Here is a 409,736-nt window from a genome sequence, read left to right on the forward strand (position 1 = left end):
TGACCACGGTCAATTATCCGAATGAAGAGGCCTATACCCGCATCACTGAATTCAAGCATCTGACGGGGCAGCAACATCCCGGCACCAGCATCGTTTATGAATACCCCTGCACCTATGTGGCCGGGCAGGGGCTGGAGCCTTACTACCCGCTGTTTACCGATGCAGCCAAACAGCATTATCAGACTTGCCGCGATGAATTGGCCGAGTTCCCGCAACTGATTGCTTTGGGCCGCCTTGCCGAGTATCGCTATTTCGATATGGATGATGCAGTGGATAACGCGCTGAACAATTTCTCTCAATTGGTTTCCGATGCCTGTTTTGCCGTTTTAAATAAGTAATGAATATAATCTATTGCAGAGATAGATATTTTCATTCCGCAAAAGTATTCGAGTTTTTGAGTGTGAATGCTTTTTATGTGATTTCTTTTATTTTGATGCATGTGTAGGTATATATGAGTCATTATGCGGTGATGTCTCCCGAGTTGCGTGATTTACTAGAAAATAGCCAGTTTCTAACTGCTCTTGATCAGTATCTTTGCATTGATAAAATAACACATATTTCATTGGATGTTTTTGATACATTATTGCGTCGTGCATGTGATGAACCCTCGTGGGTTTTTGAGGAAGCAGCGAGACGGTTGCTAAATAGAGGTCTTAATCTGCCAATAGAGGCAGAAGATTATAGATTTTGCCGCCTCGAGGCTGAAGCTCGTGCTCGCAAACTAATTTCAGGTGAAGAAATTAGTTTTGACGATATTTTTGAACAGCTGCCTTTTAGTGATGAAATTAAGGCGGTGCTTAAAGTTGAAGAGCTGAAAGTAGAACGAGAAGTTCTTTATCCAGACCCGATTATTCAAGAAGTTTTGGTACGTGCACAACGTAAAAATAAACAGATTGTTTTTATTTCCGACATGTATTTGCCAGAAGTTTTTTTGCGCGACTGTATTTCAGAAAAATGCCCTGAAATTTCTTATAATTATCTGTTTGTTTCATCAAGTGTTGGGTTGACCAAGCAGAGTGGCGCTCTCTTTAGCCATGTAATTACTCAGATAAAGCTGAAACCAGAGCAAGTTTTGCATATCGGTGACAATCCCAGGGCTGATGTGCAGTCGGCACGGCAACATGGTTTGGCTTCATTGCATTTTGATATCCCAGAGAATCTGTCTGAGGTGTTGGAAAACGAGAAAGTTTATCGGGTAAATGTGCCATCGACCATGCAACATGCCAGGAAGCTGGCCGTCCTGTCGATGCCACAACAGCTTTCCGAGGAGGAGCAATTTTTCTACACATATGGCGCCTTCATCCTTGGACCCGTCCTGACGGCATTTGCCAAGTGGGTTCTGCAGTCAGCCAAACGACTGCAGGTAAAAAACATTTTGTCGCTGATGCGAGAGGGCGGGATCTTTGCTGCCTGTATCAACCGCCAGGTCGATTTTCAATCACAGCAGTACCCAGATATACGCTGTCAGACCTGTTATGCCTCACGCAAGGCAACCTATTTGCCCGCGATAGATGATAGCCAAGTGGAAGAGGCTGTTTCCCAGACCTTGATGCGCCGCAATTACACCGTTCGTGACTTTTTCAATGAATTTGGTGTTCAGGATGTCAGGTTGGCATCCTTTCTTGACACGCCACTGGCGCTTTTGGATCAAATTGCCATCGATGGGCAAGATGGTCTGCAACTGATGGCTGAAGTGTTTGAGCAAAATATCGAGCAGATCAAGAGCAGTATTCAGCAAAGCAGGCTGGACATGCGAGATTATTTTGTTGGCTTGACGGGAGATGCTCCCTATCTGCTAGTCGACTTGGGTGGCGGTGGGACGATTCCCTCTCAAATTAGCAAGGCCATGTTGCAACAGCCAATGAGCAGTCTGTTGCTCTACTGTAACCATAGAGGCAGCAAAAACTCCGTTATCACGCCGATCAGTGCCTTTATTCCGGTGCGTAACGATACCATAAAGGGGATCAAGAAGATTGCCCGTTCACCAGAGATTTTTGAAATTGTTCTCGTTGGTTTGGAAGGGAGCACACTGGGGTATCGGCGCACAGCGGAAGGGAAAGTTGTGCCGCGACAGGCAGAGGTTCGCTACAGTGTCCAGCATCAGCAAAATATCCGGAGTTTTGAGGCTGGAGTTAATGCCTATCAGTTATGGGACCAGTCGCTGGGCATCGCCGAATCCGATTTGAGTGAGCGCATCTCTTTTTTACGCATGATGGAGCGTCTGGTCGAGTGTCCGGTATCGAGCGAGGTGCACTATCTTGGTAATCTGGTTCATGAAGACAACTTTGGCTCGGAGCGTAGTTACAAGGTTATTAATTCCTCCGGGTTGGCGCGGATCCACTCAGAAGGAATAGAAACCTTCTATCGCAAGTTCAGTAAAAACATGTCTTATGGTGAGCGTTGGTTGGCTTGGCCACAAGGTTCCCTGAGTCGGCTGGATCCTGATTTGATGATGGATTTTGTCGGCTTACGCGATGCACGTTATAAGCATGCCCAAGCGATCGATAGACTTCTGGAATTGATGCAAAGTCAACATGCCACCGAAGTCATAGTGTATGGGGCGGGAGAATTCTTTGAGTGTCTGGCACCTGAACTGATTAAAAAAAGCATCCGTATCCGTACCGTGATCGATAAAAAAGCCAACTTTGGACACTACCAAGTGATGGGATATGACGTTATATCATTATCCGAGTGCTCAATTCCATCTGGTTCTGTACTGATTGTCGCGTCCGCCTCCTTTGTGGACGAAATAAAACGAGACATCTTTGCGACTATATCCAGCCAAGATGTGACCATATTGTCATTGAATTGAATTCCAAGGAAACCGACACATGCTGGATCTGTCGATGAAACATGCCCTGCCTTTTGATGCGTTATTGCATCAGGAACTGCTGTCCGGGAAACGCAAGGCGATTGCCTGGGGGGTGGCGGGAAATCTTTATTATCATGTGCTCCAATCCCCTTATCCATTCGTCGCCATCATCGATGGTCTTAACGGTCCTCAAGTCGGTCAGTTCGCCTGTGGCATTCCGATTGTAGGGCCAGAACTGCTTAATAATTACCCAGTAGAGGAGGTGGTCATTGTCATCTTTTCAGATTTACAGCAATTCGGTGGGCAGATTATCGAGCAACTAGGTCATTATGGCGACTATCCCTATATCACTCCCTATGTTGAGGCAACCTGCCAGCCATCGGCGATGTTGCAGCAAAAGCTTGAGCGGTTGATCCGCGAGCGTCGAGCACATCGGCTGCCCCAAGTAGTGCAGCGTGTCGTGCTATATATCCACTCCTTGGTCAAAGGCGGTGCTGAGCGGCAGATGGTATTGCTGGCCATCGGATTGCGCCAGCAGGGATGGGAAGTGCATTTGATCTCGGTGAAGAATAAGGGGTTGGAGGTTAATCACTGGGAGGCGCTTTTGCGTACTCATGGTGTAGAGCTCTACTTCGTGCCTTCTGCCCGTGAGTGCTGGCCGAACTTGGAGCAGGAGGAAAATAGCTACCAGTTGGCTAATCAATTGGCACCCTTCTTTGAGCCCGGACTGCTTCACGGCATTCTCACTGCCTATGACTATATGCAACGTGTTCAGCCCAAACTGGTTATCGCCTATCTAGAAGACGGTAATGTCATTGCTTCTATGGCCGCAATTTTCGCGGGAGTAGAACAGATCATTATCTCTGGAAGGAGTGTTGCACCCTCAGAGTTTCCTGAATACCTGGCCGTTTATGATGAGTCGAGGTTGGCAGCTTACTATCGTCTGATGACCGAGTTGCCAGGAATCGTTTTGAGTGTTAACTCCATGGCAGGGGCGCAGTCGTATGCTCGCTGGCTAAATTTGCCTGAATCGAGCATCCCCGTAGTGAAAAATGCGGTCATGGCCAAGCGGGTTGAGGGACAAGAGCCTTTACAGCAGTTAGATATTCATTTATCGGCCCCAATATTGATGGGGATAATGCGACTGTCTCCGGAAAAGTCCCCATGTCGCTTTATAGAGGTTGTCGCTTCTGTCATTGCCAAACTTCCTCAAACCCATGCAATTTTAATCGGTGATGGACCATTGCGCTCAGAGGTCCTTGCTTGCATTGCGCAGCAGCCGTGCCGCGATAACATTCATGTCGTGGGTGTGAAAGATAATATTTTTGAATGGTTAAGTTGTGCCAGCCTGCTCATTTCCACCTCCAGTCATGAGGGAATGTCTAATGTTATTTTGGAAGCACAGGCACTTGGTTGTCCTGTTGTAGCGACAGATATTCCAGGAAATAGAGAAACTGTACTGACAGAGTTTTCTTGTGACTTGATTCCCTATGGGGAATGGGGTTTGATGGTTGAAAAGATAGTGTCATTATTAATGGGGAGTGGAGAGAAAACATCAGTTGGTTTGGTGGAAAAGATGAATGAGCATTATTCACCACGTATACTTGCTGAAAAAACACTGGCACTGACTAATAAAAAATAAATCGGAGACGGAATATGGATGTTATCTTGTTCGGTGCTGGTGAAGTTTGTGATTCATTTATAAAAAGACTTCCTAAACGATTTTCAATATTGGCTATTGCTGATAATAACGAAAATTTACATGGTCAGTTTAAGGGTGAGCTTCCTATTATCTCTCCTGATGAAATTCATCTATATAAGCCAAGTTTTATTATTCTCTCTTGTCTTCAGAGGCATGTCTCAGATATCTGTGCTCAACTCGTCAAATTGGGGTTGGATGATTTATATTTACCCTTTCCTTATGATGAGGAAAGTGAAAAAAAAGATCGAGAGAAGCAGGAAGTGAAAGGGCTAATTGGACGTGAGCTCGTGGATGAGATAATAGGAAGTAAAAACACCAGTGGCAGTGTTTTTTATCACATATCACTTGGTAATAATTTCGAGAAATGCCGTAAACAATATATTTCAAAGCCGGTAAATCGATTTTTACATATAGGTTCTGGTCATTCCCTTGGGGTGGAGATATATAGTCTATTACGATGGGGAGGTGAGTGGACCGCGATCGAGCCATTCCCGGGACTAAGCGGGAAATATCCTTTCAATGATCATGTTTCAATGATTAAAGATTTAATGGGGCTTTTCAATGTCCCATGTAAGGTAAATGATGACATTGTATTTAATGATGATGTTGAATTATTCCATCTTCATGATCATCATGGCACTAGACTAAATTACTTTCCTGAGATAAAGCTTGAAGATTTCAATGATGATGAAAAATATGATGTATGCTATTCGTGTGCCGTAATGGAGCATGTTGTAGATATTAATTCATTCGTAGCCAAGACATTTGAGCTATTAGCATCAGGTGGTTTTGCTTTTCACTGGATTGACCTCCGAGACCACCGGGATTTTTCACGACCACTTGATTTCCTGACAATAGGCAAGTCAGAGTGGCGTGACCATTATGGTGATGCTGGCCACTTTTTACATGGTAATCAGCTGCGTTATAGTGATTATCGACAGATATTTTTACAATGTGGCTTCAGGATTGTTGCTGAAGATAAATATATGAAGAATGATAGAGAGCATATTCAGGAAGTCTCTGTCGATTTCGCAGATGAGTATGCATCACTGGGATGGGAGGATTTGGAAATCGCTGGTGTGCTATTCGTTCTGGAAAAACCATCGCATGATAGTTGATTATTCTATGATGTCTCATGCGTGACATCATGTGTTGGCTTACCTTTAGGGAGTTATAAAATGTGCGGTATAGCCGGAATAATGAGTATTCATGGTCAACATGATCCTGCGTGGTTGAAACAGCAGGCTAATAGAATGGCGGAGGCGATGACCTATCGAGGGCCTGACGACCGGGGTCTTTGGGAGTCGGATGACGGACGCTGTGTTCTGGCACATTGTCGATTGAGTATTCTGGATGTATCGCCTGCCGGGCATCAACCAATGCATGATGCACAGCAACGAGCCTGTATCGTATTTAATGGGGAGATCTACAACCATCTTCAGTTGGTGGGGCGTCTTAAAGACGCCGGCATATCATTTACTGGCCATTCTGATACCGAGGTATTGGTCAATGGCCTGGTACGGGAAGGTGCTGACTTTCTGACCCGGCTCGAGGGGATGTTTGCACTTGCCTACTATGACCGTGAGCGCAGGGAGTTGCTGCTGGCGCGTGATCCGTTTGGCGAGAAGCCACTCTATTATGCCGAGTTTGACGGTTTGTTGGTCTTTGCCTCCGAGCTGGCGGCTTTGACCCTGGTGCCAGGATTCCCTGCCCGCATTACGGTTGATACAGTCGCCCATTATCTGGCTTTCCAGCACCCCGTCGGGGAACGCACCCTGTATCAACACGCCAGAAAGTTGCTGCCGGGGCACTTGATGCGTGCCGTGACAGGGGCTGTCTCACAGGCAGAGCGTTACTTCCACTTTATCTGTGCCGGTGACCATATGCCGTCACGCCCGCTGGAGGAGCAGGTTGACCAGCTTGAGGATCTGTTGCTGCGTTCTTTATCGCGCCGCTTGGTCGCCGATGTGCCGGTGGGGGCTTTTCTCTCCGGTGGTGTCGACTCCTCGACGGCGGTGGCCCTGATCACCCGTCGTTTGCAACGGCCGATCCGCACCTTCTCCATCGGTTTTGAACAGGCGCCGGAGAGCGAACATGAGGAGGCTCGGGCTTTTGCCGATTTCCTCGGAACCGAACACACTGAGCAACTGCTGCGTCCCGAGGCTTTTGTTGAACAGGTTGGTGATCTGGCGCGGCGCATGGATGAGCCCAATGCTGATACTTCCTGTGTGCCAACTTATATGGTCTCGCAGCTTGCTCGTCAGCAGGTCACCGTCGCGATTACGGGTGACGGGGGGGATGAGCTGTTTGGCGGTTATGGCCGTTACCTGCAGACACTGGTCGCCGCCGAGGGCAGAGAGCAACAGATGCAGGCGCGTAGCTGGCATCTTGGGCGGGAGTACTACTCTGGTCGCATCTTGCTGTATGCCGATCGCCAGTTGGAACAGTTGTTCGGTCGCATTCCGTCCGGTACTGGTGATCACTTGATGGCGCTGCGCAGGCGTATCGATATGGATAGCCGCCCGTATCTTAATCGCCTTCGTGAGGCCGATATTGCCAATTATCTGCCGTTGGTATTGGCCAAGGTAGATCGAATGAGCATGCTGCACAGCCTTGAGTGCCGCACGCCCTACCTGTCGACCGAAGTAGCTCAGTTTGCCGCAGGTTTGGCACAGTCAGAGCTGATTGCACAAGGACAGGGTAAGTTCCTGTTGCGCCAGTTGGCCAAACGCTACTTGCCGGCGGAATGGATCGACAGGCCGAAAAAGGGTTTCAGCATAGATCCGTTCAATCAACAGGCCAAACAGAGTGCGATTACGCAACTGCGTCAGCAGGCCTCTTCAGGCCAGCTCTGTCTGCATCAGTTTATCGCTCCCGACCGGTTGCGGATGTTGCTGGATAACCAGTTTGACGGTATGACCTTCTATCATGTTTGGGGTTTATTGGTGCTTGAGATCTGGTTGCAGTCCCATGAGTTCAATTTGTGAGATAACGCTTTGGGCTAAAAGTTATTAAATAATATTAATTATAATGACCGAGCCCACTATTATGAATATATTTTATGGCTATATAATAAAGGCGAAGAATTTTTGAAGTTTATAACTGCGGTTGAAATTATAGCCTTGTTTACATTGTTTGTGAAATATAATTCATTCGTGAATTGATAAGTCTTTCTTATAACTTCATATTATATGTTACGGGAGTTCTGTGATGGGTATGACGCCAGCTATGTTTAATAAAATGAAGAATCACTTTCCTGAAAACTTTAATTCGATAATTGAGTTAGGGTGCCAGCAGTTTTATTCATTAAACTCGGCAGAGATAATTGATGAAGAATTAAAGAATTATCAGGATGGTGATTTTACAAAATCTATGTATGAAAACCTAGGTTTAAAATATGATTCTGTGGATGTTTATGATGGGACAATATTTTGCGATTTTAATAGTCAGATGCTCGAGTTATCTCATCAGTATGATGTGGTAACTAATCTTGGAACTAGTGAACATGTTTTTAATCAATATAATGTTTTTGCGTCAATACATAACATTACAAAGAAAAATGGATTAATGATTCATTGTTTGCCTATGAAGCATTCCCCACATGGACTTTTTACATATAATGTTGATTTTTTCATTTCACTTTGTTTTTCAAACAACTATGAAGTCGTTGAGTTAGTATTTGGTTGGAGAGGTACTGATGGTGAGTATACATTTGGCTCATTGTCAGACGTCGTTGAGCATCAGACAACTGAACAATATGCTTTCCTAGTGGCTAGAAAATGTCTGGAAGATAAATTTGTTTCTCCGCAGCAGATAATATATAACCCTTTGATTTCTATTGATAAAGTGATAGCGTTGTGCTCTGATGACATCTATTTGTTGAGCCAAGTTGTTCAATATCCTTTCACGGATAATGTTCTAAATCATACGCTCATCTTCGATGAGGTAAGCAATAGTTATTCTGAAGTACTTCTATATGGTGCTGGTCATATCGGACAGGCCATTTTAAAATTTTCCAAGCACAGGAAAAAAATTAATATTATTGTTGATGAACACTCGCATGCTATGAATGACTTCAAGGTTAACACGTTGGGGGATTTAGATGCTATTAATTCACCAGTCTATATAGCATCGGATTTCTATCGAGAGGAAATTAGACGTGCTTTATTGATGAAATTTGATGGGAGAGTTGTTTTTTTAAACTGATAAATAGCTATAGATATTATAAGTTATTTTATTACTTTCCTTTTGTTTTTAGTCTCCAATTTTTTATGAATTACTCTTTAAATTTATCCTTTGATTCTTCCTTGACGAACCAGTTCGAGCTAGTGTATTGATTTTTAGAGATTCCTATATGTTATAGATTGTTCATTTTTTGAAAAAAAGGTATTAATCGCATCAGTTATTATTTAAGGCTGGGAATTTTATTCGGCGTATTGTTAACACAGGGTTGTGGGGGCGGCGTGAACATTGTTGTTTTTGATTTCAATAAGAGTGTCGGTGGTGCGGAGACATTTAACTGTAGATTTATTGACTATCTTGTTGGATTAGGTGATTCCGTTGCCGTAGTTGGATACGAGGACTCTGCACTTTTTGGGCTATTGGATAACAAGAGTGTAAAGATAAAAAAGTATATCATTCCAGAAATGGATGATTTCTTTGTTTCTATTTCAAATCAATCGTATCTGGGGGCACTTGGACAGAAAATTATTGATGATTTTTTTGGGGAAGATATATATGTTCTCGCTTCATATTTTGAAGTTTTGCATAGGGCTATGCATGTCTTCAATGGAAATAAAAGAGTTCATATATTGACTGGGATGTTGCATCCAGAAGCTTGGAGTATCTGGGAGCCAGGGATTGGATTTAACGCATCTCGTGCATTCAAACCAAAGTTAATTAATGAAACTTGGCACTACCAGCGCCAATTATTATTAAAGTTGGATCGAGCACATGCAATCTGGTATCCCAATGACATATATCGTAAATATAATTCTGAGTATTTTTCTGTTCCACTTAATCATCACTCATCTGCCACTGTTCCTGTTGAGCCCGTAACACAAAAGATACGGTACAATATTTCTGCTCCAGAAGAGTTTATGAAGGTGCTCTGGCTCGGGAGATTTGACTTTTTCAAGAATGAAAGCATCTTGAGTTTTATTGACAGCTTGAATGTTGTTCTTAACAATAAACCTCAGCTGCATATACTTTTTGATTTGATAGGATATGGATATGCTCTCTATGAGGATGAAGTTGAATCATATAAAAAGCTTGCGCATGAACGCCTTGAAATTCGTATCTTAGGAAAGAGAAATGAATCTGATATATACAGCCTAATTGAATCTGAAAAATATCATTTCGGTGTTGCAATGGGCTCCTCAGCATATCATCTTGCAATGATCGGATTACCTGTGATTGCCATAGACTCTTGTGTTAAAGGATACCGTCGTCTAGTGAAAGGGGTGTGGCTTGATGAAGCTTCAGACGAGTTTGATGAAGGCTCAAGTCTTTATCTCTCGCTAATTGGGGAGTCTTCCCCACAGCGAAATGATATTCATGTTATGCTTGAAGATGTATTCCAATATGGTTTTCTCGAAAATAAATCAAGAAGCTGCTGCAACTATGTTGAACAGTTTCATAATATTGACGTTATTTTGCCGAAAATCAGAGGTTTTTTACTTGAAAGTTCATTTTCAGAGAAATTTACGTATCGATTTAAACGAAATTTGCCAGATGAGTTTTACTATCGATTTGGAAGAAAAAGAAATATTAAAATAGCTATTTTTGGCACTGGCTCTGGCGCAAAAAAATTCTATGGAAAACTTCATTCTGACCTTGTTTTTTCTGACAGGGAAATAAAGGTGAAGTGTTTTTTTGATAATGACGATAGTAAATTTGGTGCTATATTTTGTAATGCCCCAATAGAAAAATTTACACTGGAGGCCACCAATGAACTTGATGTGGTTATTATTGCTTCTGATTACTGGCCCGAGATTAAAGCACAGATGATTTCATGTGGTTTAACACGTTCAAAAATATTAAGAGCATACTAACTTGCATAAAAAGATAGCAATCATTCAATCTAATTATATTCCTTGGATAGGCTACTTTGATATTATAAACAGGGTGGACGAATTTATATTTCTTGATTCTGTCCAGTATACAACAAGAGATTGGCGTAACCGCAATAGGATTATGACCACACAGGGTGCTGTATGGTTAACAATACCCGTATGTCATGTTGATAGAAATCAGAAAATATCATCCACAAAAGTTGTCGATAATCTATGGTGTCAGAAGCATTTTGCTATAATTAAAGAGCGATACAAAAAGGCGCTTTTTTTTGATAGATATATAGATGAAATTAAATCATGGTATGAAGATGCACGTGAATTTGAGTATATCTCTGATATAAATGTCATGTTTATTAAAAAAATCATGCATTTATTAGGGATCACCACCCCCATCTTTACGGATAGTCATTACTTGAATGGGGTGGGATTTAGCGATGCAACGGAAAGACTGATCGTCATTGCTGAAAGAGCTGATGCAAGTATTTATTTTTCTGGGCCGGCGGCAAAAAATTATTTAGATATCGGGCGCTTTGAAGAAAGGGGGATCGGTGTTGCCTGGATGGAATATCCTGAATATGCTCGCTATCCCCAGAACGGACCTGGTTTTGATTGCCGCGTCAGTATTATCGATGCTTTATTATGTGCTGGCGGTGATTTTGTTCATAGCGAACTAAATTATTAGTAGGAGGACTCATGGCTAAATATGGTTTCTATGATCGACTGTCATCGGAGTTTCCATCACAGGTCATTGTAGATATTGCTGAAATTTGTAATTTAAGATGCATACATTGTCCACACCCTCAATTTAAAGAGTCTGAACATTATTCCGCAAGATTGTTAGACCCTGAACTAAACAAGAAGCTGATCGATGATATAAGAGACAATAGCGACGGACATTGCCAGTATATACGATATACCAGCAATGGTGAGCCACTTATGCATCCACATGCACATGAAATGATCCAGTATGCTGTCGAGCATAGTGGCACGTTTGTCACGTTAACCACTAATGGTACAGTTCTTAATGAGAAAAAACTAAAACAGTTATTAGAAAGTGGCCTTCATATGATTGATGTCAGCATTGATGCCTTTAACGATGAGACTTATGCGAAGATTCGTGGCGGGCGTCTTGAGCAAGTGCGACGTAATATAATTAGAATGATCGAACATATCAAGACAGGGCAATACAGAACTCGTATTGTTGTGAGTTTTATTCGTCAGGCAGGAAATGAAGATGAGGTAGATGATTTTTCTCTTTTTTGGAAAAATCAGGGAGCTGATGAAGTGCTGATCAGGAATTTACATTCGGCGGCAGGTATGTTGGCTCAAGGGGAAGCTCATTCCCATGAGTCAAGGCGCCCATGCTTATATCCATGGGAGCGTTTGACCCTGGATCCAAAAGGTGAGCTTTCTTTTTGCCCGACAGATTGGGCGTATGCATCCAGTTTCATTGATTACAGGAAGACAACGCTAAAAACTGCTTGGCAGGGAGCATTTTTAAACGAACTGCGAGAGGCTCATCTTAATAACGATTTCAAATGCCATACTTTTTGTGGGCAATGTCCTGATTGGAGACTGACAACATGGCCTGATTCAGGAAGAAGTTATGCAAATCTTGTCAGTGACATTAAGGTTATTATGAAATGAAATCATATCGCAATTGGATACCATATAATCGCCCCAATAATATTGGCCATATCACTGAAAGTGATGGAGAATGTTTAGGTATCGGTGTTAATAAAAAAAAATGTGAGGAACTATTACACGATATATATAATGCAAGGCGAGTTTTTTTAACGCCATCCTGTAGTGCATCTTTGGAGATGGCAGCTTTAGCTATGGATTTGCAGCCAGGGGATGAGGTAATACTGCCAAGCTTTACATTTGTTACCTCTGCAAGTGCTTTTGCCTTAAGGGGCGCAAAATTAGTATTTGTCGATATCAGGCCAGACACTTTGAATATAAATGAGCAGCTTATTGAAGAGGCTATTACAGTTAGAACGAAAGCCGTAGTGGTTGTTCACTATGCCGGTGTTGCATCAGAAATGTCTTCTATAGTCGATATATGCAATCGCTATAATCTTGTATTGGTTGAAGATGCTGCACAAAGTATCATGTCAACATATAAAGGACGGCCACTTGGTTCAATTGGTCAATTTGGCTGCGTCAGCTTTCATCATACTAAAAATATTCATGCCGGTGGTGAGGGCGGGGCTTTTTTAGTAAACGAAGATAAGTACCATGGTATATGTGAAATCATTCAGGAGAAAGGAACTGATCGTTCAAGGTTTTTGCGTGGAGAGGTTGATAGATATACATGGCAAATTTTATCATCTAGTTATGTAATGTCAGAGGTTCAAGCTGTAGTCTTATTGCAGCAATTACAAAACGCGAGAGAAATTACGAATGCTAGATTAAAAAAATGGCTTTTTTATCATACATGTTTATCTGAGTTGGCTAATGCTGGAGTGCTCACACTTCCTGCCGTTCCGGCACATGTTGAGCATAATGCTCATATATATCATATAAGAACAAGATCCCCTGACGAACAACAGGGATTATTTAAATTCATGCGCAATCTTAATGTGGAAGTTACCTCACACTTTGTACCTCTGCATTCTAGTCCGGCTGGTATTCGATATGGTAGATTTCATGGCGATGATATAAATACCACAGCGGTTTCTAGAATGCTGTTACGTTTACCTTTACATGCAAGCCTGACTGAGTCGGAGCAAGTATTCATTATTGATGCGGTCAGACACTTTTTTGTAGTCAATAATTAAAGCTAATCATAAATTTAAATGAATTAGATGCATTTTATTAATGATCTTATAAATATTCATAAGCTATAATATTTGTAATATACATATGGATATTGGCACTCAGTAAGATAATGATTTCACCTTAGCGTATAACCAAAAGCAATTTTTAACAGGTATGTCGTATGAAATATTTTGTAACTGGTGCAGCGGGATTTATCGGTGCGAAGGTGTGCGAACTACTGTGCTTGAAAGGGTATCAGGTTATAGGTATTGATAACCTAAATGATTACTATGAGGTATCTCTTAAATTAAGTAGACTTGAACAGTTAACTCCATTTTCTAACTTCAAGTTTGTAAAAATGGATGTCTCTGATAGAAAATCTATCCTGACTCTCTTTTCCAAAGAGAAGTTTGACAGAGTAATTCATCTTGCCGCTCAAGCCGGTGTTCGCCATTCAATGGAATCTCCCTTTTCTTATATTGATAGCAACGTAGACGGATTTTTGACAATTCTGGAAGGTTGTCGTCATCATCATATTGAGCATCTTGTTTATGCATCTTCTAGCTCCGTATATGGAATGAATGAGGAAATGCCATTTAGAGTGAGTGAACCCACTGACCATCCTATTTCGTTATATGCAGCGACAAAAAAAATGAATGAGCTGATGGCGCACACATATTCTCATTTGTATGGTATCCCAACCACAGGATTGCGTTTTTTCACAGTTTATGGCCCGTGGGGACGGCCGGATATGGCATTATTTAAATTTACTAAATGTATGCTGTCTGGACAGCCAATAGATGTATATAACAATGGTCTGTTAAGCCGAGATTTCACATATATAGATGACATTGCTGAAGGTGTGATCCGGGTAGCGGACGTGATACCGGTTGAAAATTCTGCCTGGCGTTGCGCAACTGGTTCTCCAGCTGATAGCAGTGCCCCTTATCGTGTATTTAACATTGGTAATGGTAGGCCGATTAAAATAGTTGATTTTATTCAATCTCTCGAGCAAGCGCTGGGGGTTAAAGCTATAAAAAATATGATGCCCATGCAGTCGGGTGATGTTTATGCGACATGGGCGGATACTGAGGATTTATTTGCTACTATTTCATATCGCCCATCAATGAAGATAGAACAGGGCATACAGAATTTTGTTGAATGGTATCGCTCTTATTATCAATTTTTGGATGTGAAGGTTCAATAATGAAAATTGCCGTTGTCGGTATAGGTTACGTAGGTTTGTCTAATGCAATATTGTTAGCTCAGAACCATCATGTTGTTGCATTTGATGTTAATCCAGAAAAAGTGTCCATGATTAACAGGCGACAATCTCCAATTATTGATTCTGATATCGATCTGTTCTTTAAACAACGGACTTTGGATCTTACCGCAACCTTGAATAAATCAACCGCTTACCAACATGCTGACTATATTATAATTGCGACGCCCACTAATTATGATCCTGATACAAATTGCTTTGATACTGCGTCGGTAGAGTCAGTTATTTTTGATATTATGGAAATTAATCCTGAGGCAGTAATTGTAATCAAGTCTACTGTTCCTGTTGGTTTTACCTCTAAAATGCGGATGACTCATAATTACGAGAATATTTTCTTTTCCCCCGAGTTTTTACGTGAAGGGAGAGCATTATATGATAACCTTTATCCATCACGTGTTATAGTCGGGGCAACAAGTGAATATGCACGAACATTTTCTAGACTTATGATTGATGGGGCAATAGAAAAAAATGTGCCAGTCATTTTTACTGAAAGTACGGAAGCAGAGGCTGTAAAATTATTTGCTAACACATATCTGGCGATGCGAATCGCATTTTTTAATGAGTTGGATACATATGCCCAAAAAAATAATCTAGAAACAAAGGATATTATTGATGGTGTTTGCCTGGACCCTCGTATTGGCCACTATTACAACAATCCATCTTTTGGTTATGGAGGTTATTGTCTGCCAAAAGACACCAAGCAGCTTCTGGCAAATTTCAACCAAGTGCCCAGCAACCTGATTAGAGCTATTGTTGATGCTAATACAACGAGAAAAGATTTTATTGCCGATACAGTTATCGCGACTAATCCTAAACGAGTAGGTATTTATCGACTAGTTATGAAGGCTGGTTCGGATAATTTTAGAGCATCGGCAATACAGGGAGTCATGAAAAGAATCAAGGCGAAGGGTATTGAGGTTGTTGTTTATGAGCCATCCTTAATGGAACCTTATTTCTTTAGGTCAAAAGTCATCACTGAAGTATCCGTATTTAAAGGTATGTGTGACATTATACTTGCCAACCGAATGAGTCCTGATTTAGCCGATGTGATTGATAAGGTCTATACACGAGACATTTTTGGCTACGACTAAAGCAGACTGCATATTTTCAATTGCTGTGCTTTTGTCAAACCAGGAAAGAGTGGCAAGGTCATTGCGCCTGCGTAAAATTGCTCAGTAGAGGGCAGGGTAGTATGAGTCCACTTTTGATACCAAGGTTGTTTGTAAATAGGTATATAGTGCACGTTGGCGCCGATATCCTGTGCACGTACTTTTTGGAAGAGCGCACAGCGTTGTTCAGGGGCTACATGGTGAACATAGAGATGGAAGGCACTACGCCGCTCGGTGTTGAAATGACGAGGTAGCTGGTGTGGTGCCAGTCTTTCGAAGTAGTACTGGGCAATCTCGTTACGCGTGTGAATCCATGTCTCCAGATTGGCCATCTGGCTCAACCCCAGCGCAGCCTGAATGTCGGTCATGCGGTAGTTGAAGCCGAGCATCTGCTGCTCATAGTACCAAGGGCCGTCCGGCTCATTGATAAAGTCTTCCGGTTCACGGGTGATGCCATGGCTGCGGAGCATGCGCATCATCTTGGCAAGCGCAGGGTCGTTGGTCATGGCCATGCCACCCTCGCCAGTGGTGATGATCTTCACCGGGTGGAAGCTGAATACTGTGATGTCGCTATAGCGGCCATTGCCGGTAGGCTCACCATGATAACGGGCACCAAGGGCGTGGCAGGCATCTTCGATGATCTTGAAACCGTACTTTTGTCCCAGGCGGTGGATCTCCTGCATGTCGCAGGGGAGGCCGGCAAAGTGCACCGGTATGACTACTTTGGGTAGCTTTCCTTCCGCCTTGGCTGCAATCAGCTTCCTCTCCAGCTCCAAAGCGCACATGTTACCGGTATCTGGTTCAATATCGACAAAATCGACTTGTGCACCGCAGTAGAGAGCACAGTTGGCGGATGCAACAAAGCTGATGGGGGATGTCCAGACCCAGTCGCCGGGGCCAACGCCAAGTGCCAGACAGGCTACATGGAGTGCTGCGGTACCTGAATTGACTGCCACCCCGAATTTGGCTCCACAGTAATCGGCTACTGCTTGCTCGAAGCGGGGGACTACGGGTCCCTGGGTCAGGAAGTCGGACTTGAGAACGTCCACAACAGCATCGATATCTGCCTGGCTGATGGATTGGCGGCCATAAGGGATCATTCAGTTCTCCCCTTTTGGTTCATTTTCAAAAGCTGTTCAATGGTAAAAAAGTGAGGGTTGCTGCGAGAGTTATATTCGAAGCCCTGTTCTACCATTTTTCCTTTTTCGCCCGCCGCTGTTTTGGAGAAATCGTTGTTGCGATTATTGAAGTTGATGGTTGGACCAATCACGAAGAAGTCATCAAACTCGAAGGTGTGATAAGAGTCATCGGCAGGACACATCACTTCATGGAGCTTTTCTCCCGGGCGAATGCCGATGATCTTGTGTGGCAGGTGAGGGGCCATGGCGCTGGCGAGCTCGGTAATTCGGACGGATGGCAACTTGGGAACAAATATTTCCCCCCCCTTCATCCGCCCAAAATTGTCCAGGACAAAATCAACCCCTTGCTGCAAGGTGATCCAGAAACGCGTCATCTCCTCATGGGTGATGGGTAACGCATCCGCCCCCTGGTCAATCAGCTTTTGGAAGAAGGGGACGACAGAGCCGCGAGAACCCACCACGTTACCGTAACGAACCACTGCAAAACGGGTGGGATCCTGCCCCGCGATGTTGTTTGCTGCCACGAAGAGCTTGTCTGATGCCAGTTTGGTGGCACCGTAGAGATTGATTGGATTGGCAGCTTTGTCAGTGGAGAGGGCAATAACTTTTTTGACTTGATTGAGCAAAGCGGCCTGGATCACGTTCTCTGCACCATGGATATTGGTTTTAATACACTCCATGGGGTTGTATTCAGCGGCTGGAACCTGTTTCAGTGCTGCTGCATGAACCACGTAATCGACGCCACGCATTGCCATGGTAAGCCGGTTGGCGTCTCGGACATCACCGATAAAATAGCGCATGCAGGGGTCGTTAAACTCCTGCTGCATCTCGAACTGTTTCAGTTCGTCACGAGAATAGATGATGAGCCGTTTCGGCTTATAACGTTCCAGTACTGTCTTGACCAATCGTTGGCCAAACGAGCCGGTGCCACCTGTGATCAGTAGCGTTTTATCGTTGAACATTGTGGGCATCTCGTCATAAAAACAGTAGATGAATCATATGCTAGCAAATAAAGTACCAGCTTTTTTGGCAAAGAGTGTGATCCATTCACAAAAACAGTTTTAAAGATTTGGGCGCACCCAGACCACCTCGGATTGGCTCGCATCAGTAGAGCTTTATCAAGATGTGCTGGAGCTCTGCGCGCTTAGCTGAATAGCCTGGCAAACCTCTTCAACCCCATTGAGGGCTCTCGGGGTGAAGCGGTGTAGTTCATCCGAGTTGATCAAATCGAGTCGCTGGTGCTGCACCGCATCGAGATTGGGCCACTTTTGCCAGTGATTCAGGGCGTCAGGATCTTGACTCCCCGCCAGGATCAGCGCGGGGTTCGCTTTGATCACCTGTTCCATGTCCACTTGAGGGTAGGGGGTCTTGGCATTTGCCATGACGTTGACCCCGCCGCAGAGTTCGATGGCCTGAGCCGGCCAGGCATTGCCACTGACGCTGGTGAGCGGTGGGTACCAGAGCTGGTAGAACACCTTGACGCCGGTTGATTGTCCATAACGCTGTTGCAGCTCATGCAGGCGCGCCAGATAGCGATCGGCGGCCTCGTTGGCACTCTTTTCCACACCCAGCAATTTGCCCAGGGCCCGCATCTCGGTGGCCAGCGAGGCAAAATCGGTAGGCTCAGAGTAGAAAACCGGGATCCCGATCTGTGCCAGTGGGGCCAGCATCCGTGATTGAGCCGAGCGCCAGCCGAGGATGAGATCCGGCTTTTGCGCCAGCAGCGCCTCGACATTGATGCTGCGATAATTGGCCACCTTGGGCTTGGTTTTCACCTCGGCGGGATAGTCTGAGGCATCGTCGATGGCAACCAGCTTGTCGCCGGCGCCAATCTCGTAGAGCAATTCGGTCAGGTGAGGAACAACACTCACCACCCGGGTTGGCGTGGCGGCCTGTAGGACACCGGGCAACCAGGCCAGCAGCACGCAGGGCAGCCAGATCGGCAATCGCAGCCATCTATCCATGAAATAACCCCGCTATCGTGACAACCAGCGCCAGTATCAACCAGCCCCAGCCGCATCCTTGCAGAATGTTGAGCACCTTGCGCGGAGTCTCGCTATCTGGCTCAGCACCTGTGCCGATGACTGGCCAGCGCTGGAGAGCCCCCTGATAGTAGCGAGGGCCACCAAGGCGGATCCGGCACTTATCTACCAGCAGGGTGAGCAGCATCCCCATGACTGGATAGGGCCAGAGCGCGCCACTTCGCACCAGCTGTGCGGCCTGTTTGAGCCGCGGTAGCAGGAGCGGTAGCCCCAGTAGCAGGATGGTGGGAGCATTGAGCCCCTGATAGAGGGTACTGGAGGCTCGGCCAAAATAGCCAAACGCGGGATCCTTCATGCTCCAGCCCTGGCTCATCAGCTGCACCAGCCGCCAGAGCAAGGCGCCCTGTACGCCAGCCAAGGCAAATCCCAGCAGCGGGCCAGCCCATTGGCCGACCAGACGCAGGGCGCAGCTCTCCGTCACTGCTTTGGCGAGCCCCATGGTCGAGAGTTTGCCGGTCTCCCGCTTAAGCCAGGGGGCAGACTGCAATCTCGCCAGCGGCAGGGTCTCCTGGGTGGCGAGCGAGCGGGTGGCATGGGAGAGTTCGCGCAGCGGACGGGATTCGAGCATCAGCAGCAAGAACAGCAGGTCGAAGAGCGGCTCGCTCAGGGCCAGATTGCGAAGCGACCAGAGCCCGGTTGCGCAGGGGAGCCAGACTACCAGCATTGCCAGCAGGCCGGCCTGCATTTGCTGGCCGGGTGAACCATCGGGTCTGTGTACCTTGTGCCCCAGCCGGGTCAGCAGGGGCGTGACGGCCGAAAGACGCAGATGGGATGGCCACGGGATCACCGCCTCCAGCAGGGCAGCACCTACCAGAATGGCCGCCGTCGTCGAGAGGAGGGCGTCGGCCATCAAATCAAGCGAGCCGGTCTCGATCACAGCTTGCCGAGCATCTTGATGATCACTTCGGCGGAGTGCTTGCCGGCCACTTCGATAAAGGCATCGAAGGATTCAACCTGTTCCTTGCCAGCGATATCGGACATGGCGCGCACCACCAGATAGGGCACTTTGAACATGTGGCACACCTGACCGATGGCGGCACCTTCCATCTCGACCGCCAGCATCTGCGGGAAGTCGGCGCGAGCCTTGGCGATGGCGTCCGGTTTGCACATGAACTGATCGCCGGTGCAGATTAGGCCGACCTTGGTCTGGTGCTTGCCCTGCTCGGCGATGCAATCCTGAGCGACCGCGATGAGCTTCTCGTCGCAGGGGAAGGCGGCAGGTTGTTGCGCCATCTGGCCCATCTCGTAACCAAAGGCGGTCACGTCGACATCGTGGAAACGCATCTCGCTGGCGATCACCACATCACCGATATGCAGGTCCTGGGCAAAGCCGCCCGCAGAGCCGGTATTGATGACGCAGTCGGGGGCAAACTTTTCCAGCAGCAGGCTGGTGGCCACGCTGGCGGCGACCTTACCGATACCGGAGCGGGTCAGGATCACCTCTTTGCCTGCCAGCTCCCCTTGATAGAACTCGCAGCCGCCCAGTTGCAGGGTGGTGGGGTTGCTCATCTGGCTGCGCAGCAGGGCCACTTCTTGCTCCATGGCGCCGATAATACCTACTTTCATTGCTGACCTCGTCTTGATAGCCGTGTGGCTGAATTTAAGTTGCTGTAGATCATAACAAAAGATGGCGTCGGCGCCGAGAGGCACAAGCGAAAGGAGAGATGAAGCGCGGCGCTCCATATGGGAGCGCCGCAGGTGACAAAAAGCATTGATGAGGAGGGGAGAGTGCCTTTAGCCGAGCGCAGTATCGAGGGTCATCATCAGGGCAAAGCCTGCCATCAGACCGAGGGTGGCATAGGTCTGGTGACCGTTGCGGTGAGTCTCCGGGATCACCTCGTGCGAGACCACAAACAGCATGGCGCCGGCGGCGAGCCCAAGTCCGATGGGGTAGGCGATGGCAAGGCCACTGGAGAGCCCCACTCCGAGCAGGGCGCCAACCGGTTCGAGCAGGCCGCTGGCGATGGCAACCAGCACCGCGACAGAGGGGCGAAAACCGGCGGCGCACATGGCCAGCGCCACCGCCAATCCTTCCGGAATATCCTGTAGTGCGATGGCAGTGGTAAGCGGCAGCCCCACCGACATATCCCCCTGCGAGAAGCTCACCCCGATGGCCATCCCCTCCGGCAGGTTGTGCAGGGCGATGGCAAAGACGAACAGCCAGACCCGGGAGCAGCTCTCGTGGCCGGGGCCGCAGGGGCCGGTTTTGTCATGCTCGTGCGGGGTGAACTGATCCAGCCCCAGCATCAACAGCACCCCGAGGGTCATGCCGACAACCACCACGGCGGCGGCGCTAAAGCCGTTGCCGGTGATCCTCTCGGCAGCCTCTAGCCCCGGCAGCAGCAGGGAGAAGGCGCTGGCCGCCAGCATCATGCCTGCGGCAAAGCCGAGCATGGTGTCCTCCACTTTTTGCGGTACCGAGCGTAGAAACAGAGCGGGCAGGGCGCCGATGGCGGTGGCGGCAAACCCGGCGGCACCACCTATCAGGCCATAGCGCACGCCGCTGGTCACCTCGCCGGTAGCGAGCATGATGAGACTCTGCAACAGCAGCAACAAGACGGCAGCCAGCGCGATAAAGAGGCCGAGAGCAGTGAGCGGGCGGCTTTGCATCTGGCTGCGCAGTTGCTGTGACCAGGATAACGGAGGAAGAGCTGAGAGATGGTCCATGGCATGACCTCAAGGTGTGCAAAGTGGATGGTGGCATTACATCGATTCGGCCGCCCCTTGTCCATGTCTGCAGGGCGATTGCCGCTATCTGAAAATCTGGAAAGAGTTTATCCAGGCAACCACATGGGAACTCTTATCGGTAGCCAAAGGCGGGGGGCAAGAGGGGTTGTCTGCAAATGGCTGAAGTGGATGTTGAGAGGCAAGTGGGGATGCATCGCGAACTCTTTTAAATCAGCTGTAGATGTCTGCCTTGGTGTTCGGATAACAGATACAAGAAAACCGGCTTGCGCCGGTTTTGTTATCTGTCTGCTCGAAGGCTGGCTTATTTCGCCAGGGACTCCGGCAGCTCTTCACGGATCTTGCCGAGCATCTCTTTCAGGACACGCGGGTTGGCAACCACGATGTTGCCGGAGTTTTCGTAGTTGTGACCACCTACGAAGTCGGTGACGATGGCGCCAGCTTCTTTGGCCAGCAGTTCACCGGCAGCGGTGTCCCAGGGCTTGAGGCCGATTTCCCAGAAACCGTCGACGCGACCGGCAGCCACGTAGGCCAGATCCAGTGCGGCAGAGCCGGAGCGACGGATGTCGGCACATTCGATGAACATGCTCTGGAACATCTTCAGGTAGGACTCGATGTGGTGCTTTTGCTTGTAGGGGAAACCGGTCGCCAGCACGGTGCCAGCCAGCTCTTTGGCTTTGCCGACACGAATGCGGTAGCCGTTCAGCTGGGCGCCGCTACCACGGGTAGCAGTAAACAGCTCGTCACGGATGGGATCGTAAACAACGGCTTGTTCAGTCTTGCCCTTGACACGCAGGGCGATGGAGACGGCAAAGTGCGGAATGCCTTTGACCAGGTTGGTCGTGCCATCCAGTGGGTCAATGATCCATTGATAGTCCGGATTGGTACCGGCAATCTCACCAGACTCTTCAGCAACAATGCTGTGCTCCGGGTAAGATTTTTTGATGGTGTGAATGATGGCCGCTTCGGCTTCACGGTCAACGTTGGTCACGAAGTCATTGCTGCCTTTTTGGATAGCCTCAATGTTCTCGGGCTGGGAGAAGGCTTTTACTACAACTTGACCGGCGTTGCGCGCAGCGCGCACGGCGATATTCAGCATCGGATGCATAGGTTCACCACTGGATGTTAAAGAACGGGGGATAACAGGACGCGGTATGATACCAGTATTTTGTGCGATGGCAACTGTTATCCCCCTACGACTAATTGATTGCGACTGCCAGATCTGACGGCTCCAATATAGACCAGATCTGCGCTAGTCTTATCCCAGCAGCCGGATACAGGCTGTCATGAGCATAGGGATATGAGCCATGAATTTGTCATTAGTGAGTCAGAACGTGTCAGCAGCCAGCGAGGGACTGTTGGCCATCTTGCGGTCATCACCCGAGTATGGTGATCACTTTGCCCACATCACCGTGATCCCCCTGGCCCAGTGGCAACCGGCCAAGACGGAGGCGGCGATCCTGCTGATCGACGGCGATGCGCCCTGGCAGGATGCCGGATTTGCCCGGGGAGAGGATGAGACGATCGGTTTGCCGGTCTTGCCGCTGCTGATCCGTAAGGGAGACAAGGAGCTGACGGTCTGCGGGCCGGATGTGCGTGACCCCCGTTTCTATTTTGTCTCAAACGGCATCGTGCTGGATGAGTCGGAGCTGGCCGAGCCTGCCTGCAGCCGGGTGCTGTTGCGCAAGCTGGAGTCCTACTTCCCGCTGCTTTCCCGCCTGATCATGCTGCGCCAGCGCAAGCCGGTCGCCGTGATTAACTAATATCTACTATTGCCAGAGAGCACCAGCGGCGCACCGTGGCCTTGTTTGGCCTACGGTGCGCCGCTTTTTAATGGTCTGGAGCCGGTCACTTGTTGCAAGATGAGGCGGCTATGGTGTTGCACCCAGTTCCAACCGTGCAATCTGGCTATGACCAACAAGGAGTGAATCATGATCGACTTTTATACCGCCGCAACCCCCAATGGCTTCAAGGTGGCCATTGCACTGGAAGAGCTGGGATTGCCCTATCGGGTCATTCCTCTCGATCTCTCGGCACTGGATCAGAAGAAGCCCGAGTTTCTCGCCATCAACCCCAACGGCCGCATTCCGGCCATCGTCGATCGGGATAATGACGATTTTGCCGTATTCGAGTCGGGTGCCATCCTTATCTATCTGGCGGAGAAAACGGGCAAATTGTTGCCGGCGGACCCCAAACGCCGCTCTCAGGCCATTCAGTGGTTGATGTTCCAGATGGGCGGGGTAGGGCCCATGATGGGGCAGGCCAATGTCTTCTATCGCTACTTCCCCGAAAAGATCCCCGCCGCCATCGAACGCTACCAGAAGGAGGGGCGCCGCCTGTTCGAGGTGCTCGACAGCCATCTGGCCCATCACGAATATCTAGCGGACGAGTACAGCATCGCCGATATCGCCACCTGGCCCTGGGTGCGGATTTATGACTGGAGCGGCATCTCCATCGAAGGGTTACCCCATCTGCAAGCCTGGATGGATCGGATGGCCGAGAAGCCTGCCTGCCAGAAGGGGATCACCATACCACCGCGCAAAGAGCAGCCGGATGAGCTGATCAAGCAGGCACAACAGATGGTAACACGTTGATTTTGAACCGCAGACGGGGCGTATTGCCCCGTAATATTAGAAAAACTAAGGCAAGCCGATTATAAAGATTCGTTCGTTTTCTGTGAGCTGAATCACTATGATGCCCCCATACCACCAAGCGTCCTGTGCGGTGGTCTGGCGGGCTCCCCGCCTACTGTTTCCAACACTGTTTTTGATTGCATCACAGCCTCTGTGATCAGATTCCTCTGGGCCATTTTGTGCCAGAGGGCGGCAGCATTTTTTCGATTTTTTGGGACTGATATGGATCGGCACAGTTTTTATCCGTTGTTTTTACTGACCATTCTGATGGTCGCTGTGGGCCAGATGACCCAGACCCTCTATGTCCCCTCCATTCCCATGATGGCGGGGGACTTCAATGTGGCCTCGGGCCAGTTGCAGGCGGTGATGGCCTGTTACCTGATCCCCTATGGCCTCTCCCAGTTTGTCTACGGGCCGCTGTCGGATCGCATCGGTCGTCGTCCGGTGCTGATCGTCGGCATGATGGTGTTTCTGGTAGGCACCCTGATCATTCAGGTCATCCCCCATTTTGCCGCCTTGCTGGTGGGCAGCTTTATTCAGGGGCTGGGTACCGGTGCCGGTGGCGCCATGAGCCGTACCGTGATGCGCGATCGCTACAACGGCGCCGAGCTCAACCGCGCCAACAGTCTGGTCAGCATGGGGGTGATCTTCTCCCCGCTGCTGGCACCGGTGCTGGGTGGCTGGCTGACCGAGCTGTTCAACTGGCGTGCCGGTTACTGGTTCCTGTTCGGTTTTGGTGCCGTAGCTACCCTGGCGATCATGGCCTGGTTTGGTGAGACGCTGCCTGCTGCTGCCCGTCAGCCGCTGCGCGTCGGTGCTGCCTATCGCCATGTACTGGGCAACCCCAAGTTTCAGGGCAACCTGCTCTGCCTGATGGCGACTTTTGCGGGACTGGCAGTATTTGAAGCGGCGGCCGGTGTGCTGCTCGGCGATGTGCTGAAACTGAGTGCCCGTACCGTGAGCGTGCTGTTCGTGCTGCCGCTGCCCGGCTATCTGTTCGGTGCCTGGCTCTCTGCCAAGCTGAGCTTCCGTTTGACTCAGGGCAAACTGATGCGCCTTGGCATCGCCTTTCTGGCGCTCGGCTCCCTCATCATTCTGGTGCCGGGGCTGTTCGGGGTGGTGAGTGCCTCCTCGCTGGTCGGTGGTGCGGCTGTCTACTTCATTGGTAGCGGTATTCTCTACCCGACCGCCACTTCCTGTGCCATCGAGCCCTTCCCGGGTCAGGCCGGTACCGCGGGTGCCATTCTCGGCGGGATGCAGAATCTGGGTGCCGGTGTGGTGACCCTGCTGGCGGCCGGTTTCCCGATGACCGGTCAGGTGACTCTGGGTGCCATCATGACCCTGATGGTGCTGATCGTGGCGCTGAGTTTTGTCTGGTTACGCCACCATGGCTCCCCCCACGAGCAGATGGCAATTTGATCTGCCGCTCTCTTTGCATCTGGAGCAAGCCCACCCTCAGCGGTGGGCTTTGTTTTATCCGGAGAACGGGCTAGGAGATCGCATTAGCTTGATGTAGTGATCGATGTTGTGAGGTTAATTCCGGAAAAGAAAAAACCCGTCACGCTGGTGACGGGCTTTTGCTGTTGGTACCCCGAGATGCCGTTGCCGGTTTGGGCCCTTGAACCGTCGGTTCAAGGCGGGGATCGGATCTGACCGCAGGCTTCTCGGTCGTGCCGAGCATGCGCAATAGCCAGAAGGCAGATCCCCTGTTTGGTATGAATATCGGCTCGGGGACTTGAACCGGCTGACAAACATCCCAGGGAATTTTAAAACGGTTTGCGATTAGGGCTGCTGCCCCTCTTCGCTGGAATCACCATATTGTCCGTGCTCGATCAGGGCCGCTTCGATGGTGCGCTGCAGCATCTTGATCCGCTTGTCCATGGTCTCAGAGTATTGGTGGTTCTTCTCTTTTTCAAGGCAGAGCTCATGACAGAAATTGAGCGCCGCCATGATAGCCAATTGCTCGTTGCTGGAGACTTTGGAACGTTGACGCAGGTCGATCAACTTGTCGGTCAGCTGCTCGGCGGCCTGGCGCAGGGCATCCTGCTGTCCCAAGGGACAGGATACCTTGTAGGGACGTCCCAAAATGACGATTTCTACGGCCTCTGTGCTCATGCCTTCCTCAATACGGCGGAGCTGATTTCCGCCTTTATCCACGTGGACAACTGGGCGGGACTATATAGCGCAGATGCATAAGTTTCAAGGCCTTGCTGGCTCTGCAAGAGGGAGAATGCTAGGATCCTGACCATTAATTCTGCAAATTTGACTGAACTTTGAGCGGATCCTCGATGAGCAAAACGAACCCCCTTAAATATGCGGCAGTGGCCGACATCATGGAACAGCATGAGCTGATGGCCAGCGCAGTAGAAGCCCATGGTGTGATCTGCGGTCTGGTGTGTGGCGGCGTAGCACTGGACGACAAGAGTTGGCTGCCCCATTTCAACGATCTGGTGAACGACGGTTTCGGCCTGCCGGCCCCGGTGCGCCAGGTGATGACCGATCTTTATCACAATGTGGTCGAGAGCTTGATGGCCCAGAAGGGCGTCGAGCTGCTGCTGCCAAGTGATGATGCTCCCCTCGACGAGCGCATCGATTCGCTGGTGGACTGGTCACAGGCGTTTCTGGCCGGTTTCGGCGTGGTGCAGCAGGAGTTGTCGCGCGCGTCGGAAGAGTTGCAGGAGATGATCCAGGATATCGCCAGCATCACTCAGGTCTCCGCCGAGTTCGATCAGGAAGATGACGAGAACGAAGCCTCCTTCCTGGTGCTCTACGAACACGTCAAACTGGGGGTTATGATGGCCTTCGAAGAGTTTGGTAAGCGCCCCGATACCCCGAGCGCGCCGCCGACCCTTCATTGAGGTGCTGAGGTGCGGGTCAACGCGACCCTTACTGAATCTGCAAGAGCGCCTGATGGCGCTCTTTTTTATTCCCTTGTGGTGGCTAACCCTGTGAGGCGCAACCGGTTTTTTGCCGGTGACCTCGCATTCGGCCAGCAGCTTTGTGATAGCATGAGGCCACCTTTTTCACTTCTTCCTCTCTGCTTATGTCTCAATCTGATGTGCGACAGGTCGATGTCACCCTGGTCGGCGGTGGAATGAGCGGTGCCGTGCTGGCCCTCTCGCTGGCGGCCCTGCTCCGATCCGATGGCTCCCCCCTCGAGATCCTGCTGCTGGAGGCAAGCGTCCCCGAACAGCACACCCATTCAGGGTTCGACGCCCGCGCCATTGCGCTCTCGGCCGGTACCTGTGATGCGCTGTTGCGACGCGGACTCTGGCCGCTGTTTGCCCCCCATTGCGCTCCCATTACCCAGATTCATGTCTCGGATCGGGGCCACTTCGGCCAGGCTCGCCTGTCGGCCGCTGAATACGGTCTGCCCGCGCTGGGCCAGGTGATCGAGCTTGCAGCTGCCGGTCATGAGCTGCAACGGGCGATGGCGGCCTCTCCCAATATCCGGGTCTGTTGTCCGGCACGGGTGAGCGAGATTGTGCCCGATGAGGAGAAGGTGACCCTCACCCTTGAGGACGGTGAACAGATTGAGACCCGCCTGCTGGTGGCGGCAGACGGCGGCAACTCCTTTGTGCGTCAGCACTTCAAGTTGCCGGTGACCCGCCACGACTTTGAGCAGCACGCCATCATCGCCACGGTCAAAACGGCGCAAGACCCTGAGGGACGCGCCTTCGAGCGTTTTACCGAAGGGGGGCCGCTGGCCCTGTTGCCGATGCAGGATGGGCTCTCCTCGCTGGTATGGAGCGTCGGGCAGCATGAGGTGGATGAGCTGATGGCCCTCGATGAGGTGGCGTTTCTTGCTCGTCTGCAGCAGGCCTTTGGCTGGCGGCTCGGTCGCTTCGAGCGATGCGGCGTGCGTAATGTCTATCCGCTCATTTTGACCGCCTGCGACTACCCGCTGGCCCAGCGCACCGTGCTGGTCGGTAATGCCGCCCACGCCCTGCACCCGATTGCCGGGCAGGGCTTCAACCTCGGGATGCGGGATCTGGACCTGCTTACCGGCGCCGTAGCCAAGGCGTTGGCAGAGGGGGAGGATATCGGCAGCTTCAAGGTACTGAGTGGCTACTGGCAGCAGCGTCAGCGCGATCAGGAGCAGACCGTCTGGCTCACCTCTTCGCTGGCCCAGCTCTTCTCCAATGGTCACGATCCGCTGGTGGCAGGGCGCAATCTGGCGCTCACCCTGATGGGGCGATTCCCGTGCCTCAAGGCGCCGCTTGCCTCGCGCACCCTGGGCTTTGTCGCTGATGTGTGCGGCAACTAGCCAGCACTTGTTGAGTGGAACCTGTTGACCGCCATTCGTTGATCAAAACCTATTGAATAAAGAGGTGATGCCTGCGGGCGTCCCCTCGCTGGCCAGCCGGTCAGCCCTGAAAGGATGAGATGATGCAGATGAAAAATGTGGATGTGGTGATTGTCGGTGGCGGCATGGTGGGGCTGGGGCTCGCTGCGGCCTTGAAACATAGCGCCCTCAAGGTGCTGGTGGTGGAGGGACAACTGCCCGACCCGCAGCTGGGGGAGGTGGCCGATAACCGGGTCAGCGCCCTGAGTCTGGCCAGCCAGCAGATCCTGCGCCATGTCGGCGCCTGGGACGGCATTGAAGCGCGCCGCCTGCAGGCCTACGACAAGATGGCGGTGTGGGAGCAGGACAGTTTTGGCCATATCGACTTCGATGCCGCCAGCCTGCGTCAGGCCAACCTCGGCCACATCGTCGAGAATCGGGTGATCCAGCTGGCGCTGCTTGAGGCGATTGAAGGTGCCAGCAATATCCAGCTGCTGACCCCCGCCAGAGCCAAGAGCTTGCAGAGCGGCCCGGCGGGCGCCCTGCTGCTCCTTGAAGATGGTCAGGCCATCTCGGCCAAACTGGTGGTAGCCGCCGATGGCGCCCACTCCTGGGTGCGCCGTCAGGCCGATATCCCGCTCACCAGCTGGGATTATGGCCACCACGCCCTGGTGGCGACGGTGCGCTGCGCCGAGCCCCACGAGGCGGTGGCACGCCAGATCTTCACCCCGGATGGCCCGCTCGCCTTTTTGCCGCTGTGGCAAGAGAACCTCTGCTCCATCGTCTGGTCGCTGCCTGCGGCCCGTGCCGAGGCGCTCTGTGCCTGCGATGACGAGCAGTTCAATCGTCAGCTTACTGCCGCCTTCGACGCTCGGCTCGGTCTGTGCAAGGTGGAGGGGCCGCGCAGCGCGATTCCGCTTACCGCCCGCTATGCTCGCGACTTTGCCCGCGAGCGGCTGGTGCTGGTGGGAGATGCCGCCCATACCATCCATCCGCTGGCGGGGCAGGGGGTCAACCTTGGCCTGCTGGATGCTGCCGCGCTGGCGGAGCTGATCTTGCAAAATCATGCCGCGGGTGAGGATATCGGCCTGCTCGCTAACCTGCGCAGCTACGAGCGCTGGCGCAAGAGCGAAGCGGCTCGCATGCTCGCTGCGATGGAGGGGCTCAAGCGGCTGTTCAGCGGGGCTAACCCGCTCAAGAAGCTGGTGCGGGGCGTGGGATTGCGGGCAGCCAATCTGCTGACGCCCTTCAAGGAGGGGGTGATCCGCGCCGCCATGGGGCTGGAGGGCGAGTTGCCCGCATTGGCCCGTCCTGACTGGGTCGTTGCGGCGACCAAAGGCAGTGCCATGCAGGCCAAGGGTGAAAAAAACTAATATTACTCGCCGTTTTTGACAACAAAAGTAATCCGACAAGGCTGATGACCCGTTTTGGGTGTCAGCCTTTAATTTTGCTCTGGAGCGAAACGTTTTTCTGCAAATTGTGACGAAACGGTAAAAATCAAAATTTAATCTCGCCTGAGTCGGCTTATGGCTGTTTTTATCACTGCATTTATCTTAGTGTCTGGAGTCAGTTTTACGGGAGGGGATTAGTTTTTTTTGAGCGGCACGCTCGCCTGCTTGTCATATAATCCGCTCCGTTCAAGGAATCCCTCTTGCCTGGCAAGGGCAGGAGCGAGCACACACTTTTGGATCCGGTCGCTTTTTGCTGTACGTAGTGCAGTTAGAGCGGTGGCGCGGGTCGCAAGGGTGGTCGCCAAAGCGAAAAGGCTTTTTGCTAAGGAAAGAATGCGATGATCCAGACTACTGTACTGCATCCCAAACACCTGGAAGCCGGCGCCAAGATGGTGGACTTCCACGGTTGGGAAATGCCCATCAACTACGGCTCCCAGCTGGAAGAGCACCACGCGGTGCGCAGCGATGCCGGTATGTTCGATGTCTCCCACATGACCATCGTCGATTTGACCGGCGAACGGGTCAAAGCCTTTCTGCAACACCTGCTGGCCAACGATGTGGCCAAACTCACTGCCACCGGCAAGGCCCTCTACAGCGGCATGCTCAATCCGGAAGGCGGGGTTATCGATGACCTCATCACCTATTATCTTGGCGATACGTTTTACCGGCTGGTGGTCAACTCCGCTACCCGCGAGAAGGATCTGGCCTGGATCCGCCATCACGCCATCGATTTCGATATCACAGTCACCGAGCGTCCCGAGCTTGCGATGATTGCGGTGCAGGGCCCCAACGCCAAGGTCAAGGCTGCTGCTGTGCTGAGCGCCGCTCAGCGTACCGCCGTGGTGGGGATGAAACCCTTCTTCGGCGTGCAGGCTGGCGATCTCTTTATCGCCACCACCGGTTACACCGGCGAAGATGGTTATGAAATCGTGGTGCCGCAAGAGAAAGCCTGCGAGCTGTGGCAAGCGCTGCTGGATAACGGCGTCGCCCCGTGCGGCCTCGGTGCCCGCGATACCCTGCGCCTCGAAGCGGGGATGAACCTCTATGGTCAGGATATGGACGAGTCAGTCTCTCCGCTGGCCGCCAACATGGCCTGGACCATCGCCTGGGAGCCGAGCGATCGCAACTTTATCGGCCGCGACGTGCTGGAAGCACAGAAAGCGGCGGGCAATCAGCCCAAGCTGGTGGGGCTGGTGATGGAAGAGAAAGGGGTGCTGCGTGCCGGTATGCCCGTTACCTTCACCGCGGCAAACGGTGAGAAGCGGGAAGGTGTGATCACCTCCGGCTCTTTCTCCCCCACCCTGGGCTACAGTATTGCCCTGGCGCGGGTGCCCCGTGATATCGGTGAGCTGGCCGAGGTGGAGATCCGCAAGAAGCTGGTCACCGTGAAGGTCACCAAGCCCGCTTTCGTCCGTAACGGCCAGAAGCTGGTTTAATACCGTCTTGGGGGAGGGCAGTGCCTCCCCATCCCTTTTCATATTCGTTTTTAAACGCGACTCAAAGATCAAAGGAAGCACAAATGAGCCATATCCCGAGCGAACTGAAATATGCCACTTCCCACGAGTGGATCCGTGTTGAAGCCAACGGCGAGGCCGTGGTCGGTATCACCGAGCACGCCCAGGAGCTGCTGGGTGACATGGTGTTTGTCGAGCTGCCGGAAGTGGGCAAGCAGGTCAGTGCCGGTGACGACTGCGCCGTGGCCGAGTCGGTCAAGGCGGCCTCCGACATCTACAGCCCGGTGAGCGGCGAGATCATTGCCGTCAACGAAGAGCTGGAAGGGAGCCCCGAGCTGGTCAACTCCGACCCCTACAGCGCTGGCTGGCTGTTCCGCATCAAGCTCGATGACGAGAGCGAGCTAGCCAACCTGCTGGATGCCGAAGGCTACCAGAACGTGGTGGACGAAGAGTAATGCCCCCGGGCCCTGCCAACACAGCAGGGCCCCTTTGTATGACCGCCAGCCGGGCAAGCACCGGCCGGTGGAAGGGTGAAGTCGTCCGCGCCTGCCGTTTACCAGCCTAGGTGCCTAGGGGGCAAACGGGCCGGTTCGCAACAAGGCGATCCCCTCTTGATGCTGCCGCAGCATCCGGTGCCGCACCCTGTCTGCGGGACCCTGAACATGAGTGGAGTCGGTATCTGCCGACGATCAGGAACATCAGGTCTTGGTTATCAGGATGTCATGCCAGGACTTATTTATCAGGAAATAGGGAAATGACCCAGTCACTGTTTGAACTCGAGCAAAAAACCGATTTTGTCCGCCGCCATATTGGCCCGGGCGAGGAAGAGCTGCGCCAGCTGCTGGCGACCGTCGGGGCCGAAAGCCTGGACGATTTGATTGAACAGACCGTGCCCGCCGCCATTCGCCTGCCGGGCCCGCTGGGGATCGGTGCCGGCATGACCGAAGTGGAAGCGCTGGCCAAGCTCAGGGGCTATGCCGCTCAGAACAAGATTGCCAAGAGCTACATCGGCATGGGTTATCACGATACCCATGTGCCCCACGTCATTTTGCGCAATGTACTGGAAAATCCGGGTTGGTATACCGCCTACACCCCCTACCAGCCCGAGCTGGCACAGGGCCGTCTCGAAGCCCTGCTCAACTTCCAGCAGCTGACGCTGGATCTGACCGGCATGGATCTGGCAAGCGCCTCCCTGCTGGATGAAGCGACCGCCGCCGCCGAGGCGATGGCGCTGGCCAAGCGGATGGCCAAGTCCAAATCCAACCTCTTCTTCGTGGCCGACGACGTTCACCCGCAGGTGATCGACGTGGTCAAGGAGCGCGCGGTTCACTTCGGTTTCGGCGTGGCGGTCGGCGCCGCAAGCGATGCGGTGAGCGAAGAGGTGTTCGGTGCCCTGTTCCAGTACCCCACCACCACAGGTGAGGTGAAAGATCTGCGCGCCCTGATTGCCGCCGTACAGGCCCAGAAAGGGCTGGCCTGCGTCAGCGCCGATCTGCTCTCTCTGCTGCTGCTCAAATCCCCGGGCGAGCTGGGGGCCGATGTGGTGTTGGGCTCTGCCCAGCGTTTTGGCGTGCCCATGGGCTACGGTGGCCCCCACGCCGCCTTCTTCGCTACCCGCGATGCCTACAAGCGATCCATGCCGGGCCGCATCATCGGTGTCTCCAAGGATGCTCGTGGCAAGGCCGCGCTGCGTATGGCGATGCAGACCCGCGAGCAGCACATCCGCCGCGAGAAGGCCAACTCCAACATCTGTACCGCTCAGGTGCTGCTGGCCAACATGGCGAGCTTCTACGCCGTCTATCACGGCCCGGTGGGGCTGAAAACCATCGCCTCCCGCGTGCACCGTCTCACTACCATTCTGGCGCTTGGCCTCAAGGCCAAGGGGGTGGCCCTCAAGCATGCCAGCTGGTTCGATACCCTGACCGTGCAGACTACCGACAAGGCGGCGCTGATTGCCAAGGCCGAGGGGCTCGGCATCAACCTGCGCGCCGATCTGGATGGCTCGGTAGGGGTGTCCCTCTCTGAAACCACCACTCGCGGCGATGTGGCCGAGTTGTTCGATCTCTTCCTTGGTCAAGGTCATGGGCTCGATATCGAGGCTCTCGACAAGGCGGCCCAGGCCCATCACGCTATCCCGCAGGATCTGCTGCGCACCGATGCCGTGCTGACCCACGAGGTGTTCAACAAGTACCACTCCGAAACCGAGATGCTGCGTTATATCCACCGTCTCGAAGCAAAAGATCTGGCGCTTAACTACGCCATGATTTCCCTGGGTTCTTGCACCATGAAGCTCAACGCCACCGCCGAGATGATCCCGGTGACCTGGCCCGAGTTCGGCAAGTTGCACCCGTTCGCCCCGCTGGCACAGGCCAAGGGCTACCAACTGCTGCTGGCCGACCTCGAAAACTGGCTGGTGAAGGTGACCGGTTACGATGCGGTCTGCATGCAGCCCAACTCAGGTGCTCAGGGCGAGTACGCTGGTCTCTTGGCCATCAAGAAATACCACGAATCCCGCGGCGAGGGGCATCGCGACATCTGCCTCATTCCGGCTTCTGCCCATGGAACCAACCCGGCCTCAGCCCAGATGGCGGGGCTCAAGGTGATCGTCACCGCCTGTGACAAGTCCGGCAACGTGGATCTCGACGATCTGCGCGCCAAGGCGGCCGAGGCGGGGGATCAACTCTCCTGTCTGATGGTGACTTACCCCTCCACCCACGGGGTGTATGAGGAGACCATCAAGGAGGTGTGCGACATCGTTCACCAGCACGGTGGTCAGGTCTATCTGGACGGCGCCAACATGAACGCGCAAGTCGGGTTGACTGCGCCGGGCTTTATCGGGGCGGATGTGTCGCACCTCAACCTGCACAAGACCTTCGCCATTCCTCACGGCGGTGGCGGCCCGGGCATGGGCCCCATCGGCGTGAAGAAACACCTGGCACCGTTCGTAGCCGGTCACGCCGTGGTCAAGACCGACAAGGAGAGCCGCAACAACGGCGCCGTGTCGGCGGCACCGTTTGGCTCGGCCAGCATCCTGCCCATCAGCTGGATGTATATCGCCATGCTGGGCGACGAGGGGCTGAAGAGATCCACCCAGGTGGCCATCCTCAACGCCAACTACCTGGCCAAGAAGCTGGGTGAATCCTTCCCCGTGCTCTACTCCGGGCGCAACGGTCGGGTGGCCCACGAGTGCATCCTGGATATCCGCCCGCTCAAAGAAGCTTCCGGCATCAGCGAGATGGACGTGGCCAAGCGGCTGATGGACTACGGCTTCCACGCGCCGACCATGAGCTTCCCGGTAGCGGGTACCCTGATGGTCGAGCCGACCGAATCGGAATCCAAGCGCGAGCTGGACCGCTTCGTGGAGGCGATGACCGCCATCCGTGCCGAGATCGCCAAGGTGCAGGACGGCCACTGGAGCCTCACCGACAACCCGCTGGTCCATGCGCCGCACACCCAGGACGACGTGATGGATGCAGAGTGGTCCCGTGGCTACAGCCGCGCCGAGGCGGTCTTCCCGTCCGACGCCGTGCGCGCCAGCAAGCTGTGGCCCTCTGTGAACCGCATCGACGATGTCTACGGGGATCGCAACCTGTTCTGCTCCTGTATCCCGACTGAGGATTACGCCAAGTAAGTGGCGTCCAGGAGCAACAGTTAAGCCGTATAAACAACAGGGCCACCCAGACGGGTGGCCCTTCGTTTACATGGACTTTATCTGCATGCTGCTATCCGAATGTCCGGCTTAGGTCCTTGAGCTGGCTCGCTTTGCTCTGCAAGTTGGCACTGGTTTTACTGACCTGATCGATTTTGAGGCTGTTATCGTGAGAAAGTGAGGATATCTGATTGATATTACGACAGATCTCCTCGATCACCGCTTGCTGCTGGGTCGCTGCAGCGGAAACTTGATTGGAAAAATCAGAGACCTTGTCTATTTCGATCACGACCTGATTCAGGTTGCCGGTGCTTGCCCGAGTGGTTGCGAGGCAATCATTGGTTCTGGTCACATTGAGATGCATCATCTCTTTCCATCCCCCGAGGGTTTGCTGGATATGACCAATGCTGCTCTGGATCTGCTCTGTTGCTCTATGGGTTCTGGTCGACAGGCTGCGTACCTCGTCAGCCACCACTGCAAAGCCGCGTCCCTGATCGCCCGCCCGCGCTGCTTCAATGGAGGCATTGAGTGCCAGCAGGTTGGTTTGATCCGCAATCCCGCGAATTTCACTCATGATGCTGCCGATCCGTTCGGACTCGCTTGCCAGCTCGACGGCTGACTGGAAGGCCTGCTCTGCCTGGGTAGCCAGTGCCGACATCTCTTCTCCCGCATCGGAAAGCTGATTGCTGGTGGTGATGCAATGGTTGCGCGCCTCTTCGATCTGCTGGTTGCTGTCCTGAATATTGCGGCTGATCTCTTCGGCAGCTGATGCCATCTGGGTAACTGCGGTGGCGACTTGCTGAATTTGCATATCCTGTGAGGAGATATCCCTGCTGGCCAGTGCGGCCGAACCACTCAAATTGTTGGCCATGGCATTGAGCGAGAGTGTGGTGTCATCGACTCTTCCCAGCACGGTACGGATTCTGGCTTGCCAGAGCTTGATATGGAAATCGGCAATGCTGTGGGGGGCATCCCCCGAGAAGATCAGGCGGCTGATGCTGTCGTAGTCCTGCTCAAGCTGTTGCAAGAATCGCGGTGTGAGGAAGAGCGCATTACGGTTGAACCAGAGGGTGGCCAATAGGGGAATGATGATCCAGAGCGCCTGCAGTGGTGTGAGCAGCCAGAGCGCGCTGATCACGCTGAGCAGCAGCAGGGGTATGGTCATGATGGCCGGAGTGAGCAGGCGCTGCCCCATGTGAATGGCGGAGCCGGTTTCGCGTGCCTTAAGGGTTTTGTACATCTTGTTGGCACGCGCTTTGTGCTCTGCGGAGGGTCGGCAACGAACGGATTGGTAACCCACCATCTTGCCATCTTCATAGATCGGGGTGACATAAGCATCAACCCAGTAATAGCTACCATCCTTGCAGCGGTTTTTGACTATGCCCCGCCACGGCTTGCCCGCTTTTAGATGGGCCCAGAGATCGGCGAATGCCGCCTTGGGCATGTCTGGGTGGCGTACCAGGTTGTGATGTTGTCCCAGCATCTCTTCCAGGCGATAGCCTGCCACCTGACAAAACGCCGGATTGGCGTAGGTGATGTCCCCTTTGAGATCGGTGGTCGATACCAACTGGACGTTGTCGGTAAATTCAACTTCGGTATCTGTAGTGTGAGGTGTGTTGGTTACCATGATCAGGCTCCGGTTTTACCATAACGGAATGCATCGTCTGAGTATGGCAGAGGCTGCTCATTTTATTGTGTTGTTGCTCATTAACTGTTCTGCGCCTAGCAGGGGCATCTACACATCTTCCATCGCAACGGTTTGGCGGGGGACGCAAGCCAAGTAACATCGCATGACTTATAGCCACGCAGCGATACAGGTAAGGCAATTAAGTTGGGGGCGATTTTATGGAATTATGACGGCACCCTGGTCAATTCGGTGCCGCAGAATATCGATATCGCCAAGCAGATCCTGGCTGAGGTCGCCCCCCATCTGACCGGCGATCAGTTACCTCGTTATCTGCGCAGCGAAGCGGAGTATCACCATGCCAATCACGCCGCCAAGAACTGGCAGGATCTCTATAGGGATTACTACGGTTTGTCGCGGGACGAGATGGTGCAGGCTGGCAGTCTGTGAGCCAAACATCAGGAGAGACAGGGACTTAGGTGCATTTTTTAGGAGCTGGAGGTGGTGATTGACCATTTCTCTGCCATTTCCCATGGCATTTGTTCGAAAAACGCCTAAAAACCCTTCTCCGGGTGCTTGAACTGCATGGTGTGAACAGCCAGTTCAAGGCCGTGGCTGGCTACGATGACGTGCCCGCACAGTAGCAAAAAACACCCTTTCGGCGGCCTCAAATGTCTGGAGTCTATCTTCGGCCCAGCCAGGTGTCCGTCGCTCATCTATATCGGTGATCATGAAGCGGATGTGCAGTTTGCTCGTCATTTGCAAGGGGCGCTTGGCGAGCAGAGCCGTGTGATCTCGGTGGCTGTCGCCTATAGCCGCGCGACCCCGGAGAGCTGGGAACACCAACCCGACCATATCGCCCGTGACGTCGAGGATCTGCTCCCCATCGTCGGGCAATATCTGTAACGCCGGTTGCAGATTGCCGTACGGAATAGACAAACGCCGATCAGTTGATCGGCGTTTTGTCTATGGGAAGCCTGATGGTTTCACACTCAGCTGGCTTAACACCCTGTCTGTTTAATGATGGGCGACTTAAAACAGCAGTTGCGTCAGGTAGCCCATCAGGATCGCCATGCCGAGGATCACGGTAAGGAAGGCCGCAATCATCGGGGTTTTGAACATCGATTTGAGCAGGATCACCTCGGTCAGGCTGGCACCGGCACTGCCGATGATCAGCGCCATGACGGCGCCCATTCCCATCCCTTTGCCCAGCAGTACCGACGCCAGCGGGATCACGGCCTCGGCACGGATGTAGAGCGGGATCCCGACGATGGCGCTGAAGGGGATGGCCAGCGGGTTGTCGGCGCCAGCATGGGCGGCGATCCACTCGGCCGGAATAAAACCGTAAATAAACGAGCCGATGAGCACCCCCAGCAGCAGGAAGGGCAATACCGCTTTGAACTGCTGCCAGGCATCAATGCGAGCTTTGACCCAGGCGGTGGGGAGCTGTGGCGCACGAGTCAGGGTTGCCGTGCCATCGCCGCAGCAGGAGAGGGTGGCCTGTTCTGCCATCTCTGGTTGCGGTGCCGGGCAGCACGCTGCCCCGTTGAGGGGTTTGATTGCACGAATGGCGCTGCGTTGGTTGTCACTGCAATGTGCTTGAGTGGTGGCGCGGGTCGCCGGGCCACAGCCGCTACCGCAAGAGGGGGTGGCCTCTTTGGGGTCGATGACATGGCGCTCGAACCCGAGCCTGTCGAGCAGCATGCTCGCCATGACGGAGACGCTGGCAGCGATCACGGCGTAGAGCAGGGTCACTTTCCAGCCAAAGGTGGCCCACATCAAGCCGACGATGATGGGGTTCAGCAGTGGCGAGATAAACAGGAAGGTGAGGGTGGGGCCAAAGCCAGCCTTGGCCGAGAGCAGCCCTCTCAGCATGGGGATGGTGGAGCAGCTGCAAAAGGGGGTGACGGCGCCGAGCAGGGCAGAGAGCAGATAGCCCTTGCCGTGGCGGGCCCCCAGCATCCGCTGGATCTTCTCGTCGGGGATCTTCTGGCGGATCAGGCTGACCCCGGCGCTAATGACCAGAAACAGCACCGACAGCTCGACAGCCAGAAACAGGAACATCTGGGCTGCATCGGTCAGCATGGTTAACCACTCATTCATTGTCGTATCCTCACCTGGTTTCTATATTTCCAAAATAATCGAAATGAATGGCCGGTCAAGATATTTCTGGTATTATCGAAATATCAAATTCGTGGAGGGCGCAGAGATGCAACTGGAAGAGGTCGCCAAGGCATTGAAAGAGCTGGGTCATCCGACCCGGCTGTTTATCTTCAAGCATCTGGTCAAGGCGGGAGAGCTGGGGCTGCCGGTGGGTGAGCTGCAAAAGCAGCTGGCGATCCCCGCTTCCACCCTCAGCCACCATATCGCGGCGCTGGTCTCGGTGGGGCTGGTGAAGCAAAACCGGGAGAGTCGCACCCTGCTGTGCGTCTCTCAATACGCGGTGCTGGAGGAGATCATCGCCTTTTTCCGCGATGAGTGTTGCATCAACAGCCCGGAGCATCGGCAAGATCAAAGGCAAGAGCTGCCTTCCTGAGGGCTATGGTTGCTAGTAGTGCTGCGCGCAATAAAAAAACGCCGATCATGCGATCGGCGTTTTGCATTGTTTTCTCAGCTGCGGGTATTAACCCAGATTGGCTGCAACCTTGCTTTGAGCTTGTCCTTTGCGCTTGATGACAAAGCCAATGCCCAGTACCACCAGCCAAGCGGGGATAAGTTCGACCGAGATGCGGAAATCGGGGGTCATATACATGATCACCAGAATGCCAGCCATGAACGCGAGGCAGAGATAGTTGCCGAAGGGATACCAGAACGCCTTGAACTTGGGCTGGACGCCTTCTGCGACCTTGGCCTTGCGGAACTTGAGGTGCGCGAGGCTAATCATCGCCCAGTTGATCACCAGTGCGGAGACCACCAGCGCCATCAGCAGACCGAACGCCTTGCCCGGCATCAGGTAGTTGATCAGCACGCAGAGCAGGGTGGCGATGGCCGAGACCGAGAGGGCCACCAGCGGCACGCCGCTCTTGTTGGTCTTGAGCAGGGCTTTCGGGCCGTTGCCCTGTTTGGCCAGCCCGAACAGCATCCGGCTGTTGCAGTAGACGCAGCTGTTGTAGACCGACAGTGCCGCCGTCAGTACCACGATGTTGAGCACGGTGGCGACCAGATTGCTGTCCAGAGCGTGGAAAATCATTACGAACGGGCTACCGCCTTCCACCACTTTACCCCAGGGGTAGAGGGACATCAGGATAGCCAGAGCGCCGATGTAGAAGATGAGGATGCGGTAGATCACCTGATTGGTGGCCTTGGGAATGCTCTTCTCGGGGTTGTCCGCTTCGGCGGCGGTAATGCCGACCAGCTCCAGACCGCCAAAGGAGAACATGATCACCGCCATCGCCATCACCAGACCGCTGATGCCGTTGGGGAAGAAGCCGCCTTGGGCCCACAGGTTGGTGACGCTCGCCTCGGGGCCGCCGGCACCGGAGAGGAGCAGATAGCCGCCAAAGCCAATCATGCCGATGATCGCGACCACCTTGATGATGGCGAACCAGAACTCCATCTCGCCAAACGCTTTGACGTTGGAGAGGTTGATGGCGTTGATCAGCACGAAGAAGAAGGCTGCCGACATCCAGGTCGGGATCTCGGGCCACCAGTACTGGACATAGATTCCCACCGCGGTCAGCTCGGCCATGCTCACCAGCACGTAGAGCACCCAGTAGTTCCAGCCGGACGCAAAACCGGCAAACTCACCCCAGTATTTGTAGGCAAAGTGGCTGAAGGAGCCGGCTACCGGCTCTTCTACCACCATTTCGCCGAGCTGGCGCATGATCAGGAAGGCGATAAAGCCGCCGATGGCATACCCCAGCAGGACCGAAGGGCCTGCCATCTTGATGGTTTGGGCAATGCCCAGAAAGAGGCCGGTGCCGATGGCGCCGCCCAAAGCAATCAACTGAATGTGGCGGTTTTTAAGGCCGCGCTTCAGCTCCTCACCGTCTTGTTTCAAATCCATGGGTCTGTCCTTACGTCTCTGTTGTCTCTGGTCGGTGTTGGGCTCATCCTGAGCAGGCCGCAGTGCGTAGCCAAAACCTGACGAAAGCTGTACTTATTTCGTTACGCCATGCCATTTTCAATTTTTAGTGTTGGCTGGCAACCGAAGCAGAATAGTGATAATCCGCCATGAATGCACCTGTTTTCCATCTCTAATGGCCGTGTTTTGTACCAAATGCAGCTTTTTCATGATCTGAAGTGGCTTCTTGGTAGTTTTTGGTTGATGTTTGTTCAATCGAATTCTGTTTTGTTGACATTTTGTCTTGTTGGTGTGCTTTTGTGGTGCCAAGCCACAAGTAGATGCAAATGATGCCAAACAAGCGAGAGTGCAGGGAAGAATGCAAGGAAGAGTGCAGGGAGTTGGATCACAGGGAACGCGAAAGCGTGCTGCAACAAGGGGTTGCCCGGAGTGTGCTGGTGGCGCTCTGGTTAGGGATTGCCGCCGGTCCGCTGTTGTTGCTGGTGGCCGCCACCATGCTGCTGGGTTGGCTGTTACTCGGTGACCAGGAGTTGCTGCACTACTGGCAGTCGCTGTTGCTGGTGGGTGGGGTAACGGGGGCGCTCGTTGGCGGCTGGCTGGCGGAGCGGGTTCGCCTGCGCCACGGTTTGCTGGCTTTCTATGCCCGGTTGATGAACAACCCTGAGCTCAATCGTTAGTGAACGCTGGCTGTTTGCCGAGCGCAGCAGAACGGAATCGAATAGCGGCTAACTGGCAGCGGGTGACAAGGGCACAACGCCAAGGTCGACAAGAAGAGGGACAAGTATTTGTGGTGCTTATCCCTTTTTATCCACGCTTTTCACTGTCATCTATGTGAATTGCAGTTCGCCACAGCTGACTTTCGCCGCGACACTGTAATTTTTATCTTTTGTTGATGCCGATAGCTGTCAAGCTGGCTTAACAGAGCTGGCGGCGCAGACCGGTCGCCTCGAGGACCTTGGCGCTGATCTCCTCCACCGAGTGGGAGCTGGTATCGAGGAAGCGGATCGCCTCCTGGCGAAACAGTCGCTCCACGCAGGCCAGCTCCTGCTCGCACTGTTCGATGGAGGAGTAGCGGCTGTTGGCGCGGCGCTGGTTTCGGATCTCGTGCAGCCGCTGCGGCGCTATGGTGAGGCCAAACAGCTTGTGACGGTTGGCTTTGAGGGGGGCGGGCAGCTCCAGCATGCCCATGTCTTGCTCGATAAAGGGGTAGTTGGCGGCGCGAATGCCGAACTGCAGCGCCAGATAGAGGCTGGTGGGGGTCTTGCCGCAGCGGGAGACCCCGATCAGGATGATGTCCGCCTCATCGTACTCTTTGGTGGTGATGCCATCGTCGTTGGCCAGCGCAAAGTTGACCGCCTCGATGCGATCGTCATAGAGCTTGCGATTCTCCATGCCGTGGGTGCGGTGGAGGCGGGGCTCGGCTTTTACCCCCAGCTCCTGCTCCAGCGGGCTGACGAAGGTGTTGAGAAAGTCGTGGCCGCACGCTTCTGATTTCAGTACCTCTTCCCGTACCAGCGGGTCGACGATGGTGTGAAACAGAATGGGGCGTACCCCGGTCTGGCGAAACTGCTCGTCGATCCGCATCCGTACCTGACGGGCTTTCTCCAGTGTCTCCACAAAGGGGATAGTGATCTGCTCGAAGGCCAGCGGAAACTGGCTCAGTACCGCGTGACCGAACACTTCGGCGGTGATGGCGGTTCCGTCTGAAACATAAAATACGGTGTGCACGTAGGGCTCCTGTGATACCGCGGGTGGGGTCGCATGGGGTAAAGGGTGAGAAGTATCTCCCGAAACCATACCAGTTTTGTCAACCGGTCTGCTGTGCCCAAGTTGTGAAGTGGCTTGCAAACCTGAATCGTTATCTTTTTGTGTCGCCATTGTAGAATGTTCCGGTCATTCGACCATCCCCAACTCTTGCTCGGGGATTTTTTTGAAAACCAGTAGAAAACGTTTTCATGGTCGTTGGCAACAAAAGAAACAGACAATAACGCACCTGACTTACCCATAACCTCATCGATTAAATCGGGCGCACGAGGTGCTATGGCATCGGTGCCCACCAACCTGGAGACATCCAAGTGCAACAGTACGTGCTCTGGTACGAACAACTCGGAATGCAGGACGTAGAACGAGTTGGCGGCAAGAACGCATCCCTTGGCGAGATGATCAGCAACCTCTCTGGCGCCGGCGTATCCGTGCCGGGGGGCTTTGCTACCACCGCTTTTGCGTTTAACGAGTTTCTGGAGTCAAGCGGCCTCAACGGCAAGATCCACCATCTGCTCGACAATCTGGACGTGGACGATATCGCCGCCCTCAACCGGGCCGGTCAGCAGATCCGCGACTGGGTGATCGAAGCCCCGTTCCAGCCCGAGCTGGAGCAGGCGATCCGGATTGCCTATGAAAAGTTGAGTGCCGGTGTCGAGGCCTCGTTTGCTGTGCGCTCCTCCGCCACCGCCGAGGATATGCCGGACGCCTCCTTTGCCGGTCAGCAGGAGACCTTCCTCAACGTACGTGGCATCGATGCCGTCATGACGGCGGTCAAGCATGTGTTTGCTTCCCTGTTCAACGATCGCGCCATCTCCTATCGGGTGCATCAGGGCTATGACCACAAGGGCGTTGCCCTCTCGGCCGGGGTGCAGCGCATGGTGCGCTCGGATCTCGCCGCCTCCGGCGTCATGTTCACCCTGGATACCGAGTCCGGTTTCAACGACGTGGTCTTTATCACCGGCGCCCATGGTCTTGGCGAGATGGTGGTGCAGGGTGCGGTCAACCCCGACGAGTTCTACGTGCACAAGCCGACCCTCAAGGCAGGACGCCCGGCGGTGGTGCGCAAGACCCTCGGCTCCAAGCTTATCAAGATGACCTACTCGGACGATGTCGGTCACGGCCGCCAGGTGAAGATTGTCGATACCAATGAGGCCGAGCGCAGCCGCTTCTGCATCAGCGATGAGGAGGTGATGGCGCTGGCGAAACAGGCCCTCATCATCGAGCAGCACTATGGCCGCCCGATGGATATCGAGTGGGCCAAGGACGGGCAGGATGGCAAGCTCTACATCGTCCAGGCGCGCCCGGAAACCGTGCGCAGCCGTCAGGAGGCCAACACCCTCGAGCGTTTTGCTCTCAAGCAAGCGGGCAAGGTGTTGATCGAGGGGCGGGCCATCGGCCACAAGATTGGCGCGGGTCCGGCGCGGGTCATCTCCTCCATCAGCCAGATGGACGAAGTGCAGCCCGGCGATGTGCTGGTGACCGACATGACCGACCCGGACTGGGAGCCCATCATGAAGCGGGCCTCCGCCATCGTCACCAACCGGGGGGGGCGCACCTGTCACGCCGCCATTATCGCCCGCGAGCTGGGCATTCCGGCAGTGGTGGGCTGTGGCAACGCTACGGATCATATTCAGCCGGGCCAGCGGATCACCGTCTCCTGCGCGGAAGGGGATACCGGTTTTATCTATGACGGCGAGCTGGACTTCGACGTGGCGGTGACCGAGGTGGGCAATATGCCGCGCCTGCCCATCAAGATCATGATGAACGTCGGCAACCCGGACCGCGCTTTCGACTTTGCCCAGTTGCCCAACGCCGGGGTGGGGCTGGCACGCCTTGAATTCATCATCAACCGGATGATCGGCGTGCACCCCAAGGCCTTGCTGGAGTTTGACCAGCAAACCCCAGAGCTGCAGGCCACCATCGGCAAGATGATCGCCGGTTACGACAGCCCGCGGGAGTTCTATGTGGCCAAGCTGACCGAGGGGATCGCCACTCTGGGCGCTGCGTTCTGGCCGGAGCGGGTGATCGTGCGGATGTCAGACTTCAAGTCCAATGAGTACGCCAATCTGGTGGGCGGTCGTGGCTACGAGCCCCACGAGGAGAACCCGATGATCGGTTTTCGTGGCGCATCCCGCTACATCGCCGACAGCTTCCGCCCCTGTTTTGCCCTCGAGTGCGAGGCGATCAAGCGGGTGCGCGATGTGATGGGGTTGACCAACGTCGAGGTGATGATCCCCTTCGTGCGCACCGTGGGCGAGGCGGAGCAGGTGATCGACATCCTGGCCGAGAACGGTCTGCGCCGTGGCGAGCGGGGGCTCAAGGTGATCATGATGTGCGAGATCCCGAGCAATGCCCTGTTGGCAGACAAGTTCCTCGAGCACGTGGATGGCTTCTCCATCGGCTCCAATGACATGACCCAGCTCACCCTTGGGCTGGATCGGGATTCCGGGCTCATCGCCCACCTGTTCGACGAGCGCAACGAGGCGGTCAAGGCACTGCTGTCGATGGCGATTCAGGCCGCGCGCAAGGCGGGCAAGTACGTGGGGATCTGCGGTCAGGGCCCATCTGATCATCCGGACTTCGCCGCCTGGCTGGTGGAGCAGGGGATCGATTCGGTGTCGCTCAACCCTGATACCGTGGTCGATACCTGGCTCTATCTGGCGGAGCAGCATGGCGCCAAGTAAGTCACTATCGACATGAGTGATTAGAAAGGGGGGCCTAATGGCCCCCTTTTGATCGCTATTATCTTATGTTTTGCCCTTGGGCTTATTCCACCAGGCTCATGCCGGGGATCTGGCGCCAGTAGCCGTTGCAGTCGCTTCCTTGCTGCAAGGAGAGGGGAGCCTGGCCCTGCCGGTTGGCTTTGAAGCGGGCCAGCATCTCCAGCGTCTCCATCCCTTGCGGCGAAAGCCTGACCACATCTACCAGACCTTCCATATCAGCCAGCTCGTTACCCAGGTTGTAGCAGTAACCGGACTGGGTCTGGATCCCGTTGAGATTGAACACCCGCTGCCCCTCGCGGCTGTTGGCCAGTCGTCCGGTGGGGTAGTTGATGCAGGCGAGCTCGCAGTTGTCTTTCGGTTTGTCGAGGGAGCGGGCGGTGAAGCAGCGCGCCGAGTAGGCGAGCGGCAGATGGCCGTAGGCAAACACCTCCACCTCAAATTGGTCGCGCAGGGACCCCAGATCCTGATTGAGCTGGATCAGCCAGTCACGGGAGAGCTCCACCGGCATGACCCAGCGTTTCATCCCCTGTTTGAGCAACATGCGCAGCACATCGGCGTTATAGGCGTTGATGGCGGGACCACAGACGAAGGGGATCCCTGCCTCCCAGGCGAGTTGTACCGTACCGAGATCGTTGGCTTCGACCATAAGATCGCCATTGTCGACCAGCCGCTTCACCTCCTTGAGCTCGGAAGGGGCGGAGATAAGGGCGAGGGTCGAGAGCACTACCTGCTTGCCGGAGTTTGCGACCTGACGGGCCAGCGCAATCCAGTCATCGACTTTGAGTTCGCGCCGCTTGCTGCAGACGGTCTCCCCCAGATAGATGATGTCGGCCTGACTGTCGGCCGCGGCATGGTAAAAGGCCTCGGTATCGGCTTTGGGCCAGTAGAAGAGCAGAGGCCCGAGAGAGAATTGCATGGGTGGACTCCTTATTGCCACTGACGATGATAGGCGCCGAGGGTAGTCTGGCTACCTTCGGAGACGCGGGCGAGCTGGGCATCCCACTCAGCTTTAACCTGATAGGCCTCGGGATTGGCCTGATAGGCATCGATGGCCGCACGCCAGACCCGGGTCACTTGCTCCACATAAGCTGGGCTGCGTTGGCGTCCTTCAATCTTGACCGACTGGATCCCTGTCTTGAACAGCTCGGGCAACAGACCCAGGGTATTGAGACTGGTGGGCTCTTCCAGCGCGTGGTAGGTCTGCCCATCCACGTCGAAACGCCCCTTGCACAGGGTCGGATAGCCAGCATTTTCGCCCGGGCCATAGCGGTCGATCAGCACCTCGTTGAGCCGCGACTCGAGACCGTTCGGGGTCTCTTCCCAACGGACGAACTTGGCCGGTGAGCAGGCGCCGACGGTGTTGGGACTCTCGCCAGTCATGTAGGAGGAGAGATAGCAGCGCCCCTCGGCCATGATGCAGAGGCTGCCAAAAGCGAATACCTCAAGGCCAACATCGGTCTCGCGGGCCAGCTGCTTGACCTGATGCATGGAGAGCACCCGGGGCAGCACCACCCGTGTGATATTGAATTGCTGCTGATAGAAGCGAATGGCGGCGGCATTGGTGGCGCTGGCCTGCACCGAGACATGGAGTTCCATCTCGGGGTAGTGGCGGCTGGCATATTCCAGCACGGCGAGATCGGCGATGATTAACGCATCGGCGCCGAGGGCCACCCCGCGATCAACCGCCTGTTTCCATCGAGTATCGGCCCCGGGATGGGCAAAGGTATTGATGGCAATATGCAGCTTGCGACCATGTTGATGCACATAATCTACCGCCTTCTCCAGCTTGCTGTCGGTAAAGTTGAGACCGGCAAAGTGGCGTGCATTGGTGTCATCCTTGAAACCGATATAAACGGCATCGGCCCCGTTATCCACGGCGGTTTTCAGTGCCGGCAAACTGCCTGCCGGACAGAGTAATTCCATTGGTACGCTCCGAGAGTGCATATGAAGGGCAAACGAGCCCTGATTGTATGCAGCCATGCACTCCCGCTTTTTGACCTGAGGCAGCTTTATGTGGCTTTACCCTTCTTGAGGTAACCCAGCACAAGTTTGATTTCCAACAGGATCTTGCCACTCTCCCTGTGTTTGAATGCGCAAAAAAGGGAGTCTATCGTGTTTCAACAACTGCAACGCCGCCTGGTCGAACAGGCTCCGCGCTTCTTGCGCCATCCCCTCAAGCTGGTTCCCTTCAATCTGCAAAAGCAGCTGATGGAGAGTTTGCTGGCCCGGGTATTCAAAGAGGCTATCGAAGATGGCGATTTCGAGTTTCTGGCAGACAAGTGGCTGAAAGTCGAAGTCTCTGATCTGGAGCTGTGCTGGTTTATCAGTGAGCAGAATGGCCTGCTGGTGGTAGCTCGCGAGTGTGACAAGGCCGATGTCTGCTTCAGCGGTACCGCCAACGACCTGATCCTCATCGCTGGTCGCAAAGAGGATCCGGATTCGCTCTTTTTCCAGCGCAAGTTGAAGATAGAAGGGGATACCGAACTGGGCCTTGAGGTGAAAAACCTGATGGACAGTCTGGATCTCGATGGCTTGCCAAGCCTGATGAAGTATCCCCTGATGGATCTGGCGACGTTTATCGAACGCGCCCGCACCGAGTCAGCGCAGGCTCCGGTGCAGACGGCGCCGGGAGGGATCCCGTCTTAAGTGGACAATCACCCCATGGGCATGGCGACGATAATGGTGCCGTGCCCAGAGGCAACGACAGGCCCACAGACAGGGCACCAAGGCGATGAGTGCCGCAGGGGCGGGCAGCTGTGACATGGCCAGCCCCGCAGCCAGCCAGATAAAGGGTTGCGCTTCATACAGCCACTCCGGCTGTAGCCAGCGTTTGCTCGGAAAGATAATCAGATCGGTACGTCGGTAGCTGGAGCGCATCATCCAGGTCACCGCTCCGGCGATAAACAGCAAGGCGCCTGCAAACCAGAGCAGGGGCTGTTCACTCAACGTAATAATGGCAATGGCTGCCAGCAGGTAGAGGCTGGGCAATCTCTCATAGATAAAGGGAGGAAGCATGGCGTGGTGTCTCCTGTGCCGTTTATCGGATATCCATCAAGTTTAGTCCCCCCCCTCTCACTTCCCTCATGCTGGTTTGTTATACAAACGGGTGGTTTTGTTCTGAAATGGCTCGGCTTTTACGGTGCCAACATGGTGTTCTCTTATGTTACAATTGCGCGCCATTTTTGACTGAAGATTGACTGGGCATGTTGGATCAGATTCGTATCGTTTTGGTAAACACCTCTCATACCGGCAACATGGGGTCTGCGGCACGCGCCATGAAGACCATGGGGTTGACCCAGCTGGTATTGGTTGATCCGCAAGCCTTGCCGGATGACAATGCCTTCGCCCTGGCGGCTGGTGCCAGCGATGTGCTTGCCAATGCCCGTATCGTCCCGACACTGGACGACGCGATCGCCGATTGTGGTCTGGTGATTGGCTCCAGCGCCCGCTCTCGAACCCTGAGCTGGCCCATGCTCGATCCCCGTGAGGCCGGCGAAAAGTCGGTGGTTGAGGGGATGCAGCACCCGGTTGCGTTGGTGTTTGGTCGTGAGCGCACCGGTCTCACCAACGACGAATTGCAAAAGTGCCACTACCACGTGGCCATTCCGGCCAATCCTGATTACAGCTCTCTCAATCTGGCCATGGCGGTGCAGACCCTCTGTTACGAAGTGCGGATGCGCTGGCTGCTGGGGCAGGCCGCCGAGCCTGAAGAGGAGATGGCCTATCCGAGTGCCGCCCAGCTGGAAGGGTTTTATAAGCACTTGGAACAAACCCTGATGAAGACCGGTTTTATTGCCGATGACCATCCGGGTCATGTGATGAGCAAGCTGCGTCGCCTGTTCAATCGGGCTCGGCCGGAAGCGGCTGAGCTCAACATTCTGCGCGGTATTCTGACCTCGGTGCAGAAAGCGCGCGTACCGGATTAATCCGACTGATTTACTCAACCATATACTTGACTGATTTGGTCGGGTATGTGACCATGTGCCCCATTAAATTGCTTCGCAAGACGGTAAGGCACATGAGACTGACTTCAAAAGGACGTTACGCTGTAACCGCCATGCTCGACGTGGCGCTGCATGCAGAGCAGGGGCCCGTCCCCCTTGCCGATATTTCCGAGCGCCAGGGCATCTCGTTGTCCTATCTCGAGCAGCTCTTTGCCCGCCTGCGCAAACATGGTCTGGTGAGCAGCGTGCGTGGCCCGGGTGGTGGTTATCGCCTCGGGTTGGCCCCAGGCGAGATTTCGGTTGGTCAGGTGATCACCGCGGTCGATGAGTCGGTCGATGCCACCAAGTGTCTCGGCAAGGGCGGTTGCCACGGCGGTACCCAGTGCCTGACTCACTCCCTGTGGCGTGATTTGAGTGAGCGGATCTCCAGCTTCCTCGGGGATATCACGCTGGCTGAGCTGGTACGCCAGGCCGATGTGCGCCGGATTGCCGGCAAGCAAGATGAACAAATGAAGACCGTGTTGTCCCTGGTTGATCGGGCAGAACACGGCGATGTGAGCTTGAAAGTCCAACTATAAACGTGCTTTCCACAGCGGGACTCTGTATGACCCGGACTGTGACGGAGAAAAACATGAAACTGCCTATTTACCTTGATTATTCGGCAACCTGTCCGGTGGACCCGCGTGTCGCAGAAAAAATGATGCAGTGTCTCACCATGGATGGCCTGTTCGGCAATCCGGCTTCCCGTTCTCACCGCTTTGGCTGGCAAGCCGAAGAGGCGGTGGATCTGGCCCGTAATCAAGTGGCAGATCTGATCGGTGCCGATCCCCGCGAGATCGTCTTCACTTCCGGTGCTACCGAATCCAATAACCTGGCCATCAAGGGTGTTGCCCACTTCTATGCCAGCAAGGGCAAGCACATCATCACCTCCAAGACCGAACACAAGGCGGTGCTCGATACCTGTCGCCAGCTGGAGCGTGAAGGGTTCGAGGTGACCTATCTTGAGCCGATGCCCAACGGCCTGTTCACTATCGAGATGATCGAGAATGCCATGCGTGATGACACCATCCTGGTCAGCATCATGCATGTGAACAACGAAATCGGCGTGGTTCAGAACATTGCCGCCATCGGCGAGTTGTGCCGTTCCCGCAAGATCCTGCTGCACGTGGATGCCGTTCAGAGTGTGGGCAAGATCCCGGTAGATGTGGAAGCACTGAAAGTGGACCTGCTCTCCGTCTCAGCGCACAAGGTGTACGGTCCGAAAGGGATCGGTGCACTGTTTGTTCGCCGCAAACCCCGCGTTCGTCTGGAAGCCCAGATGCACGGTGGCGGCCACGAGCGCGGCATGCGTTCCGGTACTCTGCCGACCCACCAGATCGTCGGGATGGGCGAAGCTTTCCGCATCGCCAAAGAAGAGATGGTGAGTGAAGGCGAGCGTATCTTGGCACTGCGCCAGCGTCTGTGGAATGGCATCAAGGACATTGAAGCCGTCTACATCAATGGCGATCTGGAGCAACGTGTTCCGGGCAACCTCAACGTCAGCTTTGCCTATGTGGAAGGGGAATCCCTCATCATGGCGCTGAAAGATTTGGCAGTCTCTTCCGGTTCGGCCTGTACCTCCGCCAGCCTGGAACCTTCCTATGTGCTGCGCGCACTGGGTCTGAACGACGAGCTGGCACACAGCTCCATCCGTTTCAGCATGGGTCGCTTCACCACCGAGGAAGAGATTGACTACGCGGTCAAGCTTATTCGTGACTCCATCGGTCGTCTGCGTGAGATGTCCCCTCTGTGGGAGATGTACAAAGACGGCGTCGATCTGAACACGGTCGAATGGGCTCATCACTGATCTATCTGGTCAGTGAGCAACAGAATTAGCAGGAGTGAGATATGGCTTACAGTGAAAAAGTAATCGACCACTACGAGAATCCTCGCAACGTCGGTGGTTTTGACAAGAATGATCCCAGTGTTGCAACCGGCATGGTCGGTGCGCCCGCCTGTGGCGACGTGATGAAGCTGCAATTGAAGATCAGCGACGAAGGCATCATCGAAGATGCCAAGTTCAAGACCTACGGCTGCGGTTCTGCTATCGCCTCCAGCTCCCTGGTGACCGAATGGGTCAAGGGCAAGACCTTGGACGAAGCGGCTGGCATCAAGAACACCGATATCGCTGAAGAGCTGGCCCTGCCACCGGTGAAGATCCACTGCTCCATTCTGGCTGAGGACGCCATCAAGGCCGCCATCGCCGATTACAAGCAGAAGAAAGGTCTCTAAGCGCCGGAGAGCAGTATGGCTATTACCATGACAGATGCCGCCGCGGCACGGGTTTCCTCTTTTCTGGCTAACCGGGGCAAGGGCATTGGCCTGCGCCTCGGCGTCAAAACCACCGGCTGCTCCGGTCTGGCCTACGTGCTTGAGTTCGTTGATGAACTGACCGATGAGGATCAGGTGTTCGAGCAGCAGGGCGTCAAGATTATTGTCGATGCCAAGAGCCTGATCCATCTGGATGGCACCGAGCTGGATTTCGTCAAGGAGGGCCTCAACGAGGGCTTCCAATTCAACAATCCCAATGCCAAAGGCGAGTGTGGTTGTGGCGAAAGCTTCAGTGTCTGAGATGTTTGACGTGAATGATCTTTCGTCTGTTGTTGAACGGGTCAGATATGCGTAGTTCAACAATACCTTCTCATGCGCCAAAGGCGAGTGTGGTTGCGGCGAAAGCTTCAGTGTCTGAGTCGTTTGACGTCAATGATCCTTCGTCTGTGGTTGAGCGGGTTGTCCATGACCCGTTCAACCACATCTCATTTGCCAGGGGCGAGTGAGGTTGTGACGAACGTTTCCAAGAGGTTTGCATGAATCATTTCGAGCTGTTTGGGCTGGTTGAAGGCTTCGAGCTCGATACCCGTCAGTTGGCTGATACCTACCGCCAGCTGCAAACCCAATTCCATCCTGATCGTTTTGCCACCGCCCCCGAACGGGAGCAGCTGGCTGCGGTGCAACGTGCCGCCCAGATCAATGAAGCATTCACCACCCTCAAGGCGCCGCTGCGCCGTGCCGAATATCTGCTCTCCCTGCGTGGCACCGATATCCGTGGTGAACAGCAGACTCTGCAAGATAGCGCGTTTCTGATGCAGCAGCTGGAGTGGCGCGAGCGTCTGGCCGATCTGAAAGATGACGCCGACCCTGAGTGCGCCATCAAGGATTTTCGCAGCGAGATCAGGCATGATCACCAGATGTTGATGCAGCAGCTGACCGAGTCTCTTGCCGCCGGCAGAGATCTCGTTGCCGCTGATTGCGTTCGCAAACTCAAGTTTGTCGACAAGCTCCTCGAAGAGCTGGAACGATTCGAAGACTCGCTTCTCGAGTCTTGATCCTTTAACGCTGGAAGTTTCATTACCCATGGCATTACTGCAAATCGCCGAACCCGGCCAGAGCGCTGTTCCTCATCAGCACAAACGTGCCGTCGGGATCGATCTCGGCACCACCAACTCTCTCGTCGCTGCGGTTCGCAGTGGTCACGCCGATACCCTTTGCGATGAGCAAGGGCGCGACCTGCTCCCGTCAGTGGTGCACTATCAAAGCGACGCCATTCGAGTCGGGATTGATGCCAAGCGCGAAGCGGCGCTCGATCCTCACAACACCATCGTCTCGGTCAAACGGATGATGGGCAAGGCGCTGGCCGATATCGATACCCGCCAGCAGCCTTACCAGTTTGTTGCCGCCGACAATGGCATGCCGCAACTGCAAACCCGTCAGGGGCTGGTCAATCCGGTGCAGGTCTCGGCCGAAATCCTCAAAAAGCTGGCCGAGCGTGGCGCCCAGACTCTCGGGGGCGATCTCGATGGCGTGGTCATTACCGTGCCCGCCTATTTCGATGATGCCCAGCGTCAGGGGACCAAGGATGCGGCCCGTCTGGCCGGTCTGCACGTACTGCGTCTGCTCAACGAGCCGACCGCGGCCGCGATTGCCTATGGCCTTGACTCCGGTCAGGAAGGGGTGATCGCGGTTTACGATCTGGGGGGCGGCACCTTCGATATCTCCATCCTGCGTCTGCACCGCGGTGTGTTTGAAGTGATGGCGACCGGCGGCGATTCCGCCCTCGGCGGTGATGATTTTGATCACCTGCTGGCGGACTGGATCAAGGAGCAAGCGGGCCTCTCCGGTGAGCTGGATGCCCATCTGCAGCGCGAGCTGCTGGATGTGGCCGCTGCCGTCAAACACGGCCTGACCGATGCCGAGCAGGTGGCGTGCACCTTTGCTGGCTGGCAGGGTTCAGTGAGCCGTAGCCAGTTTGATGAACTCATCACCCCGCTGGTGAAACGGACCTTGCTGGCTTGTCGCCGCGCCCTGCGCGATGCCGGTCTCGAGCAGGTGGAAGTGCTGGAAGTGGTGATGGTCGGTGGCTCCACCCGGGTGCCGCTGGTGCGTGAACTGGTGGGCGAGTTCTTCCAGCGTACGCCGCTGACCAGCATCGATCCGGACAAGGTTGTCGCCATCGGCGCCGCCATCCAGGCCGATATTCTGGTGGGCAACAAGCCCGATGCCGAGATGCTGCTGCTGGACGTTATCCCGCTATCGCTGGGTCTGGAGACCATGGGTGGCCTCGCCGAGAAAGTGATCCCGCGCAACACTACCATTCCGGTTGCCCGCGCCCAAGAGTTCACCACCTTCAAGGATGGTCAGACCGCCATGGCGATACATGTGGTACAGGGCGAGCGCGAGCTGGTGGCCGATTGCCGCTCCCTGGCCCGCTTTACCCTGACCGGTATTCCGCCGATGGCTGCCGGCGCCGCCCATATTCGCGTCACCTTCCAGGTGGATGCGGATGGGCTGCTCTCGGTCAGCGCCATGGAGAAATCCTCCGGCGTGCAGGCCGAGATCCAGGTCAAGCCCTCTTACGGGTTGGCGGAGCAGGATATCCTCAACATGCTGAGTGCCTCCATCGAGAACGCCCAGCAGGATATGGATGCCCGCATGCTGGCCGAGCAGCAGGTTGAAGCCGACCGGGTGGTCGAGAGTCTCAATGCGGCGCTGGCCGCCGATGGCGATGCCCTGCTCAATGCTGCCGAGCGTGCCGAGATTGATGCCGCCATCGCCCATCTGCTGACCATGCGCAACAGCGGTGCAACCCATCAAATCAAAGAAGCCATTGAGGCAGCCGATGCTGTCAGTGGCGAGTTTGCAGCCCGCCGGATGGACGCCTCCATCCGCAAGGTGCTGACCGGACAAAACGTCAACAAGGTGTAATATGCCAAAACTGATCATTCTTCCTCATCCCGTACTCTGTCCGGATGGCGCCGCCCTCGAGGGGCAAAGCGGCGAGACTATTCTGGATGTGGCACTGCGTAACGGTATCGAAATCGAGCACGCCTGCGAGAAATCCTGTGCCTGCACTACCTGCCACTGCGTGGTGCGCGAGGGCTTTGACTCGCTCGAGCCAAGTGACGAGCTGGAAGACGACATGCTGGACAAGGCGTGGGGGCTGGAGCCGGAATCTCGTCTCAGTTGCCAGGCAAAACTGGCGGACGAGGATCTGGTGGTGGAACTGCCCAAGTACACCCTGAACCTTGCCTCTGAACGCCATTAATTACACATGAGTGAATTGCACGTGCAGCATCCTGTGGTGCTTCAGTGATATGGTGGAAGGCCGTGACCCTCGGGGGCACGGCCTTTTTTGTATTCGTTATTCTCTCTTTGCCAATAAGCTCTTTCCCATAAAGAGTACTTATACATAGTGCCAGTAAAAAGGAAGCAAACACGATGGCTGACATGATGAAGGTAGCGTTATCCACCCAGGCTGCGGCCGCCTATTGGGGCGAGGGCGCCCAGCTCAGTTTCAATGGCGACGAGGCACTGATCCATCTTGGTGCCGCCGGTCAGGAGAAGGATGTTCTGCGCACCGTTCAGCGCGCCGCCCGTCGCCTCGAATCGAGCGGGATCAAGCGGGTGACGCTGGTCGGTGAAGGCTGGGATCTGGAGCGTCGCTACGCGTTCGCCCAGGGGTTCTACGCCGCCAAGGGAGCCCGTGAACTGGATTTCGGCCAGCAGAGCGACGCGGAAGCACGTGAACTGGAGGCGCTGCTCAAGGCGGCTCGCTGGGTACGTGACATCACCAATGGCTGTCCGGAAGAGATCTACCCCATGAGTCTGGCGGAATCGGCCCTGTTGCTCATTCGTGGTCTGGCCGGGGATCAGGTTACAGCTCGCATCACCGCCGGTGAGGCGCTGCGCGAGTCCGGCCATATCGGGATCTGGTCGGTTGGCCGTGGCAGCGAGCGCGAGCCTGTGCTGCTGGAGCTTGACTACAACCCGACCGGTGATCGCAATGCGCCCGTGGTGGCGGCGCTGGTGGGCAAGGGGATCACTTTTGATTCCGGTGGCTACTCCATGAAGTCCTCTGACAACATGCTGCCGATGAAGTCCGACATGGGCGGCGCGGCCATGGTGACCGGTGCGCTGGCGCTGGCTATCAGCCGCGGTCTGAACCAGCGGGTGAAGCTCATTCTCTGCTGCGCCGAGAACCTGGTCTCCGGCCACGCCTTCAAGCTGGGCGACATCCTTACCTACAAAAACGGCATTTCGGTCGAGATCCAGAACACCGATGCGGAAGGGCGTCTGGTGCTAGCCGATGGCCTGATGGCGGCCTCCGACAGCGGTGCAGCTTATATCCTTGACGCAGCCACCCTGACCGGCGCCGCCAAGATGGCGCTGGGGCGCGACTACAATGCGGTGTTTGCCCTCGATGAGACCGAACAGCTGCGTGCGCTGGCCGCCGCCAAGGTGGAAAACGAACAGGCGTGGGCGCTGCCGCTGGAACCCTGGCATGCCAGCCAGCTCACCTCGGCCTTTGCCGATCTGGGCAACGTCGCCTCGGCAGAGGGTACGGCCGGTGCCACCACGGCTGCTGCGTTCCTTTCCCGCTTCGTGCGTGATGAGGGCAAGGGTTGGGTGCATCTGGATCTGGCAGCCTCCTATCAGAAATCGGGCAACGATCTCTGGGCGACCGGCGCCAAGGGGCACGGTCTGCGTACCATCGCCCGCTGGCTGCAGGAGGTGACCGCATGAATGTCTGGTTAAGTCGTGAATTTGCACCGGCCGAGTGGGGGGAGGGGGCGCTGCTCTCTCACCGTGCCGACGGCATGGTGATCCATCTGGTGACGGCCAATCCGCTGCTCGATATCCAGCAAGCGGCCCGTCGCCTCTGCCAGCAGGGGATCCAGAAAGTGACCCTGGCTGGTCATTGGGAGCGTGAACAGCAGTGGGCTTTTGCCCAAGGGCTGCAAACCCCCAAGGCGGAGGTGCAACTGCAGTGGGCCATGTCCTCGGAAGAGGACAGAGAGGAGCTGGAAGCGCGTTGGCTCTGCGGCCGCTGGGTGCGCGAGATGACCAATGCCACCCCGGAGCAGTTGGGCCCGCTGGAGCTGGCGGTGGAAGCTGCCTCTTTTATTACCGAGCTGGCGCCGGACAAGGTGAGTCATCGCATTTTGAAAGGCGAAGCGCTGCAACAGGCGGGCTGGGTCGGCCTCTATCAGGTGGGCCGCGGCAGTGCGCGCGAACCGGTATTGCTGGAGCTCGACTTCAACCCGGGGCGTGACCCCAAGGCGCCGGTGGCAGCAGCGCTGGTGGGCAAGGGGATCACCTTTGACTCCGGCGGCTACTCCATGAAGAGCTCCGAGGGGATGCTCACCATGAAGTGCGACATGGGGGGCGCGGCGATTGTCACCGGTGCGCTGGCGCTGGCCATGCTGCGCGGGCTCGACAAGCGGGTGAAGCTGATCCTCTGCTGCGCCGAGAACCTGGTCTCCGGCCACGCCTACAAGCTGGGCGACATCCTCACCTACAAGAACGGTACCACAGTCGAGATTGTGAATACCGATGCCGAAGGGCGGCTGGTGCTGGCCGATGGCTTGCAACTGGCGAGCGAGTCCGGCGCACCGCTGATCATCGATGCCGCAACTCTGACTGGTGCTGCCGTGATGGCGCTGGGTGGGCGCTACAATGCTCTGTTCGGCCTCGACAAAGGGTTGGTAAGTCGGGCCATGACCTATGCCGATGCCGAGCATGAGCCAGCCTGGCCGTTGCCGCTGGAGCCCTGGCACCGCCAGCAGTGCCCTTCCCATTACGCCGACACGGCCAACAGCCGTCCGGTGAAGGGGGGCGGGCCGGGTGGCGCCTCCAACGCGGCGGGTTTCCTCTCCCGTTTCGTTGCCAACGAAGGGATGGGCTGGCTGCATATCGATCTGGCCGCCTGCTTCAGTGACAACGGCGATGCCCTCTGGGCGCCGGGAGCCAATACTCTGGGGATGCGCACCATAGCGCGGGCCTTGCTGGCGGAAGCCAAATAGGCGAGACAAGGCACCTTCGGGTGCCTTTTTCATGCTGTTCGAATTGTGAACAAAAGATGGGGTTTTGGCGGCTTAAGGTAACTATCGTGCGCAAGCGCACATATTTTCCGGCTCTGCTCGGTCAAGATGAGTGTGGATGTTGATTGCAAGGGAGTGATGTTTAATAAAAAGTTGCTTGTTTGTGTGTTTTTCCGGTTTTTGTTTACGTATAATCGCCAGCGAACATGGATTCTAACAATAAAACTCTGTAGTTAAGGAAAGATATCAATGGCCATCGAACGTACCTTCTCTATCGTTAAACCGGATGCTGTCAGCAAGAACCTGATCGGTGCCATCTATAGCCGTTTCGAAAGCGCAGGCTTGAAAGTGGTGGCATCCAAAATGCTGCACATGAGCAGTGAACAGGCTGCCGGTTTCTATGCCGAGCATCAGGGCAAGCCTTTTTATGACAATCTGGTCAGCTTCATGACCTCTGGCCCTGTCATGGTACAGGTGCTGGAAGGGGAAGACGCCATCCGTCGCAATCGCGAGATCATGGGTGCTACCAACCCGAAAGAGGCGCTGGCTGGTACCTTGCGTGCCTGTTATGCCGAGAGCATCGATCGCAACGCAGTGCATGGCTCCGATGCACCTGCATCCGCTGCCCGCGAAATTGCCTACTTCTTCTCTGACAACGAGATCTGCCCGCGCGGCTGATTTTTGTGGATGATGACCCAAGGGAGCCTCGGCTCCCTTTGTTGTTTTCGCCGTTTACGCAATATCCCTCTATTCTCCAGGTGGAAAGCCAGACCCATTATTTGTACAATGCCGCCCCCTGACGTCGTCAGCCAATAATTGATGAAGTGTTTGAACTGAGGCCATTGATGAGCGAAACAAAAATCAACCTGCTGGATCTTGATCGGGATGCCATGCGTGCCTTTTTCGTCGAACTGGGCGAGAAGCCATTCCGGGCAGATCAGGTCATGAAGTGGATCTATCACTTTGGGTGTGATGATTTCGATCAGATGACCAACGTCAACAAGGTGCTCAAAGAGCGCCTCAAGGCGATCGCCGAGATCAAGGCGCCCGAGATCAGCCGCGAGCAGCGCTCTGCCGATGGCACCATCAAGTGGGCTCTGCAGGTGGGCGATCAGGAGGTAGAGACCGTCTACATCCCGGAAGATGACCGCGCGACCCTCTGCGTCTCCTCTCAAGTTGGCTGTGCGCTGGAGTGCAAGTTCTGCTCCACGGCTCAACAAGGCTTCAACCGCAATCTGAAAGTCTCCGAGATCATCGGTCAGGTGTGGCGTGCGGCCCGCGTGGTCGGTGGCAAGCGTCCCATCACCAACGTGGTGATGATGGGGATGGGCGAGCCGCTGCTCAATCTCGCCAACGTGGTGCCCGCCATGCGTCTGATGATGGATGACTACGGCTTTGGCATCTCCAAGCGCCGGGTGACCATCTCCACCTCTGGCGTGGTACCTGCGCTGGACAAGCTGGGTGACCAGATCGACGTGGCGCTGGCTATCTCCCTGCACGCCCCGAACGACAAGTTGCGTTCAGAGATCATGCCGATCAACGACAAGTACAACATCGAGGAGTTCCTCGCCGGTGTCCGTCGTTACCTGGCCAAATCCAATGCCAACGGTGGTCGGGTGACCGTCGAATATGTGCTGCTCGATCATATCAATGACGATATGCAGCATGCTCACGAGCTGGCCAAGGTGCTCAAGGATACTCCGAGCAAGATCAACCTGATCCCGTTCAACCCCTTCCCGGGCAACCCTTATGGCAAGCCGAGCAATAGCCGTATCGATCGCTTCTCCAAGGTGCTGATGGAGTACGGTTTCACCGTGATTGTCCGCAAGACCCGTGGTGATGACATTGATGCCGCCTGTGGTCAGCTGGTGGGTGACGTGATTGACCGTACCAAGCGAACTATCAAAAATCGGATGCAACAGGATGGGATTTCCGTCAAAATGGTTTAAATGCTAAGCCATTGTATAGACAGGGAATGGATACACGTACATTGATCGTAGTGGCAGCGCTCTGCGCGCTGCCAGGCTGTGTGACCGAGACCACTTACGCTGGCCAGAACTCGACCCAGCGTGAAGTGGGTCCTGACCTCAAGGCGGCTGCCCAAACCCGCCTCGACCTGGGTATCCAGTACCTGCGTCAGGGCAATGCCGAGCAGGCCAAGTTCAATCTTGATCGCGCCCTCCAGTATGACCCCTCCAATCCTCAGGTGCAGATCGGTTTTGCCTACTTCTACCAGAGGGTGGGGGATTTCAAGGCGGCTGAAGAGCATTACAAGAACGCCCTTACCATGGATCCGTCCAATGCTGACGCAATGAACAACTATGGCGCCTTCCTCTGTGATCGTGGCCGTTATGATGAGGCAGACAAGGCATTCAACCAGGCTGTTATTCAACCAGGCTATGTGAAGATTGCCGATACCTATGAAAATGCGGCACTTTGTGCCCTGCAAAATCGCAGAAATGATAAAGCAACCGAGTACTATCTCCTGGCCTTGGGGTATAATCCTGGCAATCCAAGGTTATTGCTGGACTTGGCTGAGCTTTCCATGAAAGATGGCAAGCTGCCTGATGTGCAGTCCTACCTCGCCCGTTTTGCCGATGTGTCAGACGAGAATGAGGAGAGTCTCTGGTTGAGACTCAGATTGGCACAGGCAATGGACAAGCCGGCATTACTTCACCAATTCGGGACTGAGCTGGTAAGGCAATATCCCACTTCGCAACAAGCCAAGCGTTATTTAGCCAATGACTATTGAACAGCCACACGATTTCCAACAAGACGACTCCCAGGCAGCAGGTCCAGGCCAGCTGCTGCGCAATGCCCGTGAACAGCTTGGCTGGACACGAGAACAGGTTGCGTCCCGCATTCACCTTCGTCTGACCCTGATCGCCGCCATCGAATCGGATACCTACGACAAACATACGTCCCATACCTTTATTCGGGGCTATCTGCGTACCTATGCCAAGTTGGTCGGGATCCCGGAAGAGACCATTCTGGCCGCTTACGACAAGCTGGGTCTGACTCCTCCCGACAATATCGACATGCAGAGCTTCTCCCGTCGCTCTCGCCAGCAAGTCAACGACAGTCGGCTCAAGGTAGTCACCTGGCTGGTTATTCTGGTGCTGATTGCGCTCTCGGTCGCCTGGTGGTGGCAGAGTACTTCACGCCGCTCCGCCGGTGATGAAGCGCTGGCAGCCACCGAGATGAGTGCGACCAGTTCGACTCCGGCTGAACCTGCAATCACGCCGCCCGATGCGATCAACACAGCTCCGGTGGAAGGCGCTGCCATCGCACCTGCCGCCACTGACGTGACTGCCCCCGCGGTGGTCTCCGATGCGACTGCTACCCTGGCGCCTGCTTCTGCGGCTGTTGCCCCGACCGATGTCAGCGCGGCTGTCGGCACTGCGACCGATGCTGCGGTATCCGGCGCCAATGGCACCGAATCTGAAGAGGCTGTCGTTGATCCGGCGACTGCGCCGCAACTGAAGATGAGCTTCACCGCCGATTGCTGGCTGGATGTGAAGGATGCCAACGGCAAGACCCTGTTCAGTGGTCTGAAGAAGGCCAACGACGAGCTGGTGCTGGAAGGCGCCGAGCCCCTGAAGTTCATCATTGGCGCGCCCATGGCCGTCAAGCTTGACTACAAGGGTCAGTCGTTTGATATGAGCCGTTACAACAACGGTCGTACAGCCCGCTTCTCACTGCCGCAGGAGTAATCTGTTTCCCATGTCTTCTCACGAATCACCCATCATTCGTCGTAAATCCAGACAGATCATGGTTGGTAATGTACCGGTTGGGGGCGATGCCCCCATTACCGTGCAGACCATGACCAACACCAAGACCACAGATGTCGCCGCCACCATCGAGCAGATCCAGCGGATCGAGCGGGTCGGTGCCGATATCGTCCGTGTCTCCGTGCCCACCATGGAAGCGGCGGAAGCCTTCCGGCTGATCAAACAGCAGACCCGCATCCCCATCGTCGCCGATATCCACTTCGACTATCGCATCGCCCTGAAAGTGGCCGAGTACGGTGCCGACTGCCTGCGTATCAACCCGGGCAACATCGGCAACGAGCAGCGGGTGCGCTCGGTGGTCGATTGCGCGCGCGACCTCAATATCCCGATCCGTATCGGGGTCAATGGCGGGTCGCTGGAGAAAGATATTCAGGAGAAGTACGGCGAGCCGACCCCAGAGGCGCTGGTAGAGTCAGCCATGCGCCACGTGGACTATCTCGATCGTCTCGATTTCCAGGATTTCAAGGTGAGCGTCAAGGCCTCCGATGTGTTCCTGGCGGTCGGTGCCTATCGCCTGCTGGCCAAACAGATTGAGCAGCCGCTGCACCTTGGCATCACCGAAGCGGGCGGTTTCCGTGCCGGCGCGGTGAAGTCTGCCATTGGTCTGGGCATGCTGCTCACTGACGGCATCGGCGATACCCTGCGTATCTCGCTGGCGGCGGATCCGGTGGAGGAGGTAAAGGTCGGTTTCGATATCCTCAAATCCCTGCGTATTCGCTCCCGTGGCATCAACTTTATCGCTTGCCCATCCTGCTCACGGCAGGAGTTCGATGTGATCGCCACCGTCAACGCGCTGGAAGAGCGGCTCGAAGACATCATCACCCCGATGGATGTTTCCATCATCGGTTGCGTGGTGAATGGGCCGGGCGAAGCGCTGGTCTCCGACCTTGGTCTGGCGGGTGCCGCCAACAAGAGTGCCTTCTATGAGGGAGGCCAGCGGGTCGATCGGCTCGACAACAAGGATCTCATTCCAACTTTGGAGCGCCGCATTCGCGCTCGCGCCGCCATGCTGGATCCCGCCAACCGGATCCCGATGGACAAGGAGTGAGCGAAACAGGGCCACATTGGGTGGCCCTTTTTCCAGGTGACTGATTTTAAATCCCGCATCCGGATTCCCTGATTTTACCTTGGGGGGGAAAATCCCTATAATGCGGCCAAATTTTACCTCTTTTTCTCGAGTATCAACGTGGCAAAACAGATCCAAGCTATTCGCGGTATGAATGATTGCCTGCCGGAGCAGAGCCCGGTATGGCAGAAGGTTGAACAGATCCTGCGCCAAGTCGTTGCCAGCTATGGCTACAGCGAAGTGCGCATGCCGATTGTCGAGCAGACTCATCTGTTCAAGCGCGCTATCGGTGAAGTGACCGACGTGGTCGAAAAAGAGATGTACACCTTTGAAGACCGCAACGGCGACAGCCTGAGCCTGCGTCCGGAAGGGACCGCCAGCTGCGTGCGTGCCGGTATCGAACACGGTCTGCTCTACAACCAGGAACGCCGGATGTGGTACATGGGCCCCATGTTCCGTCACGAGCGTCCCCAGAAGGGCCGTTATCGCCAGTTCCACCAGTTCGGTGTCGAGCTGTTTGGCATCAACGGGCCGGACATCGACGCTGAGCTGATCATGCTGACCCACCGTCTGTGGCGTCTGTTTGGCATCAGCGAGCATGTCACCCTGCAGCTCAACACCCTGGGTCAGAGCGCCGAGCGTGCCGCTTACCGCGATGCGCTGGTGGCCTATCTGGAGCAGTACAAGGAGCAGCTGGACGAAGAGAGCCAGCGCCGCATGTACAGCAACCCGCTGCGGGTGCTCGACTCCAAGGATGAAAAGGTACAGGCCATTCTGGCGGGTGCCCCGCGTCTGTTCGACCATCTGGGCGAAGAGAGCCTGGCCCACTTCGAGGGGCTCAAGCGCCTGCTCGAGTCTGCCGGTATCAAATATGAAGTGAACGAGCGTCTGGTGCGTGGTCTTGACTACTACAACCTGACCGTGTTCGAGTGGGTCACCAGCAGTCTGGGTGCCCAGGGTACCGTCTGTGCCGGTGGCCGCTACGATGGTCTGGTGGAGCAGCTGGGCGGTCAACCGACCCCGGCCGTGGGCTTTGCCATGGGCATGGAGCGTCTGGTGCTGATGCTGGAAACCCTCGAGCTCAACGCCGATATCCGCCCGGCGGTGGATGTCTATCTGGCGATGGTGGGCGAGGGGACCGAGCAGGCTGGCTTCCAGCTGGCCGAGCGTCTGCGTGATGCTCTGCCGGACCTGCGCCTCATGAGCCACTGCGGTGGTGGCAACTTCAAGAAACAACTCAAACGTGCCGACAAGAGCGGCGCGGCAATCGCCCTGATCCTTGGTGAAACCGAGGTGCAAAACGGGGAGATCACTATCAAATATCTGCGTGGTCAGGCCGAGCAACAGACCGTCAAGGTTGACGCCGCCATTGCCCTGCTGGCAGCCAAAGGAGAGTAAGCTGTGGAAGTCTATACCACCGAAGAACAACAGGTTGAGGTTATCAAGGAGTGGTGGAAAGAGAACGGAACCTCGGTGATTGCCGGTACCGTGATCGGTCTGGTCGGTCTGTTCGGCTGGCGCTATTACAACCAGCACCAGCAAGAGACCATGGAGGCCTCCTCCCACTCTTACAACCAGGTGATTGAGCAGCTGGCCAAGGGCGATGCCGCCGGTTTCGAGCAGGCGCAGCAGTTTGTCACCGCCAACAAGGGTGACTCCTACGGTGAACTGGCCGCGTTGCAACTGGCTGCCGCTGCCGTCAAGGCGGGCAAGCTGGATCTGGCTGCCGAGCAGCTGGAGTTGGTGGCGACCACGGGTGACGAGAGCATTCGTCCCATCGCGGCGCTGCGTCTGGCCCGTGTGCTGAATGATCAGGGCAAGGCAGATGAAGCGCTGGCCAAGCTGGCGACCATCCAGAATGAGGCCTTCAAGGCGCAGGTAGCCGAAGCCCGTGGTGATGTGCTGCAAAAGCAGGGCAAGACCGAAGAGGCTCGTGATGCCTATCAGGCGGCGGCGGATGCCGGCGGCCTGCAGGGTAGCGCCGAGCTCAAGCTGAAAATGGACGATCTGGCCCTGCCGGCCGTTGCGACTGGTGAGGCACCGGATGCGTAATCTATTCAAGATGGTGGCGCTGGGGGCTGCGGTCTCCTTCGCTCTGCAGGGTTGCTCCCTGTTCAGTTCCGAAGAGGATCTCAACCCGATGGCGCCGCTGCCCAAGGTTGAATCTGCCTTCACGGCCGACACCGCATGGTCATCCACTGTGGGTGATGGCATCGGTGACTTTTACTCCCAGCTCAAGCCGGTGGTGGAAGAGGATCGCATCTACGCGGCGGCCCGCGACGGCGATGTCAGCGCCTTTGACCGTGCCAGTGGTGATCGCCTCTGGACCGTCGATCTGGCCGACCTGCCGGTCAACGCCGACAAGCGTAGCGCTCGTCTCTCCGGCGGCCTGGTTTCCCGTTACGGCAAGCTGTTCCTCGGCTCCGAGAACGGGGTGGTCTACGCCCTGAACGAAGAGAATGGCGAAGTGCTGTGGCAGACCAATGTGCCCGGCGAAGTGGTGGCAAGCCCCGCGGTGGAAGATGGCCGCGTGGTGGTGTTGACCACCTCCGGTCGCTTGATTGCGCTCGATACCGACGAAGGCAAGATGCAGTGGTCGCTCTCCGAAGAGCAGCCGCCGCTGACCCTGCGCAGTGCCGGTGCACCGGTGATCACCAACGGCGCCGTGATTTACGGTCGTGCCGATGGCAAGGTGGGCATCGCCCTGCTGAGCAACGGCCAGCCGGTGCGCCAGTCCAAGGTGGCTGATCCGCGCGGTGCCACCGAGCTGGACCGCATGGTTGACGTCGATGCCAGCCCGCTGATTGCCGGTGATGAGCTCTATGCCATCGCCTACAACGGTCAGCTGATGGCGCGCAAACTGATGACCGGCGATGAAGTGTGGAAGCGCAAGTATTCCGGCTATCGCGATCTGGCGATGACCGGTAATGCCATCGTGCTGACCGACAGCCGCAGCCATCTGTTTGCCATCGACCGTCGCAACGGTCTGGAGCTGTGGTCCAACACCCAGCTGGAAAATCGTACCGTCACTGCACCCGTCATCTTCGGTGACTATGTGGTGGTGGGTGATGTGGAAGGATACCTGTATTGGCTTGATCGTACCGACGGTACCATCAAGGCGATGCAGCAGCTCGATAGCAGTGGTCTCTACGCCGCCCCGCTGGTGGATGGCGAGACCCTGTATGTGCAGAGCCGTGACGGCAAGTTGTACGCCCTCAAGCGTCCTTGATCGTCCGATAATGTGAATATCCGGCTCCTGGTCTTCGGACCCGGAGCCTTTGTCGTCTTGAGAATGAGGCTTTTATGACTCCTGTAGTAGCCCTGGTGGGCCGCCCCAACGTGGGGAAATCCACCCTGTTTAACCGCTTGACCCGTACTCGGGATGCCCTGGTTGCCGATTTTCCCGGTCTGACCCGGGATCGTAAATACGGTCAGGCGAAGTTGGGCGAGCTGGAATTTATCGTGGTCGATACCGGTGGTATCGATGGCACCGAAGAGGGGATCGAGCTGAAGATGGCCGAGCAATCCCTGCTGGCCATCGAAGAAGCGGACGTCGTGCTGTTCATGGTGGATGCCCGTGCCGGTCTGACCGCGGCGGATCAAGCCATCGCCGAGCACTTGCGCAAGGCCCACAAGAAGGTATTTCTGGTGGCCAACAAGACCGACGGTATCGACGGTGATTCCGCGGTCTCCGAGTTCTACGGTCTGGCGCTGGGCGAGGTCTACCAGATCGCGGCCGCCCACGGTCGTGGCGTGCTGAGCCTGCTGGAACTGGCCCTGGCTCCCCATCTGGAGACCCTGGTCGACGCCGCTACCGATGAAGATGCGCAGGATGAGGAAGAGGAGGACTTCGACGAAGAAGCCCTGCTGCGCATGGTGGCTGCCGGTGAACTCGATACCAAAGAGGACACCAAGGAGACCCCGTTTGCCGACCTGCCCATCAAGTTCGCCATCGTTGGTCGTCCCAACGTCGGTAAATCTACCCTGACCAACCGTATGCTGGGTGAAGATCGGGTCATCGTCTATGACATGCCCGGCACCACCCGTGACTCCGTTTACATTCCGATGGAGCGTGACGAGCAGAAGTATGTGGTTATCGACACCGCCGGTGTGCGTCGTCGTGGCAAGGTGCACGAGACGGTGGAGAAGTTCTCCGTTATCAAGACCCTGAAAGCTATCGAAGATGCCAACGTCTGCCTGCTGGTGATCGACGCCCAGGAGACCATCACCGATCAGGACTTGAGCATCCTTGGCTATGTGCTCCACGCCGGTCGCTCCGTGGTGCTGGTGGTGAACAAGTGGGATGGTCTGGATCAGAAGGTGAAAGAGGATGTGAAGAACGAGCTGGATCGTCGCTTGGGCTTCATCGACTTCGCTCGCGTCCACTTCATCTCCGCCCTGCACGGCAGCGGTGTCGGCCATCTGTTTGAATCCATTCAGGAGGCTTACCAGTCCGCCACCCGTCGTACCAGCACGGCCATGCTGACCCGCATTATGCAGATGGCTCAGGAAGATCACCAGCCGCCGATGGTCAATGGTCGCCGCGTCAAACTCAAGTATGCTCACGCCGGTGGCTACAACCCGCCGCGCATCGTGATCCACGGCAACCAGCTGAACGACTTGCCGGACTCCTACAAGCGGTATCTCATCAACTACTTCCGCAAGTCCCTCAAGATCATGGGCTCGCCGATCCGGGTCGAGTTCCAGGAGTCGGTCAACCCGTTTGAAGGCAAGAAGAACACCATGACCCTGAGTCAGGAACGTCAGCGCAAACGCCTGCTGAAAATGAAGAAGAAATAAGTCCTTGCGGCTGCCCTCACCGGCAGCCGCTTTGTTATCCTCGCCATGTTAAGGTGAGGAATAAGGGGAGGGGGATCTGCCATGGAACAAGACCATGGCAGATCCACTTTTCGAGGAGTTGATTATGGAAGTCCTGCTTTGTCCATCATGCCAGGCTGAACTGGATACCCGCAGCAAGGAGCAAACCTGTGGCCAGTGTCAGGTCAATGTCCGCGTCACGGCCATCTGCCCCACCTGCCAGCAGGAGCTGGAGCGTCTCAAGGCGTGCGGCGCGGTGGATTACTTCTGCAACCACTGCAACTCGCTGATCTCCAAGCGGTCGGTACAGTTCAAGGCGGCACTGGTGTAAGACAGTATTCAGGTGAGAAAGAAGATAAAAAAACCCGGCGAATGCCGGGTTTATGCTGTGTGCTCTGCAATAAGCAGGGTATAGGATCGATTTCTGCGCCACAGGTTGCGCTTGATGTCATTAAGCTTGAGTTTGCGTCTGGGGCTCCAGCTGCACTTCGCTTTTCTGACCAGACTGATTTTTCTACGTTTTTGCATCTTGGTCTCCTCCCAACTCAGGTGGCCATCCCGGCCTTGGGTCATTGATGGAGCCCATCCGAAATTGCTGTTATTTAATCTCTCAACATAATGAAAACAATGCGATTTCGGATAGGCTCCGATGTGAATCGATGGTAACAGAGAAGTTTGCGTGAAAACAGCCGAATAATGGCTGGTTAGCGCATGGTGATCTGATTGACCACTTCGGCGATGGCGGTGGGGCGCTCGGCCAGCTCGGGCTCGCTGTCGTTGTCGAGACTCTCCCGCTGATGTGCCTTCTGCTGCTCGTTGTCGAGCCAGAGCAGACTCTGGTAATACTGCCGCACGTTGTTGACATAGTTGCGCGCCTCGCTGCCACGGGCATAGCCGTAACGTACCTTGCGGTGCCAGCGCGCCTGTTGCAGCAGCGGCAGCACCTCTTTCACGTCGCTCCAGGCGTCGGGATTCTTGCCGAGCTCTTTAGTCAGGCGGCGGGCGTCCATCATGTGGCCGTAACCTATGTTGTAGGCGGTGAGGGCAAACCACACCTTCTCGTCATCGGGCACCGAATCCGGCACCTTCTCCATCATCTGTTGCAGATAGAGGGAGCCACCTTTGATGCTCTCTTCCGGATGAAGCCGGTCGTTGACTCCCATCGCCTTGGCGGTGGGCTCGGTCAGCATCATCATGCCGCGCACGCCGGTGTAGGAGCGGGCCTGCGGGTCCCAGTGGGACTCCTGATAGCTGATGGCGGCGAGCAGACGCCAGTCGATATTCTTGGCGTGAGTCTGGAACAGCGGCTGGTACTTGGGCAGCAGACTCTTGGCGCGCTTGAGGAAGGTGCGGGTATCGACAAAGTCGAAGTTCTGCACGTGGCCGAAGTACTTCTCGTCCAGCTTTGCGATGGCACCATCCATAAATCGCTGACCGAAAAAGTCGATGACGCTGGCGTAGAGGCTGTCATCGGGCAGCTTGCTCATGGCCCAGGCAACAGTCTGCTTCTGGGCCAGGGTCAGCCCTTCGGTGAGCTCGGGGTAGTAGCGCTGACTGCGTGCCAGTACGGTATCCTGCACCACCGTGTAGTCAATCTTGCCATCCACCACCTGCTTGAGCAGCTCCTCCACATCGGCGTTGTGGCTGGTGCTCCAGGCTAGTTTCGGATTCTCTTTGCTCATCTCTTTGAGTAGGTCTTCCCCGGTGGAGCCTGCGGCCACCATCAGCTTGCCTTTTATGTCGTTCAACGAGGCCGGCTTGGGCTTGCCGTTACGGTAGACCAGCTTGGGGGAGACCTGGTAGAAGCCCGGACCGAAGCGAAACAGCTCGCGACGTTCCGGTGTGACCATGATGGCGGCTGCCGCCAGATCGACTTTGCCCTTTTTCAGCAGTGTAACCAGTTCGTCAGTGGTGTTGACCGGGATGATGGTGAGTGTCACCCCCAGCCAGTCGGCATAATTTTGTGCCAGCTCGTAATCGAACCCCTGGGCGAGGTCGTCACGCTGGTAATAAGAGGTGGGACCATAGATGGTGCCAACCCGGATCTCGCCTCGCTGGCGGATCTGCTCCAGCTGGCTGGAGGGGCTATAGAAGTCGCAGCCAACCAGCGTCAGCGTCAACAACAGCCCGATAAACAGTCGAAAAATGCAGCGCAAGTAGGTGAGTACCTTTGTTGAAAAAATCGGCATTTGTCAAAAAAGAGGCACCTTTATACCAGAGAGTGTGCGCAGAGTCACACTGCTCGAAGTGAGAAAAACGTTTGTCCGCTGTGAGCCAGATCCCTATAATACGCGCGTCTCAATTCCCCCCCACTTTAAAACTTGGTGAGAAAGGTCATATGGATATCTTGCGTGGTGCCCCAGCACTGTCTGATTTTCGTGTCCAAAAACTGCTGCAACGCTTCGCACAGATGAGAAACGAGAGTGGAGTAGTGAGCGGAGTAGAGATAGAGGATGTCTATGCCGAGTATGTGCACTTTGCCGAGCTGACAAGCCCCCTCTCTCCCCCCGAGCGAGCGACCTTGGGCCAGCTCTTGCGCTACGGCCCGACCATCCCCGAACACACCCCCAGCGGTCAGCTGTTTCTTGTTACCCCCCGCCCCGGCACTATTTCCCCCTGGTCTTCCAAAGCAACCGACATCGCCCACAACTGCGGCCTGAAACAGGTCAAGCGGCTGGAGCGTGGTATTGCCTATTACCTGACCATCAAGGGGCAGGGTGAGCTGAGTGCCGCCCAGCGTAGCGCCATTGCCGCTGTGCTCCATGATCGGATGATGGAAGTGGTGTTTGCCGAGATGAGCGAAGCTGCCGCCCTGTTTGCTCACCACGAGCCGCGCCCCTTCACCCAGGTGGATGTGCTGGGCGGTGGTCGCGCAGCCCTGGCCGAAGCCAACGTGGCGCTCGGTCTGGCGCTGGCCGACGACGAAATCGACTATCTGGTGGAGAACTTCACCAAGTTGGGTCGCAACCCCAACGACATCGAGCTCTACATGTTCGCCCAGGCGAACTCCGAGCACTGCCGTCACAAGATCTTCAATGCCGACTGGACCATCGATGGCGAGCAGCAGCCCAAGTCGCTATTCAAAATGATCAAGAACACCTTCGAGCAGACGCCGGATCATGTCCTCTCTGCCTATAAAGACAACGCCGCCGTGATGGAAGGGAGCCAGGGTGGCCGCTTCTTCCCGAGCCCGGCCAACGGCGAATACCAGTATCACCAGGAACAGGTTGACATCCTGATGAAGGTGGAGACCCACAACCACCCGACCGCCATCTCCCCGTTCCCGGGCGCAGCTACCGGCTCCGGCGGCGAGATCCGCGACGAGGGTGCAACCGGTCGCGGTGCCAAGCCCAAGGCGGGTCTGGTCGGTTTCTCCGTCTCCAACCTGCGCATTCCCGGCTTCGAGCAGCCCTGGGAGCAGGATTTCGGCAAGCCGAGCCGCATCGTCAGCGCCTTCGACATCATGCAGGAGGGGCCGCTCGGCGGCGCCGCGTTTAACAACGAGTTCGGCCGTCCGGCCATTCTCGGCTACTTCCGTACCTTCGAAGAGGAGGTGCCGAGCCACAACGGCGTCGAGGTGCGTGGCTACCACAAGCCCATCATGCTGGCAGGCGGCATCGGCAACATCCGCACCGAACATGTCCAGAAAGGGGAGATCCCGGTCGGCGCGGCGCTGATCGTGCTGGGCGGCCCGGCGATGAACATCGGTCTGGGCGGTGGTGCCGCATCCTCCATGGCCTCCGGCCAGTCGGCCGAAGATCTCGACTTTGCCTCGGTGCAGCGTGATAACCCAGAGATGGAGCGCCGTTGCCAGGAGGTGATCGATCGCTGCTGGCAGCTGGGTGACGACAACCCTATCGTCTTTATCCACGATGTGGGGGCGGGTGGTCTCTCCAACGCCATGCCGGAGCTGGTCAACGACGGTGAGCGCGGTGGTCGTTTCGATTTGCGCGCCATCCAGAGCGACGAGCCGGGCATGAGCCCGCTAGAGATCTGGTGCAACGAATCCCAGGAGCGTTACGTGCTGGCGGTAGCGCAGGACAAGCTGCCGCTGTTCAAGGTGCTGTGCGAGCGCGAGCGCGCCCCCTATGCCGTGATCGGCACCGCGACAGAAGAGAAGCATCTGACCCTCTCTGATAGCCACTTTGACAACCAGCCCATCGATCTGCCGCTGGACGTGCTGCTCGGCAAGGCGCCCAAGATGCACCGCGACGTGGTGACCCTGCCTGCACAGGGTAAAGCGCTCCAGCTCGATGGCATCACTTTGAGTGACGCGGCCGAGCGGGTTCTGCGTCTGCCGACCGTGGCGGAGAAGTCCTTCCTTATCACCATCGGCGATCGCAGCGTGACTGGCTTGGTCAATCGCGACCAGATGGTTGGCCCCTGGCAGATCCCGGTGGCCGATTGCGCCGTCACCGCTGCCACCTATGACAGCTATCACGGCGAAGCCATGTCCATGGGCGAGCGCACTCCGGTGGCGCTGCTCTCCCACGCCGCCTCCGCTCGCATGGCGGTGGCGGAAGCGCTCACCAACCTAGCGCCGGCTCATATCGGGTCGCTGAAGCGGGTCAAGCTCTCCGCCAACTGGATGGCCGCTGCCGGTCACCCGGGGGAAGATGCCGGTCTCTATGAGGCGGTCAAAGCGGTAGGTGAGGAGCTCTGTCCGGCCCTTGGCATCACCATTCCGGTGGGCAAGGACTCCATGTCCATGAAGACCCGCTGGCAGCAGGATGGCAAGGAGCACAGCGTCACCTCGCCGCTCTCCCTGCTCATCTCCGCCTTTGCCCGGGTCGAGGATGTGCGCAACACCGTCACGCCACAGCTGCGTACCGATCTCGGTGAAACCGACCTTATCCTCGTCGACCTTGGCAATGGCAAGCAGCGCCTCGGCGCCTCGGCACTGGCGCAGGTCTATCGCCAGCTGGGTGACAAGGCGCCGGATCTCGACAATCCGGTCCAGCTCAAAGGCTTCTTCAACGCCATTCAGGCACTGGTGGCTGATCGCAAACTGATCGCCTACCACGACCGCTCTGACGGTGGCCTGTTCGTCACCTTGACCGAGATGGCGTTTGCCGGACACTGTGGCCTCGACATCCAGCTCGATCGCATCGGCGGCGAGCTGCTGCCTGCACTGTTCAACGAAGAGCTGGGCGCCGTCATTCAGGTGCGTCGTGAAGACAAAGAGGCGGTGATGACCCTGCTGGCCGGCCACGGTCTGGCGGCCTGCTCCCATGTGCTCGGTACCGTGCGCGAAGGGGATCTCATCACCCTGCAGCGGGGCGGTCAGGAGGTCTATCGCGCCAGCCGCACTGCCCTTCGCACCATTTGGGGCGAGACCAGCTGGCAGATGCAGCGCCTGCGCGACAACCCGGCGTGCGCCGACAGTGAGCACGCGGCCCGTCAGGACGCCACCGATCCGGGCTTGCAGGCCAAGCTCAGCTTCAACCCGGCCGAAGATGTGGCCGCACCTTACATTGCCCGTGGGGTCTCCCCCCGTCTGGCCGTGCTGCGCGAGCAGGGTGTCAACTCCCATGTGGAGATGGCGGCGGCGTTCGATCGTGCCGGTTTCGCGGCGGTCGATGTCCATATGAGCGACATTCTTTCCGGTCGCATCAAGCTGGAGGAGTTCCAGACCCTGGTGGCCTGTGGCGGCTTCTCCTACGGTGACGTGCTGGGGGCGGGCGAAGGCTGGGCCAAGTCCATCCTGTTCAACGACAACGCCCGCGAGCAGTTCCAGCGCTTCTTCGAACGCGGCGATACCTTGTCGCTGGGCGTGTGCAACGGTTGCCAGATGATGTCCAACCTGCGGGATCTCATCCCGGGTGCCGATCTCTGGCCGCGCTTTGTGCGCAACCGCTCCGAGCGCTTCGAGGCGCGCTTCAGCCTGGTGGAAGTGCAGGAGTCCCCGTCCGCCTTCTTCGCCGGCATGGCAGGCTCGGTGATGCCGATTGCCGTTTCCCACGGGGAAGGGCGTGTCGAGGTGCGCGATGCCGCTCACCTGAGCGCACTGCAGCAGAGCGGTCTGGTAGGGCTGCGTTTTGTCGACAACCGTGGTAGCGTGACCGAGCAGTACCCGGCCAACCCGAATGGCTCGCCGGATGGTATCACCGCCGTGACCACCACCGATGGACGCGCCACCATCATGATGCCGCACCCGGAGCGGGTGTTCCGCACCGTGGCCAACTCCTGGCACCCCGACAACTGGGGCGAGGACGGCGCCTGGATGCGGATGTTCCGCAACGCCCGGGTTCGTCTGGGTTAATCGCGACTGCGCCAGCGCATAAAAACAGAAACCGGCCAAATTTGGCCGGTTTTTCAATATGGGCTCTGTCGATCAGGTTTGGCCGTGGCCAAGTTCATGAGGGGTAAACTCTCCCCGATCCAGAATACGCAGACAGGCATCGACCACGGCTTCATCCAGCTGGACTCCCCGCATGGCCATGATATGGGTTCGGGCCTGCGCAATCCCCAGGGCAGCACGGTAGGGACGATCCGATGACATGGACTCCACTATATCGGCGACCGTGAGAATGCGCGCTTCCAGCAGGATCTGCTCGCCTTTTAACCCTGATGGATAGCCGGAACCGTCGAGATACTCGTGGTGCTGGTGGATCATCCGGGCTATGGGCCAGGGCAGGGCGATATCCTTGAGCACCAGATAACCCGCTGTCGGATGCTCCTTGACCAGATTGAACTCCTGGGGGGTCAGTTTGCCCGGTTTGGTGAGGATCTCGACAGGGACCTGGATTTTGCCGATATCGTGCACCATGGCGCCCAGATAGAGACCGCGTAGCGGTTTATCACCCAACCCCAGTTCTCGGCCGATGGCCAGCGCCAGGGTAGCGACATGCTTCTGGTGTCCGGCGGTGTAGGGATCGCGTTGTTCCAGCACGGCAGCGATGGCTCCCAGCGCATCCTCTAGGGCCAGCTCCAGTTGGCGGGCATGCATGGCTTTTTCACGCTGGGCGGCAAGATAGGCCTGCTGGGTTCGACGTGCCTGCAGGCCATAGGTCAGGTAGTCGGCCAGTCCGTTGAAGAGATGCACCTCCTCATCGGTAAAGGCTCTGGCCTGCGTGCTGTGAATAAGCAGTCCGCCTGGCACAGTGGCTTGCCACTGCAATGGCAGCAGCAGCCGTCCCCTCAAGGTGGCGGAGTGGTGGACCAGTTCGGTGCCAAGTGCTTCGTTGCGCATCTCGCCTGAACTGATTGCACTGATCAGGGCTGCGTCCCGGGTGAGCCAGTTATCGCTGGCAAACCAGACGGCCTGACCTGCCTGCGCCAGGATCTGTACTCTGTTCTGATCAGCGGTCTGCAGTACGGTCACCAGGGGAAAACGGCCATCGAAAGTGATGGCATCACAGATCTCCTGCAGTAGTGTCTGTTCATCCCCCTGCTTGAGCATGGCATGGTGGGCGCGGGTTATTGCTTCCAGCGTCCAGGTATATTGCTGGAGACGCTCCTGCTGCTGTTTCTGGTCGGTGATATCTTCGAAAAAGACAGCGACACCGATCACCTTGCCCAGCTCATCGTACAGGGGAAACTTGGTGGTACTGAGCCAGCGGTCTTCACCCCCTTTCAGATAGGGTTCTTCGTGATGCCGGGTTGTGCCGCTGGCCATGACCTGGAGATCGTCATCCCGGTAGCGTTGGGCCAGCTCGGCCGGGAAAAAATCGGCATCGCACTTGCCAACCAGTTCGGCCGGGGTGAGGGCCAGATCGTCGGCCAGCAGTCGGTTGCAGGCGATGAAGTGTGAACGGGTATCTTTCAACAGGACGCGATAGGGCAGCTGTTCCATCACCTGATGGAGCAGGGCTGCGGTGGGGTGAGAGCTGACGCCCGGTGGCTGAATGGATGGCGGTAGATCTTTTAACATCATCTTGGTGCAACCAGAGTCAGGTGGTAGTAAAGCGGTAGCCCGCTTGCCAGACGGCGAAACAGGCATCGACCACCTGTTCGTCGTAATGCACACCGGCATAGCGCGTCAGCTCGGCGAACGCATCGGTGAGAGAGAGGGCACGCCGGAACGGACGGTGGGCCGTCATGGCGGCCAGGGAGTCGGCGACCCGTATAATCCTCGCCTCCAGCGAGATCGCATCCCCCTGTAGCCCTTGTGGGTAGCCGCTACCATCGAGATTTTCATGGTGCTGCATCACTATGGTGGTGATGGGCCAGGGGAAGTCAATCTGTTGCAGGATCTCGTGGCCAGTGTCCGGATGCTGTTTGATCAGTTCGAACTCAACCGGCCTCAGTTCCCGCGGGCGTGTGAGGATCTCCGCCGGGATCTGCAGCAGGCCGATGTTATGCACCATGGCCGCAAGACCCAATCCATCCAACTGCTCTTGCGGCAGTTGCAGCTGTTGACCTATAGCCAGTGCGAGATCATGCACGCGCCGTTCGTGTCCTGCCGTGACCGGATCTTTGTGGGCAATCGCGGAGGAGAGGGCCGCGATGGTCTGAAACAGCAGGGTGCGCTGGCGCTGCTCGCTCTCCTTGATATGGGTTATGTCGACCAGTGCCCCTATGATTCCGGCCACCTCGCCCTGATGGTCATAGAAGAGATCCTTGAAGTTGAGCACCTGGTAACGGTGGCCGCTGCGATCAAACAGCGTGTGTTCAAAATATTGCGGCTGCCTGCTGCGCAGCACCTCCATGTCCCTTTGGGTATATTCATCCGCCATCTCCGGGGGCAGGATTTCGTCCACCCGCTTCCCCTGCAGCTCGGCCTTGCTGATCCCGGTGACCTGGGTAAAGGCCGGGTTGCAGCTGAGAAAGCGCCCTTCGACATCCTTGTAGAACACCGGGATGGGAATGGCCTTGAGCAGGGATTCGTTGAGGCGCTGCATGTCGACCAGCTCGGCCTGCTGGCGCCTGGCGAGCTGTTCGCTGTCCTTGCACAACTGGATGGCGCGCGCCAGATTACCGAGCACCGGGCTGAACAGATGGCAGACCGGCACTGTGTGCTGCTGGGGTTGGGGGGCCAGCAGCAAGATGAGATATCCCCCGTCAACCCTGAGCCGATAGGCAAAGTGGTACGGTCGGCCACCGGGGAGAGGCAAGGTCGTTTGCAGCGCACATTGGTCACCTTCAACAATCCAGGCAGGCAAGGAGAGCAGCGAGCCACTGTGCCGGGATAGCTGATCATCACCAATGACCTTGAGCAGCTCATATCCTTCCCGTTGCTGCTGCAATACCACACCAACCGGTGTGGCACAGTGAAACATAAAGCGCTGCAACACTTTGGTGAGCAGGGCATCGAGTGTGACCTCCCGACCGATGCAGAGGGCGAGATCGCAGACAATGGCCATGGCGTGATCGTTATTCATTGCTAACCCTCGCTGAGACAGAGGATGGCACCGTTGTGAAAGAGCGGGTAATCCCCCGGCCTTACACTTCCTATCTCGCCAAGAGAGAGGGCCCCGACCAGCTCGTGGGCTCCGCTGTGGCTAAAGAGGGTCTCCAGCTCCAGGGTGCTCTGTTCGCCGAAGTGCTGCTGACGGCCGGCGCAGTAATAGATCTCGAGGCGCTCGGGTGTACCGTGCCGGCCGAGCTTTTCGGCCAGTTCGACAGCGTGCTCTGTGGGGCTTTCCGGGGCTTTCAGCAGTGTGAGAATACTGTGGTCAGGCACCTCTCCGACGCAGAGCAGGGCACCTTCGTCGGTAACGGCGACCGGGATCCGCACGATCACATCGCCATTGGCTCGCAGCAACCCCAAGGGCAAATGTACACCGTACCGATAGAACTGCTCTGGTGTGAGGTTTTGCTGGAACTGCTGCCGGATCAGGGATTGATAGCGGCTAAAAGCCGGCTCCCAGTCGATAAAGGAGATCTTGTTGCCTTCACTGCTGGTGGCGAGCATGGGCTGGGCAGTGAGTTGATAGCCGTGCTCCAGCAAGGGGGGACTGTGGGGTGAGAGCAGTGCACAGCTGACCCCATGCCCCAGCAATCTCTGGGTGTCAAACAGGCAGGGCATGGCTGTGAACTGGCCGCTACCTGCATTGACACCCGCATAGTTGACCCTGTCCGCCAGCCTTAGATAGATCCCCTCGAGCAGGGTTGCAATATTGGGGAGCATGGCGTCAAAGGTGAGAAAGAGGGTGGGAACCTTCTCGGTGTCCGGCCATTCTGCCAGTCGGGACGCCAACTGCTCGCAGATGATATCGGCCAGTGTATCGGCACTGGCTGTAGGGGAGAGCGAGAGCAGCAGAGGATTGTGGGATGCTGGTCGGGGCAACAGCCAAGCCCCCCTTTCGTGGAAACCGTGCCGACTGACAAGGCGTGGAAAGATGGCGCCGCAGAGTTGAATGTTGAGGCGCTGACACTGCTGCTGCAGATCGGCAACGCGTGCGGCATCCCGCTCGGCTAGCAACACATCGAGTCGTTGCCCCTCATAGGGAAGCAATGCATCGGCCAGTGGATGCGCATCAAATTGATGAAAAGTAGGCTGCATCATCGCTCGGAACTCCATTCCTGCCAGTCATCAATATATCAGCAAGGGGGTTGGATGAATACCGGACGAGACCAACGGCTGCACGGGGTGTGAGATGCCAACACAAAAGGGTCTCTGCCAGCAGGCAATCCACATAAAAAAGAAACCGGCCACATGGGCCGGTTTTGAAGGGAAATGAGCCGGGTTACTGCAACACCACCTGCTGGAACCCTTGTACCAGACTGATGACCGGCTGGGGATAGAGCCCCAGCAACACCACCAGCGCTGCAGAGAGCAGCACTACCACACCACCGGAGGAGAGTGCCCAGTCGGCGCTGGCATCCCGCTGCTGCATACCCGGTTCGCGCAGATAGAGGGTCACCATCACCTTGAGGTAGTAGTAGAGACCCAGTGCGCTGCCGAGCACGATGGCACCGGAGAGCCACCAGAGCTGCGCCTCGACGGTGACGCCGATGAGGTAGAACTTGCCGATAAAGCCGAGGGTCATCGGGATGCCCGCGAGTGACAACATCATCACCGTCAGTACGGCAGTCAGATAGGGGCGCTTCCAGAACAGACCGCGATAGCTGTGCAGGGAGTCGGCATCCTTGCCGCGATAGGGGCTCGACATCATGCTCACCACCCCAAAGGCACCCAGGCTGGTGAACAGATACATCAGCAGGTAGACCCCGGCTGCTTCCACCGGCATCTGGCCGAATCGGCTCGCCACGATCACCGCCAGCAGGTAACCGAAGTGGGAGATGGAGGAGTAACCCAGCATCCGTTTGACGTTGGTCTGCACCAGGGCCAGCAGGTTGCCGACCAGGATGGAGATGACCGCCATGGCTGCCAGCAGCCAGTGGATCATGGGATCGCTCGCCGCCGGTACCGCCAGATAGAAGCGCAGCAGCACCGCAAAGACCGCCACCTTGCTGACGGTGGCGAGGAAGGTGGCGACCGGTGCCGGAGCACCTTCGTAGACATCCGGGGTCCAGAGGTGGAAGGGGGCCAGGGAGAGTTTAAAGGCAAAGCCGACCAGCATCAGCCCCAAACCGCCCATCAGCAGCGGATGGTGAGCCGGGCTCTCGGCCAGGGTCTGCCCCAGGGCTGCAAAGCTCAGGCTGCCTGCCTGCGCATAGAGCAGCGCCATGCCAAACAGCAGGAAGGCGGTAGCTGCGGCAGAGAGCACCATGTATTTCACCGCTGCTTCCAGCGAGTGGCGCTCGCGGTAGGCGTAACCCACCAGACCGAACATCGGCAGGGTCAGCATCTCGATCCCGATAAAGAGAGAGGCGAGGTGACGGGAGCAGGCCAGCACCAGACCACCAGCGGTGGCGATCAGCAGCAGCAGGAAGAACTCTTCCCGGTTGTCCGGGTAGGCTTTCAGCCACGATTGACCGAAGGTGCAGGTGGCCAGGGCGCCGATGAGCACCAGTCCCATATAGAAGACGGCGTAACTGTCCACTTGCAGCAGCGGGGTGACCCCCTGATCCCCCTGAGCCATCACGATGGGCAGCGAGAACAGTGCCAGATTGAGGCCAACAATGGTCACGGTAAAGGCGGTGGTGACACAGCGGCGCCACGCGATGGCCAGCATCAGGGCCGCCATGGCCCCGGTGGTCAACAGCAGGGGAAGCAGTGCCAGCAGTTGGGAAGCGGAGAAAGTCATTGCAGGGCTCCAGCAGTCGGCAGCAGATACCAGTGCAGCACGTTGATAAGGCTGCTGCTGGCGGTATCAATCACGGGTTGGGGATAGAGGCCAAGCAAAACCAGCAGTCCCGCGATCACCATCATCATGGTCAGCTCGCGGCGATCCAGTCCCTTGAGCATGCTCTCATCCTTGGCGGGGCCAAAGCAGGCGCGCTGCAACATGATGAGGGAGTAGACCGAGGCCAGTACCAGACCAAAGGTGGCGACTGCCGTGATAACAGGGGCAACCTGGAAGCTGCCGACCAGGATCAGGAACTCGCCGACAAAGTTACCGGTGCCCGGCATGCCAAGCGACGCCACCGAGAAGAAGAGCATCACGCCGGGCAGATAGCGCAGGCGTCCCCACAGGCCGCCCATCTGGCGCAGATCCCGGGTGTGCAACCGCTCGTAGAGCTGACCGCAGAGGATAAAGAGGCCGGCAGCGGAGAGACCGTGGGCGATCATCTGCACCACGGCGCCCTGCAGGGCCAGTTCGCTACCCGAGTAGATGGCGATCATCACAAAGCCCATGTGGGAGATGCTGGTGTAGGCTACCAGCCGTTTGATGTCGGTCTGGGCAAAGGCCACGATGGCACCGTAGACGATCCCGATCAGGCCAAGCACCATGGCGTAGGGAGCAAATTCGGCGGACGCTTCGGGGAAGAGCGGCAAGGCAAAGCGCAGCAGACCATAGGCCGCGGTTTTCAGCAAAATACCGGCGAGATCCACCGAACCTGCGGTCGGCGCCTGACTGTGGGCATCCGGCAGCCAGCCGTGCAGCGGTACCAGCGGCATCTTGACCGCGAAGGCGATAAAGAAGCCCAGCATCAGCAGCCACTGAACGCCCTTGCTCATCGGTGTATTGAGCAACTCCAGATAGTTGAAGGTGAAGACTCCGGTGGCATGCTGGTGGGTCAGCACCAGCCCGATGATGGCCACCAGCATGATAAGGCCGCTCACCTGGGTGTAGATGAAGAACTTGGTTGCGGCGTTGATCCGTGATTTGCCGTCAGTGACCGAGTGGCCCCAGAGCGCAATCAGGAAGTACATGGGAACCAGCATCATCTCCCAGAAAAAGAAGAAGAGGAACAGGTCCAGCGCCATAAAGACCCCGAGCACGCCGCCCAGGATCCAGAGCAGGTTGAGGTGGAAGAAGCCGATGCGCTGCACGATCTCTTTCCACGAACAGAGAATGGCCAGTACCCCGATAAAGCAGGTGAGGATCACCATCAAGAGCGACAGGCCATCCACAGCCAGATGCAAAGAGATGCCGAAGCGGGGGATCCACGGCAGGCGCCACTCGGCGGCCCAGGCGGAGGCAGCACCGGAGACGCCCGCGCTGTCGAGGCCGGTCGTGGCAAGGGAGAAATCACCACTTAGCCAGATGGCACAGGAGAGCAGCAGGCTGGCGCTCATGGAGAGCAGGGCTACCCAGCGGACAAACTGCCCGCCGAGACGCTCCATCTGCCAGCAGAGCAAGCCGCCGATAAAAGGAATTAGCAAGATCCAGAGTAAGGTCACGGTATCAGCTCTCGTTCAAGTTCATATGAGATTGCGCTCCCTGTTCCATCAGGGAGAGCAAACAGCCCGGCTGTATGATTGTCCGGTTGTTCATCGCGTTACCCCAGCAGCAACAGCGCCAGCACCAGCACGGCGCCGATCCCCATGGAGGCGGCATACCAGCGCAACTTGCCGGTCACGGTCCAGGCCAGCAGCTGGTTGCCACGCAGGGCAAACCAGGCGGGCAGGCCCATCATCCAGTCCAGCGGATCCTGCCCGACCAGACGGGTCGCCAGCAGATAGGGTTTGACCCACAGCTGGTCATAGAGCCAGTCAAAGCCCCAGGCGTTGAACCAGAGGGTGCTGAGCAGACGACCCGGCGCACTGTTGGCAATGGATGTGGCCAGCCGGCGCTCACCAAGGAACAGAAATGCGGCCAGCACAATGCCTGCGATGGCGATGATGCCGGAGGTGATCTCCAGTGCATGGCGACCCTCTTCGATATGGTCCCCCGGGCCTGCAGGTAGTACACCTGCCAGTGGTGGGGTGATAAGAGCCCCAATGCCGGTAGAGAGCACCAGCAGCACCAGCAGCGGCAGATGGTGAGCCAGACCGTGGCCCGCATGGGCTTTGGTCTGCTCTTTGCCATGGAAGGCGATAAATATCAGCCGGAAGGTATAGAGCGAGGTGAGGAATGCCCCTACCAGACCTGCCCACAGCAGCGCGCTTTGGCCAGAGGCTTCTACTTGCCACAGGATGGCGTCCTTACTGTAGAAACCGGAAGTGACCAGCGGCAACGCCGCCAGCGCCGAGCCCCCCACCAGGAAGCAGGCGTAGACCAGCGGCAAACTCTTGCGCAGGCCACCCATCTTGAAGATGTTCTGCTCATGGTGGCAGGCAACGATCACGGCACCGGCGGAGAGGAACAGCAGCGCCTTGAAGAAGGCGTGGGTCATCAGGTGGAAGATGGCCCCTTCCCATGCGCCGACACCCAGTGCCAGAAACATGTAGCCAATCTGGCTCATGGTGGAGTAGGCGAGGATCCGCTTGATATCGGTCTGAACCAGCGCGGCAAAGCCTGCCAGCACCAGGGTGATGGCGCCAACCAGCCCGACCAGATGGAGGATCTCTGGCGCCAGCAAGAACAGGCCGTGGGTACGGGCAATCAGGTAGACACCGGCGGTCACCATGGTGGCGGCGTGGATCAGCGCGGAGACAGGGGTCGGGCCTGCCATCGCATCCGCCAGCCAGGTTTGCAGCGGCAGCTGGGCCGATTTGCCGACCGCGCCGCCCAGGAGCATCAGGCAGGCCAGCGACAGGGCAGGGGAGCCCTCGGCAAACAGGGTCGGGGCACGAACCAGCAGCTCGTGGATATTGAGGGTGCCCAGTTCCCGATAGAGGATAAACAGACCGATGGCGAGGAAGACATCACCCACCCGGGTCACGACAAATGCCTTGAGGGCCGCCGCTCCGTTCTTGCGATCCTTGTAGTAGAAGCCGATCAGCAGATAGCTGCACAGCCCTACCCCTTCCCAGCCGAGGTAGACAAACAGCAGGTCATCGGCCAGCACCAGAAACAGCATGCTGGCGATAAAGAGATTGGTGTAGGTGAAGAAGCGGGAGTAACCCTCTTCCCCGCGCATATACCAGGAGGCGAACAGGTGGATAAAGAAACCGACCCCGGTCACCACCCCCAGCATGGTCAGCGACAGGCCATCCAGTGCCAGCGAGAAGCTTGGGGTAAAGTTGCCCACCGCCATCCATTGCCACAGGCGCTGGACATAGACGCCCCCCTCGGGCGGGTTGCCCAGAAAGTCGATGCCCACCCACAGGGTAGTGAGGGCCGACAGGCCAATGGAGCCTACCCCGATCAGCGCCGAGGTACGCTCACCAAACCTGCCGAGGGAGAAGGCCAACACCAGCCATCCCAGCAGCGGAAATAGAAAAGTCAGATATAAGAGGCTCATCCGCGCATCTCGCTCACAGTGTCCACGTTCAGGGTGTGGTAACGACGATAGAGCAGCAGTAACAGGGCGAGGCCGATACTGGCCTCCGCTGCCGCCAGAGAAATCACCAGGATATACATGATCTGGCCATCAGCCTGGGCCCAGCGGCTACCCGCCACCACAAACGCCAGTGCCGAGGCATTCATCATGATCTCGATACTCATCAGGATGTAGAGCAGGTTGCGGCGGATCAGCAGACCGCACAAGCCGATGCAGAAGAGCACCGCGGCCAGCAGGAGGCCGTGCTCCATAGGGATTCCATTCATTGCTGACCTCCTTCTTGTGCAGAGCGGGATGCTGTGCGGGGGACGGAGAGCACTTCACCGCTCTTCTCTTCCCGACCCAGGTGATAGGCGGTTACCAGACCAGCCAGCAGCAGGATGGAGGCAAGCTCCACCGCCAGCACATAGGGGCCAAAGAGCTCGACACCCACCTGCTTGGCGGTCACCTCGGTCACTCCGATCAGGCCGCCGGTCACCCCGAGAATGCCGTGGGCCAGAAAGCCCAGCAGGATCAGCGAGAGCAGGGCTGGGCCCCCCCAGGTCATGGGGGTGAGCCACTTTTTCTCCTGCGCCTGGGCACTCCCCAGGTTCAGCATCATCACCACGAACACGAACAGCACCATGATGGCGCCGGCGTAGACGATCACCTGCAGGGCGCCCGCAAAGGCGGCACCCAGGCAGAAGAAGATCATGGCCACGGCGATGAGGGAGATGATGAGATTGAGCAGCGCATGCATGGGATTGCTGGTGCTGATCACCCGCAGCGTGCTGTAAATGGCCACCAGGGCCGAGGCATAAAATGCCAGTTCCATGATTGACTCCTCAGGGCAGCAGGCTCTTGACATCGATGGGCTTGGCTTCGTTTTCGGCATCCCCTTTCGGCTTGCCGTCGATGGCCATCCCGCTCATGCGATAGAAGTTGTAGTCCGGGTATTTGCCGGGCCCGCTGATCAGCAGATCTTCCTTCTCGTACACCAGATCCTGGCGGCGATACTCACCCATCTCGAAATCCGGTGTCAGCTGGATGGCGGTGGTGGGGCAAGCCTCTTCACACAGGCCGCAGAAGATGCAGCGAGAGAAGTTGATGCGAAAGAACTCCGGATACCAGCGGCCATCATCCCGCTCGGATTTTTGCAGCGAGATGCAGCCGACCGGGCAGGCAACTGCGCAGAGGTTGCAGGCTACGCAACGCTCGTCCCCGTCGGGGTCGCGGGTCAGCACGATGCGACCGCGGTAGCGGGGGGCCGCATAGACTGCCTGCTCCGGATAGTTGAGGGTTTCACGGGGCCGCCAGGCATGGGAGAAGACCATGGCCAGACTGCGTAACTGGGTGCCGACACCCTGAATAATGCTAACAATTTTCATATTGAGTGCCTCACTGCGTACTTATCAGTACAACTGCCGCGGTGACCAGCATATTGATCAGGGTCAGCGGCAAGCAGACTTTCCAGCCAAACGACATCACCTGGTCAAAGCGCGGGCGAGGCAGGGAGGCCCGCAGCAGGATGAAGAACACCATGAAACAGGCGGTCTTCAGGGCAAACCAGATGAAGGGGGGCAGCCAGGGGCCGTGCCAGCCACCGAAGAAGAGGGTCACGATGAGCGAGGAGATCAGCACGATGCCGATATATTCTCCCACGAAGAAGAGACCCCACTTCATCCCCGCATACTCGATGTGATAGCCGTCGGCGAGCTCCTGCTCGGCTTCTGGCTGATCGAACGGGTGACGGTGGGTGACGGCGACACCGGCAAACAGGAAGGTGACAAAGCCCAGGATCTGGGGCACCACGTTCCACAAGTCTGCCTGTGCCTCGACGATATCCCGCAGGTTGAAACTGCCGGTCTGGATCACAATCCCCATCAGGGATAGCCCGAGAAACACCTCGTAGGAGAGGGTCTGAGCCGAGGCGCGCAAGCTGCCAAGCAATGAGTATTTATTGTTGCTCGACCAGCCGGCGAACAGCACCGCATAGACAGCCAGCCCTGCGATGGCCAGGATGTAGAGCAGCCCCACATTGAGATCCGCCACGCCCCAGGTGGGGGTGATGGGCACCACCGCAAACGCCAGAATAAAGGCGGTGAATGCGATGATGGGGGCCAGGATAAAGATCCGCCGATCAGCGAACGGCGGGATCCAGTCCTCCTTGAAGAACATCTTGATCATGTCGGCGGCCAGCTGGAGCAGACCAAACGGCCCCACCCGGTTGGGGCCGTAGCGATCCTGCCACAGGGCCAGCAGACGGCGCTCGATAAAGCTCATAAAGGCGCCAGCCCCCACGATCCCCACCAGCACGATCAGTGCCTTGCCCACCTCCAGCAACAGATCGATCAGCGACTCGCTCATGCGATCACCTCCTGCAGGTTAGTGATTGAGGCTTGTTGCAGGGCCGTCGGCAGGCCGTTCACCCCAAGGGGGAGCCCCGCCAGACCGGCGCTCAGCTGCTCGCTAAGCCGCAGACGCAGTTGCCAGTGGCTACCGCCCCAGGAGAAGGAGACCTGACTGCCCCCGTGGAGGGCCAGACGCTGCGCATCAAGGGGATTGAGTACCAGCTCGGGTTCGTTCATCCGGGCCTGAATGACCGGGCTGCGAGCGGAGAGCTCCTCGCCGCCAAACAGCTGGGCATAATTGACCACTTGCAGCGCCTCTGCGGCCTTGAAGGGGGCGGGGATGGTGGTGAACCAGCCGAGCAGCTCCTTGCCTTCTGCCTGCGGGTCTGTTGCTTCCAGCAGACGGCGACCCGGATCGCCAGCACGCAGTTTGCCACCCACTTCATCCTGGAACTTGTTCCAGGCGGAGGGAGAGTTCCAGCCCGGTGCCCAGGCGAACGGTACTTGCGGCAGCGGCTGACGGGCTCCGGCATACCCTTCCATGGAGAAGTTGAAGGGGGAGTCGGGATCTTGCGCTACCCGCGGCTCGCTGACGTTCTGGTCCGCCAGCATGGAGGTGCGACCGCTGTAACGATGTGGCTCACGGGCCAGTCGCATGCCACGGATCCGCAAGCCTGCATTGGGCGCCACTTCCAGCATGGTAGCGAGCAGCGGATTGCTGGTGGCACAGTCATGGTTGACCTGATCGAAGTTCTGCCAGCGCAGCGGCTTGCGTTCTATCGCCCCTTGCAGCGCTGCCAGCCAGCGCCACCCTTCACGCACCTGAATATCGGCGTTGTAGAAGGCGGGCGCATAGACCTGGAAGAAGCGCTGGGCGCGTCCTTCCATATTGACCAAGGTGCCATCGGCTTCGGCAAAACTGGCCGCTGGCAGCACCAGATCAGCCTTGTTGGCGGTCGGGGTCGCCTGATGGTCGATGACCAGCAGGTATTGCAGCCGTGCCAGCGCAGCATCCACCCGGTTGCGCGGCGCGCGGCGGTAGAGATCGTTCTCCAGGGTGACCAGCGCCAACCCCTCTTCGGCCTCGATACGCGCAAGGGCGGCTTCGAGCGGCTTGTCTGACAAGGTTTGAGCGCCCAGCATGGCCAGACCCAGCGAGTTGGCCTCCTGGCCAACCAGCGCGATGCTGGCTTCCAGTCCTCGGCCTTTCAGGGCGCGGGCAATGTTGCTGGCCGCCTCAAGCAGCGCCACATCGCGGGCACTGGAGCCTGCAATGATGAGCGGCTTCTTGGCGTTGCCGAGCAGCTCGGCCCAGCGAGTCGCTTGTGCCTGCAGCTCGGGGCAGAGGTCGGCCACGGCCGGTGCTACTGGGTCGAGCAGGTTGGCGATGGCAAAGCCAATGCGCGCCTGATCGGCATAGGGGGCGTGCAGCTTGTCGGCCGCCACATCGTCCAGACGGGTGGTGTCGAGGCTGGTGATGAGCAGCGGGTAGCGCTCGTTCTGACCCAGGGTCTGAACGGCGGCGACTTGCCACAGATCCACCTTCATCTTGCGGGCCAGCTCGCGAGCCTTGCCCTTGACGGCTTGGCGCAGCGCCAACGCGATACGGGCGGCGCTCATGGTGACATCTTCACCGAGCAGCAGAATGGCGTCGGCCTCTTCCATGTCCCGCAGGCTCGGGGTTGGCACGCCGCCCTGTTGCAGGATCTGCAGCATCTTCAGCTGACAGGCCCACTCGGCCTGCTCGACGCCAGCGTAGAAGTTGTCTGCCCCCACCAGCTCGCGCAGGGCAAAGTTGCTCTCCAGCGAGGCGCGGGGCGAGCCGATGCCGATGAGGCCACGGGCCGTGCGCAGGGCATCGGCGGCGCGGTTGAGGGCGCCATCGACCGTGATGGTCAGCTGGTCGTTGCCATCTTTGAGCAGCGGTTGGCGCGGGCGGTCCGCCAGATTGACGTAGCCATAGCCAAAGCGGCCACGGTCACAGAGGAAGTAGTGGTTGACGCTGCCGTGGAAGCGGTTTTCGATGCGGCGCAGCTCGCCATAACGCTCGCCCGGACTGATGTTGCAGCCCACGGAGCATTGCTGGCAGATGCTGGGGGCAAATTGCATGTCCCACTTGCGGTTGTAACGTTCGGAGTGGGTCTTGTCGGTGAAGACGCCGGTGGGGCAGACCTCCACCAGGTTGCCGGAAAATTCACTCTCCAGGGTGCCATCCTCGACCCGCCCGAAATAGACGTTGTCGTGGGCACCATAGACCCCGAGATCCTCGCCACCGGCATAATCCTTGTAGTAACGGACGCAGCGGTAGCAGGCGATGCAGCGGTTCATCTCGTGACCGATGAAGGGGCCCAGCTCCTGATTCTGGTGGGTGCGTTTGGTGAAACGGTAGCGACGGCTGTTGTGGCCAGTCATCACCGTCATATCCTGCAGGTGGCAGGCGCCGCCCTCTTCACACACCGGGCAGTCGTGGGGGTGGTTGGTCATCAGCCACTCCACCACGCTCTTGCGAAATTCTTTAGCCTCTTCATCCTCGATGGCGATGTAGCTGCCATCGGTGGCCGGGGTCATGCAGGACATGACCAGACGACCGCGTTTGTCATCGGCATTCTGATACTGTTTGACCGCACACTGGCGGCAGGCGCCAACGCTACCCAGCGCCGGATGCCAGCAGAAATAGGGGACGTCCAGACCCAGCGACAGACAGGCTTGCAGCAGGTTATCTGCTCCGTCTACCTCGTACTCTTTGCCGTCTACATAAATGGTTGCCATACAACTTCCCTGAAACCTGTTTTGTGAAATCTGTGGTGTCGTTACCAGCGCTCGCCCAGCAGATTGGGCTGGATCCCTTTGACCGGCTTGCGGTTATCACCGCTGCCTTTGATCCCGGCCTCGAATTCGGAGCGGAAATATTTGATGGCGCTGGCCAGCGGCTCGACGGCGCCCGGTGCGTGGGCGCAGAAGGTCTTGCCCGGGCCAAGGAAACTGCAGAGTTGCTCCAGGGTCGCCAGATCGCCGGATTGCCCTTCGCCACGTTCCAGTGCCCGCAGCAGCTTGACGCTCCAGGGCAGGCCATCGCGACAGGGCGTGCACCAGCCACACGACTCGCGGGCGAAGAACTCCTCCATGTTGCGCAGCAGACTCACCATGCTGATGGAGTCATCCACCGCCATGGCGAGGCCAGTCCCCATCCGGGTGCCGACCTTGCCGATACCGGCGGTATACATCTGGGCATCGAGGTGCTCCGGCAGCAGGAAGCCGGTGCCCGCGCCGCCCGGTTGCCACGCTTTCAGGCGATAGCCGCTCCTCATGCCGCCGGCGTAATTTTCAAACAGCTCGCGGGCGGTGATGCCAAACGGCAGCTCCCAGACCCCAGGGTTGTTCACCTTGCCGGAGAAGCCCATCAGCTTGGTGCCATGATCTTCCGAGCCCGGCAGCGCCAGCCCGTGATACCAGGCGACTCCGTTGCCGATAATGGCGGGGACGTTGCAGAGGGTTTCGACGTTGTTGACACAGGTGGGTTTGCCCCAGACGCCGGAAACGGCGGGGAAGGGGGGTTTGGCACGCGGGTTGGCGCGGCGCCCTTCCAGCGAATTGATCAACGCCGTCTCTTCACCACAGATGTAGCGGCCGGCGCCGGTGTGGACGAACAGCTCGAAGTCAAAACCGGAGCCCAGAATGTTCTTGCCCAGCAGACCGGCGGCCTTGGCCTCTTCCACCGCGCGGCGCAGGTGGATGGCGGCATCAACGTATTCGCCGCGCAGGAAGATATAGCCGCGATAGGCCTTGAGCGCCCGAGCACTGATGATCATCCCCTCGATCAGCAGATGGGGCAGTTGCTCCATCAGCAGGCGATCTTTCCAGGTGTTGGGCTCCATCTCGTCGGCATTGCAGAGCAGGTAACGGATGCTCATGCTCTCGTCTTTGGGCATCAGCCCCCACTTCACACCAGTGGGGAAGCCCGCGCCGCCACGCCCCTTGAGGCCGGCATCCTTGACGGTGCTGACGATCTCGTCCGGGCTCATCTGGCCGAGCGCCTTGCGGGCGGCGTCATACCCCTGTTTGGCCTGATACTCCTCCAGCCACACCGGCTGGCCGTCGTCACGCAGCCGCCAGGTGAGCGGGTGGGTCTCGGCGGTGCGGGCCGTGCGGTTGGCGGTGCCAAGAGAGGCGAGGATCTTGTTCTGCGGCAGGCTCATGGGTAAGCCTCCAGCGTTTTCAGCAAGGTCACCGGATCGAGGCCGCCATAGGTGTCGTCATCGATCATGATGGCTGGCCCCTTGTCGCAGTTGCCAAGGCAGCAGACCGGCAGCAGGGTGAAGCGGCCATCCGGGGTGGTTTGACCGGGGCCGAGGTTCATCACCTCCTTGAGACCGGCCATCAGCTCTTCATGGCCATTGATGTAGCAGACCATGCTGTCGCAGACGCGGATGATGTGGCGCCCTACCGGCTGGCGGAAGATCTGGCTATAGAAGGTGGCGACCCCCTCCACGTCGCTGGCGGGAATGCCGAGCTCGGCCGCGATGGCATGAATGGCGCCGTCGGGAACCCAGCCTCTGGCCTGCTGCACGATCTTGAGCGCTTCAATGCTGGCGGCGCGGGGATCTTCGTAGTGGTGTTTCTCGTGTTCGATGGCATCGCGTTCAGCCTGGCTCAGAACGAAGTCGTCCTGTTTGCTGCTGCATGCCCCTTGCCCCTGTGGGGTCTGATTATTGTGACACTGACATTGCTGGCTCATGACTTGACCTTTGGTGGCTTGTCCTTTTACTGCTCGTCCGGCGATCCCGATTCCCGGCCATGGCCGGGAGGCGGGATCACTTAACGGTCCACATCCGACATAACGAAATCGATACTGCCCAGATAGACGATGAGGTCCGACACCATGCTGCCCTTGATCACCGAGGGGATCTGCTGCAGGTGAGCAAAGCTCGGGGTGCGGATCCGGGTCCGGTAGCTCATGGTGGAGCCGTCACTGGTCAGGTAGTAACTGTTGACCCCCTTGGTCGCCTCAATCATCTGGAACGACTCGGCAGCGGGCATCACCGGGCCCCACGACACTTGCAGGAAGTGGTTGATCAGGGTCTCGATGTGCTGCAGGGTGCGCTCTTTGGGCGGCGGTGTGGTGAGGGGATGATCCGCCTTGAAGGGACCCTCCGGCATGTTCTTCATGCACTGCTCGATGATCGACATGCTCTGGCGGATCTCCTCGATCCGCACGGTGGCTCTGTCGTAGGCATCGCCATTGCTGCCGACCGGCACTTCAAAGTCGAACTGATCGTAACCGGAGTAGGGGCGCCACTTGCGTATGTCGAAGTTGAGGCCGGTGGCGCGCAATCCGGCCCCCGTGGTGCCCCAGGACAACGCCTGCTCGGTGGTGTAGGCAGAGACGCCTATGGTTCGACCGCGAAGAATGCTGTTGCGCATCGCCGCTTTTTCGTAATCCATCAGCCGCTTGGGCAGCCAGCTCAGCAGGTTGTCCTGCACCAGCCGCTGCCATCCCTTCGGCAGGTCGTGGGCCACACCGCCGATACGGAACCAGGCCGGGTGCATGCGGGCACCGGTGATCGCTTCGATGATGGTGTAGATCTTCTGCCGGTCGGTGAAGGTGAAGAAGACCGGGGTCATGGCCCCCACGTCCTGGATATAGGTCCCGAGGAACAAGAGGTGGCTCTGGATGCGGAACAGCTCCGCCATCATCACCCGGATCATGTCGACCCGCTGCGGCACCTTGATGCCGGCCAGCTTCTCGACCGCCAGCACATAGGGGAGGTTGTTCATCACCCCGCCCAGATACTCGACCCGGTCGGTATAGGGGATGTAACTGTGCCAGGACTGGCGCTCACCCATCTTCTCGGCACCGCGATGGTGATAGCCGATGTCGGGCACGCAGTTGCGGATCTCCTCGCCATCGAGCTGCAACACCAACCGGAAGGCACCGTGGGCAGAGGGATGGTTGGGGCCGAGGTTGAGGAACATGTAGTCCTCGTTCTCGTTGCCGCGGGCCAGTCCCCACTCTTCCGGTTTGAACAGCAGGTTCTCCTGCTCCATGTCCTGTTTGGCGGCATCGAGCATGAAGGGATCAAATTCGGTGGCGCGCGCCGGGTAATCCTTGCGCAGTGGGTGACCCTGCCAGCTCTTGGGCATCATGATGCGGGTCAGATGGGGGTGACCGTCGAAGGTGATGCCCATCAGATCCCACACTTCCCGCTCGTACCAGTTGGCATTGGGGAAGTGGTTGGTGATGGTGGGCAGATGCAGGTCACTTTCGGCCAGCGCCACTTTCAACATCACATCGGCGTTACGGTCGATGGAGATGAGGTGATAGAAGACGGTGAAATCGCTCTGGGGCAGACCGTCGCGATGGCTGCGCAGCCGCTCATCGGTGGCGCTGAGATCAAACAGCATCACAAACGGGGAGGGCACCTTGCGCAAAAAGCCCATCACATCCTGCAGCAGTTCGCGGGGGAGCCAGACCACCGGCACGCCGGTGCGCGTGGTCTGCACGGTGAAGTGCTCGGCCCCGAAGTGGGCAAACAGTTCGCCAATCACTTTGGCATCCTTGTGGTCGCTGGGCTGCCACTGGGCCATGGCGTAATTGCTGGGAAAATCACGAGTCAGTTTCATGGTCAGATCTCATCCGGCGTGCGCAGGTTGGTCACATTGATCCGTTCGCCGCGCTTGCGCTCTTTTTCGGCCTGCATCTGGGGACGGTAGATCCCCTGATCGCCCACCACCCAGGAGAGGGGGCGGCGCTCTTTGCCGATGGAGTCCTGCAGCAGCATCAGGGCTTGCAAAAAGGCTTCGGGACGGGGCGGGCAACCCGGAATGTAGACGTCGACCGGCAGGAACTTATCCACCCCCTGCACCACTGAATAGATGTCATACATGCCGCCGGAGTTGGCACAGGCCCCCATGGAGATCACCCACTTGGGTTCGAGCAGCTGTTCATACAGGCGCTGGATGACTGGCGCCATCTTGATGAAGGGGGTCCCTGCAATCACCATGAAATCGGCCTGACGGGGCGAAGCGCGGATAACTTCGGCGCCGAAGCGGGCCACATCGTGGGGGGAGGTGAAGGCGGTACACATCTCCACGTAGCAGCAGGAGATGCCGAAGTTGTAAGGCCAGAGGGAGTTTTTGCGGCCCCAGTTGACTGTGTCTTGCAGCACCTCCTCGAGACGGCCCATCATGATGCCGCGCGTCGCTTCTTGCGCCAGTGGGTCATCGACGGTCTGGCGCTGCTCCTGGGGGTAGCGCTCAACGGGTGCATCCGGGTCAATCCGGGTCAGGGTGTACTTCATGGTGCAACCTCAAGGAAAGGGTCTGTGGTTCAATCACTGTTTTTGTTGTTCAACTGCGGTTTGCGCGGTGACCAGTCCAGTGCGCCGATGCGCCAGAGGTAGATCAGGCCGATAAGCAGCAGTCCGATGAAAATGGTGGCTTCAATAAAGCCGACCCAGCCGCTCTCCCGCACGGAGACAGACCAGGCAAACAGGTAGAGCGCCTCGACGTCGAAGATGACGAAGAACATGGCGACCAGATAGAACTTGGCGGAAAAACGCAGGCGGGCACTGCCGACCGAGTCGACACCAGATTCAAATGGCTTGTTCTTGGTGCGGCCGTAGGCGCGACCTCCCAGCAGGGCGGCGAGGCCTATCATCACCAGACAGATGGTGATGGCACCGATGACATAAATGGCAAAAGCCCAATGTTGAGCAGAAATATCAGCAAACATAGAGGTTTTTCCTAACCAAATTAATCAAGCGACTTAACAATAATGTTACGCATTATGACACTTTCGCACTGATTTACATGTCATTTTTACGGGTTAATTATTAATCGGTTAACCGGTAATTAAATTTTGTTAAGAAGCGCACTTTTTTGTTGGTTATGGCGGGCGAGAAAGGCCTGGAAAGCGCAGAGTGCTGCTCCTCGTCATCACCTGAAAGGCGTATGTCGCGTGCGGAGCAGGATCAGGTCGGTATCGCGGGCAGGGGGCACTGGCGGGAGAAGAGCGTGATGGCGGGTGAGATAGGGGGTGGCAAGAGCAATAAAAAGAGAGGCTTTCAAGCCTCTCCTGTCATCGCGTTCCGGTTTCGAGCGTGGGGCGGTCAGGGTTTATTGGCGACCAGCAAGACCTGATCCGGGTAGGCGCCAATGGAGCGAAGACCGATATCTCCCGAGGTGATATCCAGATACGCCCGCTGACCATTGGCGGAGGTCACCGTGCTGCTCATCAGATAGACATAGCCCTCATTGACCTCTTTACCGCCCCCCGCCATGGCGCGCGGGAAAATGGCTTCATTGAGAGAGGGCTGGTAGCAGGCATGCTCGACCAGGGTTGCCAGCTCCTTGATGTCGGGCAGGCGCCACTGGCTGATACCGCCGAAGTGATAGAGTGCATGGCTGCTGTCACTGCGGATCCGCTCCGCCACTTGCAGCCCCTGCTGCCAGTAGTAAACGGTCGGTTCCCCCAGGCAACTGTTGCCACTCCATGTCTGCCCCAGTTTGCAGCGCATCCAGGTGAGGCCGGTGTGTTGATCCGTGACGGTGCCGTTGCCATGGTCAAGAAAACGGGCAGAGGGGGCGGTGCGATCCATGGTGTCATCACAAATGGCAGCACCGTGGGCCAGGGGGGCCATCAGTGCCAGCATGGCGAACGAAAAGCGATAAAGGCTCATGATATTCCTCGGATTATTGGGGAGTAGCGACCAGTCGTACTTGCATCAGCTCGATATATTCATCTTGCTGCACCCGTGCGGGATAGGTGGTGCCCGCATCTTCTCCCAGGAGCAGGACTGTGCGTTTGCTGATGGGGCCACCGGAGAAGCGCTGGGCGGTGTTGCTGGTGGCGCTCCAGTAGTAGCCATGGTAGGTGTCATCTTCCGAGGGGGCGATATCCGGGAAGTAACGGGTATCCACGATGATGCGCTGACCCAGCGGGTCCTTGGCCAGGCTGCCGTAGTGCATCAGTGACATCAGCTCACCCATGGTGGGCAGCCGCCACTGGCTGATGCCGCAGCGCTGCTCGCCATTGAGCCACTGCTGATACGCGCGGGTGGTCAGCATGGTGGTCAGCGCCTGTGCCCGGACGAGGGCCGCCAGATCTCCTTCGGCGGTGAGCTGTTCGATCCTCTTATGAATATGCTGGTAGGCCGCTTGCTGCTCGCCTGCGGTCGCCTTGAACTGCTCATCCTCATAGGCAAAGGGTCTGCTTTTCCAGGCCGGGCTCAAGGGATCGTCCGATTTGACCTCCCACACCAGACCGGTATTGAGATCCTTGACGCACTGCCAGCTCGGCGCGTTGTCGGGGAGAACCTGACCGCGATCATCGAGTTTGCGATAGGCAAGCTGGGGACGAGTGCGATTCCAGCTGGCATCTTGTCCCGGATAGTCATCGGGTTCCTGTTCCAGCAGCGGGTCGTTGCCATCGCTGAAGGTGGTGACGCCGGTGACGGTTAGCAGGTTGCGTGGCTGCTGCTGCACCAGCAGGGTCAGCAGCTTGCTTTGGGTATCTTCAGCAAACTGGCCGTTGCGCTGCCACTCCTGAGCCAATTGCGCCAGCATCAGGCTGATGGCGCGATAGCTGGTGGTGAGCAACTGGGTCTCCTTGGCGGTGGCAAGGCGTGCGCGGGCCTGTTGCTGCAAGCTGGTCGCCACCTGCTGCAGCGCCTGATCAAACTGGCCGAGGCCCGCGAGGGCCACGCGGTCGCTGCCCGGTTGCAGCGGGGCGAGATCGGCCAACAGCTGCGTCAGTGCGCGATCGGCGGCCACCCCTTCGGCAATGTGGCTCTGCAACAGGGTGCTGAGCAGGGTCGGTTGTAGCCGTTGTGGATCCCCTTTGGCGGCCGGATGTGCCAGCAGCAGGCCTCCGCTCCTCGGTACGAACAGCAGGGGCGAGTTGACGATGTTGGCCGAACGGCTGACCAGGGCCACAACTCCTTCGCCGCTGACGGCAGGGTCGGCAGGATCACATTGCCAGTTCTGATCCAGATCGGCGCACAGGGTACCGGCAGTCGGCAGGGCGACATCGACCCGGTAGTCCGGGATCGCCAGTGGTGCGTTATCTTCCCCGCCGCCACAGGCGCTGAGCAGGGCTGAGAGGGTTGCAATAACCAGTACGGATGGTTTCACTTCACATTCCTTGATTCGGTCACAGGTTCACGGGGGCGGTAACCCCCGTGGTACAGGATTCAACGGCGCGGGGTGCTCCGACGCCAGAGGCGGGGCCAGAGGGCCAGCAACAGCAGCAGGGGGGAAGTCGTGCCGCCACCCCCTTCATCCTGCTCAAGGGGAATGATGCCGGTGTTGGGCAGGGCTTCATCCTTGTCGCAGCGGGCGCCGACTTGCTGGGCTACCCGCCAGTTGCGCAACTGACCGGTGTCACCGGCGCTGGTGTCGTTGATCTCCAGCAGCCAGCGGCCAGCGAGCGGTTCGCCGTGCAGCTTGTCCAGCGATTCGAACGGTACCAGTTCACGGGGAAACTCCCCCTTGAGCCGGGTATGGCTGGCGTAACCCTTGTTCCACAGGCTGATCCGGGTGCCGTAAGGGGAGGTGAGCCAGATCTCCAGCTGCTCCAGCTTGCTGTGCTCCAGATCGAGGGCGACTACGAATCCGCTGTCGATGCGGGCCTTGCTCTCGGGCAGGGTGAGAGTGAAGCGGGACAGGCCGTGCCGCTCATCGCTCACCGCATCCTTGATCTGGCCACCCTGGCCGATGGCCCGCTGCCAGAGCGGTTCACCGATCGGCAGTTGCAGGTCAAGGCGGGTCTGGCGCTCGGTGGGGCTGGGCAGGGTGAGCTGGAACTGCAGCGGCAAGGTGACCGCCTCGCCACAGGTCAGGTTGCTCGCTGCTTCCAGCGGCAGGGTCCAGCGGGCGGTGCCATCGGCGTTGAGCTCTCCCTGCCAGTGACCGTCACCCATGAGCCCCTTGCTCGGGAGCAGGTTGGCGTCAGCCACGGTCAGGGGGCGGCCGCTCTGGTTGGTCAATTCGATGGCGAGGCTCTTTTTCTCCCCGGGCAGCAGGTAGCTGTCATCGGCAAGGCGGGCCGCGATGGGCGTGGGCAGCAGGGCGTGGTGGCGGAAGGCCTGCTCCAGCAGCTTGCCATAATTGCGATCCGGATAGAGGCGGTTGGCGGTATCCACGGTGACGCGCGCCAGCTGGGGCATCCGCACCTGCGGGCCGAGGCCGAAGTGGGATTCAATCAGCAGGGTATCGAACTCGTCACGGGCTACCTCGCCATATTGTTCAACGGCCTGGCGCAGCGCGGTGAAGAGCGGGGTGCCCCACAGCTGGTCGCCGTTGCTGCCGTTGATGGTGAGGTGAGCCGGATAGAGGAAGCCCGGATGATAGCGCGCCCGCAGATCATCGAGCTGACGGGGCGTCCGGCCGCTGATCCTGGCATCCCAGTTGAAGACCATGAAAGGCTCGAACTGGCGAGCCTCTGGACTACGCTGGCGCCAGCTGGCGGCCAGATAGTCGCTAAAGCCCTCGCCGATGGCGCCCCAGTCACCCTCTTCTCCCATGTCGGGCAGGATATGGTGCTGCACCGCATGGCCAAACTCGTGCCAGATCACCATGGGATCTTCCGCGTCGGGCACCCCTATCCGGCCAATTTCCAACCGGCGCAGGAAGGGGTCATAGAGAGAGTTGTCCTGCTCCCCGGCATCGGTATCGATGGCCAGGGGGCCGCCCATCAGCGTCGGGTAGCCAAGGGATTCCACATGGCGCTGGGCCAGATCCAGATGGTAGTAGCCATTGATATCGAGGAAGGCGGGCTGCTGGTGATCCAGCTGGAAACCATCGGCATCAGGGCTGCTAAAGGGGGCAGTTTCCGGCGCCGTGCCATCCACGACCCGGGCGCGTGGGCCATTTAGCTGGTAGGTGTCATCCACCTTTTGTACCGTGAGCGGCACGGTGCGATAGGCCCGGTTGTCCAGCACCAGATCGTGGCGCCACAGCAGGTTGCCATCTTGCAGTTGGGTGCGTGGGTCGAGGGCAAAGATACGGGCCTGCACCGTAGCCGCTTCCCCTGTCAGCGGGACCGCTTCGGCACGGGTGTTGGCCTCTTGCAGCGTGCGCCCCAGCAGGGCGCTGCCATCGCAGGTGACAAACAGTTGCCAGTGGCTGCTTTTGCTGTTGCCCGGCTGGCTTTCCACCGCCAGCAGACGCCAGGCCGCAGTTAGGGTGTCGCCATCCTGCCAGTACCAGGGCTGGGCTTCGTCACTGCCAGCGAATTGCCACACCGTACTATCCAGCGTGGCGGTATAGGCATCCACCCCGGCGCGGCTTGCTTCATCACATGGAGCCGCCTGTGCCTGCATCAGCCGGGTATTGTGATAAAGGCGCCACGGGCGACCCTGCTCATCGAGACTGACGGCGGCCATCAGGCCGGCGATCGGTGCGCCATTGAGCTGCTGGCGATAATGCAGATAGTGGCCCAGCTTGCCTTGGCGCTGATAGGCCGGGGCATCACTCAGGGTGACGCCGAGCTGCTGTTCGAGCCAGAGGCGGGTATCGGCCGGGGCGTCCTGTTCGACAAAACGCAGTTCGGCGGCCTGAGTGGAAAAGCCAGCCAGCCCCAGCAAGAGGGCGGGCAACAGGGGTTTCATAATGGTACTCCCAATCAGCGGCAGGGTCATTGGTTGATCCCCGCCAGATGCAACAAGAAGGCAAATTCACGAGCCCGATCGCCACCACCGGCGCGGTGGCCTCCCTCCAGTTCGGTCAGCAGCAGGTAGGGGCCGGAACCCGTGCTGTGCTCCCGCAGGCGGGCCAGCCACTTGACCGGCTCCCAGTAGGGCACCTGGCTGTCGTGCAGGGCGGTAGTGACCAGCAGGGGCGGGTAGGGGGCGCGGTGCAGGTTGTCGTAGGGGCTGATGCGGCGCATCGCCTGATACTCTGCGGGCTTGGCCGGATTGCCCCACTCCTGATACTCCTGACGGGTCAAGGGGAGGGCAGGATCGCTCATGGTGCCGAGCATATCGACGAAGGGAACCTGCAACACGGCGCCGCTAAAGAGTGTCGGTTGCTGGTTGAGGGCCGCAGCAACCAGCGTGCCCCCCGCGCTGCCCCCCATGGCAAACAGGGGCAGGGGAGCAGAGTCGGGCGACCAGTGGCGCAGGACGCTACCTGCGGCGATAAAGTCGCTGATGCCGTTCTGCTTGTGGATGCCCCGTCCGTCGCGGGTCCACTGCTCCCCCAGCATGCCGCCGCCGCGCACATGGGCGATGGCGTAGACAAAGCCCCGATCCAGCAGGCTTAACAGCTCTTTCTGGTAGTAGGGGCGCATCGGCGTGCCATAGGCGCCATAGCCGTAGAGCAGTACGGCGCGAGGGGCCAGATCCTTGCGCCACACCAGCGAGACAGGCACCCGGGTGCCATCGGCAGAGGTGATCCAGCGCCGCTCGCTCTGATAGGGCAATGCTTTATTGCCTGCGGTGTGCTGGTCGTTGATCCAGTGGCCGCTGGTCAAATCCAGCCAGCGCTGGCCGGGGGGCTGACTCAAGCCCTGACTGCGCACCAGAATGCGGTCGCTGGCCGGGTCATGTTCTCCTTGCAGCCAGCCGGTACCGGCGCCACTGGCCAGCGGCAGGCGCTGGCGTTCATGGCCGTTGCGATCGAGCAGGGCGAGCCAATCCTCCCCCTGCTGGCGAAACTGCACCACCAGATGGCGATCAAACAGTCGCCACTTCTCGGGATCGCCGAGATCCTCCTCTTTGGCGGGCCACAGGCGCTGCCACTCACCGAGCGGCGTGCTGGCTGAGTAGAGGGCAAACGTCCCCTCTCGGTTGCTCTTGATCACCCAGCCAGACTGGCTGTCCAGATAGTATTCCACCCCGCGCTGGCGGGGTTTGACCTGCTGCGGCTTGCCCGAGTCGAGCAGGTACTGCTCCGAGCTGTCGTGGTTGTTGCCCTGCAACACCAGATGCTGGCCATCCGTGGTGCGATAGAGGCTGAGCAGCCAGGCGGGATCCTGCTCCTCATAGAGAGTCTGCTCCTGGCCATCCTGCCAGCCGCGCAGCTGCCAGGGGCGCAGGGTGTAGCGCTCGTTGGCGATGCTGTAGAGGGTGCGACCATCTTGTGACCAGGCGAGATCAGCGCTGCGCTGCGCCAAACTGGCCAGCGCCTTGCCGCTTTGGAGATCGAGCAGGGTGACCTGATAGTCGAGATCGCCGCGCCTGTCTTCGGCGATGACCAGTGTGCGGTTATCCGGGCTCAGGGCCCAGCCGCCCGCTTCGTAATAGCCCTCGCCCGCTCTGGCGGGAAGCCGTTGCTGCACCTTGCCCCCGTGGCGTTGCCAGAGTGAGCCATCCGGGCGCAGCAGCCATGCCTGATCGCCGCGGACAAGCCAGTTCTCTGGCACAGATTCCCCCGCCGGATGACGGGCAAACTCGGCGCGCAAGGTCGCTTCCAGCGGCTGCTGGGTGGCGAGTTGCTGCTCGCTCCAGCGATTTTGCTGCTTGAGCAGGGCGAGTATGGCCGGGTTGCTACGGCTCTCGTCCCGCAACCAGAAGTAGGGATCCTGGCGTACGGGATTGCCTGAAATCAGGTGCGATTGGGACGGGATCGGGGGTGGCAGGGCCTCTTGCGCCCACGCCAACGGGGCGGCCAACAGGGCCGCCATGATTGCATGATGCTTCATCACATCCCCACGAAACGGTAGCTGAGGCTGGCTGACAGGTAGCGGCCGCTCTGGCTGTAGAGGGAGGTGTCGCTGCCAGCCGGGAGTCCGGCCACATCCTGATAGCGGACATAGCGGGTATCGAGCAGGTTGCCGATGGTGGCATTGACCTTGAGCGCCTCGGTGATCTGCCAGTCGCCGGTGAGATCCAGGCTGAACCAGCCTGCGCTGCTCTGGCAGGCACCGTTGTAGCCCGTCTGCGCATTGGCGCACTGGGGCACCTTGGTCATGGCGGCGGCATAGTTGCCACTGAGCTCAACCCCCCAGTCGAGCTGTTGCCAGCGCAGGGTGGTGTTGCCTTCCAGCGGTGTCTGGGTGCGCAGCGGCTCACCGCGGTGATCCTTGCCATCCATCCAGGCCAGATTGGTCGAAAGCTCCCACTCGTCGCTCAGCCAGAGGCTGGCGGCCAGCTCGGCGCCCCAGGTTTCTGCTTTGGCAACGTTGCGATATTGGCGCAGGAAGACACCGTCATCGAGGCGAAAACCGGTCTGGCGCCAGTCGATGAAGTTGTAGTAGCGGTTGTAGAAAACGGCCGGTTTGACGCTCCAGTTGTCGCTTTGGCCATTCACTCCCCACTCCAGACTGTGGCTGGTCTCCTCCTTGAGGTTGGGGTTGGCAATGATCTCGAATGGCGGCATGGCAAAGTAGTGGGGAATGTTGCCGTAAACCTGATCGTAAGCGGGGGCGCGGAAGCCGTTGGCATAGCTGAGCCAGCTGCGCCATGTTTCGTTGAAGCGGTAACTGGCCGCCACACTGGGGGAGAGGTGGTCGCTGTGGTTCTCGGCCAGATTACTGTCCGGTGCGCGCAGGCGCTGGCGGTCAAAGCGCAGGGTCGGGGTAAACTGCCAGCTGCCCAGATCGATCACATCGCTCAGCCAGATGCCATCGCGGCGGGTCTCTGCCTTGCTGAAGGGGGCTTTCTGTCCCTGGGTGGTGATGCCATCTTCCAGGGTCAGATTGCTGACCGGCCGCTCGTGGTTGGCCTGCTCCAGCTCCACACCGTAGCTGAAGGTGTGATCCAGCGAGCCGGTGCTCAGCTTGCTCTGCAACTCCAGCTCGCTGCCAAGGCGCAGCTCCTCGAACGTGGAGAGGGTGCGCTGGCTGCGATATCTGGGATAGCCGCTCAGGGCATCGTTGCGCAGCAGCTGGCGCTGGTTGGCTTCGTTGCGTGACTGGTTGCCAAACAGGCTCCAGTTGAGGGTATCGACCATGCCCAGATCGTTGGCTTCCCAACTGAACTTGCCGCCCTGGGTGCGCTGATCGCCATCTTCCTGAAAACCGACCACGTCCCAGCTGCCATCGGGTTGGGGCACCGCTTTGGGCCCCATCTGGCGTTTGGCGTGATCCTCGTAGTAGTCCAGCTCCAGCCGCAGAGCGTGATGGGCATTGAGGGGGAGGCGGCTGCTGGTGGAGGCACTCATGCCATCCAAATCAGCCGGAATACGGCTCTCTTCAAAGTTGGCGGTTTCGTTGCCGCGCCAGCCGGAGAGGCGCAAGAGATGTTCGCTCTCCAACGCCCGCACAGCGCCGGTCATGCTGAGCTTCTTCTTGTTGCTGTCGCCACCGTAGAGAGTCTTGGCCGCCAGATAGCTATCTTGCTGTTGCAGATAATCTTCCGGCTGCTTGGTATTCATCACCACGGTGCCGCCGATGGCATCGGAGCCATGCAGGGAAGAGCCGGCCCCCTTGGCCACCTCAATCTGTTTGATGTCATCGAGGTCGAAGTTGAAGCGACCTACCTTGTCATTGATGTTGTCGGCGCCAAAGCCGTCGCTGACGCGCACCCCATCCTTGATCAGCAGGATACGGTTGCCACCGATGCCGCGCACGCTGATGTTCTGCGGTCGCCCGGCAGAGCCGGTGACCGAGACACCGGGGATCTTGCGAAACACATGAGTCAGCTCGCTGGCGACCTGACGGTCCAGCTCTTCCTGGGTGATGACGGTGATGGAGCCGGAAACATCGGAGAGTTTCTGTTGTACCCGTTGCCCGGTGACAATGATGGTGTCGTCGCTGCGAGCCTTCTCCACAGGGGGAAGATCGGCCGCGCCAGCGGAGGCACACAGGAGTGCCGGCCATGCCTGAAGCAGTTTGTTCATAATGATAATTGTTTTTATTTAAGCCTGAGGGGCGGCATTATTGCAGAGGCCTGACCACTTGACAATAAATGGCAATCATTATCATTAAGATCTTATGGTGTTGATATTATTGAGTTATTTGTTTTTAAAAAGAGGCTCCCGCGCGAAGCGGGAGCGGGGGGATCAGGGCTTGAGCAGTTGCAGTGACTCTTCTGCTGCCTTGCCTTGGGAGAGGGTGATATCGACCCGGCGGTTCGCCTGGCGATGTTCGGGGGTGTCATTGGCAAAGCGGGGTTGGGTGTCGGCAACACCCTGAGCGATGACTCGTCTGGCATCCAGCTGGGGGTTGGTCAGCATGGTCTGCACGATGGAAGAGGCTCGCAGCACCGAGAGCTCCCAGTTGTTGCGATAGAGCTCCACCGGCGCCTGGGTGTTGTCGGTATGACCGGTGACAACTACCTGCCCCGGGATGTTGGCCAAAATGCCGGCGATCTTGTTGACCAGCGGGATGAACTGGGGCTGCAGGAACGCCGAATCGGCGGGAAACAGCGCCTTCTCGCCGATGCGGATCACCAGCTGACTGCCAAGCTGCTCGACCTCCAGATCCTTCGATTCAATCTGGGCCTTTAGCTGCTGCTCCAGCTTCTGCTTGGTCACCTGCACCCACTCCTGCTCCTGGGTCTTGTGGGGCCAGGCTTCGGTGGCGCTCGGTTTTTCCGAGGCACCTATGGTCTCGTTGAAGGGGTCCGATGCCGCCATGGGGGCATCTTTCTCCAGCACAGTCTCCTCTTTCGGGCTGCTCGGCGTAGTTTTTGATTCTGGCTCGAGAATCCCTGTGCCCCCCTGCATCAAGGGGGAGCCGGCAGGCGGGGAGATGAGGCCGATTTTACCCAGCGACTCGATAAAGCCCTGGATAAGCACCCGGGTTTCGGACTGCTTGGCCATGGCAAAGGAGTAGAGCACCACAAACAGGGCGAACAGCAGGGTCATGAAGTCGGCATAGGAGACCAGCCAGCGTTCATGGTTCTCCGGTGCTTCAGCCTTTTTCTTTTTGGCCACCGTGACCTCCCAGATAAGGTTCGAGGGTAACTTGCAGGCGCGCTTGGGATTCGCCATCAACGATGCAGAGAATGCCGGTCAGGGTCATCTCCTTGTAGTGGCGGATCTGGTGGGCAAACCCTTTGTAGCGGTTGCCGAACGGCAAGAAGATCAGGTTGGCTGCGGATACCCCGTAGATGGTAGCGATAAAGGCCACCGCGATGGCGCCGCCCAGCTTGTCGGGGGCATCCAGCAGACCCATGGCGTGGATCAGGCCAAACACCGCCCCGACGATCCCCATGGTCGGGCAGTAGCCGCCCATGGCTTCGTAGAATTTGACCGTCTGTTCGAGATCTTCCTGCTCGAACTCGATCTCGTTCTCCAGCACCTCGTGTATCTTGGTTTTCTCGTAACCATCAACCATCATCTGCACTCCTTTCTTCAGGAAAGGATCCTTGATCTCGTCGATCATCCCTTCCAGCGCCAGCATGCCGCTGCGGCGGGCGTTGCCTGCCAGGGTCTCCAGCAACTGGGCCTGTTCATGCATGTCGAGCTTGAGGGGGGAGAGCAGCCATTTGAAACGCTTCATGGTGCTGCCGACGACGGAGAAAGGGAACTGGGTCAGCGCAGCACCTATGGTGCCACCGATCACAATGAGGAATGCGGGCAGATCGAGCAGTGCACTGGGGTGCCCCCCCTCGATCATGTTGCCGCCAAGGATGGCGATCAACGCCAGCACCAAGCCAATCAAGCTCATTTTTTACACGTCCCTGTATGGTGATAATCGCTAGTGTAGCTAGTTAAGTATCAGTTTTTCAAAATGATATCCAATCGCTGAGCAATTAATCGGCGTGGTATGTGGCAGCGGGTGTCGCGCACAAAGCGGGGAGAGGCAAACGTTGTTATGGCATCAGTGGCGAGAGACTGACTAAGAGCGAAACAGTCTGCGGCTACTATAGTGCGCAATCATCCAGAGCCGGGAATCCATGAAGCACAATAAAGATCTTCTCCTCTCGGGACCATATCCTGGTGATTAGGTGACGTCATCATCAAGAAGGCGACCATCAGGTCGCCTTCTTGTTTCGTATTTTGCAGTATATGGCTCGATGTCAGAGGGGCGATCAGAGCACCATGGCTGCAATCCAGCCGAAGATCACCAGCGGGATGTTGTAGTGAATAAAGGTGGGCACCACGCTGTCCCAGATATGGTCGTGCTGGCCATCGGCGTTGAGGCCGGATGTCGGGCCCAGGGTAGAGTCGGAGGCCGGTGACCCCGCATCTCCCAGCGCGCCAGCGGTACCGACCAGCGCGATGATCGCCATCGGTGAGAAGCCGAGCTGCAGACAGAGCGGCACATAGATGGTGGCGATGATGGGCACGGTGGAGAAGGAAGAGCCGATCCCCATGGTGATGAGCAGGCCCACCAGCAGCATCAGGAAGGCGGCGATCCCCTTGTGCTGGCCGATGCCGGAGGCGACCACCTGTACCAGAGAGTCGACCCCGTGGGTTGCCTTCATCACCGCGGCAAAACCGGCGGCGGAGATCATGATGAAGCCGATCAGCGACATCATGCGCACCCCCTGGGTGAAAGCATCCTGGCTTTCGCGAAACTTGATGACGCCGCCGCAGGTGAAGATGACAAAACCGGCCAGCGCACCCAGTACGATGCTGTTGGTCATCAACTGCAGCCCCAGTGCTACACCAATGGCCAGCAGGGCCACCCAGATATGAGTGAGGTTGAGCTCGACCGCTTCGGGCTCGGCATCCAGGATCTTGGCCAGATCGTACTGGCGCGGTTTGCGATAGCTGATGAATACCGCAATCAGCAGGCCCAGTACCATACCGGCAACCGGAATGGCCATCGCCAGCGGGATCTGGCTGGTGGTGATGGGCACGCCGTTATCGATCAGGTTCTTGGCCAGAATGTTATTCAGGAAGATGCCACCAAAGCCGACCGGCAGCACCATATAGGTAGCTGTCAGGCCAAAGGTGATGACACAGGCCACCTGACGACGGTCGATCTGCATCTGCGCCATCACATGCAGCAGCGGCGGGATCAGGATGGGAATAAAAGCGATGTGAACCGGGATCAGGTTCTGGGACGAGATAGCCACGGCCAGCACGGAAGAGAGCAGCAGGGTTTTGACCCACATGATGCGGGTCGAGCTGGCATCCTTGCCCAACTGGCTGATCACCTTGCGGGCCAGCAGGTCGGTGATCCCGGAGCGGGAGATGGCAACTGCAAAGGCGCCCAGCATGGCGTAGGAGAGGGCAATCTCGGCGCCACCGCCCAGGCCACCGCTGAAGGTGGTGAGGGTATCTGTCAACGACAACCCGCCCACCAGACCGCCCGCAATGGCACCCAGCGCCAGCGAGACCACCACATTGATCCGCAGCAGACTGAGCACCAGCATCAGCCCGACTGCGATAACAACTGGATTCATTTGATTTCCTTATAGTTTGTTATTGCTGTCTGTCATGTGAAGGGGAGTTAGTTTGCGAAAAATGTGACAAATGTCGAGAAAAAAATCAGTCAAACCCCTCATATTGCAGCAGCATGTGGCACAAGGTTGCTCAACCTGAGGGTTTGTGACCTGTTTGTCTCCGTGCATCCCGCGCTCAGCGGTGGATAGTGACCTTGATAGCGATTTCCGGTGCGCTGTGCAATCAATCACTTCCCCAAAAAGCGAAGGCTGCCAGTGGCAGCCTTCATCCGTTTATTCTTGTCCCTCATCATCGGTAGGGGCATCGGTTGTGTCATCATCCGGATGCGCAGGCGGCCAACCCCCCATGCTCTTCCAGCGGTTAACGATATGACAGAACAGCTCTGTGGTGCGTTCGGTGTCATAGAGGGCAGAGTGCGCCTCTTTATTGTCAAACGGGATGCGGGCGCTCTGGCACGCTTTGGCCAGCACGGTCTGCCCCAGCGCCAATCCGGAGAGAGCAGCGGTGTCGAAGGTGGCAAATGGGTGGAACGGATTGCGCTTGAGGCGAGCGCGCTCGGCGGCAGCCATCACGAAGCCGTGATCAAAGGTGGCGTTGTGGGCCACTATGATGGCGCGGCCGCAATCCTGCTCCTTCATCCCCTTGCGGATCCCCTTGAAGATCTCGGTCAGCGCCTCTTTTTCCGAGACAGCGCCACGCAACGGGTTGTAGGGATCGATGCCGGTGAACTCCAGCGCGGCCTTTTCCAGGTTGGCCCCTTCGAAGGGCTCGACATGAAAGTGGAATATGTGATCGGGAACGAGCCAACCCTGCTCATCCATTTTCAGGGTGTAAGCCGCTATCTCGAGCAGGGCATCGGTCTTGGCGTTGAACCCGGCTGTTTCAACATCGATGACGACGGGGTAAAAACCACGGAAACGGCCCTTGAGGGTATGAACTGCGTCGGTCATGGGATCTCGGTCGGGATAAAATGAGGCGGCATTATGGCAAAAAAGCACAGGCTTGTCCCCCCATCCCGTTGCAGTAAGCCGCTTACAATGCAGTGCCTGGTTTCAGTATCGGTGCAGCCACCAGCGGGCGGCTATCAACGCCGTGAACGACCCCAGCAGGGCGCTGGCCAGCACATCCACCGGCCAGTGCATCCCCATCACCATGCGCGACAGACCAATTCCCAGTGCCCACAGAGGCAGCAGCCAGACGCCCGTGGGAGCGCGGGCCAGCCAGATAAGGCCGAAAAATTGGGCCAGGCTGATGGCGGCGATGCTGTGGCCGGAGGGGAAGGCGTAGTTCACCTCGGCCTGCCAGTGGTGGCCGAGCCACTCAGGCAGGGCCAGCAACTGGCTGGCGGCATGAACCTGTTCGCTACGCACATCGACGCTACTGGCGTAGAAGCTCTTGATAGCCGGGATCAGCGCCTGACTCTCCAGCCAGATCAGATAGGGTCTGGGCTCTTCGGTCAGGTGCTTGATCAGGCTCTTGAGCACCCAGTCGCTGGCTAGCAGGGCCGCCAGTGCACACCCCAGCGCAATGAAGGAGGCCCACTCCAGTCTCAGTTTGTAGCGGGTCAGCAGCAGCAAGAGAGCGCCACTGAGCCCGATCCCGGGAATATCGACCATGCGGGTGAGGGCGTATGACCACCATAACCAGCCTGAATGCAGGGAGTCGATCAGAAAAGGCTGCCAGGGCAGGGTGGCGAGCAGCAGCAGGGGCAGGATCAGCAGGGCAGTGAATCCAAGCACCTGACTGCGGGTGAGTGAGGAGACAGAGAGCGACGAGAAATGTGGCGGCATGGTGAATATGGGCGATCGCGAAAAAGAGGGGCATTGTGCCACCGTGACATGCCCGGACAAAGCCGAGCAGCACGTTTGTTACCTCTGCTTACACATTTGTGGCGACATCCTCGGTTTGAACGGCAGAAGAGAGTGGCCACCGAACAATGTGGTCCCCTTTCGCGCCTGATTGCATCACAGGCTGAAATCTCGGGCGGCTTTGCGCTAGAATGGCTCCCCCGTGGCGGTTGTGACCAAAGAGAGCCCGATGAAGATAGTCGTTGATGAGAATATGCCCCATGCCGTGGAGCTGTTTGCCGAATTTGGCGAGGTGGTCGCCTTGCCCGGACGGCAGATGCAGGCCCGCGATCTGCTGGATGCCGATGTGCTGCTGGTGCGTTCGGTCACCCGCGTCAACGGCGATTTGCTGGCGACCAGCCCCAAACTCGGGTTTGTCGGCACCGCCACCATAGGCACCGACCATGTGGACAAGGCGCTGCTGGCAAGCCGCAATATTCCCTTCTTCAGCGCCCCCGGTTGCAACAAGTATTCGGTGGGGGATTATGTGCTCTCAGCCCTGCTGGTGCTGGCGGAGCGCTACGAACTCGACCTCTCGGCCATGACGCTGGCGGTGATTGGCGCGGGCAATACCGGCGAGTGCGTGGCTGGCAAGGCCCAAGCGCTCGGCATGCGGGTACTGCGCTGCGATCCGCCCAGGGCGCGTAATACTCCCGATGCGGGCTTTGTCGATTACCAGACCGCCCTTGGCGCCGATATCGTCAGTTTCCACGTGCCCATCACCCGTGAAGGGCCGGATGCGACCCACCATCTGCTCGATGCCGAACAGATTGCCGCGCGCCCTGCCGGGCAGATCCTGATCAACGCATCCCGTGGCGAGGTGTGGGATAACCGGGCCCTGCTGGCGCGTCAGTTGGGCGATGCGCCTTTGCGACTGGTGATGGATGTGTGGGAGAACGAGCCCGAGCCACTGGCAGCGCTGGTGCCCCATACCGAGATTGCCACCCCCCATATCGCCGGTTACAGCCTGGAGGGGAAGGCTCGCGGTACCTGGATGCTCTATCAGGCGCTCTGCCAGCAGCTGGGGCGCCAGCCTCGTCAGGATTTGAGTCGGCTGTTGCCTGCCCCCGATGTGCAGGTGGTGGTGCCGGGCCGCGCACCGGATCAGGCGCTGATCAAGCAGCTGGTGCATCTGGTCTATGATGTGCGCCGCGATGATGCCCGTTTCCGGGCCCGACTCGGCCTGTCCGGCAGCTTTGACGAGCAGCGCAAACACTATCCCGAGCGCCGTGAACTATCCTCCCTGCAGATCGAGGGCGCGTTTGCCAGTCAGGATCTCGGTGCGTTGGGATTTGCGCGGTCACGTCCCTGAATCGGGGATCAAGAGCTGGAAGATAACCGGAAGGGGTGAGCCGAGCTGGCCACACCAATCCCCTTTTTTACTGAGCTGGCGCAGATGCTATTGCGGCGGTTCAGCCATATCTGGCAGCGTCATCTCGCAGCGCGGGAGCCTGTCGACCATGGTGCCAGCCGGCGCCATTGCAGCATTATCAGAGGAGAACAGAATGAGCCAGCAGTTTAACGTAGCGGTATTGGGTGCCAGTGGCGCCGTGGGTCAGGCGATGATCGAGATCCTGGAAGAGCGTGAATTCCCGGTGGCGACCCTCTATCCGCTGGCCTCCAGCCGCAGTGCCGGTGATACCGTGCGTTTTGGCGGCAAGAACCTCGAGATCCTCGATGTGGAGGAGTTTGACTGGAGCCAGGTGCAGATCGCACTCTTCTCCGCCGGTGCCGAGGTTTCTGCCAAGTGGGCGCCAATTGCTGCCGAGCACGGCTGCATCGTCATCGACAACACCTCCTGCTTCCGTTACGACGAAGATATCCCGCTGGTTATCCCGGAAGTGAACCCGGATGCGCTGGCCGATTTTCGCAATCGCAACATCATCGCCAACCCCAACTGCTCCACTATCCAGATGCTGGTGGCCTTGAAGCCGCTGCACGATGAAGTGGGCATTGCCCGTATCAATGTGGCTACCTATCAATCCGTGTCAGGCTCCGGCAAAGAGGGGATCAGCGAGCTGGCAGGCCAGACCTCTCATCTGCTCAACGGTCGTCCGGTAGAGCCCACCCTCTATCCGCAGCAGATCGCCTTTAACCTGATCCCGCAGATCGACAGCTTCACCGACAACGGCTACACCCGTGAAGAGATGAAGATGGTGTTGGAAACCCAGAAGATCCTGGGGGATGCCAGCATAGCCGTGAACCCGACTTGCGTGCGGGTGCCGGTTTTCTACGGCCACGCCGAGGCGGTACACGTCGAACTGCACCAGCCGCTCGATGCCGAACAGGTCAAGGATCTGCTGCGCAGTGCGCCGGGCGTGACCCTGTTTGATGACGAAGGGGATTATCCGACTCCGGTGCGCGACGCAACCGGCAAGGATGAGGTGCTGGTGGGGCGGGTGCGCCAGGATATTTCTCATCCGAGTGGTATCAATATGTGGATCGTGGCCGATAACGTTCGTAAGGGCGCGGCAACCAACAGTGTACAGATTGCCGAGCTGCTGGTTCGCGACTATCTGTAAGGCTGGATATCTGCCACAGATGGGCAGCAGGGAGTGCTGCCCATCCGGACTGTGATAAATCGGGGGTGTGACCCATGCCGCACTCCGCTACATCAAGATTCTGTTGCGATATCAACTGATTAAGTTTTTTCCTACACTCAGAGTCAAGTCGGGTGCTAAATGTGTCGGACTACTGGCTTGCGACGCGAGCCTGATTTATATTGAACCGACTGTTTTGGGGTAACTATCCAGATTTTTCAATGTGATAGGGCCGTCATACGAAGGAACGAATATGGGACATTCCCGCATAACATTGGCAACGCTACTCGCATTGGGTCTGCTGGGCTCCGTCCAGGCTGAAGACGCTGCGCGGGAGCCTTTTTTTGTCGAGCTAAAAGGCCCTGACGAGCCCGCACCTCCAGCCGTCAATTCCCAGCCGCTGGCGCAACCGGTCGCCAGACCCGTGGCGCAACCGGTACGTGCAACCGCCCAGCCGGTGGTACGTCAGGTCACGGCCAATGCCGGTAGTTATGGCCCTGTTCGTCCAACCGATACTCTCTGGAGTCTGGCGAGCAAATACCGTCCCTCCAGTAGTGTCAGCGTCTACCAGACCATGGTGGCGATCTACGAGAAAAACCCCCGCAGTTTTGCCGATGGCAATATCAACCACATTCTGGTGGGGTCACGCATCCTGCTGCCGACCGTGGCCGAGGCGAGCGTCATCACCGATGCCCAGGCTCGTGCTAAGTTCCGCAGCGACAACGCCAGCTGGAAGGGGTTAAGCCCCAAGTATCTCGCCGAGAAGCAGGCCCATGGCGCCAAACCGGCGGCCAAGCCCGTGAAGGTTGAGACTGCCAAAGCCGAACCGGTGAAAACCGCGCAAGCTCCCTTGCCTGCGGCAAAAGCGGCACCCATTCCTGCTCCTGTCGTAGCACCGCAACCGTCTGCTGAAACCAAAGATGTTGTCAAGGCGAGCGAGCCTGCGCCAAAAGAGGCGGTGGCCCCAGTCCCGGCGACGAGCGCCGCAGCAAGCACCACACCGGCGCCTCTGCCTTCCGATCTGGAAAAACCGGTGGGCAAACCGGCCACCGAGATGGCGCTGGCGCTGGAAGATGCCAATGCCCAGCTCGGTCAGGTGACCGAGATGAACCACAGGCTCAAACTGCGCTTGCAATCTCTCACCGAAGAGGTCGAGACCCTCAAGGCCCAGTTGCAGGATCAGACCGCGCTGCAAAAAGAGCTCGCCGAGCTGAAGGCCAGACCTGTCCCCCCCGTGGTGGCAGAGCCTGAACCCAAGCAGCACTGGCTGATGGAGCTGCTCTCCTCACCGCTCAACCTTGCCATGATCATCCTGCTGCCGGTGCTGCTGGTATTGGCGCTGGTGACTCTGTGGCTGCGGGCCCGTGCCCGTCGCGAGCTGGAGGAGCAGGAGAAGAGCCTCTCCGAGTCCACCGCCATGATGATGGATCAGGAGCAGAGCGAGTTTGACGATCTGCTGAGTGTCGATGTGACCGACAACGAGCCGGTACGCCCGGTGCCGGATCTCAATACCCCTGATGGCTTTATGCCGGTCGAGCCAGATGAACCGGCTAAAAAGCCGGATGTTGATCTGGTTTTCAGCGACGATGGCGAGATCGATCTGCAAGGTTTCGAGCCGGAGCGAATGGCTGCCCAGTCAGCCAGTCGTGACCCGGATCTGGTGCCGGATCTCGATCTCTCGCTGGATGAGCCTGTCGCGTTGGCCAATGAACCCGACATGGATCTGGCCAGCGAGTTCAATCCCAAGTCCAGGGATGCTGATGAGCTCATGAGCGAAGAGGAGCTGCAGGCAGCCCTGTTTGCCGAGCTGGATGCGGATCTTTCGGCTGATCTGGAACCGGAGTTGAGTGCAAGCAGCAAGAGTACGGCTGCTGATGATCTGGCCAGTTTTGATCTGGGTGATTTTGAAAATGAGCTGGATAAACCGGCTGCGGGCGAGGGCAATAATGCCATCGACTTGAGCGTGGATGGTTCGGCTGATGATATGTTGGCCGAGTTGGGGCTTGAGCCAACCAAAGGCAAGGAGACCGAGCTCGATCTTGAGTGGGATCCCAACGAACTGGCGCTCTCCGATTTCGAGGATGCCTTTACCGAAGTGGAGTCTCATCCGGCAGAATTGCAGCCAAGGGAACAGGCCCAGGCAAGCGGTTACGTCGAGATCGACAAGCTGCTGGCCGATGCGGATGCCACCGCGCCGGAGCAGGAGCCCTATCAGGGTCTCTCGCTGGACGTGGGGCTCGATGGTTTCCCCGAGGTGTTGCCTGAATCCACCGGCTTTGATGTGGATGCCGATGACGGCGGTGTGGGGGCCAAGCTGGATCTGGCCCGCGCTTACCTCGAGATCGACGACAAGGATAGCGCCCGCGAGCTGCTGCAAGAAGCGGCAGAGCAGGGCACCGAGCATCAGCGTGCCGAGGCAGAAAAACTGCTCAAGCGGTTGGGGTAAAATTGTCCCTGTCGCGGGATCAGCAAGAAGGGGGCAGCCATTGGCTGCCCCCTTCTTCATGGCAATTTGCACAGGGTGAATTCTCCGCCCATGCAAGCCAATCAGGCGGTTTGTGGGACTTTTCGAGTTGAGCGCGTATAATCCGCCCCGTTTCTTTCACTGCGTTTCACAACAAGACAAGTTTATCCATGCGAATTGCCCTAGGTATTGAATATGACGGCAGCCGGTATTTCGGTTGGCAGCGTCAGCGTGAAGTGATCAGCGTGCAGGAGGAGTTGGAGAAGGCCATCAGCCGGATCGCCAACCACCCTGTCTCCATCCAGTGTGCCGGGCGCACCGATGCCGGCGTCCATGCGACCGGCCAGGTGATCCACTTCGATACCGAGGCGAACCGTGCCGAAGGGGCCTGGACCCTGGGGCTCAACTCCAACCTGCCGCCGGATATCGCCGTGCGCTGGGTCAAGGAGGTGGACGAAACGTTCCACGCCCGCTTCAGCGCCACCGCCCGTCGCTACCGTTACGTCATCTACAACCACAACTTCCGTCCGGCGATCCTCGGCAGTGGCGTCAGTCACTACCACGAGACCATCGATGCCGAGTTGATGCACCAGGCGGGCCAGAGCCTGCTGGGGGAGCACGACTTCAGCACCTTCCGTGCCGTCGCCTGCCAATCCAACACCCCGTGGCGCAATGTGACCCATCTGTGCGTCAGCCGCTCCGGCCCCTACATCGTGCTCGACATCAAGGCCAACGCCTTCCTGCACCACATGGTGCGCAACATCACCGGCTCCCTGCTGCTGGTGGGGCAGGGGCTCAAACCGGTGGAGTGGATTGCCGAGGTGCTGGCGGCCAAGGATCGCAATCTGGCCGGGCCGACCGCCAAGGCCGGTGGCCTCTATCTGGTCGACGTGGATTACCCGGCCGAGTTTGCTCTGCCGCAGTTGCCGCTCGGCCCGCTGTGGCTGCCGGACTCGGCACCGGGTACGACCAGTTTTTAGTAACTGCGCCCGAAAAATTGTGGTTTAATGACCCGTCATTTGTTGCCATCGAGCTATTAAGTCATTGAACAATCTAGGCTCGATGCGTTTTGTCAGGCACAAAAGCATTAAGGAATTCCATGAGCTGGCTTGAGAAGATTCTTCCCAAGAGCAAGATCACTGCGCCTCGTCGTCACAACATTCCGGAAGGGGTGTGGACCAAGTGCAGTGCTTGTGAACAGGTGCTCTACCGGGCAGAGTTGGAGCGCAACCTCGAAGTGTGCCCCAAGTGTGATCATCATATGCGCATCAGCGCCCGCGCCCGTCTCGAGAGCTTCCTCGATGAGCAGGGTCGTACCGAGATCGGTGCCGAGCTGGAGCCGCAGGATGTACTGAAATTCAAGGATTCCAAGCGCTACAAGGATCGTTTGTCTGCCGCTCAGAAAGAGACGGCGGAGAAAGATGCGCTGGTGGTGATGAAAGGGACCCTCAAAGGGGTACCGGTTGTCGCCTGTTCATTCGAATTCTCCTTCATGGGTGGCTCCATGGCCTCCGTGGTCGGTGCCCGCTTCGTGCGCGCCGTCGAGGAGTGCATCAAGGAAGGCCGCGGTCTGGTCTGTTTCTCCGCCTCTGGTGGTGCTCGCATGCAGGAAGCGCTGTTCTCCCTGATGCAGATGGCCAAGACCAGTGCGGCGCTGGACCGTCTGTCCAAAGCCGGCCTGCCCTATATCTCCGTGCTGACCGACCCCACCATGGGTGGCGTCTCTGCCAGTCTGGCGATGCTGGGTGACATCAACGTGGGCGAGCCCAAGGCGCTGATCGGCTTTGCCGGCCCGCGCGTTATCGAGCAGACCGTGCGCGAGAAACTGCCGGAAGGCTTCCAGCGCTCCGAGTTTCTGCTGGAAAAGGGTGCCATCGATATCATCATCGATCGCCGTGAAATGCGTAACCGTCTGGCCAGCCTGCTCGCCAAAATGCTGAATACTCACGTCATCGAAGAGTGAAGATGAGTTCAAACATGCAACAATCCCAAAGCCGGTCGCTTGTCGACTGGCTTTCTTATTTGGAGCAGATCCATCCGGTCAATATCGACATGGGGCTGGATCGGGTCGGTGCTGTCGCCCGGCGTATGGGGCTTACCCAGCTGCCGTTCAAGGTGATCACGGTGGCGGGCACCAACGGCAAGGGCTCCAGCTGTGCCATGGCGGCAAGCATTCTGATGGCCGCAGGTTATAAGGTCGGCGTCTACTCCTCGCCCCATCTGCTGCGCTTTACCGAGCGGGTGCGGGTCAACGGGCAAGAGCTGGCCGACAGGGATCACTGCGCCGCCTTTGCCGAAGTGGAAGCGGCGCGTGGCGAGATAGCGCTCACCTTCTTCGAGTTCGCCACCCTGGCTGGCTTGTGGCTCTTCTGCCGCGCCGCCCCCGATGTGCTGCTGCTGGAAGTGGGGCTGGGTGGTCGGCTCGACGCCACCAACGTGGTGGAGTCCGATGTGGCGATGATCACCTCCATTGCCCTCGATCATTGCGACTGGCTGGGTGATACCCGTGAAGCCGTGGCGGTGGAGAAGGCTGGGGTCTATCGCGCCGGCAAACCCGCCATCAGCGGTGAGCCCAATCCACCTGCGACTATCGCGAGCGAAGCACAGCGTCTTGGCGCCAACCTGCGTCAGGTCGGTCTCGATTTTCGTGGCGATGAGCACGAGAGCGGTTGGGATTATCACGGCCTCAACCAGTGGCGGGATCTGCCAAAACCGGCGCTGCCGCTGATGAACGCGGTGACCGTGCTGGCGGCGCTGGAATCCCTCGGCTTGCCGCTGCCGGAGTCCGCCATTCGTGACGGGCTTGCCAATGCCCGGCTGGCTGGCCGGATGCAGCAGTTGCAAAGTGCGCCGCTGGTGATCGTCGATGTGGCCCATAACCCCCATTCGGCAGCCTATCTGGCCGCGCAATTGCGCAAGATGCCCTGCACGGGTGTGCGCCGTGCCGTGGTCGGCATGCTCAAAGACAAGGACATGACGGGGTCACTTGCTGAGCTCGACGGTCTGATCGGCGAGTGGTATCTGGCCAGCCTCACCGGCCCGCGCGCCGCCACCGCTGCGCAACTGGCTGCGGCGTTGGGAGAGGGCAAGGGGCCTGCCAGGGAGTTTGATGATGTCAGCGCCGCTTATCAGGCTGCGTTGGCCGCATCGAGTCCGGACGATATGGTCATTGTGTTTGGTTCGTTTTACACTGTCGCCGACATTCTGGCGGGTGTCGCCGTCTAGGCCACACCCCGGCCCCCCAGCCCTTTGGCGGGGAGCCAAATCGCATATTGAGTTACGTAAAGGTAGGATTCAACTTGGCCTCGAAGTTTCAAAACCGTCTGGTGGGCACCGTCATCCTGGTGGCCCTGGTTGTTATTTTCCTGCCGGACTTGCTGGATGGTCACAAGCTGGCACAAAAGGAGGAGGCCTTTGCCAAGATCCCGCTGCGCCCCGAGCTGGAGCCTGCCAAGCCTGCGCTGCAGGTCTCGGCAGCCAGCAGCCTGCCCGCCGATCATCTGGCCAGCCAGCAACAGGCCTCTGCGGCCCAGCAGTGGCAAGTGGAAGAGGTGGCTGACCCCATGACCCTCGCCGGTCAGGGCAACGGCGCGCAGCTGGCGACAACCCCTGCCGCACCGGTCCAGTCGCAACAGAATGCCCAACCCAAGCCACAGCCCAAGCCAGAAGTGGTGGTCAAAAAACCGGTCGAACCGCCCAAGCCAGCACCCAAGCCGACGCCAGCCAAACCGGTTGAAGTGGCCAAGGCACCTGCGCCAGCCAAACCACAGGCGGGTCAGATCAAGTCCCTCGATGATCTGATTGAAAGCAAGATGAATCAGTCGACCACACCTGCACCCGCGGCCGCGCAGGGTAGCTGGATCCTCCAGCTTGGTGCCTTCAAGAACGTCGACAGCGTCAACGCGCTGGTGAGCAAGCTGCGGGCGGCGGGCTACTCTGCCCACACCTCGCCGCGCACACCGGTGCAGGGTCAGCTCAACCGTGTCTTTATCGGGCCGGATGTCTCCAAGGCCAAACTGCAGGGGATGCAGGGACGGATCTCCCAGATGACCGGCCTCAGTGGCTCGGTGGTCTCCTACAACCCGTAATGGCGTTGCCGTTTGCAATGGCCCTCTGAAACAAACACCGCGCCCCGTGCGCGGTGTTTTTTATCTGACCGTCGTGATTTTTAATGACGGCGTCGTACAGGCCACCACCCGGTTGGGATTTGCTGTCAGTTGGGGTAGTCTGGGGCCTTCTGCTACTCACAGGAGTTCAAGATGATCCTCTCGACGACCCCCACGCTGGAAGGCAAAACCATTCGTGAATACCGCGGCATCGTGGTTGGCGAAGCCATTCTCGGCGCCAACATTTTCAAGGATCTCTTTGCCGGGATCCGCGACATCATCGGCGGCCGCTCCGGCGCCTATGAAAAAGAGCTGGCCCGTGCCCGCGACATCGCCTTCGATGAGCTGAAAGAGCGCGCTGCCGCCCTTGGCGCCAATGCGGTGGTCGGTATCGATATCGACTACGAAGTGGTGGGGCAAAACGGCAGCATGCTGATGGTCAGCATCAGTGGTACTGCCGTGCTGGTGTGATGCGCCACGCAAGGGTTGCCGACAACTGCCGTCGCAGGCAGGGTCACGGATAAAGTGGATAACTGCTGGCTGCCCAAGGGCCGACAACCCGGTTGTCGGCCCTTCTCGTTTATTGATCAATTTCTGTCGTTGCCATACCAGTCGAGCTGGTCGGCCAGAGTGACCACCGAGCCGATGATGATGAGGCTCGGGCTCTTCACCTGACGGGCCAGTTCGGCCAACTGCTGCAGCTCGCCGCGCACCACCCGCTGACTGAGCTGGGTGCCTTGCTCCACCAGCGCCACCGGGGTATGACCGGGCATGCCGTGGGTTTGCAGCTCATCCTGAATGCGGGCGGCGTGGGCCAGCCCCATGTAGAAGACCAGAGTCTGGCGGCGGGCCGCCAGCGCCGACCACTCCTGGGCGATATTGCCCTCCTTGTCGTGGCCGGTGATGAACTGCACCCGCTGGGCATGATCGCGGTGGGTGAGGGGAATGCCGCTGTAGGCGGCGCAGCCCGACGCAGCCGTAATGCCCGGTACTACCGAGAAGGGGATGCCCGCCTCGGCCAGGGTTTCCAGCTCCTCGCCACCCCGGCCAAAGATAAAGGGATCGCCCCCCTTGAGCCGCACCACCTGTTTGCCGAGGCGGGCCTGCTCCAGCAATAGCTGGTTGATCGCCTGCTGGGGCACACAGTGGCGGCCCGCCTCCTTGCCAACAAAGATCCGCTCGGCATCCCGGCGCACAAGTGCCAGCACCTCCTGCGACACCAGCCGGTCATAGACCACTACATCCGCCTGCTGCAACTGCTGCAGACCGCTTAGGGTAAGCAGTCCCGCATCGCCAGGGCCGGCGCCCACCAGGGTTACGCTTCCCTTGCTCTGCAGTGGCTCATTCAATAGCTCTGCGACGCTCTGCTCGGCAGCTTGCTGCTGGCCGCGGGCCAGCTGGCATGCCAGTCGCTCATGGCTAAAGAGTCGCTCCCAGAAGCGGCGGCGGGCCAGCTTGTCCGGAATGAGTTTGACCCGCTCGCGCAGCTTGCCCGCCAGCGCAGCGAGCTGGCCGAGGTGTTGCGGCAGCATGGCTTCAAGTTTTTCCCGCAGCTGGCGGCTTAGAACCGGCGCCGCACCTGCGCTGGAGATGGCCACCATCAGCGGCGAGCGGTCGATGATCGCGGGCATGATGGCGCTGCAGTGGGCCGGGGAGTCCACCACATTGCAGAAGATCTGGCGCAGGTTCGCTTCGTTGAAGACCTGCTGGTTGACCTCTTGCTGGTTGGTGGCGGCGATCACCAACCACTTGCCATCGAGCAGTTCGGGATGAAAGCTGGCGGCGCAGACGGTCAGGCGACCCTGCTCGGCCCAGCTCATCAGCTGGGGTTCCAGATGCGGGGCATTGATGGTGATCTTCGCCTTGGCATCGAGCAGCAGACGCGCCTTGCGCACCGCCACCTCACCGCCGCCGACGATCAGGACCGGCTTGTTTTGCAGCTGACAGAAGAGAGGGAGAAAGTCCATAACAGGCTCCGGATGCTGGCCCGCTCGCAATGCCGCGCCGGGCGAGATAGCAGGGCGCGCCGTGACGCACCCCGGATGGTCGGGTGAAAGATCCCCCGACGGGAATAAAAAAGGGGAAGGGTGATCTACGCCCGGGCCAACGACAGATCCCCACCGGTGTCGGCCACTTGATCACGCTTCCCCAAACGAGGTTTTTTCCTATTGCACTGCTTTGACGTGCATGTTGGCGACGTACTGGTCTTCGGCCCAGAAGATGCGGTCAGCGACCATGGCTTCCGGGTTGAGGGTGACGCCGCGCAGCACCCGCTCCTTGAACTTGTGATAACCGGCCCGGTCGATAAGGTGACCCATGTGCAGGTAGATGGGCTTGCCATCCAGCATCTCGGCCTCGAACTCGAACAGGTTCTTGATCACCGCGTGCAGCACCTCTTCGGTCACCCAGTTGAGGAACAGCTTGCCGGTACGAGGGGTCTTCTTGCTGGTGCGTCCCCCCAGCTTGACCATGTAGAGCTGCTTGGGATCCCGCTGCCAGGCCAGGGTCGGGCAGGCCAGCACACACTCGCCACAGCCGATGCACTTGCTCTCCTCTTTGACCGCCTTGCCATGCTTGATGGCGAGGCAATCCACCGCGTGGTGGCTGCACGCCTTGACGCAGGCGCCGCAGCCGATGCAGCGTTCGGCATTGAAGTGGATCTTGGCGATGCCGAGGATGCCGAAGTCGGCCATGTTGGCCTTGGCGCAGTCGTTGGGGCAGCCGGCGATCACCATCTTGAGGTGATAGGGGTTGGGGTAGAGGTGCTTCTCCATCCGCTGAGCCAGCCCGGTGCAGTCGATATTGCCCTTCTGGCAGATGGTGTTGCCCTGACAGGCGACGATGTTGCGCCCGCCGATGCTCTGGTAACCGGCTGTGGTGTCCTCAACCTCGATGCCGCAGGTCTCCACCTCGATCTCCTTGATAAAGGGCTCGAGGGCGGCGTTGACCTTGTCCATGTCCTGATACTTGATGCCGGGCATCGCCAGCTTCTGGCGGGTGGTGAGGTGGATCAGGCCGTTGCCGTACTGTTCGGCGATCTGCTGGGCCACTGCCAGCAGGTGGGCGGGCATGATCCCGCCGGGAATGCGTACGCTGATCATCGCTTCGCCGCGCACCTTGGAGAGGCGGTATTCGTTCTTGGCGCGGGCCTTGATGATGTCGATATCGAGACTCATGGTATTCTCCCTCAGTCGATCAGATGCTGGGCCTGGTCAAAACGAAAGACTGGTCCATCCACGCAGATATAGGTGTCGCCCATCCGGCAGTGGCCACACTTGCCCACGGCGCAGGCCATGCGGCGTTCGTAGTCGACCCAGATGCGATCCTTGGGGATGCCGCGCTCAAGCAGGGCGAGCACCACGAAACGGATCATGATGGGAGGGCCGACCACGATGGCTTGGATATCCTCGCTATCCGAGATATCCAGCTGGTCGATGTAGTCGGTGACCCGGCCGATGCGAAACTGCTCGCTCTCCTCACCCTCATCCAGGGTGACGATGAGATTCTGGCGCTCGGCCCAGAGCGGCATCTCGTGGCGATAGAGCACCGCCTGCTCGTTCTTGAAGCCGAGGATCATGTCGAGGGATTTCACCTCTTCCGGGTGTTTGCTGAAGCGACGCAGCAGCCCCTTGACCGGGGCGACGCCGGTGCCGCCCGCCACCACGATGAGGTGCTGGTTGCGATAGGCCTCCAGCGGGTAGCCGTTGCCATGGACGCCGCGCATCCACACCTTGTCGCCCACATCGAGGGCAAACAGCGCATCGGTGACCTTGCCGACTTTGCGGATCAGCAGATCCACATAGCCATCGCCATAGTCGGAGACCGAGATGGGCGCTTCGCCCACGGTGGGCAGGGAGATTTCGACAAACTGGCCGTAGTGGACATCAAAGTCGCGGGAGACCCGAAAGTTCCACTCCAGCTCAGTGTGGCGCTCGATGGCCAGAATGGTGTAGGCCTTGGGCAGCAGGCGGTTTTCGACCACGTCCTGCTGCGGTTCTGCTGTTGCGGTTTGCTGGCACTGGCACATATCAGTTCGCCCCCTGCGCGTTGTCGGCTGCGATGGTCTGTTCGACCACATCGGTCATCTTGTTGATGATGTTGCTAAAGGAGATGTAGTGAGGGCAGCGATCGTCGCAGCGGCCGCAGCCGACGCACATGTGCTCCTCCCCCTGACGGGCCTTGTAGTCGTTGACCTTGTGCAGGGCGCGATAACGCAGGCGCTCGCCATGCTTTGCGCGAAAACCGTGGCCACCGGCCATGTCGCTGAAGCCATCCACCATGCAGCTGGCCCACTGGCGACGGCGCTCGCCCTGCTGGGGGTTCTCCGCATAGGTGAGGTCATGCACGCTGTAGCAGCTGCAGGTCGGGCAGGAGGTGGTGCAGCGGCCGCAACCGATGCAGCGGCTGTCGTACTCGGCCCAGACCGGATGGGTGGTGAGGATCTGGCGGATCCGCTGGGGGTCGTCACAGACGCTGTCCGGGGTGTGTACCTTGACCGGGTTGCTCTGGACAAATTCCGGGGTGAAGTCATCGGATTCACCCAGTTCGGCAAAGTAGCCGAGCAGCTCGGGATCCTTCACCTCGATGCGGGCACCCTCATCGCTCAGACGAATGGCGGCGGCGTAGTCTTGGGTCTCGTTGCTGCCCATGGAGACGCAGAAGCAGTTCTCGAAGCTCTCGCGGCACTCCAGCAGCACCAGCTTGAGCTTGCTGCGCAGCCGGGCGTAGTAGACGTCACTGTTCTGGCCATTTTTCAGGTAGACCTGATCCAGCCTGCGCAGGGCGTGGATATCACAGCTGCGCAAGAACAGCAGGGTGGGCTTGGCCTCCACCTTGGATTCGCGCAGCTCCAGATTGTCGAAGTGGAACAGGGTCTGGGTGATGGGGAGCACCACCTCTTTCGGGGAGAAGTGGGACTTCTCCTGCCACACCAGATCGGCCGGATGGCGGATGCTGTGGTAGGTGACGTTGTTGGTGTCGGAGAAGCGGCCACCCCGATATTCGGCCGCGGGCGCCATGATCCGGTAATCGGGCAGCAGCCGCTCGAACAGCTGCGCCAGCGCGGGATGGGTGAGAAGAAACGACATAAATAAACACCTTGTATGAGGGTGAGATGCCCTGGCATAGGGATGAGGAGCGGGCCGGTCAGGATGTCTGGCATCGGTTCTGGCCGCGCTTGCCTCGCCACGGTCTGTTTTTATGACTCATGTTGCTCAACTGACCCGATTGTTATTGTGTTGGCGGCGCGTGCGTCGCGGCAGGTCGGGTCATGCCTGTAAAACCCTTATCAATTGAGCAGGGCGGCCTGATAGCCTGCGCACTTGCCCATCACGTATCCCATCTCCAGCTTGTTGATATCGCGGGTGAAACGGGAGACGGGGAAGTAGTCGGCCGGGGCGATCACCTCGATCTGGCAGTCCTCCGGCGGATTGGCGATAAAATCGAGCGCCTCGTTGTAGCTGCGATCCCGCTGCTCCAGCGCCTGTGCCAGCGCGGGGCGGGTCTTGAGCAGAGTGCGGATCATCCAGGGGAAAGGCATCGGCTTGAGCCGATAGCCAAGGGGCTCGGAGAGGATCACAGTCAGGTGACGGGCACCGCGGCGGTAGGCCTCGATCACCGGGATGGAGTCGGCCACCCCGCCATCTGTCATCGGTACCCCGTGCACTTCCGGGTATTCATGGGAGGCGAGGGGAATGGCGCAGCTGGCGGGCAGCACCTCGTTCATGTTTTCCGGCTTGACCCGGATGTACTCCGCCTTGCCGGTCAGGGTATTGGTCACCACCGCATAGAAGGGGATGCCGGTCTCCCGGTAGGCGTGAATGTCGAGGGGATACTTGCGGCAGCTGGTGTTCCACAGCCAGTGGATATCCACCAGATTGCCCCCCTTGGCAAAGCGCAGGGGATCCATAAACTGCTGGCTGCACGCCAGTTTGGTCAGGATCTCGTGGCTGCGGCCATGCTGGCTGGCGAGATAAGCCAGCAAGTTGGTGGCCCCCGCCGAGACGCCGATGGCGAAGTCAAAGGGGCGATAGTCATGCTCGATAAACGCATCCAGTACGCCGCTGGCAAATATGCCGCGCATGGCGCCGCCTTCTACAACCAATGCGCTGGGGGATGCGTTTTTGTTCATGACAGGCACCTCATTGATAAGTCAGAGAGAAAAAGTGGGAAAGAGAACGTTCGGGCTGTCAGGCCGACCATTCTGACAACCAACCGGGGTTGGCCATCGCAATGAGGTCATTCTAGGAAGGGGATAGTGTTTAGAATATCTGTTAATAATGAATCAAGTGTTTTGTATTTCTAAACGATGGTGATAAACCCGTTGTGATCAAAGGGGTTGTGTAGGAGTCTCAACGACTCTGTGATGGCTGGATATTGGCAAGGATGAGTGTGTCATGACGTTATTGGTTCCCCCGCTGCTCCGACGTGGCGATACCATCGCTTTTTTCTCCCCCTCCAGCGCGGCGACCGCCTGGGCTCCCAACCGTTTTGCCCGCGCCAGAGCCTTTCTTGAAGGGCAGGGCTTTAGGCTCAAGGCGGGCAGCCTCACCGGCCAGCAGGATCACTGGCGATCCGGCTCCATCGCCGCACGGGCCGAAGAGCTCAACGCCCTTATTCGCGACCCCGAAGTACGCTGCATCATGTCGGTGATTGGCGGCAGCAACTCCAACTCTCTGCTCCATTACCTCGATTTTGATGCGCTGAGGCGCGATCCCAAGATCATCGTTGGCTACTCCGATGTGACGGCACTGCTGCTCGGCATCCATGCCCAAACTGGCCTGGTTACCTTTTATGGCCCGGCGCTGGTGGCCTCCTTTGGCGAGTTGCCGCCGCTGGTGGATGAGACGCTGGCCAGTTTTTTACAGATTGCATTGGCCGACGAAGTTGGTGTCCCCTGCACGCTGCCTACGCCAGCGCAGTGGAGCGATGAACGGCTGGATTGGGAGAACCAGACCCGGGCCAAGCAGTGCCAGCCCAATCGGCTGATCTCGGTGGGTTCTGGCCGGGTAGTGGGGCGACTGATGGGCGGCAACCTCAACACCATGGCGGGGATCTGGGGCTCTCCCTATATGCCAGCCATCGAGTGCGGCGACATTTTGCTGCTCGAGGACAGCCTGAAATCTGCCGAGACGCTGGAGCGCTCCTTTGCCCACCTCAAGCTATGCGGGGTGTTTGATCGGATCGGCGCGCTTATCCTCGGCAAGCACGAGCTGTTCAACGATCAGGGTAGCGGCAAGCGCCCCCTCGATATCCTGCTGGAGGTGGTGGGGGAGCCGAGCTTCTCCATTCTGGCGGAGTTTGACTGCGCCCATACCCACCCCATGCTGACGCTGGGCATCGAGGTAGCGCTCGATCTCGACCGCCAGCAGCTCACCTTGCTGGATCCCTGGTGGGATGACTGTTGAGGCTATGTTGCCAAGGGAGATGAAGCACACATGCTATGTGCTGAAGAGGATTGATGAATGCTCGACACCGCCCATCAAGGGTAGTTTGCGGCAACAAGCGCGACTCGGGAGCGCGCTTGTTGCCATTGGCTGGATTACCAGCGGTAGGTTTTCAGCAAGGCCTCCAGTTTTTGACACTGCTCGACCAGCTGGATACTGGCGAGGTTGGCGGCATGGGCCTGACCCAGAGTGTCATTTGACGTATTGCGAATGTCGCTGACCGCGTGATCCACTTCGCTGCAGACCCTGTCCTGCTCTTCTGCTGATTGTGCCATCTGGGCGTTGAGGTCATTGATGCTGGCGATGCGTCCAATGATGTTTTGCATGGCCGCCAGGGTCGCCTCTGTCTTGCTGATGCTCTCACCGGCTTTGCTTTTTGCATCCCCGATCACCACAACGGCGCTTTGGGCCTCGTTTTGCAGGGCGGCGATCATCTGGGAGATCTCCTCGCTGGCGGCACGGCTACGGTTGGAGAGGGCCCGCACTTCATCGGCTACCACCGCAAAGCCACGGCCTTGCTCGCCGGCCCTGGCCGCTTCAATGGCGGCGTTGAGGGCCAGCAGGTTGGTCTGATCGGCAATCCCCTTGATCACCTCAAGCACACCGTCAACGGCGAGGCAGCGGCTATCGAGTTGCTGGATCACCTGATCCACCCGATCAATTTCTGCCGACATCTCGCCCATATCTATGATGGAGTGCTGGGCGAGGCGGCTGGTATTGGCGGCATCCTGATTGGTTAGGGCGGAGAGCTCGGCGCTCTTGCGGGCATGTTCGCGCACTTCGTGGGAGCTTGCCGCAAGCTCGCTTACAGCGGCGGCAACCTGAGTGGTCATCGACTCTTGCTGACGGGCCGAGTTTTCTGTCTGGGTCGCCACCTGACGGATCTGGCTCGACTCCTGATAGAGCTGATGGGTCGCCCCTTCTACTTCCTGCAGGCTGTGCCTGAAGCCCTGCACCATCTCATTGACGGCACGGGTCATCTGGCCCAGCTCATCCTGACTCTGGTTTAGCAGGGGGATAGCGAGGTTACGCTCTTTGGCCATCTGGAGCATGGTACGTTGCAGTTGCCGCAGCGGGTGTTTTACATAGCGTTGCAATACCCACCACAGCAGGCCGAAACCGAGGCTGAAGACAAGGGCCAGACTGCCGCTCAGGATCAGGTTGTTGTGGCGGATCTCGCCGAAGGTATGGCTGAGATCGTAACTGATCCGCACCGCTCCCATGACAGTGCCTTCAGGTACTTGATGGCAGGTGGTGCACTGGGTACCGCGATACTCCTTGTAGGCTTTGAACGGCTTGATCAGGGTGAGCTGGTTACCCTGTTGCTGCAGGATGGTTTCCCCCTGATTGATGGCGCGTTCGTCGAAGCTGTCCTGGGCTTCCTGGTCCGGGAAACCCAGGCCAAACAGGTTGCTGACGGCCGGGGCTCGAACCAGACGAGCCTCGACAATGCCCGCTTCACTCTTGAGTTTGGTCTGCACTATCTGCCGGTTGGCCATGCCACCTGTCATCATCAGCACGTTGACCTGATCCATATAGGTGTTGGCCATGCTCTCAACCTTCTCCTCTGCCAGCCGGATGGCGAGATCCCGTTGCAGCCAGGCAGAGAGCTCGAAGCTGAGGCCAAAGGTGGTGCTGATGACCAGCGCAAGAGGGAGAAAGATTTTCCAGTTCAGGGAGAGGTTATGCATAGTCGGGGCGTTCCATGCGTTGTTGTGTTTTATCTGTTCCAGCTTCATCTGAGCGTAGGCGAGGAGAGCAAGAATGATGGTTCTCTATCGGCACACCATAACCGCTCTTTAGTAAATAATCTGTTAAGCGGATCGGTAATGCTGGTTGCCAAAATGACTTCGACGAGCTGCACGGCTCTGCGGGTTGATCCAGAACAAAATGCCAGTAACGATAATCGTTATCATTGTCATTATTTGCTAAATAGTGACCACCATGAATCTGACCCCTTCCATGACCGGTATCTCCTCGCCGGATCCCCTCAAGTTTGCCTTTAGCGCCAAGACCTCGGCCCACGCCAGTCGGGGAGGGATGCGCCCCTTCCCGCTGGATGAGGCTGGCTGGCAGAGCTGGTGGCAGCGAGAGAGTGAAGCTGAGGAGCGCGCCCTCTACATCCATATTCCGTTTTGCCGCAAGCGCTGCAGCTTCTGCAATTTCTTTGAAAATGGCGCCAACCCGGCGCGGATCAACCGCTATGTCAACGCTCTGTGCGCCTCCCTTGCGCAGGCGGCTGACACCCCGCTGGCGCAGAGCCTGCCATTTTCAGCCGTCTATGTGGGGGGCGGTACGCCGACCGACATGAGCGCCGACGAGCTGGCCATGCTGGCCGCCGTGATCCGCCGTTTTCCGTTGTCGGCCGATGCCGAGGTGACGCTGGAGGGGCGGCTCAACGGCTTTGATGATGAGAAATGGCAGGTGGCGCTGGCCGGGGGCTTCAACCGCTTCTCATTCGGGGTGCAGAGCTTTGATACCCGGGTGCGTCAGCAGGCGGCCCGTTTCGATGACAGGGAGACGCTGCTGACCCGTCTGGGTGAGCTGACCCGGGATGATGCGGCTGTGATCGTGGCGGATCTCATCTTTGGTCTGCCCGGTCAGGATGATGCCGTGTGGCAGCAGGATATCCGCGATGTGATGGCGAGCGGTGTACACGGGGTCGATCTCTATCAGCTCATCGCCATGCAGGGCACCAATCTGGAGCGGGCGCAGGAGAAGGGCACCCTGGATTGGCTCGCCGATGGCCAGCAGCGGGCGGCCATGTATGCCTATGGCGGGGCGCAACTGGAAGCCCACGGCTGGGAGCGTCTCTCTTGCAGTCACTGGCGGCGCAGTCCGGCCGAGCAGAGTCGTTATAACCAGATGGCCAAGCGCGGTGCGGAGATCCTCCCCTTTGGCGCCGGTGCGGGGGGCAGCATTCTTGGCCACGGCTTGATGTATGGACGGGATCTGGCCCCCTGGCACGACGCGCTGGCCAGCGGCAAGCGGGCGCCCGGGATGGTGATGGGGCGCAATCCCAATGCAAGGATGGACGGTCTGCTGCGCGGTGCCCTCGACAGTGGCGTGCTGGCGCTGGATCGTCTGCCGGTCTCCTTGCGTGCTCATCTGATGTCGCTCTTCTCGGCCTGGCAGCAGCATGGCTTGGCCGAGATAAGCCATGAGCGACTGCAACTCACCCTTGCCGGACGCTTCTGGAACGTCAATATGCAGGCTGGCTTGTTCGAGTTCCTGCAGCTCAATCCGCTCGATGGTTCAGCGCCGCCCAGCCATGGTACCGCCGCGGTGCGCCATTCGCTGGTCTGAGCCCGAGTGGAGCATTTGCACGGCTCCGTGTGATCCACAACGAAAGAGGGAGCCTTGCAGGCTCCCTCTTTTGGCTTGGCAGTTAGCGTCGTGCGAGCTTACTCGTCGCTGCTCTCCTGATAGCTGTCGCGCATTGCTTTGGGCAAGCGGCGCATTGGCGCAAAGCCGATATCCTCGCCCACCACTTCCCGCTTGCGGGACTTGTTTTGAGGAGACTGGGCGGGCTTCTTGGAGGCATCATCCTTGGCTTTGCCCTTGCCTGCGGCAGGTTTGCCTTTGGCATTGCTCTTGGCGTTGGCATGGCCGCGAGCCCGGGGCGGGTTCTGCACCGGCTTGCTGCCCGGCAGAGTCTGGCGACTCGGCTTGCCGCTTGGCTCATACCCTTCCAGGATCTCCACGGTCAGGGATTGGCCGATCAAGGCTTCGATCGCCTTGAGCTGACCCAGCTCGTCCTGGCTGACCAGCGAGATTGCCTCGCCGCCACGACCGGCGCGGCCGGTACGGCCGATACGGTGGATGTAATCCTCCGCCATCTGGGGCAGTTCGAAGTTGATCACGTAGGGCAGTTGATCGATATCCAGACCGCGGGCGGCGATATCGGTTGCCACCAATACCCGAACGTCGCCACTGCGAAAATCGGCCAGCGCCCGGTTGCGGGCTCCCTGGCTCTTGTCACCGTGGATCGCCACGGTATTGAGGCCATCTTTTTGCATCTGCTGGGCGAGGCGGTCGGCGATCTGCTTGGTGCGAACAAACACCAGCACCCGCTGCCAGTTGCCACGGCCAATCATGTGGGAGAGCAGCTCGCGGCGGCGTTCCCGATCCACCTGAATGATGCGTTGGGTCACCTGCTCCGCGGCAGTATTGCTGGGGTCCACCTCGATCAGGGTGGGGTCGTTCAGCAGGTCATCGGCCAGCGCCTTGATGTCGTTTGAGAAGGTGGCAGAGAAGAGCAGGGTTTGCCGCTCTGCAGGCAGCGCCTTCATGATGCGGCGGATGTCGACGATAAAGCCCATGTCGAGCATGCGATCCGCTTCATCCAGTACCAACACTTCCAGTTGGCTCAGGGTCAGGGCGCCCTGGGTCAGCAGATCCAGCAGACGGCCCGGGGTGGCGACCAGAATGTCCACCCCCAGCTTGATGGCGTCCAGATTGGGCTTGATGCTGACACCGCCATAGGCGATCAGAGTCTTGAACGGCAGGTGGTGGGCATACTTTATGATGCTCTCGCCCACCTGTGCCGCCAGTTCGCGGGTCGGGGTGAGCACCAGGGCGCGCACCTGACGTCGGCCGCGGCCATGGTTGGCCAGCAGACGCTGCAACATCGGCAGGGTGAAACCGGCCGTTTTGCCTGTGCCTGTCTGGGCACCGCCGAGCACATCCTGACCAGCCAGAATAGCCGGAATGGCTTGCTGCTGGATGGGGGTTGGCTGTTCGTAACCCAGCTCCTTGACGGCCCGCAGGATGTGCGGGGACAGACCCAGTTCGTTGAATGACATGTTCGAGAGAAACTCCTGAGATGAGCCTTTGGCTCAACGGGCAGCCAGCGTATTGGGGCCAGCCACGATATGGAAATGATAACGGGGGCGTAATATAGCAAAAGAGCGGCCGCTGCGCAGTAGCTGTTGTACCGGCCGCTCTTTTGTATCGCGAAAAGCAATCAGAGTAGGTCGCGGATGGGGGTGACCAGACTCTCCGGCTTGGTGGTGGGAGCAAAGCGGTCAACCACCTTGCCATCACGGTCGATCAGGAACTTGGTGAAGTTCCACTTGACGTTTTCGAGCCCCAGCAGCCCCGGTTGCTCTTTCTTGAGCCATTGATAGAGGGGGTGGGCCTGTTCACCGTTGACATCGCACTTGGCCATGATGGGGAAGGTGACCGGATAGTCGAGGGAGCAGAAGCGGGCGATCTCGTCCGCATCCCCCGGCTCCTGATTGCCGAACTGGTTGCAGGGGAAGCCCAAAATCACCAGCCCCTTGGGGCCGAGCTCCCGATAGAGTGTTTCCAGCCCCTCGTATTGGGGAGTAAAGCCGCAGCGACTGGCCACATTGACCACCAGCACTACCTTGCCTGCCAGTTGAGTCAGCGGGTAGGGGGTACCATCCAGTCGTTGCAAAGTGAGATCGGGCAGAGGCATGAAAAGATCCTTTCGTGGGTGATGCGCGGGTTGTGCCGTGAGTGGTTCGGTCGGTGACAGAGACAAGCGCCGGATGAACAGCAACATGGCGATGCGGATACGGTATCGGCTGGCTCTTGGCACCGCAAGGAGGCCGCGGCGCCTCCTCGTCCCGATTGCAAGGGCCATCACAGTTTCGACAGCCAATACGCTTTTTGGCAGGGCGGGATCACAACTGGCGAGAAAAATGCGGGGAGGCGGGCAGCAACTCGCGTATTGATGTTGGGACTTCTCAAGAGAAGCAAACCGGTTTGTGACTTTGCCGGTAAGTCGCTACAAAGCGCCCTCTTTCTACTCATTGTGAGCCAATCTTGGACTATCAAGCTGCCATGGATGCCATTTACACCCGGGGATGGGTGATAGTGGATGATTTTTTGACCGCCACCGAGGTGGATGCCCTCAAAGCCTGTTTGCCAAGCGAATGGCAACCGGCCGGGATCGGCCGTGACGCCCTGCACCAGGGCAATCCCGACATTCGCCGTGACCAGATCCACTGGCTGGAGCCCTCCCTCGGTGCGCCGGTGGCTGACTACCTCGCCCGGATGGAGTCCCTGCGTCTTGCCGCCAACCGGATGCTGATGCTGGGATTGTTCGACTACGAGGCCCACTTCGCCCGCTATCGCAGCGGGGATTTTTACGCCACCCATCGGGATGCCTTTGCCGGTCGCTCCAACCGCCGTCTTACCACCGTGTTTTACCTCAACAACGACTGGCTGCCCGAAGCGGGTGGAGTGCTGCGCATGTATGACGACAAGGAGCAGTTTCTGATGGATGTCAGCCCCAAGGGGGGGCGGCTGGTCATGTTTCTCTCCGAGGAGTTTCCCCACGAGGTACTGCCTGCCAATCGCGAGCGCTACAGTATTGCCGGCTGGTTTCGGGTCAATGGCAACGGCATGGGAAGGGTCGATCCCCCGCGCTGAGGGGCAATGTGTCCCGATTTTGACACAGGGGAGACTTTTCACTGCAAGAAGTGGGGTCATGGGTCTCCCATCAGCTGACAAGGGTTGATCTCCCTTGCTACACTGGCGCGCACTTATGTTCGTATCTGGCTTCGTCCGGTTTTTATGGTGGTTGGCTTATCAAATGGTCATGACGAGGCCGCTTTTCCCAAGGGATCACATCTAATGAAGAACATGCATGTCTTGCTGCTGTGCGGCGGCGGTGGCTCAGAGCACGAGGTTTCTCTGCGCAGCGCCAATTTCCTCGAGCAACAACTGGGCCTTCTGCCCGGTGTCGAAGTGACCCGCGTCGAGATGTTCGCCGATCGCTGGCTCAGTGCCGATGGCCGCGAGTGCAAGCTGGGGCTCGACAAGCTGCTTTCGTTTGACAGCGTGGCCCGTCCGGTGGATTACGTGGTGCCCTGCATCCACGGCTACCCGGGTGAGACCGGCGATCTGCAATCCTTCCTCGAGCTGGCCGGATTGCCTTATCTCGGTTGCGATGCCGAGGCGAGCAAGATCTGCTTCAACAAGATCAGCACCAAGCTGTGGCTCTCCGCTATCGGTATTCCCAACACCCCGTACCTGTTCCTGACCGAGCAAAATGAGGCGGCGCTCGCCGAGGCCAAAGCCGCGCTGGCCAAGTGGGGCAAGGTCTTTATCAAGGCCGCTTCCCAGGGCTCTTCCGTTGGCTGCTACTCCGCTAGCAACGAAGCGGATCTGGTAAAAGGTATTGCCGATGCCTTCGGTTACTCCGAACAGGTACTGATCGAGAAAGCGGTCAAGCCGCGCGAGCTGGAAGTAGCGGTTTACCAGTACGGTGACGAGCTGGTGGCGACTTATCCGGGCGAGATCTGCGTGCCGCAGGACAAGTTCTACACCTATGAAGAGAAGTACAGCAGCGCCAGCCATACCGAGACGGCACTGCGTGCCGAGGGGCTGACCGAGGCGCAGGCCGATGCGATCCACGAGTATGCCCTCAAGGCGTTCCGTCAGCTGAAACTGACCCATCTCTCGCGCATCGACTTCTTCCTGACCGAGGAGGGGGAGATCCTGCTGAATGAAATCAACACCTTCCCGGGCATGACCTCCATCTCCATGTTCCCGAAACTGCTGGAGCATCACGGTCACCGCTTCGCCGACTACCTTGAGCAGATCCTGCGCAAGGCCAGCTAAGTGCGCGCTCCCGCTCGCGGGATGAAGCAGGGCCCAATAAAAATCCCCGCCAATTGGCGGGGATTTTTTTATGCCGTTATCAAGCGTGGCAGGCCAGCTTGAAGGGATAAGCAGGCGGGGAGGGGATGACTCTTCCCCGCCTGTTGCTACCTGTGGGTGTTACCGGCGGTTAGTCGCGAGCCACCCGAAAGCGCACGCTGCGGGAGTGGCAGGGCGCCAGCTCGCCAAACTCGCCAGCAGCCAGCTCAAGGGGCAGGGGCTGCTCGTCCATCCGCACCGCTTGCCAGTCGCTCAGGGTGTGCTGGCTGGTCACTTTGCCACCCTCCTGCACCGCCTGTTCGCTCGGGTTGTAGACCCGGATCACCAGCGCCTCTTCATCCTCGGCTTTCTTCAGGGCACTCAGCACCGGACCGGAGGGATCCATGGAGAGCAGACTGAAGTGGAGCGGGGTGGTGAAGCTCGCCTTGTTGAGCTTCATGGCATCGAACGGGATCTTGTTGTAGCAGCGAACCGGGGTGAGGTAGCGGCGCGCCGCCTGCATCACGTTGGCGCTGATGTGATCACCGGCAAACGCCAGCAGGCTGAAACGGCAACTGAGCTTGCCGCGTACCTGGGAGTCCGGGGTGGGCAGCTTGATGCCGGAGGGGCGACCCGGGCGCAGCAGCAGCTCCTCTTTACCGAGTACGCCGACCCCGCGCAGCAGGGTGAGTGCCAGGGTGTCGCACTGCTCACCGATCACTTCAAACTCGCGCAGACCATCGCTCAGTACCGCCAGCCCCTGTTTGCCATCTTGCAGGGCGACGAAGTTCATCAGCTGCCAGACCGGAATGGGGGCCTCTTTCCACCCCTCCGCTTCCCAGTTCGCCATGGCGCTGTCGCGAGTGGGGCGGGTGATGCAGCCAAACTGGTTGTCGGAGACCACGGTGTCGCTCGGGAAGGGGGTGGGGATCAGCACCCGCACCCGGTGATCATCGGCCTGATTGTCGAGCTCCAGCTCGATGTCGATCCGTGGACTCTGATGTGCAAGCGTGATGCGGCAGGTTACATCGAGGTGGCCGCTGCACTGGCGGTTGGCACGCTCGGCGAGGTTGGCAGGCAAGGCCATACGCAGTTTGAGAGTGGCGATGCTCTGCCACGCCTGATGGGTGACCTCGCGAGTCACCGCAAACTCGGTGGAGTAGCGCAGCCACTCGTCCCGCGATGGCGAGTAGTCATACTCGTCACCATCATCGGAGCCCTCTTCCAGCGTGAGCACCTGATCGAAGGTGGTGCCGCGCAGTTTATCCAGGATCTGCAGGGTGCCGTTGTCATTGAGGGCGATGCGATAAAAATCGTTCTCCAGCAGCTCGCCGCTGGCCGTCACCGGCTGCTCCAGTCCCGGCTGATTGCCCTCGATATGGAGAGTGCAGTAGCCCATGGCCGGCAGCGGATGGCAGAGCTGGATGTCGTACTCCATAAAGGGGTCGTAGTTGCCGTAGTGCACGATCTGTCTGTCCACCAGTCCCGGGTCAATCTCGCGTCTGGCGCGGATGAAGTAGGGGACCGGCTGGCCCGCCTCATCGCGCAGGGCAAAGGATTGGGCGCGAATGCGGATGCTGGTGTTGATCACCTCCTGACGGGGGAAGGGCATCAGGTTGAACAGGCAGAGCTTGTCGGCCACCTGTACGCCGTCTTCACAGAGCGCCACCGGCATGTTGTCGACAATCTTGCGCATGTAGAAACGGATCAGGTTCTCGGCCATGTCATCGGCCAGAATGAAGCGGGTCATCACCTCCTGATGCACCTTGTCGCTGCAGCAGCAGCCGATGCTGTCGTGGGCGTGGTTCTTCATGATCTCCTTCCACATCTTCTCCAGAAGTCCGTGGTGGTACTCAAAGCCGAGCTCCCAGGCGATGCTCGCCAGCGGCTCGAGGATGTTGACGATCTTGTTCTCGATGGCGGCATGAGCCAGCTTGATGTCCATCCGGGTGGAGGAGATGGTGCGGTGTACCCGCATGTATTTGCCGTCGTTGAACTCCCCCTTGAGGGTGGCCAGCTGGTCGCGGCACGCCTCGATGCGCTCGAAGACCTGCTCGAAGCGGCTCATGTGGAATTCACGCTGGGGGTAGATCTCCCGCAGCTTGTCGATGATGGCGAAGATATTCTGCTGCAGCGGCATCTGGTCGTGGCCGTTGGGCAGCAGGATATCCTGGGTCACCGAGGCCTTCTCCAGCACCTCGAAGTAGGATTCGAGCCGCTTGCGCAGGCCCGCCTCATCTTCCGGCAGGTACTTGCCGATGGCGTAGCCGAGCGGCAGTACCTGGGCGGTCACCTCGCTGCCATCGTTGCTCTGCCAGAGGAACTCGGTCTTGTCGGTACCGTGGCGCTCTGAGCAGCCGCGCCAGAACATGGCCCGATCGATCCCGAAGCCATTGAAGATGTGGGGCAGTTGGGAGGACATGCCGAACGAGTCGGGCAGGTAACCGATCTTCATCGGCTCGCCAAGGCTGAGGCAGTCGCGCATCCCGTAGAGCAGGTTGCGCAGGATGGACTCGCCGCTCACCTGCATGGTGTCGGTCTGGGTGTACCAGGGGCCGATGATGAGTTTGCCCGCTTCCACCAGCGCCTTCACCCGGGCCTTGTTCTCGGGCTGGATGGCGAAGTAATCCTCCAGCACCGCGGTCTGGCCGTCGAGCACATAGAACTTGTAGTCGGGGTCGGATTCAAGACGCGCCAGGATCTCCGCCATGTTGTTGACCAGCAGGATGCGGGACTCCTCAGTGGTGAAGTACCACTCCCGATCCCAGTGCATGTGCGGCGTGATGTGAACTCGTGAAACTGTCATGACAATGATCCTTTGCTGACGCACGGCGGCCCTTGCCTGCCGTGCGGAAAAATAGTCTGTTGAAAAATCGGTTGTGAAGATGAGCCTTACTCAGCGGCAACCACCTGATAGGTGCCGCGCTGCATGGCGTGACGGCGCCAGCCGATCAGCACCACAGTGGAGATAAGGGTGCCCACCAGCGCCGCACCGAGCCAGAGGGCGGCAGCCATCAGGGCACCGTGGCCGCCATCGTGGAGCAGGAACAGGGAGAAGATGCCGGCCCCCGGGGTGGAGAGACCAATCCCCATGGCACCCACCATGGCGCCGGTAACGACAGAGCCTGCGAGGAAGGAGCCGATCACCCGGATCGGATCTTCGATGGCCATCGGAATGGCGCCCTCTGTGATCCCCGCCAGCCCCAGCAGCCAGGTCGATTTGCCGGTCTCGATCTCGAAGGTCTGGAACAGGCGTGGCGCCAGCAGGGTGGAGAAGGTGACGGTAAAGGCCGAGACCATCTTGACCGCGCCGAAGATGGCGTAAGGGCCGTAGACCCCGTTGGCCATGGCGCCGAGGCAGAAGGCGTAGGCCGCCTTGTTGACCGGGCCACCCAGGTCAAACGAACACATAAAGCCGAGCAGGGCACCCAGCACCAGCGCATTGGTGCCGGAGAGGCCGTTGAGCCACTCGGTGAGGCTGTTGTTGAGCCAGGCTACCGGCTGGCCGATGACAAACAGCATCAGGCTGCCCGCCACCAGAGTGCCGATCACCGGATAGAGGTAAAAGGTGAGAAAGCCGTTGAAGTTGGGGCTAAGGCGCACATGCTGCTTGACCCAGCGCATCAGGTAACCGGCGATAAGACCACCGACCACGCCGCCGAGAAAACCGGAGCCAATCATGTTGGCGGCCAGTCCCGCCGCAAAGCCCGGGCCCAGCGCCGGTTTGTCTGCCAGCGAGTAGGCGGTATAGGCCGCCAGCACCGGCACCATCAGGGTGCCCAGCATGCCACCGCCCAGCTTGCGGTACATCCAGAGCCAGGAGTTCTCGGTATCAAACAGATGTTGCAGGCCGAAGATCTGGGCCAGCAGCACAGAGACGGCGAGCACGGTACCGCCCGCCACGATCAGCGGCACGGCAAAGGAGATACCGCTCAGCAGCGCCTGCTTGAGCTCGGTCTTGAGGCTCACCTTCTTGCCGGTCTGCGCGTCGCTCTGGCTGGTGTTGGGCGTCGGGGCGGTGCGACCGGCCTTGGCCGCTTCCAGCGCATCATTCAGGATCCGCTCGGCATGGCGGATGGGCTCGGCCACCGGCGTCTCGATCCGGGGGATGCCAATAAAACGCTCCTGCTCCTTGATGGCCACCTCGGCGGCGAAGATACAGGCCACCGCAGCATCGAGCGCCTCTTGCGGCAGGCGATCCTCGATGCCGTTGGCACCCTGCTTTTCGACCAGTACCCGAATGTCCAGCTTGCGCCCCGCTTTTTCCAGATACTCGGCAGCCATATAGGTGTGGGCGATCCCCGCCGGGCAGGCGGTGACACAGACCACAGTGGGTTGATTTGTATCTAGGTTGTATTCTTTTGCTGGTTGCTTGCTACTATCCCCCTCACCATCGAGCAGCGCCATCAGTTGCTCGGCACTTTGAGCCGCCAGCACCGCCTCGCGGGTATCGTCATCCACCAGGGCGGTGGTGAGGGTGGTGAGCAGTTGCATGTGGGTGGAGCCCGCCTGATCGGTTGGGATCGCCAGCATGAAGATCAGGTTGACCGGCTCGGGGCCGTCGATCCCCTCCCAGCCCAGCTCCTCGCTCAGGGTAGCGACGGCAAAGGCTGCTTCACGCACCGCATCACACTTGCCGTGTGGCACCGCCAGCCCTTCGCCAAGGGCGGTGGGGCCCTGCGCCTCGCGGGCCATGACCGCCGCCAGAAAGGCGGCCTTGTCGTGCAGCTTGCCGGCCTGATCGAGCCGATCAGCCAGGGCATGAATGGCCGCATCCCGATCGGCAAACCGGGTTTGCAACGTGATGAGATGGGGGCCGGTAAGACTGGTCAGATTCATGATGATCCTCTGTCAGGTTGGCTTGCCAGCAAGCCGTCATGGTGAAAGTGACAGCGATGCTAACAAACCGGTCGACTGATTTTTGTGAGTGGTATCATACAATTCGTTATTTGTATTGTTTTTGTATTGTTTGTTCGAGGTGATTTGTTAGGTCAAATGAGGCCGAGCCGTTTTGTCTGCCGGGCAACTGGGGTAGAATGGCGCCTCTTCCATTTATCATGGCGCAGAGCCGACGAGGTGGCCTTTCGTGTCGAAAAAACCTATGTATCGCCAGATAGCCGACACCATCCAGCAGTGGATTGCGCAAGGGGAGCTGGCCCCCGGCGATGCCCTGCCCACGGAAGCCGAGTTGCGCGAGCAGTTCGGTGTGAGCCGGGTGACGGTGCGCCAGGCCCTCAAGCAGCTGACCGAACTCAACGTCATCGAGAGCATTCAGGGCAGCGGCAGCTATGTGCGGCAGGAGAAGGTGAACTACGACATCTATCAGCTCACCAGCCTCTATGAGAAGGTGACCGATCCGGCGGCCGAGACCCACAGCGACATTCTCGCCTTCGAGGTGATCAAGGCGAGCAGCGAGCTGGCCGAGCGGCTCAATCTGCTGGAAGGGGCGCTTGTCTACTACGTCAAGCGGGTGCGCTTTATTCGTCAGATCGCGGTAACGCTGGAGGAGACCTGGATGCCGCTCGCCCTCTTCCCCGACCTCAGCTATGCGGTGATGCAGGGCTCCAAGTACCACTACATCGAAGAGGTGAAGCAGCTGGTGATTGACCGCAGCGAGCAGGAGATCATTCCGGTGCTCCCCTCGGCGCAGGTGGTGGAGGCGCTCGGTATCGATCCCGCCAAGCCCATTATCGAGAAGGTCTCCCGCGGCTTCCTGCAAGATGGCACAGTGTTCGAGTTCAGTCGCAACTTCTTCAAGAGCGATGATTACAAGTTCACCCTGGTCGCCCGCCGCGCCAAGGGCTGAGCGGGCGCCAGCACCCGAGATGAAAAAGGCCACCACTGTGTTTGCGGTGGTGGCCTTTGTTTTTGGCTGATTGCCGGGCTGAATGGCAGATTGGCTGGTGGCTTGATGTAGCCGCTCTACTGCGCTGAGTCGTTGATAACTTTCTCGACCCGTACCTGCAGGCTCCCTTGCGCCAGAGTGGTGATGAGCTGATCGCCATTGTTGACCTGATCGGCGCGGCTAATGACCTCACCACGCGCGGTGCGGGTGATGGAGTAGCCGCGCCCCAGGGTGGCGAGCGGGCTCACCCCGTCGAGGCGGGCGCTGAGCATGGCGAGGCGGTGACTAGCAAGGTCTTGCCGTTTTGCAATCAGGGCATGAAGCCGCTCCTCGGCCAGCTGATGGCGGCGTTTGCCAGCTGCCAAGAGGCGCTCCGGACTCTTGCCCTGCAGGCGCAGTTCAAGGTTGGTGAGGCGCCGCTCACCCTGATGCAGCCGCTGGCGCAGCAGTTGCTGCAAACGGGTGGAGAGCTCGTCGAGTCGCTGGGATTGTTGCTCCAGCCGCCGCTTCGGATCCTGATGGTCGAGCCGCTTTTGCAGCAGGATGAAATCGTGGCGGGCGGCGGTCTGCTGGCGGCTCATCGCCTGCAGCAGTCGCTGCTTGAGGTGAACGAGACGCTGGGCTCGGGCGCTCTGATCCGGCGCCACCAGCTCGGCGGCGGCCGATGGGGTAGGGGCGCGCAAGTCGGCGGCAAAGTCGCTGATGGTGACATCCACCTCGTGGCCCACCGCGCTCACCACTGGTATGGCGGAGTGGGCAATGGCACGCGCCACCGCCTCTTCGTTAAAGCACCAGAGATCTTCGAGCGACCCGCCGCCGCGCCCGACGATCAGCACATCCACCTCGGCGCGCTGGTTCGCTTTGGCGATCGCCGCGACGATCTGGCTGATGGCGGCGCTCCCCTGTACCTGAGTCGGGTAGATAAAGACCGGTAGATCCGGCGCACGCCGTTTAAGCACCGTCAGCATATCGTGCAAAGCCGCACCTGTGGCTGAGGTAATGAGGCCTACCGCGCGCGGTTCGCGGGGCAGCGGCCGCTTGCGGCTCTCGTCAAACAGCCCCTCGGCGCCGAGGCGGCGCTTGAGCTCTTCAAAACGCAGCGCCAGCACGCCATCGCCTGCAGGTTGCATCGACTCGATGATCAGCTGGTAGTCGCCGCGCGGCTCATAGAGGGAAACTCGCGCCTGCACCAGTACCTGCATGCCATCCTGCGGGCGAAAGGCCACCCGCCGGTTGTTGCCCTTGAACATGGCGCAGCGCACCTGCGCCGATATGTCCTTAAGCGAGAAATACCAGTGGCCGGAGCTTGGCATCGCCAGGTTGGAGAGCTCGCCGGTCAGCCACACCAGCCCCAGATCTTGCTCCAGGATCATGCGCACGGCGCTGTTGAGGCGGGTGACGGTAAAGACCTGCTGTTGCCTGTTTTGGCCGGATTCGTTGCGATAGTTCAAGGCGGTTCCTGCGCACGGTTCCTCGCCAGCGAAGGCGGAGGAGAGAAACAATGTCGCCATCTTACCCCACTTCACCTCGTCCGCCGAGTCAATGGATCAGGTTGGTCACTCCTCCCTGCAAATCGGTGTTGCATGGAAATGAAAGCGCTATCAATCACATACAGCCAATAGCGAAGTCGATGGTGGTCACATTTTGCGCGCATTCGCCATGAATTGGTTATGGGGAACTCTAGACTGATCGGGCTCATCCGAAGGCGGGACTGTAGCGGATGGGGGAATGCCGGGGCACACCGGCATCACACACAAAACAATGAAAATAAAGGACTATCAATGGCTAGATGGATACTCGCGGCCGGATTGTTGGGAACCCTGATCACGGCGCCGACGTCGGCGGCGGAGTGGTTCTTCCGGGGCACCGCGAATGGATGGGCGGCGACCGCAATGACGTCGACGGACGGCGTCAATTTTGATACCTGCCAGCGCTTCGTGAGCGGGGATGCCAGCGGCGGCCCGCGCTTTAAGATAGACAGGTACGGCAACTGGCAGCAGAGCTACCCGGCGGCCGACTACGGGGTCAATGCCAACACGGCGTACCAGATCCGTATCAACGCCAGCACTCAGGCGGTGAGCGCGACGGCGGTGGCCAGTTGCGAGGCCTCGGGGTTTGCCAGCACCTTGCCGCAGCTCAACGTACGCGGCGCCTTCAACGGCTGGGCCAGCCTCCCCATGACTCTGGTAGGGGATCACCTGTGGCAGGTGGAAGCCTACATGGATGGCAAGGCGAGCCAGCGCCTCAAGTTTGATCAGGCTGGCGACTGGGCCGTCAACTTTGGCGACAGCAACGGCGACGGCGTGCTTGAGAAAAGTGGCGGCGACATCTTCTGGAGCGCCGTGGGTACGGTGCGCATCCAGGTCAACGACCAGACCCTGGTCTACAGCATCACCCCCCTTGGGGATGACAACCAGCCGCCGCTCGCGGTCATCACCCCGGGGGGCACGGTGAATGTGACCCAGGGGGCGTCACTGACCTTGAGCGGCAGCGACTCTACGGATCCCGACGGCCAGATCACGAGCTATCTGTGGAGCAGCGGCGAGACCACGGAGAGCATCGTCGTCAGCACCACCCAGACCGGCAACTTCACCTATGGCCTCACGGTCACCGACGATCAGGGCGCCAAGGGCAGCAGCAGCGTGAGCGTGATGGTCGGGGCAGGACAGAGCAGCGACAGCTGGTACTTCCGGGGCACGACCAACAACTGGGGGCTCACCCCCATGACCAGCGAGGATGGTACCACCTTCTGCACCGAGCAGGCCTTTGGCAGCAACAACCCCCGCTTCAAGATTGACCACAAGGGGGATTGGGCCGAGGCGTATCCGGCCCAGGATTACCTGGTCAGCGCCAACACCCGCTATCGCATCTGCTTTGACAGCCTGCGCAAGGCCATCGAGGTGGAGACGCTGGCCGGGGCCGATCTGCAGGCCCCCACGGTGACGGTCACCCCGGCCCCGGGGAGTTATCTGGACAACCAGTCCATCACCCTGGGGGTGAGCGACGATCAGGACAGCGCCCCCGCCGTGCATTTCACCACGGACGGCAGCCAGCCCACCACGGCGTCGGCCCGCTATGCAGGCCAGCCCCTGGTGGCGAGCGACAAGGGGAGCGGCACCGATCTGGTGATCCGCACCCTTGCCATTGACGCCAGCGGCAATCAGCGCGAGCAGCGCTTCGAGTACCGTATCGGCGAGCAGGGTGTGGCGAGCGGCGATTTTCGTGCCGAGAGCATCTACTTCCTGCTGACCGCCCGCTTCTATGATGGCGATGCCAGCAACAACTACCATAACCGGGATCGCTACAAGGCGGGGGATCCCCATTGGCGCGGCGACTTCAAGGGCTTGATCGCCAAGCTCGACTACATCAAGGATCTCGGCTTCACCGCCATCTGGGTGACGCCACCGGTGGAGAATCGCTCCGGCCTAGACTACCACGGCTACCACGCCTACGACTTCTACCGGGTCGATCCCCGTCTGGAGTCGCCGGGGGCGGGTTACCGGGAGTTCATCCAGGCGACCCACGCCAAGGGGCTCAAGGTGATCCAGGATGTGGTGCTCAACCACTCGAGCCAGTACGGCCTGCGCGGCAAGACCTGGATCGATCGCCTGCCCGTCAAATACTACGTACCGGCGGGGTCGAGCCAGGGGCTCATCAACAACGGCCCCTATCAGGGCAACCTCGGGGACTACGCTAGCGCCAACCGCTGTGACGACGACAACCCGGCGGCTCCCGACTGGTACAAGGCCCGCTGCCAGTCCGATCCGGCGGGCACCCAGCCTCTGGTGGACCCCAAGACAGGCGCCACCGTGCCGAGTGCTGGCTACAACCCCAACCGCTTCTTCGGCATCGACGCCCAGACCCTGGATCCCGCCTGGTATCACCTGGACGGTTTCATGTCAGGCGGTGACTGGGAGAGCCCGCTCGCCCTGCAGCGCAAACACATGGCGGGGGATTGCATCGATCTCGCCACCGGCAACCAGAACGTCAAGGACTACCTCAACGGCGCCATCCGCCAGTACCTCGACATGGGGGTTGACGCCATTCGCATCGATACCTTGAAGCACATCGAGCGGGACGAGCTGCTGACCTATGTCCACGACTGGCAGGCCCACAAGCCGGGGTTGTTCGTCTTTGGCGAGAACCTGGTCAAGGGCACCGGCTGGGGCTCTGAGCTGGCCAACGACAATGCCTCGGCGGTGATCCGTCCCTGGTGGTATACCCGCACCACGCCGAACCCGGCGGATCCCCGGGCAGGGGGCGATTCCGGCCTCTCTGTGCTGGACTTCTCCCTCTTCTCCACCTTCCGTGACAACGTCACCCGGGGGAGCTTTGGCGGGGTGGGCGGGATCTTTGCCATGGACTGGGTCTATGGGGATGCCACCAAGCTCATCACCTTCTTCCAGAACCATGACGTGGGGCCGGACAACGACTTCAAGTACCGCTACGGCGGGGAAGAGGGCAATGCGGCCATGACCTACAACCTGCTCTGGACGGCGCGGGGCATCCCGACCCTCTACTACGGGGAGGAGGTGATGTTCCAGGCGGGCAAGCCTCAGGATATCGACGGGGCCACCATGACGGTGGATCAGACTGGTCGTGCCTACTACGGGGAGGTGCTGGACAACCCGGCCACTCCGAGCCACCCGCTCTACCAGCACATCAAGCGCCTGAACCAGATCCGCAAGGCGGTGCCCGCCCTGCAGAAGGCGCCCATGAGCCAGGTGAACGAGTGGGGCAGCGGCATCAGCTTCGTGCGTGACCTGAGCGCTCAAGGCAGCTACGCTGCCGTGGGCCTCGCGGCCAGTTCGGCCCAGCAAATAAACCTGAGTGGCCTGAAGAACGGCACCTATACGGATGCGGTGACCGGCGCGAGTCAGAACGTCAGCAACGGCAGTCTGAGCTTTGCGGTGCCCGCCTATTCGGCACGGGTCTGGGTACTGAACGGCCCGGGCAAGGTGGGCGTTGACGGTAAATATCTCAAATAAGGAAAGCCTGTCACAGTGTGCAGCGAGTCGGCCTTGGGGCCGACTTTTTTATGCCGCATATCAAGGGATCGAGGGAGAGGGACCAGACGGGGAAGGCAATAAGCAGTAGCGTCGACATCGCTTGGGAGCAAGCGGCATCCGAGGGTGGCTTGCTCTGTTATGGTGCTTTCGCCCCAAAGTGGTGCGCATCATCGACATTGGCAGCAGGAACCCACCTTGGAGAAATATGCCGTATCCACCCTATGCCCCTCCTGTGACGAGCATGATTCATGCTGCCATGTGGCACCATATCAACATGATCCACTTAATAACGGGCTTTAAAAGGGAAGATGGTGAGCTGCCTTCAGTGTGGCTGGTCAAACATGCTGATGCAGCCTGATGTTTGTCCCATGAATGGGTGTGTTGCTCCTGTCATAGGCAGAATGTCGGAATTTAAATTTGATTTTTCAGCTTATCCTGGATGCTTGTGTTGATTGGCGCTTTTTTTGCTGAGTCTTGTGATGTCGGCAGGGGGGACCGGCAGGGGAAATGGCCAGGGCGCCCGAGTATGCCGACCCCTTCGGCCCAGTGACTGGTGCCCTGATGTCACAGCAAACATGGAGAGGAGTCATATGGAGAGTGAAATGACCATGTCGCCCGTGCCGGCGACCAAAGCCCTGGCCCACACCCTCAAGGACGATGTTTACGGCATGGTGCTCGGGGTCATGTTTATCGCGGTCGGTCTCAACCTGCTCAAGTGTTCCGGCATGATCACCGGTGGCATCGCGGGCATCGCCCTGCTGCTCGCCCATGTCAGCAGTTTGCCCATCGGGGTTCTGTTCTTCATGGTCAACATGCCCTTCATGGTGTTTTGTTACTTCACTATGGGGCGCGCCTTCACCATCAAGACGCTGATCGTCAACGTTACCCTCTCGGCGGCCACCCAGGCGGTACCGCTGCTGCTGACGGTGAGCTATGTCCACCCACTGTTTGCCGCCTTGGTAGGGGGGACCTTTCTCGGCATGGGGGTGTTGTCTCTGGCGCGCCACAATGCCTCCGTAGGTGGCACCGGGGTGGTAACGCTCTGGCTGCAACGGCGCGTTGGCATCAACGCGGGAAAGAGCCAGATGGTGCTTGATGTGCTGGTGTTTGCACTCTCCCTGCTCACCTTGCCACTGCCCTTGCTGCTCTGGTCCACCCTGAGTGCGCTGGCGATGAACGCCATGCTGATGAATTGGCACAAGCCAGGTCGCTATCAGGGAAACTGAACACCCGGCTGCACATAATTGGATCATTGAAAATGCTGTTCCGGGAGGTTGGAGGGAGAAAGGGGCTCAACGACAAAAAAGATCATCTTGTCGTGAAAAAAGGCATGATTACAGCTGAATTTATTAGTTTTTTGCGCCGTTGGCCGCCTAAAAGAGGGCTATGCCATAAAAAATTCAAAAAACTTCTTTACCAGTGACCAATGCGTGAGTAAACTTCGTCGGCAATATTTTACACCCCCACTTCCTCAACGGTGAGATATTGCCATGCTCAGGATTGCCAAAGAAGCGTTAACCTTCGACGATGTACTGTTGGTTCCCGCCCACTCCGAAGTTCTTCCCAATACTGCCGATCTGCGTACCAAGCTGACCTCCGCCATCAGCTTGAACATCCCGATGATCTCCGCTGCCATGGATACAGTGACCGAAGCCCGTCTGGCTATCGCACTGGCCCAGGAAGGCGGTATCGGCTTTATCCACAAGAACATGTCCATCGAGCAGCAGGCTGCCGAAGTGCGCAAGGTCAAGAAGTACGAGAGCGGCGTAGTCACCGACCCCGTCACCGTGCGCCCTGACATGACCATCGCCCAAATCAAGGAGCTGAGCCACAAGAATGGCTTCGCCGGTTACCCCGTGGTGACTGACGGCAATCAGCTGGTCGGTATCATCACCGGCCGTGACGTGCGCTTCGTGATTGACCTCTCCCAGACCGTTGAACAGATCATGACCCAGAAAGATCGTCTGGTCACCGTGCGTGAAGGCGCCCCCCGCGAAGAGGTGGTTGCCCTGATGCAGAAGCACCGTATCGAGAAGGTGCTGGTGGTCAACGCCGACTTCAAACTCAAGGGCATGATCACCGTTAAAGATTTCCAGAAAGCCGAGCGCAAGCCCCACGCCTGTAAAGATGACAAGGGTCGTCTGCGGGTCGGTGCTGCGGTTGGTGCCGGTGCCGGTAACGAAGAGCGCGTCGCCGCGCTGGTGGAAGCCGGTGTTGACGTGCTGCTGATTGACTCCTCCCACGGCCACTCTCAGGGTGTGCTGGATCGCATCAAGGCTACCCGCGACGCCTATCCTGATCTGCAGATCATCGGTGGCAACGTCGCGACCGCCGCTGGTGCCAAGGCGCTGGCTGCTGCCGGTGTCAACGCCGTCAAGGTCGGTATCGGCCCGGGCTCCATCTGTACTACCCGTATCGTGACCGGCGTGGGCGTGCCCCAGATCACTGCCATCTCCGACGCCGTTGACGCGCTGGAAGGCACCGGTATTCCGGTGATTGCCGATGGCGGTATCCGCTTCTCCGGCGACATCGCCAAGGCCATTGCCGCGGGCGCCAGCTGCGTCATGGTAGGTTCCATGTTCGCCGGTACTGAAGAAGCGCCGGGCGAGATCGAGCTCTATCAGGGTCGCTCCTTCAAATCCTACCGTGGTATGGGTTCCCTGGGCGCCATGTCCAAAGGCTCCAGCGACCGCTACTTCCAGACCGACAACGCCGCCGACAAGCTGGTGCCAGAAGGCATCGAAGGTCGCGTGCCGTACAAGGGTCGCCTCAAAGAGATCATCCACCAGCAGATGGGCGGCCTGCGCTCCTCCATGGGCCTGACCGGCAGCGCCACCATCGACGATATGCGCACCAAAGCTGAATTTGTGCGCATCTCCGGCGCCGGGATGAAAGAGTCCCACGTCCACGATGTGACCATTACCAAAGAAGCCCCCAACTATCGGATGGGCTGATAAAACGGGGCCCTGCGCCCCGTTTTTCCACCCTTTTTTATCCCGTGCCCTTTGTGACAACATCAGCCTGATGCAGGAATAAAATGACTAAAGACATTCACCAGCACCGTATCCTTATCCTCGACTTCGGTTCCCAGTACACCCAGCTGATCGCTCGCCGCGTGCGCGAAATCGGCGTTTACTGCGAACTGTGGGCCTGGGACGTAACCGAAGAGCAGATCCGCGAATTCAATCCGAGCGGTATCATCCTCTCCGGTGGCCCCGAGTCCGTCACCGAAGCTGGCAGCCCGCGCGCCCCCGAGTATGTATTCAACGCCGGTGTCCCTGTGTTCGGCATCTGCTACGGCATGCAGACCATGGCCGAGCAGCTGGGTGGCAAGGTGCAATCCTCTACCGAGCGTGAATTCGGTTACGCCAAGGTGGAAGTGCTGGGCGAAGCTGGCAAGAGCAGCGCCCTCTTGCGCAATATTGAAGATGCCATCGCCGACAACGGCAATGCCCTGCTGGATGTCTGGATGAGCCACGGTGACAAGGTCACCACCATTCCGGCCGACTTCACCACCATCGCCCAGACCCCGACCTGCCCCCACGCGGCCATGGCGTGTGAGGCCAAGCGCTTCTACGGCGTGCAGTTCCACCCGGAAGTGACCCACACCCGTCAGGGTGCCCGCATGCTGGAGCACTTCGTCAAAGACATCTGCGGCTGCGAATGCCTGTGGACCCCGGCCACCATCATCGACGACGCCGTTGCCCGCATCCGCGAGCAGGTAGGTGACGATGAAGTGATCCTCGGTCTCTCCGGCGGTGTCGACTCCTCCGTGGTTGCCATGCTGGTGCACCGCGCCATCGGCGATCGCCTGACCTGCGTCTTCGTGGACAACGGTCTGCTGCGTCTGAACGAAGGCGAGCAGGTGATGGAGATGTTTGGTGACCACTTTGGTCTGAACATCATCAAGGTTGAAGCGGAAGAGCGCTTCCTCTCTGCCCTGGCCGGTGTTGACGAGCCGGAAGCCAAGCGTAAGATCATCGGCCGCGTTTTCGTCGAAGTGTTTGATGATGAAGCGAAAAAGCTGAAAAACGCCAAGTGGCTGGCGCAAGGCACCATCTACCCGGACGTTATCGAATCCGCTGCCAGCAAGACCGGCAAGGCCCACGTCATCAAGTCTCACCACAACGTCGGCGGCCTGCCGGAAGAGATGAAGATGGGTCTGGTCGAGCCGCTGCGCGAGCTGTTCAAAGACGAAGTGCGCCGCGTTGGCCTCGAACTGGGTCTGCCCTACGACATGCTCTACCGTCACCCGTTCCCGGGTCCGGGTCTGGGCGTGCGTGTTCTTGGCGAAGTGAAGAAAGAGTACTGCGATATTCTGCGCCGTGCCGATGCAGTCTTTATCGAAGAGCTGCGCAAAGCCGACCTCTACAACCAGGTCAGCCAGGCGTTCGCCGTGTTCCTGCCGGTGCGCTCCGTTGGTGTGATGGGCGATGGTCGCAAATATGACTGGGTCATTGCGCTTCGCGCCGTCGAAACCATCGACTTTATGACCGCCCACTGGGCACATCTGCCGTACGACTTCCTCGGTCACGTATCGAACCGCATCATCAACGAGATCAACGGTATCTCCCGCGTGGTGTACGACGTTTCCGGCAAGCCGCCCGCAACTATCGAATGGGAATAAGCGGCGCTAGCCCTTCTACCCTTCGAGCATAAAAATGCAAAAAAGACGCCCTTGAGGCGTCTTTTCTTTTCTCAATCGTTTGCGCCACATATCTTCTTTTTTCGAGCAGCTTTTTCGCCACCTTGCCCCTGTCATATGTGACAGGGGCATTTTTGCCATCTCGCACTAGGCTCTCTCATGCCAATTGAGCCCGCTGTCAACAGCGGCTTGTGGCTGGGGGGAGGGCTGATCCAGTTGCAGATAGCTGCGCAAACGGGCTCATCGTCATCGCGCCAACCGGCAGTGACGACCCCCGGTGGAGACCGGAAACCACTTGAATCAACGGGGCGCAGCCCGAACGGCCAAACGAGTCGGGATCATAGAGCACGGAGAGTTTGATATGTCAGAACAAGCAGTGTTGGTGGGTGGATGGACCGCATATCACAAGCTGACCGCCGAGGATCAGGCGGTATTTGATCAGGCGCTGAAAGGATTTGTAGGGGTGCAGTACGTACCCTTTGAAGTCTCCACTCAAGTGGTGGCTGGCACCAACTACCGCTTCAAGTGCAAGAGCACTGTGCCGCTTGCCAAACCGATCCATGGCGAAGCCGTGGTACAGATCTTCAAATCACTGGACGGGGATGCCCATATCACCTCCATTACCCCGATCTGATAGGGTTGTGGGCAAGGCGGGGAGGGGGAGATCTCCTAACCGGTTTGCTCCAGACTCCAGCAATAAGAAAGACGCCTTAGGGCGTCTTTTCTTTATCTATGCTCCGGCACTGCTGATATGTGGCCGGTATTTGTACTTATTGATTAATTTATTGATCTTGCTCAGGAAACTGTCATCTCCCTCTTTTCTTGCTTACCTCGTTAGCTAAGATTGCCGTTTGGCAACCGTTTGAGTCATCCATGTGTAAAGCCCGATAAATGACATAGGTAAACTGCAGCAGACTGGAGACTATCGGATTAATACTGCCGTCCATCCAATCACTGGTATGTGCCTTACTGCCAGATACCGGTGCCAAAAGTTCAGAGGGCAAACATTATCCCGTAGAGTCGGGGGAGGGGGAAAGAATGCTAGAACGAATTCACCGAGTTAAGGGAGTTGGCCTTCTTCATGATGCCAATGGTCGTGCTTATAGTCTTAAGAAAGCGAGTCTTATTTACGCCGATAACGGAGTGGGCAAGTCTACTCTCACGTCAATCCTCCGATCATGCGCCTCTAACGAACCCGATCTGATAAGTCGCCGTCGTACAATAGACGGCAGCAATCAGCCTGAAGTCCATTTTCAATTCTCTAACGGCCAGAATTCAAGATTCACAAACTCAGCGTGGGATCACCCACGTCCAGAGTTATTGGTATTCGATGCCGATTTTGTGGAAAAGAACGTATACGCAGGAGGTCAAGTAACAACTGATCAGAGAAGGAATCTTCTGCAGTTTGCCCTAGGCACCAACGCAGTAAATGCTCAGCACGAATATGATCAAGCCGACGCTGACGCCGTTGCGGCAGCACAAGCAGTTAGAGAACTTAATAATCAATTGGCTGAGTTTCATCGAGGCATAACACTTCGTCAGTTCCGCAATTTGGCCGAAGTAGTAGATGCAGATGCCCAGATCGCGAGATTAAATGAACAAATCGTAGAGGCTCAGAACATCGGATTTATCCAAGCCAAAGCTTTGCCTAGGTGCTTGGAAGAACCAACGCTTAATGTTGGTCAAATTTTTGAGACGTTTAGACGCTCTTTATCTGATATCGACTTGGCTGCTGAGCAACGTGTCAGGCAACACTTAGACCTACTTGGTCAGCCGGGCCTTGAAAAATGGATTAGTGATGGTCGTAACTATGGAAACGATGAAAATTGCCCGTATTGCAACCAACCTCTTGACGGTGTCGAGCTAATTGAGGCTTATCGAAGCTATTTTAATCAAGATTATAATCGTCTAAAGGTCTCAGTGGCTGCGTTGGATACGCTCATATCACATGCTACTTCACAATCGATTATCGAAAGACTTGCCGCAAATTTCTCTACCGCTAGCGCAATCATTGATGGGTGGCAGGAGCATCTCGAGATACAAGCCCCGGAGTTTAATTTTGATGCTTCTATGCTTGCACTCTTGGAAATTAGAAGGCGTCTGGATGAATTAAGAATCACCAAGGAGGCTAATTTACTTGAACCAATCGGTTCAATTGAAGCAGAAAACGAACTGAGAGTTATCTGGGATCAAATTCTAGTAATTGTTAGGAATTGCAATAGCAGGATAGACGCTGCGATTAGACAAATTAATGACTACAAGACAAACCTTGCCACGGTGAGCACTGACGATTTGCATCGCCAAATTGCAACTCTTGAACAGGCTAAGACCAGATATCGGCAAGAAGTCGTTGATATGCTTTCTCAACTTGATACAGCGACTTCTGAAGAAGCACTGAAACAGGCTGAAAAGCAACTTAAAAAAGATGCTTTGAACACGATCATGCAAACCACACTTGAGAGTTACAAGGACCGAATTAATCAGTTGCTTCGTGCATTTGGTGCGCAATTCTCTATACCGAATATAGATTTCAACTACCGAGGCGGTCTGCGAAGCAATTACAACCTATACATGCGTGGAGCCAGTATTGAATTAACTGGCGGAGTCCCTGACTTCAAGACCTCGTTGAGTGAGGGGGATAAAAGGACTTTGGCCTTTGCATTTTTTATTGCATCAGTTGAGTCAACTGTTGATCTGGCAAGTAAGGTCGTAGTGATTGATGACCCCATTTGCAGCCTAGACCTTAATCGTAAGCAGCAGACTCGTACCATATTGAAACGGGTTCATGATAATTGCAGACAGCTAATTGTGTTAGTTCACGACATTCATTTTATGAGAAATCTGCGGGACGAAATTTTACGCGGAAGTACACCTCAGCATGTTGTATGTTTGAGATTAAAAACTGTTGAAAATCGCTATAGTGATTTTGCTATGATTGACGTTGATAAAGAATGTGAAGGGGCATACTTCAAATGCCATAGAGTGTTAGGCGAATATTTAGCGGGTGAAGCTCAAAGTAGCATGGAGGTTGCGAGGTCTATTAGACCTATGCTAGAAGGATATTTGCATCGCCGATTCCCTGGCATGGTAGATAGCGGGTTGCTGTTCGGACAGGTAATTCAAGCTATTAATGCTGCTCCACAAAATAGCCCACTTTTTCATGCTCAGAACATTACTGCGGAATTAAATGAAATAAACGGTTACGCTGGGCAATATCATCACGATACGAACCCATCAGCGGATCAAGTGCAAATCATAGATGGTGAGTTACGCCTGTTCGTTGAGAGAGCGATTCGGGTCGTTCATGCTGGCGCCGCTTAGCCTTCAGTTTGAAAGTGAGTCACGCATATAACAACACGTTGCGGTGCCGTAGGGTGCAATGAAATTGCACCTCTACTTTTGTTCCTCATACCTTGCACAAAAGCCACTCTGCAAATGGTGCAATGCTCTGCACTTATTACACCCTACGTGTTTCGTTAATCCGCTGGGGTGGTGTAACTGATCGCCACGCCCTGTAACCAAAGCAACAAAAGGGGCGATCTGCGCCCCGATTCTTCTTATGTCCCCGTTTTATATCGCCGCACGCTTGTCCGGCGTTGCCTGATTGTCTGCTGACTCACTACCAAGATTCCTGTTTTCCTCATCAGGCCGAGCAGAATAAAGGCCACCTTCACTCATACCTCGCCGCTTCCCAGGCGTGGATCGCCTGTTTACGGGTCTCGCCCCAGTGATAGCCGCCGAGTTTGCCGTTTTGCTGGATGACCCGGTGACAGGGGATCATCAAGGCGACGGGGTTGGCGCCCACCGCCAGCCCCACGGCTCGGGCGGCTTTGGGGTTGCCGACTGCGTTCGCCACCTGGGCGTAGCTCACCACCTTGGCGGGCGGGATCTGCAGCAGCGCCCGCCAGACGCTGATCTGAAAGTTGGTGCCGCTCACGTGCAAGGAGATAGGGCGATCCGGCGCCTTGCTGCCATCGAACATGGTGTGGATGACCCCCCGGGTGCGTGATGGCGCTACTTGCAGCCTTGCCGCAGGCCAGCTGTGGGCGAGGGCGGCCAGCGGTGCCTCTGGGGCCTTGTCATCGAGAAACGAGAAGTTGCACACCCCCCGCTGGGTCAGGGCGACAAACGCCTGGCCGAAGGGGGTGTCGTGCACCCCGTGATCGATAACCAGCCCGGCCCCGCGCTGCTTGTACTCGCCCGGCGTTACCGCTTCGAGCTGCACGAAGTGATCGTAGAGCCGCGAGCCGCTGCTAAGGCCCAGGGTATCGGCCACCTCCAGCAGCGGGCGCGACTCCTGCAGCAGCGCCTTGGCCCGCTCCAGGGTCAGCACCTGCAGATAGCGTTTGGGCGTCACTCCGGCCCAGCGGCTGAACAGCCGCTGGAAGTGAAAGGGACTTAAGTGAACGTGCGCCGCTATCTCGTCCAGAGTGGGCTGGCGCTCCACCTGACTTGCGATAAAACGGATGGCATCGGCGATGCGGGCGTAATCAGACATAAGGCGCTCTCACGATAAGGTTGCGGTCGCAGGATCTTGGGGGCGACAACGTCATGTACGACAAATTGATACCCCACCATCGGCCAACAGGGCAATGCCGGTGGTAAAGCTGGATGCATCGGACGCGAGATAAAGGGCCGAGCGGGCGATCTCCTCCGGTTGGGCCAGCCGTTTGAGGGCATGCATATTCTGCACAAAGGCGAGGCTCTCTGGCGTATTGGCAAAAGCCCGCCCCATGGGAGTGTCGGTGCCCCCCGGCAGCAGGGCGTTGACCCGCACCCCTTGTGCCCCATACTCGGCAGCCAGCACCCGGGTCAGGCCAATGAGGCCCGCCTTGCTCGCCGCATAGGCCGCCATGCCGGGCAGCCCCAGGGTATGGCCGACGAAGGTAGAGGTAAAAATAAGCGAGCCGCCACCACGCGCCAGCATGGCGGGGATCTGGTACTTGGCTCCCACAAAGGCGCTGGTGAGGTTGGTATCCAGAATTTCCTGCCACTGCGCCAGTTCAAGCTCCTCTACGCTGCCCGGCATGCCTGTGGTACCTGCGTTGTTGAAGGCGATATCGAGCCCGCCGAAACGGGTTAGCGCGAGCTCCACCAGATCGCGGGCGTAAGTCTCGTTTTTCACATCTCCCGCCAGACTCACCGCCTGGCCCCCCTCATGGCGGATCTCATCCACCAGCAGATCCAGCTCGGGCTGGCGGCGGGCGCCGACGACAACGCTGGCCCCTTCGCGGGCAAACAGGATGGCGCTGGCGCGACCGATGCCGGAGCTGGCGCCGGTGATGATGGCGACCTTTTTGGACAGTAATGACATGGCAGTTCCCTCGCAGGTGTGTTGTGCGCCAAATCAGTGGGGCACAGGGTTGGCTGTGGGTTGGAACCCCAATAGGTTCCAACCGACTTGGGTTTGGCCCCACTATGGCAACCACTCCTTTCTGGAACGACCCGAATCTTGCTCTCTTTGTTCCCAAGCCGTTTTGCTACATGTCGATACAGGCCTTTGCGGCAACAAAAGGGGCGAACTGCGCCCCGAATTCTTTATCATGCCCCCCTTTAAAATCGCCGGCTCCAGGTGCGGCGCGCCCTGTGTGCCGCAGTGAGGGGCGAGAGCCCCGGCGTCATGGTGGCTGCGTGCATCATCAAATCCGTCTGGCAGGGCATTGACGGCGGCTTATGGCCGTTGCAATCAACAGCCACGCTCCTGGATCAATAGCCCGTCATCTCCAGATAGCCGACACCTTGAGCATCTCCCGAGACAGAGACCGCACCCTCCCAGTAGTCAAAGCGGCCTGTCATGGCCTGATTGGGCTGACGGGCTTTGATGGTGAGGCTCATTCCGGCGGCGTCTAGCTGCCACTCGACGGGGTAATCCTGCCCCTTGGGGCCGCGCCAGGTGTTGCCCGGCGTCAGGTGAATCGCGTCGGGGGTGAGCACCCGGCTGCTGCCATCCCGCTCAATCAAGATGCCGTAGCGATTCTCGGGCTCTGCGCGGCCCGTCTTGGTGCGCAGGCGAAACAGCATCAGCTCGCGGCCATCGTTCAACTGGAGCGAAAACCAGTCCCAGCCCGATTGCCACTCGGCCAATACCGAGCTGCTCCACTCGTGATCAAACCACCCTTGTCCGGTGACGGTGCGGGTCTCGCCATTGCGAGCCAAGGTGCCGCGAAGAGTGAGGCGCGGGTAGGAGTAGTAAAAGGAGGCGTTGCCCGGGCTCTTCTCGCTGTAACCGGCCTTGCCTTGTAGCACCAGCGGCTTGGCGGCGGTGACGGTGAGGTTCAGCTCGCCAATCTTGCTCTGCACCTTGAGGGTGGCGGGAAAGAGCGCCGCCCCTTGCGAGGCAAGCCGCCACTCCCTGAGCCAATATTGGCCGCCGTTGGCCCCCGCCAGTCCCGGCCCCTGCCGACTGGCCCGTTCATCTTGCTGGTGAGTGCCACGGTCGAGATCCGTGATGGCAAACTGGGCCAGCCAGAGCTGGGGGGTGAGCCAGGGGTTGCTGGTGCGGAGTTCTTGCTCGATACCCTGCCTAAACAGGGTCCACTGCATGCCATATTCGCGCCCCTGATCATCCTTGAGGTTGCCGGTGAGATACCACCACTCGGAGCGGTAATCGGGGTGGGCGGCGTGATCCTCCGGCAATTGGATAATTTGCCCCGGCAGCACCTTTTTAAAGCTGTCGTTGCCACCGCCGAGCAGGGCGCCCAGATCGCTGGCCTGCGCGTTGCCAATCATGGCAATCAGCGGGAGCAAGAGGGTGGCGAGCCACAGGAACCGTAAAGAGGACAAGCTTCCCCTCACCCTGGCCCTCTCCCGAAGGGAGAGGGGATGGTTCAATGCCGCACTGTGATCTTCTTTGCGCTGAAGAAGGGGCGGAGAGAGGGACGTGGTTAATGGGAGCTTCAAGCTATGGCTGAGCCAGTGCGCTAACCGATATGTCATACCACTCTCCTTGCCGCATACCAGGATGCCAGTGCGCCACAGACCGGTGCCAGCAACAGGGCGGTGACCGCATGAAGGGGGGCGGCCTCGAAGGCGAGGCGCCAGCCAAAGGCGCGGGGGTTGACCACCTCGATCAGCACCCAGGCAAGGCCATAGCCCACCGGCAGGGCCAGCAGGGCGGTGAGCAGCCCCAATCCAGCCCCTTGCCACACCAGCAGCTGGCGGCAGTGGCGGGGGCTCAAGCCCAGACTCTGCAAGGTCTGCAGCTCACCACGGCGCGCCAGCCCCAGCACCATAAAGGCCGAGCCGATCCCGACAAAGGCGATGCCGAGGATCAGCAGTTTCAATAGCTCGGTCACCACAAAGGTCTGGTCAAACACCTTGAGCGCCGCGCTGTGAATGGCGGGGGCGGAGAGCAGATTGAGCTGCTCGCCAAAGCGCTCGCGCAGGCGGTCGGCCAGCTGTTCGGGGTCGTTGCTAAAGAGGGCGAGGGATTGCACCGCGCCCCCTTCGAAGGCGTGCAGGATCTGCCCCTTGTCACTGCCGTAGTCCTGATAGACGCCGGTGACGGTGAACTGCCGTGGCCCCTGCTCGCCGCTGATCGCCAATGTCTGGCCTACCTTGACCCCGAGGCGCACCGTCAGCGGTTCGCTCGCCAGTACCTCGTCAGGGCGGGTCGGCCAGCGTCCGGCCAGCAGCGGATAGGCCGCTTTAAGCTGGGGGATAAAGTCCATCTGCGCCCACTCGATGGGCTGCCCCTGCCAGCGGGCGGGGTGAACCGAGCGGCGCGAGGCCGCGCTCACCAGCGGATTGGCGAGCAGAGTCTTAAGGGTGGCGTCGCTCAAGGTGCCCTTGTTGCCCGCCACCCCCTTGGGGGCGGTGACATAGAGATCGGCGGCCAGACGCTGGCCGAGCCAGATCTCCACGCTGGAGCGAAAGCTCGACACCATGACCCCGATGCCGATGGCCGCCGCGATGGCCAGCTTCAACGCCATCACCGCGATGGCGGTGCGATCGAGGTGATAGAGGGTCTCGGCCACCCCGAGCCGGGCGGTGAGGGGGCCGCCCGCGCGCCGTCGCAACCAGCCAAGCAGGCCGCGCAGGGCATCGGGCAGCCAGAGTGCCATGGCCAGCAGCCAGCCGCCGGCGATAAAGAGGGCGCCACTCAGACCTGTTTGTGGCAGCCACAGGCAGAGGGCGCACAGCAGCAGGATGGCGATGGCCAGCACGCGCCGTCGCCACGGGTGAGCGGGGGGGCGGCTGCTTCCCGCTCGCAGTTCGAGGGGGGATTGGCGCAGCAGTTGCCACCAGCCGGGCAGGTTGGCGGCCAGCGTGCCGAACAACCCGATCAACAGCGCCTTGAGCAGGCTCACAGGGGAAAGGCGCAACAGATCGATGGGGTTGGGGCCATAGAGATCGGCCAGCGCCTGGGTCAGTTGCCCCATCAAGGCGAGCGCCAACAGGCTGCCGAGCAGCACCCCGAGCAGGGTGCCGAGGGTGGCGAGAATAACGAGCTCCAGAATGAGCCAACGCAGTACCCGACTCGGCCCCATCCCCAGAATGATCAACTGGGCCAGCTGGGGGCGACGCACGCTCTGGACAAATCGCTGGGCGTTGAACACCAGAAACAGTCCCACCGCCATGGCGAGCAATGAGAGCGCCGTCAGATTGAGGGCCAGCGCATCGCCAAGCTGGCTGGCATCGAGCGCCGGGCTTATGGGCTCAAGCCACAAGGGCTGGTTTGGGTAATCGGTTTGCAGGGTGGCCTGCAGGGTGCGAGCCTCGGCGTCGCTTAGCTTGAAGACGATGCGATCGAGCCGACCCGCTTTATCCAGCAACGGCTGGGCGAGGCCGATATCGGTTATCAGCAGCCGCTCCATGGGCACGGCGCCCGGTTCGAACGTGCCCGCCAGCGTCAGGGTCAGGGTGCGGGCGCTGCCGCCATCGCTGCCGCCCAATACAAAGCGGCGGCTCTGGCCCGCTTGCCAGCCAAGGCGAGCTGCCTCAGGGGCCGCCAGCCAGATGCTGTCGGCACGGTTGAGGGAAAAGGCGGGTTCGCTCGCGGGTTGGGCGCCAAGCAGCTGGCGCAGGGGGCCGGGGTTGAAGAGATCCATTCCCAGCAGTTGAAAGCTGCGCCCCTCTTCATCCTTGAGCCAGCCATGGAGCTGGGGCATGGCATCCAAGGCGGGCTGGCTGGTCACCAGCTGCACGTAAAGCTGCTCATCCAGCCCGCCAGCGGGGGCCAGCCGGTAGTTGGCTTCCCCTGCCAGCTGGCTGCGGGCTGCGACAAAATTGGTGCGGGCACTGTGGTTGAGCAGCTCGATGGCCACCACCAGCGATACCCCCAATACCAGCCCGGCCAGACTCATCAGCAGCAACCAGGGGTGGCTGCGATAGAGGCGCAGCAGCGCTTTGAGTGGCAGCATCAGCGTGACTCCGGCTGGCGCAGTCGTTGTTTAGTCATGACGGGGTCCCTTGAGCTCGATAAGTTGCCCCCCTTCGAGGCGCAGCACCCTGTCGGCCTGCGCAGCATAGGCGGGGTTGTGGCTCACCAGCAGCAAGCCTGCGCCTGTGTCGCGCACCGCCGCGATCATTAACGCCATCACCTGTTCGGCATTGTGTTCATCGAGGCTGCCGGTGGGTTCGTCGGCGAGCAGCCAACCGGGTTGATGGATAAGGGCGCGGGCCAGCGCCACTCGCTGTCGCTGGCCGCCGGAGAGCTGCTCCGGCCAGGCATCGCGCTTGTGGCTCATATCGAGCCGTTGCAGCAACTGGTCAATCTTTGCCTCATCCGGTGGCAGCCCGTTGATAGCCAGCGGCAGGGCCAGATTCTCGGCCACGTTCAGGGTCGGCAGCAGGTTGAAATCCTGATAGACGATACCGAAATGGCGGCCCCGCAGGCGCGCCCGCTCGTCGGGGGAGCGGGTGTCGATCCGGGTCTCCCCCAGCCAGATCTCCCCTTCATCCGGTGCAATCAGCCCGGCGATCAGATTGAGCAGGGTCGATTTGCCGCAGCCGCTTTGGCCCAGCAGCAGGGTGATCTCGCCAGCGGGGAGGGCGAGATCGAGATGGTGGAACAGCGGCAGTCGCTCACTGCCGTTATCGAAACTCTTGCAGAGGTTGCGCAGGGTCAGCATGGGATAACCGTTTGATGGTCAATGGCTTTCATCATGCTTGGTACGCTAGCACGGCCAGCATTGATCAACACCCCTTACGGTTGATCAAGAGTGCCAGTTAGTGATCAAGGCGGCAAAAGAGCAGTGGATCCTCGCTGGATCCCGCTTGCCCGAGGTGGTTAGAATAGGGGCTTCCATGGGTCACAGGATGAGCAAGGATGTTACACAAGCAAGTCAGTTTTATCATCGATAGCAAGGGCAACAAGCAGGCTGCCGTCGTCCCCATCGAGATCTACAACGAGCTGATGACCCTGCAAAAGGCACTCTCCGACAACCGGCCGGGGGAGCGCGAGCTCTACCACTTCAACGGCAAGGGGGCCGAGGCCCACGGTTATCCGGTGGGCAAGCGGCAAAATCCGGGCTTTATGGTGCTGGCCGGTTCCACCGCCAATGGCGAGGATGCCGCCTCCCTGCGTGAAGCGGTGATCGAGCTGCGTCACGAGCTGCTGGAAAAGGGGGTCATAGTGCCCCGCAGTCAGGGCGGCTTTGTCTTTACCGCCGATCAGCTGTTCAACAGCCCGAGTTTGGCCGCCAGTCTGGTGGCGGGCAATAACCGCAGCGGTCTGGATGCCTGGCAGAACAGCGCAGGCTATACCCTCAAGCAGTCGGGTTTCGGCAAGAAATAATCCCGCGTTTCGACAGCAAACCAATTAAGCGTTAATTGACCTGGATGAATTTTTCTTTTCATCCAGGTGTTAGCATCATTGCCAGATGGTTCTAAAAGGAAGAGACCATGTCTGCGCTTACCCCAGTTATTTTGCTGCTGTCCCTGTTTATCCCTCCCGCCCATGCCAGTAGTGGCCCTGTTCTGTTGACATCCTCCTCAATCGGTCTTTTTTGTGTCGGATTGTTTGTGTTGGCCTACGCCCTGGTGATGGCTGAAGAGTATCTGCAACTGCGCAAGTCCAAACCCGTGCTGGTGGCCGCCGGGGTGATCTGGATCCTGATTGGTATCGCCTATGCACAGCAAGGGATGAGCCCTGTCGCCGAGCAGGCCTTCCGCCATACCTTGCTGGAATATGCCGAGTTGATGCTGTTCCTGCTGGTGGCGATGACCTATATCAACGCCATGGAGGATCGCAGGTTATTCGATGCCCTGCGCGCCTGGCTGGTGCGATCCGGCTTTCACTTGCGCACCCTGTTCTGGTTGACCGGTGGGCTTGCTTTTTGTATTTCGCCGGTGGCAGACAACCTGACCACTGCGCTCTTGATGTGCGCCGTGGTGTTGAAGGTGGCCAACGGTGATCGGCGTTTTGTCAATCTTGCCTGCATCAACATAGTGATCGCCGCCAACGCCGGAGGGGCGTTCAGTCCCTTTGGCGATATCACCACCCTGATGGTGTGGCAGGCGGGCAAGGTGCAATTTGGCCAGTTCTTCACCCTGCTTATTCCCTCTCTGCTCAATTTTCTGGTTCCGGCCATCCTGATGAGCCTGATGGTGCCGCGTCATGTCCCCGAAGCCGACAACGAGCATATCGAGCTGAAGCGAGGCGCCAGGCGTATCGTGTTGCTCTTCTTGCTCACCATTACCACGGCAGTCATGTGTCACAGCTTTCTTCACCTGCCGCCAGTGCTCGGCATGATGCTGGGACTCGGTTATCTGCAGTTTTTCGGGTTTTATCTGCGCAAGTCGTTACCGCGCTCGCTGGCACGCAAGCGTGCGCTCTACGAACGCAATGGCGACACCGAAAGGTTGCGCAGACTGGGCTCTGTGGTGCCATTCGATGTGTTCAACAAGGTCGCCAAGGCGGAGTGGGATACCTTGCTCTTCTTCTACGGAGTGGTGATGTGTGTAGGGGGGCTGGGCTTTATGGGGTATCTGGAGCTGGTATCACACTGGTTGTATGAGGGTACGGATCCCACCATGGCCAACATCTTCATCGGGGTCTTGTCCTCCGTCATCGACAACATTCCCGTGATGTTTGCCGTGATCTCGATGAGCCCAGACATGGCGCTGGGGCAGTGGCTGCTGGTGACCCTGACCGCCGGGGTGGGCGGCAGCCTGCTCTCCATCGGCTCTGCCGCCGGTGTTGCCCTGATGGGGCAGGCCCATGGCATGTATACCTTCTTTGGCCACCTGAAATGGTCGCCGGCTATCTTGCTCGGCTATCTGGTGAGCATAGGGGCGCACCTCTGGCTCAACAGTGCCCAGTTCTGAACGTCTGCCCGCCAGTACGAAAAGAGGCTTCCGTTGATGGAAGCCTCTTTCGTTTTCCTGGCCGAGGGGGATAGGGGGGGTCAATCGCCCCGCTTGCCCGCCAGCAGCCAGTAACTGAGGGTGGAACCCACGCCACAGCATGCGATGGCGATGGCCATGGGCAGCGGCGATTGGGGCGGATTGAGGTTGACCAGAATCCCGACCAGGGCGCCGATGCCAAAGCGCAGGGTGCCCGCCAGTGCCGAGGCGGTGCCCGCAGATTGCGGGAAGTGGCCCATCAGGCCGGTCATGGCGTTGGCCCCCACCAGACTGATATGGCCGATAAAGAGTACCACCGGAATGACGATGCCCCACAGACCGCCGGTCTGGCTCCAGGCGTTGTAGATCAGCAGGGCGCCAGCGCAGGGCAGCACCAGCAGGCCGTATTGCAGCATCCGCTCGGCACCCACCCCTTTTACCAGTCGGCTATTGACGAAAGTGACCACCATCATCAGCAAAATATTGAGACCAAACAGCCAGCCGTAGTGCTCGGTCTGCACCTTGAAATACTCGATATAGACATAAGGGGAGCCACTCAGGAAGGCGAACATGCCGGAGCTGGAGAGGGAGCCGCACAGCACGTAGCCCATGGCGCCGCGATGGGAGAGTACCCCCCAGTAGTTCTTGAGGATCTGGCCCAGATTAAGGGGCTGACGGTGCTCGGGTTTCAGGGTCTCCTGAATTTTCCACTGCATCACCAGACAGATCAGCAGGCTGATCCCCACCAGCAGCCAGAAGATCACCCGCCAGTCGGCGTGGGCGCTGATATAGCCGCCCACCACAGGGGCCACCAGCGGCGCCAAGGTCATCACCAGAATGACGAACGACATGGCGCGAGAAAACGCATCCTTCTCGAACAGATCGCGCAGCAGGGCATTGACCACCACCGAGCCCGCCGCACCGCCCGCTGCCTGCAACATCCGATAGGCCAGCAATTCGGGCAGGGAGTCCGCCATGGCGCAGCCCACCGAGGCGATGGCAAACATCACCAGCCCCGCCAAGATCACCGGCTTGCGGCCATAGCTGTCGGCCAGCGGGCCGTAGAAGAGTTGGCCGATGGCAAAACCGCCCAGAAAGGCGCTGATGGTGAGCTGGGCACCGTCGATGCTGGTGGCCAGATCCCGAGCGATGGCCGGAATGGCGGGCAGATACATATCCACCGCCAGCGGGGTCAGACCCGCCAGAGCGCCGAGCAGGATAAACAGGAAACGGGGAGAGAGCATGGTGGCCTGGGGGGACTGTGCGTGGGGCATAGGGTATCCGCTGGTGAACCTTGGTTGAAAAAGGGAGAAGGGCGAGTCTATCAGGTTTGCCCCCGCTCGGCATGACGTTCCTGCCCCCTCAAAAGGGGGAGGTGTCCGATCGCTCAGGTACCTTGGGGATCAAGCTTTCGGTCATGTCGGCGCGCTGCGCGGATCACTCCCCCCAGCCAGAGCAGCCAGGCCAGCAACGAGATGGCGTAACCGAGCCGCTCCGGCCAGCGGGTGGTGAGGGTGAAGGTGAGGCTGTGTTGTCCGGCGGGCACCCAGACCTGCACCAGCCCGTTGCGGGTGCTGCTGACGCTCAGCGGCAGGCGCTGGTCGAGCCTTGCCTGCCAGCCCGGGTAATCAAACTGGTGCAGGACCAGCTTGGCGGGGGCCGGGGCATCCACTGTCAATTCGATATGACGCGGCTGCCAGCGCTGGATCTGCCAGTTCACCCCCTGATGGTCGCAGGTGATGGCGGGCTGGAATTCCTCTTTCCAGGCCAGCAGGGTGGGGGCAAACATACCGCGTGGCACCTGCTTTGGTCGGTATTCGCGGGCGCTGCGCTTGCTGTCGAACTCCCCGTCGAGCTGACTCTTTACGGGAGCCTGGGTGAGCGGCGCCTCGCGTACATAGAGTCCCTGAGAGAGCAGGATGAGGGCAAGCAGTAGCCACCAGACCCACTGCCACGGGCGATAGGTGGGGGTACCCAGCGCCACCACGGCGACGGTAGCGATGACCAGCAGCAGATTGAGGCGCCAGGGAAATTGCACCAGTTGCAACGGAGTGAGCAGGCGCCACAGGGGCTCGCTTGGTGGCAGCATCATCAGAAAGCTCAGGGTGCCAATGACCCCCCAGAGCAGCAACTCGGGATGGCGCGGCTCGCGGGCGGCAGCCCAAGCTACCAGCAGCAGAGCCAGGGTGAGCAGCGTCAGCCAGGCGAGATGGCCGCGAAAGCGCCAGTCATCACGGCTTTGGGGCAAACGATCGAGAAAGTTGCGCTGAAATTCGAACATGCCGGTGCGCATCTGCTCCATGGAGATCCCCCCCTGATCCAGCAGAGCGGGCAGTAGCAACAGGCTGGCCATCGCCAACCCCCAGAGCTGGCCCAGCAGGGTGCCAATGAGCGGGGAGGCGGTGACAGGGACACTGACAAGCGCTGTGCTCCCCTTGTAGCGCCAGACCAGTAGCAGGCTGCGCAGGGTGAGCAAGCCCAGAATGAGCAGGGTGCTTGGTAGATGGGAAAGCGTCAGCATGGAGACGGCCAGTGCGAGCAGCAGTAGTGCAAAGGGGGCGCCGCGGCAGAGGTGATCCTGCGCCAGCAGTGCCAGCGGCGCCCAGACGAAGGCCCAGCTCTCCGCCAGGGCAAAGCGGGCGTAGATATCGATGGCCAGATGATAGGGCAGCGCCATATAGAGCAGACTGGCCGCCAGCGCCCGTCCGTGGCCGGCAAAGGGACGCAACCAGAGATAGGCAAACAGGCCGGAGAGCCAGAGTGCCACGCTGCTGCTCCAGAGCAGCGGCGTCATCGCCTCGTGGGCCAGTGGGGTGGGGCCGGCGAACAGTGCGCTCACATAGTAGGGCAGGGGGGGATAGAAGAAAAAGACCGGGCTGCCGAAGGCGCCGTTCATCTCCATCAACCAGCGCGGATAGAGCTCACCTTGCCACAGTTGCACGGCAAAGAAGTGACCGGAGAGCAGGTGGTGAAACAGATCATGGCCCTGACTGCCGCCGCGCAGCCAGAATGGTAGCAACAGGAGGGCACAGGCCCCGGTCAGCACCGACAAAACCCACAGCCACTCTCTGGTTACACGCATAAGGAGACTCGTCTGTTATGGATGCGCTGTGAGTGTACCCGAGTTGTTCCCCTCTTTTTTAGTTGCCTTGGCGGATTTTTGTGCTCTTTATATGTTTCTTGTCACTTTCCCCATGGGTTGTCTGCCGCGAGGGAATGGCGAGCCAGAGTCCGGGCTCGGCGGCAAAGCGTGGGGCAAACCAGTGCTGGCGCACCGCGCTGGGCATTTCGTTCGCGGCGATGGGGCGGCGACTGAGGCGGCAGGCTCCCTGAGAGAGTGCCAGCGCCGCATCCCCCTTGTACCAGCCATCGGTGACGGCCAAGGCTGTGGTCTCCCGCAGCAGCCGCACTCCCCACTGGGTCACCAATGCCGGACACGCTTTTTCTGCGAGCCTTGCTGCCTGCACCATGGCGGGTGGACGGGGCAGGGTAAAGGTTACGCCGAGCAGCAGCAATCCGGCCACCGCGACCACCCCCTCGCCACGGCGCGGCAGCCAGCCTGCCAGCAGCACGATACCGAGCAGGGTGACGGGGGCCAGATGGCGGGGATTGTCGGGATTCTGGCCAAACAGGGTCCAGAGCAGCAGGGCGAGCCAGTAGAGCATCCAGAGCGGGGGGAGTGCGGCAGGGTGGTCTTTTGATCTTTGCCAAAGCGGCAGTACCAGCAGCGCCCCAACAGCCAAGGGCCAAAGCGGGGTAAGCTGATCGTCGAAGGTGCGCGCCCAGCTCAGCAGCCGATCGCCGTGAGCCGCCGCCGTGTTGCCCCACAGGGTAAAGTGGCCGTCGGTAAAGCGGCGCCCCTCGCCAAAATAGGCCCAGCCATCGGCCTGCCAGACAAACAGCAGGCTGATAAGTCCAACCAGTGCGATGGGGAGCACAAACCTGACTTGCGTGCCCTGCTGCGCCAGCCCGAGCCAAAGGGGCAGCAGGGCCAGCACAAAATAGGAGGGGCGCAGCGCCAGCATAAGGCCCAGCATGAGGCCCGCCAGCGCAATTCTTCGCTGCTGCAAGGTCAGCAGTGCCCCGAGCCAGGCGGCGAGTGCCGGCCCATCCGAAAGGCCTGAGAGGGCGAGCGTCGGGGTGAGCGGCATTGCCAGCACCAGTAGCCAGACGGGTGCCAAAAGGCTGGGCTGTTGCCACAGCCTTACCGCCAGCAAGGCGGCGAGCGGTGCCAGCAAACTGCTCCCGAGCAGGCTTGCCCACTGCACCGCACGTGCCGGATCGTCTACCAGCAGATTGATCAGCCGCGCCAGCCAGATAAAGGCGGGGTAGCCCGGAAAGTGGGGGGAGAACTCCAGCACGCTAAAGTGCGTCACCCCGTGGGCGAAATTGAGGGCATCGTCGGAATCGAGGGCTACCGGAAAGGCCAGCAGCCAGCAAAGCCAGGCCAGTTGCAGCAGAATGAGCAGCCAAATGGTGGTGGAGCAGGGGGAAGACCAACGCCGAGCCATTACCTTACCCCTCATCCCCAGCCCTTCTCCCGCAAGGGGAGAAGGGGGCAAACCAGCGTCCGGGTGCATTTATCGGCAGGCCGTGCGTAGGGTGGGTAGAGCGCAGCGAAACCCACCGTTTGTCAGAGCGAGGTGGCGCAATGATTGGCAGGTTGCCATCAAAGCGGCGCCAGCACGGCCATCAGCGCTTTTTCTGCATCGCTAAAGGCGGCGGCGTCGGCGGGCTTGGCGCCCACCCCGAATACCCCCGGGTTACCGATGGCATCGAGCACCCTGGCCAGCGCCTGTTCGGCCGCCTTGCGATCTCCTTCATTGAGTGATGGGAGGATCAAGTCGAGGAAGCGCTTGCTCTTGACCACCAGCACCTTGGCGGTCTGGTAGTCGCCAAGATTCTGGCTGGCCCCTTCGAGGCGGCGCTCGATCTCCGCCTTGTAGGCGCGGTTGAGCAGGGCGGCGGTGGTGGCAGCGTCTTTGGCCTTGATGGCGGCGGCCAGCGGTGCTTGCAATTCCACCTTGTGGTGCTGTTCCAGATAGGTCAGCTCGTCGGCAATCTCGCTCAAGGTGGTGCTGGCATCCTTGCCGTCAGTGGCGGCGCCCAGCAGCGCTTCGCGGGCGTCGATCAGTGGCTCCTTGCCGGCGGCGGCGTAGGAGTAAGCCTGCGCCTGCCCGCTCAGGGCCAGCAGCAGGGTGAGGGCGAGTAAACCCGGGCGGATGGTCATCCTGTTCTCCTTACTTATGCCAATGGCGCGGCACTCAGGCCACGCTCTGGGTTTCAATCACGGTATTTTCGTTGCGATGGTTAAAGATGGCGTGGCGTCTGTCCACCCCGTCGATCACCATGTCGGCAGCCATCATCCCCATCTCCATGGCGGTGTCGGTGAAGATGTAGCGGAATGTCCCCTGACGGCCGGTCATGATGAGGTTTGTGATGGGCATCAGCGCCTTGATCGCTTTGTTACGACGGGCCTGATAGCCCAAATCCATCAGCGGATAGGCGTACTCGCTGCTGGCTTCGAAGGTCTCATCGCCAAGCTTGGCGGTATCGACACCGAGGCTCGCCAGATCGGCGATGACCCGACCTCGCAGGTCGGCCAGCGGCGCCTGCCAGGTAGCATCCCCCGGATTGCAGGGGATCTCCAGCATTACCGAGGTCTGGCCCTGGGGCGCCATAAAGGGGCTGCGGCGGCGCGGCTCCTGCAGGCGGGTGGCCAGAATATGGGGGTCGGAGAGGTACTGCCAGGTGTTGTCCGACAGGTTCTCCTGTTTCAACGGCATATTGACGAAGCGAAGCGACCGGTAGTGCAGATCGCACGGTAAGCCCAGATGCTGGCAGGTGAGCGGCAGCGGCAGGGTGGAGATCACCTGATCAAAGCGCTCGCTCTGCTCAATGTCATCTTGTTTCCAATAAACCCGCTCGATGCGGTCATCAGCCTGCTCAAGGCGGGTGATGGTTGCGCCGGTTTTGAGCTCAACGCCCTCTGCCACCAGCCGCTCCCCCAGGGTGGTGAAGATCTGGCCGAAGCCATATTTGGGGTAGCGGTATTTGCGGGCATAGGTGCGCACCGAGATACTGCCGTTGCGTCTTGGCAGCAGGCGGCGCGCCACGTCTTTCAAATCGATGAGGCTGATGCGCTGACCGGCCCAGTCGGCGGAGAGCTTGTCCGGGTTGATACCCCACAGCTTGCCGGTGTAGCCCTCGAAAAACTGGCGATAGAGGGTGCGGCCGAAGTGACTCTGGATCCACTCGGCAAAGCTCGCCTTGGCAAAATCATCCGGCTTCTTGCTAAAGGGCAACAGCAGCAAGTCTTTTACCGCCCCGGCCATCAGGGCGAGCGGCGCCGTCTTGAGCAGGTTGGGCAGGTTCAGGGGGTAGTCATAGGTGCGCCCGCCAAAGCGGATAACGCTCTTGCGCTCGGCGTGGAGCAGGTCGTCACCCATCAGCTCGTCGATAAAGGCGAGCAGCTCGGGGTTCTTGGTGATAAAGCGGTGCCCGCCGTAGTCGAAGCGATACTCGCCGTCGCGCCCCTTGAAGGTCTGGGTGGCGCACATGCCGCCGACCACCGGCTCCTGCTCGAACAGGGTGACTGCAAAACCGGCGCAGCGCAGGCGCCAGGCCGCCATCAAACCGGCGGGGCCAGCGCCCAGCACTGCAATGCTTTTCTTGTTGTTATCGCTCATGACCTATTCCAAAACTACTTGATAGATCAGGAAACCGCGCCAAGGCGCGGCCCCCGAATAGTGTTGTTACCCCGTGGCCTTGTTGCTTCAGGGCGTGTTGGCTCAGCCCTTGCCAGTCGCGGCACTTACCTGCGGGTGATAGCTGCGCTGCCAGAGGGTAACGAAGATCGCCAGATAGAGGGCCCAGGTCAGCAGCTGCAAGCCAGCGGGTGAGGCATTGTAGCCAAACAGGGCGCGCAGGAAGGTACCAAATACCCCCTGATCGTCGAGAATGTGGCTGATGTCGAACACCGGCGTGGTCCAGAAGGTGATGATATCTGCCGCCTGCAACATGTTGACGGCGGACGAGAGCAGACCTGCGGCGATGATGATGATAAGCAGGCCGGTCCAGCGGAAGAAGGGGGCCAGCGCCACCTTGCGGGTGGAGCGCAGCAGCCCCCACACCAGCGCGATGGAGACCAGCAGCCCCGCCAGCGCGCCCATCAGGCCGGATTGCAGATCGACCCCTTGCCCGGAGTAGAGCAGGGCGGAGAAGAAGAGCACGGTTTCAAACCCTTCGCGCATCACCGCCAGAAAGGCGAGCAGCACCAGACCAAACAGGTTGCCGCCATCGATGGCTGCATCGATGCGCGCCGTCATGGCCCCCACCTGGGATTTGGCCTGTTTTTGCATCCAGATCGCCATATAGGTGAGCACCAAGGTGGCGAAGATGAGGATCCCCGCCATCAAGAGGTGGTTGTAGCGCTCGCTCTCGAACTGGCTTACCACCACCTGGAACAGGAAGGCAACGACCAGGGAGGCGACAAGGCCAAGCCCCACCCCCAGGTAGATGAACTTGTTGTAGCGACTAGCCCCCAGCTTGGCGAGGTAGGAGAGGCAGATGCCGACCAGCAGGAAGGCTTCCAGCCCCTCGCGCAGGGTAATCAGAAAACTTGCAAACATCAGGATTGAGGCTCCGTAGCGGGCGTGACGGGGAGAGGCTGCAATGTAAGTTGCAACCGATTTAGCTGCACTATGGGTGGCTCCGGCAAGCTGGGCTCGGCGGCGCGCACCGCATCATTGACCCACTTGGGGTAGGTGCGGAAATTGAGTTTGATATCGGTCTTGAAGGGCCCTTGGGCTTCTGCGGGCAGCGGCCAGACTTCATCCCGCCAGCCATCGGCCGGAATGCGGGTATCTTCCAAGAGCTTGGCGTAGCGCCAGAACTTGAGCCCCACCGGCTTGCCCTCGGCATCACCGAACACTTTGCGAAACAGTCTCGCATTCTCAGGGACAGCACCATCCACCGGCTGGCCGCTGGCAAGCACCACCTTGCCGTTGGCGTCGGTGACGGTCAGCTCCAGCCAGAGTTCACGAAAATCGGCCACCCCGGTGGGCAGGGCATGGCCCGCACCGGTATTGGCGACCCGCACCACCAGCTGCTGACAATCGGCCGTCGGTTCGATACGGGCGGAGAGTGTCGCGCTGGAGCGCAGCAGGGCCAGACTCTCCTGCTCGAGTTCAGGATTGCGCAGCCCCACCAGCTGGTGCTGGGCGCCGGTGAAATTGTGGCGATAGAGCCGCGCCTTCATGGTGCCGTTTTCGGTGGACTGGCCCGCCACCGGCGCACCGCCATTGCCTGGCTCCGGGTTCATATGGCAGTCGATGCAGGTGCGCCGCTTGGCGGGATCCTCGGCGTTCGCGAAGCTGGATTTTTCCCACTCGTCCCAGGTGTTGACGATATTGGCGCCGGTGCCTGGGGCAAACTCGTTGTGGCACGACTTGCACAGGGCCGCGTCGCGGTAGAAATCCTTCTGATAGGAGGCTTTGTGGGCCGCCGGACGGGCGTTGATCTGCCGCTCGGCCAGCCAGTGCTGGAGGCTGCCGCCCGCGGCATCCTCGAACACATAGCTCTCGCGGTCTTTCAAATTCACGGTAAAGGCGCTGTTGCCGCCCGCGCCTTCTACCTTGGTGATGCGATGGCAGAGCACGCAGCCGGTCCCTTCCTCCACCACAGGTTCGCCCGCCTTGTGGGCGGCAATCAGCGAGGCGCCGCCCTGCTCGAACATGTGGGAGCCCTTGGGCAGATCCAGCTGGCCTGTCATCACCTGCTGGGGCATGTGGCAGCCCTGACACCATTGGCCAAACGCTTCTCCTTCGGTTTCGCGGGCCAGCGCCTGCACCACCTTGTAGTAGGGGTGGGAGTTGCCCATCAGCCGGTGGTTGCTCTCGCTCCAATCTTTGAAGGCCTGTTGGTGGCAGTTCTGGCAGGAGGCGGAGTTGAGCCACTCCTTCGGGTGGGTAGTCGGCGCCTTGGCGGGATCCGTGCGCGGGGCATCGAGTCGCAGCCAGTTGGCGAGATAGGGGAGGTTGCCATCGGCGGTGACGAAGGCGTGCAGATCTTCCATCATCGCCTTCACCTCGGGCTGGGGCTTGGCGGGGTCAACTGCCTCGGCCCCATCGCGGGTGTCATGGCCCATGCCGCCCTGGGTCTGCTGGGTCATGCGCAGGTATTCGCCGACAAAATCCCCCGCCACCATGTTGGTGAGGTTGGCGTGGCCGTTGATGGCGTTGTCGCCGCTCTTCTGGCGATGGGCCGCCATCAGATAGCGGTTGGTGAAATTGAATCCGTCCAGATGGCAGGAGTTGCAGCTCATCCAGTTGTCTCCCGCCATGGGGAAGCGTGGGTTGGACGCAGTGTTACCAAGGTTGAACAGCCGCTCGCCGCGCTGAAGCGGTTCGGGGCGCGGATCCGTCTCTACCAGCTTGGCGAAGTGGGGCAGATCGACGGTGACTCGGGCAAACGGGCCGCTACCGCCGCTATTGAGGCGGGTAAGATCCTGCCCCATGGCGTTGTGCACCAGAATATGGTCGCCATCGATCAGCAGATCCCGCGGATTCTGGCCCGGCAGGTGACGCAAGAGCTGGGTCGCCTTGGCGCCCCCCTGAAACTTCTTGCGGCGGTGACGGTTGTTGTTGGACTTGCCGCTGCGGGAGAGATCAAACACCAGCAGATCTTCCGAGCCCGCCAGGGTCAGATAGACCCGCTTGCCGTCGGCGGCAAATCGGGCTGCAAACGGGTTGGAGACGATCTGGCTGCGGTTGCCGACGCTTGGCAGGTTGATCTGCAAAAAGAGCTGTTTTCTTTCATCGACCCGCTCTTTCTCCTCATCGAGATCGATGATGGAGACCGCCGGAAAGACGGTGCTCTGAAACTGGAAGGGGTGCTCGAAGCTCCACAGCACATGAGGCAACCAGGCCTCGCTGCCATCGGGGGAGAGGGCGATGCCATCGAGCAGGCGCGGCAATCCCTGAGAGTCGCTCGGCGTGTCGCTATGGGTCTCGGCCAGGGTAATGAGCTTGGGCTTGGGAAGCGAAGATCCCTTGGCGCCGTGGCCAAGCGTGGCGAGATCATAGATGGCGAGCTGGCCGGTCATGGCGTGGGTGAGCAGCAGGCGATCGTCGTTGGTCAGGGCCAGTCCACGGGGAGTCTCGGCGGTTTCTGCATCCAGCTGGAGGTTGCCGGCGCTGTCGTAAGCCTGCAGACGAGCTGATTCGAACAGCGTGACCCAGAACCACTGCCGTTTGGCATCGAAGATGACCCCGTAGGGTCTATGGCCGGTGGGGATCGCCTTTTCCAGATCGAGATCATCATCCAGCAGCAACAGGCGATCACCGCTGTAGTCGGTGACCAGCAGGGTGCCGTCATCGGCGCGGGCAAGCTGGCGTAGATCGCCCCCCAGCTGCACCTCTTTGAGCCGCTTGCCGCTATCGCGCTCAAGCAGGGTGACGGAACCTGCGCTCAGGTTGGCGGTGACGAGGCGCGGGCTTTGCCCCTCCTCATAGGCGATCATCCCGGCGCCCATCTGCTGGGCCAACGCAAAGGGGCTGGTCAGCAGCAGGAGGAGGGCCAGCAGGGGTGACAAATATGCAGAGAACGATGACTTCAACATGGGATCAGGAGCGCCATTTCAAGATGGTCCAGCGCCAGGCGTGGCGCAGCACCAGAGGAGTTAACGCCAATGCGCTCAACCAGTGGGCCCAGCTGGCGAGGTTGCCCATGGCATCGCCCGGAGTGCCGTGCAGCACCAGCAGCAGGCCACTGGCCAGACAGAGCAGCAGCAGGGCTTCAATAATCCGCCCCGTGGTGCGTAAAAAGGGTTTGTTGCTGCGGTTCAACAAGCTGCGATGGGAGAGCCAGAAGGCGCCAAACAGCAGGGGAAACAGGGTGAGCGAGAGCATCACATGCAAGAACAGATTCCAGCGCGCCAGCGACCAGAGCGGGGTCAGCGGCTCCCACAACAGTAGGCCGGAGAAGAACATCAGATAGAGGGTACCCTCGGCGGCCTGATGGTGGTAGGCCAGCCACTGCCAGAATTGTCGGGGTGAGAGAGAAAGGCTTGTCATAAAGGCTCCAGCACCCGGGCGGGGCAGCCCGGGGGGAGCAAGTTTATAACGCAGTAAGAGTAATGAAAAGTGTTATCAATTCCATTGATAATGAATCAAGCCTGAATGAACGGGGTGACCTAACACGACGATTGATAATTCCTTATCCGCTTGGCCGCCACCTATGGGGCGAGAGTGCGGGCGCAGCCGCTCCTCGACAGCGGGGCAGCTTGCGGCTCGGGGTTATGGCCGCGCGTCGGGCATTCAACTCACCAAGAGGCTTTTTATATTTATTTCAATTGATTGCAGCTAAAACTTGGCTAGATTTTCGACTTCTGATGAGGATCATCAGCAGCATATTCCCGTAGCTGGCGACTGCGCAGCAGATACCAGAGTGACCAGAGGCTGGCGACCAGCACCAGTGCGGTAGGCCAGCTGAATGACCACTTCTGCAGATTGAGGCTGTGCAACTGCATCAGCAGGCCGCTGACGGCAGAGCAGAGCAGCAGCAACGGGCTGTGGCGCCGGAGTCTGGCGCGAATGCTCTGGGTCTGCTGATAGGTGCCCCCGCAGGCGAGCAACGCCAGCATTGCGGGTACGTCGGTCAGCAGGCTGATGTAGAGGCTGATCCTGTCGGGATAAAAGAGGGTCAGGATTTCACTGCCGCTCTCGCGGGTGACGCCGGCCATCAGAAACAGCCAGACCGAGCGGGTCAGCAACAGGGCGATGGGCCAGAACCAGAGGGGAGGGCGCAACTGGCCGTGATCGTCATATCGATGTTCGGGGTAGAGGGTCATGGTTGCCCGATATCCATTCATAGAGTGCAAGTGATGCAAGGGATATGGGGCGAAGGCGAGCCCTTTGCAAGGCGCGGGAGAGAGCGGGAATTAATCGGGGGGCCATGCCCCCCAATCCGCGAAAAGTTGTCTTGTGCCGAGCGGCTGGCGTTACAGCCACCCCTTGCGCTTGAAGAAGAGCCCGGTGCCCAGCGATGACATCACCATCAGCACCAGCGAGAGGGGATAGCCATACTCCCAGGCGAGCTCAGGCATGCGGCCAAAGTTCATGCCATAAATACTGGCGATCAGGGTCGGCGGCAGGAAGATCACGGCGGCAACCGAGAAGATCTTGATCACCTTGTTCTGCTCCAGATTGGTCACCCCCATGGAGGCCTCCAGCTGGAAGTTGATCTTGTCGAACAGGAACTGGGTGTGAGGCAGTAGTGACTCCACGTCGTGCAGCATCTCGTCGATCCACTTGTTCTGCTCCAGGCTCATGCGCTGGCGCAGGCTGCGTTTGAGGAAACGCAGGGCGCGGCGGGTATCGTGCAGGGAGAGACGGATCTGGCCGTTGGCCTCTTCCTGTGCCAACAGCTCCTTGAGCATAGGGTTGATCTGATCCGGCTCGAAGATCTGATCGGCGGTGTTTTCCAACGTCTTGTAACCATCTTCGATAAGATCGGAGAGGTACTCCACCTTGAGGTTTTGTACCTCCAGCAGGATATCGAGGGCATCCTCCACCTCCAGCCGATCCTGGCGCATATAGTGGCGCAGCAGGCGCACCAGCCCGATGTCATCTTCACGAATGCTGATCAGCAGGTTGTTGCGCAGGGTAAAAGAGACGTGGACACCCTTGGTGTCACGACCGATCCGTTGGGGAAACAGGGAGTGAATGTGCAGACCATCGGTATCCCAGTAAAAACGGGCGGATGCTTCGATGTCGTCGAGCTCTTCCTTGTCGGGAACCTCTTCCAGGAACAGGCCCGTCAACCATTCTCGCTCTGCCGTGTCCGGCTTGTAGGCATCCAGCCAGACCGTGTTGTCAGGTACTATGTCGTCAGGCCCGAGCGTGACTATGTCCAGCACCTTGTTATTGAGAATGTAGGCGGTGATCATCTGTCCCCCCTTAAAAAGTCATGGGTAATCAGGGATGGTTGCACAGGTCATGCGGCCTTAGATCGCTGCAGAAGGCGATCCCGTGGATAAGCAGATCGGGCCGATGGAAAACCTGAATGCGGCGAACTATACAGGGGTGGGCCCCGCTTGTCAGGGGCTATTCATCAGGGATTCAGCTTGTTTGTCCAAAAAAACAGCGAGGTCGGATCACCTGAGCGGCTATGCGGGGTAGAACCCGCCTTTGGCTGGGGGAGGGGCAGCTGGGGCTGCTTGTTGCCGCTGCCCCGCTTCATCACATATTCGGATAATTGGGCCCGGAGCCCCCCTGTGGCGGTGTCCAGACGATGTTTTGGGACTGAGTATCTTTGATGTCACCGCATCTTGGCATCGCCGTATTCCATCACATATTGGGATAGTTGGGCCCGGATCCTCCTTGTGGCGGTGTCCAGACGATGTTTTGGGACTGAGTATCTTTGATGTCACCGCATCTTGGCATTGCCGTTCCATCACATATTCGGATAATTGGGCCCGGAGCCCCCCTGTGGCGGCGTCCAGATAATGTTTTGACTGGGATCTTTAATGTCACAGGTTTTGCAGTGAATACAGTTGGCGGCGTTGATCTGCAGTTTGGCCGCGCTTTCCATTTCCAGTACCTCAAACACCCCGGCCGGACAGTAGCGTTGGGCGGGTTCGGCCCAGGTGGGCAGATTGACCTCGACCGGAATACGCTCGTCCTGCAGCTTGAGGTGACAAGGCTGATCCTCGTCGTGACTGGTGTTGGCCAGATACACAGACGAGAGTTTGTCAAAGCTCAGCTTGCCATCGGGTTTGGGATAATGGATGGGCTCGCAGCGGCTGGCCACGCGCAGCTGACGGTAATCGTGAGCTTTATCGAGCAACCTGAAGGGCGAGTTTGCGCCAAACAGCCGTTGCTCCAGCCAGTTGAAGGCACCGCCCAACCAGGGACCATAGCGGTGAAGCGCCGCGCCGAAGTTGCGCGCCGCCTTGAGCTCGCGGGCCAGCCAGCTCTGTTGCAGCTCGTCGCCATACTGGGCCAGATCCCGGCCCCCTTCATCGCCACCCCGCAGGGCCATCGCGACGGTTTTTGCCGCCAGCATTCCCGATTTCATGGCGGTGTGGATCCCCTTGATGCGGGAAAAGTCGAGGGTGCCCGCATCACAACCGATCAGCAGGCCGCCCGGGAAGTGCATGCGGGGCAGGGCGTGCCAGCCCCCCTTGGTGATGGCGCGGGCGCCATAGCTGATGCGCTCCCCATCTTGCAACACGCCAGCGATAAGCGGGTGATGCTTGAGGCGCTGGAATTCGTCAAACGGGCTGAGCCAGGGATTCTGGTAGTTGAGATCGACAATCAGCCCGACTGCCACCTGATCCCCCTCCATGTGATAGAGATAGAAGCCACCGTGGCTATTGCCGCCCCCCTGCTTGCCAAGGGGCCAGCCACTACCGTGTAGCACCTGTCCCGCCTTGCCCCGACCTGCTGGCAGTTGCCACAGCTCCTTGAAGCCGATGGCGTAGTGTTGGGGTTGGGCTGGGTTTTCCAGATTGAACTCGGCGATCAGCTGCTTGCCGAGATGGCCGCGTGCCCCTTCGGCAAAGAGGGTGTAGCGACCGAGCAGCGCCATGCCGGGCACATGATCAGCTTTTGGGTTCCCAGCCCGATCCAGCCCCAGATCGCCGGTGATGACCCCCTTGACCCGGCCCGCTTCCATGATAAGTTCGCTGGCGGTAAATCCCGGGTATATTTCGACTCCCAGTTTTTCCGCCTGTTGGCCAAGCCAGCGGCAGAGATTGCCCAGACTGACCACATGGCAACCCTGATTGTGCATCCGGGGCGGCACCGCCCAGGCGGGCAGTTGCAGGGAACGTTGCTCGCTTTGCAGCAGATGCACCTGATCGTCGCTGACCGGCACGCCGAGCGGCGCTTGCTGCCAGCCATCCGGCAGCAGCTCTTGCAAGGCGACGGGATCAAACAGGGCGCCGGAGAGCAGATGGGCGCCAATTTCCGCCCCCTTCTCCAGCAGACAGACAGAGAGAGTGGCATCCTGCTGTTTCAGGGCGATGGCTGCACTGAGCCCCGCCGGTCCGCCGCCGACGATGACGACATCAAATTCCATTGCTTCCCGTTCCATCTTGCCTCTGCGCTCTGGTTGGCCTAGGGTAATGCTGGTAGTTTACGTAAACGTAAAGCAGTTGTAAGCAAAGCTGAGCAAGAAAAAGCAAAAAATCAGGGAAGAGCGTACTGCAACAAACGCAGAGGCACACTAATGAATTCAATCCAAAGAGACGAGGCATGACCCCATGAAGCTGCTGGTCGCAATCAAACGGGTAGTCGACTACAACGTCAAGATCCGGGTGAAGGGAGACGGCTCCGACGTGGAGCTGGCCAATGTGAAGATGGGGATCAACCCCTTTTGTGAAATTGCGGTGGAGGAGGGGGTCAGGCTGCGGGAAGCGGGTATCGCCAGCGAGCTGGTGGTGGTGACTTTCGGCCCTGACGCTGCCGCCGAGCAACTGCGCCATGGGCTGGCGCTGGGGGCGGATCGGGCGCTGCATTATGTCACCGACGAGACGCTCACCCCGCTCACTGTCGCCCGTGCCTTGCACAAGGTGTGTGAGCAGGAGCAGCCGGATCTGGTGCTGCTCGGCAAGCAGTCCATCGATTCTGACAACAATCAGGTGGCCCAGATGCTGGCTGCCCTCAATGATTGGCCGCTGGCGACCTGTGCGTCAGCCCTCAAGGTGGAAGCGGGGGAACTGCTGGTGACCCGCGAAATCGACGGTGGCCTCGAGACCCTGCGCATGCCGTTGCCTGCGGTGGTGAGCGCCGATCTGCGTTTGAATGAACCGCGCTTTGCCTCGCTGCCCAACATCATGAAGGCCAAGCGCAAGCCGCTTGATAGCGCTCCGTTCTCGACACTCGCCGTTGAGGTGGCCAACCAGACCCGTTTGCTCGGGGTGATGGCGCCGCCAGCCCGCAGCGCCGGGATCAAGGTGGGCTCGGTGGACGAGCTGGTGGACAAACTCAAACACGAAGCGAAGGTGCTGCCATGAGCGTGCTGATCATTGCCGAACATCATCAGGGCCATCTGGCCGACAACGTGGCACAACTGGTCACCGCCGCCGGAGCCATCGGCGGTCAGGTTGACCTGCTGTTGCTGGGTCAGGGGCTGACCGAGGCGGGTGAACAGGCGGCAGCCCTCTGCGGCGTCGACAAGGTGTTGCTTGCCGAACATCCCCTGCTGGCCGACGGGCTGCTGGATGGGGTGGACAAGCTGCTGGCCAGCTGGTGCGAAGGTTACAGCCACTGCCTGATGGCGGCGAGTGCCATGGGCAAGGCGCTGCTGCCACAAGTAGCGGCTCGGCTCGGGGTGGAGATGCTCTCCGAGGTGACGGCTATCGAGAGTAGCGACACCTTCCTGCGCCCCATCTATGCAGGCAATGCCATCGCCAGAGTGGCAAGCTCGGCACCCGTCAAGGTGATGACAGTGCGGGCCACCGCGTTTGCCAAGGCGGCGACAGGCGGGCAGGCTCCCATCGAGCACTTGGCCGTGCCCGAATTCGCTGGTCGTACCCGGCTGGTCGAGCGCCGCGCGGTGCGCTCCAGCAGGCCCGAACTGACCGCCGCCCGGGTGGTGGTCTCCGGAGGCCGGGCGCTGGGCTCCAAGGCGCAATTCGCCCTGATTGAGGCGCTGGCCGATAAGCTGGGTGGGGCGGTGGGGGCATCGCGGGCCGCCGTTGATGCGGGATATGTCGCCAACGATCTGCAAGTGGGGCAGACCGGCAAGGTGGTGGCGCCCGAGCTCTATATCGCGGTCGGTATTTCGGGCGCCATCCAGCATCTGGCGGGGATGAAGGAGTCGAAGGTGATCGTGGCCATCAACAAGGACAGCGATGCCCCCATCTTTCAGGTGGCGGACTACGGGCTGGTGGGGGATCTCTTCACCCTGCTGCCGGAGCTCACCGCCAAACTGTAAATTTGTCAGAAATGGCTGAGCTGTGGTCGTTTATGCGCTCTGCCCGCCATTTCTGTGCATGTTCCCTGCAAGCCCTGACCCGTTCAGGGCTTTTTCTACTGCAAGGGGGAGGCAGAGTGACGGTAAAAGGTTGAGCCAGCTCCCAAAAAGCCTTTGATCCGCTGGCTGCTCTTGTGTAAAACCTGACAAGTCATCGATTACTCTCATCCACTCACGGAAAGCGTCATGAGCAAACAGATTTACAACTTCTGCGCCGGCCCCGCCATGCTGCCGGTTGAAGTCATGGAGCGCGCCCAGCGCGAATTTTGTAATTTTCAGGGGCTGGGAGCCTCGGTCATGGAGCTTTCCCATCGCGGCAAGCCCTACATGGCGGTGGCCGAGAAGGCCGAAGCGGATCTGCGCGAGCTGCTGGCGGTGCCGGACAACTACAAGGTGCTCTTCATGCATGGTGGCGGCCGCGGTCAGTTCTCCGCCGTGCCCATGAACCTGCTGGGCGGCGCCAACAAGAAGGCGGACTTCCTGCTGACCGGCGTCTGGTCCCAGAGCGCGGTGGATGAAGCCAAAAAGTATGGCGATATCCAGACCTTCCAGGGGGTTGCCAAGAACGAGCAGGGGATCTCTCACCTGCTGCCGACCCCGGCGTTTCGCGCCGATGCGGCTTATGTTCACTACTGTCCGAACGAAACCATTGACGGCATCGAGATGTTCGACATCCCGGCTACCGGCGAGGTGCCGCTGGTGGCGGATCTCTCCTCCACCATTCTCTCCCGTCCTCTCGAGGTGAGCCGCTTTGGCATCATCTATGCCGGTGCCCAGAAAAATATCGGGCCGTCCGGGCTTGCCATTGCCATCGTGCGCGATGACCTGCTGGATCAGGCGAGAGCCGATGTCCCCTCGATTTTCGACTACAAGCTCACTGCCAAGAACGACTCCATGTTCAACACGCCGCCCACCTACGCCTGGTATCTGGCCGGTCTGGTGTTCGAGTGGCTCAAGGAACAGGGTGGCCTCGAGGCGATGGAAGCGCGCAACAAGGAGAAGGCCGACTTCCTCTATGACTATCTCGATCAGTCGAGCTTCTACGGCAATCAGGTGGATGTCAGCTGCCGTTCGCGGATGAACATCCCGTTCCAGCTGAAAAATGCCGAGCTGGACAAGCAGTTCCTGGCCGAATCGGAAGCCGCTGGCCTGCTGGCCCTCAAGGGGCACCGTATTGTCGGTGGCATGCGCGCCAGCATCTACAACGCCATGCCGCTGGAGGGGGTGAAGGCCCTAGTGAGCTTTATGGATGGCTTTGCCAAGCGCCACGGCTGAGAAGATAGTACCCACGTGCTTGCCGGCGGCCTCTCGTGACAACCAGTGAGCCGCTTCCAGCTATTGCAGTGATTCAAGACGCCGGGGATACCCCGGCGTCTTTTTTTCAACAGAACCAGCGCGCTGGCGTTTGCCGTGCGATTTCCCCTGAAAGTGCCCTTGCCGAGCGGGACGCAGGCTGTTAACGTCCGGACAGGCGTTTATTTTTGAGATAGCACAGGAAGTCTATGAATTCGTTGCGTTTGGAACCCATTTCTCGTGTGGCCGGTGAGGTCAATCTGCCCGGCTCCAAGAGTGTCTCTAACCGTGCGCTGCTGCTGGCGGCGCTGGCTCGTGGCACCACCCGTCTGACCAACCTGCTCGACAGCGATGACATTCGTCATATGCTGGCTGCGCTGACCCAGCTCGGGGTCAAGTACAAGCTCTCCGCCGACAAGACCGAGTGTACCGTGCAGGGTCTGGGTCGCAGCTTTGCGGTGAAAGAGCCGGTCAATCTGTTCCTCGGCAACGCCGGTACTGCCATGCGACCGCTGTGCGCCGCGCTATGCCTCGGCTCAGGTGAATATACTCTGGGCGGCGAGCCGCGCATGGAAGAGCGTCCCATCGGCCATCTGGTGGATGCCCTGCGTGAAGCAGGTGCCCATATCCAGTACCTGAAACACGATGGTTATCCGCCGCTGGTGGTGGATGCCAAGGGGCTGTGGGGCGGCGATGTGCACATCGATGGCTCCGTCTCCAGCCAGTTCCTGACCGCGTTTTTGATGGCGGCGCCGATGGCGGCCGGTGATACCCGGATCCACATCAAGGGGGAGCTGGTCTCCAAGCCCTACATCGACATCACCCTGCACATCATGAAGCAGTTCGGGGTGGTCATCGAGCACGACAACTACAAGCTGTTCTACATCAAGGGCAACCAGACCTATATCAGCCCGGGTGATTTTCTGGTGGAAGGGGATGCCTCCAGCGCCTCTTACTTCCTCGCAGCGGGCGCCATCAAGGGCAAGGTGCGGGTCACCGGCATCGGCAAGCACAGCATTCAGGGTGATATCCACTTCGCCGACGTGCTGGAGAAGATGGGCGCGCGCATCACCTGGGGTGATGATTTCATCGAGGCGGAGCAGGCGCCGCTGCACGGAGTGGATATGGATATGAACCATATTCCCGATGCGGCCATGACCATCGCCGTAGCGGCGTTGTTTGCCGAGGGGCCGACCTCCATTCGCAATATCTACAACTGGCGGGTGAAGGAGACCGATCGTCTGCACGCCATGGCGACCGAGCTGCGCAAGCTGGGCGTCGAAGTGGAGGAGGGGCATGACTTCATCACCGTGACCCCGCCGACCCAGCTCAAGCATGCCGAGATCGATACCTACAACGATCACCGTATCGCCATGTGCTTCTCGCTGGTGGCGCTGTCGGATACCCCGGTTACCATCAATGATCCCAAGTGCACCTCGAAGACCTTCCCGGATTACTTCGACAAGCTGGCCAGTATCAGCCAGCGTGGCTGATCACTGACAAAGCGGTCATCTCCAACTCTTAGGGCCCGCGCTGAGCGGGCTTTTTTGCCTTCCTCATCCGCACCTCCATTTCGCCTAGCATCATTTCAATAACTTGCAAGATTGATATATAAAATAGTTTTGTGATTGCTGTAATTTCCTATTTACACATACCCTGTCGCGGGCTATGTTGAGATTTCCTAATCGCAGTCATCTAGCAGGAAGCCTTGTCATGCAGCATCAAACCGACGACGTTCGTATCAGTGAAATCAAAGAGTTATTACCCCCGGTTGCGGTGCTTGAGAAGTTTCCGGCTACCGAGGTGGCCTCGTCCACCGTTTTTGAATCCCGTCAGGCCATTCACAATATCCTGGCCGGCGAAGATGATCGTCTGCTGGTGGTGATTGGTCCTTGCTCCATCCATGATCCGGTTGCCGCGCTGGAGTATGGCAAGCGCCTCAAGGCGCTGCGCGACGAGCTGAAAGGTCAGCTGGAGATTGTGATGCGGGTCTACTTCGAAAAACCGCGTACCACAGTGGGCTGGAAGGGGCTGATCAACGATCCGTACCTCGACAATAGCTGCAAGATCAACGATGGTCTGCGCATTGGTCGCAAGCTGTTGCTGGATCTCAACGACATGGGGCTGCCGACTGCCTCCGAGTTCCTCGACATGATCACCCCGCAATATGTGGCGGATCTGATGAGCTGGGGCGCGATCGGTGCCCGTACTACCGAATCCCAGGTACACCGCGAGCTGGCCTCCGGTCTCTCCTGTCCGGTGGGCTTCAAGAACGGCACTGACGGCACCATCAAGGTTGCCATCGATGCCATCGGTGCCGCCAGTGCGCCGCACCACTTCCTGTCGGTCACCAAATACGGTCACTCCGCCATCGTGGCGACCCGCGGCAACCCGGACTGTCACATCATTCTGCGTGGTGGTCGTGAGCCGAACTACAGCGCCGCCCACGTGGACGAGGTGGTGAAGGGGCTGGAGAAGGCCGGTCTGCCCCAGAAGGTGATGATCGACTTTAGTCATGCCAACAGCAGCAAGCAGTTCAAGAACCAGATGCTGGTGGCCGAGGATGTGGCCGGCCAACTGCGTGCCGGCAGCAAGGCGGTGTTTGGTGTGATGGTGGAGAGCCATCTGGTGGAAGGCCGTCAGGATCTGGTGGAAGGGTGTGAACTCACCGTCGGCCAGAGCATCACAGATGCCTGCATCGGTTGGGCCGATACCGAAGTGCTGCTACGCAACCTGGCGGATGCCGTTGCAACCCGTAACGCCCGCTAAAGACCGGATTTCGCAGTCGCAGTGACAAAGAGAAAGTGATAACCAGAGGCCGCTATTGCGGCCTCATCTATTCGTGTTGCGGGGCTTAAGGCTCAGGGCAGGGCATCGGGCCGGAAGCTGGCGCGGATCTGCGGCACCAGGCTCGAGGGGTCGAATCCCTTCTCTTCACCCAGCACCGGATGGAGCAGAGGCTTGTCCTCGATGGGGGTGATATCCCCCGCCAGCAGCTGGCGGGTGGCCTGACCCATCTGGTAGAGCTGGCGCACCGGAGCAAATTGTTCCCCGAGGATAAGAGGATCATCGCTGCGGGCAAAGGCCATCATGGGGATCTGGTAGGTGGCATCGCGCGCCGGTTTGTCGCCGTGAATACCCTTGCCGGCGGACATCAAAAACGGCTGGTGATCGCCAAAGGCCACCACCAGATAGCGCTTGCCCGACTGGTCGAGGGTCTTGAGCAGCCGCTCCAGCGAGGCCATGGCATCCACCACCCCTGTGTAATAGGTGTTGAGCAGCTGGGTGTCACTCTCGCTCTGGTTCGGGCAGGCGCCGCTGCGCTCCTGCCCCTGATAGCGGGGGCCATCGAAGGGGCCGTGCCCCTGCATGGTGACCGCATAGGCAAACAGCGGTTTGTCATCCTGTTCGCTGCGCTTGAGCAGGTGGTCGATCAGCGCATCATCGGAGATATAGAGTCCCTTGTGCTCAAGGGTGGTGAAGCGGGTGTCGAACCAGCGCTCCTCATAGCCGAGCGCCGGGATCGCCTTGGCGCGGCCCCAGAATTTTTCCACATAAGGGTGGGCGAACAGGGTCTGGTAGCCGCTCTGTCTGGCGCTCTGGGCCAGCCCCGGCACCTGCTGCGAGAGGTAGTAGTAGGGCACCACCCCTTGCTTGAGCAAGCCCACCGGCAGGCCGGTGTTCATCTCGAACTCCGCCAGCACCGTCATGCCGCCGGTGGTGGGGGAGTGGATGGTTTTTTGCCACTGCTGCACGCTGGCGGGCAGGGAGAGGGTGGGAGCCGGGGCGCAGATCCGCCCCTTCCAGTCGAGCCAGAGCGACTCATATTGCAGCACGATCACCAGATCCCAGCGCGGCGCAATGCCTTGGGGCGGATGGCTCAACTGCGGGGTCAGCTCGTTGATCTGCAAGGGGTAGCGAAACACGCTGCCGCTTTGCAGCATCTCGTCCACCAGATTGAACAGATAGAGGCCGGGGCCGGAGCGGATGATGTCCCTGTGGTAGTTGACTGCGCGATCCACGTAACGAATGTTGGCCCCCAGCAACTTGTTGCCGGTCTGGGTGGCAAAGACACAGAGGGCAAAGAAGGCGACGGTGGCGGCTGCGGTGCGCAGCACCCAGCGTGACAGGGCAAAGCGCCAGCAGAGAAACAGTGCCAGCAAAAGGGTGAAGATGGGGAGGATGGGGTGCTGATCGAGGAGGATCCGCAGCAGCGCCAGCAGGTTGCCAAAATCGTCCCCGCCGAGCGGCACGCCGTAGATGGCGATCTTCATAAAGTTAGCGAGCAGGCCTATTCCCGAAAGTGCGGTAAAGACCAGCCCCATATAGAGGTTGAAGCCCGCCAGCGCACAGAGACTCCAGCCCAGCACCATGCTGCCCCAGGCCAGATAGTAGTGTTCCGGCCGAAAGCCTGACCAGAGCAGAAACTCCCCCAGCTTGAACACCACGAAGCCGTGCAGCAGCACGAAGGTGAGGTTGCCGAGCAGCAGGCTGCCGATGATCCGCCAGCGCAGGCTGCGGCGCAGCGTTGGCAGCACCGTTTTGAGCACGGCGGCGCTCAGAGCCAGTACCAGAGTAAGGCTCACCATCAGATAGGTGAGGTTGAAGCCCTGCTCCGGCAGGGTTTGCAGGATCTGGCTGAAATCGCCGCTCTCGGGGCGATCTTTGAGCAGCAGACCGATGCGTAGCTGATAGCGGCTGGCCAGTGCATCGTCCGGGGCGCGCAAGGTGCTGTTGAGATCCAGCGAGCAGCGGTTATTGCGGCACACCTGACGCTTATCCACCGCCTGACTGAGCTGGTCGATCCGCTCCCCCTTGTCGTTGAGCAGCTCCACTCGCACCTTGTCCCCCGCTTGCAGCGGCCCCCGCAACAGCCACTGGCTGCGCACCACCAGATAGAGGCCGCGGCTGTCGCTTTTATAGAGCAGGGCGTGGCGGGTGAGGGTGGCCAGCGGATTGTCGGCGGGGCCCAGCACCAGCGGTTGGGCACGGCCCAGCCAGCTGCCGGGATTGATCAGCGGTAATAACAGCGTCAGCAGCAGCAATCCGCCCAGCAGGGCCAGTAGCCCGGAGGACAGACTCAGGGCACGGGGGCGGCCTGAGGAGGGGCGATTCATATAAGCTCATCCTTTGAGCGAGTAAGGGAGAGATCGTTCATCCGTATAGAGTTTGACCCGATGGTGCGGGCCTTGTTCCAGCTTGTCAATTTAATGACCACTTAATGAATATTTGGTTACAGCTCAACCTTGCAAATTGTGATCCCGATCGAGGGGTTGTTCGGAATATGTGATGAAAGCGTCATCATGGGGTTTTGCCACTGGCTTGGGAGGGGTGTGCTGTTTAGGCTCTCAATAGCGACAGGAGGTACATGTATGAATCCTAAGGTGATGGCGCGTCAGGCCAGATTACTGCGCATGCTGGAGAGCAAGGAAGAGATCCGGATCGGACGCGAGCGCGACTGTCCGCTGCCACTGGCCCAGCTGACCAAACTAAAGGATACTCATCCCGCGGTGGTCAAGGTCTATCGCCACGGTCTTACCGCCGAGGTGTTTCACCTCAAGGTAGAGGGGCATCACTGGTGCCTCAAGCGGCGGCGTCAGGATTCGCTGGTAGCCAACCTCGATGGCAAGACCGCTTTCCTCACCGAGCTGGAACGGCGGCGTGAAATCGAGGCGCTGCGCGAGCTGCATCCCACCATCCTCTCCCATGTGGTCTGCACCAGCTTTGGCTCGGCGCGGGCTGGAGTGCTGGTTTCCCCCTGGTTGCGGGGTGTGCCGGTCCATCAGCTCAACGAGCGCAATCTGGCCCAGATGCTGGAGGTGCAGGGTGAGCTGGCCCGCTGGGGCTGGTTTGACTGGGACCCGAGCCCTGGCAACCTGCTCGATGATGGCGAGCAGATCTGCGTGTTCGACTTTGGCTATATGTGGACCTTTGACCCCCGCTTTGAATACAACTCCAACGGTCTGGTCGATCCGCAGTTCCATGTACCGGAGCGGTTGGAGACCCGCACCCTCTCTGGACTCTGGCTCGATGAGGCCGATCCTCTGCCGCAATTTCGCTACTGGCGTGAACTCTGCCTCAAGTGGGTCAAACGGGAGATCCACCACCTGATCCGCGAAGGGGCCAGCGCGCCCGTGCTGGCCCGCCTGCACGCCCTGCAGGGGGAGTGGAGCGCCGCGCTGGTGAGCGACGAGGCGCTGGTTGCCAACTGGTGGCGGGACATGTATCGCAGCCATCGGCTCGATGTGGCCGATGATCTGAGCGGCCAGAGCTGCGGCCCGCTCACCCTGCGTCGCCTCGACTGGCTGATGCAGGCGGTGACGGATCACTATTCGCTGCTGGTGGACAATCTCTCGCCTCAGGAGACGGAGCTGGGCCAGACCGGGCTGCTGGCCCGCTTGCAGCAGCTGCGCCGGGAAGCCGTCGCCTGTCAGTTGCCAGCCACCAGCCTTGCCTGAGCCAATACCTTTGCGGAGTACAAATGAACAGGGCGCCGTGTTGGCGCCGTGTTGGCGCCCTGTTGCATGGCCGGAATTGCCTCGGGGTGAGGGTCAGTCCAGCAACTCCTGATGGAGGCGGTTGACGATATTGCCCGCCTCGCTCTCCTTGACCAGGAAGCAGAGGTTGTGGGCGCTGGCGCCGTAGCAGATCATCCGGATGTTGTGCTCGCGCAGGGCGTCAAAGACCTGACTGCCCACCCCGTTCACTTCGCTCATCCGGTTGCCGATGAGCGCCACCAGTGCCAGACCGGTTTCCACCTCCACCTTGCAGAGCTGGCCCAGCTCGGCCAGTACCTTGTCGCTCAGGATCGGTTCGCCGTTACTCTGGCTGCCGGTGTGATCCAGCGTCAATGACACGCTCACTTCCGAGGTGGTGATGAGATCGACCGAGATGCGGTGACGGGCCAGAATGCCGAACACTTCGGCCAGAAAGCCGTAGGCGTGGAACATGTTGAGGCTGTGCAGGGTCACCAGCACCTGCTGGCGGCGCAGGGCGACGGCGCGAAACAGCGGGCTTGAATCTGTGCTGGCGCGGATCCAGGTACCACCGGCGGCAGGATCCTTGGCGGAGCCGACAAACACCGGAATATTCTGGCGCACCGCCGGTTGCAAGGTGGCGGGGTGCAGCACCTTGGCGCCGAAGGTGGCCATCTCGGCCGCTTCGACAAAGCTGATTTCGGGGATCGGGCGGGCGCGGGTGACGAGGCGCGGATCCGTGGTGTAGATGCCGGGCACATCGGTCCAAATCTCGATACTGGCGGCATCGAGCGCTTCGGCCAAGAGGGCTGCGCTGTAGTCAGAGCCGCCGCGCCCCAGCGTGGTGGTGCGGCCATCGCCATCGGCGCCGATAAAGCCCTGGGTGATGATGAGGCTGTCGCCAAGCTGCGGGCCCAGCGTCTGCTGGCAGAGGGTACGGGTGGTGGCCAGATCGACGGTGGCCTTGCCAAAGCGGCTGTCGGTGCGCATCAGCTGGCGCACATCCTGCCAGTGGGCCTTGACGCCGCGCTGGCGCAGCAGCTCGGTAAAGAGGCGGGTAGACATCAGCTCGCCGCAGGCGATGAGGCGATCGGCCAGCTCCGCATCGGTATGCTGGTGGGCTTGCTGGGCCATGAGGCGAATGTCGTCCAGCTGGCCATGAATGAGGGCGCTCACATCAACAGGGTTGCCGAGATCGGTCAGAATGGCCTGCTGGATCCCGGCCAGTTTGGCCAGTTGCTCGTCGCGGCCCGCTTCGTCCAGCTCCCCTTGTGCCAGGGCGACCAGCAGGTTGGTGACACCGGCGCTGGCACTCAGTACCACCACCCGGGTGGCGGGATTGGCCAGCACGATATCGGCGCAGTGGTTCATGGCCGGGAAGTTGGCGACACTGGTTCCGCCAAACTTGGCGACATTGATCGGGCTCATTGCTTACTCCTGTCTTATTTTAAGATTCCGGTTCCATCGGGCAAAAAAGAGAGGAGGAGGCTGAAAATGGCAGGAATGAACGAAGCTATCCCGGCCAGAAGCACTCCACCTGCAGAGCCCATCCCGTACCGCCCCTGACAGGGCGCGGTGGGGGATGATCACTACCGATGACAACCCGGGGGATTCAGCCCCCGCAGCCGACGTTGAGGTTACCAGTCTCCTCACTCGTCTCGGCGCTGCTCCCCCTGACCCAAGTTCACCGGACTCTGGCGTCCTCCCTTGGGCTGCCTGGGCAGCGCTCCTCTTCTGGCTCCACCAGGGTGGTGGAGTGCATTTAGAAATACCCTGCGTTGGATTGCACTGTCAATCGAGTTTGTGAAAAAGTTCAAATTGTCGGCTAACTCAAAGCAGAATCAATAACTTAGGCAATGGTCTTTGACAAAACCTTGGAACGACGCTGCCAATTGTAGAGACGCTGACGCGCCACCGGCAGATCTTCCACTTCCAGCGGATCAAAGCCCCGCTCCCGGAACCAGTGGATGGAGCGGGTGGTGAGCACGAACAGGCGGCGAATGCCGAGCCGCTTGGCCCGCTCGGCCACCTTGGCCACCAGCTGATCCCCCCGGTTGGAGTTGCGATAGTCGGGGTGGATGGCGACGCAGGCCATCTCCGCCATCGCCTCTTCCATAAAGCAGTAGAGGGCCGCGCAGCCGATGATCAGGCCATCGCGTTCTATGATGGTGAACTTGTCGATCTCCATCTCCAGCTGCTCGCGCGAGCGGCGTACCAGAATCCCTTCCTCCTCCAGCGGGCGAATAAGATCCAGAATGCCACCGATATCTTCGATGGTGGCGGCGCGGGCCTGCTCGGCACTTTCCCGCACTATCTGGGTGCCGAGGCCGTCGCGGCTGAACAGCTCCTGCAGCATGGCGCCATCATCCTGATAGCTCACCAGATGGGAGCGGGGCACGCCGCCACGGCAGGAGGCGATCGCTGCGCGCAGATAGCGGGCGGTGCCGGACATCTCTTCTCCCGCCTGCTCCAGCTCAATCAGCAGCTCTTCGGCCTGCTCGGGGAAGAGCTCTGAGATGGCTTCGCCGCGCCTGTCCATTACCCCCTGGGTGCTGCTAAAGCAGATGAGCTTGTCCGCCTTGAGGTCGACCGCCACCCGGCGGGCCACCTCTTCGGAGCTCAGGTTAAAGCTCTCGCCGGTGACCGAGCAGCCGATGGGGGAGATGAGCACCAGACTCTTCTGATCGAGCTGGCGGGTGATCCCCTCCACGTCGATGCGGCGCACTCGGCCGCTATGGCAAAAGTCGATGCCATCATCCACCCCCAGCGGCTGGGCGGTGACGAAGTTGCCGCTCACCACGCTGATCCGCGCCCCCTGCATGGGGGTGTTGGCGAGCCCCATGGAGAGCTGGGCTGTGATGTCGTATTGCAGGCCGCCACACACTTGTTTGATGATGGTGAAACTCTCGTCATCGGTGACCCGGATCCGCTTGTGATACTGGGCCTCGATACCGGCGCGGGCCAGCGCTTCATCGTTTTGCGGACGTGAACCAAACACCAGTACCAGGCGTATGCCCAGTGTCTGCAGCAGGGCGATATCGCTGACGATATTGGCGAAGTTGGGGTGGCAGATGGCTTCTCCCCCCATCATCAGCACAAAGGTGGCACCCCGATGCACATTGACATAGGGGGTGGATTGCCGGAAGGCATTGACCAGACTGGGTTCGCGTTCACGCACTTGATATTTCTTCCATAAAAAAACAGCAATTTGCTCAATATATGAAAATTAATTCACAAATCAAGACTAAATATTGGTTTTGGCTGTTTCTGGTCTACGAGGGGCGGCTTGGCAGTGCGGATCGGGAAAGGGTGACGGACGGTGCAGATGGCCGCCGGGGCGAGCGGGGAGGGGCCCGCCGGTTGATCCGGCGCGATAAACTGCTATCTTCGATGCTCCTTTTCGTCAGCTGTGTGATTTCACAGGGTTTTATACAAGGACAGAATTCATGGAACAGATTATTTCACCGGCAGATGCCCTGCCGGGACGACGCGAAGCGATGGTGATTGGTCAGCAGCATGCGGTGAATGGCAACCCGACCAAGGGGCCCTGGCCCGAGAACATGGAGATCGCCTGGTTTGGCATGGGTTGCTTCTGGGGCGTCGAGCGCCTGTTCTGGCAGCAGCCGGGCGTCTACTCCACCGCGGCAGGTTATCAGGGCGGCGTGACCCAGAATCCCACCTACAAAGAGGTGTGCAGCGGCCTGACCGGTCATGCCGAGACGGTGCAGGTGGTGTTTGATCCGGCGGTGATCAGCTACGGCGATCTGCTCAGACTGTTCTGGGAGCAGCACGATCCGGCGCAGGGGATGCGTCAGGGCGGGGACATTGGTACCCAGTATCGCTCGGTGATCTTCTATGGCGATGAGAGCCAGCAGATCATTGCCCAGCAGAGCATGGCGGCCTATCAGCAGGCGATGGCGGCAAGCGGCGACAGTCGTGCCATTACCACCCGCATTCTGCCGCTGGCGCCCTTCTACTACGCCGAGGATTACCATCAGCAATATCTGGAGAAAAATCCGGATGGCTACTGCGGATTGGGTGGCATTGGAGTCTGTTTGCCGCCAAGCCTGAACCGCTGAACAGGTTTGTAGTCGATTTCTTAATAAAAGTGAAAATAAATGGTCGGAGGAGGGAACTTATTGCGACCAGTCGGGACTAACTAGGTAGCGTCCAGGGATCGGATGCAAAGTCCAGACACATTTCTTGCCTTGATAACCGCCTGATGAATGAACGCACTGGCGGGTTGAAAATGATAGCAAGCAGGGCTGCCCACCAAGGCGGCCCTTTTCCTTATCTGCTGCTTTGAAATCTTGCGATGGGCGGGAGAGCCGGACGGCAGATCAGCCGATGGCGCTGTCGAACAGGTTCTTGATGAGATCGATAAACTCGATGAGGAAGGTTTTCTGTTCCGGGGTCGGGGCGCGCAGCCAGACGGCAGAGAGCACCTCTTCCAGGTCGGCGACCACGGCGTCGGCCTCCTGCATGATGGCAAAACGCACCTTGGGATCGAGTTGGGGGTTTTGCTCGCAAATGGCCATCAGGTTGCTGGCAACACGGCCACTGACCAGATCTTCGATGGTCTCTTCACCATCGTTCTGCTGCTGTGATTCAAACAATCCCAAACTCTCCACCAGATACTCGATCAGCGAGATATAGCCTTCACTTTCTACCACCATGGTTGCTGCCTCAATACAGTAACAATACGAAAATTAAGCGTATTTTAGTGGCTTGCCCTAGCTTGGCAAGCAGCAGTGCAGGCGATGGCGAGTAAAACTGACTCCGCCCCGCTCCACGCACTCCAGCCCGGTCAACGTAAAGCCATGTCGTAAAAATAGCTCATAACTGAAGGCGCTGGCCTCGGTGGTGATGAGCGTCAGACCGAGCCCTCGGGCCCCCGCGAGCGCCGTGGTGAGCAGCAGATTGCCCAGTCCCTGGCGCTGATGGTCGGCGCTCACATAGAGCAGACTGAGGTGGCCATCGGGGCTCAGGGTGACAAACCCGAAGGGCACATTTGCCTGCTCCGCCACCCAGCCGTGGTGCTCGCGCAGCTGGCTGACAAAGCCCGGATGTTGTGAACCGAGGGCCCACTGCTCCACCTGCTCGGCGCTGTAGTGCTCGGGGCCGCTGTGTCGCACCGCCTGCTCAAACAGGGTTACGAGAGCGGGGATATGTGCCTCGCCAAGGGGGACAATACAAAGTGCTGGATTAAGTGCTGGCGTCATAAGGTTGGGCCGTCAGTAGGGGGGAGGGGGCGCGGCGCCTGTGGCCGTTTGGCTTTGGGCAGGCCCGCGACAACCCGCTCATAGGAGTGGTGCACCCAGCCCTGCCACAGATCATCTGGCAAGGTGCTGTTCAGGGTCACTGTGTTCCAGTGTTGCTTGTTCATATGCCAACCCGGTTTGACTTCGGGGTGGATCTCGCGCAGCAGCAACGCCAGCTCGGGCTCGCACTTAAGGTTGATGGTGAGCGGCTCGGCCTGCCAATCCACCAGCGCGAACATCTTGCCCGCGATGCGGTAGACCAGGATCTCCGGGCCAAACGGGGTATCTTCGGTGGCGCCCGGCAGGGTCAGCAGAAAGTGGCGCAAACGGGTCAAATCCATGGTGGGTTCTCGCGCAAGGGGTGATCCGGGTCATGTCAGGCGCATATCTATCGGCGGGGCTGTTCTGTTAATATGCGCGCAGCCGAGTATACCCCCCATCACCAAGGGAGCCTATTGGATGTTGTATCACAAGACTTTCGAACTGGGTCCCGAGCGGGATTGGGTGGTGTTTGTCCACGGTGCCGGTGGCAGCTCCTCCATCTGGTTCAAGCAGCTGCGCGCCTATCGCGAACACTTCAACGTGCTGCTGCTGGACTTGCGCGGCCACGGCCAGTCCCACCAGCTGCAACAGGTGGTCAAGGGCCACTACAGCTTTCGGGAAGTGACCGAGGATATCGTTCGGCTGCTCGATCATCTCGATATCCGCCGCGCCCACTTTGTCGGCATCTCCCTTGGCACCATCCTTATTCGCCATCTGGCCGAGCTCTGCCCGGAGCGGGTGAAAAGCATGGTGCTGGGAGGCGCCATTCTGCGGCTCGATATCCGCTCGCGGGTGCTGGTGCAGCTGGGCCGACTCGGCCAGCACTTCCTGCCCTATATGTGGCTCTACCGGCTGTTTGCCTTCATCATCATGCCGCGCCAGCACCATCAGGAGTCGCGCAACCTCTTTGTGCGCGAGGCCCGCAAGCTCTGCCAGAAGGAATTCAAACGCTGGTTCCGCCTCGCCACCGAGGTCAACCCGCTGATGCGCTACTTCCGTGAACGCTCCCTGCCCATTCCCACTCTTTATGTGATGGGGGAGGAGGATCATATGTTTCTGGCGCCAGTGCGCGAACAGGTGGCCCGCGATGCCAGCTCCTCGCTGGCGGTTATTGAACAGTGCGGCCATGTCTGCAATGTGGAGCAGCCGGAGCAGTTTAATCGCCGTACGCTGGCATTTATTCAATCGCTAGGGGGCGGACGGAAATAAGGATTCATTACGCTGTGCATTCAGGTCATGCTACAGCGGCATTGCAAGCTGGCCGCGAGCAAAGCGCTGCCAACGTGCAATAGATGCCGCTGTCTTGGCGATCGTATAAGCCGCATACTTTCAAGCTACAAGAGGTGATCTGCCCCCCTGATTCTTTATAATGCCCCCCTTTAAAACCGCCGGACCCCGGTTCGGCGCGCGCTGATGGCTGGCTACGTCATCAGGCAGATTATCAGGATTGAGAAACGGTTATGCATACTCTGGAACAGCTGCGTGCGGGTGAACTGTGCGGTGCCCGCCATCTGAAGCTTTGTGAAAACCTGACGGAGTTCCCCACCGAGATTTTGAGCCTGAAAGAGACGCTGGAGGTGCTGGATTTGACCGGCAACCAGCTAAGCACGCTCCCCGACGAGCTGGCCGAGTTTGGCAAACTGCGCATTATCTTCTGCTCCGAGAACCGCTTTACCGAGCTGCCCGAGGTGCTGGGGCGTTGCCCGGCGCTCACCATGCTGGGCTTTAAGGCCAACCGGATTGCTACCGTCTCGGCCAAGGCGCTGCCCGCCGGTTTGCGCTGGCTGATCCTGACCGACAACGCAGTGGAACAGTTGCCTGATGAGCTGGGCCAGTGCGACGCCCTGCAAAAGCTGATGCTGGCGGGCAACAGCCTGCGCGAGCTGCCGGCCAGCCTTGCCAACTGCCGCAAGCTGGAGCTGCTGCGCATCGCCGCCAACCGCATCGAACGCTTCCCCGAGTGGCTGCTCTCGCTGCCGCGCCTTTCCTGGCTTGCCTACTCAGGCAACCCCTTTAGCGAAGGGGAGGAGGCGCGGGCCATCGATGATGCCCATGTCGCGCCCATTGCCTGGGAGACGCTGGCGCTGGGCGAGTTGCTGGGGCAGGGAGCATCTGGCGTTATCCATCGCGCCACCCTTGTGGGTAATACTGCTGATGAAGTGACTCAGGCGAGCGATAGAGGCGATGATAGTCAGGTGGCGGTCAAGCTGTTCAAGGGGGCGGTGACCAGTGACGGGCTGCCCCGCTGCGAGATGGCGGCGTCGCTGGCGGCGGGCACTCATCCCAACCTTATCAAGGTGATAGGCAAGGTGGCGGATCACCCCTCCGGCATTCCGGCGCTGGTGATGGAGCTGATCGACCCGGCCTTTGCCAATCTGGCCGGGCCGCCGAGCCTAGACTCCTGCACCCGGGATGTCTATCCAGAGGAGCTGCATCTGAGTGTGCCGGATGCGCTGGCGATGGCCCACGGCATTGCCTCGGTAGCGGGCCATCTGCACCGCGCGGGCATCATGCACGGGGACCTCTACGGCCACAATATTCTGTTTGCCCGTGGGTTTGACGCCCCGGCTCGCGCTCTGCTGGGGGATTTTGGTGCGGCTTCCTTATATGAGCGCAGCGACCGCGAGCGGGCCGTAGGACTTGAGCGTTTGGAAGTGCGTGCCTTTGGTTGCCTGCTTGAAGAGTTGTTGGCCCATTGCGATACGCAAGACTCACCGATTGATGGGGTGCATCAGCTCAAAGCGGCCTGCCTCTCGGAACTCCCCGCCGATCGTCCCGATTTTGCTTATATCGAGCGCCAGCTGGCGGCCGCTCGCGCCACGCTGTCGTGATCTTTCTGGCGTTGGCGGGCACGTTTTGGCCTGCCAACGTCATTCCTTTCATTCCTTTCATTCCTTTCATTCCTTTCATTCCTTCATCGCCATACACCCATGACGTTTTTGCATGGGTTGGTATGTCTTGTCCGTCATAAACGCAGCCAATAGCGCCCATTGCGACAGCGAGGCGCAGGGCATGGGGACGTCCCGTCATTCGCCCGATAACACGCAGAGGCTGCGCGGCAAAAAGGGGAGGGGAGAGGGTTGCGCGGTGCCGGTTAAGTTGTGATATTGAGGCATCTTTAGTACAGAAGGGTAATAACGATGGAAGCTGCGTTTTGGCATCAACGTTGGGAAGAGAACCGGATTGGCTTTCATCAGGCGGACTTAAACCACTGGCTGCAATCCTGGTGGTCGGCCCAGCAAGCGGACGAGCCGGTGCTGGTTCCCCTGTGCGGCAAGTCCCGCGACATGCTCTGGCTGAGCGCTCAGGGCCATCCGGTCGACGGTTTCGAGCTATCGAGCCTTGCCGTCAGCCAGTTCTTCAGTGAAAACCAGCTCGCCGCTACCGTCAGCGAAGTGGGCCCTTATCAGTGCCATCAAGTGGACAGCCTGCGCATTTTTCAGGGGGATTTTTTCGCCGCCCCCAGTCTGGGTCGCCGTTACCGGCTGGTCTATGACCGTGCGGCGCTGATCGCCCTGCCGACCGCGATGCGCCGCCAGTATGCGGCCCTGATCAGTGCGCTGGTCGAGACCGGTGGCCAGATCTTGCTGGTGACCCTTGAATATCAGCCGGAGCAGCAGAGTCAGCCCCCCTTCTCGGTGGGTGAGATGGAGGTGCGAGCCCTGTTCGAACGGGACTTTCGTATCGAGGTGCTGGGGCGCGCCGCCGAAGTGGATCACCCGCGGGTGCTGTCGGGTCAGCTCTCCTACTTCGATGAGGTAGCCTACCGGCTGGTTCGCCGTGGCTAACGGGCAGCTAACGGGCGGCCAAAGGGTGATCTGCGCCGACAAATCATCGAGCTGCAAGTTCTTCGCTACCTCCTTTGACGTAGATCAACGTGACTGACGGGGGGAGTGCCTAATATGAGGCTGTTTCTCAATCACTGTTGGCATTGCAAAGCGAGTATCGGGTCTTTCCCGCTTGCTGATCAGCAACTCAGTGTCTGATTTTCACGCTCATGTTCACTTTTGGCGGCTTTGGTCGCAATTGTTATGGTTTTTCCAGCCGACCCTGATGGGTCGGCTTTTTATTGCCTGCGATTTACCGCGGGCAGGAGAAATGGAGGATATCGAGGCCTGATCAGGCCTCGAAGGTGGCGGCATTGAGCCGAAATGCCCGTGGATCGTCGATAAACTGGCCGGTGATCCGCTCGTCATGTTCGTGCCCCTGACCATAGCTGCAGAGGATCAGCCGATCGGAGGTGCGCGAACGCAATTGGGTGATAAAGCGCACCAGGTCGGCGCGACTCAACTTGCCCACCTCGTCGCAGACCCGTTCCCGCTGATCAAACCCCAGATCCTTGTTGCCGATGCTGACCCACAGCCGCTGGCCGCGACTGCGCAGGTTGGCATCCCGCTCGCTCAACTGGGCTTGCAGCCCCGCCTTGCTCTCTTGCCACTGCTGCTCGGTGAATTCGAGCATGGCGAGCGGGAAGAGGTCGATAAACTCCTCCACCGCATCGAGCAGGATCTGCGGCCCCGCCACCGGCGACTGGATATAGAAGATCAGGCCCGGATGGCGATTGAGGGGCAGGTTGCCGGCGCCCACCACATACCCCAGTTGCTGGCGGGTGCGCAGCTCGTGGAAGAAGGTGGAGGACATGATGTGGTTCGCCAGGGTGAAGCAGGCGAGATCCCGCGCCCGGGTGGTGCGGGACTGGTAGTAGACCAGCAGTGCCGAGTCTTCGTGATCGCAACCCTGTTCGCGAATAAGGGTGCCCCTGTCCTGAATGGAGATGAGCGGGCGGCGGGTCTCGCCGCTCGGCTTGCTGCTGGTGCCATTGATATCGCTCAGGTGGCGCTCCATCAAGGCGGCCAGCTCCAGCGCTTCGGCGGCAGTCCAGTCGCCATGCACCAGCGCCTCGACATGCACCTCGCCAAACAGCTGGGTCACGAAGCCGGGCATCTCCTCCAGCTCGACGGTGCGCAGGTGGCGCAGCAACTGCTCGAACGGCGGGTTGTTCGGTTGTAACAGGCTGGTGAGCTGGTTAAAGAGCTGGGAGATGGGGCGAGCTTTGGACTGGTTGTCCCAGTTGCGAATGAGCTGCTCTTTGATCTCGGCGAAGCGACCCGGATCCGGATACCCCAGGGTGCGGTTGCCGAGGATCATGTCGAGCAACAGCGGCTGCTTGTCGGCAAAACCGCTCAGGTTGATGGTAAAGCCCCCCTGATGGGCATAGATCTGGTAGCCCAGCCCCGCCAGCTCCGCCGGATAGGTGAGGGCGTTGAGGTGGTCAGCCAACAGCTCCACGGCGAGGCGCGCCATGGCGATATTGCGCGGATTTTTGACCGCATGTTCGCTGTCGATGGAGATGTAGAGATTGCCCTTGGGCACGCTGAACAGGTGCTCATGGAGGTGCCAGAGGCGAAAACCGGGGCGATCGATAAGGCAGGCGGGCATGTCGGCCGTAAGCTCTGGCGTGCGCGGATCGAGTCTGCTGCTGATAAAGGGGTTGGGCTTGGGCAGCGCCAGCTCCGGATCCGGTTCGCTCTGCTGCCAGCGAATTTTCTCGGCCTCGGTAATGGTCGTCACGCTGTAAGGAGTCTGATACCAGCGGGCCAGTCGATCGGTCGCCACTTCCGGCGCAGTGATGGTGATACGCAAATTGTGCGGGGTGAGCTTGGCGAGGAAGCGGCGGATCAGCCCCTCGTCATATTCGCGCATCATGTAGTCGCCGTAGAGCAGATCCTCTGGTTTGTAGCTAAAGAGGTTGAGCACCAGCCCCGACACCGTATCGAGGGGGCGGCCGCGCTCCTGAAAACGGAACGCCGATTCGAGTACGGTCCGTTTTTCGTCATAGCGCCAGCTCTGCAGCCCTTCGCGGCCAATTAGTTTCAGATAGCCAAACAGGGCGGCGAGGATGTCGTCCACATGCTCAAGGCCCAGAGGGGTGAGGCCGAAGTTGACGCCAAAATCCTTGAAGTTGGCGCCGCTGATGCCACCGCCCGCAGAGAGCTGGTTGACCCAGCCTTTCGCCTTGAGCAGGGAGAGCAGGCTGCCATCCCCCTCATAACCAATCAGATGGCTCAGGAAGGTGAGGGGCTTTTTGTCGTAAAACTCGTCCACATTGGGCAAGGGGAAGCTGAGCGAAAGCTTGCGGGTCTCCTTGACCGGATTGATGTGGATGCGCACGCCGAGATCATCGAGCCGGTAGAGTGGCATGGTGAGGGTCGGGGTTCCCAAATTGCGATTCAAAATGGGAGCAAAGTAGCGACAGCACCACTGCAACTGGGTATCGATGGATTCCGGCGAGATCATCACCAGCGCCATGCGATCCGCGCTGTAGTGGCTTTCGTAAAAACGGATAAGGTCGGAGCGCAGATCCCGCCCCGGCAGATCGGCCAGGGTATCGAGGTTGCCCACCGAGAACTTGGAGAAGGGGTGTGCCGGGTTGACCGTCTCTTTATGCACCTGATAGCTGCGGCGCATATCGTCCTGCAGCTTGAGGCGATACTCGGAGTCGACCGCGTTGCGCTCCTTGTCCACCCACTCCGGATCAAAGGTGGGGCAGATAAAGAACTGGGAGAAGCGATCCAGCCCCGCTTCAAAGAAGCCGTTGTCGATCTCGAAGAAGAAGTTGGTGAACTCGGTACCGGTCCAGGCGTTGTTGCTGCCGCCATGACGGCTCATAAATTGCTGGTACTCACCAGGCTTGGGGTAGGTGCAGGTGCCGAGAAACAGCATGTGCTCCAGAAAATGGGCCATTCCCTGCCGGTCAGCGGGATCGTCAAAATGGCCGGTATTGACCGCCAGTGAGGCGGCGGATTTGTCGGTGTCGGGATCACAAATCAACAAGACCCTGAGCCGGTTGGCCAGCTCCAGAAAATGGTATTGCCGATGGTCATTGGGACTGGCATATGGGCTCATTGGCGTGTGACTCACGTTGGATTTATTTGAATTTAAACATGATTATCGACCCCGCTATACCGTCAGGCAAACCCTTTTCTGAGAGGTAGCGCAATTGTTTCCACACCCGTGGCGGGGTAAGATCCCCCGGCTATCAAAACAGGCCCGTTGGGCGAGGTTGTAATGAAGATCTATATCATGCGTCATGGCCAGGCTGGCATGAATGCGAAAACAGATGAACAGCGTCCATTGACCGAGCAGGGTATTGAAGAGTCTATCCAGATGGCCCGCTGGCTGGCGCCTCAGCTGATTGGCCCGCTGGATCGGGTGATCCACAGCAACTATCTGCGGGCACGTCAGACCTGGCAAGCCATATGCAGTGAATTACCTGACGCAGCAGCCGTTGAAGAGAGTGGCGACATTACCCCTTACGGTGATCCCGCTTTCGTGGCCAGCTACCTCACCACTTTGGCGCAGCAACATGACCAGATCCTGATGGTCAGCCATCTGCCGCTGGTGGGTTATCTGGTGCAAAGCCTCTGCCCGGCCGCAGGTGCACCCATGTTCGCCACCTCGGGGATCGCCTGTATCGAGTGGCACGATGGCAAAGGAGCCTTGCTCTGGCTCGAAGGGCCGCATACAATAGGCTAAAAGTTAATAAAAAGTTATAGATTGAATTTTTTGGGAAGAGATGGGCGAGTTTTCCGGATTTTTATAAATACTTTACGGAATTAATTCGCAGAAGCTGCTGTCATACGGATACAACTGCAAGAGGTTGCAAACGATGAGAGTGTTCAAGAAGTACCTGCCACTGATGGTGGCAAAGCACGTCAAAACCTTCTTTAAAGGTCGGATTTACATCCATGGTCGGGGGCGGTTTGATTTCCAATCCGGTTTGTTGCTGATGCCGAATCCGGCGGATATTCCCCATCGCCAGACAGTCACCGAGGTCAACGAGCTGATCTCCAGACTGCACATGGATGCCGCGTGATGCGCTTCTGAACCTGTTTCTGCACTGATATGCCCGCACTTTTGCGGGCATATTTTTTTCTGGCTACTGGCGTTCACTATGTGGCTGTTCAGGCCCACACCTTTGTTTATCTTCCATCGCCCCCTATACTGGCCCGCTGTTGTCTCTTCGGTCTGGATCCTCTCATGCCCTTTGCCTTTCTGTTTCCTTTCTCCTGCATTGCCATCTGGGCTGGCAATGGCATCGTCAGCAAACTGGCGGTTGGTGTGTTGTCCCCGGCAGCCTTGGCCTGGTCGCGCTGGGTGGTGGCTGCGCTGGTATTAAGCCCGTTTCTGGCCCGTCGAGTATGGCGTGCGCGTGCCCGCATTCGTGCCGGCCTTTGGCAGATCGCCATGCTGGCCTCGCTGGGCATGGTGCTTAATCAGACCTTTGGGTACTACGCCGCACAGACCATGGGGGCCACCGAGATGGGATTGATGATGGGGCTGACGCCACTGTTGACCGTGTTACTCAGCATCTGGCTGCTGCGTGAGCGGCCCACCTGGGGCGCCGTGCTGGGGGCGCTGCTCTCCATCTTTGGCTTGTCTATCTTGCTGGGGCAGGGGGATCCGACCCGACTGTTTACCCAGGGTATTCATATCGGCTCTGTCTACATGCTGCTCTCGGCGGGCACTTATGCCCTTTATAGCGTGCTGCTCAAGAAGTGGGATTTGGGGCTCGACAACTGGTCGCTGCTCTACGGTCAGGTGCTCTGCAGTGTGCTGATCCTGACCCCCTTCTTTCTGCTGGTGGATGGTCAGCTGCCAGAGGGGCGTGCGATCTGGCTGATCTTCTATGCGGGGATCCCCGCGTCGGCCCTCTGTCCCTGGCTCTGGATGCAGGGGATCACCCTGCTTGGTGCCAATCGTACCGCCATCTTTATGAATCTGCTGCCAGTGATGACGGCTGGCCTTGCCATCACCCTGCTGGGAGAGCGGCTGACCAGCTATCACCTGATCGGGGGCGGTCTGACTCTGCTGGGGGTTTTGCTGGCTCAGTTGCTGGTGCGTCCGGTGGTGATGGGTCGCCGCCGGGTAGTGCTGGCACCCTGTCCCGAAGAGTAATCTTGCGTGAAGGTGTAGAGGGGCCAAGTGGCCCGTTTGGCCGCCAATGAAAAGCGCCTGCAGCAATGCAGGCGCTTTTTTATGGTCACATCTTGCCGAGCCGGTTACTGGGCAACCAGATAGAGCTCCTTGCTGTAGACCACATCCTGCGGGTTAAGGTGGGGATAGCCTTTCACGAAAGGCTTGAGCAACCTGGATTTGACCGAGAAATAGATGGGGGCGATGGGGGCATCCGCATCAATGAGAGCCTCTGCCTGCTGATACAGGGCATTGCGTTCAGCGGGATCCAGCGAGTCGTGGGCCTTGGCCAGCAGGGCGTCGTACTCCTTGTTGAACCACTTGCCGCTGTTGGCGCTGCTGCTGGAGGTCATGATGTCGAGAAAGGTGGAGGCGTCGTTATAATCCCCGTTCCAGCCATAGCGGCTAACCCCGAAATCCCCCTCGTTCAGCGCCGAGACCATGGTCTTCCACTCCATGTTGTTGAGGGTGGCAGTGACCCCTAGGTTGTGTTTCCACATGGAGGAGACGGCCAGCGCAATCTTTTTGTGGCTCTCGTTGGTGTTGTAGAGAATGTCCACTGTGAGTGGCTTGTCCGGACCATAACCCGCTTCGGCCAACAGGGCTTTGGCTTGCTTGATCCGCTCCTCTTTGCTCTGCAGCTGGCTGGCCGGTTTTTTCAATTCAAAACCGTCCACAATGGGGGGCGTGAAGCTATATGCGGCAATTTGTCCCTGCCCCAGGATCTTGTCGGTGATAGTCTCCCGGTCGATGGCGAGCGAGAGCGCCTTGCGTACTTTCGGGTCATCGAACGGTTTGCGCTGGGTATTGAAGACATAGTAATAGCTGGCCAGCGTGGGGACGCTGACCAGTTCTTCCGGGCTCTTGCTCTTGAGCTGTTTGTATTGCTCCAGCGGATAAGTGGTGTAGTGCAGTTCACCGGTGCGATAGCGGTTGTAGGCGGCGGTTTCCGAGACGATCTCCAGATAGATCACCTTGTTCAGGACGGTGTGCTGGTTGTTCCAGTAGTGGGCATTGCGCTCGGCGCTCAGCCGCTCGTTGGGGGTCCACTCCTTGAGTACAAAGGCGCCGTTGGAGACGATATTGCCCGGTTTGACCCAATCCTTGCCGAATTTTTCAATGGTGGCCTTGGGGGCCGGGAATGTGGTGTAGTGGGCCAGCGTTTTTAGGAAGAAGGGAACCGGATTTTTCAGGGTGACCTGCAGGGTGTGGTCATCGAGCGCCTTGATCCCGAGCTCTGACGGGCTCTTCTTGCCCTGGGTCACCTCGCTTGCATTGACCACACCGGTCAACTCGATAAACCAGGCGTAGTTGGAGGCAGTCTTGGGATCGGCCGCCCGTTGCCAGCCGTAGACATAATCGGCGGCGGTGACCGGTTCACCGTTTGACCACTTGGCCTCGGGCCTCAGTTTGAAGGTGTAGACGGTACCTGTCTTGTCGACCTCGTAGCTGATGGCACCTGCTGGCTTGATCTTGCCGGTATTATCCAGCTCGTAGAGCCCTTCAAACAGATCGTTGACGATGGCACTACCGGCGGTCTCTTCTACCAGCTGGGGGTCGATGGTGGTAGGTTCGGTGCCGATATTGGTCACGTAGATTTGTTGGGCATCCGGCAGCAGCTTGGTACCGGCAGGCACCTGGGCAGCCCAGGCGGGAAGGGCAAACAGTCCGGCTACCATGCCGGCAATGAGAGTCTTGTTCATTGATAATCCTTGAGTTTTATTTGCTTCCAAAGCGAAATCAGTGTGCTGGATTGGCGATCGGATCTCAAGAGGCAATGGTTGAGGGAACGGCAGGCCCATCAGACTCCATTTTTAATGGCTCAAGGCCAGTCAGCTCATGGCTTGTCGCAGGTTATTGCCACGAATTAAGGGTCCGAAAGTTATCGATTGAAACCGAATGAAACGCGTCTTTTACCATAACGTGAGGCGAAATAGCTTATTTAATAGGCCGCTTAATTCGCTGCAAAAACAAAAAACAGACGTTACATTAGGTTACAAATCAAGGCCGCCGGTGATCGGCATTTTTTTTGCCGACGCCTGCAAACGTTTTCAATGCCAACGGATGCGATCTAAAGGAACAAAAATGCGAAACATGATCACCATGGGTGAGTTCATCGTCAAAAAGCAGGCGGATTATCCTACCGCGACCGGCGAGCTGACCTCGTTGCTCAGCTCGATCCGCCTTGCTGCCAAGGTGGTGAACCGGGAGATCAACAAGGCGGGACTGGCGGATATCATCGGTTCCATGGGCGCTGAAAACGTACAGGGCGAGGTGCAGCAGAAGCTGGATGTTTATGCCAACGAACGCTTCAAGGCGGCGCTCGAAGCGCGCGGCGAGGTGTGCGGCATGGCCTCGGAAGAGGAAGAGGACTTCGTCGCCTTTGACTCACCGCTCTCCAAAAACTCCAAGTATGTGGTGCTGATCGACCCGCTCGATGGCTCCTCCAATATTGACGTCAACGTCTCGGTCGGGACCATCTTCTCCATCTACCGCCGTTTGAGCCCGCAGGGTTCGCCGGTGACGCTGGAGGACTTCCTCCAACCGGGCAACCGTCAGGTCGCCGCCGGTTATGTGGTCTACGGCTCCTCCACCATGCTGGTCTACACCACAGGATTTGGCGTCAACGGCTTTACCTACGACCCCTCCATCGGCTGCTTCTGCCTCTCCCACGAGAACATCCGCATTCCGGAAGAGGGCAAGATCTACTCCATCAACGAAGGCAACTACATCAAGTTTCCGGACGGGGTGAAGAAGTACCTGAAATATTGTCAGGAGCGCGACGAAGCGACCCACAGACCCTACACCTCCCGCTATATCGGCTCCCTGGTCTCTGATTTCCATCGCAACCTGCTCAAGGGTGGCATCTACATCTATCCGTCCGGCACCAACTCGCCGAACGGCAAGCTGCGCCTGCTCTATGAGTGCAACCCGATGGCGTTTCTGGTGGAGCAGGCCGGTGGCAAGGCATCCGATGGCTTTGGCCGCATCATGGATATCCAGCCCACCGCGTTGCACCAGCGTACCCCTTACTTTGTTGGCTCGACCAAGATGGTGGAGCGGGCCGAGGCCTTTATGCGCGAGTTCTCCGCCCATGAGGATCCAGCCAACCAGGGCTGATCGTCAGAGGTGTAGGTTGGTGCTGAGCGCAGCGAAGCCCAACATTTACCGATGCGATTCCCTCTCCCCAGGGATAGGGCAGGGTGAGAGGAATGGTTTTCACTGCCCCCCTCATCCCCGACCCTTCTCCCACAAGGGGAGAAGGGAGACGCTAGTAGCCAGCCAACATAAGCAAAACGGGAGCCAATTTGGCTCCCGTTTTTGTTGGCATTCTCTTTCTGGCTCGCCGCCAGCGTTGCAGAGACTCACAGGCTGTTGCTGGCCAGATCAGCCAGCAAACCATCTACCAGTTTCAGGCGCATGGCGCGATCCTGGGTCGGCACCTGGAAGCGCAGCCGGGTCGGCCCGTCCATCTTGTAGACCCGTGGCTGGCTGGAGAGCAGTTTGACCAGATAGGCCGGATTGACCTTGGTCTCTTGCGTGAAGTCGAGATAGCCGCCGCGCTCGCTCATCTCCACCCGGCGAATGCCAAGGGCAGTGGCACGCTGACGGAAGGCAGCCAGCTCCAGCAGGGTTTTGGTCGCCTCCGGCAAGAGGCCGAACCGGTCGATCAGCTCCACTTTTAGCTCGCGAAGCTCCTGCTCGTCCGCCGCACTGGCAATCCGCTTGTACATGGAGAGACGCATATTGACGTCCGGAATATAGTCATCCGGCAGCAGCGCAGGCAGGCGCAGCTCCACCTCGGTGTGCTGGCTCATCAGTTGCTCCAGCGACGGCTCCTTGCCATTTTTCAGTGCCTCGACCGCCTGCTCCAGCATTTCCATGTAGAGGGTGAAGCCCACCGATTCAATCTGGCCGCTCTGATCGTCGCCGAGCAGTTCGCCCGCGCCACGGATCTCCAGATCGTGGGTCGCCAGCGCAAAGCCGGCACCGAGATCTTCCAGCGAGGCAATCGCCTCCAGCCGCTTGGCTGCATCCTTGGTCATCAGCTTGGGATGGGGGGTGAGCAGATAGGCATAGGCCTGATGGTGGGAGCGGCCAACCCGGCCCCGCAACTGGTGCAGCTGGGCCAGACCGAGGTGATCCGCCCGATCCATGATGATGGTGTTGGCGCTTGGCACATCGATGCCGGTCTCGATGATGGTGGTGCAGACCAAGAGGTTGAAGCGCTGGTGGTAGAAGTCGGACATGATCCGCTCAAGGTCACGTTCGCGCATCTGGCCGTGGGCGATGCCGATGCGGGCCTCCGGCACCAGTTCCGCCAGATCGGCGGCGCACTTCTCGATGCTCTCGACGTCGTTGTGCAGGTAGTAGACCTGACCGCCGCGCTTGAGTTCCCGCAGCACCGCCTCGCGCACCACCGCCGGTTCGTGCTGGCGGACAAAGGTTTTGATGGCGAGCCGCTTGGCGGGCGGGGTGGCGATGATGGAGAGATCCCGCATGCCGGACATCGCCATATTGAGAGTGCGTGGAATAGGAGTGGCGGTGAGGGTGAGGATATCCACATCGGCCCGCAGCGCCTTGATCTTCTCCTTCTGGCGTACCCCGAATCTGTGCTCCTCATCGACGATGAGCAGTCCCAGATCCTTGAAGGTGAGTTCGGAGCCGAGCAGCTTGTGGGTGCCGATGATGATGTCCACCTTGCCTTCAGCCAATTCCTTCATCACAGCGCTCTGCTCCTTGGCGGAGCGGAAGCGGCTCAGTACCTCGACCCGCACCGGCCAGTTGGCGAAGCGGTCGCGGAAGTTGTCGTAGTGCTGTTGCGCCAGCAGGGTGGTGGGCACCAGCACGGCAACCTGCTTGCCGCCGTGCACCGCCACAAATGCCGCCCGCATCGCCACTTCGGTCTTGCCGAAACCCACGTCGCCGCACACCAGTCGGTCCATGCTCTTGGCCTGACACATGTCCCCCAGCACCGCATTGATGGCGTTGAGCTGATCGTCGGTCTCCTCGAACGGGAAGCTTGCAGCAAATTGGCGATAGGCCTCTTTGTCGTGCTTGAAGGCAAAGCCGGCGCGAGCGGCGCGATGAGCGTAGACATCCAGCAACTCGGCTGCCACGTCGCGCACCTTCTCCGCCGCCTTGCGCCGCGCCTTGCTCCAGGCCTCGCCACCCAGCTTGTGGCTGGGCGGGTTATCAGAGCCGGTGTAGCGGCTGATAAGGTGCAAACTGGTGACCGGCACGAACAGCTTGTCGCCGCCGGCATATTCGAGGGTCAAAAACTCGGTGGGCAGACCACCGGCGTCGATGGTTTCGAGCCCCAGATAGCGGCCGACCCCATGATCCAGATGGACCACCGGCTGACCCTGGGTCAGCTCGCCCAGGTTTCTGATCACCGCATCGGAGCTTAAGTTTTTGCTCTTCTCCCGCGCCCGCTTGCTGCGCACTTTGCCGCCCAGCAGTTCGGTCTCGGTGATCAGCGCCAGTGGATCCTGACCGACCTCCTGCCACAGGAAGCCACGCTCAAGCGGTGCAACCAAGAGGCCGTGGCGATCCTGGCTTGCCATAAAGGCGTCGAGGGAGGGGAACTCTTTAGGTTGCAGCGAGATACGCGCCAGCAGATCGCCGAGCACCTCCCGTCGCCCTTCGGATTCCACCGCAAACAGGGTGCGCCCGGCAAAGCCTTGCAGGAACTGGTTAAGCGCCAGCAGAGGTTGCTCCTTGCTGTGATCGAGTTGCAGATCGGGCAGCGCGGAGATGGGCAGATCGTGCTGACCGGCATCACCGGCGGTGGCGGCCTCTTGCAGCCGCACCGCGCCATATTGGCCGAGGGAGGCAAAGAGCTGCTCCACCGGCAGATAGAGCTGGGCCGGTGGCAGCAGTGGGCGGGTGTTGTCCCAGCGTCTGTCTTCATAGCGCTGGCCGATGTCGTTCCAGAAGCGCTGGGCGGCGGGGTAGATATCCCCCACGGTGAGCAGCAGGGTCTCTTCCGGCAGATAGTCAAACAGGCTGGCGGTCTGGTTGAAGAAGAGCGGCAGATAATACTCGATGCCGGCGGGCCAGCGTCCCTTGCTCACCTCCTGATAGACGGAACCCTCGGCCCGCGACAGCTCGAACTGCTCGCGGAACTGGCCGCGAAACAGTTCGATGGCCGCCTCGTCGGTAGGGTATTCCCGGGCGGGCAGCAGGCTGACCGTCTTGACCGGTTCGCTGGAGCGCTGAGTCTCGGGATCGAATGGGCGGATGGAGTCCACTTCATCGTCGAAGAAGTCGATGCGATAGGGGCTGCTGCTGCCCATGGGGAAGAGATCGAGCAGGGAGCCGCGGGCGGCAAACTCGCCGTGCTCCAGCACCTGATCCACCGCCACGTAACCCGCCTCGGCCAGGCGGCCGCGCAACTGTTGCAGATTGAGGCGCTGGCCGGCCTTAACCATCAGGCTGTATTTGTCGAGATAGACCCGGGGGGCGCAGCGCAACATCAGGGTGGAGATGGGGACAATGAGTACCCCCTTGCTCATCTGCGGCAGCTTGTAGAGAGTCTCGAGCCGCTGGGAGATGATGTCCTGATGGGGGGAGAAGGTGTCGTAGGGCAGGGTCTCCCAATCGGGGAACAGCAATACGGGGGCGGACTGATCGGCTAGCTGCTTGTCTGCCAGCAGCTTGCCTGTCAGCAAATACTGTAGCTCCTGCTCCAGGCGCAGGGCGCTCGGGGTATCGGCGGTGATAAGCAGTACCGGCCCTTTGGCTTCATTGGTGAGACGAGCTGCAATCAGCGAGAGGCTGCTGCCGACCAGCTGGCCGAGCGTGATCTTTTGGCCCGCTTTGGCGGGCAAGGCGGGGAGTGTCATTGGCATGGTTCGATTCTTTTAACGTTGACGTTATCTATCGCTGACGTTCGCTCTGGTTAGCGCTGACGTTCTTGGGCGCGCAGCTTGAGCTGCTTCGATTGCACGTGGAGGCTGGCACGAACCAGCAGTTCACGGTCATCTTCGCGGATCCGCACATAGTCGAGCTGCACATGGGTGCCATGTTCACCGCCGTCAAGCTGTTTGACCTGGCCATAGCAGTAGATGGCGGCCGCCTCTTCCCGCAGGAAAATCTTGAGGCGCACGATCTGGTGCAGGTGCGGCGCATCCCCGTGACCATGATAGGGGTGCAGGTAGGTGAGTTGGCCAGCCCCGAAGCGCAGGGTGTGAAAGCGCTGCTCCGGATGGTCCTGCAGGGAGAGCACATAGCCCATGATCATGTCGATCTTGCGGGACTGCTGATTGACGATCTCGATCAGATCGTGCATCGACTCGTTCTGGTTGCGCAGCAGGCGAGTGGTCACCAGATCGATGGAGGTAATGGCCGAAGAGATCCGAAAGGGCTCCGGCAGCTCAGCGTCCAGCTCCTCCAGCGAGGGGAGGTGGAAGTCGGCCGGCATGGGGATCACATTGACCGGCGTGGCATGAGTGACGCTGAAGAACTGTTCCTGCATGGAGGCTATCCCTTGTTGTCATGGACGGTTTCCCTTTATTATCCGGTATCTTATTTTGTTGGCAACGTACATATCCTTGAAGACCGGACTTTTTCAGCCCCTTTCGCTGGCCATCGGCCTGCGTTATGCAGGCTCGAAGCGCAGCAATCGCTTCGTCTCATTTATCTCCCTGTTCTCTACCTTTGGCATCGCCATCGGGGTCGCCGCCCTGATGGTGGTCATTTCGGTGATGAACGGTTTCGAAGGGCAGCTCAAAGGGCGCATCCTCGGGGTGATCCCCCATGTGGTGGTGACCAATCAGGCTGGCCGTATTGATGCAGACCCGCAAGGCTTGCCGGATCTGGCCAAATTACCCCATGTGGTCGCCTCGGCCCCCATGCTCGACAGCGAAGGGATGCTGCAAAGCCCCGGCCAGCTGACCGGGGTGAGTGTGCAGGGGATCGACCCTGCAAAGTGGCCCAAGGATGACATCCTCCACAGCCAGATGCTGGGGGGGCGCCTCGATACCCTGCAGGCCGGCCACTACCGCATCGTGCTGGGGCAGGGGGTGGCACGTCGCCTCAATGTCTCCATCGGCGATCAGGTTCGCCTGATCCTGACCGAGGGGACCCGCTTCACTCCCTTTGGTCGGGTACCGGCCCAGCGCCTCTTTAGCGTCTCCGGTATCTTCGGGGTCGGCGCCGATGTGGATAACCAGATTGCGCTGATCGCACTGGGAGATGCCCAGCGCTTGCTGCGTCTGCCGCCACAAACCGTCGGTGGCATTCGCCTCTGGCTCGATGATCCGTTTGCGGCCGATGAGGTGATCAAGACGCCGTTGCCTGACGGATTGGTCTGGCAGGATTGGCGCCGCGAGCGGGGCGAGCTGTTCCAGGCGGTCGCCATGGAAAAACGGATGATGGGGCTGATGCTGGTGCTGATCATCGCCGTCGCTACTTTCAACATCCTCTCCGCGCTGGTGATGGTGGTGACGGACAAGGAGGGTGAAGTGGCCATCCTGCGCACCATGGGCATGAGTGAATCGGGGATCGTCAAAATCTTCATGGTGCTTGGCGCCTCCAGCGGGGTGATTGGCGCCCTGTTTGGCGGACTGGCGGGCCTGGCGCTCTCCCTGGGTCTCAACCCTCTGCTCAATGCGGTGGGGCTCAACCTCTATATGGCGGCGGGCGGCAGTGGCCTGCCGGTGATTGTCGAGCCGGCTCAGGTCATCACCATCTTGCTGGGCGCCGTGCTGCTGAGCTTCAGTGCCACCCTTTACCCGGCGGCACGCGCCGCACGGGTGAAACCGGCCGAGGCGCTGCGTTATGAGTAATGCCGTGAATAATGCATCTTCTGTTGTGACTGGTGCCCCCGTAGTTGCGGGTGCCAGCGTTGTTACCGAGGCAAGTGGAGCCCCTGTTATGAATGAAGCCGTATCCCGTGAACCTCTGCTGCGCTGCCAGGCGCTCAATCATGTCTATAAAGAGGGGGGGCTGGAGACTCAGGTGCTCAAGGGGATCGATCTCTGCGTCGCGCCCGGTGAAATGCTGGCGGTGGTGGGGAGCTCCGGCTCCGGCAAGACCACTCTGCTGCATCTGATGGGGGCGCTGGACAACCCCTCCAGCGGCGCCGTGCTGTTCAAAGGGGAGGATATCCACCATTGGGACAGCCGTACCCAAGCCCGTTTTCGCAACCGCGAGCTGGGCTTTGTCTACCAGTTCCACCACCTGCTCTCCGAGTTCAGTGCGCTGGAAAATGCGGCCATGCCGCTGCTGATCGCCGGTGAGTCGGTGGCGGTTGCCACCGAAAAGGCGACCAAAATGTTGGGTAGGGTAGGGCTCTCCCATCGCTTGAACCACCGTCCCTCCGAGCTTTCTGGTGGCGAACGTCAGCGGGTGGCGATCGCCCGGGCGCTGGTCAACGAACCGAGCTTGGTGCTGGCGGATGAGCCTACCGGCAATCTGGATCACGCCAGTGCCACGGCGGTGTACGAACTGCTGTGTGAACTGAATCGTGAACTGGGCACTGCGTTTGTGGTAGTGACTCACGACTTGAGCCTCGCGGCCAAGCTCCATCGCCGGGTGACCCTGGTGAGCGGCGTGATGGCGGAGGTTGCCTGATGTTCAAACCGCTGCCCCTCTTTCTGGGCCTGCGTTACAGCCGCTCCCGCCGTCGCAACGGGTTTATCGCCTTTATCTCTGCCTCTTCCCTGATCGGTATTGCCCTCGGGGTGATGGCGCTGATCCTGGGCCTCTCCGCCATGAACGGTTTCGAGCGGGAGCTTAAAGATCGGGTGCTCTCGGTCGTGCCGCAAGGTGAGCTGGACGCCGTCGAGCGGCCGCTGCCGGATTGGCCGCGTCTGCGCGACTACCTGCTGGCCCAGCCGGGCGTTGAGGCGGCCGCGCCGGTCATTCGCCTCAATGGCCTGCTGGAGCATGGCTCTGCCCTCAAGGGGGTGCAACTGCGCGCCGTGCTGCCCGATCTGGAAGCCAATCTGTCGGATGCAGGCAAATACATGACGGGCCGTGGTCTGCGTGAGCTGCAACCGGGTGAACGTGGGGTGATCCTTGGCAAGACCATCGCCGACAAGTTGGGGGTCAAGGTGGGGGATTCGGTCGCCCTGCTGCTGCCGCAAGGGGGTGATCAGGCGGGGATCAAGAATCCTCGGCGCGAAGCCCTGACCGTGGTGGGGCTGCTGGAAATTGGCGGTCAGCTCGACGGTCTGCTCGGCTTTATGCATCTGGCCGATGCGCAAGCGATCACCGGCATGGGCAGCGATGTGGAGGGCTTCAGCCTGCGGGTGAGCGATGTGCTCAAGGCGCAATCCATCACCGTAGCCGCGGCGCAGCAGTTCCCTCATCATGTTTACATCCGTAGCTGGATGAACAGCCAGGGCTACCTCTATCAGGACATCCAGATGGTGCGTACCGTCATGTATGTGGTGATGCTGATGGTGGTGGCCGTCGCCTGTTTCAACATCGTCTCCACTCTGGTGATGGCGGTGAACGAGAAGCGCAGCGAGATCGCCATCCTGAAGACCATGGGGGCGAGCCCCGGCCAGATCCGGCTTACCTTCGTCATTCAGGGGATGGTCAACGGCGTGGCCGGTGCGCTGCTTGGCGCCCTGCTGGGCGGGCTGCTTTCGAGCAAGCTGACCCAGATCCTGAGCGTTGTCGAAAAGCTCATCGGCCATCGCTTCCTCAATCCGGATATCTACTTTATCGACTTCTTGCCGACCGAGTTGCATATGCAGGACCTGCTCATCGTGACGGGCGCCGCCATCCTGATGAGTCTGGTGGCGACCCTCTATCCCGCCTGGCGGGCGAGCGGTCTGGTACCGTCCCGCGAGCTGGGTCACTGATGCGTTGCATCTAATGCGCAATAAAGAACGAAGGGCACCGCCGGTGCAAACCGGCGGGCCCTTCAGTTTTCTAGTCATGTAGACTGGCTTAGTGAGCGTTAAGCTCATCGAGCGGCAGGGAGAAGCTGGCCACGAAGGTGTCGATAAAGTAGCGCATCTCATCGCTCATCCGCGCTGCCAGCATGGCCTCGAGGCGCTTGCGAGCCGGTTCGAACTCCCGGTTGCCCGCGTTGATCTCCTCCAGACACTTGGTATAGGCGCAGAGGGTGTCGGCATCCTTGACCAGCCTGGCCAGCTCGTCATCCTGGGCTGCCGAATCGAGCAGGGGGCGAAAGTCCTCTACCAGTTCCGGCGGCAGCATGCCAAGCAGCCGCTGTTCGGCGGCCAGTTCTATCTTCTTGTACTCGCGGGCGATCTCGGGATTGAAGTATTTGACCGGGGTGGGCAGATCGCCGGTCAGCACCTCACTGCTGTCGTGATAGAGGGCCATCACGGCGGCGCGGTCGGCATTCACGCTGCCGCCAAACAGCCGGTTTTTGATGATGCCGAGGGCATGGGCCACCATGGCCACCTGCAGGCTGTGCTCGGCAATGTTTTCCGGCTGGATGTTGCGCATCAGGGGCCAGCGATAGATGAGTTTCATGCGGGCGAGATTGGCGAAAAAGTGGCTGGGTAACATGATGGCCTCAACAAAAGAGAATAGAAAAGGGCAGACCCTAGTCTGCCCTTTTTTTCGTTGCAGGGCTGCGTCTGCCCGCGCATTTCCCGCAGTTAGCGGATATAGCGGCCCGATTCCGCCTCCTGGTTGGTCACAATCATCTGGCCGATGGGCGCCAGACTGATGAGTGCCAGCTTGAGGTGCTGGATACCGAACGGGATACCGATAATGGTCACGAAGCAGGCCAGCGCGGAAGCGATGTGGCCGATGGCCAGCCAGACACCGATCAGCACGAACCAGAGGATATTGCCAATCAGCCCCAGAGTACCGGTGCCGATATCGCTCTGGCCGGTCATGGTCTTGCGATTGACGGCCTGCTTGCCAAACGGGAAGAAGGTAAAGGTGCCGATCACGAAGCAGGCTCGTCCCCAGGGGATGCCGACCAGCGAGATAAAGCAGACAAGACCGGCCAGCCACCAGGCCAGGCCCATAAAGACACCTCCCAGTACAAACCAGAGCAGATTGAACAAGAAGCGGAAAAAGGCCATGTGAGTGACTCCAGATCATCAATTTGGTTGCCACCATAACGAGGGAGGGCAGGGGACGCAATGGTTGATTGGTTCAATCGCCATTTGGCTGGTCAAATTGAGTCGCCGCCCGCAACGATGGGCTGTTTTTCGGCGAAAGATGGGCAATAAAGCGGCGTTCGGATGAAAAAAGGTGAGCAAACGCAAAATTATTGCCATCGGATAGTTGAAGTCGGGCACCTCTCTCCCCATATAAAGGGCAGTTTTGCACGAATTGTGCTTGCACGCCGCTCAATGTGGGGGATGTGTGGCTCGACTCGACCAAAGTGCGCCGCTATAATGCCGCGTCATATTTTCTCATCACAAAGACATATCGTTGTCTTTATAAACAGGAAGACTCCGGGCTTTGCCCAGGGGCAATAAAGGGTCAGCACACAGTGCTGAGTTGAACGAGGTAGAAGAATGCAAGTTTCTGTAGAGACAACCCAGGGTCTGGAACGCCGTCTTACCATCACTGTACCGGCCGCTACCGTAGACGCCGCTGTGCGTAAAGAATTGAATGGCCTGGCCAAAACTCGTCGCATCGACGGTTTCCGTCCTGGCAAGGCTCCGGTTGCCATCATCAAGAAGATGTTCGGCGCCATGGCTCACGCCCGCGTTGCTGATGAAATGATGCAGAGCAACTTCATCAAAGCCATCATCGAAAACAAATTGAGCCCGGCCGGTGCCCCGACCATGGATCCGAAAGAGATCAAAGAAGGTCAGGATTTCGAGTTCACCGCCACTTTCGAAGTGTATCCGGAGTTCGAAGTTGCAGGTCTCGAGACCATCAAGGTCGAGAAGCCGGTTGCGACCGTGAAGGATGAAGATCTGGCCAACATGATCGACACCCTGCGCAAGCAGCACGCTACCTGGGCTGATGCCGATGTTGCCGCTGCCAATGGCATGCGTGTGACCATGGACTTCGTCGGTTCCATCGACGGTGAAGAGTTCGACGGCGGCAAAGCTGAAGGCTTCAACCTGGTGCTGGGCGCTGGCCGCATGATCCCGGGCTTCGAAGACGCCATCATGGGCAAGAAAGCGGGCGACGAGTTCACCATCGAAGTGACCTTCCCGGCTGACTACCACGCTGAAAACCTGAAAGGCAAAGAAGCCAAGTTCGCTTCCAAGCTGATCAAGGTTGAAGAGCAGATCCTGCCTGAGCTGACCGAAGAGTTCGTGAAGCGTTTCGGTATCGAAAGCGGTTCTGTTGAAGAGCTGAAAGCCGAAGTGCGCAAGAACATGGAGCGCGAACTGGCTCAAGCCCTGAAAAACAGCGTGAAAGAGCAGGTTCTGAACGGTCTGGTTGAAGCCAACCAAATCGACCTGCCGAAAGCTGCCGTTGCTCAAGAGATCGACGCACTGCGTCAGCAGGCTCTGCAGCGTTTCGGTGGCTTCCAGGGCGGCAACGCTCCCGAGCTGCCGGCTGAACTGTTCCAGGCTCAAGCCGAGCGTCGTGTACGCGTAGGCCTGCTGCTGGGTGACGTGATCCGTACCAACGAAATCAAGGCTGACGATGCTCGTGTAAACAGCATCATCGAGTCCATGGCGACTGCCTACGAAGATCCGAAGGAAGTGATCGAGTACTACCAGAAGAACGAACAGATGCTGAACGGCGTTCGTAACCTGGCAGTAGAAGATCAAGCCATCGACCTGATCCTGTCCAAAGCGCAAGTGACCGAAAAAGAAGTTGCCTTTGACGAAGTGATCAACAAGTCTGGCGCCGCTGCCTAAGAACATTTGACTTAAGGTCAAGACTGTTAAGTATAATGGCTCGTGTGATCTCCACTCGGGCCATTTTATTTTAGGGACAATGCCTTATGTACAAGAACTATAACGATATGACCGATTCTCCCAGCAATGCGCTGGTCCCCATCGTGGTCGAACAGACTGCCAAGGGTGAACGTTCCTACGATATTTACTCCCGTCTGCTGAAAGAGCGGGTGATCTTCCTGACTGGTCAGGTTGAAGATCACATGGCTAATCTGGTGGTTGCCCAGCTGCTGTTCCTCGAGTCCGAGAATCCGGACAAGGACATCTATATCTACATCAACTCGCCGGGTGGTTCGGTGACTGCGGGCATGTCCATCTACGACACCATGCAGTTCATCAAGCCGGATGTCAGCACCGTCTGCATGGGGCAGGCCTGCTCCATGGGTGCCTTCCTGCTGGCCGGTGGCGCCAAGGGCAAGCGTTTCTGCCTGCCTAATGCCCGTGTGATGATCCACCAGCCGCTGGGTGGCTTCCAGGGTCAGGCATCTGATATCCAGATCCACGCCCAGGAGATCCTGAAGATTAAAAATACCCTGAACGAGCGCCTGGCGTTCCACACCGGTCAGGACATGGCTACCATCGAGCGTGACACCGATCGTGACAACTTCATGTCCGCCGAGCAGGCCGTGGCCTATGGTCTGGTAGACGGTGTCCTGAGCCAGCGTAGCTGAGCAGGGTGTCCCGGTCTGTTGTAAACTCAACAGGCCGATCCATCCTCTATTGATAAAACGAGGTTGCTGAATGACAGAGAAACGCAAGGGTGAGGGTGATAAGCTGCTCTACTGCTCTTTTTGCGGCAAAAGCCAGCATGAAGTGCGCAAGCTGATCGCTGGCCCTTCCGTCTACATATGTGATGAGTGCGTCGAGCTGTGCAACGACATCATCCGCGAAGAGATCCGCGAGATCTCGCCCAAGCGCGATGGTAACGAGCTGCCGACCCCTCATCAGATCCGCGCTCATCTCGATGACTATGTGATCGGGCAGGAGTACGCCAAGAAGGTGTTGGCCGTTGCCGTCTACAACCACTACAAGCGTCTGCGCAACAGCGGCGAAAACAGTGGTGTGGAGCTCGGCAAATCCAACATCCTGCTGATTGGCCCGACCGGTAGCGGTAAAACCCTGCTGGCCGAGACTCTGGCTCGTCTGCTGGATGTGCCGTTCACCATGGCCGATGCGACCACCCTGACCGAAGCCGGTTATGTGGGCGAGGACGTGGAGAACATCATCCAGAAGCTGCTGCAAAAGTGCGACTACGACGTAGAGAAAGCCCAGCGTGGCATCGTCTATATCGACGAGATCGACAAGATCTCCCGCAAGTCGGACAACCCCTCCATCACCCGCGATGTCTCCGGGGAAGGGGTACAGCAGGCACTGCTCAAGCTGATCGAAGGGACCATCGCTTCCGTGCCGCCGCAAGGTGGTCGCAAGCATCCGCAGCAGGAGTTCTTGCAGGTTGATACCTCCAAGATCCTCTTCATCTGTGGCGGTGCCTTTGCCGGTCTGGACAAGGTGATCGAGCAGCGTTCCGTGAAGGGAACCGGTATCGGTTTTGGCGCCGAGGTGAAATCCAAGGATGCCAAGGCCACCCTGAGCGAGACCTTCGCCAAGGTAGAGCCGGAAGATCTGATCAAGTATGGTCTGATCCCCGAGTTCATCGGCCGTCTGCCGGTGGTCGCGACCCTGACCGAGCTGGACGAGTCTGCGCTTATCCAGATCCTGAAAGAGCCGAAAAACGCGCTGACCAAACAGTACGCTGCGTTGTTCGATCTGGAAGGGGTCGAGCTGGAGTTCCGTGACGACGCACTCAACGCCATTGCCCGCAAGGCGATGGAGCGTAAAACCGGTGCTCGTGGTCTGCGTTCCATCGTGGAAGCCGTGTTGCTGGATACCATGTATGACCTGCCTTCTCTGGAAGGGGTCAGCAAGGTGGTGATCGACGAGACCGTGATCAAAGGGGACTCCGCGCCCTTGATGATCTACGAAAATCCCGAAACCCAGGCTGCTGCATCAGAGTAAATGTCTGATTTTTAATCAAATGGAAGGGGCTTTTTGCCCCTTTCATGCTTTTTACGGTTTCGGCGATTGAATCTCATCTCAGCGCCCCCATATACTCAGCCAAGCGCTTTGCCAACGGTATAACAAGCCGAGAGGACATATATGAACCTAGAGCGTTCAGAACGCATCGAGATTCCCGTCCTGCCTCTTCGTGACGTGGTGGTTTATCCCCACATGGTCATTCCACTCTTTGTGGGGCGGGAAAAATCCATTCGCTGTCTGGAAGCGGCCATGGAGCAGGACAAGAAAGTTCTGCTGGTGGCCCAGAAGGATGCGTCAACCGATGAGCCAACGGTGGAGGAGATCTTCACCGTCGGGACAGTGGCCAATATTCTGCAGATGCTCAAGCTGCCGGACGGCACCGTCAAGGTGCTGGTAGAGGGGGGCCAGCGTGCCCGCCTGGAGCGGATGATCGACGACAAAGATTTCTTTGTCTGCGAGGCCCAGTACATCCCCTCCCAAGCCATTGAGGAGAAGGATCAGGAAGTGCTGGTTCGCTCCGCCATCGGCCAGTTTGAAGGCTATATCAAGCTCAACAAGAAGATCCCGCCCGAGGTACTGACCTCGATCTCGGCGATCGACGATGCTGCGCGTCTGGCTGACACCATGGCGGCCCACATGCCGCTCAAGCTGGAAGACAAGCAGAAGGTGCTGGAGATCGTCTCGGTCTCCGAGCGCATCGAATTCCTGATGGCGATGATGGAGTCGGAAATTGACCTGCTGCAGGTCGAGAAGCGCATCCGTACTCGCGTCAAGAAGCAGATGGAAAAGAGTCAGCGCGAGTATTACCTCAACGAGCAGATGAAGGCCATCCAGAAAGAGCTGGGTGAGCTGGAAGATAGCCCGGATGAGTTTGAAGCCCTCAATCGCAAGATTGAAGAGGCTGGCATGCCGGAAGATGCCCGTGAAAAGGCCCAGGCCGAGCTTGCCAAGCTGAAGATGATGTCTCCCATGTCCGCCGAGGCTACCGTGGTTCGCAGCTATGTGGACTGGATGGTACAGGTGCCGTGGAAGGCGCGATCCAAGGTCAAGAAAGATCTTGGCAAGGCGCAAGAGGTGCTGGATGCCGATCACTATGGCCTCGAGAAGGTCAAGGATCGCATCCTCGAATATCTGGCGGTACAGGCACGGGTTAACAAGCTCAAGGGCCCTATCCTCTGTCTGGTTGGGCCTCCCGGTGTGGGCAAGACCTCGTTGGGCCAATCCATCGCCAAGGCGACAGGCCGCAAATATGTGCGGATGGCCTTGGGTGGGGTGCGTGACGAAGCGGAGATCCGTGGTCACCGCCGTACCTATATCGGTTCCATGCCCGGCAAACTCATCCAGAAGATGGCGAAAGTCGGTGTGAAGAATCCGCTGTTCCTGCTCGACGAGATCGACAAGATGAGCTCGGACATGCGCGGCGATCCCGCCTCTGCCTTGCTGGAAGTGCTTGATCCGGAACAGAACAACAGCTTCAACGATCACTATCTGGAAGTGGATTATGACCTGTCGGACGTCATGTTCGTGGCCACTTCCAACTCCATGAACATCCCGGGCCCCTTGCTGGACCGGATGGAAGTGATCCGCCTCTCCGGTTACACCGAAGATGAGAAGCTCAACATTGCCAAGCAGCATCTGGTTGCCAAGCAGATCCAGCGCAACGGTCTGAAAGAGTCCGAGATCACCATCGAGGATTCTGCCTTGGTCGGGGTGATCCGTTACTACACCCGCGAGGCGGGGGTTCGTGGTCTGGAGCGCGAGATCTCCAAGATTTGTCGCAAAGCGGTCAAGCGCATCCTGCTGGACAAGAGCATCAAGCATGTTCAGGTCAATCAGGCCAACCTCAAGGAGTTCCTCGGGGTACAGCGTTTCGATTACGGCAAAGCCACCGACCAGAACCAGATTGGTCAGGTATGTGGTCTGGCGTGGACCGAAGTGGGGGGCGATCTGCTTACCATCGAGACCACCAACATGCCGGGCAAAGGCAAGCTCACTTATACCGGTTCTCTCGGTGAAGTGATGCAGGAGTCCATTCAGGCGGCCATGACGGTGGTGCGTACCCGTGCCGAGAAGTTGCGGATCAATGCTGACTTCTACGAGAAGCGCGATATCCACGTGCACGTACCGGAAGGGGCAACCCCGAAAGATGGTCCGAGCGCCGGTATCGCCATGTGTACTGCCCTGGTCTCCAGCTTGACCGGTAATCCGGTTCGTGCTGATGTGGCGATGACAGGGGAGATCACCTTGCGCGGCGAAGTGCTGCCCATCGGCGGTCTCAAGGAGAAGTTGCTGGCAGCCCATCGTGGCGGCATCAAGCGAGTGCTTATTCCGAAAGAGAACGAGCGTGACCTTGAGGAGATCCCGGCAAACGTCAAACAAGACCTTGAAATTTATCCGGTTCGCTGGATTGACGAGGTGCTGGAATTGGCGTTGCAGGACAATCCGCAGGGGTTTGAGCGCGTTTCTGTCGTGTAAATGTTGATGCGCCGCAAATTTGGCGCATTCGACGGGTGGTTAAGGCTTGCATGCGCCCGATAACGGAAGTAGCCTTGACCACCGATCGGGTACTCGTGATGAGTCGCAATGCGTTGTGTGGCGCGGGTTTGCGCCAGATTGTCACTTGCAACTGATCAGGAGGCTTGCTATAAAACCTCCACTTGTTGTGGCCAGGGAAATCAGCGCCGCAGCGGTGTTCGATAAAAGGGGAATATAAGAGTGAATAAATCTCAACTGATTGACAAGATTGCAGACGGTGCCGATATCTCCAAAGCTGCCGCTGGCCGTGCGTTGGATGCCTTCATTGATGCTGTTGGTGAAGCGCTGAAAGAGGGTGACCAGGTTGCTCTGGTTGGTTTCGGTACTTTCGCTGTACGCGAGCGTGCTGCCCGTTCAGGCCGTAACCCGCAGACTGGCGCGACCATCGAAATCGCTGCTGGTAAAGTTCCTGCCTTCAAAGCCGGTAAGGCCCTGAAAGACGCTGTTAACTAAGTCGGTCGCTGATATCCGTCGGCTACCGTCCTTGGTCGCAGACCAGACAAGTTAGAGAGTCTTCTCTCATACTGATTGACCAAGGCGCATCGCAATCGGTGCGCCTTTTTATTGTTTACGCCCATCGAGTTCGGGAGCATAAGTACAAACATGATGTTGGATAAACTACGCGAAGGGGCGCAGGGCAAGGTAGCCAAGGTTATCTTGGGCCTGATCATCCTCTCCTTTGCCTTGGCTGGTGTAGGTAGTTACCTGAACGGCCCGGCCCGTACCGCCCCCGCCACTGTCAACGGCACAGAAATCAGTGCAACCGCACTGGAAAATGCCTACCGTAACGAGCGCGCCCGCATGGAATCCCAGATGGGAGAGGCATTCAGCCAGCTGGCCGCGAACCCCGATTACATGAAACAGTTCCGCCGCGGTGTGCTGGATCGCCTGATCGATCAGGCGCTGCTGGACAGCAAGGCCCGTGAACTGGGTCTGCGCGTCAGCGATGAGCAGATCAAGCAAGCCATCGTGGCCATGCCGGAATTTGCCGAGAACGGCAAGTTCAACAATGACCGTTATCTGCAGCTGATCCGTCGTGCCGGCATGACTCCCGAAATGTTCCGTGACTCCCTGCGTCAGGACATGGTGCGTCAACAGTTGATGAGCGCCCTGCTGGGCACCGAATTCTCCCTCAAGGGTGAAGCGGAGCAGCTCGATAAGCTCTACAACCAGACTCGCGATCTGCGTCTGGTGCGTCTGGCTGCCGCCAACTATATGGCTGACGTTCAGGTATCCGACAACGAGCTTGAGCAGTACTACAAGACCAATGGCGCCCGTTTCATGAACGATGAGCAGGTCAAGGTCGACTATCTGCTGCTGGACGCCGCCAACCTCGCCAAGGATATCAAGGTCACCGAGCAGGATGCCCAGGATTACTACGATCAGCACCAGGATCTGTTCCAGCGTGCCGAGCGTCGCCACGTGGCTCACATCCTGATCCCGTTTGGCAAGGACGAGAAAGCGGCCGAGCAGAAAGCAGAAGCCGTGCTGGCCAAAGCCAAGGCAGGTGATGATTTCGCTGCGCTGGCCAAGGCTGACTCTTCCGATACCTTCTCTGCCAAAAAAGGCGGCGAGCTGGACTGGTTCGAGAAAGGGGTGATGGATCCGGCCTTCGAGAAAGCCGCGTTCGCCCTGAACAAGGCTGGCGATCTCTCCGGCGTGGTGAAGAGCCCGTTCGGTTTCCACATCATCAAGCTGCTGGGGGTTGAAGCAGCCCAGACCAAGCCGTTTGCCGATGTGAAAGAAGAGACCATCACTCGTCTGCAAGCTGACAAGGCCAAGGAGAAATTCTTCGCCGAGCAGCAGAAGATGGCTGACAACAGCTTCGAAAACCCGGACTCGCTGGATCTGACCGCTGATGCCATGGGGATGAAGGTTCAATCTTCCGATTTCTTCACCCAGGCGACTGCTCCGGCTCCGCTGAACGATCCCAAGGTGCTTTCCGTAGCGTTCTCCGAACAGCTGCGCGATGACAACACCAACTCCGACGTGATCGAGCTGGCTGACGGCAAGGCGCTGGTGCTGCACATCACTGGTCACAAGCCCAAAGCGGTCAAGCCGCTGGCCGAGGTGAAAGAGCAGGTGATTGCCGCCATCAAGCATGACAAGGCTAGCGAAGTGGCCCGTGGCAAGGCCCAGGGCCTGCTGGACAAGCTGAAGGTAGGTGAGAGCATCACCGCCGATCTGACTGCACTCGGTCTGAAAGTGGAGACCCACAAAGGGGTTGCCCGCTTCGATCGCGAGCTGGATCAGAACCTGATTGCCCAGGCGTTCACGCTGCCCCATCCGATCGACGGCAAGCCGAGCGTGGCTCTGGTTGCCGAGACCAATGGTGACCGCGTTGTGGTTGCGCTGGACAAGGTCAACGTCCCTGCCGCCGCATCCGGTATGGCCGCCATGCTGCAAGCTCAGCTGGGTCAGGGCAAAGCCCAGGTGGATTACAAGTCGCTGATCGACGAGTTGCGTAAAGCGGCCAAGATCGAGTACTTCACCAGCGTGGAAGCGACCGTCGAGTAATCGTCAGTTCAATTCAGTGAAAACGGCTCCTTGATGGAGCCGTTTTTTTATCTGTGGGCAAGAGGGGGGATATTCAAGCTCTGCTCTCTGCTCTCTGCTCTCTGCTCTCTGCTCTCTGCCCTCTGCTCTGTGGCGTGTAGTCACACCACTGCTATACGCCATCTCAGTCGTCTAAATACGGGATATAAAAAAACCGGCACATGAGTGCCGGTTTTGCATTGCGCACTTGCGGGGTTATACCACGCCCTGGGTGCGCAGGTAATCCTCGTAGGTGCCGCCGAAGTCGCGGATGCCATCTTCAGTCAGCTCCAGGATGCGGGTCGCCAGGGAGGAGACGAACTCGCGATCGTGGGAGACGAAGATCAGGGTCCCCTGGTAGAGCTCCAGTGCCATGTTCAAGGATTCGATGGATTCCATGTCCAGGTGGTTGGTCGGCTCATCCATGATCAGGATGTTGGGGCGTTGCATCATCAGCTTGCCGAACAGCATGCGGCCCTGTTCACCACCGGAGAGCACCTTGACCGGCTTCTTGATGTCGTCCTGGGAGAAAAGTAGACGGCCCAGTACGGAGCGTACAGCCTGCTCGTCTTCGTTCTCCTGTTTCCACTGGGCCATCCAGTCGAACACGTTGAGATCGGTGTCGAAATCTTCGGCGTGATCCTGAGCGTAGTAACCGATCTGGGCGTTCTCGGACCACTTGATGCTGCCGGTATCCGGAGCCAGTGCACCGACAAGGGTCTTGATCAGGGTAGACTTACCGATACCGTTGGTACCCAGAATGGCGACCTTTTCGCCCACTTCCATCATCATGTTGAGGCCCTTGAACAGGGGACCGTCGCCATACCCCTTGGATACACCTTCCACTTCCAGGATGTTGCGATAGAGCTTTTTGTCCTGCTCGAAGCGGATGAAGGGGTTCTGGCGGCTGGAGACCTTGACGTCCTCAATCTTGATCTTGTCGATCTGCTTGAGACGGGAGGTCGCCTGACGGGACTTGGAGGCGTTGGCGCTGAAACGGGAGACGAAGGATTGCAGATCGGCGATCTGGGCCTTCTTCTTGGCGTTGTCGGCCAGCAGACGCTCGCGCGCCTGGGTGGCGGCCAGCATGTAGTCGTCGTAGTTGCCCGGGTAGACGCGCAGCTCGCCGTAGTCCAGATCCGCCATGTGGGTACAGACGGAGTTCAGGAAGTGACGGTCGTGAGAGATGATGATCATGGTGCTTTCACGTTCGTTGAGCACCTGCTCCAGCCAGCGAATGGTGTTGATGTCCAGGTTGTTGGTCGGTTCGTCCAGCAACAGGATATCGGGGTTGGAGAACAGCGCCTGTGCCAGCAGCACCCGCAGTTTCCAGCCCGGCGCCACTTCGCTCATCGGGCCGCTGTGCTGCTCGAGCGGAATGCCGACACCCAGCAGCAGCTCGCCTGCACGCGCTTCAGCGGTGTAGCCGTCATATTCGGCGACCAGACCTTCCAGCTCGGCGGCCTTCATATAGTCTTCGTCGGTGGCTTCGAGGTTGGCGTAGATGGCATCGCGCTCGGCGATGGCCGCCCACAGCTCGGTGTGACCCATCATGACCACGTCCAGTACGCGCATATCTTCGTAGGCGAACTGATCCTGACGCAGCTTACCGATGCGCTCGTTGACGTCCAGGCTCACATTACCGCCAGTGGGCTCCAGATCACCGCCGAGGATCTTCATAAAGGTGGACTTGCCACAGCCGTTGGCGCCGATAAGGCCATAGCGGTTGCCGCCGCCAAACTTGACGTTGATGTTCTCAAACAGCGGCTTGGCGCCGAACTGCATGGTGATGTTGTTGCTGCTTAACAAGGTATGTGTCCCGATTGGTCTGTCAAATGGCGCGCATTATGGCACAGATCCCCCGAAAGTTTTAGCGAGAAGTGTGATCTTGATCGGGGCAAGCGGGGCGTGCAGCCGATTGATGGGCAATAAAAAAGCCGGCGCGAAGCCGGCTTGGAAGGATGAACTTGATCTGTTAGTGGGAGGTGGCGCCAGAGGCACCCAGCCCGGTTTGGGAGCGAACGAACTGCGGCAGGAACTTGGCATGCTCGTCGGCGGCGTTCTGGGAGCTGTCGGTGATGGAGAAGAACCAGATCCCGACGAAGGCCAACCCCATGGAGAAGAGGGCAGGGTATTCGTAGGGGAAGATGGCCTGGGCATGGCCCAGCACTTTCACCCACACGGTCGGACCCAGGATCATCAGGGTCACTGCGCTAGCCAGTCCCAGCCAGCCCCCGTAGACGGCACCACGGGTGGTCAGGCGTGACCAGAACATGGAGAGGAACAGCACCGGGAAGTTGCAGCTGGCGGCGATGGAGAAGGCCAGACCCACCATGAAGGCGATGTTCTGCTTCTCGAACAGGATCCCCAGACCAATGGCAACCACACCCAGCACCAGAGTCGTCATCTTGGAGACGCGCAGTTCATCGGTCTCGTTGGCCTTGCCCTTCTTCAACACACTGGCATAGAGGTCATGGGAGACCGCAGAGGCACCGGCCAGGGTCAATCCGGCGACTACCGCCAAAATAGTGGCAAATGCCACGGCAGAGATGAAGCCGAGGAACAGACTTCCACCCACTGCATCAGCCAGGTGGACGGCTGCCATGTTGGTGCCGCCCAGCAGGGCGCCGGTGGCATCCTTGAAGGCCGGATTGGTGCTCACCAGCAGGATGGCTCCAAAACCGATGATGAAGGTGAGGATGTAGAAGTAGCCGATAAAGCCAGTGGCGTAGAACACCGATTTACGCGCCTCTTTGGCATCGCTCACGGTGAAGAAACGCATCAGGATATGGGGCAGACCCGCGGTACCGAACATCAATGCCAGACCGAGCGAGATGGCGGAGATGGGGTCGGAGACCAGCCCGCCCGGGCTCATGATGGCGGAGCCTTTCTCGTGCACTTTGACCGCTTCGCTAAACAGGGCGCCGATGTCGAAGTTGACTGACTTCATCACCATGATGGCCATAAAGCTGGCACCGGAGAGCAGCATCACTGCCTTGATGATCTGCACCCAGGTGGTGGCCAGCATGCCGCCAAACAGCACGTAGAGCACCATCAGGATACCGACCAGCACCACGGCCACATGGTATTGCAGGCCAAACAGCAGCTCGATCAGTTTGCCGGCACCGACCATCTGGGCGATCAGGTAGAGGGCGACTACCACCAGCGAACCGCAGGCGGAGAGGGTGCGCACTTCAGTCTGTTTGAGACGATATGAGGCGACATCGGCGAAGGTGTATTTGCCGAGATTGCGCAGCCGTTCGGCGATCAGGAACAGAATGATGGGCCAGCCCACCAGAAAGCCGATGGAGTAGATGAGGCCGTCATAGCCGGAGGTGTAGACCAGCGCGGAGATCCCGAGGAAGGAGGCGGCGGACATATAGTCACCGGCGATGGCCAGACCGTTCTGGAAGCCGGTGATACGGCCACCGGCAGCATAGTAGTCGGAAGCCGAGCGGTTGCGCTTGGAGGCCCAGTAGGTGATGAACAGGGTAGCGGCCACAAACACCAGAAACATCACGATGGCGGCGACATTAAGGGGCTGACGCTCCACGGCGCCAGAGATTGCATCGGCCGCCAGCAGGGGAGAGGAGGCCAGTGAGGTCAACAGCAGCAACTTGCCTTTCATGATTGCACCCCTTTGAGGATCTTCTGGTTCAGTTCATCAAACTCGCCGTTGGCGCGAAAGACATAGACGCCGGTCAACACGAAGGAGGAGAGGATCAATCCTACCCCGACAGGAATGCCGCGAGTAATGGTCGACCCTTCGCTCAAGGGGGTGCCGAGCCAACCGGGGGCAAAGGCGATGAGCAGAATAAACGCCAGGTAGAGTCCCAGCATCAGAGCCGAGAGGGCCCAGGCAAAACGCTGGCGCTTGGCGACCAGCTCCTGGAAGTTGGGATCTTGCTGGATCCTCAGATAGCTTTGCTGTTCCATTGCAGTTCTCCATGACATGAGTGTCAGCGGTGGATGGGGTAACCCCGACGAGCAGGCAATCTGCTCATGTAAGCAAAATGTGAATTAAATGTTATTTCTCGACAATTAGACTTTGGGATAAGTGAGCGGCGAGCCGCAGGTCAGGCGCAGGTAGATGAGCGCGGCCGTGGTGGCATCGGCAAGGGCATCGTGGGCGGGCAGGGGGGGCAGCGCCAAGTGACGGCAGATGGCACTCAAGTGGAGGTCAATCGCAGCATCGGGGTAGCGGCGATAGAGGTGGTCATGATAAAGCTGGCTCACCTCGATCCCTCGCTGGGGCAGGGTCAATCCCCACAATTTTTGGCAGGCGAGATTGAGAATACGCAGATCGTAGGCGATGTGATAGCCCACCAGTTCGCGCGGGCCGATATAGTCGAGCAGCAGGCGCAGCGCGGCTTCCAGCTCCATTCCCTGTTGCAGATCCTGATGGCGCAGACCGTGGATCACCACAGATTGGCTGGTCAGGCTGGCCGGTGGCTGTACCTTGATGGCGAGGGCCTCACCGGTCAGCAGCCGGTTGCCCTGAATGCGCACCGCCCCGATGGAGACGATCTCGGCCTGCTCGGGATCGAGACTGGTGGTCTCGAAATCGAGGGCGATCCGTTCATCTTCCGGTGGGGTGGCAAAGAGCGGCGCGAACTCGCCAGTTCGGAACGCACGGCCATACCAGTAGCGTCGAACGCGGCTCAACATGGCTATTGTCTCAGACGAAAGTGCAAGGTGAGCCACTGCTGGAACTTCTTCACTTGATGCAGCGCCTGACGCAACAGATCCCGCTCGCTGTGGCTGAGCTCGGTTGTCTGCACCCGACTATTGCCCCCCTTGAGCTGGCTGCGCAGCCTCAGCCGGATAAAGAGCCGGAACGCCTCCGCCAGATTGCTGCCATAGTCGGCACTGAGCCGATCGGCGGCCACCAGCGCATCGATACGCCCCAGGGTTGAAGTCTCCAGAATGCCTGCCTCAAGGGCCAGCATGCGGATGCCGTGCACCAGCGGAAACAGGCCGCCCCGCTTCAGATCCAGCCCTTCCGGTGGCTGCTCCAGCCGGCCAAACAGGGTGAGGGGGGCATGAAAGGCCACTGCCGGTCGCACCATCTCCGCCAGCAGGTCCCGTCTGTCCGCCAACTGCTCGCGCAGCGCTCTGGCAACCGGCAGATGGAGCTGTCGATCCCCCGCGATGGGGTGAGCATCGGCCAGGGTGGCGAGCCAGAGTAGCTCATCCTCTTTTGCCGTGGTGCAGGCGCTGGCAATGGCGCTTTGCCACTCGCTGCCCGTTTTTACCCAGGCCGGATTGTTCACCATCACCTGCCCGGGGCACAGCGGGTAGCCGAGGCGTTCCAGCAGGGCGCTGAATTCGGCCAGATCGGCTGCCTGGGTGGGCCATGTCAGCCCCTCTGGCAGGATCAGGGCGTTGTCCTGATCGGTTTTGAGGATCTGCTCGCCACGCCCCTCCGAGCCCAGCATCAGCAGGCAAACCTTATCCTGCACCTCGGGGGGGATCACCAACGCAAAGGCTTTGGCGATCAGCTGCTCGTTGATGGTGGCGATGAGCTTCATCAAAAAGGCGGTGTGGATCCCTTGGGCAAACAGTGAGCGGGTCAATTGCTGCTGTTCGCGGGCGACCGCCTCCAGCGCCGGCAGGCTGTCGGCGCGGGCGATACGCAACGTCAGCACGTGGGAGTGGGTAGAGAAGAGCCCCAGCACCTGAGTCAGTTGCAGGATCCCCGCCACCTCATTGCCGCGCCACACCACCAGTCGCTTGATGCGATGGCGGGTCATTAGCAGCAGGGCATCAAACAGATAGCTCTCCAGCGGCAGACCGATGAGCGGCGTGGGGGTCAGCACCGAGAGCGGGGCCGTCAGCGGCAATCCCTTGAGGGTCAGGGCGTGGAGCAAGGTCTTGCGGGTTGCCAGCGTGAGGGAGCCATCGTGGGCCGGGTAGAGCAGGCAATCGGTTCCCTTGCTCACCATGGCTTCGGTCGCCGCGAGCAGTGAGAGCTTGCTATCGACGATAAGCGGTGCCTGCAGGTGGCCGGGTTCGATGCGGGTCAGGATAAATTCCGCCAGATTCTTCTGACCCAGTTGTTCGCGTTGCTCCTGCTGGCGCTGGCGCTCGGCCAGATTGGCGGTGAAGTAGCTGGCAAACTGCGGATCCTGCTCACAGAGCGCCAGAAAGGTGTGGCGAGGAATGAGCTGGCAGAGGCTATCTTCCAGCGCGGTGAAGCGGTGGCGGCAGCGGCCGTCAAACTGGGCGCGCACGTCGAACAGATCATCGACCCCGTAATCACCAAACTGGTGGTGAGGGGCCGACTCTTCCACCGCCCCCTTGATGATGAGATAGAGGCCGGGAGGCTCGTCCCCCTCCTTGAGCAGCAGATCCCCGGCCCGAAAATAGCAGAGCGAGAGGTGACGAGAGAGCCGCTCGCGCGCCTCCTCATCCAGTCGGTCGAACGGTGGTCTGGCAAAATTGAACAGGGTTGACATGATAGCGTCCTCTGCTGGCTTGCGGCACTCATGCAGCTCCCAGTGTGACAAAGGGAGGGGGAGACGACCAGCCGACTTTAGTCTCAGCTGTACCGCCTGTTCACACTCTGATAACGTGGTGGTATGACCAGTGAGTCAGTTTCAGGGATCAAGGAGAGGACAAGGGAGATGGAAAAAACAAGGATCAAGTGCGAGATCCACGACGGGATTGCCGAAGTGATGCTGACGCGGGGGGATAAACTCAATGCGCTGGACCGCGCCATGTTCAGCGCCATCGATGAGACATTGACGCAGCTCGCTCAGCACAAGGGGCTGCGGGCGGTGATCCTGCACGGCGAGGGGCGGGCCTTCTGCGCCGGGCTGGATGTGAAATCCATGCTGAGACAGCCGGTGGCGGCGCTCGATATTCTCAAGCGCGAAGCGGACGAGGCGACCAATCTGGCCCAGCGGGTTGCCTATGGCTGGCACCAGCTGCCGGTGCCGGTGATTGCGGTGACCCAGGGAGTCTGTTTTGGCGGTGGCTTGCAGATTGCGCTCGGCGCCGATTTTCGCTTCAGCACCCCCGATTGCCGCTTCTCGGTGATGGAGATCAAGTGGGGGATCATTCCTGACATGAGTGGCAGCATCACCATGCGCAACCTGATGGGAGTGGATACCGCCATGGAGCTGGCCATGAGCGGGCGCGAGCTGGATGCCATCGAGGCCAAATCCCTCGGGCTGGTGAGTCGGGTCTGCGCCGATCCGCTGGTGGAGGCGCGGGAGTTTGCCCGCACTCTTATCACCAAGTCGCCGGATGCACTGGCGGGGATCAAGCAGCTCTACAGTCAGGCCTGGGCCCGCAGCGATGAGGCGATGCTGAAGGAAGAGACCCGCTTGCAAAAGCAGATCCTGGGGCGACCCAATCAGTGGCGGGCCACCCTTAACAGCCTGTTTCGCTGGCGCCTGCCCTTCGGGCCGCGCCGCAATCCGCTCTGAGATGAGGTGACAGGAAAAAGAAATGGCAGCCGAGGCTGCCATTTTTATCGAACGGTTATTTCGTGTCGGTTTAGGAGATCTTGCGATCCTGATCCGGCTCGAACTGATGGCCCGATTTCTCCCGCTCCAAGTTCTCTTCAGAGCGTTTGCCCACCCAGTAATCGGCGTTCTTGATGCCGAGCTTCTCCGGGTGGAATACGGGGTCAATCCCTTGTGCCTGCTGCGCTTCATAATCCTTCAGACAGGTGAAGGCGGTTTTTTGCAGCAGCAGGATGGCGATGATGTTGAGCCATGCCATCAGGCCGACCCCGATATCACCCATGCCCCACGCCAGATCTGCCGTCTTGACGGTGCCGTAGACAGTGGCAGCCATCAGCGCAATCTTCAGCAAGAAGGTGAGCCAGGGGCGATTTATCTTGCGGTTGATGTAGGCGATGTTGGTTTCGGCGATGTAGTAGTAGGCAACGATGGTGGTGAACGCGAAGAAGAACAGCGCGATGGCCACGAAAATGCTGCCAAAGCCCGGCATCATGCTCTCCATGGCGGTCTGCACATAGCCCGGGCCTGCTGCGATACCGGCAATACCCGTGTAGATGGCGGCGCCGTCCGGCCCTTGTACGTTATAGAGGCCGGTGATCAGCAGCATAAAGCCGGTGGCGGAGCAGACGAACAGGGTGTCGATATAGACGGAGAACGCCTGCACCAGACCCTGCTTCGCCGGGTGACTCACTGCCGCAGCAGAGGAGGCGTGCGGCCCGGTACCCTGACCCGCTTCGTTGGAGTAGACCCCGCGTTTTACCCCCCACATGATGGCCAGACCCAGAATGGCACCGAAACCGGCATCCAGACCGAAGGCGCTCTTCCAGATCAGCAGGATCACGCCCGGCAGCTGGCCGATATTGAGGGCGATGATGACGCAAGCCACGATGATGTAGCCCAGCGCCATAAAGGGTACTACGGTACTGGCGAAGTTGGCGATGCGCTTGACGCCACCGAAGATAATAAAGCCGAGCAGCAGCGCCAGACCGGCGGCTGTGACGTTCGGATCGATATTAAAGGCGGTCTGCAGGCTTGAACCGATGGAGTTGGCCTGCACGCCCGGCAGCAGCACGCCGCAGGCGAAGACGGTCGCGATGGCGAAGGTCCAGGCGTACCACTTCATGCCAAGCCCTTTCTCGATATAGAAGGCCGGGCCGCCGCGGTATTCACCGTTGATCTTCTCTTTGTAAACTTGACCCAGAGTGGACTCCACGAAGGCGGAGCTGGCGCCGAGGAAGGCAACCATCCACATCCAGAACAGGGCGCCCGGGCCACCGAAGGTGATGGCGGTGGCCACACCGGCGATGTTACCGGTACCCACGCGACCTGCCAGGGTCATGGCCAGCGCCTGGAAGGAGGAGACACCGGCATCGGTGCTCTTGCCATCAAACATCAGGCGCACCATCTCTTTCATATGACGCAGTTGCAAAAAACGGGTGCGCAGGGAGAAGTAAAGACCGACCCCCAGACACAGGTAGATGAGCGCAGGGCTCCAGATTACACCATTGATGGCATTGACGATTTCATTCATGTACAACAACTCCTTTGTTGTGTTTGTGGCGCTGTCTTGGCGAGATCTTGGCCTCGCTCTCTGTCACAGTTAGGGGCTCATTTGTTAACAGTCTGAGGTAAGCAAACGAGGGTGGCTCCGAGTGGTTTGGCAGGGCGCAAACCCGCGCCATGCATGGGAGGTAACATATCGAGTTGCATCCATTCTTCCCAGCTAAAAATGTTGTCTTGTTGCAAATTTGTGAATTGACAAGGGTGGGGGGATAATGGCAGGCAGCGTTTTCTATGAGTAAAGATGAGATCCTCCTTGTTGATCTGCGCCAGACAATGTGACGGGCGTAACACAATGGAAAGCAAACATGAGGCCAACAATGAAAAATGATCCTGAGACGTTGACGATCCGTCCCCCTGAGGCCGACGACGGGAGCGCCATCGCCCACCTGTTCAGCCAATTGGGGTATCCTGCCGAAGGCGCTGACGTGACGGCGCGCCTGTTGGCGCCGGATCCCGCGAGCGTTGTGCTGCTCGCCTCCCTGGCCGACAGAGTGGTCGGTGTGCTGGTGTGGCACAAACTGGCACCGCTGCATGTTGCACCAGCTTGGGGCCTGATCTCGGCGCTGGTTGTCGATGAAGGGGCAAGAGGGGCGGGAGTGGGCGCAGCCCTGCTCAAGGGCGCCGAAGCGATAGCGCGGGCCGCAGGTTGCGCCCAGCTGGAGCTATCCAGTAGCCTCAAGCGCGAGGCGGCCCACCGTTTCTATCTGGCGCAGGATTATCAGGAGCGGCCGAAACGGTTCGTCAAACTGTTGTAACCTGTTTTTTGCATCAAAAGAAGGAGTAGGCGTGCTGGGATGGTTCAAATGGCTGGGTGGTCGCCCGCAAACGCCCATGAGTGAGGATGAGTTGGCGCTGTGGCGTCAGGCGCTGGCGGCTGTGCCCATCTTGCAAGGGCTCAGCGACACCGAGCAGACAATGCTTATCGGCTTGGGGCAACAGCTGCTCAAGCGCAAGACCCTGAGCCTGATCGGGGTCGAGCTCAGCCGCCGTCAACAGGCGGTGCTGGCGCTGCAGGCGGCGTTGCCCATCTTGCACCTTGGCCTTGACTGGTATCGCGGCTTTCACGAAATCATCATCATTCCCGAGCCCGTGACCCGGCGTCAGGAAGTACAGGATGAGTTCGGGCTGGTGAGCGAGTTTGAAGAGGAGAACGCTGGCGAATCCTGGCCGCAAGGGCCGCTGGTGCTGGCCTGGAGCGAACTGCAGCAGGATGGCGACTGGGACGGCTTTAATCTGGTGATCCACGAGCTGGCCCACAAACTCGATATGCTGGGTGGTGAGGCGGACGGTGCGCCGCCGTTGCCGGGGCAGATGAGCAGCCTGCTGTGGCAACAGGCCTTTCAGAGCGCCTTCGATGCGCTGTGCCAGCAGCTTGATCGGGACGAGGTAACCGCTATCGATCCCTATGCGGCTGAACATCCCGCGGAGTTTTTCGCCGTTAGCTGCGAATGTTTCTTTACCGATCCGCTGCGGCTGCAGCAGGTTTATCCCGCGGTATACCGGCAACTGAGCCAGTTCTTTAGCCAGGATCCCGCCCTACGTTTCCCCGTGACCCGCTTGCTGGCGGGGGAGGTGGACGCCGGGTCACTTAGCTGATAACCGATCGGTTGAATGGTTATTCGAGATAGCAAAAAGGCACCCGAGGGTGCCTTTTTTACAATCTGAGTGGCTTGCCTATCAGGCAGCGGCTTTCAGCTGTACGGCGGCGGCTTTCTTGTGATCGCCGATCGGCATCACGGTGCGGCCGAACTGCTCGTTGATCACGGTGGCCATGGCCAGGTAGATGGCGCTGGCGCCACAGATGATGCCTTCGAAACCGGCGATGGTGCCGATCAGGGTGCTGCCGGTGAAGTCACGGGCGGCCAGCAGGAAGAACAGCACGGTCAGGGAGGCGAACACGAACTGCTTGGCGCGCGGGTAGTTGATGGTGCCAACCAGCATGAACAGGGTGAACATGCCCCACATCAGCAGATACCAACCCATGTAGGCGTGCGGAGTGGCTTCGGCCAGACCCATGGTCGGCATGATCAGCAGGAACACCAGGCTCAGCCAGAACAGGCCGTAGGAGGTGAACGCGGTCACACCGAAGGTGTTGCCACGCTTGTACTCCATGATGCCAGCAATGATCTGGGCGATGCCGCCGTAGCACAGGCCCATGGCCAGGATCATGGCGCTGATGGGGAAGAAACCTGCGTTATGGATGTTCAGCAGGATGGTGGTCATACCGAAACCCATCAGACCCAGAGGGGCAGGGTTGGCCAATTTTTCGCTCACGTGGCGTTCTCCAAAAATAGAGGTGGGGGTTAACAAAAGACGCGCGATTTTAGGCAGGCTGTGGCGCGCCCGCAAGGGGGCAAGGGGGATAAATCGTAAAAAAACTACGTAATTATTTGCATCAGTGGCCAAATGCTCACCAAGACAGGCTGTTTGGTGAGCAAAAGGTGTCAAAATAGTTGAGGGGTTGTATTTTTCTTACGCTTTTGCGCAGTGCGGCGGCGTCACTGATCCAGTGTCAGGATCACTTTGGCTTCCTTGTCCTCTTCCTTGACCTGGCTGTCGAGCACGAACAGCCGCTCCGGGGCGATCCCCTGGCTGTCGACCAGAAACTCCTTGGTATTTTGCGCCCGGCGCATGGCGAGATTGCGCAGGGATTTGGCGGTGATGAGCTGCTGATCCCGCAGCAGGATCACCGCCTGGGCCCGCAGTGCCGCGCTCTCTTCATCCAGATGGAGGCGATCGGCCAGGTCATCCAGATCTTCGCCAAAGCGCTCTTCATAGGCTTGGGCCAGCGCCTCTTGCAGGGCTGAGTCCTGTTCCAGCAGGTCGAGATCTGCCTGATTGCCGGTGAGCTTAGCCAGTACCCGTTCCAGCTTTTGCCGTTGCAGGATGGGGCGCTCCTCGTTGAAGTTGACCTTGCCGCGAATGTTCATGCTGAGCTTGGGTCTATCCTTGAGGGCCTGCGCCAGCTTGACCAGTTTCTCCTGCTGGGTGGGGGTGAGATCGGGCTCCCCCGGCAGGAAGGGAAGTTCGTCGAGATCTTCGGTGCCATCGGCCAGCGAGGCGAGCAGCGAGAAGGGGGAGGTGATCGCCTTGCTCAGAGTGTTGCCCAGCACATCCCAGAAAATATTGCCGATGCTGAAGTCCGGTTGATCGAGATCCCCCTTCACCTTGAGGTTCATCTGTATCACCCCGTTGGCATCGCTTAGCAGGGCGATGGCCAGCCCCAGCGGCAGATCCTTGGCCTGATCGCTCTTGATCTTCTCGCCCAGTTGCAGCTTCTTGATGGTGATGTCGTTATCCCCCTCCAGCCGATTGCCCTCCAGCCTGTAGTGCAGCTTCATGGAGAGCTGCCCCTTGTCGATGGCATAACCGGCATAGGTGCCCGAATAGGGGGTGAAGGTGGTGAGCTCCAGATTGTGGAAAGCGACCGCGATGTCGAGGATCGGGTTGGCCACCAGCAGGTTGGTGCCGCCGCGAATGGTCACCGGCGCATAGCGATCCACCTTGCCGTTGAAGGCGAGATCGGAGCGTTGCCCCGGAATATTGCTGATATGGCGACTTTGGCCGCCCAGTGAGGCGATATCGGCCACAAAATCCTGACTCAGGCTGCGATCGGCAAAGCGCAGGTTGCCCTGCTCGGTGCGCAGCTGGTCAATGGTGAAACGAAAGTCAGGAGTCTTGCTGCCTGCTTTTGTTTCAGTACTTTTGGTTGCCGCCGGTTGCGGCAACAGCAGCTGTTGCAGGTTGGTGGTGCCATCTTCGTTGATCTCGATGCGGGCGAAGGGCTTGTTCAGGGCAATGTCCTTGATCCGCATCTGCTGGCTGATGCCGTCGTACGTCAGACCGGTGAGAGCCAGGGTGTTGAACTCCAGCAGCCGCTGATTGTCTGCCCGATCGACCACCTTGAGCCCGTTGATATCCAGCCCCCCTTGCAGGGTCAGCTTGCTGAGATCTCCTTGGGCGGTGGTGGCGAGATCAAGTCTGGTCTTGCTGCTCAGCAGCCCGTTTTGCACCTTGATACGCACCAGATCGGCCAGATAGGGCTGTGCCAGCGTCAGGGGCAGCTCCTGCTGGTTGATGTCGCCGCTAAGGGTGAAGGGGCTCAGGGTCAGTTGGCCATCAAAGGCGAGGGGGCTGCTCTGGTTGAACTGGGTGGCCAGAGTCAGTTTGCTCGGTTGCTCCCCCTTGCTGCCCAGTGGCCCCAGCGCCAACTTGAGGCCGGAGAGCTGGCGTGCCTGCGGTTTGCCGCTGCTGGATTCGGTGAGGGTGAGATCGCCCTTGTCGATAAGGATCTGCTTGATTTGCCACTGCCAGGGTTTGTCTGCCCCGTGTTTCTTGCCGTTACCGGCTGCTTTTGTTTGTTGTGCCGACTTGGGCGCCGCATTGTTGGCCACCTCGTTTGCGGCGTTGGCCCCTTTGACCGGTTTGGCGGGGGCCTGTTCAATCAGCAAGTCAGCCAGATCCAGTTCCTGCTGTGGGTTGAGGGTGGCCTTGATCAGGGGGTGTTGCAGGGTCACCTTGCCGATCTGGATCGACTGTTTCTGGCCATCGACAGCCAGATCGCTAAGCGCCAGCTGTCCGAAGCGGGCAAACTCGTCGCCCTGGTGTTTTTTAAGCTGCCAGTTGTCCAGCGTCAGCTTGCCTTTGGACAATTGCCACAGCACCCCTTGCTTGCCCTCTTTAAGCTGGTACTCCACCTCTGCATTGGCGTGGCCCTTGGCAAGATCCAGCTTTAGGTAGGGTGCCCAGAGCGGGGCGAAGGGGGTCAGCTCGACCTGCTTGAGGCTCACCTTGCCCTGACCCATGCCGCTCATCACATCGAGCTTGCCGTGAGCGGCGAGGCTGCTTTTGCCGTTGATGGCGGCGTTCAGCTGATAGGCGGTCGGATGGTTTGCCTCGGTGCGCAGGTTATCGAGTTTGAGGGCCACTTTTTCCAGATTGAGGGGTGGCAACCAGCCGGGTTCACTCTCCTTGCGCTGATCTTGATAGCGCACATGGCCGTCAGTGACTGCGATGCTGGCAATGTCGACCAGTAGCGGGGCGCTGGCTGTTTCGGGCTTGGGGGAGGGGGCAGGGGAGAGCAGGGTGGCCAGTGCATCGGTCAGATTGAGTCGAACATCCCCCTTTTTGTCTGCCAGCCGTTGCAGCTGTACCACGGGTTTGGTCAGGGTGACGGCGGAAAGCACGACCCCTTTCTGCTGCCAGCTGGCTTGCAGGTTTGGGGTGATAAAGAGCTGTTCAAAACCGATGATGGGCTGCTGCTTGGCATCGAGCAGGGCAGTCGCGCCGAGGGAGATAGAAGGGTTGCGCAGACCTACGTCAATCTCCCCCAGCGTCAGCTGCAGGCCGTAGTGTTCGGCCAGCCAGCCGGGCAGATAGCGCTGGATCAGACGGGGGGTTTGCCACAGCAGCAGGGTGATCAGGATAAGAAGCAGCAGGAAAGCGTAGGCAAGGTAGCGCAGCAAGCGGAGCTTGGGGGACGCGGGCTCGGTAGTGTTCATTTGGTGCACTCCCATTTGGTTCCCGCCATGGTACAGAAAAGCTGGATAGTAATCATGGGGTTGCGTGCTGTTGTACGCCGTACTTTGTCCAAAGGCGATCCAGTTCCCCCTTTTGTTGCAGCGCAGCCAACCACTGTTCCAGCTGGGCAGGGGTAATGGAGGCCGCAGGGTGAAGAATGGCGCGGTGCTGATACTGTTGGTCCCATTTTTGCGAGATCAGCAGCTGGTCGGCGGTGTCGGGATTGGCCTGCAGATACTGGTTAAGGTACGAAACGTTGAGAATGGCTACCTCGCCGCGCCCTTTGAGTAGCGCTTGCAGGGCACTGGCGTTGTCCTTGACCAGAGTGATATTGAGCTTGCGCTGCAGGTAGAGGGGATCGGCATTGAACTGGCCGACGCCGTAGTGATAGCCGGTCACCCCGATGAGGTGATGGCTGGCAGGATCGTCAAAAAAGCGCTGATCCCGCCCCGCTTTGTTCAGGGCCACATAGACCTCGCCACCACCGAGGAAGGGGGCTGTCATCTTGAATTTATCTGTGTCCCAGCCCCACTTGGTGTCTTCAAACAACATCAGCGAGAAACGGCCCAGATCGAGCGCCTTGTAACGGTTGGCGGCCGAGGTGGGGACAAAGACGAAGGTCACCTCTTTCTGTACTGCATTGAGCTGGTCGATAAGCTCTAGGGTCAGTCCTTCATAGCGGGAATCGGGGAGTTTGACCACAAAGGGGGCATAGGGGTATCCACCAACCTTGATGAGGGGATGGCTCCAGCCAGAGAGGCTGAACAAGAGCAAAAACCAGCACCAATATCTCATGGGATCCCCAGGGCAATAGCTTGCTCCCAGATTCGGTTAATCTGCGCCAGTTTTCAAGCTGTTAAGGGAATTAACACAGCGCTGCTCGGCGGCTTCCAGCTCGGCCATCACCATCTGGATATCCTCCAGTTGTTGGCGCAGCACGCCGCGTTTTGTCTCGATCAGCTGGATCATGGAGTGGAGCTGGGTTTTGCTCGATTTGTCGGTGTCGTACATATCGAACAGCTCGCGGATCTCGGCCAGGCTAAACCCCAGCCGTTTGCCGCGCAGGGTCAACTTGAGCCGGATCTTGTCCCGATGGCTGTAGATGCGGGTTTGCCCCTCCCGCAGCGGGGTGAGCAGCCCCTCATCCTCGTAGTAGCGGATGGTGCGCGGCGTGACATCGAATTCGTGGGCCAGCTCCGAAATGCTGTAGGTGATCTCCTTGCCGGGCAGGGAACGGGACATGATCATGACTCCTGTTGCTGGGCGTGTGGCTGGCAGAGGCGGGCACGCAGCCGCTCGGCATTGGCGTGCAGGGCCTGACCGACCCGCGAGCCGTTGGGGCGAGCGAGCTGCTCGCTCACCCACTGGCCGGTGGCCGCCAGTGTGTCGAGATCAACCCCGGTCGTCATGCCAAGGCCGTGCAGCAGGTAGACCACCTCTTCTGACGCCACATTGCCGGAGGCGCCCGGCGCATAGGGACAGCCGCCAAGCCCCGCCACCGAGCAGTCGATGGTGCGAATGCCGCGCTCCAGCGCGGGTAGCAGGTTGGCCAACCCCTGGCCGTAGGTGTCGTGAAAATGGACCGCGAGTCGCCCCGCCGGGATCTCGTGCAGCACCGCATCCAGCATGGGCGCCACGGTGCCCGGAGTGCCGACGCCGATGGTGTCCCCCAGCGAAATTTCGTGGCAACCGAGATCCAGCAGTTGCTCGGCCATGGCGGCGACTCGTTTCGGGCGGGTCGGGCCATCGAACGGGCAGGCGATGACGGTGGAGAGGTAGCCGCGCACCTTGATGCCGAGGCGGCGAGCTTCCTGCACCAGCGGGGCGAAGCGCACCAGCGACTCCTCCACGCTGATGCCGATATTGGCGCGGGTAAAACCGTCGGAGCAGGCGGTGAAGAGGCCTATCTCATCGGCGCGGGCGGCAATGGCTGCCTGCAAGCCTTGCAGATTGGGCACCAGAGCGCCGTAACGGGTTGAGCCCTTGCGCGGCAGTGCCTCGAACAGCGCTGCGGAGTCCGCCATCTGCGGCACTTTTTTGGCAGAGACAAAGGCACCCACCTCGATGCGTTGCAGGCCGCTGTCGGTAAGGCGCTGGATCAGCTCCAGCCGCTGTACCAGGGAGAGGGGCGCAGCTTCATTTTGCAGGCCATCTCGCGGCCCCATCTCCACCAAACTGACCCTGTCGTCACGGACGTCCTGTGATCGGTTCATGGGTGTTCCTCCTGTGAAGCAGTCTCTTCGGCAAAGCGCACCAGCACTGCTCCCTGGCTTACCTGCTCGCCCTGTTTGCACTGCAGGGTTTCAATTACCCCATCCCGCTCTGCACGCAACTGGTGTTCCATCTTCATCGCCTCCAGCACCAGCAGGGGTTGCCCCTTGCTGACTGTTTGCCCCTGCTCGATCAGCACGGCTACCACTATGCCATGCATGGGCGCGATGGCGCCCTGCGCCTTCTCGTTTGCCTGCTCATGGTGGTGGCTGTGCTGCTGATCATCAGCAGTGAAACGGATGCGCTGGCCCCCTAGGATCATGATGAAGGTTGCCTCCGAGCCTGCGACCGTCTGAATGGGGATCTGCTGCCAGCAGCCACCCTGTTGTAGCCGGATATGATCGTCACCTCTCTGGTAGCAACGGCTCTCCCCTTGCCACTCAAACTGGCCGCCATGATCGTTAAGGGTCAATACCCGGTGCTCATCACCAATGCGCACCGCCGCTGTCCAGCAGCGATCCGGCCCCAGCCGAAATCCGCAGGCTTGCTGCCAGGGGGAGGTGCCCGCAGGGCGGCTCGCCAGCCAGAGGGCGGCCAGCGGCCAGGCGAGCTCAGGAATGGGCCGTGCTGTGGTGGGAATGGGCCACTGGGTATGGTGGCCCATGGCCAGGACGTCGGGCTCTTCACACAGGCGCAGCAGCAGCGGGCCGTTGTGCACCAGCGGCCCGAGATCCAGTGCCGCCAGCGCATCGGCCAGTTGAGCGAACGCCTCGGCGCGACTCTGGCCGTGGGCGATCAGCTTGGCGATCATGGGATCGTAATAGGGGCTGACCTCATCGCCAGCGGTGACGCCGGTGTCGATGCGCACGCCAACGGGCCAGTGGAGCCAGTGGATGGGCCCGCTGGCAGGCAGAAAACCGGCCGCCACATCCTCGGCGTATAGGCGCGCCTCCACTGCATGGCCGCGCAGCACCACTTCCTCTTGGGTAAGTGGCAGCGGCTTGCCTTCGGCCACGGCCAGTTGCCAGGCCACCAGATCCTGCCCGGTTACCGCTTCGGTGACCGGATGCTCTACCTGCAGCCGGGTGTTCATCTCCATAAAGAAGAACTCATCCTTGCAGAGCAGGAACTCGATGGTGCCAGCCCCCTGATAATTGATGGCTTTGGCTGCGGCCACGGCTGCCTCCCCCATGGCGCGGCGCAGAGCCGGAGGGATGTCGGGGGCGGGAGCCTCTTCGATCACCTTCTGATGGCGTCGCTGCAAGGAGCAATCCCTGTCCCCCAGATAGATGGCGTTGCCGAGGCTATCGGCAAAGACCTGTACTTCCACATGGCGAGCCTGGGGCAGATAGTGCTCCAGCAGCACCAGATCGTCACCAAAGGCGGCCTTGGCTTCCCGTTTGACTGCCGCCAGCGACTCGTCAAAGTCGGCCAGCTGATCGACCCTACGCATCCCCTTGCCACCGCCGCCACTGGCCGCCTTGATAAGTAGCGGGAAGTCAATCTGGCTCGCCTGATCGCGCAAAAAGTCCGGCCGCTGATCCGTGCCGTGATAGCCGGGCAGCACAGGTACGCCGGCAGCCTGCATCAGCGCCTTGGCGCCCGATTTGTCGCCCATGGCGAGAATGGCGGCGCCGCTTGGGCCGACAAAGCGCAGGCCGCGCTGTTCGCAGGCGGTGGCAAAATCGCTGTTTTCCGACAGAAAGCCGTAACCGGGATGGATGGCATCGGCGCGCGCCTCTTTGGCGATCTTCAGCACCTTGCCGGTGTCCAGATAGCTCTCTCTGGCCGGTGCGGGCCCCAAATGCCAGGCCTCATCGGCCAGACGGGTGTGCATAGCTTGGGCGTCGGCATCTGAGTAGATCGCGATGGTGTGAATGCCGAGGCGTTTCGCCGTCTTGATGATGCGCACGGCGATTTCGCCGCGATTGGCAATCAGCAGGCGCTTAATTTGAGTGTGATGGGTCATGTCTCATCCTTGAAACGGGGACGCCAGGCGGGAGGGCGTTTGTCGAAGAAGGCCTGCATCCCCTCCTGGGCTTCGAGCCCCACCCGAACCCGGGCGATGGTCTCGACGGTTCTCTCTTCATGAAGGCGGGAGGGATGGGCCTCTATCGCCGCCAGCAGCCGTTTGGTCTCTTTCATCGCCTCCGGCCCGTTGCGGCACAGACGAAGGGCCTGCGCCCGCCCCTCCACCAGCAGTTGATCCGGCTTGCAGAGTTGATGTGCCACATTGAGCCGACAGGCGGTGATGGCATCGAACGGCTCGGCACTGAGCATGTAGCGGCGCGCCTGACGCATTCCCATGGTGCGCACCACGTAGGGGCTGATCACCGCAGGCACCAGACCCAGGCTCACCTCTGAGAGACAGAAGCGCGCATCATCGCTGGCCAGCACGAGATCGCAGGCGCAGATGAGGCCGAACGCCCCGCCATATGCGGCCCCCTGCACCAGAGCTACCGTGGGGAAGGGGAGCTCGTCGAGGGTCTGCATCAGCCGGGCCAGTACCCGGGCGTCTTCGCGATTGTGCTCGAAATCGGCGTGGGCCAGATTACGCATCCAATTGAGGTCGGCGCCTGCGCAAAAGTGTTTTCCCTCGGCACGTAGCAGCAGGGCGTGAGGACGTTCGGCAAGATCATGACCATGGAGATGGGCCAGGTCATCGAGGCAGTCGAGCAGCCCCAGCATCAGGTCGGCATCAAAGGCGTTGTGACGGGCCGGGCGCGACAGCACCAGCTCGGCCAGCGGGCCATGCCGCTCCAGCCGAAATGGGGTCTGGGAGGAAGTAAGTGGATCTGACATGGGTTTGCTCCTTACATCCGGAAGATGCCGTACTGCTCGGGTTCAATGCGGGCACCCTGACAGGCGGCGAGCGCCAGTGCCAGCACGGTGCGGCTCTGGGCCGGGTCGATGACGCCATCATCCCAGAGGCGGGCGCTGGCGTAGTAGGGGTGACCCTGGCGCTCATACTGTTCGATCACGGGCGCGCGGATGGCGGCCGCTTCCTGTTCGCTCAAGTCTTTGCCCTCGGTAGCCAGCTTGTCCCGACGCACCTGCACCAGCACCCCGGCAGCTTGCTCGCCCCCCATGACAGAGATACGGCTGTTGGGCCAGCTAAAGAGAAAATCGGGTTCATAAGCGCGGCCACACATGCCGTAGTTGCCGGCACCAAAGCTGCCGCCGACGATCAGGGTGATCTTGGGCACCCGGCTGCAGGCCACGGCGGTGACCAGCTTGGCGCCGTGCTTGGCGATCCCCTCTTTTTCCGCGCTACTCCCCACCATAAAGCCGGTGATGTTCTGCAAAAAGAGCAGCGGGATGGCACGCCGGTTACAGAGTTGGATAAAGTGGGCCCCCTTCTGGGCGCTGTCGCTGTGCAGCACGCCGTTGTTGGCGAGGATCCCCACCTCCATGCCGCAAATACGGGCAAAGCCGGTCACCAGTGTGGTGCCGAACAGCGCCTTGAATTCGTCAAAATCAGAGCCATCCACCAGTCGGGCGATCAGTTCGCGGGCGTCGTAAGGGCGTTTGAGACTGGTGCCCACCAGACCGTAGAGCTCCTCGAGCGGGTAGCAGGGGGGCTCGTAGCCGGGGCTGCTCTCTATCGGCTCGTTACCCAGATGAGTAACCAGCGTGCGGGCGATGGCCAGCGCATGGGCATCGTCACGGGCCATATGATCAGCAACGCCGGAGTGGGCACAGTGCACTTCGGCGCCGCCCAGGGCTTCGGCGCTGATCTCCTCGCCGGTGGCGGCCTTGACCAGCGGCGGACCCGCCAGAAAGATGGTGGCTTGCTCCCTGACCATGATCGACTCGTCCGCCATGGCGGGCACGTAGGCGCCGCCTGCGGTGCAGAGCCCCATCACCACCGCCAACTGGGGGATGTTCTGGGCCGACATGCGGGCCTGGTTGTAGAAGATGCGGCCAAAGTGTTCCCGGTCGGGGAACACCTCGTCCTGCATCGGCAGAAAGGCGCCGCCGGAATCCACCAGATAGAGGCAGGGGAGGCGCAGCCGCTCGGCGATGGCCTGGGCGCGCAGGTGCTTTTTCACCGTGAGCGGGTAGTAGGTGCCACCCTTCACGGTGGCATCGTTCACCACCAGCATGCACAGGCGGCCAGAGACCCGGCCGATGCCGGTGATGATGCCGGCGGCGGGCACCGGCTCGTCATAGACCTGCCAGCCGGCCAGCGCCGAGAGCTCGAGAAAGGGGGAGCCCGGGTCCAGCAACTGGTTGATGCGCTCGCGGGGCAGCAGCTTGCCGCGAGCCTGATGGCGGGCGTTGTTGGCAGCGCCGCCGCCTTGGGCGATCTCGGCAATGCGAGCATGGAGATCATCGACCAGCCCCTGCATGGCGGCCCGATTGGCCACATATTCCGGGCTCGCCGTGTCGAGACGGGAGTGGAGCCTGCTCATGCGTTATCCCCCATCAGCTCGCGGCCGATGAGCCAGCGGCGGATCTCAGAGGTGCCGGCGCCTATCTCGTAGAGTTTGGCGTCCCGCAGCAGGCGGCCGGTAGGGTATTCGTTGATGTAGCCGTTGCCGCCGAGCAGCTGGATGGCATCGAGCGCCATCTGGGTGGCATTTTCGGCGGCAAACAGGATGGCGGCGGCGCAATCTTTACGGCTGGTGCGGCCCTGATCGCAGGCGTTCGCCACCGAGTAGACCAGCGCCCGGCTGCTGGCGAGGCGGGTATACATGTCGGCGAGCTTGCCCTGCACCAGCTGGAACTCGCCGATGGCCTGGCCAAACTGCTTGCGCTCACGCACATAGGGCAGCACCACGTCCATGCAGGCCTGCATGATGCCAAGGGGGCCCGCCGCCAGCACCACCCGCTCGTAATCAAGCCCGCTCATCAGCACCTTGACCCCGCCGTGCAGGGTGCCCAGCAGGTTTTCCTGCGGCACTCGGCAGTTGTCGAACACCAGTTCGCAGGTGCTGGAGCCGCGCATTCCCAGCTTGTCGAGCTTCTGGGCGGTAGAAAAACCGGGAGTGCCGGCTTCAACGATAAAGGCAGAAATTCCTTTGGGGCCCACACTGGTATCTGTCTTGGCATAGATGACGAAGGTGTCGGCATCGGGCCCGTTGGTGATCCACATCTTGTTGCCGTTCAGCACGAAGTGATCGCCCTCGCGCTCCGCGGTGAGGCGCATGCTGACCACATCGGAGCCGGCTCCCGGTTCGCTCATGGCCAGCGCCCCCACATGCTCGCCGCTCACCAGCGGAGGGAGGTAGCGCGCTTTTTGCTCCGCCGTGCCATGGCGGTGGATCTGGTTGATGCAGAGGTTGGAGTGGGCGCCGTAGGAGAGGCCGACCGAGGCGCTGGCGCGGCTCACCTGTTCCATCACCAGCACGTGGGCCAGATAGCCGAGGTTCACCCCGTCATACTCCTCCGCCACCGTGATGCCGTGCAGCCCCAGCTCACCCATCCGGGGCCAGAGATCGCGTGGGAAGGCGTTGCTCTGATCGATCTCGCTGGCGCGCGGGGCGATCACTTTCTGGCAGAAGGCCGCAACCTGTTCGGTCAGGGCATTCAGGGTCTCATCCATCTGCATCCATGCTCTCCTTGCGGATATGACAGTTTGGTAGGAAGGTGGGTTCGACCGGCTGACTCGGCGTTACGGCTGGCAGTGGTCGGTCCATTTTGTACTTCACTTCTGCCTTAAGTTTACGTTAGCGTAAACGTAAATCAATTGTTAATCTGTTGTGTGTCGATAGAGAGGTGGTAGTGAGAGCGTCATGAGCTACCACGACAACAGCGCCATAGTGGCAGATCCGACTGACGCAGCGTGTGGGCGCCGCGTCATAAAGCACTAACTCAGGAAAATAAGCGCGGGGCAACAAGGGAGCGAACGACAAGATGGATTTTACCCTGACCGATGATCAACAGGCGTATGTGGAGGCGGCCGCCGCTTTTGCCGACGACGCGCTCAAACCCCATGCTGCGCGCTGGGACAAGGAGCACGAGTTTCCTATTCCGACCATCAAGCAGGCGGCCGAACTCGGTTTTTGCAGTCTCTATACCCCGGAGCAGTTTGGCGGATTGGGGCTGCCTCGTCTCGATGCGAGCCTCATCTTCGAGCGCCTCGCTATGGGCTGTACCTCGACCACGGCGTATCTGACCATCCACAACATGGTGAGCTGGATGCTGGGTAGCTGGCTGCCCATCGAGGTTGCCAAAGAGTGGGTGCCCAAACTGGCCAGCGGCGAATTGCTGGGCTCCTATTGCCTCACCGAACCGGGGGCGGGCTCCGATGCAGCGGCCCTCAAGACCCGGGCGGTGCGTGATGGCGACAGCTACCGCATCGAGGGCACCAAGGTCTTTATCTCGGGGGCTGGCAGCAGCGATGTGCTGGTGGTGATGGCCCGCACCGGTGGTGAAGGTGCGAAAGGGATCTCTGCTTTTATGGTACCGGCAGATAGCGCTGGTATCGTCTATGGCAAGCCGGAAGAGAAGATGGGCTGGAACAGCCAGCCAACCCGGGAGGTGGCGTTCAACGGAGTGCGAATTCCCGCCCGCTACCGGCTGGGTGAGGAGGGGGAAGGGTTTAAATTCGCCATGCAGGCCCTCGATGGGGGGCGCATCAATATCGCCACCTGTTCGGTGGGCACCGCCCAGCAGGCGCTGGATGATGCGCTGGCCTATGTGCAGCAGCGCCAGCAATTTGGTCGCCCGATCAGCGAATTCCAGAGCGTGCAGTTTCGCCTGGCCGATATGGCGACCGAGCTGGCGGCTGCCCGCCTGCTGGTGCGTCAGGCGGCTGACAAACTGGATCGCGGGGATCCCGACAAGAGTGCCTGGTGCGCCATGGCCAAACGGTTTGCCACCGATGTGGGTTATCGGGTTTGTGATGAGGCTCTGCAACTCTTTGGCGGCTATGGTTATATCCGCGAGTATCCGCTCGAGCGCTATCTGCGCGATACCCGGGTACACCGCATTCTGGAGGGCACCAACGAGGTGATGCGACTCATCATCGCGCGCCGCATGCTGACCGATCCCGGTTTGTCGCTGGGCTAACCGGTGGTCGCATCAAGGGTGTGTTGCCTGCCACCCGATTTGCACCGTGCCATGCCGGTTTCGGCTTTGTGAGCCAGCCACAGGTTGGTGTCACTCAAGCCTGTCATCATGGCGGCAGCTTCATCGACAAGGACAATGTTATGACAAGGATCAGACTCGAATATCATGGCCATGTGGCCTATATCACCCTCGACCATCCCCCTGCCAATACCTGGACCCTCGCCAGCCTGCAGGCCTTTTTGCAGATGATGGTGGAGCTCGACAGTCGTCCCGATGTGGTGGCACTGGTGATCCGTGGTGCGGGCGACAAATTTTTCTGCGCCGGTGCCGACCTCAATATGTTTGTCGAGGGGAATGTCGAGCTGGCCCGCGAAGTAGCCGAGGCCTTTGGCAAGGCCTTCGAGGCGCTGGCCCGCTTTCACGGCGTCAGTATCGCCGCCATCAATGGTTATGCCATGGGCGGCGGGCTGGAAGTGGCGCTGGCCTGTGATATCCGCATCGCCGAACAGCAGGCGTTGCTGGGACTGCCGGAAGCCTCTGTGGGCTTGCTTCCCTGTGCCGGTGGCACCCAGCGTCTGACCGAGCTGGTGGGGCCGGGCTGGGCCAAGCGGATGATCCTCTGCGGTGAGAAGGTGAGTGCCTCGCTGGCCTACGAGATGGGGCTGGTGGAGGAGGTGGTGAAAACCGGTCAGGCATGGGAGGCGGCGCACCAGATGGCCCATCTGGTGGAGCGCCAGAGCCCGAGCGCCCTGCGCGCCTGCAAAACCCTGATCAATCAGGGCCGCAGTGGTCCGCGGGATGCCGCCTTGCCCCTTGAGCGGTCGCTGTTTCTCGATCTCTTTAGCGATGCCAATCAGCGTGAAGGGGTAGCCGCCTTCCTGGAGAAACGCTTACCGCGCTGGCAATATGGCCCAACAGAGTAAATCCATACGGAGCTGTATATGAGTGAGCCGGTCAAGGTTAGCTGTTATCCCACCGAAGATGGTCATCAGATCGGGGTGTTGACCCTCGACAGCCCTGCGTCTCTCAACGCATTGAGCCTGCCGATGATCCAGATCCTGCAACAGACGCTGACCCGTTGGGAGCAGGATCCCGCCATCGTCTGTGTGCTGCTGCAGGGGGCGGGTGAGAAGGCATTTTGTGCCGGTGGCGATATCCGCTCCTTCTATTACCGCAAGCAGGAGGTGAGCGAGGCGGAACTGTTCGAATATGCCCGCGACTTTTTCGAGCAGGAGTATCGGCTCGATCACCACATCCACTCTTACCGCAAGCCCCTTGTCTGCGTGGCGGACGGCATCTGCATGGGCGGTGGGATAGGCTTGTTTGCCGGCGCCGATTTCCGGGTGGTGACCGAGAAGAGCCTGTTCGCCATGCCGGAGGTGACCATTGGCCTCTACCCCGACGTGGGGGCCAGCTGGTTTTTAAGCCGGATGCCGGGGCGGCTGGGGCTCTGGCTTGGTTTGACTGGCGCCCGCTTCAACGGGAGTGATGCCATCGGCCTTGGGCTGGCGGATCATGCCATCGCCAGTGGCGAGCGCAGTGCGCTGTTGTCACGCCTCGCCGTGCTCGACTGGACTGGCAGTGGTGATCCCCGTGAGCAGATCGATCTGCTGCTCAGGGAATTGCACAGTGAGGTGGCGGCCCGCTTGCCGGCGCCAGTATTGCTACCCCATCAACAGAGGATCGATGCCTTGCTGGCGGGACGCACGCTGCAAGGTGTATTGGCGCGGTTGTTCGAGGCTCAGTTCGATGAACATGAAGCTGTGCTCCAGCAGGCGCAGCAGATTTGCCGCACCGGCAGCCCCATCAGCCGCGCCATTTTGTGGCGCCAATATTGGCAGGCTCGCCGCAACTCCCTGGCCGAAGTATTTGCCGAGGAGCTGACCCTCTCGGTCAACTGTGTGCTCAAGGGGGATTTTGTGGAAGGGGTACGGGCACTGCTGATCGACAAGGATAAAGATCCCCGCTGGCAACAGTTGCCACCGGAGGTGGAGTGGCTGGACGAGTTCTATCGCTGGCCGCAGGGGCGCAATCCGTTGACCTGCAAGGAATAACATCTTGGCAACCGGCGGACGCCGCCATCAGCAACGCAAGGAGCAAGCGGGATGACAAGGATAGGGTTTATCGGGCTCGGCAACATGGGGGGGCCCATGGCGGCCAATCTGGCCAGGGCTGGGCACACGGTGCAGGTGTTTGATCTGGTTGCCCAAAACATTGAGCGCGCCATCGCCGCTGGCTGCATCGCCACGGGGGATGCCCGTGATGCGGCGACCGGCTGCGAGGTGGTGATCAGCATGCTACCTGCGGGGGAGCATGTACGCGATCTTTGGTTGGGCGAGAGCGCCGGTGAGCGAGGTGGGCAGGATCTGCTGGCAGCACTGCCGGTTGGTGCACTGGTGATCGACTGCTCCACCATAGATGTCGACTCTGCCCGTCAGGTCGGGGAGGCGGCCCGCGCGCGTGGTTTGCGTTTTATCGATGCCCCTGTCTCGGGTGGTGTCGCCGGTGCGGCCGCCGGGACGCTCACCTTTATCGTTGGCGGCGACGCGGCCGATTTCGAGGCGGCAAAACCCCTGCTCGCCTGCATGGGGCAGAACCTGTTTCACGCCGGGGCGCTGGGTGCCGGGCAGATCGCCAAGATGTGCAACAACATGCTGCTTGCGATCCACATGGCGGGTACTGCCGAAGCGCTGGCCCTCGGGGTGAAGGAGGGACTGGATCCCGCCGTACTCTCCACCATCATGGGCAAGAGCTCCGGCAACAACTGGAGTCTGGAGCGCTACAACCCCTGGCCCGGGGTGATGGAGAATGTCCCTGCCGCCCGCAACTATCAGGGGGGCTTTATGACCCGTCTGATGGTGAAAGATTTGGGGCTCGCCATGGCGCTGGCCGAGCATGGCCACAGCGCTGTGCCCATGGGGGCGATCGCGCGTAACCTGTTCAACCTGCATGCCGCTCAGGGGCAGGGGAGCCGCGATTTCTCCAGCATCGTCGAACTCTATCTGGATAAACAGGATCCCGCCTGACGGGTCACCTCTCTTCAAGGCATCTCTCTTCGACCAGCTACAAGGAGCATTGATGGATATCAAAGATAAGGTCATCGTTATTACCGGTGCCGGACGTGGCTTGGGACGGGCCATTGCGCTGGCCCTGAGCGCACAGGGGGCGACGCTGGCGCTGCTCGACATCAATCGCGCCGATCTGGAGGCGACCGCAGCCCTGGTGCGCAGTCAGAATGATCAGTGCGATCAAGATAGCCAGTGCGAGCTGTTTGTCTGCAATGTGGCGAGCGAAGCCGAGGTTGAGTCGGTTTTTGCTGGCATCAAGGAGAGTTTTGGCGTGCTGCACGGTCTTATCAACTGCGCCGGTATTTTGCGCGATGGCATGCTGATCAAGGTGAAAGAGGGTGAGCTGGTGGAGAAGATGACGCTGGCCCAGTGGCAGAGCGTGATTGACGTCAACCTCACAGGTACCTTCCTCTGCGGGCGCGAAGGGGCGGCGCTGATGGCGCAAGGGGGGCAGGGGGGCGTTATCATCAACATCTCTTCCATCGCCCGCGCCGGCAATATTGGCCAGAGCAACTATGCCGCCAGCAAGGCAGGGGTTGCCTCGCTGGTGGTGACCTGGGCGCGGGAGTTGGCGCGCCATGGCATTCGGGTGATGGGGATTGCCCCCGGGGTGTTTGCCACCGACATGACGGCGGCGATGAAGCCGGAGGCGATGGCGCGGATGCAGCAGGCCATTCCGGTCGGCACCCTTGGCGAGGCGCAGCAGCTGGCCGAGACGGTGAGCTTTATTTTTGCCAACGACTATCTGTCGGGAAGGATGATAGAACTGGATGGCGGTTTGCGTTTATAGGGATTTACATAATGGGCCCCGGTGTTTCCACCGGGGCTTTTTTATGCAGATTATTTATACAGAGAGCGCCTGAATGGCGATGCATAGGAACCATGCGAGTCAGGTTGTGTTGGCAGAAAAATGAGAAATATCAATGGGTCTTGGTTAATTTGAGCCAGCTCACAGGCCATATGGGTCAGTGCTGTAAAATTGCGCGCGGTCAAGGCGGTGCATGATTGACGGGACGAGGGATTGCGGTCGGAATAGTCATGCAATATAGTTGCCGCCTTTTTCACGGGGTCAGGATTCCCAGCCCCTCCCATATTGCGCGCAGTATGAATACGGACGCTCTGCCGCCGCCTAAATAAACAGGATTGAAATGGACAAGAAACTAGGGCTGGGCGCCCTCATTTCGCTGGTGATCGGCTCCATGGTCGGCGCCGGGGTCTTCAGTCTGCCACAAAACATTGCTGCGCATGCCAGTGCCGGGGCGGTCGCCCTGGGTTGGGCCATCACCGGTCTGGGCATGATCTGTCTCGCGCTGGTCTATCAGAACCTCTCCATGCGCCGCCCCGATCTCGATGGCGGTATCTTCAGCTATGCCAAAGCCGGTTTCGGCGATTTTATCGGTTTCAACGCCGCCTGGGGTTACTGGCTCTGCCAACTGCTGGCCAACGTCTCCTACGCCATCGTGGTGTTCAGCGCCCTGAGCTACTTCTTCGATACACCTGACAACGTCATCTTCGGTGACGGCAATACGCCGGTGGCCATCACGCTGGCCTCCATCCTGATCTGGTCGGTGCATGCGCTGGTGCTGCGCGGGGTACAGGTTGCTGCGCTGGTGAATATCGTCACCACCATCGCCAAGATGGTGCCGCTCATCGTCTTCTGTGTTGCGATCCTGCTGGCTTTCAACATGGATACCTTCACTCTGGATATCTGGGGCCAGAACAACATGGAGCTGGGCTCCGTGATGGATCAAGTCAAGTCCACCATGAAGGTGACCCTCTGGGTCTTTATCGGGATTGAAGGGGCCGTGGTGGTCTCTGCCCGTGCCCGTCATCGCAAGGATGTGGGCCGTGCCACCGTGCTGGCGCTGCTCGGCGCCTTGACACTCTATGTGATGGTGACCCTGTTCTCGCTGGGTGTCATGAGCCAGCCGCAACTGGCGGCGCTCAAGAACCCTTCGACCGCCATGATCCTTGAAGCCGTAGTCGGCCCCTGGGGCGCCTGGCTTATCAACATCGGTCTGGTGGTGTCGGTGATGGGGGCTCTGCTCAGCTGGACCGTGCTGGCTGCTGAAGTGCCCTACATCGCGGGCAAGACCGGCGTGTTCCCGGGCTGGTTTGCCAAGGAGAACAAGAATGGCTCGCCGCAGGTGTCGCTCTGGTGCTCCACCTGTCTGGTGCAGATCTTCCTGATCATCATCTACTTCCAGAGCAGTACCTATCTGGCGCTGGTCAACATCGCGACCTCGGCGGCGCTGGTGCCTTACGTCTTTTCGGGCGCTTATGGCCTGAAGCTGGCATTGAAAGGGGAGACCTATCAGGGTCAACCTCACCAGCGCAAGCGTGACCTGCTGCTGGCTCTGGTGGCGACCGTTTACGGCTGCTGGCTGGTCTACGCTGCTGGTGTGGAGTACCTGTTGCTGGTGGCGCTGCTCTATAGTCCGGGCATCTTCATCTACTGGAAGGCGCGTCAGCATCACGGTCTGCGTGGCCTTAACCGGTTGGAGCAGGGGATGACTGCTGCCCTGCTCGGCTGTGCCGTGCTGGCCTTCTACAAGGTGATGGATGGTACCATTCCGCTGAACTGAGCGGCACAATAGAGAGATGGCCCTCGCGCCATCTCTTTTTTTTCATGCTGATATCCAGTGTCGTCCGGCTGAGTTGGCCGTTTATCGTTCAAGACAGGAATTTTTATGCTGTTTATGGGTTACCTCCTGCTGGGGGCCTTTGCCGGTATGCTGGCGGGGTTGTTCGGGATTGGCGGTGGATTGATCATTGTTCCCGTGCTGGTGGTCAGTTTTCGGGCGATGGGATTTGAACCCGAAATCATTACCCATTTGGCCCTGGGCACTTCCCTTCCCACCATGATCTTTACCGGATTCAGCTCGCTTAGAGCGCACCAGGAAGCGGGCGCCGTCGACTGGGTGATGATCCGCCGATTAGGGGCTGGTATGTTGGTTGGTGCCTGGCTTGGCGGCATGACCGCCAATCTGCTCAGTGCCAGTACCCTCAATATCATTATCGGCTGCTTCGCCTGGACTATGGCGCTGCAGATGGGGCTTAACCTCAAGCCCAAGGCGGAAAGACACCTGCCAGGAGCGTTCGGCACAGGCATCGCCGGTACCATCATTGGCTGGATGTCAGCGCTGTTTGGCATTGGCGGTGGCTCGCTCACCGTCCCTTACCTGAGCTGGAACTCGGTGCCAATGCGCAATGCGGTGGCGGCCTCTGCAGCTTGCAGCATGCCCATCGCGCTGGCGGGGAGCCTCAGCTACCTCTATGCGGGTTGGGGTCATGCCGATCTGCCCGAGTGGAGTGTGGGCTACATCTATCTGCCCGCCCTGCTGGGCATTGTGCTGACCAGTACCCAGTTTGCCCGCCTTGGTGCCAAGCTGGCACACCGATTGTCACCAAGACGCCTCAAGCAGGCATTTGCTCTGCTGATGCTGCTGGTGGGGGCGAAATTTATGCTGTTTAGCTGATTCATTCGGCAGATTGTTGAAAAATAAGGCAAACGATCTGTTGGAGGGTAGAAAGCCGTTGCATTGAACGCCCAGTTTGCCTATTCTCCTCGCCGGTGGTCCTATTGGTCCTCTCGCATTGATAACCCGTCGACCTGGTCAGGACCGGAAGGTAGCAGCCAAGGCGGGGGACTCGAGTGCCGGGATGTGGCTGGTAGGGCCACCACTTGTTTCTGCAATTCAATAAGTTAGCTTCCTAAAGCCCTTGGTCATCCACTTTGTGTGGACGACGAGGAGCTCATCGATGAATCTCTGGCTCAGTCCCCACGGCATCCGGTATTACCGGAAAGTCACCACGCTCCCCTGTGGCCGTCGTAAAGAGATCAAAAAATCCCTGCATACCCGAGACAAGCTGACGGCCCGTGCAGCTGTTGCGAAGCGACTTGCCTGTTCGCGTTCCAGACCCAAGCCCATTCAGTTGCCTGCAGAGGTCAATGTTGTCCCACATGAGCAATCAGTAGCCCGGAATCCAAGGTTTTATTGTTTGGTGACACGCATGGCTGCGTTGTATTTGAGCCGACCATGGGAAATATGTCTGTTTATCTCGCTTAGCAGCGTCTCTTTATTGATGGGCTTGGTGATATATCCATTCATGCCATGGGAAAGATAGTATTGCTTGGATTCCGGCATCGCATCAGCCGTCAGGGCGATGATGGGGATATCTGCCCAAGGCATCTGGGAGGTGCGGATCCGGGTGGTGGCCACCAGGCCATCCATCACTGGCATCTGGACATCCATCAACACCAGATCAAATTCGGTGTGACCCAGTTTCTCCAGCGCCTCTTCTCCCTGAACGGCCAGTGTGACCTGATGGCCCACGGAGTCGAGCATGGCGCCGATCACCTTGCGGTTGGTGGCATTGTCATCAACCAGCAAGATGCGATAACTCTCCTGATCCAGCGGTTTGGACTGCAGGCAAACAATCGAGGGGGTCGTGGCTCTGGCGGGCCAGATGTAGGTAAAAGTACTGCCATGTCCCTCGCTGCTCTCTACCGAGATATCGCCGCCCATCAGGCGTGCGAGGTTACGGGATATTTCAAGTCCCAGGCCCGATCCGCCATATTGGCGGGTGATCGAGACATCCGCCTGGGCGAAACGTTGAAACAGGTTCTTTAGCTGACTTTTGCTCATGCCGATCCCTGTGTCCTGGATCGAGATGCGTATCGAGTGGCGATCCTGCTCCAACAGGGTGCTATCAACATGGATCTTTACTTCCCCCTGATGGGTGAACTTGATGGCATTGCTCACCAGGTTGAAGAGAATTTGGCGCACCCTCAGCGGGTCGATCATCAACCACTCCGGCGTATCGGGGGCAACAGTCAGGGTCAGTTTGATCCCTTTTGCATCGCAGTTGCTCTGCATCAGGGCCCGGATATCCTCCAGCAGCTGGGGCAAGTGATGGGGGGCCAGTTGCAGCTCGATCTTGCCCTCTTCCAGCTTGGATACATCCAGAATGTCGTTAAGCAGACCGAGCAGATGGTTTGCCGATTCGCGCGCCGTCTCCAGATAGTCTCGCTCCCTCGGATCCATATCCCGGTCGGCCAGCAGTGAGAGCATGCCGAGAATGCCATTCATGGGGGTGCGAATTTCATGGCTCATGTTGGCCAAAAAGCTGCTTTTGGCTCTTGTGCCTGCCTCTGCCGCTTGATTTGCCCGCAGCAGTTTGTCATTGAGCTGCTGCATCAGTTTGTGTTGCAGAAACGAGATATTCATTTGCCGCCAGATCAGCAGGGCGAGCACAAAGAGCAGCGCAAATTGCAGGGTCGCGATGAGTGTCGTCGTGATGATCTGCTCCCTCACGCTGTCGCGGCGTGCCACATCAAACAGCGTCGCCTGCTGGTTCACCTCCAGAGTCAGCTGATGGAGCAGGGGAAGCAGGGAGGCGAGCTGTTGGCGCAGCTCCTGATGGGCAAGATTGTCCAGCGGCTTGGTGGCTTCCGGGCCGAGCCAGATATCCGCCAGAGAGATGTAGGATCGAATGGCTTTGCTTGCCTGCTGGTAGATCTCAGTTTGCTGAAGCAGGCTGCGATCCTTGCTCTCCAGTACCAGATCCATGCGGCTGACCAGAATATCGTATCTGAGCTGGAAGGTCGGTTGCGACTCATGGAGCAGCGAGCTTTGAAAACGCAGCGCTTCGTTATAGAGCTGGAAATAGTTCCACATCACGTTGTCTTCGCCCTGGCTGGTACTGCGCTGCAGATCCTGAAATTGCCGGTACTGGATGGTACCAATACCGGCAAAGGCAAGGAGCAGCACACAAAGCACCACAAACAAGAAACGTTGACTGGCCGCCATGGAACGCATGATGGGATCTACTCCACTTTTATCGCGCTGATCTGCCAGATAGCCCGACCGTAATAGAGCTTGTTTTGCAGTTCGGGATATTGATCGAACGGATAGACAAGGAACAGCGGCCCTTTGTCACGCACCGACAGTGGCTTGCCATTGATCGTGCGGGCGAGGATGACCCGATACTGCTCGGCATCGCTTGTCGGCACCTGTACCGAGTAGTCATTGAGCGCGGTAATAGTGAGCTGTTTGCCGGTTGCCCCGACCTTGGCCAATACATCTTGCAGCAGCGGGCCGCGAAAAGTTTTGGCTTCGTCATACCAGGGGGTATGGGTTTTGATTTCGTGTACCGGCAGTTGATCCAGCATGGCGCTGTCCCACAGGGCCAGAGCCTGATGAGTGGGGCTGCTGATGGCGCCTTCAACCTTCAACACGGCGCTGTCAGGGGAGGGGGCTGCGTATGCGGTGCCGCAAAGGGCTGCCAACAGTGGTGCGATGTAAAGGCCTGCTTTCATGATCTCTCCTTCCTGGAATATGGCGGCATGGGGGCCGAGCCAACGGTGGCTTGTGAAGTGTGTCCAAAGGCAAGCAATAATCGGGCCCGGTCTAATGGGCTTGAATTATCAGCCATTTAGCCTCTTATCTAGCGATCTCGGCGAAGGTGAATTGCAGTTTGCAACGTGCGGGGGAGGTCAATTGCAATTTGGCAATCAAAACGAGGAGTGGGTGTCGGCGAATAAGGCGCAAAGAGTATCATTTGGAGAACAAGTGCCGTGGCACTGCCCGGCATAACATTTGCAACGTGCTGAATGCCGTGACAGCAAATAGTCTGAGAATCGACAAGGAGCTAGCGATGGAAAGCATGACTTACACCCTTAATGATATCCAGGTAGTGGTACTGGAAAACGAGTTTGACGCGATGGCCGTCAGTGAGCTCCGCCCGTTGTTTGAAACCCTCTCGACCCACCCGGGAGATATCCTGGCCGATATCAGCGATGTTCATTTTATTGATTCATCGGGGATCGGAGCCTTGGTATTTCTCTATAAAAGATTGATTATGAACGGGCATCAGATGGCCCTTGTCTGTGGACCCGGTCAACCTCATGACCTGCTGGAGATGTTGCATATCGACCGGGTGATCCCCTGCCATGAGAGCATCAAGGCCTATATGCGTTCCCGTGGCATGATGGCCGCTGCATCATGAAACGCTTTGGTATCCTGCTCTCATCCATTCTGCTGTCGGGTTGCGCGCAGTGGCCGCCGGAGGGATATGGCGGCATGGCCGAGGCAAGACCCACCCGTATTCCGGTCAATGAGGATGAACAGCGGGTCTGGTCTCGTTATGATGAGCGTCAGAAGGAACTCGACTTGCAGCTGACGGAATTAAAGCAAGCGAGTCTGCAGGGGTGTATGCCTGCCGAGTTGAAACGACTACAATCTCAACGTATTGATATCGAACGGGATATGCACGGACGGCTCTGGTCGGATGTAGCCTGGCGTCAGACCGTGTTGGCACAATCACTACAACAAGTACGTTTGCGGCTGCAACAGACAACAGCGGATGGCTGTCGTGCTGATTGGTTAGGGCTCCCCTTACGCCAATGGGGGCAGACGTAACAGACGAAAAGGATGTCTATGAAACGGGGCGCTCTCGAAGGATTGATCTGTGTTCTCTTGCTGTTGTTCACCTGCCCGTTACTGGCCTCCACCTTATTGGCTCCCGGTGATCGGTTGGCCATAGTGCAACCCGGTGAGCCTGCTTTTGATCAGCCTTTCCAGATCAACAAGCAGGGGGAGATTGCACTGCCTGAGGTCGGCAACGTCGTGGTGGGAGGAAAGACCCTGCAACAGGCGGATGAGCTGATCCGCACTGCCCTCAAACCTGTTTACAACAACCTCTCTCAATTGACCGTTACCTTGCTGGAGAAGCGGCTGCTGATCAGCGTGATGGGCTATGTCAAAAAACCCGGCAGTTATGATCTGGCGCCCGATGGCAACGTGCAGATGGCCCTCGATGCCGCTGGCGGTCTGGTGCCCGGTGCCCAGCTCAACAATATGCAGGTGCGGCGCGGCAGTACGGTCTCTAGCTTCGACTACAAGCGTTATCTCGATACCGGCGATGCCAGCGTGTTGCCGCCATTGCAATCCCTTGATGTGGTGTTCGTGCCAGCATCCCCTTTGATCGGCAACGTGCAGATTGATTTTGATGCGGCAACCCTGGCGGCAGGCGGGGATGGCGATACCGGCAAGGCGATCAAGGTGTTTGGCGAGGTCAACAGCCCCGGCGCCTTCAGTTTCAAGAGCGGCAACTCCATCGTGGATCTGCTGATGCGGGCAGGTGGGGTGACCCGCTTTGCCGGGGTGGAGCGGATCCGGGTGATCAATGGTGATGCCCCCGAACTGTTCGATCTCAAAGCCTATCTCGACTCCGGCAACAACAAGTTGCTGCCCAATCTGGCGCCGGGCGCCACCATCTTCGTGCCCAAGGATGAAGAGCAGATAAAACGGGGGGCACGCACCATCTACATCATGGGTGAGGTGTTCAAACCTGGTGCCTATGAGGGGCGGGAAGGGGACTCCTTCCTCGATATTCTGGCCAATGCCGGTGGCCCGACCCGCTATGCCGAGAGTCGCCAGATCCGTTTGCTGCGCACCGATGGCACGATCGAACCCATCGACTTGCAGGCCTATACCGAAGGGATGCAAAAGGCGCTTCCCCAAGTCAAACCCGGTGATGCCATTTTTGTGCCGGAAAAAACCGATATCAACGAGAAGTCCTGGTTGAAAGTGGCGCCCGGGCGGGCGGTGATGGTGATGGGGGCGGTGCGGATCCCGGGCCGCTATGAATGGTCTGACGAAATGTCGCTGCTGGATCTGATCGCCCACGCCGGAGGGCCCAACGAGCGGGCCGATATCGCCAAGGTGCAGATCCTGACCGCCGCAGGGGGGCAGGCCACGCCAACCCTGTTCGATCTCGACAAGTTCCTTCATCAGGGGGGGGCGCTGGCCAGCCTGCCGAAGATCCGGGCCGGATTCACCATCATGATCCCCGAGCTGCCCACCGATCCCAGTGACAACAAGTCCCAGTGGGTGCGCCAGTCACCGGACAGTTCCATCTATATCTTCGGTCAGGTCGGAGCCCCCGGTCGCTATGCCTTCAATGAGCAGATGGGGTTTATCGACATCCTGTCTGCCGCCGATGGTCCGACTGCGGCGGCGGATCTGCGCAATGTGCGTATCGCCCATCGCAGTGGCAGCACTGCACGGGTCAGCAAGCTCGACCTTGCTCTCTACTTTGAAACCGGCGATGAAACCTTGCTGCCCAAGGTGCTGCCCGGCGACTCCATCTACCTGCCGGAGAAGAATCGTCCCTGGCTCGATGAGCCGAAGGAGAACACCATTCGGGTGCTGGGAGCGATAGCCCGTCCTGGTCGCTACCGCTTTGACTCCTCCATGACCCTGCTGGATCTGCTGGCCGAGGCAGGGGGCCCGACCAGCAGCGCCTATATCAAGAAGATTGTGGTGATCAACATGTCTACCAGTGGTCAGGGGGATCAGGCCCGCAGCTTCGATCTTGACGGCTTTGCCAAAGAGCCCGACTTTAGCCAGTTGCCGGTGCTGCGTGCAGGGGACACCGTCTTTATCCCTGACAGCAAAAGCAGCAACTGGGCCATCTTCATGGATGGCATGCGCGACATTTTGACCACGATCTCGGTGGTGGCCCTGGTCGGGACGCTTTGATATGAGCATCCCCATTCAATATCTGGAGCTCGAATCCCTCTACGCGGCGACGGTCGCCCGGGGGATCCGCTCGCTGGCGGTCACCTCGTCGGAAGGGGGAGAGGGGGTGAGCTCCATCTGCGATGCGCTGGCAAGGCGCTCGGAAGCGGATGGGCTGCGCACCCTGCTGGTGGATCTCAATCTCTATCACCCCGGCCGCGCCACGGCGGTTGCCTGGGGGCCCAATGATGTGCCCGAGCCGGTGGCCACTGGCCGGTCGTTGTCCCTGCTCCCGGCGCCGGGTAAGGATCTGATGGCTTTTCGCAACAAGGATACCTTGCGCCAATTGCTGGTTCGCTGGCTCGAGCACTACGATGTGGTGATCTTCGATACCTCGCCGCTCACCGCCCTCAATCGGGGCAATATTCCGGCCGATCAGGTGTGTGGGGCCTGTGAAGGGGCGCTGCTGGTGGTGCTGGCGGGAGTGACGCCGACGACCGTGGTACAAAGTGCGGTGGATAAACTGACCCGTGCCGAGGCCAATCTGATTGGCGCAGTCTATAACGACAAGCTCAACCCGGGGCTGGCCAGCGAGATCCTGCGCGAACTCAACCGGCTGCCCAGCAACCGGGTGACCGAATGGCTCAAGCGCTGGTGTCGGCGCAGTGCCTTGCTCAATTTCCGGATCTGATCGCCCGCTGATGGAGGCCCGATATGGATGACTGGTTGCGATCTGCTCCGGCAACCCTGCAGTCGGTGCGCGAACTGCGCAACCGGCTGGCGCAGGGACTCTCCCTGTTTCAGGTCTCCCCAAAGGATCAAGCCAACTGGCTGCTCTGTTTCAGTGAGCTGGCCACCAATAGCGTCAAGCACACAGCTCCTCCCGCGACCAGGCTCTGGCTCACGCTGAAAGAGGATGAAACGGGTTTGAGTCTGATACTGGAGGATGATGGCGGCCCGCAACCCGGTCTTGCCAGCTCGCCGTTACCCGATGAGCTGCAGGAGGGGGGATACGGGCTGGCGCTGGTGCACCAGCTGTTTGCCGAGGTGCACTTCTCTCGCGACGGTGATCGCAATCGCGTGACCCTTCGCCAGCAGGGCCTGGTCAACCAACTGCCGGTGATCGCGGTGATCGACGATGACAAGGTGATGCGTGCCCTGCTCACCGCCTATCTCCATGAGCACTACCGGGTTGAAAGTTATGCCGACTCCCATGCCGCCCTGCTGGCGCTCGGAAAGCAGCCCCCCGCGCTGGTACTCTCCGATATCGAGATGGAGGGGATCGATGGCTTTGGGCTGCGCCAGCAGTTGATGAAGGATCCCAAGATGAAGGGGGTGCCCTTTATCTTCCTGACCGGTCATCAGGATCAGTGGACCCAGAGTCGGGCGGGGGCGCTGGGGATCGATGACTTTCTGGTCAAACCCATCACCAAGCAGGACCTGTTGCTGGCGGTTTCGCGGGTGCTGCAACGCTCGCAGCAGCTCAAGTCGCAATGGGGCGAGCAGCTGGATCAGCGCATGACCTCGGCGCTGCGCCCGTTATTGCCTGCCACCTCCATAGGGGGATACCAGCTGGCGTTGCAAACCCGCGCGGCCACCGTGGGGGGCGGGGACTTTCTGCTGGTCAAGGATCGGGTGCTGTGGCTCGGGGATGTGATGGGCCACGACGCGGAAGCCAAGTTTTTTGCCCATGCCTATGCCGGTTATCTGCGCGGCTTGCTGACCGCCCACGATCTGGAGCGCGCCCCCGCCCGTTTGCTGACCATCTTGTCCAATGCGGTTCACAGTGATCCGTTATTGGGGGCTACCCTGCTCACCACCCTCTGCATTGAACTCGGCAACGAGGGACGGGTGCAGTGGGCCAGTGCGGGCCACCCTGCGCCCTGGCTGGTCGGACCCGGCACCATCCGTCAGGTCGGCGTGACCGGCCCCTTGCCCGGTTTGCGCCCGGATCCCCACTTCGTGACCAATGAGCGTCAGCTCAAGCCCGGCGAGATCCTGCTGTTCTGGACCGACGGTCTGCTCGATAGTCGTGATGCCGCAGAGCGCCAGCGCTGGGAGTCGCAGCTAAAAGAGATCTGCCTGACTTCGGGGCCCGGTCTTGAGCAACTGGCTCATCTCATTGCCCGCTGGTTTGATGAGCGCATCAATGATGCCGCCCTCGATGACATGACCCTCCTGCTGGTCGCCTGTCCCGGCGCCTGATCCAGCCCCTCTTTGCCTGACTGGCCCGCTCTATGCAGCGCCTCATTTCTGGTGGCATGGAGCCACGGGAGGAGGTGCCTATGTTACCCATGCAGCAGATCTGGCTGGCCATCGATGCGCGTCAGGTCGGTGGAATAGAAGTTCACATTATCCACTTGGCCAACGATCTGCTGGCCAGGGGATTTCGCCCCACCATAGTGCTGGTGAGCAACCACGGCATGACCCCCTTTACGACCCTGCTCAAACAACAGGGCTTGCCCTACGAGGTGTGCCACAACAGCCGCGATTTTATGCGCCGTCTGGCCCGCCAGCCTGCTTCTGTGCTGATCCATACCCACGGCTACAAGGCCGGGGTGCTGGGGCGGCTGACGGCCTGGTTCACTGGCAAATCGGTGGTCTCGACTTTTCACAGTGGAGATGACGGGGAGGGTTTGCTGAAGTTTTACAGCTGGCTGGATCGCACTACAGCGCGTTTTGCGAAGTGTATTGCAGTGAGCGAGCCCATCGCTCGCAAATTGCCTGTGCCAAGCACGGTGATCAGCAACTTTGTCCCCATGCCTGCGACGCCGGCTACGGTATCTGGCAACCGGATTGCCTTTGTCGGCCGCCTCTCGCCGGAAAAGGGGCCGGAGGCGTTTTGCCAGCTGGCCGCCTTCTGCCCGGATGGGGCGTTTCATCTCTACGGGGATGGCCCCATGAAAAGTGCCTTGTTGCAGCAGTATGGTGATCGCGTCCAGCTTCATGGTTTCCAGAACATGGCCAATGAGTGGCACAACATCGACCTGCTCTGCATCACCTCCCGCTTTGAAGGGTTGCCGCTGGTGGCCCTGGAGGCGATGGCTCACGGCATACCTGTCTGTACCTTTGCGGTGGGGGGGCTGGTCAATCTGATCGACCATAAATCCAATGGCTGGCTGGTGGAGCCCGGCCATGTGCGGGATATGGCGGAGCTGGTCAACTACTGGCTGCGCAGCGATGGGGTGGTGCGCAGCAAAATGAGTCAGGCGGCCCGCAACACCATCGCCCGCGGGTACAGCGTGAGCAACAGAGTGACCGATATTCTGGCCGTCTACGGCGCCTGAATCACCAAGGGAAAAATTGCCAAAACGAGTGGCCGCTGGCTACTCGTTTTTTTATGTGCCGGTGTTAGGGGTTGCAGGGGGCGGATTGCTTCGGTGATCACGCAACGCTTGGGTTTCTGCTGTTGGTCAAACTGGCATCAGGCCTTTGGATGGATGGGGCCAGATAATGGCGATCAGATCGCTGACTTTTCGGTGATCAACGTTGATGTGCCACAAGGATGCGCCATAAAAAAAGGCCATTGCAGTGGCAATGGCCTGATGGGGTTGGGGTGTGGTTGAGGTTGGCACAGCGGGATTAGCGCCCCTTTTTGCCAACCATGATGGCGATCGTCTTGCCGATGATATGCACATCCTGCACCAGCCAGCGCCAGGGGTGGAGCAGGGCGACCGAGTAGGCCAGATCGAACGCCAGCTTGCTGCGCACATCATCCAGCGACTCGTCGTAACCCTGATTGACCTGTGCCAGACCGGTAATGCCGGGGGCCACTTCATAGGTGCGTTCGATAAAGTACGGCACCGCATCTTCCAGCCGGTTGGCGATACCGGGTCGCTCCGGGCGGGGGCCTATCAGCGACATCTCCCCCTTGAGCACATTGATAAACTGCGGCAGCTCATCGAGCCGGGTTTTGCGCAGAAAGTCGCCGCTGCGGGTGATCCGGCTGTCCCCCTTGCCACACCAGATCGGCCCGGTGGCCGCCTCGGCGTCGGCGCGCATGGTGCGAAACTTGATCATGAAAAAGAGCTCGGTATGGGTGGCGTGGCTGCGCCCGATCCGCAGCTGACGAAAGAACACAGGCCCCGGGCTATCGAGCCGGATGGCCAGCATGATCAGTGGCCACAGCGGCAGCGTCAGCAGCAGGCCAAGAGTGGCACCGAGCAGATCCATGCTGCGTTTGACCACCAGGGTCAATCTTGGAATGGGGTGTGTCATACGGCTTTCTCCTGTGACATGAAACGTATGGGGGCGCGCAGGCAGTAGCGCAGGGTGCCCATGCCGTTGTACCAGTGTCCGAGTACCAGATAGTGGATTTTGCGAAACAGATTGGGCCAGGGGTGCACAGGGGTCAGCTGGATCAAGATGACCAGCAGATACCCCAGCAGTTGCAGCCCCAGCAACAGCTGAAATAGCAGGGATTGGGTGGCCAGCGGGATGGCGCAGAGCCACAGCAGGGTCAGGCAGAGCGGCATCAACACCCGCAGCCCCTTGCCACTGGCAAAGTTGAAGGCAACCCAGCCGAACTTGGGGTGCAGCAGGGGCAGCAACCGCAGCAGCTGCTGGGTGTTGCCGGCCCCGATCCGCTTGCGCCGTGTCGCCTCCAGCGCGGCATTGGAAACTTCCAGCTCCAGTGCGGCGCAGCGATTGTCATAGACAGCGCGATACCCCTTGGCGATGGCCTGCATCGGCAGGATGAAATCGTCGTTGATGGTATCGGCGGCCAGCGGGGTGAGGCACTCCCGGCGCATCATGTAAAAGGCCCCGTGGGCCCCCAGCATGCCGCCAAGGGCCGACTCGCAGAGCTTGATCTGGCTTTGATAGTGCCAGTAACTCTCCTCGCCCTGTGAGCCCGGTTGCCAGAAGCGGTATGCCTCCCCGACCACCCCTACCTTGGGATCGGCAAAATGGGCGACCGCCAGCAGCAGGCTGTCGATGGGCAGCAGGGCCGAGACATCGGTGAGGGCCACTAGATCGCTGTGTACCCGGGTCATGGCCTCGTTGAGGACGGCGACCTTGCCGCGATTGCGGGGGTGATCAAACAGCCTGATCTGCAACTGCTGCAGGGCGGGATCACCGAGCTGACTTAGCGCAATGGGGTAGCTGTTGTCGCTGCAACCGTCGAAATGCACATGCACCCACAGCTTGTCGGCGGGGTAATCGAGGCTGGCGAGGTTTTGCAGCTTGGCCGCGATGGTCGCCGCCTCGTTGTAGACCGGCATCAACAGGGTGATGGTCGGCAGCGCCTCATCGGTGGCGTCTGTTTTGAACCCTCGATCAAGAGGGCGGGGTGGATTGGCTACCTTGCACGCCTGCCGACCACCGAATTTGAGTAGCAGGGGATAGCCGACATGGTGGTAGACCACCAGTACAGCGCACAGCCAGAACACGATCATGATCCACTCCATGGGATGCTCCTCTGGTCATCGGGTCGCTTGATCAGCGGCTGTAAAGCTGCTGATAGGCCTGAGCCATCCGGCTCAAGCTGCTTTGCTGGCACACAAACTCTCGGGTGACGGCACGCAGGCTATGGCACTGCAGCAACCCTTGTGCCAGAAGCTGGGCAAGGCGGCCGGGATCCCGCTCCGACAGGATATGGCCGCTGGCCTGACAGACGATCTCTCTGGCCGCCCCCACGTCGCTCATCACCACCGGCACCCCGCAGGCCTGCGCTTCCAGCACGCAAAGCGGCATCCCCTCTGCCAGCGAGGGGAGGCAGAAGAGATCCAGCCCCTGATAGAAGCGCGGCATGTTTTCGACCAGCCCCAAAAAATGGACCCGATGGGCGATCCCCAGCTGCTGACACTGTTGTTGCAACGCATTTTGCAAACTGCCGACCCCTGCCAACGCAAGATGCACCTCTTCCGGCAGGGTGCGGATCGCCTCCAGCAGCAAGGTGTGACCCTTGACCGACTCAAGGCGGGCGGCGCAGCCAATCAACCTGACCCCTTGTGGCAGCCCCATATCCTGACGGGCGAGGGCGGCAGCGCCCGGGGCAAAGCGCCGCTCATCAATGCCGTTGGGGATCACGGTTGGCGACAGCTGGCCCAGCTTGGCCAGCAGCTGGTTGGCTACCGGCGCGGCATCGGCCACCAGAATGGGTTTGAAGGCGCGCAGCCCCCACAGGGCCAGCGTGCGCTGATGGGGATCATCGAGATACCAGGCATCGTGCTCTGTGTGGATCAGGGTGGGCACCTGGGCCAGGCGACTGGCCAGCCCGCCATAGAGCATGGGCCCAAGATGGTGGGTATGTACCGCGATGGGCTTGAGTTGGCGCAGCAGTCGGGTGAGCCGCCAGAGGGTCGCAAGCGACCAGCCAGCGGGCTTTTCCAGACAGTGAATATTGCCTGCGAAGGGATGCAGGGCGGGCCATGCCCTTAGCACATCCCCTTTGCACCCTTCGAGAGAGATGATATGCACCGGTTGCTCGGCCGGGCTCGCCTGCGTGAGGTTGAGCACCATGGTCTCCAGCCCGCCCGGCTGCAGGTGCTGCACTATTTGAACGATGGCGCTCCCGCGGGGATGGGGTTTGTGCGACGGGGTTGATGACAACATGGTTCGCGCTCCGGCAAGGGAAGGGGTGACACCCCGGATAGCGGGAGAATGCGAATCTTGTACCACTCTTGCGATCTGCCCACAGAGGCGATCAGCTCCTCTGGTGGCACTGCCTTTGCATCGTGCGGGGGAGGGCTTTTCTCAGGGAGTGATGCCATGCCTGTCCAGTTCTATTACAACCTCTACATCATTCTCTTTGCCGCCTGGCGCCGTCGCTATCTGCTGGTGATCCCGGTACTGGTGATGCCGCTGGTGGGCGTGACGGTCGGCCTGCTCACCCCCAAGGAGTATGAGAGCCGCACCACCTTTATGGTGCCGCAAGATGCCAACCAGACCCCGACCCTCAAGGATCTGATCACTCAGGAGAGTCTCAAGGATCGCTTTGCGGTGCTTGAAGCCCTGCTGCGCAGCCGCTATGTGCTGGACGGGGTGGCGCGGGATCGCGGTCTGGTCAATGACGAGACCCCCCCAGCTCAGCGCGATGCCATCATGGACTGGCTCTCGAGTGCCGTCTCGCTGCGGCTGATCGGCGATGAGGTGATCGAGATAAAGGTCAAAGCGGATTCGGCGGCCAACAGCGCCGGGCTGCTCGAAGCCATTTCACGGCGCTTTTTCTTCAACCTGCTCAGCAAGGGGCGCCAGTCGGCGGAGTCGTCCGAACGTTTTCTGCAAAGCCAGCTCGACAGCCGCCGCAGCGAACTGCAAGCGGCCGAGCAGCTGCTCGCCGATTTTAAACGGGAGCATGCCAGCGCCTTGCCCCAGCAGCAGAGTACCAACGTCGCCCGTCTTTATGGCTTGCAGGAGCGTTATGCCGAGAGCCTGATCACCCTGCAGCAGGCCAAGGCACGGGTCGATCAGCTATCGCTGGGGCAAGAGAGCCAGCTGGCCCGCCAACTGGATGAGAAGCTGCAGCTGATGCGCACCGAGCTGGTGTTGCTGCGGGCCCGCTACAGCGACGAGCACAGCAAGGTTCAGAGCCTGCGCTATCAGATTGATCAGTTGCAGCAGGAGTTCGAGCAGCTCAAATCCCAGCCGGATATGGCCCGCGGGCCCGAGTGGCAACTGGCCCAGACGCAGTTGACGGAGGCAGAGCAAAACGCCGCCGGCCTGAAGAGCCAGCTGGATGGGCTGGACAAGGTGGTCGACTCCCAGGGCGATACCGAGCGCCAGCTCGCCGAGCTGGAGCGGGATCTGGCGGTCAAGCGCACCCTCTATCAGGATTTGCTGCTGCGTTATGAGAAGGCCAAGGTGACCGGCGATCTGGGCAACTTCGAGCAGGGGGAGCGGATCAAAGTGATCGACAAACCCTTTGCCCCCAGCAAGCCGAGCAACTACCCGCTCTGGCTGTTTCTGCTGGCGGGTATTGTTGGCGGACTGGGGCTCGGCTGCGGTCTGGCGCTGGTGGCCGAACTGGCGGATGCCAGCCTGCGCCGCTCCGATCAGCTGGCTGCCCTGGTCAAGGCGCCGGTGCTAAGCCGCATTCCCTACTGCGAGCCAGTGCCGGACTATCCATCCCATAGTGATCAGGCGCTGGATGGGCAGGTGCTGCCCATGTCACCAGAGCCGGGGTGATTGCCGTAAAAGCGGGCTATCAGCCTGAATCTGGATATTTCTGAAAAGGCCTTGTGATAAGGCCTTTTTTATATCGTACAGATGGCGGAGTAAAAATTGCGGTAAACCTCTAGAAGAGGATAGAAGCTGCATTTTCTATTTCCGTTTCTTGACTGTAGTTTTACCTAATGTTAAAAGTGGAGCCGCCCAATGCTATTAATAATTTACTTATAAGCTGAGGGCAGGTTAGTAATACAGCTACTTTAAAACGATTTTATTGGTTTGGATGACGAGTTATATGGCTAGTTTATATGAGATGCGTTAACAATGCGTTAATGGTTTCTGTCGTGTAATTACTATATTCCTTATTTTATTTCATTTAAAACTTATCATGTATGTTAGGGGTTAATATAGTGTCGAGTGAGAAGGAAACCCTCGGAAGGTTATATTTATGGCAAGTAGCACTTAATAGAATTAGTGATCTTTTAGCACTGAAACTACGGGTTGACCGTTTCTGTAACTCTGGAAGACCACAGAACATTACCCTATTGTATGATGAAGATCGTGCAAGGTTAAAAATTGGCTTACGTCTGGAAGGTGCTGAGTTAGATAACTTTGAAGATAAGCATGGTTCTCTATTTCCAGATATTCATGACATTCACCTGATTGGCGAATTAATAACCGAAGAAATAATAATTAAGTTCTGTACTATTTTTAACGATGGTTATGGGAAGGTTGGTGTTATTTCTGGTAATAAGAAATCATTTTGGGAACCTATTGTCGATAATGTGATTGCAGATGCATTTGCGGGAGATGTACGAGAAAGCTTTTACCAGTTTATTGAGCAAGCTAAAGCATATCGTAACCAGCAGGGAGCACACTTTGATCAACAAAATTTCTATGTAAAACATGGTGATAAAAAATCTGATGAAAATGGGCTTATATCTCATGTTGGTTGGAGTAGTGCCTTGCTTAGTTTTAACTGGGACTTTGTAGCTGAAACCATTCCTAAGTTCAAAGAATCTTTAAATAGTTATGTTAGAAAATTACAGCAACAAGCTAATATTATTTAGTGAAAGGAAATAAAAACATATGACAAGCACGTGAAGGGGTAAATAGCTTGGCTGAGCTCACGCTTTGTTCAAGTCGTAGGTTCAATTATCCCCGGTAGGCGTAATCGGGCGCTCGCGGTGACGCTCGCCGCTCATATGGCAAGTACGTCCTGACCGGTGCCAGTCGAAAGTGAGTTTTTTGGGGGGAGACGTGGCAAGATGGGAGCGAGTTAAATAAATATATTACAGAAAGGCCGCGAACGTCCGATTACGCTTCGCTAATCGAACCTACGCCTCTAGGAAATAAGTTGCTAAGAAATATAAATCGTCAGAAGGCATGTAATGGTAAAATAAATCAGGGAGCAATAGCTCCCTAATCGCGACACACGGGGTGATAAATCAGCCAATGGCGGGTGCCAGTTGCCCGTTGGCGGGCTGCAGGCGTCCTTGGTAACGGCGCTGATAGCGCCAGGCCAGCAGTAACGGCATCCCGAGCAGCAGCTGGGCGGCCAGCGGGATCTCCTCGATGGGGGCGGCCAGTGCACCTTCCGGAATAATTCCCCCCTCAATTTCGGCCGCCAGTTTGAGCTCCAGCGCATTGCCAAAGTCGGCGAAGGTGGTGGCATTGATAACAAACGCATCCTGACCGCCCGCCACGTTCTCCACATACCACTCTTGTAGCACCCCATCGGCATAGTCCTGACCTATGGTGATGCCGTTGATGGTGTCGATGCCGGAGGCGAGCAGTTGATCCCGCACGGTGGAGGTATCCAGCCCGTTGTTCTGGATACCGTCACCTGACACATCCATCACCTGGCGGGCGGCGGTGTAGTTGTTGGTATCAAACTGCTGGGCACCAAAGGCCATGGCCGAACCGGGGGCCGTCATCCCCGCATAGGGGCGGACCAGGGCATCCAGGGTGGCGGCGAAGTTGTTGATGGAGGTCATGTCGTAGAGGTGGAACCAGTCGGTCATCAGACTTTGCTGGTTGCTGCTGCTCCACATGATCATCTGTACGGCGATGGACCCGAGTTTGCCACCACTGGTGTCGAGGATGGCGCTTTGTACATCCTGACTGTAAAAGGCGTCCACATACCCCTGTAATTGCAGATTGAATTCCGATGAACTGACGCTGCCCGACACATCCATCAGCAGTTGCAGTTCGGTATCGACTTCGGTCAAGGCGTATGCGGGGGAGGTTACCAACAACATCCCCACCAGCCCTGCCAACGGTTTGAGTTTCATTGCTCACTCCTTCTCCCTGGCGCTAGTGCCAGCAGGGGGAATGAATAAAGCGTGCCAGCTTTGTTGCATCCTCTGACTTGGCTTGGTCCGGGTGAGAGCGGGCAGGCATGGAACTTGCGACAGGGGTCAAAAGCGCTGATAACCGGCAGGAGTTGCGATGGAGATCCGTCCCTGGCAGTGGGCACCCAACTGGCTGCTACTTGGTTTGGCCAATCAGTGGGGCATGGTGTGGCTCAATATGGGCCACTTCAACCTGCTGGTGGTGTTGCTGATTGCTATCTGGTGGCAAATTGCATCGCGGGTTGCACCGAGCTGGCGCCCGCATCCACTGGCGCTCGCCCTCTTTATCCTGCTGATCCTGATCCCCAGCGCCAGTTGCAAGGCGCTGGCTTGTCTGTTGCTGGTGGCCTCGCTATGGCGCCGTCATCAGAGTGGCGATGAGCGGGCGGTGTTGCAGATTGTGCTCGCCTTTACCGTGGCAGTGTTGTGGGGGCAACAGGTGTTTGCGTTGCTCTCCGGCCCTGTGCTGGCCCTCGATGCCTGGGGGGTAGGCCAGTGGTTGCAACTGCTGGGCTGGGAGACTCGCCTTGATGGCAATCGCATCGAGCGGTTGGGGGGCCATGCGCTGATCGTGCTCAAGGGGTGCTCCTCGTTTTCTCAACTCTATCTGGTGGTGCTCTCCTGGCTGGTCTCTTGCTGCTGGCTGGCGCCGGAGCGCCCACTCTACCGGCAGTGGCCCATGTTGCTGCTGGTTTGTCTGCTCTATATCGGGGCCAATCAGCTGCGGTTGGTGCTGATGAGCCTGGATCTGCGCTGGTATGGCTGGCTGCATACCGGCTCGCTGGCCCAGCTCTACCAGTGGGCCATTATGTTGCTGGTGATGACCATCCTCTTTATCCGGGGGCGCCGTGATGCGTCTGTCTAGGGGATATCTGTTGCTGTTGCTGGTGGCGCTGCTCAGTGCTGCCGCCATGGGCTGGCGTTATCAGAACCGGGCAGTTAACGAGGGGGCCAAGCCCATGCTAATGGAGCTGGTCCAGTTGGGATGGCGCTTGCGGGTGGCTACGCCTGTATTGGGCGGCACCTATGTCAGCTATCAGCTGGCCCATCCCCGCTGTGACGGCCTGCTGCAGGCCATGCTGGTGGCGCCGGATCGGGAGGCGATGTCAGTGACGCTGGCGAGTGAAGGGATGAGTCAGGGGGTGATGTTTTTAGGCGAGTTGCACCAGAGCCCGCCGCTGCTCTCGTACCGTCTTACCCAGGGTTGGCGCAAGTTGTGGGGGCTGACCCCTTATCCCCTCTATCGGGTGGCCTTGCCGTCCACCTGCCTCGGCCTTATTGCGCCGCCGCTGGGGTGACCGACCCCGATTCACCGTTTGGCAGAATGCGGATCAGCAAGGTATTGGGGGCCAGCATGGGGTCATAGCGGGGCTCCAGTTCAATGGCGCGAGCTCCCAGCAAGCGGGTGAGTGCGGTCAGCCGCACGCTCGCCATCCGCGCACTCTCCAGCATGTCGGTTTGCAGCCCGGGGCCGCTTACCAGCGCAATTCGGGCCGGATCCTTGCGTCCCAAAAACTGATGCAGCAGCTGCTCCTGATCCGCTGGCAGCTGCGTCTCTGCTTGCTGGTACTGCAGTTGCAGCTGGGGCTGTTCGGCCATTTGTTGTTCCCGCAACTGGTTGAGGATCGGCAGGGTCTCATTGACCGGCTCCTGACGGGCGCAACCGGTGAGGATCAGCAGCGGCAGCATCAGGGGCAACAGGCGGCGCAGGGCGCAGTCTTTGGCTGTGGAGCGGGGAGTCTGGTTGGCCATACGCAGTCACTTCAGGAGGATGAGTTGGCACCAGTTTGCAATGTTTTCAATCCCTTGGCCAGTTGTTCAATCTCGCGGCGCCACTGGATCCAGGCGGCAGAGGGCAGTTGCTCTGCCTCCTGCCAGCGGGTCGGCAGCTGATCGCGCAGGCGCTCCAGCAGCAGGGCGGCCTCCACCTGATAGCGGGCCTCCTGCTCCAGCCAGGCGAGCCAGCGCAGATCCTCGATGGCTTGCTGCAACAGCAACAGATCGTGGGAGAGGCGGTGCGCCTCGCAGGCTTGCGGGCCGAGCAGCATAAAGTCGCTCTCCCGCCCGTCGGTGGGGTCATAGGGCAGGGCGGTGGGCATGCGACCATGCCACTGCAAATAGCCCTCGGCGCCGCTTTGCCACAGATAGAACCCGGCGGCTCTCGGGGTGCCCAGATTGTAAAACCAGGGGGTGACCTTGTGCTGGCGCACCCGGGCTACATCGGCCTTGTCGGCGCCAAAACCTGCGTTGATCAGGGCAATCTCCACCTCTGCCAACAGACCAACCTGACCCGGGTGGTTGAAGTGGCCCGCACGGATCACCGCCGGATCCCGCCGTTTCATCTCCCGCGCCATGGTGGTGATGGTGGGCAGGGTGGCGAGATCCGGCTCATCAAACAGGCTCCATGCCAGCGGGGGCAAGCCGCTGGCGGTCAGCCCCTGTTGCCGCGCCTGCCACTGTTCGAGCTGGCTGGCAGGGTCGCCCCCCCAGCGTTTGAGCGGGGTATAGGCCAGCAGGGGCGGCACAAAGCCGAGCCCGGCCGCTTCTCCCATGATCTCCCGCATCCCCGCTTCATCCTGTGGCAGGGCAGGCGAGAGGCCGCTGATCCCGAGCTTGGCGAGCCGCTGTAGATCGCAGCGACTGGCCTCGGCGATCTGCTCTTTTAACGCTTCGGGATTGGGGCTCAGCCAATTCAGATAAGGGGGCGCTTCGACATAGATGCCGACCGGCTTGCTGGCCGCGGGCAGAGTCAGCGGCAGCACCTCGATAGTCAGTGGCAGCTGCACCAGTTGCTGTTGGCTGAGCAGCTGAATATTGCCCAGATAGTGACCCGCAGGCGCATCGCGGGGGACGGTGATCTGGAGCACCAGACGCCGTGGCACGTCTGCCAGCAGGGTGAGCCCGGCGATCCCCTCGACCAGCTCCTGGTCCGAGGGGGCCAGCAGGGTGCCGCTCGCCTGCGGGCGAACCAGATGCCACTTGCCGTAATAGGGGGTCAGCGCCAGTGGCGATCCTGCCTGCACGGGGGGCTGGATCACCAGCAATGGGGTCGGATCGTCGGTGGCGGCGTGGATGGCAAACTCCAGCAACAGCTGGCTGCCACGGGCGGCCAGCACCGGTTGTGAAGCCTGCTGCAACGCATCGGCCGCGGATAGCGGGGCGATCTGCAGGGTTGGGGCGGCATCCGTAATCGGCGTGAGGCTCAGTTGCTGCGAAGCTGGGGCTGGGGAATAGGGGGCCAGAGTCCACTTTTCCAAAAACAGCTGGCGCTGCTTGGTCAGCACGCTTGCGGTAGCGTCGGCCAATACGGCGAGATCATTTCCACTATTCGGGAGCGCCTCTTTGCTGGTGGGGGCCGGATAGGGGGCAAGCAGCAGCCCTGCCAGGTATTTGGCATCCGGTGAGTGACCCACCAATGTGAGAGTGAGCGGGCCGCCGGGGTGGTTCAGGGTGACATGAACCGGGCCGCCCTGTCGTGCCCCGAACAGTTGCCAGGGATCCGGATTTGGCAGTGCCTCGCGAGATTGCCCCGCGAGATAGCGCTGCGTTAGCCACTCCTGCGGTTGCCACTGCTCGGCCCAGATGGGCTCGCCATTGACCAGCACGCTGCGCTCGAAGGGGTGGGGCAGGTACTCCCACTCGCCGGGGTCATCCAGCCAGAGGGTGAGCTGGTAGCGCCCCTTGGCGACCTCCAGCCGTACGCCATCAAGATTGCGCAGCCCATCGCGAACCAGGGCATCGCCGGAGGGGCGCAAGATGGGGGTGGGATGGCCAATCAGCCGGGGATCTCCCGGACTCAGGGCCTCAAAGCCGGTAAATCGGGGCACGGCGGCCGCCCCCAGATCCAGCGCAATGGTGCCCTCAGGCAGGGTCAGACCGGGCTCCCAGTACCAGCGGTGAATGGTCAGCGAGGGGGCGTTATCGGCCATAAAGAGATAGAGCTTGGTGAGTTTGTCGAGCGCCAGCGCTCTGGGCTGGCTGGTGCGCCACTCGCTCAAGGCAAAGCGCTGGGTGAAGGGGCCGGGGGCGACAATCCGCTCCAGATTGACCCGGCTGCGGTAGTTGACCGAGGCCTCATCGTCGATACGCAGGATCAGGGTTTGCGGGCGGGCGCTGGGGTTATGGCCCTCGATCACCAGTTCATCATCGCTGCCTATTGGCCAGTTGTGGGTGCTCAGATCGAGCCGCTGGGGTGTCTGGTTACCTGTCATGGACAGCGGAGTCAGCCCCTCCAGCCGGGTGGTGGCCATTGCTGCATGGCAGCAGAGTAGGATAACCAGCCAGAGCCCTCTGCTCATCCGGCCAGCCCCTTCAACCAGTTGTTCAGCTCGGCAGCCTTGTGATCCCAGCTTTGCAGGGCCACCTGCTGCTGGCGAGTGTGACGCCCTTCGCTGCGGGTGAGCCCCTCCCAGCCACTCTCCTGAAACCAGCCCGGATTGGGTTGATCAAAGGCGGCCCGGTTGATGGCCTGGGCCAGGCTCTCCCCATCGTGGGGGAGCTGGATCTGATCCCGATAGCCATCGAGGGCCGGAAAGTCGGTGCTGACGATGGGTCGTCCTGCGGCCAGATACTCGCGCAATTTCAATGGATTGCAGGCACGGATCTGGGCGTTGTCGACAAAGGGCAGCAGGCTCACCTGCCAGTGCTGGGCATAGGCCGCCAGCGTGTGGTGGGGACGGGGCCCCAGCAGATGGATATTGGGGAGCCCCTTGAGGGGGGAGATATCGGTCTGGACCGGGCCAATCAGCACCAGATCCCAATGGGGCAGGGCGGTCGCCGTCTCTGCCAGCAGGGGGATATCAATCCAGTCGCTCAGGCTGCCGTAAAATCCGGCAATGGGGCGGCCGGAGGGGAGATCTGCCGGGCGCTCTCTGGGGGGCATAAACAGCTCGAGATCCACCCCGTGGCTGAGGAGCCGGGTTTTATGGGGGGGAAAGCGGCTGGCCAGCGCGGGGCTGGCGGCCAGAATGAGATCCGCTTTTTCCACTAGTCGGGCTTCGCAGTGGGCAATGGCCTGATGATCCACCCCCGCCAGCGCCGAGAAGTCATCGCCGCAGTAGTAGATCACCGCCCGCTCTTCGAGCTTGCCAATCAGATCGACGGCGCTGGGCAGGGAGATCCAGAGCAGGGGGCGATCCAGCTCGGGCAACTGGCGCCGGATCTGCGCCGCCAGCCAGTGGCCATTGATCTTGCCCGCCAGACGACTGCCCGGCAGCGGCAAGGCGAGCGGCGGCAGTACCTGGGGGCTGCTGACCTCTGATGGCGCAACCGACTGGCCGCCAGCATGGCGCGCGCCGCGCAGCACGGCCCCCAGTTTGCGGACGATACGGGTGAGATCATGAAGGGTAAAACGGGGGCAGCGCATGCCGATGGAGTTGACCCAGAGCACCTGATAATCGGGCAACAGACGCTTGATCAGGTGTTGGGTGCTGGAGGGGTGCTGGCCCCAATCCTCTCCCAATACCACCAGTTGCGGCAGTGAGTTTGGTTTCATGCAAAGGTCTCCGAAGCGTGTGCGGGGTCGCTGTGATCTTGTGGCTGCAACGGGCGCAGTACGGTGGCCGGTACACCCGCTGCCAGCACACCTGCGGGCAGATCCCGAGTGACGACGCTGCCTGCGGCGACAATGGTACCGGCGCCTATGGTGACACCGGCCATCACCATCACCCCGGTGCCAAGCCAGACATCCTGCTCCAGCACAATGGCCCCCACCTGTTCATCGCGATCCGGCAGGCCCCGGGCGCGATCGCGGGCGTTGATCGGGTGCCCCGGGTAGCCCGCCAGAAAGGCACGGCCAGCAATTCTGACGTTATCCCCCAGCACTATCTTGCTGCCCACCGCCAGGGTGGTTTGCCAGCCAATCCCGACATTGCGGCCAATCACCAGCCTTGGTGTCTGGCTCGATGCCCGGCCGCTGATGGTCATGGCGGCGCTGAGGCGGCAGTCGGCACCAATTTCGATGGTGACCGGACCGCTGATATAGGGGATGCCACCATAGAGATAGAGGCGCGGGGCGGGGGCCGTCAGGCGAGATTGAAACAAGGGGGTCCACCAGAGGGTGCGGGTCAGGGTCGCCAGCGCGTTGCTGCCGAGCAGATAGAGCCGATAAAGCAGCCGGTGCAGGGGAGGGATCACGGGGAATGACCAGTGGCGGGCACTTTTGGCCAGTCGCCATACCCGGCGAGCCAGTGGCGTTTCCCCCTGTTTGGCCCAGCTTTTCATCCGGTGCAGGTTGATGGTGTTCATGGCGACCTCTCCCTCTGGTGCAGTCCGTTGCTCGCTAAGCAGAAAGCAGGGATCGGGCCAACAGGACGGCCCCAGCTAGATCGGGCCAAATGGGGATAAGAGGAGAGTCAGATTGCGCCGGTCGGTGCAATTTGCAGCCCGCGTTGTGCAAAACGCAAATGCCAGTCTCATTCTGGGCTTGTTCAGGCCGGTTAAGCCGCGCAGAGGAGCAATCGTCTCTGGGCTGGAGTGAGTGGCGTGGGCTTTGCATTAGCGGTAGCTGACCCGGAGCAGGATGCTTCCGGTGGCTGGGAGGCCCTATGAAACTTGGTGTGAACCAGATTGCCATGCTCTATTACGCCGGCGGCTTGCTCCTGATGAAGGGGATCTCCCTGCTGATGCTGCCGGTGTTGACCCATCAGCTGCTGCCTCGTGAATACGGCCAGCTGGAGGTGCTGCTGACCCTCATCAATCTGGGTTCCCTTATTTTGGGCTTCGGGCTGGTGGATGCCCTCTACCGCTTTGCCGGATTGGCGAAAGATGAGCAGGAGCGCCAGCAGGTGGTGGCCCGCATGTTTGGTCTGGTCTGGCTGATCGCCCTGGGCAGTCTGGTGCTGCTCTGGCTGCTGGCGCCTTTGGTGCAAGCCTGGCTGCCGGTGGAAACCCGCCTTGCGGATGTGCGCTGGGTGCTCTGCGCCCTGCCGTTTGAAGGGGTGATCGGCGTGCCGCTGGCATGGCTGCGGATGCGCAATCAGGCGCGGTTCTTTTTCGTGGCGACCGCAGGCAAGGCGGTGATCCAGTCGGTGCTGACCGGCTGGTGGCTCTGGCTCGGTTGGGGCGTGAGCGGGGTACTGGCCTCCGGCACCCTGACCTGCGTTGCACTGGCGCTGCTGCTGAGCCTCTGGCAGTGGCGAGATAGCGGGATCCGCTTTGACTGGCAGCACTATCGGCCGCTGCTGCGCTATGGATTGCCCCTGGTGGTGAGCGGGCTGGCAGGCTTTGCCCTGAGCGGACTGGATCGCTGGTTGCTGGCCGATGTGGTGGGGGAGGCGCTGCTTGCCTACTACGCCGTTGCGGGCAAGCTCGCGCTGGCGGTGGGGTTGTTGCTGCAACCCTTTGCTCTCTGGTGGTATCCCCGCCGTTTCATGCTGCTGCGCGAGCCGGATGGACTGCGACTCAATGCCCACTACAGCGTGATGGGGTCGGTGTTGGGGTTTGTTACCGCGGGGATTGTCGGGCTCACCGCCCCCTTGCTTATTCGCTGGCTGACCCCGGAGAGCTATCACGGGGCGATCGCCTATATTCCGCTGCTGGTGCTGGGCATGGCGGTGCGCAATGTCTCGGACTTGCTCAATGTCGGCTGCTTTAGCGGCGAGAAGAGCAATGCCCAGATGGTGATCAATCTGGGCTGCAGCGCCCTTGGGGTGGCAGGCTTTCTGCTCGCCATCCCCCCCTTCGGGGTCGCCGGGGTGATCTGGACCCTGCTGCTGGTCTATCTGGTACGGGCGCTGGCCTTTTATCTGGTGAGCCAGCGGTTGCTGCCGCTGCCGTATCGCCTCTCGACCCTCTGGGCCAGTTCCCTCGGGGCGCTGGCCATGGTCTGGCTCGGCCAATGGTGGGCAGGATCATGGCTCGTCTAACGCCAGCCATCTGGGCAAGCGCCATCTGTCTGGTGCTGGCTCTACTCTGGTGGCGGCTGCCCCATCCCTTGCTGCTGCCGGTGCTCGGCCTTGCCATTCCCGCCATCTGGTTTGCCCTGCGCTGGCCCTTCTTGATGGTGCTGGGATTTGTCACCTTCTCCTTCTTTCGGCTGCATGAGGTGTTCCCCCAGCTCTATCCCCTCAAGATCCCGCTGCTCTTCTCGCTGGCCGCCATCGGCGCGCTGGTCTGGCACATTTTGCTGACCGGCCGGATCAAGCCCTACTGGAGTCCAGCGCTGAGCTGGCTGACGGCATTCTTTGTGATGGTCTCCATCGGTGTGCTGTTTGCCAGTAACCGGGGTGAGGCGATCGCCACCTGGACCGGCAGCTACAGCAAGATCTATCTGATGACCCTGGCCACCGCCTGGCTGGTGCGCACACCGGGGGATTTTGCGCTGGCGGTGCGCACCTTCGTGGTAGCGGGCTGTCTGGTGGCGCTGGTGGCCCTCTACAACAAGGCGAGCGGGATTGGGCTGGTGGAGGGGACCCGGGTGACCATAGGGCGCGAGCTGGGCTCTGTGCTGGGGGATCCCAACGATCTGGCGCTGGTGCTGCTCTTTCCTGCCGGCTTTTCGCTGAGTTTGCTGCTCAATCAGGGCAATGGGGTGGGGGGGCGTTTACTGGGGGGGCTCGGCTTTGCGCTGACTGCGGCCGCCATTATCGCCACTCAGAGCCGCGGCGGCTTGCTTGGCGTGTGTGCGGTCAGCGGCCTGTTTGCCTGGCAGCGGGTGAAGTCGAAAACCCTGTTGATCTCGATGGGGATGGTCGCGCTGGTGGTGCTGTTTGCCGCCGCAGGGATCAGTGACCGGGCATCTGGCGGCGCCGCCGAGAGCGGGGTCGATGCCTCGGCCATGGGGCGGATCTACGCCTGGCAAGCGGCCTGGGGCATGGCGCTGGGCCATCCGCTGGTGGGGGTGGGCTTGTCCAATTTTTATTACAACTACTTCTTCTACAGCCCCCATTGGGATGGACTCAATCATGCGGTGCACTCCACCTGGTTCGGGGTGCTGGCTGAAACCGGCTTTGTCGGGTTGGCGCTGTTTATCGGCATGGTGACGGTGACCCTGCGCAGTGGCTGGCGTTGCCAGCTTGCTGGCATGCCTCCTGCAGTGATCACGGCGATGCAGGGGGTGATGGCCAGCATGGTGGGGTTTGTGATTTCGGGATCCTTCCTGACCCAGGGGTTTACCTGGCCCATCTATCTGGAATTGGCGCTGGCCGTCGCCGCCATCAAGTACGTGCAGCAGTCGGCCACAGAGGTGAAGGCCACCGCTGAGGATCATCAGGAGGCAACCCGGTTGCCGGCAGTGCCACCCAAGGGAGCAAGAGGATGAACGCAACCCCTGTTTTGCTGGTTCACTACGGAGAGGACTGGATCCGCGGCAGCGAACGCTGCCTGCTGGATCTGCTGGCCCACCTCGATCGCAGCCGGTTTACGCCCCTGCTCTGGTGCAATAGCCCGGCTCTGGCGGCAGAGGCGGCCACCCTCGGGGTAGAAACCATGGTCGAGCCGTTCAGCCTGCTGCTGGGATGGCAGGCGCCCCGCTTTGATCTTGCGGCCCATCGGCGCCTCTCCCGGCGAGCCAGAGAGCTCATCACCGAGCGGCAGATTGGGCTGGTGCATGCCAACAGCGCGGCCCCTTGTCAGTGGCTGGTTGGGGTCTGTCGAGTGTTGCAGGTGCCGCTGGTGTGCCACCTCCATGCCCGTTACCAGCCCAGAGACAGATTCAGCCTGCGGGTTCATCAGGCAAGCGTGCTGATCGGGGTGAGCGAGCCGGTGTTGACCGGTTGGCGCCAGGATGGCTGCACGGCCGAGCGGTTGATCCGGATACCCAACGGGGTGGATGCAGCTCGCCTGAATGGCGGTGCTCACTGGCCGGTCGTCGGCATGCTGGGCTTGCCCCCGGGGGATATGATCATCGCAACCGTCGGCTCATTGATCAAACGCAAGGGGATTGATCTGCTGATCCGCTCGCTGGCTGCCCTGATGGCATCGGGGGAGGAGGCCCAATTGCTGGTCATTGGCAGCGGCCCGGAGCGGGAAGCACTGATGGCGTTGGCTGTCGAGCTCGGGGTGGCCGAGCGTGTCCACTTTCTTGGCGAGCGGCCGGACAGTGCCGCTATCTTGCGAGGCGGGGTGGATCTGCTGGTCTCCGGAGCCCGTGAGGAGGTGTTTGGTCTGACGTTGGCGGAGGCGGGCATGTTGGGGCTCCCGGTCAGTGCCTATCGAGTGGGCGGCATCCCCGAAGTGGTGGAGGAGGGGGTGACCGGCTTGTTGGCAACCCCGGGGGAGTGGGCCGAGATGGCTGATCACTGGCGGCAATTGAGCAATCCGCAGCGCCGATGTGAAATGGGGCGGGCCGCTCAGCTGCGTGCCGCGCAGTTGTTCACGGTGGCGCGCTACGTTGACGGGGTCACGGCGGTGTGGGACGCCGCGCTGGCTGGTCGTTGGCACGCAACGGCCCCCACAACCTTCCGACCACTCATTCATTGGGCGGGGCAACGACTCCTTGCCAGAGGTCGCAATATGCTGGCGAGTGGGATGGCAAAAGTGGCGCAAAAAGTGCAGTTGGGGTTTGGCCGCCGCAAGGTACCAGAGTAAGGGAGCAGCAAGATGAGCATGCAAACTGAGCCGGTGTTTGGAAAGGTCATCGTCGTGGATCCCATCCCGTTTCGCGGTGGCTCCAAGGTTGCGACCGAAGTGCTGCTCGATGAGTTGGCCAAACGGATGCCCGGGCTCACATGCCATGTGCTGACCCTAGATCCCGACTCCTGGTCCCGTTGTCAGCATCATCCTCTTTGGCTGCCCCACATATTGAAGGGGCGGGAGTCCGGCATCGGCTATCTGCTCAAACAGGGGTGGCAGACCTTGCTGATCCTCTGGCTGGTGTTGCGATTGGGGGAGGTGAAGTGCCTGGTGGCGGCGTCCGGGCCGGGGGTGGATCTCTGCTGTTACTGGGCGGCCCGCTGGTTGCGGTGCCGGGTGGTTCAGCTGATCCATGGCCCTGTGGGGTGCTCGGGGCTCTCTGCCAGGGCATTGCAACGGGCGAGTTTTGTATTTTATCTCGAATCAACCCGCAGCTCCCTGGCGGCATTGCTGGCCCGGCTTGGCGAGACCGAGTTCCCGTCACACTGGCAGCCATTTACCAACGGCTTGAGCGAGATTGATTGGCCCAAAGCGACCCTGGGGGGGCCTCGTATTTTATGGGCTGCTTCGTTGCTGCGCTGGAAGGGGCTGGAGACCATGCTGGCCGCCCATCAGATGATCCCTGACGCTCGCCCCGAGCTGATGGTGTGCTATCTGCAGCCCAAGGGCACGCTGCAACCCTGCAGCCAGCCTCAGCCACAGCTGCCAGACACGCACTGGTATGCCAACCCCGCCAATCTTGACGAGATCCGATCTCAATGCGGCATTTTTGTCTCCACCAGTCATCAGGAACCGTTTGGTCTCTCCATTCTGGAGTCCATGGCGGCAGGATTATGCGTAGTGATCCCGGCCGATGGCGCCTGGTGGGATCGACACCTCACCGATGACGTGAATTGCCGTAAATATCAGCCAAACGATCCCGGCGATCTGGCGCGGGTGCTGGCCAACCTCAATGCCATGCCCGACGTGATCAAGCGACTTGGCCATCATGCCCGCCTGCATGCCATGGTCCATTACAACGCGGCAGATACCTATCAAAGCACACTGGATCAGTGGGAAGGTATGTTGCGATGGGATGCGTTGAGCCTTGCCGTGCATGGTTAGCGCACAGTGGTTCCCCGTGGGGAGGATGGGGGTGTATGAGGGACTTATGGGCAAACTGGTTGCGGAAGGCTGGGTGACTCCGCCACTCTGATGCAGTTACGGCCGGATGATTTGGCGGTGTAGAGCGCAGCATCAGCCAGTTTTACCAGTTCAGATGGCAGCCAGTGACTCGATGGTCTGAGGCAGGCAACACCCATGCTAACGGTCACCAGACCGGTGGCATTTTGTGCGTGTGGCTGCGCGAGTGCAAAAATCAGCCGCTGGATATGTTGGGCTATTTCATAGGCGGATTGACGCTCGACATGTGGCAACAGGATGACAAATTCCTCTCCCCCGTAGCGGGCCACCAACTCCCCCGAGCGGCGCCCGGATTGCGCCAGGGTATGGGCCAGCAATCGAAGGCACTCGTCACCGGCAACGTGGCCATAGAGGTCGTTGAACTGCTTGAAATGATCGATGTCGAGCATGATGAGCGCAATCGGCATCTCTGTCTGAATACAGTGCTCCCAGGCCTGGTTCAATGAGTTGTCGAACAGACGACGGTTGCCGATATTGGTTAGCCCGTCGGTATTGCTGAGCGCTTCCAGTTTCCGGTTCGCTTCCGCCAGCTCCTTGGTTCTGAGCTCGATAATGAGCTCCAGCTCATGTTGGCGCTCCTCCAGACTGGTCATCGGGTAAATTTCGCTTTCCCGAGCCGCACTGTAAGGGATGGAGATACTGCTGTGAGCAATTTCCCACGCCATGGCTTCGTGTCGAAAAATCAATACCAGTCTGGCGGTTCTGCGGGAGAGGATAGGTTCTGATTTCGGTAGATGGATATGGAAGAAGGCGGTGACAGCCACCACATCAGCGGCCAGATCTTGCAGGGTTACATCGAGTATTTCCAGGCGGATCCTGCCCGGGATCTGGGCAAAATCGCGGCGGGTTATCCGGATCCACTCATCTTTATCGGTAACCAGAACATCACTGCTGCCGGCAAAACCGCTGAAATTGTCGCTAAACAGCGTTGTGAGCCGATCATCCCGTGATGAATACAGCTCGATGTACTCATCAAACAGTGAGCGGATCAACGGTTCCCGTTCAGTGGTCATTGCGCTGGGCCCATGTGAAGTAGTCACGTTTTTCAAATGTTCGATTGAACTATAGTCAATTATGTCATTTTAATTTGCTATCTATTTTGATTTTTCTCGTTTTTTTGTTCGATTACCGTTATTGGCAAGTGCCGTAAGGTCAGTCAGAACAAGGTACCATGGAGAGGATTAGCATGGCTGTCCGGTGCATATCCTCCTCATCTCTATTACGCATCGGGGTGACCACCGGTGACAAGACGGCGGGTCTGCATGCAGATCCCCAGACTGCAGGCATCAGGTAACCCAGAGTGCCTCGCGGCGATCAATGGCTGGCGAGATAGGGGCTGATATCCACCTCGTCAATGAGCTCCGGGCTCATGTAACGCTTGGCATAGCGCAGGTAGACGCCAGAGCGGAGAAAGAGCGCAAACAGCTCGGGGTCGATATGGTGATCCTGTTGCATGAATCCCATGATGCGGATGGCCTCCGAGAGAGATTTGGCTTTCTTGTAGGGGCGATCGCCGGCGGTCAGCGCCTCGAAGATATCGGCGATGGCCATCATCCGGGCAGGGATGCTCATCTCGTCCCGTTTCAGCCGCTTGGGATAACCAGTGCCATCCATCTTCTCATGGTGTCCCCCTGCGATTTCCGGCACCTGTTTCAGGTTGGCGGGGAAGGGGAGTTTTTTGAGCATGATGATGGTCTGGATCATGTGCTCGTTGATCTTGTAGCGCTCCTCATCTGTGAGGGTGCCCCGGCGGATGGCGAGGTTGTAGAGCTCGCCGCGGTTATAGAGGTATTCAGGGGTGTTGACCTGAAATCCCCAAGGATTGTCAGGGGCAAGGCGGTCGCGGTTGCTGCGGGTGAAGAGGTGATCCGGGCGATCGGCCAACAAGGGTTCGGTGACCGGCAGCGGTGGCTCCGCGGCCCGCTGTTTGCGTGCCAGTTCATCCTGAGAGATCCCAATCCGATCGGAGAGCGTGCGCTGCCAGGTGCGGCCCGCGATCTGCTGCAGCCTTGCAATATCCTCTGTGGCCATAAATTCGCCCCCTTCGTTGCAACGGGCGATAAAGGCAAACTCCTCATCCAGCTGTTGCCAATGCTGTTGCAGCGTGGCCTGTAACGTGGCCTCATCACCCCCATGGAGACGTGCCTGCCAGTAGGCAATCTCGGCATCCCGTTTCAGCACTTCAAAGCGCATCCTGACCTCGTGAATGCGATCGCACAGGGTTTCCAGCTTGGTGGCCTTGTCGACCACAAACTCCGGAGTGGTGACTTTGCCGCAGTCGTGCAGCCAAGCCGCGATATGTATTGCTTCCCACTGTTTTTCATCGAGCGAAAAGTGTTGGAAGGGGCCCTCCTTGGCCTCACATGCCGCTTCTGCCAGCATCTTGGTCAGTTCGGGGACTCGCTGACAGTGGCCACCGGTATAGGGGCTCTTGGCATCGATGGCCCCTGCGATGAGCTGGATAAAGGCCTCCAGCAGATTGCGCTGCTCCTCCAGCAGCCGCTGGGTGGTGAGTGCCACGGCGGCGGTGGAAGAGAGCGCGTTGACAAATGCCATCCGCTGCGGGGTCAGGGACTTCTTCCGTTCATCGATCAGAAACACCAGGGTGCCGAGCAGTTGGCCATCACGGTTTTTCAGGGCAATCGGCCAGAAGGTCAGCGGCGTGTCGCTCTCCTCAATGTAGGGAAACAGGATCTGCAATTCGCTGGTGACCAACGCAACGGGTTCCAGTTCTACTCCTTGCAAGCTCTGGAACAGTGGATGTTTTGGCTGATTGAGCGTTCCGATACTGTGGATCGGCGTTTGCTCCTGCACCTCGCCATTCCAGCACAACCCTGCCAGATCCAGTGTCTTGTTGCCGCTATCGGAGAGGTAGAGCATGCAGCCTGTTGCACCGGTCAGTTGCTGCATTTCGGTGAGCAGCCGCACCAGCAAGCGGGGGAAACTGGTCTCGCTGGAGAGGGAGGTGGAAAGCTGCAAAAAGCGCTGGATGGTCGATTTCATGTCGCCCATGGCCTGGGAGAGATCGATGATTTCAGCAATATAGGAGTTGACTCGGATCGGATCGTTGAAGTCGAAGTGGGCGATTTTTCCTGCTTCTTGAGTCAGGTCATCAAGGGGCCTGGCGGCGGTTCTGGCCAGCTTGATGGCCGCGAACAGGGCAAAGAACAGGAAGATGCCCGACAGAAGGAAGGTCTGATTGCGAATGGTGAAGGCGGTGGCCAGCAACTCATCGACAGGTGCTGCAATCCAGAGGGTTAATTTTGACCCATCGGCTTCCGGTAAAGTGATACGCATTCCTTGCCAATCATTGCCCTCTGATTTAAAGGAAAGACTATCTGCCTTCTGGTTCTGACTGGCATTCATCAAGTGTTGGATCATAGGCAGGTCGGCTTCGGCCACTCTTGCAAGTCGATACGCGCCATGTTCATGAATCACCATCCCACCTTTATGACTTGTCATTAGCTCGCCCTGCTCATTGACGATGGCTAGACGCATATTGGGGGTTATCTTGGCGGATTTGAGCAGGCGCTCGATAGCTCGGAGGTTCAGGCTCATCCCTATGACGCCAGCCCCATTTTGCATTGGTTCGGCAAAACTCAGGTACATCTCCTGAGTATCGTGCGAGATATAGAGAGGGGATTGCACCAACTGTCCACTCTGCTTGGCCTGAATAAACCATGGATGCTCTATTGGATCAAAAAATTGTCCTGATTCCTCTTGCCGTTCAATGATGGTGAGATTGTCGGCCAGCGCGAAGGTCTCCGTAAGAGTGGTTGTCTCTTGATGCCGGATGCTCTTCACGATCCAGCGGGTATTGGCGGGCGGCGTTAGGTGTTGTACCTCGGTGTCGGCAGGCCAGCGCATGAGCCAGAATAGATCGCCGTTGTTGTAACCGGCATACACCGCGTTGGCAGAAGGTTGTCCTTTGAGCAGGGTTGTCATGTAGGGAAGGCTGGCCATTCGTTCTGACAGGGTCTTGGCTTCGGTCAGACGCTGTTGGGCGAGCAGATTGACGCTTAAAGCTGAGGTGCTGAACAGCCCTTCTAAAGCCTGAGTGGCGATTTGGCCAATCAGGCTGAATCTCTCTTCCGCCTCTTTCATCAACATGGTTTTGGTCTGCCGATATTGGTGACCAAGGGTGATCAGGGCAAACACCAGCAGCAAGCCCAGAAACAGGTGGGCAATGTGGACATACAAGGGGATAACGCGGCGAATGAGACTCATGTTATCTCCTTAATGGATGGGTTTGTTGAGTGGGGTATAAATGAGATAACCCAACAGGATAATGGGTAGCTTCATGGTGTTCGCCCTTGCTGCTTGCATTAAAGAGACCCCGTTGCGTAAACCACCAGATGACGATAAATGGAAAGGGGTGATAAATCCTTTTGTTTATTCACCCATCGCAGTAGCCAAACATGATCCACGGCGATGTTACCGCAGAGTTCTGTGAACGTGATTCTTTTCACTCTGGAGATGGATTGAAACCCTCTTTTTGCGGGAAGGACGCCGAGATATTCAGCAGCCTGGTTTCTTCATCCAGCGACACAGTAACGGTGGCGCCATGAGCTTCCAGCATGATTTTGCCATGATAGCCATTGTGACTGTGTGCTTCTTTGTTGTTATTAGATGATGGGAATCTGTCGAACAGAGAGAGGACATTGTTGATATCCAGCAAGGTCGAGCTATCAATATTTAAAATAATGCTGTCGGGATATTTCAGACAGACAATTTCCACGCAGGAGGAGGGCGCCGCATGCTCACAAGCGAGCCGTGTCAATATTTGAAACGCGGAATAACAGAGAAATTCGTCACCTGCGATGAATAGCTCGTCATAGAGGTAATTTTTGGGTTTGGTCAGCTTGATATCGAGCTTTTTCCCGGCATAGAGATTTTTGAATTGCACCGAAAGCCGGTTGAAAATATTAAAGAGCTGGACTTTACCCGCTTTCAAAACAAAGGTGCCGGTTTCAATCTGGTAAATCTCGCTGGCCAGCCGGGTCAATGCCAGTGCATCGCCTACAGATTTTCTGGTGATGGATAGCTGGGTTTTTTGGAGCATGTTGAGCGATGAGTCGGCCGCCAGCTCTTCCAGCAGGTGTAGCGCGTTGAGCAGGGGCTCCCGAATTTCATAGCGGATATTGAACTCGAGGCTCTCTTTGAGCGCATTGAGCTCAAGCATCTGATCGAACTCTTTTTGCAGATCTCTTCTGGCATGCACCAGCCGCATCAGATTGGCAATGCGAAAACGCAGCATCTCGATGTCGATCGGCTTGGTGATAAAATCGACGGCCCCCAGTTTCATCGCCCGTTTACGGGAATAGATATCATCCAGTGCCGTCATAAAGACGATGGGGATGTGCTCAGAGTGGGGATGTTCACGCAAAATTCTGGCGACATCGAATCCGTTCAGGTTGGGCATCATGATATCGAGCAGCACCAGATCGGGTGGATTATCCGATTGGCAGATCCTGATCGCTTTTTCGCCATCCTTGACCAACTTGAGATGAAACTCTTTGCGAAATACCGAGGTGATCAGCATCAAATTATCTGGAACATCGTCAACCACCAGAATGGTTGGACTATCCTGATTGCTGGCGACCAGATCGCTGTTGGAAAAACGGTGCAAACGACCGAATTCAAATTGTGAAAGTGGTGGCTGCGACTGGCTGGTTGCCAACAGTAGCCGAGTAATCCTGGTTTTAAGGGTATCGGGCTTGAGCGGGGTCAAGATAATGTCAGAGACTTTCGCCTGGACAAATTGTTCGATCAATGGGCGATCTGTCCCTGAGGTCAGGGTCAAAAAAGGCAGTGTGTGATGAGGTGCCCTACTGCGAATATTTTTCAGCAGCGTGAGCAAGTTTGCCGAATCGAGATCGATATTGCAGATGATCATGGCGGCAGGGCCATCAGCCACGCAACGTTCCAGCGCCTCGACACTCTCCACCACCGTAATCTGGCTTATGCCAATGGCTCGTAACTGATTGCATAGCGCATCGCTGTGCACATTATCTTTTTCCAGTACCAGCGTGGGGCCGGAAATTATTTTTGCTATGTCCATATGGCTATCTGATGTGCCCATCTGTCGCTGTATCCTGCCAGCTCATTTTGAGCATGATAATATAGGGTGCATGACCCTGGTCAACCGATACCTCTGCTACCTTGCGCTGGAAATATAAATCTGCAAGCTGGCTCATGACCCAACGTGATAAAGAGAGCAATCCGATATCATCATACCGTTGGTGCTGACCCATCTTCTGATGGTGTACAACCGCCATTACCCCATATCCACTTTTTCTTGTATCCGATTTATCCCTTGTGAGTTGCTGGCTCCTGTCGGGTTGTGCGCACATTTCAACCGGGTTGTCATGGCTGCCTGTCGGGGGATCCGTTATGGTGTGAGAAAGGTTGGCAGGGGTCGCCATCCTCCATCTTGGCAGGGAGAATCACGAGATATGGAACATCTTGCCCCGAGCGCGGCTCATCCTATGGTGTTGCTGGTTGATGATAAGAGTGGCTGCCACAATTTGATGAATACGCTGCTCGGTGAGTGCCTTTTATTGCACGTCTTCTCCTGTGAGGCGGTGCTGATGATGGTCAGGCAGAACGATGGAGCATGCTGTCAACCATGAAATCGCGTCTCTGGCACATTACTGCCGTGCTGTTGCTCTCCCTGATGTTGGCCACGCTGGTCGATGCCTTCTATCTGGAGCTGGAGCGGCAGGAGTATCGCCAGTCGCTGGATACCCGCATTCAGCGCGAGGGCGACAATCTGCAGCAACTGACCCTCTCAAGCAAGGGGATGGGGGCGGTGCAACTGGCTGGCCGCCTCAACCGCGAGATCCAGCAATCGTCACTGCTCGAGCGGGGGGAGCTGAGCCCGAGCGAAGCTCTGCAGGTGTTGGCGCAGGGGGTGAAGGCCAATCATGCCTTTGTTACCAATAAAGCAGGGGTGATTGTCCGTGATTGGGATGCGCTTGGCCGCCATGTCGTCGGGCAGGATGTGTCGTTTCGCTCCTACTTCAGGCAAGGGCTCAAGGGGCTGGAAACAGTAGATGCCGGGGTTAGCCTCAATACCGGCAAGCGGATGATCTATGTGGCGGCGCCAGTCTCTCACGATCGGGCGCAAGGAAGCGACATTACTGGGGTGGTGGTGGCGCGTTACGAGATGGCGCTGCTCGATACCTTTCTGGCCGGGTGGGGCGATACCATCGGTTTGCTGGTCTCGCCAGATGGAGTGGTGATGGCCAGCAACAAGAGCGATTGGCAAATGGCAGTGGTGGGGCCAAACTCTGCCGCCAGGCAACAGCAGCTCTTTGCCTCTCGCCTATATGGACACTACTTTGCCCCGGATCGCAAACCGGTGATCCTGCCTGCACTCGATGGCAGTGAAGTTCGGATAGGGAAAGATAGCTATCTGGTGAGCCGCATGCCTATCGAGTGGCACGATGCCAAAGGGCAGTGGACGCTGCTGCTGTTGGGCAATGTGGAACAGGCCGTGTCAGGATGGCGGCGAGTGGCCTTGTTCGGCACCGCCCTGTTGATATGTCTGAGCTCGGCCCTGCTCTGGCAGGGGCGGATGTTGCGTCGCCGCAGCATTCGCGAGCGCAACGAGCAGTTTGCCTTCCAGCAGGCGTTGATCGATACCCTGCCACATCCTCTCTTCTATACCGACAATCAGGGGCGCCTGCTGGGGGTGAATCGCGCCTTTACCAGCGCATTTGGTGGCGCCCGGCCGGTCGAAGGCAAGCGGCTGGCGGAGTTGCCGCAACTGGCCGGACTGGATGCGGTGGATGAGGGTAACACCTTGCAAAGGGTGGCGGGCAGTCAGGCCAGAACGCAGCATGAGGTGCGCCTGTTTTCGCCGGATGGCCGTCCTCTGGACATGCTCTATTTTCTCTCGGGGATCGAGCTTGCCGAGAGCGAGCGAAGCGGTGCGGTCGGCAGCTTGGTCGACATCACCCCGATCCGTGCCGCCGAGCAGGCCATGCGGGAGGCTCATGACCGGATAGCGGCAGATCGCCAGCGGCTGCACGAGAGCGAGCAGCGGATCCAGTCCATGGTGCGCAACGTACCGGGTATGGTCTATCGCTGCTTGCCTCATCATCCCTGGACCATGTTGTTCGTCAGCGACGAGGCGGAAAAATTAACTGGCTATCCCGCCAGCGATTTTGTCGATAACAGCCGCGATTTTGGTGACTTGATCCATCCTGATGACCTCGAACTGAGCAACCGCAATACCATCGATGCCATTGCCGAACATCGGCAATACATCAACGAGTACCGCATCTTCGATCGCTGGGGTCAGCTCCGCTGGGTCTACTCCATCGGACTCGCCACCTATGATGCCGAGGGTAAGGCCATCTATCTGGACGGGATCATCTTCGATTTCAGCGACCGCAAGCAGGCTGAGGCCGCCATGCTAGAAGCTAGGCAGATCGCCGAAGATGCCACCCGAACCAAGAGCGAATTTTTGGCCAACATGAGCCATGAGATCCGCACGCCAATGAATGCCATCATCGGCATGGCCCATCTGGTGCTGCAAACCAGCCTCTCCCCCGAGCAGCACAACTATGTGAGCAAGATAGACAGAGCGGCGAACAACCTGCTCGGGATCCTCAACGACATCCTTGACTTCTCCAAGATGGAGGCGGGCAAGCTGCAACTGGAACAGGTGGATTTCCGGCTCAACGAGGTGTTCGAGTGGCTGGCGGATCTTACGGCGTTTCGGGCGCGGGAAAAGGGGCTGGCGCTGCTGTTCGATCTGGCCGGTGATCTGCCTGACCGTTTACGCGGTGATCCCCTGCGACTTGGCCAGATCCTGCTCAACCTGACCAGCAATGCCATCAAGTTCACCGAGCAGGGAGAGGTGATTGTCCGGCTGGCACGCAGTAACGAGCGAGATGGCAAGATTTGGCTGCAGGGCAGTGTGCAGGATAGCGGTATCGGCATGACAGCCGAGCAGTGCCAGCGTCTCTTCCACTCCTTTGAACAGGCTGACAGCTCGACCACCCGCAAATATGGTGGCACCGGTCTTGGTTTGGCCATCACGCACAATCTGGTGCAACTGATGGACGGTGAGATCCGGGTGGAGAGCGCCCCGGGGCAGGGCAGCGAGTTCCACTTCCGTATCTGTCTCGCCACCCTGGCGGATCAGGGTAAGGAGAAAGAGCAACGTGTAGCCATGCCGCTGGCGCCGCAGCGTCTGCTGTTGCTGGAGTCGTGTCCTGCTTCGCGAGCGGCCATTCTCCACCAGTTGGCGGCGCTGCCTGTTGATCTTGTCTGCGCGGACGAGCCCGCCGCGCTGCTGGCACTGCTGCATCAAGGCATCGCGGCGTGCAAGCCCTGTGATCGAGTTGTGCTGGGCTGGCTGGAGGGGGAGAGCTGGTTGTCAGAGGTGCTGCAGGAGGTTGGCACGCTGGCAGCGCCGCCCGCGATCTTGCTGATCACCTCGGGCGATCCCGCACCGCTTGCCAGCTATGTTGCTGCGCTGGGGTTGGCGCCGTGTGATGTGCTGGCCCATCCGTTTACCCCGCAGGCACTGTGTCAGGCATTGTGTAAGGCGCAGGGGGGCGATGCCGTGGGACGAGAGGCGTTATCGGATGCAAGCCCCCATCATCAGGTTGCGCTGCCCGCTCATGGGCTGGCGGGTGCTCGTCTGCTGTTGGTGGATGATAACGACATGAACCGGGAGGTGGCGCTGGCCCTGCTGGGCAAGGAGCAGATCTCCCTGGTCTGTGCTTGCGATGGGGCACAGGCGCTCGCCCTGCTGGCGCAAGATCGCGGGTTTGACGGCATCCTGATGGATTGCCAGATGCCGGTGATGGACGGGTACACCGCGACCCGGTTGATCCGCGCCGATCCGGCGCTGGCCCGGATCCCCATTATCGCCATGACCGCCAGCACCATGGCCGGGGATAAAGAGAAGGCGCTGGCGGCAGGCATGAATGACCACATCGCCAAACCCTTGAATATGCCGCTGTTGCTGGCGACCCTCTCGCACTGGATCACACCCGCCAGACCTCTGGCTGCCGCCAGCAAGTTGCAGGTGACTGACGATGCGACCCCTTGGCAAGGCGTGCCCGGACTTGACGTGCAGCGGGGCATGGCCGTGATGGGGGGCGACAGTGTGCTCTACCGCAATATGTTGCAGCGCTTCTGTAGCGGGCAGCAGGGGTTTGCAGCCAGTTTCCAATCGGCGTGCGCATCGGATGACAAGGTCACGGCCCGGCGTCTGGCTCACACCCTCAAAGGCAGTGCCAGCACCATAGGGGCGACCGGTGTGGCGGATCAGGCGGCGCTGCTCGAGCAAGCCTGTGAAGAGGGGGATGATGCAGGGGTCGCAACCCGCTTGCCATCCCTGATGGCCGAGCTGAAGCCCCTGCTGTCTGGGCTGGAAGCCGCGCTGGCAGTGTCCCCTGTGACGATGGGCGCTTCCCGAGGCATCGATGCCGGGATGCTGGCGGCGCAACTCCAGCAGTTGGGGGCCTTGCTGGCACAGAGCGATGCCCAGGCGTTGGCGCTTTGTCAGCAGATTGAGGCTGATCTGGCTGGCAGTGCATTGCCGCTGCGTGCTGCATTTCAAGAGGTGAGCCGGGCGGTCAACGAGTTCGAGTTCGATAAGGCGCTGCAGTTGCTGGTACCACTGCTTGGGTGATGGTTAACACCCTTATCGCTTGTCATGTTCATCGTCATCCCAACTCATTTTTTAGGGTTGCCATTGAACAAGAACAATTATCATCTATATCGATAGAGATGGATATTTACGCTCTGGTTAATTACGCAGGGTGACGTGAAGGTAAATAGTGTGAATACGTGCAGTAACATCTGTAACCGGATGAGCGAATGTATCGCGAGTTAAATATGATCACTATGTTGAAGGCAGCCTTCCACCTTGCCTTTTCTCTCTCCATTAATTTGAATGCAGATTCACGATGATGCGTAAACATATCCGTGAGTGCGATATTTTACTCACCAGCATCCAAGACAATAAAGAGTGGGGGGGAGCGTATTGATATGCATACCTCTGCGGCACCTTTTCATTAAGCGGTGTTAAACGGCAGGGAGGCCAAGCGGGGTTGTACTGCGTGGGCTAGCAGGAGCAATCATCGCCCTTCAGCGCAGGCAAGATGCAAGCAGATATCAAGCGACAGCAGGTAAATCGTGCCGTGCAGGCCGTGCTTGCTACCGGTGGTAGCTGGTCGTGAGACAGTTCTGGTATGGGGAGGCAAGTCAGGAGGTTGTCCCGTGGAGACTGTATGGAATATGCAATGAGATGAGTAAAGATATATTCAATGGATCATTTATTGGTGGGCATCAGTATTGTTAAATGAGCGGTATAGCCAAGATTTCAATCATGTTAATTTGGCTCACAGAGAAAGAGAGGATATGCGGTGATTAATTATTTACTATCCAATTAAGTTCATAAAATTTACGGGGCTGCTAAATATCTCTTTGGGGGTAATTAATTTCATTTGTGATGTGGCTCGCTATGAAAATAGGGGGGAGTCGGTCGAAATTGATAGAGATCAATACTGCAGTGTGGGTGAGTCCTTAGCATTTCCGCTATTAAGCATTTATCAAACAAGTGCTCACTACGGGAATAAGTAGAATGGTCGAGGATAATTTTTTATCGGCTCATGGGATTAATCGCCGTGATTTTATGAAATTGTGTGCCGGGATGGCCGCAACCCTGGGATTAAGTCAGCATGCCGTCGCCAAGATGGCCACTGCGCTCACCAGCCCCGAACGGCCGCCGGTGATCTGGATTGGGGCGCAGGAGTGCACCGGTTGTACCGAATCGCTGCTGCGCGCCACCCACCCCACCATCGAGAACCTGATCCTCAACACCATTTCGCTGGAGTACCACGAGGTACTCTCGGCGGCCTTTGGTCATCAGGCGGAAGAGAACAAGCACAACGCCATCAAGCGCTATAAAGGCAAGTATGTGCTGGTAGTGGATGGCTCCATTCCGCTCAAAGATGGTGGTGTCTACTGCATGGTGGCCGGTGAGCCTATCGTCGACCATATTCGCCGTGCCGCCAGTGATGCCGCTGCCGTCATCGCCATCGGCTCCTGCGCCGCCTGGGGCGGTGTGCCAGCCAGCGGCGGCAACCCGACCGGTGCCGTCAGTCTGGAAGAGGCGCTCGGCAATATCGGCACCCCGATCATCAATATCCCGGGATGCCCGCCCAATCCCCACAACTTCCTCACCACGGTTGCCTACTACATCACCTACGGCAAGCTGCCGGCGCTGGATAGCAAGAAGCGTCCGCTGTTTGCCTATGAGCGGCTGATCCACGAGAACTGCGAGCGCCGTCCGCACTTCGATGCAGGGCGTTTTGCCAAGGAGTTTGGCGATGAGGGCCACCGGCAGGGCTGGTGTCTCTACCACCTGGGCTGCAAAGGGCCGGAGACCTACGGCAACTGCTCGACCCTGGAGTTCTGCGATGTGGGCGGCGGCATCTGGCCGGTCGGCATCGGTCACCCCTGTTATGGCTGTAACGAGCAGGGGGTCGGTTTTAGCAAGGGGATCTTCCAGCTCGCCAAGGTAGAGAATCCGACTCCGAGGGTGGATAAACCCGATGTGAAGATCCAGGAGGGGGGCTATACCTCGCCCACCGCGACTGGCCTGATCGGTGGCGCCCTCGGGGTGCTGGTGGGGGTGAGTCTGATGACGGTGCGTGAACTCGGTCGCCAGCAGAAACGCCACGAAGCCGGGCAGCACCCATCACGGGAGGAGTAGCCGTGAACAGACGAAACTTCCTCAAATTTGCCTCCGTCGGTGCGCTGGCGGCGGGCACAGCCGTACCCGGCACCGCACTGGCGGCGGCCAAGAACAAGCCGCCCATTCCCGGCGCGCTCGGTATGTTGTATGACTCTACCCTTTGCGTCGGCTGTCAGGCCTGTGTGGCGGAGTGTCAGCGCCTCAACGGCAACCCGACCAACCCAGCCGGGGCGCAAACCTGGTCCAACAACGACAAGCTGACCCCTTACACCAACAACATCATTCAGGTGTGGAAGAGCGGCACTGGCGAGCACAAGGATCAGCTGGTGGATGGCTACGCCTACATCAAGAAGCAGTGCATGCACTGTGTCGATCCCAACTGCGTCTCTGTCTGTCCGGTGCAGGCTCTTAAAAAAGATCCCAAGACCGGCATTGTTCACTACGACCCGAGCGTCTGCACCGGCTGTCGCTACTGCATGGTGGGTTGCCCGTTCGATGTGCCCAAATATGACTATGACAACCCGCTGGGGGCGATCCACAAGTGCGAGCTCTGCAACCAGAAAGGGCTTGAGCGGATCGATCAGGGGAAATTGCCCGGGTGTGTCGAGGTGTGCCCCACCGGCGCTGTGATCTTCGGCACCCGCGAGGAGCTGATGGCCGAGGCCAAGCGTCGCCTGCTGGCGACCCCGGGCAGCGCATATGCCTATCCGCGCCAGACCCTCTCTGCCAACGACCCTTACCTGCACGAGGTACCCCACTACCAGCCTTACGTCTATGGCGAGAAGGAGGGGGGCGGCACCCAGGTGCTGGTGCTGGCCGGGGTGCCCTATACCAAGCTCGATATGCCCGATCTGCCGGAGCTCTCCTCCGGTGCCCGCTCCGAGCATATCCAGCACACCCTCTACAAGGGGATGGTGCTGCCCATGGTGGTGCTGACCGGCCTTTCGGTGCTCATTCGCCGCAACACCAAGAATGGTCACGAACACCATCATGACGATGGCCATGATCAGGGGAGTGCGCAGATCAAGGATCAGGGCACCACAAAGGGAGGCAAGGATCATGAGTAATCACAAGGCGTATCCCCTCGGTGGCAAGCTGGTCAGCTGGCCTGTACTGGTGCTGGCCCCCTTTGCCGTGCTGTGCGGCATGTTGATTTTAAAACGCCTCGTCTTCGGGCTGGGCTCGGTCACCGATCTGAATGGCGGCTACCCCTGGGGGCTCTGGATCTCGTTCGATCTCTTGATCGGTACCGGTTTCGCCTGTGGCGGCTGGGCGCTGGCCTGGGCTGTCTATGTGTTCAACCGGGGCGAGTATCACCCGCTGGTGCGACCGGCCCTGTTGGCGAGCCTGTTTGGCTACTCGCTGGGCGGCCTCTCCATCACCATTGACGTCGGCCGTTACTGGAACCTGCCGTACTTCTACCTGCCCGGTCACTTCAACACCTCCTCGGTGCTGTTCGAAACTGCGGTCTGCATGACCATCTATATCGGGGTGATGGCGCTGGAGTTCGCTCCCGTGCTGCTGGAGAAGTTCGGCTGGAAGGCGTCACTTATTCGCCTCAACAAGATCATGTTCTTCGTGCTGGCGCTGGGGGCGTTGCTGCCCACCATGCACCAGTCCTCGATGGGCTCATTGATGATAGTGGCAGGGGAGAAGATCCATCCGCTCTGGCAAAGCTACGAGCTGCTGCCGGTCTTTTCGCTGCTGACCGCATTTATCATGGGCTTCTCCATTGTGGTGTTTGAAGGATCCCTGGTGCAGGCCGGATTGGCGGGGCGGGGCCCCAACGAGAAGTCGCTCTTCTACAAGCTGACCCAGGTGATCGATATCTTCCTGATCCTGTTTGTGGCGCTGCGTTTTGCCGAGATCGTCATCCACGACAAGTCGGCCTACCTCTCCGAGTTCAATCGCTACTCCATCATGTTCTGGAGCGAGATTGCGCTGATGATCTTCCCGTTGCTGGTGTTCCACTGGGACAAGAGCCGCCGGGATTCGCGCATGTTGTTCCTGGGGGCCCTCAGCATGCTGCTGGGCGCCGCCCTCTGGCGGCTGGATTACTCCCTGCTCGCCTTCAACCCCGGCAATGGCTACCACTACTTCCCCTCTGCGGAGGAGGTGCTGATCTCCCTGGGCTTTGTTGCCATCGAGGTGTGTGCCTATTTGCTGTTGATCCGGCTCTTGCCGGTACTGCCATCACTTGAACGTGTTCACCAAGATTATCAGGCCCGAGGGAAAGCCAACGTATGAGCCAACGTATGAGCCAACGTATCACCATAGACCCCATCACCCGCATTGAGGGGCACCTGCGTATCGACTGCGAAATCGAAGGCGGTAAAGTGACCAAAGCCTGGTCGTCCGGCACCATGTGGCGCGGCATGGAGGAGATCGTCAAGGGCAACGACCCGCGCGATGCCTGGATGATAGTGCAGCGCATCTGCGGGGTATGTACCTCCATTCACGCCATCGCCTCGGTGCGGGCGGTGGAGAACGCCATTGGCGCCAAGGTGCCGGTCAACGCCCAGTACATCCGCAACCTCATCATCGCGGCCCACAACATCCACGATCACATCGTCCACTTCTACCAGCTCTCCGCGCTGGACTGGGTGGACATCACCGCGGCCCTTGAGGCCAATCCGCAAAAAGCGGCGGACATGCTCAAGGGGGTATCAACCTGGTCCCTCAACAGTGCCGATGAACTGACCAAGGTGCAGGACAAGATCCGCGCGCTGGTGGCGAGCGGCCAGCTCGGCATCTTTGCCAACGGTTACTGGGGTCACAAGGAGATGAAGCTGAGCCCGGAGGTAAACCTCATCGCCGTGGCCCACTACCTGCAGGCACTGGAGTGCCAGCGCGATGCCAACCGCATTGTCGCCATCCTCGGTGGCAAGAGCCCGCACATCCAGAATCTGGCGGTGGGCGGCGTGGCCAACCCCATCAATCTGGATGCGCCGAGCGTGCTCAACCTCGAGCGGCTGCTTTATGTGAAGAGCTTTATCGACCGGCTCGGCGAGTTTATCGAGCAGGTTTACAAGGTGGATGCCGCCATCATCGCTGCCCACTATCCCGAGTGGCTGAACCTGGGGCAGGGTGCCAAACACTACCTGAGCGTGCCGGAGCTCCCCACCGACGCCAACGGCGGCAGCTTCCTGATGCCGGGCGGCTATATCGAGAATGGCAATCTGGCGGGCTATCGCCCCATCGAGAGCCATCAGGATGGCTGGCTGATGGACGGTATCGCCGAGAGCAACAAGCACGCTTGGTACAAGGATGACGAGCCCCTCAAGCCCTGGGAGGGCAAGACCGAGCCGAACTACACCGGCTGGCAGGATGACGGCAAATACTCCTGGGTCAAATCCCCCACCTTCTACGGCAAGGTGGTGGAGGTGGGGCCGCTCGCAGACTTGCTGGTGAAGCTCGCCGCCAAACACCCGGAGACGGTGGCGCATTTCGATCAGTTGAACGGCATCTACAAGGCGCTCACCGGCTCGGCCATCAAGACTGAGCAGCTGCACTCCACCATGGGCCGCATCATCGGCCGCGCGGTGCGCTGCTGCGTGCTGAAAGATACCCTGGCGCACCAGTGGCAGGCGCTCATCGACAACATCGGCAAGGGGGACTTCACCGCCTACATCAAGGCCGAGATCCCGGCGGATAAAGAGTTTCGCGGGGTGGGCTTTGAAGAGGCGCCGCGCGGCATGCTCTCCCACTGGATCGTCATCAAGGGGGGCAAGATCGAGAACTATCAGGCGGTGGTGCCATCGACCTGGAACTCGGGCCCGCGCAACTTCAATGACGAGCCCGGCCCCTACGAGCAGGCGCTGGTGGGCACCCCGGTGGCCGATCCGGCCAAACCGCTGGAGGTGGTGCGCACCATCCACTCGTTCGACCCCTGCATGTCCTGCGCGGTCCACGTGGTGGATACCCAGAATGGCGAAACGACTCAGGTGAAGGTGTTGTGATGAATACCCTGATCCTGGGCGTAGGCAACCTGCTCTTGAGCGACGAAGCCGTCGGTGTGCGCATCGTCGAGGCGCTGGGGCGTGAATACCGTTTCGCCCCCGGCATCGAGCTGCTCGATGGCGGTACCGCCGGCATGGAGTTGCTCGAAGCGATGGCCAGTCGCGATCACATCATTCTGGTGGATGCGGTGCGCAGCGGTAATCCGCCGGGCACCGTCGTGACCCTGAAGGATGAGGAGATCCCGACCCTGTTTGGTCGCAAGATATCCCCGCACCAGCTGGGGCTGGCGGACGTGCTCTCGGCGCTGCACATGACGGGGGAGTCGCCCAAGCGGCTCACCCTGATCGGGGTCGAGCCTGAATCCCTCGAACCCCGCATCGGCCTCACTCCTGTGGTGGCTGCTGCCATGGGGGAGGCGACGGATCGGATTTTGACTCTGCTGGCCGCCGTTGGCGCACCCGCCATCCCGCTCTCTGAGCAGGAGAAAGCTGAACAAGCACGGGAGGGTCTATGGCGCAGTCCCATTTAAGCGAGGCTGAGAGAGTGCTGGAGATAGTACCGGAGACGGCGCAGGAGTTTGCCGGTTTTGCTAGCGATCCCGCGCCTCTGCTGGTAGCCCAGTACGAGCGGATCGCTCGCGAAGAGATGCAGGCGTTGCCTTTCTATCACCCGGACATGCCTATAGTGGCGGAGTGCACGTTGTTTGAAGGTCAGTGGCTCGGCTGCGTGCTCACCCCCTGGATGTTGAGCGTGGTGGTGTTGCCGGGGCCGGATCAGCTTTGGCCGGTTCGCAGCAGCATCGATCGGCTCGCCCTGCAGCTCCCCTGCGGCAACATGACCTTTATGGTGGGGGAATTGCCCGAGACGGGACAGCTGCTGGCTTGCTCCCTGATGTCGCCGCTCGATCCCCATCTCGGTGCCGGGGAGGGGCGGGCGCTGGTGAGCAGCACCCTCAAGATGCTGCTCTCCTTGCCGGTGCAGCAAGGGGCTGGCGGCGTGGATCTGGGTCGCAGACGGCTATTCGGTGCCCGGCGCGGTTAACCGGCATAGTCGCTAGGTTTCACGCGAAATCAAGTTTAGAATAGGGGGCCATTTTGGCCCCTCACTCCCATGTTCAGACACGCATTTCGCCTCTTTTTTGAGTGATGATCCGTGAGTGGTACAAAACAAGAAGGATCCCCATGACTGTTTCTCGCAATTCCCTTCTCCATTACGCTAGATCCAGCGCGAGCGTCCTGTTGACTCTGCTGCTGGGCACTGCCTCTCACGTGGCTCTGGCCGCTGCCCAACCTGTGCCTGCCGAGCTCAAGCTCGCCATCGGCAGTGAGCCCACCGAAGGGTTTGACCCTCTACTTGGCTGGAGCCACGGCAGCTACCTGCTGCTGCACAGCCCGCTGCTCAAACAGATTGCTGGCGATAGTGCCGATCTCAGTTGGCAGAATGTACTTACCCAAGCGGTGACCCCAAGCAAGGATGGCAAGGGGTGGCTCATTACCCTCAAGCCTGACCTGAAATTCTCCAACGGCGCGCCGCTCACCGCCGAGGATGTGGCCTTCACCTACAACAGCGCAGCCAAGGGCGGCGGCAAGATCGACATGGGCAACTTTGTCTCGGCCAAGGTGCTCTCGCCCACCGAGGTTGCCATCACCTTGAGTGCCCCCCAGAGCACCTTCGTCAACGTGCTGGGATCTTTGGGGATAGTGTCGAAGAAGGATTACGACGCAAAAGCATATGCCCAAAAGCCGGTCGGTGCCGGCCCTTACCGGCTGGTGAGCTTCCTGCCCGGTCAACAGCTGGTGGTGGAGGCGAACCCCTATTACGCCGGTGGCAACAATGACTTCAAACGGCTGGTCTTTGTCTTTATCGATGAAGAGAGCGCCTATGCCGCCGCCCAGAGCAGCCAGCTCGATGTGGTGCGCATTGCCCCGTCGCTGGCGCCCACCGTGCCTGCCTCCCTCAAGCTCTGGGTGCGGCCGAGCGTGGAGAACCGCGGTATCGTCTTCCCCATTCCTCCTGCGGGTAAAAAAGATGCCAAGGGTTATCCCATCGGCAACGACGTGACCTCGGATGTAGCGGTGCGCCGCGCCATCAACTACGCCATCGACCGCAAGCTGCTGGCCGATCAACTGCTGGAAGGGCACGCCATCCCCGCCTACAGCGCGGTGGAAGGCTTGCCCTGGCTAAACAAAGCCACCGCCTTCAAGGATGGCGATGCCGCCCACGCCAACGCCCTGCTCGACGAGGCGGGTTGGAAGATGGGCAGTGACGGCATTCGCCACAAGGGCAATCTGCGCGCCGCTTTTACCCTCTGGTACACCAGTGGCGACAGCACCCGCCGTGATCTGGCGGAAGCGGTGCGGGCCATGCTCAAACCCATCGGTCTTGAGGTGAGCCTCAAGTCCGGCAGCTGGGAGCAGGTGGAGCGGGAGATGCATGCCAATACGGTGCTGATGGGGTGGGGGAGTCTGGATCCCATGGAGCTCTATCACCACTACCAGAGCGGCTCAGGTGGCGTGGAGTTCTACAACCCGGGCTACTACAGCAACCCTGTGGTGGATAGCCACCTCAAGCAGGCGCTGGATGCCCCGAACTGGCAGGCGGCCGTGCCGTTCTGGCAGCAGGTGGAGTGGGATGGCAAAACGGGCGCCGGAGTGCAGGGAGATGCCGCCTGGGCATGGCTGCTCAATGTGCAGCATACCTATCTGGCCAACCGTTGCATCGATCTTGGCAAGGGGGCGCCGGAAATCCACGGTAGCTGGTCCCTGCTCAACAACCTGCAGGATTGGCGGTGGACGTGCCGTTAAGTTCGCCCTTGAGTCACTCCGGTTATCTGTTGCTAAAAGCCCTGCTGCGTCTGGCAGGGTTGTTATGTTTGGTCTCGGTCGCCACCTTTGTGCTGCTGAGTTACTCCCCCATCGACCCCATCAAGGCCTATATCGGCAACGACCTGCTCCATGTGCCGCCGGAGCAATACGCCCGCATCGCAGCCCGCTGGGGGCTGGATCAACCGCTCTGGCTGCGCTACTGGCACTGGTTTACCCAAGTGCTGCAGGGGGATCTCGGTTACTCCATGCTCTACAACGCGCCTGTGGGTGAGGTCATTGGCCAGCGTTTTGCTGCCTCCTTCCTGCTGCTGGCGGGCGCCTGGCTGCTCTCCGGCTTTTTCGGGATTTTGCTGGGCCTCTGCGCTGGTCGCTATCTCAACCGCTGGCCCGATCGCCTGATTTGCCGCTTTGCCTACCTGCTCGCCTCCCTGCCCACCTTCTGGGTCGGCCTGTTGCTGCTCGCCCTGTTTGCGGTGCACTGGCCGCTACTGCCGGTCTGCTGCGCCTGGACGCCGGGGCTTGCTGCCGATGAGGTGGACTGGGCCATGCGATTGCGCCATCTGTTGCTGCCGGTGACCACGCTCGCCCTGCTCGGGCTGGGCAATATTGCCCTGCATACCCGGGCGCGGGTGGCCGAGGTGCTGGAGAGTGACTTTATCCGCTACGCCCGCGCTCAGGGGGATGGCGGCTGGCCCATGCTGCGTTTTCATGTGCTGCGCCACGCCCTGACCCCGGCGCTCTGCCTGCAGTTTGCCTCGCTCGGTGAACTGATTGGCGGATCGCTCTTGGCCGAGAAGGTCTTCTCCTATCCGGGGCTCGGCCAGGCCACCGTGGATGCGGGGCTCAGGGGCGATATCCCCCTGCTGATGGGAATCGTGCTCTTCTGCACCCTGCTGGTCTTTATTGGCAATACGGTGGCCAGTTTGCTGCTGGCCCGCATCAATCGGGGCTGGGAGGACGAGCATGCTGTTTAATCCGCTTCCCTCCATACTGCGGCTGGTTTTTGCCCTGCTCGGATTGGCGCTGCTGGCCACTTACGGCTGGAGCCTCTCTCATCAGGATGTGCCGATGGATCTGCTGGCGCGCCAGCAGCCTCCCTCGCTGACCCACTGGTTCGGCACCGATCAGATGGGGCGGGATCTCTGGTTGCGGGCCTTTCAGGGCACCCTCACCAGTCTGGAGCTTGGCATAAGCACGGCTCTCTGCAGTGGCCTGCTGGCCATGGTGGCGGCAAGCGTGTCGCTCATTCACCCCAGATGTGATGCGGCGGTACGAATGGTGATCGACGCCATGCTGGCGTTGCCCCATATGCTGCTCTTGATCCTTATCTGCTTTACCGTGGGCGGCGGCATGCGCGGGGTGATCCTGGCGGTGGCGCTCACCCACTGGCCCAAGCTGGCGCTCATTCTCTGTGCAGAAGCGCGGCGGATCGCCCGCAGCGACTATGTGGTGCTGGCCCGTTGTCAGGGGATGGGGGCGCTGCGTCGGTGGCGCACCCACCTGCTACCGGGCCTGTTGCCCCAGTGGTTTATCGGCACCCTGCTGATGTTTCCCCATGCGGTGCTACACAGCGCGGCCTTGAGCTTTCTCGGCTTTGGTCTGGCGGCCCACGAGGCTTCCCTTGGCCTGTTGCTGGCCGATGCCTTGCGTTATCTGGCCGGTGGCGGCTGGTGGTTGGCCCTCTTCCCCGGTCTGATGTTGTTGCTGCTGGTGTTGCTGTTTGATCAGGCTACCCGCGCCTTGCAACAGCTGTTGTGGCACAGGAGTGAACCATGCTGAGTTTTGACCATGTGACCATAGAGGCGGCCCACTACTCCTGGCTGGGGCGGCGTAGCTGGCAGCCTTTGCTGACCGATATCAGCCTGCAACTGGCGCCAGGGGAGATAGTGGCGCTGGTGGGGGGGAGCGGCGAGGGCAAGAGCCTGCTGCTGCAAAGCGCTCTGACATTGCTGCCGGACAATCTGCGGATGCGCGGCAGCATCTCTCTCGATGGTACTCCTCTGTGCGATGCCAGCCGGGCCCGTCTACGCGGTCACACTCTCTGCTATGTGCCACAGGGAGTAAGCGCCCTCAATCCATTGCTGACGGTGGAGCGCCAGCTGGGCCGTGCGGCACGTCTCTGCGGCCAGAGCTGTTCTCGCGAGCGGCTCGGTGAGCAGCTGCTGCGCTACCAGCTGCCCGCTGCCACTCTGGACCGCTATCCGCGCCAGCTCTCCGGTGGCATGGCCAAGCGCATTCTGGCCTGCACTGCGGCGCTCGGCGGTGCTCGCTACATTCTGGCGGACGAGATCACCGCCTGGCTCGACGAGGGGCTGGCCTGTCTGCTGCTCGGCCAGTTGCGTGAATTGGCCAATCGGGGCAGCGGTATCCTCTGGGTGACCCACGATCTGGCGCTGGCGGCTCGCTTTGCCGATCGCATTGTGGCGCTGCATCAGGGGCAGGTGAGCGATACCTTGAGCTGCCACCATCTGCGCCAGGGGCTGGGGAGCGAGATGCTCCGTGCCCACTGGCAGGCGCTGCCGGAGTTCAATGCGCTTTTCTCTGTGCCGGAGGTTTCCTGATGTTGGAAGTACGAAATCTCACCATCGCCCAGGGGGAACGTCCCCTCTGGCAGGGGTTATCGCTGACGGTGAAAGCGGGCGAACGGCTCGGCATCTCCGCTCCGAGCGGCCATGGCAAGACCACGTTGGGGCGAGTGTTGGCGGGTTGGCAACCGGTTGGGGCTGGCGGGCAGATCCTGCTGGATGGGCTGCCGGTGCCTGAGCAGGTAAAAGGCTATAACCCCATCCAGCTGGTGCCCCAGCACCCGGAACTCACCTTCAATCCCTATCGCACCACCGGGCAGGCGTTGTGGGATGTATGGCGCCCCGATAACGCCATGCTTGCCCGCTTTATGGTCAAGCCTGAATGGCTCGGTCGTAAACCCGGTCAACTCTCCGGCGGCGAGCTGGCCCGCATCGCGTTGCTGCGCGCCCTCGATCCCCGCACCCGACTGCTGATTGCCGACGAGGTGACTGCCCAGCTGGATCCGCAAATTCAGCGCCAGCTCTGGCGGGAGTTGATGATTGAGTGCGAACAGCGCCGGCTTGGTATGGTGATCTTCAGTCACCAGCAGGCGCTGTTGCGCCAGATCTGCCATCGGGTGCTGCGCTTTGGTGAGGTGCCTGCGGAGCAGGAGGCGATGGCCCGTAGCGTGGCCTGAGGATTGGTGTTTCCCCCCTCATCCCCAGCCCTTCTCCCGCAAGGGGAGAAGGGAGTTGAAGGTGCCATCTCAATACGCTCAGGGTTTAGGGTTTGGAGAACCTTGGGGTTTGAAAATATGGCTGGTTGTTATGCTCGAAGCCTCCCTGAGGGGGTTGAGGGAGTCGTATTGTTGCAGCATATTGCCTGTATCCACGAATAGGTTCCCTTTTCCATGTTGAGACGGGAACGGAATGCGGCATCCACGAACCGGTTCCCTCTCCCTGGGGAGAGGGCCTGGGTGATGGGACGCGAGTGTGAGGCGCTGGCCATTCGAGACAGATAGCACGGCCGACAAGGTCTACAGATAAAAGAGAGGGAGGCATCAGCCTCCCTCTCTTGCTATCCGCCGTTGGTAACGGCATTTAACCGGTTCTGGTTCAGGCTGTAGCCAGCCAGTTGAGCCAGGCATCCATCCCTTCGCCCGTGGTAGCGCTGACCTGGATCACCTGAATATAGGGGTTGACCCGTTTGGCGTTCTCGATGCAGCGGGTCACGTCAAAGCTGACGTAGGGCAGCAGATCGATCTTGTTGATCACCATCAGCTGGGCGGCGGCAAACATGTCCGGGTATTTCAGCGGCTTCTCTTCCCCCTCGGTGACGGAGAGGATCGCCACCTTGTACTTCTCACCGAGATCGAAGCTGGCGGGGCAGACCAGATTGCCCACGTTCTCGATAAAGAGGATACCCCCTTGATTGGCGGGCAGCTGGTGGCAGGCGTCGTGAACCATTTTGGCGTCCAGATGGCAGCCCTTGCCGGTGTTGATCTGCACGGCAGGGACGCCGGTGGCGCGGATGCGATCCGCATCGGCGCTGGTCTGCTGATCCCCTTCGATCACGGCGCAGGGGCGTTTTTCGGCCAGCAGGCGCAGGGTTTCGCACAGCAAAGTGGTTTTGCCTGAACCCGGACTAGAGACCAGATTGAGAACCAGCTGGTCGGCAGCTGTGAAGTGCTCGCGGTTGTGGGCGGCCAGCGCATTGTTCTTGGCCAGCACATCCATCTCGATGGCGATCAGCTGACGCTGCCCCATGCCCGGAACCGACAATCCCGCTTCCCCTTTGCCATAGTGCAGATCACCCTGCTGGTGGTCATGGTCATGGTCATGGTCATGGTCATGGCTGTGATCATGGGGATGTGCGTGGGAATGGCCGTGGTCATGAGAGTGGGCGTGATCATGATGATGGCTGTGGGGGTGATCATTGTGGTGCTCATGGGGGTGATCATGACCCTCGTGGCTTATGGGAGCTCGCACCCCGTGGTAGTGGTGATGGACATCTCCCTGATGGTGATAGTGGTGGTGAATGATCAGGGTTCGCGGCGCACTCTGCTCGTGGTCATGATGGTGATGGGCGTCATGAGCATGATGATGGCCATGCTCATGCTCATGCTCATGCTCATGCCCATGTTCATGGTGATGTTCATGTTCGTGATGATGCTCGTGATCGTGCTCATGGCCGGCGATCCGCGCCTGGCCGCATCCGCATACGCTACACATATCAACTTACCTCGATGTCGGTGATGCGCAGGCTATCACCCTGCGCGACTCGTAATTTGTATCCGCCACACTCGGGGCAGGCCTGCCCGCGCTCGGTGAGGGTGACCGTCTGGTTGCAGTCGTAACACCAGGCCTCTGCCGCCTGGTGCTGAAAGTGCAGTTGGGCTCCCTCGACGGCGGTGCCCTTGGCGGCCGCCTCGAAACAGAAGGCAATGGTGTCCGGGTCGACGCAGGAGAAGCTGCCGACCTCGAGCCAGAGGGCGGTCACCTTGGTAAAGCCCCGCTGGGTGGCCTGTTCAGCCGCCAGATCGATGGCGGCCATGGCCAGAGACATTTCGTGCATGGTGGCTCCTTAACCGATATGGGGAGGAGCAGTGACTCCTCCCTGTAATTGACGGAACGGCATGGCCGATCAACAGATCCGCGGCAGCAGCTCCCCTTGCGGTAGCTCCAGATAACGGCGGCTACCCCAGGGGTTGTTGAGGATCACCTTGTGGCGATCGCTTGCCTGCACCACGCCGATCTGGCTGGCGGCGGGGTTGAATTGCCGCAAGATGCCCAGCGCGTCCTGTGCCTGTTCGGCAGGCAGGGCCAGCACCATGGTTCCCTCGTTGGCGAGATCATGGGGCTCGAAGCCATAGAGCTCGCACAGGCCACGCACCGGATCGCACACCGGAATGGCGGACTCCTCCAGCTCGATGGCAACGCCGGAGGCGCTGCTCCATTCGTTGAGCACGGCGGCAAGGCCACCGCGGGTGGCATCGCGCAGGGCGTGAGGGGTAATCCCCGCTTTTAGCAGCGCTTCTACCTGCGGCCAGAGGGTGGTGCAGTCACTCTTGAGATCGGATCCCAGTTGCAGGGCGTCACGGGCCATCAGGATGCAGGCGCCGTGGCTGCCGATATCCCGCGACACCAGAATGGCGTCACCGGCTTTGAGGTTGCGTACCGAGATGCCCCGGCTCTGCTCAGGCCGCGGAAAGGTGCCGACCCCGCTGGTGTTGATAAAGATCTTGTCGGCCGCCCCCTTGGGCACCACCTTGGTGTCGCCGCAGACGATGCGGGCACCGCTCTTGGCAAGTTCGACCGCCATCGACTCGACGATGCGGGCCAGATCGGCGTAGGGGAAGCCTTCCTCGATGATAAAGCTGCAGCTCAGATACTCGGGCTTGGCCCCCATCATGGCGAGATCGTTGACCGTACCGGCGATGGCCAGTTTGCCGATATCGCCCCCCTCGAAGAAGAGCGGCGAGACGGTAAAGCTGTCGGTGGTGAAGGCAACGGGGCCGTTTACCGGCAGCAGGGCGGCATCTTCACCGCGCAGCAGGATCTCGTTGCCAAAGTGGCGAAAGAAGAGCTGATTGATCAGCTGGTTCATCTCCACACCGCCGCCGCCGTGGCTTAACTGAATTTCTCTCATTGGATCCCCATATATCGGTAGTAGGCATTGCAGGCCCCTTCGGAGCTGACCATGCAGCTGCCCATGGGCTGGGTCGGGGTGCAGCCCCGGCCAAAGACTTTGCACTGGTTCGGTTTGGCCAGGCCGCGCAGGATATCGGCGCACTGGCACGCCTTGTGGTCATCGATGGGAGTCTGATTAAGCGCAAAGTGACGCTCCGCATCGCGCTTGGCAAAGGCATCGCGCAGGCGCAGGGCGGAGGCGTTGATATCCCCCAGACCTCGCCAGCGAAAGTGCTCGCGGGTCTCGAAAAAGCGCTCGACCAGCCGCTGGGCGGCTTTATTGCCGCTGGCGGTGACGGCGCGGCTGTACTGCACCTCCAGCGCGTAGCGACCCTCCACCTTCTGGCGCACCATCATCAAGAGCGCCTCCATCACATCCACTGGTTCGAAGCCACTCACCACCACCGGCACCTGATAGCGATCGACGATAGGCAGGTAGATATCGGCGCCGGTGATGACGCTGACGTGGGAGGGGCCGATAAAGGCGTTCACCTTGGCCACCCCGTCGGCCATCACCGCATGAATGGCGGGGGGCACCAGCACATGGTTGATATGAAACAGCAGGTTCTCAATCCCCTCAGCTTCAGCCGCAGCCAGCAAGGCGGCGGTCATGGGGGTGGAGGTCTCGAAACCGATGGCGAAGAAGACCACGGTTTTCTCGGGGTTCTCACGGGCGATACGCAGGGCATCGAGGGGGTCATAGACCGGACGGATATCGCTCCCCTTGGCCCGCTGCTGGGCCAGCGTGCCCTTGGAGCCCGGCACCCGGATCATGTCCCCCAGGGTGACCAGAATGACGTTGGGCTGGCGGGCCAGCTCGATGGCCTGATCGATGCGCTCTTTGGGCATGATGCAGACCGGGCAACCGGGGCCGTGGACAAACTCGATGCTGGCCGGCAGCAACTGGTGCAGGCCGTATTTCATGATGGTGTGGGTATGGCCACCGCACACCTCCATCACCCGCAGCGGTTCGGGCAGATCTTTGGCCAGTTCGGTGATCTGGGCGGCGAGGGCGCGGATCACCTCGGGCTGGCGAAAGCCCTGAAAGAGGTCATTCAAGGTCAGCATGGCAAGATATCCTGCTCTGGCATCAGGGCCACCATCTGGCGGAAGCTCTCGAGGCTGGCCTGCGCCTCCTCTTCGTCAATCTTGCTCATCACAAAGCCGATATGGAGCAGCACATAGTCGTCAATGTTGAGAGGCTCTTCGAGCAGCATGCAGCTGACGCGCCGCTGCACCCCCAGGGTGTCGACGGTGACGCAGTTATCTTCGGGGTGCAGCTGCACCACCTGAGAGGGGATGGATAGACACATGAATTTCAGGACTCCGACAAGGTGGCACAACCGGTTGTGACAGGGTGGTGCGTGGCAAGATGGTGGATGGCAAACCAGAGCTGACCGGCGGCGATGCCACCGTCATTGAGCGGCAGGGTTTCGCTGGTCAATACCTGCCGGCCGGCCGCTTCGAGAGCGGGCACCAGCTGGTCCATCAGCACCCGGTTTTGAAAAACGCCGCCCCCGAATACCACCGGATAGCCGGGGACGCGCTCGGCAAGGGCGATGACCAGATTGCTGATGGCGCGGATAAAACCGGCGGCCAGGCTGGCGGTGGAGATGCCTTTTCTCTGCTCGCTGATAAGGGTATTGATGAGCTCGGCCCACTCGATATGCAGTGGCCCCTCTGTTGATTGGCTGAGATCAAAGGCGAGGGGGAAGGGCTGTTCATCTGGGGTGAGCTGCAAGGCGGCTGCCTCCAGCAGGAGTCCCGCTTCGCCCTCGTAATCCGGGGTGTTGATCACCCCCAAGAGCGCCGCCACCGCATCGAACAGTCGACCGATGGAACTGGTGTAAGGGGCGTTGCGACCCAACTGCCAGAGCTGGTGCAGATTGTTGATCTGCCCAGCGGGCAGTTGCTTGATCGCCGGAATATCGAGGGCACTGATCTGTTCAGGAGTGTGCGATTCAAACAGCAGCCCCAGCAGCTGACGTACCGGCTCGCGAATGGCCGCCTCGCCGCCGATCAGCTTGAAGGGGGCAAGGTGGGCAACCCGCTCAAATCCCTGAACGTCTGCCAGCAGCAGCTCGCCACCCCAGAGGGTGCCGTCATCGCCAAGGCCGGTGCCATCGAAGGCAACCCCCAGCACCGGGCCCGTGATGTTGTGCTCGGCCATCACCCCCAGCAGGTGGGCGTGATGGTGCTGCACCTCGAGGTGGGTCACCCCCTGATTGCGGCAATAGCCCTTGGCCCACTGATGGCTGAGGTAGCCCGGGTGGCGATCCGACACCAGCAGTTCTGGCTTGAGATCGTAGAGGTCGCGAAAGGTCGCCAGGGTCTGCTCAAAGTGCTCCTGCATCGGCAGGCTATGCAGATCGCCGATATAGGGGCTGTAGATGCGCTGGCGGCTGAAGGCAAGCGCCAGCTGGTTCTTCTGCTGCGCCCCGACCGCCAAGAGCGGTAACTTTACCGCCTCTTGCAGGCTGGGGGTGCAGGGGGCATAGCCCCGGGCGAGGCGCAACGTCTGGCGTCGCCCGCCTGCCCACTGCACCAGACTGTCGTCGCAGGGGTGCAGGATGGGGCGATTGTGATCCAGGATGCCGTCAATCTCGCTGCCGAGCTCCCTGACCACCGCCTCGCACTCGATGAGGATCGGGCTGCCGCGACCATTGGCGCTGGTGGCCACCAGCGGCATGGCGCACGCGTCCAGCAGCAGCTGATGGAGCGGGGTATAGGGGAGCATGACCCCAAAGTAGGGGATGCCGGGGGCGATCCCCTCGGCCAGCGGCGCGGTTGTCAGTAGGGATTCTGAGAGCCGATCATCATTTTTGCGCTTGCGCAGCAAGGTGATGGGTCTGGCCTGAGAGGCGAGCAGCTTCCACTCGTCTTCGCTGCCGGTGACATGCAATTTGGCCTCGGCAAGGGAGCCTATCATCACCGCCAGCGGCTTGCGCGCGCGCCGCTTGAGCGTTCGCAATCTGGCGACACTCTGTTCATTGCGGGCATCACACATCAGGTGATAACCCCCCATCCCCTTGACCGCGATAAGCTTGCCTGCTTGCAGGGCGTTTGCAGCTGCTTGCAGGGCATCCTCGCGCTCGGCCAGGGCATCGCCACGGCCATTTCGCCAGCTGAGATGAGGCCCGCACTCGGGGCAGCTCACCGGCTGGGCGTGGTAGCGTCTGTCCAGCGGGTTTTCATAGGCCGCAGCGCAGCGCGGGCACATGGCAAAGCCCGCCATGGCGGTATGGGGGCGGTCGTAGGGGAGGCGGCGGATAATGGTGTAGCGCGGGCCGCAGTGGGTGCAGTTGGTAAAGGGGTAGCGATGGTGGCGATCCGAAGGGTTGGCCACATCGTTGGCGCACGCCTCGCACATCCCCTGATCCGGCGAGATGGCGACCGTGGCCGCGCTCTGCTGCTGGCTTGCTTTAATTCGAAACTGGCCATGAAATTGGCCATCGAAGTCGGGATCATGAGCGCGGGGCAGTTCCCGCTCGCTGAAATGATCGATGCGGCTAAGTGGCGGCGCCAGTTCCCGCAGTTCGCGGGCAAAGGTGGCGAGCTGCTCGGGCGATCCTTCGGCGCCAATGGTGACGCCGTTGGCATCGTTCAACACATAGCCGGCAAGGCCGTGGCGCAGCGCCAGCCCATAGACGAAGGGGCGAAAGCCGACCCCCTGTACGATGCCGTCGATATGAAATTCGCGGCGCAGCCGGTTGACCACAGGATTGGCAGAGCCAGAGTGGGCGATGGTGGCGCTCATGCCGGCTCCATCTCATCTTGAGTCTGCGGCAAACGCAGCACCCGGCGCTCGTTCTCCTCGCGCCGTACCCAGCCATCCATCTCCATGCGCAGGCAGAACGGAATGGCGTATTTGCGCGACAAGCCGGTGATCTCCTTGAGGGATGCCATGTCGATCAGATCTCCCACCTGTTGGCCCGCCAGCACGGCGGCGACCATCTGGTTGTAAAGCTCGGCGTCGTAGTAGATGGGGCCATCGAGCTGCACCAGATACTTGAGTCGCGCCAGATTGCGCAGTTGCTTTTGCAACGCGCCTTTTTGCTGCAAGCCCTGCTGCAGGGCGGCGGGCAGCTTGCGGGTGATAAAGGGATCCAGCTCCACGCCGCCGGGGCCCAGTTTACCGGGCTCGTAACCCTCCTTGCCTTGATCTCGCACCACCTTGAGCACCAGCTGCGCCTCTTCCCCCAAATCATCTTCCGACTCGCCGCTGCCCGGTTGCCACTTGTCATGGTGCAGGCGAATGAGCTGCTCGCTCTTGAGCTGCTGGAGCAGGGCCTGAGTGACCGGCAGGGCGATGCCAAAGCGGGTCGCCAGCTCCGCAGCGCTCAGCGGTTCGTTTGCCAAGGTAGCGAGCAGCTGATCGCGGCTCTGGGCCAGCCAGTGGTTGTCCAGCAGCCACTCACCGAGGGGAGTGACCTGCTCTGGCTGCTGGTCAAAGCGGTTGGCCAGCACATAGCCGTTGAGCCCCAGCTGCAGGGTGGCCGGGTTGTAGTGTTCGAGCTCATCTGGCAGCTCGCCCAGCAGGGCGTGCAGCGCCTTGCGTCTGGCGGGGTGGATGTCGCCGCACCAGACGATGCGGGCGCCGTGCAGCAGTTCGCTACTGCCGTGGCGAATGATGGCGAGTGGCTGGCCGAAGAAGCAGGGGATGGGGCTGGTAAAGATCAGCCGCGCCAGCCGGGTATCCTTGATGGGCACGAAACGGGCCCGGCCATGCCAGCTGCCGAGGGCCACTTCCACTTCGCGGTTGCGCTGTTCCCGGATGCTGCCACCGACCTCGCAGAGCCGCACGATAAGGTGGGTGGCCGCCTCGCACTGACCGGCAGTGCTGGTGAGGCAGTGGCCGCGAGCCACCTCCTTGTGGGGCACTTTTTTAAGGCCCACCGCCACCCGGCAGACGGCGCCGATCTCGTCGGCGCTCTGGTGATAGGCCTGCAGGGAGCGCACTTGCACCTCCCGATCGGCGGGGTAGAGACGCAGCTTGTCCCCCACCTTGAGGCTGCCCTGCTGCAAGGTGCCGGTAAGCACTGTGCCGGTGCCATTGGCGGTAAAGACTCTGTCTACATACAGTCGCGGTGCGCTCTGCTCGCGGGCAGCGTGTGAGGCTGGCAGTTCGGCAAGCTGGCGCACGATGGCGGCGTGCAGGGCAGCCATATTGGCGCCGGTTTTGGCGCTGACGCTGACGATATCGGGCACCATGCCGCTCTCGTCCATCACCCGCTCCAGCAGGCTCTCTTCCAACAGCAAAAGCTCGTCGGAGCTGACCAGATCGCACTTGTTGATGCAGACCAAGAGACGCGGCACCCCCATCGCCTTGAGCAGGCGCAGGTGATCGCCGGTCATCGGCATCCACCCCTCGTCGGCGGCGATGACCAGCAGCACCAGATCCAGACTCCAGAGCCCCGCCACCATGTTGCGGATATAGCGTTCGTGGCCGGGCACGTCGATGACGCCTATGGTGTTGCCCTGACCGTCGTCAAAGTGGGCAAAGCCGAGATCCTGGGTCATGCCGATGGCCTGCTCATGGGCACGAGCGGTGGTGATGCCGGTGAGGGCCTTGATCAGCAGGGTCTTGCCGTGATCCACGTGGCCGGCAAGGCCGATAACGGCGCGATAGGGGGTCATGGGATCAGGGCTCCTCGGTCGCATTTGTTGCATTGAACGGGGCGGGCAGCAGCAACTCCTTGAGTTGGGCGATCAGCAGTTCCATCTCGGTCGGCAGCAGGGTGGCCATATTGAGCAGCACCTTCTGCTGGCGCACGGTGGCGATGACCGGCACCGGCAGTTCGCGCAAATCATCGAGCAGCTGCTGGGCCGGGCGCGGGTCGGTGCACTCCAGCGCAGGGGCCGGATAGAACTCGTCCGGCAAGGTGCCACCGCCCACCACCAGCTGGGCGGGGACCGGCACAAAGGAGCCGGGCAGGGCGGCCATCAGCTGGTCGGCTCTCGCCTGCATGGCGGCCGGATTGCTCAGGGTGCGATGGGCGATACCCTCGCCGACGGGAGATTTGTTGAGCTTGTGGATGAGCAGCCGTTCGAGCAGGGAGTAGACGATGCGGCTCGGGCGGAAGGTGCGCATCATGGGGTGTTTTTCCAGCCGCTTGATAAGGTCGCTGCGGCCGCTGATGATGCCCGATTGCGGGCCCCCCAAGAGCTTGTCACCGGAGTAGCAGACCAGATCCGCCCCCGCCTTGATGTACTGGCGCACCGAGGTTTCATCCGGTGCAAACTCTTCGGTGGTCAAGCCCGACCCCTGATCCACCGCCAGCACTACATGTTCGGGCAGGGCGCGGGCCACCTCGCCGATATCGGGGGATTCAGTAAAGCCGCGAATGGCGAAATTGGATCTGTGCACCATCAGTACCAGCGCGGTCTGATCGGTGATGGCATCGAGGTAATCTTTGGCGGTAGTGATATTGGTAGTGCCCACCTCCACCAGTTTGGCGCCGGAGAGCGCCAGAATATCGGGAATGCGAAAGCCGCCGCCAATCTGGATCTGCTCGCCGCGCGAGACGATCACCTCGCGCCCCTTGGCCACCTCCTGCAGCAGCAAAAAGAGCGAAGCGGCGTTGTTGTTGACCACCAGCGAATCCTCGGCCTGGGTGAGGCAACGGAGCAGGGGGGCGATCAGCCCCTTGCGCCCGCCGCGCTTGCCGGTGGCGAGATCCAGCTCCAGATTGTTGTACCCGGTGTTGAGGTCACGCACCTCGTCCCACAGCTCGTGACTTAATGGCGAGCGCCCCAAATTGGTATGCACCAGGGTGCCGGTGGCGTTGATCACCCGGGTTTGACGCTGGCGCAACTGCTGTCGGCAGCGCTTGGCAATCAGCGCCTCGATCTGCTCGGGGGCGACGCCATGCTGGCGAAAATCTTCGCTCTGGCGCAGCTCGCTCAGGGTGTCGCGCACCGCCTGAGTCACCAGCGGGCGGCTCAGCGCCTCGATAAACCCGGCGAGAAAGGGTTGCTGCAGCAGCTGCTCCACTTGCGGCAAACGGCGCGTTTGTTGCTGGCTGGGCTGTTGCTGAGAATCTGGCAGTGAATCGTCGGCAGCCGTACCTGATGCGGGCTGGCGGTGGGGGATGGCTGACGCGTGAGACGAGTTCGGCATGGGATTACCAGTGCAGTGCGTGGGTTCGGGAGGCGCACCGGTTTGCCGATAGAGAGGCCGAGCTGACGGGTTATGGCACTGCTGGCGATTTGCGGATGAGTGCAAACTGGGTGCATCAATGAGCGGGTATAAATTAATGCTGCATCGATGCTGATAAATTAATTTTTGGCCAGCGAGATAACCTGAGTTCGGATTATATTGGCAAGCGGCAAGCACCTTTTTTAAGGTATTAATTCAAACATATTGAACAAACAATGGAAATAACATTCAGGCCGAAAAATTCAGCGGGAGAGTATTTGTTCAATAGATAAATTTGGCGGAAGAGGCAGGAATCGAACCTGCCAAAGCCTTCTCGGCTCACATCGGTTTTGAAGACCGAGGAGGCCACCAGACCCCATCAACTTCCGTAACGGTCGCCATTTTGTGGCAAATTTCTGTGACTGGCAACGCTTTTTTTGTCATAAAAAAGCGAGAGTTAGCGATTTTTTGAAAAAATCAAAGAACCTTGTTTTATATCAAGTTCAGCACAATTAGCCCGATGCTTTTAATTTAACATCGGGCCTCGATCACATTGCCGGAACCGTCGGTCAATAACGGTCGTTAACAACTCGATAAATAATCACCTCTTGGAATTGTCAATATTCCACTGCTCCAGTTTCTCTATTAACAAGTCGGTATCTTTGGCGGCATCAAGGTGCTGATAAAGATAATCCATCGCCTCGCTCACCATCTCGGTCATCGGGAAAGAGAACGCCACGATGGCCGGTTGTACCCCGACAAAGATCACCTCGGGGACAAAGGTCTTGAGCTCGTCGATCAGGAAATTGAGCGGCATATTGTGGGTCGAGAAGATAAACATCTCGGCGATGGTCTCGGGGGGGATCACCTGCAGGGTTCCCGCCTTCTCGCCGATCTCGGCGGCATCCACCAGCACCACCCGCTCCGGTTGCAGCTCCCGCACCTTGTAGACCACATTTTCCGGCGCGATGCCGCCGTCGATATGGATCCAGCCGGGCAGGGGGGCGGCTTGCAGTTTGTCGGCAAGATAGGGGCCGGCACCGTCGTCCCCCATCATGGCATTGCCCACGGTCAACACGAGATTGCAGCCCATCAGCGGCTCCTTACCATCAGGTACATATGGGGGTCGTTAAAGAGGGCGGTGAGCTGATCCATAAAGGTGTTGGTCCAGCCCAGCTCCTGCTCATCGAGCACGCCTTCGGCTTTGCGCAGTCGGTCGAAGGCGCAGGCCAGCATATGGCAGTGCTCGCGATAGATGGTGATCTCGCCAAAGGTGAGAAACCCCTCCATCTTGCGGCGCGCTTCGCTCCCCTCTGGCAGCTTGGCTACCCAGTCGCGATAACCGGTCAGCGAGCAGACCAGGTCTGCTCGCAGGCAATCGACAATGCCGAGGTGGTGGCCGATGGCGAGGCTGTAGTACATCACCTCTTTGGCTTCCTCGGGGACGTTGAACTGCTCGTCGACGAACTTGCGCGAGAGGCGGTAGAAAAAAACCTCGTCAGCCATGCACCGCCTCTCCCTTGCCGGCTGCCCGGTTAAGGCAGGCGTTTGCGAGGTTGTTGACGATCTCCGAGAGGCGCGGATCGTCGTGCTGATCGAGGTAGCTCTGGATGCGCAGATCCACATCCTGCTGGGTTGCCCCTTCGAGCAGGGCCATAAACTCGTCGGCGATGATCCGCCCCTGCCGGTAACCGGCCATGCGGCGCGCCTCGCGTTCGATCATCACCCGGATTTCGTTGGGGATGCCGGTGTGGCGTAGTTCGACCCGCTCACCCGGTTGCACCTCGTGGCTGGTGGCTTTGAGTTTCTGCTCAAGCAGACCGAGCGCCACCGCAAAGCCGTAGATGGTGGCCGCCGGTGTGGGTGGGCAGCCGGGGATATAGACATCCACCGGCACGATCTTGTCGGTGCCGCCCCATACACAGTAGAGGTCGTGGAAGATGCCACCGTCACAGCCGCAGGCGCCGTAGGCGATGCAGATCTTGGGATCGGGCGCCGCCTCGTAGGCACGCAGGGCCGGCACCCGCATCGCCCGAGTCACCGCGCCGGTAAAGAGCAGGATGTCGGCGTGGCGGGGGGAGGCGACCACCTTGATGCCGAAACGCTCGGCATCAAACAGCGGGGTGATGGTGGCGAAGATCTCGATCTCGCAGGCGTTGCAGCCGCCGCAATCGACCCGGTAGACATAGGCCGAGCGGCGAATGTCCTTGAGCAGGGTCTTCTTGAGTTTGGTGATCTCGGGATCCTGTGCCAGCGGTACGGCGCGGGTATGGGCATGGCCGACAACCGGTTCTATGCCTTTGATCTTGCTCATCACATCCACTCCTTTTGTGCGGCCATCGGTGTGGCTATCGGTGTGATCAGGGCCGAGTCAGGCTGGCTCAGCATGCTCTGTTTTCGTTTGCAGTCGGGGCAGTGGTGAAGCCGCTCCGGGGTCGCCAGCGGTGTGCCCGCCTGCTTGAGGGTGTCCTCCACCAGTGCCACCAGTTTGCTCGGGGCAAAGTAGGTGCCGCACAGAGTGCAGGGGGCCAGCGCAAAGCGGGCCTCCTCATAAAGGTCCGCCTTGTTGGTCACCGCCAGCTCGAACTCGGGGGAGAGCGCGATGGCGCGGGTCGGGCAGACCTCTTCGCAGCGACCGCAGAAGATGCAGCGCGCCATGGAGATCTCCCAGCGCCGTTCGCCGGTCTCCATGTCCACTTCCATCACCAGCGCATTGGCCGGGCAGGCCTTGGTGCAGGCGGCGCAGGCGATGCACTGATCCGCCTGATATTTCGGTTTGCCGCGAAAATCCCGGTTCACCTCATAAGGGGCGAAGGGGTACTTGGCGGTCGGGGTGCCAGCCTTGAGGATGGTCTTGAACAGCTTGATCATGATGACCCCTTATTTCAGCGGAGAGTTTTTGCGATCGATACCGTAGCGCTCGATCTCCTTGTAGGAGACCACGGTGGATTTGCCCTTCTTGGGGTCGACCAGGGTGACCCGGTCGGTACAGGAGTAGCAGGGATCCAGACTGCCGATGATGAGCGGCGCATCCGCCACGGTATTGCCGCGCAGCATGTAGCGCAGAGCAGGCCAGTTGGCGTAGGTGGCGGCGCGGCAGCGCCAGCGGAATAGCTTCTGGTTATCCCCGGTCATGCTCCAGTGGACGTTCTCGCCGCGGGGCGCCTCGGTAAAGCCCAGCGCAAACTTGCCCGGCTGGTAGGTGAAGCCTTCGGTGAGCAGTGGCCCTTCCGGCAGGTGCTCCAGGCCGAACTCAATCATGTCGAGGGAGTCGTAGAGCTCGTGGATCCGCACCAGTACCCGGGATTGCACATCGCAACCCGCCTTGGTCTGGATCTCCATCGGCAGCTCGCGGTAACCGGCAAAATCGTGAACCCGGCGCACGTCGCGCTTGAAGCCGCTCGCCCGCACCATGGGGCCGACGCAGCTGAAATCGCGGGCAATCTGCGGGGCGAGCTTGCCGATACCGATGAGGCGGGAGGAGATGTTGGCGGTATCCAGCAGCATGGCCACCAGGGGTTTGAGCTCATCACGCAGTTCGCGCACCAGCTGGGCACCCTTGATGCGATCTTCCTTGAAGATGTCGCGGCGTACCCCGCCAATCAGGTTGAGGCCGTAGGTCTTGCGGGCGCCGGTCAGCAGCTCGGCCAGGGTCATGGATTTCTCCCGCACCCGGAAGAACTGCATGAAGCCGGTGTCGAAACCGGTGAAGTGGCTCGACAGGCCGATGTTGAGGATATGGCTGTGCAGGCGCTCCACCTCCAGCAGCACGGCGCGGATCATCTTGGCCCGCTCCGGCACCGGAATACCCATGGCGTTCTCTACCGAGGTGGTGTAGGCGACGCTGTGAGTAAAGCCGCAGATGCCGCAGACCCGGTCGGTCAGAAACGCCACTTCGTTGTAGCCCATGCGGGTTTCCGCCAGCTTCTCCATGCCGCGATGGACATAGAAGAGGCGGTAGTCGGCATCGATGATGTCTTCGCCATCGACGAACAGACGAAAGTGCCCCGGTTCGTCGGAGGTGATGTGCAGCGGGCCGACCGGCACGATGCGGTTGGCATCACTGCCCAGCTCGTTGACGAAGGGGTAGGTCTCGGTGTCGGTGGTGGGCATCGGGCGCTGGCGATAATCCATGGCGTCCTTGCGTAGCGGGTGGATATCCTCCGGCCAGTCGTCCGGCAGTACCAGACGGCGTTCGTCCGGCAAACCGATGGCGCGCAGGCCGTACATGTCGCGGATCTCCCGCTCGCCCCACACCGCCGCCGGAATGGTCGGGGTGATGGAGGGGTACTCCTGGGTATCGGCATCCACCAGCACCTTGACGGTGATCCAGCACTTGGTGTCGCCCTCCATGGAGAAGACGTGGTAGACGGCGAAGTGGCCGTTGAGGCTGCGCTCGTCATTGGCAAAGGAGAGAGGAAGCCAGCCCCCCAGCTGATGGAAGATCAGGCTGGCCGTCTCGACCAGACTGGTGGGTTTGACGGTGATGGTGGCCTGATCGGCGGTTTGCCACTCCTCGTCGACGATGGCGTGGGGCAGTTGGGCTCGCACCTGCTGGATGTAGTCGCAGCCGATGCGATCCGAAATGGCGATGGTCATGCAGTTCTCACTTTAATGTTCGGGAATGAGCATTCACAAATGATGAAATCGAAAAAAGGTGCTGTGCTGGCGGGCATGGTTCAGACCCCGACCAGATAGGCGAGCAGCGCCAGCAGGGCCAGCCCCAACCCGTAGCGGGTGAGCTTGTGGGTGCGCACGAACTGGGTACGGGCCATGGCGTTTTCGATGATGCCGGCTAGCAAAAATGCCACCAGCAGCTTGCAGGCGAGGATCAGCGCCGCGCCGATGAGCGCAGGCAGACTCCAGTTGGCCGCCTTGCCGAAGGGGAGGAAAATCACCAGAAAGAGCTGCACCACCACCAGTTGCTTGAGGCCGATGGATAGCTTGAGCAGGGCCAGCCCCGCACCGGAGTACTCGGTGAGCGGTCCCTCCTGCAGCTCCTGCTCGGCTTCGGCGCAGTCAAAGGGCAGCTTGCCCATCTCGACAAACACCGCGAAGGCGCAGGCGGCGCCGGCCAGCAGGGTGGCAACCGGCGCGGCCAGCGGCTGGGTCGCCACATAGTTGCTGATATTGCCCAGATCCGAGCTGCCCACCATCATCGCCATGATGAAGCAGGCGAGCACCAGAATGGGCTCCACCAGAATGCCGAGGGTCAGTTCGCGGCGGGCACCGATCCCTGCAAACATGCTGCCGCTGTCGAGCCCCGAGAGGGAGAAGAAGAAGCGGAAGATGGCGAACAGATAGATGTCGGTGATGAGATCCCCGGCGATGGGGAAGGGGGACTCGTGAGTCAGGGTTGGCAGCGCCATCCCCACCAGCAAGAGGGCGGCGATGAGCAGCGCAGGCATCAGGTTGAAGATGATGCCGGCAGGCTCGGGGGTCACCTCCTGACGGCGCAGGAGCTTGGCGATATCCCGGTAATCCTGCAGCAGGCCCGGCCCCTGACGGGAGTGCATCTTGGCCCGCAGCACCCGGTTGAAACCGGTGGCGAGCGGCGCCAGCGCCAGCATGGCGATGGCCTGGGTCAGGGCGAGGGCAACCATGCCCCAGCTCGGCATTTCAAGAACAGGCATATCAGACTCCTACAGCCATCAGGATAAAGAGCGCCAGCACAACACCGTGCAGCAACCAGCCGGTTGTCCCGCTGGTATCGCTCACCCCGTGCAGGGCGCTGGCCAGATCGAGCTGCGGTTGCTTGCGATAGAGTGGCGTGCAGAGTTGGCGCAAGGTGTGGGTGACACCGCCGGAGGTGAGGCTCATGCGCTCCTCGTAGGCGTAACCACAAGCCCACGGGGTGCCAGCGTGACGACGACCCAGCTTGGGCCCCTTGAAGATGGCCAGTACCAGCAGCGGGATGAGGAACAGCCCCAGCAAGGTGATGGCGATAACGGGCGGGGAGAGGATCGCCTGGCTGCTATCGAGCGGCAGCAGGGTCGCGCCGGTGGCGACGTTCATCTGACCGCTTACCAAGGCTTGGCCATAGCTGGCGATATGGGGGGCAATCCAGGGGGCGCCTAGACCCAGCACCAGACAGACGGCGGCCAGCAGCAGGGTGCCAGCCACCATGGCGCCCGGCACTTCGCGGGCATGGCTCGCGTGTTCGCTGCGCGGGGCGCCGCAGAAGCAGATGCCATACACCTTGACGAAACACATCACCGCCATGGCGCCGGTCACCGCCAGCATCACCACCGCGAGCGGCGCAACGACAGAGGTGCCGAGTTTGGTCATGGAAAGGAGCGACTGGTAGATAAACCACTCGCTGACAAAACCGTTCAGCGGCGGCAGCGCCGAGATGGCCATGGCACCGATGAGGAACGCCAGCGCGGTCCAGGGCATCAGCTTGGCCAGCCCCCCCATCTTGTCCATGTCGCGGGTGTGCAGGCGGAACATCACCGAGCCGGTGCCCATAAAGAGCAGGCTTTTGAAGATGGCATGGTTGAGCAGGTGATAGAGGGCGCCGAGCAGCCCCAGCACCACCAGTGCCGGTTGCTGGTTGGCGATGCCGATCATGCCGATCCCCATCCCCATCAGGATGATGCCGATGTTCTCCACCGTGTGGTAGGCGAGCAGCCGCTTGAGGTCGTGTTCGGCCAGAGCAAACAGCACCCCGAGCACCGCCGAGCAGGCACCGAAGATCAGTACCACATAGCCCCACCAGAGCTGGCTGGCGCCGAGAAAATCGATGCAGACCCGCAAAATGCCAAAGAGACCCAGCTTCACCATCACGCCGGACATCAGCGCCGAGATATGGGAGGGGGCGACGGGCTCGGCCACCGGCAGCCAGCCGTGCAGCGGCACAAAACCGGCGCGCAGGCCAAAGCCGCAGAAGCTGAGCAGGAACACCAGCGAGGCCAATCCGCCCGCCAGATGGTGCTCACGCAACGCGGCGAACTCCAGCGAGCCAGATTCACGGCAGAGCAGCCAGAAGGCGATCAGCACCAGCGCCATGCCGATATGGTTCATCACCAAGTAGAGACGGCTCTGTTTGGCGGCATCCGGGTTGGTCTTGACCAGCCAGTAGGTGGTGAGGGTCACCAGCTCGTAGCAGAGCAAGAAACCGAGCGCATTGTCGGCCAGCACCATGCCCACCATGGCAAACAGGAAGAGGTTCATCAGCGCACCGATGGCCACATCCCCTTTGCCCTGATATTCGCGGATATAGGCAAAGGAGTAGAGGGCGACGGCGACGCCGACGGTGCTAATCACCAGCAGCATCAGCGCGGAGAGCATATCGAGGTGAACCGAGCCCAGCAGCCAGAGTTGGCCGTCGACGGGGGCGCCTTGGGCAAAGATCTGGATGGCGGCGACCAGACCCGCGAGCGAGCCCAGCAGGGCAAAACCGCTATTGAGACGGTTGGCCAGTGCGGGCAGCTTTTGCAGGAGCAAACCGGCGGCAGCGCCCAGCAAAAAGAGCAGGAGCGTGGCCATTACAAGGGGGGACAACATCAGCGAACTCCCTCTGTGGTAGATAAATCGGATGCAGGGAGCGCCGTGGCAGGCGCCGAGAAGGCAGAGGCCCCTTGCGGGTTGGTGTCGGCCGCTTGCTGGCGACGGATACGGGCGGCGCGTTCGGTGTCGCCGTCATTGACCAGCTTCAGCGCCTGGGAGGGGCAGGCACCGACACAGGCCGGGCCATCGGCGCGAAACTCGCACAGGTCGCACTTGACCGCGATGCTGCGCACGCCCGGCTCCCAGCTCAGTAGATCCTCGCCAAAGCAGCGCAGGCCGGCAGAGGTGGAGGGGTTGCTGGAGCGGATGGAGCAGGGGATATAGGTGTCGTAACTGGTGGCCACGGCCACCGGACGGCTGCCGCCGCTCTGGATGGCGCCAAAGGGGCAGGCCACGGCGCAGAGATTGCAGCCGATGCAGAGCGACTCGTTGAGTTGCACGCAATCGCCGGTTTGGCGAATTGCCTCGACCGGGCACACCTTGATGCAGGGGGCATCGTCACAGTGACGGCACTGAACCGGCATGGTCGCCTGCTCGTGTCGCATAACGGTTAAACGGGGGGCTTGCTGCAAACCTTGCGCCTTGTGTACCTCGCTGCAGGCCGCCATACAGGTGCCACAGCCGATACAAAGCTTGGGGTCAGCGATAACGAAGCGGTTCATAGCCTACCTTGTCGTGTCGCGAACGGAGAAAGTAGGGGCAGGTTGGCAAGATACGGGCCAGATTGGTTTTGCTTGATTGGATGAGTGTAAGTGTTTGTTTTTAAATGATGTTAAAAATCGCGCCGACGGGTGTCGAGGCCTTGTCTTACTGTCGAATCGTGACGTTCGTCACTTGTGACGAAGCCGCCGGGAGGGTTCGTCACCTTGGAAAATGCAGCATGAGTAGGGTGCAATGAACGCAGTGAATTGCACCGCTATCAAAATATGTTCGTGGTGCACGGCGCTGCGCTTGTTGCACCCTACGGTGGGATGTCTGTGGGGGTCGCCGTGGTTTTGCTCCCTTCTCCCCTCGCGGGAGAAGGGCTGGGGATGAGGGGGGAGGTCAGCCATATGTTCGTGGTGCACGGCGCTGCGCTTGTTGCACCCTACGGTGGGATGTCTGTGGGGGCGGATGTGGTTTGCCCCCTTCTCCCCTTGCGGGAGAAGGGCCGGGGATGAGGGGGCGGTAATCGGGGTTAACGGAAAAGAAGAGGGAGGCCCATGCCTCCCTCTCTATTTGCTGAGGTTTTCTATGCCATCAAAAGGCCATCAACCCGCCATCAGATATCCACCTGCGAACCCAGCTCGATGACCCGGTTGGGCGGGATCTCGAACTGATCCGGCGCACGCAGGGCGTTGCGTTGCAGCAGCATAAAGAGTTTGCCGCGCAGATAGAGATACCAGGGGCGGTCTTTCATGATGAGCGACTCGTGGGCCATAAAGAACGAGGTCTCCATCATCCGGCAGCTCAGCCCCTCGGCGTTGCAGCGGTGGAAGATCTCCTCCACGTTCGGGGTCTCGCGCCAGCCGTAGCTTGCCACCACCCGCCAGAAGGTGGGAGATAGCTGCTCGATGCAGACCCGGCGTACATTGTGGACGTAGGGCACATCCTCCACCCGCAGGGTGAGCAGGATGATCCGCTCGTGCAGCACCTTGTTGTGCTTGAGGTTGTGCAGCAGCGCATGGGGGATCACGTTGACCACCCGTGACATATAGACCGCAGTGCCCGCCACCCGGGTCGGCGGGGATTTTTCCAGCGAGGCGATCATCGGCTCAAGGGAGTTGCCGTGCTCGTTCAGGCGGCGAATAAGCTGGAAACGCTCGCTCTTCCAGCTGGTCATCACGGTGAACATCACCGCGCCCAGAGTGAGCGGCAGCCAGCCGCCGGAGAAGATCTTGGCGAGGTTGGCGGCAAAGAGCGGCACGTCGATACAGAGCAGCGCGGCAAACAGGATGGCCACCAGATACTTGTTCCAGTGCCAGCTGTTCTTGGCCACCGAGCAGGAGAGGATGGAGGTGAGCACCATGGTGCCGGTCACCGCGATGCCGTAGGCCGCCGCCAGATTGCTGGAGTGCTCGAAGCTCATGATGACGATCACCACCGAGATATAGAGCATCCAGTTGATGACCGGAATATAGATCTGGCCGGACTCCTGCTCGGAGGTATGAACGATGCGAATGGGGGATAGATAACCTAGCCGTACCGCCTGCCGGGTCAGCGAAAAGACCCCGGAGATCACCGCCTGCGAGGCGATCACCGTCGCCATGGTTGCCAGCAGCAGCAGCGGCACCAGCGCCCATTTCGGCGCGAGCAGGAAGAAGGGGTTGGCAATGGCGGCGGGGTTACTCAGCAGCAGCGCACCCTGACCGAAGTAGTTGAGCACCAGCGAGGGCAGCACTACGATAAACCAGGCGAGGCGGATTGGATTTTTGCCAAAGTGGCCCATATCCGCGTAGAGCGCCTCCACCCCTGTGATGGCCAGCACCACGGCGCCGAGGGCAAAGAAGGAGGTGGTCTGGTACTGGACAAAGAAGCGCACCGCCCAGATGGGGTTGAGCGCACCCAGCACCTCGGGGTTGTGGATGATGCCGCGCAGCCCCAGCACCGCCAGCGTCATAAACCAGATCAGCATGATGGGGGCAAACAGCTTGCCCACCATGGCGGTGCCATGTTTCTGGATGGCAAACAGCAGGGTCAGCACCAGCACCGAGAGAGTGACGATATAGGGGTCGAGGGCGGGGGTGAGAATGCTCAGACCCTCGATGGCCGACATCACCGACATCGCCGGAGTGATCACCACCTCGCCATAGAAGAAGCTGCCGCCAATCAGGCCGAGGATGATCAGCAGCGGTGTCCAGCGGGTGGAGGCGTTGCGGGTCGCCAGCGACATCAGGGTGAGAATGCCACCCTCGCCGGCGTTGTCGGCCCGCATCACAAAGGAGAGGTACTTGACCGACACCACCAGGATCAGCAGCCAGAAGATCAGCGAGAGAAAGCCGAGAATGGAGGCCGGCTCGACGCCGAACCCGAATTGACCTGACAGGCACTCGCGCAAGGTATAGAGCGGGCTGGTGCCGATATCGCCATAGACTACGCCAATCGCCGCCAGCATGACGCCGGACATGGCTTGTTGTTTATCACAGTTCATGAGTTCATCTTGTCAGTTTGATGTTTACACGTTTGCCACAGCAGATCGCCCCGAACACATCAGGTATGTGTGGATACAACATCGGGGGAAATCAAAGGATTGCGATGGGAAGGGAGCTAATCGGATATAAAGATGCGTTTCATGGGACACAGTCTGTTCATCTGTCGTTAAGCTTATAATGACACACACTCTGCGGGTTCATGCTCAGGTATAAATAATCAAAACGTCCTTTTGAGTAAGGTTATTAATTGGCCGTTGATTGAAATATTCATGCGCTCTGCGGGCAACCGTTTGTTTTATCTGGGGAAGTGGTTTGGCCACTATTTTTTACCGAGCTGAGTGATAAACAGACGATAAAATAGTGACTAATTAATTGCTGGCAGGACGGCAAAGGGGAGGGCGCTGGGTAGCAATGGGGTCTTTATTTGGGTGGGGTAAATGTAGGGTGCAATGAACGAAGTGAATTGCACCAAATATTGAAAGAAGCAAGAGGTGCAATGTGCTGCGCTTATTGCACCCTACGGTAATTATTACTCTCCATGATAGTGCTTCAATAAAAAGTAGCGGTCAGGACTATTGTTAACGCCGCTCACTTTACCGACTATTTTAAATCCCATTTTTTCATAAAATTTGGGTGCCTGAAATGAGAGGGTGTCGACTTGAGCAGCGATACATCCCCGTTTTTTTGCCTCGCGTTCAGCAATCTCCATTAATTGAATGCCAAGCCCCTGTCCTCTCTTGTCATTGTGTACCCAAAGCACCTCGATCAACAGTTGATGATAAATAGTACGTCCGGCAATGCCACCAACAACTTCGTCATTATCATCATGAATGGCAACAATTAAAGGTTGGGAGCGCTCCTCACCCATTTTATCAAAGTTAAATTGTCTAAGGTTATCAACAAGTACATTGAATATGTCATCTTTATGTTCATTATGGATTTGAATATTCATCAAATCTGACTCCATTAAAATGTAATCGTAGGGTGCAATGAACGAAGTGAATTGCACCGCTATTTTAATGCGTAAGCGCCTAGGTACAATGCGATGTGCATACATCACTCTACGTCACTATTTTTTGCGGTTATTTTCCTCATATGTTGAGATTAAAAATAACGACATTGCTCCAGCTAAATTTACAGCAAGTTCAGCATGTCTTGCTTGTGGTTTAACGGGATGCTTACCATGCCCATGAGCGTCACCTAATTTATTGCGTAATGTACCCAAGCCATTAACTATCCCAGAGCACCCACCCAAAATTTGTTTGAATATTGGTTCATTATGCTGCTCTGGAGCCATGTTTAACTCTTTCGCTGTAAGTTTATACAATTCAGACAGTTCAATTGACGAGGAGTTATAATCAACACCAAGTTCTTCTAAAACATGTTTACATACGCTTTCTAATATTGTACGTGAAATTGTAATTGCACCTTCAGGATCTCTAACTTTTCTCTCTAGAGCTTTAGTCCATGCATGATGGATGCTGGCGGAATCAAAATTTTGTAAAACATCGGATATGGATTGTTGAGCTGGGTGTGTTTCACCTTGTTCTAAGTACTCAAGTAGTTGGTCAAACTCTTTCCATAGATATTGCCTACGGTCAGCATAGGTTCCATACTCATATTTTATGAACTGCCAGAATTGATCAAGGTTGCGATTAGTTTTAACACATCGTGGGGTCATCGTTGCTATTGTTGGATTACCAAGCAATTCAGTTCTAATAACTTGGTAATCGGCATTATCACCAACACTGCCTGTTGCTTGTGCAATCAGCATATTTTGTAAATATGTTACCCGATCAAATAATGTCCCCAAATGGCTTAGCTCACTCATCTTATATCTCACGTCTGCATGGAAACGACTCCCAGCGGAGCTGGTTGCCAACTGGCACATATTAACCGGAGGGATAGAAAACTGAAGGGGCAGGGGCCTAAAACCGGCTCTGGCTCAACAAATCAGTCAATAAGTGGCCCATTTTTGTTCGGTTTGACTTGATGATTGCCTGCCCGCTCGATAGAAAAACCAAACAACTTGGCCGCCGCTCCAAGCCATTTTTGCGTGCTGTACAGCCCATTTTTGGCCCTTGGTATGGTTTTTCTCCCCGGATGTCGTTGCTCCGCTTGCCCGGTTTGGGGCGGCCGATCCTGGCTGCAAACGCCTTTGAACGGCTCCGCCACGCGGTTGGGGCATAGGCTGGTCAGCCGGTGTCGAGCTCGTCACTTTTGTCGTGTCGATCACACTTCCCACCCCGTCGTCACCCTCGTCAGAGGTGGCAATCAGCACGATTTTCTTTCTGATTACTCTTTTATTTTCAGTTGCTTGTGATTTTTTATCGCACCCTTGGCCCGTTTTGGTCTGATAAATGCTTTGTGGGGGCTGGCCGCCTCTTTGCCTGTCGGCGGGCGGCCCGGTGTAACGAACCATTTAGGATCCCTCTCTATGAACAGCTTCGTGATTGCAGATCCCAGTCTCTGTATTGGGTGTCGTACCTGTGAGGTGGCCTGCGCCGTTTCACACCAGTCAGGGTCTTGCAGCGGGACCCTTGAGCGGGAGGGCGGCCTGCATCTTGCCATCGAGGATGGACATCTGGTCTCCAAGGACAGCTACTTTCAGCCGCGCCTGAAGGTGATCGTGGGCAGCAAGGTGACCACGCCGGTGCTCTGCCGCCAGTGTGAAGACAAGCCGTGCGCCATGGCCTGCCCGAACAATGCCATCGTCAGCGAGGATGGCTGCGTCAAGGTGTTGCAGGAGCGCTGCATCGGCTGCAAGTCCTGCGTGGTGGCCTGTCCTTACGGCGCCATGGCGGTGGTGCTCAAAGAGGTGGCCCCCGCTGCCGATTCGCTCTTCAAGCGTCCGCAGACCAAGGCGCAGGCGCTCAAGTGCGATCTCTGCCGTCACCGCGAGGCGGGCCCGGCCTGTGTCGAGGTGTGTCCGACCCAGGCGCTGCGGCTGGTCACGCCGGAGCATCTTGAAACCCTGAACCGGCAGAAGCAGCTGGCCAGTGCCGAGGCACTGCTGGCGATGCCGGCGCGGGTGTGAGCGGGCTTGCCGAGCCGTTTTTCGTTAACAAACAAGAGTGTGAGTCATGAAAAAAGTCATTACCGTGTGCCCCTATTGCGGCACCGGTTGCAAAATCAACCTGCTGGTTGAAAACGACAAGGTGGTGGGGGCCGAAGGCGCCAACGGCCGGACCAACGAGGGGCAGCTCTGCCTCAAGGGCTATTACGGTTGGGATTTTTTGAACGACACCAACCTGCTGACCCCCCGTCTCAAGAGCCCGATGATCCGCCGCGAGCGCGGTGGCAAGTTCGAGGCTGTCTCCTGGGACGAAGCGATCGAGTTCGCCAGCAGCCGTCTGGCTGCCATCAAGGCGAAATATGGCCCGGACGCCATCATGACCACCGGCTCTGCCCGTGGCCCCGGCAATGAAGCCAACTATGTGATGCAGAAATTTGCCCGTGCGGTGATTGGGACGAACAACGTCGACCACTGCGCGAGGGTGTGACACGCACCCTCAGTCTCCGGTCTGGAGACAACTGTAGGCAACGGCGCCATGAGCAACGCCATTCTCGAAATTCAAGAGACCAAGTGCCTGCTGGTGTTTGGTTACAACGCTGCTGACTCTCACCCCATCGTCGCTCGCCATATCCTCAAGGCGAAGGCAAACGGGGCCAAGGTGATTGTGTGTGATCCCCGCATGGTGGAGACCGCCCGTATCGCCGATCAGTGGCTGCCGCTCAAAAACGGTTCCAACATGGCGCTGGTGAACGCCTTCGCCAACGTGTTGATCAATGAAGGGCTCTATAACAAGGCCTTTGTCGCCAACTACACCGAAGGGTTCGAGACCTTCAAGGCGACGGTGGCCAAGTACACCCCGGAATATGTCGAAGGTATCACTGGCCTCAAAGCCGCCGATATCCGCGCCGCCATTCGCACCTATGCCGAGTCGCCTGCGTCCATGATCCTGTGGGGCATGGGGGTGACCCAGTACGGTCAGGCGGTGGACGTGGTCAAGGGGCTGGCGGGTCTGGCGCTGCTGACCGGCAACTTCGGTCGCCGCGGCACCGGCTGCGGGCCGGTACGTGGTCAGAACAACGTGCAGGGCACCTGTGATATGGGGATGCTGCCCCACCAGTTCCCGGGTTATCAGTCGGTGGCCGATCCCGCCATCAGCGCCAAGTTCGCCAAGGCGTGGGGCGTGGAGTCTCTGTCCCAGAAACCCGGCTATCGCCTGACCGAGCTTGGCCACAAGGTGGAGGAGGGCAAGTGCAAGGCCTTCTACATCTTTGGTGAAGATCCGGCTCAGACCGAGGCAGATCTCGGTCAGTTCCGTCGCACTCTGGCGGGGATGGAGCTGGTGATCGTGCAGGATATCTTCATGACCCAGACCGCCGAGATGGCCGACGTCATTCTGCCCGCCACCAGCTGGGGCGAGCATGAAGGGGTCTACAGCTCGGCTGATCGCGGCTTCCAGCGCTTCTACAAGGCGGTGACGCCCCCCGAGAACGTGAAACCGGACTGGGCCATCTTCTCGTTGATGGCGACCGCCATGGGTTATCCCATGGAGTACCACAACACCGAAGAGATCTGGGACGAGATGCGTGCGCTCTGCCCGCTCTACGCCGGGGTCAGCTACGACAAGATGGCCGATCTCAAGAGCGTGCAGTGGCCTTGCCCGACCGAGGATCACCCGGGCACCAGCACCCTGTTCGAGGGAAATGTGTTCACCACCCCGAGCGGCAAGGGTCAGCTGATTGCCTCCGAGTGGCGGCCGCCGCTGGAGCAGCCCTGTGCCGAGTACCCGCTGGTGCTCTCCACCGTGCGCGAGGTGGGTCACTACTCCTGCCGCTCCATGACCGGCAACTGCTCGGCGCTGCAGACCCTGGCCGATGAGCCGGGCTATGTGCAGATCCACCCGAGCGATGCCAAAAAGCTTGGGGTGAAGGATCAGGCGCTGGTCTGGATCTCGTCGCGCCGTGGCAAGGTGATCACCCGCGCCAACTACAACGACCGGGTCAACGCCGGGGTGGTCTACATGACCTACCAGTGGTGGATCGGGGCCTGCAACGAGCTCACCATCGAGCACGTCGATCCCGTCTCCCACACGCCGGAGTACAAGTATTGCGCGGTGAAGATCGAGCGCATCGACAATCAGCCTGAGGCGGAAGTGTACGTCCAGACTGAATACAGCGCGCTCAAGGCGAAATTGCGCAGCGCAGCCAAGGGCTGATCGCCCTAAAAACGAGGTTCTGCACAAATAAGGGAACCCGACTCGGATTTATCGAGTCGGGCACCCTTTTATTACCCAAAAAAAGGGGAGTAAATGATGCAACATGAAATTGGTCGCTTATTCGGACTTTTCTATATTGGCACCTATCTGGCGGCGATATTGCTGGGAATAGGTTGCTATATTTGGCGCGACGAGATGATATTTCTGCTCGGCTTCGGTTTTTTCGGCTGTTTTATGGCGGCACGGCTCGCCATGAGCAGCGTATTTTCTGCTTTGAGTATTTCCAGTGCCTGGCTGATCGGGTTTATCTCCACCACCTTGATCAACGGCCTGCTGCTGGGGGTGATCACCCTGCTGGTCTACCTCACGCATCAGAGCGTCACCGCCGAGCTTGCCGACAACGCCAGCTGGCTGCTGATGGCCTTCCAGAGCTTGTCGGCCCTCTTTATCTTCGGTGGCCTGAAGTGCTGCCACAGCCGGATCATCACCTCGTAAATTGCCGATGGATGGGCAGCAAACGCCATCTCGAAACCCGCAGCCAGCGAAGAGGAAAGGGCAGATCTGACAGTTGACGGCGGCCCACTTTTCAGGCGCCTTAATTGAGATCAAGAACTGATGAAATAACCGGTTAAATATGGCCATCAGATATATTAAATCGGATTGTAATGAAATTTGAGCTCATCTATGATGAGTCGCCATTCCAATATATCCCCCGATAACGATGTTACTTTTTGTTGTCGTTCGTTAATAACAACTCTGGAATTGCAACATGCGACAATTTTCGTCACCGCTTTTCTTATTGGCAGCCGTTTTTACGGGCTGCGGCTATTTATTTTGGTGACGGGTGCTTGTCGTGATGCGATGGCATGGACAGCCTGACTGGTGACTAAATCGATATAACGTGAGGCCGCAATGCTAAATGTGAGTGCCATCCCCCTGGACGAGATCTCTCCCATCTGGGACGACGGTTTCCTCCTGCTCTCCAAATCCCTCCTGTCGGCCGTGACGCTCGATGATTTTATCCACAAACTCAACAAGATAGATGCCAGCTTCGGCGGCGTGACCCGGGTCAACCTGATCCTCAACATGGGTGCGGACGAGGAGGCCATCTTCTACTTCATGGGACATTCCGGCCCAAAGCATCTGGTCTGCCCCAAGGCAGAGCTGCACCTCTCCCCCCGTCCTGCCAAAGAGACCCCGGAACAGGCCATCATTCTCGCTGCCGCCCGCTTTGAGAATCGCTGCCCGGCGCTGGATCGCGAAGGGGTCTACGGGGGGCTGCGCTCCTACTGCCAGCTCCCCATCACCACCGCCCGCAGCCACCTTGGCGGGGTCGAGTTTATCAACACCCAGCTCGACAGCTTCACCATGGAGACCCTGGCCAAGCTGACCCAGCTGGCGGCCATTATCGCCATTGCGCTGGAGAACGTGCTCGACAAGGAGCGCACCCTGGAGCAGGCCAACTCCCTGCGCCTTGAGCGCGACAGCTGCAAAATTCTGGTGGATGTGACCAACGCAGTGATCAAACTGGTGCGTATCGCCGAGTTGCCCAAGAGCCTGTTTACCATCCTGCACCACCACTTTGGCATCAGCAGTTTGTGTCTGGCGGAGTACAACGCTACCTCCGACAGCTTCAAGAGCTATCTGGTCAATCAGCACCAGAGCGATCAGCCGGGCATCATCGATCACTCCTGTTTTGAAAAGAAGTGTCTGCAGGGGGCCCTTGGCCACAGCGAGCCGTTTTTTGTCTATCGCGAACACGGCCACGGCTGCAGCAATCGCTGCCGTTTTACCTCCCAGATCCTGCCGCCCGAGGCCGACAGCTCCTGCATTTTGCCGCTGCGTTATCGGGGCAATCTGCTGGGGGTGTTGATCCTCTCGCACCCCAACGCCGACTTCTTTGCCGATATCGATATCTCCTTGCTGGAGCAGGTGGCGGCGCGCACGGCGATTGCCATGAACAACGTGCAGGCGCAGCAGGAGATCTCCAACACCAACGGTGCCAAAGAGAAGACCATTCGCATCAACGAGCCGCAGATGCAGGGGGAGTTCCCCCACATCATCTACCAGAGCGCGGTGATGGAGAGTGTGCTGGAGAAGGTGCGGCTGGTGGCCGAGAGCGACAGTACCGTGCTGATCCTCGGCGAGACCGGCACCGGCAAGGAGCTGATCGCCCAGGCCATTCACGCCCTGAGTGCCCGCCACGATCACGAGATGGTGAAGGTGAACTGCGCCGCCATCCCGACCGGCCTTATCGAGAGCGATCTCTTTGGCCATGAGAAGGGGGCCTTTACCGGCGCCCTGACCCAGCGCATCGGCCGCTTCGAGCGGGCCCACAAGGGGACCCTGTTCCTCGATGAAGTGGGGGATATGCCGCTGGACTTGCAGCCCAAACTGTTGCGGGTATTGCAGGAGCACGAGCTGGAGCGGGTGGGTAACAGCAACCCAATAGCAGTGGATGTGCGGCTGGTGGCCGCCACCAACTGCGATCTGCTCTCCATGGTCAAGAACAAGCGCTTTCGAAGCGATCTCTACTACCGCCTCAACGTCTTTCCCATCGAGCTGCCGCCCCTGCGCGAGCGGCGCGAGGATATTCCGCTGCTGGTCAATTTCTTTATCAAGAAGATCGCCAAGCGGATGCGCCGCACCATCACCTCCATCCCCGCCGATGCGATGAAGATGCTGGTGTCGCTGCCCTGGTACGGCAATATTCGCGAGCTGGAGAACGTCATCGAGCGCGCCGTGGTGATGACCCGCGGCCATGTGCTCAACCTCTCGCCCGATGAGCTGATGCCGCTCAAGGGTTACCACAAGATTGAGACCCTGGTCTATGACGAGCCCGCCACGCCGCTCTTTGCCGAGGAGGGGCCGATTGATGAGCGCGAGGCGATCATCGCCGCCCTGCGCGACTGCAACGGCATAGTCGCTGGCGAACGGGGGGCAGCCAACCGCCTCGGCATGAAGCGCACCACCTTGCTTTCGAAAATGAAGCGGCTCGGCATTTCGGCCAGAGATCCCGAGATCATTGACGGGGTCGCACCATGAGAGAGGCCATAGAGCTTGAGATGCGGAGTGAGCAGAGAGAATCGAGCGAACAGAACGAGCTGGCCCGCTGCGCCATCCACCGCGAGGTGGTGCACTACCGCGCCGATGCACTGACCTGCGACAGCGAAATGGCGCTCCCCTCCGAGACGCCGGTGGCGCTGGTCTACAACGGTATCGCCCACAGCGTGATGATGTGCTCGGCCTCCGATCTGGAGGATTTCGCCATCGGGTTTTCGCTATCCGAGGGGATCATCGACAGCCTGCTCGATATCCACGACATCGAGCAGATCGATGGCTGTCAGGGAATTGAACTGCATATCACCCTGGCCAATCGCTGCATTCACCGCCTCAAAGAGAAGCGGCGCACCATGGCGGGGCGCACCGGTTGCGGCATCTGCGGCAGCGAGAGTCTGGAGCAGGTGATCCGCACCCAGCCAAGCTTGCCCGATAGTCAGCGTCTGGCGGTGGGCCATATCGATAAGGTATTGAGCGCGCTGCGCCCGCTCCAGCTGCTGGGCCAGCGCACCGGCGCCACCCATGCGGCGGTGCATCTGGACGGGGAAGGCAACATTCTCTCCATCCGCGAGGATGTGGGGCGCCATATTGCGCTGGACAAGCTGGTGGGCCATCTGTGCCGCACGGGTCGCCGTGACGGCGCCATTCTGGTGACCAGCCGCGCCAGTTTCGAGATGGTACAAAAGTGCGCCAGCGCCGGGGTCGAGATCTTGCTCGCCATCTCCGCCGCCACCGAGCTTGCGGTCGAGCGGGCCGAGCAGACGGGGCTCACCCTGGTGGGCTTTTGCCGCCTCGGGCGGGCCGAGATCTACAGCGGGTGCCAGCGAATCCTGCTCAAGTAACGGCAAGCGTGAGCGCAAGGCTGCAAACCCGCTAAACGGGTCACGAAAACAGGCAATGAAAAAGGGCGGGGAGTGTGACTCCCCGCCCTTGTTGTCTCTGCTGCTGTAGCGGATTAGCGCGCCAGCAGGATACGCAGCATGCGGCGCAGCGGCTCGGCGGCGCCCCACAGCAGCTGGTCACCCACGGTAAAAGCGGCCAGATACTCCGGGCCCATATTGAGCTTGCGCAGACGACCAACTGGAATGCTGAGGGTACCGGTGACGGCCGCCGGAGTCAGCTCGCGGGCGGTGATGTCGCGATCGTTGGGGATCACTTTCACCCAGTCGTTGTGGGCAGCCAGCAGCGCTTCGATCTCCGCCAGCGGCACATCCTTTTTCAGCTTGATGGTGAACGCCTGGCTGTGGCAGCGCAGGGCGCCGATCCGCACGCACAGACCATCCACCGGAATGACGGCATTCTCGATACCCAAAATCTTGTTGGTCTCGGCCTGACCCTTCCACTCTTCGCGGCTCTGGCCGTTGTCGAGCTTGGTGTCGATCCAGGGGATAAGGCCACCGGCCAGCGGCACGCCGAAGTTGTCGACCGGCAGGGTGCCGGAGCGGGTCTTCTCGGTGATCTTGCGCTCGATGTCGAGGATGGCGGAGGCGGGATCCGCCAGCTCGACCGCCACTTCGTCGCGCAGCATCCCCATCTGGGTGACCAGCTCGCGCATATGACGGGCACCGCCACCGGAGGCGGCCTGATAGGTGGCTACGCTTACCCACTCCACCAGATCGGCCTTGAACAGGCCGCCGAGGGCCAGCAGCATCAGGCTGACGGTGCAGTTGCCGCCGACGAAGGTCTTGATGCCATCGTTCAGGGCCTGCTCGATGACGTCGCCGTTGACCGGATCCAGAATGATGACGGCATCTTTCTCCATCCGCAGGGAGGAGGCGGCGTCAATCCAGTAACCCAGCCAGCCGGCGGCTTTCAGGCGCGGATAAACATCCTTGGTGTAGTCGCCGCCTTGGGCTGTGATGATGATATCCTGCTTGGCCAGCGCCTCGATATCGAAGGCGTCCTGCAGAGTACCGGCATCGACGCCGAAGTTGGGCGCGGCCTCACCGGCCTGGGAGGTGGTGAAGAATGTGGGTTGAATATGGGCGAAATCCTGCTCTTCCTGCATCCGGCTCATCAGAACCGATCCCACCATGCCACGCCAACCGACCAAACCTACTTTTTTCATATTGTCCTACCCTGGATTGCTGCTAAAGAAACTCGTGGTGACACCCGTAACCCCTTGTCTGGCGGCGCCTGTTTACAAGCGGTTTACAGGCCATTTAAAAAATATGCGCTGCGAAAAATGCGTCTATCCACATTACGGATTGTGGCGGCTTGCGCAAGTCGAATTGCGCAATATTCTGTGCCGTTTGCTGCATTAACCGGCAGCCAGAGCACCGCTCAGGTAGGCGGGGAGGGAGAAGGTCAACATCAGACGAAAAGGCCACCGTTTATGGCGGTGGCCTGTCAATAAAGCGGTTGAGAACGTCCTCTGCTGGGCGTAGTTGGCGAGTGAAACAGCCCGACAGCTTAGGTGCTTAGCCGTAACGAGCCAGAGTGAGCCCCTCATCACTGATGGCGGGCTCGCTGCCGCTGATGAGATCGCACAGAAGCTGACCCGAACCGGCCGCCATGGTCCAGCCCAGGGTGCCGTGGCCGGTATTGAGCCAGAGACCGGGAATGGGGCTTGGCCCCACCAGCGGGGTACCGTCCGGTGTCATGGGGCGCAGACCGGTCCAGAATTCAGCTTTGCTGATATCGCCCCCTTCGGGGAAGAGATCGCCCACCACCATCGCCAATGTGTCGTGGCGTCTGGGATTAAGGGCGAGGTTGTAGCCCGACAGCTCCGCCATGCCGCCGACCCGGATCCGCTCGTCAAAACGGGTGATGGCCACCTTGTAGGTCTCGTCGAGCACGGTGCTGCGCGGTGCGGCCTCGGCGTTGATCATCGGCAGGGTGAGGGAGTAGCCCTTGACCGGATAGACCGGCAGCTCCAGCCCGAGCGGGCGCAGCAGCGGCCGTAGAAAACCGGTGGCATAACTGCCGAGCGCGCAGACGATGGCATCGGCGCGATAGCGCTGCTCGCCCGCCCGCACCGCCACGGCGCGGCCGCGTGCTTGCTCAATCTCGTCGATATCGCAGTTGAAGACAAACTTGACCCCGAGCTTCTCGGCTTCAAGGGCAAGGGCCTTGGTGAAGCGGAAGCAGTCGCCGGTCTCGTCGCCGGGCAGACGCAAGCCGCCGACGATTTTTCCGCGCACCCGTGCCAGCGCAGGCTCTGCCGCTTCGCAGCCGCTGGCATCGAGCGACTGGTAGGGGACGCCATACTCCTCCAGCACCTCGATATCGCGCTGACTGGCATCGAGCTGGGATTGGCTGCGAAACAGCTGCAGGGTGCCGAGCTGGCGCCCTTCGTAATCGATGTTCAGCTCATCACGCAGCAGCTTCATGCAGTCGCGGCTGTATTCGGCCAGACGCACCATGCGCCCCTTGTTGGTGGCATAGGCGGTCGGGGTGCAGTTGGCGAGCATTCTGAGCATCCAGCGTAGCTGGAAGGGGTCGGCAGTGGGGCGCACAGTGAAGGGGGCATGCTTTTGCAGCATCCACTTGGCGGCCTTGAGGGGAATGCCGGGGGCCGCCCAGGGGGCCGCATAACCCGGGGATATCTGCCCGGCGTTGGCATGGCTGGTTTCAAGGGCGACGCCACCTTGTCGCTCCAGCAGGGTCACCTTGTGACCCGCTTTGGCCAGATACCAGGCGCTGGTTACCCCTATCACGCCGCCACCGAGAACCACTATCTCCATATCGTCTTTCCTTGACTGATCTCCTGATGTGGCCACCACCATAATCAGCCGCCACAGGATATTCAACCGCTCTGCGCAGGATTGGGATCTCCGTCTGCTTGCCTGTCACAAGCTGGTGTTTGGTGCGATGGTGAGCCTGATTGCCAGCGTAAATCGCTGCGCTGTTGTCAGTGTGAATGTGCCAGGGGACATGGCCCGCTTACAACTGCTCCAGCTTGATCAGGTAGTGCTCCGCAGTGGCCAGAATGGCCTGCTGCTGCGCTGCGGCTTGGCCATCCCAGTTGGCATAGGGGAGGGCGAGGCGGGGATTGCCGCCAAGTTTGTCCCGATTGCGCCAGAGAAAGTGCCAGTAGAGGCTGTTGAAGGGGCAGCTCCCATCGCCGTGGCGGGCTTTCACCTGATAGTGGCACCCCTTGCAGTAGTGGCCCATCCGCTCGAGATAGGCGCCGCTACTGGAGTAGGGCTTGCTGCCCATCAGGCCGCCATCGGCAAACTGGCTCATGCCGCGGGTGTTGGGCAGCTCCACCCACTCGATGGCATCCACATAGATACCGAGATACCACTGATCCACCTCGTCAGGATCGATCCCCGCCAGCAGGGCAAAGTTACCGGTCACCATCAGCCGCTGGATATGGTGGGCGTAACCGTGCTCAAGAGACTGGCGAATGGCGTGACGCACGCAGGCCATCCTGGTTTCGCCGCTCCAGAAGAAACCGGGCAGCGGCCGGTTGGCCTCGAGAAAATTGGTCTGCTTGTAGTCGGGCATCTTTTCCCAGTAGAGGGCGCGGACAAACTCGCGCCAGCCGAGGATCTGGCGGATAAACCCCTCCACCTGCGCCAACGTGATGGTGCCCTGATTGGCCTGCCAGTGGGCTTCGGCGGCCCGGATCACCTCAAGCGGATGAAGCATCTTGCTGTTGAGGGAAAACGACAGGCGGCTGTGAAACAGGCTCCAGCCCCGCTCGCTCAGGGCATCCTGATAGCGGCCAAAGTGGGGCAGGCAGTGGGCCAGAAAATGGGCCAGCAGCTCGCGACTCTGGCGTCTTGTGATAGGCCACGGCAGCTTGCTGACATCCGCCTTACCGATGGTGCTGACCCCGTGGCGGGTCAGCATGGCGTCAATTTCGCTCACCTCGTTGGCAAAGGTGAGGGGCGCCGGGATGGGCTGGCTCGCCGGCAGCTTGGCGCGATTCTCGTCATCAAAATTCCAGCGCCCGCCAAGGGGTTGGCCGCACTCATCGAGCAGCACTTGGTATTGCTTTCGCAGGGCGCGGTAGAAGAACTCCATCCGGCTATGGGGATAGCGCTGCCAGCCATCGCGGGGAGTGAGAAAATGTTCGCTCTCCACCTCGGTAGCAGGGATGGCAAGGCCCGTCGCCCAGCTTTTCAACTGGCTGGCGAGGCGCCACTCATCCGGGCTCTGCCAGGCGAAGCTGTCGGCCTGATGTGCTTCGAGCTGAGCCTCCAGCAAGCCGGGCAAGTCGGGCCAGCGGGCACTCTCATCAAGAGTCAGGTAACAGACTCGGTGGCCCGCCTTGCCAAGGGCCGCCGCGAAGGCGCGCATGGCGGCAAAGAAGGCCAGCACCTTCTGACGGTGGTGGCGGCAGTAGTCGGTCTCTTGGCGCAGCTCCGCCATCAGGTAGCAGACCGCTGGATCTGGCGTGCGAAACCAGCTGTGAGCGGCGTTCAGCTGATCGCCGAGAATCAGGCGCAGCTCCATCACACTGGCTCCCCGTTATGTTGGCAGCTGCAGTGACGAGCGTGGCGACAGCGTTCGCTGCAGTAGCGAACCTCCTCCCAGCTGCGCGCCCACTTGCGCCGCCAGCTGAAGGGGCGCTGGCAGACGGGGCAGATCTTCTCGGGCAGATGGGGTTTGCGATGCATGATGGCTTACGGCCCTGGCTGATGGGGGATGTGGCGTGTGGTTAGGGAGAATAACGAACCGGGGGCGTGGACGGATCAACCTCACTGCCAGTTTGACGCGCAGATGCCCACTTTGTGAGCGGGCGCACAGCCCGTCAGTGCACTCCTTGTTTGCCAATTAACCAGCCGTTAACGTGGCGAGGCTGCCCGTTGGCAGCATCCATCAATGGATCTTGTTGGCCACCGACTGTCTACAACCGATATGGAGGGGAGTGATGCCAATCATGACAGCTACGCCCCGGGCAGCTTGCCTGCTCGCCCACTGGTATACCCGGGATCCCATTCTCACTTTCGACTTTCCTCACCGCTGATTGGCGGCACCCGCCGTTTGAATTTGTCAGCCGGACGACCCTGATCGCCCCGGCCTCTTTACCAATTCCAATTTCAAACACACTGGCCTTGCGCCGGTGAGGAGTCTTTTATGCGTCGTATACCCGAGCCGTTTCGTATCAAGATGGTCGAGCCCATCAAACAGACCACTGGCGCCGAGCGTCGCGCTGCCCTCGAGGCCGCTGGCTGGAACCCCTTCCTGCTGCTGGCCGAGGATGTCTATATCGATCTGCTGACCGACAGCGGCACCGGTGCCATGTCCGATCGCCAGTGGGCCGGCATCATGATGGGGGACGAAGCCTATGCGGGCAGCCGCAACTTCGTCGAGCTGGAGCGCACGGTGCGCGAGATCTTTGGCTACCAGCATGTGATGCCCACCCACCAGGGGCGCGGGGCCGAGCAGATCCTCTTCCCCGAGCTGGTCAAGCGCTGTAAGGGCAAGGCGCCGGTCTTTATCTCCAACTACCACTTCGACACCACCAAGGCTCACGTGGAGTTGGCTGGCGCGCGGGCCATCAACCTGCTCACCCCGAAAGCCCTCGACACCACGGCCCCCTACGCCTGGAAGGGGGATTTTGATCTCCCTCGTCTGAGCGACACCATCGAGACCCTGGGGGCCGACAACGTGGCCGGCATCATCATCACGGTGACCTGCAACAGCGCCGGCGGTCAGCCGGTCTCCATGGCCAATATGGAGGCGGTCTCCGAGCTGGCCCGTCGCCACCATATTCCGGTGGTGATCGATGCTGCCCGCTTTGCCGAGAACGCCTGGTTTATCAAGGAGCGGGATCCGGCCTATGCCAAGCGCAGCATCAAGGAGATAGTGCGCCAGATGTTTGCGCTGGGGGACATCTTCACCATGTCGGCCAAGAAGGACGGGCTGGTCAATATCGGCGGGCTCTGTTGCTTCAAGGAAGATCTCGACCTGTTTCGTGCGGTGCAGGTGCGCTGTGTGGCGATGGAGGGGTTTGTCACCTACGGCGGGCTTGCCGGGCGGGATATGGCAGCGCTGGCCATCGGCCTGCGCGAGGGGATGGATGAGGAGTATCTCACCTATCGCATCAGTCAGGTGGCTTATCTCGGTGAGCGGCTGGCCGAGGCGGGTATCCCCATCCAGACCCCCACCGGCGGCCATGCGGTGTTTGTGGATGCCAAAAAGCTGCTGCCCCATATTCCAGCCGAGCAGTTCCCCGCCCATGCACTCGCCTGCGAGCTCTATCTGGAAGGGGGCGTGCGCGGTGTGGAGATCGGCTCCCTGCTGCTCGGGCGCGATCCCGCAACCGGCAAGCAGGAGGCGGCGGATTTTGAGCTGCTGCGCCTCACCATTCCGCGGCGGGTCTACACCCGGGATCATATGGACTATGTGGCCGACTGCCTGATCGCGGTGAAAGCGCGGGCCAGCGACATTCGCGGGCTCACCTTTGACTACGAGCCGCCGCTGCTGCGCCACTTCACTGCGCGGCTGAAACCTGTCTGATCAGTAATCTGTTAGACGGGGTGATCAACCGCGCCAAGCAGTGAGGTGGAGGGCTGCCCCCGATTAAACGGCCAAGTAAAAAGCCCCCGCACCAAGGTGCGGGGGCTTTCGTTTATCGACACAAATATCGACACAAAGCCGGGATCAAACCGCCTGATACTCCAGCTCGACCGAGCCCAGCGCCTTGAGGGTGGACTGGGCGGAGTCACGCTGGCTGATCTGGCCGTTTTTATTCTCCAGCAGCACGGCGCGGCGGATGGTGGCGAGATCTTCGCCGTTAAGCACCGCATGGGCGCAGGCCATCTGCATCGGAGGCAGGCTGGGGTTGAAGGCGGCGTTCTCGGCGTAGCGGCCAGAGAAGATGCGGCCATCGGCAAACTGCAGCGCTACCGCGGCATAGCCCTGGCTGTAGGGGGCGTAGCTTTGACGGGCGGCGGCCAGCGCGGCCTGCCACAGCGGGTCTTCGCTTTGAAGCTGAAGCTCTGCGTGATCCTGCGGGCTCATCAGCGCATCCGTGATGTCGAGATCCGCCGGGCCAAACGAGTGGGGCAGGAAGGATTGCAGGGCACTCAGGTCATCGGGCAGAGAGACTTTCAGGATCTTGGCGGTACTCAGCTCGTTCATAAACTGACGGCAGTGGCCGCAAGGGGTGTAGTTGACGGTGATTTCAGATATCCCGGTCTCGCCACCCAGCCAGGCGTTGGAGATGGCGGACTGCTCGGCGTGCACCGAGTGGAACAGACCTTGCCCCGCAAACTCCATGTTGGCACCGAAGTACCAGGTGCCACTCAGGCCGCAGGCGATGGCACCGACGTAAAATTTGGAGATGGGCGCGACCGAGCAGGCGGCGGCCAGCGGCAACAGGGCGAGGCGCAGGGCGCGATCATCGAGACCTGTGGCGGCTTTCAGGGTGGCGACTTGCTCCGGCGTGAAGCGGGCGTTGAAGTCGGCACTATCCAGCATGGGCTGCACGGCTGCTTTGAGCGGGGCAGAGAGGGTATCGAATGGCTTGGCAAAACGGGGATGCATAGTGTGTCCTCAAAGGCCAATTGGGCGGCCATTGTAGGGAGCAAGCTCGGGTAAATGTGTGAGCAGGCTCACGCCCTGATGGGCAAACGGAGGGGGATGGTAATGGAAACGTTTGTCTTGTGCAAATTGTGCGGCAGGTCGCACCCCGACAGCGCTGCAGAGCCGTCGGGGTGGTTAATCATCGGTCAGGTGAGCCAGTGATAGATGGCAAAAAGGAGGGGCGCGACGGCAGCGGTGAGGATACCGCACACCACCATGGCGAGCGATGCAAAGGCGCCCTGGGTGATCCCCTTCTCGGCGGAGGTGGCGGTGCCGATGGCGTGGGCACAGGCCCCCATGGCGAGCCCTTGTGCTTCCGGGTCGGTCACTTTCAGCAGTTTGAGCAGCGGGTAGCCGATCAGGGCACCGATAATCCCCACCACCACCACCACGGCGGCCGCAATGGCGGGAATGCCGCCGATGGACTGGCTGACGCTCATGGCTAGCGGGGTGGTGATCGATTTGGTCGCCAATGAGGCGAGCAGCGCCGGATCTGTGCCCATAAAATGACCGATCAGCAGGGTTGTGCACACCGAGATCAAGACGGAGGCGAGGGTACAGATTAGGATGGGCTTGAGCTTGGCCTGGATCTGGCGCGCCTGTTGATAGAGCGGCAGCGCCAGCGCCACCACGGCGGGCTCCAGCAGCATGGTAATGGGGCTGCTGCCGCGTTCGTACTGCTCAAGGGGCAGGTTGAACCAGAGTAGCAGGCCGATGATCACCCCGGTCGGCACCAGCACTGGGTTGATGATGGGCCAGGGCAGACGGCGATAGAGGGTGCGGGTGGCGAAATAGAGCGCCAGGGTCAGGGGAATGGCTAGCCAGAAGATCATTTGTTCATCCTCTGGTAGAGCCGACCGACGGTGGCGAGGATCAGCACGATCCCGAGCACGATGCAGAGCATGATGACGCCGAAGGATTGGCGCAGGGGCTCAAGCCAGGCAACCAGTCCGACCGCAACCGGCACGAACAAAACGCCCATGTGGCGCAGCAGCAAGCCTGCCCCCAGCTCGACCCAGTGCAGCTTTATAAGCTGAAGGGAGAGCAGGACGAACAGCAGCAGCATGCCGATGATGCTGCCGGGAAAGGCAAATGGCAGGATGGCCGCCACGGATTTGCCTGCCAGCAGGCAGGCGACGATGACCATAAAGTCACGAAAGTACAGCAAGGCGCGTTGCGCGATCACGTGAACCTCATCGACTGGGAAGAAAAATCGCAGTTTACCAGAGAGGCCGGGTCGCGGCATTAAAACAATAACAACTGAAATCAGTTCATTTGAAGCTGATTTGATTGGCATTTTTTGAAAAGTGCCTGATAGAACCCTTTTCGAACTACAAGGAGTAGTGATGACATCCCTCTTGTCCCGACTTCGCCAGCTGGCGAATGATAATGCGTTGCCACCCCATCTGCTGCAAACCCGTCAGTGGGAAGGGCCCCTGTGTCGGGTGCGACTCGACAACACTGGCGCTGATGCCACTCCGGTTGAGCGCTGGGTGCTATTTGACGGCAAGCTTGGCCTGCCGGTGGAGAGCGCCATCTATGGCGAAGGATTCCAGATGCTGGCCCAGACCATGGGTAGCTGGCAATCACCACAACATGTCGGCCGTTGCCCCGATGCCAGCGTCTATCGCATCACCGATGACAATGGCTATCACACCATTCACAACCTGTTGCTGGTGGAGCATGGCAAGGGGTGGCTGCTGCTCGCCTTTGCCAGCTGCCACCGTTTTGGCGGGGAGTTTCGCCTCTATCCCGATGGTCGCTTGCAGATCCTGATGAATTGCGAAGGGCGAAAACTCGCCGCTGGTGAGCACTGGCAGAGCGAGGCGCTGATCTGCCTCGAAGGGGCGGAGCGCGAGGATCTGCTGGCTGAGCTGGCACGGCTGATCGAGGCCGAACATGGCTCTCTGATCGGCAAGGTGAGTGAGCGCCCGAGCGGCTGGTGCTCCTGGTATCACTACTACGCCGAGGTGAGCGCTGCCGATATTCGCGAGAACCTGCAGGTGCGTGCCGAGCGCTTCCCGGCCCTGCGCTATGTGCAGATCGACGACGGCTATCAGGCCAAAATGGGCGACTGGCTTACCCCGTCGGCCAAGTTCGAGCAAGGTGTAGCCTCACTGGCTGCCGAGATCAAACAGGCTGGCTGCGAGCCAGCCCTCTGGGTCGCTCCCTTTATTGCAGAGCCCGGTTCACAGGTGTTTCAGGAGCATCCCGACTGGTTTGTGAAGGGGGATGACGGCCTGCCGCTCCCCTCCGAGCGGGTCACCTATGGCGGTTGGCGTTGTACTCCCTGGTATGTGCTGGACGGCACCCACCCCGAGGTGCAGGCGCACCTCGAGCGGGTGTTCCGTACTTTGCGTGAGCAGTGGGGCATCCACTACTTCAAGCTCGATGCCAACTTCTGGGGCGCCATCCATGGTGGCCGTTTCCATGATCCGGCCGCCACCCGGGTTGAAGCCTATCGGCGCGGCATGGCCGCCATCCTGCGTGGTGCTGGTGAAGGGGCTTTCCTGCTCGGTTGCAACGCCCCCATCTGGCCAAGCCTTGGGCTGGTGCACGGCATGCGGGTGAGCGATGACGTGGAGCGCAATGGCCACCGCTACCGCCAAATTGCCCGTGAAGCCTTCTGCCGCACCTGGCAAAATGACAAGCTCTGGGCCCTCGACCCCGACTGCATCTGTCTGCGGGATCTGCCAAGCCAGCAGGCAAGCCAGGCGGAATATAGTTTCCATCTGGCGGCGTTGGTGGCAAGCGGCGGCATGATGCTGGCGGGTGATCGGCTGCAAGATCTCGATGAGGAGCAGGCTGCGCAACTGCGCAAGTTGCTGGCGCTCTGCGCCGCCCGGGCACCCTCTGCCCGTTTCGAGTCGATGGACTTTGCCTGCGGCGAAGTAAGCCTGCCCGAGGGTGACACTCTGCTCTGCCTCTTCAACTGGGAGGAGCAACCACAGGAGTTTCTGCTGCCGGAAGGGGGAACCGATTTTTGGCAGGGACAGGCAGTCGGTACGGCTGTGACCCTGCAAGGGGGCGAGGGGCGGGTGATCCACTACGTCTGATCACAGCCTCACCATAAACAATTCAGGCTCCATCACGGAGCCTGAATTGTTTCAATCAGCGGTTATCAGCCACGTTTTTCAGTAACGCCACTCAAAGCCGACGGCGTATTTGGCTGAGCCATAGCCCGGGATATCACTGCCGGAGGCGATCGCCTTGAGGGTCAGCAACGGGGTGATGGGCACCCCCAGACCAAAACCGATGGCCAGCTGATCATTGGGGTTCCCCATCAGATCGACCCGCATCACCCGATAGAGGGACATGTCCTCGCTCAGGTGCATATAGACTTGCGAAGCGCGGTTATAGACCTGACCAAACACCTCCAGCTGGAAACCTGACTGGGCGCTGATGGCCAGCGGTACCCCGACAAACTTGTAGAGATGGGAACCGTTGAAGTAGCTGTTGGTGATCAGGGGAGTGAAATCAGTCTGCTGATAAAGGGTATTGAAGTTCTGTTCTACGATGCGATAGGTCTGCTCGGGCAGGCGAGCAAGATAATCCGGCACATCGAACCGGTATGCGGCGTTGGCTGCCAGCGGCAGCAGGGCCAGTAATCCGAGCAGTGCGTGGTGACGAGGCATCAGCAAATGGCTTCCGTTCTGCCAAAGAGATCTCTTGCTTGGGAGACATCCGCTCAGGATGTTGCAAGATATTGGTTTTTGGGGAAATCCCCTTCGTCATTATGACCTGAAGAAGGGGATGGGCGGGAAGGATTTATTGTGAAACTACTCACAACTCATAAATCTTCCAGATAGTGGTAGAGACTCTTTAGAATCGCAAAGTTCCGTTCGTTACTCTGGTTCTGCTCTGCCAGCGCTTCGAGACGGGGCACGTAGTCCGGCAGACGACGGCTGAAGTAGTCGCTGCAGTGCAGGCGCCAGCGTTTCTGCTCTGTTTCGCTCAAGGTGTGTGGCCAGTTGCGGGCGCGGTAGCGGAATAGCATCTCCGGCAGCCGGGCGTCGGTAAAGGCGAACTCCCTCTCACCCAGCAGATCCGCGGGGGTGGCACGCACCAGATCCATGGTGGACTTGTCGCCATGGCCAAAGAATCCGGCGTAGAGCTGGGTATCGGGGTCGCTCTCATTGCTGCCGGCGAACTCCTGATTGAACACTTCCACCAGTTTTTCCCGCACCTCGGGGTGGGCGCGCAGCAGATCCAGGCTCTTGCGGCACTGCTCCCGATTGATGCCGAGCTCGTCGGCGCGCTCCGCCGTCAGGGTGGCGGCCGGTGCCAGCACCGGGCACTTGTTGATGTGCACAAGTTTCACCGGAATGCTTGCCAGATCCCCCAGCTCCTCTTTCTTGGTGTAGAGGCGCTCGCGGATCTCCTCGCTGGAGAGTTCAATGAGCGGGGTGGGGTCACGGGTCAGATCCACCATGATCACCGCGTTCTGGTTGGTGGGGTGCCAGGCGAGTGGCGAGACCCAGCTTGCACAACCCTGCCAGGGGGAGAACATGCCGGAGACGTGCACCAGCGGCTTCATGGTCACCACGTCAATCAGCGCCTTCACTTTATTCTTGTTGCGAAGGTCAAAGAGATAACCAAACAGCTTGGGTTGGGCCTTTTTCACCAGCTTGGCCATCTCGATGGTGGCCAGTACGTCCGAGAGTGCGTCGTGGGCATTGGCGTGAGTCACGCCGTTGGCGACCGTCAGCTTTTCAAGTCTGAAACTCGGTTTCCCCTCATCGTCAAACGCCCACTCGATCCCCTCTGGTCGCAGGGCATAGCAGGCCCGCAGCATGTCGAGAATATCCCACCGAGAGTTGCCATTCTGCCAGCTGTAGGTATAGGGGTCATAGAAGTTGCGATAGAGGGTGTAGCGGGTCACTTCATCATCGAAGCGGATGCTGTTGTAGCCAAGCACACAGGTATTCGGCGTGGCGAATTGCTCGTGGATCTGGCGAATGAAATCCGCCTCGCACAGCCCATCCTTCATCGCTTTTTGTGGCGTGATACCGGTAATCAGGCACGCCTCCGGATCTGGCAGGTAATCAGCCGGCGGCTTGCAGTAGATGACCAGCGGTTCGCCAATGAGGTTGAAATCTGCATCAGTACGGATACCGGCAAACTGCGATGGCCTGTCCTTGGCGGGGCTGATGCCGAAGGTCTCGTAGTCGTGGAAGTAGTAAGTGGGCTGGGTGGTCTGCTTCGCTGATGTGCTCATGTGTTCTTGTGTGTTCGCGCTTCTGATTGATTTTTCAGGGTTTAGTGCCGTTCTGGTGAGGTGAAAATTCCGAAGACACTTTCATCGTTCACCCAAACCTGACGTTGTTCAATGGCCTGCTGGTACATTATCTGGTACAAAATACCCCATGAGAGTGGTACAAAATTTTAATGGGGTAGCAATGGCGTTATCAGATAGCTGGCTTCGAGGGCTGAATGGTAAACCATATGCTGGCCCGAGCGAAGTGAGCGACGGTGATGGGTTGAGTGTCCGGGTCTCACCGAAGGGGTAGTTGCGTTCCAAGTTCGGCATGTGGTCGACGGGAAGCGGGTTCGGACCTCTCTTGGTCGGTACCCGATTCTGACCTTGCGAGAGGCCCGGATAAAGGCCGATAAGCTCAAAAGCGGTGTTGCGCGGATCAGTGCCTCGGGCGACGAGCCTACGCCTGCAGCCTTGTTTGATGAGTGGTTCGAGAAGTACGTGATGCGGGAGTGCCGAGAAGGCACCCAGAAATACTATCTCTATACCTTCTCGTCAGTGAAGAACCGCTTGCCTGACCGGCCAATCAACCAGATCACCATGGACATGTGGTTGAGCTATTTCGATACCATAAGTGAGCGGGCACCAGGGGTAACCCGGGCTGTGATCACGGCATTGAAGGCGTGCTTCAACTGGCAGGCTCGCTGCGGCACGATCTACATGCCCAACATGATGAGTCTGCGGGCCAGGGATGTTGGCGCTCCCGCTAAGACCGGTCACCGGGTGTTGACGGTGCCAGAGGTTGCGAAGATCTGGCGGGCCATCGAGGCCAGTCGGACTGGCACCGGCAACAAGGTGATTCATCTGCTCTGCCTGGTCTATGGGTGCAGGCTTTCCGAGGCCAGAACGCTCAGGCGTCAGGACCTGGATTACGAGTCTATGGTCTGGACCGTGCCGGCGGAGATCAGCAAGACCGGCAGGCCTATCCGCCGCCCCATCACATCGGTGGGCAAGCAATTGTTCGAACGAGCCGCCATGGCGTCGGTGGACCCGGTCTATCTGTTCCCCGGTCAGGGGGAGGGGAATGGTCCGCTAGAGATCCACTCATGTAATCGGTTGGTGAGCCGCTTGCGCAGCAGCCTGGGGATCCCCCATTGGCGGATTCATGATGCTCGTCGAACGCTGTCGACCAGGCTATCGGAATTGGGGGTGTCGCCCCATATCACCGAAGTGATGCTGGGGCACACCCTGACTGGCGTGATGGCTGTTTACAACAAACATGACTGGCTTGAGGATCAAGCGGCTGCCTATGAGCGCTGGTGGACAGTGATCCAGCGGGAGCTAGGCGTTGCCACTGATCCGGTTGTGGCTGTCAATCCAGGCCATGATGTGTGACTTTATCCAGCGCAGTGGCTGGTGGTCGATGGGTTTGGGAAAGGTGGTATCCCTCATGCGCAAGTGTGTACAGATCTAGTTATCACCTGACACCGGCCTCAAGCCGGTGTCTTGTTTACGCTACTTTAGAGCGCACTTCCTTCGGTATCAATTTCAGACCCTTCTTGAACATGCTGTAGGGCGTCAGTCCCTCCATCATCCTGCCCTGATGCGGCCGCTGGGTGTTGTAGTGCGCCAGGTAGCTACCCAGGTCTGTCTGCATCTGCTCTATCGACTCATACCAGGTCGTCCTCCCCTTGATACGGAAGTGTTCATCCAGCAGTGTGCGATGCAGCCGTTCGATAAAGCCGTTGCTCTGCGGCCTGCGTACCTTGGTTGTCCGGTGCTCAATCCCCTCCAGTTGCAGGAACAGCTCGTAGGGATGATGGTCTGGGCGCCCACAGAACTCGCGCCCGTTATCCGACAGAATGGTATAGACCCGTGCCTCGTGGGCCTCGGAAAACGGCAGTACCGTTTCATTGAGCACATAGACCGAGGTCACCGGCAGCTTGCTGATGTAGAGCCGTCCCCAGGCGTGGCGGCTGTAGCAGTCCAGCACGGTTTGCTGATACACCTGCCAACCCCTTGGATCGCGCCGACGAAGAAGGTGTCGACAGCCACCAGTTCTCCGGTGTAGTGGACCTCAATCTGACGTTCTCGAAACTCTGGGCTGAGACGCTCGAACAGGCGAATTTACTCGTCATTGAGCTCAATGGTCAGCTCCCGGTGTGTTTTCTCAAGGCGCAGCAAGCGGTCGTGTTTGGAGAGCAAGTCGTGCCGTTGCCACACGCCACGCACACCGCCCGCACTGACGTTGATGCCTTGCAGAGCCAGTTCTTGTGCGACCCGCTGCGGGCCATGAGTTAGTCTGGTGAGGGAGTAATCGAGGATGGCCTGTTCAATCTCGGGCGCAACCCGGTTGGGATGAGCCCCTTTACAGCCGGGCAATTTGTCGAGCAATCCCTCGGCGCCATAGGTCTGGTAATTACGGCGAATTTCGTAGAACTGCTGACGGCTGTAGCCGATGAGCTTGCAGGCTTTGCTGACATTATTGAGCTCTTTGGCAAGCTCTAGCAGGCTGAGTTTACGACGTGCTACTTTCTCGTTGGTGGTAATATGGTGACTCAAGATAACACGGTAGGGGTACCGTTTTGTTATCCGGTTTGAAGCCGTATGACCACTCCCTTTTGTGGGCAACTGTCAGGTGAATACCATTTCCATACAGCATAACCTCTCGCCTGTTTTTCATATCTGAAACCTCTTCAGCCATCCGAAGCACCGCGCGACTGCATTTAGCTGCAATAACGAGCTTTGTTTAACACCAGTGTGCGGAACCTTATGGTGTCGCGACTGCTCGCACATGCTGTGCGATGACCGCTTTTATCCTTCTACGCCGGTTGGGTGTATCCCGGCAATCCCATCGAGCAGCAGGTCTTGTTCGCGTGAAAGAGGCCCGGTTGAGCGGTAGTAGGGATACAAGGGCTCTATAAGCCTCTTTGCACTGCTTTTTGAAAAACCGTGATGAGGTAAACCATGGGATTAATGACTAGATTTATCAGTAGCAAGGAGTAAAACGACACCCTTGCATAATCACAAAAAAGCACTGGACAGGGATCATGAACAGAGCGCAGGAAGCCGGTTCGTGCTCGCTTCAGGTGGATCTCAGACAGGTCGTTTATGCCTTGTCTGCGTCACTGGATCTGGTAGGAATTGGCGATGTGGCCCATGGTAAACGGGTCGGGATCATGGCGGCCGAGTGTGGTCGGGTATTGGGGCTGGATACAGCTGAATGTTGTTTGTTGTTTGAGCTCGGCGTGCTGCACGATATTGGTGTCTCCTCGACCATCACCCATCACCATCTGGTTAGTGAGTTCGATTGGGAGTCCTCCCAGCGTCACTGCGAGGTAGGATATCAGCTGCTCAAGGATTTCCGCTTGCTGGCCCCGTTGGCACTGCCTATCCGTTATCATCATACCCACTGGCATCTCTTGCGCGAGATGGCCGATGTGGACCCCCGGGTTGCTCGTCAGGCCAACCTTATCTTTCTGGTGGATCGTTGCGATGCGCTGGCTGCCCCATTCTATGGCGATGGCTCATTGTTAATGCATACACACGAGATCCGTGCACGCCTGCAGGATTGCCGTGACGAGTTCTTTGCCACCGATCTGTTGGATGGTTTTCTCCAAGCCTCCCGCTCGGAGGCGTTCTGGTTGCAACTGGAGGCGCGAGCCATCAATGATTACATGCACGAGATGCTGAGGCAGCGGGAGTCCTGCATCACCGATAATGGTGAGCTAAAAGCGTTGGCCAGGATCTTCTCGGGTATCGTTGATGCCAAAAGTCCATTCACTATGACACACTCCCTCGGAGTGAGCCGTCTTTCGCGTGCCCTGGCTGAGCGGCTGGGGGTTAGTAGTGTCCATTGTGACATGCTCGAAATTGCAGGGCTGTTGCATGATCTCGGCAAGTTGAGGGTTCCTGATGAAATATTGGACAAACCTGCCGGCTTGACGCCGGAGGAGCGGGCAATCATCAATACCCACAGTTTCGAAACCTACCAGATCCTGCGTCATATCGAAGGGTTTGAGGAGATAGCCTGCTGGGCGGCCTATCACCATGAGGAGCCTGACGGGGAGGGCTATCCGTTCCATCTGCCGGCATCCGCCATGGCGCTCGAAGCGCGCATCCTGCGGGTAGCCGATATTTTCCAGGCCATGGTGCAGGACAGACCTTATCGACGTGGGCTGCCTGCTCGTGATGCTCTGGCCTTTATGCAACAACTGGCGGCTCAGGGTCGGGTAGATCCTGTCGTGGTGGCGACGTTAGCGGATCATCTGCCACAGATGATGGCTGCGGCCATGCCGGCCAATGAAAACAGATATGCAATCGGTTGATGGGGGAGGAGAGGCTGACCCATCCGGCAGTGAGCCAGCTATGCTTGGAGCAAGCCGTGCGTGGTGCCGGTACTGACGCGCAAGACGCCAGCCTGATTGGACTATGGATAGGGGAATTGATATGGAATCGCTAAAAGCCAGGGATTATATGCAGAGCAGACCTATTACCTTCACTGCAGACATGATGGTGCAGGCTGCGGTCGAGAAATTTCTGAACAGTCATCAGCTCGGTGGCCCGGTGGTGGATGGGCAGGGCCATCTGATTGGCTGGATCTCCGAGCAGGATTGCATCGCAGTGCTGCTTAAAGAGGCCTATCACTGCGAACAGGTGGCGCAGGTCAAGGATGTGATGCGCAAGGAGGTGTTGTCGGTGGGACCCGATACCAGCATTTTGAGTCTGGCGGAGATGATGATGGGGCAAAAGCCGAAGATCTATCCGGTAGTGGAGGAGGGACGCCTGCTCGGTGTCATCAATCGCCACAACGTCATGCAGGCCATTCACGCCCAGCTCACCACCTGTTTTGTCCATCATTCCCACGGTTAACCCTGTTTTTCTCTCTCCCAAGGCAAGCTTCGGCTTGCCTTGGCTATTTAATATGCTGCCATTTATTCATGTTATGCCATCTTACAATGGTTGTTTTGTCATGTTTGAGGAGCGGCCAATCTCTCTGTCTTCCCATATATAACGCTACGTTAAGGCTTGCACCGCCCCCGCTCGCTCTTTAGGATCGCTCCCAGCTTATCGATATGGCCCCTTTGGGCACCTATTTAAGGAATTCGTACCTTGTCTCTCTCTATCGAGGCGCTGCGCCGCCGTCTCTCTGCCTGCATGAATCTCGACGCCCGCCGCCTCTCCAGCCGTCTGCACGGGGTCAAGAAGCTGCCTGAAGGCAAACAGGCCGCCGTACTGGAGACCATCGCCGCTGATTTGGCCGTCGCCGAAGTGCGTTATCAAACCCGTCTGGCCGGAGTGCCCAAGGTCACTTATCCTGACAACCTGCCAGTGAGCCAGAAGCAGGCGGAGATCGCCAAGGCCATTCAAGAACATCAAGTGGTGATCATTGCAGGGGAAACAGGCTCGGGCAAAACCACCCAGATCCCCAAGATCTGTCTGGCGCTTGGGCGTGGGGTCAAGGGCTTCATCGGCCACACCCAGCCGCGCCGTCTGGCGGCCCGCACTGTGGCGGCCCGTATTGCCGAGGAGATGGAGTCCGAACTCGGTCACTACGTGGGTTACAAGGTGCGCTTTACCGATCAGGTGAGCGAGCAGACCCACATCAAGCTGATGACTGACGGTATTTTGCTGGCGGAGATCCAGAACGACCGGATGCTCACCCAGTACGACACCATCATCATCGATGAGGCCCACGAGCGCAGCCTCAATATCGACTTCATTCTGGGCTATCTCAAGCAACTGCTGCCCAAGCGCCCCGATCTCAAGGTGATCATCACCTCGGCCACCATAGACCCGCAACGTTTCTCCCGCCATTTCAACAAGGCGCCGGTGATCGAGGTCTCCGGTCGCACTTATCCGGTGGAGGTGCGCTACCGTCCGCTATTTGTTGATAAAAAAAGCAGTGACAAGAGCGAAGGTCTTGAAGAGCGCGACGAACTGCAGGGGATCTTCGACGCGGTGGAAGAGCTGGCCCGCGAGGGGCTCGGGGACATTCTTATCTTCATGAACGGCGAGCGGGAGATCCGCGATACCGCCGATGCCTTGCGCAAGCTCAATCTGCGCGACACCGAGGTGCTGCCGCTCTACGCCCGCCTCTCCAACGCCGAGCAGAACAAGGTGTTCCAGCCCCATGCTGGGCGGCGCATCGTGCTTGCCACCAACGTGGCGGAGACCTCGCTGACGGTGCCGGGCATTCGCTACGTCATCGATCCGGGCACAGCCCGCATCAGCCGCTACTCCTGGCGTACCAAGGTGCAGCGCCTGCCCATCGAGCCGGTCTCCCAGGCCAGCGCCAACCAGCGTAAAGGGCGTTGCGGTCGGGTGGCGGACGGCATCTGTATCCGCCTCTACTCGGAGGAGGATTTTAACAGCCGCCCTGCCTTCACCGACCCCGAGATCCTGCGCACCAACCTGGCCTCCGTCATCCTGCAGATGCTGGCGCTCGGCCTTGGCAATATGGAGGCTTTCCCCTTCGTCGAGCCACCAGAGTCGCGCCATATCAAGGACGGCCTGACCCTCTTGAAGGAGCTGGAGGCGGTGCGCGAGCTGCCCGCCACCGGCGAGCGCGAAGCCAAGTTGCAGCTGACCGAGACCGGTCGCCAGCTCTCGCGCATCCCCCTTGATCCGCGTTTGGCGAAGATGGTGATCAGCGCGGCGCAGACCGGCTGCTTGAGCGAGGTGATGGTGATCACTGCGGCCCTCAGCATTCAGGATCCCCGCGAGCGGCCCATGGAGAAGAAGCAGGCCGCCGACGAACAGCACAGGCGCTTTGAGGACAAGGATTCCGACTTCCTCGCCTTCGTCAATCTGTGGAACTACCTGAAAGAGCAGCAGGATGCCCTTGGCAGCAACCCGTTCCGCCGCATGTGCCAGAAGGAGTTTCTCTCCTACCTGCGGGTGCGCGAATGGCAGGATATCCATTTCCAGCTGCGTCAGACGGTGAAAGAGCTTGGTTTTAAAGCCAACCATGAACCGGCAGATTTCAAGACGGTGCATTGCGCGCTGTTGACCGGCCTTTTGAGTCATATCGGCAACAAGGATTTGGAAAAGCCCGAGTTCCTCGGTGCTCGCAATGGCCGTTTCCACCTCTTCCCGGCCTCGGGTCTGTTCAAGAAGCCGCCCAAGTGGGTGATGGCCGCAGAATTGGTGGAAACCTCGCGCCTCTACGCCCGTATCAACGCCAAGATTGAGCCCGAGTGGGTGGAGCCGCTGGCGGGCCATCTCATCAAGTTGCACCACAGCGACCCCCACTGGTCGAAGAAAAATGGCGCCGTGATGGCCAAGGAGAAGGTGACCCTCTATGGTCTGACTCTGGTCAATGAGCGCACCATCAACTTCAGCCGCATCGATCCGGCGCTGTGTCGTGAGCTGTTTATCCGCCGCGCGCTGGTGGAGGGAGATTTCGAGACCCGTCACCGTTTCTTCAGCGATAACCGCAAGCTCTTGGCCGAGGTGGAGGCGCTGGAGCACAAATCCCGTCGGCGCGACATCCTGGTGGATGACGAGGACTTGTTCCGCTTCTACGATGCTCGTTTGCCGGAGGAGGTGATCTCCTCCCGCCACTTCGACAAGTGGTGGAAAGAGGCGCAAAAGCGGGATCCCGAACTGCTCAACTTCGAGAAAGAGATGCTGATGAAGGGGGATGCGGCCCACATCAGCGATCTCGACTACCCCAACTTCTGGCAGCAGGGGCGCCTCAAGCTCAAGTTGACCTATCAGTTCGAGCCGGGGGAGGCGGCGGATGGCGTGACCCTGCATATTCCGCTGCCGCTCCTGAATCAGGTGGAGGTGAAGGGGTTCGAGTGGCTGATCCCCGGGCTGCGCCATGAGCTGTTGGTGGCCCTCATCAAGTCGATGCCCAAGCCGATGCGCAAGAACTTCGTGCCGGCGCCAAACTATGCCGATGCGCTGCTTGCCAGCATCAACCCCGAACAGGGACCGCTGCTGGACGAGATGGAGCGTCAGCTTCGCCGCATGACCGGTGTCACCGTACCTCGCGAATCCTGGGACTGGGCTGCGGTACCCGATCACCTGAAACTCACCTTCCGAGTGGTGGACGACAAGCACAAGAAGGTGGCGGAAGGCAAAGATCTGGAAGCCTTGAAAGAGTCGCTGCGTGGCAAGGTGCAGGAGACCCTGTCGCAAGTGGCGGACGATGACATCGAACAATCCGGTCTCACCCTGTGGAGCTTTGGCGAGCTGCCGCAAGAGTACAGCCAGAAGCGGGGCGGCTTCGAGGTGAAAGCCTATCCGGCGTTGGTAGACGAGAAGGATTCGGTAGCCATCCAGCTGGTGGAGAGCCCGGTGGTGCAACAGCAGCTGATGTGGGCCGGTCAGCGCCGGCTGGTGCTGCTCAACGTGCCATCGCCCATCAAGTATCTGCAGGAGAAGCTGCCCAACAAGGCCAAGCTCGGGCTCTATTTCAACCCGTTTGGCAAGGTGGCGGAGCTGATTGACGACTGCATTGCCTGTGGCTGCGACAAGCTGATCGAGCAGCATGGCGGGCTGGCTTGGGACGAGGCCGGTTTCGAGGCGCTCAAGGAGTATGTTCGCGCCGAGCTCAACGATGCGGTGGTGGAGGTGGCCAAGCAGGTGGAAGCCGTGCTGACGCTCTCCCATGAGATCAAGAAGCGGCTCAAGGGCAAGATGCAGCTCGACACCGCCTTTGCCATGTCAGATATCCAGCAGCAGCTCGGCAACCTTATTCACAAGGGCTTTGTCACCGAGACCGGCTGGCAGCGGCTGCCTGACTTGCTGCGTTACCTGCGGGCCATCGAGCGACGTCTGGAGAAGCTGGCCATCGATTCCAACCGGGATCGGGTCTACATGCTCAAGGTGCACAGTGTGGAGTCGGAGTACAAGGCGCTGCTGGCCAAGATCCCCAAATCCCAGCTGGTGCCCACCGAGGTGGCCAATATCCGCTGGATGATCGAGGAGCTGCGGGTGTCGTTCTTCGCCCAGAATCTGGGCACCCCTTATCCGGTCTCCGATAAACGGGTGCTTAACGCCATCGCTCAGTGCTAAGCTGCTATCTAACTGTTTTAACAGCATGATAGCGCGTGATAAGAAGGGGTTGCCGGTCAGGTAGCCCCTTCAAACCGCAAGTCAGGGAGGCAAGGATGCTGGGGGTCTGGTTGAGTGTGGCGCAGGTGGTGATCAGCGGTTATCAACCCATTGCGGAACAAACCTGGGTGCAGTTGAACCCGGAATATTACCCGCTGGCGCGCACGCCACCAGCGATGTTTGTGGCCTGGCGTGGCAATCAGTTTCCGCCGCTGGCCCAAAAGCAGAAGCATGGTCGCTGGCAGATCCTCTTTCCCGCTCGGCTGGTCCCCCCTTTCGATCTGTTCGAGGGGGAGGCGCAGCTCTCCAAAACCTATCTGGCAAGACTGCGGCGCATCGACGAGATGGCTTACGGGGTCGCCCCCGGCCAGGTCGCTGCAACCGTGCAGCATGGCAGTGTTTCACCTTTTGAGCCATCGCAACCCATAGCGCCCTTTATCGCCGAGTTCAACGTTCCTCGTGCCATGCCGGTTCAGTTGGCGGTCGCCCCCCGCTACGAAGCAGAGCCATTGCTGGCGTTGCTTGGTGCCGCAGTTGGCGAGAGGGGGAGTCGCAGTGATGGTCTGCTGGCGGCCAGCGTGTCATCTGATAGCACCACACTGACACTCTCTGCGCCGGCGGTTGGCGAGGGGCGCTCAGTGTGCCATCGGGTCGCGGCGGGTGAGACGCTGTGGCGCATCGCCAATCAGCTATCCAGCAGGGTGGGGGCAGATACTTACAGCTATCTGCTGGCCTTGGCCGCAGAAAACAGGGCGGGCCTCGGTAACAGTATCCGGGTCAAAACCGGGGAGGGGCTCTACTGTCCTCGCGCCGAGACGCTTGCGCAGTTTGATGCGTTGAGTCCGGCCCAGCGGCAACAGCAATTTGCTCGTCTTGAGCAGGGGCGTTAAAGCGCGGGATGAGCCTTGTATCCGCTATTGGCCCATGGTAGTATTCGCGCTCGTTTTGCGAGGTGCTGACCGGTCGCAGTTTGCACCATACATTCCTTTAAAAGAGATACATACTATGTCTTTCGTATTCCAAGCTGAAGTCCGTTCTGACCTGGGGAAAGGTGCGAGCCGCCGCCTGCGTCAAGCTGACCAAGTTCCTGCCATCGTTTACGGTGCAGGCAAAGAGGCCCAGTCCATCACTGTTGACCACAAGAAATTCATCCTGGCCCAAGAAAAGCCGGAGTTCTATGAGTCCGTACTGACTCTGGTTATCAACGGCGAAGAAGTTAACGTGAAAGTGAAAGCTATCCAGCGTCACCCGGTACGTTACAAGCTGGTTCACCTGGACTTCGTTCGCGTTTAATCACGAACCGTCAGGTAGCAGAAAAGCCACTCTCAGGAGTGGCTTTTTGTTATCTGAAGCATGAGAAGGGGATCTCACGGCCCCCTTCTTTAACGACCCAGTTGCTGCAATGCCTGTTGACAGCGCCGCTCCGCGGCATCCAGCTCCAGCAGCACCATCCTGATATCTTCCATCTGCTGCTGCAGCGTCTCCCGCTTCTCGGTAACCAGCCCGAGCATGGTTTGCAGCTGGGTGCGGCTGCTCTTGTCGGCATCATAAAGATCAAACAACTCCCGGATCTCGGCCAGACTGAAACCGAGCCGCTTACCACGCAGGGTCAACTTGAGACGAACCCGATCCTGCTTGCTGTAGATGCGGGTCTGCCCTTCTCTGGCGGGATTGAGTAACCCTTGATCCTCATAGAAACGGATGCTACGCGTCGTAATATCAAATTCCCGAGCCAGTTCACTGATGCTGTAGCTCCGGGCTTCATCCTTGTTTTTGTTCATATAAACTTCTTGGCGAGCTAAATCCTGCTGGCACCTTACCTAAACGTAAACTGCACTGCAACTCTTGTTCCCATGGCATAGAAAACCTATGTTATGACCATGTAACTAAAAGAGGCGGGCAAATGGATATTGCAATTGTGGCGGCAAAACGTACGCCAATGGGGGCGTTTCAAGGGGCACTGGCAGAGGTGGCGGCCCCGGAGCTGGGGGCCTGTGCCATTGCCGCTGCGTTGGCACAGGGCGGGCTTGTTCCCGAGCAGATCGATGAAGTGTTTATGGGCAATGTGCTCTCGGCAGGTGTGGGACAAGCGCCGGCAAGGCAGGCGATGTTAAAAGCGGGATTGCCAGAGAGTGTGCCTGCTACCACGGTCAACAAGGTGTGTGGCTCCGGCATGAAGGCGGTGATGCTGGCGGCAGATTCCCTTCGTCTGGGCGATAACAAGGTTGTGGTGGCTGGGGGGATGGAGAGCATGAGCAGGGCCCCCTATCTGCTGGATAATGCCCGCAATGGTTTTCGGATGGGCCATCAACAGCTGTTTGATCACCTTTTCCTCGACGGATTGCAGGATGCCTATGATGGCCAGTTGATGGGAATACACGCCCAGCGCAGCGCTGATCATGCCAGTTTGACCCGCAGTGCCATGGATGAGTTTGCCCTTGCGTCGTTGCAGCGTGCCCGCGCTGCGCAGCAAGACGGCGCGTTTGCATCCGAGCTGGCAAGTGTCTATCGCGGTGATCGCTTGTTGCTGGCCGAAGACGAACAACCGGGCAAAGGGAGGCCGGAGAAGATCCCGACCCTGAAGCCTGCATTTGGTAAAGATGGCACCATTACGGCGGCCAATTCGAGCTCCATCTCGGACGGCGCGGCGGCGCTGATATTGATGGATGGTGCCACTGCGCAAGCTTGGCAGGTACCTGTACTGGCGCGGATCGTCGGTTATCAGAGCCATGCGGCATTGCCGGCCGAGTTCACTTCCGCTCCCGTTGGCGCAATATCCAGACTGCTGGCTCGTCTCGACTGGTCAGTGGATGAGGTTGACCTGTTCGAAGTCAACGAAGCCTTTGCCATGGTCACCATGCTGGCCATGAGCGGGTGCGGGATCCCCCATCACAAGGTGAATGTTCATGGTGGCGCCTGCGCATTGGGTCACCCGCTTGGCGCGAGTGGAGCACGTATTCTGGTGACGCTGATCTCGGCATTGAGGTTGCGGAGAGGGAGACGAGGCATTGCGTCTCTTTGTATCGGTGGCGGAGAGGCGACCGCTATTGCGGTAGAGATCCCTTAATCGCCGGTATCCATCGCTTGCAGTTGCTCGTTCACCCAGGTCGTTGCCGCGAGATAAAGGTGGCTTACCTTATCTTCATTCAACCCCAGGCGGGCTGTTCGGGCCGTGACTTTGGGCCAGTTGGCATTCTCGTAGTCTTCACAAAATGCGAGATAGAAACCGAGAGTGCCTTTGCGCTCGAGCAGCGCCAGCCGGATATCCTCGATCAGGGGGATAGTCCCCAGCAGCTTGTCCATCGGCTGCTCCATAAGCACATCCAGTAGCGAAAAGAGACCGGTGATAAACGCTTGCTGAGCCTGCAGGGTCGGCGCATGGGTATGCGCCAGCAACTCGCAGAAACGGGCACGGATCATCGACATCTGGTAGAGCTCGGCACTTTTCCCCTTGCCTGCACTGGTCGCAGCCACCAGTGAAACAAAACGCTTTAGCTGGGTATTGCCCAAGTATATCGCAGCCTGGCGAAACGAGGAGATGGGGTTGGCATGGCCTTTGAGATGATTGACATAGCGCAGCAACTTGAGTGACAGAGAGATATCCTGGCTGAGCAGTTGCTCGATCTTGTTGATATCGGGTTCTGTCTCGTTGACCACATTGAGCAACTGCATGACCACGACCTGGGCGGGCTCCATAGTGGCTTGTTTGACCATCTCGGGGCGGCTGAAGAAAAAGCCCTGAAACAGCTGGATCCCCAGCTTTTTGACTCGTTCGAACTCAGCCTTGTCCTCAACTTTTTCTGCCAGATAGGTGAGTCCCAGCGCCTGATGGCGCTTGATGAACACCCTGATCTGCAACAGGGGCGTGTCACGCAGATCAAACTTGATGATGTGGATAAACGGGAGGAAGCGCTCCCAATCCGGCGACATGGTGAAGTCATCGAGTGCCAGCTGATAGCCCAGTTTGTGCAACTGCTTCACCTTTTCCAGCAGGGCATCATCCGGAGGGGCATCCTCCAGAATTTCGATCACCACCTTTTCGGGTGGCAGGCACTCGGCCAGTCCTTCCAGTAACAGTGAGTGGGGAAAATTGATAAAGCAGGGGCGGCCACCCAACAGCTGATCGATATTCTGTTGCAGAAACTGCTCGACCACCAACCGGGAGGTGGCTTGTTGTGAGGAGATGCTCGGGAAGACATTATTCAGGCTATCGCGAAAGAGCAGCTCATAGGCATGGGTATTGAGGTCTCTGTCGAGGATCGGCTGTCTGGCTACGTAGGAATACATGCCTTGCTCCAGTATGGGTACTGGGTTGATTTTATGGTGTTGCAGAACACTATGCCAGTTTTGACCCTGTTCGGTAAGGCAATAATTGGCATAGTGTTTTTCTGCAGGGAGGGAACTTAGAAGAGATAACTCATTTGGGCGCCAGCCAGCCAGGCATCTCCCTCGGAGGTGCCCTGGAAGGTGGAGGTGCTCTGCGGGTTGCCCGGTTGCAACTCCATTTTTTCAGTAACATCAACCTTCTTGCCATCGATCAGGGTTAACCCCAGATCCATGGTCAGGTTGGGGGTGAACTGATAACCCATCCCCAGGCTGTACCAGATCCGGTCGGCATCAGGAATGGAGATAGTACGGCGATCCGCTGGTACCGGGCTCGCATCGTAAGCAACTCCCGAGCGCAGCTGCCACTGGGGAGTCAGTTGATAGGTCATCCCGATCGCATAGCGCCAGCTATCTTCCCAGTGTTCATCCTTGATATGCATGTTGGGCAGTGTATCCAGATCGGCTTCCAGCTGGACAAATTTGCTCCAGTTGGTCCAGTTCAGGCTGCCATGGATCGCCAGTTTTTCGGTCAGCTGGTGAAATGCAGCAAGCTCTGCCGTTGCGGGTAGCGGAAGAACCAGAGAACCTGTGTCTTTTAGCTCCTTGCCGTTGGGCAGGCCAAGAATGGCATCACCCGAGAGTGTCAAATTGACATCGTGGCGGTATGAGAGCCCAATCCGGGTTTGCTCCGACAACTCCAGCAAGGTGCCGACATTCCAGCCCCATGCCCAGCCATCCCCTTGCAGATGTTTTGCTATCAGATTGCGAGAGGGGAAGGTGCCACCGACTTCGCCCTCGCCCTGAATAGCAGAGATCCCTGCGCCAATTGACCACATCTCATTGATGCGATAGGCAAGAGAGGTTCCCAAATCCATGGTCTTGATATCGGAAACATTGCCAAAGTGGCCGGCACTGTAGTTATCCGGCATCTTGATGCCAAGACCATAGTAAGAGGTGGCCGAGAAGCCGAGGCGCCACTGCTCATTCAGCGGGATGATGAGATAGGCGTTGGGCACCCAGGCCGAGGCCGCGATATCGTGTGCACTCGCATCGGAGGTGACGATGCCGGCTTGCGTCGGCAAACGTGTGTGGCCTTCGATATTGACGTCAGGGCTGACATAGATAGCTCCGCCAGAGAGCGCCATCTGATCGAAGCGGGTCATGGCTGCGGCATTGCGGGAGAGTACACTGGCGTTATCCGCAATGGCGGCTTCACCGGCAAAAGCGCGTCCTAGGCCCGTGGCGGATTGTTCAGCCAGCTGGAACCCGGCGGCATGGGTTTGACCCGCGATCACCAGCAGGGCGATGGCGGACGGTTTGATGATGGAATGCATGGGAAAATCCTTGCTGTTACCCGAGGTTTCAATAGGTCATATGGATGGAGGCAGGATTTTATATGGTATGACCAGTAAGGCAACGCTCATGGTGGTTATCCGGAGAAAACAAGATTTAATGCTGGGATGATGTAGTCTAATAGCTTGATTGAAAAAGAAAAATAAACACGTGTGTGCTACAGCTGTGCGCTGAAACTGTTTTTTCGGATAAAAAAAGAGCGCCTGTCGGCGCTCTTTTCGGTGGCGTTCTAATCAGAACTTCATATTGAACTGGGCAGAGGCCAGGAAGGCATTGCCGTGGGAGGAGCCTTTCCAACGCAGAGGGTCTGAGTGGTTACGCAGACCTTCGTTGACATCAACCTCTTTACCGTCCAGATAGGCCATACCAAAGTCAATGCTCATATCAGTATTGATATGGTAGGTCGCGCCAGCGCTATACCAGACACGGTCAGAATCCGGGATGCTCAGGCTGCGGTATTCGGGCTCGATTGGGCTGTTGTCATAAGCAAAGCCAATACGCGCTTCCCAAGCCGGGTTGATATACCAGGTACCGCCGATTGAGTAACGAGTAGAGTCTTTAAACTTCTCATCCTTTTGCAGACATACGCCGCCAGCGCATTGGCCGCTGGTTGCTTTCAGCTCCTGGAAGGCACTCCAGTCAGTCCAGTTGACAGAGTAGTGAACGGCGAATTGCTGATTCAAACGGTGATAACCGGCAAACTCGGCCTGAGCAGGGAGATCCAGTTTCAGATTGCCATCAACAGTGCGGTTCCCTGAAGTGAGCCCCTGGAAGTCACCATCAAAGCTCATATCGACCTGTGAACGGTAGGTCAGAGCAAAGCGATGGTTCTCATTGACTTCGTACAGAGTGCCAACGTTCCAGCCAAAGCCCCAGGTATCGCCTTTCAGGTGAGCCAAGCGAGTATCTGTTGCCAGCGGGCCACCCTGGCTCGGTGGGTTCAGCGGACCCAGCAGACCAGCATAGCGGTTGAGTTCGGCAGCACCGTAAACGGCGTTGATACCGGCACCCACACTGAAGTGCTCATTGATGCGATAGGCGATGTTCGGGTTGATATTGAGAGTCATCAGTTCAGTATCACCGGCACCGGCACCAGCCGGGAAGGTTTTGGAGTACTCGGTAGATAGCCCGTAATTTGAGAAGAGGCCGATACCCCAAGCCCACTGGTCATTCAGCGGCTGAATAAAATAAGCGGCAGGAACGAATGCTGACGGAGCAATACCTGATTCGCTGGCAGGAACTGTACCCAGAGGCGTAGCAACGCTGCCATTCACATCGACATCCGGCTTGATGTAGGTGCCGGAGACAGAAACCGCCATCTTGTCGAAGGTGGTCATGGCAGCCGGGTTACGGGCCAGCACGGAGGCGTTGTCGGCGATAGCCGCTTCACCGGCATAGGCGCGACCCAGACCGGAGGCCGAGTGCTCGTTCAACTGGAATGCCGCGGCATGGACTTGACCGGTGGCCAGCGCGATGGTGGCGGCAATCAGGCTCTTCTTGAAAATAGTTGTCGTCATGGTGTTCTCTCTTGTAGGCAGATTTTTTTGCCGATATTGGCTGCACGTTCAATGCAAACCTCGACAAAATCCGTTTTTATTTCAGCTTCTTCCCAATCAATTCTGGCGTGATTCTATGGATCTGGTAGGAGGTAAGAAATCAGACCAGTGACAGCAGAATACATAAAAGTGATTGATGTGTTAATCATTTGTTTTAACTTGCTGTTTAATTCATCATTTTCAGGGTCTAAAGGCGGAATATTGACCTGGATTGCCGATCTCCGTCACAAAAATAATTTTGTCAATTTTTCGAAATCTTGAGGCAAATGAGTGACAAAGGGGAGTAAACAGGGAGGGAACAGGCAGCGTCTCGTGACCGCCGCCTGCTATTGAGGATGGCTCTGAGGTTGTTAACCAGCGATGTTAAATGTCCCACTGCAGACGTGACTGCAGGGCGTTGGCAACAGGGGCAAGTGGCTCTTTCATCTCGCCAATCAGTACCATATTGGCGCCTTTGAGCTGGACTATCTCCCCTTTGAGGGTGCCATCATCAAAGGTGTCCTGTTGCAGGGTTAATGGCACATGTTTGGGCACTAAAAAGAGAGTGACTGGCCCCATCTTTCCCTGGATCACCATGTGCAAGGCCGGTCCCTGATAAAACGAGCAGTGATTGACATAGGTCACCTTAAGCCCATCCATCCCGCTTAAGGTGGCGCCATACTTCTCCATCTTGGCATTGATGCTATGCAGATTGACCTGCTCATCGACACCTTCAATAAAGGGTTCTTCACCATAGACATGAGCCATCGCCACCTGTGCGAGGGAGAGGGCCGCAGGAGCCGTTTCTGGCAGCGTGATCCAGCGGGTGCTCATTCCCAGCAGGAAGGCGACCGATGCAGCCAGGGCGATCTGGCGCCAGGATGTCGATGTCCGGATCTTGACCGGTGCCGTGCCAAGGGGGCGGGATGGCGGCATATCATCTGGCGCGTCACTGTCTTGCAGCATGGCTTGCCTGAGCAGGATCCGTTCGGCCAGTCCGGCGGGAACCTCTACCTGCATGGTGCGCTTGAGGCTTCTGTCGAACTGCTTCATCTCGTCGAGATAGTTCCGATTGGCTTGGCTGGCTTCAGCTGTTTTGAGAAAGTCCGGTTGTTGATCGTTGGGCTGGATCATGGCGTTGCGGCGAAATTCGAGTTCATCCATGTCCGTGTCCTCTTGCTTGGTTCTTCTGCTCCATCGCCTCCTTGATCTGGTTGCGGGCGCGAAACAGTCGGGTCATGACGGTGTTTTTGTTGAGGCCGAGCATCTCGGCAATCTCCTCACCACTGAATCCTCCCACGACTTGCAGCAGCAGTGGCTCCTGATACTCCTCGGGCAACCGGGCGATGTGACGGTGCAACCACTCGTTCTCCATTTCCTGTTCGCTGTGCAGCGCATCGTGCTGGGGCTGAGGATGATCGTCGAGATCCACCAGCTCCAGCTGTTTGCGTTCAAAGCGGCGGGCGTTCTCCCGTCTGAGGATTGTGATCAGCCACCCTTTGGCCGCCTTGTCATCCTGCAGGGTGTCGATAGCCTTCCAAGCACGCAGGAAGGTCTCTTGCACCAGATCTTCCGCCACGTTGGGATCCCGGGTCAGCCAGTAGGCATACCGGTAGAGATCGCCATGCAGCGCATGAACCAGTGCTTCAAATTTGGTTTGTTTGTCAGCCATGGGATCAGAGACCGGCGAAGTGTCCGGATCATTTCCACCAATATGCTGCTGAGCACGTTTTTTTTTTAAAAACAGCAGTGCCATAGGGCAATCCTTGTCAGGGGGCGTGGCGGCGGGAGCGGGAACTCCCGTGGGCCAGCAGGTAAATCAGGTACGCAATACCGGCCATTTCATCAGCCCTGAGGGTACGCGCCAGAGCGCGCCACTCGATGGACGGACCAGAAGAGGGCCGTGCAAAACAGGCTCGCTCGAGTGCGGCGAGCGCGTTGCCGAGCCGATTATGCCCAGCGTCGGGCAACTGGCCTAATTGATAATAGGAGACCTGCCAGCGCAAGGTCGCCCACTTGATCAGCGCCTTGCGACTGGCATCCGGCTGGTGTTGGGCAAGGGCACGTTGCAGTTGATAGAAGGCTCGCCAGCGGGGCCAGTGGCGCCATAGTGAACGCAGCATTATGGCCAGCACGACCCACCAAAGGCTCTCTCGCAGTGCCATCTGTGATGTCTGCTGATCAGGTTGCCGATTTGTCGTTGCCTGAAACGTCAGCGTGATGGCACGGAGGCTGGCCTGCTCAATCCGGCCGCTTTGGGTATTAAACCAGGGCAGATCAATGGGGGGAAGCTGATAGTCGCCGCTCTGTTCCGCGACCAGAGTCTGGCGCCACTGTCGCTCAAACAGCAGCTTGCCATCTCGGTAACGCTCCTGCTGTTGCTCTCCATCGGGATGTGCCTGTATGCCGTTTGGCAGTTGATGGGCCATCAGGGGGGCTAGCTGGATCTGGCCGCTGTCACCATTTTCCATGGTCAGGGTGAGGATCCGGATCAGCGGTTCACCCACTTCCCCCGTGGCGGCCGGTTCAAGCCGTTGACTCAGGGTCAGCCGGGTGGCCACCGGCGTGGCGGGTGCCTTGTCGACCCTCACCTCGAGTGGTGCCGCACGGGCCGAGAGTTTTTGCGCTTTTCCCCCTTGCTGCGTGAGCTGCCCCTGCAAGCGGGGCGAGTCGAGGTACCAGAGTCCCGGCGCTTTTGCCTGAACGAGCCAGCTGCGGGTGAGCCGGCCAGGCAGGCCTGCCTGAACGGGGGCGATCCACTCGTCGCTACCGAGGCGACGGATAGTGAAGTTGGCAGAGCTAAGCTCGCTCAGCGCCGGGTGTTGCATACTGGTGGGCAGCCACAGTGTCAGCCGGTAGATCACCGGCTGGCCGGGATAGAGCGGGCCCTGATGATCAAGGTTGGCCTGCATCTCGAGGGGCGAGGGGGCTGCGGGCTGCGGCAGCGCCGCTGTTTTCACCTCTCTCAATGGCAGGGGGAGCGAGGGGGTGAACTCATTTCCGAGCTTGAGCGGGGCAATCACCACCTCGGTATTTGCGGTTGAATTGCTCTGGTGCAGCGGGATCTGCCAGCGAGTCAGTTGTTGTACTGGGGTCGTGACCCGGCTCATGGTCACTCTGCCTACTGCAAACTGGCGCAGTAATGGGGTGATCTCCAGTTCGCTGCTCTGGCGCTCGCCATCCGCTTCGATGATCAGCAGCCAATCGCTGGGGTCAGCCCCCGGCAGCAGCTCTGCCCGAGGGGGCAAAGCCCAGCAAAGTGGACTCGCGAGTGCGAGCAACAGCCCCCATCCTGCCCGCGTCACCAGGGCTCCTCCACCTTGATCAGGTCCCGGCGTAGTGCCTCTTTGCGCAGTCGCTGCTCCAGCAGCAACACCGGGGGAGAGGGGGGCAGGGGCATTGCTGCTGCCTGCTGTTCAGCCGATGGCTTGGGTTGCTTGCTGGTGCTGGTATCGGGAGCGGCGGCCGCACCGCCTTGCAACAGAGAGAGGTTATAGAGCGCATCTTCATGCCCGGGTTCAAGCGCCAGAGCGGCCAGATAGGCCTCTTTGGCGGCCGCAAACTCCCCCAGTTGCAGCAGGGCATTGCCGCGGTTGTAGTGGGCGGTGGCGCTCGTCGCTTCCTGATAGGCTGCGATGGCTTGCCGGTAGGCTCCGGCCCGATACCAGGCGTTGCCGCGCCAGACTGGATCGTTGAAGGTGTGGGCAGCCCGCTGAAAATCCCCCTCTTGATAAGCCTGCATCGCTTGCAGATCTCCCTTCTCTGCGGCTTGCAGGTCTTGTGGCGCCAGCAGCTGTGCTCCCATCATCAGCGCCACCATCAACCGTGCGCCGACTCTGGCCAGCAAGGCGAGCGGTAACAAGGGGAGCAGCAACCAGGGGCCAAGATCCAGTGGCGCCGGGGTGAGGGCTGAGGTCGTGGCGGGGAGAGGGGCAAATCGGGGGACGTTGCTGCCAAGCCACTGCAGCTCACCGCCGAGGCGATTGGCCAGTGCGGCAATGGCCTGACTATCGGGGGCGGGCAACTGCGCGGGCATGCGGGTGGCAAACCCCAACTCATTGGCCGGAATGGCGGGCATCGGGGCCGGTTGACCGCTGCTGGCAAGCAGAATATCGAGGCGTGCCGACTGGGTGTCGCGGCAAAGAAGGCGTTGCTGGCAGGGCCACAGGGCAGCGATTTGGGTCATCTGATTCTGGGTGAGGTCGTCGGTGATCAGCAGCAGACGCGCTTGTTCTCCAGGGGCCAGCTGCTTCATGGCAAGTTCCACCGCCCGTGCCGGATTGCTGCCCTGCAGCGGCATGATATCGGGGCGCAAATCGGGCAGCAGTAACGCGAGGGCCTGATGATCCCGGGTGGGCGGCATGGCGAGGTAGGCATCGCCTGCGTAGAGGATCAGCGCGATGCGCTCGCCCTGAGCACGGCTCAGCAGTTGCTGCAACTGCCACCTGACCCGGGTCGCCCGATCCGGTTTGAGGTCGGTGGCGGTCATCGAGCGTGACAAGTCCAGCAGCCAGATATCGAGCGGCGCTGCAGGCTGCTGTTGCAGCTCGCCGCGCAGTGCCGGTCCGCTCAGAGCCAAAATGACGGGCAGTGTCGCCAACCAAAGCCAGGGGCGTTGAGGGTGGGATGCTGGCAGCAGATAAGCCTGCATCGCAGGTGCGAGCAGCGTGGGCTTGCGACGACGGCGCCACCCTTGCCAGAGCCAGGGGATGAGTGCGATCAGCCACAGGGGGCGGAGCAAGATCAACTCCATCTGCGTGCGCCTCGTGTCAGCCAGCTACGCACCATGCGAAACTCCAGCCTGCCGTGCCCTGACGGCAGAAGCAACAAGCCACAAAGCAGTGCCAACGGCCAGGGGTAGAGCTCGATCACCGGCTGGTACTGGGCAATCGGCATGGGGGCAGGTTCAAGGGCATTGATGGTCACGTTGATGGCATCGAGATCGCTCTGGGTGCGTGCCCGAAAGTAACGCCCTTGGCCTGTCTGTGCCAGCTCTTTCAGGAGCGGCTCGTCCAGTTCGCTGCTGGGATCGGCCTGACCGCTGCCCGCCTCATCGTAGGGTTGAATAAAGGTATCGGGATCGGCCCCGACCCCCAGCGTGTAGATCCGTATTCCCTGCGCTGCGGCGAGTTTTGCCTCCTGCAGCGGGTCGGCATTGCCTGCGGTATTGCGGCCATCAGTGACCAGCAGCAGGGCGGTGGGGCGACCCGGATCTCCATGCTGACGTGCCAGCTGGATGGCTTCGCCAAGGGCGGTGGTTCGGCCGACAAGATCAAAATCGAGCTCGTCGCTCAAGGTCAACAGCGCCGGGATCTCCTGAGTGAGGGGAGAGAGCAGGTAGGCGTGATCGGCAAAGACAATGAGGCCCACCCTGTCTCCGGCCCGTTTGGCGATCAGCGTCTTGATCTGCTGGCGCACCGCCGTTAGCCGTGCTTGCTGCTCGCCGTTATCGAGCATATCAGGGGTGCGCATGCTGTCTGACAGATCCACCGCCAGCAGCAGATCCCGACTCCCTTCATATTGAATAACCGGTTCTCCCCACCACTGGGGGCGGCAGAGGGCGAGGATAAGGGCGCACCAGAGCAGCATGGCGCGCCAGAGCGGTAATCCGGCCTGAGGACGCAGCAGCGCAAACCCGGGGTGAGCCAGATAGCCGCGGCGCAGGGGCGGCAAGCCGAAGCGCACCAGCAAGGGCAGTACCAGCGCCAGCGCAAACCAGGGCCAGGCCAGGATCATGAATGCCTCCGTGCGGTTTTACGCCCCGAGCGGGGAGAGCGTTGCAAGAAGAGGGTCTGACCCCAGCGGCGATAATGTTGCCGCAGTTGTTCGCTCTGCTCGCGAGTCGGGTTCTGGCTGCCATAGAGCCAACTGCTCCAGTGAGACGAAAACTGGCTAAAATTGCTGCCGCCGTGACGATCGACGAAGGCGAGCCACGCCTCTCCCTGCAATTGGCGCGCCTCGGGCCAGCGTTGCAGTGCTTCATGACGCAGGGCCTCCTGTATGCGTGCCACCAGCAGCGCCGGATCTCCCTCCAGCTGATGACACCAGCGGCGGTAACGTATCACTCTCCGGGCAATCAAGACGATCAGCAGCAGCAATAACGCTGTGATCAATAGCCACAGTAGCGCCTGCACTCTGGGATCAAGACTCTGTTCAATCAGATCAGGTCCCGGGTGGATGTCGCGCATCAGGGCGGCCAGCGGCGGAGTGATGGCGTCGGAGGCTGGACTGGCGCTGTCGAGTTCGGCGGGCGAGATCATCCCTGATGACATAGCCCCTCCTGCCACTGCTGTTGCAGCGTCTGGCTGTTATCGAGCAGATAGAGGCGCTGCACCAATGGCAACAGCAACTGCTTGCCGTGGGCCAGCTGCTGCTCGGCGGCATGCCGGTAGCGCTGGGAGAAACAGGCATGGCTCCCATCCAGCCAGCCCTGATAGTGCTGCCCTGGCCGATCGATAGCCACTGGCAGCTGGCCGTCAGGGGGAAGGGCTGCCTCGAGGGGGTCACGGATCTGCCAATAGTGAATATCGTGGCGGCGGGAGAGCAGTTGCAATTGCTGACAGAGCGCCGACTCGCAGGATCTGTGATCGGTGATGATCGTCAGCTTGGCACCGTGAGGCAGCTTCACGCCGGACAAGGTGTCGGCCAGCGAGTGAGAAAGCGCCCGGCGGGCCAGCCCTTGCTGATAGTGATGGCAGAGGGATTCGAGCAGGGGCAGCACGCTGCCGCGCTGGTTCTGGTGATGGGGGATAAGCCCGTGGCAGATTAGGGTGTTGTGCTGCTTCTCCCCTTGCCAGATCAAGGCTGCCGCCAGCTCGCAGGCGAGGCGCGCCTTGAGCTGCAGTGTGGAGCCGAAATACATGGCGGGAGAGAGATCGAGCAGCAGCCAGTGCGCCTGATCCAGCTCCTCGCTATAGAGGCGGGTATAGGGACGACCGAGGCGTGCGGTCACTCGCCAGTCGATATGGCGTACCTCGTCACCAGCCTGATAGGCGCGCAGCTCGCGAAAGGTGAGCCCGGGAGAGCGGCCCGGTCTGCCGCGTTCGCTGCTGCTTCTGCCCGCGTGAGGTGGCTTCCTGGCCTTGGCCCATAGCCGGATACTGAGCAGCCGTGGCAGCGACAGGACGATATCGGGATGCAGACCGGGATCTAGGGGCATGGCACCTGATCCAGCAGTTGGGCGATCAGGATATCGTTATCCAGATTGTCGGCCAGTGCCTGATAGCTGGGTATAAGGCGATGGCGCAGCACAGGATAGGCTTGCAGCTGGATATCTTCCGGCAGCACATAATCTCGTCCGGCAAGCCAGGCTCGGGCGCGGGCGGAGCGAGCCAGCCCCAGCGTAGCCCGAGGGCTGGCCCCCACGGCAATCAATGGCTCAAGGGCAGGGCAAAGACCACTGCCCGGGCGAGTGGCGCAGACCAGCTCCACCAGATAGTGCTCCAGTCTGCTTTGCATGGTCACCGCCAGCACTTCGCTGCGGGCATGCTGCAAGCTGGTCTGACTCAGTGTCACCGGCGCCGCGCCAAGCTGTTCGCCGCTGGCGTTGAGCTGCAAGATGGCGAGCTCCATCGTGGGGCTCGGGTAATCCACCATCAGCTTGAGCAGAAATCGGTCGAGCTGCGCCTCCGGCAGGGGATAGGTTCCCTCCTGCTCGATGGGGTTCTGGGTGGCGGCGACCATAAAGAGAGGCGGCAGTCGCCAGCTCTTTTTGCCTACGGTGATCTGGTGTTCAGCCATGGCTTCCAGCAGCGCTGATTGTACCTTGGCTGGCGCCCGGTTGATCTCGTCTGCCAGCACCAGATGATTGAAGAGGGGGCCTGGCTGGAATACAAAACTGGCATCCTGCGGGTGAAACACCTCGCTGCCGGTGAGATCGGCGGGAAGCAGGTCGGGGGTGAACTGGATACGGGCAAAGCGCCCCTCGACAGCGCCAGCGAGCGCCTTGACGGCGCGGGTTTTGGCCAGCCCGGGAGCCCCTTCGATTAACACATGTCCTTCACATAACAGGGCAATCAGGAGCCCTTCTATTAGCTCCTCCTGCCCCAGGATCTGACTGCCAAGATAGTCCCTAAGTGCTCTGAACTCGGCCGCTGCCATGCGATAAACCCGTTGTTTTTATGGAAGTTGATCTTTTTATACTCCAGTTGCTCCCCAAGGGCGAGCAAAGGGGCCTTGCCGTGCTTAATTTAGTTTCAATCAGCTGTATGAAACTTGTGATTGGATTGTTAAGATGTGGCGCAATGAGGTCAGACCTCTGCCTTTTAAACCAAGGAGCCAGGATGAAACAGCCATTGAAACTGACGACTCGCCAGGGCGAACGGATTGCCGTCGTGGCGGGGCTGCGTACCCCCTTTGCCAAGCAGGCCACCGCCTTTCATGGCGTGCCTGCAGTCGATCTCGGCAAACTGGTGGTGAGCGAAATGCTCGCCCGTACCGATCTCGATCCCAAGCTTATCGACCAGCTGGTGTTTGGTCAGGTGGTTCAGATGCCGGAAGCCCCCAACATTGCCCGTGAAATCGTGCTTGGCACCGGCATGAGCGTCAATACCGATGCCTATAGCGTCTCCCGCGCTTGCGCCACCAGTTTTCAGGCGGTGGCCAACGTCACCGAATCCATCATGGCCGGTACCGTAGACATCGCCATCGCCGGCGGTGCTGACTCCTCCTCCGTGTTGCCTATCGGGGTGAGCAAGAAGCTGGCCCGCGCCCTGGTGGATCTCAACAAGGCGCGCAATCTGCAGCAGCGCTTCAATATTCTGCGGACATTGAGGATCAAGGATCTGCTGCCGGTGCCGCCCGCTGTGGCGGAATATTCCACCGGCCTCTCCATGGGGCAGACCGCCGAGCAGATGGCCAAGAGCCACCAGATCAGCCGCGAAGCGCAAGATGCGCTGGCGCACCGCTCCCATACCCTGGCCGCGCAGGCCTGGGCTGATGGCAAGCTCAGCGGTGAGGTGTTTACCGCTCATGTACCGCCTTACAAATCACCGCTGGAGCGGGACAACAATATCCGTGAAAGCTCGGATCTCGCGAGCTACGCCAAGCTCAAGCCGGTGTTTGACCGGGTCCATGGCACAGTGACGGCGGCCAACGCCACGCCGCTGACCGATGGCGCCGCTGCCGTGTTGCTGATGCGCGAAGGTCGGGCGAAAGAGCTGGGACTCGAACCGTTGGGTTATATCCGCAGCTTCGCCTTCTCGGCCATCGATGTCTGGCAAGACATGCTGATGGGCCCCTCCTATGCCACGCCGCTGGCGCTGGACAGAGCCGGCATCACGCTCGGTGATCTCACCCTGATCGACATGCACGAAGCCTTTGCCGCCCAGACGCTGGCCAACCTCAAGATGTTTGCCAGTGCCGATTTTGCCCGCGACAAGCTGGGCCGCGATCAGGCCATCGGCGAGGTGGACATGGAGAAGTTCAACGTCCTCGGCGGTTCGCTGGCCTATGGCCACCCCTTTGCCGCGACTGGTGCGCGGATGATCACCCAGACCCTGCACGAGCTGCGTCGTCGCGGTGGGGGACTGGGGCTCAACACCGCCTGTGCGGCGGGTGGATTGGGCGTGGCTATGGTGTTGGAGGTTGAATGATGAGCGCTAAGACTTTTTCCCTGGATGTTCGCAAAGATGGCATCGGCATCCTCACCATGGATGTGCCGGGCGAGAGCATGAATACCCTGAAGGCCGCCTTTGTGGAGGAGATCCGCACCGTGCTGGCCGAAGTGAAACGCAACAAAGATTTGATCGGTCTGGTGATCACCTCCGGCAAGAAGGACTCCTTCATCGCTGGTGCTGATATCACTATGCTGGCCGCCTGCACCAGTGCCAAGGATGCCGAGACCCTGTCACGAGAAGGACAGGAGATCTTTGCCGAGATCGAGGGGCTGACCATTCCGGTGATCGCCGCCATTCACGGCCCCTGCCTCGGAGGCGGGCTGGAGCTGGCGCTGGCCTGTCATGGTCGGGTGGTGACCGATCATGGCAAATCTGTGCTGGGATTGCCGGAAGTTCAGCTCGGCCTGCTGCCGGGCTCTGGCGGTACCCAGCGTCTGCCGCGCCTTATCGGGGTGGCCAAGGCGCTGGATCTGATGCTGACCGGCAAGCAGGTCCGGGCCAAACAAGCCAAAAAACTGGGGCTGGTGGACGATGTGGTGCCGCCGTCAATCTTGCTGGATGCTGCCATCAAGCTGGCCAAGAAGGGCAAACCGCGCCATCAGTTGAAACGGGATCTGCAGGGCAAGGTGCTGGAGACCAACAAGCTGGGCCGCAAGGTGTTGTTCGATCAGGCCAGCAAGGGGGTGAAAGCCAAGACCCGCGGCAACTATCCGGCGCCGGAGCGGATCCTGGACGTTGTGCGCATCGGCGTGGAGGAGGGGATGAAGGCCGGCCTGGCTGCCGAATCCCGTCACTTTGGCGAGCTGGTGATGACTGCTGAGTCTGCCGCCCTGCGTTCCATCTTCTTTGCCACCACCGAGATGAAGAAAGAGGTCACCTATCAGGGGGCCGAGCCGCGCAAGGTGGGCCACGCGGCCGTGCTGGGCGGTGGTCTGATGGGGGGCGGCATTGCGTTCGTCACCGCCACCAAGGCGGGCGTACCGGTACGGATCAAGGATGTGGCAAGTAGTGGCATCGGTAATGCCATGCGCTACAGCTACGACATTCTGGCCAAGAAGCTCAAGCGTCGTCACATTCTGCGCAGCGAACTGGAAAAACAGATGAGCTTGCTGACCGGCACCCTCGACTACTCCGGTTTCCACCGGGTCGACATGGTGGTGGAGGCGGTGTTTGAAGATCTCGCGCTCAAACACCAGATGGTGAAGGACGTGGAGCGTGAGTGCGGTGAGCACACAGTGTTTGCATCCAACACCTCCTCCCTGCCCATCAACCAGATTGCGGCAGAGGCGGCGCACCCGGAGCGAGTCGTGGGGCTGCACTACTTCAGCCCGGTGGACAAGATGCCGCTGGCGGAGATCATCCCCCACGCTGGCACCAGTGCCGAGACGGTCGCCACCACTCTGGCCTTTGCCCGTGCTCAGGGTAAAACGCCTATCGTGGTGAAGGACGAAGCCGGTTTCTACGTCAACCGCATCCTGGCGCCCTACATGAATGAGGCGGCAAGACTGGTGCTGGAAGGGGAGCCGGTGGAGGTGCTGGACAGCGCGCTGCTGGACTTTGGTTTCCCGGTTGGCCCCATCACCTTGCTGGACGAGGTGGGGATCGATGTGGGCGCCAAGATCTCCCCCATTCTCGAGAAAGAGCTGGGCGGCGAGCAGTTCCAGGCGCCCAAGGCGTTCGACAAGCTGCTGCAAAATGATCGCAAGGGACGCAAGAACGGCAAGGGCTTCTATCTCTATGGCAAGGCGGCACCGCGCAACAAGCTGACAGGCAAAGAGGGCAAGAAGACGGTGGACGAGAGCGTCTATGGCGTGCTCGGCATCAAGCCGTCTGCCAAGCTGGCTCGCCAGGAAATCGCCGAGCGCTGCGTGTTGCTGATGCTCAACGAAGCGGCCATGGCGTTGGATAGCGGTGTGGTGGCTTCGGCCCGTGATGGCGATATCGGCGCCATCTTCGGCATCGGTTTCCCGCCTTTCCTTGGCGGCCCGTTCCGTTATATGGACACGCTCGGGATCGATCATCTGGTTGGCCGTCTGGAGTATTACCAGAAGCGCCACGGCGACCGGTTCGCCCCCTGTGCCCGTCTCAAGGCGATGGCCGCAGAGCAGCAGACCTTCTACTGATAATCGCTGCAGAGTGACCGCAAGACAACGAGGCCCGCACCCATGCGGGCCTCTTTCTATGTTGTGGTTTGTTCGGGTTATTCAGGTAGTGCTGCGATGATGCAGGCAGAGGCGAAGGCCGAAAAAATGGCCCACCGAAGTGGGCAATTTGCGAGGTAGCATGGTTCAGATACCCGGCTTACGCTCCGGGCAGCGGCCGATAATATCGGGTGGCAGTTCACCGTTGTCCTGCTCCAGCACCACGTCGAATCCCCACAGTTGATGGAGGTGCTTGAGCACCTCATGGCGAGAGTCGCCAAGGGGGATGCGGTTGTGGGGCACATAGCGCAGGGTGAGGGAGCGATCCCCCTTCACGGCGACGTTGTACACCTGAATATTGGGTTCCAGATTGCTGAGGTTGTACTGGGCCGACAGAGTATTGCGCACCTGACGGTACCCCTCGTCATTGTGGATGGCGGAGACCTTCAGATAGTTCTTCAGATCGTCGTCATCAATAGCGAACAGCTTCATATCCCGCATCACTTTCGGGCTTAAGAACTGGCTGATAAAGCTCTCGTCCTTGAAGTTCTGCATGGCAAAGTGGAGGGTGTCGACCCAGTTGCTGCCGGCATAGTCGGGGAACCAGTATCTATCTTCCTCGGTCGGGTTCTCGCAGATGCGGCGCAGGTCGGTAAACATGGCAAACCCCAGCGCATAAGGGTTGATCCCCGAGTAGTAGCGGCTGTTGTAAGCAGGTTGATAAACCACGTTGGTGTGGCTATGCAGCACCTCCATCATGAAGCGATCGCTCAGCTTGCCCTCGTCATAGAGGTGATTGAGGATGGTGTAGTGCCAGAAGGTGGCCCACCCCTCATTCATCACCTGAGTCTGCTTTTGCGGATAGAAATACTGGCTTATCTTGCGCACGATGCGCACCACTTCCCGCTGCCAGGGCTCCAGCAAGGGGGCATTCTTCTCGATAAAGTAGAGAATGTTCTCCTGGGGTTCGGCGGGGTAGCGCCTGTCCTCCACACCAGCGGCTTTATGCTGCTTGGGCAGGGTTCGCCACAGCTCGTTGACCTGAGTCTGCAGATAATCTTCCCGCGCCTTCTGACGCCGCTTCTCCTCAGCCATCGAGATCTTCTGTGGACGCTTGTAGCGATCCACCCCGAAGTTCATCAGGGCATGGCAGGAGTCGAGCAGCTGTTCCACCGCCTCGATGCCATGCTTCTCTTCGCACTGGGTGATGTAGTTCTTGGCGAACAGCAGGTAGTCGATGATGGAGGAGGCATCGGTCCAGGCCTTGAACAGGTAGTTGTTCTTGAAGAAGGAGTTGTGGCCGTAGCAGGCGTGTGCCATCACCAGCGCCTGCATCGGCATGGTGTTCTCCTCCATCAGGTAGGCGATGCAGGGATCGGAGTTGATGACGATCTCGTAGGCCAGCCCCATCTGGCCGCGCTTGTAGTTTCGCTCGGTATGGATAAAGCGCTTGCCGAACGACCAGTGCTGATAGCCGATGGGCATGCCGACGCTGGAGTAGGCATCCATCATCTGCTCGGCGGTGATCACCTCGATCTGGTTGGGGTAGGTATCCAGCTTGTAGAAACGGGCGACCCGGGCGATCTCCTGGTGATAGGTCTCCAGCAGATCGAAGTTCCAGTCTGGTCCGTCATCCAGTGGCGCTACACGTTTTTCTGTTTCGATCATGTGACCTCCTCACGCCGCTTGTTTCTTGAACAGCTCGCGGAACACCGGATAGATATCCTCGACCTTGCGAATGTGCTCCATCGCAAAGTGGGGGAACTGGCTGGCTACCGACTCATATTCGTGCCACAGGGTCTGGTGGGCACGGGTGGTGATCTCGATGTAGGAGTAGTACCTCACCCTTGGCATGATGTCCCGCGCCAGGATCTCCCTGCACTGCGGTGAGTCATCAGCCCAGTTGTCACCATCCGACGCCTGCGCCGCATAGATGTTCCACTGGTTGGCGGGGTAACGCTCGTTGATGATGTCATTCATCATCTTGAGCGCACTGGAGACGATGGTGCCGCCGGTCTCCTGGGAGTAGAAGAACTCGTGCTCGTCCACCTCCTTGGCCTGGGTATGGTGGCGGATATAGACCACCTCGACATTCTTATAGGTCCGGCTCAGGAACAGATAGAGCAGGATATAGAAACGCTTGGCCATCTCCTTGGTGGCCTGATCCATGGAGCCCGATACGTCCATCAGACAGAACATCACCGCCTGACTGGAAGGGACGGGCCGTTTGACGAAGTTGTTGAATTTGAGGTCGAAGGTGTCAATAAACGGCACCGCGTCTATCCGTCGTTTCAGCTCCCTGATCTCCTTCTCGAGCAGGGCTATTTCGGCAAAGTGCTCGTTGGGATCGGTGGCCAGCAGAGCCAGCCGCTCTTCCAGTTGGTGCAGTTGGCGTTTCTTGCCCGCTTGCAGCGCCATGCGCCGCGCCAGCGAATTTTGCAGGGAACGCACCACGTTGATGTTGGCGGGCACCCCGTTTGAGGTGTAGCCCGCCCGATAGGTTTTGACCTCCATCAGCTGATTGAGCTGGGTTTTCTGCAGCCTGGGCAGCTCCAGATCTTCAAACAGCAGATCGAGATACTCATCCTTGGAGATCTGGAACACGAAATCATCGGCCCCTTCTCCCTGATTGGATGCCTGTCCCTCGCCGGAACCCTGTCCACCGCCCCCTCCTTTGGGGCGGTCAATCTTGTCGCCGGAGACGAACTGATCATTGCCGGGATGCACCATCTCCCGTTTACCGCCGTGCCCCTGATGAAAATGGGGCTCGCCGATATCCTTGGTCGGGATGCTGATTCTCTCGCCCTTGTCTACGTCCTGAATGCTGCGCTTGGAGACAGCATCCGAGACCGCTTGTTTTATCTGCTTCTTGTAGCGGCGGATGAAGCGCTGCCGATTGACAGCGCTTTTGTTTTTGCCGTTGAGCCTGCGGTCGATAAAATGCGCCATAACTCCCCCTTGAACAGTCAGGGTCAGGATGACTTGCGTACCCTGAGATACCATTCGGAGAGCAGTCGCACCTGTTTGCGGGTGTAGCCTTTCTCCATCATCCGTTCGACAAAGTTATCGTGCTTCTTCTGCTCCTCGGCCGAGGTTTTGCTGTTGAAGGAGATAACCGGCAGCAGCTCTTCCGTGTTGGAGAACATCTTCTTCTCGATCACGGTGCGCAACTTCTCGTAACTGGTCCAGTTGGGGTTACGGCCTGCATTGTTGGCCCGGGCACGCAGCACGAAGTTGACGATTTCGTTGCGGAAATCCTTCGGGTTGCTGATCCCGGCGGGTTTTTCAATTTTCTCCAGCTCGCTGTTGAGGGATGCTCTGTCAAACAGCTGGCCGGTTTCGGGGTCACGGTACTCCTGATCCTGGATCCAGAAGTCGGCGTAGGTGACGTAGCGATCGAAGATGTTCTGCCCGTACTCGGAGTAGGACTCGAGATAGGCGGTCTGGATCTCCTTGCCGATGAACTCCACATAGCGCGGGGTCAGATAACCCTTGATGAACTCAAGGTAGCGATCGTGCAGCTCTTGCGGGAACTGCTCGCGCTCGATCTGCTGCTCCAGCACATAGAAGAGGTGCACCGGGTTGGCGGCCACTTCCGCGTGGTCGAAGTTGAAGACGCGGGAGAGGATCTTGAACGCAAAGCGGGTAGAGAGACCATTCATACCTTCGTCTACACCGGCGTAGTCGCGATACTCCTGATAGCTCTTCGCCTTGGGGTCGGTGTCTTTCAGGCTTTCGCCATCATAGACCCGCATCTTGGAGTAGATGCTGGAGTTTTCCGGCTCTTTCAGCCGTGACAACACAGAGAACTGGCCCAGCAGCTCGAGGGTACCCGGGGCGCATTTAGCCTCGGTCAGCTCGCTGTTGATCAGCAGCTTCTCGTAGATCTTCACCTCTTCCGAGACGCGCAGGCAGTAAGGCACCTTGACGATGTAGACCCGGTCGAGGAAGGCCTCGTTGTTCTTGTTGTTGCGGAACTGCTGCCATTCGGATTCGTTGGAGTGGGCTAGCAGAATGCCGTCAAAGGGGAGGGCGGAGAGCCCCTCGGTGCCGTTGTAGTTCCCCTCCTGTGTTGCAGTCAGCAGCGGGTGCAGCACCTTGATAGGCGCCTTGAACATCTCGACAAACTCCATGATCCCCTGGTTCGCCTTGCACAGCGCACCGGAGTAGGAGTAAGCATCGGCATCATCCTGGGCGAAGTGCTCCAGCATGCGGATGTCGACCTTGCCGACCAGTGAGGAGATGTCCTGGTTGTTGTCATCACCGGGTTCCGTTTTGGCGATGGCGATCTGGTCGAGGATGGAGGGGTTGACCTTCTCCACCTTGAACTTGGTGATGTCGCCGCCAAACTCGTGCAGGCGTTTGGCCACCCAGGGGGACATGATGGGACGCAGGTAGCGGCGTGGGATGCCGTACTCTTTTTCCAGGATCTCACCATCCTCTTCGATATCGAACAGGCAGAAGGGGTGATCGTTGACCGGTGAGCCCTTGATGCGATAGATGGGCACCTTCTGCATAAGGGATTTGAGTTTCTCTGCCAGCGAGGATTTACCGCCGCCAACGGGGCCCAACAGATAGAGGATCTGTTTCTTCTCCTCCAGCCCCTGGGCGGAGTGTTTGAGGTAGGAGACAATCTGCTCGATCGCCTCTTCCATACCGTAGAAATCTTTGAATGCCGGATAGCGTGCCACGACGCGGTTGGAGAAAAGCCGGCTCAGTCTGGGGTTGGCAGAGGTATCTACCATCTCAGGTTCACCGATGGCGGTCAGCAGACGTTCGGCTGCGGAGGCGTAGCAGGCTTTGTCCTGCTTACACATATCCAGGAACTCCTGGATGGTATATTCCTCTTCTCTCGCTTTTTCATATCGCTGTTGGTAATGCTCGAATATGCCCATAACTTTGCCCTCGTTATAGTCGCTTACCCTGAAAAAAGTGGATGACTGCTTTTGTGTTGTGCGCTTTTAAAGCCTAGTCAACAGACTCCAGTAATCCATCACGGTTGATAGGTTAAATTCTGAAGAAACCTGCCCGATCCTTGTGCGGGGAGGGTCAGTCAACAACACCGCTATGTTACTGACTGTTAAATTATTTTTGCCACGATAGTGAGGTAAATGTCAAAGACATAAAAAATAAATGTTTATGGGAAACAGGGAACTTATTGCGAAAAGATTAAGGGGTTTGACGAAAGGCAATGGGGCTGCGGGTTAGCGGGGTTATGGATGAGAATGTCGTTACGTGAACGTCAACGTAAATCACTTTGTTTGGAGTTTTGACTCTAATTTTTACATTGACGCTACATTTTGAGTGCCCTAGATTGGCGATGTGTGAGCAGCAAGACGCTTTAGCAAGAGAGTTGACTGTTGCCTCACCAAGCTCTGTTTAAGCACGTTTCCGTTGGCTTGACCCTCGCAACCGCGAGGGTCTTCTTTTTCTGCGTCTGTAAACGCTTGTTTCTGCTGGTGGCTATTGACGCCGCCAGCACTCATCTAGCAAGGGTAGGCTTGTTGCACGGCCGCGAGGACGCGGGCAAACGGGTGGGCGGCCAACTGGCCTGCACCCGCCAGCGATTTGGCTTTGACCCGGCTGGTCAACGGTGTGGCGATACCGCACAAGAAGCGGGCCAGAACACGCGCATCCACGGAACCTGTCTTGGCAATCAGCGGATCGCACCAGGCGCGGATCCCCGCCTCGTTTGGCATGGTCAGTGAGGGCAGGGGCGGGAGATGTGCCACCTCGCCGCGACAAACCGAACAGTGGCCACAATGAACCGGCGCCACCTCATCGGCAAAATAGCGGGCGAGGCGGTGGCTCAGGCACTCACTTGAGGTGAAAAAGTCGAGCATGGCTTGCAGTCTGGCCAGCTCGCTCTGCTCTTTTTGCAGGAACAGGGCGTGCAGGGCTTTTGCTTCCTGCTCGTTGTCCCACCCCTGACGGTTGATCCGGTAGACCTCGGTCATCTGTTTGCTTTCAAGCTCGATCCAGCCTTGCTGCTGCAGGTAGTCGAGCGCCGCAACCGCCCGCTGCCGCTCCCCCTGATAGCCCTGCCAGAGGGCGTCAAAGTCCATGGTGCACCAGCTGCGCGCTTGCGGGGCACAGGCGAACAGCTGTTCCAGAAACTGGCGGCGATCCGGATTGAAGCGGCTCACAATCTCGTCTTTATCCAGCACAAACTTGAAGCGGTAGTCGGCGTAGTAGCTGTAGGCCGGGGTGATGATGCCTGCCATCTCCAGATAGACCAGCAGGGTTTTAAGGGGCAACTGGCGGATATTGGTGTCGTTGGAGAGGCGCAGCAGGGTGAATTCCCACTCGCTCCCACTCTGCTTGATGATGGCAAGAAGCTGGAGGATGGCACTCAAATCCGGCGTATCGCCGTAGACGAAGTTCTCCAGCACCGGCAGCTGGCTCTGGTTGGCCAGCACGATACAGCGCGATGGTTGGCCATCCCGTCCGGCGCGGCCAATCTCCTGGCTGTAGTTTTCGATGGATTTGGGCAGATCGTAGTGAATGACCCGCCGGATATCCGCTTTGTCGATCCCCATGCCAAAGGCAATGGTGGCGACGATGCAGTCCACCTTGCCAGCCATGAAGTCGTGCTGGATCTGGCTGCGCAGCGCCGAGTCGAGTCCGGCATGATAGGCGCGGGCGTTGATCCCTTCTCTAATGAGTTGCTCGGCACAGGCTTCGGCGGTGTGCTGCAAGGTGACGTAGACGATGGTGGGGGCCGCCGGATCGTTGGCCAGCTCCTGTGCGAGCCAGCTATCCCGCGCGTCGGGCGCCAGGGGAATGACTGCCAGATCAAGATTGGGGCGATAGAAACCGGTGACCACGACCCCCTCCGGTTCGATGCCGAATTTGGTCTGCATATCCTGAATCACCGCCGGTGTGGCGGTGGCCGTCAGCAGCAACACCTGCGGGATCTTCAGGTCATGGCGATAGCTCGGCAGCTTGAGGTAGTCGGGGCGAAAGTTGTGGCCCCACTCAGAAATACAGTGGGCTTCGTCAACCACCAGCAGCGAGAGCGGCACTTGCTGGATAAAGCGGCGAAAACGCTCGTTTTTGAGCCGTTCCACCGAAATCATCAGGATCTTGAGCTGGCCATCCAGCGCCTGTTGTATCACTCGTCGGCTCTCCTCCGGGCTCTGGCTCGAGTCGAGGGTAGCGGCGCTTATTCCCTTGCTTTTGAGGAAGGCGAGCTGATCGTGCATCAGCGCCAGCAGCGGCGAGATAACCAGGGTCAGGTGAGGCAGGGCGAGGGCAGGCAGTTGATAACAGAGGGACTTGCCGGAGCCGGTGGGAAAGATGGCTGCGGCACTCTGACCTGCCAGCACCCGGCTGATCACCGCCTCCTGACCTGGCCTGAGTGCGGAGAAACCAAAATATTGGTTGAGCAGGGATGGGATCATGGCAAGGCTCCGCGGCAAATCGGGGATGATAGCACAGCGACGCCGGTCACGGGTGACACAGGAATGGTCGTGAGGGTAAGGGCAGAGAGTGTCGATAAAACGTACAAAAATGGGTGGTTGCGCTGTAGTTAAGGTTTTGTTGCGGTTTTTTGTGATGGAAACGGGATATTTTTTGGTGAGTCTCTGGAAAAAAAAGATGGCGAATGGGATATTCCGTCATGCAATCCGGTGACTGGCGGATCGGCCCGACAGAAGGCTGGCCACAGACACCACATTCGGGCGACAGGGGTCTCCCGATGGGTGGTTGCAGACAGGACTCATGATTCATGCACTACGGTGCTTAGGGACTTTTTTGATGACACAACAACACCCCCTCCTTCGGCTGGTCAATAGCACCAGTCTGGTCAGCCAGATCCTGGTTGGTCTGGTATTCGGTATCTTGCTGGCGATGTTTGCCCCCGAGTGGGCGAAAACGGCTGGTCTGCTCGGCAGTCTGTTCGTTGGCGCACTGAAAGCGGTAGCCCCGCTGCTGGTATTCGTACTGGTGATGGCGGCCATCATTGGTCACAAGCAGGGTCAGAAGACCAATATGCGACCGATCCTGCTGCTCTATCTGTTTGGTACCTTCTCTGCGGCCGTGGTCGCGGTGATTGCCAGCTTCCTGTTTCCCTCCAACCTCCATCTGGTGGCCAATACTGCCGAGATCACCCCGCCAGGCGGGATCACCGAGGTGCTGCAGACCCTGCTGTTCAACGTGGTGACCAACCCGGTCAAGGCGCTGATGGATGCCAACTATATCGGGATCCTGGCGTGGGCCATCGGTCTGGGTATCGCCATGCGCCATGCCAACGAGAGCACCAAGGCGCTCATCACTGACCTGTCTCACGGTGTCTCCGCCATCGTGAAAGCGGTGATCCGCTGTGCTCCGCTCGGGATCCTGGGTCTGGTTGCCTCCACTCTAGCTGAGACCGGCTTCGATGCCCTGTTTGGCTATGCTCAACTGCTGGTGGTGCTGATCGGCTGCATGCTGTTTATCGCCTTTGTGGTCAACCCGTTGATCGTCTTCTGGAAGATCAAGCGCAACCCCTATCCACTGGTGCTGACTTGCCTGAAAGAGAGTGGTGTAACTGCCTTCTTTACCCGCAGCTCTGCGGCCAATATCCCGGTCAACATGGCGCTGTGTGAAAAATTGCGTCTGCCGGAGGATACCTATGCGGTATCCATTCCGCTGGGTGCCACCATCAACATGGCGGGTGCGGCCATCACCATCACTGTGCTCGCCATGGCGGCGGTACATACCCTGGGGATGGAAGTGGACATGGCAACTGCTGTGCTGCTCTCCGTGGTTGCCACCGTCAGCGCCTGTGGCGCGTCCGGTGTCGCCGGTGGCTCCTTGCTGCTGATCCCGCTGGCCTGTAGCCTGTTTGGTATCAGCAACGACATCGCTATGCAGGTGGTGGCCGTCGGCTTTATCATCGGTGTGCTGCAGGATTCTGCCGAGACAGCCCTTAACAGCTCCACCGACGTGCTGTTCACCGCCGCAGCGTGCATGGCCGAAGATGAAACCTTGCTGGATGTGGCTCCGGTACCGAGCCGCGAAGCCTGATCTCGCAACGGTCAGTTTCGCAACACACTTGCGCCCTCTTCGGAGGGCGCTTTTTATTGTCAGCTTTGCGCTGTATCCCTCTTTGATCAATCTCATTGGCTGATGTGCCGAACATTCTGTCGCCCTTGTCCAGGGCGCTGCCTTATATTTATCCCTTCGAGTCGTGCTTCCTCCTTCTGTTGTGCGTTACACACCTTTGTTTGCTCTGCCAAGAGCCGATTGCTATGGCTTACCCCAGATCTTCAGGACAATCACAGCATCACAGCATCACAGCATCACAGAAGAACGAAGATAGCTGGCTGCGGCAGATGAACCCAACTCGTCCTATCAGACACGCCATCATGGTTTGGTGAGGGGGAGTAAACGTGTTGGCGATATTGAGCTGCGGGCATGAGGGGTCATGTTGATGCCCGATGTGCTCAGTCATGGCGCTGGTGAGCATGCAGATATCCAACAAGGTGAGGAGAGTAATAAGGAGAGAGCAGGGGAATCGCGGAGGCACAGATTGCAGAGATAAAAAAGCCAGCCGAGTGTTCGGCTGGCTTTTTGCTATCAGTGGCAGGTGGGGGATTAACCGACCAGCTGATAGAGGATGGCGGAGATGGCGATCATCCCCATCACAGCGACAAATACGTTGCTGATATGGCCCTGATATTTCGCCATGGCCGGTACGCGCTTGATGGCGTACATCGGCATGATGAACAGGATGGTAGCGATGATCGGGCCGCCCAAGGATTCAATCATGCCCAGGATGGAAGGGTTGGCAATGGCAGTGCCCCACAGGGTCAGGATGAAGAAGGCGATGATGAACATCTCGACTTTCTTGGCGTTCGGCTCTTTGCCTGACTTGCGCATGTTCTGCACGATCATCCCTTTCAGACCTTCACGGGCACCCAGATAGTGACCGAAGAAGGAGGAGACGATGGCTACGAACGCAACCAACGGACCGAAGTAGGAGATGATGGGGCTGGCATGCTGGTTGGCCAGATAGGAGAGCACGGCGATGTTCTGAGCCTTGGCTTCCGCCAGCTGGGCCGGTGTCAGGCTCATGACGCAGGAGAAGACGAAGAACATCACGAAGCCCAGCAGCACCATGGCGGTACGCTTGAGGATGGCATCGGCTTTCTCGACAGCCTGATCACCGTGGTCGCGGCGCTGGGCCAGAGAGAAGCTGGAGATAGCCGGGCTGTGGTTGAAGGAGAAGACCAGTACCGGGATGGTCAGCCACAGGGTAGTAGCGAAATCCTTGGCAGAGGGCACTTGCTCCAGCGCGGCGCCGGTCCAGTCCGGGATCAGGTACAAAGAGATACCGGCCAGAATGGCGATCAGCGGATAAACCAGCAGCTCGGTCACTTTCAGCATCAGCTTTTCACCGGCCAGCATCACCGACATCATGCCCATGATCAGCACGATGGAGAGGATCCAGCGCGGCGGAGCACTCATCTGCAGCTGGTTGACCATGAAGCTTTCCACGGTGTTGGTGATACCCACGCCGTAGATCAGCACGATGGGGTAGATGGCGAAGAAGTAGAGCAGGGTGATTAATTTACCGGCACCCACGCCAAAGTGTTCTTCCACCACTTCGGTGATGTCTGCGTTTGGCTTTTTGGAGGAGAGCACGAAGCGGGCCAGACCACGGTGGGCCAGATAGGTCATGGGACCTACCAGCAGCGCCATGACGACCAGCGGCCAGAAACCGCCCATACCCGCGTTGATCGGCAGGAACAGGATACCCGCACCAACCGCGGTCCCGAACAGACTGATGACCCAGGTAGAGTCGCGTTTTTCCCAACGAGTGGTTTGAGTAGAGCTGATCCCTTGCTCTGTTGACGCCGCAACTCCCTGCGTGCCAGTGACTGTGTTTGACATCTATCTCACCCCGAATGTGTGGTTCTTATTAAGTCGGCGCAAGGATACGGTTTTTCTAATCAAAAATGTTGATCAAATTCATCTTTACGGCACGAAAAACCGCACTTTCTTATGGAAATGTGATCAAAACAAGAAAAATTCAATTATTGTTTATCAATTGGCACGTTATTTTAGTGTTAATGATTAAATCTCGCTCAGCCAAATGTAGGTAAATTGTTATTTTGCGAGATGCTGGGCTAGCTGGTTGATCATGCTGGCGGTAGCCCCCCAGATAAAGTGCTGTTGCCAGGGGATCCAGTAGATGGTGTGTGCTTTCCCCCCTCTGGAAAGGGTTAGGGGGATGTGGTTGCGTCGATCCAGCAGATGGGTCAGCGGCACTTCGAAGGCGTGATCCACCTCATCCGGACTCAGGATGAGAGGATAGTTGCCATCGAGCAGCCCCAGCACCGGCAGCACCTCGAATCGTGACACCGTATTGAGCGGGTTGAGGGTGCCGATCACTTCAATCAGTCGGGCCGGAATGCCGAGCTCCTCTTCGGTCTCCCGCAGCGCCGTGGCAATCAGGTTTTCGTCACCGGGATCCTGTCGCCCGCCGGGAAAGCTGATCTGCCCCCCATGATGACGCAGCCGTGGGCTGCGCCGGGTCAATAACACGCTGAGCCCCTCGTCGCGCATCACCACCGGGATCAACACCGCCGCCGGACTGAGCCCGCCAATGGCGAGGCGATGGGCCGGGGCGGGTCGCTGCAACTGGAAGCGGGTCAGCAGTTCGTGGCGATCCATGGCGGGGAGCTCTCCTGTGCGTTGGCCTGACAGTGGGGAGGATTACAGCGCCGACAGCGGCGGCAGGATGCGGGCAACCTTGTCATAGGTCTCCTGATATTCGCTGTCGGCGTCGGAGTCGGCGATGATGCCGCCACCGGCCCAGCAGTGCAGGCGACCCGCTTCGGCGATCAAAGTGCGAATGCAGATGCTGGTGTCCATCCGACCATGCTGGCTGAGGTAGCCGATGCTGCCGCAATAGGCATTGCGGCGCTGGGGCTCAAGCTCTTCGATGATCTCCATGGCGCGGATCTTGGGGGCGCCGGTGATGGAGCCACCAGGGAAACAGGCGCGCAGCAGATCGACCCCTTGCCAGCGTGCATCCAGCTCACCATGGATGGTGGAGACCAGATGATGTACCGCTGGAAACGACTCCACCGCAAACAGATGAGGCACGCTGACCGAGCCAGGCCGGCTGACCCGACCTATATCGTTGCGCAGCAGATCAACGATCATCAGATTCTCTGATCTGTCCTTGTCCGCCTGCGCCAGCTCCTGCGCGACTTGCCGATCGATTGCCGGATCGGGGTGGCGAGGGCGAGTGCCCTTGATGGGTTTGGTTTCGATATGACGGCCATCGAGCAGCAGGAACCGCTCGGGGGAGAGGCTCAGCAGCGCGCTCTCCGGCAGGCGGATAAAGGCTGAGAAGGGGGCCTTGTTGGCGGTTGCCAGCAGGCAATAGACCTGCCACTCATCCCCCTGATAGGGGGCGCTGAAACGCTGGGTCAGGTTGATCTGGTAGCAATCCCCCGCGGCGAGATATTCCTGAATGCGGGCAAACTTCTCGCCATACTCGGCGCGGCTCATATTGCTCTGCCACGCCCCCAACAAGGCAAAAGCAGGGGCCGGTTTGGCCTGCTGCTGTTCAAACCAGGCCAGCCGGTTGGCAAGGCCTGCTTCATCCCCCCAGTGCACCAGCTGCCAGTCGCCGGTCGCCACATTGCGCAGCAGCGCCCAGTCGTAGATGCCTACCGCCATGTCCGGCACCGCGATATCGGCGGCGGCCTGCACCGGCAGTCGTTCGAAGCGGCGGCCGAGATCATAGCCAAACAAGCCGAGGGCGCCACCAATAAAGGGCAGGTGAGTGGCGCACAGTTCCAGCTCCCCCAGCAACTGTTGCTGGGTATGGGCCAGCAGGGCGAGGGGATCTTCGTGGTGTTTGCTGATATTCGCCCCGACACGCAGAGTGGTCACTTCGCCGCGGGTTTCGAGGGTCGCCAGCGGGTCGGCAGTGATGATATCAAAGCCGTTATCGGCGCCGAGTGGCCCCGCCGATTCCAGCAACATGGCCCACGGCTGATGTTGCAGGCGGGCAAAAAGCTGATGGAGCTCAGCACTATGGTCTAGATGATGGATATGAAGTGTTGGCGTCATTTTATGTTACACAGGCAACAGTTTGGTTCCCGAACCCTAGTCGGTGCTGGTGGGCAAGCGTATCATAGGTGTCGGTGACTTAAGAAAAAACTGCCGTGTCGTTCGTTTTTTGCTGGTTGATAGTTTTTAGCCAGCACGTCAGCACGGCCCATCATATGGAAGCCCTTGCCCTGCTCCGTGGCAGAGACAAGGACCAGTGAGGATGATATGAGCATTATAAAAAAACAGGATTTCATCGATTCTATCGCAGATGCCCTCCAGTACATCTCCTATTACCACCCGTTGGATTTTGTTCAGGCTGCCAAAGCGGCGTATGACCGCGAGGCCAACCCGGCCGCCAAAGATGCGCTGGCCCAGATCCTGATCAACTCCCGCATGTCCGCCGAAGGTCATCGTCCGCTCTGCCAGGACACCGGCATCGTGACCTGTTTCGTCAAGATTGGCATGCAAGTGCAGTGGGACAGCGACATGACAGTGCAGGAGATGGTGGACGAAGGGACCCGTCGTGCCTACACCAATCCTGACAACCCGCTGCGCGCCTCCGTACTGGCCGATCCGGCCGGCAGTCGGAAAAACACCAAAGACAACGCCCCTGCCGTGGTCCATATCGACATGATCCCCGGCAACAAGGTGGAAGTGAGCATCGCGGCCAAAGGCGGCGGCTCCGAGAACAAATCCAAGATGGTGATGCTCAACCCCTCTGACGATATCGTCGAGTGGGTACTGAAAACCGTGCCGACCATGGGCGCAGGCTGGTGCCCACCCGGCATGCTGGGCATCGGCATCGGCGGTACCGCCGAGAAAGCGGCGGTGCTGGCCAAAGAGGCCCTGATGGAGCACATCGACATTCAGGAGCTGATCGCCCGCGGCCCGCAAACCACCGAAGAGAAGCTGCGGGTCGAGCTCTACGACAAGGTCAACAAGCTGGGGATCGGTGCCCAGGGGTTGGGCGGCCTCACTACCGTGCTGGATGTGAAGGTGAAATCTGCGCCGACTCACGCCGCTTCCAAGCCGGTGGTGATGATCCCCAACTGCGCCGCGACCCGCCACGTTCACTTCGAGCTGGATGGTTCAGGGCCCGCCGAGCTGACCCCGCCGAAACTGAGTGACTGGCCGGAGATCACCCGTGAAGCGGGTGGCAACGTGCGCCGCGTCAACGTCGATGGCATCACCAAGGCCGAACTGGCCAGCTGGAAGAGCGGTGATACCGTGCTGCTATCGGGCAAAATCCTTACCGGTCGGGATGCAGCCCACAAGCGTATCGCCGACATGCTGAAAAATGGTGAAGGGCTGCCGGAAGGGGTCGATTTCACCAACCGCTTCATCTATTACGTTGGCCCGGTCGATGCGGTGCGTGACGAAGTAGTTGGCCCGGCTGGCCCCACCACCTCCACCCGGATGGACAAGTTCACCGACATGATGCTGGGTGAGACTGGCCTTATCGGCATGATCGGCAAGTCCGAGCGTGGCCCGAAAACCGTCGAGAGCATCAAGCAGCACAAGGCCGTCTATCTGATGGCGGTGGGCGGCGCCGCCTATCTGGTGGCCAAGGCTATCAAGAAGGCGCGTGTGGTAGCTTTTGCCGATCTCGGCATGGAAGCGATCTACGAGTTTGAAGTGGAAGATATGCCGGTGACCGTAGCGGTCGACTCCGAAGGCAACAATATCCACGAAACCGGCCCGGCCTACTGGTCTGCGAAAATTGCAGAGCTGGACGGCAAACTCTCCTCCTGAGTGACCGTTTCCGCTGCCGGTTAACGGCATCGGCCTGTAAAGAAGGCGCGTCCATCCGGATGCGCCTTTTAGCTTTGGCTCGTCTGTTATGGGCTCAAGTTGGCCGTTTGCGGCAAGCGGGCATAAAAAAGGATGGCGTCACGCCATCCTTTTTCGTTGTGCTTGTGCTCTGGCAGTAGACAGCAGAGCAATCGCCCTTGGCTTAGGCCTTTTTAAGGTAGGCAGCAACCAGTACGATCTGCACGCCGTTGACCTTGCCTTCGATATGGAGCGGGTTGTTGGTCAGACGGATGCCCTTGACCAGGGTGCCGCGCTTGGCGGTGAAACCGGCGCCTTTCACGTCCAGATCCTTGATCAGGGTGACGGAGTCGCCCTCTTGCAGCACGGCGCCGTTGGAGTCAACGGTTGGTACGCTGTCATCATCTTCGTCAGCAATACCAGCTTCAGCCCAGGCCTTGGCTTCGTCTTCCATGTACATCATGTCCAGCAGATCCTGAGCCCACACTTCACCCTTGCCGGAGAGTGCTTTCAGCTGGCGCCATGCCATCACCTGCACCGCAGGCACCTGGCTCCACATGCTGTCACTCAGGCAACGCCAGTGGTTGACCACCAGGGTATCCGGTTGTTCCAGCTGACCACGGCAGGTGTCACAGATAGCAACGCTGTGATCATCGTCGCTGGCGGGGGAGTGAGGCACCACGAAGGCGGTCAGCGCCTGCTCGGCGCTGCACAGTTCACACTTGGCGCCCGCGCGCGCTTGCAGAATGGCGTTGATGGTCATGTTGTTGGTCCCATAGCTAGTGGTAAAGCGACCCGCGTTGGGCGGGGCGCGTGAAAGAGGGGGCGGAATATAGCATAAAACCCCGCACTTTGTCAGGTCTGCCCTGGCTCACAAGGTTGGCTGTGCTGTTGCGCGGCGCTGATCGTTTGGTATTGAGAGTGCAATTTGAAGCGGGATCGCTAGAATGAGCCTCCTTTTTGACTGCAAGGCAGGGGCATTCGTGCTGGCTCAACGTTTTCAACAACTGGATCGACTGCTCACCCGCTACCGACGCTGGTGGCAATATCAGCCATATCATCATTTGACCATGGCCTTTGCCGATGAGGTGCCCGAACTGGCAACGTTGCTCAATGGGCTGACGCTGACCCAGTTGGCGGAGTTCGATGCGGATATGGATGCCCTCAGCAGTCTGCTTGCCCCCTGGATTGCCGAGGGAGCCGAGCTGCAGCAACTCAGTCAGCTTGCCCCGTTTACCCCTGAGCCAATCATTTGCAGCAAGGAGATGGCGCTGCATATGCCGGGGCGCAAGCAGGCCCAGATCGAGTCGTTCACCGCCTGTCTGCCTGCCCATCAGGGCCCCTATCTGGAGTGGTGTGCTGGTAAGGGACATCTTGGGCGGCTGGTGTCACTTCATCGACAGGCTCCTATCCTCAGTCTGGAGTTGCAAGGACAGCTTTGTGACGAAGGTCGGCTGCTGGCCGAGCGGGATGGCGCCAATATGACCTTTACCTGCGCCGATGCCTTTGCCCCTGAATCGGCGGCGCTGATCGCCCCCGAACATCACGCTATGGCACTCCATGCCTGCGGCGAGCTCCACACCCATCTGCTGGAGCGGGTGGCCGAGCGCGGTGCCCGCGGAGTGACCATCTCTCCCTGTTGTTACCACCTGATCCGTACCAGCCACTATCGCTCGCTGTCGGCCGCGGCCAGCGCCAGCGAGCTGGTGTTGAGCAAAGCGGATCTCAAGTTGCCGCTACAGGAGACGGTCACCGGCGGTGCGCGGATCGCCCGCTTGCGTGAGCAGGAAGTGGTGTGGCGTCTCGGGTTTGACTGCCTGCAGCGTCAGGTGCGTGGCATAGATGAGTATCTGCCGGTGCCCAATATGCAAAAGAGCCTGCTGACCGGCACCTTCGAGGCATTCTGCGTTTGGGCTGCTGAACGCAAAGGGATTGTGCTGCCCGCCGGGCTCGACTATCCCGCCTGGTTGGAGCACGGGGAGCGTCGCTTTGGTGATGTCGCCCGCATGGAGCTGGTGCGTCATCTGTTTCGCCGTCCTCTCGAGATCTGGCTGGCGCTGGATCGCGCGCTCTTTTTGCAAGAGCAGGGTTATCGGGTCGAAGTGGGGGAGTTCTGTGCCAAACCCATGACCCCGCGCAATATCCTGATCCGTGCCGTGCGCGCCTGACAGCGAGCTCTTTGTGAGCGTTATTTGAACATTGTTGATGGCTGACTGGTGAAGCGGGTCAGCCATTTTTTTTGCCACGAATAATTAATTGGTGACAGATCATCTGATCGTCTTTCGCCTCCCCATACGGGTGGCAAAACAGGCCAAAATGGTCATCGTTTGAGTTCTTTTATGTCGTTTTAGCTGCGTTGAGTAGCACAAGGTGAAATGGTTCACAAATTACGCGCATTTCTTAATTTTCATCGTGAATTTAGTTGTTGGAACACCTACTCTTGGAGCGCATTAATTCAAACAAGGACGATAAACATGTTCAAACCCAAGCGTTGTGCCTGGCTTATCGCTGCCGCTTGCGTATTGCCCAGCTATGCCGTAATAAGTGCAACCATGAATATTCAACCCGATCCACAAAATGCGGGAGGATATGTGATTGCGGCCCCGGATCTGGCCGCGGTGGAAAAGGCCAAGACGGCCAACCCCATGTATACAATATGGGCCAAGGCACTGGCCACCCGGTCAAATAAAATAGTCGATGCCATTGAACCGGGTCTGGCAAGCAATCCTGACAACGTAAAACGGGTTGAACGGGTATTTCCCCAATCTGAATGGGAATATTTAACCCAGATGGCCGCGCCGGAATATACCTATGTCCGCTTCTTGCGGGCCATCGGTAAATTTCCTGCGTTCTGCGGCGAATATAACGACGGGCGCGATTCTGATGCGATCTGTAAAAAATCCATTGTGACGGCCTTTGCCCACTTCTCTCAGGAGACCGGCGGCCATATTGCCAAGGAGAACGTCTCCGATAACCCGCTGGGGCTGGAGGAGTGGCAACAGGCGCTAGTGCATGTGCGGGAGATGGGCTGGTCAGAGGGACAGACCGGTTATACCACCGGCTGTGGCCAGAACGACTGGCAGAACAAGAAGTGGCCCTGCAGTACCGGACAAGGTTACTTTGGCCGCGGCGCCAAGCAGCTTTCTTACCACTTCAACTACGGGGCCTTCTCCGAGGCGATGTTTGATGGCGATGCCTCAGTGCTGCTCAACAACCCGGGGCTGGTGGCGGACTCCTGGCTCAACCTCGCTTCTGCCATCTGGTTCTTCCTCACCCCGCAGGCCCCGAAACCGGCCATGCTGCACGTGATTGATCGCACCTGGGTACCCTCCAAACGGGAAGCTGACGCCGGTATCGGCTATGGCTTCGGTACCACCATCAACGTCATCAACGGCGGTATCGAGTGTGGTGAACAGAACAAGGACAAAGGGCAGCCGGTCAATCGCATCCGCTACTGGGAAGGGCTGGCCAACCACTACCAGATCCCGGTCAAGGCGGATGAGAAGAACACCTGCTGGCAGCAGACTCCCTATGGCAGCCTCAATCTCAACGGCGCTACCGACGTGCTCTACACCAACTGGGATGGCAACTGGAAGTACTATCCTGATCGCCCGGGCGGTTACTCCTTCGAGTGTGAGCTGGTGGGCTTCCAGACCGCTTATTCTGCGCTGGTGCCGGGTGATTACGAGAAGTGCGTGACCAACTTCTACGGTTCCCACGCCAACTGGCCGAAAGTGCGGATCGTCGCCAAGCTCGATCCTGCCCCGGTCGATCCGGTTGACCCGCCCATTGATGGCCAGCCTGCCTGGGAGGCCAGCAAGGTCTATACCGCGGGCAACAAGGTGAGCTACAAGGGCGCCGTCTATCAGGCCAAATGGTGGACGCAAGGGGATGATCCCGCCAAAGGTGGCCCCTGGGCTGTGGTGGTGACCAAATAAGGTTGCCGTTGGGATCATGGTCAATCACCATGATCTATCGGTAGTGGAAACAAGCAGGCAGCAGGGAGGAGATATCTCCCTGCTTTTTACCCGTTATCGGCCTGTTGTCGCCCCATCAGGCGGGATCAGAAACGGTAGTTGAGACCGACACTGACCCCTTTGACATCGAGTCGAGGCATGGGGATATATTGGTACTCCGCATTGAGTCCGATACCCGAATCAAAGCGATATTGCCAACCCGCAGCGCCATAAAAACCGACCCCGGAGTTGCTCTGATCTTCCTTGTTGATCGTGTATTCGACTCTGTGGGCGTTGGCACCCAGTTTGGCATAAAAGCTGTTGCCGGAAGAGACCGGGAATTGTGCATACAAGGCAGAGCGGATCCCTTTGTAATGGATATCTTTTACGTCATTGAGGGTTGCATCGAAGAGGGCGCTGACTACGCCACCGGTACCAAACAATATTCCTGAATCGATACCGATATAATCGTTGAACATATAACGGTAATAGAGATCGGCAGTCATATTGTCACCGCCATCGGCCTGATCCCCATTTTGTGCTTTGAATGACTGGGTGCCATAGCCAAGGGTGGCGCCGACGATATGGGGAGAGGGGGTTGCTATCGCCACGGAAGAGAAGATCGCCGTGGCAACCACCAGGGGTGTGAATAACTTCATCATGCAGGTTCCAATTAAATAGCGTGGAATATGGCTGCGACGAACAGATTTATATGGGCTCGGGTGAGCTTGTCTTATATTCGCAGGCCAGTAGTGAGTGGCAATATCTCATATTGTCAGCGGGATGAATAATCAGAGCCCCCATAACCGTTATGATGGGAGGTGAGAGTGGTTATCTTCTGTCTGAACAATGGTGAACTGTGTCAATACTATCTGAAACGGGCGCTGATAAATCGCAAATTTCATTGGTTTTCTGCACTAATCAACTTAGTGTAACGGGATGTTAGGCTGGCAATATATGCCTTCAAACGTGGACTGGATGGTAAACAAGATGGTGATTTCTCGTGACGGTATATTAGAGGGGGGTTGCCATTGTGGTGCAATCCGCTACAAGGTGCTAGCTGCTCCCTTTGCTACCGATTTTTGCCACTGCCGGGATTGTCAGCGCACGACCGGCGCTCCGGTCGGCGCCTGGATGGATTTTCGGATGAAACAGGTGCAATGGCTATGCGGCGTATTGACTGAGTACGCCTCGTCGGAGGCGATTCGACGCGGCTTTTGTGCAACCTGTGGCGCCACCCTCAGCTATCGCAGCATTCAATACCCCGAGTACCTGACGCTGGCTATTGTCTCACTTGATAACCCCGAAACGGTCGCACCAACCTATCACATCCATACCGTCAGCCAGCTCTCCTGGTTGCCGATCCAGGACGATCATCCCCGTTATCCGAAAGGGAAGTAGTTTTGCGATATTCCACGTAGAAAGAGGAGTACACCATGGAGCTGATAGTGATCCGCCATGGAGAGACCCAAGCCAACGCCGAGGGGCGCTATCAAGGGGCGTTGGATATCGGGCTCAACCAAGATGGCGCGCGGCATATATGCTGGCTGGCCGATGAGATAGCGACCACACTGGCCCCGTTCGATCGGTTGCTGGCGTCGCCCCTGCTGCGAACAAGAGAGAGCGCCGCGATCTTCTCACGTCAGCTGGGCTTGCCTGTGGAACTTGCTCCGGACTTTCGTGAACGGCATGTCGGCCTGTTCGAGGGGCTGACGCAGGCAGAGGCGAGAACACGCTATCCCGAACTGCGGGCACGCAACATCACCCGGCGCTGGGCTGAAGCTCCTCCTGGTGGTGAAACCATTGATGAGGTGATAGCCCGGATCTCGCAGGGACTCACGGAACTTGCTTCGACCATGAAAGGAGAGCGGATACTGCTGGTGGCGCACGGTGTGGTCGCCAAGGTGATCCGAGCCCTAACGACCGCCGGATTTGATGACTTCTTCGCGTGGCAGTTGCCCAACGGCGGCATGCTGGTGGTCAATATTGACTCCTTTATATCACCATTGCGATTCAAGCGACCGGTTGGGCAGAGTTAGTTTGTGCGCTGCTTTTTCTACTCTTCGATATCCAGCAACACCAGAATGGCGCTGTCGCCGCCCCATTCGCGGGGAGCCTGATGGAAGGCGCGCACATTGGGGTGCTGGGCCAGCCAGCTGGGAATGCGCTGCTTGAGAATATGTTTGCCGATGCCGTGCATCACCGAGGCGACGTGAATGTTTTCTTTTTGGCAGAGGGTGAGCAGGGCGGCCAGCTCCTGTTTTGCCTGCTGCTGGTTCATGCCGTGCAGATCGAGATAGATCTCCGGCGGATAAATGCCCCGCTTGAGCTTTTTCAGCTCAAATTTTGACACATCTTCCCGCACGTAACGGGTCGGCCCATCATCGTCGAGATGGGGCTGATACTCATCGCTGAAATAGTGGTCAACCCCAAGCTTTTCGCGGGTTTCGCGCAATTCGCGTTTCTGCTTGACCGGGCGTAACTCGGCCCTTATGGTATCTTGCTTGATTTTCCGGGTACCTTTTATCGCATCGCGGAACAGCAGGGTTTCCTCGTCTGTCGGTGAGGGCGTTTTTTTCATCAGATGCTCATGTATTAGGTATGCGTCTTGCCCGTCAGGTAAACGGGGCTCGGGCCGGATATTACTCGACTTGGAGGTGGATTTGGACAAGATATTTATCGATGAGGTGGTTGCCGAGATGCACACCATCCAGGACATGTTGCGTTGGGCCATGAGTCGTTTCAACGACGCCGGGATTTTTTACGGTCATGGAACCGACAACGCCTGGGATGAAGCTGTGCAGCTGGTACTGCCCGCGTTACATCTGCCACCGGATGTAGACCCGGCCATGCGCCACTCCCGTCTCACCAGCAGCGAGCGTCACCGTATCGCCGAGCTGATTATCCGCCGCGTACAGGAGCGGGTACCCGCCGCCTACCTGACCAACAAGGCCTGGTATGCCGGTTGGGAGTTCTATGTGGACGAGCGGGTGCTGATCCCCCGTTCCCCTATTTCCGAGATGGTGGCCAACCGTTTCGCACCCTTCCTCAAACATGAACCGACCCGGATCATGGATTTGTGCACCGGTTCCGGTTGTATCGCCATCATCATGGCCCATGAGTTCCCGGAGGCAGAAGTCGATGCCATCGACATCAGCGTCGATGCGCTGAACGTGGCCGAGCGCAACATCAACGATCACGGGCTGGAGCAGCAGGTCATTCCGATCCGCTCCGATCTGTTCCGCGATCTGCCGGCTGGCGACAAGTACGATCTCATCGTCTCCAATCCGCCCTATGTGGACTCCGAAGATATGTCGGATCTGCCACAGGAGTTTCGTCACGAGCCAGAGCTGGCGCTGGCGTCCGGCTCCGACGGTCTCAAGCTGACCAAGCGTCTGCTGGCCCATGCTGCCGACTTCCTCAAGGATAACGGCGTGCTGGTGGTCGAGGTGGGCAACAGCATGATCCATCTGGAAGCCCAGTTCCCCGAGATCCCCTTTACCTGGGTCGAGTTCGAGAACGGCGGTCACGGTGTCTTCGTAATGACCCGTGACGAGCTGGTGCAGTATCAGGATCATTTCGCCATCTACAAGAACTAAGCAGGAGCGCGCATGGCAGGGAACAGTTTTGGTCAACTCTTTCGGGTCACTACCTTTGGCGAGAGCCACGGCCTGGCGCTGGGCGCCGTGGTCGATGGTTGCCCGCCTGGGCTGGAGATCAGCGAAGCGGATCTGCAGGGGGATCTGGATCGGCGCAAGCCCGGCACTTCCCGCTACACCACGCCGCGCCGCGAGCCGGACGAGGTGAAGATCCTCTCCGGGGTGTTCGAGGGCAAGACCACCGGCACCTCCATCGGGCTGCTCATCGAGAATACCGATCAGCGCTCCAAGGATTACTCCGATATCAAGGATCTGTTCCGGCCGGGTCATGCTGACTACACCTACCACCAGAAGTATGGTCAGCGGGACTATCGTGGCGGTGGTCGCTCATCTGCCCGCGAGACCGCGATGCGAGTGGCGGCGGGGGCGATTGCCAAGAAGTACCTCAAACAGATGCATGGCATCGAGATCACCGGTTTTCTCTCCCAGCTCGGCCCCATCAAGGCCGAGGCGTTTGACGCGGCGCAGATCGAGCAGAATCCCTTCTTCTTCCCCGATGCGGGCAAGCTGGAAGAACTGGATCAATACATGCGCGACCTGAAAAAAGAGGGCAACAGTATCGGTGCCAAGGTGCAGGTCATTGCGCGCAATGTGCCGGTGGGCCTGGGTGAGCCGGTGTTTGATCGTCTCGACGCCGATATCGCCCACGCCATGATGGGCATCAATGCGGTGAAAGGGGTGGAGATCGGTGACGGCTTTGCGGTAGTGGAGCAAAAAGGCTCCGAACATCGCGACGAGATGACCCCGGCGGGCTTTGCCAGCAACCATGCGGGCGGCATTCTGGGCGGCATCTCATCCGGGCAGGATATCGTGGTGAGCATGGCGCTCAAGCCAACTTCCAGCATCACTGTGCCGGGCAAGACCATCAATACCGAAGGCGAGGCTATCGAGATGATCACCAAGGGTCGTCACGATCCGTGCGTTGGCATCCGCGCCGTGCCCATCGCCGAAGCCATGCTGGCGCTGGTGTTGATGGATCACCTGCTGCGCCATCGTGCCCAGAATCAGGGGGTGTTGACCCGTACCCCACAGCTGCGTTGATCGCTCTTGCTGCACATCGACTGATCGCACCCTGTTCAGGGTGCTGGTTCGTCAACCAAATCAAAGGCGACCTTCGGGTCGCCTTTGTTCTTATGCTCTGCGGTACTTCTATCACTCGTCGGTTATCAAGAGTGATCAGCGTCCTGCGGATCGGCATCGAGACGGCAGTTGGGGGGAGAGAACTTCCCATGGTGTTTGGGCATAGCGTGAATGGCCTCGTTGACCTTGAGGAGCTGCTCTTCGCTCATGCTGTTTTTGGCAAACATCAGGCTGACCGGCTGATGGTGCAGCAACAGCTGACAACTGATAAACCCCTCGGCGCCCAATTGGGAGAGCCGATAGCGTGCATATTGCCACTCCATAATGATGCCATCGAGACGGCGGGCCAGCAGCAGTTCGATTAGTCGATCATCGGAATTGTACTCGGTCGCCCCCTTGAGGGCAGGACACTCGTCCATTTGATGAATGGGGCGAGTACCGCGCAGTTTGCCAATTTTGAGCTCCTTGTTGTGGCACAGTTTGGACAAGGTATCGAGCTTTCCCCAGCGATCCTGATGGCCTGGAATCGGGTTATTACTCAACAGCACATAGGCGCTCTGGCGATAGGGTGCAGAGAAGCGGGCATACTTCTGCCGCTCCGGCAGGGGGAGGGCGGCCATCGCCACATCCAGCTGATCGTGCTCCACCAGATGGAGTGCCCGCGCCCAGGGGATCTCACGAAATTTGGGGGCAAAGCCCGCCTGGGTGAGGATCTGGCGAGTCAGGCTGACATCCAGCCCGTCCAGCTCACCCCTGTTGTTGATTTGACTGAAGGGGGGCCAGTGGCTCCAGGCCACGGTCAGGGTCTGACTGGCCTGCAGGGAAGGGGTCAGCAAAAGCAGCAGCAGGCAGAGCTTGGCCTGCCAGTTGCCGTGGGGACGATATTGCGTGCTCATAGCTTAACCTCGTTATTCTGCTTTTTGTTCTCTGCTATCCCGTGCGCCTGCGACCCGCGCATCACGATGGCGGGACAGGTAATATGTTGTCAGTTAATAGTGTGGTGCGTGCTTCACTGGTCAACGGGATTATTCGGTGGAGAGCAGAGGGCTTTTCTGTGCGTGCTGGGAGGAGCATCACATTTTTCTCGTTTATCCGGCACAACTCCGTTAGACTGCGCCCCTATTCTTTCCCCTTTGCTCTGCTCCCCGGGGAAATCGTTGTGTTCTCAACAGGCCCGAGTCTGGCGAGATGGCATCGGCTCAGCAGAGGAGCCCCATCCCGGATTGTCGGCGCCCCTATCCCTAGCAGGTAACTATGAGTTTTACTTCCCTCGGTCTGGCCGAACCCTTGTTGCGTGCCGTTGCCGAACAAGGCTACGACACCCCGTCTCCCATTCAGCAACAAGCGATCCCCGCCGTTCTGGCTGGCCGCGATCTGATGGCGGCGGCCCAAACAGGGACCGGCAAGACCGCAGGCTTTACCCTGCCGATGCTGCAACGTCTGATGGAGAGCAAGCGCAAGGTCTCTCCGAACCGCGTCCGTGCGCTGGTACTGACCCCGACGCGCGAGCTGGCCGCCCAGGTGGGCGAGAGCGTGCGCAACTATGGCAAGCATCTGCCCCTGCGCAGCCACGTGGTATTCGGTGGCGTGAGCATCAACCCGCAGATGATGGCGACTCGCCGTGGTCTGGACGTGCTGGTGGCCTGTCCTGGCCGTCTGATCGATCTCTACAACCAGAATGCCGTCAAGTTTGACGAAGTGGAGATCCTGGTACTGGACGAAGCGGATCGCATGCTCGACATGGGCTTTATCCGCGACATCCGCCGCATCCTGACCCTGCTGCCGAAGAAGCGCCAGAACCTGCTCTTCTCCGCCACCTTCGCCGATGAAATTCGCGAGCTGGCCACTGGCCTGCTGGACAACCCGGCTGTCATTGAAGTTGCCCCGCGCAACAGTACCGCCGAGCGTATCGAGCAGCTGGTGCACCCGTGCGACAAGGCCAACAAGATTGCCCTGCTGAGCCACCTGATCTCCAGCAACAACTGGCAGCAGGTGCTGGTCTTTACCCGTACCAAGCACATCGCCAACCGCGTTGCCGAGAAGCTTGAAAAAGACGGCATCAGTGCTGCCGCCATTCACGGCAACAAGAGCCAGGGCGCCCGTACCCGCGCGCTGGCCGGTTTCAAGGATGGCAGTGTGCGCGTGATGGTGGCGACCGACATCGCGGCCCGTGGCCTCGATATCGACAAGCTGCCGCAGGTAGTGAACTTCGAGCTGCCGAACGTGGCGGAAGATTACGTGCACCGTATCGGTCGTACCGGTCGTGCCGGCGCGGCCGGTCACGCCATCTCCCTGGTTGCGGCCGATGAAGGCAAACTGATCAAAGCCATCGAGCGTCTGACCAAGCAGAACATCCCCTGCGAGCAGGTGGCTGGTTTTGAAGCGTCCCGCGAGACCCTCGACAACATCGCCCGTGGTATCGGCGCGCCGCTGCGCAAAGAGCCCCGTGATCCGAGCGAGCAGCGCCGTGCGCCGCGTCCGCAAGGTCAAGGCCAGCGTCAGGGTGCCGCTCGCTCCGGCAACAATGGTGGCAACGCAGGTGCTAACCGCTCCGGCAACGGCGGCAAGCCCAAGCCCCAGGGGGGTCAGCGTCCGGCTGATGGCGCCGCCAAGCCGGCTCAGGCCCGTCGTCCCCGTCGCGCCAGCCACAACCAGTAAGGGCAAGGAGAGCCACTCTCCCGCTCTGAACGGTTAAACGAAAAGCCCTGCCATATCGGCAGGGCTTTTCTATTTCTGCTGTCCCGTCCTGAATATGGTTTACACATTTCCCCCCAATAAATGGAGAACCCGATGGGACAAGGTGTGAAACGGACACAGCGCGATTACTCGCTGACTTTTAAACTGGCACTGGTCGAGCAGATTGAAAAAGGCGAGCTCACCTACAAACAGGCTCAGGTGCGTTATGGCATTCAGGGCCGCTCCACCGTTCTGGTATGGTTGCGTAAACATGGTCGGCAAGATTGGAGCCAGGGGGCTTCTGTGCGCGCCGGCAGGAGCATCACCATGCCTGACCCCGACAACCAGACGCCCGAACAGCGCATCAAGGAACTCGAGCAACAGCTGGCGCTGATGAGTCAGAAGGCCCAGTTCTTTGAGGCCGTCGTCGATGTACTGAAGAATGAATACGGCGTCTCCATCGTAAAAAAGCGACCCGGCAAGTCCTCTCGCAGCGGCAAGTAGAGAGGCTGACCATTGTCAGGGCTTGCCTGTTTCTGGGGATAAGCCGGCAGGCTTACTACAAGCGCAATCGGGTTGCAGACTTGCGCCATGCACAAGCGCTGCACGTGGTGCGCTACGTGCGCCAGGTACGATTACGCCAGCCACAGGTGGGTACCCGCAAGCTGCATTATCTGCTTCAGGGTCAGGATGATGCCTGGCTCAAGGTCGGGCGGGACAGGCTGTTTCGGATATTGGCCGAGTACCGCTTGCTGGTGCAGCCCAGGCGGGCGTATCACAAGACCACCCACAGTTTTCACCGTTTCTACCGTCATCCCAACTTGCTCAAGGCGGGGCCGGAGCAGGTCACGCCGGTGGCACCGGAGCATGTCTGGGTCGCCGACATCACCTATCTGCCAGCCAGGAGCGGGCCGCTGTACCTGAGCCTGGTGACGGATGCTTACTCACGCAAGATAGTGGGCCATCACGTGCACGAGGGGATGCACGCCGAGTCGGTAGCGATGGCGTTCAGGAAAGCGCTGAAGCAACGGCGTGGCGGCGGGGAGCTTATCCATCACTCAGACCGCGGAGTACAGTATTGTTCTGGCCTGTATCAGTCATTACATGAACGGTACGGGGTGAGATGCTCGATGACCGATGGTTATGACTGTTACCAGAATGCGTTGGCGGAACGGGTGAACGGGATTTTGAAGGGAGAGTTGTTGTTGCAAAGCCCACAGGACCTGGCGCAAGCGCGGGAAATGGTGCGTGAAGCTGTGGATATTTACAACGAGGAGCGGCCGCATCATGCGTTGAAATACAGAACCCCCGATGCGGTACATAGGGGGTTCTGAGTAGATAAATGCTAGTTGAAAATGTGTAAACCTATTTCAGGACTAGACATGCTTCTGCAGCTCCGCGTTTGGCTGACCTGCTCTGGTCAGGAGAGCAGGGCGGTGAGCAGGAGACAGGCAGCACTCAGCAAAATGACGGTGAAAGTCAGCCCCATTCCCACTATTCGATAGCGGAAATTCTCCGGCGTGCGGCTCATGCCGAAGGCGTGACAGAGGCGACCAAGCAGCAGGGCACTCCCTAGCAGATGAACCAGCCAGGGGGCATGGCTGCCGGTTTCGACGAAATAGATGAGCAGCAGGGCGAGGGGGACATACTCGGCAAAGTTGGCGTGCACCCGCATGGCCCGCAGCATGGCGGGATCATCGCCATGGCCGAGCGCCACTTTCTGGCGGTGACGGGTGCGAATGGTGCGTACGCTGAGCAGGACAAAGAGCAGGGCAAGCAGGGCTGCATAGATGGGCAGTATGGTCATGGCGTAGGGCTCCCGAGGTGATGGATAAGCATGGATCTGTTGCGCGCTCAATGGCTTGCCCTTGAGGGTAGCAGTAAAGGGGGCTCGGCCATGGCGCCCAAAGCACCCTTGCCGGATAAAAAAGCCCCGCCAGTCTGGCAGGGCTTGTTGTCTGGTTTTAGGTGGCGTGCTCTGTCAGCTGCACTTCGCCAGTCAGGCGCCGTAGGGGAGAGAGGAGTGGTGCAGCACGATGCGCACCTTGCCATCATTCCCCTTCTTGAAACCCCAGCTCTTGTCGACCGTGGTCTCCTTGTTGTCGCGATCCACCAGATGCACCTTGCCCATGGTCAGCGCCATGTTGCCGTTGATATAGACGGCGGCATTGTCATAGCGGTAGCTCTGCCAGTTTTTCAGGGCAAAGCCGCTATCTGCCGGATAGGCGCTGTTGTTGCCGACAAAATAGGCCAGCGCCCCCTCGCGGGTGGTGCGAAAGGTCTGCTCACCACCGGCGAGGGTGGGTTTGAACAGTACCGGCCCCTGCTGGTAGCCATAAGCGCTGTCGAGTACCGCCTCGGCGGTGGCTTTGGCGCGCTCAATGCCGCCGGCCCGATAGTCATCGCTGATCTTGATGAGCGCCGCGCCCCAGGCATCCTGCGCCGCCTTGATGTCGGCCTCGGTGATATTGTTGTTGGTGATTTCGGCCGCGCTGAGGGCGCCGCTGGCTGCCAGCAGAGCAAGGGCAAGGGAACTCTTCGTGAGATGCAACATCATTGTTTTCAGGCTCCTGAAAGCGATAAACGAGGGGGCAGTGTAGCGAGCGGGCATGAACGGGTTTTGAACTGTCCGTTCAGGCTTCGGTGGCAAAAAAGATTGTATAAAACACGGTTCTTGGCGGTTTGTTCTGTAGTGCCCCGATCAGCGGATGGGGGTCAGCAGGGCCGAGAAGTAGCGCTCCTGCATCTGCTGCCAGCGGCCGCTCGCTATCAGCTGCTGCTGGGATTGGACAAGGGCGGCGATATCGGCCTGGCGGCTCTTGTTGAGGTAGAGATAAACCTCGATATCAGAGACCCGTTTCCATGGTGCGGCAAGGGGGGATTGATTGGTGGGCAGTAGCCGGATCACCCAGTCGGTTCTGCCGCGCTGGAGCAGGGCGAGACCCTGCTTCTCATCGTTGAACCAGACGATGCGTCGACTGTCGAGATAGCGGCTGCACCACTGAATGCCGCGCAGGCAGCCAACCCGCTCCTGACTGGCGGGTGGCCAGCTGGCGTCCTGCTTGCTCTGGGCATAGATGGTCACTTCGCCAATCGCCGTGCCGACCGGGATCATATGCGGATGGGTCTGCTCAAAGCCCTTGATCCGGGCGATATCGCCAGCGATGGTGCTATCGGAATCAAGCAGCTTTTTGCAGCGGGCGCTGGTACAGGGGATAAAGGTAAAATCGACCCTGGCCTTGCCAAACCACTCCTCATAGAAGGGGCGCAGCAGGGGGATATATTCCACGGGCGCCGCCAGCGTCAGGGGCGCGCCCTGGGCAATCGAGTTCAGGCAAAACAGCAGCCACCAGCCAGCCCACTTCATACCTTGCTCCCCACTCCATTGCATATGGAAAAAGCGTAGCTGAAACGTCCTTTATCCCTCTTGTGCGAGGAGGGAATGGGCAGAATCATGGCAGCGTTGATAGCACAAAGCCCCGCCAAGTTAATTGGCGGGGCTTTGCTTTCAGTATCGGGGATTACAGCGCGGGCAGCAGCCCCATGCTGACGCTGATCTGGACGCCAACAATCAGCACGCCCATGGCGGCGGCCACTCCCAGCGCCACTACGCCACCCGGGGCGCGGTAGTGATGGGCAGGCGCCTGCTTGCGGCTCTGCCATACCAGCGCCACCGGCAGCAGTACCGCGAGGATCGCCAGCGCAATGGCAGCGTAGCCGAGGGCCATGATAAAGCCCTGCGGGAAGTAGAGGGCAAACAGCAATGGCGGCACAAAGGTGATAAGGCCAGTCTGGGTGCGGCCCTGCCAGTTGTCCTTGCGGCGGGTCACCTTGGCCATAAAGTCAAACAGTCCCAGCGTTACCCCGAGGAAGGAGGTGGCGAGCGCCAGGTCGGCAAACAAGTGCATCGCCTGATTAAACACAGGCCAGCTCACCAGTTTGCCGACGTTTGCCAGCAGGCTGTCCAGCGCACCACCGGTTTGCAGCAGGGCTTGTTGGCCGAGCAAACCAAGGATCGCTACCTGCCACAGCACGTAGAGGATCAGTGGCAGGGCTGAGCCCCAGACAAAGACCCGACGCAGCTGTTTTGGGCAGTCACCGAGGTAGAGCATCACGCTCGGAATGGAGCCGTGAAAGCCAAACGAGGTGAAGATGACCGGCAGGCCCGCCAGCAACAGGCCCTGACCCAGCGGCATCGAGAGCAGATGCTGCCCTTCGGTGCGGGGCAGCAGCAACGCCAGCACCACCACCATGATCACCAGTTTGACGGTGAACATCAGCCGGTTGAGGTAATCCACCGAGCGGGTGCCGACACAGACCATGCCGCCAAACAGCAGAGTAAAGGCCCAGGCGGCCTGCTCCTGGCTGAGGGTCATGCCCGCATCGGCCAGCGCCTGTGCCAGCAGGCTGCTGCCGCCGCTGATGTAGGCGGAGGCCAGCGAGTAGAACAACATCAGGATACAGAAGGAGGCGATGCGCTTGCCCCAGGGGCCGAGCAGATGATCCGCCAGCTGGTGCAGGTACCACTTGCCGGTGTTGAGGCTTGCCTCCACTTGCAGCATGGCGGTGAAGGCCATCAGGGCCCAGAGGCCGACCATCAACATCAGGGTGGCGGGGCCGCCGAGGGAGGAGGAGGCCAGCGGCAGGGCCAGCATGCCGGCACCTATGGTGGTGCCGGCAATCAACAGGGTACAACCCAGAGTTTTGGTATTCATCTTATCCATCCGAACGTAGCGGTGTCAGTGCAAACAGGCGATGTCAGCATTGACGTCAACAAAAGGGGGCCGATTGGCGTTATCAGAAGGTGCCTCCGGTGATAGGGCCGGAGGCTAGCAATATCGGAACGGGAACATCTGTACCTAAAACCTGTCAGTTGTAAAAGATGGTTGCCACGTTAGCGGATCAAAATAGCGGAAACAACCCCTTTTATACGGATCTTGTGCTGGCTTGTGGCAACAAGTGGAAATAAATGATGACAGCGGTAGCTAATTGCAGAAAAAATCACCGAGAAAATGACTGACTGGGGCTTATTTATACAGATCAGCCAAGTGGCAGCAGTACGGATAGGGGGCAGGGAGTGCCTTGTCGTGGCGTTGGCGTTTAGTTGCGGGGTGAAAGGAGTGTGGAGGCCGGTTGTTTAGTCGGCCAGACGGTAGCGAAAGCAAAGCGGGCGGGTAGTGTTGTGGGGGAAAACAATAAGGCTGCCGATGCCGGCAGCCTTATTGTCATCTGGTTTCTTTACCCACCCATTGACAGTAAATCGGGTCTGCTGCGGTCAGGTTAGCGACGGCGCTTGAGGGTGCGGCTTACATAGTGCAGCCCGCTCTGGTAGTCGCCGTTCACCGCCTTGAGCGCCAGCTCCAGCGCCTGGCTCGCCAGCGCGTCGTGCTGCTGGGGCAGGGAGTTGATGCCAAAGGGGAGGAAGTCGAGCAGCCGATCGTCCCCGAAGGTAGCCATGGCGAGCTGGCTCATATCGATCTCTTGCTCCAACAGGTAGTCGAGTACCCCCTCCATCAGGATATAGGAGGTAGTAATTAGCGCTTCGGGCAGTTGACCCAGCTGCAGGTGCAGATCCTTGATCAGGCGATACCCCTCAAGGCGGGAGAAGTGATCCCCTTCGCACAGATGGCGAGCCGCGCTGTGACTGGCGACCGCCTGCTCGAAACCGGCTTTGCGCTCCTGACTAATCGTGAGTGCTGGCAGCGCGGTGATCAAGGCGATATGGCGCAGAGTCGGGGTGAGCAGGGAGCTGGTGAGATCAAAGCTCGCTTTCTCGTTTTCACTGGCGACGGTGACGAACTTGTCGGCGGCCATCGCCCGGTCGATGGCGAGGATCTGGCTGCCTTGCGCCTGCAATTTGCCGTAGAAGGGGTCGTCTGGCGGCAGGCAACTGGCCACCAGCAGGGCGTCCACATGGCGGCTCACCAGCATATGGGCCAGCTCTTTTTCTGTGGCGGGCTCATCTTCCGAGCAGACGATGAGCAGCTGATAGCCCTGCGCCCGGGCCCCCTGTTCCAGCCGTTTGGCCAGCTTGGCGTAACTGGCGTTCTCAAGGTCGGGCAGGATAAAGCCGAGGGTCTTGGTCTGGCCGCCACGCAGGGAGGCTGCGCGGCTGTCCGGCTGATAGTTGTGGGCGGTGACCACGGCCATCACCTTGTCGCGGGTGGCCTGGCTGATGCGGTATTGGTCGGCCTTGCCATTGATCACATAGCTTGCCGTGGTGCGCGAGACACCGGCGAGGGCGGCGATTTCATCCAGTTTCATCATATTGGCTCTGTTTGAGTTGCAAGGCCCACGGTCACTGCCGGGTGAGGGCACCGAAAAGTGTGCGCGGGATCATATCATTGAAAAGCACTCTTTGTGGGTACTTGATCAATTCGCTGAAACGATTCAGTCTGAGTGTAAGTGAAACGATTCAGCCTGTCAGCAACGAAGAGACCCAGTGGCCTGAAAATCAGGCCCCGATCACAGTGAACCGTGTTCAGGTCTATTGTCAGCTGGCGAGTTATCCGAATGTTCAATTGTGACGTACCGGCGTGGCCGGAACCTGATGGAGAGTCTCTATGTTGAAGTTGGCGCGAGAGCAGATCTTGCTGGGGCAGTCGGTGGCGACCAAGTCGGACGCCATTGCCCTGCTGGCAGGCAAACTGACCGAAGCCGGTCTGGTGGAAGCGGGCTATGTGGATGGGATGCTGGCCCGTGAAGCGCAGCATGCCACCTATCTTGGCAGCGGCATCGCCATTCCCCACGGCACCACCGATACCCGTCATCTGGTGAAGAACACAGGCGTCATGGTGGCCCAGTTCCCCAATGGTATCGAGTGGGATGAGGGGCAGATCGCCTATGTCGCCATCGGCATCGCCGCCAAGTCCGACGAGCATCTGGGCATTTTGCGCCAGCTCACCCATGTGCTGGGTGACGAGCAGGCGGCAGCTCAGCTCAAAGAGGCCACCGATGCCGACACCATCATCAACATCCTGACTGGCGCCACTGCCGCCAAAGAGGTGCAATACCTGACCCTGGCTGACTTCCCGGCCGATGATCGCGACCAACTGCTGCTGGGAGCAGCCGCCCGCGCCAAGTCTGCGGGCTGGGGCGATGCAGCCATGGTGAGCGCGCTGCTGGCAAGCGAACCTGCCTATCTGGGCGAAGGCGTCTGGCTCGCCCGGGCGCAAGCGGCCCAGACCGGTTGGGTGCTGGCCACCCCGAGTAGCGCCCTCACGGCAGGGGAGCTGCCGGTCAGCGCCATGCTGCTGCTGTGCGCCGCAGATAGCAGCCATCTGCCGCAACTGGAGAATCTGGCCAAACTGGCGGCTGCCGGTCAGCTGGCGACGCTGGCGGGCAATGACGCTCTGGCCATGCTGCAAGCTGGTCCTGCGAGCGGTCTTTCCGAAACCTTCACCATCATCAATCCCCATGGCCTGCACGCCCGCCCGGGCGCCATGCTGGTCAAGGTGGCCAAAGGGTTTGAATCCGATATCCGGGTTGCCAATCTGGATGGCAGCGGCGAGGCAGTCTCCGCCAAGAGCCTGATGAAGGTGATCGGCCTTGGGGTCAAGTGCGGTCACCGTCTGGCATTTCGCGCCGAAGGGGCAGATGCCGAAGCGGCCCTCAAGGGGATCGGTGAGGCGATCGCCGCTGGTCTCGGCGAGGGGGCGCATTGATGAAGATTGTCACCATTACCCTTAACCCTGCCCTTGATCTCACTACTCGCCTTGAGGCAATGAGCCTGGGCGAGGTGAATCTGGTGAGTGAGGCCAACCTGCGTGCGGCGGGCAAAGGGATCAACGTCGCCATGGTGCTCAAGGACTTGGGTCGTGAGGTGGGCGTCACCGGCTGGCTGGGCGCTGACAATGAGCAGAGCTTTGTCTCCCTGTTTGCAGAGCGGGCGCTGGATGATCACTTTGTGCGCGTCGCGGGCAGCACCCGCATCAACGTCAAGATCTCCGAGCAATCCGGTCGGGTCACCGATCTCAACCTGCCGGGGCTCACCATCCAGCAAGGGGAGGTGAGCGCGCTGGAGCAGGCCATCGACGAGTTGGCTCCGCATGCTGAGTGGTTCGTGCTGGCGGGCAGCCTGCCCAAAGGGGTGGCTCCCGATTACTGCGCCCATCTGATCCGTCTGCTCAAGGCCAAGGGCAAGCAGGTGATCTTCGATTGCAGCGGCGCGGCCTTAAGCGAAGGGATCAAGGCAGCGCCGACCCTGGTCAAACCCAATCTGGAGGAGCTGAGCCAGTGGGCGGGTCGACCTATCAAGACCCTGAGCGAACAGGCCGAGTGTGCCCGCGCGCTGCAGGCGAGCGGGATCCCCAACGTGGTGATCTCCAATGGCGCCGATGGCCTTATCTGGTTTGCCCCGGATGCCGTCTGGCAAGCCATTCCGCCGCGGATGCAGGTGGTCAGCACGGTCGGTGCTGGCGACTCCCTGGTGGCCGGTCTCGCCCATGGTCTGAGCCTTGGCTGGGCGCCGGAGCAGACCCTGCGGCTGGCCACTGCCGTCTCGGCCTTGGCGGTCAGTCAGGTGGCGGTCGGTTTTAGCGATATCAGTGTGCTCAACCCCTTACTTGAACAGGTGCGCGTACAGCCTCTGGATGAGCTGGCACCGGTTCAATGCCATACCCCCTCAATGGAAAACTCAGGAGATGCCCAATGAAAGCAATCTTGGTTACGGCTTGCCCGGCGGGCATTGCCACCAGCTTTCTCGCTGCAAAACGGATAGAACAGCAGGCCAAACTGGCTGGCTGGGAGCTCACCCTCGACGTCGGCTCCAGCGTGCAGCCTCGCCAAGTACCGAGCAAGGAGCAGATTGCCGCCGCCGATCTGGTGCTGGTTGTCGCCAGTGCCCCGGTGGATCTCGCCGCCTATGATGGCAAGCGAGTCTATCAGGGCAGCATGGATCTCGCCCTGCAGGATCCGGCTGCCTTGCTGGAAGCCGCAACCAGCGGTGCCAGTGTTTATCGTCATCAAGCCGACTCCGCCGTTGCCAATGCTGCCGCCAAACCGGCCGCCGTTGGCAAGCACATTGTGGCAGTGACAGCGTGCCCGACTGGCGTAGCCCACACCTTTATGTCGGCAGAAGCGCTGGAGACCATGGCCAAACAGCTGGGTTATCAGATCCGCGTTGAGACCCAAGGCTCGGTCGGTGCCCAGAACGCCCTGACTGCCGAGGAGATTGCCGCTGCCGATCTGGTGTTCCTCGCCACCGATATCGAAGTGGACATGGCGCGCTTTGACGGTAAGCCGGTCTATCGTACCAGCACGGGCGCGGCATTGAAGAAAACCCGCGTCGAGATCGACAAGGCGTGGAATGAGGCGACACTGTATCGCCACAGCGGCGCCAGCCAACCCAAGAAAGAGGAAAAAGCCGGCCCCTACAAGCATCTGCTGACCGGCGTCTCCTTCATGCTGCCGATGGTGGTGGCGGGCGGCCTTATCATCGCGCTCTCGTTCGTATTCGGTATCGAAGCGTTCAAGGTGGAAGGCACTCTGGCCGCCGCTCTGATGAAGATCGGTGGTGGCTCAGCCTTCGCCCTGATGATCCCGGTGCTGGCCGGTTACATTGCCTACTCCATCGCTGACCGTCCGGGTCTCGCCCCCGGCATGATCGGCGGCATGCTGGCAAGCTCGCTGGGTGCCGGTTTCCTTGGCGGCATCGTGGCCGGTTTCCTGGCCGGTTACAGTGCCAAGTACCTGAGCGACAAGGTACGTCTGCCGAATACCCTAGAAGCGCTCAAGCCCATCCTGATCATTCCGTTGGTGGCCAGCCTCTTTACCGGTCTGGTGATGATCTACGTAGTGGGTGGTCCGGTGGCTAGCATCATGAATGCCATGACAGAGTTCCTCAACAACATGGGCTCTGCCAACGCCGTGCTGCTGGGTGTCATCATCGGCGCCATGATGTGCTTTGACATGGGCGGCCCGGTCAACAAGGCGGCTTACGCCTTCGGTGTCGGCCTGCTGGCCTCCAAAACCTATGCCCCCATGGCTGCTGTGATGGCCGCCGGTATGGTGCCGGCACTGGGGATGGGAATTGCCACATTCCTGGCCCGTACCAAGTTCATCAAGGCGGAGCAGGAAGCGGGAAAAGCATCCTTCGTACTGGGTCTGTGCTTTATCTCCGAGGGGGCCATTCCGTTTGCCGCCAAGGATCCGATGCGCGTCATCCCGGCCTGTATGGTTGGCGGCGCCCTGACCGGTGCACTTTCCATGCTGTTCGGCTGCGAACTGATGGCACCCCACGGCGGTCTGTTTGTGCTGTTCATCCCGCACGCCATCAGCAATGTCATGATGTATATCGTGGCCATTGCAGCAGGCTCGCTGCTGACCGGGGTCTCCTACGCCATGCTCAAGCGCGGCGAAGAGCAGGCCAAGCTGGCCACGGCATAAGCCTCGCCACCCGGCAAGACGTCATAACCAAGAGCGGCCTGTGGGCCGCTTTTTGTTTTGTCGGGAGGATAGGTAACCTGTGAGGGGAAGATAGGGAGTGGTTAAAACTCCCAGCCTTGTTGTTCTGGCAACTGGGGTTGCGCTCCTTCCAGCGCTTTTCGCCGCGCAGCCTCAACCCGCGCCTTGCGGGCGCGACACAGACGCATTACATCCTGTTGCTGGGCCGGGCTCATTTTCTGCCAGTTGAAACGCTCCTCGCGATTGCGCAGGCATCCTTTGCAATAGCCCTTGTTGTTCACCTCGCAGACCCCGATACAGGGGCTCTGCAACGGGAATATTTCGAGCTGTTCCATCCATTACCTCGCATATCCTGTCACCTTGTTATAACCCAGCATCCTCCCTTTGGAAAAATCTCTCTTCAAGTGATTGATGTCGTTTGCTTTCCCCCTGCAAATTTGGCATCTTGCCGCCGAGCAGGACTCTTGGTGTTAAATGAGGACATATGAACAAACACGGATTCTGGCTGACCGCGATAGTGCTGGGGTTGGCCGGGTGTGCGGGTAACTCTGACAAAGCAGAGGTGCCCAAAAAACAGACTGATGACAGATGTTTTCTCAACTGCGAGGTGCCGGAAAATCTGGGCAAGCAGTATCTGGACGGTACCTTGCCGGGGGATCTGGTGCGGGTCGAGCGGGTCAACAGTCGTGCCAGTGCCGATTACAGCAAATTTGGCCCCCAGAGTCGCATTGTCATGCAGCGTTCAGGGCGGATGGCGAGCCGTTATGGTGAACTATATCGTCTGCTCTCCCGCTGGGTAGCGAACGGCGGCAATCCTGCCGACATCACCCGTTACGGTATCAGCCTGGCTCAGCTGGGCGGCGCCGATCGCATGGGCAACGTGCTCTTTACCGGTTACTACTCGCCGGTGCTGGAGGTGCGTCACCGCCCCGATGCCAAATACAAATATCCCATCTATGCCATGCCAAAATGTGGCGGTCGCTGTCCGACCCGGGCACAGATCCACCAGGGCGCCCTTGCCAACCGCGGGTTGGAGCTGGGTTACAGCAAATCCCTTATCGACAACTTCCTGATGGACGTACAGGGATCGGGCTTTGTTCACTACGGTGACGACGATAGGCTGCAATATCTGGGTTACAGCGGCAAGAACGGCCACGGCTATGTGAGCATTGGCCGGGTGCTGATTGACCGCGGTGAAGTGCCCAAGGAGCAGATGTCGATGAAGGCCATCAAGGAGTGGGCCAACCAGCAACCTGAGCACAGGGTCAAGGAGCTGGTAGAGCAGAACCCCTCCTATGTCTTCTTCGAGCGTCGCCCGACTAATGATGTGATCGGTGCCGCCGGTATCCCGCTGCTGCCGCTGGCAGCCGTCGCTGCCGACAAGACCCTGCTGCCGATGGGTACCCCGATCCTGGCCGAAGTTCCCTTGCTCGATAAAGAGGGCAACTGGACCGGCAAGCACCAGCTGCGCTTGTTGATTGCGCTGGATGTGGGCGGGGCGGTGAAGAAGGGTCACCTCGATCTCTACCACGGCATGGGTGAGAAGGCAGGTGTCGCGGCCGGTCACTACAAGCACTTTGGCCGTGTCTGGAAGCTGGGCCTGCACCACGGGCCGACTGCTGCCCCCTGGTTGTAATACTCTGAGGGTTTGGGCGTCTGTCATCGGGCGCTCGAGCAAAGATGAATGTCTAGTCCTGAAATAGGTTTACACATTTTCAACTAGCATTTTTCTACTCAGAACCCCCTATGTACCGCATCGGGGGTTCTGTATTTCAACGCATGATGCGGCCGCTCCACGTTGTAAATATCCACCGCTTCACGCACCATTTTTCGCGCTTGCGTCAAATCCTGCGGGCTTTGCAACAATAACTCTCCTTTCAAAATCCCGTTCACCCGCTCCGCCAACGC

Annotated in this window: 330 protein-coding genes, 1 tRNA gene, 2 other RNA genes, 2 pseudogenes and 1 riboswitch (1 of these 336 only partly in view); of the genes and pseudogenes, 160 read left to right on the forward strand and 175 right to left on the reverse strand. The window is 59.0% G+C overall.

Going from position 1 to position 409,736, the window contains the following annotated elements; genetic code table 11:
• The 12 genes from glf to G5229_RS02110 all read left to right on the forward strand — a co-directional run.
• Window positions 1-338, forward strand: the 3' end of a protein-coding gene (gene glf, locus G5229_RS02055; RefSeq protein WP_421208249.1) for a UDP-galactopyranose mutase. The gene continues 844 nt to the left of window position 1, outside the view; 338 of the gene's 1,182 nt are visible here — the last part of the coding sequence; the start codon falls outside the window, past its left edge; it ends in the stop codon at window positions 336-338.
• A gap of 113 nt (window positions 339-451) precedes the next feature.
• Window positions 452-2,812, forward strand: coding sequence for an HAD family hydrolase (locus G5229_RS02060; protein WP_421208251.1), 2,361 nt, complete (start codon window positions 452-454; stop codon window positions 2,810-2,812).
• Between the two features lie 19 nt (window positions 2,813-2,831).
• Complete coding sequence (locus tag G5229_RS02065; protein ID WP_421208253.1) at window positions 2,832-4,454, forward strand: glycosyltransferase; 1,623 nt, start codon at window positions 2,832-2,834, stop codon at window positions 4,452-4,454.
• Window positions 4,455-4,468: 14 nt separating this feature from the next.
• Window positions 4,469-5,632, forward strand: a complete 1,164-nt coding sequence (locus G5229_RS02070) for a hypothetical protein (RefSeq protein WP_421208255.1) — start codon at window positions 4,469-4,471, stop codon at window positions 5,630-5,632.
• Between the two features lie 60 nt (window positions 5,633-5,692).
• The gene (gene asnB, locus G5229_RS02075) at window positions 5,693-7,501 is read left to right on the forward strand and encodes an asparagine synthase (glutamine-hydrolyzing) (RefSeq protein ID WP_421208257.1); all 1,809 of its coding nucleotides are present in this window, start codon (window positions 5,693-5,695) and stop codon (window positions 7,499-7,501) included.
• A 223-nt stretch (window positions 7,502-7,724) separates the two neighbouring features.
• Window positions 7,725-8,720 (forward strand): hypothetical protein, encoded by a 996-nt coding sequence (locus G5229_RS02080; RefSeq protein ID WP_216953979.1) that lies wholly within the window; start codon window positions 7,725-7,727, stop codon window positions 8,718-8,720.
• 257 nt (window positions 8,721-8,977) lie between these two features.
• On the forward strand, window positions 8,978-10,567 hold the full coding sequence (locus tag G5229_RS02085; protein ID WP_227340777.1) for a hypothetical protein: 1,590 nt from the start codon (window positions 8,978-8,980) through the stop codon (window positions 10,565-10,567).
• Window position 10,568: 1 nt separating this feature from the next.
• A complete protein-coding gene (locus G5229_RS02090; protein WP_421208259.1) occupies window positions 10,569-11,270 on the forward strand; it encodes a WbqC family protein in 702 nt (233 codons plus the stop codon).
• A gap of 11 nt (window positions 11,271-11,281) precedes the next feature.
• Window positions 11,282-12,235 (forward strand): radical SAM/SPASM domain-containing protein, encoded by a 954-nt coding sequence (locus tag G5229_RS02095; protein WP_216953974.1) that lies wholly within the window; start codon window positions 11,282-11,284, stop codon window positions 12,233-12,235.
• Entirely contained in the window at window positions 12,232-13,371 is a 1,140-nt protein-coding gene (gene rffA / locus G5229_RS02100; RefSeq protein ID WP_216953973.1) for a dTDP-4-amino-4,6-dideoxygalactose transaminase, read from the forward strand. The genes G5229_RS02095 and rffA overlap by 4 nt, the downstream gene beginning before the upstream one ends.
• Before the next feature lie 161 nt (window positions 13,372-13,532).
• Complete coding sequence (locus G5229_RS02105; protein ID WP_216953972.1) at window positions 13,533-14,558, forward strand: NAD-dependent epimerase; 1,026 nt, start codon at window positions 13,533-13,535, stop codon at window positions 14,556-14,558.
• Window positions 14,558-15,724 carry a nucleotide sugar dehydrogenase gene (locus G5229_RS02110; RefSeq protein ID WP_216953971.1) on the forward strand — a complete coding sequence of 389 codons (1,167 nt, stop codon included), beginning with the start codon at window positions 14,558-14,560 and terminating at the stop codon, window positions 15,722-15,724. The genes G5229_RS02105 and G5229_RS02110 overlap by 1 nt, the downstream gene beginning before the upstream one ends.
• On the opposite strand, the gene pseC is transcribed toward G5229_RS02110, so the two are convergent.
• From pseC to suhB, 7 genes are all read right to left on the reverse strand, one after another.
• Entirely contained in the window at window positions 15,721-16,842 is a 1,122-nt protein-coding gene (gene pseC, locus G5229_RS02115; protein ID WP_227340775.1) for a UDP-4-amino-4,6-dideoxy-N-acetyl-beta-L-altrosamine transaminase, read from the reverse strand. The genes G5229_RS02110 and pseC overlap by 4 nt on opposite strands.
• Window positions 16,839-17,843, reverse strand: a complete 1,005-nt coding sequence (gene pseB, locus G5229_RS02120) for a UDP-N-acetylglucosamine 4,6-dehydratase (inverting) (RefSeq protein WP_227340774.1) — start codon at window positions 17,841-17,843, stop codon at window positions 16,839-16,841. Before pseB ends, pseC begins: the two co-directional genes overlap by 4 nt.
• Before the next feature lie 156 nt (window positions 17,844-17,999).
• Window positions 18,000-18,845, reverse strand: a complete 846-nt coding sequence (locus G5229_RS02125) for a cobalamin-binding protein (protein WP_421208261.1) — start codon at window positions 18,843-18,845, stop codon at window positions 18,000-18,002.
• Window positions 18,838-19,800 carry a cobalamin biosynthesis protein CobD/CbiB gene (locus G5229_RS02130; RefSeq protein WP_216953966.1) on the reverse strand — a complete coding sequence of 321 codons (963 nt, stop codon included), beginning with the start codon at window positions 19,798-19,800 and terminating at the stop codon, window positions 18,838-18,840. The genes G5229_RS02125 and G5229_RS02130 overlap by 8 nt, the downstream gene beginning before the upstream one ends.
• The gene (mtnN, locus tag G5229_RS02135; protein WP_021230869.1) at window positions 19,797-20,489 is read right to left on the reverse strand and encodes a 5'-methylthioadenosine/S-adenosylhomocysteine nucleosidase; all 693 of its coding nucleotides are present in this window, start codon (window positions 20,487-20,489) and stop codon (window positions 19,797-19,799) included. The genes G5229_RS02130 and mtnN overlap by 4 nt, the downstream gene beginning before the upstream one ends.
• A gap of 168 nt (window positions 20,490-20,657) precedes the next feature.
• Entirely contained in the window at window positions 20,658-21,590 is a 933-nt protein-coding gene (locus G5229_RS02140; protein ID WP_421208263.1) for a ZIP family metal transporter, read from the reverse strand.
• A 322-nt stretch (window positions 21,591-21,912) separates the two neighbouring features.
• A complete protein-coding gene (gene suhB / locus G5229_RS02145) occupies window positions 21,913-22,716 on the reverse strand; it encodes an inositol-1-monophosphatase (protein ID WP_005352992.1) in 804 nt (267 codons plus the stop codon).
• Window positions 22,717-22,915: 199 nt separating this feature from the next.
• Between suhB and G5229_RS02150 the strand changes: the two genes are divergently transcribed.
• From G5229_RS02150 to emrD, 3 genes are all read left to right on the forward strand, one after another.
• Window positions 22,916-23,371 (forward strand): hypothetical protein, encoded by a 456-nt coding sequence (locus G5229_RS02150; protein ID WP_421208265.1) that lies wholly within the window; start codon window positions 22,916-22,918, stop codon window positions 23,369-23,371.
• Window positions 23,372-23,539: 168 nt separating this feature from the next.
• Window positions 23,540-24,202 carry a glutathione S-transferase family protein gene (locus tag G5229_RS02155; protein WP_043819510.1) on the forward strand — a complete coding sequence of 221 codons (663 nt, stop codon included), beginning with the start codon at window positions 23,540-23,542 and terminating at the stop codon, window positions 24,200-24,202.
• Between the two features lie 261 nt (window positions 24,203-24,463).
• The gene (emrD, locus tag G5229_RS02160; protein WP_421208267.1) at window positions 24,464-25,660 is read left to right on the forward strand and encodes a multidrug efflux MFS transporter EmrD; all 1,197 of its coding nucleotides are present in this window, start codon (window positions 24,464-24,466) and stop codon (window positions 25,658-25,660) included.
• Window positions 25,661-25,825: 165 nt separating this feature from the next.
• Here emrD and ssrS read toward each other — a convergent pair.
• Both ssrS and zapA read right to left on the reverse strand, forming a co-directional pair.
• Window positions 25,826-26,007, reverse strand: a non-coding RNA gene (gene ssrS / locus G5229_RS02165) — 6S RNA.
• Between the two features lie 16 nt (window positions 26,008-26,023).
• Window positions 26,024-26,356 carry a cell division protein ZapA gene (zapA, locus tag G5229_RS02170; RefSeq protein ID WP_005333910.1) on the reverse strand — a complete coding sequence of 111 codons (333 nt, stop codon included), beginning with the start codon at window positions 26,354-26,356 and terminating at the stop codon, window positions 26,024-26,026.
• A 173-nt stretch (window positions 26,357-26,529) separates the two neighbouring features.
• Between zapA and G5229_RS02175 the strand changes: the two genes are divergently transcribed.
• From G5229_RS02175 to G5229_RS02185, 3 genes are all read left to right on the forward strand, one after another.
• Window positions 26,530-27,099 carry a UPF0149 family protein gene (locus tag G5229_RS02175; protein ID WP_005333908.1) on the forward strand — a complete coding sequence of 190 codons (570 nt, stop codon included), beginning with the start codon at window positions 26,530-26,532 and terminating at the stop codon, window positions 27,097-27,099.
• A gap of 185 nt (window positions 27,100-27,284) precedes the next feature.
• On the forward strand, window positions 27,285-28,508 hold the full coding sequence (gene ubiH, locus G5229_RS02180) for a 2-octaprenyl-6-methoxyphenyl hydroxylase (RefSeq protein ID WP_421208269.1): 1,224 nt from the start codon (window positions 27,285-27,287) through the stop codon (window positions 28,506-28,508).
• 122 nt (window positions 28,509-28,630) lie between these two features.
• Window positions 28,631-29,899: an FAD-dependent 2-octaprenylphenol hydroxylase gene (locus G5229_RS02185; RefSeq protein WP_421208514.1), complete on the forward strand. Its 1,269-nt coding sequence runs from the start codon at window positions 28,631-28,633 to the stop codon at window positions 29,897-29,899.
• A gap of 212 nt (window positions 29,900-30,111) precedes the next feature.
• Here the strand turns inward: G5229_RS02185 and G5229_RS02190 are convergent, their stop codons facing one another.
• Entirely contained in the window at window positions 30,112-30,339 is a 228-nt protein-coding gene (locus G5229_RS02190; protein WP_058058493.1) for a hypothetical protein, read from the reverse strand.
• Here G5229_RS02190 and gcvT point away from each other — a divergent pair.
• The 3 genes from gcvT to gcvP all read left to right on the forward strand — a co-directional run bounded on the left by gcvT (window position 30,316) and on the right by gcvP (window position 35,062).
• Window positions 30,316-31,413 carry a glycine cleavage system aminomethyltransferase GcvT gene (gcvT, locus tag G5229_RS02195; RefSeq protein ID WP_421208271.1) on the forward strand — a complete coding sequence of 366 codons (1,098 nt, stop codon included), beginning with the start codon at window positions 30,316-30,318 and terminating at the stop codon, window positions 31,411-31,413. The genes G5229_RS02190 and gcvT overlap by 24 nt on opposite strands.
• Window positions 31,414-31,496: 83 nt before the next feature.
• Complete coding sequence (gene gcvH, locus G5229_RS02200) at window positions 31,497-31,886, forward strand: glycine cleavage system protein GcvH (RefSeq protein ID WP_005333898.1); 390 nt, start codon at window positions 31,497-31,499, stop codon at window positions 31,884-31,886.
• A 299-nt stretch (window positions 31,887-32,185) separates the two neighbouring features.
• Window positions 32,186-35,062, forward strand: coding sequence for an aminomethyl-transferring glycine dehydrogenase (gene gcvP, locus G5229_RS02205; RefSeq protein ID WP_421208273.1), 2,877 nt, complete (start codon window positions 32,186-32,188; stop codon window positions 35,060-35,062).
• A gap of 91 nt (window positions 35,063-35,153) precedes the next feature.
• Here the strand turns inward: gcvP and G5229_RS02210 are convergent, their stop codons facing one another.
• Entirely contained in the window at window positions 35,154-36,707 is a 1,554-nt protein-coding gene (locus G5229_RS02210; RefSeq protein ID WP_421204715.1) for a methyl-accepting chemotaxis protein, read from the reverse strand.
• Between the two features lie 204 nt (window positions 36,708-36,911).
• Here G5229_RS02210 and G5229_RS02215 point away from each other — a divergent pair, with 204 nt between their 5' ends.
• The gene (locus tag G5229_RS02215) at window positions 36,912-37,154 is read left to right on the forward strand and encodes an HAD family hydrolase (protein ID WP_216953957.1); all 243 of its coding nucleotides are present in this window, start codon (window positions 36,912-36,914) and stop codon (window positions 37,152-37,154) included.
• Between the two features lie 291 nt (window positions 37,155-37,445).
• Window positions 37,446-37,610, forward strand: coding sequence for a hypothetical protein (locus G5229_RS02220; RefSeq protein ID WP_421208275.1), 165 nt, complete (start codon window positions 37,446-37,448; stop codon window positions 37,608-37,610).
• 126 nt (window positions 37,611-37,736) lie between these two features.
• Here G5229_RS02220 and G5229_RS02225 read toward each other — a convergent pair whose 3' ends face one another.
• Entirely contained in the window at window positions 37,737-38,807 is a 1,071-nt protein-coding gene (locus G5229_RS02225) for a permease (protein WP_421208277.1), read from the reverse strand.
• 106 nt (window positions 38,808-38,913) lie between these two features.
• On the opposite strand from G5229_RS02225, the gene G5229_RS02230 reads away from it, so the two are divergent.
• Window positions 38,914-39,240, forward strand: coding sequence for an ArsR/SmtB family transcription factor (locus tag G5229_RS02230; protein ID WP_421208279.1), 327 nt, complete (start codon window positions 38,914-38,916; stop codon window positions 39,238-39,240).
• Between the two features lie 87 nt (window positions 39,241-39,327).
• Here the strand turns inward: G5229_RS02230 and G5229_RS02235 are convergent, their stop codons facing one another.
• On the reverse strand, window positions 39,328-40,710 hold the full coding sequence (locus tag G5229_RS02235; RefSeq protein WP_005352966.1) for an amino acid permease: 1,383 nt from the start codon (window positions 40,708-40,710) through the stop codon (window positions 39,328-39,330).
• 398 nt (window positions 40,711-41,108) lie between these two features.
• Between G5229_RS02235 and G5229_RS02240 the strand changes: the two genes are divergently transcribed.
• Entirely contained in the window at window positions 41,109-41,405 is a 297-nt protein-coding gene (locus G5229_RS02240) for a hypothetical protein (protein WP_421208281.1), read from the forward strand.
• Between the two features lie 238 nt (window positions 41,406-41,643).
• Here the strand turns inward: G5229_RS02240 and ppsR are convergent, their stop codons facing one another.
• A complete protein-coding gene (ppsR, locus tag G5229_RS02245; RefSeq protein WP_005344832.1) occupies window positions 41,644-42,456 on the reverse strand; it encodes a posphoenolpyruvate synthetase regulatory kinase/phosphorylase PpsR in 813 nt (270 codons plus the stop codon).
• A 347-nt stretch (window positions 42,457-42,803) separates the two neighbouring features.
• Between ppsR and ppsA the strand changes: the two genes are divergently transcribed.
• Window positions 42,804-45,176, forward strand: a complete 2,373-nt coding sequence (ppsA, locus tag G5229_RS02250; protein WP_421208283.1) for a phosphoenolpyruvate synthase — start codon at window positions 42,804-42,806, stop codon at window positions 45,174-45,176.
• 82 nt (window positions 45,177-45,258) lie between these two features.
• Here the strand turns inward: ppsA and G5229_RS02255 are convergent, their stop codons facing one another.
• Both G5229_RS02255 and ubiU read right to left on the reverse strand, forming a co-directional pair.
• Window positions 45,259-46,131, reverse strand: coding sequence for a U32 family peptidase (locus tag G5229_RS02255; protein ID WP_421208284.1), 873 nt, complete (start codon window positions 46,129-46,131; stop codon window positions 45,259-45,261).
• An 11-nt stretch (window positions 46,132-46,142) separates the two neighbouring features.
• Window positions 46,143-47,138 carry a ubiquinone anaerobic biosynthesis protein UbiU gene (ubiU, locus tag G5229_RS02260; RefSeq protein ID WP_421208285.1) on the reverse strand — a complete coding sequence of 332 codons (996 nt, stop codon included), beginning with the start codon at window positions 47,136-47,138 and terminating at the stop codon, window positions 46,143-46,145.
• A 189-nt stretch (window positions 47,139-47,327) separates the two neighbouring features.
• Between ubiU and ubiT the strand changes: the two genes are divergently transcribed.
• Window positions 47,328-47,861 (forward strand): ubiquinone anaerobic biosynthesis accessory factor UbiT, encoded by a 534-nt coding sequence (gene ubiT / locus G5229_RS02265; RefSeq protein ID WP_157160993.1) that lies wholly within the window; start codon window positions 47,328-47,330, stop codon window positions 47,859-47,861.
• Here ubiT and G5229_RS02270 read toward each other — a convergent pair.
• Window positions 47,814-48,230, reverse strand: a complete 417-nt coding sequence (locus G5229_RS02270; protein ID WP_307896626.1) for a hypothetical protein — start codon at window positions 48,228-48,230, stop codon at window positions 47,814-47,816. The two genes, ubiT and G5229_RS02270, sit on opposite strands and share 48 nt — an antisense overlap.
• A gap of 188 nt (window positions 48,231-48,418) precedes the next feature.
• On the opposite strand from G5229_RS02270, the gene trmJ reads away from it, so the two are divergent.
• The 20 genes from trmJ (at window position 48,419) to G5229_RS02370 (ending at window position 67,522) form a co-directional block, all read left to right on the forward strand.
• Window positions 48,419-49,141 carry a tRNA (cytosine(32)/uridine(32)-2'-O)-methyltransferase TrmJ gene (gene trmJ, locus G5229_RS02275; protein WP_421208287.1) on the forward strand — a complete coding sequence of 241 codons (723 nt, stop codon included), beginning with the start codon at window positions 48,419-48,421 and terminating at the stop codon, window positions 49,139-49,141.
• A gap of 92 nt (window positions 49,142-49,233) precedes the next feature.
• Window positions 49,234-49,737 (forward strand): Fe-S cluster assembly transcriptional regulator IscR, encoded by a 504-nt coding sequence (iscR, locus tag G5229_RS02280; RefSeq protein WP_026035025.1) that lies wholly within the window; start codon window positions 49,234-49,236, stop codon window positions 49,735-49,737.
• Between the two features lie 53 nt (window positions 49,738-49,790).
• The gene (locus G5229_RS02285) at window positions 49,791-51,005 is read left to right on the forward strand and encodes an IscS subfamily cysteine desulfurase (protein WP_013723838.1); all 1,215 of its coding nucleotides are present in this window, start codon (window positions 49,791-49,793) and stop codon (window positions 51,003-51,005) included.
• Between the two features lie 41 nt (window positions 51,006-51,046).
• Entirely contained in the window at window positions 51,047-51,430 is a 384-nt protein-coding gene (gene iscU / locus G5229_RS02290; protein WP_005333813.1) for a Fe-S cluster assembly scaffold IscU, read from the forward strand.
• A gap of 15 nt (window positions 51,431-51,445) precedes the next feature.
• A complete protein-coding gene (gene iscA, locus G5229_RS02295; protein ID WP_005333812.1) occupies window positions 51,446-51,769 on the forward strand; it encodes an iron-sulfur cluster assembly protein IscA in 324 nt (107 codons plus the stop codon).
• A gap of 236 nt (window positions 51,770-52,005) precedes the next feature.
• The gene (gene hscB, locus G5229_RS02300; RefSeq protein WP_227340758.1) at window positions 52,006-52,524 is read left to right on the forward strand and encodes a co-chaperone HscB; all 519 of its coding nucleotides are present in this window, start codon (window positions 52,006-52,008) and stop codon (window positions 52,522-52,524) included.
• Window positions 52,525-52,552: 28 nt separating this feature from the next.
• Window positions 52,553-54,400: a Fe-S protein assembly chaperone HscA gene (gene hscA / locus G5229_RS02305; RefSeq protein ID WP_005351033.1), complete on the forward strand. Its 1,848-nt coding sequence runs from the start codon at window positions 52,553-52,555 to the stop codon at window positions 54,398-54,400.
• Window position 54,401: 1 nt separating this feature from the next.
• Window positions 54,402-54,740, forward strand: coding sequence for an ISC system 2Fe-2S type ferredoxin (gene fdx, locus G5229_RS02310; protein ID WP_005333808.1), 339 nt, complete (start codon window positions 54,402-54,404; stop codon window positions 54,738-54,740).
• 173 nt (window positions 54,741-54,913) lie between these two features.
• Window positions 54,914-56,218: an aminopeptidase PepB gene (gene pepB, locus G5229_RS02315; RefSeq protein ID WP_216977894.1), complete on the forward strand. Its 1,305-nt coding sequence runs from the start codon at window positions 54,914-54,916 to the stop codon at window positions 56,216-56,218.
• On the forward strand, window positions 56,215-57,498 hold the full coding sequence (gene pepB, locus G5229_RS02320; protein WP_005359802.1) for an aminopeptidase PepB: 1,284 nt from the start codon (window positions 56,215-56,217) through the stop codon (window positions 57,496-57,498). The genes pepB (G5229_RS02315) and pepB (G5229_RS02320) overlap by 4 nt, the downstream gene beginning before the upstream one ends.
• 267 nt (window positions 57,499-57,765) lie before the next feature.
• On the forward strand, window positions 57,766-58,194 hold the full coding sequence (gene ndk / locus G5229_RS02325) for a nucleoside-diphosphate kinase (protein WP_005333805.1): 429 nt from the start codon (window positions 57,766-57,768) through the stop codon (window positions 58,192-58,194).
• Window positions 58,195-58,361: 167 nt separating this feature from the next.
• Window positions 58,362-59,465 (forward strand): bifunctional tRNA (adenosine(37)-C2)-methyltransferase TrmG/ribosomal RNA large subunit methyltransferase RlmN, encoded by a 1,104-nt coding sequence (locus tag G5229_RS02330; protein WP_005344856.1) that lies wholly within the window; start codon window positions 58,362-58,364, stop codon window positions 59,463-59,465.
• 11 nt (window positions 59,466-59,476) lie between these two features.
• Window positions 59,477-60,268 (forward strand): PilW family type IVa pilus biogenesis/stability lipoprotein TapF, encoded by a 792-nt coding sequence (tapF, locus tag G5229_RS02335; RefSeq protein WP_421172220.1) that lies wholly within the window; start codon window positions 59,477-59,479, stop codon window positions 60,266-60,268.
• Window positions 60,258-61,229 (forward strand): cytoskeleton protein RodZ, encoded by a 972-nt coding sequence (rodZ, locus tag G5229_RS02340; RefSeq protein ID WP_421172219.1) that lies wholly within the window; start codon window positions 60,258-60,260, stop codon window positions 61,227-61,229. The genes tapF and rodZ overlap by 11 nt, the downstream gene beginning before the upstream one ends.
• Window positions 61,230-61,239: 10 nt before the next feature.
• Complete coding sequence (ispG, locus tag G5229_RS02345) at window positions 61,240-62,355, forward strand: flavodoxin-dependent (E)-4-hydroxy-3-methylbut-2-enyl-diphosphate synthase (RefSeq protein ID WP_005333801.1); 1,116 nt, start codon at window positions 61,240-61,242, stop codon at window positions 62,353-62,355.
• Between the two features lie 138 nt (window positions 62,356-62,493).
• Window positions 62,494-63,771 (forward strand): histidine--tRNA ligase, encoded by a 1,278-nt coding sequence (gene hisS / locus G5229_RS02350; protein ID WP_005351051.1) that lies wholly within the window; start codon window positions 62,494-62,496, stop codon window positions 63,769-63,771.
• A gap of 3 nt (window positions 63,772-63,774) precedes the next feature.
• Complete coding sequence (locus G5229_RS02355; RefSeq protein WP_021229680.1) at window positions 63,775-64,425, forward strand: YfgM family protein; 651 nt, start codon at window positions 63,775-63,777, stop codon at window positions 64,423-64,425.
• Window positions 64,418-65,602 (forward strand): outer membrane protein assembly factor BamB, encoded by a 1,185-nt coding sequence (gene bamB / locus G5229_RS02360; protein ID WP_005333796.1) that lies wholly within the window; start codon window positions 64,418-64,420, stop codon window positions 65,600-65,602. The genes G5229_RS02355 and bamB overlap by 8 nt, the downstream gene beginning before the upstream one ends.
• A gap of 74 nt (window positions 65,603-65,676) precedes the next feature.
• Window positions 65,677-67,173 carry a ribosome biogenesis GTPase Der gene (gene der, locus G5229_RS02365; RefSeq protein ID WP_043823902.1) on the forward strand — a complete coding sequence of 499 codons (1,497 nt, stop codon included), beginning with the start codon at window positions 65,677-65,679 and terminating at the stop codon, window positions 67,171-67,173.
• Between the two features lie 124 nt (window positions 67,174-67,297).
• Window positions 67,298-67,522 carry a zinc ribbon domain-containing protein gene (locus G5229_RS02370; RefSeq protein WP_058057395.1) on the forward strand — a complete coding sequence of 75 codons (225 nt, stop codon included), beginning with the start codon at window positions 67,298-67,300 and terminating at the stop codon, window positions 67,520-67,522.
• 373 nt (window positions 67,523-67,895) lie between these two features.
• Here G5229_RS02370 and mltF read toward each other — a convergent pair whose 3' ends face one another.
• Window positions 67,896-69,380, reverse strand: coding sequence for a membrane-bound lytic murein transglycosylase MltF (gene mltF, locus G5229_RS02375; protein ID WP_421208290.1), 1,485 nt, complete (start codon window positions 69,378-69,380; stop codon window positions 67,896-67,898).
• Between the two features lie 149 nt (window positions 69,381-69,529).
• On the opposite strand from mltF, the gene purL reads away from it, so the two are divergent.
• Window positions 69,530-73,453: a phosphoribosylformylglycinamidine synthase gene (purL, locus tag G5229_RS02380; RefSeq protein ID WP_421208292.1), complete on the forward strand. Its 3,924-nt coding sequence runs from the start codon at window positions 69,530-69,532 to the stop codon at window positions 73,451-73,453.
• Window positions 73,454-73,525: 72 nt separating this feature from the next.
• Here purL and G5229_RS02385 read toward each other — a convergent pair whose 3' ends face one another.
• The 26 genes from G5229_RS02385 to G5229_RS02510 form a co-directional block, all read right to left on the reverse strand.
• Window positions 73,526-75,067: an HD domain-containing phosphohydrolase gene (locus tag G5229_RS02385; protein ID WP_254203392.1), complete on the reverse strand. Its 1,542-nt coding sequence runs from the start codon at window positions 75,065-75,067 to the stop codon at window positions 73,526-73,528.
• A 16-nt stretch (window positions 75,068-75,083) separates the two neighbouring features.
• Entirely contained in the window at window positions 75,084-76,514 is a 1,431-nt protein-coding gene (locus G5229_RS02390; protein ID WP_216953931.1) for an HD domain-containing phosphohydrolase, read from the reverse strand.
• A gap of 2 nt (window positions 76,515-76,516) precedes the next feature.
• Complete coding sequence (locus G5229_RS02395) at window positions 76,517-77,641, reverse strand: FIST signal transduction protein (RefSeq protein ID WP_216953930.1); 1,125 nt, start codon at window positions 77,639-77,641, stop codon at window positions 76,517-76,519.
• 181 nt (window positions 77,642-77,822) lie between these two features.
• Window positions 77,823-79,286: an NADH-quinone oxidoreductase subunit NuoN gene (gene nuoN / locus G5229_RS02400; RefSeq protein WP_227340747.1), complete on the reverse strand. Its 1,464-nt coding sequence runs from the start codon at window positions 79,284-79,286 to the stop codon at window positions 77,823-77,825.
• The gene (gene nuoM / locus G5229_RS02405) at window positions 79,283-80,827 is read right to left on the reverse strand and encodes an NADH-quinone oxidoreductase subunit M (RefSeq protein ID WP_005337249.1); all 1,545 of its coding nucleotides are present in this window, start codon (window positions 80,825-80,827) and stop codon (window positions 79,283-79,285) included. Before nuoM ends, nuoN begins: the two co-directional genes overlap by 4 nt.
• Before the next feature lie 98 nt (window positions 80,828-80,925).
• Window positions 80,926-82,773 (reverse strand): NADH-quinone oxidoreductase subunit L, encoded by a 1,848-nt coding sequence (nuoL, locus tag G5229_RS02410; RefSeq protein WP_216953927.1) that lies wholly within the window; start codon window positions 82,771-82,773, stop codon window positions 80,926-80,928.
• Entirely contained in the window at window positions 82,770-83,078 is a 309-nt protein-coding gene (gene nuoK / locus G5229_RS02415; RefSeq protein ID WP_005337247.1) for an NADH-quinone oxidoreductase subunit NuoK, read from the reverse strand. The genes nuoL and nuoK overlap by 4 nt, the downstream gene beginning before the upstream one ends.
• A complete protein-coding gene (gene nuoJ / locus G5229_RS02420; RefSeq protein ID WP_005359828.1) occupies window positions 83,075-83,626 on the reverse strand; it encodes an NADH-quinone oxidoreductase subunit J in 552 nt (183 codons plus the stop codon). Before nuoJ ends, nuoK begins: the two co-directional genes overlap by 4 nt.
• A gap of 10 nt (window positions 83,627-83,636) precedes the next feature.
• On the reverse strand, window positions 83,637-84,179 hold the full coding sequence (gene nuoI, locus G5229_RS02425) for an NADH-quinone oxidoreductase subunit NuoI (RefSeq protein WP_005351100.1): 543 nt from the start codon (window positions 84,177-84,179) through the stop codon (window positions 83,637-83,639).
• A gap of 10 nt (window positions 84,180-84,189) precedes the next feature.
• Window positions 84,190-85,158 (reverse strand): NADH-quinone oxidoreductase subunit NuoH, encoded by a 969-nt coding sequence (nuoH, locus tag G5229_RS02430; protein WP_005337244.1) that lies wholly within the window; start codon window positions 85,156-85,158, stop codon window positions 84,190-84,192.
• Entirely contained in the window at window positions 85,155-87,911 is a 2,757-nt protein-coding gene (nuoG, locus tag G5229_RS02435; protein WP_421208294.1) for an NADH-quinone oxidoreductase subunit NuoG, read from the reverse strand. Before nuoG ends, nuoH begins: the two co-directional genes overlap by 4 nt.
• 41 nt (window positions 87,912-87,952) lie before the next feature.
• On the reverse strand, window positions 87,953-89,338 hold the full coding sequence (nuoF, locus tag G5229_RS02440) for an NADH-quinone oxidoreductase subunit NuoF (RefSeq protein ID WP_323912111.1): 1,386 nt from the start codon (window positions 89,336-89,338) through the stop codon (window positions 87,953-87,955).
• Complete coding sequence (nuoE, locus tag G5229_RS02445; protein ID WP_005344912.1) at window positions 89,335-89,877, reverse strand: NADH-quinone oxidoreductase subunit NuoE; 543 nt, start codon at window positions 89,875-89,877, stop codon at window positions 89,335-89,337. Before nuoE ends, nuoF begins: the two co-directional genes overlap by 4 nt.
• 80 nt (window positions 89,878-89,957) lie before the next feature.
• Window positions 89,958-91,763: an NADH-quinone oxidoreductase subunit C/D gene (gene nuoC, locus G5229_RS02450; RefSeq protein ID WP_005337234.1), complete on the reverse strand. Its 1,806-nt coding sequence runs from the start codon at window positions 91,761-91,763 to the stop codon at window positions 89,958-89,960.
• Between the two features lie 2 nt (window positions 91,764-91,765).
• The gene (locus G5229_RS02455; protein WP_005344917.1) at window positions 91,766-92,440 is read right to left on the reverse strand and encodes a NuoB/complex I 20 kDa subunit family protein; all 675 of its coding nucleotides are present in this window, start codon (window positions 92,438-92,440) and stop codon (window positions 91,766-91,768) included.
• Window positions 92,441-92,469: 29 nt separating this feature from the next.
• Window positions 92,470-92,874, reverse strand: coding sequence for an NADH-quinone oxidoreductase subunit A (locus G5229_RS02460; RefSeq protein WP_005344919.1), 405 nt, complete (start codon window positions 92,872-92,874; stop codon window positions 92,470-92,472).
• A gap of 376 nt (window positions 92,875-93,250) precedes the next feature.
• Entirely contained in the window at window positions 93,251-93,820 is a 570-nt protein-coding gene (locus G5229_RS02465) for a DUF1566 domain-containing protein (protein WP_421208297.1), read from the reverse strand.
• Between the two features lie 13 nt (window positions 93,821-93,833).
• Window positions 93,834-95,273, reverse strand: a complete 1,440-nt coding sequence (locus tag G5229_RS02470) for a DUF1566 domain-containing protein (protein ID WP_421208298.1) — start codon at window positions 95,271-95,273, stop codon at window positions 93,834-93,836.
• Between the two features lie 59 nt (window positions 95,274-95,332).
• Entirely contained in the window at window positions 95,333-97,780 is a 2,448-nt protein-coding gene (locus tag G5229_RS02475; RefSeq protein WP_421208300.1) for a proprotein convertase P-domain-containing protein, read from the reverse strand.
• A complete protein-coding gene (locus G5229_RS02480) occupies window positions 97,777-99,783 on the reverse strand; it encodes a prolyl oligopeptidase family serine peptidase (protein ID WP_421208302.1) in 2,007 nt (668 codons plus the stop codon). Before G5229_RS02480 ends, G5229_RS02475 begins: the two co-directional genes overlap by 4 nt.
• On the reverse strand, window positions 99,783-101,921 hold the full coding sequence (locus G5229_RS02485) for a TonB-dependent hemoglobin/transferrin/lactoferrin family receptor (protein WP_421208303.1): 2,139 nt from the start codon (window positions 101,919-101,921) through the stop codon (window positions 99,783-99,785). The genes G5229_RS02480 and G5229_RS02485 overlap by 1 nt, the downstream gene beginning before the upstream one ends.
• 162 nt (window positions 101,922-102,083) lie before the next feature.
• Window positions 102,084-102,959 carry a flagellar motor protein MotB gene (locus G5229_RS02490; protein WP_421208305.1) on the reverse strand — a complete coding sequence of 292 codons (876 nt, stop codon included), beginning with the start codon at window positions 102,957-102,959 and terminating at the stop codon, window positions 102,084-102,086.
• The gene (locus tag G5229_RS02495) at window positions 102,937-103,695 is read right to left on the reverse strand and encodes a flagellar motor protein (protein ID WP_042056089.1); all 759 of its coding nucleotides are present in this window, start codon (window positions 103,693-103,695) and stop codon (window positions 102,937-102,939) included. The genes G5229_RS02490 and G5229_RS02495 overlap by 23 nt, the downstream gene beginning before the upstream one ends.
• Before the next feature lie 364 nt (window positions 103,696-104,059).
• Window positions 104,060-105,382, reverse strand: a complete 1,323-nt coding sequence (locus G5229_RS02500; RefSeq protein ID WP_005344933.1) for a Na+/H+ antiporter family protein — start codon at window positions 105,380-105,382, stop codon at window positions 104,060-104,062.
• A 273-nt stretch (window positions 105,383-105,655) separates the two neighbouring features.
• Complete coding sequence (gene rnt, locus G5229_RS02505; protein ID WP_421208306.1) at window positions 105,656-106,333, reverse strand: ribonuclease T; 678 nt, start codon at window positions 106,331-106,333, stop codon at window positions 105,656-105,658.
• Window positions 106,334-106,435: 102 nt separating this feature from the next.
• Window positions 106,436-107,173 carry a phosphatase PAP2 family protein gene (locus G5229_RS02510; protein WP_337072088.1) on the reverse strand — a complete coding sequence of 246 codons (738 nt, stop codon included), beginning with the start codon at window positions 107,171-107,173 and terminating at the stop codon, window positions 106,436-106,438.
• Window positions 107,174-107,420: 247 nt separating this feature from the next.
• Here G5229_RS02510 and G5229_RS02515 point away from each other — a divergent pair, with 247 nt between their 5' ends.
• The 8 genes from G5229_RS02515 to G5229_RS02550 all read left to right on the forward strand — a co-directional run bounded on the left by G5229_RS02515 (window position 107,421) and on the right by G5229_RS02550 (window position 116,811).
• Window positions 107,421-108,542, forward strand: a complete 1,122-nt coding sequence (locus tag G5229_RS02515; RefSeq protein ID WP_421208308.1) for a 4-phosphoerythronate dehydrogenase — start codon at window positions 107,421-107,423, stop codon at window positions 108,540-108,542.
• A 193-nt stretch (window positions 108,543-108,735) separates the two neighbouring features.
• Complete coding sequence (locus tag G5229_RS02520) at window positions 108,736-109,752, forward strand: aspartate-semialdehyde dehydrogenase (RefSeq protein ID WP_421208309.1); 1,017 nt, start codon at window positions 108,736-108,738, stop codon at window positions 109,750-109,752.
• A 271-nt stretch (window positions 109,753-110,023) separates the two neighbouring features.
• Window positions 110,024-112,216 carry a FimV/HubP family polar landmark protein gene (locus G5229_RS02525; protein WP_421208310.1) on the forward strand — a complete coding sequence of 731 codons (2,193 nt, stop codon included), beginning with the start codon at window positions 110,024-110,026 and terminating at the stop codon, window positions 112,214-112,216.
• 188 nt (window positions 112,217-112,404) lie between these two features.
• Window positions 112,405-113,214, forward strand: coding sequence for a tRNA pseudouridine(38-40) synthase TruA (gene truA / locus G5229_RS02530; RefSeq protein ID WP_216953903.1), 810 nt, complete (start codon window positions 112,405-112,407; stop codon window positions 113,212-113,214).
• A 119-nt stretch (window positions 113,215-113,333) separates the two neighbouring features.
• Window positions 113,334-114,197 carry an acetyl-CoA carboxylase, carboxyltransferase subunit beta gene (gene accD / locus G5229_RS02535; protein ID WP_042053089.1) on the forward strand — a complete coding sequence of 288 codons (864 nt, stop codon included), beginning with the start codon at window positions 113,334-113,336 and terminating at the stop codon, window positions 114,195-114,197.
• Window positions 114,198-114,199: 2 nt separating this feature from the next.
• Window positions 114,200-115,459: a bifunctional tetrahydrofolate synthase/dihydrofolate synthase gene (gene folC, locus G5229_RS02540; RefSeq protein ID WP_421208311.1), complete on the forward strand. Its 1,260-nt coding sequence runs from the start codon at window positions 114,200-114,202 to the stop codon at window positions 115,457-115,459.
• 74 nt (window positions 115,460-115,533) lie between these two features.
• Window positions 115,534-116,322 carry a cell division protein DedD gene (dedD, locus tag G5229_RS02545; RefSeq protein ID WP_421208312.1) on the forward strand — a complete coding sequence of 263 codons (789 nt, stop codon included), beginning with the start codon at window positions 115,534-115,536 and terminating at the stop codon, window positions 116,320-116,322.
• 171 nt (window positions 116,323-116,493) lie between these two features.
• Window positions 116,494-116,811 (forward strand): heavy metal-binding domain-containing protein, encoded by a 318-nt coding sequence (locus G5229_RS02550; protein WP_216953896.1) that lies wholly within the window; start codon window positions 116,494-116,496, stop codon window positions 116,809-116,811.
• 116 nt (window positions 116,812-116,927) lie between these two features.
• Here G5229_RS02550 and cysG read toward each other — a convergent pair whose 3' ends face one another.
• The 5 genes from cysG to G5229_RS02575 form a co-directional block, all read right to left on the reverse strand.
• Window positions 116,928-118,307 (reverse strand): siroheme synthase CysG, encoded by a 1,380-nt coding sequence (gene cysG, locus G5229_RS02555; RefSeq protein ID WP_227340732.1) that lies wholly within the window; start codon window positions 118,305-118,307, stop codon window positions 116,928-116,930.
• A 198-nt stretch (window positions 118,308-118,505) separates the two neighbouring features.
• Window positions 118,506-119,516: a sulfite reductase subunit C gene (gene asrC / locus G5229_RS02560; RefSeq protein ID WP_411240387.1), complete on the reverse strand. Its 1,011-nt coding sequence runs from the start codon at window positions 119,514-119,516 to the stop codon at window positions 118,506-118,508.
• 11 nt (window positions 119,517-119,527) lie between these two features.
• Window positions 119,528-120,367, reverse strand: coding sequence for an anaerobic sulfite reductase subunit AsrB (asrB, locus tag G5229_RS02565; RefSeq protein WP_227340730.1), 840 nt, complete (start codon window positions 120,365-120,367; stop codon window positions 119,528-119,530).
• 1 nt (window position 120,368) lies between these two features.
• The gene (asrA, locus tag G5229_RS02570) at window positions 120,369-121,427 is read right to left on the reverse strand and encodes an anaerobic sulfite reductase subunit AsrA (protein WP_421208313.1); all 1,059 of its coding nucleotides are present in this window, start codon (window positions 121,425-121,427) and stop codon (window positions 120,369-120,371) included.
• Between the two features lie 200 nt (window positions 121,428-121,627).
• Window positions 121,628-122,470 carry a patatin-like phospholipase family protein gene (locus G5229_RS02575; RefSeq protein WP_005333746.1) on the reverse strand — a complete coding sequence of 281 codons (843 nt, stop codon included), beginning with the start codon at window positions 122,468-122,470 and terminating at the stop codon, window positions 121,628-121,630.
• Window positions 122,471-122,735: 265 nt separating this feature from the next.
• On the opposite strand from G5229_RS02575, the gene G5229_RS02580 reads away from it, so the two are divergent.
• Window positions 122,736-123,746, forward strand: a complete 1,011-nt coding sequence (locus G5229_RS02580; RefSeq protein WP_421208314.1) for a S66 family peptidase — start codon at window positions 122,736-122,738, stop codon at window positions 123,744-123,746.
• Window positions 123,747-123,880: 134 nt separating this feature from the next.
• Here G5229_RS02580 and G5229_RS02585 read toward each other — a convergent pair whose 3' ends face one another.
• Complete coding sequence (locus tag G5229_RS02585; RefSeq protein WP_421208315.1) at window positions 123,881-125,476, reverse strand: methyl-accepting chemotaxis protein; 1,596 nt, start codon at window positions 125,474-125,476, stop codon at window positions 123,881-123,883.
• Window positions 125,477-125,729: 253 nt separating this feature from the next.
• Here G5229_RS02585 and hutW point away from each other — a divergent pair, with 253 nt between their 5' ends.
• Window positions 125,730-127,091, forward strand: coding sequence for a heme anaerobic degradation radical SAM methyltransferase ChuW/HutW (hutW, locus tag G5229_RS02590; RefSeq protein ID WP_421208316.1), 1,362 nt, complete (start codon window positions 125,730-125,732; stop codon window positions 127,089-127,091).
• A 98-nt stretch (window positions 127,092-127,189) separates the two neighbouring features.
• Here hutW and G5229_RS02595 read toward each other — a convergent pair whose 3' ends face one another.
• Complete coding sequence (locus G5229_RS02595) at window positions 127,190-128,590, reverse strand: DEAD/DEAH box helicase (protein ID WP_266133891.1); 1,401 nt, start codon at window positions 128,588-128,590, stop codon at window positions 127,190-127,192.
• A gap of 161 nt (window positions 128,591-128,751) precedes the next feature.
• Complete coding sequence (locus G5229_RS02600) at window positions 128,752-129,228, reverse strand: glutathione peroxidase (RefSeq protein WP_421208318.1); 477 nt, start codon at window positions 129,226-129,228, stop codon at window positions 128,752-128,754.
• A gap of 350 nt (window positions 129,229-129,578) precedes the next feature.
• Here G5229_RS02600 and G5229_RS02605 point away from each other — a divergent pair, with 350 nt between their 5' ends.
• Both G5229_RS02605 and G5229_RS02610 read left to right on the forward strand, forming a co-directional pair.
• Entirely contained in the window at window positions 129,579-130,187 is a 609-nt protein-coding gene (locus tag G5229_RS02605; protein WP_040066372.1) for a 2OG-Fe(II) oxygenase, read from the forward strand.
• A gap of 204 nt (window positions 130,188-130,391) precedes the next feature.
• Window positions 130,392-131,381, forward strand: a complete 990-nt coding sequence (locus tag G5229_RS02610; RefSeq protein ID WP_040066371.1) for a D-alanine--D-alanine ligase — start codon at window positions 130,392-130,394, stop codon at window positions 131,379-131,381.
• 169 nt (window positions 131,382-131,550) lie between these two features.
• On the opposite strand, the gene mngB is transcribed toward G5229_RS02610, so the two are convergent.
• Window positions 131,551-134,205, reverse strand: a complete 2,655-nt coding sequence (gene mngB, locus G5229_RS02615) for a mannosylglycerate hydrolase (protein ID WP_421208320.1) — start codon at window positions 134,203-134,205, stop codon at window positions 131,551-131,553.
• An 86-nt stretch (window positions 134,206-134,291) separates the two neighbouring features.
• Window positions 134,292-136,238, reverse strand: coding sequence for a PTS 2-O-a-mannosyl-D-glycerate transporter subunit IIABC (gene mngA, locus G5229_RS02620; RefSeq protein ID WP_421208322.1), 1,947 nt, complete (start codon window positions 136,236-136,238; stop codon window positions 134,292-134,294).
• Window positions 136,239-136,485: 247 nt separating this feature from the next.
• On the opposite strand from mngA, the gene G5229_RS02625 reads away from it, so the two are divergent.
• On the forward strand, window positions 136,486-137,205 hold the full coding sequence (locus G5229_RS02625; RefSeq protein ID WP_005337027.1) for a GntR family transcriptional regulator: 720 nt from the start codon (window positions 136,486-136,488) through the stop codon (window positions 137,203-137,205).
• Window positions 137,206-137,321: 116 nt separating this feature from the next.
• Here G5229_RS02625 and xseA read toward each other — a convergent pair whose 3' ends face one another.
• On the reverse strand, window positions 137,322-138,695 hold the full coding sequence (gene xseA, locus G5229_RS02630) for an exodeoxyribonuclease VII large subunit (RefSeq protein WP_421208516.1): 1,374 nt from the start codon (window positions 138,693-138,695) through the stop codon (window positions 137,322-137,324).
• 330 nt (window positions 138,696-139,025) lie between these two features.
• Between xseA and G5229_RS02635 the strand changes: the two genes are divergently transcribed.
• The 6 genes from G5229_RS02635 (at window position 139,026) to G5229_RS02660 (ending at window position 150,219) form a co-directional block, all read left to right on the forward strand.
• Window positions 139,026-142,232 (forward strand): alpha-amylase family glycosyl hydrolase, encoded by a 3,207-nt coding sequence (locus G5229_RS02635; protein WP_421208324.1) that lies wholly within the window; start codon window positions 139,026-139,028, stop codon window positions 142,230-142,232.
• 623 nt (window positions 142,233-142,855) lie between these two features.
• The gene (locus G5229_RS02640; RefSeq protein WP_100654792.1) at window positions 142,856-143,479 is read left to right on the forward strand and encodes a YitT family protein; all 624 of its coding nucleotides are present in this window, start codon (window positions 142,856-142,858) and stop codon (window positions 143,477-143,479) included.
• Window positions 143,480-143,743: 264 nt separating this feature from the next.
• Window positions 143,744-145,207 carry an IMP dehydrogenase gene (gene guaB / locus G5229_RS02645; protein WP_005360033.1) on the forward strand — a complete coding sequence of 488 codons (1,464 nt, stop codon included), beginning with the start codon at window positions 143,744-143,746 and terminating at the stop codon, window positions 145,205-145,207.
• Between the two features lie 83 nt (window positions 145,208-145,290).
• A complete protein-coding gene (guaA, locus tag G5229_RS02650) occupies window positions 145,291-146,880 on the forward strand; it encodes a glutamine-hydrolyzing GMP synthase (RefSeq protein WP_019445882.1) in 1,590 nt (529 codons plus the stop codon).
• A 379-nt stretch (window positions 146,881-147,259) separates the two neighbouring features.
• Window positions 147,260-147,532 carry a hypothetical protein gene (locus tag G5229_RS02655; RefSeq protein ID WP_005337011.1) on the forward strand — a complete coding sequence of 91 codons (273 nt, stop codon included), beginning with the start codon at window positions 147,260-147,262 and terminating at the stop codon, window positions 147,530-147,532.
• Window positions 147,533-147,936: 404 nt separating this feature from the next.
• A complete protein-coding gene (locus G5229_RS02660; protein WP_124929297.1) occupies window positions 147,937-150,219 on the forward strand; it encodes an AAA family ATPase in 2,283 nt (760 codons plus the stop codon).
• A 349-nt stretch (window positions 150,220-150,568) separates the two neighbouring features.
• Here the strand turns inward: G5229_RS02660 and G5229_RS02665 are convergent, their stop codons facing one another.
• The 5 genes from G5229_RS02665 to G5229_RS02685 all read right to left on the reverse strand — a co-directional run bounded on the left by G5229_RS02665 (window position 150,569) and on the right by G5229_RS02685 (window position 156,971).
• Window positions 150,569-151,396 (reverse strand): bifunctional transcriptional activator/DNA repair enzyme AdaA, encoded by an 828-nt coding sequence (locus G5229_RS02665; RefSeq protein ID WP_421208327.1) that lies wholly within the window; start codon window positions 151,394-151,396, stop codon window positions 150,569-150,571.
• Between the two features lie 51 nt (window positions 151,397-151,447).
• The gene (locus G5229_RS02670; protein ID WP_201988134.1) at window positions 151,448-152,212 is read right to left on the reverse strand and encodes an SDR family oxidoreductase; all 765 of its coding nucleotides are present in this window, start codon (window positions 152,210-152,212) and stop codon (window positions 151,448-151,450) included.
• Between the two features lie 392 nt (window positions 152,213-152,604).
• Window positions 152,605-153,645, reverse strand: coding sequence for a lipocalin-like domain-containing protein (locus G5229_RS02675; protein WP_421208518.1), 1,041 nt, complete (start codon window positions 153,643-153,645; stop codon window positions 152,605-152,607).
• A 185-nt stretch (window positions 153,646-153,830) separates the two neighbouring features.
• Complete coding sequence (locus G5229_RS02680; protein WP_421208329.1) at window positions 153,831-156,260, reverse strand: FtsX-like permease family protein; 2,430 nt, start codon at window positions 156,258-156,260, stop codon at window positions 153,831-153,833.
• 30 nt (window positions 156,261-156,290) lie between these two features.
• Window positions 156,291-156,971 carry an ABC transporter ATP-binding protein gene (locus G5229_RS02685; protein WP_150995785.1) on the reverse strand — a complete coding sequence of 227 codons (681 nt, stop codon included), beginning with the start codon at window positions 156,969-156,971 and terminating at the stop codon, window positions 156,291-156,293.
• Between the two features lie 197 nt (window positions 156,972-157,168).
• On the opposite strand from G5229_RS02685, the gene G5229_RS02690 reads away from it, so the two are divergent.
• Both G5229_RS02690 and nhaD read left to right on the forward strand, forming a co-directional pair.
• On the forward strand, window positions 157,169-157,636 hold the full coding sequence (locus G5229_RS02690) for a DUF4357 domain-containing protein (protein WP_005333716.1): 468 nt from the start codon (window positions 157,169-157,171) through the stop codon (window positions 157,634-157,636).
• 107 nt (window positions 157,637-157,743) lie between these two features.
• Complete coding sequence (gene nhaD, locus G5229_RS02695; RefSeq protein ID WP_421208331.1) at window positions 157,744-159,168, forward strand: sodium:proton antiporter NhaD; 1,425 nt, start codon at window positions 157,744-157,746, stop codon at window positions 159,166-159,168.
• A gap of 80 nt (window positions 159,169-159,248) precedes the next feature.
• Here the strand turns inward: nhaD and G5229_RS02700 are convergent, their stop codons facing one another.
• The 12 genes from G5229_RS02700 to G5229_RS02755 form a co-directional block, all read right to left on the reverse strand.
• On the reverse strand, window positions 159,249-160,460 hold the full coding sequence (locus G5229_RS02700) for a Bcr/CflA family multidrug efflux MFS transporter (RefSeq protein ID WP_421172186.1): 1,212 nt from the start codon (window positions 160,458-160,460) through the stop codon (window positions 159,249-159,251).
• A 113-nt stretch (window positions 160,461-160,573) separates the two neighbouring features.
• Window positions 160,574-162,268: a hypothetical protein gene (locus G5229_RS02705; RefSeq protein WP_421208333.1), complete on the reverse strand. Its 1,695-nt coding sequence runs from the start codon at window positions 162,266-162,268 to the stop codon at window positions 160,574-160,576.
• Between the two features lie 58 nt (window positions 162,269-162,326).
• The gene (locus G5229_RS02710; protein ID WP_421208335.1) at window positions 162,327-163,697 is read right to left on the reverse strand and encodes a hypothetical protein; all 1,371 of its coding nucleotides are present in this window, start codon (window positions 163,695-163,697) and stop codon (window positions 162,327-162,329) included.
• Between the two features lie 158 nt (window positions 163,698-163,855).
• The gene (locus tag G5229_RS02715; RefSeq protein WP_421208337.1) at window positions 163,856-164,416 is read right to left on the reverse strand and encodes a hypothetical protein; all 561 of its coding nucleotides are present in this window, start codon (window positions 164,414-164,416) and stop codon (window positions 163,856-163,858) included.
• 34 nt (window positions 164,417-164,450) lie between these two features.
• On the reverse strand, window positions 164,451-165,875 hold the full coding sequence (locus tag G5229_RS02720; RefSeq protein WP_421208338.1) for an FAD-dependent oxidoreductase: 1,425 nt from the start codon (window positions 165,873-165,875) through the stop codon (window positions 164,451-164,453).
• 102 nt (window positions 165,876-165,977) lie between these two features.
• On the reverse strand, window positions 165,978-166,817 hold the full coding sequence (locus tag G5229_RS02725) for an FTR1 family iron permease (protein WP_421208340.1): 840 nt from the start codon (window positions 166,815-166,817) through the stop codon (window positions 165,978-165,980).
• On the reverse strand, window positions 166,817-169,807 hold the full coding sequence (locus G5229_RS02730) for a YncE family protein (RefSeq protein WP_421208342.1): 2,991 nt from the start codon (window positions 169,805-169,807) through the stop codon (window positions 166,817-166,819). The genes G5229_RS02725 and G5229_RS02730 overlap by 1 nt, the downstream gene beginning before the upstream one ends.
• A gap of 4 nt (window positions 169,808-169,811) precedes the next feature.
• Complete coding sequence (locus G5229_RS02735) at window positions 169,812-170,261, reverse strand: hypothetical protein (protein ID WP_323912068.1); 450 nt, start codon at window positions 170,259-170,261, stop codon at window positions 169,812-169,814.
• A 299-nt stretch (window positions 170,262-170,560) separates the two neighbouring features.
• Entirely contained in the window at window positions 170,561-171,037 is a 477-nt protein-coding gene (locus tag G5229_RS02740) for a DUF2919 domain-containing protein (protein ID WP_421172181.1), read from the reverse strand.
• A 150-nt stretch (window positions 171,038-171,187) separates the two neighbouring features.
• Complete coding sequence (gene corA, locus G5229_RS02745) at window positions 171,188-172,135, reverse strand: magnesium/cobalt transporter CorA (protein ID WP_266133904.1); 948 nt, start codon at window positions 172,133-172,135, stop codon at window positions 171,188-171,190.
• Window positions 172,136-172,427: 292 nt separating this feature from the next.
• Window positions 172,428-172,523, reverse strand: a complete 96-nt coding sequence (locus G5229_RS02750; RefSeq protein WP_123173230.1) for a 4Fe-4S dicluster domain-containing protein — start codon at window positions 172,521-172,523, stop codon at window positions 172,428-172,430.
• 118 nt (window positions 172,524-172,641) lie between these two features.
• Window positions 172,642-174,285 carry an electron transfer flavoprotein-ubiquinone oxidoreductase gene (locus tag G5229_RS02755; protein ID WP_421208345.1) on the reverse strand — a complete coding sequence of 548 codons (1,644 nt, stop codon included), beginning with the start codon at window positions 174,283-174,285 and terminating at the stop codon, window positions 172,642-172,644.
• Window positions 174,286-174,454: 169 nt separating this feature from the next.
• Between G5229_RS02755 and G5229_RS02760 the strand changes: the two genes are divergently transcribed.
• The 5 genes from G5229_RS02760 to aroG all read left to right on the forward strand — a co-directional run bounded on the left by G5229_RS02760 (window position 174,455) and on the right by aroG (window position 180,231).
• Window positions 174,455-175,207, forward strand: a complete 753-nt coding sequence (locus G5229_RS02760; RefSeq protein ID WP_421172179.1) for an electron transfer flavoprotein subunit beta/FixA family protein — start codon at window positions 174,455-174,457, stop codon at window positions 175,205-175,207.
• Entirely contained in the window at window positions 175,204-176,130 is a 927-nt protein-coding gene (locus tag G5229_RS02765; protein WP_421208347.1) for an electron transfer flavoprotein subunit alpha/FixB family protein, read from the forward strand. The genes G5229_RS02760 and G5229_RS02765 overlap by 4 nt, the downstream gene beginning before the upstream one ends.
• Window positions 176,131-176,355: 225 nt before the next feature.
• Window positions 176,356-177,444, forward strand: coding sequence for a 3-phosphoserine/phosphohydroxythreonine transaminase (serC, locus tag G5229_RS02770; protein ID WP_216978615.1), 1,089 nt, complete (start codon window positions 176,356-176,358; stop codon window positions 177,442-177,444).
• A gap of 227 nt (window positions 177,445-177,671) precedes the next feature.
• Complete coding sequence (aroA, locus tag G5229_RS02775) at window positions 177,672-178,955, forward strand: 3-phosphoshikimate 1-carboxyvinyltransferase (RefSeq protein ID WP_227340703.1); 1,284 nt, start codon at window positions 177,672-177,674, stop codon at window positions 178,953-178,955.
• Between the two features lie 220 nt (window positions 178,956-179,175).
• Entirely contained in the window at window positions 179,176-180,231 is a 1,056-nt protein-coding gene (aroG, locus tag G5229_RS02780; RefSeq protein WP_144713523.1) for a 3-deoxy-7-phosphoheptulonate synthase AroG, read from the forward strand.
• A 92-nt stretch (window positions 180,232-180,323) separates the two neighbouring features.
• Here the strand turns inward: aroG and G5229_RS02785 are convergent, their stop codons facing one another.
• Window positions 180,324-182,579 (reverse strand): LTA synthase family protein, encoded by a 2,256-nt coding sequence (locus G5229_RS02785; protein WP_227340702.1) that lies wholly within the window; start codon window positions 182,577-182,579, stop codon window positions 180,324-180,326.
• A 255-nt stretch (window positions 182,580-182,834) separates the two neighbouring features.
• Between G5229_RS02785 and G5229_RS02790 the strand changes: the two genes are divergently transcribed.
• Window positions 182,835-183,920 carry a hypothetical protein gene (locus G5229_RS02790; RefSeq protein WP_227340701.1) on the forward strand — a complete coding sequence of 362 codons (1,086 nt, stop codon included), beginning with the start codon at window positions 182,835-182,837 and terminating at the stop codon, window positions 183,918-183,920.
• Window positions 183,921-184,013: 93 nt separating this feature from the next.
• On the opposite strand, the gene lysC is transcribed toward G5229_RS02790, so the two are convergent.
• On the reverse strand, window positions 184,014-185,366 hold the full coding sequence (gene lysC / locus G5229_RS02795; protein WP_227340700.1) for a lysine-sensitive aspartokinase 3: 1,353 nt from the start codon (window positions 185,364-185,366) through the stop codon (window positions 184,014-184,016).
• Between the two features lie 90 nt (window positions 185,367-185,456).
• Window positions 185,457-185,680: riboswitch (Lysine riboswitch) on the reverse strand.
• A gap of 107 nt (window positions 185,681-185,787) precedes the next feature.
• Entirely contained in the window at window positions 185,788-187,116 is a 1,329-nt protein-coding gene (gene argA / locus G5229_RS02800; RefSeq protein ID WP_216953805.1) for an amino-acid N-acetyltransferase, read from the reverse strand.
• Between the two features lie 268 nt (window positions 187,117-187,384).
• Between argA and msrA the strand changes: the two genes are divergently transcribed.
• Entirely contained in the window at window positions 187,385-188,017 is a 633-nt protein-coding gene (gene msrA, locus G5229_RS02805) for a peptide-methionine (S)-S-oxide reductase MsrA (RefSeq protein WP_421208349.1), read from the forward strand.
• 261 nt (window positions 188,018-188,278) lie between these two features.
• Here msrA and G5229_RS02810 read toward each other — a convergent pair whose 3' ends face one another.
• From G5229_RS02810 to G5229_RS02820, 3 genes are read right to left on the reverse strand one after another with little or no spacing between them, the layout of a single operon-like run.
• Window positions 188,279-188,614: a DUF3802 family protein gene (locus G5229_RS02810; protein ID WP_005333735.1), complete on the reverse strand. Its 336-nt coding sequence runs from the start codon at window positions 188,612-188,614 to the stop codon at window positions 188,279-188,281.
• A 57-nt stretch (window positions 188,615-188,671) separates the two neighbouring features.
• Window positions 188,672-189,160, reverse strand: coding sequence for a GNAT family N-acetyltransferase (locus tag G5229_RS02815; protein ID WP_421208351.1), 489 nt, complete (start codon window positions 189,158-189,160; stop codon window positions 188,672-188,674).
• A complete protein-coding gene (locus tag G5229_RS02820) occupies window positions 189,157-189,540 on the reverse strand; it encodes an MmcQ/YjbR family DNA-binding protein (RefSeq protein WP_019446158.1) in 384 nt (127 codons plus the stop codon). The genes G5229_RS02815 and G5229_RS02820 overlap by 4 nt, the downstream gene beginning before the upstream one ends.
• A 118-nt stretch (window positions 189,541-189,658) precedes the next feature.
• Between G5229_RS02820 and G5229_RS02825 the strand changes: the two genes are divergently transcribed.
• From G5229_RS02825 to G5229_RS02835, 3 genes are all read left to right on the forward strand, one after another.
• Window positions 189,659-190,450: an alpha/beta fold hydrolase gene (locus G5229_RS02825; RefSeq protein WP_005333728.1), complete on the forward strand. Its 792-nt coding sequence runs from the start codon at window positions 189,659-189,661 to the stop codon at window positions 190,448-190,450.
• A gap of 251 nt (window positions 190,451-190,701) precedes the next feature.
• Window positions 190,702-192,072, forward strand: coding sequence for a leucine-rich repeat-containing protein kinase family protein (locus G5229_RS02830; protein ID WP_421208353.1), 1,371 nt, complete (start codon window positions 190,702-190,704; stop codon window positions 192,070-192,072).
• A gap of 309 nt (window positions 192,073-192,381) precedes the next feature.
• The gene (locus G5229_RS02835) at window positions 192,382-193,029 is read left to right on the forward strand and encodes a thiopurine S-methyltransferase (protein WP_421208354.1); all 648 of its coding nucleotides are present in this window, start codon (window positions 192,382-192,384) and stop codon (window positions 193,027-193,029) included.
• Window positions 193,030-193,360: 331 nt separating this feature from the next.
• On the opposite strand, the gene G5229_RS02840 is transcribed toward G5229_RS02835, so the two are convergent.
• Complete coding sequence (locus G5229_RS02840; RefSeq protein ID WP_421208356.1) at window positions 193,361-196,147, reverse strand: insulinase family protein; 2,787 nt, start codon at window positions 196,145-196,147, stop codon at window positions 193,361-193,363.
• A gap of 162 nt (window positions 196,148-196,309) precedes the next feature.
• Here G5229_RS02840 and sixA point away from each other — a divergent pair, with 162 nt between their 5' ends.
• The 3 genes from sixA (at window position 196,310) to G5229_RS02855 (ending at window position 198,199) form a co-directional block, all read left to right on the forward strand.
• The gene (gene sixA / locus G5229_RS02845) at window positions 196,310-196,777 is read left to right on the forward strand and encodes a phosphohistidine phosphatase SixA (RefSeq protein WP_005351311.1); all 468 of its coding nucleotides are present in this window, start codon (window positions 196,310-196,312) and stop codon (window positions 196,775-196,777) included.
• A 133-nt stretch (window positions 196,778-196,910) separates the two neighbouring features.
• Window positions 196,911-197,117 carry a DUF1107 domain-containing protein gene (locus tag G5229_RS02850; RefSeq protein ID WP_005336998.1) on the forward strand — a complete coding sequence of 69 codons (207 nt, stop codon included), beginning with the start codon at window positions 196,911-196,913 and terminating at the stop codon, window positions 197,115-197,117.
• Between the two features lie 164 nt (window positions 197,118-197,281).
• Window positions 197,282-198,199 (forward strand): DMT family transporter, encoded by a 918-nt coding sequence (locus tag G5229_RS02855; RefSeq protein ID WP_421208358.1) that lies wholly within the window; start codon window positions 197,282-197,284, stop codon window positions 198,197-198,199.
• 104 nt (window positions 198,200-198,303) lie between these two features.
• Here G5229_RS02855 and G5229_RS02860 read toward each other — a convergent pair whose 3' ends face one another.
• Window positions 198,304-199,920, reverse strand: coding sequence for a peptide ABC transporter substrate-binding protein (locus tag G5229_RS02860; RefSeq protein ID WP_421208360.1), 1,617 nt, complete (start codon window positions 199,918-199,920; stop codon window positions 198,304-198,306).
• A 382-nt stretch (window positions 199,921-200,302) separates the two neighbouring features.
• Here G5229_RS02860 and fbp point away from each other — a divergent pair, with 382 nt between their 5' ends.
• On the forward strand, window positions 200,303-201,337 hold the full coding sequence (gene fbp, locus G5229_RS02865) for a class 1 fructose-bisphosphatase (protein WP_005336993.1): 1,035 nt from the start codon (window positions 200,303-200,305) through the stop codon (window positions 201,335-201,337).
• Window positions 201,338-201,582: 245 nt separating this feature from the next.
• Here fbp and mfd read toward each other — a convergent pair whose 3' ends face one another.
• Window positions 201,583-205,065, reverse strand: coding sequence for a transcription-repair coupling factor (mfd, locus tag G5229_RS02870; RefSeq protein ID WP_227343063.1), 3,483 nt, complete (start codon window positions 205,063-205,065; stop codon window positions 201,583-201,585).
• 56 nt (window positions 205,066-205,121) lie between these two features.
• Window positions 205,122-205,697: a hypothetical protein gene (locus G5229_RS02875; protein WP_064336238.1), complete on the reverse strand. Its 576-nt coding sequence runs from the start codon at window positions 205,695-205,697 to the stop codon at window positions 205,122-205,124.
• Between the two features lie 76 nt (window positions 205,698-205,773).
• Here G5229_RS02875 and G5229_RS02880 point away from each other — a divergent pair, with 76 nt between their 5' ends.
• The 3 genes from G5229_RS02880 (at window position 205,774) to lolE (ending at window position 209,037) form a co-directional block, all read left to right on the forward strand.
• Window positions 205,774-207,009 (forward strand): lipoprotein-releasing ABC transporter permease subunit, encoded by a 1,236-nt coding sequence (locus G5229_RS02880; RefSeq protein WP_421208362.1) that lies wholly within the window; start codon window positions 205,774-205,776, stop codon window positions 207,007-207,009.
• An 88-nt stretch (window positions 207,010-207,097) separates the two neighbouring features.
• A complete protein-coding gene (lolD, locus tag G5229_RS02885; RefSeq protein ID WP_199258887.1) occupies window positions 207,098-207,796 on the forward strand; it encodes a lipoprotein-releasing ABC transporter ATP-binding protein LolD in 699 nt (232 codons plus the stop codon).
• Window positions 207,796-209,037 carry a lipoprotein-releasing ABC transporter permease subunit LolE gene (gene lolE / locus G5229_RS02890; protein ID WP_005345089.1) on the forward strand — a complete coding sequence of 414 codons (1,242 nt, stop codon included), beginning with the start codon at window positions 207,796-207,798 and terminating at the stop codon, window positions 209,035-209,037. Before lolD ends, lolE begins: the two co-directional genes overlap by 1 nt.
• 88 nt (window positions 209,038-209,125) lie before the next feature.
• Here lolE and yfbR read toward each other — a convergent pair whose 3' ends face one another.
• Both yfbR and G5229_RS02900 read right to left on the reverse strand, forming a co-directional pair.
• A complete protein-coding gene (gene yfbR, locus G5229_RS02895; RefSeq protein ID WP_047436789.1) occupies window positions 209,126-209,716 on the reverse strand; it encodes a 5'-deoxynucleotidase in 591 nt (196 codons plus the stop codon).
• 92 nt (window positions 209,717-209,808) lie between these two features.
• Window positions 209,809-210,243 carry a YccF domain-containing protein gene (locus G5229_RS02900; RefSeq protein WP_005336982.1) on the reverse strand — a complete coding sequence of 145 codons (435 nt, stop codon included), beginning with the start codon at window positions 210,241-210,243 and terminating at the stop codon, window positions 209,809-209,811.
• Between the two features lie 441 nt (window positions 210,244-210,684).
• On the opposite strand from G5229_RS02900, the gene tig reads away from it, so the two are divergent.
• The 6 genes from tig (at window position 210,685) to ppiD (ending at window position 219,123) form a co-directional block, all read left to right on the forward strand.
• Window positions 210,685-211,995, forward strand: coding sequence for a trigger factor (gene tig, locus G5229_RS02905; protein WP_005336981.1), 1,311 nt, complete (start codon window positions 210,685-210,687; stop codon window positions 211,993-211,995).
• Between the two features lie 86 nt (window positions 211,996-212,081).
• Window positions 212,082-212,705 (forward strand): ATP-dependent Clp endopeptidase proteolytic subunit ClpP, encoded by a 624-nt coding sequence (gene clpP, locus G5229_RS02910; RefSeq protein ID WP_005336979.1) that lies wholly within the window; start codon window positions 212,082-212,084, stop codon window positions 212,703-212,705.
• A 70-nt stretch (window positions 212,706-212,775) separates the two neighbouring features.
• A complete protein-coding gene (gene clpX / locus G5229_RS02915) occupies window positions 212,776-214,050 on the forward strand; it encodes an ATP-dependent protease ATP-binding subunit ClpX (protein WP_005336977.1) in 1,275 nt (424 codons plus the stop codon).
• Between the two features lie 141 nt (window positions 214,051-214,191).
• On the forward strand, window positions 214,192-216,546 hold the full coding sequence (gene lon / locus G5229_RS02920; RefSeq protein ID WP_319920699.1) for an endopeptidase La: 2,355 nt from the start codon (window positions 214,192-214,194) through the stop codon (window positions 216,544-216,546).
• Between the two features lie 240 nt (window positions 216,547-216,786).
• Window positions 216,787-217,059, forward strand: coding sequence for a nucleoid-associated protein HU-beta (gene hupB, locus G5229_RS02925; protein ID WP_005315375.1), 273 nt, complete (start codon window positions 216,787-216,789; stop codon window positions 217,057-217,059).
• A 150-nt stretch (window positions 217,060-217,209) separates the two neighbouring features.
• Entirely contained in the window at window positions 217,210-219,123 is a 1,914-nt protein-coding gene (gene ppiD, locus G5229_RS02930) for a peptidylprolyl isomerase (RefSeq protein ID WP_202005989.1), read from the forward strand.
• A gap of 234 nt (window positions 219,124-219,357) precedes the next feature.
• Here the strand turns inward: ppiD and G5229_RS02935 are convergent, their stop codons facing one another.
• The 5 genes from G5229_RS02935 to G5229_RS02955 form a co-directional block, all read right to left on the reverse strand.
• Window positions 219,358-220,950, reverse strand: a complete 1,593-nt coding sequence (locus tag G5229_RS02935; protein WP_421208366.1) for an ABC-F family ATPase — start codon at window positions 220,948-220,950, stop codon at window positions 219,358-219,360.
• 166 nt (window positions 220,951-221,116) lie between these two features.
• Complete coding sequence (locus G5229_RS02940) at window positions 221,117-222,769, reverse strand: cation acetate symporter (RefSeq protein ID WP_047434904.1); 1,653 nt, start codon at window positions 222,767-222,769, stop codon at window positions 221,117-221,119.
• Entirely contained in the window at window positions 222,766-223,077 is a 312-nt protein-coding gene (locus G5229_RS02945) for a DUF485 domain-containing protein (protein ID WP_040068110.1), read from the reverse strand. Before G5229_RS02945 ends, G5229_RS02940 begins: the two co-directional genes overlap by 4 nt.
• A 105-nt stretch (window positions 223,078-223,182) precedes the next feature.
• On the reverse strand, window positions 223,183-223,809 hold the full coding sequence (locus G5229_RS02950; protein WP_202005986.1) for a 3'-5' exonuclease: 627 nt from the start codon (window positions 223,807-223,809) through the stop codon (window positions 223,183-223,185).
• A gap of 2 nt (window positions 223,810-223,811) precedes the next feature.
• A complete protein-coding gene (locus G5229_RS02955; RefSeq protein ID WP_421208368.1) occupies window positions 223,812-225,599 on the reverse strand; it encodes a putative nucleotidyltransferase substrate binding domain-containing protein in 1,788 nt (595 codons plus the stop codon).
• 168 nt (window positions 225,600-225,767) lie between these two features.
• Here G5229_RS02955 and G5229_RS02960 point away from each other — a divergent pair, with 168 nt between their 5' ends.
• Entirely contained in the window at window positions 225,768-226,574 is an 807-nt protein-coding gene (locus tag G5229_RS02960; protein ID WP_421208370.1) for a crotonase/enoyl-CoA hydratase family protein, read from the forward strand.
• 70 nt (window positions 226,575-226,644) lie between these two features.
• Here the strand turns inward: G5229_RS02960 and G5229_RS02965 are convergent, their stop codons facing one another.
• The gene (locus G5229_RS02965; protein WP_100645999.1) at window positions 226,645-228,144 is read right to left on the reverse strand and encodes an alanine/glycine:cation symporter family protein; all 1,500 of its coding nucleotides are present in this window, start codon (window positions 228,142-228,144) and stop codon (window positions 226,645-226,647) included.
• 349 nt (window positions 228,145-228,493) lie between these two features.
• On the opposite strand from G5229_RS02965, the gene G5229_RS02970 reads away from it, so the two are divergent.
• A complete protein-coding gene (locus tag G5229_RS02970) occupies window positions 228,494-228,931 on the forward strand; it encodes a GNAT family N-acetyltransferase (RefSeq protein WP_204483368.1) in 438 nt (145 codons plus the stop codon).
• Window positions 228,932-229,007: 76 nt separating this feature from the next.
• Window positions 229,008-229,772 (forward strand): zinc-dependent peptidase, encoded by a 765-nt coding sequence (locus G5229_RS02975; protein WP_421208520.1) that lies wholly within the window; start codon window positions 229,008-229,010, stop codon window positions 229,770-229,772.
• A gap of 81 nt (window positions 229,773-229,853) precedes the next feature.
• On the opposite strand, the gene G5229_RS02980 is transcribed toward G5229_RS02975, so the two are convergent.
• The 9 genes from G5229_RS02980 to G5229_RS03020 form a co-directional block, all read right to left on the reverse strand.
• Window positions 229,854-230,450: an acetate uptake transporter gene (locus G5229_RS02980; RefSeq protein ID WP_005336948.1), complete on the reverse strand. Its 597-nt coding sequence runs from the start codon at window positions 230,448-230,450 to the stop codon at window positions 229,854-229,856.
• A 224-nt stretch (window positions 230,451-230,674) separates the two neighbouring features.
• The gene (locus G5229_RS02985; RefSeq protein WP_421208372.1) at window positions 230,675-233,677 is read right to left on the reverse strand and encodes a DUF748 domain-containing protein; all 3,003 of its coding nucleotides are present in this window, start codon (window positions 233,675-233,677) and stop codon (window positions 230,675-230,677) included.
• Between the two features lie 52 nt (window positions 233,678-233,729).
• Entirely contained in the window at window positions 233,730-234,491 is a 762-nt protein-coding gene (locus G5229_RS02990; RefSeq protein ID WP_421208374.1) for a substrate-binding periplasmic protein, read from the reverse strand.
• Window positions 234,492-234,527: 36 nt separating this feature from the next.
• The gene (locus G5229_RS02995; protein ID WP_031227613.1) at window positions 234,528-234,938 is read right to left on the reverse strand and encodes a MerR family transcriptional regulator; all 411 of its coding nucleotides are present in this window, start codon (window positions 234,936-234,938) and stop codon (window positions 234,528-234,530) included.
• A gap of 2 nt (window positions 234,939-234,940) precedes the next feature.
• Complete coding sequence (locus tag G5229_RS03000; RefSeq protein WP_270817177.1) at window positions 234,941-235,909, reverse strand: hydroxymethylglutaryl-CoA lyase; 969 nt, start codon at window positions 235,907-235,909, stop codon at window positions 234,941-234,943.
• Entirely contained in the window at window positions 235,906-237,876 is a 1,971-nt protein-coding gene (locus tag G5229_RS03005) for an acetyl/propionyl/methylcrotonyl-CoA carboxylase subunit alpha (RefSeq protein ID WP_421208376.1), read from the reverse strand. The genes G5229_RS03000 and G5229_RS03005 overlap by 4 nt, the downstream gene beginning before the upstream one ends.
• Window positions 237,873-238,709 carry an enoyl-CoA hydratase-related protein gene (locus G5229_RS03010; RefSeq protein WP_421208378.1) on the reverse strand — a complete coding sequence of 279 codons (837 nt, stop codon included), beginning with the start codon at window positions 238,707-238,709 and terminating at the stop codon, window positions 237,873-237,875. The genes G5229_RS03005 and G5229_RS03010 overlap by 4 nt, the downstream gene beginning before the upstream one ends.
• 11 nt (window positions 238,710-238,720) lie before the next feature.
• Window positions 238,721-240,322, reverse strand: coding sequence for a carboxyl transferase domain-containing protein (locus G5229_RS03015; protein ID WP_421208380.1), 1,602 nt, complete (start codon window positions 240,320-240,322; stop codon window positions 238,721-238,723).
• A complete protein-coding gene (locus G5229_RS03020; protein WP_421208382.1) occupies window positions 240,319-241,461 on the reverse strand; it encodes an isovaleryl-CoA dehydrogenase in 1,143 nt (380 codons plus the stop codon). Before G5229_RS03020 ends, G5229_RS03015 begins: the two co-directional genes overlap by 4 nt.
• A gap of 305 nt (window positions 241,462-241,766) precedes the next feature.
• Here G5229_RS03020 and G5229_RS03025 point away from each other — a divergent pair, with 305 nt between their 5' ends.
• The 8 genes from G5229_RS03025 to ffs all read left to right on the forward strand — a co-directional run bounded on the left by G5229_RS03025 (window position 241,767) and on the right by ffs (window position 249,670).
• Window positions 241,767-242,924: an acyl-CoA dehydrogenase family protein gene (locus G5229_RS03025; RefSeq protein ID WP_421208384.1), complete on the forward strand. Its 1,158-nt coding sequence runs from the start codon at window positions 241,767-241,769 to the stop codon at window positions 242,922-242,924.
• Between the two features lie 140 nt (window positions 242,925-243,064).
• A complete protein-coding gene (locus G5229_RS03030) occupies window positions 243,065-243,847 on the forward strand; it encodes an enoyl-CoA hydratase (protein ID WP_005336930.1) in 783 nt (260 codons plus the stop codon).
• A gap of 18 nt (window positions 243,848-243,865) precedes the next feature.
• Complete coding sequence (locus G5229_RS03035; protein WP_421208386.1) at window positions 243,866-244,978, forward strand: enoyl-CoA hydratase/isomerase family protein; 1,113 nt, start codon at window positions 243,866-243,868, stop codon at window positions 244,976-244,978.
• Window positions 244,979-245,029: 51 nt separating this feature from the next.
• The gene (gene mmsB / locus G5229_RS03040) at window positions 245,030-245,950 is read left to right on the forward strand and encodes a 3-hydroxyisobutyrate dehydrogenase (protein WP_421208388.1); all 921 of its coding nucleotides are present in this window, start codon (window positions 245,030-245,032) and stop codon (window positions 245,948-245,950) included.
• 52 nt (window positions 245,951-246,002) lie between these two features.
• Complete coding sequence (locus tag G5229_RS03045) at window positions 246,003-246,782, forward strand: SDR family oxidoreductase (protein WP_421208390.1); 780 nt, start codon at window positions 246,003-246,005, stop codon at window positions 246,780-246,782.
• A 358-nt stretch (window positions 246,783-247,140) separates the two neighbouring features.
• Complete coding sequence (arcD, locus tag G5229_RS03050; RefSeq protein ID WP_058057349.1) at window positions 247,141-248,577, forward strand: arginine-ornithine antiporter; 1,437 nt, start codon at window positions 247,141-247,143, stop codon at window positions 248,575-248,577.
• A 105-nt stretch (window positions 248,578-248,682) separates the two neighbouring features.
• Window positions 248,683-249,471 (forward strand): sulfite exporter TauE/SafE family protein, encoded by a 789-nt coding sequence (locus G5229_RS03055; protein WP_203118038.1) that lies wholly within the window; start codon window positions 248,683-248,685, stop codon window positions 249,469-249,471.
• 102 nt (window positions 249,472-249,573) lie between these two features.
• Window positions 249,574-249,670: signal recognition particle sRNA small type (gene ffs, locus G5229_RS03060), an RNA gene on the forward strand.
• Window positions 249,671-249,987: 317 nt separating this feature from the next.
• Here ffs and G5229_RS03065 read toward each other — a convergent pair.
• Together G5229_RS03065 and G5229_RS03070 are read right to left on the reverse strand one after the other, a co-directional pair.
• Complete coding sequence (locus G5229_RS03065) at window positions 249,988-251,814, reverse strand: ATP-binding protein (protein ID WP_421208393.1); 1,827 nt, start codon at window positions 251,812-251,814, stop codon at window positions 249,988-249,990.
• Window positions 251,815-251,822: 8 nt separating this feature from the next.
• The gene (locus G5229_RS03070; RefSeq protein ID WP_005351410.1) at window positions 251,823-252,314 is read right to left on the reverse strand and encodes a molybdopterin-dependent oxidoreductase; all 492 of its coding nucleotides are present in this window, start codon (window positions 252,312-252,314) and stop codon (window positions 251,823-251,825) included.
• Window positions 252,315-252,652: 338 nt separating this feature from the next.
• On the opposite strand from G5229_RS03070, the gene G5229_RS03075 reads away from it, so the two are divergent.
• From G5229_RS03075 to G5229_RS03100, 6 genes are all read left to right on the forward strand, one after another.
• Window positions 252,653-253,003, forward strand: coding sequence for an STAS domain-containing protein (locus tag G5229_RS03075; protein WP_005333409.1), 351 nt, complete (start codon window positions 252,653-252,655; stop codon window positions 253,001-253,003).
• Window positions 253,000-253,416, forward strand: a complete 417-nt coding sequence (locus G5229_RS03080) for a hypothetical protein (RefSeq protein ID WP_421208394.1) — start codon at window positions 253,000-253,002, stop codon at window positions 253,414-253,416. Before G5229_RS03075 ends, G5229_RS03080 begins: the two co-directional genes overlap by 4 nt.
• Window positions 253,417-253,434: 18 nt before the next feature.
• Entirely contained in the window at window positions 253,435-255,540 is a 2,106-nt protein-coding gene (locus G5229_RS03085) for an SLBB domain-containing protein (RefSeq protein ID WP_421208395.1), read from the forward strand.
• A 1-nt stretch (window position 255,541) separates the two neighbouring features.
• Window positions 255,542-256,210, forward strand: coding sequence for a tyrosine-protein kinase family protein (locus G5229_RS03090; RefSeq protein WP_005360129.1), 669 nt, complete (start codon window positions 255,542-255,544; stop codon window positions 256,208-256,210).
• Window positions 256,211-256,233: 23 nt separating this feature from the next.
• On the forward strand, window positions 256,234-257,724 hold the full coding sequence (locus G5229_RS03095; RefSeq protein WP_421208396.1) for a SpoIIE family protein phosphatase: 1,491 nt from the start codon (window positions 256,234-256,236) through the stop codon (window positions 257,722-257,724).
• A gap of 80 nt (window positions 257,725-257,804) precedes the next feature.
• A complete protein-coding gene (locus tag G5229_RS03100) occupies window positions 257,805-258,806 on the forward strand; it encodes a glycosyltransferase family 4 protein (protein ID WP_088869118.1) in 1,002 nt (333 codons plus the stop codon).
• 295 nt (window positions 258,807-259,101) lie between these two features.
• On the opposite strand, the gene G5229_RS03105 is transcribed toward G5229_RS03100, so the two are convergent.
• The 3 genes from G5229_RS03105 to G5229_RS03115 are packed head-to-tail and all read right to left on the reverse strand — an operon-like array spanning window position 259,102 to window position 262,074.
• Window positions 259,102-259,737, reverse strand: a complete 636-nt coding sequence (locus G5229_RS03105) for a sugar transferase (RefSeq protein WP_088869117.1) — start codon at window positions 259,735-259,737, stop codon at window positions 259,102-259,104.
• The gene (locus tag G5229_RS03110) at window positions 259,734-260,927 is read right to left on the reverse strand and encodes a glycosyltransferase family 2 protein (RefSeq protein ID WP_088869116.1); all 1,194 of its coding nucleotides are present in this window, start codon (window positions 260,925-260,927) and stop codon (window positions 259,734-259,736) included. The genes G5229_RS03105 and G5229_RS03110 overlap by 4 nt, the downstream gene beginning before the upstream one ends.
• A gap of 31 nt (window positions 260,928-260,958) precedes the next feature.
• A complete protein-coding gene (locus G5229_RS03115; protein WP_088869115.1) occupies window positions 260,959-262,074 on the reverse strand; it encodes a glycosyltransferase in 1,116 nt (371 codons plus the stop codon).
• Between the two features lie 156 nt (window positions 262,075-262,230).
• Here G5229_RS03115 and G5229_RS03120 point away from each other — a divergent pair, with 156 nt between their 5' ends.
• The gene (locus G5229_RS03120) at window positions 262,231-263,646 is read left to right on the forward strand and encodes a GumC family protein (protein ID WP_043819760.1); all 1,416 of its coding nucleotides are present in this window, start codon (window positions 262,231-262,233) and stop codon (window positions 263,644-263,646) included.
• A 392-nt stretch (window positions 263,647-264,038) separates the two neighbouring features.
• Window positions 264,039-264,698 carry a hypothetical protein gene (locus G5229_RS03125; protein ID WP_421208399.1) on the forward strand — a complete coding sequence of 220 codons (660 nt, stop codon included), beginning with the start codon at window positions 264,039-264,041 and terminating at the stop codon, window positions 264,696-264,698.
• Window positions 264,699-265,076: 378 nt separating this feature from the next.
• Here G5229_RS03125 and G5229_RS03130 read toward each other — a convergent pair whose 3' ends face one another.
• Window positions 265,077-265,922: a DUF1194 domain-containing protein gene (locus tag G5229_RS03130; RefSeq protein WP_421208400.1), complete on the reverse strand. Its 846-nt coding sequence runs from the start codon at window positions 265,920-265,922 to the stop codon at window positions 265,077-265,079.
• Window positions 265,923-266,079: 157 nt separating this feature from the next.
• Here G5229_RS03130 and G5229_RS03135 point away from each other — a divergent pair, with 157 nt between their 5' ends.
• Together G5229_RS03135 and G5229_RS03140 are read left to right on the forward strand one after the other, a co-directional pair.
• Window positions 266,080-266,847: a hypothetical protein gene (locus G5229_RS03135; protein ID WP_123172955.1), complete on the forward strand. Its 768-nt coding sequence runs from the start codon at window positions 266,080-266,082 to the stop codon at window positions 266,845-266,847.
• On the forward strand, window positions 266,834-267,280 hold the full coding sequence (locus tag G5229_RS03140) for a hypothetical protein (RefSeq protein WP_421208401.1): 447 nt from the start codon (window positions 266,834-266,836) through the stop codon (window positions 267,278-267,280). The genes G5229_RS03135 and G5229_RS03140 overlap by 14 nt, the downstream gene beginning before the upstream one ends.
• Here the strand turns inward: G5229_RS03140 and G5229_RS03145 are convergent.
• From G5229_RS03145 to G5229_RS03160, 4 genes are read right to left on the reverse strand one after another with little or no spacing between them, the layout of a single operon-like run.
• Window positions 267,258-267,734, reverse strand: a complete 477-nt coding sequence (locus G5229_RS03145; RefSeq protein WP_421208402.1) for a hypothetical protein — start codon at window positions 267,732-267,734, stop codon at window positions 267,258-267,260. The two genes, G5229_RS03140 and G5229_RS03145, sit on opposite strands and share 23 nt — an antisense overlap.
• A gap of 11 nt (window positions 267,735-267,745) precedes the next feature.
• Window positions 267,746-270,280, reverse strand: coding sequence for a hypothetical protein (locus tag G5229_RS03150; protein WP_421208403.1), 2,535 nt, complete (start codon window positions 270,278-270,280; stop codon window positions 267,746-267,748).
• Window positions 270,277-271,476, reverse strand: coding sequence for a glycosyltransferase (locus G5229_RS03155; RefSeq protein ID WP_421208404.1), 1,200 nt, complete (start codon window positions 271,474-271,476; stop codon window positions 270,277-270,279). Before G5229_RS03155 ends, G5229_RS03150 begins: the two co-directional genes overlap by 4 nt.
• Complete coding sequence (locus G5229_RS03160) at window positions 271,473-272,228, reverse strand: acyltransferase (RefSeq protein ID WP_421208405.1); 756 nt, start codon at window positions 272,226-272,228, stop codon at window positions 271,473-271,475. Before G5229_RS03160 ends, G5229_RS03155 begins: the two co-directional genes overlap by 4 nt.
• Window positions 272,229-272,527: 299 nt before the next feature.
• Here G5229_RS03160 and G5229_RS03165 point away from each other — a divergent pair, with 299 nt between their 5' ends.
• The 4 genes from G5229_RS03165 to G5229_RS03180 are packed head-to-tail and all read left to right on the forward strand — an operon-like array spanning window position 272,528 to window position 277,658.
• Entirely contained in the window at window positions 272,528-273,847 is a 1,320-nt protein-coding gene (locus G5229_RS03165) for a lipopolysaccharide biosynthesis protein (protein ID WP_266133952.1), read from the forward strand.
• Window positions 273,835-275,241, forward strand: a complete 1,407-nt coding sequence (locus tag G5229_RS03170; protein ID WP_421208406.1) for an O-antigen ligase family protein — start codon at window positions 273,835-273,837, stop codon at window positions 275,239-275,241. The genes G5229_RS03165 and G5229_RS03170 overlap by 13 nt, the downstream gene beginning before the upstream one ends.
• On the forward strand, window positions 275,238-276,509 hold the full coding sequence (locus G5229_RS03175; RefSeq protein WP_421208407.1) for a glycosyltransferase family 4 protein: 1,272 nt from the start codon (window positions 275,238-275,240) through the stop codon (window positions 276,507-276,509). The genes G5229_RS03170 and G5229_RS03175 overlap by 4 nt, the downstream gene beginning before the upstream one ends.
• A gap of 12 nt (window positions 276,510-276,521) precedes the next feature.
• A complete protein-coding gene (locus G5229_RS03180) occupies window positions 276,522-277,658 on the forward strand; it encodes a glycosyltransferase family 4 protein (RefSeq protein ID WP_421208408.1) in 1,137 nt (378 codons plus the stop codon).
• Window positions 277,659-277,702: 44 nt separating this feature from the next.
• On the opposite strand, the gene G5229_RS03185 is transcribed toward G5229_RS03180, so the two are convergent.
• The 4 genes from G5229_RS03185 to G5229_RS03200 all read right to left on the reverse strand — a co-directional run bounded on the left by G5229_RS03185 (window position 277,703) and on the right by G5229_RS03200 (window position 284,161).
• Window positions 277,703-278,749 (reverse strand): diguanylate cyclase domain-containing protein, encoded by a 1,047-nt coding sequence (locus G5229_RS03185; RefSeq protein ID WP_421208409.1) that lies wholly within the window; start codon window positions 278,747-278,749, stop codon window positions 277,703-277,705.
• 301 nt (window positions 278,750-279,050) lie between these two features.
• Window positions 279,051-281,963, reverse strand: a complete 2,913-nt coding sequence (locus G5229_RS03190) for an HD domain-containing phosphohydrolase (RefSeq protein ID WP_421208411.1) — start codon at window positions 281,961-281,963, stop codon at window positions 279,051-279,053.
• Window positions 281,964-282,201: 238 nt separating this feature from the next.
• Complete coding sequence (locus tag G5229_RS03195) at window positions 282,202-283,818, reverse strand: response regulator (protein WP_421208412.1); 1,617 nt, start codon at window positions 283,816-283,818, stop codon at window positions 282,202-282,204.
• On the reverse strand, window positions 283,802-284,161 hold the full coding sequence (locus G5229_RS03200; protein WP_069553965.1) for a hypothetical protein: 360 nt from the start codon (window positions 284,159-284,161) through the stop codon (window positions 283,802-283,804). The genes G5229_RS03195 and G5229_RS03200 overlap by 17 nt, the downstream gene beginning before the upstream one ends.
• 203 nt (window positions 284,162-284,364) lie before the next feature.
• Between G5229_RS03200 and G5229_RS03205 the strand changes: the two genes are divergently transcribed.
• From G5229_RS03205 to G5229_RS03260, 12 genes are all read left to right on the forward strand, one after another.
• Window positions 284,365-288,393, forward strand: coding sequence for an ATP-binding protein (locus tag G5229_RS03205; protein ID WP_421208414.1), 4,029 nt, complete (start codon window positions 284,365-284,367; stop codon window positions 288,391-288,393).
• 954 nt (window positions 288,394-289,347) lie between these two features.
• Window positions 289,348-290,481: a hydrogenase 2 small subunit gene (hybO, locus tag G5229_RS03210; RefSeq protein WP_047435203.1), complete on the forward strand. Its 1,134-nt coding sequence runs from the start codon at window positions 289,348-289,350 to the stop codon at window positions 290,479-290,481.
• 2 nt (window positions 290,482-290,483) lie between these two features.
• The gene (gene hybA, locus G5229_RS03215; RefSeq protein WP_159143598.1) at window positions 290,484-291,530 is read left to right on the forward strand and encodes a hydrogenase 2 operon protein HybA; all 1,047 of its coding nucleotides are present in this window, start codon (window positions 290,484-290,486) and stop codon (window positions 291,528-291,530) included.
• Window positions 291,523-292,710 (forward strand): Ni/Fe-hydrogenase cytochrome b subunit, encoded by a 1,188-nt coding sequence (gene hybB / locus G5229_RS03220; RefSeq protein WP_421208417.1) that lies wholly within the window; start codon window positions 291,523-291,525, stop codon window positions 292,708-292,710. Before hybA ends, hybB begins: the two co-directional genes overlap by 8 nt.
• A gap of 8 nt (window positions 292,711-292,718) precedes the next feature.
• Window positions 292,719-294,422, forward strand: a complete 1,704-nt coding sequence (gene hybC, locus G5229_RS03225; RefSeq protein WP_421208522.1) for a hydrogenase 2 large subunit — start codon at window positions 292,719-292,721, stop codon at window positions 294,420-294,422.
• On the forward strand, window positions 294,422-294,952 hold the full coding sequence (locus G5229_RS03230; protein WP_407958744.1) for a HyaD/HybD family hydrogenase maturation endopeptidase: 531 nt from the start codon (window positions 294,422-294,424) through the stop codon (window positions 294,950-294,952). Before hybC ends, G5229_RS03230 begins: the two co-directional genes overlap by 1 nt.
• On the forward strand, window positions 294,934-295,464 hold the full coding sequence (gene hybE, locus G5229_RS03235) for a hydrogenase-2 assembly chaperone (RefSeq protein ID WP_421208419.1): 531 nt from the start codon (window positions 294,934-294,936) through the stop codon (window positions 295,462-295,464). The genes G5229_RS03230 and hybE overlap by 19 nt, the downstream gene beginning before the upstream one ends.
• 140 nt (window positions 295,465-295,604) lie before the next feature.
• On the forward strand, window positions 295,605-297,227 hold the full coding sequence (locus G5229_RS03240; protein WP_227340656.1) for an ABC transporter substrate-binding protein: 1,623 nt from the start codon (window positions 295,605-295,607) through the stop codon (window positions 297,225-297,227).
• Complete coding sequence (locus G5229_RS03245; RefSeq protein ID WP_421208421.1) at window positions 297,212-298,222, forward strand: ABC transporter permease; 1,011 nt, start codon at window positions 297,212-297,214, stop codon at window positions 298,220-298,222. The genes G5229_RS03240 and G5229_RS03245 overlap by 16 nt, the downstream gene beginning before the upstream one ends.
• Window positions 298,212-299,027: an ABC transporter permease gene (locus G5229_RS03250; protein WP_421208423.1), complete on the forward strand. Its 816-nt coding sequence runs from the start codon at window positions 298,212-298,214 to the stop codon at window positions 299,025-299,027. Before G5229_RS03245 ends, G5229_RS03250 begins: the two co-directional genes overlap by 11 nt.
• Window positions 299,021-299,809, forward strand: a complete 789-nt coding sequence (locus tag G5229_RS03255) for an ATP-binding cassette domain-containing protein (protein ID WP_421208425.1) — start codon at window positions 299,021-299,023, stop codon at window positions 299,807-299,809. Before G5229_RS03250 ends, G5229_RS03255 begins: the two co-directional genes overlap by 7 nt.
• Entirely contained in the window at window positions 299,809-300,450 is a 642-nt protein-coding gene (locus G5229_RS03260; RefSeq protein WP_421208427.1) for an ATP-binding cassette domain-containing protein, read from the forward strand. The genes G5229_RS03255 and G5229_RS03260 overlap by 1 nt, the downstream gene beginning before the upstream one ends.
• Window positions 300,451-300,868: 418 nt before the next feature.
• Here G5229_RS03260 and hypB read toward each other — a convergent pair whose 3' ends face one another.
• On the reverse strand, window positions 300,869-301,729 hold the full coding sequence (gene hypB, locus G5229_RS03265) for a hydrogenase nickel incorporation protein HypB (protein WP_421208523.1): 861 nt from the start codon (window positions 301,727-301,729) through the stop codon (window positions 300,869-300,871).
• Here hypB and G5229_RS03270 point away from each other — a divergent pair.
• A complete protein-coding gene (locus G5229_RS03270; RefSeq protein WP_421208429.1) occupies window positions 301,616-302,008 on the forward strand; it encodes a hypothetical protein in 393 nt (130 codons plus the stop codon). The two genes, hypB and G5229_RS03270, sit on opposite strands and share 114 nt — an antisense overlap.
• On the opposite strand, the gene hypA is transcribed toward G5229_RS03270, so the two are convergent.
• From hypA to G5229_RS03370, 20 genes are all read right to left on the reverse strand, one after another.
• A complete protein-coding gene (gene hypA / locus G5229_RS03275; RefSeq protein ID WP_024944968.1) occupies window positions 301,986-302,327 on the reverse strand; it encodes a hydrogenase maturation nickel metallochaperone HypA in 342 nt (113 codons plus the stop codon). The genes G5229_RS03270 and hypA overlap by 23 nt on opposite strands.
• 69 nt (window positions 302,328-302,396) lie before the next feature.
• Window positions 302,397-303,401, reverse strand: a complete 1,005-nt coding sequence (gene hypE / locus G5229_RS03280; RefSeq protein WP_421208430.1) for a hydrogenase expression/formation protein HypE — start codon at window positions 303,399-303,401, stop codon at window positions 302,397-302,399.
• On the reverse strand, window positions 303,398-304,510 hold the full coding sequence (gene hypD, locus G5229_RS03285; protein ID WP_421208432.1) for a hydrogenase formation protein HypD: 1,113 nt from the start codon (window positions 304,508-304,510) through the stop codon (window positions 303,398-303,400). The genes hypE and hypD overlap by 4 nt, the downstream gene beginning before the upstream one ends.
• Window positions 304,504-304,755: a HypC/HybG/HupF family hydrogenase formation chaperone gene (locus G5229_RS03290; protein ID WP_421208434.1), complete on the reverse strand. Its 252-nt coding sequence runs from the start codon at window positions 304,753-304,755 to the stop codon at window positions 304,504-304,506. The genes hypD and G5229_RS03290 overlap by 7 nt, the downstream gene beginning before the upstream one ends.
• A gap of 5 nt (window positions 304,756-304,760) precedes the next feature.
• Window positions 304,761-307,199 (reverse strand): carbamoyltransferase HypF, encoded by a 2,439-nt coding sequence (gene hypF, locus G5229_RS03295; RefSeq protein ID WP_421208436.1) that lies wholly within the window; start codon window positions 307,197-307,199, stop codon window positions 304,761-304,763.
• Window positions 307,196-309,079, reverse strand: coding sequence for a selenocysteine-specific translation elongation factor (selB, locus tag G5229_RS03300; protein ID WP_421208437.1), 1,884 nt, complete (start codon window positions 309,077-309,079; stop codon window positions 307,196-307,198). The genes hypF and selB overlap by 4 nt, the downstream gene beginning before the upstream one ends.
• A 4-nt stretch (window positions 309,080-309,083) precedes the next feature.
• Window positions 309,084-310,562, reverse strand: a complete 1,479-nt coding sequence (gene selA / locus G5229_RS03305; RefSeq protein WP_421208439.1) for an L-seryl-tRNA(Sec) selenium transferase — start codon at window positions 310,560-310,562, stop codon at window positions 309,084-309,086.
• A gap of 314 nt (window positions 310,563-310,876) precedes the next feature.
• A tRNA-Sec gene (locus tag G5229_RS03310) sits at window positions 310,877-310,968 on the reverse strand.
• A gap of 213 nt (window positions 310,969-311,181) precedes the next feature.
• The gene (gene hycI / locus G5229_RS03315; protein WP_421208441.1) at window positions 311,182-311,673 is read right to left on the reverse strand and encodes a hydrogenase maturation peptidase HycI; all 492 of its coding nucleotides are present in this window, start codon (window positions 311,671-311,673) and stop codon (window positions 311,182-311,184) included.
• Window positions 311,673-312,086 carry a formate hydrogenlyase maturation HycH family protein gene (locus G5229_RS03320; protein ID WP_167556341.1) on the reverse strand — a complete coding sequence of 138 codons (414 nt, stop codon included), beginning with the start codon at window positions 312,084-312,086 and terminating at the stop codon, window positions 311,673-311,675. The genes hycI and G5229_RS03320 overlap by 1 nt, the downstream gene beginning before the upstream one ends.
• On the reverse strand, window positions 312,079-312,894 hold the full coding sequence (locus tag G5229_RS03325; protein ID WP_005333324.1) for an NADH-quinone oxidoreductase subunit B family protein: 816 nt from the start codon (window positions 312,892-312,894) through the stop codon (window positions 312,079-312,081). Before G5229_RS03325 ends, G5229_RS03320 begins: the two co-directional genes overlap by 8 nt.
• Window positions 312,894-313,451, reverse strand: a complete 558-nt coding sequence (locus G5229_RS03330; RefSeq protein WP_005345227.1) for a formate hydrogenlyase complex iron-sulfur subunit — start codon at window positions 313,449-313,451, stop codon at window positions 312,894-312,896. The genes G5229_RS03325 and G5229_RS03330 overlap by 1 nt, the downstream gene beginning before the upstream one ends.
• A 9-nt stretch (window positions 313,452-313,460) precedes the next feature.
• On the reverse strand, window positions 313,461-315,179 hold the full coding sequence (locus G5229_RS03335; RefSeq protein WP_421208443.1) for an NADH-quinone oxidoreductase subunit C: 1,719 nt from the start codon (window positions 315,177-315,179) through the stop codon (window positions 313,461-313,463).
• A gap of 80 nt (window positions 315,180-315,259) precedes the next feature.
• Window positions 315,260-316,213, reverse strand: a complete 954-nt coding sequence (locus tag G5229_RS03340) for a respiratory chain complex I subunit 1 family protein (RefSeq protein WP_139462706.1) — start codon at window positions 316,211-316,213, stop codon at window positions 315,260-315,262.
• Window position 316,214: 1 nt separating this feature from the next.
• Window positions 316,215-318,086, reverse strand: a complete 1,872-nt coding sequence (gene hyfB / locus G5229_RS03345; protein ID WP_421208445.1) for a hydrogenase 4 subunit B — start codon at window positions 318,084-318,086, stop codon at window positions 316,215-316,217.
• Window positions 318,086-318,751: a 4Fe-4S dicluster domain-containing protein gene (locus tag G5229_RS03350; RefSeq protein ID WP_005351526.1), complete on the reverse strand. Its 666-nt coding sequence runs from the start codon at window positions 318,749-318,751 to the stop codon at window positions 318,086-318,088. The genes hyfB and G5229_RS03350 overlap by 1 nt, the downstream gene beginning before the upstream one ends.
• 599 nt (window positions 318,752-319,350) lie before the next feature.
• On the reverse strand, window positions 319,351-321,219 hold the full coding sequence (kup, locus tag G5229_RS03355; protein WP_104014706.1) for a low affinity potassium transporter Kup: 1,869 nt from the start codon (window positions 321,217-321,219) through the stop codon (window positions 319,351-319,353).
• 530 nt (window positions 321,220-321,749) lie between these two features.
• Entirely contained in the window at window positions 321,750-322,172 is a 423-nt protein-coding gene (locus G5229_RS03360) for a GNAT family N-acetyltransferase (protein ID WP_421208448.1), read from the reverse strand.
• A 117-nt stretch (window positions 322,173-322,289) separates the two neighbouring features.
• Entirely contained in the window at window positions 322,290-323,051 is a 762-nt protein-coding gene (locus tag G5229_RS03365; protein WP_421208449.1) for an abortive infection family protein, read from the reverse strand.
• 126 nt (window positions 323,052-323,177) lie between these two features.
• Window positions 323,178-323,642 (reverse strand): hypothetical protein, encoded by a 465-nt coding sequence (locus G5229_RS03370; RefSeq protein ID WP_421208451.1) that lies wholly within the window; start codon window positions 323,640-323,642, stop codon window positions 323,178-323,180.
• A gap of 15 nt (window positions 323,643-323,657) precedes the next feature.
• Here G5229_RS03370 and G5229_RS03375 point away from each other — a divergent pair, with 15 nt between their 5' ends.
• From G5229_RS03375 to fdhD, 5 genes are all read left to right on the forward strand, one after another.
• Window positions 323,658-324,257 (forward strand): 4Fe-4S binding protein, encoded by a 600-nt coding sequence (locus tag G5229_RS03375; RefSeq protein WP_040065709.1) that lies wholly within the window; start codon window positions 323,658-323,660, stop codon window positions 324,255-324,257.
• A gap of 46 nt (window positions 324,258-324,303) precedes the next feature.
• On the forward strand, window positions 324,304-326,448 hold the full coding sequence (fdhF, locus tag G5229_RS03380) for a formate dehydrogenase subunit alpha (protein WP_421208453.1): 2,145 nt from the start codon (window positions 324,304-324,306) through the stop codon (window positions 326,446-326,448).
• Between the two features lie 96 nt (window positions 326,449-326,544).
• On the forward strand, window positions 326,545-326,943 hold the full coding sequence (locus G5229_RS03385; RefSeq protein WP_005351584.1) for a hypothetical protein: 399 nt from the start codon (window positions 326,545-326,547) through the stop codon (window positions 326,941-326,943).
• Window positions 326,944-327,360: 417 nt separating this feature from the next.
• Window positions 327,361-329,493 carry a sigma 54-interacting transcriptional regulator gene (locus tag G5229_RS03390; RefSeq protein WP_421208455.1) on the forward strand — a complete coding sequence of 711 codons (2,133 nt, stop codon included), beginning with the start codon at window positions 327,361-327,363 and terminating at the stop codon, window positions 329,491-329,493.
• Between the two features lie 20 nt (window positions 329,494-329,513).
• Window positions 329,514-330,350, forward strand: coding sequence for a formate dehydrogenase accessory sulfurtransferase FdhD (gene fdhD / locus G5229_RS03395; protein WP_421208457.1), 837 nt, complete (start codon window positions 329,514-329,516; stop codon window positions 330,348-330,350).
• A gap of 113 nt (window positions 330,351-330,463) precedes the next feature.
• Here the strand turns inward: fdhD and asd are convergent, their stop codons facing one another.
• From asd to G5229_RS03415, 4 genes are all read right to left on the reverse strand, one after another.
• Window positions 330,464-331,576 (reverse strand): aspartate-semialdehyde dehydrogenase, encoded by a 1,113-nt coding sequence (asd, locus tag G5229_RS03400; protein ID WP_236367308.1) that lies wholly within the window; start codon window positions 331,574-331,576, stop codon window positions 330,464-330,466.
• Window positions 331,577-331,928: 352 nt separating this feature from the next.
• The gene (locus G5229_RS03405; protein ID WP_324255549.1) at window positions 331,929-333,236 is read right to left on the reverse strand and encodes a D-amino acid dehydrogenase; all 1,308 of its coding nucleotides are present in this window, start codon (window positions 333,234-333,236) and stop codon (window positions 331,929-331,931) included.
• 157 nt (window positions 333,237-333,393) lie between these two features.
• The gene (locus tag G5229_RS03410; protein ID WP_421208459.1) at window positions 333,394-334,914 is read right to left on the reverse strand and encodes a cryptochrome/photolyase family protein; all 1,521 of its coding nucleotides are present in this window, start codon (window positions 334,912-334,914) and stop codon (window positions 333,394-333,396) included.
• Window positions 334,914-335,078, reverse strand: coding sequence for a DUF2256 domain-containing protein (locus G5229_RS03415; protein ID WP_082035409.1), 165 nt, complete (start codon window positions 335,076-335,078; stop codon window positions 334,914-334,916). Before G5229_RS03415 ends, G5229_RS03410 begins: the two co-directional genes overlap by 1 nt.
• Before the next feature lie 460 nt (window positions 335,079-335,538).
• Between G5229_RS03415 and G5229_RS03420 the strand changes: the two genes are divergently transcribed.
• On the forward strand, window positions 335,539-336,924 hold the full coding sequence (locus G5229_RS03420) for a tryptophanase (RefSeq protein ID WP_421208461.1): 1,386 nt from the start codon (window positions 335,539-335,541) through the stop codon (window positions 336,922-336,924).
• Window positions 336,925-337,068: 144 nt separating this feature from the next.
• Here G5229_RS03420 and cdd read toward each other — a convergent pair whose 3' ends face one another.
• The 3 genes from cdd to G5229_RS03435 form a co-directional block, all read right to left on the reverse strand.
• Window positions 337,069-337,953 carry a cytidine deaminase gene (gene cdd, locus G5229_RS03425; RefSeq protein WP_115522309.1) on the reverse strand — a complete coding sequence of 295 codons (885 nt, stop codon included), beginning with the start codon at window positions 337,951-337,953 and terminating at the stop codon, window positions 337,069-337,071.
• Between the two features lie 185 nt (window positions 337,954-338,138).
• Entirely contained in the window at window positions 338,139-338,825 is a 687-nt protein-coding gene (locus G5229_RS03430) for an LrgB family protein (RefSeq protein ID WP_421208462.1), read from the reverse strand.
• Complete coding sequence (locus tag G5229_RS03435; RefSeq protein WP_005333279.1) at window positions 338,822-339,178, reverse strand: CidA/LrgA family protein; 357 nt, start codon at window positions 339,176-339,178, stop codon at window positions 338,822-338,824. The genes G5229_RS03430 and G5229_RS03435 overlap by 4 nt, the downstream gene beginning before the upstream one ends.
• Before the next feature lie 160 nt (window positions 339,179-339,338).
• On the opposite strand from G5229_RS03435, the gene G5229_RS03440 reads away from it, so the two are divergent.
• Window positions 339,339-341,048, forward strand: coding sequence for a glycoside hydrolase family 36 protein (locus G5229_RS03440; RefSeq protein ID WP_421208463.1), 1,710 nt, complete (start codon window positions 339,339-339,341; stop codon window positions 341,046-341,048).
• Between the two features lie 78 nt (window positions 341,049-341,126).
• Here G5229_RS03440 and G5229_RS03445 read toward each other — a convergent pair whose 3' ends face one another.
• Together G5229_RS03445 and sbcB are read right to left on the reverse strand one after the other, a co-directional pair.
• Window positions 341,127-341,627 carry a hypothetical protein gene (locus G5229_RS03445; RefSeq protein ID WP_421208526.1) on the reverse strand — a complete coding sequence of 167 codons (501 nt, stop codon included), beginning with the start codon at window positions 341,625-341,627 and terminating at the stop codon, window positions 341,127-341,129.
• Between the two features lie 155 nt (window positions 341,628-341,782).
• Window positions 341,783-343,210: an exodeoxyribonuclease I gene (gene sbcB / locus G5229_RS03450; RefSeq protein WP_421208464.1), complete on the reverse strand. Its 1,428-nt coding sequence runs from the start codon at window positions 343,208-343,210 to the stop codon at window positions 341,783-341,785.
• 312 nt (window positions 343,211-343,522) lie between these two features.
• Here sbcB and G5229_RS03455 point away from each other — a divergent pair, with 312 nt between their 5' ends.
• Entirely contained in the window at window positions 343,523-344,584 is a 1,062-nt protein-coding gene (locus tag G5229_RS03455; RefSeq protein WP_421208465.1) for a tyrosine-type recombinase/integrase, read from the forward strand.
• A 115-nt stretch (window positions 344,585-344,699) separates the two neighbouring features.
• Here the strand turns inward: G5229_RS03455 and G5229_RS03460 are convergent.
• Both G5229_RS03460 and G5229_RS03465 read right to left on the reverse strand, forming a co-directional pair.
• Window positions 344,700-345,739: pseudogene (locus G5229_RS03460) on the reverse strand (IS481 family transposase).
• A 135-nt stretch (window positions 345,740-345,874) separates the two neighbouring features.
• A pseudogene (locus G5229_RS03465) lies at window positions 345,875-346,019 on the reverse strand (IS5/IS1182 family transposase); the annotation flags it as partial.
• A 220-nt stretch (window positions 346,020-346,239) separates the two neighbouring features.
• Between G5229_RS03465 and G5229_RS03470 the strand changes: the two are divergent.
• From G5229_RS03470 to rplY, 5 genes are all read left to right on the forward strand, one after another.
• Entirely contained in the window at window positions 346,240-347,517 is a 1,278-nt protein-coding gene (locus G5229_RS03470; protein ID WP_421208466.1) for an HD domain-containing phosphohydrolase, read from the forward strand.
• Window positions 347,518-347,638: 121 nt separating this feature from the next.
• On the forward strand, window positions 347,639-348,061 hold the full coding sequence (locus tag G5229_RS03475; protein ID WP_421208468.1) for a CBS domain-containing protein: 423 nt from the start codon (window positions 347,639-347,641) through the stop codon (window positions 348,059-348,061).
• A gap of 240 nt (window positions 348,062-348,301) precedes the next feature.
• The gene (hrpA, locus tag G5229_RS03480) at window positions 348,302-352,216 is read left to right on the forward strand and encodes an ATP-dependent RNA helicase HrpA (RefSeq protein ID WP_421208470.1); all 3,915 of its coding nucleotides are present in this window, start codon (window positions 348,302-348,304) and stop codon (window positions 352,214-352,216) included.
• Between the two features lie 95 nt (window positions 352,217-352,311).
• The gene (locus tag G5229_RS03485) at window positions 352,312-353,145 is read left to right on the forward strand and encodes a hypothetical protein (protein ID WP_216953527.1); all 834 of its coding nucleotides are present in this window, start codon (window positions 352,312-352,314) and stop codon (window positions 353,143-353,145) included.
• 115 nt (window positions 353,146-353,260) lie between these two features.
• Window positions 353,261-353,548, forward strand: a complete 288-nt coding sequence (gene rplY, locus G5229_RS03490; RefSeq protein ID WP_005345280.1) for a 50S ribosomal protein L25 — start codon at window positions 353,261-353,263, stop codon at window positions 353,546-353,548.
• 89 nt (window positions 353,549-353,637) lie between these two features.
• Here the strand turns inward: rplY and G5229_RS03495 are convergent, their stop codons facing one another.
• Window positions 353,638-354,036, reverse strand: a complete 399-nt coding sequence (locus tag G5229_RS03495; protein ID WP_216953528.1) for a MerR family transcriptional regulator — start codon at window positions 354,034-354,036, stop codon at window positions 353,638-353,640.
• A gap of 122 nt (window positions 354,037-354,158) precedes the next feature.
• Here G5229_RS03495 and G5229_RS03500 point away from each other — a divergent pair, with 122 nt between their 5' ends.
• Window positions 354,159-355,322 carry a thiolase family protein gene (locus tag G5229_RS03500; RefSeq protein WP_266135048.1) on the forward strand — a complete coding sequence of 388 codons (1,164 nt, stop codon included), beginning with the start codon at window positions 354,159-354,161 and terminating at the stop codon, window positions 355,320-355,322.
• On the opposite strand, the gene G5229_RS03505 is transcribed toward G5229_RS03500, so the two are convergent.
• From G5229_RS03505 to G5229_RS03555, 11 genes are all read right to left on the reverse strand, one after another.
• Window positions 355,319-356,542, reverse strand: coding sequence for an EAL and HDOD domain-containing protein (locus G5229_RS03505; RefSeq protein ID WP_421204868.1), 1,224 nt, complete (start codon window positions 356,540-356,542; stop codon window positions 355,319-355,321). The genes G5229_RS03500 and G5229_RS03505 overlap by 4 nt on opposite strands.
• Before the next feature lie 116 nt (window positions 356,543-356,658).
• Window positions 356,659-357,915: an OmpP1/FadL family transporter gene (locus tag G5229_RS03510; protein ID WP_421208471.1), complete on the reverse strand. Its 1,257-nt coding sequence runs from the start codon at window positions 357,913-357,915 to the stop codon at window positions 356,659-356,661.
• Between the two features lie 252 nt (window positions 357,916-358,167).
• Window positions 358,168-359,451, reverse strand: coding sequence for an outer membrane protein transport protein (locus tag G5229_RS03515; protein WP_227342806.1), 1,284 nt, complete (start codon window positions 359,449-359,451; stop codon window positions 358,168-358,170).
• A 402-nt stretch (window positions 359,452-359,853) separates the two neighbouring features.
• Window positions 359,854-360,633 carry a DUF3379 domain-containing protein gene (locus tag G5229_RS03520; protein ID WP_227342808.1) on the reverse strand — a complete coding sequence of 260 codons (780 nt, stop codon included), beginning with the start codon at window positions 360,631-360,633 and terminating at the stop codon, window positions 359,854-359,856.
• On the reverse strand, window positions 360,626-361,225 hold the full coding sequence (locus G5229_RS03525; protein ID WP_021230178.1) for a sigma-70 family RNA polymerase sigma factor: 600 nt from the start codon (window positions 361,223-361,225) through the stop codon (window positions 360,626-360,628). Before G5229_RS03525 ends, G5229_RS03520 begins: the two co-directional genes overlap by 8 nt.
• A gap of 13 nt (window positions 361,226-361,238) precedes the next feature.
• Window positions 361,239-362,750, reverse strand: coding sequence for a hypothetical protein (locus G5229_RS03530; protein WP_421208528.1), 1,512 nt, complete (start codon window positions 362,748-362,750; stop codon window positions 361,239-361,241).
• A gap of 20 nt (window positions 362,751-362,770) precedes the next feature.
• Window positions 362,771-364,222, reverse strand: coding sequence for a VWA domain-containing protein (locus G5229_RS03535; RefSeq protein ID WP_421208474.1), 1,452 nt, complete (start codon window positions 364,220-364,222; stop codon window positions 362,771-362,773).
• Window positions 364,213-365,205 (reverse strand): VWA domain-containing protein, encoded by a 993-nt coding sequence (locus tag G5229_RS03540; protein ID WP_204479202.1) that lies wholly within the window; start codon window positions 365,203-365,205, stop codon window positions 364,213-364,215. Before G5229_RS03540 ends, G5229_RS03535 begins: the two co-directional genes overlap by 10 nt.
• Complete coding sequence (locus G5229_RS03545) at window positions 365,202-365,741, reverse strand: DUF4381 domain-containing protein (protein ID WP_227342814.1); 540 nt, start codon at window positions 365,739-365,741, stop codon at window positions 365,202-365,204. Before G5229_RS03545 ends, G5229_RS03540 begins: the two co-directional genes overlap by 4 nt.
• Window positions 365,726-366,628 carry a DUF58 domain-containing protein gene (locus tag G5229_RS03550; protein WP_421208476.1) on the reverse strand — a complete coding sequence of 301 codons (903 nt, stop codon included), beginning with the start codon at window positions 366,626-366,628 and terminating at the stop codon, window positions 365,726-365,728. The genes G5229_RS03545 and G5229_RS03550 overlap by 16 nt, the downstream gene beginning before the upstream one ends.
• Window positions 366,619-367,569: an AAA family ATPase gene (locus G5229_RS03555; RefSeq protein WP_201902410.1), complete on the reverse strand. Its 951-nt coding sequence runs from the start codon at window positions 367,567-367,569 to the stop codon at window positions 366,619-366,621. Before G5229_RS03555 ends, G5229_RS03550 begins: the two co-directional genes overlap by 10 nt.
• A 182-nt stretch (window positions 367,570-367,751) precedes the next feature.
• Between G5229_RS03555 and fadI the strand changes: the two genes are divergently transcribed.
• Together fadI and fadJ are read left to right on the forward strand one after the other, a co-directional pair.
• Window positions 367,752-369,062 (forward strand): acetyl-CoA C-acyltransferase FadI, encoded by a 1,311-nt coding sequence (gene fadI, locus G5229_RS03560; RefSeq protein ID WP_335854363.1) that lies wholly within the window; start codon window positions 367,752-367,754, stop codon window positions 369,060-369,062.
• On the forward strand, window positions 369,062-371,209 hold the full coding sequence (fadJ, locus tag G5229_RS03565) for a fatty acid oxidation complex subunit alpha FadJ (RefSeq protein WP_421208529.1): 2,148 nt from the start codon (window positions 369,062-369,064) through the stop codon (window positions 371,207-371,209). Before fadI ends, fadJ begins: the two co-directional genes overlap by 1 nt.
• A 165-nt stretch (window positions 371,210-371,374) precedes the next feature.
• On the opposite strand, the gene G5229_RS03570 is transcribed toward fadJ, so the two are convergent.
• The 4 genes from G5229_RS03570 to G5229_RS03585 all read right to left on the reverse strand — a co-directional run bounded on the left by G5229_RS03570 (window position 371,375) and on the right by G5229_RS03585 (window position 378,630).
• Window positions 371,375-372,895 (reverse strand): SpoVR family protein, encoded by a 1,521-nt coding sequence (locus G5229_RS03570; RefSeq protein WP_040065652.1) that lies wholly within the window; start codon window positions 372,893-372,895, stop codon window positions 371,375-371,377.
• 9 nt (window positions 372,896-372,904) lie between these two features.
• A complete protein-coding gene (locus G5229_RS03575) occupies window positions 372,905-374,176 on the reverse strand; it encodes a YeaH/YhbH family protein (protein ID WP_421208479.1) in 1,272 nt (423 codons plus the stop codon).
• Window positions 374,177-374,199: 23 nt separating this feature from the next.
• Window positions 374,200-376,122, reverse strand: a complete 1,923-nt coding sequence (locus tag G5229_RS03580; RefSeq protein WP_005345315.1) for a PrkA family serine protein kinase — start codon at window positions 376,120-376,122, stop codon at window positions 374,200-374,202.
• Window positions 376,123-376,713: 591 nt separating this feature from the next.
• Window positions 376,714-378,630 carry a RecQ family ATP-dependent DNA helicase gene (locus G5229_RS03585; protein WP_421208481.1) on the reverse strand — a complete coding sequence of 639 codons (1,917 nt, stop codon included), beginning with the start codon at window positions 378,628-378,630 and terminating at the stop codon, window positions 376,714-376,716.
• Between the two features lie 355 nt (window positions 378,631-378,985).
• On the opposite strand from G5229_RS03585, the gene sstT reads away from it, so the two are divergent.
• Window positions 378,986-380,236, forward strand: coding sequence for a serine/threonine transporter SstT (gene sstT, locus G5229_RS03590; protein WP_317113089.1), 1,251 nt, complete (start codon window positions 378,986-378,988; stop codon window positions 380,234-380,236).
• A 570-nt stretch (window positions 380,237-380,806) separates the two neighbouring features.
• Here the strand turns inward: sstT and G5229_RS03595 are convergent.
• The 3 genes from G5229_RS03595 to pabB all read right to left on the reverse strand — a co-directional run bounded on the left by G5229_RS03595 (window position 380,807) and on the right by pabB (window position 384,214).
• On the reverse strand, window positions 380,807-382,105 hold the full coding sequence (locus tag G5229_RS03595) for a serine/threonine transporter (protein WP_005345325.1): 1,299 nt from the start codon (window positions 382,103-382,105) through the stop codon (window positions 380,807-380,809).
• A 216-nt stretch (window positions 382,106-382,321) separates the two neighbouring features.
• Window positions 382,322-382,888, reverse strand: coding sequence for a CoA pyrophosphatase (locus G5229_RS03600; protein WP_005351753.1), 567 nt, complete (start codon window positions 382,886-382,888; stop codon window positions 382,322-382,324).
• 42 nt (window positions 382,889-382,930) lie between these two features.
• Complete coding sequence (pabB, locus tag G5229_RS03605; RefSeq protein ID WP_421208483.1) at window positions 382,931-384,214, reverse strand: aminodeoxychorismate synthase component I; 1,284 nt, start codon at window positions 384,212-384,214, stop codon at window positions 382,931-382,933.
• 294 nt (window positions 384,215-384,508) lie between these two features.
• On the opposite strand from pabB, the gene G5229_RS03610 reads away from it, so the two are divergent.
• Entirely contained in the window at window positions 384,509-386,035 is a 1,527-nt protein-coding gene (locus tag G5229_RS03610) for a fumarate hydratase (RefSeq protein WP_005351759.1), read from the forward strand.
• A gap of 202 nt (window positions 386,036-386,237) precedes the next feature.
• On the opposite strand, the gene G5229_RS03615 is transcribed toward G5229_RS03610, so the two are convergent.
• Window positions 386,238-386,816, reverse strand: a complete 579-nt coding sequence (locus G5229_RS03615) for a PhnA domain-containing protein (RefSeq protein ID WP_005333203.1) — start codon at window positions 386,814-386,816, stop codon at window positions 386,238-386,240.
• Between the two features lie 184 nt (window positions 386,817-387,000).
• Between G5229_RS03615 and G5229_RS03620 the strand changes: the two genes are divergently transcribed.
• Together G5229_RS03620 and G5229_RS03625 are read left to right on the forward strand one after the other, a co-directional pair.
• Window positions 387,001-388,221 (forward strand): methyltransferase, encoded by a 1,221-nt coding sequence (locus G5229_RS03620; RefSeq protein ID WP_421208485.1) that lies wholly within the window; start codon window positions 387,001-387,003, stop codon window positions 388,219-388,221.
• Between the two features lie 306 nt (window positions 388,222-388,527).
• Window positions 388,528-389,991 (forward strand): chitinase, encoded by a 1,464-nt coding sequence (locus G5229_RS03625; protein WP_227342829.1) that lies wholly within the window; start codon window positions 388,528-388,530, stop codon window positions 389,989-389,991.
• A 125-nt stretch (window positions 389,992-390,116) separates the two neighbouring features.
• Here the strand turns inward: G5229_RS03625 and G5229_RS03630 are convergent, their stop codons facing one another.
• The gene (locus G5229_RS03630; protein ID WP_227342831.1) at window positions 390,117-390,671 is read right to left on the reverse strand and encodes a porin family protein; all 555 of its coding nucleotides are present in this window, start codon (window positions 390,669-390,671) and stop codon (window positions 390,117-390,119) included.
• Between the two features lie 328 nt (window positions 390,672-390,999).
• On the opposite strand from G5229_RS03630, the gene G5229_RS03635 reads away from it, so the two are divergent.
• Both G5229_RS03635 and G5229_RS03640 read left to right on the forward strand, forming a co-directional pair.
• A complete protein-coding gene (locus G5229_RS03635) occupies window positions 391,000-391,410 on the forward strand; it encodes a GFA family protein (protein ID WP_421208488.1) in 411 nt (136 codons plus the stop codon).
• Between the two features lie 35 nt (window positions 391,411-391,445).
• A complete protein-coding gene (locus tag G5229_RS03640) occupies window positions 391,446-392,048 on the forward strand; it encodes a histidine phosphatase family protein (protein ID WP_421208490.1) in 603 nt (200 codons plus the stop codon).
• Window positions 392,049-392,065: 17 nt separating this feature from the next.
• Here G5229_RS03640 and smrB read toward each other — a convergent pair whose 3' ends face one another.
• Window positions 392,066-392,590 carry an endonuclease SmrB gene (gene smrB / locus G5229_RS03645; protein ID WP_005333198.1) on the reverse strand — a complete coding sequence of 175 codons (525 nt, stop codon included), beginning with the start codon at window positions 392,588-392,590 and terminating at the stop codon, window positions 392,066-392,068.
• Between the two features lie 82 nt (window positions 392,591-392,672).
• Between smrB and prmB the strand changes: the two genes are divergently transcribed.
• Both prmB and aroC read left to right on the forward strand, forming a co-directional pair.
• Complete coding sequence (prmB, locus tag G5229_RS03650) at window positions 392,673-393,608, forward strand: 50S ribosomal protein L3 N(5)-glutamine methyltransferase (protein WP_421208491.1); 936 nt, start codon at window positions 392,673-392,675, stop codon at window positions 393,606-393,608.
• A gap of 12 nt (window positions 393,609-393,620) precedes the next feature.
• Window positions 393,621-394,709, forward strand: a complete 1,089-nt coding sequence (gene aroC, locus G5229_RS03655; RefSeq protein ID WP_421208492.1) for a chorismate synthase — start codon at window positions 393,621-393,623, stop codon at window positions 394,707-394,709.
• A 125-nt stretch (window positions 394,710-394,834) separates the two neighbouring features.
• Here the strand turns inward: aroC and G5229_RS03660 are convergent, their stop codons facing one another.
• Complete coding sequence (locus G5229_RS03660) at window positions 394,835-395,644, reverse strand: substrate-binding periplasmic protein (protein WP_421208493.1); 810 nt, start codon at window positions 395,642-395,644, stop codon at window positions 394,835-394,837.
• Window positions 395,645-396,002: 358 nt separating this feature from the next.
• Between G5229_RS03660 and G5229_RS03665 the strand changes: the two genes are divergently transcribed.
• The gene (locus G5229_RS03665) at window positions 396,003-397,406 is read left to right on the forward strand and encodes a DEAD/DEAH box helicase (RefSeq protein WP_421208494.1); all 1,404 of its coding nucleotides are present in this window, start codon (window positions 396,003-396,005) and stop codon (window positions 397,404-397,406) included.
• A 132-nt stretch (window positions 397,407-397,538) separates the two neighbouring features.
• Window positions 397,539-398,758 (forward strand): IS3 family transposase gene (locus tag G5229_RS03670; protein ID WP_421208495.1). Its coding sequence is split into 2 segments (ribosomal slippage): window positions 397,539-397,887 and window positions 397,887-398,758, totalling 1,221 coding nucleotides; the frame shifts between segments, so codons are not numbered across the junction.
• An 86-nt stretch (window positions 398,759-398,844) separates the two neighbouring features.
• Here the strand turns inward: G5229_RS03670 and G5229_RS03675 are convergent.
• The 5 genes from G5229_RS03675 to cra all read right to left on the reverse strand — a co-directional run bounded on the left by G5229_RS03675 (window position 398,845) and on the right by cra (window position 403,691).
• On the reverse strand, window positions 398,845-399,231 hold the full coding sequence (locus tag G5229_RS03675) for an MAPEG family protein (RefSeq protein WP_203976133.1): 387 nt from the start codon (window positions 399,229-399,231) through the stop codon (window positions 398,845-398,847).
• 192 nt (window positions 399,232-399,423) lie between these two features.
• Window positions 399,424-399,981, reverse strand: a complete 558-nt coding sequence (locus G5229_RS03680) for a hypothetical protein (protein WP_421208496.1) — start codon at window positions 399,979-399,981, stop codon at window positions 399,424-399,426.
• A 144-nt stretch (window positions 399,982-400,125) separates the two neighbouring features.
• A complete protein-coding gene (locus G5229_RS03685; RefSeq protein WP_216953544.1) occupies window positions 400,126-400,791 on the reverse strand; it encodes a hypothetical protein in 666 nt (221 codons plus the stop codon).
• A gap of 154 nt (window positions 400,792-400,945) precedes the next feature.
• Complete coding sequence (locus G5229_RS03690; RefSeq protein WP_421208497.1) at window positions 400,946-402,139, reverse strand: aromatic amino acid transport family protein; 1,194 nt, start codon at window positions 402,137-402,139, stop codon at window positions 400,946-400,948.
• 565 nt (window positions 402,140-402,704) lie between these two features.
• Complete coding sequence (gene cra, locus G5229_RS03695; RefSeq protein ID WP_421208498.1) at window positions 402,705-403,691, reverse strand: catabolite repressor/activator; 987 nt, start codon at window positions 403,689-403,691, stop codon at window positions 402,705-402,707.
• Window positions 403,692-403,987: 296 nt separating this feature from the next.
• Between cra and fruB the strand changes: the two genes are divergently transcribed.
• Genes fruB through fruA form a run of 3 tightly spaced genes read left to right on the forward strand, consistent with a single transcriptional unit; the run spans window position 403,988 to window position 407,810 of the window.
• A complete protein-coding gene (gene fruB, locus G5229_RS03700; protein ID WP_421208499.1) occupies window positions 403,988-405,088 on the forward strand; it encodes a fused PTS fructose transporter subunit IIA/HPr protein in 1,101 nt (366 codons plus the stop codon).
• Window positions 405,088-406,077 (forward strand): 1-phosphofructokinase, encoded by a 990-nt coding sequence (gene pfkB / locus G5229_RS03705; RefSeq protein ID WP_421208500.1) that lies wholly within the window; start codon window positions 405,088-405,090, stop codon window positions 406,075-406,077. The genes fruB and pfkB overlap by 1 nt, the downstream gene beginning before the upstream one ends.
• Entirely contained in the window at window positions 406,074-407,810 is a 1,737-nt protein-coding gene (gene fruA, locus G5229_RS03710) for a PTS fructose transporter subunit IIBC (RefSeq protein WP_421208501.1), read from the forward strand. Before pfkB ends, fruA begins: the two co-directional genes overlap by 4 nt.
• Window positions 407,811-407,911: 101 nt before the next feature.
• On the opposite strand, the gene G5229_RS03715 is transcribed toward fruA, so the two are convergent.
• On the reverse strand, window positions 407,912-408,163 hold the full coding sequence (locus G5229_RS03715; protein ID WP_216953548.1) for a DUF1289 domain-containing protein: 252 nt from the start codon (window positions 408,161-408,163) through the stop codon (window positions 407,912-407,914).
• A gap of 149 nt (window positions 408,164-408,312) precedes the next feature.
• Here G5229_RS03715 and mltA point away from each other — a divergent pair, with 149 nt between their 5' ends.
• The gene (gene mltA, locus G5229_RS03720) at window positions 408,313-409,464 is read left to right on the forward strand and encodes a murein transglycosylase A (RefSeq protein ID WP_421208502.1); all 1,152 of its coding nucleotides are present in this window, start codon (window positions 408,313-408,315) and stop codon (window positions 409,462-409,464) included.
• Between the two features lie 98 nt (window positions 409,465-409,562).
• Here mltA and G5229_RS03725 read toward each other — a convergent pair.
• Window positions 409,563-409,736: integrase core domain-containing protein (locus tag G5229_RS03725; RefSeq protein WP_421208531.1), on the reverse strand; the 174-nt coding region annotated here is incomplete at its 5' end.

The sequence above is a fragment of the Aeromonas sp. 602396 genome (assembly GCF_049173735.1).
In the GTDB taxonomy this organism is placed as follows: Bacteria; Pseudomonadota; Gammaproteobacteria; order Enterobacterales; family Aeromonadaceae; genus Aeromonas; species Aeromonas veronii_A.

What these genes read in the sequence shown, in the direction of transcription:
- G5229_RS02330 (WP_005344856.1), top strand. Translation starts at nt 58,362, where the DNA reads ATGAGCGAAACAAAAATCAACCTGCTGGATCTTGATCGGGATGCCATG.
- sbcB (WP_421208464.1), bottom strand. Translation starts at nt 343,210, where the DNA reads ATGAGCACATCAGCGAAGCAGACCACCCAGCCCACTTACTACTTCCAC.
- G5229_RS02835 (WP_421208354.1), top strand. Translation starts at nt 192,382, where the DNA reads ATGGAAGCTGCGTTTTGGCATCAACGTTGGGAAGAGAACCGGATTGGC.
- G5229_RS03540 (WP_204479202.1), bottom strand. Translation starts at nt 365,205, where the DNA reads ATGATCCTGGCCTGGCCCTGGTTTGCGCTGGCGCTGGTACTGCCCTTG.
- mltA (WP_421208502.1), top strand. Translation starts at nt 408,313, where the DNA reads ATGAACAAACACGGATTCTGGCTGACCGCGATAGTGCTGGGGTTGGCC.
- G5229_RS02635 (WP_421208324.1), top strand. Translation starts at nt 139,026, where the DNA reads ATGGCTAGATGGATACTCGCGGCCGGATTGTTGGGAACCCTGATCACG.
- lon (WP_319920699.1), top strand. Translation starts at nt 214,192, where the DNA reads ATGAACCTAGAGCGTTCAGAACGCATCGAGATTCCCGTCCTGCCTCTT.
- suhB (WP_005352992.1), bottom strand. Translation starts at nt 22,716, where the DNA reads ATGCATCCGATGCTGAATATCGCCGTGCGCGCTGCGCGCAACGCCGGT.
- G5229_RS03195 (WP_421208412.1), bottom strand. Translation starts at nt 283,818, where the DNA reads ATGGGCACATCAGATAGCCATATGGACATAGCAAAAATAATTTCCGGC.
- nuoH (WP_005337244.1), bottom strand. Translation starts at nt 85,158, where the DNA reads ATGAGCGAGTCGCTGATCGATCTGTTGCTGGAGGTGGGCAAGGCACTG.
- G5229_RS02105 (WP_216953972.1), top strand. Translation starts at nt 13,533, where the DNA reads ATGAAATATTTTGTAACTGGTGCAGCGGGATTTATCGGTGCGAAGGTG.
- G5229_RS03230 (WP_407958744.1), top strand. Translation starts at nt 294,422, where the DNA reads ATGAATACCCTGATCCTGGGCGTAGGCAACCTGCTCTTGAGCGACGAA.
- mmsB (WP_421208388.1), top strand. Translation starts at nt 245,030, where the DNA reads ATGACAAGGATAGGGTTTATCGGGCTCGGCAACATGGGGGGGCCCATG.
- nuoJ (WP_005359828.1), bottom strand. Translation starts at nt 83,626, where the DNA reads ATGGAACTGGCATTTTATGCCTCGGCCCTGGTGGCCATTTACAGCACG.
- G5229_RS03515 (WP_227342806.1), bottom strand. Translation starts at nt 359,451, where the DNA reads ATGACGACAACTATTTTCAAGAAGAGCCTGATTGCCGCCACCATCGCG.
- G5229_RS03030 (WP_005336930.1), top strand. Translation starts at nt 243,065, where the DNA reads ATGACAAGGATCAGACTCGAATATCATGGCCATGTGGCCTATATCACC.
- nuoL (WP_216953927.1), bottom strand. Translation starts at nt 82,773, where the DNA reads ATGAGCCTCTTATATCTGACTTTTCTATTTCCGCTGCTGGGATGGCTG.
- G5229_RS03520 (WP_227342808.1), bottom strand. Translation starts at nt 360,633, where the DNA reads ATGGATGAACTCGAATTTCGCCGCAACGCCATGATCCAGCCCAACGAT.
- G5229_RS03615 (WP_005333203.1), bottom strand. Translation starts at nt 386,816, where the DNA reads ATGACCATCAACGCCATTCTGCAAGCGCGCGCGGGCGCCAAGTGTGAA.
- G5229_RS02725 (WP_421208340.1), bottom strand. Translation starts at nt 166,817, where the DNA reads ATGTTTGCAAGTTTTCTGATTACCCTGCGCGAGGGGCTGGAAGCCTTC.
- nuoC (WP_005337234.1), bottom strand. Translation starts at nt 91,763, where the DNA reads ATGAAACTGACTCGTGATTTTCCCAGCAATTACGCCATGGCCCAGTGG.
- G5229_RS02750 (WP_123173230.1), bottom strand. Translation starts at nt 172,523, where the DNA reads ATGCCAAGATGCGGTGACATCAAAGATACTCAGTCCCAAAACATCGTC.
- G5229_RS03415 (WP_082035409.1), bottom strand. Translation starts at nt 335,078, where the DNA reads ATGCATCGCAAACCCCATCTGCCCGAGAAGATCTGCCCCGTCTGCCAG.
- G5229_RS03045 (WP_421208390.1), top strand. Translation starts at nt 246,003, where the DNA reads ATGGATATCAAAGATAAGGTCATCGTTATTACCGGTGCCGGACGTGGC.
- G5229_RS03080 (WP_421208394.1), top strand. Translation starts at nt 253,000, where the DNA reads ATGAAACGCTTTGGTATCCTGCTCTCATCCATTCTGCTGTCGGGTTGC.
- G5229_RS03175 (WP_421208407.1), top strand. Translation starts at nt 275,238, where the DNA reads ATGAACGCAACCCCTGTTTTGCTGGTTCACTACGGAGAGGACTGGATC.
- G5229_RS03510 (WP_421208471.1), bottom strand. Translation starts at nt 357,915, where the DNA reads ATGCATTCCATCATCAAACCGTCCGCCATCGCCCTGCTGGTGATCGCG.
- G5229_RS02685 (WP_150995785.1), bottom strand. Translation starts at nt 156,971, where the DNA reads ATGCTGACCCTGCGCAACCTCTGCAAGAGTTTCGATAACGGCAGTGAG.
- G5229_RS02705 (WP_421208333.1), bottom strand. Translation starts at nt 162,268, where the DNA reads ATGCGTGTAACCAGAGAGTGGCTGTGGGTTTTGTCGGTGCTGACCGGG.
- pseB (WP_227340774.1), bottom strand. Translation starts at nt 17,843, where the DNA reads ATGTTCAACGATAAAACGCTACTGATCACAGGTGGCACCGGCTCGTTT.
- G5229_RS03165 (WP_266133952.1), top strand. Translation starts at nt 272,528, where the DNA reads ATGAAACTTGGTGTGAACCAGATTGCCATGCTCTATTACGCCGGCGGC.
- G5229_RS02110 (WP_216953971.1), top strand. Translation starts at nt 14,558, where the DNA reads ATGAAAATTGCCGTTGTCGGTATAGGTTACGTAGGTTTGTCTAATGCA.
- G5229_RS02830 (WP_421208353.1), top strand. Translation starts at nt 190,702, where the DNA reads ATGCATACTCTGGAACAGCTGCGTGCGGGTGAACTGTGCGGTGCCCGC.
- G5229_RS02710 (WP_421208335.1), bottom strand. Translation starts at nt 163,697, where the DNA reads ATGGCTCGGCGTTGGTCTTCCCCCTGCTCCACCACCATTTGGCTGCTC.
- G5229_RS02465 (WP_421208297.1), bottom strand. Translation starts at nt 93,820, where the DNA reads ATGAGCCTTTATCGCTTTTCGTTCGCCATGCTGGCACTGATGGCCCCC.
- G5229_RS03085 (WP_421208395.1), top strand. Translation starts at nt 253,435, where the DNA reads ATGAAACGGGGCGCTCTCGAAGGATTGATCTGTGTTCTCTTGCTGTTG.
- G5229_RS02065 (WP_421208253.1), top strand. Translation starts at nt 2,832, where the DNA reads ATGCTGGATCTGTCGATGAAACATGCCCTGCCTTTTGATGCGTTATTG.
- G5229_RS03290 (WP_421208434.1), bottom strand. Translation starts at nt 304,755, where the DNA reads ATGTGTCTATCCATCCCCTCTCAGGTGGTGCAGCTGCACCCCGAAGAT.
- G5229_RS03595 (WP_005345325.1), bottom strand. Translation starts at nt 382,105, where the DNA reads ATGTCAAACACAGTCACTGGCACGCAGGGAGTTGCGGCGTCAACAGAG.
- G5229_RS02175 (WP_005333908.1), top strand. Translation starts at nt 26,530, where the DNA reads ATGAGCAAAACGAACCCCCTTAAATATGCGGCAGTGGCCGACATCATG.
- nhaD (WP_421208331.1), top strand. Translation starts at nt 157,744, where the DNA reads ATGTCTGCGCTTACCCCAGTTATTTTGCTGCTGTCCCTGTTTATCCCT.
- G5229_RS02140 (WP_421208263.1), bottom strand. Translation starts at nt 21,590, where the DNA reads ATGGACCATCTCTCAGCTCTTCCTCCGTTATCCTGGTCACAGCAACTG.
- pepB (WP_216977894.1), top strand. Translation starts at nt 54,914, where the DNA reads ATGGCTGACATGATGAAGGTAGCGTTATCCACCCAGGCTGCGGCCGCC.
- G5229_RS02960 (WP_421208370.1), top strand. Translation starts at nt 225,768, where the DNA reads ATGGAAAAAACAAGGATCAAGTGCGAGATCCACGACGGGATTGCCGAA.
- G5229_RS02225 (WP_421208277.1), bottom strand. Translation starts at nt 38,807, where the DNA reads ATGAATGAGTGGTTAACCATGCTGACCGATGCAGCCCAGATGTTCCTG.
- G5229_RS03115 (WP_088869115.1), bottom strand. Translation starts at nt 262,074, where the DNA reads ATGTTGTCATCAACCCCGTCGCACAAACCCCATCCCCGCGGGAGCGCC.
- serC (WP_216978615.1), top strand. Translation starts at nt 176,356, where the DNA reads ATGAGCAAACAGATTTACAACTTCTGCGCCGGCCCCGCCATGCTGCCG.
- G5229_RS02210 (WP_421204715.1), bottom strand. Translation starts at nt 36,707, where the DNA reads ATGGTAACCAACACACCTCACACTACAGATACCGAAGTTGAATTTACC.
- G5229_RS02595 (WP_266133891.1), bottom strand. Translation starts at nt 128,590, where the DNA reads ATGTCATTCAACGAACTGGGTCTGTCCCCGCACATCCTGCGGGCCGTC.
- G5229_RS03385 (WP_005351584.1), top strand. Translation starts at nt 326,545, where the DNA reads ATGCAACATGAAATTGGTCGCTTATTCGGACTTTTCTATATTGGCACC.
- G5229_RS03110 (WP_088869116.1), bottom strand. Translation starts at nt 260,927, where the DNA reads ATGGAGTGGATCATGATCGTGTTCTGGCTGTGCGCTGTACTGGTGGTC.
- G5229_RS03150 (WP_421208403.1), bottom strand. Translation starts at nt 270,280, where the DNA reads ATGAGCAGAGGGCTCTGGCTGGTTATCCTACTCTGCTGCCATGCAGCA.
- G5229_RS02825 (WP_005333728.1), top strand. Translation starts at nt 189,659, where the DNA reads ATGTTGTATCACAAGACTTTCGAACTGGGTCCCGAGCGGGATTGGGTG.
- G5229_RS03055 (WP_203118038.1), top strand. Translation starts at nt 248,683, where the DNA reads ATGCTGTTTATGGGTTACCTCCTGCTGGGGGCCTTTGCCGGTATGCTG.
- G5229_RS03240 (WP_227340656.1), top strand. Translation starts at nt 295,605, where the DNA reads ATGACTGTTTCTCGCAATTCCCTTCTCCATTACGCTAGATCCAGCGCG.
- ispG (WP_005333801.1), top strand. Translation starts at nt 61,240, where the DNA reads ATGTCTTCTCACGAATCACCCATCATTCGTCGTAAATCCAGACAGATC.
- nuoN (WP_227340747.1), bottom strand. Translation starts at nt 79,286, where the DNA reads ATGACTTTCTCCGCTTCCCAACTGCTGGCACTGCTTCCCCTGCTGTTG.
- G5229_RS02575 (WP_005333746.1), bottom strand. Translation starts at nt 122,470, where the DNA reads ATGAACAAAAACGCATCCCCCAGCGCATTGGTTGTAGAAGGCGGCGCC.
- G5229_RS02680 (WP_421208329.1), bottom strand. Translation starts at nt 156,260, where the DNA reads ATGCTGCCACTCAAAGCGCTGCTGCGCCTCTATCGCAGCCACCCCTGG.
- G5229_RS03550 (WP_421208476.1), bottom strand. Translation starts at nt 366,628, where the DNA reads ATGCCCCTAGATCCCGGTCTGCATCCCGATATCGTCCTGTCGCTGCCA.
- nuoE (WP_005344912.1), bottom strand. Translation starts at nt 89,877, where the DNA reads ATGAGCCAGCAATGTCAGTGTCACAATAATCAGACCCCACAGGGGCAA.
- ppiD (WP_202005989.1), top strand. Translation starts at nt 217,210, where the DNA reads ATGATGTTGGATAAACTACGCGAAGGGGCGCAGGGCAAGGTAGCCAAG.
- sstT (WP_317113089.1), top strand. Translation starts at nt 378,986, where the DNA reads ATGACACAACAACACCCCCTCCTTCGGCTGGTCAATAGCACCAGTCTG.
- fdhD (WP_421208457.1), top strand. Translation starts at nt 329,514, where the DNA reads ATGCGGAGTGAGCAGAGAGAATCGAGCGAACAGAACGAGCTGGCCCGC.
- G5229_RS03675 (WP_203976133.1), bottom strand. Translation starts at nt 399,231, where the DNA reads ATGACCATACTGCCCATCTATGCAGCCCTGCTTGCCCTGCTCTTTGTC.
- G5229_RS03430 (WP_421208462.1), bottom strand. Translation starts at nt 338,825, where the DNA reads ATGATCTTCTGGCTAGCCATTCCCCTGACCCTGGCGCTCTATTTCGCC.
- G5229_RS02390 (WP_216953931.1), bottom strand. Translation starts at nt 76,514, where the DNA reads ATGAATAACGATCACGCCATGGCCATTGTCTGCGATCTCGCCCTCTGC.
- accD (WP_042053089.1), top strand. Translation starts at nt 113,334, where the DNA reads ATGAGCTGGCTTGAGAAGATTCTTCCCAAGAGCAAGATCACTGCGCCT.
- fruA (WP_421208501.1), top strand. Translation starts at nt 406,074, where the DNA reads ATGAAAGCAATCTTGGTTACGGCTTGCCCGGCGGGCATTGCCACCAGC.
- hscB (WP_227340758.1), top strand. Translation starts at nt 52,006, where the DNA reads ATGAATCATTTCGAGCTGTTTGGGCTGGTTGAAGGCTTCGAGCTCGAT.
- G5229_RS02715 (WP_421208337.1), bottom strand. Translation starts at nt 164,416, where the DNA reads ATGACCATCCGCCCGGGTTTACTCGCCCTCACCCTGCTGCTGGCCCTG.
- G5229_RS03715 (WP_216953548.1), bottom strand. Translation starts at nt 408,163, where the DNA reads ATGGAACAGCTCGAAATATTCCCGTTGCAGAGCCCCTGTATCGGGGTC.
- rnt (WP_421208306.1), bottom strand. Translation starts at nt 106,333, where the DNA reads ATGACCGACGCAGTTCATACCCTCAAGGGCCGTTTCCGTGGTTTTTAC.
- selA (WP_421208439.1), bottom strand. Translation starts at nt 310,562, where the DNA reads ATGCCGAACTCGTCTCACGCGTCAGCCATCCCCCACCGCCAGCCCGCA.
- trmJ (WP_421208287.1), top strand. Translation starts at nt 48,419, where the DNA reads ATGTTGGATCAGATTCGTATCGTTTTGGTAAACACCTCTCATACCGGC.
- arcD (WP_058057349.1), top strand. Translation starts at nt 247,141, where the DNA reads ATGGACAAGAAACTAGGGCTGGGCGCCCTCATTTCGCTGGTGATCGGC.
- G5229_RS03535 (WP_421208474.1), bottom strand. Translation starts at nt 364,222, where the DNA reads ATGGAGTTGATCTTGCTCCGCCCCCTGTGGCTGATCGCACTCATCCCC.
- G5229_RS03640 (WP_421208490.1), top strand. Translation starts at nt 391,446, where the DNA reads ATGGAGCTGATAGTGATCCGCCATGGAGAGACCCAAGCCAACGCCGAG.
- mltF (WP_421208290.1), bottom strand. Translation starts at nt 69,380, where the DNA reads ATGCCGATTTTTTCAACAAAGGTACTCACCTACTTGCGCTGCATTTTT.
- G5229_RS02840 (WP_421208356.1), bottom strand. Translation starts at nt 196,147, where the DNA reads ATGAGCCCATATGCCAGTCCCAATGACCATCGGCAATACCATTTTCTG.
- G5229_RS03495 (WP_216953528.1), bottom strand. Translation starts at nt 354,036, where the DNA reads ATGAACAAAAACAAGGATGAAGCCCGGAGCTACAGCATCAGTGAACTG.
- G5229_RS03205 (WP_421208414.1), top strand. Translation starts at nt 284,365, where the DNA reads ATGAAATCGCGTCTCTGGCACATTACTGCCGTGCTGTTGCTCTCCCTG.
- lysC (WP_227340700.1), bottom strand. Translation starts at nt 185,366, where the DNA reads ATGAGCCCGATCAATGTCGCCAAGTTTGGCGGAACCAGTGTCGCCAAC.
- G5229_RS02125 (WP_421208261.1), bottom strand. Translation starts at nt 18,845, where the DNA reads ATGGATAGATGGCTGCGATTGCCGATCTGGCTGCCCTGCGTGCTGCTG.
- G5229_RS03600 (WP_005351753.1), bottom strand. Translation starts at nt 382,888, where the DNA reads ATGGATCGCCACGAACTGCTGACCCGCTTCCAGTTGCAGCGACCCGCC.
- G5229_RS03250 (WP_421208423.1), top strand. Translation starts at nt 298,212, where the DNA reads ATGCTGTTTAATCCGCTTCCCTCCATACTGCGGCTGGTTTTTGCCCTG.
- G5229_RS03200 (WP_069553965.1), bottom strand. Translation starts at nt 284,161, where the DNA reads ATGGCGACCCCTGCCAACCTTTCTCACACCATAACGGATCCCCCGACA.
- G5229_RS03610 (WP_005351759.1), top strand. Translation starts at nt 384,509, where the DNA reads ATGAGCATTATAAAAAAACAGGATTTCATCGATTCTATCGCAGATGCC.
- G5229_RS02700 (WP_421172186.1), bottom strand. Translation starts at nt 160,460, where the DNA reads ATGCCCCACGCACAGTCCCCCCAGGCCACCATGCTCTCTCCCCGTTTC.
- G5229_RS03575 (WP_421208479.1), bottom strand. Translation starts at nt 374,176, where the DNA reads ATGGCGCATTTTATCGACCGCAGGCTCAACGGCAAAAACAAAAGCGCT.
- G5229_RS02790 (WP_227340701.1), top strand. Translation starts at nt 182,835, where the DNA reads ATGAATCCTAAGGTGATGGCGCGTCAGGCCAGATTACTGCGCATGCTG.
- hyfB (WP_421208445.1), bottom strand. Translation starts at nt 318,086, where the DNA reads ATGTTGTCCCCCCTTGTAATGGCCACGCTCCTGCTCTTTTTGCTGGGC.
- G5229_RS03010 (WP_421208378.1), bottom strand. Translation starts at nt 238,709, where the DNA reads ATGTCAGATCCACTTACTTCCTCCCAGACCCCATTTCGGCTGGAGCGG.
- asd (WP_236367308.1), bottom strand. Translation starts at nt 331,576, where the DNA reads ATGAAAAAAGTAGGTTTGGTCGGTTGGCGTGGCATGGTGGGATCGGTT.
- G5229_RS03580 (WP_005345315.1), bottom strand. Translation starts at nt 376,122, where the DNA reads ATGGGCATATTCGAGCATTACCAACAGCGATATGAAAAAGCGAGAGAA.
- G5229_RS02095 (WP_216953974.1), top strand. Translation starts at nt 11,282, where the DNA reads ATGGCTAAATATGGTTTCTATGATCGACTGTCATCGGAGTTTCCATCA.
- G5229_RS03570 (WP_040065652.1), bottom strand. Translation starts at nt 372,895, where the DNA reads ATGATCGAAACAGAAAAACGTGTAGCGCCACTGGATGACGGACCAGAC.
- pepB (WP_005359802.1), top strand. Translation starts at nt 56,215, where the DNA reads ATGAATGTCTGGTTAAGTCGTGAATTTGCACCGGCCGAGTGGGGGGAG.
- G5229_RS03660 (WP_421208493.1), bottom strand. Translation starts at nt 395,644, where the DNA reads ATGAGCACGCAATATCGTCCCCACGGCAACTGGCAGGCCAAGCTCTGC.
- G5229_RS03440 (WP_421208463.1), top strand. Translation starts at nt 339,339, where the DNA reads ATGACATCCCTCTTGTCCCGACTTCGCCAGCTGGCGAATGATAATGCG.
- G5229_RS03075 (WP_005333409.1), top strand. Translation starts at nt 252,653, where the DNA reads ATGGAAAGCATGACTTACACCCTTAATGATATCCAGGTAGTGGTACTG.
- clpX (WP_005336977.1), top strand. Translation starts at nt 212,776, where the DNA reads ATGACAGAGAAACGCAAGGGTGAGGGTGATAAGCTGCTCTACTGCTCT.
- G5229_RS03000 (WP_270817177.1), bottom strand. Translation starts at nt 235,909, where the DNA reads ATGAACCGATCACAGGACGTCCGTGACGACAGGGTCAGTTTGGTGGAG.
- mngB (WP_421208320.1), bottom strand. Translation starts at nt 134,205, where the DNA reads ATGACAGTTTCACGAGTTCACATCACGCCGCACATGCACTGGGATCGG.
- aroC (WP_421208492.1), top strand. Translation starts at nt 393,621, where the DNA reads ATGGCAGGGAACAGTTTTGGTCAACTCTTTCGGGTCACTACCTTTGGC.
- G5229_RS02810 (WP_005333735.1), bottom strand. Translation starts at nt 188,614, where the DNA reads ATGGTGGTAGAAAGTGAAGGCTATATCTCGCTGATCGAGTATCTGGTG.
- G5229_RS03095 (WP_421208396.1), top strand. Translation starts at nt 256,234, where the DNA reads ATGGATGACTGGTTGCGATCTGCTCCGGCAACCCTGCAGTCGGTGCGC.
- fruB (WP_421208499.1), top strand. Translation starts at nt 403,988, where the DNA reads ATGTTGAAGTTGGCGCGAGAGCAGATCTTGCTGGGGCAGTCGGTGGCG.
- G5229_RS03410 (WP_421208459.1), bottom strand. Translation starts at nt 334,914, where the DNA reads ATGGAGCTGCGCCTGATTCTCGGCGATCAGCTGAACGCCGCTCACAGC.
- G5229_RS03665 (WP_421208494.1), top strand. Translation starts at nt 396,003, where the DNA reads ATGAGTTTTACTTCCCTCGGTCTGGCCGAACCCTTGTTGCGTGCCGTT.
- G5229_RS02080 (WP_216953979.1), top strand. Translation starts at nt 7,725, where the DNA reads ATGGGTATGACGCCAGCTATGTTTAATAAAATGAAGAATCACTTTCCT.
- emrD (WP_421208267.1), top strand. Translation starts at nt 24,464, where the DNA reads ATGGATCGGCACAGTTTTTATCCGTTGTTTTTACTGACCATTCTGATG.
- fbp (WP_005336993.1), top strand. Translation starts at nt 200,303, where the DNA reads ATGCGAAACATGATCACCATGGGTGAGTTCATCGTCAAAAAGCAGGCG.
- G5229_RS02585 (WP_421208315.1), bottom strand. Translation starts at nt 125,476, where the DNA reads ATGCATAACCTCTCCCTGAACTGGAAAATCTTTCTCCCTCTTGCGCTG.
- lolD (WP_199258887.1), top strand. Translation starts at nt 207,098, where the DNA reads ATGAATGAAGCCGTATCCCGTGAACCTCTGCTGCGCTGCCAGGCGCTC.
- G5229_RS03135 (WP_123172955.1), top strand. Translation starts at nt 266,080, where the DNA reads ATGGAGATCCGTCCCTGGCAGTGGGCACCCAACTGGCTGCTACTTGGT.
- G5229_RS02495 (WP_042056089.1), bottom strand. Translation starts at nt 103,695, where the DNA reads ATGAGCTTGATTGGCTTGGTGCTGGCGTTGATCGCCATCCTTGGCGGC.
- fadI (WP_335854363.1), top strand. Translation starts at nt 367,752, where the DNA reads ATGAAACAGCCATTGAAACTGACGACTCGCCAGGGCGAACGGATTGCC.
- hybE (WP_421208419.1), top strand. Translation starts at nt 294,934, where the DNA reads ATGGCGCAGTCCCATTTAAGCGAGGCTGAGAGAGTGCTGGAGATAGTA.
- rodZ (WP_421172219.1), top strand. Translation starts at nt 60,258, where the DNA reads ATGACTATTGAACAGCCACACGATTTCCAACAAGACGACTCCCAGGCA.
- mfd (WP_227343063.1), bottom strand. Translation starts at nt 205,065, where the DNA reads ATGACACTCCCCGCCTTGCCCGCCAAAGCGGGCCAAAAGATCACGCTC.
- truA (WP_216953903.1), top strand. Translation starts at nt 112,405, where the DNA reads ATGCGAATTGCCCTAGGTATTGAATATGACGGCAGCCGGTATTTCGGT.
- guaA (WP_019445882.1), top strand. Translation starts at nt 145,291, where the DNA reads ATGACTAAAGACATTCACCAGCACCGTATCCTTATCCTCGACTTCGGT.
- G5229_RS02660 (WP_124929297.1), top strand. Translation starts at nt 147,937, where the DNA reads ATGCTAGAACGAATTCACCGAGTTAAGGGAGTTGGCCTTCTTCATGAT.
- G5229_RS02515 (WP_421208308.1), top strand. Translation starts at nt 107,421, where the DNA reads ATGAAGATAGTCGTTGATGAGAATATGCCCCATGCCGTGGAGCTGTTT.
- G5229_RS02455 (WP_005344917.1), bottom strand. Translation starts at nt 92,440, where the DNA reads ATGAAGTACACCCTGACCCGGATTGACCCGGATGCACCCGTTGAGCGC.
- G5229_RS03065 (WP_421208393.1), bottom strand. Translation starts at nt 251,814, where the DNA reads ATGCGTTCCATGGCGGCCAGTCAACGTTTCTTGTTTGTGGTGCTTTGT.
- G5229_RS02480 (WP_421208302.1), bottom strand. Translation starts at nt 99,783, where the DNA reads ATGAAGCATCATGCAATCATGGCGGCCCTGTTGGCCGCCCCGTTGGCG.
- G5229_RS03680 (WP_421208496.1), bottom strand. Translation starts at nt 399,981, where the DNA reads ATGATGTTGCATCTCACGAAGAGTTCCCTTGCCCTTGCTCTGCTGGCA.
- G5229_RS03330 (WP_005345227.1), bottom strand. Translation starts at nt 313,451, where the DNA reads ATGATCAAGCTGTTCAAGACCATCCTCAAGGCTGGCACCCCGACCGCC.
- G5229_RS02475 (WP_421208300.1), bottom strand. Translation starts at nt 97,780, where the DNA reads ATGACCCTGCCGCTGATTGGGAGTACCATTATGAAACCCCTGTTGCCC.
- G5229_RS02940 (WP_047434904.1), bottom strand. Translation starts at nt 222,769, where the DNA reads ATGAAAGGCAAGTTGCTGCTGTTGACCTCACTGGCCTCCTCTCCCCTG.
- G5229_RS03620 (WP_421208485.1), top strand. Translation starts at nt 387,001, where the DNA reads ATGAGCCTCCTTTTTGACTGCAAGGCAGGGGCATTCGTGCTGGCTCAA.
- purL (WP_421208292.1), top strand. Translation starts at nt 69,530, where the DNA reads ATGGATATCTTGCGTGGTGCCCCAGCACTGTCTGATTTTCGTGTCCAA.
- G5229_RS03070 (WP_005351410.1), bottom strand. Translation starts at nt 252,314, where the DNA reads ATGAAAGCAGGCCTTTACATCGCACCACTGTTGGCAGCCCTTTGCGGC.
- hypD (WP_421208432.1), bottom strand. Translation starts at nt 304,510, where the DNA reads ATGCTGACCTTGAATGACCTCTTTCAGGGCTTTCGCCAGCCCGAGGTG.
- G5229_RS02985 (WP_421208372.1), bottom strand. Translation starts at nt 233,677, where the DNA reads ATGAACACTACCGAGCCCGCGTCCCCCAAGCTCCGCTTGCTGCGCTAC.
- G5229_RS02640 (WP_100654792.1), top strand. Translation starts at nt 142,856, where the DNA reads ATGACCATGTCGCCCGTGCCGGCGACCAAAGCCCTGGCCCACACCCTC.
- G5229_RS03690 (WP_421208497.1), bottom strand. Translation starts at nt 402,139, where the DNA reads ATGAATACCAAAACTCTGGGTTGTACCCTGTTGATTGCCGGCACCACC.
- nuoF (WP_323912111.1), bottom strand. Translation starts at nt 89,338, where the DNA reads ATGAGCCTGCCGCAGAACAAGATCCTCGCCTCTCTTGGCACCGCCAAC.
- cdd (WP_115522309.1), bottom strand. Translation starts at nt 337,953, where the DNA reads ATGCATCCCCGTTTTGCCAAGCCATTCGATACCCTCTCTGCCCCGCTC.
- G5229_RS03475 (WP_421208468.1), top strand. Translation starts at nt 347,639, where the DNA reads ATGGAATCGCTAAAAGCCAGGGATTATATGCAGAGCAGACCTATTACC.
- der (WP_043823902.1), top strand. Translation starts at nt 65,677, where the DNA reads ATGACTCCTGTAGTAGCCCTGGTGGGCCGCCCCAACGTGGGGAAATCC.
- G5229_RS03100 (WP_088869118.1), top strand. Translation starts at nt 257,805, where the DNA reads ATGTTACCCATGCAGCAGATCTGGCTGGCCATCGATGCGCGTCAGGTC.
- mtnN (WP_021230869.1), bottom strand. Translation starts at nt 20,489, where the DNA reads ATGAAAGTAGGTATTATCGGCGCCATGGAGCAAGAAGTGGCCCTGCTG.
- cra (WP_421208498.1), bottom strand. Translation starts at nt 403,691, where the DNA reads ATGATGAAACTGGATGAAATCGCCGCCCTCGCCGGTGTCTCGCGCACC.
- G5229_RS03005 (WP_421208376.1), bottom strand. Translation starts at nt 237,876, where the DNA reads ATGACCCATCACACTCAAATTAAGCGCCTGCTGATTGCCAATCGCGGC.
- G5229_RS02230 (WP_421208279.1), top strand. Translation starts at nt 38,914, where the DNA reads ATGCAACTGGAAGAGGTCGCCAAGGCATTGAAAGAGCTGGGTCATCCG.
- G5229_RS03320 (WP_167556341.1), bottom strand. Translation starts at nt 312,086, where the DNA reads ATGGCTGACGAGGTTTTTTTCTACCGCCTCTCGCGCAAGTTCGTCGAC.
- G5229_RS03445 (WP_421208526.1), bottom strand. Translation starts at nt 341,627, where the DNA reads ATGCCTCGTCACCACGCACTGCTCGGATTACTGGCCCTGCTGCCGCTG.
- G5229_RS02740 (WP_421172181.1), bottom strand. Translation starts at nt 171,037, where the DNA reads ATGACCCTCTACCCCGAACATCGATATGACGATCACGGCCAGTTGCGC.
- G5229_RS03545 (WP_227342814.1), bottom strand. Translation starts at nt 365,741, where the DNA reads ATGTCATCAGGGATGATCTCGCCCGCCGAACTCGACAGCGCCAGTCCA.
- G5229_RS02875 (WP_064336238.1), bottom strand. Translation starts at nt 205,697, where the DNA reads ATGCAGGAACAGTTCTTCAGCGTCACTCATGCCACGCCGGTCAATGTG.
- G5229_RS02730 (WP_421208342.1), bottom strand. Translation starts at nt 169,807, where the DNA reads ATGTTGAAGTCATCGTTCTCTGCATATTTGTCACCCCTGCTGGCCCTC.
- G5229_RS03325 (WP_005333324.1), bottom strand. Translation starts at nt 312,894, where the DNA reads ATGAGCAAGATCAAAGGCATAGAACCGGTTGTCGGCCATGCCCATACC.
- G5229_RS03555 (WP_201902410.1), bottom strand. Translation starts at nt 367,569, where the DNA reads ATGGCAGCGGCCGAGTTCAGAGCACTTAGGGACTATCTTGGCAGTCAG.
- hycI (WP_421208441.1), bottom strand. Translation starts at nt 311,673, where the DNA reads ATGGGCTGCAATCTCGTGTTGACCGTGGGCAATGCCATGATGGGGGAC.
- G5229_RS02150 (WP_421208265.1), top strand. Translation starts at nt 22,916, where the DNA reads ATGAATTTGTCATTAGTGAGTCAGAACGTGTCAGCAGCCAGCGAGGGA.
- iscA (WP_005333812.1), top strand. Translation starts at nt 51,446, where the DNA reads ATGGCTATTACCATGACAGATGCCGCCGCGGCACGGGTTTCCTCTTTT.
- aroA (WP_227340703.1), top strand. Translation starts at nt 177,672, where the DNA reads ATGAATTCGTTGCGTTTGGAACCCATTTCTCGTGTGGCCGGTGAGGTC.
- G5229_RS03420 (WP_421208461.1), top strand. Translation starts at nt 335,539, where the DNA reads ATGCGTCGTATACCCGAGCCGTTTCGTATCAAGATGGTCGAGCCCATC.
- fdx (WP_005333808.1), top strand. Translation starts at nt 54,402, where the DNA reads ATGCCAAAACTGATCATTCTTCCTCATCCCGTACTCTGTCCGGATGGC.
- gcvT (WP_421208271.1), top strand. Translation starts at nt 30,316, where the DNA reads ATGATCCAGACTACTGTACTGCATCCCAAACACCTGGAAGCCGGCGCC.
- G5229_RS02270 (WP_307896626.1), bottom strand. Translation starts at nt 48,230, where the DNA reads ATGCTTCCTCCCTTTATCTATGAGAGATTGCCCAGCCTCTACCTGCTG.
- ubiU (WP_421208285.1), bottom strand. Translation starts at nt 47,138, where the DNA reads ATGGAATTACTCTGTCCGGCAGGCAGTTTGCCGGCACTGAAAACCGCC.
- G5229_RS02760 (WP_421172179.1), top strand. Translation starts at nt 174,455, where the DNA reads ATGAAGCTGCTGGTCGCAATCAAACGGGTAGTCGACTACAACGTCAAG.
- G5229_RS03585 (WP_421208481.1), bottom strand. Translation starts at nt 378,630, where the DNA reads ATGATCCCATCCCTGCTCAACCAATATTTTGGTTTCTCCGCACTCAGG.
- gcvP (WP_421208273.1), top strand. Translation starts at nt 32,186, where the DNA reads ATGACCCAGTCACTGTTTGAACTCGAGCAAAAAACCGATTTTGTCCGC.
- G5229_RS03500 (WP_266135048.1), top strand. Translation starts at nt 354,159, where the DNA reads ATGGATATTGCAATTGTGGCGGCAAAACGTACGCCAATGGGGGCGTTT.
- G5229_RS03630 (WP_227342831.1), bottom strand. Translation starts at nt 390,671, where the DNA reads ATGATGAAGTTATTCACACCCCTGGTGGTTGCCACGGCGATCTTCTCT.
- hscA (WP_005351033.1), top strand. Translation starts at nt 52,553, where the DNA reads ATGGCATTACTGCAAATCGCCGAACCCGGCCAGAGCGCTGTTCCTCAT.
- G5229_RS02690 (WP_005333716.1), top strand. Translation starts at nt 157,169, where the DNA reads ATGTTACACAAGCAAGTCAGTTTTATCATCGATAGCAAGGGCAACAAG.
- G5229_RS02395 (WP_216953930.1), bottom strand. Translation starts at nt 77,641, where the DNA reads ATGATGCAGCCTACTTTTCATCAATTTGATGCGCATCCACTGGCCGAT.
- asrA (WP_421208313.1), bottom strand. Translation starts at nt 121,427, where the DNA reads ATGTCGTTTCTTCTCACCCATCCCGCGCTGGCGCAGCTGTTCGAGCGG.
- G5229_RS02525 (WP_421208310.1), top strand. Translation starts at nt 110,024, where the DNA reads ATGGGACATTCCCGCATAACATTGGCAACGCTACTCGCATTGGGTCTG.
- folC (WP_421208311.1), top strand. Translation starts at nt 114,200, where the DNA reads ATGAGTTCAAACATGCAACAATCCCAAAGCCGGTCGCTTGTCGACTGG.
- msrA (WP_421208349.1), top strand. Translation starts at nt 187,385, where the DNA reads ATGGAACAGATTATTTCACCGGCAGATGCCCTGCCGGGACGACGCGAA.
- G5229_RS02185 (WP_421208514.1), top strand. Translation starts at nt 28,631, where the DNA reads ATGCAGATGAAAAATGTGGATGTGGTGATTGTCGGTGGCGGCATGGTG.
- pabB (WP_421208483.1), bottom strand. Translation starts at nt 384,214, where the DNA reads ATGTTGCTGGAATCGGCGGGGCCACTCGGCGCCGATAACGGCTTTGAT.
- G5229_RS02720 (WP_421208338.1), bottom strand. Translation starts at nt 165,875, where the DNA reads ATGAGCGATAACAACAAGAAAAGCATTGCAGTGCTGGGCGCTGGCCCC.
- G5229_RS02850 (WP_005336998.1), top strand. Translation starts at nt 196,911, where the DNA reads ATGAGAGTGTTCAAGAAGTACCTGCCACTGATGGTGGCAAAGCACGTC.
- G5229_RS03485 (WP_216953527.1), top strand. Translation starts at nt 352,312, where the DNA reads ATGCTGGGGGTCTGGTTGAGTGTGGCGCAGGTGGTGATCAGCGGTTAT.
- nuoG (WP_421208294.1), bottom strand. Translation starts at nt 87,911, where the DNA reads ATGGCAACCATTTATGTAGACGGCAAAGAGTACGAGGTAGACGGAGCA.
- G5229_RS02155 (WP_043819510.1), top strand. Translation starts at nt 23,540, where the DNA reads ATGATCGACTTTTATACCGCCGCAACCCCCAATGGCTTCAAGGTGGCC.
- cysG (WP_227340732.1), bottom strand. Translation starts at nt 118,307, where the DNA reads ATGGACTTTCTCCCTCTCTTCTGTCAGCTGCAAAACAAGCCGGTCCTG.
- lolE (WP_005345089.1), top strand. Translation starts at nt 207,796, where the DNA reads ATGTTCAAACCGCTGCCCCTCTTTCTGGGCCTGCGTTACAGCCGCTCC.
- G5229_RS03190 (WP_421208411.1), bottom strand. Translation starts at nt 281,963, where the DNA reads ATGAGTCTCATTCGCCGCGTTATCCCCTTGTATGTCCACATTGCCCAC.
- zapA (WP_005333910.1), bottom strand. Translation starts at nt 26,356, where the DNA reads ATGAGCACAGAGGCCGTAGAAATCGTCATTTTGGGACGTCCCTACAAG.
- selB (WP_421208437.1), bottom strand. Translation starts at nt 309,079, where the DNA reads ATGACCCCCTATCGCGCCGTTATCGGCCTTGCCGGCCACGTGGATCAC.
- G5229_RS02510 (WP_337072088.1), bottom strand. Translation starts at nt 107,173, where the DNA reads ATGCCGCCACATTTCTCGTCGCTCTCTGTCTCCTCACTCACCCGCAGT.
- G5229_RS02995 (WP_031227613.1), bottom strand. Translation starts at nt 234,938, where the DNA reads ATGTCCCGTTCCCTGCCCGGCAAGGAGATCACCTACAGCATTTCGGAG.
- G5229_RS02860 (WP_421208360.1), bottom strand. Translation starts at nt 199,920, where the DNA reads ATGAACAAGACTCTCATTGCCGGCATGGTAGCCGGACTGTTTGCCCTT.
- iscR (WP_026035025.1), top strand. Translation starts at nt 49,234, where the DNA reads ATGAGACTGACTTCAAAAGGACGTTACGCTGTAACCGCCATGCTCGAC.
- G5229_RS02070 (WP_421208255.1), top strand. Translation starts at nt 4,469, where the DNA reads ATGGATGTTATCTTGTTCGGTGCTGGTGAAGTTTGTGATTCATTTATA.
- kup (WP_104014706.1), bottom strand. Translation starts at nt 321,219, where the DNA reads ATGAACTGTGATAAACAACAAGCCATGTCCGGCGTCATGCTGGCGGCG.
- asrB (WP_227340730.1), bottom strand. Translation starts at nt 120,367, where the DNA reads ATGTGCCAGTGCCAGCAAACCGCAACAGCAGAACCGCAGCAGGACGTG.
- G5229_RS02580 (WP_421208314.1), top strand. Translation starts at nt 122,736, where the DNA reads ATGACGTTATTGGTTCCCCCGCTGCTCCGACGTGGCGATACCATCGCT.
- G5229_RS03120 (WP_043819760.1), top strand. Translation starts at nt 262,231, where the DNA reads ATGCCTGTCCAGTTCTATTACAACCTCTACATCATTCTCTTTGCCGCC.
- fadJ (WP_421208529.1), top strand. Translation starts at nt 369,062, where the DNA reads ATGAGCGCTAAGACTTTTTCCCTGGATGTTCGCAAAGATGGCATCGGC.
- G5229_RS02755 (WP_421208345.1), bottom strand. Translation starts at nt 174,285, where the DNA reads ATGGAACGGGAAGCAATGGAATTTGATGTCGTCATCGTCGGCGGCGGA.
- G5229_RS02385 (WP_254203392.1), bottom strand. Translation starts at nt 75,067, where the DNA reads ATGATGTTAAAAGATCTACCGCCATCCATTCAGCCACCGGGCGTCAGC.
- G5229_RS03090 (WP_005360129.1), top strand. Translation starts at nt 255,542, where the DNA reads ATGAGCATCCCCATTCAATATCTGGAGCTCGAATCCCTCTACGCGGCG.
- pfkB (WP_421208500.1), top strand. Translation starts at nt 405,088, where the DNA reads ATGAAGATTGTCACCATTACCCTTAACCCTGCCCTTGATCTCACTACT.
- G5229_RS03335 (WP_421208443.1), bottom strand. Translation starts at nt 315,179, where the DNA reads ATGACCATCGCCATTTCGGATCGCATCGGCTGCGACTACATCCAGCAG.
- G5229_RS02955 (WP_421208368.1), bottom strand. Translation starts at nt 225,599, where the DNA reads ATGTCAACCCTGTTCAATTTTGCCAGACCACCGTTCGACCGACTGGAT.
- G5229_RS03405 (WP_324255549.1), bottom strand. Translation starts at nt 333,236, where the DNA reads ATGGTGGTGGCCACATCAGGAGATCAGTCAAGGAAAGACGATATGGAG.
- G5229_RS03625 (WP_227342829.1), top strand. Translation starts at nt 388,528, where the DNA reads ATGTTCAAACCCAAGCGTTGTGCCTGGCTTATCGCTGCCGCTTGCGTA.
- G5229_RS02820 (WP_019446158.1), bottom strand. Translation starts at nt 189,540, where the DNA reads ATGGATTTGACCCGTTTGCGCCACTTTCTGCTGACCCTGCCGGGCGCC.
- G5229_RS03375 (WP_040065709.1), top strand. Translation starts at nt 323,658, where the DNA reads ATGAACAGCTTCGTGATTGCAGATCCCAGTCTCTGTATTGGGTGTCGT.
- G5229_RS03360 (WP_421208448.1), bottom strand. Translation starts at nt 322,172, where the DNA reads ATGAATATTCAAATCCATAATGAACATAAAGATGACATATTCAATGTA.
- iscU (WP_005333813.1), top strand. Translation starts at nt 51,047, where the DNA reads ATGGCTTACAGTGAAAAAGTAATCGACCACTACGAGAATCCTCGCAAC.
- ubiH (WP_421208269.1), top strand. Translation starts at nt 27,285, where the DNA reads ATGTCTCAATCTGATGTGCGACAGGTCGATGTCACCCTGGTCGGCGGT.
- G5229_RS02655 (WP_005337011.1), top strand. Translation starts at nt 147,260, where the DNA reads ATGTCAGAACAAGCAGTGTTGGTGGGTGGATGGACCGCATATCACAAG.
- G5229_RS03260 (WP_421208427.1), top strand. Translation starts at nt 299,809, where the DNA reads ATGTTGGAAGTACGAAATCTCACCATCGCCCAGGGGGAACGTCCCCTC.
- G5229_RS03130 (WP_421208400.1), bottom strand. Translation starts at nt 265,922, where the DNA reads ATGAAACTCAAACCGTTGGCAGGGCTGGTGGGGATGTTGTTGGTAACC.
- G5229_RS02815 (WP_421208351.1), bottom strand. Translation starts at nt 189,160, where the DNA reads ATGACGCCAGCACTTAATCCAGCACTTTGTATTGTCCCCCTTGGCGAG.
- rffA (WP_216953973.1), top strand. Translation starts at nt 12,232, where the DNA reads ATGAAATCATATCGCAATTGGATACCATATAATCGCCCCAATAATATT.
- G5229_RS02285 (WP_013723838.1), top strand. Translation starts at nt 49,791, where the DNA reads ATGAAACTGCCTATTTACCTTGATTATTCGGCAACCTGTCCGGTGGAC.
- asrC (WP_411240387.1), bottom strand. Translation starts at nt 119,516, where the DNA reads ATGAGTCTCGATATCGACATCATCAAGGCCCGCGCCAAGAACGAATAC.
- G5229_RS03270 (WP_421208429.1), top strand. Translation starts at nt 301,616, where the DNA reads ATGGGGATGTGCGTGGGAATGGCCGTGGTCATGAGAGTGGGCGTGATC.
- hypF (WP_421208436.1), bottom strand. Translation starts at nt 307,199, where the DNA reads ATGAGCGCCACCATCGCCCACTCTGGCTCTGCCAATCCTGTGGTCAAC.
- G5229_RS02255 (WP_421208284.1), bottom strand. Translation starts at nt 46,131, where the DNA reads ATGCAATTCTCTCTCGGGCCTCTGCTCTTCTACTGGCCCAAAGCCGAT.
- G5229_RS02965 (WP_100645999.1), bottom strand. Translation starts at nt 228,144, where the DNA reads ATGAATGAAATCGTCAATGCCATCAATGGTGTAATCTGGAGCCCTGCG.
- G5229_RS03685 (WP_216953544.1), bottom strand. Translation starts at nt 400,791, where the DNA reads ATGAAGTGGGCTGGCTGGTGGCTGCTGTTTTGCCTGAACTCGATTGCC.
- pseC (WP_227340775.1), bottom strand. Translation starts at nt 16,842, where the DNA reads ATGATCCCTTATGGCCGCCAATCCATCAGCCAGGCAGATATCGATGCT.
- G5229_RS03025 (WP_421208384.1), top strand. Translation starts at nt 241,767, where the DNA reads ATGGATTTTACCCTGACCGATGATCAACAGGCGTATGTGGAGGCGGCC.
- hutW (WP_421208316.1), top strand. Translation starts at nt 125,730, where the DNA reads ATGAATCTGACCCCTTCCATGACCGGTATCTCCTCGCCGGATCCCCTC.
- G5229_RS03140 (WP_421208401.1), top strand. Translation starts at nt 266,834, where the DNA reads ATGCGTCTGTCTAGGGGATATCTGTTGCTGTTGCTGGTGGCGCTGCTC.
- bamB (WP_005333796.1), top strand. Translation starts at nt 64,418, where the DNA reads ATGCGTAATCTATTCAAGATGGTGGCGCTGGGGGCTGCGGTCTCCTTC.
- nuoI (WP_005351100.1), bottom strand. Translation starts at nt 84,179, where the DNA reads ATGAAAATTGTTAGCATTATTCAGGGTGTCGGCACCCAGTTACGCAGT.
- G5229_RS03020 (WP_421208382.1), bottom strand. Translation starts at nt 241,461, where the DNA reads ATGCAGATGGATGAGACCCTGAATGCCCTGACCGAACAGGTTGCGGCC.
- G5229_RS03035 (WP_421208386.1), top strand. Translation starts at nt 243,866, where the DNA reads ATGAGTGAGCCGGTCAAGGTTAGCTGTTATCCCACCGAAGATGGTCAT.
- G5229_RS03155 (WP_421208404.1), bottom strand. Translation starts at nt 271,476, where the DNA reads ATGAAACCAAACTCACTGCCGCAACTGGTGGTATTGGGAGAGGATTGG.
- smrB (WP_005333198.1), bottom strand. Translation starts at nt 392,590, where the DNA reads ATGAAAAAAACGCCCTCACCGACAGACGAGGAAACCCTGCTGTTCCGC.
- clpP (WP_005336979.1), top strand. Translation starts at nt 212,082, where the DNA reads ATGTACAAGAACTATAACGATATGACCGATTCTCCCAGCAATGCGCTG.
- G5229_RS02190 (WP_058058493.1), bottom strand. Translation starts at nt 30,339, where the DNA reads ATGCAGTACAGTAGTCTGGATCATCGCATTCTTTCCTTAGCAAAAAGC.
- G5229_RS02460 (WP_005344919.1), bottom strand. Translation starts at nt 92,874, where the DNA reads ATGTTTGCTGATATTTCTGCTCAACATTGGGCTTTTGCCATTTATGTC.
- tig (WP_005336981.1), top strand. Translation starts at nt 210,685, where the DNA reads ATGCAAGTTTCTGTAGAGACAACCCAGGGTCTGGAACGCCGTCTTACC.
- yfbR (WP_047436789.1), bottom strand. Translation starts at nt 209,716, where the DNA reads ATGTTACCCAGCCACTTTTTCGCCAATCTCGCCCGCATGAAACTCATC.
- G5229_RS02945 (WP_040068110.1), bottom strand. Translation starts at nt 223,077, where the DNA reads ATGGAACAGCAAAGCTATCTGAGGATCCAGCAAGATCCCAACTTCCAG.
- G5229_RS03185 (WP_421208409.1), bottom strand. Translation starts at nt 278,749, where the DNA reads ATGACCACTGAACGGGAACCGTTGATCCGCTCACTGTTTGATGAGTAC.
- G5229_RS03370 (WP_421208451.1), bottom strand. Translation starts at nt 323,642, where the DNA reads ATGGTTCGTTACACCGGGCCGCCCGCCGACAGGCAAAGAGGCGGCCAG.
- G5229_RS02765 (WP_421208347.1), top strand. Translation starts at nt 175,204, where the DNA reads ATGAGCGTGCTGATCATTGCCGAACATCATCAGGGCCATCTGGCCGAC.
- hybB (WP_421208417.1), top strand. Translation starts at nt 291,523, where the DNA reads ATGAGTAATCACAAGGCGTATCCCCTCGGTGGCAAGCTGGTCAGCTGG.
- gcvH (WP_005333898.1), top strand. Translation starts at nt 31,497, where the DNA reads ATGAGCCATATCCCGAGCGAACTGAAATATGCCACTTCCCACGAGTGG.
- G5229_RS03635 (WP_421208488.1), top strand. Translation starts at nt 391,000, where the DNA reads ATGGTGATTTCTCGTGACGGTATATTAGAGGGGGGTTGCCATTGTGGT.
- G5229_RS02610 (WP_040066371.1), top strand. Translation starts at nt 130,392, where the DNA reads ATGAAGAACATGCATGTCTTGCTGCTGTGCGGCGGCGGTGGCTCAGAG.
- G5229_RS02855 (WP_421208358.1), top strand. Translation starts at nt 197,282, where the DNA reads ATGCCCTTTGCCTTTCTGTTTCCTTTCTCCTGCATTGCCATCTGGGCT.
- aroG (WP_144713523.1), top strand. Translation starts at nt 179,176, where the DNA reads ATGCAGCATCAAACCGACGACGTTCGTATCAGTGAAATCAAAGAGTTA.
- G5229_RS03470 (WP_421208466.1), top strand. Translation starts at nt 346,240, where the DNA reads ATGAACAGAGCGCAGGAAGCCGGTTCGTGCTCGCTTCAGGTGGATCTC.
- nuoK (WP_005337247.1), bottom strand. Translation starts at nt 83,078, where the DNA reads ATGAATGGAATCCCTATGGAGCACGGCCTCCTGCTGGCCGCGGTGCTC.
- sixA (WP_005351311.1), top strand. Translation starts at nt 196,310, where the DNA reads ATGAAGATCTATATCATGCGTCATGGCCAGGCTGGCATGAATGCGAAA.
- G5229_RS02970 (WP_204483368.1), top strand. Translation starts at nt 228,494, where the DNA reads ATGAAAAATGATCCTGAGACGTTGACGATCCGTCCCCCTGAGGCCGAC.
- G5229_RS02735 (WP_323912068.1), bottom strand. Translation starts at nt 170,261, where the DNA reads ATGACAAGCCTTTCTCTCTCACCCCGACAATTCTGGCAGTGGCTGGCC.
- G5229_RS02975 (WP_421208520.1), top strand. Translation starts at nt 229,008, where the DNA reads ATGAGTGAGGATGAGTTGGCGCTGTGGCGTCAGGCGCTGGCGGCTGTG.
- G5229_RS03350 (WP_005351526.1), bottom strand. Translation starts at nt 318,751, where the DNA reads ATGAACCGCTTCGTTATCGCTGACCCCAAGCTTTGTATCGGCTGTGGC.
- G5229_RS03365 (WP_421208449.1), bottom strand. Translation starts at nt 323,051, where the DNA reads ATGAGTGAGCTAAGCCATTTGGGGACATTATTTGATCGGGTAACATAT.
- G5229_RS02785 (WP_227340702.1), bottom strand. Translation starts at nt 182,579, where the DNA reads ATGAATCGCCCCTCCTCAGGCCGCCCCCGTGCCCTGAGTCTGTCCTCC.
- G5229_RS03255 (WP_421208425.1), top strand. Translation starts at nt 299,021, where the DNA reads ATGCTGAGTTTTGACCATGTGACCATAGAGGCGGCCCACTACTCCTGG.
- G5229_RS03160 (WP_421208405.1), bottom strand. Translation starts at nt 272,228, where the DNA reads ATGAACACCATCAACCTGCACCGGATGAAAAGCTGGGCCAAACAGGGG.
- mngA (WP_421208322.1), bottom strand. Translation starts at nt 136,238, where the DNA reads ATGAATCTGACCAGTCTTACCGGCCCCCATCTCATCACGTTGCAAACC.
- G5229_RS02485 (WP_421208303.1), bottom strand. Translation starts at nt 101,921, where the DNA reads ATGAACAAACTGCTTCAGGCATGGCCGGCACTCCTGTGTGCCTCCGCT.
- corA (WP_266133904.1), bottom strand. Translation starts at nt 172,135, where the DNA reads ATGATCACCGCCTACATTCTCAATAACAAGGTGCTGGACATAGTCACG.
- ndk (WP_005333805.1), top strand. Translation starts at nt 57,766, where the DNA reads ATGGCCATCGAACGTACCTTCTCTATCGTTAAACCGGATGCTGTCAGC.
- G5229_RS03525 (WP_021230178.1), bottom strand. Translation starts at nt 361,225, where the DNA reads ATGGCACTGCTGTTTTTAAAAAAAAAACGTGCTCAGCAGCATATTGGT.
- G5229_RS02600 (WP_421208318.1), bottom strand. Translation starts at nt 129,228, where the DNA reads ATGCCTCTGCCCGATCTCACTTTGCAACGACTGGATGGTACCCCCTAC.
- G5229_RS03340 (WP_139462706.1), bottom strand. Translation starts at nt 316,213, where the DNA reads ATGCCTGTTCTTGAAATGCCGAGCTGGGGCATGGTTGCCCTCGCCCTG.
- rplY (WP_005345280.1), top strand. Translation starts at nt 353,261, where the DNA reads ATGTCTTTCGTATTCCAAGCTGAAGTCCGTTCTGACCTGGGGAAAGGT.
- G5229_RS03015 (WP_421208380.1), bottom strand. Translation starts at nt 240,322, where the DNA reads ATGAGCAGGCTCCACTCCCGTCTCGACACGGCGAGCCCGGAATATGTG.
- G5229_RS03170 (WP_421208406.1), top strand. Translation starts at nt 273,835, where the DNA reads ATGGCTCGTCTAACGCCAGCCATCTGGGCAAGCGCCATCTGTCTGGTG.
- G5229_RS02670 (WP_201988134.1), bottom strand. Translation starts at nt 152,212, where the DNA reads ATGTCATTACTGTCCAAAAAGGTCGCCATCATCACCGGCGCCAGCTCC.
- G5229_RS02060 (WP_421208251.1), top strand. Translation starts at nt 452, where the DNA reads ATGAGTCATTATGCGGTGATGTCTCCCGAGTTGCGTGATTTACTAGAA.
- hypA (WP_024944968.1), bottom strand. Translation starts at nt 302,327, where the DNA reads ATGCACGAAATGTCTCTGGCCATGGCCGCCATCGATCTGGCGGCTGAA.
- G5229_RS03105 (WP_088869117.1), bottom strand. Translation starts at nt 259,737, where the DNA reads ATGACACACCCCATTCCAAGATTGACCCTGGTGGTCAAACGCAGCATG.
- G5229_RS03145 (WP_421208402.1), bottom strand. Translation starts at nt 267,734, where the DNA reads ATGGCCAACCAGACTCCCCGCTCCACAGCCAAAGACTGCGCCCTGCGC.
- G5229_RS03180 (WP_421208408.1), top strand. Translation starts at nt 276,522, where the DNA reads ATGAGCATGCAAACTGAGCCGGTGTTTGGAAAGGTCATCGTCGTGGAT.
- hybC (WP_421208522.1), top strand. Translation starts at nt 292,719, where the DNA reads ATGAGCCAACGTATCACCATAGACCCCATCACCCGCATTGAGGGGCAC.
- G5229_RS03505 (WP_421204868.1), bottom strand. Translation starts at nt 356,542, where the DNA reads ATGTATTCCTACGTAGCCAGACAGCCGATCCTCGACAGAGACCTCAAT.
- G5229_RS02500 (WP_005344933.1), bottom strand. Translation starts at nt 105,382, where the DNA reads ATGAATCCAGTTGTTATCGCAGTCGGGCTGATGCTGGTGCTCAGTCTG.
- hypE (WP_421208430.1), bottom strand. Translation starts at nt 303,401, where the DNA reads ATGAGAGAAATTCAGTTAAGCCACGGCGGCGGCGGTGTGGAGATGAAC.
- G5229_RS02990 (WP_421208374.1), bottom strand. Translation starts at nt 234,491, where the DNA reads ATGAGATATTGGTGCTGGTTTTTGCTCTTGTTCAGCCTCTCTGGCTGG.
- guaB (WP_005360033.1), top strand. Translation starts at nt 143,744, where the DNA reads ATGCTCAGGATTGCCAAAGAAGCGTTAACCTTCGACGATGTACTGTTG.
- G5229_RS02520 (WP_421208309.1), top strand. Translation starts at nt 108,736, where the DNA reads ATGAGCCAGCAGTTTAACGTAGCGGTATTGGGTGCCAGTGGCGCCGTG.
- hybO (WP_047435203.1), top strand. Translation starts at nt 289,348, where the DNA reads ATGGTCGAGGATAATTTTTTATCGGCTCATGGGATTAATCGCCGTGAT.
- G5229_RS02370 (WP_058057395.1), top strand. Translation starts at nt 67,298, where the DNA reads ATGGAAGTCCTGCTTTGTCCATCATGCCAGGCTGAACTGGATACCCGC.
- asnB (WP_421208257.1), top strand. Translation starts at nt 5,693, where the DNA reads ATGTGCGGTATAGCCGGAATAATGAGTATTCATGGTCAACATGATCCT.
- G5229_RS02950 (WP_202005986.1), bottom strand. Translation starts at nt 223,809, where the DNA reads ATGTTGAGCCGCGTTCGACGCTACTGGTATGGCCGTGCGTTCCGAACT.
- G5229_RS02550 (WP_216953896.1), top strand. Translation starts at nt 116,494, where the DNA reads ATGATCCTCTCGACGACCCCCACGCTGGAAGGCAAAACCATTCGTGAA.
- G5229_RS02900 (WP_005336982.1), bottom strand. Translation starts at nt 210,243, where the DNA reads ATGGCCTTTTTCCGCTTCTTGTTCAATCTGCTCTGGTTTGTACTGGGA.
- G5229_RS03390 (WP_421208455.1), top strand. Translation starts at nt 327,361, where the DNA reads ATGCTAAATGTGAGTGCCATCCCCCTGGACGAGATCTCTCCCATCTGG.
- G5229_RS02665 (WP_421208327.1), bottom strand. Translation starts at nt 151,396, where the DNA reads ATGTCTGATTACGCCCGCATCGCCGATGCCATCCGTTTTATCGCAAGT.
- G5229_RS02235 (WP_005352966.1), bottom strand. Translation starts at nt 40,710, where the DNA reads ATGGATTTGAAACAAGACGGTGAGGAGCTGAAGCGCGGCCTTAAAAAC.